This is a genomic window from Sinorhizobium sp. P24N7 (genome assembly GCF_042436655.1).
Taxonomy (GTDB): Bacteria; Pseudomonadota; Alphaproteobacteria; order Rhizobiales; family Rhizobiaceae; genus Sinorhizobium; species Sinorhizobium meliloti_A.
Genome location: NZ_JBHMIW010000001.1, coordinates 223,925 through 605,719, shown reverse-complemented (window position 1 = coordinate 605,719; position 381,795 = coordinate 223,925). Strand labels below are relative to the sequence as shown.

Below are 381,795 nucleotides of genomic sequence, written 5' to 3'. Positions count from 1 at the left end.
GCAAAACTCGGACGAATAACGAGATTTTGCCGCGCAAAACTCGGATAACGCGGGGTGGAGCAGCCCGGTAGCTCGTCAGGCTCATAACCTGAAGGCCGCAGGTTCAAATCCTGCCCCCGCAACCAAAATTACCTGCGATCCCTAAGAGCCCCGTCATGGGGCTTTTTTGCGTTTTGGGCGCATTTATCGAAAAAGCTTCGCCTTCTCACTCCTCTGCGACCTCTTGTGGGTGCGGACGGGTCACCGTGCCGCAAGCAAGGGTCGGTCGCGGCCAGATCGCCGCGCAGCACGAGCGCAAGCCCAAGATTCGACCGGGAAAATGCATCAATGACGAAGGCACGCAGACCTGCTCCAGGGATTCCGTCAAGCTGAATCCTGACCTCAGGTGACGGCGTAACCGCCGTCGACCGGTACGATCGTTCCCGTGATGAAGCCGGCGTGCGGGCTTGCGAGGAAAAGCGCTATGCCCTGCAGGTCCTCCGGCGTACCCCAGCGGGCCATCGGCGTTCGCGCCAGAATCGGGCCGGCGCGTGCCGGATCGTCCTGCAGCGCCTTCGTCAGTGGCGTTGCAATCCACCCGGGGGCAATGGCGTTCACCCGCACGCCCCTCGGGGCGTAGGCGATCGCCAGGGACTTGGTGAGCTGGGCGATGCCGCCCTTGGAGGCCGAATACCCCGGCACCAGCCCGCCGCCGAAGAAGCTTAGCATCGAGGCGATATTGATGATGCAGCCGTTGTTGGCCGCCAGCCTGTCCAGCGATGCCTCACAGACGCGCATCGTGCCGTTCAGGTTGATGTCGACCACGGTGTCGAAGACGTCGGGATCACGCTCCTGACCCCGGCGGATGATGCCGGCGCAGTTGACGACGACATCGAGGTCTCCGAGTTCCCCAATGAAGCCCCTGATGGCATCGTTGGACCGGACATCCAGTACGTCGTAGCGAATCGTGCCGGATGGGTCGTTGCTTCGTGCCTGGGCGCATTCGGCGTCCGTTGCGCCCGTGGCGTGAACCGTTGCGCCGGCGTCACGAAAGCATTGAGCGATGGCTCTGCCGATGCCGCCTGTTCCTCCTGTCACGAGGACGGTGCGCCCTTCCGTCCAGCCGCGGGCCCATTCCGCGGTGTCAGCGGATGAACTGATCGACATAATCCGCCCCTAATCCGACCTGCTCGTAGTGAGCGCGGCACATGTCGATCTTGGTAAACACGTCCTCGTAGCCGATTTGGCTGTTGTCCTTGTCGAGATAGACCATGCAGCCCGAGATGTTGAAGAAGGTGATCATCTCGTCGCAATCCTCGGGGACGTTCAGCGTGTGGATCTCGCCGGGCGGCTCGAACACGAAAGAGCCTTCCTCCGCCACCCAGTCGTGCTCGAAGTAGTGCCATTTGCCCTTCATCACCATGCCGAAGACTGGTGCGGGGTGCACATGCCGGGACAGGATGCCCGAGCGGGTGACCTTCAGGAGGTTGCACCACTGCCCTGTCAAGGTGTTGAGAAACATCGGCCGGAAGAAGACGTCCGGGGCCTGAGGCACCCAGACGCGCGGATCGTCCGGTATCGCCTTGATGGCAATTTCCGCCGAGGCAAGCTCGTGGGTAGAGCCCTTCATGAACTTGTACATATTCCCAACCTTTCTGCAGGCTGCGCCGATCTCAGTCACGCCAAGCTTCGCGCCGCATGGGTTCGCGGTGTCACGCGAGCTTTTCCAGCGCCCGCATAGCCATCGCATGGTCTTCCACATCCGGCAGGCCGCTAATGGCAACGGTACCTGCGATCCCGACGTTCCGGACGCGAACGGGAACGCCGCCACCGCTGGCCGCAAAGTCCGCAGGGGGGAGGCGATAGCGGGCGTGGAAATCCGTGGCATTGCGCTCGCAAAGCAGGCGCATGCAGAGCGAGCTGCGGTTGAACCGTTCGACCACCGCCCGCTTCCGGCGAGCCCACACCAGGTTGTCCGGAGAGGCTCCGGGCAGCAGCGCCGTAAAAACGGCGGTGCCATGGTGGCTGACTTCTATCGCGATCGGCAGGCTCTTCACAGAGGCCGTCTCGCGAATGGCACAGCCGAGCCGCCATGCCAGTTCATAGTCGAAGCCACCGAGCTGAATGGTCTCCTCCTCGGCGATCAGCTCTTCTATCGTCAGTGCCGCTGCCATGGTGATATCCGGTCCTTGCATTTTTCTTTTCGGCGAAGCGGCTCGGCCGCTCCGTCGCGCCTGAGCCTTGTTGCGTCCTTCGATCAGTCGGCCATCTGAGCATTGCGCCAGGCGACGTATTCGTCCTGCACCGCTTCCGTGAGCGGGTAATACTTGCGCAGATCGCCCCCCTGTGACAGGCGAAACCGGGCGAACTCTTCCCACTCGGCGTGTTCGCTCGAACGCGCGATCACTTCGACCGCAAGCGCGCCCGGCACGACAATCACCCCGTCGTCATCGGCCACGATGATGTCGCCCGGCATCACCAAAACACCGCCGCATGCCACCGGCACGTTGACCGCAAAGGGGATCAGCCCGGTCTGGGCGTGATAGTTGGGTGTCACACCCCGCACCCAGATGCCGAGATCGAGTTCCTTGGCCTTGGCGGAATCGCGGATGCAGCCGTCCACGACGATGCCCGCGCCACCACGGCCGGCCAGGAAAGTCAGCATCATCTCGCCGAAGATACCGCTTGCCATGTCGCCGCGGGCATCGACGACCACCATGTCGCCGGCCTGGGCCGGATAAAGGACGTGGCGATGCAGCTGCAGTTCGGGATTGTCGTATTCGTTGGAGCCGTAAAGATCCTCGCGCTTCGGCATGCACTGCAGCGTCAGCGCCGGACCAGCCACCGAGCGGCCGTACTTCAGGGGAAGCGGCCCGCGGATCTGCGGGTCACGGATCCCCATGAGGCTCAGTTCGCTGCTGGCGGTTGCCGTGCCGATCAGAGCCAGGGCGTCGCACAACTCGCGTGCCGGTCGGTTGATGTCTTTGATTTCTGCGGGAGACTGCATGTCATGAACCTCGAAGTGGGAATTTGAAGGCGGCGATCAGACCCAGCCGCCGTCGATGATGTAGTTCTGGCTGGTGATCACCCGCGCGTCGTCGGATGCCAGGAAGAGAGCGAGCTTGGCGACATCCGCCGGCATCAGCCGTTGCTTGAGAGCCTGGCGTTCCTGACGCATGGCATCCGCCTCCGGCGTCAGCCAGAGATCCAGTTGTCGCTGCGTCATGATCCAGCCTGGCGTGACGGCGTTGACGCGGATGTTGAACGGGCCAAAGTCCCGGGCGAGCGACCGGACAAGCCCGATAACGGCCGACTTGGAGGCGGTGTACAGCGCCATGCCGCCAAATCCGGCCATCCACGAGATCGAACTCATGCAGATGATCGCTCCGCCGCCAGCCGCCCTCATGTCGGGCAGCACCGCCTGGGAGGCGAAGAACTGGTGCTTGAAGTTGGTGGCGATGCGATCGTCGAAATATGCCTCTGTCACATCCTCCGTCGCATGGCGTTCGTCATGCGCGGCATTGTTGACGAGAACGGTTATCGCTCCCAGCTCAGTTCTGACGGTCTCGATGCCGGCGCGGAGCGTTTCCGTGTCGCGCAGGTCAAGGGGCACGAAGAGAACCTGGCTGCCCTGCGACGTCAAGGCATTGGCTAGAGCCGTGCCGGCCGTCTCGTCCCGATCCAGAAAACCAACCTTGGCTCCCTGCTGGGCGAAGGCTTCGACCAGCGCTGCGCCGATACCGCTTGCGCCCCCGGTAACCACGACCGTCTTTCCCTTCAGGTCCGGATAGATCGCCATCGTCACGCCGCCTCCCGGAAGTCGATGCGCTGCCCGCTCTTGCCGTCGAAAAGCTGGATACGCTCGGGGAGGAGGGAGACATGCAGGATCTCGCCGGGCTTACGCAGGATTCGTTCGCGGAAGACGCCGATGATGTCGTGGCCGGCAAGCCGCAGGAGAACTTGTGTCTCCGCGCCGGTGGGCTCGATCGTGATGATCTCGGCCGCATGCCCGTTCGCGTCGAGCAGGAGATGTTCGGGACGGATGCCGAGCTTCATCTCCCCTTCCTCGAATTCCGTCACCGGAAAGGGCAGGGCAATGCGGGTGCCGTCGTCGCCGATGAAGCCGCCGCCGCTCACCTTGCCGCCGATGACGTTCATCGCAGGGGAGCCGATGAAGCCTGCAACGAAAAGGTTTGCCGGGTAATCGTAGAGTTCGAGGGGAGATCCCACCTGCTCCACGACCCCGCCATGCATCACGACGATCTTGTCGGCCATGGTCATGGCCTCGATCTGGTCGTGAGTCACGTAGACGGTCGTCGTATTGAGCCGATGGTGGTTCTGCTTGATCTCCGACCGCATCTGCACCCGCAGCTTCGCGTCGAGGTTGGACAGCGGCTCGTCGAAGAGGAAGACTTCCGGATTGCGCACCATGGCGCGGCCCATGGCGACGCGCTGGCGCTGCCCACCGGACAGCTGACGCGGGTAGCGGTCGAGATAGTCGACGAGGTTGAGCATGGCCGCAACCTTGGCGACCCGGCTGCGGATCTCCTCCTTGGGCGCGCGGGCAAGCTTCAGCGAGAAGCCCATGTTCTGCTCGACCGTCATGTGCGGGTAGAGCGCATAGCTCTGGAAGACCATGGCGATGTCGCGCTCCTTCGGCTGAAGGGAATTGACGACGCGGTCGCCGATGGAGATTTCTCCTGCCGAGATGTCCTCGAGCCCGGCCAGCATGCGCAGCAAGGTCGACTTGCCGCAGCCGGACGGGCCGACGAGAACCACGAATTCGCCGTCGGCTATGTCGATTGACACGCCATGCAGCACCTCCAGGGCGCCATAGGATTTCCGAACGTTGTTGATCGATACCGGTGCCAATTGCAGTCTCCTGTCAGGGCGTCTCAATCATCCCAGCGGGGTGATTTGGCCGGATTGATATGCCGTGCGGAGCGGTCCAGCATGCGGATCCGCGCGATCTCGTCGGCGGTGAGGTTGACGTCTTGCGATGCGAAGTTGTTTCTCAGATTTTCAAGGCTGGAGGAGGCAGGGATGACGGCGTGGCCTTCCGCCATGAGGAAGGCCAGCGCGACGGCAGCGGCAGTGACGCCGTGGGTCTCGGCGATGGCCTTCAGCAGCGGGTCGTCGTTGACGGCTCCCTTGTAGAGGGGCTGGTAGGCAGTCAGCGCCAGTCCCTTGCTGCGGCAGTGGTTCACGAGCCGTGGTGCCTGCAGGTAAGGGTGGATCTCGACCTGATCCGTGGTGATCGTATTCTCGCCCAGAAGAGCGAAGGCCTTGTCGAGGAGAGCGATCGGGAAGTTGGAGACGCCGATATGGCGGGTCCATCCGCGTTGCCGTGCTTCGGCCAGCGCCAGCATGTAGTCGTCGAACGGCACCTCATCATTCTGGGATGGCCAGTGAATAAGCAGCAGGTCGACCTGGTCGGTACCGATCGTCTCGAGGCTCTTCTCGACGCTCGGCAGGAAATCGGCTTTCGACAGATTGGTGTCTGCAACCTTGGTGGTGACGAAGAAGTCGGATCGCGGCAGCCCGGAACGGCGGATGGCTTCGCCGACGCTGCTTTCGGTATCATAGCTTTGGGCCGTATCGATGTGGCGATAGCCGATCTCGATCGCCGACAGGATCGCCCGGATGCCCGCGTCGCCCGTGCGTCCGAATGTACCGAGGCCAAGTTGGGGGATAGGGGAGGTATAGGTCATTGCATTCCTCTCTCAGCCCTTTGTCGCGCCGGCGGTCAGGCCACCGACAAAGAGCCGCTGCATGGATAGAAACAGGATGGCAATCGGCAGGGTCATCACCACGGAGGCTGCCATGACGGCGCCCCAGTCGGTGTTGAACTCCGTCGAGAACTCCGCAAGCCCGATGGGCAGCGTCTTCACCGAGGAGTCGGTGGCAAAGCAGAGCGCGAAGATGAACTCGTTCCAGGTCGTGACGAAGGCGTAGACCATGACGGAGGCGAGACCGGGCAAGGAGAGGGGAAGCGTGATGCGGAAGAGGCACTCCAGGCGGCTGGCGCCGTCGATGATCGCTGCTTCCTCCAGTTCGACCGGAATGTTCTTGAAGTAGCTGGTGAGCATCCACACCGACAGCGGGAGCGTGATGATCATGTAGACGAGGATCAGGCCCCAGTAGGTGTTGACCAGATTCAGCACCCGAAGCGTGACGAACAGGGGCACGATGATGGCGGCCGTCGGCAGGAGCTGGCCCACGAGAACGAAGGACTGGAGAAGCGGCTTTCCCCTGAAGTTGAAGCGGGCAAAGCCGTAGGAAGCAAAGATCGCGAGCACCAGCGCGAGTGCCGTTGATCCGACGGAGATGACGATGCTGTTGAGGAAGTAGCGCGGGATGTTCGATTCAAACAGGACTGTGCGATAGTTATCCCATGTGGGGGCCGCGGGCCACCAGATCGGCGGAACCGTGTAGAGCTCGCGCAGCGTCTTCACCGAAGACAATACCATCCACCAGAAGGGGAACAGGCAGACCAGGACCAGCAGAACCGAACCGAAGAGGATCAGCCAGCCCGGCAGGCCTGGGCGCTTGAGGGTCTGAAGCTTGTTCAACGCGCTTCCTCCGGGTTGGAGGCCAGCGTCCGGATGTAGATGAACACAACCACGATCGCGACAGCAAAGAACATGACGGAAAGGGCCGCCGCCTGTCCGAACTGGACGCTCTCAAAGGCTGTCCTGAAGATCTGGATCGGTGTGATCAAGGTCCGGTTCGCCGGTCCTCCGCGGGTAATGGCATAGATAATGGTGATGTGATTCAAGGCCCAGATGACCAGGAGAAGCGTGACCGCGACGATCACCGTCCGAACCTGGGGCAGCATGACGTAGCGGACCTCTTCCCAGAAGCTTGCCCCATCGATGCGGGCCGCTTCGTAGAGATCGTTGGAAATGGACTGCAGCCCGGCCAGGACCATGATGGCGACGAAGGGAAACATCTTCCAGATGTTTATTGCGATCATCACCGGCATCACGGTGCTGCCGTTCGTCAGCCAGCCGACCGGCTCGTCGATCAGACCCGGGCTCGTGAGCATGTAGTTGATGATGCCGAACTCCGTGTGGAGCATCCATGCCCAGGTGGTTGCGGCAACGATGCCCGGCACCACCCACGGCACCAGGGTCACAGAGCGGACGACGGCCCTGCCGCGAAAGTTCTGGTTCAGCAGGATTGCCGTCAGGACGCCGAGGATGACCTGAAAGACGATGGACCCGAACACCCACCAGAGGGTGTTCCAGAATGCCGTCGGCGTGGCGCGCGCGGATAGAATGCGCCGGAAGTTGTCCAGCCCGACATAATTTCCGGCATTGTCCGTGACGCTCAGCAGCCCGGTATAGGCGACCGGATAAGCGATCAGCATGCCCAGCACCATCAGCGCGGGTAAAACGAACAGGTACCCAGTGGATTGTTTCTGCATCCGATTTCATTCCTGATTACAGGACGGGAAGGCGCCGGCAGGATGCCGAGCGCCTTGCGGACGGGAGGGATCTAAAGAAGCCCTTCGATTTCTTCGGCGGCGCCATCCATGGCGGTCTTGACGTCCTCGTCGCCGAGAAGGATGCGCTGGATCCCATCGAAATAGGCCTGGGATATCTGGACCCAGTTCGGATGGGCCGGCACGGGCCGTCCGAACGGGAGCATTTCCTTGAAGACCTGCAGGATCGGGTCGTTGAAGCGTTCGGCTTCCATAGCAGACAGGCGGGCGGGGAAGGTGTCGGTCAGAACGGCCTGGTTCTCCGCCTCGGCAAGGAAGCCCAGGAGCTTCTTCGCGTCGTCGGGGTTCTTCGCCTCGCTCGGAATGACAAAGCTCCACCCCCCGAGGATCGCTGCCGTCTTCCCGTTGTCGGGATGGGGGACAGGGATTACGCCGATGTCGATATTGGGGTTTTCCTTGCGGATAGACTGGATATCGAACTGACCGGACTGATACATCGACACCGTCTCGGCGATGAACAGCCGGCGATTGGCGGTGCCGTCATTCTCCAGCGTCGACGACGGCGAAATGCCTTCCTTCAGGAAGTCGGTGTAGAAGGTCACGGCTTCGATGGATTCCGGGCTGTTGACCAGGACCTGCTTGCCGTCATCCGAGATGATGCCGCCACCCAGCATCCACATGAAGGGCAAGGACCGGAAGATGGTGTTGCCGACTTCTCCGCCGCCCGTGATCGCAAAGCCGGACTTCCCATTGGTGGTCAGTTTCTTGGCAGCGTCCTTGAAGGCGGTCCACGTGGTCGGCGGGTTTTCGGGATCGAGTCCGGCCGCCTTGTAGTCGCCCTTGTTGATGATCACGGCATGGGTTTCGATCCGGTAGGGAATGCCCCACAGCTTGCCGTTCCAAGTGTCGTATCCCAGGGCGGCGGGAATGTAGTCCTCGCGATCGGTCAACACCTCGTCGACGGGCAGGACCAGGTTATTTTGAGCGTAGCCGTTCACCCAGCCATGCTGCACGTCGATGACGTCCGGCGCAGCTCCCGACTGCAGGGCCGTCAGGATGCGCTGCGGCAATCCGTCGGTGGTGGTGATTTCAAGTTTCACTGTCACGTCCGGATTGGCAGCCTGAAATTTCTCCACGAGATCCCGGGCGCGGGCCTCGTTGAAGTTCGGCGTCCACCAGACCACTTCGCCAGCCCAAGCACCGGCCGACATGGCCAGAAACGACGCTGTTGCGGCCATCGCCAGCTTCATAGTCAACGTTTTCATGTTTACCTCCCAACTGAATCCGTTGTCTGTTTTCCAGCCGTGTGGCTGGAATGATCTATTCCGCAGCCGCCGAGGGTCCCTCGGCCCGATGGCCGGCGGATCCGGAAGAGCTTCTGGTCAAGGCGTCTGCGTGTGCGACAAGCGCCTTCATGTAGCCGATCGTGTAGGCATGTCCGGCGTGCCATGGGGCCGGGCACTCGAGTTCCGGAACGTGGTCAGGAACCAGGATCCCGTCGTATCCTTCCTCGTGGAGCACGCGCACGATGCGGGCCATGTCGACGTCACCGTCGTCCACGAAGGTCTCCACGTAGTTCGGCACCTTTCCCCGGACATTGCGGAAGTGGACATAGGCGATGGCGTTTCGACGGGCAAAACGGCGGGTCGTTTCATAGACGTCGCCATCGGGCATTTCCGCCAACGAGCCGACGCAGAATTCCAGCGCGTTGGCCGGGCTCTCTACGAGCGAAAGAAGCCGGTCGTATTTGGCGTGGCTGTTGACCAGCCGCGCGGTGCCGCGCAGGCGTTCGACCGGCGGATCGTCCGGATGCGCGGCCAACCGGACGCGAGATTCTTCCGCTACCGGTAAAAGCTTCTCCAGGAACCAATGAAGCCGCGACCAAAGTGTGGCCTCGTCAACCGTCTGAGGCTTTGCCCCGGGAACGGCCAGGCGGTAGCGCATGTTGCCGACCATGCCGTCGGGGACAGGGCTTTCAGCGTCGAATTCGTCGATGGCGAAGACGGCCGTCACCGCATTGCCGCGCGCCACCGGCTTGCGCTGCCATCCCCACACGCCGGCGATGGAAAAATTATACCCGAGAACAGGTATGCCAAGACGCCCCATGTTCCTGACGAGGTCCTGAAGGTCCTGCATCTGCGCATCCTTCTTCGGACCGTCGAGCAGAATGTCGGACCAGAAGTTGGGCGAGATGTTCTCGAGGGCGGCGACCCTGAGGTTGTGTCGCGAGAGCATCGCCACCAGGTCCGTCAGGCGATCATAGGACCAGAGAGGCGCATCGATGCATTCGCCGTTGATCGGGCCGACGACGCCACCCGCGGCATAGGCGCTCGCCTCCGCGTTCCGTCCATAGTCGGTGAGGTGGACGACGACGTCTTCCACTCCGAGCTGACTGGCGAAACGGGCACCCGCTTCGCTCAGAAGCGGCCCATACAATGAGATTCCGACCTTCAAGCAGCTCTCCCCCCGTTGCTGCTTAAGCGAGTTCATATTTGAACTACACTTGTTCTAAATATAACTATGTGGCGAAGGGGAGCCGGTGTCAACTCCCTTTCCCGTGACTTCTATTCGCTTTCGTCGGCCGCGAATGTGTGAGCGCCCGTCGCTACGCCGGTCGTGTTCATGGACCCATCGAAGAGCGGAACATTGGTTGGCTGATAGGCAAAGCGATCGCAGGCTTCCTCGATCAGTTCGACGCCGAGACCCGGCGCTGTGGGCGCCAGAATTGCCCCCTTGTCGAACTGCAGGGTTTCCCGGACGAGTTCCTTGCGCCAGGGGACATCCACCGATACGGTCTCGAAGACCGAGAAATTCGGCATGGCGAGCGAGGCGTGCAGCGTCATGGCGTTCATGACCGGCCCGACGGGATTGTGAGGCGCGACAGGAATGAGATGCGTGTGCGCCAGATGCGCAACTCGTTTCGTCTCGCCCATCCCGCCGGCGTGCGATACGTCGGGCTGCAGGATATCGACAGCCTTCTTGGACAGGGCCTCGAGAAATTTCCCCGGTTCGTACCAGCGTTCGCCGGCAGCGATCGGCACCGGGCTGGCGGCACGCACTTCTGCCAGCGCATCGATGTTTTCCGGCGGCGTCGGCTCTTCGACCCACGTCAGATCGAAGGGTGCCAGTGCCCGGCACATGGCAATCGCTGTCGGGACATTGAGGCGGCCGTGAACGTCGAGCATCAGGTTGACGTCGGGCCCCACCGCATCTCGGACGGCCTCAACGATCTCTATCGTCTGGCGTCGCTGCCGACGGTCCATTTCAAGATCCGCGGTATCGAAAGGATCCCATTTCAGGGCCCGGTACCCCATAGCGACTGCCTTGCGGGCATTGGCGGCGTATTCCTCGGGTTTTGTTGCACCGAAGAACCAGTGGTTGGCGTAGCATTCGACACGATCACGGAATTTGCCGCCGAGCAGTTCGAAGACGGGAACGCCGAGCGCTTTGCCCTTGATGTCGAGGAGGGCGGCCTCGATGCCACCGAGCGCCGTGCGGAAGACGGCGCCCGTTCGCCAGTAGCTGTCCCTGTGGAGCTGTTCGATGATGGCATCCACGGCAAAGGGATCGCGGCCGACGAGGACCCGTTCCAGCTCTTCCAGAGCCGCAACGACGGTCTTCGTCTTCCATTCCAGCGTTGCCTCGCCGACGCCCTCGATCCCGTCGTCGGTGTAGAGCTTGACGAAAACGAAGTTCGTCCTCTGGGCGTTCGCGACAAATACTTTCTGGGCCGTGATCTTCATGGGCGGTTCCTGCCGGGTTGGGCCAAGGCTTCCTGCAGCATGGCGCGATAATCCTCCGCCGACGGAGGAAGAGGATTGGTGGCGTGGCTGTGATCGGCAAGCGCCCGCTCGATGACCCAGTCGAAACATCCTGGGGTGACGCCCATGGCCGCCAGGCCGGCGGGCATGTTCAGTCGGCGGTTCAAGGCTTCCAATTCGCCAGGCACGTCGGCGCCTGCCGGAAGTCCCATGGCTGCCCGCAACCTGTTCAGCTTGTCACCGACCGCGGGAGCATTGAAGCGCACGACGATCGGCATGAGGATGGCGTTCAGCGTGCCGTGATGAAGTCTGGGCTCTTTCAGGCCGCCAAGCGCATGGCTGAGCGAATGGACGGCGCCGAGCCCCTTCTGGAAAGCCAGACCGCCATGGAGTGCTCCGAGCATGACCTCGCTGCGGGCTGTGACATCGCCCGGCACGGCGAACGCCTGGGGAAGATTTCTCCAGATGCGGCCCGCGCCATCCAGCGCGATCGCTTCCGCGGTCGGATTGAAGCGCGGCGAAAACAGGGTTTCGATGCAGTGGGAAAGGCCATCAAGTCCCGTCGCTGCGGTGAGGGCCGGTGGCAGATCGAGCGTGAGCAGCGGGTCGCAGATGGCGCGCCGCGGGATGAGGTGCGGACTGATGAAACCAAGCTTGCGGCCGTCGTCCAGCGTGAGCAGTGCCGCGCGCCCGACCTCTGCGCCGGTGCCGGCCGTTGTCGGGATGGCAATGACCGGCGCGACGGTTGGTCGGATGCGCTCTACGCCGCCATAGATGGCGGCGTACTGCTCCAGCGATCCCTCATGCGTTGCCAGGAGCGCGACGCCCTTTGCCAGGTCGATCGGCGAGCCGCCGCCGAGGGCGATCACGCCGTCACAAGAACGCGCGCGATAGACCTCCAGCGCATCGGAGACGGCAGCTTCCGTCGGGTTCGAGGGCGTCTCGAGATAGGAGGCGGTCACCTCAGGCATCAAAGCCTGCACCTTGTCGGCCAGCCCCGAGGAGGCCAGGCCCTGGTCGGAAATGAAGAGCGGCCGAGATATTCCGAGCTCAGCCATGGCTGCGGGGAGGCCTTTCAGCTCTCCCGGGCCAAAATCGATCGCCGTCAGATAGTTGATCCTGGGCATGATCAGTTCCCCCGGAGGCGGGCAATCGCCTTCGCCTGCATTCCGTCCGAGGCCATCTCCATAAGCTCAATGCGATGCCCGTCCGGGTCCACGATCCAAGTCTGCCAATTGCCGTCGGCGCCCTGGACCTTCGGTCGGAAGAGCGGAATTTCAGCGGCTTCAAGCTCGCGGACGGTCTGATCTATGCTCGGGACGGAAAGACACATGTGGTTGTATCCCACGGCCTCCGCTCCTGGAGCGTCTCCGCCCCGGCCCTCCGGAAAGACCTCAAGATATTGATCGTCGGTGATGCGCAGATAGACCAGCCAGAGGCGCCCGTCGCGGTCGAGGCGCAGAAGCTCCGAAAAGCCCAGCTTGTTGATGTAGAAATCGAGGGTGCGGTCGATATCCTGCACCCTTATGGCGACATGGGTAATTGCGGAAACGGTCAGCATTCTGAGCCCCTGTACTTGGCCAATGAGGGAGGGTGCTGGTGGTTTTCATTTCGCTGGGGTGTTTTGTCGCCGTGCGGGTGCACTTTCGCGGCATGTCAGCGTGAAACCGAATTCGGACGTCCGCCTCCTTCGGCTATCCAAATATGAACTTTGACAGTTCATATATGTATGCTAATGACGGACTGAGTTTTGTCAACAGGGCAGGTGCCGATGAGCGAAGCCGCAGAAGATGGCGTGAGCAAGCACACGGTCCCGGTCATAGACCGGATGATGGATGTGCTGTGCGAGATCGAACGCAAGGACAGGGGACTTTCGATCAGCGAATTGACGGAGGCGCTCAAGCTTCCCCGAACGACCATCTACCGGATTCTCAACTCGCTGCAGCAGCATGACATTGTCTACCGTGATGACACGGGCAGCTATCACCTGGGACGCCGGCTGCTGTCGCTTGCAGCCCATGTCGGCGTCCGGGCGACGGAGTTCGACCTTGCCGCCCTCTGCCAGCCGTATCTCGACAAGCTGGCCGCCGAACTGGGCGAGGGGGTCAAGCTGAGCATCCTCGATCAGGAGGGAATCCTTGTTCTCGCGACAGCCCAGGGCAAGCGGGAGTATGCCCTGACAGTGGCGCCGGGGCAGCGCATGCCCATCCATGCTGGCGCGGCGAGCAAGCTGCTGCTCGCCTATCTGCCGCCAGAAGACCTGGATTACTGGCTCGCGCGTCCGCTCGTTGCCTTCACCGCTAAGACCATCACGGATCCCAAACGGCTGCGCAGCGAACTTGCCCGCATCAGGCGCCTCGGATGGGCGCAGGACAAGGGGGAGAACGCCCCCAGCATCCAGGCTTTCGCAACGCCGGTGTTCACGCGCAGCGGCAGGATGCTGGCGGCGGTCAGCGTGCCGTTCCTGGCCGGCACCCAGCCCAGCCGCATGGAGGAGATCCGCCTGGCTGCGATAGAGACCGCCAGGGCCATCAGTGCCGTCATTCCAGTCTGAATTGTGCCTTGGGGGGAGCCCGCATGAAAATCGTCGACATCAAATGTGCCGTCATCGGCAAGAGCCCGATCGTCCGGATCGTTTCGGACGAAGGCATATCGGGCTTCGCCCAGGCGGAAACCTGGAAGCCCTACCTGAAGCCGCACATCATGGCCTTCCGCGATGCGCTGATCGGTGAAGACCCCACCCTCGTGGAGAGGGTGATGCTGAAGATTCGCCAGAGAGGCGGGTTCAAGCCCTGGGGGAGTGCCGTCAGCGTCATCGAAATGGCGCTCTGGGACCTTGCCGGAAAGGCGGCGGGCCTGCCCGTTCACAAGCTGCTTGGTGGGAAGGTGCGTGACCGGGTGCGGGTCTACAACGGCTCGATGCGATTTCCCTTCGCCGGCCATGAACCGCAGGATTATGCCGACGACATCGCGAAGATGATGGCCCTGCCGGAGGGCTTCACCATCATCAAGCAGCCGATCGGCTTTCATTCGCCGATGAAGCGCGAAGTGCCGAACTTCTACTATGGGGAGCCGAGCGCCAGCCCCTTTCACGGCGCTCTCGATCGGGGTCCAGTCACGGAAAAAGGCCTCAAGCATCTCGTAGACTGCGTAGCGGCCATGAAGGAGGTGGCTGGCGACACGGTGGGGCTGGCGCTGGACTGCGGACCGGGCTGGATGCTGGCGGACGCGATCCGTCTGGCGCGGATGCTCGAACCCTTCAACCTCCTGTGGCTCGAGGATCTCCTGTCGGGGGACTACACGCCCTGGGTCAATGCGGGCGTCTACAGGGAACTCACCCGATGCTCGACGACGCCTATTCATACCGGGGAGCAGATCTATCTGCGCCAGAACTTCAAGGACCTGATCGAATCCCACGCCGTTCACGTGATCGGACCGGACCCCGCCGACGTAGGGGGAATCGCTGAACTGAAATGGATCGCGGAATACGCGGATCTGCATGGCATCACCGTAGCCCCCCATGGGACCGCGAACGGGCTGCTGGGGCTGGCGGCCCTGGTCCAGGTTTCTGCGACCCTCCCCGCCAATTTCATCGCCTTTGAATACACGACGGCGGATCCGGAGTGGTGGACGGATCTGGTCGATGGGTTCCCGGCTCCGATCGTGACCAACGGCATGATCGACGTTCCGGATCGGCCGGGCATGGGCGTGGAGATCATCGCCGACCGCGCCAAAGCCTACCTGTCGCCGGAAGACCACGCCTTTTTCGATTGAGGAGCAGACCGATGCACAAGATCGGTATTCTAGGCGCGGCCGGCATCGCGCCGCGATCCATCATTCAGCCAGCGCGTCGTCGAGACGACTGCGTCATCCATGCGGTCGCCTCCCGGCGTCGCGCCGCTGTCGAGGCCTATGCGCGGCTGCATGGGATCACGAAGGGTTATTCAAGCTATGACGAGCTTCTGTCGGATCCGGACATCACCATCATCTACAATGCTCTGCCGCCGGCCGCGCACGCCGAGTGGTCGATCAAGGCGCTGAAGGCCGGCAAGCATGTGCTCTGCGAAAAACCTCTGGCGATGACGGCCGACGAGGCGGAGTTGATGGTCGAGGCAGCCGAGACTGCCGGGAGAGTGCTGGCCGAAGCGTTCCACGACCGTTACCATCCCGTCTTCCTGCATCTTCTTGCGCGCAAGACGTCGGGAGCGCTCGGGGAGATCCGCGCGTTGCGGGCGGAATTCCATGTCGATATCCCGTTCGATCCGCACAACATCCGGCACGACCCGGCGCAGGGTGGCGGAGCCATGATGGATCTCGGATGCTATCCGCTGCACTGGCTGCGCAGCTTCATGGGCCAGGAGCCCGAAATCCTCTCCGCGCATGCCGAGCTTACGTCGCTGAACGTCGATCAGCGGATGGAGGTGGCGATGGGCTTTGCGGGCGGGGTCGAAGCGCAACTGGTTGCTGACATCGCCAGCCCGCCGTTTCGGGGATTGCTTCGGGTCGAGGGCGAGAAGGGCGCGATCGAGGTCGACAACCCCTGCCTGCCGCACAAGGGACATTCCATCCGGGAATGGTTCGGGGACAGCTACCGCGAGTTCACGTTAGCTGCCGGCACCACCTACGACTACCAACTGGCTGCATTCGTGGACGCGGTAAACAATGGGACTTCGCTGCCGACGGGCGGCCAGGATCCATCGGCAACATGAAGGCGCTGGACGCGATCTATATTGCCTCCGGGCTTCGCGCAAGTTAGCGCGGCTGATACTGATGTTGCCTGCCACGTCGCGTTTAAGGTCGAGTTACGGCGGCTGTCTGCAGGATCGCTTTCAGCATAGCAATACGGGGCGTTCAATCCTTCCGTAGTGCAGCCCCGCGGACCGCCATTTTCCATCTATTTGCCCGGTTGAGCGCCCGGAAGGTTATGGTTAGGTTCGGGGCATGGGGATGCTCAAGGATATCGGCGGACTGGCGGCATTGACGGCGCGCCTTCTTGCGCGTTTCTGGCCGCAGCTTCTGCTTGCCGCGACGCTTGGATATATCGCGCGTGTCCTGCTCCTCGAGGCTGCGGTCGGCGTCGGCCTGAAAACCCCCCTTGGCGGAATGGTAACGCTGTCGCTTGTCGTCCTCGTCAAGCTGCTGGTGGTCATTGCGATGTTCGCGATCCTGCGTCCCGGCCTGCCGGTGCTCGCCGCGTTACGCGGCGTGGCGCCAGCTGCCGGCTCGACGAAGAAGGAACGGCAGTTGAATCGCCTTCTGGTGATTGCCTCCGCAGCCATCTTGCCGTTCTTCGCCTATTACGCCGCGTGGGGTTTCCTCGGCGACACGGTGCGCGAGTATTCGCGTCTCGCCCTGGATCGGGTGGCACTGGGAGAACGGTTACAGATTTTCGAGCTCCTGCGCTCGCGCAGCCTGATTGCGGCGATCCTCGCCTGCTGGTTCGTGCGATGGCTTGCCAAGCGCGCCAACGGGCGCCTGCAGTCGCCGTGGCTGCGTTTCGTTATCGTGGCGGCGGACGCGAGCTGGATCTTCATCGGGCTCTATGCGCTGGACAGATGGAAGGACGACTTCATAAGCTGGCTCGGCGCCGGCGCGTTTCTCGATGCCGTGGAAGCCGGCATCGCCGGATTTTCCATGGAAGCACACGCGGCAGCGGGCGGCACTGCGGTGGAGTTCCAGGAACCTGGACTCGTCACGCAGGCGCAGGAGCTGTTCTTCTACGCCCTCCTGCCGCTCGTCTGGCTCGTAATGGCTGCCATCGTCTATGGCTACGACGTTTCGGCAAAACCCGTCGCCGCTCCGCCGCCGCCCGCTCGCGCCACCACGCTGCGCAAATGGCTGGCCGATTTCGCCGCCCACTTCCTCGGAGGCTATCGGACCCGCTACCGGCCGGTCTGGGCCTGCCTGCGCACGGTGCTCGGCGCCGGTCTCGGGACGTTGCTCGCCTTCGTCGTGCTTTACCGCGCCACCAGCTGGCTCCCCGCCTGGGCGTGGTACTGCGCAACCCGTCATCTCGGCCCGCACGACCTCGAAACCTGGCAGCGGATAGGCGACGTCCTGGCCGTTCTGGTCGGCAGTCCGACCGAGCTCGACGGCGGAATCCTTTTCGGTCCGGTGCGGATCGCCCTGCTGGCCGCCATGCTGGAATACGCCGTATCCCGATCCGGCGAAGCCGGCGTCCCACAGGCTTATGGTCACCGGAAAAGCGTTATTTCAAGAGAATCGGGGGCGAGCCGGTCAGGGCAAGCGACAGGGTGAACCCGTCTGCCCGCCGCGGCACGAGAAAGAGCTCGACCACGCGAAGCGACGCCTCGCCGGCCTCACCGATCGTCAGCGTCGTGCATTGCGGCCTGTCGGCAATCGCGGGATCGGCCTTGCGTAAAAGACGGCCGGGCAGCGGCAGCGGGTCCCAGCGGCGGCCAGCGCCATCCGTCAGCGAGAGCGCGCAGGGCAAGGCCTGCTTCAAGACGTCCGCTGCCTGGACCGAGACGGCGATTTCCGCCAGCATGAGGCTCGTGTCCGGCAAGGTTCCCGGCAGGCGGCGCAGCGATGTGAGCCGCCAGCTGCCGCCGGCGCCTTGCCCGCTGCCGTCGCGCTCGACGGTCACAGGTGGTTGCATGCGCCGTTGCAGCCATGCGGCGAATTCGCCCCGGGACCCGACGAGGACCGCGAGCGGCACGGCGGCGAGCAGCGATACAAGGCTGATCCAGTAGCTCGTTCTCTCCCGTGACGAAGCCCGTGCGCTCATTGCTGAAACTCCAGCGACCAGGGCATGATGCGGCCGCCGCGTGCAAGGGTGAGGGACTCGTGCCTGCTTTCCGGCGGCACGCTGTCCATGGCGATCTCCACCTGCTCGGACAGGGGAGTCAGCGCGGTCTCGGCGACCAGCAGTGTACCGCCCTCGATCTGGTCCTCGGGCAGCTCGAATATCAGCAGAACCGGGCGTGGGATCCCGGGCTCCAGGCGCTCGGCACCCAACAGCCCGAGCGAACTGCCGATGCGCGTGCTCATGGCAAAGCGAAGGCCGGAGGGGCCGCGCCACGCAGCAGAGGTCAGCGATATCGATCGGTCTTGCGCCTTCGCCGCCGCTTCGACGACAAGCCATTTTCCGGAGGTGGTGTAGGTACGCGGCTCGCCGAAATGCGAAGCGACCAGTTGCCGGGCGAGATGCACCTTGGCGACCCCGAAGACGAAGCGTTCGGCCTGCGCCGGTTTTCCCTGCGCGGCCGGCACCGCCACGGGCGACAGGATTTCGCTGTAGGAGGGCGTCGAGTGCTGCATGCCGTAGAGCGCCGCCGTCGCCAGGAGCAGGGCGACGATATTTGCGAAGGCCTTCATTGCCTTGCCCTCGCCGCTTCCTGCTCAACAGTCAGGGACACCACCGCCACCGGATCACGGTCGAACCAGTTGGAGGCGCCATAGAGATTGTCGCGTTTCTTGTAGATCTGGCTCCCGATCAGCAGGTCCAGCTCACGCGGCGGCATTTCCCCCGCCGGCCATTCCCATACGGCGGTCAAACTCTCCGGCATGCCCGGGTGCAGGCCGGGGCTGAACGCCTTGTCCCGTGTCAAATAGAAGGTGGGGGGAGCAAGTTTCGCCTCCAGGCCGGCAAAGGTGAGCAGTTTCGCCGGCAGGTGGGCGGTCGCCGCCGAGCGGTTGCCGGCCTCGAAATCGACAAGCAGGAAAGTTTTCGGTTCGGGCGGTCTCCTGCCGGAAGGGGGGACATCGCTCACGCGGGCTGCGGCGATCGTCACATGCCATCGCCCGGTATCGACCGTCTCGCCCGGCCGGGCGGCGCGCAGAGGTTCGGGATTGGCGGCGCGATAGATCGCCGCTCCGTAGGAGATCGCACTGGCCGCGAGAGTGCCGATACTGGCGGCAGCCAGCGCAATGAGCCGTTGCCGGTAGCTCCGTCGTTGCTCGTCCATCGCGACACCCGATCCGCAGCCGTTCACAAGTCGACCCAAGCCCGCGGAGAAACCTAGAACAATTTTCGCCAAGGCGCCACGTTCTCGATTCGATGCCCGCTGCCCAATCGGAATTCAACGCACGCTAGCATGATCGGTGGCCGATTCGGTCACCACGGCGTCCATCCGGATGTCATGCGCCTGAGGATAAATAGTCCTTATCCTCGACTGTGCGAAACCAACGCCCAGCACGCGGCGCGTCGCCGCCATTGCCGCCAGTGTCCGGTCGTAATAGCCCCCGCCATAACCAAGCCGATAGCACGACGGATCAAAGCCCACGACCGGGGCGACGACGATATCGGGGGTGCATGAAACAGGCTGGGCCGGGACGGGTATGTTCCAGATACCACGGACGAGTTTGTCGCCTGGCCGCCAGATGCGAAACTCCAGAGGCTGTCCTTTTTCGACCACGACCGGGAGCGCACATCGGCCGCCGTCATCGGCTATTTGCCGCATCAGCGGTCTGAGATCGGGCTCACCCCGAAACGGCCAGTAGACGCTGACCACACGGCCGCGCACCTGTCCGATCTCGGCAAGTAGACGGCTGACGATCTGCGCTTCGCAAGCGGCCCGAAGGTCGGGAGATATGGCCAGGCGTTGCGCGATGAGGCGAGCCCGTTCGCTTGTCCGCCACCGCCTGACATCGGCACAGATCGACCGGTCGGATGACGGGCCCGCATAGGCCGGGTCGAGCTCGTGCATCAAGCAGGGTGGCGACGCAAAAGTCGGCGGAATATCATCGTCGATGTCCATCCCTGTCTACCTCCTCAATCGATCTTCGCTCAACAGGCGCCCAATCCAAGTTCAAGTCCTTCCAGAAGATCGTCAATGTGTTCCAGCCCGATCGAAAGTCTGAGAAGCTCGTCGCGAATACCCGCGCTCTCTCTGGCTTCAGCCCCCATGTCGAGATGGGTCATGGTGGCCGGATGAGCTACGAGACTTTCGACCCCTCCAAGCGACTCGGCCAATGTGAAGCAGCGAACATGTGCCAGGAACCGCCGAACGGCGGGAACGCCCCCTTCAAGTTCGAAACTCATCATGGCGCCGAAGCCGCGCTGCTGCCGTCTTGCGACTTCGTGGTCTGCGTGATCCGGAAGCCCCGCGTAGTGGACGTGCCGCACCGCAGGATGGGCGTCGAGATATTCGGCGATCGTCATGGCGCTGCGTTCTTGGCTGGACATTCGCGCAAACAACGTTCTCAGCCCGCGCAAAGTCAACCAGGCATCGAAAGGTGCAGCGACTGCCCCGGTGACGTTGGCCCAGCGCTTGAGATCACGTGCCTCCTGTGGCTCGGCAGCGATCACCGCACCGGCGATGACGTCCGAATGCCCGTTCAGGAATTTGGTCGCCGAGTGAATGGCGTAATCGGCTCCGAGAGAAAGGGGCTGCTGGAGAGCGGGGGAGAGAAACGTGTTGTCGACGGCCACGGCGGAGCCTGCCGCCTTGGCGAGACTGGACAATCGGGCAATGTCGGTGACGCGCATCAGGGGATTGCTGGGGCTCTCGATGAGGACGAGAGCCGGAGCATCCGCTAGTGCGGCCTCGAATCCGCCGAGATCCCTCTGGTTGGTAAGCCGGAATGTGAGGTGCCCCAGATCGGCACGCGCCTTCAGCAGTCGCAATGTACCGCCATAGCAATCATGTGGTGCCAGCACGAGATCGTTTCGCCTCAAGCGCCCTAACAGGAGGTCGAGCGCGGCCATGCCGCTCGGAGTGACGACCGCGCCGGCGCCTCCCTCGAGCTTCGCAAGTGCTTGCGCCAGCAAGTCACGGGTCGGATTTCCAGAGCGGCCGTAGTCATAGGCGCGCGGCGTGTCGAAACCGGCGAACTCGTAGGTGCTGGACAAGTATAGTGGCGGCACCACGGAGCCGAATGCCGGGTCGGTCGCGACCCCGTGGGCTGCAGCCGTGGTTTCGGCTCTGTCAGAGGATTTTCGCTCGAACATCGGCAGTAGGGCCCTTCATCAGATGGCAGCAAAGCAGCGTGGCTGGTCGGGATCAGCCGAGGCACGCGGACCAGGATGGCAAGCGGGAATTCCGCTGACAAACGAATTGAATTGTTGGTTAACCGCAAATATTCTGCACTTATTTGATGAGTGCGTGCCGCCGGCAGTCAGGCTGACGTGGCGACGCTATTTGCGCGGGGCGAAGATGGACATCAGCATTGCGCGTACGTTCCTCGAGGTGGTCAAGACAGGAAGTTTCGTGAATGCCGCTGCCAATCTGAACATCTCCCAGACCGCAGTCAGTGCGCGAATTCGCGTGCTCGAGGAACAACTCGACAGGCCCATGTTCATTCGGAACAAGGCCGGTGCCAGGCTGACCCCCGCCGGAGAGCAGTTTTTCCGTTTTGCGACGAGCCTGGTGCAAGTATGGGAGGCGGCGCGAACCACGGTCGCTTTGCCCCCGGGGCGCGAGGCCATGGTGACGATCGGTGCGGAGCTCAGTCTGTGGGATCCACTGTTGAAGCATTGGCTTTTTTGGATGCGCCGCGAATGCCCCAGCGTGGCCATTCGAACGTCGATCGACAGATCGGAGCGGCTGATGGAGCTCGTGCAGGACGGTTCACTTGACGCGGCGGTCCTTTATGGAGCGCCAAATCGTCCAGGCACGCTTACGGAGCTGCTTTTCGAGGAAAAACTCGTTTTCGTCCGCACGACGGCCATGCCGCAGCCGCCCGGACCGGAAGACCTCGTTGGCATCGATTGGGGAGAGGATTTTGCCGGCAGCTATAGGGCGGCTTTTCCGGGCGGTCCGAGTCCGGTGGTGGCGATCAGTTATGGGCCGCTTGCTCTCGACTACATTCTGGCAGTCGGCGGATCCGGATATTTTCGGCAGGGCTTCGTTCGGCCCTATCTTGCGGACGGCAGTCTCGAGCTCGTTCCCAACAGTCCGGAATTTGCCTACCCCGCTTATCTCGTTTCCTCAGCTAAGGCAGATCGGTCTATGCTGGATCGCATTCGGGCGGGATTGAGGGCCGCCGCATCCAGTGCCGGCGTCTGAAGCGGGTCGGAGAACTCGCGTCGGATCAAATCACCTTCACCGATAGTCGCGGCGAACAGCCGAAAGGATATCCGATGAAACCAATCAATATTTCCGAGAAGCTGGCTCTGTTTTCGAGCCATTGGGATCCGCACGTCGTGTCCGATTACAACGACAACGATGTCATGGTCGTCAAGTTTAAAGGGGAATACCCATTTCACAAGCATGAGACCACGGACGATTTCTTCTACGTCCTGGAGGGCGAAATGATTATGGATATCGAAGGGAAACCCTCTCAGGTGGTCAGAGCTGGCGAGCTGTTTGTGGTTCCGAAAGGCGTTGTACATCGTCCCCGGGCAGAGACGGAGGTCAAGGTTCTTCTAATCGAGCCAAAGGGAGAACCCAATTCGGGTGACTCGGACCGAGCACCGGCGCCAAAAACACGCATCTAGCGCCCGGACGACCTGGTCCTGCATATAATATCCATGGCTCGACGCCTCAGATACCCTGCCCGTTGCCCTGCATTATTTCGGACAGACCATTATGCGAGAGACTTTTGGCCAAAGTCGCGAGCAGATCGGTCTGGGATATGATGCCCACAACCTTGCCGCCGTCGTCGAGAATGACGACGGCGTGTGTCGCCCCGTCCGTCAGGCGGGGGAGCAGGCCGATCGCAGGGTCGGATGGCCTGGCGGTAGCTGCCGCGCTTATCGGCAGTTTGCTGCCGGGCTCTTTGCCGGCGAGCTCCCGCAGGCCCACCGTACCCTGAAGCTTCTCGTTCTCGTCAAGCACTGGAAGTGTACGAATGTCGTGCTTCAACAACAGGTATCGTGCATGCTCGGGGGTCGTGTCGCCGGGCACGGTTACGACGTCGCGGGACATGATGTCGGCACAAGTCAACTCTCCCCTCTGTCGGACGAGGGCCTGCAGTTCGACTTCCCTCAAGAGGGCATCGATGTCCTCCCGGCTGATATCGAGTGTTTCATTCAACCGCGCGATTGCCGAGTCTATGTCCTCGGAATTGAAGCCGACACGAAGCGCAGGTGGAGGATCCGCCGTCGCATGTGTATTCACCGGCGCAATTCCGGGCCGATGAGGATATTGGCGGCGCGCCAGCCTATGAAACACAATGCCCAATCCGACGAGGATCAGGGAGTTGATCGCAACGGGTATGAACGGGAACCAAAAACCTGAGCGTGCGACCGCGGCTCCACCGATGACAGCCGTCAGCGCGGCGGCGCCTCCTGGCGGATGAAGCGATCGCGTGAGCGACATCGCAAGAATCGCCAGAGCGACTGCGAGGCCGATGGCAAGCATCTGGTCCGTCACGATATAGGTCACGGAGACGCCGATCAGGGCGGAGATCGTGTTCCCGCCGATGATCGACCAAGGCTGCGCAAGCGGACTGGCCGGCACGGCAAAGAGCAAGACGGCAGAGGCGCCGATGGGCGCAACGATCAGCGGCAGCTGGGGGTCGTCTCCAAAAACGAACCCGCAAACCAGGCCGGTGACACAAATCCCGATCAACGCTCCGATACAGCCGATCAAGCGCTCTTTCAGCGTTGCACCCGCCAGAATCGGCGAGAACAGCTTGAATCTCGGCAAACGGCCGGACTTTCGAACTTCGTGTGGCGGAGGGGGGACAATCATTCGGGAGCGTCGGATGCAGTTGCTTATTTTTCGAAGCTTATGTGCCTATAAAAAGGGCGAAGCAATAGCACGGACGGATTTCTGTGTGGTTCCAGCGACATTTCGGAAATGGGCCAGTGTGACCGGGCGCGATGACGCGGATCGAGGAGAAGTGCCTCGGCGTAGCGATCACTATTGCATCGCGCGTTTTCGTTCGCTGCTGCGGCCCATTCCAGGGGAGGCTGGAAGTTGGCACGTAAATTGCTGCCCTAACACGACCACAGTCGGGTACGGGTGCAACTTGGATTTCTTCGGCTTCTCCTCTTCTGTGCTGATTTGGCTCGCTCTAGGCTTGAGCGGCCCTGCGTTTCTTTCCGCTTTTCGCACTGGATCCCTTAACTGGGAATCCGCGGCCGAGACGACTGTCGGAGCCGCGGTTTTCGTCGGAGCATTGGGTCTGTATCTCTCTGCCGGAAGCGTTCTTGCCGCAGCGGTCGTCTCTCTCGCAGCCCTCGCAATCGCCCCCATGTTTCGCGTGAAGAGTCGACGGTTGCCGATGCTGGCCGTGTCGATTCTCTGCCTGGGCATGTATCTCTAGAGAATTTCCTTTCTCACGTCGCGTGCGACCGTGGAAACCATTCTCCTCACGCCGCCGGCAAAGGACGCAACGCCCGGAGGTCTACTCGGGCGGGCTCTCGCCGTCGCATTGCCCCTTGGTCCAACTTCTCATGCCCGTACGTCCGACCGATAATCTGGCCGGCTTACGTGTGCCGGCACTCGAGCTTGGGAACGGTTTCCAGCTCCAGGGAGCTGTCACGGCAAGGCCACGCCTTGATGTGCAGGGATGCAAGCCGCGCATCGGAAAACACCTATTTATCTATTCAGGAGCAAAGCATGAGCCCTCCAGATGCCGAAAAGCGCGAGAAAGTGCAGGATTCCTTGTCTTTAGATCGTCGAAGCCTCCTGCTCGGCGGCACGATGCTTGCTGCAGCTGCCGCAAGCGGTGTCACGGGCGTTGGCACTGCAAAGGCTCAGCAACAGCCGGCAGCTTCCGGCGGGAAACAGCCCAACATTCTCGTCATCTGGGGAGATGACATCGGTACCTGGAATATCAGCCACAACAATCGTGGCATGATGGGTTACAGGACCCCGAACATCGACCGGATTGCCCAGGAAGGCTTGTCGTTCACGGATTACTACGGTCAGCAAAGCTGCACAGCGGGTCGGGCCGCCTTTATCGGCGGCAACGTCCCCGTTCGCACCGGCATGACGAAGGTGGGTCTACCAGGTGCGAAGGAAGGCTGGCAAGAGAGCGACGTGACGATGGCCGCCGTCCTGAAAAGCCAAGGATATGCCACGGGTCAATTCGGCAAGAACCACCAGGGCGACCGCGACGAACACCTTCCGACCAACCACGGTTTCGATGAGTTCTTCGGCAATCTCTACCACCTGAACGCCGAGGAAGAGCCTGAGAACCGCGACTATCCGAAAAGCACGGACTTTCGAAAGAATTTCGGCCCGCGCGGCGTCATCAAGGCCAGCGCGGACGGAAAGATCGAGGACACCGGGCCGCTGACGAGAAAGCGGATGGAAACGGTCGATGCCGAAACCCTCGCTGCGGCCCGGGATTTCATCTCACGTCAGCATGAGGCGCAGAAGCCGTTCTTCGTCTGGTGGAACGCCACGCGGATGCATTTTCGTACGCATGTGAAAGAGTCCAATACCGGAATATCGGGACCGAGCGGCGACGAGTACCATGACGGGATGGTCGAGCATGACATGCAGGTCGGCGAACTGCTGCAGCTTCTGGACGATCTCGGCATCGCCGAAGACACCGTCGTCATGTACTCCACCGACAATGGGCCTCACTACAATACATGGCCGGATGCCGCCACGACGCCCTTCAGAAGCGAGAAGAACTCGAACTGGGAAGGAGCCTATCGCGTTCCGACCTTTGTGCGCTGGCCCGGTCGCTTCCCGGCCGGAAAGACGTTGAACGGTATCGTCTCGCACGAGGATTGGCTGCCGACCTTCGCCGCCATCGCGGGGGCACCGGACATCAAGGAAAAACTTCTTGACGGGGTCGATCTGAACGGCCGTCATTACCGCAACTACATCGACGGCCACAACCAGCTCGATTATCTGGAAGGCAAGGTCAACGAGTCACCGCGTCGTGAGTTCTGGTACGTGAACGACGATGGTCAGGTCGTGGCGGCGCGTTACGACGATTGGAAAGTTGTCTTCCTGGAAAATCGGGGCGAAGCCTTCGGTGTCTGGCGCGAACCCTTCACCGAGCTGCGTGTGCCGCTGCTCTTTCACCTGCGCCGTGATCCCTTCGAGAAAGCGCAGCACAATTCGAACACCTACAATGATTGGTTCCTGGAGCGCGTCTTCGTCATCGTGCCGATCCAAGGCATGGCAGCGAAGTTCCTGCAGACGATGAAGGATTATCCTCCCAGCCAATCGCCTGGTTCGTTCAATCTGAGCAAGATCGAAGCTGCTTTGCGCTCGGCCGGCGGTGGCAAATAGCTAAATGAGCCAGCGACGGTCCGATCCCTTTGGCGGACCGTCGCTGGACTATTCATCGAAGGATTTACACCGCTCGGTGGGACCGTATTGATCGACGGTACAGGGCGCGGGCTCAGCCGGATATCAGCTTTGAGAGCTGTTCGGACACCTTCAGGCCGGACGCTCTGTGAGCTGCAATCACGCTGTTGGCCATCAACATGGCGATGGTCATCGGCCCGACGCCGCCCGGAACCGGCGTAATGGCGGATGCAAAAGGTGCGCACTCCGCGAAGGCGACGTCGCCGACCAGCCTCGTCCTGTTCTCCCCCTTCTCAGGTGCGGGAACACGATTGATCCCGACATCGATGACGGTGGCGCCCCGCTTCAACCAGTCCGCTTTGACCATTTCGGGCCGGCCGACCGCAGCGATCACGATATCGGCGTTGCGGCAGATCGAGGCCAGATCGTTGGTGCGGGAATGGGCGATCGTCACCGTGGCATTGGCATTCAGCAGCAGCTGTGCCATCGGCTTGCCGAAGAGATTCGAACGACCGATGACCAGCGCATTCAAGCCGGAAAGATCGCGACCGTGTACCCGGCGCACAAAGACCATCGCGCCTGCCGGGGTGCAGGAGATCAGGCCGTTCTCCAGATCGCCGGTTGCGAGCTTTCCGGCATTGGCGATATGCAGGCCGTCGACGTCCTTTTCGGGCCGGATCGACTGAATGATGGCATCTGCGTCCAGATGTTCCGGCAATGGCAGTTGCACGAGAATGCCATGGATGCCGTCATCACCGTTCAGTTGATGCACCAGGTCCGCAAGCTCCTGCTGCGTCGTTTCCTTCGGCAGCGTATGCTGGACCGAAAAGAAGCCGCACGCCTTGGCCATGCGGCTTTTTGCGCCGACATAGGCATGACTTGCGGGATCGTCGCCGACGATAATGACGGCAAGTCCTGTTTTCTTGCCCGTCTGCTGCTGCAGCTCGGCATTTGCGTCTTTTATCGCCCCGTTGATGGAAGCCGCTACGGCCTTGCCGTCGATGATCGTCGTCATGTTCGCTATCCGACAGTGGGGTTCAGCCAAATTCCAGGCCCATTCGGGCAAGGTCGTCCCAAAGACTTTCTGCAAAGCCCCGCAGCACGATGATCTCGAAGGTTTCCGCTCCGACGCGGGTGACATGGGCCGCGATATGGCCGATCAGCGTCACCGCGGACTGCCCGATCGGGAACGCGGACGGGTCGAGGTCGAGCGCTGTGCCTTTCGAAAGCGCGCGATGCGCCATCTTTCCCTCGATCCGGATGCGGACGCGGCCGTGGCTCTGATCGACACCGGTGGCGCGCGGTTCGAGGGCGGCAAAGAGGCTCTTCATTTCCTGATGCGGGATAGGTGCGTCGCTGATGATGAACCACTGGTCGGGCGAAACCGGGCGCAAGGCGTGCGGAGCCGCGCCGGTGAACCTGCCGAGAAAGGGCACGATGTCCTCCTGACCCGGCCGGGCGAGAACATGGATGATCGTGCCTTCCGGAAGTGGCGAGAGCCTGAAATCGGCGAAAGCGACCGTCTGCTTGCTGCCGAGCGCCGGACGAAGGGTTGGACGGAATTCAGACATGGAGCCTCTCGTTCTGAGGGTCGAAGAAAACCGGATTGCAGAGACGTGCAGGCGTGGATTCTCCGTGAAGGCCGCTCCAGACCAGCACCTCTTCGCCGTGACGGTTGCGGCCGTTCTTGACGAGCGCCAGCGCGATGGTGGATCCGACATGCGGAGAATAGGCGCTCGAGGTGACATAGCCCTCGTCGTTTTCGAGGGTGGTTGCCGCCCCCTTGGCGAGAATGTGCGAGCCGCTGCGGAACGACTGCTGCGGATCGAGCGGTACGAGGCCCACCAGCTGCGGCCGGTCGGGCGCAGTCAGCCCCTCCCGCTGAAGCATCGCCTTGCCGACGAAATCCGGTTTGCTGGCCGAAACCATTTTCCCGAAGCCCAGATCGGCCGGCACGACGGTCCCGTTGATCTCGTTGTGCGTCACATGGCCCTTTTCGATGCGCAGAACGCTGAGCGTCTCGACGCCGTAAGGCATGATGCCGTGATCCTTCCCCGCCTCCAGGAGTGCATCGGCGACGCTTTCCCCGTAGCCGGCCGGAACCGCAAGTTCGTAGGCGAGCTCGCCGGAGAAGGAAATGCGAAAGAGGCAGCCGTGAAGGGCGCCGCTAAACAGCGAAACCTCCTTCGCTGCAAGATACGGGAACGCCGCGTCGGATATATCCTCGTCGACGATCTTCTGCAGGATCATGCGTGCTTTCGGACCGGCAATCGCCATTTGCGCCCACTGGTCGGTGATGGAGGCAAGACGCACGTCCAGTTCCGGCCAGAGCACCTGCGCACAGAATTCGAGGTGGTTCATGACGCCGGCCGCATAGGCGGTGGTGGTCGTCATGAAAAAGCGGTTCTCCTCGAGTCGGCTCGTCGTGCCGTCGTCGTAGATGAAGCCGTCCTCGCGCAGCATGAGCCCGTAACGCGCCTTTCCGACGGGCAGTTTGAGGAAGGCGTTGCAGTATACGCGATTGAGAAATTCGGCGGCGTCGCTTCCTGTTATCTCGATCTTGCCGAGCATCGAGACGTCACAGAGTCCGGCATTCTTCCGTACGTTCAGGACCTCTCGCTCGACGCTCTCCCGCCAGGTCCGCTCACCGTTCAGCGGGAACCAGGAGGATCGATACCAGAGACCCGTCTCGACGAAGACGGCACCGTGTTTCTTTGCCCAGTCATGAAGCGGCGACTTGCGGACCGGCTGGAAATGATGGCCCGTATGCGCGCCGGTCAGCGCACCGAAGGATACCGGCGTGTAGAAAGGGCGGAAGGTCGTCGTCCCGACCTCGGCGGGTGAGACGCCGCGTGCCTTGGCGATCAACCCGATCGCATTGACGTTCGAGAGCTTGCCCTGGTCCGTGGCCATGCCGGTGGTGGTGTAGCGCTTGGCAAGCTCGACATGGCTGTAGCCTTCGCGGACGGCCAGACCGATATCCCTGAGATGCACGTCGTTCTGGAAGTCGACGAAGGCCTTGTCCTTGACCTCGGGGATCGACCACAGCGGGGCAGGGGAATGTCTGCCTTCGTCGCCCTCGACCTTGGGAAGGGCGACCGGCGGGCAGGACAGACCGAACTCCTTGACGATGGCTTCAGCTCGTGCGGCGCCTTCCCCGAGGCAGGCAGCGAGGCCCGTCGTCGCTGCGGCACCGCCTGCAGCCTCGAGCCCCTTCAAGCTCCCGGGCGCGAGAAACGCCGCCTTTTCCGCAGACCAGACGGGCTTGCCGCCCCGGTGGCAGGCAAGGTGGATGACCGGGTCGAAGCCGCCCGCCATGGCGAGCGCATCGACCGCGATCGTTTCCGTTCGACCGCCGTGATGAACTTCGATCGCCGAGATCGCCTTGCCGCCCTTGGTGCCGCACACGACCGCTTCCCGGACGAGGCGCGCTTTGCCGCGATAGCCGACGCCGGCCGCAGGGCGGCTGTCGACGATGGCGACAACGTCGACGCCTGCGGCTTCGAGGTCCTGCGCGAGCGCATAGCCGCTGTCGTTGGTGGTGAAGATGGCGGTCGCCCGGCCCGGGGCGACACCGTAGCGGTTGAGATAGGCGCGCATCGCGCCTGCCATCATCACGCCCGGCCGATCGTTGCCGCCGAAGACGAGCGGGCGCTCTTCGGCACCTGTCGCAAGCAGGGCCTTTCCGGCAACGATCCGCCACAGCCTCTCGACGGGCAGATGGCTGGCGGGCTCCCGCACATGCTTCTGCACGCGCTCGACCGCGCCGAAGACGTTGCCGTCATACCAGCCGAAGGCGGTCGTCCGCATCAGGACCCGGACATTCGGCATCGACCGCAATTCGTCGCTTGCGTCGCGGGCGAAATCAGCCGCCGCCTTGCCGCCGATCGTCGCCGTATCGGACAGGAGCGAGCCGCCGGGCAGCGAGCCCTCGTCGACGAGAATGATCCGTGCGCCGGCGCGGCCGGCGGTAAGTGCAGCGGCCAGCCCCGTCGGGCCGGCGCCGATGACCAGCAGGTCGCAATGCGCCCAGCTCTTCTCATAGGCGTCGGGATCCGCTTCGTAGCTTGCCTTGCCGAGGCCGGCAGCCTTGCGGATGACCGGTTCGTAGAGCTTCTCCCAGAGCGGCGCCGGCCACATGAAAGTCTTGTAGTAGAAGCCGGCGCCGAGGAAGGGTGACAGTAGACCGTTCAGCGCACCGATATCGAAGTCGAGCGAGGGCCAGCGGTTCTGGCTGCGCGCCTCGAGGCCCTCGTAGAGCTCCTGCATGGTGGCGCGCGTGTTCGGCTCGGCGCGGCCGCCGCGGCCAACCGTGACCAGCGCGTTCGGTTCGGCGGCCCCCGCCGTCAGGATCCCGCGGGGCCGGTGGTATTTGAAGCTGCGGCCGACGAGCATCCGCCCGTTCGCAAGCAATGCCGAAGCGAGCGTGTCGCCTTCGAGGCCCTGCAGGGGGCGACCGTCGAAGGTAAAGGAGAGCGGGGCGTTGCGGTCGACGAGACCGCGTTTCGGCAAACGGTAGGAGCTCATTTGTGCGCCTCCGATCGAGAGCGGTCGGCCGCATCGTCGCACGCCGCAATCTCATGCGTCACGGTGTCCCGCGCAACGACGAGCCAGCGGCGGCACCCGGACGTGTGGTGCCAGTATTCCTCGTAGGCGCCGCGCGGGTTGTCGCGCAGGTAGACGTAGTCGAACCAATCGGCCGGTTCCGCGTCAGCCGCCGGTCGCGACAGGGCCGCGCCCTTGATGGTGAATTCTTCCTTGGGTCTTCGCCCGCAATTCGGGCAGGGCACGAGGCTTGCCATTTCGGATGTTCCTTGGTGGGCGAAATCAGTGAAGGTTGGGCTGAGCGCCCTGTCCCTTTTCGTCGATGAGGAAGCCGCGCTCGAAACGGTCGAGACGAAAAGCTGCGGCGGTCTTCTGTGGCGCGCCCCGGGCGAGAAGGTGGGCGAAGCAGAATCCCGAGGCGGGAGTGGCCTTGAACCCTCCATAGCACCAGCCGGCATTCAGGTAGAGATTGTCTATCGGGGTGCGGTCGATGATCGGCGAGCCGTCCATGCTCATATCCATGATGCCGCCCCAGGAACGCAGCACGCGCACACGGGACAATGCCGGGATCATCGCCTTGCCGGCTTCCGCCACGTGTTCCACGGTCGCGAGGTTGCCGCGCTGGGCATAGGAATTGTAGCCGTCAATATCGCCACCGAAGACCAGGCCGCCCTTGTCCGATTGCGAAACGTAGAAATGCCCGGCTCCGAACGTGACCACGCCGTCGATGAACGGCTTCAGGCCTTCCGATACGAAGGCCTGGAGCACGTGGCTCTCCAACGGCAGGCGCAGTCCGGCCATTTCGGCGACCTGCGAGGAATTGCCGGCCGCCGCCAGCGCCAGCTTTCCACAGCCGACGAAGCCGCGGTTGGTCTCCACGCCGGTGACGCGCCCGTTTTCCCGCCTGATCCCGGTCACTTCGCAATTCTGGATGATGTCGACCCCGCGGCTGTCTGCGCCGCGGGCATAGCCCCAGGCGACGGCATCGTGACGCACGGTGCCGCCGCGGCGCTGCAGGAGCCCGCCCTGAATGGGGAAGCGGGCATTGTCGAAATCGAGGAAGGGCAGCATCTTGCGCACGGCCGCCCGGTCGAGAAGGTCCGCGTCCACCCCGTGCAGCCGCATCGCATTGCCGCGCCGCGTATAGGCGTCGCGCTGAGCGTCGGAATGGAAGAGGTTGAGAACGCCCCGCTGCGAGACCATGGCATTGAAGTTGAAATCCTGCTCCAGCCCCTCCCAGAGCTTCATGGAGAGCTCGTAGAACGGATTGTTGCCGGGGAGCAGGTAGTTCGAGCGGATAATGGTCGTGTTGCGGCCGACATTGCCCGAACCGATATAGTTCTTTTCCAGCACCGCGACATTGGCGATGCCGAATTCCTTTGCGAGATAGTAGGCCGTCGCCAGGCCATGGCCACCGCCGCCGACGATGATCACGTCGTAATGGGGCTTCGGGTCGGGCTGGCGCCATGCCGGCGTCCAGTTCCGGTTGCCGCGCAGGCCGTTCAGGAGGATGGAAAGTGCTGAGTAGCGCATGGATGCCGCCCCATAAGTAATCCAAGGGGGCAGGTTAACATCCCGATCCTCCGAAGACTTGCAATCTTGGGACCTTCCGATGTAGGAATCGGTCATGGCGGCATCTTCCGACAGCAAGAACGTGCAGAGGATCGGTTTTTTGCTGGTGCGCAATTTTGCGCTGATGAGCTACGCATCGGCGACGGAGCCCCTGCGTGCGGCCAATCTTCTTGCCGGCCGGCCGCTCTACCAGATCGTCCCGCTCGCGCAGGGAGGAGGGACCGTCTCTTCATCTTCCGGGCTGTCGGTCGGCTGTGCGGATCTGGAGAGTGAAGCGGAAGCCTGCCATACCGTCTTCGTTTGCGCGGGCGGCGAGCCAACCGACTGGGCGGATACGTCTGCGTCCCACACGACGCTCCGGCGGCTCTCGCGCCTCGGTATTCGCGTCGGAGGCATATCGAGCGGAGCCTTCGTGCTTGCCGCCGCGGGACTGCTCGACAATCGCGACTTCACCATTCACTGGGAGCACGCGCCTACGCTGAAGGAAGCATTTCCCCATCTCAACCCGAGACATGCGCGCTTCGTGCTGGACGGCGGAATTGCCACCTGCGGCGGCGGGGTGGCGCCGCTCGACATGATGCATGCGATGATCGCCGAACGTCTGGGAACCGACTTCGCCCGCCGGGTCAGCGACTGGTATCTGCACGCGGCCGTCGCCGAGCCGGCGGCGCCGCAGCGCGGTTCGGCCGCAGAGCGGTTCGGTACCAATCATCCCGCCCTGCTTGCGGCTCTCGAGAAGATGGAAACGGCGATCGAACGGCCGCTCGACCGGACCGCCATGGCGCGCCTGGCCGGGGTCAGCCCGCGCCATCTCGACCGGCTTTTTAGGGAGCATCGCGGTGCCGGCTTTCTCGACACCTACCGGGAGATCCGGCTGCGGCACGCTCGCCGGCTCCTGCAGCAGAGCCCGCTCTCCATCCCGGAGATCGCCTACGCCACGGGCTTTTCGAGCCCCGCACATTTTTCGAATGCGTTCAAACGCCTGTTTTCGGAGACTCCGGGAAGCCTGCGCCGCCGCAGCGGTTCATGAGCTGACGCTCCTGATATTGCCTAGTAAGAAAAAAATATTCTCCACAGTTGATGGTCCCGCGACTGCGTGCTAGCATCGTTCCATGCACGAATGGAGGGACTACGCGAATGTGCGGCATTGTTGGTTTGTTTCTGAAAGACAGCAGGCTCGAGCCGCAGCTTGGCGAGCTTCTTTCGGACATGTTGATCACCATGACGGACCGTGGTCCGGACTCGGCCGGGCTGGCCATTTACGGCTCGGCTACCGAGGGGAAGGCGAAGGTGACGATCCAGTCTGCGAAGCCCGAAATTGACTTCGCAGACCTTGAACGGGATCTCGCCGAAGCAGGCGTGCCGGCACGCGTTGCCGTCAAGAGCACCCATGCGGTCGTTGGGATCGCAGCCGCCAGGCTCGCGGATGTCCGTGCCGTTCTCGCCGCCATCCGTCCGGATGTGCGCATCATGGGCGCCGGCGACAGTGTCGAAATCTACAAGGAAGTCGGCCTGCCGAAGGATGTCGTCGCACGGTTCGATGTGCGCTCGATGGGCGGTTCGCATGGCATCGGCCACACCCGAATGGCTACGGAATCGGCCGTGACCACACTTGGCGCACACCCGTTTTCCACCGGGTCGGATCAGTGCCTCGTGCATAACGGATCGTTGTCGAACCACAACAATCTGCGCCGGGAACTGATCCGCGAAGGAATTGCTTTCGAGACGCAGAACGACACGGAGGTCGCTGCCGCGTACCTCACGGCGGAAATGGCCAAGGGCAAGGATCTCGGACAGGCCCTGACCGGCGCGCTCGACGACCTCGACGGTTTCTTTACCTTCGTCGTCGGTACCAAGTCGGGCTTCGGCGTCGTGCGTGACCCGATCGCGTGCAAGCCGGCGGTCATGGCTGAAACGGATCGCTATGTCGCATTCGGTTCCGAATACCGGGCGCTGGTCAACCTGCCGGATATCGAGAGCGCGCGCATCTGGGAGCCAGAGCCCGCGACCGTTTACTTCTGGGACCATCAGAAGGCCGCCTGACTGGTATTTCGGCCCCTTTCCAAGGATTTTTCAAGTATGCCTGTTATTGATCTCGCCACCACGCCGCTGCGTGAACTCAATAGGTCCCTCCATAATATTCAGCAGGGCTCGAACGATCTGTCCTTCGAAGTCGCCAATCCGCGCGGAAGCCATGCGGTCGCCGTCGGGATCGACGGTCCCGTCGTGGTCGATGTGAACGGCTCCGTCGGCTACTATTGCGCCGGCATGAACGACGGCGGAACGGTCACGGTCCATGGCTCGGCAGGCCCGGGTGTCGCGGAAAACATGATGTCCGGCACAGTCGTCGTCGAGGGCGATGCCAGCCAGTATGCGGGCGCGACCGGCCGCGGCGGCCTGCTTGTGATTAAGGGCAACGCGGCGTCGCGCTGCGGCATCTCGATGAAAGGCATCGATATCGTCGTCCATGGAAATATCGGCCATATGTCGGCTTTCATGGGCCAGTCGGGCCACCTCGTCGTGCTCGGCGACGCGGGCGATGCCTTGGGTGACAGCCTCTACGAGGCCAAGCTCTTCGTACGCGGCACGGTCAAGAGTCTCGGCGCCGATTGCATCGAGAAGGAGATGCGTCCGGAGCACCTGCAAAAGCTGGCCGAGCTCCTGGAAAAGGCCGATGTCAAGGATGTCCGTCCGGAAGAATTCAAGCGCTACGGCTCGGCCCGCAAGCTCTACAATTTCAACATCGACAACGCAGACGCGTATTAAAGGCAGGGACCAGTATGAGCTATCACAACCCCTATACCCCGCCGCGCAAGTCCGCGACTTTCGACGACTATACGCTTGCGGAAATCCGCCGTGCGGCTGCGACGGGCATTTATGATATCAGAGGCGCCGGGACGAAGCGCAAGGTTCCGCATTTCGACGACCTTCTCTTTCTCGGTGCATCGATCTCGCGCTATCCGCTCGAAGGCTATCGCGAGAAATGCGACACCTCGGTCGTCCTGGGAACGCGCTTCGCGAAGAAGCCGATCCATCTGAAGATTCCGATCACGATCGCCGGCATGAGCTTCGGAGCGCTCTCCGGCCCCGCCAAGGAAGCACTCGGACGCGGTGCGACGGCTTCGGGAACGTCGACCACCACCGGCGACGGCGGTATGACGGATGAGGAGCGCGGTCATTCTCAGACGCTCGTCTATCAGTACCTGCCGTCGCGTTACGGCATGAACCCGAGGGATCTGCGCCGCGCGGATGCGATCGAGGTGGTGGTCGGGCAAGGGGCCAAGCCCGGTGGCGGCGGCATGCTGCTCGGCCAGAAGATCTCCGACAGGGTCGCCAACATGCGCAACCTGCCGAAGGGCATCGACCAGCGCTCGGCCTGCCGTCATCCCGATTGGACCGGGCCGGACGACCTCGAGATCAAAATTCTCGAATTGCGCGAGATCACCGATTGGGAGAAGCCGATCTACGTCAAGGTCGGCGGTGCGCGGCCCTATTACGACACGGCGCTCGCGGTAAAAGCCGGTGCGGATGTCGTCGTGCTCGACGGCATGCAGGGCGGGACCGCGGCGACGCAGGACGTCTTCATCGAGAATGTCGGCATGCCGACGCTTGCCTGCATTCGGCCGGCCGTCCAGGCGCTCCAGGATCTCGGCATGCACCGCAAGGTACAGCTCGTCGTGTCCGGGGGTATCCGCTCCGGCGCGGACGTCGCCAAGGCGCTGGCGCTTGGAGCCGACGCGGTGGCCATCGGCACCGCGGCGTTGGTCGCCATCGGCGACAACGACCCGCACTGGGAAGAAGAATACCAGAAGCTTGGCACGACGGCCGGCGCCTATGACGACTGGCATGAGGGCAAGGACCCCGCCGGCATCACGACGCAGGACCCTGAACTGATGAAGCGCCTCGACCCGGTCGCCGCCGGCCGGCGGCTGGCCAACTATCTGAAGGTGATGACGCTCGAAGCACAGACCATCGCCCGTGCCTGCGGCAAGAACCACCTCCACAATCTCGAGCCGGAGGATCTGTGCGCGCTGACGATGGAAGCCGCAGCCATGGCCCAGGTGCCGCTTGCGGGAACGAGCTGGTATCCTGGCAAAGGTACCTTTTGATTGAAAGGGTTAAGGGCCGCACTTGAGAGGGTGCGGCCCTTTCGTTTGAAATTGAGTGTCGGAATCCAAAAGGGGAACAAAGTGACACTGGATCTCTCCACATTCGCCCGCGAAAAGGGCGTCAAATATTTCATGATCAGCTACACCGATCTCTTCGGCGGGCAGCGCGCCAAACTGGTTCCCGCAGAGGCGATCGCCGACATGCAGAAGGGCGGCGCGGGCTTCGCAGGCTTTGCCACCTGGTTCGATCTCACGCCTGCACATCCCGATCTCTTCGCTCTCCCGGATGCGTCCGCGGCCATCCAACTCCCCTGGAAGAAGGATGTTGCCTGGGTGGCGGCAGACTGCGTCATGGACGACGCGCCCGTGGAACAGGCACCGCGCGTGGTGCTGAAGAAGCTCGTCGCCCAGGCCGCCCAGGAAGGTCTTCGCGTCAAGACCGGCGTCGAACCGGAGTTCTTCCTGATCTCGCCGGACGGATCGAAGATTTCCGACACGTTCGATACGGCGGAAAAGCCTTGCTATGACCAGCAGGCGATCATGCGCCGCTACGACGTGATCGCCGAAATCTGCGACTACATGCTGGAACTCGGATGGAAGCCCTACCAGAACGACCATGAGGATGCGAACGGCCAGTTCGAGATGAACTGGGAGTATGACGACGCACTCCGGACCGCCGACAAGCATTCCTTTTTCAAGTTCATGGTGAAGTCGGTCGCCGAGAAGCACGGGTTGCGCGCGACCTTCATGCCGAAGCCGTTCAAGGGTCTGACGGGCAACGGTTGCCATTGCCACATTTCGGTCTGGGATCTGGAAGGCGAGGTGAATGCCTTTGCCGACAACAAAGCGGAGTTCGGCCTTTCAGCCGAGGGACGCCACTTCCTGGGCGGCATCATGAAACATGCAAGCGCGCTCGCCGCGGTTACCAATCCGACGGTCAACTCCTACAAGCGGATCAACGCGCCGCGCACGATCTCCGGAGCAACCTGGGCGCCCAATTCGGTGACCTGGACCGGCAACAACCGCACCCACATGGTGCGCGTTCCCGGCCCCGGCCGTTTCGAGCTGCGCCTTCCGGACGGCGCCGTCAATCCCTACCTCCTGCAGGCGATCATCATTGCGGCCGGCCTTTCGGGCGTTCGCTCCAAGGCCGATCCCGGCCGTCACTACGACATCGACATGTACAAGGACGGCCATAAGGTAACCGACGCGCCGAAGCTTCCGCTGAACCTGCTCGACGCATTGCGGGAATACAATCGGGACGAGGAGCTGCAGGAGGCCCTGGGACGCGAGTTCTCCGCCGCCTATCTGAAGCTGAAACAGGGCGAGTGGAACACCTATTGCTCGCAATTCACCGAATGGGAGCACCAGACCACGCTCGACGTGTAGCATCAGGGCTTTTCCGTCAGCTTGAAAGAATCGGATCGTTTCGCTGTTGAAAGACAGTGAAACGATCTTGGAAACGCCTCGGCCGACGTCCCGCCGCCACCTGCAGGACGACTTCAGCTCTTCCGGGCGATTACCGTGCGGATGCGCGCACGGCGGTAGGCGTCGGGGATCGACAGGGCCCAGACGAAAATGCCGCCTGCATGCCGCCCGATGAAGGAGCGGTCCGGTGGCGCGGTCATGTAGGTGATCACCGAAAAGAAAACGACGAAAAAAGCGAAGGCCAGGCCGCGGGCCGCATCGCGCAGGGCGACATGGCCCGCCCCGGGCAACACCGTGGCCAATACCAGCACGAGATAGGGATTGATCGGCTTGGCCACGGCGGCCTCCTCAGCACTTTGAAACTGCGCACTCCCGGTCCGAAAACCGCTGAATACCTTCTGGAATGGCTCCCGCCGACGGCGGCAGCGAATAAGCGGGCTGATCGTCCGCCAGCGAGCCGCTCAGGGCCTCTGCTTCGGCGATCGTCCGGCGTATCGTCTCGGGCGCAATGGCCGTGATTGAAAACTGCGCCTGCCGCAACAGCAGATGGGCGCCGCGTTGCCCCTGAGCCGCCTGGCGGACTAGCCGCACGCCGCGTGGAGTAATCGCGGCCTCCTTGAGCGTGGGATCGGCAAACAGCTTGCCGAACATGGCTGCGGCGCGTTCGACCTGCCGACGCGAAGCATTGCCGTCGCCGCGCATCAGGAGGGCGGCGTCGCTGGGCGGCGGGATCAACAGATGCGGCATCTCGTGCACGAGCGAGTAGAATTCGGCGCCGGTCGGCCGCGCCAGCGCACCGATCTTCGGCCTGGCACAGGGGCTGGTTTCGAGCAGGGTGAGCTTCAGCCACAGTTGCGGCAATCGTCGGCAGACCAGCGTGTCGGGGACGAGTTCGACCCGTACCTGCCGCCCGTCGTCCAGCCTGCCGGCGAGGATCGGAAAGTGATCTGCGCCGTGGGTTATGCGGGCTCCCGGAAGGTGCCGCGCCGCGTCGTCCAGGAGGCCGCGGCGCGCGGTAATGGCCGCCCGATGGTCGCGGACCGCGCGAACGCTCATCCATACGCCGGAAGCTATTGCGAAGGCAGAGAAGGCAATTGTGGTGATCATACGATCGCCCTGGCTTGGTCGCCGGCTTCTGCGCGGGAAGCGCTCCGGACAGTTTCGTGAGGGCGGGCGGCGCGCGCCGAACGGGCACTGCGCGCCCCTTGAAGGCCGGCGGCTCGCAGGCGCCGCCGGCCCGACCCGATCAATAGCCTTGTGGCTTTGGCCACGGCATCGTGAACTGATCGCCGCGGCGTACGAACTTGTAGCGCCGGAAGTGAAACCACAGCGAAGCCACGATGTAGAAGCACATCATCGCGCTGAGCTGCGTGCCGTAGCCCAGGAACACGGCGAAATAGGCGGTCGAGCACAGAATGAGCAGCACGACCGTGGGTAAAGGATGAAACGGGTGCACGTAGCCGCGCTTGATCTTGCCGAGCGGCCACTTGTTTCGGAACATCACCATGTTGAAGGTCATGAAGGTGTAGCCGAGCAGGCCCGACAGGATCGAGAAGGTCACGACCTGGTCGAGCGGGGCGCCGAGCGCGAAGATAAGCGCGATCGGGACCAGGAATACGATCGCTCGATAGGGCGTGCGGTAGACCGGATGGACGGCACCGAACCAGCTTGGCAGATAACGGTCACGGCTCATGGAGAACCAGGCGCGGGAAGCGTCATTGATGCAGCCGTTGGCGGAGGCGAGCGTGGCGAACGCCGTGCCGACGAAGAGCAGAACCATCAGTCCGGTGCTGCCGGTGACGCGGGCGGCGTCGAACAAAGGCGTGCCGGCCTGGCCAAGATATTCCCACGGCATCAGGCCGGAGCAGATATACCAGGTCATGGTGGCCGCGATCAGCAGCGTCATGATGCCGGCCATCGTGCCGTAGGGAAGCGAGCGGGCAGGAGAGCGCACCTCCTCGGCCGCCTGGCAGGTACCCTCGATACCGAGATAGTACCAGAGCCCGAAATGCAGCGATGCCACGATGCCCACCCAGCCATAGGGTAGCGGATCGGAGGTGATGGCCGAAAAATCGAGCGGCACCGCCGAGGCGCCGAACTGCACCGATACGAACAACGCCACGATTGCAAGGAAGGCGATGGCGGTGATCACCAGGTTGAAGGTCAGGGTCGCGAGCACGCCGCGATAGTTGAGCCACGCCAGGAACATGATGGCGAGAACGATGAAGGGTTGCTGGTTGAGCCCGGCCTGGCCCTGCATTCCGGCCACGGTGTCGAGCAGGAAGCCGACGGTGATGGCGTTGGCGGCTTCGAGCATGGTATAGGCCATCACAAGGAAGAGGCCGACATTGAAGGCCATCAAAGGGCCGACGATGTGCTTGGCCTGAGCGTACTGGCCGCCGGCCGCGGCGACCGTCGAAGTCACTTCCGAGTCGATCATGGCGACGCAGGTGTAGAGCAGGCCGGCCACCCAGCAGGCCAACAGGCCGGCGATCATGCCGCCTTTGCCCACCGAGAAATTCCAGCCCATATATTCGCCGACGAGCACGATGCCGACGCCGAGTGCCCAGACATGTGCAGGCCCGAGCACCCTCAGCAGGCGCAGCCGGTCCGGCTCGGCTGCGGCGGATGTAGTATCGTCCATTTGCCGTCCTCCCCTCAGATCTCGTGGCGCTCTGCCGTCGCCTCGATCTCGCCTTCGCGAGAAGAGATCAGCAGTTCGTTGTCGTACGTGGTGTCGATGCGAACGAGATCGGCGAGCATCAGCACGCCGAACAGCGCCGAAAGCGCCCAGGCCGCGTATTCGAGTATGTCCCACATGGCCGCCGCCTCCCTAGCGTCGTTTCGTGCCGAAGCGTTCTTCGATCACTTCGCGGTACTCCCTGTCGGAAAGCCGGACCACCATCACGAAGTAACCGATGACGAGCACGGCCATGACGACGAGCGAGGCCCAACTGAAGCTATAGTCGAAGCGCGCGGTGATGATATCGTTGGCGGCCGCCGGATCGGTGATGCCGAGCGCGGCCCACTGCTGCTGCTCGGTGGCGTTCTGGCCGAGCGCTTCCCAGGTCGGATCGGGGATCGGATCGGGCACCTTGGCCGCGCCCGCAAGGCCAAGATAGAGCGGTATGTAGAGGGCTCCGATGGTCAGCACCAGCAACGTGATCACGTCGAAGATCTGGCCTGCAAAGCTCTGTTTCGGAGGTTCGTATGCCATGATACCTCCTAGCGGCTTTGCGGGCGCATCTCGTCGAGATGCTTGAGATCGAGGCTGTAGATGAAGTGCTTGTCTTCTTCGTAATGGCGCAGCATGGCAATGATGGCGGCTGTGTTGAAGAGCAGCACCAGGCCGCAGGCGACCGTCAGGATGACGGCGATGGCCGGCGTTGCGATGTAGGGCCAAACGGTAAACAGCGCGAAGAGCAGGGTGCACCAGAGGACCACGACGAAGGCCGTAAGGCAGACGCGGTCACGTCTGTGCATTGCATCGATACGCTGGCTGAAGCTCGCATCTTCGCCAAGCTTGCTTAGTGTCGCTTCCATTCGCTTTCCTCCTCCAATGGTTCTTCCTCCGGGTAGTTTTTCGTTCCTTATAATTTCGGTGCCGGGAGCCGGCCTTTTTCTGCTTAGAAAAAATATTTGCCTAACAGGAATGTCAGGCAAAGCGAGACCACTGTCAAGTGACGCCGTCCCGACCGAGCCGGGCCCGGGCGATCGAGCGACAGTGAGGCGGGGGGCTGACGGAGGCGCGGGCGCATTCCAGCGTGTTCGCGGTCACGCCCGTTACGCGCAACACATCGCCGGAGCAGGCATAGGCTGCAGCGAGAGTTGATCTTCTACTCAGGGCAGAATACTTCCTCGGCCGCGCGCTTATGGCGTTGTGGAAGACCCAGAAATATTTACTATCAACAAAAACAAGGCGAGATGGGCATGGGCAGGGAAAACGCGGAAAAGCATCGGAACTCGAAGAAGAACGGCAAGGGGTCCGTGGGCGCCGACGGCGTGCGCAAGTCGGCGGCAGAGTTGGCGCGTGTCACGCCGCTCACTCAGGATCCGCATGCCATCCGCGATACTCGTGAAAAGGTGCTGGAAGTCGCGATCGGTCATGAGGTGCGTGCCTTCCGCAAGAAGCTCGGCATTACAGTAGCCGACGTCGCCTCCGCGACCGATATTTCGGTCGGCATGCTGTCGAAGATCGAGAATGGCAACACATCGCCGTCGCTCACGACTTTGCAGACGCTGTCCCGGGCGCTCGGCGTGCCGATCACCGCCTTCTTCCGCCGTTTCGAGGAGGAGCATAGCGCCGTGTTCGTCAAAGCGGGGGAGGGCGTCGACGTCGAGCGGCGCGGCACCCGCGCCGGCCACCAGTACAACCTCCTCGGCCATATCGGATCGAACACCTCCGGCGTCGTCGTCGAGCCTTATCTCATCACGCTGACCGAAGACTCGGACGTCTTTCCGACGTTTCAACACGATGGTCTGGAATTCCTCTACATGCTGGAAGGCGAGGTGGTTTACCGGCATGGCAACAATCTTTACCGCATGACTCCGGGGGATAGTCTGTTCTTCGACGCCGACGCGCCGCACGGGCCGGAAGAACTGACCACGCTGCCGATCCGGTATCTGTCGATCATTTCCTATCCGCGCGGCCGCGGAGAGGACTGAGGAAAGCTTCTGCTCATCCCTTTTCGCTACGCGCGATTTCCCGCCACGCTGCGAAAGCAAAAGTTGCCTGAGGAGAAATATATATTCCTGAAGATTGATTCGGTCGATCTGCTCTGGTAGCAATTTGCGGCGTCGGCAACAGGGATGGATCGACACCCGTGCGCGCACCAACGGCGAGGGGAGAGAAATGAAGATGCAGAATTTCGTTCTGACCGTATCCTGCAAGACGACGCGCGGCGTGGTTGCGGCGCTATCGGGATATCTGGCCGAGCAGGGCTGCAATATCGCCGACAGCTCGCAGTTCGACGATCTGGGTACCGGCAAGTTCTTCATGCGCACCAGCTTCATCTCGGAGGAGCGGGTTGGCCTTGCGGCTCTCAAGGAAGGGCTGAAACCGATTGCCTCGAAGTTCGAGATGGAGACGGCGCTCCACGAACAGTCCGAGCGCATGAAGGTGTTGCTCATGGTGTCGCGCTTCGGCCATTGCCTGAACGATCTTCTCTACCGCTGGAAGATCGGCGCCTTGCCGATCGACATCGTCGGGGTCGTCTCCAACCACTTCGACTACCAGAAGGTGGTCGTCAACCACGACATCCCCTTCCACTGCATCAAGGTGACGAAGGAGAACAAGCCCAAGGCCGAAGCCCAGCTGATGGACGTCGTCGAGCAGACCGGCGCCGAGCTGATCGTGCTTGCTCGCTACATGCAGGTGCTTTCCGATGCGCTCTGCAAGAAGATGTCGGGGAAGATCATCAACATCCACCACTCCTTCCTGCCGTCGTTCAAGGGGGCGAACCCCTACAAGCAGGCCTATGAGCGCGGCGTGAAGCTGATCGGCGCGACGGCGCATTACGTCACCGCCGATCTCGACGAGGGTCCGATCATCGAGCAGGATATCGCCCGCATCACCCATGCGCAGTCGGCCGAGGATTACGTCTCGATCGGCCGCGACGTCGAAAGCCAGGTGCTGGCCCGCGCCGTGCACGCCCATATCCACCACCGCTGCTTCATCAACGGCAACCGCGTCGTCGTCTTCCCGCCGAGCCCGGGTTCCTACGCGTCGGAACGGATGGGCTGAAGCCGATAGAGGCCGAGAGCCCATCGCATCAGAGGCACGCTCTGCATCGGACCCGTGATCGAAACATGGAAAAAGGCCCGCTTCGGCGGGCCTTTCGTGATCGTATGTCCGGCCGCGGAAGTGGGTCTTTCAGACATTGTCGCCTTCGGTCGATGTTCCCTGTGCCGTGCCGGCGCTGCCGGCGCCCCATTTCCAGCCACTGATCGACGGCATGTCCTCGCCGTATTTTTCGATATGGTGCCTGTGGTCGATCAGCCGCTCGTGGATCGCCTGCTTGAAATATGCGGCGCGGGCGCCGAGTTGCGGCAGCCGGTCGATGACGTCCTCGACCAGATGGAACCGATCCAGATGGTTGAGCACCACCATGTCGAAGGGCGTCGTCGTCGTCCCCTCTTCCTTGTAGCCGCGGACATGCAGATTGGCATGGTTCGTACGGCGATAGGTGAGGCGGTGGATCAGCCAGGGATAGCCATGGAAGGCGAAGATGATCGGCTTGTCCTTGGTGAACAGGGCGTCGAAGTCGCGGTCCGGCAGGCCGTGCGGGTGCTCCCCCGACGGCTGGAGCTTCATCAGATTGACGACGTTGATCACCCGTACCTTCAATTCCGGCAGGTGCTCGCGCAGCAATTGCACTGCGGCAAGTGTCTCAAGCGTCGGAACATCGCCGCAGCACGCCATGACCACGTCCGGCTCGCAGCCCTTGTCGTTGCTTGCCCATTCCCAGATGCCGAGGCCTTCGGTGCAATGCTTCACCGCCTGGTCCATGGTTAGCCATTGCGGAGAGGGCTGTTTGCCGGCAACGACGACGTTGATGTAGTTGCGGCTCCTCAGGCAATGGTCCGTCACCGACAGCAGCGTATTGGCGTCCGGCGGCAGATAGACGCGGATGATGTCCGCCTTCTTGTTGACCACGTGGTCGATGAAGCCGGGATCTTGATGGCTGAAGCCGTTATGGTCCTGGCGCCAGACATGCGAGCTCAGGAAATAGTTCAAGGAAGCGATCGGGCGCCGCCACGGGATTTCGTTGCAGACCTTCAGCCATTTGGCGTGCTGGTTGAACATCGAGTCGATGATGTGAATGAAGGCTTCGTAGCAGGAAAAGAAGCCGTGGCGTCCGGTAAGCAGATAGCCTTCGAGCCAGCCCTGGCATTGATGCTCGCTCAGGACCTCCATCAGCCGCCCGTCCGGCGACAAATGGTCGTCTTCCGGATAGATGTCCGCCATGAAACAGCGATTCGTGACCTCGAGCACGTCCTGCCACCGGTTCGAGTTGTTTTCGTCCGGACTGAACAGGCGGAAGTTCCCGGACTTCAGGTTGAGCTTCATCACGTCGCGCAGATAGCTGCCCATCACGCGGGCCGACTCGGCCGTGGCCGTTCCGGGGCTCTGAACCGAAACCGCATAATCGCGAAAGTCGGGCATCTTCAGGTCGCGCAGCAACAGCCCGCCATTGGCATGCGGATTGTCGCTCATCCGGCGGCGGCCCGTTGGGGCAAGCTCCGCCAGTTCCGCCGTCAGCCGCCCTTCACCGTCGAAAAGCTCCTCGGGCCGATAGCTCTTCATCCAGCCTTCGAGGATGCGGACATGCTCCGGCTTGTCCATGTCTCCCATCGGCACCTGATGCGATCGCCAGTAACCCTCGCATTTCTTGCCGTCGATTTCGGCCGGGCAGGTCCAGCCCTTGGGTGTGCGGAAGACGATCATGGGCCAGGCAGGGCGTTTCAGATTGCCGTTGACCCGGGCGTCGGTCTGAATGCGCCTGATATCGGCAAGCGCGCTATCGAGCGCGCCCGCCAGCTGCTGGTGCACGTCTGCGGGGTCATGACCTTCGACGAAAAGCGGCGCATAGCCCATGCCCTCGAAGAACTTCTGCAGCTCCTCTCTGGGAATGCGTGCGAGAAAGCAGGGATTGGCGATCTTGTATCCGTTGAGGTGCAGGATGGGCAGGACGCACCCGTCGCGCGCCGGGTTCAGGAACTTGTTGCCGTGCCAGCCGGTCGCGAGCGGACCCGTTTCGGCTTCCCCGTCGCCCACGACGCAGGCGACGATCAGCTCCGGATTGTCGAAGGCGGCACCGTAGGCATGGCTCAAGGCATAGCCGAGCTCGCCGCCCTCGTGAATGCTGCCAGGCGTTTCCGGCGCGACATGGCTCGGGATGCCGCCGGGGAAGCTGAACTGCTTGAACAGCTTCCGCAGGCCCTCGGCGTCCTGGCTGATGTCCGGATAGACCTCGCTATAGGTGCCCTCCAGATAGGCGTGGGCGACGAGCGAGGGCCCGCCATGCCCGGGCCCGATGACATACATCATCTCGAGATCGTCGCGCTTGATCACCCGGTTCAGGTGGACATAGAGCATGTTCAGGCCCGGCGACGTACCCCAATGGCCGAGAAGCCGCGGCTTGATGTGCTCCCGCTTCAGCGGCTCGCTGAGAAGCGGATTGTCGAGGAGGTAGATCTGGCCGACGGAGAGATAGTTCGACGCCCGCCAGTAGGCGTCCATCCGCCGAAGTTCATCTGCGGAGAGCGGATTGGCGGATAATGGATTTTGGCCGGAAACGTCACCTGCCGTCCTGGGGGAAGTCATGTATTCCTCCTGAAGCGAGAGCTCGGATAGCGACGGTGCAACGAGCTGCCGAAGCCGCCGCTGCAGAATCTATGGCGGTGCCGCGCCAGGGCAATGCCGAGCAGCGGCGGGGACGGAGAACCGTGGTCTTGCGGACCGGTTGCCTTAACCCGGCAGCTTCGCCGCCGCATGACGCCCGCCCTGATAGCGCAGGCGGTCCGAAGGCGCCTCCTCACGCTCTTCAATCGCGTGCCGGTAAGGTTCGCTGCTGTCCTGCGGGCGCCAGCCGAGGAAATCCGCATGCCCGTTTGACCACCAGACGTCGCGGTTGGCGGAGACGCCGTAGAGCACCAGATGGCCGATTTTCGGGGCATCGAGAAGCCTGCGCACAAGCGCCAGGAAGTCGCGCGGGCTCAGCCAGGTGGAGAGCATGCGGCGGTTCGTGGGTTCGGCAAAGCAGCTGCCGATCCTGAGGCAGGCGGTTTCCATGCCGTATTTGTCGAAATAGAGCCGGGAAAGATCCTCGCCGAAGCACTTGCTCACGCCGTAAAGGCTGTCCGGCCGCCGCGGCGACAGGTGGTCGAGCGTCTCGCCGACGGGATGGAAGCCGGTCACATGATTGGTGCTCGCAAAGAGAACGCGGTGCACGCCGGCCTTTCGCGCCGCCTCGTAGAGATTGTAGGTGCCGAGGATGTTGGCCTGAAGAAGAGCGTCGAAGTCGGACTCCACCGAGATCGCACCGAGATGCAGGATCGCATCGCAGCCGCGCACGAGTCGGTCGACCGCCTCGCGCTCGGCGAGGTCGCAATGCACGACTTCCTCGCCCTCTCCGGCGGGGAAGAGCGTGGCGACATCCGAAAGCCGCAGAACATCGGCGCAGCCCTTCAGTCCCTCGCGGGCAAAGCGGCCAAGGGCGCCTGCGGCCCCGGTTATCAATAGTCGCGTCGTCATGCTTACAACCTGCTTCGCACGGATCGTGATGACTTCGGCTCTGATGACCAGTCGTCACCGTGATCAATGAATCTCGGGTTCGGGCAGCTTATGGGGCGATTGCAGGAAGGTGAAGTCGCAGCCTTCCGGTGCCTGCTGGATATTCTCCGCATGCATCTTCAGATAGCCCCTGGAATAATCGCGCTCCGGCGGCCTCCATTCGGCGAGCCGGCGTTCGATCTCGGCCTGGTCGACCTCGAGCGTGATCGTGCGGCGATCGACGTCGAGCGCGATGATGTCGCCGTTGCGGACCGCTGCCAGCGGGCCGCCGACATAGGCCTCCGGCGCCACGTGGAGGATGCAGGCGCCGTAGCTGGTGCCGCTCATCCGAGCGTCGGAAATGCGCACCATGTCGCGCACGCCCTCTTTCAAAAGCTTCTTCGGGATCGGCAGCATGCCCCATTCCGGCATGCCCGGTCCGCCGACCGGACCGGCATTGCGCAGGATCATCACCGTGTCGGCTGTGACGTCGAGATCCTCGTCGTTCACCGCTCTCATCATCGCGTCGTAATCGTCGAAGACGAGGGCTGGACCGCGGTGTTCGAGGAGGGCAGGGTCGGCGGCCGCGGGCTTCATCACGCAGCCCTGCGGCGCGAGGTTGCCTTTGAGAATTGCCGTGCCGCCGCGCGCGGCAACCGGCCTGTCCAGCGGGCGGATCACCTCCGGCAGATGGACTTCGGCCTCGTCGAGAGCGCCGCCGATCGTGCCGATCACATTGCGTTCCCCCGTATGCAGGAGCGGCTTCAATTGTTTCCAGAGCGCGATCAGACCGCCGGCATAGTAGAAGTCCTCCATCAGGAATTCACCGGTCGGCCGGATGTTGCAGAGAACCGGGACTTGGGCCGATACGCGGTCGAAATCATCGAGCGTCAGAGGAACGCCGCAGCGCCGCGCGATCGCGATAAGATGGATCATCGCATTGGTCGAGCCGGCCATCGCCATGTGCACCGCGAGCGCATTCTCGAATGCCTTCGCCGTCATGATGTCGGACGGCTTCAGGTCCTCGAAGACCATCTCGACGATGCGCGCGCCGGAAAGCGCCGCCATTCGCGCATGGCCGGCATCCGCCGCGGGGATGGCGGAGGCGCCGGGCAGGGAAAGCCCCAGCGTGTCGGCCAGCGCCGTCATGGTCGAGGCCGTGCCCATCGTCATGCAGGTGCCGAAGGAGCGGGCGATACCGCGCTCCATTTCGCTCCATTCGTTCTCGGTGATGCGGCCGGCTTCCTTTTCCGCCCAGTATTTCCAGACGTCCGATCCGGAACCCAGCATCCGGCCGCGATAATTGCCGCGCAGCATCGGCCCGGCCGGCACGAAGATCGTCGGCAGGTCGACCTGAATCGCGCCCATGATCGTTCCCGGCGTGGTCTTGTCGCAGCCGGCAAGCAGTACGACGCCGTCGACCGGATGCGAGCGGATGAGCTCCTCCACCTCCATCGCCAGGAAGTTGCGGTAGAGCATCGTCGTCGGCTTCACATAGGTCTCTGCCAGCGACATGGCGGGCAGCTCGATCGGGAAGCCGCCCGCCTGCCAGACGCCGCGCTTGACCTCCTCCGCCCGAGTCCTCAGATGCGCGTGGCACGGATTGATGTCGCTCCAGGTATTGATGATCGCGATGACGGGCTTGTTTGCGAGTTCCGCATGGTCGTAGCCCATCTGATAAAGGCGGGACCTGTGGCCGAAGGCGCGGAGGTCCTTGACGCCGAACCAGCGAAAGCTTCGAAATTCCTCCGGCTTCTTGCGCCCGGTCATCGGCAGCCTCCTTTGCATTTGCGGGTGGGTCGGCTAGATTGCGCCTGTACAGAAAAATGACAGGTGAAGGCAGACCCTTGAACGACGTAACGTTGAAACTGAAACCGGCGCGGCGGGAGCGGCTTGCCGATGTTCTCTACGGGCAAATTCTCGAGCAGATCGCCAGCGGCCAGATGGCCGAGGGAGCCAAGCTGCCGTCCGAAGCGCATATCTGCCGCGACTTTCAGGTTTCCCGTCCGGTCGTGCGAGAGGCGCTGATGCGGCTGCAGGCCGACGGCCTCGTGGTTTCGCGCCAGGGCATCGGCACCTTCGTGAAATCGCGTCCGTCCGACAAGCTCACCAGTCTCGCCGCCTCGGCCGAGATCGCGATCTATCTCAGGGCTTTCGAGCCCCGACTCGCGCTGGAGACGGAATGCGCGGGACTTGCCGCGATGCGCCGAACCAAGGCTCAGCTCAACCAGATCGGCGAGGCGCTGGCGGCGCTGGAAGGCGCCTTCGCGCGCGGGGAAACCGGATGGGAAGAGGACTTCGCCTTTCACCACGCCGTCGCCGAAGCTGCGGGCAACGAACTTTTCCCACGCCTTCTGGAAGAGCTGCGTGACATTCTCAGCGGCTCGATGCGCATGGCGCTCGGCCTGACGCGGCAGGGCTCCGATGACCGCCGCCGCCGTGTCCTCGAAGAACACCGCAAGATCTACTCTGCCATTTCGGGCCAGAACCGGGATCTCGCCCGCCTTTACATGCGCTACCATCTGACGGAATCGCGCGCCCGTATCACCGGCTCCCATGGCGATCTCTGATCCGGTCATGCTCCGATCCACTTCAAGCGCTCGCCGGTAGCCCGGCTCGACCATTTGCGGACACGCTTCCGCCTTCGGGCGACACGCTGCCGCGGCGCACCGCGCCGAGCGGCAGGCCTTCAGGGTCGCGGGTTACGAGGGGCGTTTTCATGCAGATCTCCCGGCCGGTTTCTTGTATTTTTATTTTACAAGTTGAGCGAGGGCAAGAGCAATGATAGAGCTGGCAACGGCGGCAGCGAATTCAAAAACGGGAGTTTAAGCGCCTCTGGGCGCGTTTCTTCTGGCGACGGCCCGGGCCCATGGTGTCAAACATGTCTTTCGATTTAACATTTGAGTGTCTTCTGGATTCGCGTTGCGACGTCGCCGAAAGCCCGGTTTTCGATGAGCGCCGGAACTGCCTGTTCTTCGTCGATATCGGCCGCAGCGCCCTTCATCGCGTCGAGCTTTCGGGCGCCGGCCACGTCGAATGGACCGTCGAGGGCGGCGCCTGCAGCGCCGGCCTCGCCCGCTCCGGACGCCTCGTGCTGGCGCAGCGCGATCGCGTGGTTCTGTTCGATCCCGATGTCGGCGCGATCACCCGCGAAATCGCCGCGATCGAGCCGGACGTTGCGGATACGCGCCTCAACGACGGCAAGGTCGGACCGGACGGCGCCTTCTGGGTGGGGACGATGCACGATGTGCCCGACCGCCGGCCCGTCGCGTCGCTCTACCGCGTCTCGCCGGACGGCGCGGTGGAACGCAAGGTGGAAGGCATCGTCTGCTCCAACGGCCTTGCCTGGAGCGGCGACGGTGCTCTTCTGTTTCACTCGGATTCGCGCGGCGCCTGGATCGACCGCTGGCAGTTCGACCCCGCAACGGGCGCGCTTTCCGGGCGCAGGCGGCTGGCAAGCCTGGACGAGGCGAGCGGCCGACCGGACGGAGCCGCAACCGACGCGGAAGCCCATTACTGGAGCGCCGGCGTGTCGGCGGGCGTCGTCAATCGCTTCTCGCCCGAAGGTCGCCTTGTCGGGACGCATCGCTTTCCGGTGCCGGCGCCGACCATGCCCTGCTTCGCCGGAGCGGACCTGAAGACGCTTCTCGTCACGTCGCTGCGGCCCGCGGGCATCGGCGAGAAAAACCGCTCCGGCGGCATTTTCGCCGCAAGAAGCCCCGTGGCGGGTGTGGCCGTCCACCGCTTCGACGATCGCTGGATTTGAGGCTGGCGTCTGCGGTCTGATCAGCGCTCCGGAACCGGCGGCAGTTCGGGCGCATCCAGACCCCTGAAGGGATCGCGCCAGGCGTCGATCTCCTCGAGCCGATCATTCCAGCGGCAGATGTTGGGATAATCGTCAAGCGGCAGTCGGGCGGCGTCATTGAAGGGCAGAAAGCTCGCCATTCGGAAATCCGCATGGGATACGGCGTCTCCGACCAGCCAGTTCCGCCCGGAAAGCTCCATATCGAGTATCGCCGCTGCCGTACGAAACCTGCTCAGCCCCTCCTCGACCAGCTGCTGGTCGATCGGGCCGAGCCCATAGCGCTGCTTCGTGCCGCGCTCGAACTGCACCATGTCGCAAGCCCTCACGAAGTTTTCCTTGCCCCAGCTGATCCATCGGACCATGTCGGGTTCGTCGTCGCCCATGCGCCAGAAATCCGATTGCACCGCGCGTGAAAGCCGGCAGGCGATCGCGTCGGCCTCCCAAAGGCTTTTTCCGGCCTCCACGAGTATCGGCAGCGAAAGGTTGGGGTTCAGCGGCCGAAACCGCTCCGCCTGCCCCGGCGCGAAGGGTGAGGCGAATTCGAACTCGACCTCGGCTGCGAGATGGCGTGCCACCGCGACGGCAAGCCTCGGGTTGGGATTGCGGCTGTAGAACAGTTTCATCGCATGGCCCTTCCGTCGGCGCCGAAGACGTGGCAGCGCGACGGGTCGAAGTGGACGGCGAGATTGGAGCCCCGCTCGACCTTCTGCTGCCCCTCCAGCGCGACGGTCAGCTGCTGGCGATCCGGCGTGATCCCGTAGAGCATGGTTTCGCCGCCGAGATTCTCGACGATCTCGACATTGACCGAAGCGAGCTCGATACCGCCCTCGCGCGCGGAAAGATGCTCCGGCCGGATGCCGAATGTGACGTCCTGCCCCTGGGTCGCACCGTTCAGGCGACGGGGGAGGCGGATCGTTCCGCCGCAGACCTCGATCGCCGTTTCGCTTTCGGTGACGTCCGCGATCCGCGCCTTGAGGAAGTTCATCTTGGGGCTGCCGATGAAGCCGGCGACGAAGCGGTTGACGGGATTGTTGTAGAGATCGAGCGGTGCGCCCACCTGCTCGATCCGGCCGGAATTCAGGACGACGATCTTGTCGGCCATGGTCATGGCCTCCACCTGATCGTGCGTCACATAGATCATGGTGTTGCCGAGGTCCCGATGAAGCCTTGAGATCTCCACGCGCATCTGCACGCGGAGTTCGGCGTCGAGGTTGGAAAGCGGCTCGTCGAAGAGGAAGATCCGCGGCTCGCGCACGATCGCGCGGCCGATCGCCACGCGCTGCCGCTGACCGCCGGAGAGCGCCTTCGGCTTGCGGTCGAGCAGCTTTTCGATCTGCAGGATCTCGGCCGCCCGGCGCACCTTCGGCTCGATTTCGGCCTTCTTGAAGCCGGCCGTTTCGAGGCCGAAAGCGAGGTTCTTGTAGACCGACATGTGCGGATAGAGCGCATAGGACTGGAACACCATGGCAATGCCGCGCCTGGCGGGTGCCACTTCGTTCATGCGGTCGCTGTCGAGCATCAGCGTGCCGCCGGAAATCTCCTCCAATCCGGCGATCATTCTGAGCAGCGTCGACTTGCCGCAACCGGACGGACCCACGAAAACGGCGAACTCGCCGGGGTCTATGGTCAGGTCGATGCCGTGGATCACATCGAGCGCGCCGTAGCGCTTCTCGACCTTCTGAAGAACGACGCTCGTCGCCATGTCAAAGTTCCTCCCTGCGGCCCTCTATCGGGTATTCGCACGCCAATCGGCATATTTCGGGCTGTCCGGCCCGAGCGGCAACTCTATTTCGCGGCCGGTATCGGCGGATTGATAGATCGCGGTGACCAGTTCCAGCGCGCGGCGCGCATCCTGCGTCGTCACGGGCAGGGGTCCTCTGCCGCTCAGGAAATCGTGGAAATGCGCCATCTGGGTGGTGAAGCGCGGCAAGACCGGACGCCAGTCGCCGGTCACTTCGTCTATCCGCGCCTGCACTTCGTCATTTGCCGCGATGATCTTCCACGGATCCTTACCCGGCGCATAAGGTTCGTGGCTGCTCTCGAAGGTGACGTTCTCGAAATGCAGCCTTAGCCGGCTGATCTGCTCCTGAGAGCCGAGCGTACAGGAAAGCGAAACGAAGGCGCCGTTCTTCATGAGCAGGCTCGCGGAGGCGCAGTCCTCGACCTCGATGTCGTTGACCCGGGTCGCGACCCGGCCGAACACGCGCGCCACCGGGCCGAGAAGATGCAGCATCATATCGTGCAGATGCAGCGCGTGGGTGACGAGCACGCCGCCGAGCTCCGTCGCCCACTTGCCCCTCCAGGGGACGGAATAATATTCGGGCGTGCGCAGCCAGAAAGTCTCGACCGAGCCGACATAGGGCTTGCCCGCGATGCCGGCCTCGATGATGCGCTTGGCTTTCTCGATGCCGTCGCCGTAGCGATACTGGAAGATCGGCATCAGCACGCCACGTGCCTGCTTCTCGGCTTCCATGATCGCATCGACGCCCGCGAGCGATCCGGTCAGCGGCTTTTCGCAGACCACGTGCTTGCCGGCGGCAAGGGCCGCCAGCACCTGTTCGAGATGGATGCCTGGCGGGGTGCAGATGTCGATGATGTCGATTCCATCGTCGGCGAGAAGTTCCTCGAAGGAGCGGGTCCGCTGCTCGATCCCGAACTCGTCGCCCACTTCATTCATCCGTTCCTCGTTGAGGTCGCAGAGAGCCTGGACTCGGAACTTGTCCGGGTGCGGCTGATAGCCCTCGACGATATGCGAACGCCCGATGCCGCAGCCGATGATGGCGACTGTCTTCACGCTCATGTCAGTTCCTGTCCCCGTTCTGTTCGGCGATCGCCTGCGCCTGAAGCGCAAGCTCCATGGCCTTGAAGCAGCGCTCCTGCGGCATCGCGGTTTCGGTCCTGTCGCGGATGTCGGCGAGGAACTGACGCCCGAAGGGCAGGTCGACGCGGGAGCAGTCGATATGTTCGACGCCGTTGCGGTCCGCGAGAAACAGGTGGTTGCCGCCTTCGCGCCCGGCGAGATCGACCGCCTTGCGGACCTCGATCGTTCCGGATGTGCCCACGATGAAGAGCCGGCCGTCGCCCCAGGTCGGCATTCCCTCCGGGGTAAGCCAGTTCACATGGATCATGCCGGTGGCCCGCCCCGTCGCGAGGTGGATGCTGCCCGTATCCTGCAGTTCGGGAGCGTCGGGAACGCTCCGGTTGCCGACGCTCGCCGAAAGCACGGTCGCGTCGTTGACGCCGGTGAAGAACAGGAACTGCTCGCACTGGTGCGATGCGATGTCGGTCAGGATGCCGCCATAGTCCGCGCGGCGGAAGAACCAGTCGGGCCGCGTCCCGCGGCGCAGCCTGTGCGGGCCGAGGCCGACGATGTGCACCACCTCGCCGATCGCGCCGGCGGCGACGAGCTCGCCGGCCTTGACCGTGGCCGGGCTCTCGAAATGCTCCGAATAGAGGATCGAGAAGATGCGGCCCGTCTCGGCCTGGACCCGGCGCAGCTTGGCGAGCTGGTCGAAGCTCGTCATGCCCGGCTTGTCGACAAGCACGTCCTTGCCGTGCTGCATGGCACGGATCGCCAGTTCCGCGCGCTCGCTCGAAACGGCGGCCGAGACGATGAGGCCGATGCTCTCGTCCTCGAGGATTTCCTCTGCCGTCGCGATGCGCGGGGCGTCTGCGTAGACGGCGGAAAATTCCGCGGCCAGCGCATCGTCCTTCTCGTGGAAACCGGCGAGGCGGGCGCCGGCCCGAAGCAGGCAGTCGACCTGGCCGTAGATGTGATTGTGGTTGAGCCCGACGGCAGCGAAACGCAATTCGTCCATGATGGTTTTCTAGCTCCGTCGCTCAGCGTTTCATGCCGGTGGTGGCGATGCCCTCGATCAGAAGGCGCTGGAAGAAGAGGAAGAAGAAGAACACCGGCACGAGCGAGAGCGTCGACATGGCGAAGAGCCCGCCCCAGTCGGAGGTGCTGCTCGAGTCGACGAAGGTCCTCAAGCCGAGCTGGATCGTGTAGCTGTTCATGTCGTTGAGGTAGATCAGCGGCCCGAAGAAATCGTCCCAGGTCCAGATGAAGGAGAAGATGGCGGCCGTCGCCAGAACGGGAAGCGATAGCGGCAGCATGATCTTCCAGTAGATGCGCCAGGCGCCGCAGCCGTCCATCATCGCCGCTTCGTCCAGTTCGCGCGGGATTCCGCGGAAGAACTGCACCATGAGGAAGATGAAGAAGGCATCGCTGGCAAGAAACTTCGGGACCACCAGCGGCAGGAAGGTGTTCACCCAGCCGAGATCGAGGAAGAGCACATATTGGGGAATGAGCGTCACGTGATAGGGGATCATCATCGTGCCGAGCATGATCGCGAACCAGAAATTCCGCCCCGCGAAGCGCAGCCTTGCGAAGGCATAGGCCGCGAGCGAGCAGGCGACGACATTGCCGACGACGGTGAGGACCGCGATGACCAGCGAGTTCCAGAAGAACCGCCCGAAGCTGACGTCGAGCCCGAACCAGCCGCGCAGATAGGAGGAGAAATCCACCGAGGAGGGCCAAAGCGACGTGGAGGCGAAGATCTCGTCCTCCGGCCTGACCGATGCCGAGATCATCCACAGGAGCGGATAGATCATGGCGATCGAGGCGGCGATCAGGGCGGCGTGAACGAGGACCGATCCCACAGGGCCGCGGCGGCCCGTCGGGACCGGCGGCGCGGCGGTTACCGAGCTCATGGTCGCGTCAGTCATCGTAGTGCACCCAGTAGCGAGAGGTGAGGAACGAGAAGGCCGTGAACAGCCCGATGATCAGCACGAGAATCCAGGCAAGCGCCGAGGCGTAGCCCATGCGGAAATTACCGAAGGCCTCCTGGTAGAGGTAAAGCGTGTAGAACAGCGTCGAGTTGATCGGCCCGCCGGTGCCGCCGGAAATGATGAAGGCGGGTGTGAAGGCCTTGAAGGCGTCGATCGTCTGCACGACCGCGTTGAAGAAGATCACCGGCGTCAAGAGCGGCAGCGTGATCTTGTAGAACTGACGGAACTTGGACGCCCCGTCGAGGCTCGCCGCCTCGTACATGTCCGTCGGGATCTGCCGAAGGCCCGCAAGGAAGATGATCATTGGCGATCCGAACTGCCAGACGCTCAAGACCACGAGCGTCCATATCGAATAGTCCGGATGCGAGATCCAGCTCGGCCCCTCGATGCCGAACTGGGCCAGCAGGCTGTTGATCAGGCCGTCGCCGGCGAAGAGCTGTCGCCAGAGCACGGCGATCGCGACGCTGCCGCCAAGCAGCGACGGCAGGTAGAAGATCGCCCGATAGACGGTGAGCCCCCGGACGCCGCGGTCGAGAAGGATCGCGACGAGCAGCGCGAAGGCGAGCTTGAAGGGCACCGAAAGCACGACATAGAGAAAGGTCACCTTGATCGCCGCGGCGAATTTCGGGTCGGCCGTCGCGATGCGCACGTAATTTGCGGTGCCGATCCATTCCGGCGCGCGGATCAGGTCGAAATTCGTGAAGGAAAGATAGAGCGAGGCGATGGCGGGCCCGAGCGTCAGGCCGAAGAAGCCGATGAGCCATGGCAACAGGAACATGTAGCCGGCTCCATGGCTTGCCCATGTCCTGGCCAGGCGGCCCTGTGCGGCCGGGCGCGATGACGCGCCCGTGCCGACTGCGACAGCGGTGTCCTGCACGGCCGCCATCCTCCTTAACCTCGTGCAAGGATTTGGCTGACCTCGTTCACCAGCGTCTCGCCTCCTTGCTTGGCGTCGAGCTGACCGAAGCCGACCTGTTCGGCGACGTTGCGCAGAGCGAATTCCGCCTCGCCGGCACCGCTGGGCGGCGGCGGCGGCAGATCGCCGGCAAGCGCTCCGAGGCCCGAGACATAGTCGAGCATGGCGCGGCCGAGCTCGTCGAGCGTCGACGCCAGTTTCTCGCGTACGGCTGCCGATTCCGGTACGCCGCGCTCGACGCCCAGGATTTCGGCGGCTTTCGGGTCCTTGACGAAGAAGTTGACGTATTTTGCGCCGAGTTCCGGGTCCTTGGTCTGGGCCGAGACCGAGAAGAACATCGACGGCTTGCGATAATGGCCGCCCTTCGCATCCTTGTCGATCAGTGGATGGCTTCTCAGCGCCAGTTTGTCCTTGTTTATGCCCTGATAGGCGACGAACTGGTTGGAGTGCGCGAAGGAAGCGGCCGCCTTGCCGAGCGATAGCGGGCTCGTCTCCACATTGTACTGGTCGAGCGCCTGGATGTCCGGCGGGACGCAGGCCTTGTCCTCGCGCATCTTTTGCCACATGGCGAACCATTCGGCCGCATCGTTCGCATCATAGGCGATCTTGCCGTCCGCGGTGAACAGTGCCTTGCCGCGCTGGCGCAGCCAGTTTTCGAACAGCGGCTCGACCGCGCTGCCGTCGGAGAGGCCATAGAAACCCTTGCGCTTGCCGGCCTTGGTGATCTCGGCGCCCGTCCGCGCCATCTCTTCCCAGGTCGTCGACGGCGTCGGAAGTTCGATGCCGGCTTCCTCGAAAGCGGCGGCATTGACCATCATCGCTGCCGAGTTGGCGCCGAGGCTGATGCCGTAGAGCTTGCCTTCGACGCTGCCGCCCTTGATCTGCACCTGGTCGAAATCCTCGACCTTGAGCACGGAACCGAGATAATCGTCGAGGGGCGCGAGCGCGCCGCGCCGGGCATATTCGACGATGTAGCGATAGTCCATCTGGATGATGTCGGGCGCATTGCGCCCGGCCACCTGGGTGGCAAGCCGCGGCCAGTAGTCGCTCCAGCCGAGGAATTCGCCGTTGATGGCGACGCCCGCGTTCTGTTCCTGGAAGAGCTGATTGACCTTGTTCGTGCGGTCGGCACGGGCCTGTGAACCCCACCAGAGCACCCGCAGCCGCGCCTCCTGCGCAAAGGCGGGCCCCAGTGCGGACATCGAAAGAAGTGCCGCCCCTCCCGCGAGTACGTTTCGCCTGCTGATCTTATGCGTCATCTGTTCCTCCTCCCTTCGGAACGCCTCCACAACGTTCCGGCCTCTTGCAACAAATAACTATTTGGTTACAAGTTATGGAGAAGCAGTGATCCTGTCAAGCAGTTGTGTGCCGAACTGTCATTGGCTTGTAAATTATTTTGACAAAGTTGCACCGAAGGCCGTTAAAGGCAAGAGGTTGCGGAGGTTGCGCGTGATGGACAAGATAAGAGGCGAGGCGAAAGGGAGGAGCGGGTCCGGGGGACGGGCGGAGCGGGCGCTTCAGCGCGACCCCGAGCGCACGCGTGCCTCGATCCTCGCCGCCGCGACCCGGGAGTTCGCCGAAAACGGCATAGGCGGCGCCCGCGTCGATTCCATCGCCGAGAGGGCCGGCATCAACAAGCGCATGCTCTACCACTACTTCGGCGACAAGGAACAGCTTTATCTCGCCGTGCTGGAAGAGGCCTATGTGGGGATAAGAACGGCAGAAAAATCCCTTAATCTCAGCGACTTGGAACCCGAGCAGGGAATTGCCGAGCTTGCCATGTTCACCTGGGACTACTTCCTGGAACATCCGGAATTCCTGAGTCTCCTCGGCACCGAGAACCTGCACCGGGCCCGCTGGCTGCGTCAGTCGACGCGTCTAAAGGAGCTGCATTCGAGCTTCATAGACAAGCTCTCCGACCTTCTCCGGCGCGGCAAGGCCGAGGGGCTCTTTCGGCCCGATGTCGATCCGCTCAACCTCTATCTGACGATCGCCGCCCTAGGTTATTTCTACCTTTCCAACCAGTACACGCTCTCGACGATCTTCGGTCGCGACCTCATGGACAAGAGCAATCTCGACGTCTGGAAGCGCCATATCGTCCATGTCACGCTGGCGTCGATCCGGCGCTGATCCAGGCACATGTCGTTTTTTTTGTTGACAAGTGCGATTCTCCTCTGCCACAAAGTAACCGATTAGTTACTGGCTTGGGAGGGCTGGTTCTTCCCCTCACCGGCCTCTCAGGGAGGAACGGCATGCCGCGTTTGGGTATAATATTGCACGGTGTCACCGGCCGCATGGGCTACAACCAGCATCTGGTGCGCTCGATCCTGGCCATCCGTGATCAGGGCGGGATCACGCTCCAGTCGGGCGAAAGACTGGAGATCGATCCGATCATTGTCGGTCGCAATCGCGACAAGATGGAGCAATTGGCCAAGCGCCATGCCATCGCCCGCTGGTCGACCGATCTCGACGCGGCGCTTGCCGATCCGAACGACCAGATCTTCTTCGATGCCGGCACGACGCTGATGCGTGCCGAGCTCATCGGCCGCGCGCTCGACGCCGGCAAGCACGTCTATTGCGAGAAGCCGATCTCCGACGATCTGAGGACGGCGGTCAAGCTGGCGCGGAAGGCGCGCGCCTCCGGGCTCAAGCATGGGGTCGTGCAGGACAAGCTGTTCCTGCCGGGCCTTCGCAAGCTGGCCCTGCTGAGAGATTCGGGCTTTTTCGGCAAGATCCTCTCGGTGCGGGGCGAGTTCGGCTACTGGGTGTTCGAAGGCGATTGGGGCGTTCCGGCCCAGCGGCCCTCATGGAACTACCGGAAAAAGGACGGCGGCGGCATCATCCTCGACATGCTCTGCCACTGGCGCTACGTGCTCGACAATCTCTTCGGGGAAGTGAAGGCCGTCTCCTGCCTCGGCGCGACTCATGTCCCAAGCCGTATCGACGAACAGGGCCGCGCCTACGACTGCGACACCGACGACGCGGCCTATGCCACCTTCGAACTCGAAGGCGGCATCGTCGCGCATATCAATTCCTCCTGGGCGGTGCGCGTGCGGCGCGACGATCTGGTGACGTTTCAGGTCGACGGAACCCATGGTTCCGCTGTCTCCGGACTCACGAAATGCTGGACGCAGCACCGCGTCAACACCCCGAAACCGGTCTGGAATCCCGATCAGCCGCAGACGATCGATTTCTACAGGACATGGGACGAGGTGCCGGATACGCAGGCCTTCGACAACGGCTTCAAGGCGCAGTGGGAAATGTTCCTGCGCCACGTCGCGGAGGACGGCCCCTGGCCCTATGGGCTCGAGGCCGGCGCCAAGGGCGTACAGCTTGCGGAACTCGGCCTCAAATCCTGGGCGGAGCGCCGCTGGCTCGACGTTCCGGAATTGGAGCTCTGAACCATGGTCAGCATCAAGCTTCCAATCGAAGGCAGGCTTGCCAGCTACGACCTCACGGGTCGGCCGGTGCCTTTCAAAAGGCGTGACGCCAAGGCCTTTTCCAGGGTCGCCTTCGCCGCCGCCCATGTGGTCGCCGACCCGCTCGCCGACAATGATCCCTGGCTGGCGCCGGCGATCGACTGGGAGCGCACGCTCGCCTTTCGTCACCGCCTCTGGGATCTCGGTCTCGGCGTTGCCGAAGCGATGGATACAGCCCAGCGCGGCATGGGCCTCGGCTGGCCGGAAGCGCGCGAACTCATCCGCCGCTCGCTTGCCGAAGCGCGCGGCCGCCAGGGCGCGCTGATCGCCTGCGGCGCCGGCACCGACCATCTGGCGCCGGGGCCGGACGTGTCGATCGACGATATTCTCCGGGCCTATGAGAGCCAGATCGAGGCGATCGAGGCAGAAGGAGGCCGGATCATCCTGATGGCGAGCCGGGCGCTTGCCGCCGCGGCGAAGGGCCCGGAGGACTATATCCGCGTCTACGACCGCGTTCTCTCGCAGGTGAAGGAGCCGGTGATCATCCACTGGCTCGGCGAGATGTTCGATCCGGCGCTCGAAGGCTACTGGGGCAATGGCGACCACATGGCGGCGATGAAGACCTGTCTCGAGGTCCTCGAGGCGCATGCCGCAAAGGTCGACGGGATCAAGATTTCGCTCCTTTCCAAGGAGAAGGAGGTCGTGATGCGGAGGCAACTGCCCAAAGCCGTGCGCATGTATACCGGCGACGACTTCAACTATGCCGAACTCATTGCCGGCGACGAGGAAGGGCATTCGGATGCGCTGCTCGGCATCTTCGATGTCATCGCGCCGGTGGCTTCGGCGGCGCTGGAAGCGCTGGGCAGCAGTCGAAACGGCGAATTCTTCGAACTGCTGGAGCCGACGGTGCCGCTCTCGCGCCACATCTTCAAGGCGCCGACGCGTTTCTACAAGACCGGCGTCGTCTTCCTTGCTTATCTGAACGGCCTTCAGGACCATTTCGTCATGATCGGCGGACAGCAGAGCGCCCGATCGCTCGTCCATCTCGCCGAGCTTTTCCGCCTTGCCGACAGAGCCGGGGTCCTGACCGATCCGGAGCTTGCCGCCGCCCGCATGCGGCGCGTGCTCGCCGTGCACGGCGTCGAGTGAGGCTTTGCGATGACGCAAGCCCCGCGCGTCAGGCTGGCCGAAGCGGAGGTTTTCGAGCGGCCGGTCGAATTCCGTTTTCCTTTCCGCTTCGGCTCGGCGCGCGTTGCGAGCGCGCCGCAGGCCTTCGTCCGGGTGCGGGTGGAGGATGCGCGCGGCCGGTCCGCCATCGGCTGGTCGGCCGAGATGATGATGCCGAAATGGTTCGACAAGAACCCGGGTCTTTCGCCGCAGGATAATGTCGAGCAGCTGCGTGCCTCCTTGCGTCTGGCGGTCGAAGGGCTGACCTCGCTGCAGGCGCAGACCCCCTTCGGGCTGCACGCGGCTGCCGAGGGTGATCACCACCGGGCGGCAGCCGGGCATGGCCTGCCAGCCCTTGTCGCCTCCTACGGCCTGGCGCTCCTTGATCGCGCCATCCTCGACGCGGTGTGCCGCATGACCGGAGCAAGCGCCGCCGAGGCGGTCAGAGGCAACCTGCCGGGCATCACCGACGCCACCGCGCCCGATCTGGGAGGCTTCGACCTTGCGCGGTTCCTCTCGCGCCTCGAACCCGGCCCGACGCTGGCCGTTCGCCACACGATCGGCCTTGCAGACGCGCTGACGGCGGCCGATTTCGCGCCCGGGCAGCGGCCGGAGGACGGCCTGCCACAGACGCTGGAAGAGGTGATCGCCGCCTATGGCCACCGCTATTTCAAGATCAAGGTATCGGGGCGCCCGGCCGAAGACACCGAGCGTCTGCTCGCCATCGCCGCCATTCTCGACCAGGGCGTCGATGCGTATCGGGTGACGCTCGACGGCAACGAACAGTTCGAAAATGCCGATGCCGTTGCCGATCTCCTCGACCGGATCGCCGAAGAGCCGCGGCTCGAAAAATTCAGCGCCTCGGCGCTCTTCTTCGAGCAGCCGATCGCTCGCGCCGAGGCGCTGTCGAAACCGGTCACGGAAGTCGCCCGGCGGATGCCGCTCGAAATCGACGAGTCCGATGGCGATATCGGCGCGTTTCTCCGTGCCCGCGCGCTCGGTTATGCCGGCATCTCGTCGAAGTCCTGCAAAGGCTTCTACCGGGCACTCATCAACCGCGCTCGCGTGGAGATGTGGAACGCCGAGGCCGGGATCGCATGCTGTTTCATGTCCGCCGAGGACCTGACCACGCAGTCGGGCCTGGCGCTCCAGCAGGATCTCGTGCTGGCAGCGCTTATCGGCGCCGGCCACGTCGAACGCAACGGTCACCACTATGTCGACGGCATGGCCGGCGCCCCGGCGGCAGAGCAGGCCGCCTATCTCGCCCGCCATGGCGATCTCTACGAAAGAGCTTCCGGGCGGGCGCGGCTGGCGATCCGCGGCGGCGAAATCACCTTTTCCACCGTCTTGCGGTCCGTCGGTCTCGGCTCATCCGTCGAGCCGGGCTGGGCGGCGACGGTGTCCTGAAATCGGGAGGAAAACATATGCTGGTCGAAGGGCTTTCCATCAATCTGGCGACGATCCGGGAGCAGTGCGGCTTCGCCGAAGCCGTGGATATCTGTCTAAAGCACGGCATCACGGCGATTGCGCCCTGGCGCGACCAGGTGGCGGCGGTCGGGTTCGACGAGGCCGTGCGTATCGTCCGCTCCAACGGTCTGAAGCTCACCGGGCTATGCCGCGGCGGCTTCTTTCCGGCGCCGGAAGCGTCAGGACGCGAAAAGGCGATCGACGACAACAGGCGCGCGGTGGACGAGGCAGCGGAACTCGGCGCCGATTGCCTGGTACTGGTTGTCGGCGGCCTTCCGGGAGGTTCGAAGAACATCGACGCGGCGAGGCGGATGGTTCTGGAAGGGATCGCGGCGGTGCTGCCGCATGCGCGCGCGGCCGGCGTGCCGCTTGCGATCGAGCCGCTGCATCCGATGTATGCCGCCGACCGCGCCTGCGTGAACACGCTCGGACAGGCTCTCGATATCTGCGACACCCTTGGCCCGGGCGTCGGCGTGGCGATCGACGTCTATCACGTATGGTGGGATCCCGATCTCGACGAGCAGATCGCGAGGGCCGGCAAAATGCAGGCGATCCTCGCTCATCACATCTGCGATTGGCTCGTCCCCACGAAGGACATGCTGACGGATCGCGGCATGATGGGCGACGGCGTCATCGACCTCAAGGGTATCCGGCGCCGGATCGAGGCGGCCGGCTTCCACGGGGCTCAGGAGGTCGAGATCTTCTCCGCAGACGACTGGTGGAAGCGTCCGGCCGAGGAGGTGATCGCGACCTGTGTGGAACGCTACCGGAACTGCTGCTGATATGCTGGGGCAGGATGTGTCTCCTACGAAATATGACAGGGCAAAATATGACAGGGCAAAATATGACAGGGATTGCGTGAGGGTATGATGGACAACAAGCGTCGCTTTGCGCTGGTCGGCACCGGCAACCGCGGAACCACCATGTGGGGCAGGGATCTTCTGGCCGGCTGGCGCGGCCTCGTCGATCTGGTCGCCATTGCCGATACGAACGCGCTGCGGGCCGAGCGCGCCCGCACGATGATCGCCACCAATGCGCCTGTTTACGGCAATGTCGATACCATGCTTGCCGAAACGCGCCCCGATCTCGTCATCGTCTGCACCCCGGACGACACGCATGACGATATCGTCGTGCGCGCCCTGGAGTCCGGCGCCGACGTCATCACCGAAAAGCCGATGTCGACCACGGTCGAGAAGATCCGCCGCATTCTCGACGCGGAGAAGCGGACCGGGCGGCGGGTGGACGTTTCCTTCAACTACCGCTTCGCGCCGACCGCAGCACGCATCAAGGAACTCCTCAATGCCGGCGAGATCGGTCGCGTCACCTCGGTCGACTTCCACTGGTATCTCGATACGCGCCACGGCGCCGATTATTTCCGCCGCTGGCATGCCTATACGGAACGATCGGGCAGCCTCTTCGTGCACAAGGCGACACACCATTTCGACCTCCTGAACTGGTATCTCGACAGCGATCCGGACGCGGTCAGCGCCTTTGCCGACCTGCAGATGTACGGCCGCAAGGGACCGTTTCGAGGTCCTCGCTGCAAGCTCTGTCCTCACAAGAGCGAGTGCGACTTCTACCTCGATCTCGAAGCCGATCCGTTTCTCGACGCGCTCTATGAGGAACCTTCCGAAATCGACGGCTATTTCCGCGACGGCTGCGTCTTCCGCGAGGATATCGACATCCCCGACACGATGATCGCGAATATCCGCTACCGCAACGATGTCCACGTCTCCTATTCGCTCAACACCTTCCAGCCGATCGAGGGCCATCATATCGCCTTCAACGGTACGAAGGGCAGGATCGAGCTTCGCCAGTACGAGGACCAGCCGTGGGAGACGCCGGCCGAGGACATGATCCTGCTCGTCCGCAACTTTCCGAAGGGCAAGCCGGCGATCGAACGGATCACGGTGCCGCATTTTCCCGGCGGGCACTATGGCGGCGACGACCGGCTGCGGAATACGCTCTTCGCGCCGGATGCGACGGATCCGCTTGGACAGCGCGCAGGTGCGCGGGCCGGCGCCATGTCGGTCCTTTGCGGCATTGCGGCGCTTCAGAGTTCGCGTACGGGCAAGATCGTCCGCCTGGCCGATCTGATGCCGGAATTGTTCACCGACGGGGCGCAGGCGGAGCGCAAGCTCGCGGCCAATGCCGGGTGACCGCGCATTTTCCCTCTTGAACCTCTAGTTGCTAGAGGACTTAGCCTGCTTCCGGTTTCGTAAGGAGCATGGAATGACAGGCATATTTCGGGAAACGAGATTCCGCGTCGATGGGATGGATTGCGCGTCCTGCGCGACCAAGATCGACACGGCCGTCAGGCGGGTTGCGGGGGTCGAGGACGTGAATGTCTCGGTGGCCGCCGGCACCATGACCGTCCGGCATGTGGCGCGCGACGATATCGGCGCCCAGGTGATGCGGAAGGTCGGCGGCCTTGGCTACGGGCTTACGGCGCTTGACGTTGCGACGGAACGGCAGCCGGCTCAGAGCGAGCACGCCTGCTGCGGCCACGGGCATGTTGCAGGCGGCCCGCACCACGATCACGGCCATCCGACAATCCTTCCGGCAGGCACGAAGCCGTCGTCCCATTTCAGGGCGCCCTTGCCATGGTGGCGAACGGCAAAAGGCAGGCTCACGCTCGCCTGCGGCGTTGCCCTTGCCGCAGCCTACGCCATCGGCCAGTTCGTTCCCGGTACCGAGCCCTGGATTTTCACCCTCGCCATGCTCGTCGGCCTGGTGCCGATCGCGAGACGCGCGCTCATGGCAGCTGTTTCCGGCACGCCTTTCTCGATCGAGATGCTGATGACCATTGCGGCAGCCGGTGCCGTCTTCATCGGCGCCGGCGAGGAAGCGGCCATGGTCGTCCTCCTGTTCCTGATCGGGGAACTGCTCGAGGGCGTTGCCGCGGGCAAGGCACGGGCGAGCATACAGGCGCTGACGGCGCTCGTGCCGAAATCGGCGCTCCTCGAAGAAAACGGCAGGACCGTGGAGGTCCCCGCCGAAAGCCTGGCCCCTGGCGCCATCGTCCTCGTCCGTCCCGGCGACCGGCTTCCCGCCGACGGTATCATCGTCTCCGGCGAGAGCGGCGTCGACGAGGCGCCGGTGACAGGCGAGAGCACGCCCGTCCTGAAGGAAGCCGGCGCGAACGTCTTTGCCGGAACCGTCAATGGTGACGGCGCGCTCCGGGTGCGCGTCACCGCCGCCGCAGCCGACAACACCATCGCGCGCGTCATCAGGCTTGTCGAAGAGGCGCAGGAGAAGAAGGCGCCGACGGAGCGTTTCATCGATCGCTTCTCCCGATATTACACGCCGGGCGTGGTGCTCGTCGCGGCATTGGTCGCGATCATCCCGCCGCTCGCCTTCGACGGCCTGTGGCAGGACTGGATTTACAAAGGGCTCGCGCTTCTCCTGATCGGTTGCCCCTGTGCCCTCGTCATCTCCACGCCGGCCGCGATCGCGGCGAGCCTTTCGGCAGGTGCACGCCGCGGTCTTCTGATCAAGGGCGGCGCCGTCCTCGAAAATCTCGGCAGGATCACAGCCGTCGCCTTCGACAAGACCGGAACGCTCACCGAAGGCAGGCCGAAGCTGACCGACATCGTCGCCTTCGGCAGATCGGAAGCGGAGGTGCTCGACTACGCCGCTGCGCTCGAACAGGGATCCAGCCATCCGCTGGCCCGCGCCGTCCTGTCGCGTGCCGAAGCCGATGGATTGGCGCTCCTTCCCGTCGAAGGCGCCAGGGCGATCGGGGGCAAGGGCGTTGCCGCTTCCGCAGACGGCGTCGAGCTTTTCCTCGGCTCGCCCGAGGCGGCCCGGGAGCGCGCGCCGCTGGCGGCGGATGAACTGGCTCGGATCGAAACCCTGCAGGATGAGGGGAAGACCGTCTCCGTGCTCGTCGTCGGCGGGAGGGCAGCCGGAGCGCTTGCCATGCGCGACGAACCGCGTGCGGATGCCGCGGCGGGCCTGAGGGCGCTCGCCGCTCAGGGGTTGCGGGTGGTGATGCTCACCGGCGACAACCGGGCGACGGCCGAGGCGATCGCCGGCCGGCTCGGGGGCATCGAGGCGCATGCAGGGCTTCTTCCCGAGGATAAGCAGCGCATCGTAAGCGGGCTCAAGGCCGAAGGCTTCGTCGTGGCGAAGGTCGGCGACGGCATCAACGACGCGCCGGCTCTGGCGGCGGCGGATGTCGGCATCGCCGTTGGCGGCGGCACCGACGTGGCGCTGGAAACGGCCGACGCGGCCAGCCTCCATGCCCGCGTCTCGGACGTCTCGGAGATGGTGAAGCTGTCACGGGTGACGATGCGCAACATTCACCAGAACATCACGATCGCACTCGGCCTCAAGGCCGTGTTCCTGGCGACCACCATTGCCGGCGTGACGGGCCTCTGGCCGGCGATCCTCGCCGATACCGGCGCGACCGTCCTGGTGACGATCAACGCATTGAGGCTGCTGCGTTAGTTGGCCGGGATTTAGCCCGCGACCTTCCGCAAGGCCCCCCAAACCCTCCCCACAAGGGGGAGGGAAGCGGCTTCACGCACCCGCGCCATGGATGCAATCTCCCTGTGTATATTCGCGCTGGACTCTCACCGGCGATCCTATGAGAGTATAAGGAGATTTCGTCGCCCAGGCTTTCGCGCCTGAAAATCGATGATAAACTTATACCAAATGGTAAAAAAATTGTCGGCACGGTTTCTGCGATGAGCCGAAGCGGGCAAAAAGGGGATCGCAGGCCAATATGAACAATATTGCCATCGAATTGCGTGGAATAGACAAGAGCTTCGGGCTGGTCCACGCCAACAGGAACATCAATCTCAAGGTTCGCAAGGGCACGATCCACGGCATCATCGGTGAAAACGGTGCCGGCAAGTCGACGCTGATGTCGATCCTCTATGGCTTCTATCAGGCCGACAACGGTGAGATCCTGGTCGACGGCAAGCCTGTTTCCATTCGCGATCCGAATGCGGCGATCTCCGTCGGGATCGGCATGGTCCACCAGCACTTCATGCTGGTCGAGAACTTTACCGTGCTCGAAAACGTCATGCTCGGCGCCGAAGACAGCCAGATCCTCAACAAGGGCATCGCCAAGGCGCGGCAGGAGCTGAAGCGGCTCGAGAAGGAATATGCGCTCGAGGTCAATCCGGACGCCCTGATCGAGGAGCTGCCGGTCGGCCTCCAGCAGCGCGTCGAGATATTGAAGGCGCTTTATCGAAGGGCCGATATCCTGATCCTCGACGAACCGACCGGCGTCTTGACGCCGGCCGAGGCCGATCACCTGTTTCGTATCCTCGGCCAGCTCAAGGCGCAGGGAAAGACGATCATCCTCATCACCCATAAGCTGCGCGAGATCATGGCGATCACCGACGAGGTGTCGGTCATGCGGCGCGGCGAAATGGTGGCGACGCGCACGACGCGTGAAACCTCGGTCGAGGAACTGGCCGAGCTGATGGTCGGTCGGCGCGTGCTGCTGCGTGTCGAGAAGGGCGAGAGCAATCCCGTTGACGTGAAGCTCGCCGTCCAGGGGCTGACGGTCAAGGACAGCCGCGGCGTGACCATGGTCGATAACGTCTCCTTCGAGGTTCGTGCAGGCGAGATCGTCGGCATCGCCGGCGTGGCCGGCAACGGCCAGTCGGAACTGCTCGAAGCGATCGCCGGCATCCGCAAGGCCGCCTCCGGGACGGTTCTCCTCAACGGCAAGCCGGTGGACGTGACCGGGAACGCGGACCCGGCGAAACTGCGGGATCGCGGACTGGCGCATGTGCCGGAAGACCGGCATCACGTCGGTCTCGTGCTCAAGTTCGAGGAGTGCGAAAACGCGATCCTCGGTTACCACCATGACCCGCGCTTCTCCAACGGCATGTTCCTGAACATCGATGGGATCCGCAAGGATGCCGAGGAGAAGATTGCCAAATATGATATTCGCCCGCCGAATGCGCGGCTGAGGACGGCCAATTTTTCCGGTGGCAACCAGCAGAAGGTCGTGCTTGCGCGCGAGATGGAGCGGGATCCGGACGTCCTCATCATCGGCCAGCCGACCCGCGGCGTCGACGTCGGCGCGATCGAATTCATCCACAAGCGGATCATCGAGATGCGCGACCAGGGCAAGGCCGTTCTGCTGGTTTCGGTCGAGCTCGACGAGATACGTTCCCTTTCCGACCGCATCCTCGTGATGTTTGCCGGACGCGTCGTCGGCGAACGCAGCCCCGAAGCGACCGAAGGCGAGCTCGGCCTGCTGATGGCCGGTGTCGAAGGCCGCAAGGAGGCCGCAGAATGAGTACGCCCTATGCGAAACTCCCGGTATGGGTGGAATATGGCCTCATTCCGCTGATCAATCTTGCCGTCGCCTTCCTCGTCGCCGGCCTCGTCGTTCTCCTCGTCGGCGAAAACCCGCTCGAAGCCGCCTATCATCTCATCAACGGCGCCTTCGGCCGCGGCGAATATATCGGCTTCACGCTCTATTACGCGACGACCTTCATCTTCACCGGGCTCGCGGTGGCGGTCGCCTTTCATGCCGGTCTTTTCAACATCGGCGGCGAGGGCCAGGCCTATGTCGGCGGCATCGGCGTGGCGCTCGCCTGCCTCTGGCTCGACCAGACTATGCCCTGGTACGTGGTCTTCCCGCTCGCCATCGTCGGCTCCGCCTTCTTCGGCGCGCTCTGGGCGTTCCTGCCCGGCTGGCTGCAGGCCAAACGCGGCAGCCATATCGTCATCACCACCATCATGTTCAATTTCATCGCCTCCAGCCTGATGGTCTATCTGCTGACACGCGTGCTGAAGCCGCTCGGCTCGATGGCGCCGCAGACGCGCACCTTCGCCGAAGGCGGGCAATTGCCGAAGCTCGACTGGCTGCTGTCGATCTTCGGCCTCAATATCGGCACGGCGCCGTTCAACATCTCGTTCCTCCTGGCGCTGGCGGCCGCCTTCGCGGTCTGGGTGCTGATCTGGCGCACCAGGCTCGGCTACGAGATGCGCACCATGGGCCATAGCCCGTCTGCCGCGCGCTATGCCGGTATCAGCGAAAGCCGCATCACCGTCGTCGCCATGATGATATCAGGCGGCCTTGCCGGCATGATGGCGCTGAACCCGATCATGGGCGAGCAGTTCCGCATGCAGCTGGATTTCGTGCAAGGCGCCGGCTTCGTCGGCATCGCGGTGGCGTTGATGGGGCGCTCGCATCCGGGCGGCATCATTCCCGCCGCGATCCTTTTCGGCGTGCTCTACCAGGGCGGCGCCGAGATCGCCTTCGAGATGCCTTCGATCTCCCGGGACATGATCGTCATCATCCAGGGTCTCGTGATCCTCTTTGCCGGGGCGCTCGAGAACATGTTCCGCCCGGCGATCACGCGCGCCTTCGCGATGCGCGGCCAGCGCGCGGCCGCCGTCGTGCAGACCAAGGGAGCCTGAAATCATGGATTTCTTCCACGTTCTCGTCGTGCTCCTGGAATCGACGATCCGCGTCTCCGTGCCGCTGGTCTTCGCAGCCCTTGCCGGTCTGTTCACCGAGCGCGCCGGCGTTTTCGACATCGGCCTGGAGGGCAAGATGCTCGGTGCGGCCTTTGCCGCCGGGGCGGCGGCAGCCGTCACGCAGTCCGTCTGGGTGGGGCTCGTTGCGGCGATCCTCGTTTCCGTGGCCCTGTCGCTCGTCCACGGCTATGCTTCGATCACCCAGCGCGGTAACCAGATCGTCTCGGGTGTGGCGATCAACTTCATCGTTGCCGGTTCCACCGTGATCCTGGGAGAGGCCTGGTTCCGGCAAGGCGGCCGCACGCCGGCGCTCGCCGAAGGCGCGCGGTTCCAGACGATCAACTTCCCCGACGCGGACATGATCCGCGAAATTCCCGTCCTCGGGCCGGTCTATGCGGACCTCCTGTCCGGCCATTTCCTGCTCACCTATCTCGCCTTCGCCATGGTGCCGATCAGCTGGTGGATTCTCTACCGCACCCGTTTCGGCCTGAGGCTGCGCGCCGTCGGCGAGAATCCGGGCGCGGTCGATACCGCTGGTATCTCGGTGATCTGGCTCAGATACCGGGCTGTCATCTGCTGCGGCATTCTCTGCGGCTTTGCCGGCGCCTATCTTTCGCTGGCGATGACGGCGGGCTTCGTCAAGGGCATGACGGCGGGCAAGGGCTATATCGCGCTTGCGGCGCTGATCTTCGCCAAATGGCGGCCGCTCAACGTCATGTTCGCCTGCCTGCTCTTCGGCTTCCTCGATGCGCTCGCGATCCGTCTGCAGGGCACGCCCTTGCCGCTTATCGGCCAGGTTCCGGTGCAGCTCATGCAGGCCCTGCCCTATATCCTCACCGTCATCCTGCTTGCCGGCTTCATCGGCAAGGCCATTCCGCCGAAGGCGGGCGGCGTACCCTATGTGAAGGAGCGCTAATCATGTCCAAGGACGAACTCTTTGTCGCGGCGCGTGAAGCCATGGCGAAGGCGCATGCGCCCTACTCCAAGTTTCCGGTCGGCGCCGCCATTCGCGCCGAGGACGGCAGGATCTATACGGGCGCAAACATCGAGAACCTGTCCTTTCCGGAGGGCTGGTGCGCCGAGACGACGGCGATCAGCCATATGGTAATGGCCGGCCAGCGCAAGATCACGGAGGTCGCGGTGGTCGCCGAGAAACTCGCGCTCTGCCCGCCCTGCGGCGGCTGCCGTCAGCGGCTTGCGGAATTTTCCGGCGCGAGCACCCGCATCTATCTTTGCGACGAAACGGGGATCAGGAAGACGCTGGCGCTCTCCGACCTGCTGCCGCACAGCTTCGAGACGGAGATTCTCGGATGACGGCGGCGGCGGACTTCCTCGGGGGCAAGCTCGGGGCGCTTGCGCCCCGCTACGGGATCGTGCTCGGTTCCGGCCTCGGCTCGCTCGTCGACGCGGTGGCGGAGCCGCTGCGCATCCCCTATGCGGAGATCCCGGGCTTTCCGGTGAGCGGCGTTTCCGGCCATGCCGGCGAGTTCGTGGCGGGCAGGATCGGCAACACTCCCGTCGCCGTGCTTTCCGGCCGTGCCCATTATTACGAACGCGGCGACGCCAGTGCCATGCGCGTGCCGATCGAGACGCTGAAGCGGATCGGCGTCGAGAACCTGATCCTCACCAATTCCGCCGGTTCGCTGCGCGAAGACATGCCGCCGGGCTCGGTCATGCGCATTGCCGATCACATCGCCTTTGCCGGCGCCAATCCGCTGATCGGCGTCGAAAGCGACGAGCGCTTCGTCGGCATGACGAATGCCTATGACGCGGCGCTGGCCATAGGGATGGAGGAGGCCGCCGAACGCCTCGGCATCCCGCTCGCGCGCGGCGTCTATATGTGGTTCTCCGGGCCGAGCTTCGAGACGCCGGCCGAAATCCGCATGGCCCGTATCCTCGGTGCCGATGCGGTCGGCATGTCCACGGTGCCGGAGGTCATTCTCGCCCGGTTCTTCGGACTGAAGGTCGCCGCCGCCTCCGTCGTCACCAATTTTGCCGCCGGCATGACCGGGGCGGAACTCAGCCATGAAGAAACCAAGCAAATGGCACCGCTCGGCGGCACGCGGCTGGCGGCAATCCTGAAAGAGATGATCGCGAGCGAAGGCTGAACGGCCATGCTTCCGCAGGAAATCATACGAAAGAAAAGGGACGGCGATCGGCTTGATCCGGCGGATATCGCCGGTTTCATCGCGGGTGTGACCGATGGCTCGGTCTCGGAAGGGCAGGCGGCCGCCTTCGCCATGGCGGTCTGGTTTTCCGGGATGAATCGCGACGAATGCGTGGCGCTGACGCTGGCGATGCGCGATTCCGGGGAAACGCTCGACTGGAGCGATCTCGCACGTCCCATCGTCGACAAGCACTCGACGGGCGGCGTCGGCGACAATGTCTCGCTGATGCTGGCACCGATCGTCGCCGCCTGCGGTGCGGCCGTGCCGATGATTTCGGGCAGGGGGCTCGGCCACACCGGCGGGACGCTCGACAAGCTCGAATCGATTCCCGGCTATGACATCCAGCCATCGCCCGAGCACTTTCGGCTGGTGGTCGATGAGGTCGGCTGCGCCATCATCGGCCAGACCGCCGATCTCGCGCCGGCCGACAAGCGCCTCTATGCGATCCGCGACGTGACGGCCACCGTCGATTCGGTGCCGCTGATCACCGCATCGATCCTTTCGAAAAAGCTCGCCGCAGGGCTCGGGTCGCTGGTCCTCGACGTCAAGCTCGGCAATGGCTCCTTCATGACGGATCCCGCCGAAACCGAAGTCCTGGCGCGTTCGCTGGTCGAGGTCGCCAATGGCGCGGGCGTGCGCACCTCTGCGCTGATCACCGACATGAACGAGCCACTGGCCGACGCGGCCGGAAACGCGCTCGAAATAGAGAGCTGCCTGGCCTATCTGCGTGGCGAGAAAGCGGGAACCCGCCTCGATCAGGTCGTGATGGCCCTGGCTGGGGAAATGCTCGTTGCAGCGGGTATTGCGGCGCATGAAACCGAAGCCGAAGCCATGGCGCGGCGCGTCCTGGAGAGCGGGCAGGCGATGGAGCGTTTCGGCCTCATGATCCGGCGGCTCGGCGGACCTGCCGATTTCGTGGATCGCCCGGGCGCCTATCTTGCCGAGGCGCCCGCGGTCCTTGCCGTGCCGGCGGGCCGGAACGGCTATCTGGCGTCCTGCGAGACGCGCGAATTGGGAATGTCGGTCATCGCACTCGGCGGCGGGCGCATCCGCCCGGATGACCGGATCGATCATCGCGTCGGTTTTACCGGCCTGCGACCGCTCAGGACGAAAGTCGAAAAGGGCGAGCCGATCGCCTTCGTCCATGCTGCCGACCGAAGCCAGGCCGAGGCGATCGCAAAGCGGGTTGCCACGCTCTATGCGATCGCGGACGAGGAGCCGGCGCAACGGCCGGTGGTCGTTTCGAAGCTGAGAGCGGAGTGAGGAAAAGCGTGTGCGGTTTTGCGCCCGCATCCCGCACCTTATCGGACTCGTTGACGAGATGCAGCGCCTTTTCCGAGGCGGCAGGACGGCAGGCCGACAACCCTACTTCGTTCCGTACATGCGGTCTCCCGCATCGCCGAGGCCCGGCACGATATAGCCCTTCTCGTTGAGATGGCTGTCGATCGAGGCGGTGAAGATCGGAACGTCCGGATGGGCGCCCTGGAAGTTGCGAATACCCTCCGGAGCGGCAAGGAGGCAGAGGAAGCGGATGTTCCGCGCACCGCGCTCCTTGAGCTTCTCGATGGCCGCGATCGAGGAATTGCCGGTGGCGAGCATCGGGTCGACGACGATGACGAGGCGCTCGTTGATGTTGTCCGGCGCCTTGAAGAAATATTCGACCGCCTGCAGAGTCTCGTGGTCCCGGTAGACGCCGATATGCGCAACGCGCGCCGAGGGTACCAGTTCGAGCATGCCCTCCAGCAGGCCGTTGCCGGCGCGCAGGATGGAAGCGAAGACGAGCTTCTTGCCCTCGAGCACCGGTGCGTCGGTTTCCACGAGAGGCGTCTCGATCCGTTCGGTCGTCAGCTCCAGATCGCGCGTGACCTCATAGCAGAGCAGCGTGGAGATTTCCTTGAGCAACCGGCGGAAGCCCGCAGTCGACGTTTCCTTCTTGCGCATTATGGTCAGCTTGTGCTGCACCAGCGGATGACCGATCACCGTTACGCCGTCCATGGCTCATCTTCCCCGCGAAAATTGGCTATCCACCCTCTTTTCCATGGAAAGGGCGGGGGCCGCAAGAGTGTAGGTGGAAGTTGTGCAGCTGCGCCCGCTCATCCGCGCAACAGACATGCAACGCGGCCAGCAACCTCTCTCGCGTGGGCTCGTCCACGAAGGCGGCTTCAATCGCGGTCTTCGTCATCCGGTCGATCTCGCTGTCGGAGAAGCCCATCGCGTGGAAGGCGATGTCGTATTCCTGCGCGAGCGACGTGTGGAAGAAGGGAGGATCGTCGGAATTGAGCGTCACGCGGACGCCGGCTTCGTAAAGCCGCCTAAGGGGATGCGAGGCAAAGTCCGGGAACACCTGAAGCGCGACATTCGAACCGGGACAGACTTCGAGCACGACGCCCTCGTCGGCAAGGCGCTTCACGAGATCGCCGTCCTCGATCGCCCGGACCCCGTGGCTGATCCGGGCCGGGCGGACATGGTCCAGCGCATCGCGCACGCTGAAGGCGCCGGAAAGTTCGCCCGCGTGGATGGTGAGGCCGAGGCCGGCATCGCGGACGGTGTCGAAGGCGCGGGAGAATTCGGCGACGCTGTGCATGCGCTCCTCGCCGGCCAGATTGAAGCCGGTCACGAGCGGATGCCGGCGCATCGCTGCATATTCGGCGGTCCTGATGACGGAGTCGGGACCGAAATGGCGGATGCCGGTGATCAGCATGCGCGATTCGATGCCGGTCTTCGCCTTCGCCGCCTCCATGCCGGCGGCGAGGCCCTCGATATAGGCGTCGGCGCCGAGCCCGATCGTTTCGCCATGGTCGGGCGAGACGATGATTTCGCTGTAGATCGTACCCGCTTCGGCAAGCTCCGTCAGATAGGTCTCGGCGAGAAGCGCATAGTCGCCCTCGGTGCGAAACAGCGAGGCGACGGCGTCGTAGCACCTTACGAAGCTGCTGAAATCCTCCCAGACATAGGCCCTGTCGCGGATGATCGCGCTGGTGTCGACGCCGTATTTGCGCGCCTGCCTCAGCGCCAGGTCAGGCGGCGTCGCGCCCTCGATATGGCAATGCAGTTCGGCTTTCTTCAGATGAGCGGTCAAATGAGGCTTCTCCCATGTGGGCCGGCGCCAATGCCGAGATGTCTTGCGACGGTTTCTCCGATATGGGCGAAGCTGTCGGCGATGCCGAAGGAGCGGCTGCGAAGCGTCGGGCCGAACATCAGCACCGGCACGCGCTCGCGCGTGTGGTCGGTGCCGCGCCAGGTCGGATCGCAGCCATGGTCGGCGGTCAGGATCACCATGTCGCCGGGTTTCAGCCGGCGGTCGAGATCGGGCAGGCGTGCATCGAAGGCTTCGAGCGCGGCGGCATAGCCGGGCACGTCGCGGCGATGGCCGTAGAGCATGTCGAAGTCGACGAAATTGGTGAAGACGAGCGCCCCGTCTTCGGCCTCTTCGATGGCTTCCAGACTGGCGTCGAACAGAGCCATGTTGCCGTTGGCCTTGGTAAGCCTGGTCACACCCTGATGGGCGAAGATGTCGCCGATCTTGCCGATCGCGTGCACCGTGCGCCCGGCCTCCTGCAGCCGGTCGAGAACGGTCGGCTCGGGCGGCGGCACCGAATAGTCGCGACGGTTGCCCGTGCGCGTGAAGTTGCCCGGGTCGCTGCCGACGAAGGGCCGTGCGATGACGCGGCCGATATTGTGGTCGTCGACGAGCCGGCGGACGACCTCGCAGAGGTTCAGCAGGCGCTCCAGCCCGAAGGTCTGTTCATGCGCGGCGATCTGGAAGACGGAATCGGACGAGGTGTAGCAGATCGGCTTGCCGCTCCGCATATGCTCTTCGCCGTGGCGGGCGATGATGTCGGTACCCGAAGCATGGCAATTGCCGAGAATGCCGGGCACATCGCCCTCGCGACAGATCGCTTCGACCAGTTCGGGAGGGAAGGCGTCGCCTTCGGCCGGAAAATAGCCCCAGTCGAAGGTCACCGGCGTGCCGGCGATTTCCCAATGACCGGACGGCGTGTCCTTGCCGCGCGAGACTTCGCTTGCAGCGCCGTAGATCCCGTAGACGCGTTCCGGCAGCGCCATGCCGGCGGGCAGCCGCCCGGTCGCGAGCCGCGCCGCATGCATGAGGCCGAGCGCCGACATGTTGGGCAGATGAAGCGGCCCTTCCCGCAGACCCGTCCGGTCGGCCGCTCCCGCCGCGCAGAATTCCGCGATATGTCCGAGCGTATCGGCGCCGAGATCGCCGAAAGCCTCTGCGTCCGGCGCATTGCCGATGCCGAAGGAATCGAGGACGAAAAGGAACGCACGCGCCATGAAACACCCTGACTGATCCCGAGCGCGAGCGCGATAAGCGGCGAGCCGGTGCCATTAAGATTTTCGCGGCCGTCGCCGCACAATCCGGCAGAAATAGCGCGCCGCCTTGTCCATTGCAATTGATGCATGCCGTCCAGGACCCACGCGGCGTGGGTGCCGGGAGGGAAGCCTCAGCAATCGGTGCAGTTGATGGTCGTGCCGAAGCGCTGGCGGTAGTAGGAGGTCCTGGAGAGAGGGATCGTGCCGCCGGCGTCCGAGCCGAACAGGGAAAGCTGGTGATTGACGACGAGTTCGGTGCGCACGACGAAGGCATTCACCGCGTCGAGATCCGCCGGAACGCTGACCACGGAATTGACCGCATAGGGAACCGTCGCACCGTCGCTCGCGTCCGACCAGCCCCGGGACCAGGCGACCTTGCCTTCGGTCGTGCCGTTCACCTGGATGCCGGTGATCTTGAGGTCGTAGTCGGAGCCGTCATAGGGCACCAGCATGTTTTTTGCGACGTTGCGCATGTCGTCCAGAAAGGCCTTGGTCACCTGCTGCTCCTGGGTGACGATGTCGCTCACCGCACTCGAGGCCCGCCCGACCTTGCGCGCCACGGTGAAGCCGAGCGAGAGCTCGAAAGCGCCGATATAGGCCGCGATCAGAAGCGGTGCGACAATGGCGAATTCCACGGCCCCGGCGCCGCGCCGGTCCCGCAACAGTCCGTGGAAGACCCCCCACAGCTGCCGTTTGCATGCAGGAAGGCGTTCCATGGCGGCCTCAATAGTTTTCGTTGCGGAAGGTGGCGGTCGAGACCATCAGATAATCGCGCGGCATGCTGTCGCCGGCGGGTCTGAGCTTGGTCACCAGGGGACGAACGAGATCGGTGATCACGGTCCAGCGGTAATAGGCGCGCACCATGGTGTAGTCGTTCGGGCCGCCGGGTGCGAAAGTAAAGCCGCTGGTGTCGAGATCGGAGCCGATCCGCGGCACGGCTTCCGGAAAGACACTGAGATCGGCGGGAAGCTTGCGGACGTCGAGATAGAGTTTCGAGGCTTGCGTCGCCTCGGTCGCCGAGCAGGTCATCATAATCGCGATTTCCTCGCAGAAGGCCTGGCGGAACTGGGTTTCTGTCGTGAAGCCGGGCTTGCCGGCATCTGTAGTGATTTCACCCGTGCGGATTTTCCGCGCCAGCGTATCGGTCGCATTGGCCAGCAATTGCTCGCCGGCAAAAGCGACGAATGTCTCGATCGAGGCGAAGACGACGATGAAGAAGGGCATTGCAAGGATCGCGAATTCGATCGCGGTCGCACCTTTCCGGTCGCCGATGAAGCGCCGGAACAGGCCGCGCGGGGAGCGAGCCCGGGGAGTGGATGCTTTCTCGTCGATCGACATCGCGCCGTTCCATCCTGTCAACTGGTTGGCGCAAAATACACGGCGACTGTTGAAGATTCGTTTTCGAGGACCCGGAGAATTTTAGTGGTTCTGAAGCTGAGGGCGGAACGGCCCCTCATCCCGCTGCCGCGACCTTCTCCCCACACGCGGGGAGAAGGGACAAGCGGCTCGCTTTGCGGCTTAAGTCCCCTCTCCCCGCTTGCGGGGGAGGGTTAGGGTGAGGGGCAGGGCGAATTTTCCGGTCTTAATTGCCGCTCGAAGCGGAAGCCTGCCGTTCCGCACGCTCGCAATTGGGCGTGCAGGAGAGAACGGTGCGGACGGTCTGCTTATAGACGCGCACCGTGTTGCCCTCGTCGATCGATACGAGGATGCGCTCGTCGACCATGGCGTTGCCGTCCTGGTCGAGAATGACGAGATTGGTGGTGCCGAAATTGCGCCCGGTCAGCACGATGGTCTTCGCATCCGCCACGGTCGCGTCGGCAACCTCCGCATTGCCGATGATCACCTTGCTGACCGGCCGGTCGAGCTTCAGCACGCGGGCGTGGTCCATATAGACGCGCATCATTTCTTCAGCCGCGCGGGCGCCGTCCGGTGCGGCGATCGCCAGAAATGCAGTCGTTGCAAGCAGTGCGGCCCGTGGGGTCGCTGAGGGCGTGTTCATGGCGCGTCCTGACGGTCTATCTGCCGCATTCTGGCGCGTTTTGGTGAATGAATGGTTACGCCGATGCGGCGCAATTTAAGGTATCCATTTTCCGCACATTTACCCAGGAAAAAGCGAGTTTCCTTTAACCTCACGATAACCGGTTTCCTTAAGCGGAAAGCAATTAGCCCCCGCTAAATTCAGGGTATCCGATCAACGGCAACAGTTTGACGGACGTGCTGAACAACAAGTGAAGTTTGAGGAGAATAGTCATGAAGACCATTTTTGCACGCCTGATGAAGGACGAGTCCGGCGCAACCGCAATCGAATACGGCCTGATAGCAGCCCTGATTTCGGTGGCGTTGATCGGCGGCGCACAGACGCTCGGCGGCGCCCTGGACGAGCAGTTCAACGATCTGAGTACGTTCCTTAACGTCGATCCAGCCGGTGGCGCAGAATAATCGAGCCGCGAATATATCGGGCCGCCTTCGTCCGAAGGCGGCCTTTTCTTTGCCCTAGCCAGGCGGAAGCTAAACGAAGACAAGAGGAACTTGGATGATAGACGCAGCCATCTTACTGCTTTTTCCATTTCTTCTGGCACTCGCGGCGTTCTCAGATTTACTTACGATGAGAATTCCCAATTATGTTTCGGCGGTCCTCTTTGTCTCATTTCTTCTGATAGGGCCCCTTATGGGCTTTAATCTTGCGCAGATAGGCCTCCATATCGCCGCGGCGGCTGCTGTCTTTGCCGGCTGCTTCTGCCTTTTTGCTGCAAACGTGATGGGGGGAGGGGACGCGAAACTCTTGACTGCCAGTGCCATCTGGTTCGGCTTCAACGCCTCGCTCGTTGCTTTCTTTTTGTATGTCTCGGTTTTCGGCGGGCTTTTAACACTGCTCGTCCTTTTCTTGCGCAGCCAAGAGAACCTGATCCTTGCCGCCCGCATCCCGGTTCCGCGCCTGCTGCTGACTGCGAAGAAAATTCCTTACGGCATCGCCATCGCGTTCGGCGGATTTGCTGCCTATCCCTCGTCACCCCTGATGCAGGCCGCCTTTGCGCAGCTTCCGTGACGCGCTTCCGCCTCAGGCTGGAGCGTAGTCTTCCGTTAACCATCTGCATAAGCAATCCATTAACCATAATTACACCAATTCCTGATCAACCTGATCTCGGGCAATTCTTGGGGGTTTGGGGCGATCATGAGACCGGTGCGCATTATCATTCTGGCGGTGGCCGTCGGCTCGGCTGCCTTGGCCGGGCTGTTGGCGATGAAGCTCACCCGTGCGCCCGCCCCGCAGACGGCGGAACCCGTCATCGAGCAGGCACCGACCATCAACGTGCTGGTCGCCGGCAAGAGCCTGCCGGTCGGCTCCCGTCTCGGTGCCGATTCCATCCATTGGAAGGCCTGGCCGAAGGATGGTGTCGCCGAGGGCATGATAACGGAGGAAAACCGTCCCGCCGCCGTCGAAGATCTTGCCGGCGCCGTCGTCCGCCTGCCGATCTTCACCGGCGAGCCGGTCCGCCGGGAAAAGATCGCCGACGCATCGAACCGGATCATGTCGTCGCTGCTGCCCGCCGGAAAACGCGCCGTCGCTACGGAAATCACGGTTGCGACCGGGGCGGGCGGCTTCATTCTCCCGAACGATCGTGTCGACGTGATCATGGTGCGCAAGTCCGACGGCGATCTCTATCTGACCGAAACGGTGTTGAGCAATGTCCGCGTGCTCGCGATCGACCAGCAGATCGAAGAAAAGGAAGACGGCTCCAAAGCGGTCGTCGGTACGACCGCGACGCTGGAGCTGACGCCGGATCAATCGAAGGTCATGACGGTCGCGCAGCAGATGGCGGACCGCATCTCGCTGGCTCTGCGCAGCGTCGCCGACGCGCAGGAGCCGGATACCACGGCTGCCGACTACCTTCTCAACGGCGACGGCCGGCCGAGCATTCAGGTCATCAAGTCGGGCTCCATCGTCAAGGGCGACGGTGTGGCCCTCCAGAACCAGAAGTGAGGCGGGGCGCAAGGTGAAACCGATCGCAAAAAAGTTTCGGGCGTCTGTCGCAGCCGGCCTTTCCTTCTGCCTGACCTTTTCGGGCATGGCGCTGCCGACCCTCCCGGCCGCCGAGGCCGCCTCCTCCTCGGTGGTGAGGATCGTCGATAGCGGCCCCGGCGCCCGCAAGACCATCAATCTCGGCCTCAACAAGGCGGTCGTCGTGGATCTGCCGAGCGACGCCCACGACATCCTCGTCGCCGACCCGTCGCTCGCCGATGCGATCACCCGCACCTCGCGCCGCATCTATCTCTTCGGCAAGTCCGTCGGCCAGACGAACATCTTCGTCTTCGGCCCGGGCGGCGAGGAGATCGTCAGCCTGGAGGTCGCCGTAGAGCGCGACGTTGCCGGTTTGGAGGCGAACCTTCGTCGCTTCATTCCCGATGCGGATATCAAGGTCGAAATCATTTCGGACAACGTGGTGCTGACAGGCACGGTCCGCACGCCGCTCGACTCGACCAGGGCCGTCGATCTCGCACGCGCTTTCCTGAAGGGTGGCGAGGCGACCACGCGCAACATTACCGCCCAGGGCAATAACGGCGATGCCGATATCTTCGCCGAGGATCGCCAGAGCTCGCAGATCGTCAATCTGCTGACGATCGAGGGCGACGACCAGGTGACGCTGAAGGTCACCGTCGCCGAGGTCAGCCGCCAGGTGCTGAAGCAGCTCGGCTTCAACGGCCGCGTCTCCGATCGCGAAAGCGGCATCAGCTTCCGTAATCCGGCCAATCTCGGCGACGCCATCGGCGTCGGTACGAACGCCCTTATCAAGGGCTCGATCGGTCCCACCACCATTTCGAGCTACATTAACGCGATGGAACAGGCCGGCGTCATGCGCACGCTCGCCGAGCCGAGTCTTACGGCGATTTCCGGCCAGGAGGCGAAGTTCTACGTGGGGGGCGAATTCCGGCTCGCCGGCGTGCAGGAGGTCTCGACCGATGACGAGACCGGCCAAACCACGGTCGAGCGTGAGGTCAACGACGTGGAATACGGCATCCGGCTGAACTTCAAGCCGGTCGTTCTCGGCCCCGGCCGTATCAGCCTCCAGATCGAGACCGATGTCTCGGAGCCGACCTATGAGGGCTCGGTGGTCACCGGCAACAGCATGACGGCTATTCCCGGGCAGACCTTCCTCGGCATCCGCCGGCGCGAGGCCTCGACCAGCGTCGAACTGCCGTCCGGCGGCTCGATCGTGATCGCCGGCCTCGTCCAGGACAATATCCGCCAGGCGATGTCGGGCCTGCCCGCCGCCTCGAAGATCCCGATCCTCGGCACGCTCTTCCGCAGCAAGGACTTCCAGCGCAGCGAGACGGAACTGGTCATCATCGCCACGCCCTACCTCGTCAGGCCGGTTGCCCGCAGCGCGATCTCGCGCCCGGACGACAACTTTAATCCGGCGAACGATCTCGAAAGCTTTTTCCTCGGCCGCGTCAACCGGATCTATGGACGCCCCGAGGCTCAGCCGCCCGCCGGCCGCTATCACGGCAATGTCGGCTTCATCTACAAATAGGCCGGCCATGAAGAAGCGAAGCGCAGCTCGAAACAGTCCCGAAAGGCAGCCTCCGATGGCCCTGAACCGCTTTCTCTATCGTCTGGCCCTGGGGGCGCTCGTCGGCCTGCTGCTGGCTGGCTGCGCCAATAAGGACAGGCTCGCGACCGGTGCTCTTCCGGACGATTACCGCACTCGCCACCCGATCGTGCTGACGGAGGGCGAGCGGACGATCGACATTCCCGTCGCCTCGGGCGACACGCGGCTCACCCAGGGGACCCGCGACGTCATCCGCGGCTTTGCCGCCGAATATCGGAATGCGTCGAGCGGCGTCATCCAGATCATGCTGCCGCGCGGATCGGTGAACGGCCATGCCGCGCAGATCGTCCGCAAGGATATTCGTCGCGTGTTGGCAGCGGGCGGCGTGTCACCGAAGAAGATGATCGAAACCACCTATGACGCCTCCGTGACGGGCGATGCCGCACCGATCCGCCTGAGCTATGTCGCGATAACTGCGCAGACCGCACCCTGCGGCGCGTGGCCGGAAGATCTGGCGCTGAACACGCTGGAAAACCGCAACTACTACAATTTCGGCTGTGCCACCCAGTCCAATCTCGCCGCTCAGATTGCCAATCCGACGGATCTCGTCGGCCCGCGCCAGATGTCGCCGATCGACGCCGAGCAGCGGGGCCAGGTGATCGACAGCTGGCGCGGCACGGAAAAGGGCGACGGCGGAACCACGATCGTCTTCAACTGAAACGGGCCCTCAAGGAAAAGCGATGAACGCGATTGAATACACGATCGAAAGCGGCGCTGCCGGCGATTGGCCCGCGGACGGGTCGCGCCCCGGCGACCTCGAGCAGCTCCGGCCCCTGCCGCGCATCTCGATCCACGCCTTCTGCGAGAGCGAGGCGGTGCAGCGGCTTATGGAGCGTTGCGGCCAGGACCGCCGTATGGCGAAGGTCAGCCTTCGCATCACCGGTGGCGGCATCGCCGCCGCCGCGACCACTTTTGCCAGCGTCTCGACGCCCAATCTGATCATTCTCGAAACCGCGGCCGAGACCGGCTCGCTGCTTTCGGAGCTGGCGCCGCTCGCGGAGGTCTGCGATCCGAGCACCAAGGTCATCGTCATCGGCCGCCATAACGACATCGCTCTCTATCGCGAGCTGATCCGCAACGGCATTTCCGAATATATGGTCGCGCCGGTCGGGATGGCGGATATGCTGAGCGCCGTCTCGGCGATCTTCGTGGATCCGGAGGCGGAGCCGCTCGGACGCAGCCTTGCCTTCATCGGCGCGAAGGGCGGCTGCGGCTCGTCGGTCATCGCCCATAATTGCGCCTGGGGCATTTCCAATCTTTTCTCGACCGAGACGATCCTTGCCGATCTCGATCTACCCTACGGAACCGCCAATATCGACTTCGATCAGGACCCCCCGCAGGGGATCGCCGAGGCCGTATTCGCACCGGATCGGCTGGACGAGGTCTTTCTCGACCGGCTCCTGACCAGATGCTCCGATCATCTGTCGCTGCTCGCCGCCCCCTCCATGCTCGACCGCGCCTATGACTTCGAGACGGGTGCGTTTCAGCCGATCCTGGAAGTTCTTCAGCGCAGCGCGCCCGTATCCGTTCTGGACCTGCCGCATGGCTGGACCGACTGGACCCGCTCTGTGCTTTCCGCGGCCGACGAGGTGGTCATCACCGCCGCCCCGGACCTGGCAAGCCTCAGAAACGCGAAGAATCTGCTCGATGCCTTGAAGAAGTTGAGGCCGAACGACAAGGCACCGCATCTCGTGCTCAACCAGGTGGGCGTGCCCAAGCGTCCGGAGATCGCTCCCGATGAGTTCTGCGCGTCGCTGGAGATCGAAGCCGCAGCGATCATTCCGTTCGATGCGGTCCTCTTCGGCAATGCCTCCAACAGCGGACGCATGATCGCGGAGATCGACCGGAAGTCGCCGGCCGCCGAGACCTTCTCCCAGCTGTCCCACCTCTTGACCGGGCGCACCACCGTGAAGAAAGCCAGACGGGGCGGCCTCGGCAAGGTTCTGGCGAAGCTCGGCAGGCGGTAGCGGACTATTTCCGGTCCCGCACCCGAAGGGGCGGGGATCGATGAAGCAACTGGAATGAACTGATGTTTGGCAAACGCGGAAATGAAGGTTCTGGCAAGGGTGGTGCGCGCGGCTTCTCGCCTGCGCCCCCGATGCCCGCGGTCCAGCTGGTGCCGGTGGAGCGTTCCGCCGCGCCCGTTCTCGGCGAAACGATCGCTGCGCCATCCCGCCCGCAAGCGGCGGCGCCGCCTCCGCGGCGCCGAGCGCCGAGGGCGGAAGATTATTACGACACGAAATCGCAGGTCTTCTCCGCGCTGATCGATACGATCGATCTGTCGCAGCTCTCCAAGCTCGATATCGAGAGCGCCCGCGAGGAAATCCGCGACATCGTCAACGATATCATCACCATCAAGAACTTCGCGATGTCGATCTCCGAGCAGGAGGAACTGCTCGACGACATCTGCAACGACGTGCTCGGCTACGGACCGCTGGAACCATTGCTCGCGCGCGACGACATCGCCGACATAATGGTCAACGGCGCCGGGCAAACCTTCATCGAAGTGGGCGGCAAGGTCGAGGAATCGGAGATCCGGTTCCGCGACAACGGGCAATTGCTGTCGATCTGCCAGCGCATCGTCAGCCAGGTAGGCCGCCGCGTCGACGAATCGAGCCCGATCTGCGATGCGCGCCTGCCGGACGGGTCACGCGTCAACGTCATCGCGCCGCCGCTCGCGATCGACGGTACGGCGCTCACCATCCGCAAGTTCAAGAAGGACAAGCTGACGCTGGAGCAGCTGGTGCGCTTCGGATCGATCACGCCCGAGGCCGCCGTCCTGCTGCAGATCATCGGCCGTGTCCGCTGCAACATCGTCATTTCCGGCGGCACCGGCTCCGGAAAGACGACGCTGCTCAACTGCCTGACGCGCTATATCGACAGCACCGAGCGGATCATTACCTGCGAGGATTCGGCCGAATTGCAACTGCAGCAGCCGCATGTCGTCCGGCTCGAGACGCGCCCGCCGAACATCGAGGGCGAGGGCGAGATCACCATGCGCGACCTCGTGAAGAACTGCCTACGCATGCGCCCGGAGCGCATCATCGTCGGTGAAGTGCGCGGCCCGGAAGTCTTCGACCTGCTGCAGGCGATGAACACCGGCCATGACGGTTCGATGGGAACGATCCACGCGAATACCCCGCGCGAATGCCTCAGCCGCATGGAATCGATGATCGCCATGGGCGGCTATACCCTGCCGGCCAGGACCGTTCGCGAGATCATCTCCGGCTCGGTGGACGTGATCATCCAGGCCTCGCGCCTGCGGGACGGATCGCGCCGGATCACCCACATCACCGAAGTCACCGGCATGGAAGGCGACGTGATCATCACCCAGGACCTGATGCGCTACGAGATCGACGGCGAGGACGCCAATGGCCGCATCGTCGGCCGCCACGTCTCCACCGGCATCGGCCGGCCGCATTTCTGGGACCGGGCCCGTTATTTCAACGAGGACAAGCGGCTCGCTGCGACCCTCGACGCGATGGAAAAGCAATAGGCGAAACGGCTGCGGTCCCGCCGCTCCGAGTAAAGGACAGACCGAGCGATGTTCGGCATAGACATCACCGTCCTGGGATTGGCCGGCCTCGTCGCCCTGGCGGCGGCAGCACTCGCCTATGGTGTGCTCTATCCCCGTATCGAGACAGAGAAAAAGGCGGAAGGCCGCCTGCGCCGGGTCAGCGCCTCGGAGACGGACCGCACCAAGATCAAGGCGGCGCGCGACCGCGTCAACGAGATGTCGAAGCGTCGCAAATCCGTTCAGGATTCGCTGAAGGACCTCGAGAAGAAGCAACAGGAGAAATCCGCCAATGCGGCGCCTTCGATGAAGAAGCGTCTGCTGCAGGCCGGTCTTTCGATATCGATCGCGCAGTTCTATCTGTTCAGTGCGCTTTTCGGGTTGTTCGCCTTCCTTGTCGTCCTCCTGGGAGGGGCCGGACTGATCATTGCCGCAGGCGTCGGCCTGATAGGCGCGGCCGGCCTGCCGCGGTGGATCGTCGGCTCCATGGTCAAACGCCGCTGCAGAAAGTTTCTCGACGAGTTTCCGAATTCGCTCGATGTCATGGTCCGGTCGATCAAGTCGGGGCTGCCGCTGAACGACGCCTTGCGGCTGATCGCGAGCGACGGGCAGGAGCCGGTCAGGACCGAATTCCGCCGTGTCGTCGAGTCCCAGCAGGTGGGCCTCAACGTTCCCGAAGCCTGCGCCCGCATGATTCACAGCATCCCGCTGCCGGAAGTGAACTTCTTCGCGATCGTCATCGCCATTCAGGCGCAGGCGGGCGGCAATCTGTCCGAGGCGCTCGGCAACCTCTCCAAGGTCCTGCGCGAACGCAGGAAGATGAAGGCGAAGGTCAGCGCGCTGTCGATGGAGGCCAAGGCGTCCGCCTGCATCATCGGCGCGCTGCCCTTCATCGTCGCAACCCTCGTCTATCTGACTTCGCCGGACTACATGATGATTCTCTTCACCGACCCGCGCGGCCACATCATCATGGGCGCTTCCGCCGTTTGGATGAGCATCGGCATCTGGGTAATGCGCAACATGATCAACTTCGACATCTGAGGATCCCGTGGCCGGCTGGATAGAGACGCTTACCGATCTGAACATCCTCGTCGCGGCGCTCGTCTCGATGGCCGTGCTCGCCACGTTCTATTCGCTCGTGGCGCCCTTGCTCGAGCGGGGAGACCTCGCGAAGCGGATGAAGTCGGTCGCCACCGAACGGGAGCAGATTCGCGCCCGCGAGCGCGCCCGGCTCAATGCCGAGGCGACGACCGGCAGGGCAAGCCTCAGGGCACAGCACAACACCTCGGTCCGGGAGATCGTCGAGCGGCTGAACCTCAGGAAGGCTCTGGTGGACGACAACACCGTCAACCGCCTGAAGACGGCCGGCTATCGCTCGCAGAACGCGCTCAACACCTTCCTCTTCGCCCGCTTCTGCCTGCCGTTCCTGTTTCTGACCGTTGCGGTTCTCTATATTTTCGTGCTCGGCAATTTTGCCGATAAGCCGATCATGGTCAGAGTGTCCTTCGCCATCGGATTCGCCTATGTCGGCTTCTACGCGCCGAACATCTTCATCGCCAATGCGATCTCCAAGCGCCAGCAGTCGATTCGCCGCGCCTGGCCGGATGCGCTCGATCTCCTGCTCATCTGCGTCGAGTCCGGCGTCTCGATGGAACTCGCCATGCGCCGCGTCGCCGACGAGATAGCCGTGCAGTCGCAGCCGCTGGCGGAGGAACTGGTGCTGACGACCGCGGAACTCTCCTTCCTGCCCGAAAGGCGCATCGCGCTCGAAAATCTCGGCCTGCGCACGGGTCTCGATGAGGTGAAATCGGTGACGCAGGCGCTGATCCAGGCCGACCGCTACGGCACGCCCGTCGCTCAGGCGCTGCGCGTTCTGGCGCAGGAGAGCCGCGACCAGCGCATGACCGCCGCCGAGAAAAAGGCGGCCGCACTGCCGCCGAAGCTGACGGTGCCGATGATCCTGTTCTTCCTGCCGGTCCTCGTCGCCGTCATCCTCGGCCCCGCCGGGATACAGGTGGCGGACAAGTTTTAGGATGGAAAGGCAAAGGTGGTCTACCCGCCGGGGGCGGGAGAAGGGACTGGAGAGGGCGGCATATCCCTTCTCCCCGCCTGCGGGGAGAAGGTCGCGGCAGCGGGATGAGGGGCGCGTGCCGCCACCCTGGCGGGCGGCGGTGCCGGCCGGTCACCTTCAATCCGCCTTCACCGCATCCGCCTTTGCCAGCTGCTTCCACGCGCCCTGCTGAGACAGCATGGAGCGAAGATAGGCGACGTTGGCCTCCGCCTGCTCGGCTGTCAGTTCCTGGCGGGCGATGGCTTCCGCTTCCTGGAAGCGGCCCTGCAGGCCGACGGCAAGCGCGAGGTTCTGGCGCACGCTGCTGCCGGCATCCGGTTGGCTCGCCGCGGATTTGAGGTAGGTCTCGGCCGTCCGCAGATCCTTCGAGAGCAGATAGGACATGCCCAGATTGGAAAGGACCGAGGGCTCGTTGGGCTTGAGGTCCAGAGCCTCGCGATAGCGCAGCCGTGCCTCGGCGGAACGGCCGAGCTGGTCGAGGATGGCGCCTTCCGCGGATTTCAGCTTCCAGTCGGGCCGGTCCGGCGTCTGGGCCCGGCCGATCGTTGCGAGCGCCTGTTCCAGCTGACCCGCTGCGGCCTGGGCCTTGCCGTAGGCTCCGAGCACCTCGCGATCCGCCGGATGGTAGATCGCCACCTGTTGCATGACGGCAAGCGCCTGTTCGTTGCGGCCCGTCATGCGCAGGAGATTGGCGTAGTTGAGCCCGGCCTCCCGGTCCTTCGGATTGCGCTCATAGGCCTTGCCGATGCGTTCGGCGGCGGCAGCGAGTTCGGTCGCGTTCATCGACTGCACCGGCCTCGTGAGCTTCGGGATAGATCCGGTGGTCAGCTCCTTCCTGCCCTGTTGTCCGGCGCAGGCGGAGAGCGACAGCGCCACCATCGCAACGGCAACCCCCGTTGCGATGCGGCACAGGGATAAGGAAAAAGTGTCTTGCATCGTCATCGAAGCCCCAGCCATCCAGTCCTGCACCGGAACTCCAGACAAAAGCGGCGCAACTTTCACTCCAGCAATAATCTGTTAACCCTAACGGAGCGTTAATCGCACCTGTTCGCATCCGCCAGTCGAGGATTCCAATGGCCCCCTATCAGTTCATCGAGCGACCATCGCCGTTCAACACCAGCAACGGCAAGACGCTGCCGATCTTTGCGGTGACGCCCGCGCATATCGAGACGGGGAGCATCGATCCGATCGCGCTCGATTGGGCGAAGAAGGCCGGCTTCAAGGCGGAATCCGGCGCGGTGCTGCTCATCCCCTCGGCCGATGGTCATCTCGGAGGCGCGCTGTTCGGGCTCGGCGCCAACCCGTCCGACACGCCCTTCCTGACCGGCAAGCTCGCCCGGGCGCTCCCGGCCGGCAAATGGCACATCGAAACGGCGCCGCTCACCGCCAATCGGCTGGCTCTCGGCTACGGCCTCGGGTCCTACCGTTTCGAGCGCTACAAACCGTCGAAGACGGATGCGCCGACGCTGCTCATTCCGGCCGATTCGGATGCGACCGATATCAAGCGGGAGCTTGCCGGCGTGTTCCTGGCGCGCGACCTGATCAACACGCCGACCAACGATATGGGACCGGAAGCGCTGGAAGCCGCATTCCGGGCGCTGGCCGCCCATTACAAGGCCGACGTCTCGGTGATTTCCGGCGAAGCCCTGCTGACCGAGAACTTCCCGCTCGTCCACACGGTCGGCCGCGCCAGCGCCGAAGCGCCGCGGCTGCTCGAAATGCGCTGGGGCAGGAAGGGCCACCGGCAGGTGACGCTCGTCGGCAAGGGCGTCTGCTTCGACACCGGCGGGCTGGACATCAAACCGGCGTCCTCGATGCTGCTCATGAAGAAGGACATGGGCGGCGCTGCGAACGTCATGGGCCTTGCGCTGATGATCATGGATGCAAAGCTCAAGGTGGATCTGCGCGTGATCATTCCCGTGGTCGAGAATTCGATCTCGGCGAATGCCTTCCGTCCCGGCGACATCTACAAGAGCCGCAAGGGTCTGACAGTGCAGATCGACAACACCGACGCGGAGGGACGGCTGATCCTCGCCGATGCTCTCGCCTATGCGGACGAGGAGAAGACGGACCTTGTCATCGACATGGCGACCCTGACGGGCGCCGCCCGCGTGGCGCTGGGGCCGGACCTGCCGCCTTTCTTCACGGACGACGATGACCTCGCCCATGATCTTGCCGAAGCGAGCCTGGCCGTGGACGATCCGGTCTGGCGGATGCCGCTCTACAGGGGCTATGACAAGGATGTTTCCGCCCGCATCGCCGATCTCACCAACGCCCCCTCGGGCGGCATGGCCGGCTCGATCACGGCGGCGCTGTTCCTCAAGCGTTTCGTGACGAACGCGAAAAGCTGGGTCCATTTCGACATCTTCGGCTGGGCCCAGTCCGAGCGCCCGCATTCGCCGATCGGCGGTGAAGCTCAGGCGATCCGGGCGCTTTATCATCACATCGGCAGGATAGCGGGGTAGCTATTCGCGCAATCGAGCCGTAAAGAAACGCTTGCGTAACGATCGCCGGCTATGCTCCCGGACACGTGATCCACGCAGGAGTTTCCTTTGCCGGTCGAACTTACCCCTTCTCAGGCGCTGGGGCTCTGGCATGCCGTGTCGCTCGAACAGGTGCGCGTCGACAGCCGCGATCTGACCTTGCGCCAGATGGCGATCCTGTTACAGATTTACCTCGTGCCGCCGCCCCATACGGTGCGCGGCCTCGCCGCGGCGCTCGGGGTGACGAAGCCGGTGATCACGCGCGCGCTCGACACCATGGGTGTGCTCGGCCTCGTCGACCGGATCCGCGACGAGCGCGACAGGCGCAACGTCATCATCAAGCGCACCGTCGAGGGCGCGCTTTATCTTGAAAAGTTCGGCGATCTGATCATCGATCAGGGCCGGAAAATGTGAGCTTATCCATGTCCGAGGTCCTCGACCGCCGCCTGAATGCCTATCGCGAGGATCTCGCGGAGGAACGCCTGCGCGGCATGGTCGACGCAAAGCGCTTCGTGGATGGAACGCCGGCGGCCGTATCCGTGCCGGTGACGCCGCTGCGGGCGCGGCCCGAGGCCGGCTGCGGGACCGATACGGAGCTTCTCTATGGCGAGACGGTGCGCGTGCTCGACGTTGCCGACGGATGGGCGTGGGTCAAGTCCGATCTCGACGGCTATGTCGGCTACGTACCGGAGGATGTCGTGCAGCCCCCGCAAGCGCCGGCGACGCACCTCGTGGCGGTGCCGAGGACGTTCGTCTATCGCGGCGCGGATCTGCGCTTTCCCCAGGCCTTTGCCCTTTCCATGGGAAGCCGGATCGCCGTCTCCGGTGAGGCCGAGACGCGCGGCACGCGCTATTTTCTGCTGGATGGCGGGCTGGCGATCGTCGCCGATCACTGCATCCCCGCAACCGGCGCGCTCACGGATGATTATGTCGCAATCGCGACCCGCTTTCTCGAAACGCCCTATCTCTGGGGCGGCCGCTCCGGCTTCGGCATAGACTGTTCCGGCCTCGTGCAACTCGCGATGCAGATGGCGGGGCGCAATGCGCCGCGCGATTCCGACATGCAGGCAAGCGGACTCGGCCGCCTCATCGAGCGCGAAGATCTCACGCGCGGCGACCTCGTCTTCTGGAAGGGCCATGTGGCGATCATGGAAGACGAGAAGACCCTGGTGCATGCCAACGGACACTCGATGACGGTGGCGCGCGAAGGTCTCGAAGACGCCATCCGGCGCATCGCGTGGCTCTACGCGCAGCCGACGGGATACCGGCGGCCGTGATCCCTGGATTGTCCGGCTCTTGAGCCGCGGCCGCCCCTCATCCGCCTGCCGGCACCTTCTCCCGCTTGCGGGAGAAGGGAATCGCGGATTCGCCTTCGCACCATCTCCACACGCAGGCGCGCCGTGGCGCACGTCCCCTCTCCCCGCATGCGGGGAGAGTGTTAGGCTGAGCGGCGGTCGCTGCGCTCCGCGCAATCAATAGCCGGCTACCTTATCCACCACATGCTCGAGGGGCAGCCCGCGCTCGAAGCGCGCGATCTGCTGCTCCACATGCACAAAGAGCGCCCTGACGTCGGAAGAAGCGGCGACATGCGGCGTCACATACACACCCGGCATGTCCCAGAAGCGGCTTTCCGGGGAGAGCGGCTCCTGTTCGAAGACGTCGAGCGATGCGCCTCCGAGAACACCGGAATCGAGGCAGTCCAGAATGTCGGCCTCGACCTGACTGCCGCCACGGCCGGCATTGATGAAAACGGGCGCTCCGAACGGCCCGTTCTGGCTGAGCTTGGCGAAGAGGGCGGCGTTGAAGATACCCCTGGTATCCGGCGTCAGCGGCAGCAGGCCGACGAGAAAATCCGTCCTGCCGAGAAATGCGTCCAGTCCGGCGGCGTCGTAGGTCTCTACACCCTCGACCACCCGTTTGCTTCGCGACCAGCCGATCACCTTGAAGCCCATCACGGCGAGCTTGCGGGCGGAGTCCTGGCCAAGCACGCCCATGCCCATGATGCCGACCGTCACGTCGGCTGCTTCCGGCTGGCTGAGGTCGCGCCATTCGTGCTTCTTCGCCAGCGCCTCGTAGGCGCGGTGCTGGCGAAGATGCAGGAGGCACTGCATCACCACCCACTCGCTCATCCGCGTCGTCAGCGTCCGGTCGACGAAGCGCACCAGGGGCACGTCGGGCAGGCCCGGCAGCGTCAGCACGTGGTCGACGCCGGCGCCGCCGGAAAAGACCACCTTGAGGTCGGGGGCGCGGGAGAAGAGGTCGGGCGCGGATTTCCAGACCACCGCATAGTCGATGCCGGAGAGGTCGCGCCCCTGATGCGCCGGGTCGGCGAGATCGATCACCTCACGGCCGGGAAAGGCGCCCGCAAGGGCGGCTTCGACCTCCTCGGGGATGAATTTCAGGTCGACTATCACGGGGCTTCTGGCGGACATGACGCAACTCTACTGATGAATGGCGGCGAGATTGACCGCTTCGAGGTTGAAGGCGGCGGCCATCAGCGCCTTGGTATAGTCTTCCGCCGGTGCCTCGAAGATGCGCTCGGCGGGTCCCTGTTCCACGACCTTGCCGAGCCGCATGACGATCACTTCGTTGGCGAGCGCGCGCACGACCCTGAGGTCATGGCTGATGAAGAGATAGGCGAGATTGTGCTTGCGCTGGAGATCGCGCAGGAGATCGACCACCTGGGCCTGCACGCTCATGTCGAGGGCGGAGGTCGGCTCGTCGAGCATGACGAACTGTGGTTTCAGCACCATCGCCCGGGCGATCGCGATGCGCTGGCGCTGGCCGCCGGAAAATTCGTGCGGATAGCGCCAGCGCGTCGCGGGATCGAGGCCGACCTCTTCCAGTGCTGCGGCGACGCGCTGATCGCGCTCGCCGTCCGTCAGCGCCTTCTCGTGGATCTTCAAACCCTCGCCGATAATATCGGCGATCGACATGCGCGGACTCAGCGATCCGTAAGGGTCCTGAAACACCACCTGCATCCGGTTTCTGAGCGGCCGCATCTCGCGGAAACTGTAGGCGTCGATGTCTTCCCCGACGAAGGCGATGCGGCCCTTGGACGAGATCAGTCGCGTCAGCGCAAGGCCGAGCGTCGTCTTGCCGGAACCGGACTCGCCGACCACGCCCAGCGTCTGGCCGGCGCGGAGCGTCAGGTCGATGCCGTCCACCGCCTTGACGTGGTCGACCACCCGGCGCAGGAAGCCCGCCTTGATGGGAAACCAGACTTTCATGTCCTTGGCTTCGATCACGATCGGCCTGGAGGCGTCCGAGGGCGGCGGTTCGCCCCGCGGCTCGGAGGCAAGCAGGTGGCGGGTATAGGCGTGCTGCGGATTGGCGAAGATCTCGGCGGTCGGTCCGGTCTCGACGATCTTGCCCTTGGTCATGACGCAGACCCGATCGGCGATCTTGCGGACGATGCCGAGGTCGTGGGTGATGAACAGCATGGACATGCCGTGCTCGTCCTTGAGCGACTTCAAAAGCTCGAGGATCTGCGCCTGCACCGTGACGTCGAGCGCCGTCGTCGGCTCGTCGGCGATCAAGAGCTCCGGCCGGTTGGCGAGAGCCATGGCTATCATCACGCGCTGGCGCTGGCCGCCCGAAAGCTGATGCGGGTAGGCGCCGAGCCGCTTCTCCGCTTCGCGAATGCCGACCTGCTCGAGGAGCTCCAGCGTTCTCGCGCGGGCGGCCGCACCCTTGAGTTGCTGATGGATTTCCAGGATTTCGCCGATCTGCTGCTCGATCGTGTGCAGCGGATTGAGCGATGTCATCGGCTCCTGGAAGATCATGGTGACGTCGTTGCCGCGGACATGCCTGAGCTCGTCGTCGCTCGCCTTCAGGAGGTCCTTCCCGTTGAAGAGGATTTCGCCGCTCGGATGGCTTGCGGCGGGATAGGGCAGGAGCTTCAGGATCGAGTTGGCGGAGACGGATTTGCCGGAGCCGGACTCTCCGACCAGCGCCACGGTCTCGCCGCGCCTGATGTCGAAGGAGATGCGGTCGACAGCAAGCGAGGTTTCGCCGCCCTGGTGGAAGGCGACGGAGAGGTCGCGCACGGAAAGGAGGGTATCTGTCATCGTCGCGCTCACCGGAACGTCTTTCTCGGGTCGAAGGCGTCGCGCGTCGCCTCGCCGACGAAGATCAAAAGCGACAGCATGATCGACATGGCGAAGAAGGCGGTCAGACCCAGCCAGGGCGCCTGCAGGTTGGACTTGCCCTGCGCGATCATCTCGCCGAGCGACGGGGAACCCGGAGGCATGCCGAAGCCGAGAAAGTCGAGCGAGGTGAGCGTGGTGATCGAGCCCGAAAGAATGAAGGGCAGGAAGGTGAGCGTCGCCACCATCGCGTTCGGCAGCAGGTGACGGTACATGATGGTGCCGTTGCCGACGCCGAGCGCGCGCGCCGCGTTGACATATTCGAAATTGCGGGCGCGCAGGAATTCGGCCCTGACGACGCCGACGAAACCGACCCAGGAAAAGAGCAGCATGATGCCGAGCAGGATGAAGAAGCCCGGCGGCAGGATGGCGGCGATGATGAGCAGGATGTAGAGCACCGGCATCGACGACCAGATCTCGATGAAGCGCTGCATGAGCAGATCGGTCCAGCCGCCGAAATAACCCTGCACGGCACCGGCCGAAACCCCGATCACCGCCGAGGCGATGGTCAGCGCGAGACCGAATAGGACCGAGATGCGAAAACCGTAGATCATCCGCGCCATCACGTCGCGGGCCTGGTCGTCGGTGCCGAGCCAGTTCAGGTTTCCGGCTATGCATCCGGGGTCGTCGACCCCTTGCGGATAGGCGGAGCAGCGCTCTTCTTCGCTCATCAGCCAGAAAGGGGGCGTCGGCGCCGAATGGGGGATGCTGGAGTTGACCGTCTGGTAGGAATAGCGGATCGGCGGCCAGACCATCCAGCCGTTCGCCTCGATCTCGTCGCGGACGAAATCGGACCGATAGTCGGTCTCGGCGAGGAAGCCGCCGAATTTCTCTTCCGGATAATCGATCAGCACCGGGACCAGGATCTCGCCCTTGTAGGAGGCGAGGATCGGCTTGTCGTTGGCGATGAATTCCGCAAACAGGCTGAGGCCGAAGAGGAGAAGGAAGAGCCAGAGAGACCAGTAGCCGCGGCGGTTGGCCTTGAAATTCTGCCAGCGGCGGCGCCCGATCGGCGTGAGCCAGCCCTTTTCCGGCGCGCCGGCATAGGCGGTAGCGGTGCTCATCAGACGTCCCTCCGCTCGAAATCGATGCGCGGGTCGACCCAGGTGTAGATGAGGTCCGAGACGAGGCTGACGACAAGGCCCATCAGCGAGTAGATGAAGAGGGTCGCGAAGACGATGGGATAGTCGCGTTTGACGACCGCGTCATAGCCGAGCCGCCCCAGCCCATCGAGCGAGAATATGTATTCGATGAGCAGCGACCCGGTGAAGAAGGCGGAGATGAAGGCGCCGGGAAAGCCCGCAATGATGATCAGCATCGCATTGCGGAACACATGTCCGTAGAGAACGCGCCGCTCGGTCAGGCCCTTGGCCCGCGCCGTCGTCACATATTGTTTCTTGATCTCGTCGATGAAGGAATTCTTGGTGAGCAGCGTCGTGGTCGCGAAGGCGGAGAGCAGAAGCGTGATCAGCGGCAGCGTCATGTGCCAGAAATAATCGAGGATCTTCTCGTACCAGGGAAGCTGGTCGAAATTGTCGGAGACGAGGCCCCGCAGGGGGAACCAGTCGAAGAAGGATCCGCCCGCAAAAAGCACGATCAGGAGAATGCCGAAGAGGAAACTCGGCACCGCATAGCCGACGATGATGACGCCGGAGGTCCAGACGTCGAAGGTGGAACCGTCGGAGACCGCCTTCCTGATGCCGAGCGGGATCGAGATCGCATAGGAAAAGATCAGGATCCAGACCCCGAGCGAGATCGAAACCGGCATTTTCTGGATGATGAGGTCGATGACCGGCGTATTGCGGAAGAAGCTCTCGCCGAAGTCGAAGCGGATATAGTCCCACATCATCGTGACGAAGCGCTCGAGCGGCGGCTTGTCGAAGCCGAACTGCTTTTCGAGCTTGGCGATGAAATCGGGATCGAGCCCTTGCGCCCCGCGATACTGCCCGCCATCGCCACCGCCGATCGGCATGAGGTCGCCGGCATTGCCGGAAAGCCTGTCGGAGCCGGCCGCGTTGGTGAGGTCGGAGATCACCTGCTCCACCGGCCCGCCCGGCGCGAACTGCACCACGGCGAAGGAGATGGCCATGATGCCGACGATCGTCGGGATCATCAGCAGGAGCCGGCGCAGGATATAGGCACCCATCAGGCGAACCTCTGGATCGACGAATTGCTGGCGAAGCAGACCGGCGCAGCGTCGACTGGAATTGCTCTAATGTGCCTCAAATCCTACATCTCCCAGCGGCTGCGGCCTCTGCGGAGCCGTTCGTGTTTCGTGATTCGTTTCCCGCATTTGGAATCGAGACAGCTCCTGAGCGCAAGAGCTTCATTTTGCAGCCGCGTTTTTCGACCACCACGAATCCGGGAAATCCATCCCGTAATAGGGAAGCTCCTTCGGGCGTGCCAGGTGGTTCCAGTAGGCAACGCGCAAGGCCTTCGAGTAGAAAAGCGGCACGACGTAGTGATGTGCGAGAAGCACGCGGTCGAGCGCCCGTGTCGTCGCGACCAGCTCCTCGCGGTTCGGCGCGAAGACGATTCTCCGGATAAGTTCGTCAATTGCCGGATCAGCGATGCCGGCATAGTTTCTGGATCCCGGCTGGTTGACTGAGGCCGAACCCCAATAGTCGCTCTGTTCGTTGCCGGGCACGAGCGTTTGTGCCCAGATGCCGTAGATCATGTCATAGTCGTAGCTTCTGACGCGGTTGGTGTATTGCGAGTCGTCGACGGTGCGGATGCGAGCATCTATCCCGATCTTCCTTACGCTGTTCACGAACGGTGTGACCGTTCGTTCGAAGGAAGGATTGGACAGAAGGATCTCGAAGCTGAACGGCTCCCCGGTCTTCGCGTTCACCAACCGGCTGCCCTTCAGTTCGTAACCCGCCTCCTTGAAGAGTGCGAGCGCCGTGCGCAGGTTGTCGCGCACCTTTTGGGGATCGCCGTTGACAGGGTTCTTGTAGGGTGTGGTGAAAACGGCGGCAGGAACCTTGTCTTTCAGTTCTTCAAGGATTTCTTTCTCGCGTCCTTCGGGCAGGCCGGAGGAGGCAAGCTCCGTGCCCCAGAAATAACTGTCGACGCGCTGAAACGCGTTGTGTGCGAGGCTGCGATTCAGATCCTCGAAGTCGAAGGCGTAGTTCAACGCTTCGCGCACCCGCTGGTCCTTGAATTTTTCGCGGCGCATATTGGGTACGAAGGCCTGCATTATGCCGGTAGCGCGCAACGGGTTTTCGATCTCCTCTCGGATCACCCGGCCGTCTTTCATCGCTGGAAAGTCGTAGGCCGTAGCCCAATGGCTTGCGCTGTTGTCCTGATAGAAATCGACATTGCCGGCACGGAAGGCCTCGAACTGCACGCTCCTGTCGCTGAAGAAGGCGTAATTGATGGTGCGGAAATTATATCGGCCGACATTCACGTTGAGATCCTTGCCCCAATAGTCGTCCCGCAATTCAAAGCGGATCGAGCCGCCCGCCTGGAACGAGGCGATCTTGTAGGGGCCGGAGCCCATGACCGGCTCCAGTGTCGTGCGGCTGATATCGCGCTTGCTCCCCTTGGCGTCCTGCCCTTCCCACCAGTGCTTCGGCAGGATCGGAAACTGGCCGAGAATGTTCGGCAGTTCGTGGTTATTCTTCTCGTCGAAACGGAAGGTGACGTCGCGTTCGCCTGTCTTTTCCGCCGAAATAACGTGGCGATAGTAGTTGGAAAAAAGCGGATTGTGCTCTTTCACCATGTTGAAGGAGAAGACGACATCCTCCGGGGTCACCGGTTTGCCGTCTGACCACTTGGCCTCTGCCCGCAGGCGAAAAGTGGCGGAGGAGATATCGGCGGGATATGAGATCGCCTCTGCGAGCAGGCCGTAGGATGTGGTGATCTCGTCCTCGGCGGATTTAAGGAGCGTTTCGAAGACCAGCGAAGAAAGGCCGGTCGCCACCTCACCCTTGGCGAGGATCGGGTTGAACGAGTCGAACGTCCCGTTCTCCGAGAGCCGCAGCACTCCGCCCTTTGGAGCATCCGGATTGACGTAATCGAAGCGCGGGAAGCCGTCCTTGTATTTGGGTTCTCCGACCGACGACGTAGCGTGGCGCCAGACGGGCTGTTCCTCGGCGTTGGACGCAGGAGGAACGAGGAGAAGCGCTGCTGTCAGAAACGAGGCCGCGAGGCCAGGCTTCACGGTCCTGCAGAAGTTTGGCATCCGGCCGGTACCCCTTTTTGTTTCAATGTTCTTTTTTAACGAACATAGGCGAAATCAGGGCAATTGACAGAACCTGCCCAAAATCAGGCGAAATTCTTCGGTCACATCCCGGTGAGGCGCAAGGCTGCTGCAACCGCGGCGAATCAGGATAGGAGAGGGCGGCGGACCGAGAGCGCCGCGCGTCCTGCCAGACGCGCAAAGGTCGCTGCAACGCTTCAGGCTGCCGCATGTTTTTGTCCTTTGATCGGGACGAGCAAGAAAACATGCGGTAATGCAAGGTTATGGGGAATGGAATGAGATTTGATGCGCGGGCTGCGCTTCGGCGCTGCGGTTCGACCGTCCTGGCTCTGATCATGGGGGTGAGCCTCGTCTCCGCCGAGGCGGCTGCAAACGACGCTCCCCCGGCCAAGGAACTCTTCGGCGCCAAGGACTTGCCGATGCAGGCGGCGCCGGCTTCGTTCGGCTTCTACTCCAAGGGCTGCCTTGCCGGCGGGGTCGCCATCCCCACCGACGGCCCGACTTGGCAGGCGATGCGCCTGTCGCGAAACCGCCGCTGGGGGCATCCCGCGATGATCGCTCTGATCGAGCGCTTCTCCCACGATGCCGTCGAGAAGATCGGCTGGCCCGGTCTTCTGCTCGGCGACATCTCGCAGCCGCGCGGCGGACCCATGCTTTCGGGTCACGCTTCGCATCAGATCGGGCTCGATGCGGATATCTGGCTGACGCCGATGCCGCAGCGGACGCTGAGCTACCAGGAGCGCGAGACGATTTCCGCGACGTCCATGCTCGACAAGAGCAAGTTCCTGACGGTCGATCCCTCCATCTGGACACCCTCTCACGCCCGGCTGATCATGATGGCGGCGAGCTATCCGCAGGTCGAGCGGGTCTTCGTCAACCCGGCCATCAAGAAAAAGCTATGTGAAACCTGGAAGGGCGACCGCTCGGCGCTCGGCAAGGTCCGGCCGATCTACGGCCACGACTATCATTTCCACATCCGGATCAAATGCCCTGACGGCTCCAAGGGCTGCAAGGACCAGGCCGTGGTTCCGGCGGGTGACGGCTGCGACAAGTCGCTCGCCTGGTGGTTCACGGACGAGCCCTGGGCAAAGCCGACCCAAAAGCCGGCCGCGAAGCCGCAGAAGCCGAAATTCGCGACTCTCGCCGATCTGCCGAAGGCCTGCGCCCTCGTGCTGAACGGTCCGGCACCCGCTTCGGAACAGGAGGCGACCTACGGCACGGCCTATCGCGCTCCTGCCGCCATTCCGGCTGCCGCGACCAGCATAGAGGCCGTAATCAGCGCGGCAGGCGAAGGGCTGCCCGCGAACATTCCCGTACCCCTGCCGCGGCCGGGCCTGCAGTAGCGCCATTGCAATTTGCCGATGCTCATGTATAGGCGTTCAATCGATTTAAATCGGTTCGCATGAGTGCGCCTGCCGCATCTGTGCGTCTTGAACCTTGCCCGGGGGCTCTCGCATGGCAGATCGGAAATGTCTCGCCCTGATCGCCCATGATCAGAAGAAGGATGACCTCGCGTCTTTTGCCAAGGCGAACGAGGCGGTCCTCTCCAAGTGGAAGATCGTCGCCACGGGGACGACCGGCGGACGTGTCCTCGACGTGTGTCCGGCGCTCGACATCGTCCGGCTGAAGAGCGGTCCGCTCGGCGGCGACCAGCAGATCGGCGCGCTGATCGCCACGGGGGACGTGGACTGCCTGATCTTCTTCGTCGATCCGTTGACGGCCATGCCGCACGACGTCGACGTCAAGGCACTGATGCGGCTCGCGATCGTCTATGACATCCCTATGGCGCTCAACCGCGCGACTGCCGAGCAGTTGATCGACTTCAGGCGCAACTGATACATAAACCCCGGACATTCACGCCGCGATCAGGACGGACCTCTGCCATGCCCAATGCGAGTGAACACAGCTTTCCCTTCCCGATCCTGATCGGCGACATCGGCGGCACCAATGCCCGGTTCGCATTGCTCATCGACGCCTACGGCGAACCGAAGCAGCTTGCCCCGATCAGAACGGGCGATTTCGCCACGATCGAGGAGGCGATGCAGAAAAGCATCCTCGACAAGACCTCCGTCCAGCCGCGCTCGGCGATCCTCGCCGTAGCCGGGCCGATCAAGGGCGACGAGATACCGCTGACGAATGCCGGCTGGGTGATTCGCCCGAAGGACATGCTGGCCAGCCTCGGACTGGAGGACGTGCTGGTCATCAACGACTTCGAGGCCCAGGCGCTCGCCATTGCCGCGCCGGCCGATCAGGATGTCGTTCAGATTGCCGGCGGCGCCGTCCGGCCCTTCCATTCGCGCGTCGTGCTCGGCCCGGGTACCGGTCTGGGCGTCGCTGGACTGGTCTATGCGCAGCATACCTGGATACCCGTGCCCGGCGAGGGCGGCCATGTCGATATTGGCCCCCGAACGGAGCGCGACTTCCGGATCTGGCCCTTCCTCGAACCGATCGAGGGACGTATGGCCGGCGAGCAGATCCTGTGCGGCCGCGGCATCATGAATCTCTATCGCGCGGTCTGCGCGGCCAATGGCGAGGAAGCGGTTCTTGCGGATCAGGCGGCCGTGACGACGAGCGCCCTGTCCGGCGCCGATGCGGCGGCGGTCGAAACCGTGTCGCTCTTTGCCACCTATCTCGGGCGCGTTGCCGGCGACATGGCGCTGATCTTCATGGCGCGCGGCGGGGTGTTCCTTGCCGGCGGCATTTCGCAAAAAATACTGCCGGCACTGACGAAGCCCGAATTTCGCGCGGCCTTCGAGGACAAGGCGCCGCATTCGGCGTTGATGCGGACGATTCCGACCTTCGCCGTCATTCACCCCATGGCGGCGCTCTCCGGCCTCGCGGCCTTTGCCCGCACGCCGAGGGACTTCGGTGTTGCAATGGAGGGACGCCGCTGGAGAAGGTGACGCTGCGCCCGGCGCAGAGACTCGCCAAAACGGCAGCAAAGCACTATAGAGCCCCCGAAAGCGATGCCGGGGTGCGGTACGCGAGCGGGCTCAGGGAAGACGGGCTTATTGAACGCCAAGGATAGAAACAAGCGCGCAGTCGATTCCGAAACGATCACGGGAATCCTCAGGCGCGTCATCGCCGAGAACGGCCGCGACCACATTCGTGGCTATGCTTTCGCAATCGCATGCCTTGTCGTGGTGGCGGCGACGACCGGCTTCACCGCCTGGATCATGGAGGCGGTCGTCAACGAGGCTTTCGCCAACAGGCGCGCCGACATCGTGCTCCTGATCTGTGGTGCGATCTTCGCCGCCTTCGTCCTCAGGGGGCTTGCGACCTACGGGCAGGCGGTCGCCCTGTCCAAGATCGGCAACAACATCGTGGCGCGCTATCAGCGCCGGCTTTATGCGCATCTGATGGCGCTCAGCGTCGGCTATTTCCACGAGCACCGCTCGGCCCAGCTCGCCGCCAAAGTCAGCCAGAACGTCAGCGGCATCCGCGACGTGCTCAACATGACGGTCACGTCCGTCGCCCGCGACCTCCTGACGCTGATCGGCCTGGTCGTGGTCATGTTCAGCAAGGACTGGCTCCTGTCGCTGATCGTCTTCTTCGTCGCGCCGCCATTGCTCCTCGGGCTCCGCTACATTTCCAGACGCCTGCGCCTGGCGACGCGCGAAGCCGTCGAGGTCAACAGCCGGGTTCTCGGCGCCATGCAGGAGACCATCCAGGGCATCACCATCGTCAAGGCCTTCACGATGGAGAACGAATTGCGGCGCAAGGTCGAGTCGATCATCGATCGTGCCGAGAACCGGGCAAACCGCATCGCGCGCCTGAGCGAGCGCACGGCGCCGATGACCGAGACCTTCGCGGGACTGGCGATCTCCAGCGTGCTTGCCTATGCGGCCTTCCGCACGATCTATCACAACGTGCCGCCCGGAGCGTTCTTCGCCTTCGTCACCGCCCTGCTCATGGCCTATGATCCGGCTCGTCGTCTCGCGCGCCTGCAGGTTTCGCTGGAACGCGCGGCGGTCAATGCCCGCATGATCTACGAGATTCTCGATACGGTGCCGCACCAGCGCGACCGTCCGGACGCCACCGAGCTGAGGCTCGGCGAGGCGACCGTCGAATTGCGCGACGTGCGCTTCGCCTATGGCACCGGCGACGAGATACTCAAAGGCGTCAGCTTCCGTGCGGAGGGCGGCAAGACCACCGCTCTCGTCGGCCCCTCGGGCGCCGGCAAGTCGACGATCATCAGCCTGATCCCGCGCTTCTACGATCCGATGTCCGGCGAGATCCTGATCGACGGCCAGAATATCGCTGGCGTCACCAAGCAATCGCTTCGAGCCGGCCTCGCCTATGTCTCGCAGCAGCCCTATCTCTTCGAAGGCTCGATCCGCGACAACATCCGCTACGGCCGGCCCGATGCGACCGATGCCGAGATCGAGGAAGCGGCCCGGCTGGCCTATGCGCATGATTTCATTCTGGCGCAGCCGCAGGGCTACGATACGCCCGTCGGCGAGCATGGCGTGACGCTTTCCGGCGGCCAGCGTCAGCGCCTGTCGATCGCCCGCGCGCTCGTCCGCAACGCGCCCGTCCTGCTGCTGGACGAGGCGACATCGGCGCTCGACACCGAGTCGGAAGCGGCCGTCCAGAAGGCACTCGAAGAGGCGATGAGCGGCCGCACCGTCATCGTCATCGCGCACAGGCTTTCCACCGTCGTCAACGCCGACAAGATCGTCGTCATGAAGGAGGGTACCGTCGTCGAGGAGGGCTCCCATGAGGAGCTTGCGCGGCGTCCGGACGGTCTTTACGCTCGCCTCCACAATCTCCAGGGCAGCGGAGCGGATACGGTCGCCGAGGCCCAGTTTCTGTAGCACAAGGGATTTTCAGATGAACGAAACGGACATGAAGCTCGTTGTGGTCGGCGCGGCCGGCCGTATGGGCCAGACATTGATCCGGATCATTCACGAGACGGCCGGGGTGAGCCTTCATGCCGCGATCGAGCGGACCGGATCGCCCTTTATCGGCCGGGATGCCGGCGAGCTTGCCGGTGTCGGCCCGATGGGGGTCGCCGTTACCGACAAGCCGCTCGAAGCCTTTGTCGAGGCCGAGGGCGTCCTCGACTTCACGGCCCCCGCCGCCACGGTGGAATTCGCCGGCCTTGCGGCGCAGGCACGCATCGTCCACGTGATCGGCACGACCGGCTGCTCGGCGGATGACGAGGCGAAGATCCGCGCCGCCGCCCGTCATGCCCGCGTCGTCAAGTCGGGCAATATGAGCCTCGGCGTCAACCTTCTCGGCGTGCTTACGGAAAAGGCGGCGCGCGCGCTTCCGGCCCGGGGTTGGGACATAGAGATCCTCGAAATGCACCACAAGCACAAGGTCGATGCGCCCTCGGGCACGGCGCTGCTTCTTGGCGAAGCGGCGGCCAAGGGGCGCGGAATCGGTCTTGCGGATCACTCCGTGCGGGTCCGCGACGGCCACACCGGTGCGCGGCCCGAAGGGTCAATCGGTTTTGCGACGCTTCGCGGCGGCTCCGTCATCGGCGAGCACTCGGTTGTGATCGCCGGAGAGGGTGAGATTGTCACGCTTTCGCACAGCGCGACCGACCGCTCCATCTTCGCCCGCGGCGCTGTCGCTGCCGCCCTCTGGGGCCGGAGCCAAAAGCCCGGCCTTTACTCAATGCTCGACGTTCTCGGGCTCGACTGACATCCGATAGTTCACAATGAGGAAATCGAAATGAGCGGCACCCTCGTCCTTGTCCGGCACGGCCAGAGCGACTGGAACCTGAAGAACCTCTTCACCGGCTGGCGCGATCCCGACCTCACCGAGCTCGGCATCGAGGAGGCAAAGGCCGGCGGCAAGGCGCTTGCCGATTACGGCATCAAGTTCGACATCGCATTCACCTCCGTCCTCATCCGGGCCCAGCGTACCTGCCAGCTCGTCCTCGACGCCGTCGGCCAGTCGTCGCTCGAAACGGTCCGCGACCAAGCCTTGAACGAGCGCGACTACGGCGACCTCTCCGGTCTCAACAAGGACGATGCCCGGGCGAAATGGGGCGAAGAACAGGTCCATATCTGGCGCCGCTCCTACGACGTGCCGCCGCCCGGCGGCGAGAGCCTGCGCGACACCGGCGCCCGCGTCTGGCCCTATTATCTGACCGATATCCTGCCGCGCGTGCTTTCGGGCGAGAAGGTGCTCGTCGCCGCCCATGGCAACTCGCTACGCTCTCTCGTCATGGTGCTGGACAAGCTGACCAAGGAGCAGATCCTCAAGCTCAATCTCGCGACCGGAGTGCCGATGGTCTACAAGCTGAACGCGGATTCGACCGTCGCTTCGAAGGAAGTGCTCGGGGATATGTCCGGGGCGCATTGAGGGCGGCAGGGGTTTTAACCCCTCCCGAACCCCTCCCCACAAGGGGCAGGGGTTTGGGAGGGGCCCTGTTTCCTACCCCATCATACCGGGAATGCTCCCTTCAAGCCTTCCCGGCCTCCCAGCCCAGGATCGCGCGCTTGCGCGTCAGGCCCCAGTGATAGCCGGTGAGATCGCCGGTCTTGCCGAGCGCACGGTGGCAGGGGACGACGAAGGAGATCGGGTTGCGCCCGACCGCGGCGCCGACCGCACGCGAGGCCGTCGGCTGGCCGAGGTTTTCGGCGATCTTGGAATAGGTCGTGGCCTTGCCGAGCGGAATCTGCAGCAGGGTCTGCCATACGCGGATCTGGAAATCCGAACCGATCAGGAAAATCCGGAGCGGCTCTTCCGCGCACCAGCGGTCGGGGTCGAAAATGCGTGCCGCATAGCGCGCCGTCGCCGCGCTGTCCTCGACATAGACGGCGTTCGGCCACCGGGCGGCCATGTCTTCGAAGCTCGCGCGCTCCTCGCCCGAATCGGCGAAGGCAAGGCCGGCGAGGCCGCGGTCGGTCACCATCACCAGGGCCGTGCCGAAGGGCGAGGGGTGAAAGCCGTAGCGGATGGTGAGGCCGGCGCCGCGCGCCTTCCACTCGCCGGGCGACATCGCCTCATGGGTGACGAAAAGATCGTGCAGCCGGCTCGGACCTGACAGACCGACCTCGATGCTGGTCTCGAGCAAGGGCATGTCTTCCTGGCGCAGGAGCCGCTTGGCATGATCGAGGGTGACCGCCTGCAGGAAGGCCTTCGGCGAAAGCCCGGCCCAACGGGTGAAGACTTTCTGGAGCTGCGTCGGCGACTGGCCGAGGCGCCGGGCGAGCGACTCGAGCGAGGGCTGCTCGCGATAGTCTTCGGTCAGCATCGCGATCACACGTCTGACCGTGTCGTAGTCGGTGCCTTCCGGGGTGATGTCGGTGGGAATGGATGTAACGACGTTCATGATCATCTCCTTGTGCCACAGATAATCATGCAGGCGATGCTATAACCACCCGATTCTTGTCGGCCGACCGGCTCAACGCGACCTGGCGGTCGCCAGCGCCCGGGCGAAGGCGACGGCGAAGGTTTCGCGGTCGTCGCGGTTGAGGAAGGAGCCGATATCGGTCTGCCGGCCGCCGCCACTGATCTTCATCGACACGATGCCGATCTCCTGATGACGCTTGATGCTGAAGCGCGCCCAGAAGGTGTTGAAGCGGTGCTCGATCATCCTTCCCGAGGGCGCGAACTTCCTGACCGACACGTCGGTGCGCGAAACGCTGACCTCCTCGCGGGCCCGCGCAGTGTGGTAGTTGAGCCAGAAGGCACCGAAGAGCAGGATGAAATCGAGGCCGAAGAAAAAGACGACCGGCCAGGCGCCGATGACCAGAAACACAACGATGTGCATCAGGCTCATGATGCCGGCGATCATCAGGAAAATCTTGAGGCCCCTATGTCCCAGCGAGCGGTAGGGGGTGAGTTCGGCCGCAAAGATCGGCTCGTCATCGATGTTTGGCGCAGCGTTGCCTTTGATCATGACCCTTGACTATAGATGCAGCATGAAAAACGTGAAGCTCAAATCGCCACCACAAGCGCCGAAGCCGGCGAAAGCGACAACGCGCCGCACGGGGCCGCGCAGTGCCTACCGCAGGGCGGAAGTCGAGGAAATCTTCCGCCGATTTTCGGTGCAGCGTCCGGAACCGAAGGGCGAGCTCGAGCACGTCAATCCGTTCACGCTCGTCGTGGCGGTCGCTCTCTCGGCGCAGGCGACGGATGCCGGCGTCAACAAGGCGACCCGGCAGCTCTTCGCTGTCGCCGATACGCCGGAAAAGATGCTGGCGCTCGGCGAGGAACGGGTTCGCGATTATATCAAGACGATCGGCCTCTACCGCAACAAGGCGAAAAACGTCATCGCTCTCTCCGAGAAGCTCATCACCGACTTCGGCGGCGAGGTGCCGCGCACGCGCGAGGAGCTCGTGACGCTGCCCGGCGTCGGGCGAAAGACCGCCAATGTCGTGCTCTCCATGGCCTTCGGTCAGCCGACGATGGCCGTCGACACCCATATCTTCCGCATCGCCAACCGTATCCGTCTTGCCCCGGGCAAGACGCCGGACGAGGTGGAGGCCCACCTCCTGCGGGTGATCCCGGAGCACTATCTGCTCCATGCCCATCACTGGCTGATCCTGCACGGCCGCTACGTCTGCAAGGCGCGCCGGCCGGAATGCGAGCGCTGCGTGATAGCGGACCTCTGCAAATCGCCGGAAAAGACCTGCGACATCCCGGCGCCGCTCGTGGAATTGCCGCCGCAAGCGATCTCGCTCGCCGCTCATTGAGCGATCAGGCGATCGATCAGCCTGTCGATGGCGTAGGCATAGTCGGCCCGTGCGGCGCCCGCATCGATCTCGAGCGCAGCGCGGTCGAAGGCGGCCGATAACAGGAATGCCATCGCCTTGACAGTCTTCTCCTCCAGGCGGTGCGGAGCCATGGCGGCAGCGAGGCCTTCCTCCAGCGTTCTGCCGCCATGGGCGGCGTCGAGAGCCGCCATTTCGGTGACGCCCAGCACGGCCGGCCCGTCGAGCAACAGCAGGCGTACCCTGCCCGGAACGGCCATGGCGTCGAAATAGCCCGCCGCTCCTGCAAGGAGTGCCTCACGGGGTGGGAGGGGAGCACCGGCCAATTGCTCGATCGTCGCCGCGACGTCGCGTGCTTCCCGTTCTACGATCGCCCGAAACAGCGCCTTCTTGTCCTCGAAGTGATGATAGAGCGCGCCGCGCGTGAGCCCGGCTGCGGCAACGATGTCCGGCGTCGCCGTTTCGGCGTAGCCTCTGGAGACGAAGAGCGCGCGTGCGGCATCAAGGATCGCCGTGCGGGTTGCATCGGAGCGTTCCCGGTTGGAGCGTCTTGGTTCTTTCTGTTGCATACATGCAGCCTGTATGTTATTGACCGGATACATGCAGATTGTATGTTATGGAAAAACGGAGGGAAAGATGAAATCGACAAGCTATTATCCGGTGATCATGACGCAGGACGTTCGGCAGACGGCGGATTTCTACGTCAAGCATCTAGGGTTCGAGGCGCTTTTCGTGAGCGATTGGTACATGCACCTCCAGTCGACCGAAAACGATCATGTGACGCTCGCGGTGCTCGATTACCGTCATGAGACGGTGCCCGACCGGCACCGGGCGCCGGTGCAGGGCCTGCTCCTGAATTTCGAGGTGGAAGATCCCGATCGGCTCTATGACACGATGCGTGAAGCGGGCCTGCCCATCCTCAAGCCGATCTGCGACGAAGACTTCGGCCAGCGTCATTTCATCACGGCCGATCCGAACGGCGTGATGATCGACATCATTAAACCGATCCCGCCAAGCGCCGAGTTCGCCGCCGCCTATGACGCAAAGGCGCTGCCGACGTGATCGTCGGCATCCCCGAATTCCGCTGCATGCGGGAGCCTTCCCGCATTTGAAGAAGCGCATAACGAAGTTGCGTCTTCCAAATGGCCGGAAAACCGCTATTAACGAACACCGGTCACCAAGGAAACCCGGACGGAGTTCATGGCAAAATACGACGTTCTGACGATCGGCAACGCGATCGTCGATATCATTGCGCGCTGCGATGACAGCTTTCTCGAAGAAAACGGCATCATCAAGGGCGCGATGAACCTCATCAATGCCGATCGCGCCGAACTGCTCTATTCGAGAATGGGACCGGCGGTCGAAGCCTCCGGCGGCAGCGCCGGCAATACGGCGGCAGGCGTCGCGAGCCTCGGCGGCCGCGCCGCCTATTTCGGCAAGGTCGCCGACGACCAGCTCGGCGAAATCTTCACCCATGATATCCGCGCACAGGGCGTCCATTTTCAGACGAAGCCGCTCGACGGCCATCCCCCGACGGCCCGCTCGATGATTTTCGTGACCGAGGACGGCGAGCGCTCGATGAACACCTATCTCGGCGCCTGCGTCGAGCTCGGCCCGGAGGACGTCGAGGACGACGTCGTCGCCCAGTCGAAGGTCACCTATTTCGAAGGCTATCTGTGGGACCCGCCACGTGCCAAGGATGCGATCCGAGAAGCGGCGCGCATCGCCCACGCCCACGGGCGGGAAACGGCGATGACGCTGTCCGACAGTTTCTGCGTGCATCGCTACCGCAGCGAGTTTCTCGAACTCATGCGCTCGGGCACGGTCGATATCGTCTTCGCCAACCGGCAGGAGGCGCTCGCGCTTTACGAGACCGAGGACTTCGATCGCGCGCTCGAGCTGCTGGCCAAGGACTGCAAGCTTGCGGCGGTCACGCTGAGCGAGGAAGGCTCCGTCGTCGTGCGCGGCGCTGAGCGCGTACGTGTCGGCGCGAGCGTTCTGGAGCAGGTGGTCGACACCACCGGCGCCGGCGATCTCTATGCCGCCGGCTTCCTCTTCGGCTATACCAGCGGCCGCTCGCTCGAGGAGTGCAGCAGGCTCGGCAATCTGGCAGCCGGTATCGTCATAGGTCAGATCGGCCCGCGGCCGCTGGTCTCGCTTGCAACCGCTGCCCGGCAGGCAGCTCTCGTCTGAGGCGCCCGTCCCACCGGCCAATCGAAAGCCCGCGTTCATGCTCATCATCTTGGGAGGCTTGCCCGGATCCGGGAAGACGACGATTGCTCGCGCTTTGGCGAAGCGATTGCGCGCGGTGCATGTGCGCGTCGATACGATCGAGCAATGCATCCGGGTTTCGGGCGGTCCGGGCTCCGACGTCGGAGCCGCAGGATATGTAGCGGCCTACGGGGTGGCTGAAGACAACCTCACGCTCGGCCACACCGTCATCGCGGATTCCGTCAATGGCCTGGGTGTGACGCGAGACGCCTGGCTCGCCGTGGCAGACCGATCGGCGGCACGGGCGGTCGAGGTGGAGGTCATCTGCTCGGACAAGGCGGAACATCGCCGGCGCGCGGAAACGCGGCTTTCCGACGTACCGGGTCTGACGAAACCAAGCTGGGAAGAGATTACCGATCGCGTTTACGAAGATTGGGGATCGCGACCCCTCGTCATCGACACCGCGAAGAAGAGCCCCGACGAGCTCGTCGCCGATCTCATTTCGAAGCTCGAACGCCAGAAACCGGGGAGCTGACGCCCTCCCGCACCGCTTACTTGAAGGCCTCGCCGGGATAGGCGCCCCAGATCTCGCTCTGGGCAATCCAGCCTTCGACCCCTTGCGTGTCGGCATGGCACCAGTCGCCGTTGCATTCGCCGATGTGCAGCATGACGCCTGGTTCGACGCGCGCGACGATCGGCGCCGTGCTCTGCGGATCGCGCCGCATGTTGACGAAAACACCCTCTCCCTTGCTGCGCATCCACGGGGCCGCCAGCGCCGTGCGGTCGCCGGAGAGAAGCGCCTGGTTGACCCAGCCCTCGGTTCCGTCGGCGTCGCGGATACGGCGCCAGTTGTCATATTCCTGAATGATCTCGACCGGCACGCCGGATTTGAGATAGCGGAACGCCACCGCATAGTCGACGCTCGGGCCGATTCTCAAGTTCACGCTTTTCGCCTTCAGGCTGACGAAGCGGGGGAGGGGAAGGCCGCTCGGCCCCTTCGCCGCCTGCGCCTGGGCGGTGCCGGCCGTCAAGACCGCTCCGAGCAAGGCTGCCATCGTGAGGGTGGAAACTCGTGAAATGAAGTGACGCATGACGAAGCTCATCTTCCGAAGGTAAGCAGGGCTTGGCGCAAGCCCTTGCGGTGCTGACCGGCCGGGCGCTCGCAGATTCCCGCACTTTTCAAATCCCCGCACGGGGGCGGCGAGTTTCAATTGTGTTCCCCACCGGGTCTGGTAGAAATTGCGGCTGTAGGGAGAACTATCACCCGACTTGGTTAAGGACCCGTCAACGAGGGCGCCGCTCACAGCAATGACAAGCAAGAAAAAGCCAACGGTCTACATCACCCGCAAACTGCCGGATGTCGTCGAAACCAGGATGCGTGAGCTCTTCGACGCGGAGCTGAACATCGATGACACGCCGCGCAGCCAGCCGGAGCTGGTCGCCGCGGTCAAACGGGCCGACGTGCTCGTGCCGACGGTGACGGACCGGATCGATGCGGCTCTGATCGAGCAGGCCGGGCCGCAGCTGAAGCTCATTGCCGCCTTCTCGAACGGCGTCGACAACATCGATGTGGATGCGGCCGCGCGCAAGGGCATAACCGTCACCAACACGCCGAACGTCCTGACGGAGGACACGGCCGACATGACCATGGCGCTGATCCTCGCGGTGCCCCGCCGGCTCGCCGAAGGTGCACAGGTGCTGACCGACCGCAAGGGGGAGTGGGCAGGCTGGTCTCCCACCTGGATGCTGGGCCGGCGCATTGCCGGAAAACGCATCGGCATCGTCGGCATGGGGAGAATCGGCACCGCCGTCGCCCGCCGTGCCAAGGCCTTCGGGCTTTCGATCCACTATCACAATCGCCACCGCGTCAAACCGGAAACCGAGGAGATGCTGGAAGCGACCTACTGGGACAGCCTGGACCAGATGCTCGCCCGCGTCGACATCGTCTCCGTCAACTGCCCGTCGACCCCGGCGACCTATCATCTGCTCTCGGCCCGGCGGCTGGCGCTGATGCGGCCCGACAGCTACATCGTCAACACCGCGCGCGGCGGCATCATCGACGAGGCGGCGCTGATCAAGAGCCTCCGCGAGGGCAAGATCGCCGGCGCCGGGCTCGACGTGTTCGAGAACGAGCCGTCCGTCAATCCGAAGCTCATCAAGCTCGCCGGCGAGGGAAAGGTCGTTCTCCTGCCGCATATGAGCTCGGCGACGCTGGAAGGCCGTATCGACATGGGCGAGAAGGTGGTGATCAACATCCGCACCTTCTTCGACGGCCATCGCCCGCCGGACCGGGTCCTTCCGGGGCGGGATTGAAACACCACCACTTTGGCAAAAGCCGCGGCGCTATCCGCCGAGGGGTCGCATCCTCTCTGTCCTCGTCCCTGTGCTCGTCACAGGGATGAGAGCAGCGCCGCGTCTGCGGCGGAAAGCGTTCTTTCAGCCCAAGGACTTGGTCTGGCTGGATTCCTGTGACAAGCACAGGAATGAGGGACCGGGGATGTACGGCTCCTACAACTTTCGCTTGGGAATATGCGGGGGAATGGTCAGCCTGGGCTATGAAGCTTACCGAGGGGTCGCACCCCTCTCTACCCTCATCCCTGTGCTCGTCACGGGGATGAGAGCAGCGCCGCGTCTGCGGCGCGGGAAGCGTTCTTTCAGCCCAAGGACCTGGTCTGGCTGGATCCCTGTGACGAGCACAGGACTGAGGAAATCAAACGAGCGGCGCCGGGTATTCCAGATCCCAACAGGCCTCAATGCGCCTCGTCCCAGTTGTGTGCCGCGCGCGCATCGACCTTGAGGGGCACCCTCATGTCGAGCGCGGGCATCGCGGCGTTCTCCATCACCGAGATGATGACCGGAATGGTGCGCTCGATCTCGCCATCCTCCACCTCGAAGATCAGCTCGTCATGGACCTGAAGCAGCATTCGCGCGGAGAGCTTTGCCGCTTCGAGTGCCGGCTCCATCTTGACCATCGCGCGGCGGATGATGTCGGCGGCCGAGCCCTGGATCGGGGCATTGATCGAAGCGCGCTCGTTGAAGGCACGCATCGACGGATTGGACGAGCGGATGTCCGGGTAGTGGGCCCGGCGTCCGAAGATCGTCTCGACATAGCCGTTCTCGCGTGCAAAGGCCTTGGTGTTCTCCATATAGTCGCGAATGCCGGGGAAGCGTTCGAAATACCGTTTGATGTAGTCACCCGCCTCCGAACGCTCGATCGAAAGCTGGTTGGCTAGCCCGAAGGCGGAGATGCCGTAGATGATGCCGAAATTGATCGCCTTGGCGCGGCGGCGGATCTCGCTCGGCATGCCGTCCACCGGCACGCCGAACATTTCGGAAGCCGTCATCGCATGGATGTCGACGCCATCGGCGAAAGCCTGGCGCAGCTGCGGGATGTCGGCCACATGGGCGAGCACTCTCAGCTCGATCTGGCTATAGTCGGCCGAGACCAGCTTGTGTCCCGGCGCCGCCACGAAGGCCGTGCGGATCTTGCGGCCTTCGCCGGTCCTGATCGGAATGTTCTGCAGGTTCGGATCGGAGGAGGAAAGCCGCCCGGTCGCCGTCGCAGCCATTGCAAAACAGGTGTGGACGCGCCTCGTCTCCGGATGCACGAAGCCGGGAAGGGCGTCGGTGTAGGTCGATTTCAACTTGGTCAGCTGCCGCCAGTCGACGATCTTGCGAGGCAGGTCGTGCCCGGCGGCCGCGAGGTCTTCGAGCACCTGCGCGGAGGTCGACCATTGCCCGGTCTTGGTCTTGGAGCCGCCCGGAAGGCCCATCTTGCCGAAGAGAATGTCGCCGAGCTGCTTCGGCGAGCCGATGGTGAATGTCTCGCCGGCGAGGCGATAGATCTCGTCTTCGAGCGCCGCCGCCCCCTGTGCCAGCTCGCCGGAAAGGCGTGACAGGATCTGCCGGTCGATGGTTATGCCGCGTTCCTCCATCCCGGCAAGGACAGAAATCAGCGGCCGCTCCAGTCGCTCGTAGACGCGCGTCAACCCCTTGGCGGCGAGCCGGGGCTTCAGCACATGCCAAAGCCTCAGCGCGATATCCGCATCCTCGGCCGCATAGGTCGTCGCCTTGTCGATGTCGACGAAGTCGAAGGTGAGCGAAGACCGGCCGGTGCCGGTGACGTCCTTATAGGCGATCGGCTTGTGGCCGAGCCACCGCTCGGCAAGCGAATCCATGCCGTGGGCGCCGTTGCCGGCATCGAGCACATAGGACATCAGCATCGTGTCGTCGAAGCTTCGCATGGCGATGCCGTGCCGCTTCATCACGAGATAGCCGTATTTCAGGTTCTGCCCGACCTTCAGGACGGACGGGTCCTCCAGCAGGTCCTTTATCCGGCTAAGGGCCTCGCGGACCGGTACCTGGCTGTCGACAGGTCCACCCCCCAGGAGGTCGCTGACGCCGCTCTTGTGCGCGAGCGGCACATAGGCCGCCCTGATCCTGGAGCCCGACGGGTCGTTCGCGTAATCGGCGACCGCGAGCGAAAAGCCGACGAGGTCGGCGCGCATGGCGTCGGGCGACGTCGCCTGGGTGTCGAAGCCGACGAGCCCCGCCTCGCGGGCGTCGGCGATCCAACGCTCGAGCGTATCGAGATCGCGGATGGTGAGATATCCGGAATGATCGAACGCGGCTTTGCCGAAATAGGCCGCACGCGCCTCGGCGAGGCCCGCGGGCGTCGCGCCGGTCGTATCGGCATCCTGGCCGGAGGAGAGGAACGAGACAGCCGCCCTGGCCGCATTTCCCCTGGGCGGCGTCGCGCTCGATGATTGCGGCGACGGCGGCGGGCCGCCGGCCTCGCCGACGTCCAGATCCGGTCCATGCGCCTGCGCGCCCCATTCGACCGGCACATGAGCCGGTTCGATCGCTTCCGCATCCGTATCGGTCGCCGCTGCGACGCGGCGCGTGAGCGTGGTGAATTCCATCGCCTTCAGGAATGCGATGAGCTTCGGGCCGTCCTGCGAATCGAGCCTGAAGTCCTCGGGCGGAACGTCGAGCGGCGTGTCCTTCTTCAACGTCACGAGCTCACGCGAAAGGCGCGCCAGATCGGCATTGGCGATGATGGACTCGCGCCGCTTCTGCTGTTTGATCTCGCCAGCCCGTTCGAGCAGCGTGTCCAGATCGCCATATTCTTCGAGGAGCTGGGCTGCCGTCTTCGGCCCGATCCCGGGGATGCCCGGCACGTTGTCGGTCGAATCGCCGGTCATGGCCTGGAGATCGATCATCTTTTCCGGGGGCACGCCCCACTTTTCGATCACGTCCGGAACGGTGATCTGCTTGTCCTTCATGCTGTCGTACATCGACACTTTCGGCGTGACGAGCTGCATGAGGTCCTTGTCGGAGGAAACGATGGTCACATCGGCGCCCGCCTCCTCGGCAAGCCGCGCATAGGTCGCGATGAGGTCGTCGGCCTCGTAGCCCTCCTTCTCGATGCAGGGCAGGTTGAAAGCGCGGGTGGCGTGGCGGATGAGCCCGAACTGCGGAATCAGATCCTCCGGCGGCGCCGTACGGTTGGCCTTGTACTGGTCGTAGAGCCCGTTGCGGAAGGTCTTCGAGGAATAGTCGAAGATCACGGCCAAATGCGTCGGCGTCACGCCGACGGAGGTGTCGCGCGCGTCGGTCAAAAGCTTCCAGAGCATGTTGCAGAATCCCGCAACCGCATTGACGGGAAGCCCGTCCGACTTGCGGTTGAGCGGCGGGATGGCGTGGAACGCCCGGAAGATGAAGCCCGAGCCGTCGACGAGGAAGAGATGATCACCGTTTTTCATGCGGCCATGGATAGCGCGAGGCAGGGGAAAGGTCCATTGCGCTTTTCCGGCGCTACCCCATTTAAGTGGAGCGACAAAGGTCTGCCGGAACCCTGATATTCGGGTGCCGAACACTCACGCAAACGTTACGCATTTGTAATGCGCGATTCAGTCTTCCTATCCTTGAAATGCCACATTTGACTCCACAAATCATGTCGAGCGGCAATCATTCAATGCCGTGAGTCTGGTGATTGGCCTGTCCCCCGCCCGCACCAGATGAGGACAAAGGCCTCATCCCCCTCTCCGGGCCTTTGTCCCGCTTTCAAAGAGCCGCCACGGCGCAGCCTCCGCGCCGTGGCGGTTTTTTGCTGCCTATGCCCGTCAGTCGAAAGCGTATCGCCACACAGTCTCAAATCCCCGTGAAGTCGGCGCGGTTCGGCTCATTGCAGGCATTGTAACTTGTCTTCGCGCTCCTTCCCGCGTAGGCATAGACATGGCCTTCAATCGTATGGAATCTGCGACTTACCTGGCCAGCTTGTTGGCGAGGGGTTTCTCGCGCGCCCTGCAGGAGCGCGGTCAGAAACTCGGCTTTGCCCCCGGGCAATTCCCGGTCCTCCTGGAATTATGGTCCGAGGAAGGGCTGACTCAGAGGCAGCTCCTCGACCGGCTCGACATCGAGCAGGCAACCATGGCCAATACGCTCGCCCGAATGGAGCGCGACGGCCTCATCGTCCGCCGCAAGCATCCTAACGACAAGCGTTCGCAGCAGATATTCCTGACCGAACGTGCCCGCAAGATGGAGGCCGCTGCGAAGGAGGCTGCTGCTGCAGCGGAGCAGTCGCTGCTTTCCGGCTTTCGCCGCTTCGAGAAAGAACTGATGCTCGAATATATGCGCATGGCGCTCGCGAATACGGCGCGCCACGGCGACGCTTCCTGATTTCACCCCGACAATTTATCGTTGCATCAAAAGTTTTCGCTTAAAGCCGCCGGGTTTCGATTCTAGTTTCGCCGCGAAACCCAAAAAGGATTCGCATGATGGCAGATATCACCCCGGTTCTCGAGCGCGCCGACGCAAATCTCCCGAAAAGCCTCGAGCGGCTCTTCGACCTCGTCCGCATCAAGTCCATTTCCACCGATCCCGCCTTCAAGGAGGAGTGCCGCAAGGCTGCGGAGTGGCTGGTGGCGGAACTCGGAGCGATCGGCTTCGAAGCCTCGGTTCGCGACACGCCCGGCCATCCGATGGTCGTCGCCCATCACGCTGCCGAGAAAGCGGACGCTCCGCACCTGCTCTTCTACGGCCATTACGATGTGCAGCCGGTCGATCCCCTGAACCTCTGGGAGACCCCGCCCTTCGAGCCCTCCGTCAAGGAGGTCGAGCCCGGCCGCAAAATCATCACCGGCCGGGGTACGGCCGATGACAAGGGCCAGTTGATGACCTTCGTCGAGGCAGTGCGCGCCTATAAGGAAACCCGTGGCGGCTTGCCCTGCCGCATCACCATTCTCTTCGAGGGCGAAGAGGAATCCGGCTCTCCGTCGCTCAAGCCCTTCCTCGAAGCCAATGCCGGTGAGCTCAAGGCCGACTACGCTCTTGTCTGCGATACCAGCATGTGGGACCGGGACACGCCCGCGATTTCGGCTGGCTTGCGGGGCCTCGTCGGCGAGGAGGTCGTCGTCAAGGCGGCGGACCGCGACCTGCACTCCGGTTATTTCGGTGGCGCGGCGGCGAACCCGATCCATATCCTGGCCGAAATTCTCGCCGGCCTTCACGACGAGACCGGCCGCGTGACGCTCGACGATTTCTACGAAGGCGTCGAGGAGACGCCGACCGAGATCAAGGCGGGCTGGGAAACGCTCGGACAGACCGCCGAGAAATTCCTCGGCGAGATCGGCCTCTCTATCCCCTCCGGCGAAAGGGGCCGCTCCGTGCTCGAACTCACCTGGGCGCGGCCGACGGCGGAGATCAACGGCATCACCGGGGGCTATACCGGCGAAGGATTCAAGACGGTGATCGCTGCAGAAGCCTCCGCCAAGGTTTCGTTCCGCCTGGTCGGCAAGCAGGACCCGGCAAAGATCCGCGAGAGCTTCCGCGCCTATGTGCGCTCGAAAATCCCGGCGGACTGCTCCGTCGAATTTCATGCGCACGGCGGTTCGCCGGCTATTCATCTGCCCTATGATTCGGCGCTGCTGAGCACGGCGAAGGCGGCACTTTCGGATGAATGGCCGAAGCCCGCCGTGGTCATCGGCATGGGCGGCTCCATACCGATCGTCGGCGATTTCCAGCGGATGCTCGGCATGGAATCGCTGCTGGTCGGGTTCGGTCTTTCCGACGACCGCATCCACTCGCCCAATGAGAAATACGAGCTCGCGTCCTTCCACAAGGGCATCCGCTCGTGGGTCCGCATTCTGGACGCACTCGGCACGCGGTAACGCCTTGCAGGCGGGGGGCTATGGTGAACACCGTTCGGCCATTGTCCACCGCCTTCGGCCATGAATGACAAATCGCACCCGCTTGACGGATATCAAGTCGACTTTGCTTGACCTGCCTGCCTTGGGATGCTTCCCTTTTTGAAAACAAATCAAAGTGGGAAATGGGCTGTTGGCAAGTGCAAGGATCGGGACGCCTCGTCCCGAGCATGTTTCTTTCATTACGCAGAATGGGCATCGCCACCTCGGCAGAACCGCGAAGCGCTTGGCGTGCCTTCAACCGGCCGCTGCTGATGGGCACCCGCATCGCCGCGACGCTTCGCTCGTGAATCGATTTCCGCCGGAAAATCACGCAGAAGCCCCGGCATGAAACGGCTCAAGGCATATTTCTGGCCCGTTGTGGGGCTTGCGGCGATCTTGGTTTCGGTGCGCGCGCTCGTCGATGAACTGCGCGGCCTGTCTCTCAACGAGTTCCTGGCGAGCTTCCAGGCCATATCGCTCGAAAGCTGGCTGCTCGCCATCGGTTCGACGCTTGTCGCCTATGCGGCGCTTGCCGCCTATGACCGGCTGGCGCTCGATCATCTCGGCCACCGCATCTCGCTGTGGTTCATCACCCTCTGCTCGTTCACCACCTATGCGCTTTCGCACAATCTCGGCGCCTCGGTTTTTTCCGGCGCGGTGGTGCGCTATCGAGCGTATCGGTCGAAAGGCCTGACGCCCGGAGAGGTGGGCGTGCTCGTCGCCTTCTGCTCCTTCACCTTCACGCTCGGCACGCTGATGCTCTCGGCCATCGTGCTGCTCCTGAGGCCGAATATCATCGAGAGATTTTCGGAGTTCCTGCCCATCGAAATGTCGTTGACGACGGGCGGCCTCATTCTCGCGCTCATCGCGCTCTACGTCCTCGGCAGCCTGGTCGGCATGCGGCCGCTGCGCACGCGCTGGTTCCAGCTGCATTACCCGCGGCCCTACATCGTGCTGAGGCAATTGATCATCGCCCCCGTCGAGCTTCTGGGCGCTGCCGGCATCATCTATTTCGCGCTGCCCGAAGCCGGCAATCCCGGCTATGTGGTCATTCTGGGCATCTTCCTCGCATCTTTCTCCGCCGCGCTGCTCTCCCATGCGCCGGGCGGCATCGGTGTGCTTGAATTCGTCTTCATCGCGGCGCTTCCGGAAATGGACCCGGCCGACGTTCTGGCTGCGCTTGCCATTTTTCGGCTGCTCTACCTCCTCGTCCCCTTCGTGCTGGCGCTCGTCGTCATTCTCGTCTTCGAGCATTCCCGCTTTCTGGCCGAGCGTGCCGCGAAGGAGCCGTAGAGTTTCGCTGGAGCACTTCCAGGAAAAGTGTGTAACGCTTTTCCGTCCGGACCTCAGGGGGCGTTGCAGGTGGCGGGGATCGCCTTCTCGATGGGGCCTTCCCCTTCGTCGAGCCGGGCCGTCTCGATCTGATAGGGCGTGAAGGGCGGCACCTGGAGGGACGGATTGATGATCCTCGTCACGTAACAGCCGGAGAAGAAGCGGGTCTTTCCGCCTTCTTCGATGGATTTGATCGCAACCGGAACGGCCGAATAGATGCTGCCGGCAGCGCCCTCCGTGACGACCTTGCCGAACTTCGCTTCCACCGACACCGTCTTGGCGTAACCGTCGGCGAAGGCCTTGAACTCGCCGACGGGTTTCGACGCTCCGAAGTAGCCGTAGGCTCTGGCATATTCCTTCCGGTTGATCGCGTTGTAGAGCGAGCGGACGAGCGCCGCGCCATCGGAGCGGTCGTCGACATAGGGAAATTCCTCCTGTGCCCTGGCCCCGATCCCCTGCGCGGCAAGGGCGGCAAGGGCGATCAGCACGGTGCAGCGAACCCTCATTCTCTCTCCTTTCGAACGGATGAGCCGGCCGGCCGAGAAGCCGGCGCGCTCGCGAGTGTCCGGTACGATCCCGACGATTTTGAGTCGAAGGAGAGGCTTACCGCGGCGGCAGACCGGCCTTTCGCCGGCCGACGACATGCTCGCGCCAGATGGTGAAGATGCCGGCGGCGACCACCAGCACCGAGCCGATGATCATGTTCGTCGTCAGCGTCTCTCCGAAGATGGTCACGCCCATGACGGAGGCGAAGACGAGCTGCAGGTAGGTAAGCGGCTGAACCGCGGCGGCATCGAGCATGTCGTAGGCGCGGATCAGAAAATAGTGGCTCGACGTGCCGGTGATGCAGAGCAGCACCATCCAGATCCAGTCCGCCCCGGAAAGCGTCGCCCAGAAGAAGGGCCCGACGAGACTGATCGCGAAGGCGCCGACGATGCCGGTATAGAAGAAGCTGGTCATCGCCGAATCGTCGCGACTAGCAAGCCTGGTGGTGATGACATAGAAGGCGAACATCACGGCTGCCGCCAGCGGCAGCAGAAAGTTCACGTCGAACGACCCGTCTTCCGGCCGCAGGATCAGAAGAACGCCGATGAGTCCGACGGCAATCGCCGACCAGCGCCGCCACCCGACCCGTTCGCCGAGCAGAGGCATCGACAGGAGCGCCACGAAGAGCGGAGTGGCCGCGAGGATCGCCTGCGAATGCGCCAGCCCGACGATGGTGAAGGACGTGATCACCACGACGATCTGCACGGGCAACAGGACGCCCCGCAGGAGCTGAATGAGCGGCTTTCTCGTCACCGCGGTCGCGGCAAATCCGCCCGGCGCCCGCGCCGCGATCACCGCAGCGAAGCCGGCAAATGCCCAGTAGCGGATCATTGCCACGAAGACCGGCGGGTAGATGGCGCCCAGATGCTTGGAGATGCCGTCCTGGATCGAGAAGATGACGATCGCCAGAAGCGCGAAGACGTAACCGTTTGCCTTGGATCTCATGGGGTGGTGATACACGCGCTTTGCGGCCGCAGCCACGAGTTTTTCGCCCTGTGCATCTGGCCAGATCCGAAGCGCGTCGCGCGAATGCGATGCGTTTTCAGGTATCGCCAGATACAGAAAGACCCCGAGCCGGGAGGAGGTGGCTCGGGGTCTTAAACTTGATCGGTTCTGGGAGGAGGAGTGAACCGACCGAATGCCGGGCGCCGTGGGAGGAGGTACAGCGCTTCGACAAGGAGGAGAATAGATTATTTTCGTTGAGGTAATAGTGCGAATGTTGCATTGCAGCATTGCGCCGGATGCAAGGCGGCGTTCAGCCTTCCGAAGGTGAGGAACCAGGAGGCCGGGGGCCGATGCAAGGTTTTGAACAATCTGCCTTTTTCGCAAGAGAGCTCTTAACTCCCCCTTAAATTGCCGCATTTAAAGTACAACGCATCGGGACCAGCGGACGGGGTGGAGCCTACCGCACGACAACGGCACGGCCGGGATCGCCTGCGGGCGATGGGCACCGGTTTGGCCCCCAAAGGGGATATTTCCTTCCGGCATGGCGAGCGGCAAATCAGGACAGCGGATCGAGCCTTCCTTCGGCAGTAGCGACGACGGCGGCGACCTGCGCGTCGACGCGAGCGACCGCGTCTCGGGCGGCGGCAGCAAGCCGAAGCGCGCCAAGCCGCCCGAACGCGGTGCGAGGCGAGAAAAGCCCGGCAGGCGCGCCGGCGGGCGCGGCTCCGGAAGAAGCGGCTCCGGCGGCGGGTTCTTCGGCCTCGTCCGGCGGCTCGCCTATTGGTGCATCGTGCTCGGCATATGGGGCGCGATCGGCGTCGGCGGGCTCGTGCTCTATTACGGGGCGCGCATGCCGAGCGCCACGAGCTGGTCGATTCCCGAACGGCCGCCCAACGTCAAGATTCTCGCGGCGAATGGCGACATCATCGCCAACAGGGGCGCGACCGGCGGCGAGGCGGTCGCTCTCGAAGACATGTCGCCCTATATCCCGCAGGCCGTGATCGCCATCGAGGATCGCCGCTTTTATTCGCATTTCGGAGTCGATCCGCTGGGGCTGGCGCGCGCCATGCTCACGAACGTCATGAGCGGCCGCATGGTCCAGGGCGGCTCCACGCTCACCCAGCAGCTTGCCAAGAACCTGTTTCTCTCGCCGGAGCGGACGTTGGAGCGCAAGGTGCAGGAGGTGTTGCTCGCCTTTTGGCTGGAGCAGAAATACACCAAGGACCAGATCCTGGCGATGTATCTCAACCGCGTCTTCTTCGGGTCGAACGCCTATGGCGTCGAGGCGGCCTCCCGGCGTTACTTCAACAAGTCGGCGCGCGACGTCAACCTCGGCGAAGCGGCGCTGCTCGCAGGCCTTCTGAAAGCTCCCTCGCGGCTGTCGCCGGCCCGAGACCCCGAAGCGGCGGAGGAGCGCGCACAGCTCGTGCTCGGCGCAATGCGCGAGGAAGGCTTCATCAGCGACTCCGAGATCAAGACGGCGATGTCGCAGGCGCCGACACGGGCAAAGAGCTTCTGGTCCGGCGCCGAGCACTATGTCGCCGACATGGTGATGGACCAGCTCCCCGGCATGATCGGCGAAGTCACGCAAGACCTCGTCATCGATACGACCATCGACCTTGCGCTCGAGAAGAAGGCGGAAGAGGTGCTCGCCGAGAGGCTCGAGGCCGAGGGCGGCAAGCTCAACGCCTCCCAGGCGGCGCTCGTCTCGATCGACGGCACAGGCGCCATCCGCGCGCTCGTCGGCGGCAGGGACTATGCCGAAAGCCAGTTCGACCGCGCCTCCAAGGCGAAGCGCCAGCCGGGCTCGGCCTTCAAGCCCTTCGTCTACGCGGCGGCGCTCGAGATCGGCCGCACGCCGATGTCCGTGCGCAACGACGCGCCGGTCCGGATCGGCAACTGGACACCTGAAAACTATGATCAGAAATACCGCGGCGAGGTGACGCTCGCCGATGCGCTCGCCAATTCGCTGAACACCATCGCCGCCCAGCTCGTCATGGAGGTGGGGCCGCAGAACGTGGTCAAGCTCGCGCACCGGCTGGGCATAGATTCCGAGATGCAGGCCAATGCATCGATCGCGCTCGGCACGTCGGAAGTGACGCTGGTAGAGCTGACGTCCTCCTATGCGCCTTTCATGAATGGCGGCTTCAAGGCGACGCCGCACGTCATCCGGCGCATCTCCGCCGCCGACGGCACCGTGCTTTACGAAAACACCTACGACAATCCGCCGCGGGTGCTCGATCCGGCGATCGTCAGCGAAATGAACCGGATGATGGTGCGCGTGCTGACGGATGGCACCGGCAAAAAGGCGCGCCTGCCGGGCTGGGAGGCGGCCGGGAAGACCGGAACGACGCAGTCCTTCCGCGACGCCCTGTTCGTCGGCTACACCTCCAACCTCGCGACCGGCATCTGGTTCGGCAACGACGACGGAAAATTCATGAAGAAGGTCACCGGCGGCGGCCTTCCCGCCAGGGCCTGGCACGATTTCATGGTTGCGGCGCATGAGGGTCTTTCGCCGTCGCCGCTCTTCGGCACGACGGGCGTGCAGCCGGTCTTCGACGAGGGCGGCATCGCTGCTGCCGACGAAATGCCGGCCGAGGGTTTCGGCACGGGTAATCCCGACGTCTTTCCCGAGCGCCCGGCAGGCATGGACAGCGTCGAAAGCATGGACGGCATGGCCGCGGTCGATCAGGTCCGGCCTGCAGAACAAGCCGGAGGACCAGTCCCGCCGGCCGGCGTCGGAGAGACCACCGGTGGGACCCGCCGAACGACGCTGTTCGACCTGCTGACCGGCGGCTGAACCAGCGGCAGCGGGCCCCCGTCGGGTGTTTGTGGATGACGGCTTGCATTTGCCGTCGTTCCCCCCGCAGAATGCCTTGCAGTCCGAAACGCCGGTCCTTATATACGCCGCATCGATGCAGCCGCGGCTGCGATGAAAGACAAAGACCATCCCGTTAGGGGCTGTCCCACGAATGCCTGACCGGGTTCCGACAGTCCGCTGCAAGGAGAGAACGACATGGCTAAAGTTATTGGTATTGACCTGGGAACGACCAACTCCTGCGTCTCCGTCATGGACGGCAAGGACGCGAAGGTGATCGAGAATGCGGAGGGCGCGCGCACGACCCCCTCCATGGTGGCATTCACCGAAGACGGCGAACGTCTCGTCGGCCAGCCGGCCAAGCGCCAGGCGGTGACCAATCCCGAGAACACGCTTTTTGCGATCAAGCGCCTGATCGGCCGCACCTTCGAGGATCCCACCACCCAGAAGGATAAGGGGATGGTCCCCTACAAGATCGTCAAGGCAGACAATGGCGACGCCTGGGTCGAAGCCCATGGCACCAGCTACTCTCCGTCGCAGATCTCCGCGATGATCCTTCAGAAGATGAAGGAAACGGCCGAGTCCTATCTCGGTGAAAAGGTCGAAAAGGCCGTCATCACCGTTCCGGCCTACTTCAACGACGCACAGCGCCAGGCCACGAAGGATGCCGGCAAGATCGCCGGTCTCGACGTGCTGCGCATCATCAACGAGCCGACCGCAGCGGCCCTTGCCTACGGCCTCGACAAGAAGGAAGGCAAGACGATCGCCGTCTACGATCTTGGCGGCGGCACGTTCGACATCTCGGTCCTGGAAATCGGCGACGGCGTCTTCGAAGTGAAGTCGACCAACGGCGACACCTTCCTTGGCGGTGAAGACTTCGACATGCGCCTCGTCGAATATCTTGCCTCCGAGTTCAAGAAGGAGCAGGGCATCGACCTCAAGAACGATAAGCTCGCGCTGCAGCGCCTGAAGGAAGCTGCCGAAAAGGCGAAGATCGAACTCTCGTCCTCGCAGCAGACCGAAATCAACCTGCCGTTCATCACGGCGGACGCTTCCGGTCCGAAGCACCTGACGATGAAGCTGTCCCGCGCCAAATTCGAGAGCCTGGTCGAAGACCTGATCCAGAAGACCATCGCGCCCTGCAAGGCCGCGCTCAAGGATGCCGGCGTTTCGGCTGCCGAGATCGACGAAGTCGTTCTCGTCGGCGGCATGACCCGCATGCCGAAGGTTCAGGAAACGGTGAAGCAGCTTTTCGGCAAGGAACCGCACAAGGGTGTCAACCCGGATGAAGTGGTTGCCATGGGCGCCGCGATCCAGGCGGGCGTTCTGCAGGGCGACGTCAAGGACGTGCTGCTGCTGGACGTCACCCCGCTCTCGCTCGGTATCGAAACGCTCGGCGGCGTCTTCACCCGCCTGATCGAGCGCAACACGACGATCCCGACGAAGAAGAGCCAGGTCTTCTCGACGGCCGACGACAACCAGTCCGCCGTGACGATCCGCGTCTCGCAGGGCGAGCGTGAAATGGCGGCCGACAACAAGCTGCTCGGCCAGTTCGATCTCGTCGGCATTCCGCCGGCACCGCGCGGCGTGCCGCAAATCGAGGTCACGTTCGACATCGATGCGAACGGCATCGTCCAGGTGTCCGCCAAGGACAAGGGCACGGGCAAGGAGCACCAGATACGCATCCAGGCCTCGGGTGGCCTTTCCGACGCCGAGATCGAGAAGATGGTCAAGGATGCCGAAGCCAATGCGGAGGCCGACAAAAAGCGCCGCGAAGGCGTAGAGGCCAAGAACCAGGCCGAAAGCCTGATCCATTCTTCGGAGAAGTCGCTCCAGGAGCATGGCGACAAGGTTTCCGAGACGGACCGCAAGGCGATCGAGGATGCGATCGCAGCGCTCAAGAGCTCCGTCGAAGCTTCCGAGCCGGACGCCGAGGACATCAAGGCCAAGACCAATACCCTCATGGAAGTCTCCATGAAGCTCGGTCAGGCGATCTATGAGGCTCAGCAGACGGACGCCGCCCATGCGGATGCCGCCGCCGACGCCAAGCGCTCCGGCGATGACGTGGTCGACGCCGACTACGAGGAAGTCAAGGACGAAGACGACCGTAAGCGGTCGGCCTGACGGCTTCGCCTTTCGATGAACGGGCCCGGGAGCAATCCCGGGCTTTTTCATAGATGGTTGATGGGCTGCGGCCCCAGGCGTGGAAGCGAACCGACCCTGCGGAGGAAAGTGGCTGCGTAAACCGCCGTTTTCCGACAAAAAACGGCTTCCGCCCCGACTTGGCTATGGTATCGCGCTTAAAGGTTTACTAAATCCTGTGGCAAGATAATCAGGCAGCCGTCGGATCCTTCGCGCTGGCAAGCCCTGTCGCTGATAACAGGACGATCTTTGAAGCATGAAACGTGATCTTTACGAAACGCTTGGCGTTCAAAAAAACGCGGACGAAAAGGAGCTGAAGAGCGCCTTTCGCAAACTCGCGATGAAATATCACCCGGACAGGAATCCCGGCGACCAGGAATCGGAAAAGTCCTTCAAGGAAATCAACGAAGCCTATGAGACGCTGAAGGACCCGCAGAAACGCGCAGCCTATGACCGTTACGGCCATGCGGCCTTCGAGCAGGGCGGCATGGGCGGAGGCTTCGGCAACGGGTTCGCCGGCGGCGGAGCGCACGGCTTTTCCGATATTTTCGAGGACATCTTCGGCGAAATGATGGGTGGCCGTCAGCGCCGCTCGTCCGGGGGACGCGAGCGCGGCGCGGACCTGCGCTACAACATGGAGATTTCGCTCGAGGAGGCCTATTCCGGCAAGACGGCGCAGATCCGCGTGCCGACGTCGATCACCTGCGACGTCTGCACCGGCACGGGCGCCAAGCCCGGTACCAGTCCGAAGACCTGCGGCACCTGTCAGGGCACCGGCCGCGTCCGCGCGGCCCAGGGCTTCTTCTCGATCGAGCGGACCTGCCCGACCTGCGGCGGCCGTGGCCAGACGATCGCCGACCCCTGCACCAAATGCCACGGCCAGGGCCGCGTCGTGGAGGAGCGGACGCTCTCGGTCAACATTCCGGCCGGTATCGAGGACGGCACGCGCATCCGGCTTTCCGGCGAGGGTGAGGCCGGCCTTCGCGGCGGCCCAGCGGGCGACCTCTACATCTTCCTCTCGGTCAAGCCGCATGAGTTCTATCAGCGCGACGGCGCGGATCTCTATTGCGCCGTGCCGATCTCGATGACGACGGCGGCGCTCGGCGGCAAGTTCGACGTCACCACGCTCGACGGTACCAAATCGCGCGTCACCGTGCCGGAAGGCACGCAGGCCGGCAAGCAGTTCCGCCTCAAGGGCAAGGGCATGCCGGTGCTGCGCTCCAGCCAGACGGGCGATCTCTATATCCAGATTCAAATCGAGACGCCGCAGAAGCTCACCAAGCGCCAACGCGAGTTGCTGCAGGAATTCGAGCAGATCTCGTCCAAGGAGAACAATCCCGAATCGACGGGCTTCTTCTCGCGGATGAAGGATTTCTTCGATACGTTGAGCGATTGAGGTAACGTCTCGGACGTTGCGCCTTCCCCTATGCGGCCGCTTGGGAAGAGGCCCGGGACTGTGCGGCTTGTCCCTTCTCCGGTGAAACCGGGAGAAGGCGGCGGCGGTCCCCCTGCATGGCGCCATCCGCCTATATTGCAGCTGAAATCAATTGCCACAGGCCGGCGGCGATGAGCAGCGTGCCCGCAATACGGGAGAGGAGGCGGCCCGGGAAGAACACCTTCTCCGCCAGCACGAAGATGGCGATTGCCGCAATCCAGAGCACATTCATGATGCCGCCGACGAAAAGAAGCGTCATCAGCGCCCAGCAGCAGCCGATGCAATAGAGCCCGTGGCGCAAGCCCAGTCCGACGGCTCCCGCCGGGTCGCGGCGAAAGCCGCCGTGGCGCTGCAGGAAGACGATCGGCGTCTGACACTGGCTGAGGCAGGCATCCTTGAGCGGCGTCCATTGGTAAAGACCCGCGACGATCAACACGGCACCGCTGAAGATGCGACTGGCGCTTGCCAGCGCCGGCGACAGCAGGGTTCCCTCCATGAGCCATTGCCCAAGCGTCGCGGCAAGCGCAAATCCCACCCAGGCAAGGAGATAGCCGCCGGCGAAGAAACCGGTCGCCGCAAAGGGCTTGCCCTCTTTCCGGCTTTGCCGGCCGACCCGGGCATAGAGCAGGATCATCGGCGTTGCCGAAGGCAGCATCATGCCGACCATCATCACGACCCACATGGTCAGAGTGACGCCGGCCTCTACGGGACTCCAGGGACGCGGTGAAATGCCGAGGACGGTGCCGAGCGACGGGGCGTCGCCGGCGTCCATCTCCATGCCGTCCATCTCCATGGCAGGGTCCATCCGCATGTCCGCTCCCATGCCGGGACCGGACATGCTCATGCCGTCGCCGCTCATGGCTGCTGCCAGCCAAAGAGTGTATGTCCAGGCGATCACCGTCAATGCGGCGAGCGACGCTGCCACGATGACGCGATCCCGCCTGAGCAGGCTTTCAAGCGCGGTGTCGGTCGGCATGACGTCAGTGAACCACGCCGCTTCCGGTCATGTGCAGTCTGGCGAAGTGGGCGTGCGAATCCGCGAGCGAAACTGCCAGCGGCCCGCTCGTCTCGGCCCAGCCGCGCCCCACCTCGCAGCGGTCGTATTCGAAACCGTGCGGAAGGTTGATGCGGGCGTGGTGCTCCTCACCGGTCACCGGATTGACGATGGGCTCGCCGCGAGCCTCCATCCATCCCGGAATGTTGACGCGCGCCGAGCGCCTTTCGACGTCGATCTCGAAATCGATCGGCGCGAAAACCGGGTCGTGGAAGGTCTCGAAAGTCGTCGCGAACACCTGGAAGAAGGTGGCGCCGGGCTCGGTGTCCTGGCCGCTCATGATTCGCAGCAGCGCCTCACGCTGCTCGTCGGAGGCACGCTCGTCGATGATCGGAACCACCGCGCCCCTGCCCTCGTGAATGGCACCGGGCCAGGATACGATCATGCCGCACCTCAAGTCGTCGAGCCGGGTGTCGCCATGGTGTCCCTCGTCGATATCGACGACCCCGATCGCGCGGCAATGCCCCTCGGTAGGCAGTGCGTTGAACTGGCACGGGCAGCCATAGGCGCAGTTGCAATGGATGAATTCGCGGCCCTTGATCGTCCACTCGACGTCCGTCATCGTTTCCTCCCCAGATACGATGGAAGTTTCACTCTCCTCCGAATGCAATTCTATTAGATAGCGGGAATATACTCCCCGCCGACGGCAATGCCAACGGGGTGCCTGGCGAAAGCGTCAGGCGATGAGGTCCACGGCGAAATAGCAGAGCGCCGAGATCAACGCTGCCGCCGGCATGGTGATCACCCACGCGACGACGATGTTGCCGGCGAGCCCCCACCGCACCGCCGACACCCGCCTCGCCGCGCCGACGCCGATGATCGCGCCGGTGATCGTGTGGGTGGTCGAAACCGGAATGCCGAGCCAGGTCGCCGCGAACAGCGTGATGGCGCCGCCCGTCTCGGCGCAGAAGCCCTGCATCGGGTTGAGCTTGGTGATCTTCGAGCCCATCGTGTGGACGATCCTCCAACCGCCGAAGAGCGTGCCGAGCGCGATCGCCGCCTGGCAGGTGATGACCACCCAGAAGGGCACGTAGAATTCCGAGCCGAGATAGCCCTGCGAGAAGAGAAGCACGGCAATGATGCCCATGGTCTTCTGCGCATCGTTGCCGCCATGGCCGAGCGAATAGAGGGAAGCCGAAACGAATTGCAGCACCCGGAAGGTGCTGTCGACGGCGAAGGGCGTCTGGCGAACGAAAACCCAGGAGACGATCAGGATCAACAGCAGTGCCAGAACGAAGCCGATGCCCGGCGACATGACGATGGCGCCGGCGGTCTTCAGCAGTCCTTGCCAGACGATCGAGCTGAAACCGGTCTTGGCCAGCCCGGCACCGACGAGGCCGCCGATGAGCGCGTGCGAGGAACTCGACGGGATGCCGAAGACCCAGGTGACGATGTTCCAGGTGATTGCGCCCATCAGCGCCGCGAAGATCACCTGCGGCGTGACGATACCCGGATCGATGATGCCCGTTCCGAGCGTTTCGGCGACGTGCAGTCCGAAGAAGAGGAAGGCGATGAAGTTGAAGAACGCCGCCCAGAAAACCGCATATTGCGGCCGGAGCACGCGGGTCGAAACGATGGTCGCGATCGAATTGGCCGCATCGTGCAGCCCGTTGAGGAAGTCGAAGAAAAGCGCGACGGCAATGAGCCCCACGAGCAGCGGGAAGGCGAGCGTCGCATCCATCAGACGTTCTCGATCACGATGCCGCTGATTTCGTTCGCCACGTCCTCGAAGCGGTCGACGACCTTTTCCAGTTCGCCGTAGATCTCGCTGCCGATGATATAGGCCATGGGGTTGGAAGCGCCGTGGCGCTGGAAGAGATCCTTCAGGCCCTGCTCGTGGAGCTGGTCGGACCTATCCTCGACATGCGTCACCTCCTCGGCGATGGCGCCGAGGCGGTGGGCATTGGCGCCGATGCGACTGAGGAGCGGAATGGCCTCGGCGACCAGATGGGCGGCCTCGACGACCGCCGCGCCCATGGACTGCATGCCGGGGTCGAAGCTCTTCTGTTCATAGAGCCGGATCGTTTTCACCGTCTTGTGCATCATGTCGATCGCATCGTCCATCGACTGGATGAGATCCTTGATGTCGCCGCGGTCGAAGGGGGTGATGAAGCTGCGGCGGACGGCCAGCAGAACCTCGCGGGTGATCTCGTCGGCCTCGTTCTCGAGCGCGACGATGCGGTCGCAATGGCTTTCGATGTCAGGGCCGCCGGCAAGAAGCGCGTTCAGCGCCTCCGCCGCACCCATGACGGTGCGCGAATGGTCGGCGAAGAGGTCGAAGAAACGGTCTTCCCGGGGGAGGAGCTTGCGAAACAGGCCGAGCATCAGCGATCCATCCAACTGTCGATTGTCACGCAGTTGTCATATTGTACTTGCGCGCTCGGGGAAAGTTCCGATGCGGCCGAAAAAAAGGGCTTTCCCACAGGCGATTGGGCGGAAATGCGCAGCCCGGACACGGAATCGCCGCGGGCCGGAGAGAGGCAGACGGAACGCCCTTTCCGCCTTGCCTTGGCCCGGCTTTCATCCTACCTGACAGCAACGTCGAATTCGGACCCGCAATGCCCCACAAGGTCTTTCTCACACGTCTGAAACTGAGCGACTTCCGCAACTATGCAACGCTGGCGCTCGACCTCGACCAGCGCCATGTGGTGCTGACCGGCGAGAACGGCGCGGGCAAAACCAATCTGATGGAGGCGGTCTCCCTTCTTTCGCCCGGACGCGGCTTGAGGCGCGCTGCCTATGCCGATATCGCCCGCGTCGGCGCCGCCGATGGTTTCTCGATCTTCGCCGCCGTCGACGGCATGGAAGGGTCGGTGGAGATCGGCACGGGGACTCAAGGGGCCGAGGAGGGGCAATCACGCCGCCTCAGACTCAACGGCACTGCGGCCCGCACGGTCGACGAACTCACCGATCACCTCCGGGTGCTCTGGCTCACGCCGGCGATGGATGGCCTCTTCACCGGCCCTTCCGCCGACCGCAGGCGTTTTCTCGACCGGCTGGTACTGTCGCTCGATCCCGGGCACGGCCGGCGCGCCAGCGAGTTCGAGCGCGCCATGCGCAGCCGCAACCGGCTACTCTCGGAATTCCGACCCGATCCCGCCTGGCTGTCGGCCATCGAGCGCGAAATGGCCGGGCTCGGCATCTCCATGGCGCTCGCCCGTCAGGAGATGCTCGGCCTGCTCTCGGCCCTCGTCGAGCGAAGCCGGAGCGATGGGACCTTTCCGTCCGCAAGCCTGTCGCTCGCCGGCTTTCTCGACGACTGTGCAGGTATTCCCGCCTTTGAACTCGAAGAGCGTTATCTGGCAATGCTCGCCGAAGGCCGTGCCCGCGATGCGGCCGCCGGCCGCACGCTCGACGGGCCGCACCGCACCGATCTCCTGATCCGCCACCGGGAAAAGGACATGGAGGCAGAGCGCTGTTCGACCGGCGAGCAGAAGGCGCTGCTCGTCGGTCTGGTTCTCGCGCATGCACGGCTCGTCGGGGACATGACCGGCCACGCCCCGGTGTTGCTGCTCGACGAAATCGCCGCCCATCTCGACCGGGGACGCCGTGCCGCCCTCTTCGATCTGGTCGATGCGCTCGGCGGCCAGGCCTTCATGACGGGCACCGACCGGGCGATGTTCGACGCCCTTGGCGAGCGGGCTCAATATCTGGCCGTTGCAAACGGCCGCGTTTCCGGGTGACATAGAGCGCCGTCCGCGGAAATTAAATGGAGACGCATATGACGACCGATGCGACGCTCGCTCCTTCGGAGATTGCGCGCTACGCACGCCACATCGTGCTGCCGGAGATCGGCGGCCCGGGGCAGCAGAAACTCAAGGCCGCGCGCGTGCTCGTCATCGGCGCGGGCGGGCTCGGCGCGCCGGCTCTGCAATATCTCGCGGCCGCCGGTGTCGGCACGCTCGGGGTCGTCGACGATGACGTGGTCTCGTTGTCGAACCTGCAGCGTCAGGTGATCCACGCCACCGCAGATATCGGGCGGCCGAAGGTCGAGAGCGCCGCCGCGGCGATCGACGCCCTCAATCCGCATGTGAAGGTCATGACGCACGCGCTCAGGCTGGACGCCGAAAATGCAGATGCGCTCATGCGCCAATACGATCTCGTCGTCGACGGGTCGGATAATTACGATACGCGTTATCTCGCCGCCGATACGGCCGCGGCGGCAGGCGTGGCGCTCGTCACCGGTGCCGTCGGACGCTTCGACGGCTCGGTCACCGTGCTGAAGCCGTACGAGACCGATGCCGAGGGGCACCCGAACCCCTCCTACCGCGATCTCTTCCCGGAGCCGCCGCCGCCGGGCACCGTTCCAAGCTGCGCCGAAGCGGGCGTCCTGGGCGCGCTCACCGGCGTCATCGGCACGCTGCAGGCGATGGAAGCGATCAAGCTCGTCACCGGCATCGGCGAGCCGCTGGTCGGCCGTCTGCTGCTCTACGATGCGCTCGCCGCCCGGTTCGACACGATCCGCTATCGACGCGGCACGCGCTGAGGACGCGATGGAGACGGTTCGCATCGACGCCAGCTTCGATCGTTACGAGGAGTTGCTGTCGCTGATCCGTGCGTCCTTCGCCTATATGGACGGCCGCATCGATCCGCCCTCCTCGGCCCATGCGCTGACGGCGGCCTCCCTTAACCGGAAGGCAAGGGACGAGATCGCCTTCGCGGCCGTCGCCGGGCGTGACCTCCTGGGCTGCATCTTCTGCAAGCCGGAAGCGGACTGTCTCTATATCGGCAAACTCGCCGTCGCTCCCGGCTTCCAGGGAAAGGGAGTAGGGCGGATGCTCATCGCCGCCGCCGAGGAAACGGCGCGCGGTCTGGGCCTGCCTGTGCTGAGGCTTCAGACACGCATCGAACTCACCGGGAACCAGGCCGCTTTTGCGGCTTTGGGCTTCGTGGAGACGGCGCGAACCGCCCATCCAGGCTTCACCCGCCCGACCTCGGTCGATATGCGCAAAGTGCTCAGCTAGATCACGATGGTTTTGGGTCTGGTCGACCTAAAAGCACGACCGTGATCGGTTCCACGAAGTTGAGACGCGGGATGCGGGCGGAAACCGCACATGTTTTTCCTCATCCCGCTCTTTTCCTCATCCCGCTCCAGGGCCGAGGTGCGGGGAGGTATCGCCGCGCCCCGGCACCCGCCGGAAGCCCGCAAAGAGAGACTGGAGCGCTTCGCTCCCCTGGGCCACGAGGTCGAAGCGGCGGCCGAACAGCAGCCATTCGGTACAGAGCCCCATCATCATCCAGCGCAGGGCCCGCGCCGCGGTCGGTGGCGCCCAGTGCTCCTGCAACTGACCCCTTTCCAGTGCCCGGGCGAAGGCAAGCTCCAGAAGGGCATCGTGGCGCTCCTCGATCTCGCGCTGGCGCACGAGAACGGCGGACATGTCATTGTCGTAGTCGCAGCGCAGCATGATCGCGAGAATGCGCTGCCGCTGCTCGTCCGCGGCCAGGGTCGTCAACCAGTCGCTGGTCGCGCTCTCGACGATGGCGAGCGTGTCGAAGGCTTCCGTTTCGATCTCGCGTGCGATCATGTCTTCGTGAGGCAGCGGCACGGCCTCGTAAAGGGCGAGGAAGAGATCTGTCTTGTTGGCGAAATGCCAGTAGATGGCGCCGCGGGTGACGCCTGCCTCCTTCGCCACTTCCTCGAGCGTCGTATTGGGAACGCCCTTCTTGTAGAACATCCGCTCGGCGGCACACAGGATCTTCTGTCTTGTAGCCTCGGCGTCGGCCTTGGTTCGGCGCATCTATTCAAATTCTCCTTCGGCGACGGCCCGCCCGCCGCCGTAGGCGGGCGGGCCGTCTTCGATTTTATTCGGCCGGGCTGGCGGTTTCGGATGCTGACTTGGCCGCCTCCGGCGCCGCTCTTCCGCGTTCGAAGATCTTCATCACGAACACGAAGAAGACCGGGACGAAGAAGATCGCCAGCACCGTCGCCGAGATCATGCCGCCCATGACTCCCGTGCCGATGGCGCGCTGGCTGCCGGAACTTGCGCCCGTCGCGATCGCCAGCGGCAGGACGCCGAGGGTGAAGGCGAGCGAGGTCATCAGGATCGGCCGGAAGCGCAGATGCGCAGCCTCCAGTGTCGAGTCGATGAGCGACTTGCCCTGTTCGCGGAGTTCCTTGGCGAACTCGATGATCAGGATCGCGTTCTTCGCCGAAAGCCCGATGATCGCGATCAGGCCGACCTTGAAGTACACATCGTTCGGCATGTCGCGCATCGTCACGGCAAGCACGGCGCCGATGACGCCGAGCGGCACGACCATGATGACCGAGACCGGAATGGACCAGCTCTCATAGAGTGCGGCCAGGCACAGGAAGACGAGCAGGCAGGAGAGCGCAATCAGGAGCGGCGCCTGCGAGCCCGACTGGATTTCCTGCAGCGACTGCCCCGTCCACTCGTAGCCGAAGCCCGCGGGAAGGTGGGCCACCAGGCGCTCCATCTCGGCGATCGCATCGCCGGAGGAGTAGCCGGGAGCGGCCTCGCCGCTGATGCGGACCGCCGGATAACCGTTATAGCCCACCGTTTGCGTCGGCGCCTTGACCCATTCCACATCCGCAAAGGCCGAAAGCGGAACCATGCCGCCATTGGAGTTGCGGACGTTCAAGTTCAGGAGATCCGCCGTCTGCATGCGCTTCGTCTCGTCCGCCTGCACCGTCACGCGCTGCATGCGGCCGGCATTCGGGAAGTCGTTGACATAGGACGAGCCGAGATTGGTCGAGATGGTCGAGTTGATGTCGGCAAAGGTCACGCCGAAGGTATTGGCCTTCTCGCGGTCGATATTGACGCTGACCTGCGCCGCATCGGGCATGCCCTCGAAGCGGACCCCGGTCAGGACCTTGCTCTGGGAGGCGAGGCCGAGCAGCTGATCGCGCGCTTGCGCCAGCGCCTCTTGACCGAGACCCGCACGGTCCTGCAGGCGGAAAGAAAACCCGCCGGTCGTCCCGAGGCCCTGGATCGCCGGAGGCGACAGAGCGAAGCTGATCGCATCCTTGATCTGACTCATGGCCATCGTGGCGCGGCCGGCGATCGACTGGGCGGAGTTGTCAGCATCGCGCTCGCTCCAGTCCTTGAGCGTCACGAATGCGAGCCCCGCATTCTGCCCGCTGCCGAAAAAGGAGAAGCCGTTGATCGCCACGATCGTGTCGACCGCCTTTTCCTGGCCGAAGATGGTCTCGGTCTGCTCGATCACCTCCGTGGTGCGGTTTGCAGTCGCTTCCGAAGGCAATTGCATCATCACGATGACGAAGCCCTGGTCCTCGTCCGGCAGAAAGGACGAAGGAAGCTGGAGAAAGGCCCAGCCGAGGCCGGCAAGCAGCGCTAGATAGATGACCATGAAGCGGCCGGTCCGCCAGACGATGCCTCCGACGGCGCGCGTGTAGCCGTGCGACGTCCGGTCGAAACCGCGATTGAACCAGCCGAAGAAGCCGCGCTTGGCGTGATGGTGACCCTTCGGAACCTGCTTGAGGAAGCTTGCGCAAAGCGCCGGCGTCAGCGAGAGCGCAAGCAGCGCCGAGAACAGGATCGAGACGACCATGGTAAGACTGAACTGGCGATAGATCACGCCGACGGCGCCCGGGAAGAAGGCCATCGGGATGAACACCGAAGCCAGCACCAGGGTGATGCCGATCACCGCACCGGTGATCTGCTTCATCGCCTTGCGGGTTGCATCCTTCGGAGTGAGCCCTTCTTCCGACATGATGCGCTCGACGTTCTCGACCACGATGATCGCATCGTCGACGAGAATGCCGATCGCCAGCACCATGCCGAACATCGTCAGCACATTGATCGAGAAGCCCATCGCCAGCATGACGGCGCAGGTGCCGAGCAGGGCGACCGGCACGACGATGGTGGGAATGATCGTGTAGCGGACGTTCTGCAGGAAGAGGAACATTACCAGGAAGACGAGGCCGACGGCCTCGACGAGGGTGTGCAGCACCTTCTCAATCGACACCGCGACGAAGGGCGAGGTGTCATAGGGGACCGAATATTCGAGCCCTTCCGGGAAGAACTCCGCCAGCTCGTCCATGCGCGCCTTGATCGCTGCCGAGGTCGACATCGCGTTGCCGCTCGGAGAAAGCTGCACGGCGATGGCCGCCGAGGGGCTGCCGTTGAGGCGGGTGGAGAAGGTGTAGCTTTCGCCGCCGATCTCGAGGCGCGCGACGTCGCGCAGCCGCACGGCGGAGCCGTCGGCATTCGCCCTGAGCACGATGGCACCGAATTCCTCCGGGCTCGAAAGCTGACCCTTGATGACGACCGGAGCGGTGACCTGCTGCGTGATCGGATTCGGCTGGGCGCCGATCGAGCCCGAGGCGATCTGGGCGTTCTGAGCCTGGATCGCTGCCGTGACGTCGGCCGCCGTCAGGTTGAGGCCGAGCATCTTGTCGGGATCGAGCCAGACGCGCATCGAGCGCTCGGTCGCAAAGAGCTGGGCGCGTCCGACGCCGGGCACGCGCTGGATTTCGCTGAGCACGTTGCGGCTGAGATAGTCGCCAAGCCCGATCGCGTCCATCGAACCGTCGGTCGAAGTCAGCGAGATGATCAGCAGGAAGCCGGCGCCGGCCTCGTCCACCTGCACGCCCTGCTGCCTGACGGGATCGGGCAGGCGCGGTTCGACGCGCTGCACCCGGTTCTGAATGTCGACCGAGGCCTGGCTTGGATCGGTGCCCGGCTGGAAGGTGGCGTCGATCGAGACCGAGCCGGAGGAGCTGGTCGACGATTCGAAGTAAAGCAGCCCCTCGACGCCGTTCAGCTCATCCTCGATCAGCCGCGTGACGCTCTGATAGGTGTCCTGCGACGAGGCGCCGGGATAGTTGGTATTGATCGATATCTGCGGCGGTGCGACATCCGGATACTGCGAAACCGGCAGGAGCGGAATAGCGATGATGCCGGCGATCATGATGAAGATCGCCACCACCCAGGCAAAGATCGGCCTGTCTATGAAAAAACTGGGCATGATATCGGTCTCACTTCACTTCGGTGCCGGGCTTTTCGCCGGCATCGGCCGAAGCGCTGGCCTGTTCGGGCGCGGGCTTTGCATTCGGGTCCCAGTCGGAGGGCTGCACGGGCGCGCCCGGGCCGACTTTCTGGAAACCCTCGACTATGACCTTTTCGCCGGGTTTCAGGCCGGAGGTCACCTGCCAGCGCTCGCCGACGGTGCGTCCGAGCGTGACGTTGCGGAATTCAACCTTGTTGTCGGCATTCACGACATAGACCTGCGACTGCCCGGCATTGTTGCGCTGCACCGCCTGCTGCGGGACGGTGATCGCGTCCTTTTCCAAACCCTGCTGGATCTGGACGCGGACATACATGCCCGGCAGCAGATCGTTGTTCGGGTTGGGGAATTCGCCGCGCAGCGTCACCTGGCCCGTGGTCGCGTCGACGGCGGCTTCGGAGAAGAGCAGCCTGCCCTTGAGGGCGTAGGGCGTCCCGTCGTCGAGGATCAGTTGAACCTCGGCCTCGTTGTTGGCGCTCATCCACTGGCCGTCCTTGAGCGCTTTGCGCAGGCGGATCAGATCCGTCGCCGACTGGGTGAAATCGGCGTAGATCGGGTCGAGCTGCTGGATCATTGCAAGGTTCTGGGTGTCGTTGGTGTTGACGAGCGCGCCTTCGGTGATCAGCGCCCGGCCGATCCGGCCGCTGATCGGAGCGGTGACGTTCGTATATTGCAGATTGAGCTTGGCCTCGGCGAGCCCTGCCTCGGCAATGCCGACATCGGCCTCGGCCTGGGCGAGGGCCGCGATCGCATCGTCGTACTGCTGCACGGCGGTGACCTGCGCCTCCTTCAGGCGCGACTGGCGGTCGGCCGTCCGCTTGGCCTGATCGACCACCGCCTGAGCGCGCTTCAGCGTCGCCGCGGCGCTGTCCACCTTGACCTGGAACGGTGCCGGGTCGATGCGGTAGAGCACGTCGCCTTCCTTGACCATGGTGCCCTGCTCGAACACGCGCTCGACGACGATGCCGGAGATGCGCGGGCGGACCTCGGCGATGCGGGTGGCGGTGATGCGGCCGGGCAGTTCGTTGGTGATCGGCAGCGGTTCCGCCTTCGTCGTGAAGACGGCGACCGGCGACGGCGGAGGGGCGGCAGCCGCTGCCTGCTGTTCTTCATTCTTCTGGCAGCCCGCGAGAAAAATCACGGATGCCAGCGCGGCGGCCAATATCGGTCGGTTCATGCGCATCGCAATGTCCATATTGTCAAAGGACCGGCCGCAGTCGCGGCGTTTCGCAAGCGCTGCGCGGTCCAAAAGTGAGGTGAAGCGGAGCCGGTATCGGCGTGGAAAATACCGGAAAGCTAATATACAGACGCCAATGTATGTTAATTTCTGCCGCAGTGCAACAGAGTTTCGACGCGCCGGACGGGGAGGCAAAAAAGGGAAGAGCCGCAACGGTTTCGGCGTTGCGGCTCGCGGTGATCACGCAGGTGTGATTCGGGCCGAAGCTGTTTCAGAGTGCAAATCGTCCCGTCATCCGGCTGCCGCGACCTTCTCCCCGCCGGCGGGGAGAAGGAAGACACGGGGACCGCCTGCGCCACGATGCCACGGCCCGCGTGCGGAGGGTTAGGGTGAGGGGCAATCATACCGGCACTTCGTCTCTCACTGACCGGACTTGATCACGCGCCCGTCCGCATCGAAGCGGTGCATGCTGCCGATTACCGGCGTCGCGTGGACGATGTCGTCGGCGGCATAGCGGTGTTCGCCGAAGAGGCGCACCGTCAGCAGGCCGACCGCCTCCGATTCGATATAGATGATCGTGTCGGCGCCAAGATGCTCGACATGGATCACCTTGCCCTTCCAGTCCCCGCTTTCACGGGAGAGGCCGATATGCTCCGGACGGATACCGATCGTCTTTGCCTCTCCGTCGCCGAGCTTTGCGGCTTCGATGAAATTCATCTGCGGCGAGCCGATGAAGCCGGCGACGAAAAGGTTGGCCGGGCGATTGTAGAGCTCCATCGGCGAGCCGACCTGCTCGATCCGGCCGGCATTCAGCACGACGATCTTGTCGGCAAGCGTCATCGCCTCGACCTGATCGTGGGTCACGTAGATCATCGTCGCCTTGAGGCTGCGGTGAAGGCGGGCGATCTCGAGCCGCGTGTTGACGCGCAGCGCCGCGTCGAGGTTCGACAGCGGCTCGTCGAAAAGGAAGAGCTTCGGCTCGCGCACGATCGCGCGGCCGATCGCCACGCGCTGACGCTGGCCGCCGGAAAGCTCGGCCGGACGGCGGGCGAGATAGGGTTCGAGCGACAGCATGCCGGCCGCCTTGGCGACCTTTTCTTCGATCTCCGCCTTCGGCACACCTGCCTGCTTCAGCCCCAGGCCCATATTGTCCTTGACGGTCAGGTGCGGATAGAGCGCGTAGGACTGAAACACCATGGCGATGCCGCGCTTGGCCGGCGCCACATGGCCGACCTCGACGCCGTCGATCTGAACGCTGCCCGAGGTCGCGTCCTCGAGGCCGGCGATAGTGCGCAGAAGCGTCGACTTTCCGCAGCCGGACGGACCGACGAAGATGACGAACTCGCCGTCCTTCACGTCCAGGTCGATGCCCTTCAGCACCTCATGACTGCCGAAGGCCTTGCGGATGGTTTTGAGTTGAAGTGATCCCACGTGTCGCCCTCTTGGGTTAAAGCTCGACCGGCTTGCCGGTGCGCACACTCTCGTCGGCGGCGAGGCAGATCTTCAGCGACTGCACCGCATCGTCCATGTGCCGGCCGAGATCGATGTCTTCTCGGATGGCCTTGAGCACGAAGGCCTGCTCGCGGTCGCAAAGCTCCTGGTGGCCGGGCTCGCCCTCCATCACCAGGTCCTCGTCGGATTTCAGGAACCGTCCGTCGGGTCCGGTCGCGGCGCTGTGCACGCGGATGACGGAGGTTTTCGTGTGCACGTCGATGTCGTCCGACTTGGCGTTCTGATCCATGACGATCGACACGGAGCCGTTCGGAGACATCACGTCCTTCACGAAAAAGGCCGTCTCGGAGATCATCGGCCCCCAACCCGCCTCGTACCAGCCCACAGAGCCGTCCTCGAAGATCACCTGCAGATGCCCGTAATTGTACATATCCGCGGCGATCTCGTTCGAGAGCCTCAAGCCCATGCCGCGCACCTCGACGGGCCTGGCATCGGTGATCTGGCACATGACGTCGACATAGTGGACGCCGCAATCGACGATCGGCGGTGTCGTCTGCATCAGCGACTTGTGCGTCATCCAGGTCGGGCCGCTCGACTGCTGGTTCAGGTTCATGCGGAAGACAAAGGGCCCTCCGAGCTTGCGGGCTTCCGCGATCAGCCGCATCCAGGACGGGTGGTGGCGCAGGATATAGCCGACGACCAGCTTGCGGCCGTTGGCCCGGGCGCAGGCGACGACGCGCTCGGCGTCGGCGACCGTCGTTGCCAGCGGCTTCTCCACGAAGACGTGGGCTCCCGCCTCCATCGCCATCACCGCATAGCCCGCATGCGTGTCGGAATAGGTGTTGATCGAGCAGAGCTCGGGCTTCAGCGCGGCCAGCGCCTCCGGGAACGACGGCAGGATCTCGTATCCTGCCAGAGCCCCGGGCAGCGCCACCTTCGATCGGTTGACCAGCCCGGCGATCTCGAAGCCGGGGTTCTGATGATAGGCGAGCGCGTGGCTGCGGCCCATATTGCCGAGCCCGGCGCTGAGCACGCGGATCGGGGGTGCGGATGAATTCACTTGACTGCTCCTGCCGTGATGCCGCGGATCAGCTGCCGCGAGAAGATGACGTAAAGGACGAGGACCGGGAAGATCGCCAGCGACAGCGCCGAGAGGACGGCGTTCCAGTTGGTGACGAACTGGCCGATGAAGATCTGCGAGCCGAGGGTGACGGTCTTGGTCGCCTCGGCGGGCGCGAGGATCAGGGGGAACCAGAGATCGTTCCAGATGGGGATCATGGTGAAGACGGCGACCGTCGCCATGGCCGGGCGGATGAGCGGCAGCACCAGCCGCAGGAAGATCGCATATTCCGACAGGCCGTCGATGCGTCCGGCATTCTTCAGGTCGTCGGATACGGTGCGCATGAACTCGGACAGAATGAATACCGCCAACGGCAGGCCTTGCGCCGTATAGACGAGGATCAGCGCGGTCAGCGTATTGACGAGACCAGTCGCCACCATGCCCTGCAGGATCGCCACCGTTCCGAGCCGGATCGGGATCATGATGCCAAGCGCCAGATAGAGTCCCATCAGCGTATTGCCGCGGAAGCGGTATTCGGAAAGCGCGAAGGCGGCCATGGCGCCGAACAGCAGGACGAGCGTGATCGAGACCACGGTGACGATGATGCTGTTCTGGAAATAGCCGATGAAGTCACCCTGCTTCAGCACCGTTTCGTAGCCGATCAGGCTGAAGGTCTCGGGTGTCGGGATCGCCAGGGGCTCCCGGAAGATCGCGTTGCGGCTCTTGAACGAGTTTACGATCGTCAGGAACACCGGAAAGAGTGCAACGAGCGTATAGGCGATCAGGGCCGCGTGAACGGCGCCCATGCGCACGAAGGAGGCGCGTGCTTTCGACATCTTCTATCCTCCTTAGAACTGATAGCGGCGCATGCGGCGCTGTATGCCGAAGAGATAGAGCGCGACGCCGGCGAGAATGATCAGGAACATGATTGCGGCGATCGTCGCGCCCATCGAACGGTCGCCGAGCTGAAGCTGGAAACCGAAGAAGGTGCGATAGAGCAGGGTGCCCAGAATGTCGGTCGACTTATCCGGGCCGGCAAGCGCGCCCTGCACCGTATAGATCAGGTCGAAGGCGTTGAAATTGCCGACGAAGGTGAGGATCGACACGATGCCGATGGCAGGCAGGATCAGCGGAAGCTTGATCTTCCAGAACTGGCTCCAGCCGGTGACGCCGTCGAGCTCCGCCGCCTCTGTCACCTCGTCTGGAATGTTGAGGAGCGCCGCATAGATCAGCATCATCGGGATGCCGATATATTGCCAGACGGAAATGAGCGAAACGGCGATAAGCGCGGTGTCGGGCTTGCCGAGCCAGGGCCCGAACAGCGATCGCAGGCCGACCGTGTCGAGAAGATAGGGGGCGACGCCCCAGATCGGCGACAGGATCAGCTTCCAGATGAAACCGACGATGACGAAGGAGAGCAGCGTCGGCAGAAAGATCGCCGTGCGGTAGAAGGCGCCGAAGCGCAGCTTCGGGACGGACAGCATGGCGGCGAGCGCGATGCCGATCGGGTTCTGCACGGCCATGTGGATCAGGAAAAAGACGAAATTGTTCTTGAGCGCGTTCCAGAAATCCGCCGCCCAACGCGGGTCGCCGAACAGAACCTTGAAATTGCCCAGGCCCACGAAGGTCAACTGGCCGTCAACCGTGTTGTAGAAGGACTGGCGCAGCGTCTCGAAGAGCGGAAGGATCATCACCGCCGTGTAGACGACGAGCGCCGGCAGCAGAAAGACGAGGATGTGCCAGCGCCGCGGGCGCCTGATCTCGGTGACGTCGGTCGTGATTTCACGTGGGTTCATCGGCCTCTGGCCCGTTCTCAAACCGGCTGGCCATAAGGGCGCAGCCTCGATTTCTTTCGAAATGCGGCGCGGCTTCCTGCCTTGCACCGTGCTTCCGTCAGGCGTCCCGGGGTCGCGGAGAGCCGGCAAGCCGCTTCGATCCGCCCGTTACAGGCGCGGCGCCGTAGCGCCGGTGCCCGAGCAATCCATGACGCCGCCCCGCATGCGATACGTTTGCACATGTCGGGGAGGGTGCGCAGACGGCGTCCACGCACCCCGTTTCGGTCTTACTTTACCGGCTTGAACCAGCTGTCGAGACCGTCCTGGAGTTTCTTGGCCGCCGCCTCCGGCGTGTCCGTGCCGTTGATGACATTGGCCGACATGACCCAGGTTTCGTTCTCGAGGTTAGGGGTTCCGCGCGAAAGGATCTGATAGGTCGAGCGGATGGTCGGCTTGCATTTCTCCCGCCAGGAGACGAATTCCTGAGCGAGCGGATCGGACATCTTCACCGCCGTCGAATTCAGGCTGAAGAAGCCGGGCAGGGCGTTCGCATAGATTTCCGCGAACTCCGGCGAGGCGACCCAGGTGAGGAAGGTCTTGGCGGCATCCGCATTCTTGCTCTTGGCATTGAGTCCGATGCCGATGTCGTTGTGGTCGGAGATGTAGCAGGTATCGCCCGCCTTCTTCACCGGGGGCGGAAAGGCGCCCATCTTGAATTCGGCCTGTGTGTTGAAGCCGGAGATTTCCCAGGAGCCGGCCGGGTAGATCGCCGCCCGGCCGAGCGTGAAGAGGTTCTGGCTGTCCGGATAGGTCTGCGCCTCGAAGCCGTCGCCGAGATAATCCTTCCACTTCGCCAGCACGCGGAAAGGCTCGACCCACGGCTCGTCGGTCAGTTTCTGCTCGCCTTTCAGCAGAGCCAGACGGCCTTCCTCGCCCTTCCAGTAGTTCGGGCCGATGTTCTGGTAGCCCATCGTGGCGGCTTCCCAGAGGTCCTTGGTGCCCATCGCCATCGGGATGTAGTTGCCGTCCGCCTTGATCTTTTCGAGGACCGCGAAGAACTCCTCCTCGGTCGTCGGAACGGAAAGGCCGAGCTGGTCGAAGGCATCCTTGTTGTAGATGAAGCCGTGAATGACGGAAGCCATCGGCACGCAGAAGGTCGCCTTGCCGTCGTCGGTCGTCCACGCGGATTTGGCGACGTCGGAGAAATTCTCCATGCCGGGAAGACCGGTCAGGTCGGCAAGATGCTTCTTGTTGTAGAGTTCGAGCGAGGCGTCGAAGGGACGGCAGGTGATGAGGTCACCCGCGGAGCCGGCGTCGAGCTTGGCGTTGAGGGCGGCGTTGTATTCGGTGGGGGCCGAGGGCGCGAATACCACTTTGATGCCCGGGTTCTTCGCCTCGAAGGCGGGGATCAGCTTTTCCTGCCAGATCGCCAGGTCGTCATTGCGCCAGCTTTCGATCGTCAGCGTTGCGTCCTGGGCTTGTGCAAGCCCGGCCGAGCCGAGAATGCTCGATGCGAGCAGCAAGCCTTTCATTGTTGTGCGGGTCATGCAGTTTCTCCCCTTTAGGCGCGTGTCGCGCGGTTTTGAATTCCCAGTTTATCTCACGCCCCGACGATGGCGATCGCCCGGCGCAAATTCTGATCGGCGCGCTCGAGCGCGTCTTCGGCATGGGCGATGTCCCTCGCTCCGGATGCGAGCAGGATCGCCAGCTTGACCGACCCGGCGGCAAGGCCGAGAAGCCTGTCCGCCTCGGCGGCGCCGATGCCGGTTATGTCCGAGACGATCCGGATCGCCCGGCCGCGCAGCTTGATGTTGTCGGCACGCAGATTGACCATGTGACCATCGAGCACGTGGCCGAGATGGATGCCGACCATGGTCGAAAGCATGTTGAACGCGATCTTCTGAGCCGTCCCGGCGCCCATGCGGGTCGAGCCGGACACGACTTCCGGAGGCGTCTCCAGGAGGATGGAGACGTCGGCGTTCAGAAGGAGCGGTGCGCCGGCATTGTTGGCCATGCCGATGACGCGTGCGCCGCGTTGCCCGGCCTCGTCGGCAGCGGCGATCGCATAGGGCGTGGAACCGCTGGCAGAAACCGAAATGAGGCAGTCGCCCGCCCCGATTCCGGCTTTGCGCACATCGGCGCGCGCGAGCTCCATATCGTCCTCATAGCCGCCGGCAAGATCGGTGAGGCTTTCGGCGCCGCCGGCAATGAGAATGACGATCTGCTCCCGAGCTATGCCGTAGGTGCCCGGCAGTTCGAGGGCGTCCGCCATCGCCATCAACCCGGAGCTTCCTGCGCCGGCATAGGCAAGCCGGCCGCCCGAGGCAAGGCTGTCCGCCGCAAGGCGGGCCGCGGCGGAAATCGGCTCGATCGCCTGTTCCACCGACCTTGCCGCCTCCTGCTGACCGGCTGCGAGCAAGCGAAGGGCCAGCTCCGGACGCATGACGTCCAGGCCCTTGGCGTTGTCGCGGCGTTCCTCGGTCTTGGCTGGCGGCATGGCGTCGTTCTCCTCTTCTGGAATTAATGCCAAAAAAATACCACTTGTCTAGGAGAAATTTAACTTTTACCGCAGGAAACCACTGAAAAAAGAAATAAATCCATAATTTTCAAAGAAATAGGCTGGGGAATGATCTGTAGTCAGAAATCTCGCTTGGTTAATGGTATTTTTTTGGTATCTTGTGGTGACGGAGGTACCCATGGCGTTTTACCTGATCGGAATTGATGGCGGCGGAACGAGCTGCCGTGCGGCTGTGGCAGCCCTCGACGGCCGCATTCTCGGCCGCGGCAAGGCGGGCGCCGCGAACATCCTTACCGATCCGGAAACGGCGCTGCAGAACATAACCGATGCGGCGCGCAACGCCTTCGGGGATGCGGGCCTCGACCAGGCCGCAATTGCGGCATCGCGCGCCATCGTCGGCGTCGCCGGCCACAATGTGGGCGATGCCGTTCATTACGTGAAGAGGCGGCTTCCCTTTGCTCAGGCCGATATCGAGTCCGACGGGCTGATCGCGCTGCAGGGCGCTCTCGGCGACGGGGACGGGGCCGTCGCGATACTCGGGACGGGCACGATCTATATCGCGCGCCGGGCCGATGAGATCTGCTATGTCGGCGGCTGGGGCTTCACCATCGGAGATCACGGCAGCGGCGCACGCATCGGTCACGCGCTGCTGCAGGAGAGCCTGCTCGCCTATGACGGCATACATCAAGGCTCGCGCGTGACCGATGCCGTGCTTGCCGAGTTCAACCACGACCCGCGCGACATCGTCGATTTCGCACGCCTCGCCAAGCCCGGCGAGTTCGGCCGCTATGCGCCGCGCGTCTTCGAATATGCCGAGCGCGGCGACCCTGTGGCAGTCAGCCTGTTGGAGGCTGCCGCCGCGACGGTGGACGAGGCGCTCGACGTGGTGGTTTCGAGGGGAAGCGAGAAGCTGTGCCTCCTCGGAGGATTGGCGCCGCTTTATCGCCGCTGGCTCGCCGACCGGCATCAGCCGCGCTTCGTCGAGGCGCAGGCCGATGCTTTGACCGGAGCCGTCGCGCTGGCGGCGGCCCGTTTCGGCTCCCATTCCGGGGTGTCGGCATGAACCAGCAGCTCGCCGCCATTCTGCCGCTCGAAACCCTGCAGTCGGGGGGCGCCGGCCCGCTCTATCTGAAGCTCAGACAATCGCTCGAAGAGGCGATCCTGTCGGGCAAGCTCAATCACGGAGATGCGCTGCCGCCGGAGCGGGATCTTGCGGATTACGCCAATGTCAGCCGAGTCACGGTCCGCAAAGCCGTCGACGATCTCGTGCGTGACGGGCTCCTCGTGCGCCGCCACGGTTCCGGGACCTTCGTCGTCCGGCCGGTTTCGCGCGTCGAGCAGTCGCTTTCGCGCCTGACCTCCTTCACCGAGGACATGGCCCGGCGCGGCCTCAACACGCGTGCGGAATGGCTGGAGCGCGGGCTCTTCCATCCCTCGCCGGACGAGATGATGACCCTCGGGCTTGCGGCCGACGCGCTGGTGGCTCGCCTTGGGCGGCTCCGTATTGCCGACGACATGCCGCTTGCGATCGAACGCGCCTGCGTTTCGGCGGAATTCGTTCCCGATCCGCTCGCCGTCGCCTCCTCGCTCTATTCAGAGCTCGAGAAGAAACAGGCCCGGCCGGTACGCGCGGTGCAGCGGATCTCCGCCTGCAATATCAAGGAACCGGACGCGGCCATGCTCGGCGTCGCGGTCGGCGCCGCCGGTCTTTCGATCGAGCGCGTCTCCTATCTTGCTTCGGGGCGTGTGGTCGAATTCACGCGCTCGCTCTACCGCGGCGATGCCTATGATTTCGTCGCGGAGCTGACGATCCCGGAAAACTGAGCCGGCGTGGCCGGACGAGGGAAGGGCGGGGCCAAGGAAAAGTGTAAAGCGGTTTTCCGCCCGCATCCCGCCTGTTTGATGAAAGGACATGACGATGCAGACCAACATGCGGCGAGAAATCGACGAGATTCCCGAGGCCGCAGCGCGGTTGCTGGAGCGCTCGGCCACGGGGCTGGCGCAAGCAGGCGCGGCGCTGCGCGCCAAGGATCCGGCCTTTCTGGTAACGATCGCCAGAGGCTCTTCCGACCATGCCGCGCTGTTCCTGAAATACGCGATCGAGCTCACGATCGGTCGTCCGGTCGCCTCGCTCGGGCCCTCGCTGGCGTCGATATACGGTGCCGATCTGAAACTCGGCGGTGCGGCGGCGATTGCGATCTCGCAGTCCGGAAAGAGCCCGGACATCGTGGCCATGGCCGAAGCCGCGACACGCGCCGGCGCCGTTTCGATCGCGCTGACGAACACGCTGCCGTCGCCGATCGCCGAGGCCTGCACCCACCCGCTCGACATTCTCGCCGGGCCCGAAATTGCCGTTGCGGCGACCAAGTCCTATGTTAACTCGATCGTCGCCGGTCTTGCCGTGCTCGGCGAGTGGACCGGCGACGCGACGCTCAAGCATGCGGTCGCCGATCTGCCGAACCAGCTTGCCAAGGCCGTGAAGCTCGATTGGCAGGACTTCGCCGACGACCTTGCAGAAGCGGAATCGCTCTATGTGCTGGGCCGCGGTCCGGCGCTGGCCATCGCCAGCGAAGCGGCGCTGAAATTCAAGGAGACGTCCGGCATGCATGCCGAGGCCTATTCCGCGGCGGAGGTGCTGCACGGACCGGTGGCGCTGGTCGGGCCCCGGTTCCCGGTGCTTGTGCTGGCCGCCCGCGATGCTGCCGAGGCCTCTGTCGCCGATATCGCGGACGGCATGAGCGCCAAGGGCGCGGTGGTGCACGTGACCTCGGCACGGGCGAGCAAGGCAAAGCGCCTGCCCTTCGTCGAGACCGGGCACCCGCTCACCGACGCCTTGGCACTGATCCTGCCGTTCTATGGCTTCGTCGAGGCCTGGTCCCGCTCTCGCGGTCTCAATCCCGACGCACCGGAGAACCTCAAGAAGGTGACGGAGACACGATGACTGCGAAGAAGACGATCAGCGGAGCGCGGATTTTCGACGGCATCGACTGGCACGACGGGGCAGCCCTCGTGATCGAGGCGGGACACGTCAAGGCGATTGCGCCGGCGGGAAGCGTCCCCGCCGGCGGCGAGACCGTCGACGCGCGTGGCCTGCTTCTCGTGCCCGGTTTCATTGATCTGCAGGTGAATGGCGGCGGCGGCGCGCTTCTGAACGAAGCGCCGACCCTCGAAAGCATCCGGCAGATCTGCGCGGCGCATGCGAAATTCGGCACGACGGCGCTGCTGCCGACGCTGATCACCGACACGCGCGCGGTCAGGACCGCGGCCATTGCAGCAGGCGTCGAGGCGAAAGCCGCGGCGGTTCCGGGCTTCCTCGGCCTGCATCTCGAAGGCCCGCATCTGTCCGTCGCGCGCAAGGGGGCTCACGATCCGGCGCTGATCCGCCCGATGGGCGATGACGATCTTGCCGAGATACTCGCTTGCGCAAAGGCGCTCGGTCGTCTGATGCTCACCGTGGCCCCGGAAAACGCCACCAGGGAGCAGGTGCGGGCGCTGGCCGATGCCGGCGTCGTGGTGAGCCTCGGCCATACCGACGTGGATTACGATACCGCCTGCGCCTATGCCAAAGCGGGTGCCCGGACCGTCACGCATCTCTTCAACGCCATGAGCGGGCTCGGCCATCGCGAGCCCGGCGTGGTCGGCGCGGCGCTTTCGACCGGCACGCTCCACGCGGGCATGATCGCCGATGGTTTTCACGTTCACCCGGCGTCGATGGGCATCGCGCTGCGCGGCAAGAAAGGCCCGGGTCAGATTTTCCTGGTCACCGACGCCATGTCGCCGATCGGCACCGACCAGACGAGTTTCTTCCTGAACGGACGGGAAATCCTGCGCCAGGGCGGGCGCCTGACGCTTGCCGACGGCACCCTTGCCGGCGCCGATATCGACATGCTGTCGTCGGTCCGCTTCGTCCACCAAAGGCTTGGTCTCCCGATCGAAGAGGCGGTTCGCATGGCCTGCGCCTATCCCGCCGACGCCATGGGGATCGCCTCGCACAAGGGCCGGCTCCTGCCTGGCACGGATGCGGACTTCGTGCTGCTCACGCCGGAACTCGCAATGAAATCGACCTGGATCGCCGGGGAGGCAGTTTTCGCGGTTTGAGGCAGCTTGGCGGCGCGATACCACGGCAAGATGCCCCTCACCCTAACCCTCTCCCCGCAGGCGGGGAGAGGGTACTTGCCCTATGAAACACGGGCAGTTGTGGCTGGGCAGGCAGTCTCCGCTTGGCCCTTTGCCCCGCCTGCGGGGAGAAGGCGGGCCGGATGAGGGGCGGACGCCGGAAGGAAGCCTCACAACTTACGCTCGAATCTTCGCCCCTGTGGCATCGAGCCGCGCCCGCATCGCCCTGATCGTTGCTGAGTGCGTGCGGCGACGCTCCGGCGCGGCGAATCCCATCTCGACGAGGCGCTTGTCTTTAGCCGGCTCAGCAACAGAACAGGACGAATGAACCTCGGCGACAGCAAGCCTCGGCACGATCGCTCCGACTGTGTCGACGGTGATGCCCGATCCGGGCATGATCGAGAGCCGTCCCGCCGCCAGTTCGATAAGTCTTTCCAGCGTATCGGCCGCTTCCGGTGCCGTTCTCGCGCCGCCCGAGGTCAGGATGCGTTCGAAGCCGAGATCAGCGGCGATCTCCACCGCCTCGGCGAAATCCGGCACCAGATCGAAGGCGCGGTGCAAGGTGAGCCCCAAACCTGACGCATGGCCGGCGAGTTTCGTCAGCATGCGCGCGTCCAGGCGGCCGTCGGCGAGCGATGCGCCGAGAACCACGCCGGCGAGTCCTGCATGCCGCGCCGCGTCGATGTCGTGTCGCATGACCTCGAGGTCGGCCCTGTCATAGATGAAATCGCCCGCCCGCGGCCGGATCATCGCATAGACGGGCACCGGCGGTGGAGCGGCGGCGGCCATCAGGCCGGGGCTGGGTGTCAGCCCTCCCGCCCCAAGCGCCGAACAAAGTTCGATGCGGTCGGCGCCCCCGGCAACGGCGGCCTCCAGACCATCCGGATCGTCGACGCAGACCTCCAGCAATATGCGGCTCATGCCGATCTCCCAGCGAAGCCGAGCAAGGCGGCGCCGATCAGGCCCGGCTCCACCCGGCACTCGCCACGCACGACGAGCGGCCGGTCGAAACGCCTGAGGATGCGCGCCCGCACCGCCCGGTCGATCTCGGTGAGCAGCGCTTCGGCATTGGAAAGACCGCCGCCCACCGGCACGATCGTCGCCCCGGTGATGTTGATCACGAGCGCCAGCGGCGAACTCACCAGATCGACGAAGACGTCGATCGTGCGCGCCGCCTCGGCATTTCCGTTCTGCCAGCCTTCGATAATGTCGTGACTGGAGAGCACCTTGCCGTGGACCGTCTCATGGAGCCTTTCCAGCCCGCGTGCACCGCCGACCGTATCGACGCAACGGCTCTGGCCGCAGCCGCAGGGAAAGGCCGGTATGTCCATGGGCGGGTGTCCGGCGGCGGCCGCGACGGCGGGGCCGTGACCCCACTCGCCGGCAAAGCCGCCATCGGCATTGATCAGCCGGCCGTCGATCACCAGCCCGCCGCCGACGCCGGTGCCGAGGATGGCGCCGAAGACGATGCGATGGCCGCGCCCGGCGCCGACACCGGCCTCGGCAAGCGCGAAACAATCGGCATCGTTGGCGATCACCACCGGCAGGTGCAGCGCCGCTTCGAGTTCGGCGACGAGCTCACGCCCGTCGATGCAGGGAATGTTGGCGCATTTGATCCGGCGCGTCTCCGGATCGATCACCCCGGTGATCGAGATCGCCACCCTTTCGGGCAGGCCGCCCGCTTCGTCGAGCACGGATTCCATCGCCTCGACGAAGCGGCGGAAATCCGTGAGCGGCGTCGCGCGTCGGGGCAGCGGGAATATCCGCTCCGACGAATGGGTGATCGCGCCCTTGATCGCCGAGCCGCCGATGTCGAAACAGACGATCATGCATCGCCCCGGATGGTCGCCTCGGCGGCGAGTGCTGCGGAAAGCAGGCGGTCGTCCTGGTGATGAGGCGCCGAAAGCTGGAAGCCGACCGGCATGCCGGCCGCACCCGTGCCGCAGGGAAGAGAGACGCCGCAGAAATCCAGGAAGTTACCGATCGATGTATTGCGCAGCGTCCTGGCATTGACCTTGAAGAAGAGATCGTCGTCGGCAAGAAGCGGATCGAGCGGCGGCGCCACATGCGGCAGGGTCGGATGCGCAATGAGCTCGCCGGCCCTGATGCTCTCGCCCGCTTCATGGATCAGCCGCTCGCGGGCGTCGAGGATGGCGATGTAATCGCTGACGGTGATCTTCTCGCCGAGGCGGCTACGGGCGACGACGCGCGGGTCCATGCGCTCCGCTTCAGGCCCTGCCAAGCGTTCCCGGTGCAGCGCGTAGGCCTCTGCCGTCACAAGAGCGCCGTGGCGGGCGGTAAGCTCGAAAATTTCCGCAAAGCTCGGGAAGGCCTGCCGGCGGACCTTCACGCCCGCCGCTTCGAGGCGCTTGATCGCTTCCTCGAATGCGGTCACGACTTCCGGTTCGGCGTCGTCGAAGACGATCGTCTCGGGAACGACGATTGAAAGATCGGCGATCTCGGCGCGGCGGATCACCGGCGCGGTCAGTCCATGCATGGCGGCGTCTGCCCAGACTGCATCCTGCACCGTCTGGCAAAGAGGGCCGAGCGAATCGAGGCTTTGCGCGAGCGGGAAGACGCCCTTCATCGCGTAGCGGCCGCGTGTCGCCTTGTAGCCGACGATGCCGGTCATTGCCGCCGGGATACGGATCGAGCCGCCGGTGTCGGTGCCGATCGCCAGCGGCACGAGGCCGGCAGCGACCGCAGCGGCGGAACCGGAGGAGGAGCCGCCGGGAATGCGATGGACATCCGTGGACCTCGGATTGCGCGGCGTGCCGTAATGCGGATTGATGCCGAGCCCGGAGAAGGCGAATTCGCTCATATTGGTCCGCCCGACGCTGACCATGCCGGCGCTGCCGAGGTTCGCGACCACCGTTGCGTCGGCCGCGGCCGGCGGCCCTCCAGCGAGAATGACGGAACCTGCGGTCGTGACACCGCCGGCAAGATCGAAGAGGTCCTTCCAGGCGACGGGCAAGCCGTCGAGCAGCCCGAGGGAGCGGCCGGTCTTGATGCGCTCGGAGGCCGCCTTCGCTTCGCGCGCCGCACGCTCCTGCGTGAGCGCGACGAAGATCGATCGGTCGGGGTGGTTTTCGATCCGCGTCAGGGTTTCCGCGACAAGCGCGACGGGATCGAGCTTGCCGGACTGCGCGAGCACGGCGAGGCTCGCAAGTGTTCGTTGGTTGATCATGGTACCTTTTCCCGCTGGCGTTCCAGCGCTCGGATACGACTTTCCTTCCCCTGGATCACGATGTTTTTAGGTCGGGAGACCTGAAAAGATGAGCGTGATTGGTTCCAAGAGGTTGAGACGCGGGATCCGGGCGGAAAACCGCACACACTTTTCCTCGTCCCGCTCCAGCATATCGCATTCGTTCGACGCACACGACAATGCCCTCCTCGTTATTCCGATAGAGCAGGCGGGGTGCTTCTGCGATGGTAAAGCAATCGGCGACTTGGGGGCTGTCGCTACAAAAGGAAACAGCAGCACGCCCGAAAACCGCCTCCGGCCGGCTTGCCCCTGCCGGCCGCTCTGCCTACATGCCTTTCGGTTGCACTTATCGGCCAGGGAGACGGTCATGATTCTCGATGCGGCGCGCCTTGCCTTCGCCAATCTTTTCGCGACGGAGACCCGCACGGTCTTCTGGAAGGTCATCGGGCTGACGCTGCTGGCGCTCGTCGCGCTCTGGTTCGCGCTGCGCGAGCTCTTCGTCTGGCTTGCCCTGCCCTGGATCGATGCGCTGATGCCGGGCACACCCGACTGGGCGGGGTGGCTCACTTTCGTCGTCGGGATCTTTGCGAGCCTGGGACTCGCGCTCGCTCTGGCGCTGCTGCTGGCGCCGGTGACGGCGCTGATTGCCGGCTTCTTCCTCGACGATGTCGCCGAGGTGGTCGAGAAACGGGACTATCCCGGCGAGGCGCCCGGCACGCCGCTGCCTCTCGCCGAGGCTATCACCGGTTCGGCGAAATTCCTCGGCGTCGTCATTCTCGGCAACATCGTCGCGCTCTTCCTCCTGCTGGTGCCGGGCGTCAATCTTGTCGCGTTCTTCCTCGTCAACGGCTATCTGCTCGGCCGGGAATTCTTCGAGTTCGCCGCCATGCGCCATCGTCCGCCCGCGGAGGCGCGGCTCTTCCGTGCCAAACATCGCTCGACCGTATTCCTCGCCGGCCTCGTGCTGGCGGCCTTCCTAGCCGTGCCTCTGCTCAACCTGCTGACGCCGCTCTTTGCTGCCGGCATGATGGTGCACCTGCACAAGATGCTCTCGGCGCGGGACACCGGTTTTGCGGGCACGACCGCGGCTGCGAGAAGCTGATCGCACCGCGCTCCCTTGACACCCGGCTGCGCGCCGACATTCTGCGCCCGACTTTGAATCCGACCCACGGAGAAGCATGATGCGCGAAGTAGAAGAGCGGATCACCCGGCTCGAAGAGACGGTGGCTCATCAATTGAAGACCATCGAGGAGCTTTCGGACCAACTGGTGGAGCAATGGAAGGTGGTCGAGCAGACGCGCGCCAAGCTCGATCGTCTGACGGAACGGTTCCTGAGCCTCGAAGAACAGGCGCAAGATGCGACTCCGGTGACGCGCCCGCCGCATTATTGATGCTTCTTGATCCGACAAAAAAAGCCTCCGGTCGCATGAACCGGAGGCTTTTGAATAAGGTCTGATGTGCGACGATCAGTACGGGCAGGTCTCGTCGGTCATATAGTCGTGAACCTGGACCTTGCCGGCGATGATGTCTGCCTTCACTTTCTCGACCGCTTCCTTCATTTCCGGCGTGATCAGCGCCTGATTGTGCTCGTCGAGCGCGTAGCCGACTCCGTCTTCCTTGAGACCGAGATTGGAGATGCCGAATTCGAACTTGTCGTCCTTCGCGGCCATGAAGGAGTCGTAGACGGCGACGTCGACGCGCTTCAGCATGGATGTCAGCACCTTGCCCGGCTGCAGCATGTTCTGGTTGGAATCGACACCGATTCCGAGCTTGCCCGCATCCGCTGCCGCCTGCAGCACGCCCACGCCGGTGCCGCCGGCGGCATGATAGACGACGTCGGAGCCTTGATCGATCTGCGACTTGGCGATCTCGCCGCCCTTGACCGGGTCGTTCCATGCATCGGGCGTGGTGCCGGTGTAAGCTTCGAGCACCTTTACGTCCTCACCGGTCGACTTGGCGCCGCCGACATAGCCGCAGGCGAATTTGTGGATCAGCGGGATGTCCATGCCGCCGACGAAGCTGACCGTCTTGGTCTTGGAGGCGAGGCCGGCAAGAACGCCGACGAGATAGGAGCCTTCCTGCTCCTTGAAGACGATCGATTTGACGTTGGGTTTTTCGACAACCATGTCGATGATCGCGAACTTGGTGTCCGGATATTCGCCGGCGAGCTTCTCGAGCGACGCCGCCCAGTTGAAGCCGGCCATGACGATCGGGCTGTTGCCGTCGCTGGCGAAGCGGCGCAGCGCCTGTTCGCGCTGGGCGTCGTTGGCGATCTCGAACTCGCGATATTCGATGCCGGTTTCGGCCTTGAACTTTTCGGCTCCGTTGAAGGCCGCTTCGTTGAAGGATTTGTCGAACTTTCCGCCGAGGTCGTAGATGATCGCCGGCTTGATGTCGGCGGCCAATGCCGTCGCGGACATCATCGAGAATGCAAAAAGACCGAGAATGGTTTTTTTCATTGTAAAGCCCTGTTGTCGCTATTGATCTTTTCGGGTCTTCCGCCGGTCCCGAACGGGCCCCCACCGCGGAACCCGCCCCTCTCTTTAAGGCTTGGGTGGGCGCATCCTTGCACGGCTTCGGCAAAAAAACATCCAAATTTTTTCGGATGGTAAAAAAGCGATCCGGCCGCCGAACTGGCCGGCGGAGCCGGCTCACGGTGCAAAAAAAGGGGTGCGGACATATGTCCGCACCCCGTTCGATCCTAAGCATGTCGAGAGCGTCGGCTTCGACGCGCCGCGGAACGGTCAGGCGCCGATCGGGCAGCTGACGCCGGTGCCGCGCAATCCGCAATAGCCGTCCGGATTCTTGGCGAGATATTGCTGGTGATAGTCTTCGGCGAAGTAGAAAGGTCCCGCCTTCGCGATTTCGGTGGTGATCTCGCGGTCATGCTTGCCGACCCGCAGCGCCTTCTGGAAGGCGTTGCGCGCAGCATTCGCCTCGGCGAGCTGCTCCTCGTCATAGACATAGATCGCCGAGCGGTAGGTGGTGCCGACGTCGTTGCCCTGGCGCATGCCCTGGGTGGGGTCGTGCTCCTCGAAGAATGTCTTCAGCAGGCGCTGAAGCGAGACCTTGGCCGGATCGTAGACCACCAGCACCACCTCCGTGTGGCCGGTCAACCCCGTCGTCGTCTCCTGATAGGTCGGATTGGGCGTGAGCCCGCCGGAGTAGCCGGCAGCCGTCACGTAGACGCCGGGGATCTGCCACAGGAGACGCTCGGCGCCCCAGAAGCAGCCCATACCGAAGAGGATCTTCTTCATGCCCTCCGGATAAGGGCCCTTGAGCGGCCGTCCGGACACGAAATGCGTCGTCGCGGTCGGGATTTCCTCCTCTCGGCCGGGCAGCGCCGTTGCAGCATCGGGCAGGATGGTCTTCTTGTTGAACATGTCGATCAGAAACATCTGAGGCTCCTTTCGTCAGCGCTCGTGGGAGCAAGCCGCGCGGCTCCGGCGCTCAGGCGGCAAAGCGCCCGGCAGCGGGTTTCTTCCTGTATCCGGCCATCCACAGGAGGAGGGCGAGGGCGAGGAATACGGCAAAGGCGGGCTGCGCCAGAATCCAGTGCAGCGCCCTGAGCCACATTGCAGGCCCGGCGCCGGTCCGCTGCAGCGACTGAATCCAGTTCAGCTGGTCGGATCCGATCGCCGCTATGCCGTCGGCAAGCGAAGTGATGACCGGCTCCGACGCCGCTACCGACTGAATGGAATCGATCGTCCCTGCAAAGACCGCAGCCATCAGCGCCAGAAAGCTCGCAAACCGAAGCAGCAACCGCATCCGCTCCCCCCTTTCGGCTCGTCCTGCGCAAGAGATAGGCGCAAGGGCGGGCAAGCGCAATGGCGGGTCATCCGCAGCAGCTTTCACGGCCTGTCAATAATATGTCAGAAACCAGTTGATCCCGCGCACATCATCGGTATATATCGCGCCCGTCTCCCGGTTTCACCGGTGACGCGGAGAAGCTTCGCTTTTCCCCATCCAGCCGGATCGACCGCCGGCTGCAGAAGGATGGACAGGTGGCCGAGTGGTTGAAGGCGCACGCCTGGAACGCGTGTATACGTGAAAGCGTATCGAGGGTTCGAATCCCTCTCTGTCCGCCATCAGCCGCCGATTGTCCTCGATCGTGCGATACTGCCGCCGATGGCCGCATCATCATCATCATCAAGCTGCATACGCACATCGCCAATTACTGCCGTTCCTACGATACAGCCCGACGTGTGCGACGTTCGTGATCGACCGTGTTGTCGGTGACGGACCAGCCGTCGAACGCAGCCGGCAGGGTTCCCGCCACTGACGAAGCAAGATGGTGCCGACAGCCATACCTCATTGATCTTCATCGCGAAGTGCCGCGCCGGCGGAAGCGCGCATCAAGAGAGCGCGGCTCCGGAGCGCGATGACGAGTGCTGCCATGACCAGAACGCCCGCGACTGTGAAAGTGATCCGCATGCCGGCGGCAACGGCCACGGGTGGTGCGGACGCGATCTCGGGTGCAGCCGATGCGAAGGCGAAGACGACTCCCATGACCGACGCGCCGGTGACGAGCCCGACATTGCGCGAGAGATTGAGCATTCCGGAGACGACGCCGCGCCGGTCCGGGCGGACTTCCACCATCACGGCCGTATTGTTGGCTGCCTGGAACAGCTGGTAACCCGGCGTCAGGACGAGCATGGCGGCTAGGTAGCCGGCGACGCCGAACATCTCCGGAAGCACCGTCAGGGCGAATGAGCCGGCGGCCATTGCGAGGAGACCCGCGACGATCATGAACGGGGCTCCCAGGCGGTCGACGGCACGGCCGGCCGGCAGACCGCTCAGGGCGGAGACGACCGGACCCGCCGACATGACGATCCCGACCAGCGCTTCGCCGAGGCCGAGCGAGCGCGAGAGGTAAAACGGCCCGACCACCAGCGTTGCCATCATCACCGTCGAGACGAGTGCGCTCATGGCAAGCCCCGCACCGAGCACCGGGTCCCGCAGAGCCTCGATCCGGATCAAGGGGGTCGCCGCTCGCCGCTCGGCCAGTACGAAGAGGCCGGCGCCGACGACGGCGGCGGCCAGGAGAGCCATGTTGAGCGGACCGAAACGATCGCGCGCAACGGTCATGGCCAGTGCATAGGCGGCCAGCGTCAGGCCGAGCAGCACCGTGCCCGGAACGTCGAAATCTGCATGCCTGGCCGCAGGCCTTTGGAGATCGGCGGGCAGCGAGCGATGAGCGAGAAGAAGGGCCAAAGCGCCGAGCGGCACGTTAACGAGGAAGATCGCCTGCCAGCCGAGACCGGCGACCAGGACGCCGCCGAGCGACGGCCCCAGCGCGGTTCCGATCGCCGACATGGTGCCCAGCAGGCCCATGGCGCCACCGGTCTTTTCCTTCGACACCGTCTCTCCGACCAGGGCCGTGGCGAGCGCCATCATGACCGCCGCACCGAGCCCCTGAACCGCCCGGGCGGCAATGAGGAGCTGCAGGCTCGGTGCAGCGCCGCACAAGCCCGAAGCCACGGTAAAGAGCAGGATCCCGGCAAGCAGCAGCCGCCGGCGCCCGACCATGTCGCCGAGCCGGCCGACACCGACGATGAGGGTGGTAATGGCAAGGAGATAGGCAAGGACGACCCATTGGACCTGCTGGAACGAGGCGGAGAACGCCGTGGCGAGGCTCGGCAGGCCGACATTCGCGATGCTGGTGCCGAGCGAGGACAGCAGCACGGAGAGCGAAAGGCTGGCGAGCGCCCATCGGGCCGAGGCGGCTCTGTGCGGATTTGCACCTGCGGCATCGTCTGGCGCGGCAACGGCTGGTTTCGGCATGAACATTCCTTCCCTGGACCCTGAAGCGTTCCGAGGAGAAGCTAGCCGCTCGACCATCATGGCGGAACACGCACGATTTGCACTTGATTCGTGCGTTTCACGCCATGTCAATGAAATCTGTGCTACTGTCGCCGCATGCCGAAACCCGATCTCAATCTCCTCGTCATCCTCGACGTGCTGCTCACGGAAGGCAGCGTCGCGCGCGCTGCCAAGCGGCTGCGCCTGAGCCCCTCGGCAATGAGCCGGGCGCTTCAGCGGTTGCGCGAGACGATCGGCGACCCGCTTCTGGTTCGGGCCGGGCGCGGCCTCGTTGCGACGCCGCGTGCGCTCGATCTGCGCGAGAAGGTTGGCCGGCTGGTGGAGGAGGCGCAATCCGTCCTGCGGCCGCAGGAGAAACTCGACCTGAAACGGCTCGCTCGGACGTTCACGCTGCGCACCAGCGACGGCTTCGTCGAAAACTTCGGGCCGAAGCTCCTTGCCCGGCTCGGCGCGGATGCCCCCGGGCTACGCCTGGCCTTCGTGCAGAAATCGGACAAGGACAGCGGCCCGCTTCGGGACGGGAGCGTAGATCTCGAAACTGGTGTGGTGGGCGAGGCGACAGGGCCGGAGTTGCGGACGCAGGCTCTGTTCCGGGACCGGTTCATCGGCGTCGTGCGCAAGGGCCACGCTCTAAGCGGGGGCGAGGTAACACCGGCCCGCTACGCAGCCGGCAGGCACATCCTTGTTTCAAGGCGGGGGCCGGAGAAGGCGGCTGTCGGCATCGATGACACAATGAGGTCGATCGGATTGGAGCGCGAGGTCGTTACCATTGTGGGCGGCTTTTCGAGCGCCCTGGCGCTGGCTCGCTCCACGGACCTGATCGCCAGCGTTCCAGAACGCCACACCAGCGCCTTGCGTCAGGGAATGCACAGCTTTGCGCTGCCCTTCTCCCTGCCGCAGATCACGGTGTCGCTGCTCTGGCATCCGCGGCTCGATGCCGATCCGGCGCATCGCTGGCTGCGCGGCTGCATCCGCGAGGTTTGCACGGCGCAAGGCTCAGACATGCCGGCCCTGGCCAGTTGAGACGCGGCTCCCTTCACTTTGAATCTTCGCGCGCCCTTAGTCCGTTCTCCACGCTCGAAACACCGATGACCGAGGCGGCTGCTTCGCCGGCAGAGGCAATGTCCGCTTCGCTTCCAACCGTACCGGAGAGCACGACGATATTGCCTAAAGCGATCACCTCCATGTCGCTCGTATCGATCGTAGTTGCGTAGCGAAGGAAGTGCAGAACTTTATCCGCCAGATCGTCATCGGTCAGATGAGGATCGTCGTCCTTGTGAGAGTAGTTCGGGTATTCGCTCGGCATTTCTGGTCATTCCCGTCCTCGATCGCAACGCTTGGCAGCGCCGGAATGTTCCGGTCGCGCATGGCCGCGTTCGCGCTGATTCTTCTGTAATTGCTGCATGTTGGCCTCTAATCAAGAAGGCCCGCAGCATGCGTCTCCCTTGCCTCCATAGCCCGAACAGGGCTATGGCTTGGAAACCCATCAAGGCTCTTCCATGTCCGACGTCTTCCTGAACGTTCTACCGATTTTCGTCCTGATCCTGACAGGCTGGCTCATCGTCCGGCTCGGCTACCTGAAGCCGGCCGTCGGCGAAGCGCTCGGCGATTTCGTCTTCCGCGTCGCAGTGCCGGTGCTGCTCTTCCGTACCATCGCAGAGGCGGATTTCAAGGAAGGGTCGCCCTGGCCGCTCTGGGTTGCCTATTTCTCCGGCGTCGCGGTGACCTGGACCATCGGCCATCTGGCGGCGACGCTCGGCTTCGGCCGGGACGCGCGCATGGGGGTGCTTGCCGGCGTTTCGTCCGCCTTCGCCAATACGGTCTTCATCGGCCTGCCGCTCGTTTCCCGCCTTGTCGGCCAAGACGGTATCGTTGCGCTGTCGATCCTGCTCTCCGTCCATCTGCCGGTCATGATGATTGCCGGAACGGTGATGATGGAGCGCGCAGAACGTCAGACGACCGGCGCACCGGGGCAGGGCATCTGGAAGCTCATGGGCGGAGTTGCCCGCAACCTCGTCCGCAATCCCCTCGTGATCGGCCTTGCCTTCGGCGCTCTGTTCCATCTCCTCGGACAACCGCTCGGCGGACCGGTGAAGATTGTCGTCGACCAGCTTGCGGGCGTGGCAGCGCCTGCGGCGCTCGTCTCGATCGGCATGGCCCTCGACAAGTACGGTCTTGCCGGCAATACCGGGCTCGCGGCCGTGACGAGCACCCTCAAACTCCTGGTGCTGCCCGGCGCCGTCTTCGCCGCCTGCCATCTGTTAGGGCTGAACGACAGCTGGACCGCGGCGCTGGTGCTGACCTCGTCGGTCCCGACCGGCGTCAACGCCTGGCTGATCGCCAACCACTTCAATGTCGGGCATGCGCTCGCCTCCTCCACCATCACCCTGACCACTGCGCTCGGCGTGGTCAGCGTGTCGGTGTGGGCCTATCTGCTGATGTGACAGGGCGGGAGTCCTGACCGAAGGCTGCGCTCAAAACAGCCGGTCGAGCCAGCCATGCGGGTCCGGCGCGCGCCCGTTCTGGATGTCCAGCAAGGCTGTCTTCAGGCGGCCGGCAACCGGACCGGCTCCGCCGTCGCCGATGGTGAAGCTGTGTTCGCGGCCCTTGACCTTGCCGATCGGCGTTACGACCGCGGCCGTCCCGCAGGCGAAGGCCTCGGTGAGGCGGCCGCTTTCCGCATCCGCCTGCCATTGATCGATGGCATAGGGCTCTTCGCGCACCGTAAGCCCCATATCGCGGGCGAGCGTGATCAGCGAATCGCGCGTGATGCCCGGCAGGATCGTGCCCGTCAGCGGCGGCGTCTGCAGCGAGCCGTCGCGGAAGACGAAGAAGACGTTCATGCCGCCGAGCTCTTCGACGAAGCGGCGCTCGACCGCGTCGAGGAACACCACTTGCTCGCAGCCCTCCTGCATCGCCTCCGCCTGCGCCGCAAGACTCGCGGCATAGTTGCCGCCGCATTTGGCCTCGCCGGTGCCGCCGGGCGCTGCCCGGGTGTAATTCTCCGAAACCCATATGGTGACGGCCGGGGCGCCGCCCTTGAAGTAGGAACCGACCGAGGAAGCAATGACGCAGTAGAGATATTCAGCCGAAGGCTTCACGCCGAGGAGCACTTCCGTCGCGATCATGAACGGCCGGAGATAGAGCGCGGCTCCTTCACCGGCGGGAATCCAGTCGCGGTCGATACGAACCAGTTCGCGCACGGATTGGACGAACAGCTCCTCCGGCAGCGGCGCCATTGCGAGCCGAAGCGCGGAATTGCGAAAACGGCGCGCATTGGCGTCGGGGCGAAACAGCGTGGCGCCTCCGTCGGGCAGGCGATACGCCTTCATGCCCTCGAAGATCTCCTGGGCATAATGCAGCACGAGTGTCGACGGATCGAGATCGAACGCCTTTCGCGGGCCGATCTTCGCATCGTGCCAGCCGCGGCCCTCGGAATAGCGGATCGTCGCCATGTGATCGGTGAACACGCGCCCGAAGCCCGGATTGGCAAGCAGCGCATCGCGCTCGCCGGTCGCCATTCTGGTCGGGTTCTGCTCGAACAGGAAAGTCTGCTCACCGCTACCGGTCATCTGTCGTCTGCTCCTTCGTTCCGAGCGGTTGGTGTCGCTCGCGTTGCATATGTCGAATGGTGAAGGCCATTCTATATCATGATGCGGCCAGGCTCATCACATCTGCGGGATGTGAAAAAACCCGATCGACCGACCGGGTTTTTCAGGAAGACTGGCCGTGTGCTGACCGCAGTCAGTTTGCCGGAGCCGGCGCCGGAGCGCCGGTCTGACCTGCCGGAGCTGCTCCGCCTTCGGCAGGAGCAGGGGCCGGGCTGGCTTCAGTGGCTGCGGGAGCCGCACCGCCCTCGGCAGGAGCCGGAGCTTCAGCAGCGGCGGGAGCCTCCTGACCTGCAGCGGGTGCCGCCTCGGTGGAGCCTGCCGCGCCGGCGTCCGGCAGCGGGGCCGGGCTGTCGGCCTGCTCACGCAGCCAGGCGATGAGGTTGGCGCGCTCGTCGGTCTTCTTGAGGCCGGCGAAGCCCATGGCCGTGCCCGGCACGTGCTTCTTCGGCGCTTCGAGGAAGTAGCTCAGATGATCGTAGTCCCACACGACTTTGCCGCCTTCGGAAAAGGTCTGCATGCCCGCGGAATAGCTGAAGCCCTCATGCGAGGCGATCGGGCGGTTGACGACGCCCCAGAGGTTCGGGCCGACCTTATTCGGTCCGCCCTTCTCGATGGTGTGACAGCTTGCGCATTTCTTGAACACGGCCTCGCCGGCGGAGGCATCGGCGCTGGCGAGCAGCGGCCCGATCGGTTCGGACTTCGCTTCCTCGCCGCCGGCAGCCCCCGCTTCGCCTGCCGTTTCCTCGGCGACGATGGCGAAACCTTCCTTCTCGGGAGCTTCGGAATGGAAAATGCCTTCCGACGCAATGGATACGGACATCAGAACGAAGACCGTACCCAACAAGGCACCCACACCCATGTTCACATATGGATTCATCTGCAAACGCTCCCTTAGCCACCGGCAAACAAAAAACCGGCCCATCTTGAAATCGCGCGGAACCTATGTCTTTTGGCTCTGCGTTGCAACAGAGATTATCAACCCCGGAGTGAGACGTTTTGACACTTTCTCCGGGTTTTCGAAGGCCGAACGATGAATCGTGAACAATCGGGCAAAACCCTCGTACTCATTCCCGCGCGCATGGCGTCGACGCGCCTTCCCGGCAAGCCGCTTGCCGACATTTGCGGCCTGCCGATGATCGTGCAGGTGGCAAGGCGGGCGGCGGAGGCCGAGGTCGGGCGGATCGTGGTGGCAGTCGATCATCCCGATGTCTTCGCGGCCGTGACCGGCGCCGGCTTCGAAGCGATCATGACGCGCGTCGATCACCAGTCGGGCTCCGACCGGATCCACGAGGCGCTCCTGAAGGCTGATCCGCATGGCGAAGCGGAAATCGTCATCAACGTTCAGGGCGATCTTCCGACCATCGAGCCGGGTCCTATTCGTGCGGCGCTGAAGCCGCTGGAAAATGCCTCGACCGACATCGCCACGCTGACCGTGGCGATCACCGACGAACACGAAAAGACCAATCCCAACGTCGTCAAGGTCGTCGGCTCGCCGCTTTCCGAAAGCCGCTTTCGCGCGCTCTATTTCACCCGCGCCACCGCACCCTACGGCGAAGGCCCCCTCTATCACCACATCGGGCTTTACGCCTATCGTCGCAAGGCGCTGGAAAGCTTCGTTTCGCTGAAGCCGTCGACGCTCGAGAAACGCGAATCGCTCGAGCAGTTGCGGGCGCTCGAAGCGGGCATGCGCATCGATGTCGAGATCGTGGATTCCGTGCCGCTCGGGGTCGACACGCCGGCCGATCTCGACAAGGCCCGCCGCATCCTTTCCGCCCGCGTCTGACATTCCGACATCAAGGGGACCAAAGTGACCGCCAAGACCAACCGGATTTCATTCCAGGGCGACTACGGCGCCAATTCCGACATGGCCTGCCGCGACATGTTCCCGTCGATGGAGCCTCTGCCGTGCCAGACCTTCGAGGATGCCTTCCTCGCGGTGGAAAACGGCGAGGCCGATCTCGCCATGATCCCGATCGAAAACACGATTGCCGGACGCGTCGCCGACATCCATCACCTCCTGCCCGAATCGCGCCTGCATATCGTCGGCGAATATTTCATGCCGATTCGCTTCCAGCTGATGGTGCTGCCCGGCGTCGGGCGCGACGAGATCCGCACCGTGCACAGCCATATCCACGCGCTCGGCCAGTGTCGGAAGATCGTGCGTGCCAACGGGTGGAAGCCGGTGGTCGCGGGCGATACGGCCGGCGCCGCCAAGCTCGTCAAGGAAGTGGGCGACCGCTCGATGGCGGCGCTTGCTCCGCGCCTTGCCGCCGACCTCTACGGCCTCGACATCATCGCCGAGAACGTCGAGGACACCGACAGCAACGTCACGCGCTTCGTGGTGCTGTCCAGAGAGGAGAGCAGGGTTGCCCGCACCTCGAAGGACGAACTGATCATCACGACCTTCGTCTTCAACGTGCGCAATATCCCGGCGGCGCTCTACAAGGCGATGGGCGGCTTCGCGACGAACGGCATCAACATGACCAAGCTAGAGAGCTATCAGCTCGGCGGCAAGTTCGTGGCGACCCAGTTCTATGCGGACATCGAGGGGCATCCCGACGATACAGGCGTGCGCCACGCGATGGACGAGCTGCGCTTCTTCTCGGAAAATGTGCGCATCCTCGGCACCTATCCGGCGCATCCGATGCGCGGCGTGCTCTGACCATGCGGTGCGGCTTCGGCCGACCCGCATCACCCCGGACGCACGAGAAAACGGCAAAACGCGTTAACCGGCTACGCGTCCAGTGCATGCCTAATTTGCAATCGTGGAACTACTTAAATCTTAGGCAAATGCCTATTTAGCTCTCGTACAAAGAAGGAGCTAAAAAGATGAAAATCCGTCAGAAGATTACGGAATACGTAAAGATGCGCCGTGCGGTCCGCGAGCTGAACGCCCTCGACGATCACGCCCTGAGCGATATCGGTATTTCCCGTTCCCAGATTCAGGCAGCCGTTTTCGGCCGTTAATACCGGGATGACCCCGCGCCGCATTTGACCGCGCGACATCCGAAGTCTTCCACACCCCGCCTCCGTGCGGGGTGTGAGCGTTTTATACGCACGTTTGCTTACGGGCGTTCAACGTTTCTCACGCGGCATGGCTATTCGTCGTAAAGGCAGACACGCAGGCGATGCCCGTCCGGATCGAGTGCGACGAAAGTCGGTCCGAAATCCATCCGTGTCAGTTCCTGGGCGATCGGCAGGCCCATTGCGCGCCATTCCTCGTAACGCGCACGCACAGCCTCTTCCCCTTTTACCATGAAGGCGACTTCGGCTCGGGCGCCGTCACCGATAGGCTGAGGCTGCACTTTCTCCCTTGCCCACAAGCCGAGAACGAAACCGTCCTGCACCTCGAAGGACGAGAAGGTCGGAAAGGTGGCGGTCGGCTCTTTGGCCAGAAGCTTCCTGTAGAATTCGACGCTGGCCGGTGGGTCCATGACGTAGAGGACGATGAGATTGGGTGTTGCCATGATGGTCTCCTTGTTTCGAGACCTGAAGTCTAGCTCGGCATGCTGCCAGTTTTTGTCAGCAGTCTGCGAGGCGGCAAAGAAACATCCGCGCATCGGATTCAGGCGGGATCGATGCCGTTCACGGCGCGCCAGTCCTTGAGCAGGGCTTGGCGGCGGCGCGGATAGCGATTGTCGAGCATCGCCGCTTCTGCAATCCGGTCCGTCCGGAAATGGCGGAAATCCTGCCTCAGCTCGCACCACGCCGCGAGCACCCGGACCTCTTCGAAGAAACCAAGCGCGAAGGGCCAGACCGTCCGGCGGCTGTCGCGGCCGTCATTGTCGAGATAGTGCAGTTCGACCTTGTGTTCGCTGCGGATCGCTTTGCGCAAGAGGCTGAGGTCGATCGTTTCGGCACCCGGCTTTCGCGGGCCCACCAGAAGGGTCGAATGCTCGAGTTTCTCTTTCAGGTCCGCCGGAAGCACCGAGCCGATCTTTGCCAGCGCATCGGCGGCTGCGGTCGCGAGCCTTGGGTCGCCGCGTTTGGCGACCCAGCGAGACCCTAGCACCAGCGCCTCGATCTCCTCCTCGGAAAGCATCATGGGGGGAAGCATGAAGCCGGGCCTGAGCACGTAGCCGACGCCGGGCTCGCCTTCTATATGCGCGCCCCGCGCCTGCAGGCTGGCTATGTCCCGGTAGAGGGTTCTGAGACTGACGCCGGTCTCCTCGGCGAGCCGCCGGCCGCTGACCGGCTGGCGATAACGCCTCAGCACCTGCATGAGATCGAGCAGGCGTTCCGATCGGGACATGGCACCTCAGCTGCGCTCGGGCCAGGCCAGCCAGTCGCGCATGAGCTGGTGCGCAATGGCGCCCTTCGGCGGCGGAATGTGCTCGTCTCCGGTGTCGGCGACGCCCGTGGCGCGCTCCAGCATCGCCTCGGTTTCCGCCCGCGTGAACCAGCGGACGTCTTCCAGTTCCTGTTCGTCGCGCTTGATGGCGGTCGACTTCGCTTCCGCATAGCAGCCGATCATCAGCGAATGGGGGAGCGGCCAGGGCTGCGACGCATGATAGCGCACGCGGCCGATCCGGATGCCGGACTCCTCGAGCGTTTCCCGGCGCACCGCGTTTTCGATCGTCTCGCCCGGCTCGACGAAACCGGCGAGGCAGGAATACATGCCCGGCGTAAAATGCGGGCTGCGGCCCAGCAGGCATTGATCGCGCTCGACATCGATCGTCAGCATGATAACGACCGGATCGGTACGCGGGAAGACCATGTGCCCGCAGGCCGTACAGATGCGCCTATAGCCGCCGGCCGCACCGTCCATCGGGCCGCCGCAGCGGCCGCAGAACCGGTTGCCGGCGTTCCAGACGATCAGGCTCGACGCCTGCGCAAACTGCCCCAGCAGGTTTTCCGGCAGCATCTGCTGGCGATAGAGCATGCGGGCATCGGCGATCTTGAAGGGCTCCGGCACCGTCTCCTCCGTCAGCCCCGAAGGCACGGCAAGACGCGGCTCGCCGTTCGGCAGAAAGCCGAGCAGGACCGCATCGTCCATGGTCGGCTCGAGCCCCGCCAGTTCATAGGGTGCGAAAAGCGGATCGATGACCTTCTCGTCGTGCTTGACGATCAGCTTCGCCCCGGAAAAAGCCAGGAAATGCGCGCCGGGATGCTTGAGCGCCGCCTCGATGCAGTCGTCGGGGCGGTGCTCGGACCGGCGGTCCAGGTGGTTCTCCGCGAAGGCGACGAGCGTGCTCGGCTCGGGGTGCGGGCTGTGAAGATCGAAGATCGTTTTCGTCATGCTCAGAGATTTTCCATGATGCGTGCTGCGAATGCCCTGTGCTCCTCCTCCGGCCATGGCTCGGCCTTGCCGAAGCCCCAGACCGGGCCCGGCCAGTTCGGATCGCCTTCACGACGGGCGATGATATGCACGTGAAGCTGCCGGACGATGTTGCCGAGCGCGCCGATATTGATCTTTTCGGCGCCGGTCGCCTTCTTCAGGCCTGCCGCTACCAGATTGGTCTCGAAGGTGAGCATCGCCTGGTCGAGCGGCGTCAGTTCGAAGACCTCCGTTATGTCGGCGCGCTGGGGTACGAGGATCAGCCAGGGCCAGCGCCGATCGTTCATCAGCCGCATCTGGCACAGCCCGAGCGTGCCGATCGGTATGCCGTCGCGCTCAAGTCGCTCGTCAAGCGTGAAGGTCGTCAAGAAACTCTCCTCGGCATCAAACGGATTCGCTTTGTTTTGCATATCGATACCAGTTTTTTAAAGGCTTGGCTTGCATTTGCTGCGGATATTGCCGATATGAAAGCCGGGAGGTTGGTGGTGGACGAGCCACTCGCCAACCGGGTCAGGTCCGGAAGGAAGCAGCCCTAACGAGCCCCGGCACGGGTCATCGTGCCAGCCTCCCACCTTCTCCGTCCTGTCGGGACACCACCTTCTTCGTCCCTGTCGGGGCACCACTTTCTTTGTCCCTGTCGGGACAAGAGTTCGAGCAGCGGCAGGGTCGATGAGCGACGAAGCGCCCACTTCATCCCCGATTTTACCCGTCGAGAAACCGGCCGCCTACCGTGTTCTGGCGCGCAAATACCGCCCCAAGGACTTCTCCGACCTGATGGTCGGCCAGGAGCCGATGGTGCGCACGCTCACCAACGCCTTCGAAACCGGCCGGATCGCCCAGGCCTATATGCTGACCGGCGTTCGCGGCGTCGGCAAGACGACGACGGCGCGAATCCTGGCACGGGCGCTGAACTACAAGACCGCCGAGATCGACAAGCCCACCATCGACCTTCGCGTCCCCGGCGAACATTGCCAGGCGATCATGGACGGCCGCCATGTCGACGTGATCGAGATGGACGCCGCCTCGCATACCGGGATCGACGATATCCGCGAGATCATCGAGCAGGTACGCTATCGGCCGGTCTCCGCGCGCTACAAGGTCTATATCATCGACGAAGTGCACATGCTCTCGACGCAGGCCTTCAATGGCTTGCTGAAGACGCTCGAGGAGCCGCCGGAGCATGTGAAGTTCATTTTCGCGACGACCGAAATCCGCAAGGTTCCGATTACCGTCCTGTCGCGCTGCCAGCGCTTCGATCTCCGGCGCATCAGCGCTTCCGATCTGGTCGGCCTTTTCTCCACCATTCTCGGCAAGGAGGGAGTGCCCTTCGATCCGGAGGCGCTGGCGATGGTGGCGCGGGCAGCGGAAGGCTCGGCGCGCGACGGCCTGTCGCTGCTCGATCAGGCGATCGCCCATGGCGGCGGTTCGGTCGAGATCGAAACCGTGCGTTCGATGCTCGGCCTTGCCGACCGGGCGCGGATCGTCGACCTGTTCGAGCATGTCATCAAGGGCGATGTCGCCGCTGCGCTTGGCGAGTTCGCCGCGCAATACGAAGCCGGCGCCAATCCGACCGTGGTCCTCACCGACCTTGCCGACTTCACCCACCTCGTGACAAGGCTGAAATATGTGCCCGACGCGGTCAACGACCAGTCGCTGAGCGAGATCGAGCGCACGCGCGGGGCCGAATTCGCCGGCAGCGTTGCCGTGACGACGCTGTCGCGCATCTGGCAGATGCTGCTCAAGGGCATTCCCGAGGCGGAGAGCTCGGCGCGCCCCGCAGGTGCTGCCGAGATGGTGCTGATCAGGCTCGCCCATGCCGCCCATCTGCCTTCGCCCGAAGAGGCCGCGCGGCGGCTTCTCGATCTTTCGGGTGGCGAAGGCGGCGGACGCCCGGCCCCGAACGGCGGCGGTGGCGGCGGTGCGCAGGCGCCTGCAGGCACCCCGGTCGAGGCCCGCGCCGTGGAGACGGCCGTTTCGCGTCCAAGCGGCAATGGCGCGACCATGCTGCGCGCCGTGCCGAGCTCCGCGCCCCAGCCGATCGGTATCGGCCGCATCGAAGAGCGCACGGTGGCGAGTGCCGCTGCGAAACCCGAGCCGAAGGTTGCTGTCAGTTCCATCGGCGACATCGCCGATCTCTGCGCCAAAAACCGCGACATCAAGCTGAAGACGATGGTGCGCGGTTTCCTGAGGCTCGTGCATATCGAACCCGGCCGGCTCGACGTCAATCTGCCCGACGACGCACCGAAGACGCTGCTGAACGAACTCGCCGTCAAGCTCAAGGAATGGACGGGTATCCATTGGGTCGTGAGCTACAGCCGGGAGCAGGGCGAACCGACGCTGGTCGAGGCCGAGCAGCGCGCGCAGGAGCAGCGCGTCAACGATGCGCGCCAGGACCCGGACGTCGCTGCCATTCTTGCGCGCTTTCCAGGGGCCAGGATCACCGACGTGCGCATCCGCGCGGCGGTAGAGGAGGTCGAGAGCCTCGCTCCGGCCGCGGCCGAATCCGAGGACGGCGACATCGTCCCGGGAGACGACATCGAGTAGCCGCGTCGCACAGGCGCGGCGCTTCAGAGTATTTCCAGGAAAAGCGAGTAACGGTTTTCGTCCGGAAGTGCGTAGGGCCAAAGAATACCAGAGAACAGGAGACGACGATGCGCGACATCATGGGCATGATGGGCAAGGTCAAGGAAATGCAGGCCAAGATGGAGAAGATGCAGGCGGAGATCGCCGCGCTCGAAATCGACGGCACCTCCGGCGGCGGGCTCGTCACCGTCCGTCTCGACGGCAAGGGCCACATGAAAAGCCTTAAGGTCGATCCCTCGCTCTTCAAGGAAGACGATGTCGAGATCCTCGAAGATCTGATCGTCGCGGCCCACAAGGATGCCAAGGACAAAGCCGAGGCGGTGCAGGCGGAAAAAACCCGCGAACTGACCGCCGGTCTGCCGATCCCGCCGGGCATGAAGCTGCCGTTCTGATCCTCGGCCCCGCAGAGGCTGGCGCCAGCCGAGATGCGTGTTATCTTGCGGACCGTTTTCCGGAGGAGGGAGTGACATGACCGTCGCAACGCTGCTCGTCTTTGCCGGGGCGCTGCTGATTGCCGCCGGGTCGCCGGGGCCGAGCATTGCCGCGCTCGTCGCCCGGGTGCTGTCCAAGGGCGCCCGCGACGTCTTGCCGTTCCTCGCGGCCATGTGGATCGGTGAGGCGATCTGGCTCTCCTTTGCGGTTGCCGGTCTCGCGGCGATCGCCGAGACGTTCCATTGGATGTTCGTCGCGATCAAATGGGCGGGCGTCGCCTATCTCCTCTTCCTCGCCTGGAAGATGTGGTCGGCCGAGCCGCAAACGCCCGGCGAAAGCCTGCCGGAGGCGCGATCTGCATCGAAGATGTTCTTCGCCGGGCTGACGATCACGCTCGGCAATCCCAAGATCATGATGTTCTATGTGGCGCTGCTGCCCTCGATCATCGATCTCGGCTCCGTCACCCTCTTGGGCTGGGCCGAACTGGTCGCGACCATGTTCGTCGTCCTCGTCGCGATCGATGTCACCTGGGTGCTTATGGCCGCAAAGGCGCGGCAGTTCCTCAAGAGCCGCCGGGCGGTAAGGATCGTGAACCGTGCCAGCGCAGGCACGATGGCAGGCGCGGCGGTGGCCATCGCCACGCGCTGAAGCGCTACGATTCCGATTGGCGGCGATAGACGGTTGGTCTAAAAGCCGGGCATGGCAAAGCGAGTCACCGGCCCCGAAATCGAAAAGCTGATCCAGCTCCTGGCGAAGGTCCCGGGCCTCGGGCCTCGTTCCGCCCGCCGCGCGGCGCTGCATCTCGTCAAGAAGAAGGAACAGTTGCTCGGCCCCCTTGCCGAGGCCATGGGCGAGGCCCATCGCAAGGTCAAGATCTGCTCCTGCTGCGGCAATGTCGACACTATCGACCCCTGCACCGTCTGCACCGACGAAAAGCGCGACCAGGCGGTGATCATCGTGGTCGAAGACGTCGCCGATCTTTGGGCGCTGGAGCGCGCCGGCGCCATGAACGCCGCCTATCACGTGCTCGGCGGCACGCTGTCGCCGCTCGACGGCATCGGGCCGGAGGATCTGAACATCAGGGGCCTCATCGACCGCGTCGCCAAGGGCGACGTGCGCGAGCTGATCATCGCCGTCAACGCGACCGTCGAGGGCCAGACGACGGCGCATTACATCACCGATCGACTCGAGGGCATGCCGGTGAGGATCACGCGCCTCGCCCACGGCGTGCCCGTCGGCGGCGAGCTCGACTATCTCGACGAGGGAACGCTGGCCGCCGCGCTCCGGGCGAGAACGGTGATTTGAGCATTCGCCTCCGCAGCTTCAGTTTCAAGGAAAAGAAATGCTGAGATTCCTTTCCATTCTGCTCCTGGCCTGCCTGTCTTTCGCTACCTTCTCCTTCGCCGCTTCCAAGGCCGACGTCGAAGCGCAGTTCCGGCAGTGGCTGCGAAACGATCTCTGGCCGGAGGCGCAGAAGGCCGGCGTATCGAATGCGGCCTTCGAAGCAGCCTTCGAGGGCGTCCGGCTCGACTGGGACCTGCCCGACCTCGCGCCGCCCGGCTTTCCGAAACCGAAGCAGCGCAAGCAGAGCCAGGCCGAATTTTCCTCTCCCGGATCCTATTTCTCGGAAAAGCGCCTGCAGGGACTTGCCGCGACGGGCCGCAGCCTCGCCTCCGCCCACGCCTCGACCTTGAAGCGGATCGAGAGGACCTATGGTGTTCCCGGTCCGATCGTCCTTGCCATATGGGGCAAGGAATCCGGCTTCGGCCGGGCGAAGATCCCGCATCCGATCATGGATGTGCTGGCGACCAAGGCTTTCATGTCGACCCGGCCCGAGCTCTTCCGGCGCGAACTGATCGCGGCGCTGCATATTCTCGACAGCGGTGACGTCAAGGAGGCGCAGATGCGCGGTTCCTGGGCAGGTGCCATGGGCCAGCCGCAGTTCCTGCCTTCGAGCTTTCTGAAATATGCCGTCGATTTCGACGGGGACGGACGCCGCGACATCTGGAATTCCGTGCCGGACAGCCTCGCTTCGATTGCCAATTATCTGGCGCAGAAGGGTTGGCAGAGCGGGCGCGACTGGGGTTTCGAGGTCGCGATCCCCTCGGGCGTCTCCTGCGCCCAGGAAGGCCCTGACCTTGCCCGCCCGATCGCCGAATGGGCCGGCATGGGGATCGGCCGCATTTCGGGAAAGGCCTTCCCGGCGGCAGAGCGTGCCTCGGCAGGCATGATGCTCGTGCCGGCGGGGACCCATGGACCGCAATTCATCGTCACGCCGAATTTCTACGTGATCAAGGAATACAATAATTCCGATCTCTACGCGCTGTATATCGGCAATCTGGCCGATCGCATCGCTTCCGGCGGCGGTGCCTTCCGCGGCAGATGGGGCGATGTCGGCGGCATGTTGCGATCCGATGTGCTCGCAATGCAGAAGGCGCTGGTCGCGAAAGGCTACGACGTCGGCAAGGCCGACGGGCTGCCGGGCTACAAGACGCGCCGCTCGCTCGGCGACTGGCAGGCGAAGAGCGGCCTCGAGCCGACATGCTTTCCCGATGTTTCGCTGAAAGCAAAGCTTCGGTGAGTGACGTGGCGGATGGGCGGCTCCGCCCTCCTCAATGCATCTCGACGGATCGCTTGTAGCGCTCGTAGTGATCGGGAACGATCGTCTGGCGCTCGATCATGCGATGGACACGCGGCGGGTTCGGGCCGCGATGGAACGCGGTTAGCTTGTCGCCGACGGCGGCGTCGGCCTGGGTGCGCCGCTGATTGTGGCGGACATATTCGACCCAGGTCGGCACGTGGTAGGTCTCGGTCCAGGTGGTCGGGTTTTCGAGGTCGCGCATCAGCGCCCAGTGGCCGGCTCCGTCGCGGATGCGGATACGCCTCCGCTCCGCCATCGTTTTCAGGAACTCGGGGATGTCCTCATCGGCGATCTCGTAGTCGATCATGACGACGATGGGACCGCTGCGCGGCTTCAGGTCGAGCTCGAGCAGCGGCTCGTTGAAGCGGTTGAGCGGGTCGAGATTGAGCGACTTGAACTCCGGCAGGGCGAAGCGCAGTCCGATTGCCGCTCCCGCGAGCATCAGCAGACAGGAGCCGATGAGTGCGTTGGCCGCGCCGTATTGTTCGGCAGTGACGCCCCAGAGCCAGCTGCCGCCGGCGATCCCGCCGAAGGTCATGGTCTGGTAGAGCGAAAGCGCCCGGCCGACGACCCAGCGCGGCGTGGAGAGCTGCACCGTCGTGTTGAAGAGCGACAGCGCCAGCACCCAGCAGGCACCGGAAACGGCGAGCACGAGGCAGGTCAGCCAGGCCTGCGAGCTGATGGCCGTGACCAGGGCGCTGAAGGCGAAGCCGGCGAAGGCGTAGCGCACGATCGCCTCGCTGGTGAGGAATTCCCTCAGCCTTGCACTCAGGAGCGCGCCGCCGATCGCCCCGACGCCGAAGGCGCCGAGCATGACGCCGTAGGTGAGCGGGCCGCCGCCGACGAGGTCGCGTGCCACCAGCGGCAGCAGTGCAAGTATGGCGCTCGCCGAAAGGCCGAAGGCGAAGCCGCGCACGAGCACTTTACCGATATTCGGCGACATCGCCACGTAGCGCAGCCCCGCAGAAACCGCGCGCCCGAGCGTCTCGCGCGGCAGCCGGTTTTCGGGAGCGACCGGTTTCCACCGAGCGAGCGCGAAAAGGATCGCGAAATAGCTGAGCGTGTTGGCGGCAAAGGCAGCCGCCGCACCCGCGGCCGCGACGATGGCGCCGCCGATCGCCGGACCGACGCTGCGGGTAAGATTGAATCCCATGCTGTTCAGCGCGACTGCAGCCGGCAGGTCGTCGCGCGGAACCATGTCGCCGACCGAGGCTTGCCAGGACGGGTTGTTGAGAGCGGTGCCGCAGCCGAGAAGAAAGGTGAAGATGAGCAGTAGCCACGGCGTAACGATACCGTAATAGGCGCAGACGGTGAGCAGCGCCGAGACGGCGAGCATGAAGCTCTGCGCGACGAGCATGATCCGCCGCCGGTCGAAATTGTCGGCAAGTGCGCCGGCAACCAGCGAGAAGAGCATGATTGGCAGCGAGGTCGACGCCTGCACCAGCGCCACCATGTTCACCGATTGCGAAATGGACGTCATGAGCCAGGCCGCACCCACGGCCTGGATCAGCCCGCCGAAATTGGAGGCAAGGCTCGCGATCCAGATGGTGCGGAAGATGTCGTGCCTGAAGGGCGCCAACGGCGATATGCGGTTCGTCACCTCTGATCTCTTTCGGTTGCTCGTCATGTGGATTGCTTCGTTATAAACCTCGGAACGCGATGCGCCAGACGCTGAAACTTGCGTTCGGGCCGAAAGGTCCGACCCGGCGCCTGCGCGACCCTTGCAATTTACGGCAATGAAGCGTATATGAGCCTCAAATTCTTGATCGGTTAGATGAAGAGTGGGGCCGTGAGGACCCGCTCTTTTTTATTAGCCGGTCCGACGAGGAGAGGATCGTTTGTCCGATACGACAACGGCTGAAAATACGAATGAACCCCGGCTGATTACCGAAACCGGCCTCGACCGGCGTGTTGCCGACATCATCGAGCCGGTGCTCGTGGATATGGGTTTCCGCCTGGTGCGCGTGCGTATGTCCGGTCAGAACGGCCTGACGCTGCAGGTCATGACCGAACGCAACGACGGCACCATGACCGTCGAGGATTGCGAGGAGGTCTCCAAAGCGATCTCGCCGGTTCTCGATGTGGAAGATCCGATCGACAAGGCGTATCATCTCGAAGTGTCGTCCCCGGGGATCGATCGCCCCATGGTGCGCAGGTCCGACTTCATCCGCTGGCAGGGCCATCTGGTGAAGTGCGAGACGTCGGTCATGGTCGACGGGCGCAAGCGCTTTCGCGGCAAGATCGTTTCGGTGGACGAGGATGGCTTCCGGCTCGAGCGCGACCAGCCCGCCTATGGTGAAGAGGCGGCAGTCGCGATCCCGTTCACGGCGCTTTCGGAGGCGCGACTGATCCTGACGGACGAGCTCATCCGCGACGCGCTGACGGCCGACAAGAAAGCCAAGGCCGCGCGCGCCGCCAACGAAAACTTCGAAGACGAAGACACAGACAACGAATAAGGCTGGGTGCGCTTTCGATGCGCCTGCAACAGACGGAGACAAGACATGGCAGTCAGTGCTAACCGGCTCGAACTTCTGCAGATCGCAGATGCTGTGGCACGCGAAAAGGTCATCGACCGTGAGATCGTTCTGGCCGCGATGGCGGACGCGATCCAGAAGGCGGCTCGTTCGCGCTACGGTTCGGAATCGAACATCCGCGCCGACATCAATCCGAAGACCGGTGAAATCCGTCTCCAGCGTCTCCTGGAAGTGGTCGAGAAGGCCGAGGACTATTCGACCCAGATCCCGATCGAGCTCGCCCGCGACCGCAATCCCGATGCAAAGCTCGGCGATTTCATCGCCGATCCGCTGCCGCCCATGGATTTCGGCCGCATCGCCGCCCAGTCCGCCAAGCAGGTGATCGTGCAGAAGGTGCGCGAAGCCGAGCGCGACCGTCAATACGAAGAGTTCAAGGATCGTGTCGGCGAGATCGTCAACGGCACCGTCAAGCGCGTCGAATACGGCAACGTCATCGTCGATCTCGGCCGTGGCGAGGGCATCATCCGCCGCGACGAGATGATCCCGCGTGAGAACATGCGCTATGGCGACCGCGTCCGCGCCTTCGTCTACGACGTCCGCCGCGAGCAGCGCGGACCGCAGATCTTCCTGTCGCGCACGCATCCGCAGTTCATGGTGAAGCTCTTCACCATGGAGGTGCCGGAAATCTATGACGGTATCATTCACATCAAGTCGGTTGCCCGCGACCCGGGCTCGCGCGCCAAGATCGCCGTCGTCTCCAACGATTCGTCGATTGATCCGGTCGGCGCCTGCGTCGGTATGCGCGGCTCGCGCGTGCAGGCCGTGGTCGGCGAGCTCCAGGGCGAGAAGATCGATATCATTCCCTGGTCGCCGGATCCGGCTTCCTTCATCGTCAATGCGCTGCAGCCGGCGGAAGTGGCCAAGGTGGTTCTCGACGAGGACGCGGAACGCATCGAGGTCGTGGTTCCGGACGAGCAGCTTTCGCTCGCGATCGGCCGCCGCGGCCAGAACGTGCGCCTTGCCTCGCAGCTGACCGGCTGGGACATCGATATCCTCACCGAGCAGGAGGAAAGCGAGCGTCGCCAGAAGGAATTCAACGAGCGCACGCAGCTCTTCATGGATGCGCTGGACGTCGACGAGATGGTCGGTCAGGTGCTCGCCTCCGAGGGCTTCGCCCAGGTCGAAGAGCTCGCCTATGTCGAACTCGACGAAATCTCCTCCATCGAGGGCTTCGACGAGGATACGGCAAACGAGCTCCAGACCCGCGCCCGCGAATATCTCGAAAAGATCGAGGCGGAAATGGATGCCAAGCGCAAGGAGCTCGGCGTTTCCGACGAGCTGCGGACGATCGATGGCCTCACCAGCCAGATGCTGGTCGCTCTCGGCGAGGAAGGCATCAAGACGATCGAGGACTTTGCCGGCTGCGCCGCCGACGACCTCGTCGGCTGGACCGAGCGCAAGGATGGAGAGACCAAGCGCTTCGAGGGCATCTTCTCGAAGTTCGAAGTCACCCGGGAAGAGGCCGAAACCATGATCGTGCAGGCTCGTCTGGCCGCCGGCTGGATCACCGAAGAGGATCTGGTCAAGCAGCAGGAGGAGGAGCAGGAGCAGGATGAGACGATCGAGGTCGCCGAGGGCGCGGATCAGGACGCCTGATCGCGATGATCGTCGAGATCGATGCCGACAGCCTGCCTGCGGACAAGGGTCCGAAGGACCGGAACGGCAACAACCGGACCTGTATCGTCACGCGTGAGAGCGGCTCTCCTGAAGAGTTGATCCGCTTTGTCGCCGGACCCGACGGCGTCGTCGTTGCGGATCTGAAGCGGCAGCTCCCGGGGCGCGGATGTTGGGTCAAGTCCGAGCGGCAGCTCGTGGAAAAAGCGGTGGCGAAGAAGCTCTTCGCCCGCGCTCTTCGCGCCGAAGTGAAGGCGAATGCCGGGCTCGCGGACGAGGTCGAGAGACTTCTCGCCGAGCAGCTCGCGGGCATGATGCACATGGCGCGCAAGGCGGGCCAGTTCATCTCCGGCGCGACGAAGACGGAGCAGGCGGTGCGCGGCCTTGCCGCGCTGGCCGTCTTTCATGCGATCGATGCGGCCGCGGATGGCGTCCGCAAGATCGATCAGGCCCGCAAGGCGATGAGCTTCGTCAGCGAGGACGAAACGGAAATACCCGCTTTCCGCCCCTTCACGGGGGCGGAAATGGAGGGACTTTTGGGAAGTAATGCCTTTATCCATGCCGCAGCGCTTGCAGGGCAGGCAGGTGAAGGTGTAGTGAAGCGCGCAATCATGCTCGAAAAGTACCGAGGATCCGTCCCGGTCCGGGCCGAAGGCGGCGCTGGCAAGCCACAGCAATGAAGCGCGTCACCGGCAGAGACCGGCATAGCGAGCATTGTTTGAGACAATTTGGAAGACAGGGTCAGGGGTTTCGTATCCGGCCCTGATCGCTAGGAACGGAACGGAATGACGGACAACAAAGACGACAAGACACTCAGCGTAGCGGGCAAGAAGACGCTGACCCTGAAGCCCTCCGGGGTGACGCAGGGTACGGTGCGTCAGGATATGGGTCGCGGTCGCACCAAGGCGGTCGTGGTCGAGACCAAGAGAACGCGCGGCCCGCTGAAGCACAAGGACGAGCGCCCGATCACGCCGGTTGCCGCCACGCCTGCCGCCCGCCCGGCTGAGCAGCGTCCGATGCCGCCGCAGCCCTCGGGTCGTCCGGCTCCTCAGCCGCAGCCGCACCAGCCGCGCCAGGAACAGAACCACCCTCGCGGCGGTGTCGTCCTGAACGACCTCTCTGCCGGTGAGATGGAAGCCCGCCGCCGCGCCCTGGCGGAAGCCCAGATTCGCGACGCCGAGGAAGCCAAGCGTCGCGCCGAGGACGAAGTGCGCCGCCGGCGCGAGGAGGAAGAGCGCCTCGCCCGCGAGAAGGAAGAGGCTGCGCGCCGTGCCGCCGAAGAGGCTGCACGCCCCCCGGTAGAGGCTGAAAAGATCGAGGAGAAGGTCGAGGCTGCAAGTCCCGCCGTCGGCGAACGCCGTGTCGAGACGCGCCCGCAGCCGGGACGCCCGGCTCCGGCTGCAACGCCGGCGGGGCCGGACGGTGCAGCACTTCGCGGCCGCCGCGGGACCGAGAGCGAGGAAGACGAACGCCGCCGCAGCGGTGCCGGTGCTCCCCGCGGCAAGGTCGTGCGTCCGGAACCGGCCAAGCCCGCTCCCCGTGCAAAGGGTGACGAGGGCCGCCGCCAGGGCAAGCTGACGCTTACGACGGCTGCCGTGGACGAGGATGGCAGCCAGCGCGGCCGTTCGCTTTCGGCGATGCGCCGCCGCCAGGAGAAGTTCAAGCGCAGCCAGATGCAGGAAACGCGCGAGAAGATCTCCCGCGAAGTCGTCCTGCCGGAAACCATCACGATTCAGGAATTGTCGCAGCGCATGTCCGAGCGCGCGGTCGACGTCATCAAGTTCCTGATGAAGGAAGGCCAGATGATGAAGCCCGGCGACCTGATCGACGCCGATCTCGCGGAGCTCATCGCCGGCGAATTCGGCCACACGGTCAAGCGCGTTTCCGAATCGGACGTCGAGGAAGGCATCTTCAATATCTCCGACGTGGACGACGACATGCAGTCGCGGCCGCCGATCGTGACGATCATGGGTCACGTCGACCACGGCAAGACGTCGCTGCTCGACGCCATCCGCCACGCCAACGTGGTTGCCGGCGAGGCAGGCGGCATCACGCAGCACATCGGTGCCTACCAGGTCGAGCAGAACGGCCAGAAGATCACCTTCATCGACACGCCCGGCCACGCGGCCTTCACGGCCATGCGCGCCCGCGGCGCCCAGGCGACGGACATCGCCGTCCTCGTCGTCGCGGCCGACGACAGCGTGATGCCGCAGACGATCGAGTCGATCAACCATGCCAAGGCGGCCGGCGTTCCGATCATCGTGGCGATCAACAAGATCGACAAGCCGTCCGCGAATCCGCAGAAGGTCCGCACCGAGCTGCTGCAGCACGAAGTCTTCGTCGAATCCATGGGCGGTGAGGTTCTCGACGTCGAGGTTTCGGCCAAGAACCAGACCAACCTCGACAAGCTTCTCGAGGCGATCCTGCTGCAGTCCGAAATCCTCGACCTCAAGGCTAATCCGAACCGGACGGCCGAAGGCACGGTGGTGGAAGCCGAGCTCGACCGCGGCCGCGGTGCGGTTGCGACCGTCCTCGTGCAGAAGGGTACGCTCACTCCGGGCCAGATCATCGTCGCGGGCGATCAGTGGGGCCGTGTGCGCGCACTCGTCAACGACAAGGGCGAACATGTGAAGGCCGCCGGGCCGTCGACGCCGGTCGAGGTTCTCGGCCTCTCCGGAACGCCGGCGGCGGGCGATCGCTTCGCCGTCGTCGAGAGCGAGAGCCGGGCGCGCGAGATTTCGGAATATCGCCAGCGGCTCGCCCGCGAGAAGGCGGTTGCACGCCAGTCCGGTTCGCGCGGTTCGCTCGAGCAGATGATGACCCAGCTCCAGACCTCCGGCGTCAAGGAGTTCCCGCTGGTCATCAAGGGCGACGTGCAGGGCTCGATCGAAGCGATCTCCGGCGCTCTGGACAAGCTGGGCACAGACGAAGTGCGCGCCCGCATCGTTCACTCGGGTGCCGGCGGCATCACCGAGTCGGACGTCTCGCTTGCGGAAGCTTCGAACGCAGCCATCATCGGCTTCAACGTCCGTGCCAACAAGCAGGCGCGGGATGCGTCCGAGCGTGCCGGCATCGAGATCCGCTACTACAACATCATCTACGACCTGGTGGATGACGTGAAGGCGGCGATGTCCGGTCTCTTGTCGCCGGAGCGGCGCGAGACCTTCCTCGGCAATGCCGAGATCCTGGAGGTGTTCAACATCACCAAGGTCGGCAAGGTCGCGGGTTGCCGCGTCACCGAGGGCAAGGTCGAACGTGGCGTCGGCGTCCGTCTGGTACGCGACAACGTCGTCATCCACGAAGGCAAGCTCAAGACGCTCAAGCGCTTCAAGGACGAAGTCTCCGAGGTTCAGTCCGGCCAGGAATGCGGTATGGCCTTCGAGAACTACGAGGACATCCGTGCCGGCGACACGATCGAGTGCTTCCGCGTCGAACACGTCACGCGGACGCTCTGATCCGATCCGGCAGGGTATTGGCGAGCGCCGGATCGGCTCCGGCGCTCGCTTTTTTTTGAGTGAGAAGGCGCGCGACGCCGCCCGCCTCTCGCATGTTGGAACCGATCGCGTTTCGATGAGGGTTTGATACGCCCGATCGGCGCGGTCCAGGGTGAAACGATGGCCAAATCCACATCCTCCGCTCCGTCCCAGCGCATGCTGCGCGTCGGCGAACAGGTGCGCGCAGCGATCACGCAGGTGCTGCAACGCGGTGAAGTACTCGATCCGCTGATCGAAAATACGGTGATTTCCATTTCCGAGGTGCGCATGTCGCCCGATCTGAAGATCGCCACGGCCTATGTGACCCCGCTCGGGGTCGCCGATCACGCGGCGGTTATCGAAGCGCTGAACAGGCATGCGAAATTCATTCGCGGGCGGCTCGGCCCGCAATTGCGGCAGATGAAATACATGCCGGACGTCCGGTTCCGGGACGATACCAGCTTCGACAACTATCAGAAGATCGACTCGCTGCTGCGCTCGCCGGAGGTCAGTCGCGACCTCGATCGCGACGCCGACGACGAAGAGTAAGCGACAGAACCGATGTCCAGACCCCGCAAACCAAAGGGCCGCCCGATTTCGGGATGGCTGATCCTCGACAAACCCCTCGATTTCGGTTCGACCGAGGCCGTATCCAAGATCAAGTGGCTGTTCAAGGCGCAGAAGGCGGGCCATGCCGGCACGCTCGATCCGCTCGCCTCCGGCATGCTGCCGATCGCGCTCGGCGACGCGACGAAAACCGTTCCCTACGTCATGGACGGCCGCAAGATCTACGAATTCACGGTGGCCTGGGGCGAGGAGCGCTCCACCGACGACCTCGAAGGCGAAGCCGTCCGCTCTTCCGCCGCGCGTCCGGAGGAAGAGGCGATCCGCGCCCTGCTGCCGAAATATACCGGCGTAATCGCGCAGGTGCCGCCGCAGTTCTCCGCGATCAAGATCGGCGGCGAGCGCGCCTATGATCTCGCCCGCGACGGCGAAACCGTCGAGATACCGGCGCGGGAGGTGGAGGTCTTCCGCCTGTCGCTCATCGGTTCGGCTCCGAATCTCGCTCACTTCGAGATCGAGTGCGGCAAGGGCACCTATGTCCGTTCGCTTGCCCGAGACATGGGCCGCGATCTCGGCTGCTTCGGTCATATCGCGTCGCTGCGCCGCACCTTCGTCGCTCCTTTCGGCGAGGAGGACATGGTGCCGCTCGCCGACCTCGTGGCACTGGAAAAGATCGAGGACGAGGCGGAGCGTCTCGCTGCGCTCGACGCCTATCTGATCGACACGGGGGAGGCCCTGTCCGACCTGCCGCATATCGCGGTCAGCGACGACCAGGCGCACCGGCTCAAAATGGGCAATCCGATCATCCTGCGCGGGCGTGACGCACCGCTGCCCGCGCCCGAGGCCTATGCCACCGTTCAGGGCAAGCTCGTGGCGATCGGTGAGATCGCCGAGGGCGAGTTCCGGCCGAAGCGCGTTTTCGCCTCCCAATAATTCTGCTGGTCGAAAATCGATCTTGCGCGTTTAAAGTCGAGCGGCGCGGCACGCGCGGCGTATACTCGTTGTGCGCCGAAGCCCATATTGTCATTGTGGGCCTGCCGGCCGCGCTCGAATCATGGACGGGCGGCCCGGAAGCACACGGCACCCGCTCCGGTAATGCGGCAGGGAATCGGCAAGAGGCGTACATATGGTGGAAGCGTCAGAGAAGAGCCGGGAAGATGCTTCATCCGGCAGCCTGCAGGCCGCCGCCGGCTTCGTCCGCGATTATCTTCGCAGGCCCTTCAGCTTCTACCTGATCTCGCTGCTGCTGATCGCCATCATACCGCCTTTCATCTTTTCCTTCGTGATCCTGCAGCGCAATCTCGACGCGCAGAGGGAGGAAGTCACGTCTCTGCTGCGCGCCTCCACCGGCTCGGTCACGCGCATCGTCGAGCGCGAGGTCGACGGCATGCTGACGACGCTCCGGGTGCTGGCGAAATCCGGCGCCGTGGACCTCGCCGACATGCGAGGCTTATACGACCGTGCATCGGTCGCATTGGCCAACACCGATTCCCACCTGATCATCGTCGACGCCGACCATGATCTTCTCCTGAGCACCCGCGTTCCCTTCGGGACGCCGCTCGGGCAGGCGAAGGATCCGGAGGTCGATCTCGCCCTGCAGAGTACCGCACCGCTGGTTTCCGGGGCTTTCCCGGCCGAAATCGGAAAGGGCTGGGTCTTCACCGTGTATCTGCCGGTCACGACGCCCGACGGAAAGAAGTATCTGCTGGGCCTTAGGCAGGATGCCCAGCGCATGACGAAAGCCGTCAACCGCGACACGCTTTCGCCCGGGTGGAATGCCGCGCTCGTCGACGGAAAAGGCAAGGTGATCGTCTCCTCGGACTCGTCGGTGAAATCCGGCGACCCGTTCTTTCTCGACGAATTGCCGTTGCTCAGCATCGGCGTCAGCAATACCACCGCGAGGGGTGTGGACTATCGCGTCGCGTCCGAGTTTTCGGTGGTGACCGGGTGGCGTATCGTCGCTTGGGCGCCGAGCGCCATCGTCGATCAGCCGATGCTATGGTCCTTCCTCTGGCTCTCCTTCGGCGGGATCATTTTCGCAAGCATCGCGGTCGCCGGTTCACTAACCATCGCGCGGCTGCTCACACAGGGCGTCCGGTTGCTGGCCATGGATGCACGGCGATTGGGAGCGGGCGAGCCCGTCGAAGCGCGCCGCTACATGATCACCGAGGTCGAGGCGGTATCGACCGCGCTCGCAAGCGCAGCGACGGCCAGGGCCAAGGCCGAAGGCGAGATTCGCCTGCTGATGCGGGAGGTCGCGCATCGCGCGAAGAACCAGCTCACCGTCATCCAGTCGATGCTGGCGCAGTCGGCAAATTCGGCGGAGGAGCCGTCGGATTTCGTCGAGGCGTTTCGCAAGCGCCTTGCGGGCCTCGCGCGCTCGACCGACCTCATGGTGGCCAACGCCGCCTCCGGAGTCGACTTCCGCGAGCTCGTGCGCAACCAGCTTCAGCCGTTCATGCCGGCCGAGTCCGACCGCGTCGTGCTCAGCGGACCTGCTCTGCGGCTGGACGCCCAGATGGCGCAGACCCTTGGCATGGCGCTGCATGAACTGGCTACCAATGCCATAAAGCATGGAGCGCTCGCCAACCAGACCGGCATGATCCAGGTCGAGTGGTCGGTGGCGGAGGGTGCGATCGACATTCGCTGGCGCGAGAGGGGTGCCGATATCGTCGCGCCTTCCGGAAAGAAGGCCCGCCGAGGCTTCGGCACGGTCGTGCTCGAGCGCATGCTCGGCCTTGCGCTTCGTGCGGAGCTCGAAAGGACGATGCATGCGGATGGCATCGAATGGCGGATACGCATCCCGCGCGGCGAGGAACTTTCCTCGCAGGAGCCAGGCGGTTGAGGGGCGGATCGTCCTGAGCAAACCACCGCAAATGGATGCCGGAGCATCCGTGCGCAACCGGAATTGACGGTGCGCGGGAGGCGGTGCCGCGCAGCGGTTTCATGACCCTTTCCTTTTGGAACGGATTCGGTTATAGGCACGCCAGCGAAAGGCGCCGCCTCTTCGTGCGAACGGCCGTAGCTGGACGACATCCCGGCTGCCGGCGACCCTCAAATCCTCGAACGAAAGGATCAAACGATGTCGGTTACTGCAGAGCGCAAAGCTCAGATCATCAAGGAATTCGCAACCGTAGAAGGCGACACCGGTTCTCCGGAAGTTCAGGTTGCCATCCTGACGGAACGGATCAACAACCTGACCGAACACTTCAAGGACCACAAGAAGGACAATCACTCCCGACGTGGCCTCCTTGCGCTGGTTTCCAGCCGGCGGTCGCTCCTCGACTATCTGAAGAAGAAGGACGAGGCGCGCTACACCAAGCTGATCGGTGCCCTGGGCATCCGTCGCTAAACGACTGGTCCGGCGGGTTGCCTCGGCAACCCGCCGGCTTTTTTCTACAGCCCGTGCGCCCTTCAAAAGGCCTAGGGTATTGTACAGGGCGCCACAGCGCCGCGCGTCCTATCGGACGCGCAACGTCCAGCGGACCGGATGGGCCGGGATCGCGGATCAACCAATGGCCCGTCATGGGGCAGGATTGCAGGATGCTTCGGCGCCTGCTTGCCGAAGCGGCTGCTATACGCAGCGCGGCAAAGCGGTATGCGGCCGGTTTTCTTTGAAGCCTCCCGTTGTCTTGCCCGTGATGCGCCACCATGCGGCTTTGAGATCGCCCGCGCTTTTTGAGCCGCGGAAGGTCTGTCGCACACGAAGGACAGAACATGTTCGAGACACACAAGGTAGAAATCGAATGGGCGGGGCGTCCGCTCAAGCTCGAAACCGGAAAAATCGCGCGGCAGGCCGATGGTGCCGTTCTCGCGACCTACGGTGAAACCGTCGTGCTCGCCACGGTGGTTTCGGCGAAGGCACCGAAGCCAGGCCAGGATTTCTTCCCGCTCACCGTCAACTATCAGGAAAAGACCTACGCTGCCGGCAAGATTCCCGGCGGGTATTTCAAGCGTGAGGGCCGCCCCAGCGAAAACGAGACGCTGGTGTCGCGTCTGATCGACCGGCCGATCCGCCCGCTCTTCCCGGAGGGCTACAAGAACGATACCCAGATCATCGTCACGGTCATGCAGCATGACCTCGAGAACAACCCGGACGTCGTCGCGATGGTCGCGGCATCCGCTGCATTGACGCTTTCCGGCGTTCCCTTCATGGGCCCGGTCGGCGGTGCCCGCGTCGGCTACATCAACGGCGAATACGTTCTCAACCCGCATCTCGACGAAATGGACGAATCCACGCTCGACCTCGTCGTCGCCGGCACGCAGGAAGCCGTGCTGATGGTGGAGTCGGAAGCGAAAGAGCTGCCGGAAGATGTCATGCTCGGCGCCGTCGTTTTCGGCCAGAAGGGCTTCCAGCCGGTGATCGACGCTGTCATCAGGCTCGCGGAAGTTGCCGCCAAGGAGCCGCGCGAATTCAATCCGGAAGATCACTCCGCTCTCGAAAACGCGATGCTTTCGATCGCCGAAGACGAGCTGCGCAACGCCTATAAGATCACCGAGAAGGCCGCACGCTATGCCGCCGTGGACGCGGTAAAGGCAAAGGTCAAAGAACATTTCCTGCCGGAAGGGGTCGAGAACCCGGCCCATACCGCCGAAGAGATCGCCGCTGTCTTCAAGCACCTGCAGGCCAAGATCGTTCGCTGGAACATCCTCGACACGAAGAGCCGCATCGATGGCCGCGACCTCGTCACGGTTCGCCCGATCGTCGCCGAAGTCGGCATCCTGCCGCGCACGCACGGTTCGGCGCTCTTTACCCGCGGTGAAACGCAGGCGATCGTCGTTGCCACGCTCGGCACCGGCGAAGACGAGCAGTATGTCGATTCCTTGACCGGCATGTACAAGGAAAACTTCATGCTGCATTACAACTTCCCGCCCTATTCGGTCGGTGAAACGGGCCGCATGGGTTCTCCGGGCCGCCGCGAGATCGGCCACGGCAAGCTCGCCTGGCGCGCCATCCATCCGATGCTGCCGACCACGGAACAGTTCCCATACACGCTGCGCGTCGTCTCCGAGATTACCGAGTCCAACGGTTCGTCCTCCATGGCAACCGTCTGCGGCACGTCGCTTGCACTGATGGATGCGGGCGTTCCGCTCGCCAAGCCGGTTGCCGGCATTGCCATGGGCCTCATCAAGGAAGACGACCGTTTCGCCGTCCTCTCCGACATTCTCGGCGATGAAGACCACCTCGGCGATATGGACTTCAAGGTCGCGGGCACGGACACCGGCATCACCTCGCTGCAGATGGACATCAAGATCGAAGGCATCACCGAGGAGATCATGGGTGTTGCCCTCAACCAGGCCAAGGGAGGCCGCCTGCATATTCTCGCCGAAATGGCCAAGGCCATCTCCGAGAGCCGCGGCCAGCTCGGCGAGTTCGCGCCGCGCATCGAAGTCATGAACATTCCGGTCGACAAGATCCGTGAAGTCATCGGCTCGGGCGGCAAGGTCATCCGCGAGATCGTCGAAAAGACCGGCGCCAAGATCAATATCGACGACGACGGCACCGTCAAGATCGCCTCGGCTTCCGCCAAGGAGATCGAGGCCGCCCGCAAGTGGATCCACTCGATCGTCGCCGAGCCGGAAGTCGGTCAGGTCTATGAAGGCACTGTCGTCAAGACGGCCGATTTCGGCGCCTTCGTCAACTTCTTCGGCGCCCGCGACGGTCTCGTTCACATCTCGCAGCTCGCTTCCGAGCGCGTTGCCAAGACCACCGACGTCGTCAAGGAAGGCGATAAGGTCTGGGTCAAGCTGATGGGCTTCGACGAGCGCGGCAAGGTTCGCCTCTCCATGAAGGTCGTCGATCAGGCGACGGGCAAGGAGATCGTTGCCGAGAAGGGCGAAAAGAAGGACGGCGGCGAAGCCGCCGAGTAAGCCGCCCTCGGCTGAAACCATTCAGGGCGCGGAGCGGATCGCTTCGCGCCCTTTCTCGTGACGAAAACGGAATCGAACCCATGAGCCGCGACGCGCTGAAAACACTGTTCCATCCTTTCGCAACGGGGATCGTCGATCCGCCGGGAGAGGGCGAGCGGGTGCTCTTCCTCGGCGCCGAGGCGGGCTACCGCTTGCCGGAGGGCTTTGCTGCGGACGTCTCCGCCGTACAGCCGCTGAAGCCCCTCTACCGCGCGCTGACGGCAGCTCGCGCCGATGTGGTGCCGGTGGCGGCCGGCGACGGCTACGACGCCGCGCTCGTTCTGTGCGGCAGGCACAAGGGCGAGAACGAAGACCGCATTGCGCAGGCGTTGAAACGCACCCGCGCGGGCGCGCTGATCGTGGTCGCCGGTGGCAAGGAGGACGGCATACAGTCGCTGCGCAAGCGGATCGACAAGTTCGGCTGGGATGGCGACTCGATGCCCAAATATCACGGTGTGGCCTTCTGGTTCACGCGCCCGGAGGAGGTTGCCGAGGCCATCTCGGCGCTCGCCAAGGTCCCGGTGCGCGTCGACGGCCTGTTCGTGGCATCGCCCGGCATGTTCTCGCATGACCGCGTCGATGCCGGCTCGGAACTGCTCGCGTCGCGGCTGCCGCGCGATTTCACCGGTCACGCGGCGGATTTCGGCGCCGGCTGGGGTTATCTCTCGGTCAAGCTTGCCGAGGCTTCGCCGAGCCTCAAGGGCATCGATCTGTTCGAAGCGGATTTCGAAGCACTGGAGGCGGCACGGGCAAACATGGCGGCAAATGCGCCTTCGACGGCGGCTCGCTTCTTTTGGCACGACCTGACGGCGGAAGAGACGCGCGACAAATACGACCTTATCGTCATGAACCCGCCCTTCCACGAGGGCCATGCTGCCGAGCCTGCGCTCGGCGCGGCAATGATCAAGGCGGCCGCCAAGGCGCTGAAGCATGGTGGCCGGCTGATGCTCGTCGCCAATCGCGGACTTCCCTATGAGCCGGTCCTGACGGAGAATTTCAAGGAAATCGGCGAGACCTGCCGCAATGCGCGCTTCAAGGTGCTCTGGGCGAAACGCTGACCCAGTGAACAGCTCCTCATCCGGCCTGCCGGCCGCCTTCTCCCCGCAAGCGGGGCGAAGGGAGGTGCGGCGTCCGTTCTGACCCCCTTGCCCGTCTCCGAAAGCGGGGAGAGGGTTAGGTAAGGGGCAATCCCTGCTTAATCCGCGTCTGCGACCCGCAAGGCTTCGAGCGTCGGCATCGAAGTGATGTTGTAGCCGGAATCCACGTAGTGAATTTCCCCGGTGACGCCGCGCGAGAGGTCCGAGAGCAGATAAAGTGCGGAACTGCCGACGTCTTCTATGGTGACGGTCCGGCGCAGGGGCGAGTTCTTCTGCTGCCAGGAGAGCATCGCGCGCGCGTCGGAAATGCCGGCGCCTGCAAGCGTCCGGATCGGACCGGCCGAGATCGCATTGACGCGGATGCCGCGCGCTCCGTAGTCGGCGGCCAGGTAGCGGACCGAAGCTTCGAGCGCGGCTTTGGCGACGCCCATGACGTTGTAGTTCGGCATGACCCGCATCGAGCCGCCATAGGTGAGCGTCAGCATGGTGCCGCCCTCGCTCATCAGCTCCGCTGCACGCTTGGCAATCTCGGTAAAGGAGAAGCAGGAGATCACCATGGTGCGGCTGAAATTGTCCCGCGTCGTGTCGGCATAGAGACCCTTGAGCTCGTTCTTGTCCGAGAAGCCGATGGCGTGGACGACGAAATCGAGCTTGCCCCAGCGCTCCCTTATGGCGTCGACGACTGCGTCGACGGAGTCGAGGTCCTCGACGTCGCAGGGGAGCAGGAAGTCGGAATTGACCTCCGCAGCCAGCGGCTTGACGCGCTTGCCGAGAGCTTCGCCCTGATAGGTGAAGGCGAGCTCGGCGCCCTGAGCGGCGAGAGACTTGGCGATACCCCAGGCAATAGAATGGTTGTTGGCGACGCCCATGATGAGGCCGCGCTTTCCGTTCATCAGTCCGTTCATCGTGTTATCCGTTATAGCGCTGGAAGACGAGCGTCGCGTTCGTGCCGCCGAAGCCGAAGGAGTTCGAAAGAACCGTGTCGATTTTGGCATTGTCGATGCGCTTGCGGACGATCGGCACGCCTTCGAATTCGGGGTCGAGCTCGGTGATGTGAGCGCTTTCGCCGATGAAGCCGGCCTGCATCATCAGGAGACCGTAGATCGATTCCTGCACGCCGGCGGCGCCGAGCGAGTGGCCGGTCAGCGATTTCGTGGACTGCACATGCGGCATCTTTTCGCCGAAGACCTCGCGGATGGCGCCGATCTCCTTCTGATCGCCGACCGGCGTCGAGGTGCCGTGGGTATTGATGTAGTCGACCTCGCCCTTCACCGTGGCCAGCGCCTGGCGCATGCAGCGCACCGCGCCCTCGCCGGAAGGCGCGACCATGTCGTAGCCGTCCGAAGTGGCGCCGTAACCGACGACTTCCGCATAGATCTTGGCGCCGCGCGCCTTGGCGCGCTCCAGTTCTTCCAGAACGAGAACGCCGGCACCGCCGGCGATGACGAAGCCGTCGCGGTTCGCGTCATAGGCGCGTGAGGCGACGGATGGCGTGTCGTTGTACTTCGACGACATGGCGCCCATGGCGTCGAAGAGGTTGGACATGGTCCAGTCGAGGTCCTCGTGGCCGCCCGCGAACATGACGTCCTGCTTGCCCCACTGGATCATTTCCGCGGCATTGCCGATGCAATGCGCCGAAGTCGAGCAGGCCGACGAGATCGAGTAGTTGACGCCGTGGATCTGGAACCAGGTCGCAAGCGTCGCCGAAGCCGTAGACGACATCGCCTTCGGCACCACGAAGGGGCCGATCCGCTTCGGGCTGTTGTTCTTGCGGGTGATCTCCGCCGCTTCGACGATCGCGCGGGTAGAAGGGCCGCCCGAGCCCATGATGATGCCGGTGCGCTCATTGGTGATGTCGCCGGCCTCGAGCCCGGAATCGGCGATCGCCTGCTTCATCGCCACATGGTTCCAGGCGCCGCCCTGGGACAGGAAGCGCATGGCGCGGCGGTCGACGAGGTCGCTCGGATCGAGCGTCGGCGCTCCCCAGACCTGGCACTTGAAGCCGTGCTCGGCAAAATCCGGAGAAAACGTGATGCCCGACCGCGCATCGCGGAGCGACGCGGTGACTTCGTCGGCATCGCTGCCGATCGAGGAAACGATGCCGAGGCCCGTTACAACAACCCGTCTCATGTCAGATGACCTTTTCTTCGATTGGAACCGTGCGGGGATCGCCCGCAGTTCAGTCGGCCTTTTCCTGGAAGAGGCCGACCCTGAGATCGGTGGCCTTGTAGATCGTTTCGCCATCGGCCTTCATCCAGCCGTCGGCGATGCCGAGAACCAGACGGCCGCGCATGACGCGCTTGAAGTCGATGCCGTATTCTACCAGCTTGGTCTTCGGCGTCACCATGCCGGTGAACTTCACTTCCCCGGTCGAGATGGCGCGGCCCTTGCCGGCCTCGCCGAGCCAGCCGAGGAAGAAACCGGTCAATTGCCACATTGCGTCGAGACCGAGGCAGCCGGGCATGACCGGATCGCCCATGAAGTGGCAGGGAAAGAACCAGAGATCCGGCGTAATGTCGAATTCGGCGCGGACATAACCCTTGTCGTTTGGCCCGCCCGTTTCCGAAATGTCGGTGATGCGGTTGAACATCAGCATCGGCGGCAGCGGCAACTGCGCATTGCCGGGGCCAAACATTTCGCCTCGGCCGCAGATCAGGATTTCCTCATAGCTGAAGCTGGATTGTCTGGTGGTCATGAATGGTTGCTTCCCGAGTCTATTATGTGTTCTCCGACCTGCTTTAGTGCAAGTTCGGTCTGATTTGAAGCGCAACCTGTCATCCGCGGCTGCGATGCGGGCTGCGGCTCGTGACGTTCCAAATAGGGCGGCATGCGGGTGTAGGAAAGCTCTCTCATCGTCGCCGAACCGCTCGGAATGGTGACATCATTCCGCCGTCGCTTACAGTATGAATGTGGCGGCGGCCAGAGTTAAATGCCCGCCTTCCCCCGCTTTGGGCCGATTTTCAGGCGTTTGCGGCCTTCGCACGTGCGGAATCTATTGAAAGCCGCGGCGCCAGAAGTTATATCGCAAATTGATAATCCACGGATCCCGCAGGTATATCGGAACGGCTGTCGATGACGAAAGCAACGCACATGTCCTCACAGGAGAGGCTGCGCAGTTCGGGTTTGCGCCCGACGCGCCAGCGCGTTGCGCTTGCCGATCTGATCTTCGCCAAGGGCGACCGTCACCTGACGGTGGAGGAACTCCACGAGGAGGCCGTCACGGCCGGCGTTCCCGTTTCGCTCGCGACCGTCTACAACACGCTCCACCAGTTCACCGAAGCCGGCATGATCCGCGTCCTCGCCGTCGAGAGCGCCAGGACCTATTTCGATACGAATGTCTCGGATCATCACCATTTCTTCATCGAGGGCGAAAACGAAGTCCTCGACATTCCGGTGAGCAATATTCAGATCGACAATCTCCCCGAACCGCCGGAAGGCATGGAAATTTCCCATGTCGACGTGGTCATCCGGCTGCGTCACAAGAGCGAGCGCTGAGCGTCGTCGCTCTCGCGCCACGAAGTCTCGTCACATCACGTCCTTCGGGTCGCGTCCGGGACCGGCCTTGCCCGTCGGCAGCGTCCAGCCGTATCGAAGCGCGCCGCCCCGCACGGCGAAGGCCGTGACGACGCCGAGTGCGGATGCTGCGACAAGCGGCAATCCGACCAGGCTGGCCAGGACGAAGGCGCCGGCGCCGATGAGGGCGGCGCTGACGTAGATCTCCGGTCTCAGGAGGACAGAGGGCTCGCCGGCCAGAAGATCACGCAGAACCCCGCCGAAGGTCGCCGTCAGGGCTCCCGTGACCAGGGCGACGATAGGCGAGCCGGTCGCCGCCAGCCCCTTTGCCGCGCCCATCACGCAATAGGCCGAGAGGCCGAGCGCGTCGAGCCATACGAGCATGCGGTAGCGCGATTCGAGCAAATGGGACGTGAGGAAGACGGCCACCGCCACCGCCGCGCAGACGATGATGAAATTAGGGTTCACCACCCAGAACACCGGCGTCGCGCCGAGAACGAGGTCGCGGATGGTGCCGCCGCCGATGCCCGTCGCGGAAGCGAGAAACAGATAGCCGATGATGTCGAGCTGCTTGCGGGAGGCCGACAGCGCGCCGGTCGCCGCAAAGATTGCGACGCCCGCATAATCGAGGAATTCGAGGATCGGCATGGCTGCTCCGCTTGGCTGCAGGTCTCCTCTAATCGTAACCTATTAAAGAAAACATGCGGTAGGCTACCGCGGCAGCAGCGTCTCAGTCCGGCCGAGGAGATAATAGGCAACGAGCCCTGTCCACTCCTTGGCGGCCGTCGTCGCCAATTGGGCATTGAGCGAGGGCTGGGTGGAATCGAAGCCGAGCCGCACCTTGCCGCTCGTGCGATAATCCGTCGGCCAGGGCGTGACTTCCATGCCGTTTGCCCGAAAAAGGCCGATCGAGCGCGGCATGTGGTAGGCGGAGGTCACGAGCGCACAACGCTCAAGCCCGTTCCTGGCCAGCAAATCCCTGGTATAGCGTGCGTTTTCGAAGGTCGTCCGCGATTCTCCCTCACGGATCAGCCGGTCGGAACCGATGCCGAAGGTCCCGAAGAATTTCTGCGAGGCATGCGCGTCGCCCTCGTAGATGCCGCTGAGCGACCCGTCTCCGCCCGAGACAAGGATGCGGGCCTGCGGATAGGCCCGCGCGAGCCTAAAGGTTTCGACGAAGCGCTCGGCCGCCTGGTTCAGCTCCATGCCGCCGCGGCTAGCCATCACCACATTCTCGAAGGCGCCGCCGAGCACGATGATGCAGGCGAGCTCCGTGGGCTCCATCGCGGGGCGGGGAAACCGGTCCTCGAGGATCTGCAGGAAATAGGAGCCGGCGGTGGTGAAGAGAGTGACGAAGAGGATGGCGAGCCCGAAGGCGCTCAAGGTACCGCCGCTGCGGCGGAAACGGCTGAGCATAAGCAGCACGCCGGCGAAGAGGGCGAGGAAGGCGAGGGACAGCGGCTGGGCTACGAGCCAGAAGATTTTCGAGACGAGAAACATGGGCAGATCGTTCTTCGGCCTCGGCCGGTAAAGATTTCATGAATGACGGCGCCGCGTCTGGCGGCGTGCACAATACAGGACGATAGCACGGTGCGCCTCGCCGGTTGCTGCACGGCAAGGTTTTTCTTTGCGAGCAGCGTTCAAGCGGCTGAATTCTTTACGTCGGGGATCGAGAAGATTTTGGTGGAGCTAAGCGGGATCGAACCGCTGACCTCTTGCATGCCATGCAAGCGCTCTCCCAGCTGAGCTATAGCCCCATCAGGGTCCGGCTTTGCCGGTCCGGGAAGATCGCGAGGCGCGTTGCGCCCGGCGAGTGGCGGCTTATTACTTCTGCTAGGTGCAGATGGCAAGCCGAAAAGTGAGGGCCGGGACGAATTATTTTTTGGTTCCGGCCGGATGCTTCGATGCCGATCGCGTTCGACGGATAGGGCGGTTTCGTGCGCCTTTCGAAACGCTTGCGGGCAGGCATGCGGGCGCTGATCCGCCCGCGCCGCCAGTCTGTTCAGACGTCGTCGTCCTCGTCGGAAACGCCGATGATGTCGCTCATGTCGTCGTCATCGTCTTCGTCGTCGGTCTGGAGGAAGGTGTCGTCGTCGTCACCCTCGATCTCCACATCGTCGTCGCCGAGATCCGGCAGATCGTCGCCGCCCGAGGCTTCGTCGTCCGCTTCCTCGAGCGAGACGAGTTCGACTTCCGTGTTCTCGGTATCGACTTCCTTGACGTCTTCCTCTTCTTCCTTCTCGAGCACCTTGGCGACGGAGGTTTCCTCGAAGAAGGACAGCGGATAGGACTTGCCCGTGTAGGGGGAGACGATCGGATCACGGTTCAGATCGTAGAATTTGCGCCCCGTTTCCGGGTCGATGCGCTTTGTTCCAAGTTCCGGTTTTGCCACAGTCAAAGCCTCTTGAATGGCCGGCGAGCCGGCTCTTGCCGGAAAGCCGGCGGTTAGAAACGTATCAAGCTTATGATGATTAGCCGGTCCCCATAATCATCTTGGCGAGTTCTGTCAAAGATAAACTTCCGCGAGCTCCGGCCGTCATTTTCTTCACAGCAGGAGGATGACCCTTTTCGCGCATTGTGTTAGGGAGCCGGCGAGACCGGCGGTCCGCCACCAACGCGCCGGAAAGCACCACCTTCCGCGCCAGCCGTCAGCCGGATTGTCAGAGGAAAACCACGATGTCTCACGGCTCGAACCCGCGGCCCGCCACCGCACGCAAGTCTTCCGACCTCAAGGGTACTTTGCGCATTCCGGGCGACAAGTCGATCTCGCACCGCTCCTTCATGTTCGGCGGCCTTGCCGCGGGCGAGACGCGCATCACCGGTCTTCTCGAAGGCGAAGACGTGATCAATACCGGCAAGGCCATGCAGGCGATGGGCGCCAGGATCGGCAAGGAGGGCGACACCTGGATCATCGACGGTGTCGGGAACGGCGCGCTGCTCGCGCCGGAGGCACCGCTCGACTTCGGCAATGCCGGCACCGGCTGCCGGCTGGCGATGGGCCTTGTCGGCGTCTATGATTTTGATTCCACTTTCATCGGCGATGCCTCGCTGACCAAGCGCCCGATGGGCCGCGTGCTCGATCCGCTCCGCGAAATGGGCGTTCAGGTGAAGTCGGCGGAGGGCGACCGGCTGCCGGTGACCCTGCGCGGGCCGAAGACGCCGAACCCGATTACCTATCGCGTGCCGATGGCGTCTGCCCAGGTGAAATCCGCCGTGCTGCTCGCCGGCCTCAACACGCCCGGAATCACGACCGTCGTCGAGCCGGTGATGACCCGCGACCATACGGAAAAGATGCTGCAGGGCTTCGGTGCCAAGCTGACGGTCGAGACCGATGCCGAGGGTGTGCGCACCATTCGCCTCGAGGGCCGCGGCAAGCTGACGGGCCAGGTGATCGACGTACCGGGCGATCCGTCCTCCACGGCCTTTCCGCTGGTGGCGGCGCTCATCGTTCCGGGCTCGGACATCACCATCCTCAACGTGCTGATGAACCCGACCCGTACCGGCCTCATCCTGACGCTGCAGGAGATGGGCGCCAATATCGAGGTCATGAACAAGCGGCTTGCCGGCGGCGAGGATGTCGCCGATCTGCGCGTTTGCTATTCGGAGCTGAAGGGCGTCACCGTGCCGGAGGAGCGCGCCCCGTCGATGATCGACGAATATCCGGTGCTCGCGGTCGCCGCCGCCTTCGCCGAGGGCGCAACCGTGATGAACGGGCTGGAAGAGCTCCGCGTCAAGGAGTCCGACCGTCTGTCCGCCGTTGCGGACGGCCTGAAGCTCAACGGGGTGGATTGCGACGAGGGCGAGGCCTCGCTGGTCGTGCGCGGCCGGCCCGGCGGCAAGGGCCTGGGCAATAACTCGGGCGGCCAGGTGAAGACCCATCTCGACCACCGCATCGCCATGAGCTTCCTTGTCATGGGACTTGTCTCGGAGCATCCGGTGACGGTCGACGATGCGACGATGATCGCGACGTCCTTCCCCGAATTCATGGGCCTGATGACCGGACTGGGCGCGAAAATCGAAGAGGCAGAGAACAAGGCAGCCTGATGACCTTCGTAATCGCCATCGATGGGCCTGCGGCCGCCGGCAAGGGAACGCTCTCGCGCCGGATCGCCGAGCAATACGGCTTCCACCATCTCGACACGGGGCTCACCTACCGCGCCACCGCCAAGGCGCTCATGGATGCCGGACTGCCGCTCGGCGACGAGGCTGTGGCCGAGACGATGGCGCGCGAGGTGGACCTTTCCGGGCTCGATCGCGCCGTGCTTTCGGAGCATTCGATCGGTGAGGCGGCCTCGAAGATCGCCGTCATGCCGGCCGTGCGCCGGGCACTGGTCGAGGCGCAGCGGGCCTTCGCGCGCAAGGAGCCGGGTACCGTCCTCGACGGGCGCGACATCGGCACGGTGGTCTGCCCTGATGCGGCGGTGAAGCTCTATGTGACCGCTTCCCCCGAAGTGCGGGCGAAACGGCGCCATGACGAGATCATCGCCGGCGGCGGAAAGGCTGACTACGCCGCGGTTTTCGAGGACGTGAAGAAGCGCGACGAGCGCGACATGGGCCGTGCCGACAGTCCTTTGAGACCTGCCGAGGACGCGCACTTGCTTGATACTTCCGAAATGAGTATAGAGGCGGCATTCCAGGCGGCGAAGACGCTGGTCGACGCTGCCCTGAAAGAGAAGATTTGAAGAAGGCCTGATCCGGCCCAGCCGGTCTCCTTCTTGAAAATAGCCTGAAATTCCGTCCACGCGCCGGATTGCTCCATGACAGGAGCGGACTGGGTTCAGGCCTGTCTAACACCAACCCCCGGCGCACATGCGTTTCCGGCAGGAGACGCAGCAGGAGATTATATGTCTGCAACCAACCCCACCCGTGATGATTTCGCAGCGCTTCTGGAAGAGTCCTTCGCCAAGACGGACCTCGCCGAAGGCTATGTCGCCAAGGGCATCGTCACGGCGATCGAAAAAGACGTCGCAATCGTCGACGTCGGCCTCAAGGTCGAAGGCCGCGTACCGCTGAAGGAATTCGGCGCCAAGGCCAAGGACGGCACGCTGAAGGTCGGCGACGAAGTCGAAGTCTATGTCGAGCGCATTGAAAACGCACTCGGCGAAGCAGTCCTTTCGCGCGAGAAGGCCCGCCGCGAAGAGAGCTGGCAGCGCCTGGAAGTCAAGTTCGAAGCCGGCGAACGCGTCGAAGGCATCATATTCAACCAGGTCAAGGGCGGCTTCACCGTCGATCTCGACGGCGCCGTAGCCTTCCTGCCGCGTTCGCAGGTCGACATCCGTCCGATCCGCGACGTGACGCCGCTGATGCACAACCCGCAGCCCTTCGAAATCCTCAAGATGGACAAGCGCCGCGGCAACATCGTCGTTTCGCGCCGCACGGTTCTCGAAGAGTCCCGCGCCGAGCAGCGTTCTGAAATCGTTCAGAACCTCGAGGAAGGCCAGGTTGTCGAGGGTGTCGTCAAGAACATCACCGATTACGGTGCGTTCGTCGACCTCGGCGGCATCGATGGCCTGCTGCACGTCACCGACATGGCGTGGCGCCGCGTCAACCATCCGTCGGAAATCCTGAACATCGGCCAGCAGGTCAAGGTTCAGATCATCCGCATCAACCAGGAAACCCACCGCATCTCGCTCGGCATGAAGCAGCTCGAGTCCGATCCGTGGGATGGCATCGGTGCGAAGTATCCGGTCGGCAAGAAGATCTCCGGTACCGTCACGAACATCACCGACTACGGTGCCTTCGTCGAGCTGGAGCCGGGCATCGAAGGCCTGATTCACATCTCCGAAATGTCCTGGACGAAGAAGAACGTTCACCCCGGCAAGATCCTGTCCACGAGCCAGGAAGTCGACGTGGTCGTTCTCGAAGTGGACCCGACCAAGCGCCGCATCTCGCTCGGCCTCAAGCAGACGCTCGAGAACCCGTGGCAGGCCTTCGCGCATAGCCATCCGGCTGGCACGGAAGTCGAAGGCGAAGTCAAGAACAAGACCGAATTCGGTTTGTTCATCGGCCTCGATGGCGATGTCGACGGCATGGTCCACCTCTCCGACCTCGACTGGAACCGTCCGGGCGAACAGGTTATCGAAGAGTTCAACAAGGGCGACGTCGTTCGTGCTGTCGTTCTCGACGTGGACGTCGACAAGGAGCGCATCTCGCTCGGCATCAAGCAGCTCGGCCGCGATGCGGTCGGTGAAGCTGCCGCTTCCGGCGAACTGCGCAAGAACGCCGTCGTTTCGGCAGAAGTCATCGGCGTCAACGATGGCGGCATCGAAGTGCGTCTCGTCAACCACGAGGACGTCACCGCCTTCATCCGTCGCGCCGATCTCTCGCGCGATCGCGACGAACAGCGTCCGGAGCGTTTCTCGGTCGGCCAGACCGTCGACGCGCGGGTCACCAACTTCTCCAAGAAGGACCGCAAGATCCAGCTGTCGATCAAGGCTCTGGAAATCGCGGAAGAGAAGGAAGCCGTCGCTCAGTTCGGCTCTTCCGACTCGGGTGCTTCGCTCGGCGACATTCTGGGCGCTGCGCTCAAGAACCGCCAGAACAACGAGTAATCGTTGACGGCTTGAAATGATAAGCCCGCGGAGAGCGATCTCCGCGGGCTTTTTCGCGGGCTACAGCGACCTTTGCGCGTCTTATAAGACGCGCGGCGCAGTCGGAAAGACCGTTACACTTTGTGCTCTACGGCCTGTTGAGATTCGGGCCACCCGCCGCCGCTTGTTTGATTTCCTCATTCCTGTGCTCGTCACAGGAATCCAGCCAGACCAAGTCCTTGGGCTGGAAAGGCTCTCCCGCGCCGCAGACGCGGCGCTGCTGGATCTCTGTGACAAGCACAGAGAGAGATGAGGGCGGAGAGGGTGCGGTCCCTCGGCGCGCTTCATAAACCGTGAAGATAGTGGGGCGGCGCGGCAGGTCCCGGGGCACGCCCGTATACGACGTCCCGCTTCGTTTGGACGCGAGAATGTAGACGTAACCTTTCATTGCGTGACAGGTTTGACCATTCTCATATTCGCAACGGAAGTTGTAGTAGCCGCACATCCCGGTCCCTCATTCCTGTGCTTGTCACAGGAATCCAGCCAGACCAAGTCCTTGGGCTGAAAGAACGCTTCCCGCGCCGCAGACGCGGCGCTGCTCTCATCCCTGTGACGAGCACAGGAATGAGGAATCAAACAAGCGGCGGCAGGTGCCCGAATCTCAACAGGCCTTAGGTCGACCCGACCTGAAGACATCTTGATCTAAGCCAGGCCGCCGAGCTTTCGGTAGAGGTCATAGGCGTCGGCTGCCGGTCGCTCTTCGATCTGATCCCCTTCGCCGCCGGCGCCATGTCCCTGCTGCCGGTCGTCGCTTTCCGTTTCTCCCTCGTCGTCCCTTGCGTCTTTCTCCGGCTCGCTCTCGCTTTCCCGCTTGCGCCGGTTCACCTCGTCGGCATCGTTTTCTTCGGCCGGCGGGTAGGGAACCAGGGCGAAGGGAAACATTTCGCGCGGAAGTCCGCTTTCGGGGACACGGGCGAAGCCCTGCGGCGCCATCGCGTCCTCGCCGGTCCGACGTTCTGCCTGAGGAGGAGGCAGGTCGCGAAGCGGTGCGCCCGTTTCGGCGTCGGGTGCGATATCCACCGGCGGTTCGCCGGCGGCTGCTGCGCTTCTGATCGCGCCGGTGGTCTCCCGCGGCCGCGCCGGCGCCTCATTCTTCGGCGCCAGGGGCACGGCCGGTCCTGTGTCTCCCGTATCCCGAGGCTGCCAGCTCTTGATCGTCCCCGGCAACGCAAGACTGTCGCGTATGATCGTTCTCAAGGCCTCCGCCGGCGGTTGCGCCATGCGCGCGGCACTTTGAATCCGCACGCGTGGCCTGTCGTCCTCCCTCGCGGAGCGCGGCGGGCCCTCGGTGTCCTCCGAGGCTTCCCCGCCAGGGAGTTTTTCAGCGCCGGCTTCTGCGGCTGCAGCCTTGTCCTCGGCTGCAACCTTGTTCTCGGCTGTCGCAGGTTTTGCATCTTTCAGCGCTGCGCGCGCACTCCCGTTCAGGTCCGCCGCCTGACTGGGGCGTGGCGCCGATGGTTGCGCAGAATCCGCTTCGCTATCCGGGAGCTGCTTATCGGAGCCTTCCGGCGTGACGGCCGGCGTTTCCGCCATCTCCGCCATCTCGCTCTCAAGCGGGCTTGCCGAAGCATCTCTCGCTGCAACTTCCGCACCTCGCGGCGCTGCAGGAGCGTTCACGGGCGTCTTCGGCGAACGTTGCGGCCCGGCCGGAGCCTCCTCGTGCGCCGCTTCGATTGCCGCGCCTGCGGATGGCGTCTCGATCCGGACGCTTTCCGTATCGGCGCCGTAGGTCTTCCTGAGCATCGCTTGCAGGAGCGCGAGGTCCCCCGGGACCGGTGCCTTGGCGCCCGGAAGCGCCGGCGGGACGTGTGCCGGCAGGGGCAGGCCGCGGAGCGGGGTCCGATCGGGCGGCATCGCGCCCCGGCGGTCGGCCGTTATCGCCGCCGCGACGGCGACGCGCTGCGCAAGGTTGCGCGCTGCCAATTGCTTCTCCAGAAGCTGGCGTTCCGGCATTGGCAATGCTTCGATGAAGCCGGTCAACCGCCGAATGAAGGCGCGTCCGGTCTCCTGCGGCAGGGGTGGAAATTTGAGGATGAGCGCCAGGTCTTCGACCAACTTCACCAGCGCGTCCTTGGATAGGACCTCCCTGCCGGAGAGATGGCGGGTCAGCGCATCGACGATCTTCCGGATCGCCTCGCTACGCTCCGTCGCCGGCAGCGGGCGGCGCAGGCCCTGCGTCCTCTCCTCGGCAGTTCCGACGGCTGTCCTGATGGCAATGAAGGCGGGCAGTTCGGGCATGATCCGCAAGCCTAGAGCACTTCCAGGAAAAGTATCTAACGGTCTTCCGACCGGAAGTGCGTTGGACCAAAGGGTTAGAGCATTTCAGTGTTTCCATGAAACATTGAAATGCTTAGGCCAAACGAGTTTAGGGAGTGTTAACCATGACGATGACGTGGTGCCACGCCGCAGTCTTGCGCGGCCCCTTGCGGGAACCTCATTCACGGCCCATCCTGGCATGAGCTTGATGGAGCCGCCGATGACATTTCGCCCGCCGCAATCGCTGCGCCGTTTCGATCTCACCGGTAACGGGGTGAACGTTCTCGAATACGAACTGATGGCCGAGCGCGCCGACGCTCTGGGGCGCAATGGCCTGAAGGTCGAAAAGGCAATGGCCGCCCTGAATGCCTATGACGGCAACAGGCACCCGCCTTCCGAACGCGAGCGACTGCTCGACGAGGCAGCCGACGCGGTTTGGGCCTTCCTCATCCAGCGCGAGACCTGCGGCCTTCGCGACAGCTGCGATGCCGTGCGCCGCTACGGCATTCCGAAGGAAGTCATGGCGCGCGTCGGGATCGTCAGAAAGCGCTGACCGACGGGAGCGCCGCGCGCCGGATAGAACGCGCGGAACTCGATGAATCCAAGGGTACGCTCCCCTACCGATAGGGCGAATAGCACACCCGATAAACCCCGCCATAGGTCAGGTACCGGTTGGTGGCCGGGTTATAGGACCGATAGCGCGACAGGCACCAGCCGACATGGCTGTTGCCGCCGCTCCGGACATAGCCGCCGCCATAGTAGCGTGGCCTATAGGAGCGATAACCGTAATATCCGGGCCCGGGATAGCTGTAATAGCCGGGGCCATAGTAGCGCGGCCCGTAGTAATAGCGGTTCCCGTAATACGGCCGGTAGCGGTAGCTGGGTCCGAAATAGAAGCTGATCCCGGACCGTCGGTAATAGGGGCTCCAGCCCGGATAGAAGCCGGACCCTCCGTAATAACCGCGGCGAGAGTAGCCGCCGCGCCACCCGTAACGGCCGCGATGCGTGGCATTCTCTATGCCGGCCGGCGCTTTGATCGCAATGTCGAGCGCCGGGCGCGGCATGGCCTGAACGGACGTTACAGGGGGAACCGCGGAGACGGCGGCGAGTGCGCAGCTCACAACGAAATTCCGAAATTTCGTCATTTTCTCCTCACTTTCCGAAAGCCGTTGCTTTCCGGTTTTTGTCCCTGCTCCTTTCAGCGCGGCGCGACTTATCAGACGCGCAAAGATCGCTGTAACTCTTCAAGTTGCTGCATGTTTTGGCGTCGATCGGGTCGACCGACGAAACATGCAGTAGGCGTTTGGCGCCGCATGTTTATTCGTGGGCGTGCGCTCCACGTGTCGGCGCGGGCGCGTTCCGGATTCCGCTCCTTCGCCCTTGCTCTAGAATGCGCCTCTCCGGCCCCCATGTCACTGGAATTCTTACCCTATCATCGAGGAGCCGAACGCGCTTTACCGCGCTTTTTCGCGATGTGAGACGAAAACTTCAAAATGCCTGTTGACACTTCGGTCACGGCCTTTTACATGCCGGTCCGTCGCCCAGATGGCGGAATTGGTAGACGCGCCAGCTTCAGGTGCTGGTACTCGAAAGGGTGTGGAGGTTCGAGTCCTCTTCTGGGCACCATTCCTTTTTCCAGTAACCGCTTTTGCGGTTCGGAAGTCAAAAAAAGCCCGGTTTCCGGGCTTTTTTGCTTTCAGAGTTCCGAGGCGAATTCGGCGGGGCCGTCGTTTGCCGCGGCATCTGCCTTTCCTTCTTCAGGCGGCCGTTCCGGCTTCGGTAGTGTCAACCGTACGGATGACGCCCACGACTTCGTAAATGTCGAGCGCCGTCGAACGACCCTTTGCCTTGGCGGTGCCGAGCGGGCGGAACTTCACCATGTCCTTGCATTGGGCGACCACCGCACCGCTTGCAAGAACGCTCGTGCCGTAATCCTTGTTCATGCCCTCGAGCCGGGAGGCGACGTTCACCGTGTCGCCCATCGCCGTATATTGCAGCCGTTCCCTGGCGCCGACGCTGCCGACGACGGCCGTTCCGGTGTGGATGCCGAAGCGCGTGCGGAACTCCGGCAATCCCTTGGCGCGTTGCGCGGAATTGAAGGCCTGGAGCCTCTCCTCGACCGCGAGTGCGCAGCGACAGGCATGCTCGGCATGCCTGGTATCGGCGACCGGCGCGTTCCACATGGCGAAGACCGAGTCTCCATGGAACTGGATGATGGTTCCGTCGTGGGCGGCGACGACCTCGCTGAACAGATCGAAATACTCCGAGAGCATCGCGACCACTTCTTCCGGCGAACGGCCCTCGCTGATGGTGGTGAAGTCGTAGATGTCGGTGAACATCGCCGTCACTTCCTGCCGCCATGCGGCGCGGCCGCCGAAATGGCCGGATTCGATGCCCTTGCGCACCAGTTCCTTCGGGACGTAGAGCGCGAAGGTGAAGATCGCGTCGCGAGCTCTGTTCATTGCGCCGTTGAGCGTCGAGATTTCCGCCACATGCGATGAAACGTCGATAGGAGTGGCAAAATCCAGGTCCTGCAGGCGGTTGGCGCTGTCGGTGAGCTGGTTGAGCGACTTCGTGATCAGATGCGCAAGCACGAGGGCCAGGAGAACGGCGACCACCACCACGGCGCCGGAGACGGCAAGTCCCTGAACGAGGGTCTCGTTTGCGGCCGCCAGCAGCTCGTCGAGCGGGGCCGCGACGACCACCCGGTGCCCGGACAGAAGCAATGCCGATTCGAGCGGCGCCACCGTGACGAGATAGGTGCGGTTTCCGACTTCGACGAGAGTTGCCTTCCCGGCCGGTGGCGGGTTGCGCCGGATGCTTTCGATCAGTCCATCTTCCTGCGGCGTGGCCACCGGCCGGTCCCGGCCCTTCGATGCCATGATGCGTCGCATCATCACGGTGTCGGAATGGATGATCGGCCGTCCGACCGCATCGAGAATGAAGGAGACGGATTCGTCCGTCAGCCGCTCGCGGGAGAGGAAGTCCGTGATCGTATCGAGCACCACATCGGCACCGATGACGATCTGCGGGTTGCCGCGGTGCGCTTGCGATATGGTCATTCCGAGATTGCCTGTCGTGGCCATCTCATAGGGACCGATCGCCACCGGTGCCTTGCCGTTGACGGCTGCGCGATACCAAGGCCGCGTCCTCGGGTCGAAGCCGTGGGAAGCAGCGCGGCGTTCGGCGAACTGCAGGCCGCTCGCGTCCAGGAACAGGATCCGGTCGAACGGCTTGCCCCGGTCGTCTCTCTCCATCGAGCGCACGGCGATGGCCGCTCCCCGCGGTGCGTCGAGCGCCATGCGCCAGGCGGCCGAGTCCAGATCGACCACATGAAAGAACGCACCGCTCGGATAACCGACATAGACGCCGTCGATGTGCGGCGAGCGGGCGATGCCTTCGCGCAGCACCGCCACCTTGTCGTTCATGCGCTCCGGCGGCGGCACGAGAAAGGCATTGGCGACCGATGCGACGAGACTGACGAGCGCGGAGGTGTCCCCGGAAAGGGCGCCGAGCCGATCGACCAGGCGGCCGACGAAAGCGTCCATATTGCCTTCGGCATCGGCGATCGAAGCGCTGCGTGCGCGGCGATAGTCAAGTCCCACCAGCGTCGCGGACACGACGATGAGCATAGCAACCATCACGAGACCGAGCAGCGACCGCAGAGAGCTGGTCCAGGTCCGGGAAGGCTTGTCCGCGTTGGAATCTTGCATGCTTTCGATGTCCTTGAATCCGGATTCCGATCTTTGCAGCATTGCAACGCATTTTCATAGCACCACCGGCCGCATACGGCCTGCGCTACAGCGCCGCGCGTCCGGTCGGACGCGCAAAGATCGCTGCAGCACTTCGATCTGCTGCGTGTTTTGTCGTTGGTCGGCTACGACAGTTTTGCGGCTCATCACTCTTCAGTTGACGGTGACGGGCTTCGAGCGCATTCGGGCCACCGTCTCCCGCTCCGCCCGCTTGCAGCGCATCGGCGGCAGGCTGCGGTCCATCAGTTCCATATCCTCGAGCACCATCTCGCCCATCCTCTTGAAGGCGATGTCGAGCGCACCGGCCCGGTGCGCCGAGCGCAGGAAGCCGGCTAGCCGGCGGACGGGATGTCCAGGGGGCAGGGGCTCCTCCGGGAAGACGTCGCTTGCCGCGCGGATATGGCCGCTTTCCACGGCTGCGATCAATGCATCGAAATCCACGACGCCGGCGCGGCTCAGGAGAATGAAGGCGGCGCCCGGACGCATGGCCGCGAAGGCCCTGGCGTCGAGGAAGCCCTCATTGTCACTGGTGACCGCTGCGACAACAAACAGGAAGTCGCTCTCGGCGAGGACCGTCTCGAGCGACGCCGGTTCGACGCCGGCGTCGAGAAGAACGGAGGCCGGCAGCCAGGGATCATGGACGCGGATCTTCGCACGAAATCCCGAAAGGACGCGGTTAAGCGCCTTGCCGAGATCGCCGAAGCCGATGATGCCGATCTCCGAACCCGAGAGGAGCCGGGCGGACTTGTTTCCCTCACCGCCCCAGCGTTCGCGGCCCTCGCGGAAATCGACATCCGCATCGACGATGCCGCGGGCGAGGTTCAGCGCCATGGCGAGCCCCATCTCCGCCACCGGTTCGGCGAAGACCTGGCCGGTGGTGAGCACGTGGATGCCGCGCTGGAAAACCACGTCGTAGGGCATGTTGTCGATGAGGTTGCTTTCGACGTTGAGAACGGCCCGCAGCTGCGGCATGCGTTCGAGCGTTTCTGCGGAAAGCGGCGGCTGTCCGACGATATAGCGGACCTCGGAGAGGACGGCGGAGCCGAGCCCGGCGATGTTCTCCGGATCGGCTTCGATCACGCGGTAGCGCCTGTGAAGACGCTCGAGCGCGTCGGGCGTGAAGATCAGATCGAGCGAACGCGGCGCGGGCGCGCTGATGACAAGTGGCCTGTCGCTTTGCGGCCTGTCGGTTTCGGGCATGGTTTCCTCCAGTCAGTGCCGTCCGGGACGCAGTTTCGCCTGTCCCGAGCGCGCAATGCAAGCGTGCCTTTGTCTGGTTCGAACTCAGTAGTTGAGGCCGCGCTTCTGCCGCTCGAGCGACGGCGGCAGCTCGCCGCTCTGGAAGATCGGGCCGCTGCCCTCGCGGCAGCGGTAGACCGTATCGTAACGGGGACGGCCGTGAGACGACTCAAAGGGGCCGTAGCGGTCGATGAAAACCTGCCGGCAAACGATGTTCTTATCGTCGCCCAGCGGGTTCGCCGGCCGCACGCCGGGCAGATCGTGAAAGGCCTGCGCCAGCTCGAATGTCGCCCCGGCGGCGAGGCCGATACCGGGCGAGAGGGTCGACATCAGGGCGACGAGGGGAGCCGCCAGGGCGAAACGGAACCAGGTCATATACGAACTTTCTCGGGGTGCCGGCAAACGGAACGTCTGCCGAAGGACAAGGTATCGCGGCCGGCCAACATGCGCTATAGGCCAGCTACGCTCCACAGCGCCGCGCGCCTGATCAGACTGGCCGGGTCGCTGCAGCACTTGTATCTCAGCAGGTTTCCTGAACCGTTCTCCGGGAATCATGCAAGTAACGATCTGGGGATTTTCGATGGCGAATACAATAAGGTTCCACGAGGGGGACATTTCCGAGACCGACGCCGCCCGTTATACGGGCGCGATCGCGATCGATACGGAAACGCTCGGCCTGGTCCCGCGTCGCGACCGCCTCTGCGTCGTGCAGCTCTCGTCGGGCGACGGGACTGCCGATGTGATCCGCATTGCCGCCGGCCAGAAACAGGCGCCGAATCTCGTCTCGATGCTCGCCGATCCGATGCGCCAGAAGATCTTCCATTTCGGCCGCTTCGACATCGCCGTGCTGTTCCATACCTTCGGCGTCACCGCGTCGCCGGTGTTCTGTACCAAGATCGCCTCGCGCCTCGCCCGCACCTATACGGACCGGCACGGCCTCAAGGACAATCTCAAGGAACTGCTCGACATCGACATTTCCAAGCAGCAGCAGTCTTCCGATTGGGCCGCCGACATTCTTTCTCCGGCGCAGCTCGAATATGCCGCATCCGACGTGCTCCACCTGCATGCGTTGCGCGACAAGCTGACGGCGCGGCTCCTGCGCGATGGCCGGATGGAACTCGCCGAGGCCTGCTTTTCGTTTCTCCCGACGCGTGCCAAGCTCGATCTGCTCGGCTGGGAGGAAACGGACATTTTCGCCCATAGCTGAGTTCTACGGCGCCCACCGGTGCGGGAGCAGGCGCCGGTTACGATAGCCTAGAGCATTTCAATGTTTCGTGGAAAAACTGAAATGCTCTAACCATTTGCTCTAACGCATTTCCGGACGGAAAACCGTTACACACTTTTCCTGGAAGTGCTCTAGCTCCTGTCCGTGTGGCCGAGATCGCGCTCGGGCTCGATCACGTCGCGAATGCGTTGCTTCAGCTCCTTGGGCCCGGGAAAGCCGCCGTCGCGCTTGCGTTCCCAGATCAACGCGCCATCGACGCGAATCTCGAAATTGCCGCCGGTCCCGGGGATGAGCGCCACTTCCCCAAGCGTGTCGGCGAAGGTCGACAGCAATTCCTGCGCCATCCATCCGGCGCGCAGCAGCCAGTTGCACTGGGTGCAATAGAGGATGGTGACGCGTGGCTTTTCGCTCATCTCGCATGTCCTGTTCACTTGGCTTTCGCGCCACAGGAAACATGGAGCAGCGTCGTCGCGCAAGCGCCGCAATCCATGCCTTCACGCATGTCTCACATAAATGTCAGCTTGAGCGGTCATGTTTTTGACGCTGAGCCCTTGTTTTCCAAAAGGCCTGAGGCAAGAGAAACCCCTGATTTGCAATGGATACGAAAGGGATTTCATGACCGATACCGCTGCCAACAATCGACCGCGCGCGATCCTGCCGGCGCTCGAAAAGATTTATCTGCCGCTCGATACTTTCGCCGAGACGTTGCTGCGCGTCGTGGCAGGCCTGCTGCTCGTCACCCACGGCTACGGCAAGATCCTCAATCCCTTCGGCGCGGCCGGCATGGTGGAGGGGCTTGGGTTCTATCCGGGCGTTTTCTGGTCGCCCCTGCTTTCGGCGACCGAGTTCTTCGGCGGCATCTTCATTGCCATCGGCTTCCTGACGCGGCCTGCTGCCTTCGCGGCGACGATCGTGCTGCTCGTCACCGTCTATTTCCACGGCATCGTCCAGGGGCAGGGCCTTGGCGGGGCGGAGAAGTCCATCCTCTGGGCGGCGATCACGCTCTTCTTTGCCGTTCGCGGCGCCAACAGCCAGTCCGTCGATGCCAAGCTCGGCCGCCAATTCTGATCTCACTCTTTGAATTGGAGCGCTTCCGGGCGACGACACATTTTGCCTGGAAGCGCTTTGAAAGCGGCCGGCTCGAGCCGGCCGCTTCGAGCAATTGCACCGGCGGCACGCTCAGCCCGCCTGCGGCATCACGCTGCGGATCGTCATACGGTGTACCTTGCCGGCCCTGTCGACCCAGTCGATCGACTGTCCGACGGAAAGGCCGATAAGCGCCGCTCCGATCGGCGTCAGTACGGAAATCTTGCCGGCTTCGATGTCGGCCTCCCCCGGATAGACGAGCCTCACTTCCTTCGCAAAACCGTTGTCGGCGTCAAAGGCGACGGTCGAGCCCATCTGTACGCTGTCTTTGGGCAGCTTGCCGGGCGCGGCGATTCGCGCGCGGTCGAGTTCGGAAAGCAGCGCCTCCGCGACTTCCGGGACACGGTCGAGCGCCGAGGAGGCGATCGCCGTCAGACGTGCATGGTCTTCGGCATTGATGACGATCGAGGGGAGCTTCTTGCGGGTTGTCTTGTCCGCCATGATGATACCTGTGCCTGGGCGCACCGCTCTGCTTGCGCCGAAAGTGAAATGTCGAGGATGATTTACGCTCGCCGCTCGGGGGTGGAGGCTTGGCCCTCCGCTCGCCGATGCGCAGGCCCCCTTACCCGGAGAGCGCACGCATCCGGGCCGGGGTCAGGTTCCTGCGATGGGGCAGACCCGGAAAGAACAGCGGAAATGGATCGCGAGCACTGGCATGGTCTGAAGGTCGGAAACTTCGCCAACGAAGTCAAGCCCGCGTCGCCACTTGAGACACCGCAGCGCCCGTGGCGATCATGGCGGATCGCGCAAGAAGATCGGAAGCCTTGAAACGCAAAGTCCGTGGCGGCGGCGCTTTTCGTCACGCGGCCCGCAGGTCGACGACGCGCGTTTCGCCTTGCTTCAGGCCGATGCGCATATTCTATGCGCGTCGACCTGATTGGAAATCACTCGTCGCTCATCTTCAGTGCGGCGATGAAGGCTTCCTGCGGGATTTCCACCTTGCCGAACTGGCGCATCCGCTTCTTGCCGGCCTTCTGCTTCTCCAGCAGCTTGCGCTTTCGGGTGGCGTCGCCGCCGTAGCACTTTGCGGTCACGTCCTTGCGCAGCGCCGAGATGGTTTCGCGGGCGATCACGTTGCCGCCGATGGCGGCCTGGATCGGGATCTTGAACATGTGCTTCGGGATCAGTTCCTTCAGCTTTTCGCACATTTCGCGGCCGCGCTTTTCCGCCGCCATCCGGTGCACCATCATCGACAGCGCGTCCACCGGCTCGCCGTTGACGAGGATCGACATCTTCACGAGATTGCCTTCCTTGTGCTCGGTGATCTGGTAGTCGAAGGAGGCGTATCCCTTGGAGATCGACTTCAGCCGATCATAGAAATCGAACACGACTTCGTTCAGCGGCAGGTCATAGGTGAGCATCGCGCGGGTGCCGACATAGGTCAGCTCGATCTGGATGCCGCGACGGTCCTGGCAGAGTTTCAGGATGCCGCCGAGATATTCGTCGGGCGTCAGGATCGTCGCGCGGATCCACGGCTCGTGGATTTCGGCGATCTTGACCACGTCCGGCATGTCGGCAGGGTTGTGAAGCTCGCGCTCCGTGCCATCGGTCATAAACAGCTTGTAGACGACCGAGGGTGCCGTCGCGATCAGATCGAGATCGAATTCGCGCTCCAGACGCTCCTGGATGATTTCGAGATGCAGGAGGCCGAGGAAGCCGCAGCGGAAACCGAAGCCGAGCGCTGCGGAGGATTCCATTTCGAAGGAGAAGGAGGCGTCGTTGAGGCGCAGCTTGCCCATGGCCGAGCGCAGGTCCTCGAAGTCGGCGGCGTCGACCGGGAAGAGGCCGCAGAACACGACCGGCTGGGCCGGCTTGAAGCCGGGCAGCGCCTTGGCCGTCGGCCGCTTGTCCTCGGTGATCGTATCGCCGACGCGGGTGTCCGCCACTTCCTTGATAGAAGCCGTGATGAACCCGATTTCGCCGGGGCCGAGCGCCTCCATGGCAACCATCTTCGGCGTCAGCACGCCGACGCGCTCCACCTGGTACTTCGCATCCGTCCCCATCATGCGGATGGTCATGCCCTTTTTCAGCGTTCCGTCGATGACGCGCACCAGAACCATGACGCCGAGATAAGCGTCGTACCAGCTGTCGACGAGCAGCGCCTTCAAGGGCGCGGCGTCGCCGCCCTCGCTCTTCGGGGCGGGCAGCCTATGGACGATCGCCTCCAGCACATCCGGAATGCCGAGACCGGTCTTGGCGGAGATCAGCACGGCGTCGGAGGCGTCGATGCCGATCACTTCCTCGATCTGCTCCTTGATCCGCTCCGGCTCGGCCGCAGGCAGGTCGATCTTGTTCAGAACGGTGACGAGCTCGTGATTGTTGTCGATCGCCTGGTAGACATTGGCGAGCGTCTGGGCTTCGACGCCTTGGCTGGCGTCGACGACGAGCAGCGAACCTTCGCAGGCTGAAAGCGAGCGCGAGACCTCGTAGGCGAAGTCGACGTGGCCGGGCGTGTCGATGAGGTTCAGCACATAGGTCTCGCCGTCGTTCGCCTTGTAGTGCAGGCGCACGGTCTGGGCCTTGATGGTGATGCCGCGTTCGCGCTCGATGTCCATGCTGTCCAGGACCTGCTCGGACATTTCTCGTTCGGCGAGGCCGCCGGTCGACTGGATCAGCCGGTCGGCAAGCGTCGATTTGCCGTGATCGATATGCGCCACGATCGAGAAGTTGCGGATATGCGACAGGGGCGTCTTGGAAGATGGTGTGCTCATGGGCCGCATATAGCAGCGCGATCAGGCGGCGCAAAGCGGGAAATGAAGGCTTCGTTCACTATAAATCCGGGCGTCTGACCGGCCGTTCCGCTCGCGCTTCCGTCTCGGCGAGTGCCGCGGCATTCGGCACCTGGGCGCTTTTGAATTCGAAGCTGTCGCAGTGCTCGGGCGGGACGCGTTCGCGCGAGCGGAGGCGAACGAGCACGAAAAGGGCGTAGAGGAGCGCCACCGTCATCGTCGCATAGATGAAGGTCCGTTGGCCGAAGGCCGGCGTCAGCAAGGTCACGAGCATCGGAACGAGGGTCGCCGCTGCCGACCAGGCGACCAGCATGGTGCTGGCGAGCGGCACGAAATCTGCCGGATCGGTGCGATCGTTGGCATGCGCATTGGCGATCGAATAGACCGTCTCGACCGCCCCCGCGAACATCGCGAAAACCAGCATGAGCAGGAGCAGGTTGTCGAAGGAGGCGGCGAGCGCAGCGATGCCCGCCGCGATGACGAGCATACAGGTGGCGATGAGGACGATCCGGCGGTCGGTGCGGTCTGAAAGGGCGCCCATCGGATACTGGATGAAGAGCAGGCCGAACTGCATGACGAACATCAATGTCGCTACGTCTTTCTGACTGACGGAATTGGCGGCGGCATAGATCGGCGTAAAGCCCTGCACCAGCATGGAGAGGCCGCCGGATGCAAGCACGCCGATGAAGGCGACCGGAGAAATCCGCCAGACCATGGGAATGTCGATGCTGACCCGGGCAGGGGCGGGCGGCGTGGGCAGGCGCGTGAGGCCGATCGGCAGGATGGCGACCGCGGTGAAGAAGATCGTGACGATCGGGGCGAGATTGCCCTCGACCGGGATTTGCCCGAAGAGCCAGGCGCCGGCGCCGAGCCCGATGACGTAGGCCATGTAGAAGAGCGCCATCGCCCGGCCGCGCCAGTGGTTCTCGCTGGCATGGTTGAGCCAGCTCTGCGTGATGATGAAATTCATGTTGGCGGCAATGCCGTAGAGGCCGCGTGCGACGACCCAAAGCAGCGGGTGGACGCCGAGGCTGATCATCAGCGCCGCGAGAATGACCAGCGCCATCGAGCAGGAAAAGGCGCGGGCGTGGCCAACGCGGCGAATGAGCGAGCCGCCCATGAGGCAGCCGATCAGCCCGCCGAAGGCAATCGCCGTCACGGCGGCTCCCGGGACCCAATCCGGCGCCGCCGAGCGCGTCAGCACGAAGGGCACATAGGCGAGCATCATGCCGTTGCCGACCGCGACCGATGTCATGGAGGCGACTATGCTCGCGATCGACAGCAGCGACGAAGGAGATCGATGCATCTGCCTGTCCTTCTGCCGATCGTATGAAGATGATCTAAATTATTGAAGTTGGATGTGTTTTAAGAATCGGCGCAGAGTTCGGACGATAAAGCAGGACCCTGACCGGCGCTGTCGTCAAAGCGGCATGCGCGAATTTATTTCTCGGTTCGATCGCCTTGACTCCATTATATGAGAAATGCAGTCTCGTATAATGGAAAATGCACTCGCCCCTCTCGAAGAGACCATCGGCATGCGCCTGCGCGAGCTGCGCATGGCGCGGGATCTGACGCTTGACGACCTGGCCGGCCGCTCCGGCGTCAGCCGCGCCATGATTTCGCGCATCGAACGCGGAGAGGCGAGCCCGACGGCGCAGCTTCTGGCGAAGCTATGCAGCGCGTTGGGCACGACGCTTTCGGCGCTTTTTGCTTCCGAGAGGGGCGAGGCCTCGCCCTTGGCCCGGCGCGCGGAGCAGCGGCTGTGGCGCGATCCAGAAAGCGGCTACCTGCGCCGTTCCGTTTCACCCGAAGGCGTCGGTTCGCCGGTCGACATCGTCGAGGTCGAGTTTCCGCCCGGCGCCCGCGTCGTCTTCGAGCGACAGCCGATGGACCGCGGCATCACCCAGCACCTCTGGCTTTTTTCCGGCCGCCTCGAACTGACGATGGAAAGCGGACGGCAGCTCTTGGAGCCGGGCGACTGCATCTTCATGGGGCTTGAAGAGGCCCACATCTTTTACAATCCCCACGAGGAACCGGCGCATTACGCCGTCATCCTCTGCCGCAACAAGGTCTGACATGCCCGACGCCGATATACGCGTGCTCACCGCAGAAGAAACCCTGGCCGCCCTGCCGGCTCTGGCCGAAATCCTCTCCGATTGCGTCGAAGGCGGCGCTTCGGTCGGCTTCATGCATCCCTTTTCGCCGCACGCCGCCGTTCAATTCTGGGAGGGCGTCGCCGCCGCCGTCGGGCGCGGCGAAACGGTTCTCCTCGCGGCCGAAGTCGATGGCCGAATGGCGGGCACCGTGCAGCTCGGCGTCGGCACCATGCCGAACCAGCCGCATCGCGCCGATGTCAGGAAACTGCTCGTCCACCGCGACGCCCGCGGTCTCGGCCTGTCGCGTTGCCTGATGGACGCAGCCGAAGCGGAAGCCCTCAGGCGCGGCAGAAGAGTCCTGGTCCTCGACACGGCGACCGGAGAGCCGGCCGAAGCGATCTACGAGCGCTTCGGCTGGACGCGCGCCGGTGTCGTTCCCGACTACGCGCTGATGCCGGACGGCCGCTATTGCGCGACGACGTTCTTCTACAAGCACCTTGCCATATAGGGCGGCTCGAATGGACCCGCCCGGTTGCCGTCGCAATCACGAAACGAAGAAGTGCGAGAGCCCCTGGCCGGCGGCAAAAGCGGCATAGCCGAGAACTGCGAAATAGACGGTGGTCGCGAACAGGAAGAAATAGCCGCCGGCCACCATCAGCCCGTCGCGTTGGATGATGCCGAGCGACAGGAGCAGGATGGCGATGCCGGGCAGCGTGTTCGACAGCGGAATCAGCCCGAGCGGAAACATGAGAAGCACGCCACCGGCCATGATCATCAGGCCGTTGAAACGGTTCATCAGGGCGCCTTCGGTCAAAAAATTGACTCGCGGGCGCACATAGCGGTCGAGCTTCGAGACCAGTGCCGCACCTTTGCGGAGCGTCGGCACGAGCTTTTCCGTGTCGATCTCCCGATCGAGGATGCGCTTCGGCAGCCAGGGCATGCGGTTGAGGGTGATCGCGAGCGAAATGAGAATGATGGCCGCCCCGAAGACGGTGCTGACACCCGGAATGGAAACAGGGATCAGGAACGGCAGGGTCAGCAGCGCGCAAAGAAGGAGGAAGCCCTGCTCGCCGATCTCGATCATCAGCTCGCGCAGCGTGATCGTATTGCCTCTGATCGACGCGATCATGCCGGTGAGCGTGTCGCTGAGGCTGCGTTGCGAATCGCCGAACTCGACCGCCATGATTTTTTCCCTTCACGATTTGCGGGCGCTCCATGCGGCGTCCACGACTCGCATTCTTTACGCCGAACCGGGCCCGGCAGACCATAGCGCCAAGCGCGTGAACCTTCGGTTAGCGGGCCCTCTGGTCAGCAATATGGCGAGGTCCGGCAGAAATGGTGCACCGCAATACTCCCGATCGGGGAAAGTAGAAGGCCCCTTCATCTTCCTGCCGCAATCGATAGTATGAACCGATCCTGAGCACCAATGGGGACAATTGATTCGATGATCAAGAAATGCGCCATCCTGGCTGTCGTGGCCGTCTATCTTTCCGGATGCACCACCACCGATCCCTATACGGGAGAACAGAAGATGTCGAACACGGCCGGAGGCGCTTTGATCGGCGCGGGTCTCGGCGCTGCGACCGGTCTTCTGGTGGGCGGCAGCGCAGCGGGCCGGCGTGATGCCGCTCTTGTCGGCGCAGGCATCGGCGCTCTCGGCGGCGGCCTGGTCGGAAACTACATGGATCAGCAGGAATCGGAACTGCGGGCGCAGCTGCAGGGCACCGGCGTTTCGGTCACCCGCGCCGGCGACCGCATCATCCTGAACATGCCGTCGAACATCACCTTCGCGACCGACCGCGACCAGGTGATTCCGGCCTTCTACCCGACCCTCGACTCGGTTGCGATCGTGCTGCGCAAGTTCAACAAGACACTGATCGACGTCGACGGTCACACCGACTCCACCGGCAGCGCCTCCTATAACCAGGGACTTTCGGAGCGGCGCGCGGCCTCGGTCGCCAACTATCTCGCCAGCCGCGGCGTCGACCAGCGCCGCATGTCGGCAGTGGGCTACGGCCTGGAGCGGCCGATTGCGTCGAACGCCACCGAAGTCGGCCGCGCCCAGAACCGCCGCGTCGAAATCTCGATCGCGCCGATCAAACAGGGCTGAACGGCTTCAACGTTATGGCGAAGGGCCGCGCGGATCGTCCGGGCGGCCTTTTCACGTTCCGATACGGCCTCACCCCTTCGGCGGATAGTCGTGCCTGTTCCCGCGGAAGTCGGTGACCGTGTAGCAGCCACCGCCTTCCGCCTCGATCGCGCTCGCGCTGACGATGGCCTTGCCGTGGCCGCCGGGAATGTCGAGGATGTAGGCGGGTTGGCAAAGGCCCGAGACGCGTCCACGCAGCGAGGCGACGAGCGCCTGGCCCTCCTCGATGGACAGCCGGAAATGGCTGGTGCCGGGCGCAAGATCCGGATGGTGCAGGTAATAGGGCTTGATCCGCGTCTCGACAAAGGCGCGCATCAGCGCGGCGAGCACGTCCGGGTCGTCGTTGACGCCCTTCAGCAGCACCGACTGGCTCACCATGACGATGCCCGCATCGATCAGCCGCGCGGCGGCGGCGCGCGCCTCGGCGGTGAGTTCCCGCGGATGGTTGGCATGAAGCGCCACATAGGTCGCCTTGCCGCTGCTCCTCAAAGCGGCGATCAGCCCCGCATCCACCCGTTCGGGCTCGACCACCGGCACGCGCGTGTGGAAGCGCACGACCTTGACGTGCTCGATTTCTGCGAGCCGCACCATGATTTCGCCAAGCCGCCGGGGCGAGAGCACCAGCGGATCGCCGCCGGTCAGGATCACCTCCCAGATTTCCGGGCGCCCGGCGATATAGGCGAGCGCCGCATCGAGTTCCGCGGGCGTGAGCGTGCCGAGACCCTCGGGGCCGACCATCTCGCGGCGGAAGCAGAAGCGGCAGTAGACCGGGCAGACATGAACCGCCTTCAGGAGCACCCGGTCCGGATAACGGTGGACGATGCCGGCAACCGGGCTGTGCGTGCCGTCGCCGATCGGATCGGCACGCTCTTCCGGCATGAGCGTGAGTTCGGCCATGTCGGGCACGAACTGCCGCGCAATCGGGTCGTTCGGATCGTCCCGGTTCACAAGGCGCGCGATTGCCGGGCTTATGGCTACGGCGTAGCGGGACGCGACACGGGAAATCGCCTCTTCCTGCTCTGGCCCAACGAGACCGGCGTCGGCGAGCTCACGCGCTGTTCTGATGGCGCGTTCCGCGGTCATGGCCTGGCCTCCGCGACGGGGGCCCAAAGAACCTGATCGATGCGGGATGCGCCCGTTGCCAGCATGACCAGACGGTCGAAGCCGAGCGCGATGCCGCTCGCCTCGGGCATGCCGGCGAGCGCCGCGAGGAAATCCTCGTCGATCGGGTAGGTCTCGCCGTAGACCCGCGCCTTTTCAGCCATTTCCAGCTCGAACCGGCGGCGCTGCTCGGCGGCATCGGTCAATTCGCCGAAGGCATTTGCGAGTTCGACGCCGCAGGCATAGAGCTCGAAACGCTCTGCCACGCGAGGGTCGCCGGCTGCAGGCCGGGCAAGTGCGGCCTCGGCGACCGGATATTCGTCGAGGATCGTGGCGCGCCCGAAGCCGAGATTGGGCTCGACCCTTTCGACGAGCACGCGGCTGAAGAGATCGGCCCAGCTATCGTCTCCGGCGACACGCAGGCCCACCTCCCGCATGGCCGCCGCGAGGCTGTCGCGGTCGGTGGAGCCGTCTTCCCGGATCGAGGCGAGAAGGTCGATCCCCGCGAAGCGCGCGAAGGCCTCGGCGACCGAGAGCCGCTCCGGCTCGGCGAAAGGATCGCACGCTCTTCCCTGATAGACGAGGGACCGCGCGGCGACTGTCTCGGCGGCGAGCGCGAGAATTCCGGCGCAGTCATTCATCAGCGTCTCGTAGCTCTCCTCGGCGCGGTACCATTCGAGCATGGTGAATTCCGGATGATGCAGCGGGCCGCGCTCGCGGTTGCGGTAGACATGGGCGAAACAGGCGATGCGCCGTTCGCCGGCGGCAATGAGCTTCTTGCAGGCGAATTCCGGAGAGGTGTGGAGATAGAGCGGCTGGACGGAGCCGTCGAGCCCAAGCGCCTCGGTCGCAAAGGCATGCAGATGCGCCTCGTTGCCCGGCGACACCTGCAGCGCTGCCGTGTCGACCTCGACGAAGCTGCGTTCGTCGAAGAACCGGCGGAGCGCCGACTGGATGCGATTGCGCCCGATCAGGAAGGGGCGCCGGTCGGCATGGACATCGGGTGTCCACCAGGGAGAAGCATGCGGCATGGTCGGTTCGGTCCAGGCTTTCTTCCGCGCGAATGCCCGCTCAGGCTGGCTATTTGCGCGAAATTAGGATAGTGGCGGCGCGAAAACTGAATTTTCGCGTCCCTTCCGGGCCGATCTCCGGCCCGCTCGTGTCGCTGATACCTCTGTTACAAGGAAGACTAATGGTCAAGGTCATCGCTTCTTCGGTCCGCAAGGGCAACGTTCTCGACGTCGACGGCAAGCTTTATGTCGTGCTCACCGCGCAGAACTTCCATCCGGGCAAGGGCACGCCGGTCACGCAGGTCGACATGCGCCGCATCTCCGACGGCGTGAAGGTCTCCGAGCGCTACCGCACGACCGAGCAGGTCGAGCGCGCCTTCGTCGAAGACCGCGAGCACACCTTCCTTTATGAAGATGGCGAAGGCTTCCACTTCATGAACCCGGAAAGCTACGACCAGCTCGTCATGAGCTCCGAAGACATCGGCGACTTGAAGGCCTATCTTCAGGAAGGCATGGCCGTGATGCTGTCGATCCACGAAGGCATTGCCATCGCCATCGACCTGCCGCGCCACGTCACTCTCGAAATCACCGAGACGGAGCCGGTCGTCAAGGGCCAGACGGCCTCCTCCTCCTACAAGCCCGCCGTGCTTTCGAACGGGGTTCGTACCCTGGTGCCGCCGCACATCCAGGCCGGCACCCGCGTCGTCATTGCGACGGAAGACGGGTCCTATGTCGAGCGCGCCAAGGACTGATCTGTCCTGACGGAGATCGAAACGGGGACGGTAGTCGATGACTGCCGTCCCCGTTCTCGTTTCACCGTTCGCTTGAAGCGGCGAAACGCTCGAAGCCTGTGAAACCGAGCGCTTCCGCACGGAAAACCGTTACACATTTTTTCTGGAAGTGCTTAGGATGCCGCCCTCCGGATCGGGATGAGAGGCGCGGCACTGCATGTTTCCATTATCGCATATGATGAAGTCGTTCATTCGCAAGGGGGCGCTCACGGTAATCGATGCCGACGGCAAGCGGCACGTCTTTGCCGGCGAGCCCGGGCCGAGCGTGACGATGCGGCTCACCGACAAGCGGCTCTATCGCAGCCTCGTCTTCAATGCCGAGCTCGCCGCCGGCGAAGCCTATATGAACGGGACCATGCGGTTCGAGGAAGGCTCGACGCTGCGGGATTTCCTGACGCTCTTTTCGATCAACCGCCTGTCACTCGGCTCCTATCCTATTCAGAAGCTGCTACGGGCGGTGAAGATGCGCTTTCGCAAGCGCCAGCAGGCCAACCCCAAGGGCAAGGCGCAGCAGAACGTCGCGCATCATTACGATCTCGGCAATGATTTCTACAAGCTCTTCCTCGACGAAAACATGCTCTATTCCTGCGCCTATTTCCGCGAGCCGCACGAGACTTTGGAGGCTGCGCAACGAAATAAGCTGAGGCTGCTTGCGGCAAAGCTCTGTCTGAAGCCGGGCATGAGGGTACTCGACATCGGCTGCGGCTGGGGAGATCTCGCCCTCTATCTCGCCTCGCTCGAAGACGTCGAGGTGCTGGGTGTGACCCTTTCCAAGGAACAGCAGGCGCTCGCCTCCGAGCGGGCACGTGCGGCCGGAATGGCGGACCGCGTGCGCTTCGAACTCAAGGACTACCGCGACGTCGAGGGGCCGTTCGACCGGATCGTTTCGGTCGGCATGTTCGAGCATGTCGGCGTCCATCACTATGACGAGTTCTTCAAGAAACTGAATGCGTTGATGCCGGATGACGGGCTGGCCGTGCTCCATTCGATCGGCCATATGAGCCCGCCCGGCATGGCGAGCGCCTGGCTCCGCAAATACATCTTCCCCGGCGCCTATTCCCCGGCATTGTCGGAGGTCTTCGAGGTGGTCGAACGCAACAGCCTTTGGGTGACCGATCTCGAATTCCTGCGCGTGCATTATGCTACGACGCTCGCCCATTGGGGCGCGCGTTTCGACGAGAATCGCGACAAGGTGGTGGCGATGTACGACGAGCGCTTCGCCCGCATGTGGGAGTTCTACCTGATCAGCGCGGAAATGATGTTCCGCACCGGCAGCCAGCTCGTCTTCCATATGCAGCTGTCGCGATCACGCGACGCGGCGCCGATCGTTCGTGATTACATCACCGATCTGCAGCGCACCTATATCGAGAAGGAAAAGGCGCTCGATCTGGCGGTTTGACTCAACCTCAGGGTTGCCCCTTCCAATCCCTCCCCACAAGGGGAGGGGGCGAGTGCGCGCCGCGAAGATGGACGCGTTGCCGCCGATCCACCGCCTTGACGCCTCACGCATCGGCGCTTATTTAGAATTATTCTAAAGAAGGTCTTGCGATGCTCTCCCGGCTTTTCTCCCGTTACAAACGTCCGTTCCTGTCCTTGAGCGAACAGGAAATCCTTGCCCTCGCCATATCCTCGGAAGAGGACGATGGACGCATCTATCTCGCCTATGCCGACGCTCTGCGCCAAAAATATCCCCATTCCGCAAGGGTCTTCGAGGAAATGGCGGAGGAGGAGAGCCACCACCGCCAGGCCTTGATCGACCTGCACGTCGCCCGTTTCGGCAACCGCATCCCGCTCGTTCGGCGCGAACACGTGCGCGATTTTCCGGAGCGCAAGCCCGATTGGCTGATCGCCGAGATGCCGATCGAAAAGGCGCGCGCCGAAGCCGAGGCGATGGAGGAGGCGGCGCACCGGTTTTACGTCGAGGCTGCGGCGCGCACGCAGGACGCGGCGACGCGCAAGCTCTTGGGCGATCTGGCGATTGCCGAGAAGTCGCATGAATCGCTCGCCCGCCGGCTCGGTGAGGAGCATACGCCCGTGGACGTGCGCGACGAGGAAGATGAGACCTCACGCCGCCAGTTCATACTCACCTATGTGCAGCCGGGCCTCGCGGGACTGATGGATGGCTCCGTTTCGACGCTCGCGCCGATCTTCGCCGCAGCCTTCGCCACGCAGGATACATGGCAGACCTTTCTCGTCGGTCTGTCGGCCTCCGTCGGCGCAGGCATATCGATGGGTTTCACCGAGGCGGCGCATGATGACGGCAAGCTTTCCGGCCGCGGCTCGCCGGTCAAGCGCGGGCTTGCCTCGGGCATCATGACGGCACTCGGCGGTCTCGGCCACGCTCTGCCCTATCTCATTCCGCATTTCTGGACCGCGACAATGACGGCAGCGGCAATCGTCTTCTTCGAACTATGGGCAATCGCCTTCATCCAGAATCGCTATATGGAAACGCCCTTCCTGAGGGCCGCCTTCCAGGTGGTGCTCGGTGGCGGCCTGGTTCTTGCCGCCGGCATCGTCATCGGGAATGCTTAGAGCATTTCAATGTTTCGTAGAAACACTGAAGCGCTCTACCCATTTGAACCAACGCACTTCCGGACGGAAACCCGTTAGACACTTTTCCTGGAAGTGCTCTGGAGTCGTGCTCGTTACAGCGAGCAGCGGCACCGCGTCTGCGGCGCGGTGATGAGCTCTTTCAGCCCAAGGACCTGGTCTGGCTGGATTCCTGTGACGAGCACAGGAAGGAGGAGTTTCGGGGACGGCACGCGTTACCACGACGCCCGCTTTGGGTATCTGAGGATTTCACCGACACGCGTAAAAAAGGCCGCAGGATGCGGCCTTTTTGAAAGGAACCGTTCGACGGGATCAGTTTCCGACGGAACCGACGAGCACTTCCCCGCCATTGTCGATGGTGACCCAACGGCCGCTGTGGGTCGTCGCCTGCCGCTTGAGGAAGCGGTAGGGCGTGTGCGTCCACAGCTTCACCCCATCGTCGAGATTGTCGAGAACGAAGTCGCCCTGCGCTGTGCGTACCGTCAGCACCGCATGGCCTTCGCCATCCGGCTTGCGCACCACCGTCATCAGCAGGTTGCCGGCGGAGAAGCCCTTCTGCATGAGGCGTCTGCGCTTTTCGAGCGCGAAGTCCTCGCAATCGCCCTGTCTCCCCGGATAGGACCACACCTCGTCCCGGCCGGTAAGCTCGATGTCTGTTACCGGCGCGATCTGCCGGTTGACGGAAGCGTTGACCTGGCGAATGGCAGCCCAGCCGCCGGCGGTGACACGCGGCGGCACCGTCGCCTTCGAACGGACGCTGCACTCGCCCCTGTGCTTCTGACAGAACTCGTAATGCCCGATCGGCTGCGAGGTCACCGCGCCGGTCTGCATCCAGGGAGTAGCTCCCGCCTGTGCGGGAATTGCCGTGTTCGTGGAGATGAAAAGCGCACACAGCGCCGCGAAACTTGCCTTAACCCCGGTCCAAGACTGCATACAGATCCCCTGCAACGCGCCCGCATCCGTACCTTCCGGATCGATCCGCGCAATCAAAAGTTGTCGACAGCTTTATTAGGAATTTCCCCTGCGCTGCTCTAATCGTTAATAAAGAGTTAATATACTCCGCTTGTCGGAGTCAATCGCCTGATTCGGACTAGTCCGTTTTATGGTTAAGGCTCGCGGCAGACGGACGCAGAAGCCCGCCAGCGCAGGGGTTTGGCTGTGCGTTGCGAAGCAATTTCAGGGAATTTTGATTAGGCCGGATGGACTAGTCGTGCGCTCAGGCCTTGGTCAGCATGGCGTCGATCGCCTGTTTCAATTTGGCAATGTCCTCCTCGCGGGACAACCGGTGGTCGCCATCGCGGATCAGGGTCATGACGACGTCGTCAGCCGGCATGTGCTCCATCAGTTTGAGGGCATGCGTGTAGGGGACGTCCGGATCGCGCATGCCCTGGAGAATGTGCACCGGGCAGCCGGTTTCGATCGGCCCTTTCATGACGAGGTTGTTGCGGCCATCCTCGATCAGCGCGCGGGTGAAAACATTGGGTTCGGGGCTGTATTCCGATGGCTCTTCGAAATAACCCCGTTCGGCGAGCGAGGTCCTTTCGGCATCGGTAAGATTGGGCTCGATGAGCTCGGCGGTGAAGTCGGGGGCCGGGGCGATCAGCACGAGTCCGCAGAGGCGGCCGACCCCACCCTCCCCGAGGCGGGCGCGGCTTTTGAGCTTCTCGGCAAGGCGCAGCGCGACCCAGGCACCCATGGAGGAACCGATCAGGATCATGCGCGCCGTCGCGGCGTGATCGATCACGGCAAGACTCTCCTCGACCCAGCGCGAGATCGTGCCGTCCCTGTAGTCGCCGTCCGACGCGCCGTGGCCCGAATAGTCGAAGCGAATGCAGTCGGTGCCGGCCTCGCGCGCGTGCCGCTCGACCTCCACCGCCTTCGTTCCGGTCATGTCGGATCGGTAGCCGCCGAGCCAGACGAGCGCCGGATGGCCTGGATGCTGCCGGTCTTTCAATTGGACATCCGACGGATTTCCGGCGCGGAAGATACGCATGGCGATGCTTCTGGCCGCATCTCCCGTTCCCACTTCGATCCGCGTGATCTCGGTTTCAGCCGGCGTGGTCGACATCGAGTAACTCCCTGAAGGCCTGATAATGACGGATTTCCTTCTAAAACAGATTCTTTCGGGCATCGACAGAGGATGATTTTCATTGCGGGCCATGCTATTGACTCTGGAGCCGCAATTCACACATTGCCGTCAGTGACTGTTTCAAGCGCTTCTGTTTGAGATCGCGCTGACCGTTTGACCGAATATTTACTATCAATAGCTCGAGGAGAGTACGACCATTCGCAGACCCTTCAAAGCGGACGCTCCAGTCAAGGAAGGACCGCGCGCAAACAAGGAAATCCGGGTCCCCCGGGTTCAGCTTATCGATGCCGAAGGCCAGAACTTGGGCAGCATTCCGATCGACCAGGCGCTCCGCATGGCGGACGAGGCCGGTCTCGACCTCGTAGAGATCGCACCGAACTCCGATCCGCCGGTGTGCAAGATCCTCGACCTCGGCAAGCTGAAATACGCGAACCAGAAGAAAGCCGCCGAGGCGCGCAAGAAGCAGAAGATCGTCGAGATCAAGGAAATCAAGATGCGCCCCAACATCGACACCCATGATTATGAGGTGAAGATGAAGGCCATGAACCGCTTCTTCGAGGAAGGCGACAAGGTCAAGGTGACGCTGAAGTTCCGCGGCCGCGAAATGGCCCACCAGGAACTCGGCATGAAACTTCTGATGCAGGTCAAGGACGACACCCAGGAAATCGCCAAGGTGGAAGCCGAACCCAAGCTCGAAGGCCGCCAGATGATGATGGTTCTTGCGCCGAAGTGATCGGCGGAGCCTGACAGACCAGACACGCTTGGTGAAGCCGCCCCGGGAAGTTCGTGGGGCGGCTTTCCTTTTTGGGAAAGCTTACGCGAGCGACCTCCGGACCGCTTGCCTTTTCCGGGATGTGCGGTTATAAGCCCCCGTCCGAACGGTCCGGCAGGGCATGCCGTGGCCGTTCTTAACGCTGGAAATGGGCTTCGTCTGCCTGTTTCGCATATCAAGAACAATGGAGTAGCAAAATGCCCAAGATGAAGACGAAATCGTCTGCCAAAAAGCGGTTCAAAATCACCGCAACCGGCAAAGTTCGAGCTGCTGCTGCTGGCAAGCGCCACGGCATGATCAAGCGGTCCAACAAGTTCATTCGCGACGCGCGCGGAACCATGGTTCTCGCTGAGCCCGATGGCAAGAAGGTCGTCAAGAACTACCTGCCTAACGGTCTTTAAGACGTCTGGCGATTTGGATTTTAAGGAGATCATGACATGGCACGTGTAAAACGCGGCGTAACCTCCCACGCCAAGCACAAGAAGACGCTCAAGGCCGCCAAGGGCTTCTACGGCCGCCGCAAGAACACCATCCGCGCCGCCAAGGCAGCGGTGGATCGTTCCAAGCAGTTTGCTTACCGCGACCGCAAGGTCAACAAGCGCAATTTCCGCGCGCTCTGGATCCAGCGCATCAACGCTGCCGTCCGCGAATTCGGCCTTACCTACGGCCGCTTCATCGACGGTCTGAACAAGGCCGGTATCGAAGTCGATCGCAAGGTCCTGTCCGACATGGCAATCCATGAGCCGGCAGCATTCGGCGCCCTGGTCGAAGCTTCCAAGAAGGCGCTCGCCTATCTCAAGGAAGCCGGCACGGCAAACGAGTTTGAAAGCGCTGTCCGTTAAGCCAGCGTTTTCCCAAGACCGTTTCTGAAATTGTTGGGAAACCCGCGCTGGCAGGGCTGGCGCGGGTTTTTCTTGTTCGGCTCGCGGCGCGATCCTACCGCCGAAGTGTCGAACCGATACACGAACCGCATCGAGGCAGGACAGAATGAGCGAACTGGAAACATTGGAACGGACCTTGCTGGCGGAAATCGCCGCCGCCGCCGACGAGGGGGCGATCGAGGCGGTGCGCGTCGGCGCGCTCGGCAAGAAGGGATCGATCTCGGAACTGCTGAAGACGCTCGGTTCGATGAGCCCGGAGGAGCGCCAGACCCGCGGCGCGCGCATCAATGCGCTGAAGAACACGGTGACGGAGGCGATCTCCGCCCGCAAGACGGCGCTCAAGGACGCGGCGATCGCCGAACGGCTGGCGCGCGAGACGGTGGACATCAGCCTGCCCGTCCGGTCCTCGCCGGCCGAGCGCGGCCGCATCCATCCGATCAGCCAGATCGTCGACGAGATCACCGCGATCTTCGGCGACATGGGTTTCTCGATTGCCGAGGGGCCGGATATCGAGACCGACTACTACAACTTCACGGCCCTGAACTTCCCCGAAGGTCATCCGGCCCGCGAGATGCACGACACCTTCTTCTTCGCGCCCGACGAGAAGGGTGAGCGCAAGGTGCTGCGCACGCACACCTCGCCGGTGCAGATACGCACGATGGAGGCCGGGCAGCCGCCGATTCGCATCATCATTCCGGGCAAGACCTACCGCCAGGATTCCGACGCGACCCACTCGCCGATGTTTCATCAGGTGGAAGGTCTCGTCATCGACAGGACGGCGAATGTCGCCAATATGCGTTGGGTGCTCGAGGAATTCTGCAAGGCCTTCTTCGAGGTCGATCAGGTGACGATGCGTTTCCGCCCGTCCTTCTTCCCGTTCACGGAACCCTCCTTCGAGGTCGACATCCAGTGCGACCGCTCCGGCCCGATCGTCAAGTTCGGCGAGGGCAAGGACTGGATGGAGATTCTCGGCTGCGGCATGGTGCATCCGAACGTGCTCAGGGCCGGCGGCCTCGATCCGGACGAATATCAAGGCTTCGCCTGGGGCATGGGGCTCGATCGCATCGCCATGCTGAAATACGGCATGCCCGACCTGCGCGACTTCTTCAATGCCGATGTCCGCTGGATGACCCATTACGGCTTCCGCCCGCTCGACATGCCGACGCTCTTCGGCGGCCTCTCGGCGTGACCCGCGCAGAAAATCAAGGACACAGGTGACATCATGAAGTTCACGCTTTCCTGGCTGAAGGACCATCTGGAAACCGACGCCTCGCTCGAGGAAATCTGCGCCCGCCTGACGATGATCGGGCTGGAAGTCGAGGATGTCGACGACAAGGCGGCGTTCAAGCCCTTCGTCATCGCCAGGGTGATCTCCGCCGAGCAGCACCCGAATGCCGACAAGCTCAGAGTGCTGATGGTCGACACCGGCTCCGGCGAGCCGGTGCAGGTCGTCTGCGGCGCGCCGAACGCGCGCAAGGGCCTCGTCGGTGCCTTTGCCGCGCCCGGCACCCATGTGCCCGGCATCGGCGTGACGCTCTCCGTCGGCAACATCCGTGGCGTCGAAAGCCGCGGCATGATGTGCTCGGAAAAGGAGCTGGAGATCTCCGACGACCACACCGGCATCATCGATCTGCCCGAGAACGCGCCGGTCGGCACCAGCTATGCGACCTATGCCGGCCTCGACGACCCGGTCATCGAGATAAACCTGACCCCGAACCGGCCGGATTGCACCAGCGTCCACGGCATTGCCCGCGATCTCGCGGCATCCGGTCTCGGCACCTTGAAGGCGCGGCCGGCGCCGTCCTTCGCGGTGGAAGGCGAGACGCCCGTCAAGGTCCGCCTCGATCTCGGTGAGGACAGGCATCTCTGCCCCAGCTTCGCGCTTCGCCTCGTGCGCGGCGTGAAGAACGGCCCGAGCCCCGCCTGGATGCGCCAGCGGCTGACTGCCATCGGCCTCCGCCCGATCAACGCGCTGGTCGATATCACCAATTACCTGACCTTCGACCAGGGCCGGCCGCTGCATGTCTTCGACGCGGCGAAGGTCGAGGGCAACCTGACGGTCCGCCGTGCCAGGGAAGGCGAAAAGGTGCTGGCGCTCGATACGCGCGAATACACGCTGTCGCCCGCCAATGTGGTGATCGCCGACGAAGAAGGCGTCGAGTCGATCGGCGGCATCATGGGCGGCGAGCATTCCGGCTGTGACGAGGCGACGACCGACGTGCTGATCGAATCGGCGCTCTGGGATCCGATGAACATCGCCAAGACCGGCCGCACGCTCGGCATCATCACCGATGCGCGCTACCGCTTCGAGCGCGGCGTCGATCCGGAATACATGGCGCCTGGCCTCGAACGGGCGACCGAACTGGTGCTGGAGCTCTGCGGTGGTACCGCGGCCAAGATGGACGTCGTCGGTTATGAGGGCCACGAGCCCAAGTCCCTCGATTTCCCGGTCTCGGAGGTCAAGCGCCTGACCGGCCTCGAGGTCTCCTCCGAGGAGAGCGTTTCCATCCTCAGGAAGCTCGGCTTCGGCGTCGAGGGCTCCGGCGAACGTCTGACGGTAACCGTCCCCTCCTGGCGGCCGGACATCGACGGCAAGGCGGACCTCGTAGAGGAGGTCATGCGCATCCATGGCGTCGACAACATCGTCGCCGCGCCGCTTGCAAGCCACAATGCCGTCAACGGCAAGATCCTGACGGTGCTGCAGATCCGCACGCGTCAGGCGCGGCGTGCGCTCGCAAGCCGCGGCATGCTCGAAGCCGTCACCTGGTCCTTCATCCCGGAAGAGCATGCAAAACTCTTCGGCGGCGGCCGGCCGGAACTGAAGCTGGCCAATCCGATCGCCGCCGACATGTCGGACATGCGGCCGTCGCTCCTGCCGGGCCTCCTGGCCGCGGCGCAGCGCAATGCCGACAAGGGCTACGGCGATGTCGCGATCTTCGAGGTTTCCGGCATCTATGAGGGCGACACGCCCGAGGCGCAGCGCCGCGTCGCCGGCGGCATCCGCCGCGGCACCGCGTCGCTCAACGGCACCGGCCGGTCGTGGTCGAACGCCGTAAAGGGCGGCGGCAAGCCGGTCGATGTTTTCGACGCGAAGGCCGATGCCATCGCCGTGCTCGAGGCCTGCGGCGTGCCGATGGCCAATGTCCAGTTCGAAGCCGGCGGTCCCGCCTGGTATCACCCCGGCCGCTCGGCAACGATCAAGCTGGGCCCGAAGATCGTGCTCGGCGCTTTCGGGGAGTTCCACCCGAAGACCTTGGACGCCCTCGACGTCTCCGGGCCGCTTTCAGGCTTCGAGATCTATATCGATGCCATGCCGGAGCCGAAGAAGAAGACGACCCGCACCAAGCCGGCACTGGAGCTTTCGCCCTTCCAGGCAGTCAAACGCGACTTTGCCTTCGTCGTAGACAAGGCGGTCGAGGCCGCTGCGATCGTCAGGGCCGCGTCCGGCGCCGACCGCAAACTGGTTGCGGCCGTCAACGTCTTCGACGTCTTCGAAGGCGCATCTCTCGGCGAGGGCAGGAAGTCGGTAGCGATCGAGGTAACGATCCAGCCGGTAGAGCGCACGCTGACCGATGAGGATTTCGAGGCGCTGACCTCGCGCATCGTCGCCAACGTGGCAAAGAGCACCGGGGGCGTGCTGCGCGCTTGATGAATAGGTGAGGGGGAGCCGGTTTGGTTTCCTCATTCCTGTGCTCGTCACAGGAATCCAGCCAGCCCAAGTCCTTGGGCTGATAGAACGCTTCCGCGCCGCACACGCGGCGCTGCTCTCATCCCTGTGGCGAGCGCAGGGATGAGGAAAAAGCAGAGATTGCAATCCTCCGAAAAGTCCTACAGCGCCGCCGCGTCTTATGGGACGCGCAACTAGCCATGCCGGTGCCAGACCTTGTTGACGATCAGCCATCGCCCGTCGACCTTCAGCAAGGACAGGTAATCGGAATAGCGCGCGCCGGCGAATTCATCGATCACCTTCACGCTGGCGACGTCGCCGGTGATGTGGACCATCTCCACTTCCATGAGCGGCTGCGTACCCGGGGACGCCGCGCCCTCCCTCACGATAGAGGTGATGAAGGCGTCGCGTGTCTGCCACTCGACGGCTCCTCCTGAGTTGCCGACGATCGATGCGCTCGGATGGAAGGCCTTGCGCAAAGCTCCCTCGTTGGCGAAGGCCATGCCGTCGACATAAAGATGGACGACCGCGCTGATGGCCTGCTCTTCGGACATGGTTTTTTCCTCCTTTCCGGAGCGGTGACAGATGCGGCTATCCGCCCCGCAGGCCGCTCCTGTTCCCACGAAGGCGGACATCTTCTCATAGGTAGGACATCGCAATGGAATTGCGATGCCCTCCAGGACTTCGACGCTGCCCGCCGGGTCTTCACCTGTTCGTCAGTGCCAGCGACGCATCGGTGTAGCGTTTTCCAGCGACCAGCGCTGGAGAGAGCGCTTCGCCGAGTTCGGCGCGTTCCCTGTCGGTGAGGACGATTCCGGCGGCAGCCACGTTCTGCTCCAGATGCTCGATCCTGCGCGCGCCCGGGATCGGAACGATGTCATCTCCCTGGTTGACCACCCAGGCGAGTGCGAGTTGGGCGGCCGTCACGCCTCTTTCCACGGCCAGCCTTTCGAGGGTTGCGACCAGCGCGGCGTTGGCCTCGAAGTTCTCCTGTTGGAAGCGCGGCAGCGACCGGCGGAAATCGTCGGCAGCGAGATCTTCGACCTTGCGGATGGTGCCTGTCAGCATGCCGCGCCCGAGCGGACTATAGGGCACGAAGCCGATGCCCAGTTCGCGGCAGGTATCGAGCACCTCCTGTTCCGGGTCGCGCGACCAGAGCGAATACTCGCTTTGTATCGCTGCGATCGGATGCACGGCATGGGCACGGCGTATGGTAGCGGCGCTTGCCTCGGAAAGCCCGAGTGCGCGCACCTTGCCCTCCTTCACCAGTTCCGCCATCGCGCCGACGGTTTCCTCGATCGGCACGGCGGGATCGATGCGGTGCTGGTAATAGAGGTCGATGACGTCCGTCCCGAGTCGCTTGAGGGAGGCCTCGGCGACGGCTTTCGCATTTTCCGGCCGGCCATCGACGCCTTTGATCGCTTCGGCGGCGGGTTTGTCGGGGTCGATGCGGAAACCGAACTTGGTAGCGATCACCACCTGGTCTCGCCGGCTCTTCAGCGCCTTGCCCAGGAGCTTCTCGTTCTCATAAGGCCCATAAACTTCCGCCGTATCGAAGAAGTCGACGCCGAGTTCGATGGCGCGGTGTAGCGTGCGGATCGATTGGCTCTCGTCGGCTTCGCCATAGGCGAAGCTCATGCCCATGCAGCCGAGGCCGACGGCCGAAACGGTGAGTTCATTGCCGAGCTTGCGGGTCTTCATTTGGATTTCCTTTCGGGCTGAACGCGCGGCCTGCGGGGTGGCATACGGCGTTCGCGAAGAAGATAGAGAAGCATATCGCTGGACTGAGCCTTTCGGCACGGGCCCGACGACAAGGCGAAGATAGGTGCCGCGCGGCCGGTTGAAAATCTCTGTCAATTCTCACGGGCTGTTCTATTATTTCGATCAATGAACCGCACACAGCTCTCCCAACTGGCCGTCCTTTCCGCCGTCGCCGCCCATGGCAGCTTTCGCGGGGCGGCGAAGGAACTCGGCATCGCGCCATCTGCCGTCAGCCACGCCGTGGGCAGTCTGGAGGCGAGCCTCGGCGTTCGTCTCCTCGCGCGCACGACGCGCAGCGTCGCGGCCACGGAGGAGGGAAAGCGCCTGCTGGAGCGGCTGCGGCCGGCGCTCGACGACATTGCCGAGGCGCTGCAGCGGGCGGCGGAGGCGCGCGATCGTCCGGCCGGAAAACTGCGCGTCACCGCCCCTCGTTTTGCAGCCGACCTCATTCTGGCGCCGCGCCTTGGCGACTTCCTCGGCCGCTATCCGGACATCGTCCTCGAAATCGCCAATGAAGACGGCTTCACCGATATTGTCGAGGAGGGGCATGACGCCGGCATCCGGCTCGGCGAGAGCCTGGAGGCCGATATGGTCGCGGTGAAGGTGGGGCCCGAGCTGAAGAGCGCGGTCGTCGCCGCACCGTCCTATTTCGAGCGCTTTCAGCGGCCGCGGCACCCGCGCGATCTCGCGGGCCATCGCTGCATCCGCCGCCGCTTCTCCAACGGCACCCTATATCGCTGGGAGTTCGAGAAAGAGGGGGAGGAACTGACCGTTTCGGTGAACGGCCCGCTCATTCTGGGCGAGGACCGGCCGATCATCGAGGCCGCGATCGGCGGTGCGGGGCTCGCCTATCTCTTCGAGCCGCGCGTCAGCGGATATGTAGGTGAGGGCAAATTGGTCCGGGTGCTCGAGGACTGGTGCGCGCCCTATGCGGGCCCCTTCCTCTATTATCCAACCCGCCGGCTGATGCGTCCGGCGCTCCGGGCCTTCATCGATTTCTTCCGCCACAGCGGGTGACGGCCGGCGGGGAGCGCCGGCCGTCGTGACGGCTTACGCGGCCTTCTTGTTCACTTGGGCCATCGCGAGTTTCGTCAGGTCCTCGTCGGTGACGACTTCTTCCTTCAAAGTCGCGTCGAGCAGCGATACCGCATCCTTGAGACCGATGGTCTTTGCCCAGGTCTTCAGGGTGCCGTAGCGGGAGATTTCATAATGCTCGACCGCTTGCGCGGCGGAGATGAGGCCCGCATCGAGCGCGGCCGTGCCCTTGAATTCGTCCATGATCTCTTCGCCCTCGGCGACGATGCCCTCGATCGCCTCACAGGTCTTGCCCTGCGGGCGCTTGCCGATCATTTCGAATACCTGCTGCAGCCGCTCCACATGGGTCTCGGTCTGCTCCTTGTGCTTCTCGAACGCGGCCTTCAGCTCAGGGGCCTGGGCTGCGCGCGCCATCTTCGGCAAAGCCTTCAGGATTTTCCGCTCGGCATAATAGATGTCCTTGAGCGTATCGTGGAACAGGTCGTCCAGCGTTTTTTCTTTGGCCATTTCGGGTTTCCTTCCTCGTCTGCTTCGTGTTGCCTTCGACCCGCAATCAACAGCAAAGGGCGAAGATTTGTTCCTCGCGACTGCAAAAAGCGCATGAGACGCGGGTCAAATTCGTCGCTTTCGCGAAGGGTGTCCGTTTCACTTCAGGCGGAAATCGGGTGGTTGCAGCGTGGCGCATCGGCAATGGTCCCGCCGTCAACGCAATCGGATGGAGAAGAATCATGTCGAGACTGGAAGGTAAGATCGCGATCGTCACCGGCGCAAGCTCGGGTATCGGCCGCGCCGCCGCGCTGCTCTTTGCGCGCGAGGCGGCAAAGGTTGTGGTCACCGCCCGCAACGAGAATGCGCTTGCGGAGCTTACCGACGAGATTGCCCGAGAGGGCGGCGAGGCGGCAGCGCTTGCCGGCGACGTGCGCGACGAAGCCCTGCATGAGGCGCTGGTCGAACTGGCGGTGCGCCGCTTCGGCGGGCTCGATACCGCCTTCAACAATGCCGGCGCGCTCGGTGCGATGGGAGAGATTTCGTCGCTCAGCGTCGAAGGCTGGCGCGAGACGCTCGATACCAATTTGACGAGCGCCTTCCTGGCGGTGAAGTATCAGGTTCCGGCAATCGCGGCGCGGGGCAGTGGTTCGCTCACCTTCACTTCGAGCTTCGTCGGCCACACGGCCGGCTTTGCCGGGGTCGCCCCCTATGCGGCGAGCAAGGCGGGACTGATCGGGCTGGTGCAGGCGCTGGCCGTCGAGCTTGGCGCGCGCGGCATCCGCGTGAACGCGCTGCTGCCCGGCGGCACCGACACGCCCGCCAATTTCGCGAACCTCCCGGGAGCGGCGCCCGAGACGCGCGGTTTCGTGGAAGGGCTGCACGCATTGAAGCGCATTGCGCGACCCGAGGAAATCGCCGAAGCGGCGCTTTATCTCGCCTCGGACGGTGCCAGCTTCGTGACCGGCGCGGCGCTGCTGGCCGACGGCGGCGCTTCGGTGGCGAAGGCGTGAGCGCAGAGCGTGAGCACAGCAACTGAAAGCAGGGAAGCATGAAGAAACCTGGGTCGATGAAATCGCTTGAAGACCTCGGGCGCGTACGCCTCTCGAAGAACTTTTTCCTGCGCGATTTCCTTCACTCCGAGATCGCGGAGTTCTACGGGATTCCGAATATCCCCGACGATCCGGAACTGGCGATCGAGGCCGGACGGAAACTGTGCGGCGAACTTCTGGAACCGCTCGAGGCGACCTTCGGTCGGCTGCACATCCGCTCGGGCTACCGAAACCGTGCCGTGAACGCCTTCGGCAACGCCAACAGGCTCAACTGCTCGACGAATGCGGCAACGGCCGCCGACCATATCTGGGACATGCGCGATGCGGAGGGCTGCATGGGGGCCACCGCCTGCATCGCCATTCCCTGGGTCTGGGACCGGGAACGTCACGAAGGCGGCTGGCAGAGCCTGGCCTGGTGGATTCACGACCACCTTCCCTACGCCTCGCTCTGCTTTTTTCCCAAGCTTTGGGCCTTCAACATCCAGTGGCACGAGAGGCCGCGCCGCAGGATCAGCAGCTACGCCGAGCCGCGCGGGCTGCTGACCAGGCCCGGCATGGCCAACCACGAGGGCAGTCATGCGCAACTTTACCCAGGGTTTCCGAAGCTTGCGGCCGGGGGCGGGTCTTCCTGACGAGGGCAAATCCCCTCTATTCGCTCACTTCGTTCAGCCGTCTTATCGCCTCTTCCGGCAACGTCAATTCCGCCGATCTCACCAGACTTGCCAGCTGGTCGGCATTGGTGGCGCTGGCGATCGGTGCGGTGACGCCGTCGCGGGCGATGATCCAGGCCAGCGCGATCTCCGCCTGTTTCGCGCCGGTCTCCTCGGCGATTTCATCCAAGACGCCGAGAATCCGCATGCCGCGTCCGTCGAGATATTTTTCGACGCCGCCGCCGCGAGCGGAGCCTTCCAGATCCTTGTGTGAGCGGTACTTGCCGGAAAGAAAGCCTCTCGCAAGGCTGAAATAGGTGATGACGCCGATCTCCTCGGCGATGCAGAGATTGCGCAGCGGACCGTCATAGGAAGCGCGGTCGTAGAGATTGTATTCGGGCTGCAGCACGTCGTAGCGGGGCAGGCCGTTCGCCGCCGCGACGTCGAGAGCGTCGCGCATCTGCTGCGCATCGAGATTCGATGCGCCGATCGCCCGCAGCTTGCCCTGGGAGAGAAGCGCATCGTAGGCGGCAAGCGTCTCTTCATAGGGTGTGTCGGGGTCCGGCCAGTGGGAGAGATAGAGGTCGATATAATCGGTCTGCAGGCGTTTCAGCGATTCCTCGACTGCCTGCATGATCCAGTGGCGCGAGAGGCCCTTGCGGTCGGGTCCGAGCTCCGAGCCGACCTTGGTGACGATGACGGCGCTGTCGCGCGAGCGTCCGGATTGCTTCAGCCATTTGCCGATGATCGTTTCCGACTCGCCGCCTCTGTTGCCCGGCGCCCAGGAGGAATAGACGTCGGCGGTGTCGACGGCGTTAAAACCTGCATCGAAAAAGGCATCGAGAAGCGAGAACGACGTTTTCTCATCCGCGGTCCAGCCGAAGACGTTGCCGCCGAAGACGAGCGGGGCAATCGAGAGGCCGGTACGGCCAAGTCTGCGCATTTTCATGGTTTCGCTCCATGTGGTTGGATGAAAACAAGCTGCGATGGGGAGGATTGCGGCAAAAACATAGGCCAGCTCGCCATCGAATGACACCGGCATTCGTGGTTTTTCTGACCTCGCCACGGCTTGCTAGGTACGTACCTCGGGGATAGTCTCGGCGCAGCTAGTGACCCAGGGGAATGTCGCGCGTCCTTCGCGCCGCGCACGAAAAGGAGTCTGCCTCATGCTGCGTTTCGGAATTTTGTCGACGGCCAAGATTGGCCGCGAGCTCGTCGTACCCGCCATCCAGGACGCCGAGAACTGCGTCGTCACGGCGATCGCGAGCCGCGATCTCGCCAAGGCGAGGACCATGGCCGACCGTTTCTCCGTGCCGCATGCCTTCGGCTCCTATGAAGAAATGCTCGCCTCCGACACGATCGACGCCGTCTATATCCCGCTGCCGACGTCGCAACATGTCGAATGGGCGATCAAGGCGGCGGATGCCGGAAAGCATGTGCTTTGTGAGAAGCCGCTGGCGCTCAAGGCCGAAGAGATCGATGCCGTGATCGCGGCGCGCGAGCGCAACAGGGTGCTGATCTCGGAAGCCTATATGGTGACCTACAGCCCCGTCTGGCGGAAGGTGCGCTCGCTCATCGCGGAAGGTGCCATCGGGCGCCTCAGGCATGTCCAGGGCGCCTTCACCTATTACAACCGCGATCCCGGCAACATGCGCAACGTCCCCTCACTCGGCGGCGGCGGTCTGCCGGATATCGGCGTCTATCCGGCAATCACGACCCGGTTTTCGACCGGCAGGGAGCCGCTGCGCGTCCAGGCCAGTACCGAGCGCGATCCGGAATTCGGCACCGACATCTATTCGAGCGTTCGTGCCGACTTCGGCGATTTCGAGCTGAGCTTCTATATCTCGACACAGCTCGCCGCCCGCCAGGTCATGGTCTTCCACGGCGACAAGGGCTACATCGAGGTGAAATCGCCCTTCAATGCCGATCGCTATGGCCGGGAAGAGGTGGAATTGACCAACCAGAACCACGGCCAGTCGCAGCTCTTCCGCTTCCAGGATGCGCGTCAGTACAAGCTCGAGGCCGAGGCCTTCGCACGTGCTGCGAAAGGTGAAGCGGAGGACGTGGTGACGCTGGAAAACTCGCGCCTGAACCAGATGTTCATCGACGCGATCTACCGCGCCAGCGAAAAAGACGGCTGGGAGCCCGTCTGAAGCTAAAGGATCGGCCCGGCGCCTTTTGCGCCGGGCCTATCCTTTCATGCCGCCTGGATCAGCCGCGCCTGAGACGCGCCCCGCATCTTGAAGAAGAGAAAGTCGGCGACGCCCACCATGGCCACGACGATCAGCGCCAGTCCTGCGATCGTCAACGCCGAATAGGCAGACGCAAGAATGGCCAGGCTTCCGACCTGCCAGAGTATGTCGCCGGCGATGCTGATCCGCGTTGCGAGGGCGCTCGGCCCTTCTTTTCTGGCCGCGGCAAGGTGGAAGGCGCCCCAGACGAGGAGCCCAGCGCCAAGCGCCATGATCACCGCAGGCGACAGGGCGGGACTGACGACCGCCGCAATCGGTGGCGCTGCCGCGAGGAGAGCCGAGCCGGCGATCAGCGAAAAGATGCCGTCGGCGAGAAATGTCTTGTTGAGAAGAGAGCGGGTGGAAAGGTCGAACATATCTGTCTCCATCGGTTGTCGATGGGCAGATGCTGGACCAGAGCGGTCATTAAACCAATTACCTCCGAGGTAATGTATTTTGTGCCGCGTTCGGGCGACGCTGCCCCCGCAACAGGGAAGATAAAGATGGAATTCGGCAGCCGCCTGAAGGAATGGCGAGGACATCGCCGCATGAGCCAACTCGACCTCGCAATGGCGGCGGGCATTTCCGCGCGCCATCTCTCGTTTCTGGAGACGGGCCGCTCCAAGCCGTCCGAGGGAATGATCCTGCGGCTCGCCTCGGTTCTCGACGTCCCCGCGCGTGAACAGGGCACGCTCTTCACCGCGGCGGGCTACCGGCCGCGCGTTGCGGCGCGGCCTGCGACGGGTCTCGATGCAATGCCTCCGGCTGTCGCGCATGCCATCCGGCTGATGCTCGACCGGCACGATCCCTATCCAGGCCTCGTTGTCGACCATCAGTATACGGTGCTGCTGACCAACCCGGCTTTCGACGCGCTTGTCGGTGCCACGGGCGTTCCGTTCAAGCCGGGGGAGAACTTCCTCGACGGCTTTCTCGGTGCGGAGAAGGTCCGCGGTCTCGTGGTCAATTGGGAAGCCGCCGCAGCCGATCTCGTTCAGCGGGTTCGCATGGAGGCGTGGCTGCAGGGGCCGCGCAGCCCATTGCAGCGAAGGCTGGACAGGCTGGTTGCCGACCCGGCGGTGGCAATGGCGATCGAGAACTTCCCGGCGACGGACCGCTTGCCGGTGCTGCCCATCGAACTGCGCGTCGGCGAAGCGTCGCTTAGCTTCATCACGACGCTTTCGACCTTCGGCTCGACTCAGGACGCGCTCGTCGAGGGCGTTCTGATCGAATCCTTCTTTCCGGCCGACGACGCGACCCGGCGCTTCTTCGGGCAGGGCGGGCGCGACGTCCAATAGAGCAATATCGGGAGAGGCGCACACTCTTCCAGAATTGCTCCGGATCGTTTCACCATTCCACACGGGACGGGAAACGATGTAGAAAAACGCGCCTTGCTGCTGATCTTCGCCGCTCTGTCGGCTACAAGTGACGTATGACTTCGTTCTTTGATTCCGAATCTCCCTCCAACGTCGCCGAATATTCGGTGTCGGAACTGTCCGGCTCGATCAAGCGCACGATCGAGCAGACCTTCGAGCATGTCCGGGTGCGGGGCGAGATTTCCGGCTATCGCGGTCCGCATTCGTCGGGCCACGCGTATTTTGCCTTGAAGGACGATCGCGCCCGCATCGACGCGGTCGTCTGGAAGGGCACCTTCGCGCGGCTGAAGTTCCGGCCGGAGGAGGGGATGGAGGTGATCGCGACCGGCCGGGTCACGACTTTCCCCGGCTCGTCCAAGTACCAGATCGTCATCGACTCGCTGGAGCCCGCGGGTGCAGGTGCGCTGATGGCGCTGATCGAGGAACGCAAGCGTAAGCTTGCCGCGGAAGGGCTTTTCGATGCGGGCCGCAAGCGGCCGCTGCCCTTCATGCCGAGGGTCATCGGCGTCGTGACCTCGCCGACCGGGGCTGTGATCCGCGACATCCTGCACCGCATTGCCGACCGTTTCCCAGTCCATGTCATCGTCTGGCCGGTGCGCGTGCAGGGCGACGGCGCCTGCGAGGAGATCGTGGCCGCGATCGAGGGTTTCAACGCGCTGCAGCCGGGCGGCGCCATTCCTCGGCCCGACGTGCTGATCGTCGCGCGCGGCGGCGGCAGCCTCGAGGATCTCTGGTGCTTCAACGACGAGGCCATGGTGCGGGCCGCGGCGGCTTCCGCCATCCCTCTGATCTCGGCCGTCGGTCACGAGACGGACTGGACCCTGATCGATCATGCGGCCGACCAGCGGGCGCCGACGCCGACCGGTGCGGCCGAGATCGCGGTACCGGTGAAGGCCGATCTCGAGGCCCAGCTCGCCGGTCTCGCAGCCCGGCTCAAGGGCGCCGCGGCGCGGCAGATGGACAATCGCCGCCAGACGCTGCGTTCGCTTGCACGGGCGCTGCCCTCGCTCGACCAATTGCTCGCCCTGCCGCGGCGTCGCTTCGACGAGGCGGCCGCCGGACTCGGCCGTGGCCTCCAGATGAACACGGCCAATAAGCGGCGAAGCTTCGAGCGCAATGCGGCCCATCTCCGGCCGGAGCTCCTGACCGCAAGGATCGTCGATCGGCGCCAGCGCGTCTTAGATGCCGTAAACCGGGCCGAGCGCATCGTCGAGCGCAAGCTTCAACGTGGCGCTCAGCGCATTTCGTCCGCCGATGCCTCGCTCCGCGTTCTGCCGTCACGGCTGATCGGCCAGGTTCATCGCGCATCGGATCGCGTCTCCAGCCTGAGCAGGCGTGGGGATGCGGCGATCGCCGCCGATCTGCGCAGGATGAAAAGCGCGCTTTCGGCGCAGGATCGCGTGCTGCAGTCGCTCTCCTATCACAGCGTTCTGCAGCGGGGCTTCGCGCTGGTGCGCGATGCCGCGGGCGAGCCGGTGAAACAGGCGGCTGCCGTGCATCCCGGCATGGCGCTTTCGCTGGAATTCGCCGACGGCCGCGTGGCGGCGGTCGCCGGCGAGGACGGCACTCCGCCGCAGCCGCCGAAGAAGCGGCCTGCGCGCTCCGGCGAGCCGACGAAGCAGGGCAGCCTCTTCTGATGCATATCCTGATGGTGCTCGCCCATCCGCTAGAAGAGAGCTTCGCTGCGAGTGTCGCGCGCGTGGCCAGGGAGACGCTCGAGGCCAAAGGGCATACGGTCGACCTGCTCGACCTCTATCGCGAAGGCTTCGATCCGCAGCTGACCGTGGCCGAGCGGGGCAGCTATTTCGATAAAGGTTACGACGCCTCCGGGGTATCGCGCTGGATCGATCGGCTGCGGGCTGCGGACGGACTCGTGCTCGTCTTTCCCCAATGGTGGTTCAATTTTCCGGCGATCCTCAAAGGTTTCTTCGATCGCGTCTTTGCGCCCGGGGTCGCTTTCGACCATGATGCGGCGGGCGGCCGTATCATTCCTCGCCTCGGCAACATCAAGCTGTTCTGGGCGCTGACCAGTACCGGATCCCCCTGGTGGGTCGTGCATCTCTACATGGGAAATCCGGTGCGGCGGCTGCTGAAGCGCGGCATCGCCGCCTTCTGCGGCAAGGGGCTGGACTTCCGCATGCTCACTCTGCACGACATGGATCGGGTGACGGAGGCGAAGCGGAAGCGCCATCTCCAGCGTGTGAGGGCTCTGGTGAGCCGGATCTGACCGGCGATCTATTCGAAGACCGCGAGGAATTTCCTGAGCAGCGCGTCCAGAGCCTCCCGTTCGTCGGGTTCTATGCCTGCAACGAGGCGCTGCTGATTGGCGACATGATCAGTGACCGCCGTGTCCACGCGCTTGAGACCCTGCGGTGTCAGGGCGATGAGGACGCCGCGCCGGTCTTCCGGATTGTCCAGGCGTTCGACAAGCCCGGCTTTCTCGAGCTGGTCGATGCGGTTGGTCATCGTGCCGGAGGTGACCATCGTCGTTCCCAACAGATCGCCCGGCGAGAGCCGGAAGGGCGGGCCGGAGCGCCGCAGCGTTGCGAGCACGTCGAAACTCGCCGAGTTCAGGCCGTGTTCGGCAAGGGTGCTTTCCACCTCACGAGCGAGATGGGCCCGGAGCCGCGATAGTCGGCCGAGCAGACCCATGGCCGTCACATCCAGCTCCGGCCGCTCTCTGCGCCACTGCGCCAGGATTTTGTCTACGTGATCCATATCCGTCTGCATTAGAGTACTTCCAGGAAAAGTGTGTAACAGTTTTCCGTCCGGAAGTGCGTTGGATCGAATGGTTAGAGCATTTCAGAGTTTCTATGAAACGTTGAAATGCTCTAGCGATCGGAGTGAACGCTTCATCCTTCATGAAGTCGTAGCCACCATGTATCTTGACGTCAAGATAAATTGGATTAGGGTTATCTTGACGTAGAGATTCTTGAGGTGAAGATATGGGCATCCGCAGCTCCGATATTCTGCTTACGGCCATAGCGCCGGCCATATGGGGCAGTACCTATCTGGTCACAACGGAATTTCTGCCGGCGGGTTACCCGGTCACGGTCGCAATGCTCAGGGCGCTTCCGGCAGGGCTGCTGCTGCTGCTTGTCGTCCGGCAAATGCCGACGGGTGTATGGCTGGCGCGTAGTTTCGTGCTCGGCGCGCTCAACTTCTCGTTCTTCCAGACGATGCTTTTCGTTTCCGCCTACCGGCTGCCCGGCGGTGTCGCCGCAACCGTCGGAGCCATTCAGCCGTTGATCGTGATCGTCCTGTCGCGCATCGTTCTCGGCTCGCCCGCCCGTGCCTTGAGCGTCGTTGCCGGCGTTGCCGGCATGGCGGGGGTCGCGCTCCTGGTGCTGACGCCGAAAGCGGCGCTGGATCCGGTGGGCGTCGCGGCTGGCTTGGCAGGCGCCGTCTCCATGGCATTCGGCACGGTGCTGAGCCGATACTGGACGCCGCCGGTCTCGCCGCTCACCTTTACCGCCTGGCAATTGGCGGCCGGCGGACTGCTTCTGGTGCCGGTCGCCTTCCTGCTGGAACCTTCTTTGCCATCGCTCACTGCAGCCAATATTCTGGGCTTTACCTATCTCGGCCTGATCGGCACGGCCTTCACCTACCTGCTCTGGTTCCGCGGGTTATCGCGGCTCGAACCCTCCCAGGTTTCGCCGCTCGGCTTCTTGAGCCCGGTCGTCGCGATCCTCATCGGCTGGACCGTGCTCGATCAGCAGCTGACGGCGGTGCAGGTGCTCGGGATCGCAACCGTCTTCGCAAGCGTGTGGATGAGCCAGTATGCACAGGCGACGCGCCGCGCGGCATCCGCCCCCTCTCTTCGGATTTAACCAGAGGACCGACCTTCTCCCCGCAAGCGGAGAGAGCGGATGTCCGCAATGATACGCCGGGTTTTGCCGCGAGTCTGCTTCGCGCCGTCCGCAGGAAGAAGGTGCGGCTGGCGGATGAGAGGCACCGCCATGCCGCAAAACGATCAGGCCCACTCGCCCTTGCGCATGACGGGCACACGGCTGCCATCGAGGCGCACGCCGTCGATGCCCACTTTGCCGGAGCCGATCATCCAGTCGATGTGGATCAGGCTCGAATTGCCGCCCTGGGCGCGGATCTGCTCCTGGCTGAGGCTTGCGCCGTCGAGGAAGCACTTCGAATAGCACTGGCCGAGCGCGATGTGGCAGGAGGCATTCTCGTCGAAGAGCGTGTTGTAGAAGAGGATGCCGCTGGCCGAAATCGGCGAGGAATGGGGCACCAGCGCCACTTCGCCGAGCCGCCGGGCGCCCTCGTCGGTATCGAGCACCTTGTTCAGCACCTCTTCGCCCCGCGAAGCCTTGGCCTCGACGATCCGGCCGGCTTCGAAACGCACCTGAATATTGTCGATCAGCGTGCCCTGGTGGGAGAGCGGTTTGGTGCTCGAAACATGGCCTTCGACGCGCAGCGCGTGCGGCGTCGTAAACACCTCCTCGGTCGGGATGTTCGGATTGCAGGTGATGCCGTTCTTGGCGACCGAGGCGCCGCCGTGCCACTCATGCCCATCGGCGAGTCCGACGGTGAGGTCGGTGCCGGGCCCGGTGAAATGCAGGGCGGCGAAGCGCTCTCCGTTCAGCCAGGCCGAGCGCCGGTGCAGCTCGGCATTATGGTCCTTCCATGCGGCGATCGGATCGTCGACGTCGACCCGCGACGCTGCGAAGATGGCGTTTGCGAGTTTTTCGACGGCGACCGCTTCCGGATCGTCCGGGAACATCTGCTTCGCCCAGGAGGGGTTCGGATAGGAGACGATGTTCCAGTTGATGTCGAAATTGGAGATCTTTTCGAGCGCCGGCTTGTAGGCGATCGAGTTCGCCTTGTTGGCGCGGGCGACCTTCGCCGGATCCTGAGCCGAAAGCAGCATCGGGTTGTCGCCGGCGATGGCCAGGCGCGCAGCTCCTCCCGCATAAGCTTTGGCCATGCCTTCATAGAGCCAGTCGCTGGCGCGGTCGAAGCTCTCGTCGGGCGCATGGGCATAGCGGGCGAGCGTCGCTTCCTCGTCGGCGTAGAACGTCGTCACCAGTCCGGCGCCTGCCATATAGGCGTGCTTGGTGATGAGGCGCACGAGCGGCAGCGCCGCGATCGGCGCGGTCATCACCAGGTCCTGACCCTTCTGCAATTGCAGACCGATCTTGATGGCGACCTCGGCGAGCTTTTCGAGCTTGACGGGATCGATTGGATTCCTCGTGGATTGGAGGGGGGCGTTCATGGCGGCTCCTGCTCGTCTTCTTGCGGATGTCAGCGGTTTTAGACCGGTTCCGCGGAAAACAGAAGGGTTCTTCAGGCCGCCACTCTTCCGGTGTCGAGCAACGCCGCTTGGTGCTGCTCGAGGAACGCCATCAGCCGTTGCGGATAGTCCTCGCCGACTGCGGCTTTCACGCTCGGCCTCCCGGTCAGCGCCTCGCGCCAGGCGGTGACGCGCGGCAGGTCCTTGAAGATGCCGCGGTCGGAGATCTGATCGAACACGTGGAAATAGCGGAAGATCGGCGCAAAAACCGCATCTACAAGGCTGAAGCGGCTGCCTGCAAAATACGGACCCTCGGCGAGCTCCGCCTCCATGGTCGCGAATTTCGCCTGGAGCACCTTGCGCTTGGCCTCCAGTGCAGCGGTGTCCTGCGTCGTTTCGTAGACCCAGAGATCGGCAAGGATGGAAGAGCCGAACTCCATCCAGCCGCGATGGCGCGCGCGCAGCAACGGATCGGCGGGATGAAGCTTCGGTCCGGTCTGCGTCTCCTCCAGATACTCGCAAATGACGCTGCTCTCGAAGAGGATCGCTTCGCTCCCGCTTTGCGGAATGCTCAGCAGCGGCACCTTGCCGAGCGGTGAAATCCTCAGGAACCAGTCCGGCTTGTCGGCGAGATCTATATTGACGCGTTGGAAGGGCACGCCCTTTTCCGCAAGCACGATCGCGGCGCGTTGCACATAGGGGCAGAGATGGTGGCTGATCAGGGTGAGTTGCGCGGTCATCGGTCGCTCCCGGTTCGATTTAGATGCATCTGCATATAACTTGTCTTGCCAGATGGGTCAAGATAGATGTAATTGCATCTATGAGCACGAAGAAGACGGAACCCAGCGAGCCGACCGAGGCCGCTACCCTTGCATGGATCGGTCTGATGCGGGCACAGCAGCGCCTGCTGTCGGCCATCGAAAAGGATTTCAAGGAGGCGGCCCTGCCGCCGCTGGCCTGGTACGACGTGCTATGGGAACTGGTGAAGGCGGATGGCGGGAGGCTGCGCCCCTTCGAGATCGAGGCGCGCACGCTGCTTGCCCAGTACAACCTTTCGCGCCTGATAGACCGGCTGGAGAGGGAAGGCTTCGTGCAGCGGGAGGCCTTCGACGAGGACGCGCGCGGCTGCTGGGTCGTGGTGACCGAGAAAGGGCGGGACACCCGGAAGCGCATGTGGCAGACCTATGCGCCTTCGATCGCGCGCCATGTCGGCGCGAAACTGAGCGAAGGAGAGGCACGCGAGCTCGCGACGCTGCTTTCGAGACTCGGCTGACGCGCGCCCTTCTTCTGCGTAGAGATCAGGCGATCAAAGGCGCGGCGACTGCCCGCAATACGGCCTGCGCGTCCTTCGGTGCAAGCCGTACCTGCAGACCTCTTTGCCCGCCATTGATGAACACCAGTTCTTCGGCAAGCGCCGCTTCCTCGATTGCGGCCGGAACGGTCTTCCTTTGCCCGAAGGGGCTGATGCCGCCGACGTGATAGCCGGTGAGCCGTTCGGCGTCCGCCGGCTTCATCATGCTTGCCGACTTGCCGCCGAAGGCTGCGGCGAGCTTCTTCATGCTCACCTCCCGGTCCGAGGGCACGATGCAGCAGACCGGCTTGCCGTCCACCTCGGCCATCAGCGTCTTCAGCACGCGGGAAGGGTCTTCGCCGAGCGCCTCAGCCGCCTGCAGTCCGACGCGTTCGGCACCGGGATCGTAGTCATAGCTGTGAACGGTGAAGATCACGCCGGCCTTTGCGAGAGCCTGCGTCGCCCGGGTCGTCTTCGACATGGTCTAAGCCCCAAACGCGGCTTCGTAGAGTTCCGGCTTGAAGCCGACGAGCAGCCTGCCCTGGGCCTCGATCACCGGGCGCTTGATCATCGACGGCTGCTCGAGCATCAGCGCGATCGCCTTGTCGGCCGTCAGGTCCCGCTTGTCGGCCTCATCCAGCTTGCGGAAGGTGGTGCCCGAGCGGTTGAGCAGCGTCTCCCAGCCGAGTTCGGCGCACCAGCGCTCGAGTCGCGCGCGATCGATGCCTTCCGCCTTGTAGTCGTGGAAATCGTAGGAAGTGCCGCGGCTGTCGAGCCAGTTCCGGGCCTTCTTCATCGTGTCGCAGTTCTTGATGCCGTAGATCGTAACCGTCATGCCGAATCTCTCCGTACTTTCAGATGCGGGAGGACATAGCCGGGCGCCGCGCGTCGGAAAAGGCCCGGAGCAAAAGACAAGAGATCAGAGACTGGTGAACTTGCCGGCAACCTCGGCGGCTTCCGCCGTCTTGAGCCCGGCGATGTTGATGCGGCCGGATGCCGGCATATAGATGCCGTGCTCGGTCCTCAGCCGCATCACTTCCGCTTCGGAAAGCGGCAGCATGGAAAACATGCCCTCCTGATCGGCGACCGCGCCGAGGCTCTGCCAGCGGGTGCGGAGTCCCTCGGAAAGCGACCGCCGCAGGCCGGTCATCCTGAGCCGCATCGACTCGAGCTCCTCCGCCCAGTCGCGCCTGAGGTCCGGGTCGTCAAGGATCGTCCGCACCACCGCTGCGCCGTGATCCGGCGGCATGGAATAGCTGGTGCGGGCGAGACCCGCGAGGTTTGAGCGCACCCTGTCCGCCGACGCAGAAGAGCTGGTCCGCGCGAAGATCGCGCCCGTGCGCTCGCGATAAAGCCCGAAGGACTTCGAGCAGGAAACCGCGACGAGCGCTTCCGGGACGACGCCGAGAAGATGCCTGAGGCCCGCGACATCCTGGTCGAGCCCGCGGCCGAACCCCTGATAGGCGAGGTCGACGAGCGGCAGCAGGCCGCGCTCGGCGACCAGGGCGGCGATCTCCATCCATTGCGCTTCGCTCAGGACGCCGCCGGTCGGGTTGTGGCAGCTTGCATGCAGCAGCACGGCGTCGCCTGGTGCGGCACCTTCCAGCGCGCTCACGAGGTTATCGAAGATTACCGACTGCGACGGAATGTCGAAGAAGTCGTAGGTGGCGATGTCGAGCCCGGCGGCCTTGAAGATCGGCGCGTGGTTCGGCCAGCTCGGCAGCCCTAGCCAGATGCCTCGGCCGCCCATGCGCGCAACGAGGTCAGCCGCCAGGCGGAGGGCTCCGGAGCCGCCGGGCGTCTGGACGCCCGCAACGTGGCTCCGCTCGACCGTGTCGCCGCCGACGAGTTCCCATAGCCGATCGAGGAAGACGAGGTCGCCTTCGGGGCCGATATAGGCCTTGCTGTCCTGTGTCTCGAGAAGCCGCTTTTCCGCCGCCTTGACGGCCCGGAAGATCGGCGTGCGTCCGGTCTCGTCGCGATAGACACCAACGCCGAGATCGACCTTTCCAGGGCGCTCATCCTTTCTGAACAGGCCGATCAGGGCCAGCAAGGGATCGTCGGCTTGGCGGGCGAGAGCGTCGAACATCCGGTATTCCTTGTGGAGCAGTGGATCGGATCATAGTCGTTTCCCACAGGCGGAAAGGCAAGCGGTTCCGCACCGCGACTGGTCGAAACGGCCGGTTCAGGCCTCCAGCGTCCCCGGCTTGCGCGCCGCACGCGAAGGCCCGGCGCAGGCGATCTTCATCAGGTCGGACCGGCGGCGGGCGAGACGGGTGGAGACGCGCGTGACGATGAGCCCATCCTGCGGCGCCCGAACCTCGACGGTGCCGCCCGGCACGCCGGGGCGGACCAGGATGGTCGCCAGCAGTTCTCCGGCCTCGACGCTGTCGCCGATATCGCGGTGGAAGAGGACCGCACCGGCCTCCGGTGCGCGGATCATCTCGATATTGTCGAGCGGCACGGCTTTGCCGGCAAAAGCCGGAAGGCCGACGCCGGTGCTCGCAACGACTCCGCGGCCGGCAAGAAAGCGAAACATGCTTTCGGCGTCCTTGCGCGCAATTTCCGGATAGACGTCGCGCGTGCCGCGCAATTCCACGGTCACCGACAGGCGGCCGGGCAGGGCGGTCCTGCGCTCGCCTTCGCTCTCGTGCTTCCATGCATGGGCGACCGCCTCCTCGAAGGCCGAGCTTTGCCCGTCGGAAAGGAACACCGCCTCCATGTCGAGGGCCGCTGCAAGGTCGGCGGCCTCCGGCCAGAATGCCTCGTCGATATAGGCATATTGCAGCCCCTCGTCGTCGCAATGGAGGTCGAGCACCAGATCCGCGCTGAGCGCCATATGAAGAAGGTGCCGCTTCAGCCGATCGACGGCCGAGTAACGGTCCGGCCCTTGAAGCAGACCGTCACGCTCGCCAAGGGAGATCAACGGGAAATCCCGGTTGAAATTGGTGCGGGAGCCCAGATCGAAGCGGCCCTGCAGTTCGCCGAAATGCGACTGCGCCGCGCCGATCGGATTTGCCTGAGGAACGATGGTGATATCCCCGAGAACGGCGCCGTCATTCTCCGCCTGGCGGAGCCGTTCGAGCAGGAAATGAAGAAGGGCCGTTCCCGGCAGTTCGTTGGCATGGAGCGCCGCCTGGATATAGGTCCGCGGCGCTGCGCCGTTTGCCCCCTTGAACCGGAACACCGGCAGCCGCCACTCGATGCCCGGCGTATCGCCGGCGAAGATGATTTCGGAAATGTCCACTCGTTTCGTCCTCAAACTCGAAAACCGGTTATGAGACTTGGCATTGCCGTATTGCAAGCCCCGACGACGGCTGTAGACCCTGGCTGCCGCCGATCTCAATCCTCTTCGACCGTCGGAAGGTCAAGAGCCGAGCGCAGCACGCCGACGCCGCGCTTGTAGAGCATCGCATATCGCGCCGGCGCCAGCAGATCGGCCCCGGGCGTGAACCCGGGAATGGTCTTGTTGAATGGAATCGCACCGCAACCGGGCGTAAGGCAATCGAGTTTGCCCTTGGGACACTCGTTGAAGCGGCAGAGGCGACCGAGATAGCGATCACTTCCCGGCTCGAAAAGGAAGGTATCGACCTTGTTGCCCGGAACACTCATGCCGGCTCCGGATTCGAATGCCTCTCGCAAGGAGCGGGCGCATGCCTTGCTCAGTTCGGTGAGGCGCTCTTGCGTGTCGAGCCAGAGCGCCATGTCGAGATCACTGCATTCGTGCCAGACCTCGATGCCGCTGCTGCGGAAACCCCTGAAGCGAGGGACCTCCTTCCAGAGCGGCTTTGCAACCGAGCCGATGACGGAGATCGCCTGAACTTCAGGGAACTCGGCCCAGGCGCGGGCGACGATGTCCGCCGCCAGGCGGTAATCATGCTGCAGTTTGAGAAGATAGCGGTTTTGACTGTCGATCTCCGAGCGGCGCATGACATCCAGATTAAATTAATGCCTCACGTGAACAAGGTGGAGGACGGTTTTGATTATTTTTCACATCGCCGGATGGGCAAAATGACTCCTACTCGATTGTTGATCTCTGACTTAAGTCATTGTTTTTTCCTTGAAAAATTATTTTTTCGCTCTCCGAAATACCGTCATGTGGATCGTCAAAAAACGGCGCTTTTGAAATGATTGGATTTTGGGGCCATGTGCGAAAATCGTGCCTTCGCTTTCGCATAAAGTACCGTCAAGCAAGGCGTATCACACGATTAGCGACGATACCACTGCGCCGCGACCAGACCGTCCACCGACCGCGCGACCTTGCTATACGCCCGAATTCTGGCTATATTACTGGAAATACCGGAGGCAGTCATGGGAAGTTCACAGAAGCGCGCCATCCAGAATTATCGCTCTCGCCTTGGCAAGCGCGGCCTTGCCCGCTTCGAAGTGCTTGGCCGGGACGCTGATCGCGACCTTATCCGATCGCTAGCCAGGCGCCTGTCCGAAGACACGCCCGAGGCCTCAGAGCTTCGCGCCACGGTCAGCAAGTCGATCGCTGGCGATCCGCCAAAACCTGGCGGCATCCTCGCGGCGCTGCGGCGTTCGCCGCTGGTGAACGCGGAACTCGATCTTTCCCGCCCCCGTGAAAATGCGCGCAAAGTCGACCTGTGACGCGCTATCTGCTGGACACCAATATCATCAGCAATGTTGTTAAACCGCAGCCATCGGAGTCGCTTCTGGCGTGGATGTCGAGGCAGCGTGATGAGGACCTGTTCATCGCGTCGCTGACCGTTGCGGAAATTCGACGGGGGATTCTGGAGAAGCCACGAGGCAAGAAGCGCGCCGCTCTCGACAGGTGGTTTTCTGGGCCTGAAGGGCCTCAGGCTCTGTTTGCTGGCCGCATCCTGTCGTTCGACGCCAAAGCGGGCCTGATCTGGGCGCAGCTAATGGCGGCGGGCAAAGCGGCCGGTAAGCCGCTTAGCGGGCTCGACATGATCATCGCTGCTGTCGCCGGCGCAAACGACTGCGTGGTAGTAACAGATAATGAAAGGGATTTTGCCGGAGTTGAGATCCTCAATCCTATGCGCGGAGCGATCTAATGCAGCGCCGGTCGGAAGAATGCGTGGGGGATTTGATGGCTGAAACTCAAATAGAGTGGACGGATTCCACTTGGAACCCTGTGGCAGGAAGTTCGATCGTCACCGCCGGCTGCACGCACTGCCATGCAATCGAAAATGGCCAAACGACCGAAACTCCATGATCAGCCGAACCTCTGATTTTCCCGCCTTTTCTACGATATTCGACGCTAAAGCCGCCGATCGCCGCCGTTTCCCCTACTCCCACTCGATCGTGCCCGGCGGCTTGGAGGTGACGTCGTAGACGACGCGGTTGATCCCGCGGACCTCGTTGATGATGCGGGTGGCGGCGCGGCCGAGGAATTCCATGTCGTAGTGGTAGAAGTCGGCGGTCATGCCGTCGACGGAGGTGACCGCACGCAGCGCGCAGACGAATTCGTAGGTGCGACCGTCGCCCATGACGCCGACCGTCTGCACGGGAAGCAGCACGGCGAAGGCCTGCCAGATGGCGTCATAGAGGCCCGCCTTGCGGATCTCGTCGAGATAGATCGCATCCGCTTCGCGCAGGATTTCCAGCTTCTCGCGCGTGATGCCGCCGGGGCAGCGGATCGCGAGGCCTGGGCCGGGGAAGGGATGGCGGCCGATGAAGCTTTCGGGCAGGCCGAGTTCGCGGCCGAGCACGCGGACTTCGTCCTTGAAGAGTTCGCGCAGCGGCTCGACGAGCTGCATGTTCATGCGCTCCGGCAGGCCGCCGACATTGTGATGCGACTTGATCGTCACCGAGGGGCCGCCGGTGAAGGAGACGCTTTCGATGACGTCAGGGTAGAGCGTGCCCTGGGCGAGGAAGTCGGCGCCGCCGAGCTTCTTGGCCTCTTCCTCGAAAACCTCGATGAAGAGACGTCCGATGATCTTGCGCTTCGTTTCCGGGTCGCTGACGCCTTCGAGTTCGCCGATGAAGCGATCGGAGGCGTCGATATGGAGCAGATGAAGGTTGTAATGCTCCTGGAACATGGCGACGACGTTTGCCGCCTCGTCCTTTCGCATCAGACCATGATCGACGAGGATGCAGGTGAGCTGGTCGCCGACCGCTTCGTGGATAAGGAGGGCCGCCACCGACGAGTCGACGCCGCCGGAAAGCGCGCAGATAACCTTCTTGTCGCCGACCTGCTTGCGGATCGCCTCGACCGCCTTGGCGCGGTAGGCCGACATGGTCCAGTCCCCCGTAATGCCGGCGACCTTGTGGACGAAGTTGGCGATGAGCTTTGCGCCGTCGGGCGTATGCACGACTTCCGGATGGAACTGGACGGCATAGTATTTGCGCTTTTCGTCGGCGATGAAGGCAAAGGGTGCGTTGGAAGAGGTGGCGACGACTTCGAAGCCCTCGGGCAATGCGGTGACCCGGTCGCCATGCGACATCCACACCTGGTGGCGCGAGCCGAGCGACCAGAGCCCGTCGAAAAGTGCGCAGTCCTTCTCGACTTCCAGGAACGCCCTTCCGAATTCACGGTGATGGCCGCTCTCGACCTTCCCCCCGAGCTGGGCGCACATGGTCTGCTGGCCGTAGCAGATGCCGAAGACCGGCAGGCCGCTGTCGAAAATGACGGAAGGCGCGCGGGGCGAGCCGATGTCGAGGGTCGAAGCCGGGCTGCCGGACAGGATCACCGCCTTCGGCTTCAGCCGGTTGAAGCCTTCCTCGGCCGACTGGAACGGCACGATCTCGCAATAGACGCCGGATTCGCGTACGCGCCGGGCGATGAGCTGCGTCACCTGGCTGCCGAAGTCGACGATCAGGACGGTGTCGGGATGGGCTGTCTGGGTCATAGCGGGCCTTCAAGCAAGCTTGATCATGGCGAGCCTTTAATGAAAGCCCGCCTTTGGCGCAACGATAACATTGCACCCGGACAATCAGGCGCCTGGGCGGAAGGCTCAGAGCCGGATTTCGCCCGCCTCCAGCGCCGCCTCGAGCCGGTCGATGGTGGCTGCGAGCTTCTCGTCTATCACGTTCAGGTATTCGGTCCAGTCGCCGACATGCTTCAGCTCCGCCTTCCCGTCCGAAATGCCGCGCAGGCCGATGAGCGGCACGCCATACGACTGGCAGGCGCGCAGGATCGCAAAGGTCTCCATCTCGACCATGTCGGCGTCGATCTCGTCATAGGTCCTGCCGGAGACGATGTCGGCGCCGGTCGAAAGCCGTGCCTTCTTCACGCCGGGAATGCTGAGCGGCAGTTTAACGACGGCTGGCAGATCCAGGAAGGGCGTCGCGCCCTTCTCGAAGCCGAGGGGCGAGGCGTCCATGTCGCGGTAGGCGACCGAGACCGCCTGGTAGATTTCGGTCTGTTCGAGCGTCGCGGACCCGGCCGAGCCGAGCGAGACGACGAGGTCCGGCAGGCTGCCTCCGGCGTGGAGCTCCGCGAGCGCCCTGGTCAGGCTGACGGCCGCCTCGACCGGACCGACGCCCGTCATCAGGGGTGCGATCCTGGCACGGAGGGACGGACCGTACTCGGCGTCCACAGCCATGACATGGAGAATAGTGCGCCCCGCTACCGGCTTGAGTTCGAAGCTCATCCTTCGATCCCCTCGCGTCCGCGCACCACCATCATCGTGCCTGTCATCGAGGCGATGAGCTTGGCCGGTCCGTCGGACCTGACCGCATAGGCCCGCCCGTCCGAGACGATGATCGTGGTGCCGGGCTTCGTCACCTCGCCGCGAAAGAGGAACCGCTCGCCCCGTCCGGGCGAAAGCAGATTGACCTTGAACTCGATCGTCAGCAGCGATGCGTCGGGGTCGATCACCGAATAGCCGGCATAGGTACCCGCCGCATCGAGCGCGGCGGAAATTACGCCGGCATGCAGAAGGCCGTGCTGCTGCGTCAGCTTGGGATCGAAGGAAAGCTCGATCTCGACGGTCCCCGGTTCGACGCGCGTAAGCTCGGCTCCGATCGTGCGCATCGCGGCCTGCCGTCTGAAGCTTTCCCGGATGCGCTTCCTGAAGTCGTGAGGATCGCTTTCGTCCATGTGTCGGTTTGCCTTGATTCCGCGGACAACGCTGCCCGGATTTTCCCGGAGACTGGCACGCCGGCTGCGGCCCGGCAAGCTCAATTCATGAGGAAAATCGAACCGTTGAGAAGGGTCGCGAAGGCCACCCATGCAAGGTAGGACACAAACAACAGAGCCGAAATCCTGTCCTTGCGCAGGCTTGCGAGGATGAATGCCACGATGGACGCGAACAGGGCGAAGATGACGACCAGCGCGGCAGCGATTTGGTGCAGCCCGAAAAACAGCGGCGACCAGAGAAAGTTCAGGATCATCTGGGTGAGCCACAGCGGCCACAGGACGGAGTGGCCGCGATGATCGAGAAAGCTGCGGGCACCGGCAATTCCGATCATCACGTAAAGGATCGACCAGGCGGGAGCGAAGACCCAGTTCGGCGGTGTGAAGCTCGGCTTTGCCAGCGACCGATACCATGCGTCGGGGATGTTGATGTAGCCGATGGCGAGGCCGAGGCCGAGAACGGCAACGACGAAAAGGACATGCGCCACGGTTCTGTTCATGCGTGCTAAATGGAGCCGGGGGCGGCGATTTCCAGTCGCTGTACCGGTTGGCGGCGAAGCGGCGCCACCTATATGTGGTCTATGAAAAACTTCCGGCGCATCGAAATCCGCCCGGCCGTGCCCGACGACCTCATGACGATCGCGTCGGTCCTGGTCAGGACCTGGCGCGCGACGTTTCGCGGCATCATATCCGACGCCTATCTCGATGCCATGACCGTCGAGGACCAGGCGATGCGGCATGCGCGGCGCATGCGTCTTCCGGGCAGCTTCATCATGGTCGCGGCCGACATGACCGACGACCGGGTGATCGGCTTTGCAAATTGCGGCAAGGCAAGGGGAATGCCGCCAGCATTCGACCGGGAGCTCTACGAGCTCTATCTTCTGCCGGAGTTCCATGGCGCAGGCCTCGGCTCCGCGCTGGTGCGCAGCGTCGCCGGCCATTGCCGCGACACAGGAGGATCGTCGCTTTTTGCCTGGGTGCTGAAGGGTAACCCCAACCGGGTATTCTATGAGCGGCTTGGTGCCCGCGCCGTCGGCGAGGGCCGGGTCAGCGTCGGCAGAGAAAGCCTGGATCAGGTGGCCTATCGCTGGGACGATCTCGCGGCGCTCTCCGACTTCGGAGACGCGTCTATCTGATCCGTCGCCAGCCGGATTATGTGCTGATCCCACGCAACGGGGCTCCTTCGCTCCTTGAATAGGCCGCGGTAGGAGGAGACGGCGAAACCGTGCTTCGCGGCGGCAATGCCCGCTGCGTCCGCAACCGGTTCCTCCTTGAGGACGGCACCGGTTTTGGCGTTGAGGGTCACCGCGACGTTGCCCTTGGGAGAGGTGAGGCCGACGAGCCCTTCCTGGCGGTTGACCGCGATAGCGCCGACATAGTTTGCGAGCGCCGCGGTGGTTCGTTCCGGCAGGTCTACGAAGGTCAGGTCCTCGCCCTGGGCGAAGTGCCCGACCAGCGGCGGAAGGTCGTTGCGCGCACCTTCGTACTGGCAGGCGAACCAGACACGTCCGTCGGCGCCGATGTCGACATGTCGGGTCGAAAGGCGATTGAGATGAGGCGGCAGCACATGCTTCTCGATGAGCGCCCCCGTCGCGGCGTCCACGAGTGCCAGGCTCGGCTCCATGCGGTCGAGATTGAGCTTGGTGCGGCCGAAATCCGGATGGGTCTCGATGCCGCCATTGGCTATTGCGAGCGTGCGTCCGTCGGCGGCAAGCGTCATGTCGTGTGGGCCGATGCCGTAAGTCGGGAACTCGCCGATACGGGTAAAATCCCGGCGGCCATCATAGATGCCGACCATGCCGCGATTGGCGGAGAAGTCGTTTTCGGTCGCATAGAGCAGCCGGCCGTCGGCCGAGAAGCAGCCATGGCCGAAGAAGTGCCGGCCCTCGGCGGAGGTGATGACGACCGGCTCGGCGGTGCCGTCCGGCGCAAAGATCATGGCATAGGTGCCCGGCCGCCGGGCAAAGGCGACCGCGCGCCGGCTTACCGGGGAGAAGGTCATGCCATGCGCACGCGCCGGCAGCAGCCTGCGCTCCACTATCTCGCCCGTTTCCGTGAGCGTCGCGACGCCGTAGCTGCCGTCCTGCGCCATGAAGGCCGAGGCGAAGACGGCATCGGCCCTTTCGAGGGCGAAGGCGCCCCTGGGGGCAAGGGCGGTCACCCACGCGGCACCCGCCATTTTGACGAAGCTGCGGCGGTCGATGAGGGTATCGGTCTTCATGCGATTTCCTGCAGCGGGCGATTTCATGCAACGGTCGAGGTCACTCCGCTATCACAGCCAACCTCGCCGTTTGAAATAGACATACGGCAACAGGGCCGAGGCGACCATCAGCATCAGCGCATAGGGATAGCCGAACCGCCAGGTGAGTTCCGGCATCACCTCGAAGTTCATCCCGTAAATCGAGGCGACCAGGGTCGGCGGCAGAAACACGACGGCGGCGACCGAGAAGATCTTGATGATCTGGTTCTGTTCGAGGTTGATGAGCCCCAGCGTCGCGTCGAGCAGGAAATTGATCTTGTTCGACAGGAACAGCGCGTGGTCTCCGAGGGATGCCGCGTCGCGCTGAACGAGCTTTATCCGCTGCCGGCTCTCCTTGGCCGCCTTGCGGTGCGTGCTCCCCTCGATGGCGACGTGATAGGCGACGAGCCTGCCAATGCTGACGAGGCTTTCGCGGATGACGGTCAGCAGGTCGCCCTTCTGGCCGATCTGCTCGATCAGCGACTGCAGGTCGCGCGTCTTCTTGGTGGCGCTGGCGTTCGACTTGCGGAAGACCTCCCGTGAGATCTGGTCGACGTCGTTGCCTGCGCGCTCCAGAGCATCCGCCGTACGGTCGATCATCGCCTCGAGCAGGCCGAGCATTACGAGCTCTCCCGTCTCGCACGCCGCGCCGTTCGGCTTCAAGATGCGGTTGGCATAGACCTGGAACGGCTTCGGCTCCGCATGGCGGACCGTCACGAGGGTCGCGCCTTTGAGGATGAAGGTGACGGGCACCTTGGCCGGGTAATCGCTGTCGAGTTTGGCGGTCGCCGTCATCGTCATGAACTCGGCGCCGTCCTCCTGGTAAAGCCGGTCGGAAAGCTCGATTTCCTGCATCTCGTCACGGGTCGGAATGGCAATGCCGAGGCGCTCCTCGACAAGGCGCGTTTCTTCGCTCGACGGATTGAAGAGATCGAACCAGATCACCGGTTCCTGGCATGCCAGGCCGTCGAGGAGGTCGACGTGCACAAGTCGGCTGTTCTGGCTTTTGTAGATGCGCAGCATTTCAGGCTCCATGGGGCCGAGTCATCCGACCGGCGGAGCCCTGATCAAATCAGGTCCGGACGGCCGTGAGCATGAAGGCTCGACTTCGACTGTCGGGGTTCATCTTGAGTTGATCCTTGTTGGTGAGACATGTCCGCGCAGGCGGCCATGGATGCGCTTTGCTCCGAAATGCCCTGCTTGTCAACCATCGGGTTCCGCAGCGTTTTCACGTTCCCGTGTCAGTCGCCGTCGGCGAAGGAGAATCCGGCGCCGAGGCCGATCGAACCGCCGAATTCGCGATTGAGCCGGTCGAGCAGATCGGCCGTGTTGAGCGCGATGAAATCCAGCTTGGCGCGCTGCCTCTCGTCGGCAAGCGCATCCTCGATCGGCCCGTCGAGACCGTCCGTAGCGGCGATCAGAGCCTTGAAGAGGAAGTCGATGGAACCGGCGATCGAGCGGCTGTCGGCTGGCAGAAGGCTCTCCATGCCGGCCGTATCGAAGAGTCTCTGGAGACCACCGAGATTCGCCGAGATCGCCGGCATCGTGTTGGCCGAGCGCCAGTAGATGGCAAGTTTCGGACGGCCCCTGTCGGGCGTCCCGTGGACCGTTCCGGCGTAGAAGGGCCGCAGCCGCTGGTCCTTTATCATCTCGACGCTGTGGACGAGCACGCCCAGAAGCTCGGTCGCGGCTTCCCTGTTGTCCCGGAAGAGCGGATTGCCCGGGCCTGGCTCCTTCCAGGCCGCCTGGATCCCGTCCGGCTTTTCCCATGCGGCAAGGAGCTCGCCCGCGATGCTCCTCAAATTCTGCGAGACAGCAAGCCCATATCGGCAGCGAAAGTCCCCTTGCTTGCCGGAGAGAACCTCCGCGCCGGTACCGTAGAGCACGAATTCGAGTGCCCCGAGGCCCTGGACGGCGACGCTCTTCCCCTTGAGGGTGTCCGGGCTTGTGGCGCTCTCGTCTTTCTTGGCGAGAATTGCCTGGACCTGCTTCAAGCCCGTGCTTTTCCGGTCGGGATAGAAGAGGAAGCGTTCGAAACGGTTCTGTTCGAGGGCCGGACCGAGGCGGATGATCTCGATCGCGGACCATCTCTCGACGACGCTCGAAAAGGCCGACCGCGCCGCTTCGAGGGTCGTCTCGGAAGGTGACTTGCAGAGCCCGGCGCTCGCTTCGGAGAGGGCGTTCGTCGCCTCTGCGAGGTCTCGATAGCCGGGGATGATGAAGCCGTCCACGGCCTGCGCCATCACCCTCGGCACGGCCGCCTCTTCGACGACACGCGGGGAAAGCGCACCGCCTTCCTGCGCCGCCGCGGGGGCAGCGAGGAATATCAGGCTAAGGGCGAGAGGAAGGCTCGCGAACGGAAGGCGCATCAGAGGGACTCCAGGAATGTGATCAGGGCTTTGCGGTCGTCCTTCGGCATGGCGGCGAAGGCATTGCGTGCCTTCGCCGCTTCGCCGCCGTGCCAGAGAATGGCTTCGGCCAGGTTTCGGGCGCGTCCGTCATGGAGAAGGAAGCTGTGCCCACTCACGGTCTTGGTCAAGCCTATGCCCCAAAGCGGGGGCGTACGCCATTCGCGGCCACTGGCCTCGCCGACCTGCTGGCCGTCGGCGAGGCCTTCGCCCATGTCGTGCAGGAGGAAGTCGGAATAGGGCCAAATGAGCTGAAACGCCTGCGCCTTGTGGGTGGCGTCCCGGCGGGTCACGAATTTCGGCGCATGGCAGGCGGCGCAGCCGGCTTCATGGAAGAGCCGTTTGCCCTTCAAGGTTTCCGGAAAGCTCGCCTTGCGGCGAGCAGGCACGGCAAGATTGGAGGAATAGAACGTCACGAGGTTGAGCACCGGGTCGGGGGCCTCGACCGCTCCGAGCCGCGGCTGCACGCCGTCCGGCAGATCGAGGCAGCCCGTCTGGGCAGCCGTGCAATCGCCATGACTGCGGTCGAGATCGGAGGTGGAGATGCCGATATCCACGGCAAAGGCATCGGCGACCTGCTGGCGCACGGACGGGTTCTGCGCTTTCCAGCCGAAGCGGCCGAGGGTGACGCGGCCGGTCCGGCGCTCGCGCACGAGGGCCGGCCGTCCGCTGATGCCGTCGCCGTCGCGATCCTCCGGATCGGCACGCGCCAGAATGTCGGCCTCGTGGATGGCCTCGATGAGACCGATGCCGATCATCGGCGAGGCGACGCGCGGCGACAGCGTCGTCGCCGCATCGAGCGGTCCGTAACCGGGATCGGCGATCGCATAATGCGGCTTGCGGAGCGGGACCGTATCGCCGCCGGCAAGCGCCACCAGTTCTTCCGTATAGGTGATGTCGAGGCGGCCCTCGGCAGCAAGCCCCGGCACGGCGCTGTCCTGAAGCTGAGCACCATAGACCGGGTCGGGAAAGTTGAGCCGTGCATGGGAGGCGATCTCCGCGCGCTCGGCATCGTCGCGCGGGGCACGGGCGAGCCGAAGGAGCATCGACGTCGCGTCGGCGGCCCCCTCGGGCGGGCGGCCGCGTCCGTCGCGGGCATGACAGCTCTCGCAGGCCCTCGCATTGTAGAGCGGCCCCAGCCCGTCCGAGGCCTGCGTGGAAGAGGGTGAGGAGACCCAGAGCTTCTCGAAGAGCGCCTTGCCGAGGTGAAAATCCTGTTCGTCCTCGAAGGGAAGGTTGTCCGATGCCTGGGAGAAGATCATCCGATCCGCCCGTGCAATCGTCGTCGCGGCACCGGCCGGCATCGCTTCGAAGGGCTCAGGCCTGGAAAAATCGGTGGTTGGGCGTGTGACCGACAGAACGCGCTCGAGGTCTTCGGCGGAAAGGTCGTCGCGAACAGGCGCGCACCCGACATCCGCCTTTTCCGCGATACCGCCATCGCGCGACGCCGCGGGGGCGACGCAAATGAGAGCGGCAACGGTTAGCGCGAAAAAGCGGGCGAAGACATTCATCGAGGGAGGCCGGGCCGCCACCTGTCCGTCGCGGCCCGCCTTTTCAGCTTATTGGAAGACGGCGCCAGGATTATCCAGGCTGTCGGAACCTTCAAGCTCCACCGTGCCGAGATCGAGTGCGGCGATGACGCGCTCGACGGTCTTCGCCTGGGCGATCAGCCCGTCGATCGCCGCCTGAACCGTCGCATTGCCCTCCGCATTGCCCTCGCCGATCATCTGGTCATAGGCCTCGCCCGCTTCTGCGCGCTTGGCCATCGCCTGCATCTTCTCGACCGTGGTGGCGAGACCATCCTTCATTTCCTTGTCGAGGGCCGCATCCTTGGCAGCGACGAGCTCGGAAAGCGAAGGGCCGGTGAGCTTGCTGCCGTCGACGCGGGTATACTCGCCGCTATAGGCGGACTGGATGCCGATCGCGTCGTGCAGGTGCGAGTTGTGGGTGTTGTCGGAGAAGCAGTCGTGCTCCTCTTCCGGGTCGTGGAGGAGCAGGCCGAGCTTCATGCGCTCGCCCGCAAGTTCGCCGTAGGAGAGCGAGCCCATGCCGGTAAGGATCGCCACGAGGCCGGCTTTCGGGTCCGCCTCGACCGCCTTGGTCGCAGCGCCGTCCGGCGTCCAGTTTGCGACCATCTCCTTGAGGTCGGAGACGAGCAGGCTCGTCGCTGCCTTCAGATAGGCGGCGCGGCGATCGCAATTGCCGTTGGTGCAGGCCTTGGTGTCGAAATCCGTGTAGGGCCGGTTGCCGGCACCCGGGCCCGTTCCGTTCAGATCCTGTCCCCACAACAGGAATTCGATCGCGTGATAGCCGGTCGCGACATTCGCCTCGATGCCGCCTGCCTCCTGCAGCGTGCCGGAAAGGAGCTCCGGCGTGATCTCGGTGGCATCGACGTCCTGCCCGTCGATCTTGATCGCCTTGTTGGCGATGACATTGGCGGTGAAAAGGGCGTTCTCGTCGCTCTCGCTGCCGTAGCTTGCGTCGACATAGTCGATCAGGCCCTCGTCCAGCGGCCAGGCATTCACCTTGCCCTCCCATTCGTCGACGATCGTGTTGCCGAAGCGATAGACTTCCGTTTCCTGATAGGGGTTGCGCGCCTTCAGCCAGGCCTCCCGCGCGGCCTTCAAGGTCTCCTCGCTCGGGCTTGCAATCAGCGCATCCACGGCCTTTTCCAGCGCTTCTGCCGTGGCCAGGGCATCTTCGTATTTGGCGTGCGCAACGGCCGCGTAATGCTTGACGACCGCGGCTGCGTCCGTCGCCGCATTCGCCGGCTGCAATGCCAGCGCAGATGTCGCCGTCATGAGCGCCAGCGCCGCGGCGCGGATGAAATTCTTGGTCATGACCCTCTCCTTGTTGCCCGTCGATAGAGCGTACAGCTCCAACCCCGTGAAAAGCGCAAGAGTCATGGACCAAAAGCAAACTGGTGTCAAAGTGTATAGTTTAGAACGGCTTGAAGGTGCAGCCCTGCCTGGATGGCGGGAATCCGCGCCGGCCTAACTCTTCCTGCCCATGAGACAGAAGAAGAATCCGTCGGTTCCGGTCGATGCCGGCGTCAGCGTCACGGTCTTCATATCGGCGGACCAGGGCTGCGCCTTGTCGGTGCCGAAGAGCGCCGCCCAGTTGTCGGCGGCCGAGAGGACTTCGAATTCCGGATTGTCCTCGCAGAAGCCGTAGACCTGCGCCTCGTTCTCCTCCGGAAGGACGGAACAGGTGACGTATATCAGATGTCCGCCGGGGCGCACGAACTGGGCGGCACCGGCAAGCGCCTCCTCCTGCTGGGCCAATCGCTCCTCGAGGTTCTTCTGCGTCAGGCGCCATTTCGTGTCGGGACGCCGCCGCCAGGTTCCGGTCCCGGTGCATGGCGCATCGACAAGCACGCGATCGACCCGCCCTATGAGCGATGCGAGCGACTCGGTCGACTCGTGCACCTGCACGTTGCGGGTGCCGGCACGCTTCAGCCGCTCGATAATGGGCGCCAGCCGTTTGCGGTCGGCGTCGTAAGCGTGGACCTGGCCCTTATTGTTCATCGCCGCCGACATGGCCAGCGTCTTGCCGCCGCCGCCGGCGCAATAATCGAGCACCTGCTCGCCCTCGCCGGGCAAGGCGAGGTCTGCGACAATCTGCGACCCCTCGTCCTGCACCTCGAACCAACCCTTCTGGAACGAGATTTCCGCCGTTACGTTCGGCAGGCGCGAAGCGCCCTCGCCGGCGGGAATGCGCACGCCATGCCGGGCAATCGCCGCAGGCTCGGCGCCGCTGCGCTCCAGCGCCTTCAGCACCTTTTCGCGCGTCGCCTTCAGCGTGTTGACGCGCAGATCGAGAGTCGGCCGGCCGGCAAGAGCCTTCGCCTCGGCGAGCCAGTCGTCGGAGAAATTCTCTTCGAACGAGGCCTGCGTCCATTCCGGAATATCGCCCTGCACATGCAGGGGAGCATCTTCGAGCCGTCGCTGAGCGAAGGCCTTCATCATCGCTTCCGAAGGCGCTTCGGGCGCGAACCGGTCGTCGGCAAGTTCCGCTGCAAGCGTGTCGGCGCGATAGCCCCATTGCCGGTACATGACCGCATGGCCGAGGGCTACCGGGGTGTCGCTATCCATGAGAAAGGCGTGGGAGAGTTTCATCCGCAGGGCATCATAGACGATGTTGCCGATGGCGGCGCGGTCGCCGGAGCCGGCGAAGCGGTGGGACAGGCCCCAATCCTTGAGGGCATCGGCGACGGGTCGCCTACGCTTTTCGATATCGTCAAGAACCTCGATGGCTCCGGAGAGCCTTCCGCCCAATCGCATCTTCGATGAACTCCTTTTTCGCCGTGGTAGTGGCGATGACATCGAAGAGCAAGACGGCGGCCGCATTATGTAAGGGGCGCGACCGGCCCTTGCAGTCTGGCTCGCCCGAGATGAATCGAGCGAAACCTGCGCATCGTCAGGAGTTGACGACGGTGTAACAGATGCTGGCGGTACCGGAGCGGATCATGCCGATCTTGGAGGCAGCCGCCTTGGAAAGATCGATCACCCGGCCGCGAATGAACGGACCGCGATCATTGATCCGGACGACGACGGACTTGCCGTTGCGCTTGTTGGTCACCTGGACCTTCGTGCCGAATTTCAGTTTGCGATGCGCGGCGGTCAGGTGCGCGGCATTCATTCTTTCGCCGGAGGCCGTTTTGGACGAAAGCGCGTACCAGGATGCTCCCCCGCAGCCAGCGCCTGCTGCCTGACTTTCCGATGCCGAGACGAAGCCCATCCCGACGGTGAATAGTGCTGCCGCGGCAGCAGTCTTGATTTTCGCTGGCGTCAAGCGATGCCCCCTTCGGTTTGAAAAATTCGTCAGTTCCCTTTGTTGATCGAGCTAATTGAGGTGAAACATGGCAAAAACGTGCTTCAACCGTTAAGTTTTCATTAGGAATGTCTGAAGGCTGATCGATTTTAAAAATAAACAACAGATTGAAATAGTTTAGAATTGCGATGGAAGTTCTTTGGAATCAGCCACTAAGCCCTGCCGGTGGCGCTCCGGGCCGCGCAGTGACGCCTCCCGGAAATAAAATCATTAAAAATTTCGCTTTGGATGAAAAGTCGGGAATCGCGACCGTTGAATCCATGCTACTAGCGCCAGGGTTGTGGAAAATGGCGAAGTATAGACCGAATAATGACAGCATAATCGTGTCAAGGCGATTCGCGTGAAATCAATACTTTCAAAACTGCATCCGACTTGCTTGTGTTCGCGCGCGATATTCTGATCGGCCTTGACGAAATAGGTGCTTAATTCCGGTTCCAGGTTCCTGATGTCCACAGCTGTGCAAGCGAAACGCGATAGTTGGGGAACTCCGGATCGAAGCCCGCCTGGCGCAGTCGCGCATTGGAGACGCGCTTGTTCTCGCCGTAGAAAGAACGGGCCATGGGGGACATATCTGCGGTTTCGAACGGGATCTCGGGCGGCGGCTCGACGCCCATCAGCCGGGCGGCTTCCTGGACCACGTCCTGTGGCGGCGCCGGCTCGTCGTCGGTCACGTTGAAGACGCCGCTCACGCCGCGCTTTGCGAGAAAGGCGCTCGCCGCGCCGATATCTTCGACGCGCATACGGTTGAAGACCTGGTTCGGCTTGATGACGCGGCGCGCCGTCCCTTCGGAGAGGTTGCGGAAGGCATTGCGGCCTGGGCCGTAGATGCCGGCGAGCCGCAGCACTGCCACCGGAATGTCGTGCTGCGCACCGTGCTCGAGCCAGGCGTTTTCGGCTTCCACACGCTCGAGCGAGCGCTGCGAGACCGGGTTGAGCGGCGTATCCTCGGTGACCCAGGCGCCGCCGTGATCGCCATAGACGCCGACCGTCGAAAGATAGCCCACCCACTCCAGCCGCGGCAGAAGGTCGGCAAGCGGCGGCGTTCCGGCGCGAAACATGGGGTCGCCATCGCGGCCCGGCGCAATCGACTGAACGAGGTGGGTGGTCTCCCTCATCGCATCCTCGAGCTCGTCCGATATTTCCGTGCCGTCGAAGAGGATCGGGCGGATACCGGCAGCCTGAAGACGGGCGAGCTTTTCTGCGGACCGGGTGGTGCCGGTCACGGACGTCGCCAGGGGAGAGAGCGCGCTCGCGATCGCGGTGCCGGAATAGCCGGCACCAAGGATCAGGACATTCATCGGTTCACTCCCGCCATTTGCCATTCCGCAAGAACCTCGTCATCGGTTTCAGGCCCGCATTGCCGGGCGAAGACCGCCAGATCGGCGGATGAAATCAGTCGCGAAAGCGCCCAGACCGCCATCCCTCTGACCGTGGGCGACGCATCGGCCGCCAGCGCCTTGCAGACCTCTGTCAGGCTCTTCTCACCGGAATTTCCGGCGGCGATCAAGGCATTTCGGACGAAACGATCACGCCCGATGCGCTTTACCGGCGATCCGGAAAAGAAGGCCCGGAAACCTGTGTCGTCGAGCGTCAGCAGGAAGGAGAGCTCCGGTTCCTTGAGATCATCTCGCGCCTGGAGCTTCATTTCCGATGCCGAGCGCGCGAACTTGTTCCAAGGACAGGCGGCGAGACAGTCGTCGCAGCCATAGATGCGGTTACCGATCAGCGGCCGTAACTCAGGCGCAATCGATCCCTTGTGCTCGATCGTGAGATAGGAGATGCAGCGTCGCGCGTCGATGCGGTAGGGCGCCGGGAAGGCATCGGTCGGACAGGCGTCGAGGCAGGCCCGGCAAGAGCCGCAATGGTCGCGTTCCGGCTCGTCCAGTTCCAGTTCGGCTGTCGTGAAGAGGCTGCCGAGAAAGAGCCAGGAGCCGAATTCGCGGCTGACCAGATTGGTGTGCTTGCCCTGCCAGCCGATGCCGGCCTTTTCCGCAAGCGGTTTCTCCATGACGGGGGCGGTGTCGACGAAGACCTTCACGTCCTCGCCCGCCCGCGCGGCAAAGCGCGTGGCGATCTCCTTCAGCCGGCCCTTGACCACGTCGTGATAGTCGCGATTGCGGGCGTAGACGGAGATCGCGCCGCGATCGCGTCTGGCGAGGACGTCGCGCGGGTCGTCCTCGGGAGCGTAATTCATGCCGAAGAGGACGATCGAGCGCACTTCGCTCCAGAGGACGCGCGGATCGGATCGGCGCTCGGCTGTCTCGGCGAGCCAGTCCATCGTACCATGAGCGCCGGCAGCCAGGAACTGCCTCAGCCGCTCGGGCGCGTGGGGTATGGCATCCGGATGGGTGATGCGACAGATGTCGAATCCCTTGGCCGCGGCTTCCTCTTTCAGGAAGGCGGTGAGGGTCCGTCGTTTCCTGCCCTGGTTCTCCGCTTTTGCAGCGTCGCCGGGCATGATCTGGTCCTTAAAAGTCGAGATCCGCATAATGTGAGACCGGGGTCACGCCGCGCACCCGCTCGGCGAGCAGCGGCCGGAAGGACGGGCGCGACTTCAGCCGCTGATACCATTCCTTGGCGCTCGGCGCATCGGACCAGTCGATCTCTCCGAGATAGTCGAGCACGGAAATCGCCGCGGCCGCGGCGAGATCCCCATAGGAGATGCGATCTCCGGCGAGCCAGGGGCGCGATCCGGCGAGCCACGAGAGATACTTCATATGCTGGCGGATATTGCTGCGCGAGGTGCGGAGAATTTTCGAATCCGGCGCACCGCCGCCCTGGTCCGGGGTCATCTGCAGCTTGAAAATGCGCTCGCGCACGAGCGGGCGCGTCACGTCGGCTTCCATCTTCTGCAGGAACCATTCGGTGAGGCGGCGGATTTCGGCGCGCTGAAACGGGTCCTCGGCAAGAAGGCGGCGGTCGCGCTTCATGATGCCGCTGGTCTCGTCGAGATATTCGGAGATGATCGTGGCGCCGCAGAGCGCGCGCATGCTGTCATCGACATAGACCGGCAGAGTGCCGGCAGGATTCAGCGTCAGGAAGTCGCGCCGGTTCTCCCATGGCTGCTCTTCGCTCAGTTCCGTCTGATAGCCATATTCTGAGAGAATAAGGCGTACGAACCGCGAAGCTGGGGACATGGGGTGATGATACAGTGTCGGCATCGATGATCAGATTGCAGCTGTTTTCGGGGATATCGGCGTCGCGGCATATGCAACTGGCCACGGCTCGTTACAACGAGCTATAGGTAGTTGCGGTGGCAAACACAAGAGAATCGACTTTCTCCTCCCACATCCAATTATATCAGGAATAGCTTTTACATGGCGGATCAATCGATCATAAGCGCGCTCGTCCTCGGCCTCATCGAAGGGCTGACGGAGTTCATCCCGGTCTCGTCGACGGCGCATGTGCTGCTTGCCGGACACTTCCTCGGGTTCAAATCGCCGGGAAACACCTTTGCCGTTCTGATCCAGCTCGGCGCCATATTGGCGATCCTGCTCGTCTACTTCCAGAAGCTGCTGGCGATCGCGCTCGCCCTTCCGACGAGCGTCAAGGCCCGCCGCTTCGTCTTCTCGGTTCTCCTCGCCTTCCTGCCGGCGGCGCTTATCGGTGCTGCCGCGCATGGATTCATCAAATCGGTGCTTTTCGAGACGCCGATGCTCATCTGCGTCGTGCTGATCGTCGGCGGCGTCATTCTTTATGCGATCGACCGGCTCCCTTTGACGCCTCGCTACACCGACGTGTTCGACTATCCGCCTTCGCTCGCGCTGAAGATCGGCCTCTTCCAGTGTCTCGCCATGATCCCGGGGACGTCGCGTTCCGGCGCGACCATTGCCGGGGCCCTGCTGATGGGGACCGACAAGCGCTCCGCGGCTGAATTTTCCTTCTTCCTCGCCATGCCGACCATGGTCGGAGCTTTTGCGCTCGATCTCTACAAGAACCGCGATGCGCTCTCCTTCGACGATGTCGGCATGATCGCGGCCGGTTTCATCGCTGCATTCATCGCCGGAATTTTCGTGGTGCGTTCGCTGCTCGACTTCGTCTCGCATCGCGGCTTTACGCCCTTTGCGATCTGGCGCATCCTCGTCGGGACCGCCGGGTTGGTCGGCCTGTGGCTGCTCGGATAACACAGTCCGGAAACATAAAGCCGGATGCGTCTCTTTCGAAACGCACCCGGCTCCTGGCCCCCGCCAAAACGCAACATGCCCGGCTCGAAGCCGAGGCGAAAATGTCCGGCTTACTCGCCGGCAAACCCGATCGACGCCGTCGTGCACGGGTTGACACCGTAGGCCGGCGTGCAGCCCTTGTCGCTGCTAGCCCCGGTGCCGGGTGCCATGAACGAGCCAGCCAGAATGATCAGTGCCGCAGACGCAAAAAAGATTGCGATCGACTTGCCCATGGGACGTTATGCCTTTCGAGTGAGATGTCTGCACCGGCGCCGCTCGCCGAGCAGTCAGTGCGAGCGGTGTTTATTCTGCGACCATGTCATGATCAATATCAGTGCGAGCTGAATCTGCGGTAAACGAGATTCGGATTTTCGACTGCGGCAGAACTGCAACGCTGTTGCCGGATGGGCACAGCGGGGGCCGCAAAAAAGCCGCCGGCGGAGCCGGCGGCTTGAATGTGTTCGGTGTGATGCGACCGCTCAGGCGGCGCGGCCGCTGCGCGTGTATTGCCCGTGCGGGCGATAGCGTACGAGATAAGTCGGCAGGATCGACTCGAGCATTGTCGGCTCGATGCCGATACCGGCAAGCGTGCGGCCTTCCGCCTCGGCCTTTGCCGAGACGACATTGTCCGATTTCAGCAACACCACCTGGTCGGCGGTGAGCGGCGGCGTGATGAACGGCACGAGCGAGGCGACGCTGCCCATCAGCGAGGCGATGCCGAAGGGCAGCGACACGAAGGAGCGCTTGCGGTCGATCGTCTTCAGCATGATATCGAGACATTCGCGGAAGGAGAGCACCTGCGGCCCGCCGAGTTCGTAGATCGTCCCACCGGTCAGCTTGCCGTCGACGGAGCGAGCCACGGCCTCGGCAACGTCGGTGACGTAAACCGGCTGAAACCTGGTCTGGCCGCCGCCGATGAGCGGCAGGACCGGCGAGAATCGGGCCATTTCGGCGAACTTGTTGAAAAATCCGTCTTCAGGCCCGAAGATGATCGACGGGCGGAGCATCACCGCGGCCGGAAGCGTTTCGAGGATCGCAGCCTCGGCACGCCCCTTTGTCCGGGCATAGCTCGATTGGGAGCTCGCGTCGGCGCCGATCGCCGAGATATGGGTGAGCGTGGCGCCCGTCGCCCGAGCCGCCTCGGCGACCGCCCGCGCGCCGAAATCCTGGACCGCCTCGAAGGTGTTGCGGCCACTTTCGAAGAGCACACCGACGCAGTTGATCACATGGTCGGCGCCGTCGACAGCGCGATCGACCGACTTGCGGTAGCGCAGATTGGCCTGAACGAAGGAGATTTGCCCGACATTGCCGAGCGGTTGCAGGTGGCCGGCGAGATCCGGACGGCGAACAGCGACGCGAATGCGGTAGCCGCGTTTGGCGAGCGCGCGCACCACATGACGGCCGACAAATCCGGATCCGCCGAAAATCGTCACCAGCGGCGGAAGGTTGGACAAGGTCATGAGAAACGCACTCCTGATGTCAATGGTAGAATTGCTTGCTACATAGCCCAAGCGTCGAGCGAGGTGAAGGCCAATCCGCGCGCTTCGGAGGCGTGCCCCGATGCGCCGCGGGACTTCGCCTCAAACGCCTTCGACGACCACCATTTCGGCATCGGCGACTTCCTGGCGGATGGCCGCGGCAATCTGGTATTCGGGCGAATTGTAACAGTCGACGGCCGCCTGCAGCGAGGGGAATTCGATGACGACGTTGCGGGTGCGAGCGGCACCTTCGAGCCGATGGAACTCCCCGCCGCGCGCAAGGAAGGTCGCGCCGTATTTTTCGAAGGCGGGCTTCGCCGCTGCCACGTAATCCTTATAGCGTTCGGGGTCCCTTATATCGACCCGAGCGATCCAGTATCCTTTGGCCATGATGAACTCCTCGTCTTTCACGACATGCAGACGGGATGGTTACTTCCGGCAAAATGAGCCTCAGGTCAAGCAGGCCCGAACGGCGCCGGAGCGCTATACGGCGGATCGACGGGAGAGGGCGCTCTCCATTTCGGCCAGGATCGCGCGGCTTGCTGCGAGAGGCTCGGGCGAGGCAACGATCGGCCGCCCGACGACGAGGTGGCTCGAGCCGGCGCGAAGCGCGTCGGCCGGCGTCATCACCCGCTTCTGGTCGCCTTTTTCCGCGCCGGCCGGGCGGATGCCCGGCGTCACCAGCGCCATGTCGCCGCCGATGATCTTGCGCACGGCGGCGGCCTCCTCCGCCGAGCAGACGATGCCCCCCATGCCGGCGGCGCGGGCCTGTTCCGCGCGGCGCAGGACCAGGCTGTGCGGATCATATTCATAACCGGCATCGATGACGTCCTGTTCGTCCATCGAGGTGAGCACCGTCACGCCAAGCAGGCAGAGGTTCGAGCCTCGTGCCGCTTCGACAGCCGATTTCATCGCCTTCGGATAGGCGTGCAGCGTCAGCATCGATACGCCCATCTTGACGATGTTCTCCACGCCCTTGGCCACCGTGTTGTCGATGTCGAGCAGCTTCATGTCGAGGAAGACCTGCTTGCCGCCTGCAGCGAGGTCGCGCGCGAAGTCGAGGCCGCCGGCGAAGGCCAGTTGATAGCCGATCTTATAGAAGAGGACTTCCTCGCCGAGCGTCGAGACGATTTTCTCGGCCTCGGTCACCGTTGGAAGATCAAGGCCGACGATCAGCCGGTCGCGCGCGCTTGTGCTCATATCGAGATCACCCCTGCCAGAACTCCATCGGCGTCCAGTCGCATGTGACGGCGCGATCCGCAAGACGGAAGGCGAAGAGATTGCCGCCGCCCGGCGGTTGATCGGCGCTACGGGCGATCGCCGTGCCCGTCATCCGGCATTTGAGCAGCGTACCGACACCGCCATGGCCGATGAAGGCGATGGGTACCGCCGGATCGTGCCGGTCGAGGACCTGGAAGACGGCCCTTGAGATTCGCGCCTGGGCGTCGACGGCACGCTCCCAGCCCTTGAAGCTCTCTTCGGGTCGGGCAAAGAACCGATCGGCCGCCTTCTCGAACTCCTCCGGCGGCAGAAAGCCGGTCGCGGAACGATCGTTCTCGCCCATCTCCTCGTCAGTTTCGACCGGGATGCCGGCAGCGTCGGCCAGGAACCGCGCCGTTTCGATCGCCTTCTTCTCGCCACTGGCGACGATGCGTCCGAGCGAACGGACCCATGGCTGTTTCGCCGTGGCGTGCATGCGTTCTTCGCCGAGTTCGGACAGGCCCCATTGTGGCACGGAGACGGCGGGATCGATTCTGACCTGCGGATGGGTGAGATAGATGCCGAACACCGGAGGTGGCGCCGTCAGTGCGTCTTGCGGTAGATCCACAGCTGCGCCGGCGGAATGTTGCGCACGACGAAGTCGAAATGCTGGATTCGGTAGCGGTCCGGCATGGCGACGACCGGCGACATCGGACCGTAGGAGATCTGAACGACCGGGCGGCCGAAGGGAATGCGCGAGAGCAGGTCCTCGATGAGTTCGACGCGGCGATGCATCGGGAAATTCAACAGCGGCACGGCGGAAATGACGCTGTCGAACTGCTGATCCTTGAAGGCCCCAAGCGTCCGGGAAAGATCGAAGGCGTCGCCGTTGATGAAATGCACGCCGTCGAAATGCGCCTTGAGCTGATTGTAGAACTCGGTCGAGTATTCGATGGAAACCAGCTTTTCAGGCTCTATGCCGCGCTCGAGGATCGCCTTGGTGATCACCCCGGTGCCGGGGCCAAGCTCGAGGACCGGCAGACCGGATTCCGGATCGACTATGCTGGCCATGCGGCGTGCGGTGATGGCGGATGTCGGGAGGATCGCGCCGACCGCGCGAGTATTGCTCATCCAGCCCTTGAAGAAGCGGATCTCTTCGTCGAATTTCCGACCGAATTTTTCCTTCACCCTCAAGCGCAAGCTCATCGAATCCCCTCACAGTATGATTTGCAGTTGCGCTCTTATCGTGATTCGTGCGGCTGCGTGAGCGCTTATTCATAATGTGCTTCCATCTGCGGCAAAAACAAGTCCGACTGCGTCTAGAAACGACAGATCATGAACGATGCGCGACGGTTGAACTCGAAATCCGGTACGGTCTGAAAGCTTGAATCAGTTGAACTAGAAGTTAGCGTCCATTTTTTCAGCAAAACGACACATTTGCTTCTTATACGGGATTCCCGTATAGTGCCAACATGGAAGACCGGTTCGATCCTCGGAAAGACGCCGTCAATCGCGAGAAACATAAACTATCGTTGGCCTTTGGCCTGCGTATTTTCGACGACGGGGATCACTTGATCATCCCCTCCATTCGCGAGATCGACGGCGAGGAACGGTTCAAGGTGGTCGAGGTCGTCGGCGAGAGGCTGTTCACCGGCGTGTTCGTTTGGCGGGATAATTTACCCCGGTTCATATCTGTGAGAAGGAGCAACAAGGGTGAAGAACGAGCATATTACGTCCCCTGCTGATCCGGCCGATGCGGAAGATTTCGACGTGACGGCCGAAGCAATGAATCGCGGCCAGCGGGCTCGCCTGATTCGCAAGACAAGGACCGCGCTTGGTTTGTCGCAATCGGAGTTCGCAAATCGCTTTCGCGTTCCCGTTGGTACGCTGCGGGACTGGGAGCAAGCACGCGCCACTGCTCCGGATTTTGCCGTTGCTTATGTGCGCGTGATCGCGCAGCACCCCGATTTGGTTGCGCAGGCCGTCGCGTGAGCGCGCCTCTGGAATTCGATTAAGCGCGGTGCTGCGGCCTGTTTGATCTCCTCATCCCTGTGCGCGTCATAGGGATCCAGCCAGACCAAGTCCTTGGGCTGAAAGAACATTTCCCCGCGCCGCCGACGCGGCGCTGCTCTCATCTGTGTGACAAGCACAGAGACGAGAGCAGAGGAGAGAGTGCAGTCCTCCGATACGTTTCCTACAGCGCCGCGCGTCTTATCAGACGCGCAACGGTCGTTGTAGCACTTCGATCTGCTGCATGTTTTTGTCCTTGATCGGCAACGATCAAAGGAACCATGCAGTACGCCGCGCAGTCGGTACTCAAGGAATTCAAGCGCATCGAGCCATGCGTGCCGACAAAACCGACCAGAGCTTCAACGCCATTATCCATCTCGCAGCGGCCGTCATAAACTCAAGATGAATCTCAACGCGCCTTAGACTCGCATCGGCATCAGCACGTAGAGCGCATCCTCCGCGGCAAGATCGCGCACGAGCGTCGGCGAACCGGGATCGGCCAGCAGGAAGACCGCCTCGCTGCCGGTCAGTTGCCCGGTAATGTCGAGCAGATATTTGGCGTTGAACCCGATCTCGAGCGGATCGCTTTCGTAGCCGACCGGCAGTTCTTCGGTGGCGCTGCCGGAATCCGGATTGTTCACGGTCAGCGTCATCTGGCCGTCGGCAAGCGCAAGCTTCACGGCGCGGCCGCGTTCGGAAGAGATCGTGGAGACACGGTCGACGGCCTGCGAGAAGGACTGGCAATCGACGCGCAGTTCCTTGTCGTTGCTGGCGGGGATCACGCGCTGATAGTCGGGGAAGGTTCCGTCGATCAGCTTCGACGTCATGACGATGGAGCCGATCGTGAGGCGGATCTTCGCGTCCGATACCTCGACCGTCACCACCACGTCCGGATTGTCGAGCAGCTTCTGCAGCTCGCTCACGGTCTTGCGCGGAATGATGATGCCGGGCATGCCCTCGGAGCCCGAGGGCGCTTCGACATCCGCACGGGCGAGCCGGTGGCCGTCGGTCGCAACGGCGCGCAGCTTCAGGTCGCCGTTGTTCTCGACCGTGTGCACGAAGATGCCGTTCAAATAGTAGCGTGTCTCTTCCGTCGAGATGGCGAACTGGGTGCGGTCGATCAGCATCTTGAGATCGGGCGCCTTCAGGCGGAAGGAGTGCGAGAACGTGCCGGCGGTCAGATCGGGAAAATCCGACTGCGGCAGGCACTGCAGCGAAAACTTGGAGCGGCCGGAGGCGACCGTCATCGCCGTGCCTTCCGCATTGGTGACCAGCAACACCTCCGAGCCGTCCGGCAGCTTGCGGACGATGTCGTAGAGCAGATGCGCCGGAACGGTGGTGGCGCCGGCCTGTTCCACCTGCGCCGGCGTCGCCTCGGTGATCTCCAGGTCGAGGTCGGTCGCCTTCATTTCGAGGCTGGCGCCGTCGGAGCGCAGGAGCACGTTCGAAAGGATCGGGATGGTGTTTCGCCGTTCGACCACGCGGTGGACATGGTTCAGCGATTTCAAAAGGTTGGACCGCTCGAGAGTAATACGCATGGATGCTACCGCTTTCAACCATTGCCGCGCGGGCGAGGGGACCGCCGCGGCGTCAACTGCGTGCCCGGCCGCTCGGCCGGAAGGATGTGGACCGGCAAAATGGCAGAAAGAGAGCCGCAAAAGCAAGGGGTTTTGAGGTCTCTTCCCCAAATGCGAGACTGCATGCGCGGCCCGCCCTTGCCCCGGGCTCCCTGCTCACTCATAAAGGGCGCGAACCCGGCTTGGCCGGAATGGTCGATCGGAATGATCGGGCCGGGAGTGATTGGGAAGGCGGCGTTGCAAAAGCAGCAATCCACGGATGCATCCGAAAAGGACCGGCGGCGCGGTTTTCGCCTGCACGATATCAACATTCCTGCGCGCCCGCTGGAGCCGTGCCTTTATCTCGTGGCAACGCCGATCGGCAATCTCGGCGACATCACGCTGAGAGCCCTCGAGACGCTTGCGGGGGTCGATGTGCTCGCCTGCGAGGACACGCGGGTGACGCGGGTGCTGCTGGACCGCTACGGTATTGTCAATCGGCCCACCGCCTATCACGAGCACAATGCCGCCGAGGCGGGGCCGCGGCTGCTTGCAGCACTCGGTGATGGGAAATCGGTGGCGCTCGTCTCCGATGCCGGTACGCCGCTCGTCTCCGATCCGGGCTACCGCCTGGCGCAGCAGGCGGTCGAGGCGGGATACCGGGTCGTTCCCATACCTGGCCCCTCGGCGCCGCTTGCGGCCCTCGTCGGCTCCGGCCTGCCGAGCGATGCCTTCCTCTTCGCAGGCTTTCTGCCGGTGAAGGACAAGGCGAAGCGCGACCGGCTCGCCGAACTCGCGTCGGTTCCCGCCACTCTCATCTTCTTCGAATCCCCGCATCGCATTGCCGCGACCGTCACTGCTGCCGCCGAGGTCCTCGGCACAGACAGGAGGGCGGCCGTCTGCCGCGAACTGACCAAGACCTTCGAGGAGTTCCGCCGCGGAACGCTCGGCGAACTCGCGGCGAGTTACGACGAAAGCGCCAATGTGAAAGGCGAGATCGTCCTCGTGATCGGTCCGCCGGAGGCAAAGCCCCAGCCGGAGGCGGCCGACGTCGACGCATTGCTCAAGGAACTCGCCCGCGACCTGCCGATGGGCAAGGCCGCGACCGAGGCGGCGCGCCGCACGGGGCTGGCGCGCAAGGAGCTTTACGATCGGCTCCTTCATCTCAAGGATAGCGATGAAGGCTGAGCGACCGGACACCCGCAAGCTGAAGGCGCTGAAGCGGGGACACATCGCCGAATACCGCGCCGCACTCTGCCTGATGCTGAAGGGCTATCGCATCGTTGCCATGCGCTATCGCACCAGGCTCGGCGAGATCGACATCATCGCACGGCGCGGCGACCTGGTCGCCTGCGTCGAAGTAAAGGCCCGGATGAGCCTGGACGATGCGGTCTTCGCCGTGACCGACACGGCGCAACGGCGCATCCGGGCGGCAAGCGACCTCTGGCTGTCGCGTCAGGGCGATTTCCACCGCCTGTCGGTGCGATACGACATTGTCGCCGTAGCGCCGTGGCGCTGGCCGCGACACCTGCCGGACGCCTTTTGATAGGCGGGAGCGGCAGGAGCCTTCTTGCCTAACCACGGTACGCATTCTACATCTTGCGGGCTTTTCGGCGGTGCCGCCTCGTCGCGAAGACGAGGGGCGGAGCATCGCGTCGAATTGCCGTATAATTCGATTTCTGACCGGCGCCGGTCGAAGGAACTATGCGCATCGTGGATCCAATCGGGAACGGGAAAATGGCAGGAATCGTCAATGTCGGGGTCCAGATGGACCATGTTTCGGGCATCACCATTGCGGGCGATTCGACCTTCGCGATGAGCCTGGAGGCGCAGGCCCGAGGCTACCGCCTGTTCCACTACACGCCCGAAAAGCTGTCGCTCCGGGACGGCAGGGTCTATGCGACCGCGCAGCAGATGCGGTTGCGCGACGTCAAGGGCGACCACTTCACCCTCGGCGAAGAGGAGCGGATCGATCTTTCGACCATGGACGTCATCCTGCTTCGCCAGGATCCGCCATTCGATATGGCCTATATCACTTCAACGCATCTGCTCGAACGGCTGCACCCGAAGACGCTGGTCGTCAACGATCCGGCCTGGGTCAGGAACTCGCCTGAGAAGATCTTCGTGACCGAGTTTCCGGATCTGATGCCCAAGACCCTGATCACTCGCGACCCGGACGAGATCGCCCGCTTCCGCCAGGAGATGGGCGACATCATCCTGAAACCGCTCTACGGCAATGGCGGCGCCGGCGTGTTCCACTCCGCCCGTGACGACCGCAATTTCTCGTCGCTTCTCGAAATGTTCGCGCAGATGTTCCGCGAGCCCTATATCGCCCAGGAATATCTGCCGGCGGTGCGCAAGGGCGACAAGCGCATCCTGCTCGTCGACGGCGAGCCGGTCGGCGCGATCAATCGCGTTCCGGCCGAGCACGATTCGCGCTCCAACATGCATGCGGGTGGGCGCGCGGAGGCAACCGACCTGACGGCGCGCGAGCGGGAGATCTGCCACCGCATCGGCCCGGCGCTGAAGGAACGCGGCTTCCTCTTCGTCGGCATCGACGTGATCGGCGACTACCTGACCGAGATCAACGTCACTTCGCCGACCGGCATCCGCGAAGTGAAGAAGTTCGGCGGTGCCGATGTCGCAAGCCTGCTCTGGGACGCGATCGAGAAGAAGCGCGCCTGATCTTTACGAGCCGCCACTCTCGCTCTTGATGTTCTATTATTGTTCTTGTTTTCGAGCGTATTCCGTGCAAGATTTGCGGTTACAACCGATTTGGTTGTGACGGCGTGTGTGGGCCGCCGTGCTGGAGCGGGATTGCGGAAGGACGATGATCCTCCGCGCTCCGCTCGAAATCAGGGGGCAGTATGGTCGCGCGCGTCAGCACGATTGCGTTTCAGGGTATCGAGGGCGTTCCGGTCGACGTCCAGGTGATGGTTGCACCCGGCAAGGTTGGTATGCAGATCGTCGGACTGCCGGACAAGGCGGTGGCCGAAAGCCGCGAGCGCGTCCAGGCGGCGCTTCATGCATCGGGACTGGCGCTTCCCGCCAAGCGGGTGACCGTCAATCTGGCGCCGGCGGACCTTCCGAAAGAAGGAAGCCATTTCGATCTCGCCATCGCGCTCGGCCTGATGGCGGCGCTCGGCGCTGTGCCTGCGGACGCGCTGTCCGGCTATGTCGTCATCGGCGAACTCAATCTCGACGGCACCATCGCAGCCGTTGCCGGCGCGCTGCCGGCGGCGATCGGCGCGAATGCGCTCGGCAAGGGACTGATCTGCCCGGCGGAAAGCGGGCCCGAGGCGGCCTGGGCCGGATCGGAAATCGATATTCTCGCCCCGCGCAGCCTGATCGCCATCGCCAATCATTTCCGCGGCACGCAGGTGCTTTCCCGCCCCGAGCCGGCGGTCCGGGCGGCCGCCGAGGGCCTTCCCGATCTTGCCGACATCAAGGGCCAGGAAAGCGCCAAGCGGGCGCTGGAGGTCGCGGCGGCGGGCAATCACAATCTGCTGATGGTCGGCCCGCCCGGGTCGGGCAAGTCGATGCTTGCGGCGCGGCTCCCCTCCATCCTGCCGCCGCTTTCGCCCGCCGAACTGCTCGAAGTCTCGATGATCCATTCGATCGCCGGGCAATTGCCGGGCGGCAAGCTCTCGGACCGCCGGCCCTTCCGCGCGCCGCACCATTCCGCCACCATGGCGGCGCTGATCGGCGGCGGCTTCCGCGCGAAGCCGGGAGAGGCGTCGCTCGCCCATAACGGTGTGCTCTTTCTCGACGAGCTTCCGGAATTTGCACCACAGACGCTCGACGCTCTGCGCCAGCCGCTCGAAACCGCCACCTGCATCATCGCGCGCGCCAATCATCGCGTCACCTATCCGGCGGCGATCCAGCTCATTGCCGCCATGAATCCCTGCCGCTGCGGCATGGCCGGCGAGCCGGGCCGGAGCTGCGCCCGCGGGCCGCGCTGCATGGCCGATTATCAGGCGCGGATCTCCGGGCCGCTGATGGATCGCATCGATATCCGCGTCGACGTCCCGGCCGTCAGCGCCGCCGACTTGATCCGCCCCGGCACATACGAGCCGAGCGCCGCCGTCGCCCGCCGCGTCGCCCACGCCCGCGAGCTGCAGAGAGACCGCTTCGCCGGCCTCGGTCATCCCGAGCTGACGAGCAACGCCCGCTCATCGACGACGATGATCGAAAAGATCGCCGAGCCCGACGCCGCCGGCCTGCAGCTTCTGCGCGACGCGGCGGAGAAGATGAAATTCTCGGCGCGCGGCTATCACCGGGTGCTGAAGGTCGCCCGCACCCTCGCCGACCTCGACGAGGCGCCGACGGTCGGCCGCATCCATCTCGCCGAAGCGATCTCCTACAGGGTGGCGGGAGAGAGACTGCCCGTCGCCGCGTAAGGGGCCGACGTCGATGGAAAAAGCGGTCACCCTATGGGCGGGAGAGGCCGGGCAAAGGGCCGAAAGTTCGATTTGATTTCATTTCGGCGGAGGAGAAGGGAGCTGCGGGTTTGCCGCGAGTCCCTTCGCCCGTCTGCGGGGAGAAGGTGGCCGGCAGGCCGATCAGGGGCGCTCGCGTGCGCGCCCCCGGCGCTACGCTCCCAATCCCTCGAACAGCACCGTCGAAAGATACCGTTCGGCAAAGGACGGAATGATCACGACGATATTCTTGCCGGCGTTTTCCCCGCGCTGTCCCACCTCTATCGCCGCCTGGAGCGCGGCACCGGCGGAGATGCCGACCGGCACGCCTTCGAGTCTCGCGACGAGCCGCGCCGCCTCTATGGCCTCGCCGGCATTTACCGTGACGACTTCGTCATAGACGCTCGTGTCGAGGATCGCCGGTGCGAAACCCGCGCCGATACCCTGGATCTTGTGCGGACCCGGGGCGCCGCCGGAAAGGATAGGGGATTCTTCGGGCTCGACGGCGATCACCTTGACCGACGGCTTGCGGGCTTTAAGCACCTGGCCGGCACCGGTGATGGTGCCGCCGGTGCCGATGCCGGACACGAGGATGTCGACTGCGCCTTCCGTGTCGTTCCAGATCTCCTCGGCGGTCGTCGTGCGGTGGATTTCCGGATTGGCCGGGTTTTCGAACTGCTGCGGAATGATCGCGTCGGGCAGCGTCTCGGTGAGTTCCTGGGCCTTGGCGATTGCGCCCTTCATGCCCTTGGCGCCTTCCGTCAGCACCAGTTCGGCGCCGAGAAGCGTCAGCATCTTGCGGCGCTCGACCGACATGGTCTCGGGCATGGTGAGGATCAGCCTGTAGCCCTTGGCGGCCGCGACGAAGGCGAGTGCTATGCCCGTATTGCCCGAAGTCGGCTCTACCAGCGTCGTACGGCCGGGCGTGATCTTCCCTTGCGCCTCGAGCGATTCGATCATCGCGACGCCGATGCGGTCCTTGACGGAGCCGATCGGGTTGAAGAATTCGAGCTTGGCGAGCAGGTTCGCCTTCACGCCCTTTTCCTTGGCGAGCTTGTCCAGCCGCACGATGGGAGTGTCGCCGATCGTCTCGGTTATCGAGGAAAAGACGCGGCCGCGGCCGGGCTTGCGCGCTTCAGGCATAGGTTTCTCCCTTCGTTTTTAAAAATTGTCGCTGCGACAATAGGAGCTATGCGCGCTTGCTTCCAGAGCGGGAAAGCCTTGGATCGATGAGGCTGAAGGAAAAAACCGTTGAGAAGCGGCCGGCAGGGGAATCTTTTTTCAGGTCGCGCGGGTCGCAATGTAGGCGGCCGTTCCGGCGAGAATGCCCGCCGCGGCCCGGTTCAGGACCTTCAGCGCCTGCGGCTCTTTCAGGAGCGAGCGGGCGCGGGCCGCAAGCAGCATATAGGGCAGCAGCACGGCAAGAAGCACGAGGAAAGTCGCGACGAGCAGCAGGCCGTAGTCACGGATCCCTATCGAGGCGAGGTCGATCAGCGTCGGAACGAGCGCCACGTAGAAAAGCATCGTCTTCGGATTGCCGAGCGTGACCGTCAGGCCCGAGAGGAAGGAGAGCGCCGCACTCGTCGACTTCCGCGCCTCGATGTTCTGCGACAGGAGCCCTGCCGTCCAGAGCTTCCAGGCGATATAGCCGAGATAGAGCGCTCCGGCGATCTTCACGACCAGAAACGCGGTCGTGAATGTCTGGGCGATGAAGGCGAGCCCGAGAACCACCGCCGTCAGATAGACCATGTCGCCGACGATGAGGCCGAGGCCCATGAAGAAGGTTTCCCGAAACCCCGATCCCAGGGCTCGGGCAACGAGCGCCGTCACGCCCGGGCCGGGAATGATGCCGGCGATGAAGAGAGCGCCGCTATAGGCGAGAAGAGCCGCAAGTGTCACGATCGTTCCTCCTGATAGGGGCAGGTGTACCGCAATCTGCCGCCGAGGAAAATCCGGGTGTCCCCCGCATCTACGCGCAAAAATTGATCGGGTGACAAGAACGGCGTTGCCCTTGGCGGTAGAGCCGTACACTTTCCGGAAAAACATGGGAGACCGGCGCACCATGCCCGAAATTCAGAACCTCCTGGGCTTCGCCCTGATCGCATTCGGCATGGTGCTGACGCCGGGGCCGAACATGATCTATCTGATCTCCCGCTCGATCTGCCAGGGACCGGGGGCGGGACTGATCTCGCTCGGGGGCATAGCCCTCGGCTTCGTCTGTTACATGGTGTCTGCCGCGCTCGGCATTACCGCCCTGCTTCTGGCGGTTCCCTTTGCCTATGACGCCCTTCGTTTCGCAGGTGCGCTTTACCTGCTTTACCTTGCCTGGCAGGCCGTTCGTCCCGGCGGCCGCTCGATTTTTCAAGTGCGGGACCTCCCGAAGGATCGCCCGCGCAAGCTCTTCGCAATGGGCCTCTTCACCAGCCTGCTCAATCCGAAGGTGGCCATCCTTTACGTGTCGCTGCTGCCGCAATTCATCCGCCCCGAGGCCGGCAACGTGCTCGCGCAGTCGCTCGTCTTCGGCAGCGTGCAGATCGCGATCAGCGTCAGCGTCAATGCGCTGATCGCGATGACCGCCGGAGCGGTGGCCGCCTTCCTCTCCGGTCGGCCGTCCTTCGTGCTGGTGCAGCGTTGGCTCATGAGCACGGCGCTGGCGGGTCTTGCCATCAGCATGGCCTCGGAGGCCCGGCGTTAGAGGCTTCCTTCCGCCGGACGCTTGGCGGACGATGACGATGGCCGAAGGGTCCAGCCGAGATTGGTGCCCGCGGCAGCGATGAGGATCGCGACCGAGCCCGCGATCTGCACCGGCTGCAGAGCGTGGCCGAACGCGATGCGGTCAACCAGGATCGCGGCCACCGGATAGATGAAGGAAAGGGCGCCGGTGATGTGGGTCGGCAGCTTCTGTATGGCGCCGTAAAGCAGAATATACATGATGCCGGTATGAACCACGCCGACGGTCAGGAGCAGCGTCCACTGGAGCGTTCCCTGCGGCAGCGGCGCGACGAGGGCGAAGGGGGCGAGCATGGCCGCTCCGGTGATGACCTGCACCAGCGCGATCAGATGCGGCGGCGTGCCCTTGAGGAGCTTGGTAACGAGTGCCGCGATTGCGTAGAAGAAGGCGGCGCCGAGCGACAGTGCTATCCCGGTGAGATAGTCGCTGGGCTCATAAGTGCCCGCGGGCTTGGCGAGGACGATCGCGATCATGCCTGCGAAGGAGAGCGAGAGCCAGAGGAGTTTGCTGGCGGTGATCTTCTCTCCGATAAAGAGCGCACCGAGCCCGAGCAGCATGAAGGGCTGCGTGTTGTAGACCATGGTCGCGATGGAGATCGAGGCGCGGGGATAGGCGGCGAAGAGCAGGAGCCAGTTCACGACGATCGCGACGCCGCCCAGAGCGGAAAGAATGATGACCTTCATCCGCAAATGTCTCAGGTCGATGAGGCCGAAGACCGCCGCAAGCGCGGCGAGCGTTGCGGCCCCGAAAACGCAACGCCAGAAGACGACGCCCGAGGCGGGCTGGCCCGACATCAGAACGAACCAGCCGATCGTTCCCGAAATCAGCATCGCCGCCGTCATTTCCGCGCTTCCGCGCCGTATGTCCTTATCCATGGCCTTTTGCTCCATCCATTATGCTGCAAGAATAATGAGCCTGGTGGCGCAGGGATATGGATTTTGAGAGGAAATTATGGGAGGATACCTAACAGATTAAGGCGATAAGGCTAAATTGACTTACGAGGGAGTTGGATGCTGGACGAGCTCGACCGCCGCATTCTCGAAATTCTGGCCGCCAATGCCCGGGTGTCGTTGAAGGAGCTGGCGCAGGAGGCCGGCCTTTCCTCGCCGAGCGCGGCGGAGCGGCTGCGCAAGCTCGAGGAGCGCGGCGTGCTCGATGGTTTCACCATCTCGGTCAATCCGGCGCGTCTCGGCTATCCGCTGCAGGCGATCGTCCGCATCCGGCCGATGCCGGGCATGCTGCATATCGTCGAAAGGCTGATCCAGGAAACGCCCGAATTCATCGAATGCGACAAGGTCACGGGGGACGACTGCTTCATCGCCAAGATGCTGGTGCGCGACATGGCGGAACTCGACACGATCCTCGATCGCATCGCGGAAAAGGCGCAGACGAATACGTCGATCGTCAAATCCTCGCCGGTCAAGCGGCGCCTGCCGCCGCTTATTTAGTTCCGGTCGAGCCGAAGCCGCCGGCCCCGCGCGCCGTCGCCGTCGCGCCATCTGCCTCGCGGATCGCCAGCTGGGTCACCGGGGCGATCACGATCTGGGCGATACGCATGCCGCGCTCGACCGCGAAATCCTCCGCACCGAGATTGACGAGCAGCACCTTCACCTCTCCGCGATAGTCGCTGTCGACGGTGCCCGGCGTGTTGAGGCAGGTGATGCCGTGCTTGAAGGCCAGCCCGGAACGTGGCCGGATCTGGCCTTCATGACCGGCGGGGATCTCGAAGATAAAGCCCGTCGGGACCAATGCGCGCTCTCCCGGCCGGATCGTCATCGGGTCCTCGGCCGGCACGGCCGCGCGCAGGTCCATGCCGGCGGCACCCGTGGTCTCATAGGCCGGCAGGTCGAGACCCTCGCCATGAGGCAGGCGGACGAGGGTGAGGCCAGGGGTCGGGGCAGGACGATTTTCGGGCGTGTGCATGGTCATTCCGTCATAAGCACGGCCGGGCTTGCCGCAGTCAATTGCATATTGGCCCCCGAGCCTGTAAAGGACGCCGCAACTCACAGGATACTCAGATCATGGCCGAAAGCATTGCCGAGGCGGTCTCCCGCCGCCGCACATTTGCGATCATTTCGCACCCGGACGCCGGTAAGACGACGCTCACCGAGAAGCTTCTGCTCTTCGGCGGCGCGATCCAGCTCGCCGGTGAGGTCAAGGCCAAGAAGGACCGCATCCAGACCCGCTCGGACTGGATGAAGATCGAGCGCGAGCGCGGCATCTCCGTCGTCACCTCGGTGATGACCTTCGAATATAACGATACTGTTTTCAACCTGCTCGATACGCCCGGTCACGAGGACTTTGCCGACGACACCTACCGCACGCTGACGGCGGTCGATGCGGCTGTCATGGTGATCGACGCGGCAAAGGGTATCGAGCCGCGCACGCTCAAGCTCTTCGAGGTCTGCCGCCTGCGCGATATCCCGATCATCACCTTCGTCAACAAGATGGACCGCGAAAGCCGCGATCCGTTCGAAATCCTCGACGAGGTCGAGCAGAAGCTGGCGCTCGACTGCGCGCCGGTCACCTGGCCGATCGGCCGCTCCAAGACCTTCTGCGGCACCTATCATCTTGCCACCGACGAGGTGCGCGGCGCCGACACGCAGGAGCGGCTGACAAAGGTCAACGATCCGGAAATGGCTTCGCACCGTCTGCCCGAGAACGAACGCGACACGTTCATCGAAGAAGCGTCGCTGGCGATCGAGGCCTGCAAGCCCTTCGACCGTAAGGCTTTCCTCGAAGGGCACCTCACGCCGGTGTACTTCGGCTCGGCGCTGCGGAACTTCGGCGTGCGCGACCTGATCAATGGGCTCGCCGACTTCGCGCCGCCGCCGCGGGCCCAGGTTGCCGACATCCGCACCGTCGAGGCGACGGACGACAGAATGACCGCCTTCGTCTTCAAGATCCAGGCGAACATGGACCCGAACCACCGCGACCGCATCGCCTTCGTCCGCGTCTGCTCGGGCAAGCTCGAGCGCGGCATGAAGGCGCGGCTTTCGCGCACCGGCAAGCAGATGGGGCTGACGGCGCCGCAGTTCTTCTTCGCCTCGCAGCGCCAGCTCGCCGATACGGCTTTCGCCGGCGACGTCGTCGGCATCCCGAACCACGGCACGCTCAGGATCGGCGATACGCTGACCGAGGGCGAGCCGCTCGTCTTCCAGGGCGTGCCGAACTTCGCACCGGAAATTCTCCGCCGCGTCCGGCTGGAAGATGCGATGAAGGCGAAGAAGCTGAAAGAGGCGCTGCAGCAGATGGCGGAAGAGGGCGTCGTGCAGCTCTTTTCTCCGGACGACGGCGCGCCTGCGATCGTCGGTGTCGTCGGCGCGCTCCAGCTTGACGTGCTCAAGGAACGCCTGCAGGCGGAATACAGTCTGCCGGTCTCCTTCGAGATGTCGCGCTTCTCCATCTGCCGCTGGATCTCCGCCGAGAACCCGGCCGAACTCGAAAAGTTCATCGCGACCCACCGCGGCGACATTGCGCGGGACCTTGACGGGGACCCGGTATACCTGGCGCAGGACGGGTTCTCGCTGCGCTACGAATCGGAGCGCTATCCGGCGGTCAAGATGGTGGCGATCAAGGAGTATCACGTCGCCAAGGCGGCGTGATCGCGCCTGCGCCGGATTCCCCTATCCGGCCCGCTCCGGACCGGCCCTGCGAAGACCGAGGCTCAGCACGGCGATCAGCACGCATGCCATGCCGATCATCTGATTGGCGGTGATCGTCTCGCCGAGAACGGCAGCGGCGAGGAGCAGCGCGGAAACCGGTGCCAAGGCGGTGAAGACCGAGGCCTCGGTGCCGCTCACCTTCTGAAGTCCCGCATACCAGAGCACGAAGCCCCCGACCGTCGGCACGAGCGCGTAATAGGCGACCGCCGCGAGCGCCGGGGCGCCTGTCGCACCCATCGAAGGAAGCTCTGCAAGCGCGAACGGGAGCGCAATGGCACCACCGAAGCCCGTCATCAGCGCCGACAGGCCAAGCGGCGGAATCGCGACGCTGACGCGCTTGTTGAGCAGGATGAACAGGCCTTCGCAGATGACCGCGCCGAAGATCAGCGCGCTGCCGGCGAGCGAATGCGCGGCGTTTGCATCCGGCCGGAAGACGATCGCGAGAACGCCGGCCGCCGCGAGGCAAACGGCCGCGAACACGGAGCGATGCGGACGCTCGCCGAGAACCATGATGGCGATTGCGGCGGAGACGACGGGAAGCGTCCCGATGATGACGCCGGCATCGGCCGCAGAGGTGAGTTTCAGGCCGGAAATGAGCAGAGTCGTGTAACCGACGCTGCCGGCGCCCGCCTGAAACAGGAGGATGAGCCAATCGCTCTTCGGCAGCTTGGGCCAGGACGCCCCGGTTGCGCGCATCACGCCCAGGAAAAGAGGGAAGGCGATGGCAAAACGCAGCGCCGTTGCCGTGAACGGCGGCAGGCCGGCGGCGATGATCTTGCTCGCGATCACGGTGCTGCCGACGAGCACCATGGCGAGCGACAAAAAAACATATCCCTGAACTTGCTTCGACATTCCGCCATCGCTCCCGATTGATGATGGGGGCAGAAAGGCCGATCGGCAGCGCGCGGTCTTGTACGAAATTGCAAGGCGGCGAAATCAGTTTACCGCTTGCGCGTAGACACCGGGGGAGAAGCCGTATTTGCGCACGAACACGCGTGTCATGTGGCTCTGGTCCACGAAGCCGCCGGCAGCTGCCGCTTCCGCGAGCGGCGTGCCCCCGGCGATCAGCCGCCGGACGATGTCTATCCGGCGTTGGAGGAGATAGGCATGGGGCGTCAGTCCCGTCGCCCTGGAGAAGCCACGCACGAGCTGGAAGCGGCTCAGGCCGCTCTCGCGGGCGAGGTCCGCCAGCGTAAGCGACGCAAGCGGATCGTCCTCGATAAGGCTCACGGCCGAGGCGACCGACTTCGGCACGCCTGCCGGCGCATCCGGCGAGGCAAGCTGCATCGCCTCCGCGAACAGGGTGACGGCCAGTTCATCCCAGCGAAGCATCGTCTCGGCGCCGTCGGCGGCCGCGGCAGACGCAAAGATCGCGCCGAAGCGGGCAGCCAGCCCGGTACTTCTGATCACCGGGTCCGAGAATTCGCAATCCGCGCTCTTCCCTTCGGTGACGTCATCGACGAGCGAGGCGACCAGCGGCGGATCGAGATAGAGCATCCGCCAGGACCGGCCCGCGTCGCCGATCGGGGCTCCGTCGTGGACCTCACCGGGATTGACGGTGATCACGTCGCCCGCTTCCGCCTCGACGGTTCCGCGGCCGCTCAGCGACGTCTGCGCACCCGCATGGATCAGGCCGATGCCGAACTGCTCGTGCGTATGGCGCGCGAAACTGTGGTTCGTCATGGCTTCCACCACGTCGACGCCGGCGATGCGGCGCGGCAGCATCTTGAAATGCCCTTTCGCCATGTACCGTCCGCTGTCCCGTTCCTCGTTGAGCCCTTATGGTGGTATAGCGCTTCCATTCCCTGCCGCCTAGCGCAGGTGGCCCGATAGCTTCGCCGGATCAGGAGGAAACCGAGATGCTCTACACGGCACGGACGCTGAAGCGGCTGCGGCTCCTGAACGGCATGAAACAGAGCCATGTGGCGGAGCTCATGCGGGTGACGCAGGCGACGATATCGCGCTGGGAAGCGGGCGTCCTCACACCTTCCGAAAATCAGCAGCAGGCGCTGGAGCGCCTATTCGCCAGGGTGCCCTCAGCCGCCGATGCGGCTCTCAAGCGGCTGGTCGAAAGCTCGAGCGCGAGGGTTCACCTGATCTGCGACCACTCGCACCGGCTGCTGGCTGCTTCGCCCCGGCGGCGGGCGGAGTGGCGGCGGGAAATGGTCGGCGAGCCGATGTTCCGTTATGCCTCGCAGGAGATCCGGAAGGCGGAACGCGATCTCGCGGAGCTCGGCTGGCACGATGGCCGTTTGGCTTTCCTGGCCGTCGAGACCGGGCCCAACGGCCGCGACGACGTTCCCATCTCTGCCGGCCGCGTGCTTTGGGAGCGCATACCACTCGCCGACGGCGCGATGGGCCGGCTGGTCACCGCGATCTCCTGAGCGAACGCATAATTTATGCCTTGCCGGCTTCGCCGCGCTGCGCCTAGCCTCAAGGCAACAAGGAGCGACGCATGACGATACTGGTGACGGGAAGCGCCGGCCATCTGGGTGAGGCATTGATAAGGGTACTGCGCGCGGCCGGCCGCGACGTTCGCGGCATCGACATCAAGAGCTCGCCATTCACCGATGCCGTCGGGTCGGTCGCCGACCGCCGCTTCGTCCGTCACGCAACGAAGGACGTGCGCGCAGTCATCCATTCCGCGACCCTGCACAAGCCGCATGTGGCGACGCACGGTTATTGCGAGTTCGTCGATACCAATGTCGCGGGAACGGTCAATCTGCTGGAAGAGGCAGCCGGGGCGGGCGTCGGCGCCTTTGTCTTCACCAGCACCACGAGCGCCTTCGGTTCGGCCCTGACGCCGGCGCCCGGCGAGCCGGCAGCCTGGATCACGGAGGACGTCCAGCCGATCCCGCGCAACATCTATGGTGTGAGCAAAGTTGCGGCGGAGGGATTCTGCGAGCTTTTCGCGCGGCGGCACGGTCTGCCCGCCGTCATTCTCCGGACCTCGCGCTTCTTTCCCGAGCCCGATGACGATGCGGAAATCCGCGGCCGCTTTGAAACGGCCAATGCGCAGGCGAATGAATTGCTCTACCGGCGCGCGGATATCGAGGACGTCGCGAGCGCCCATCTATCGGCCCTCGACCGGGCGATAGAGATCGGCTTTGGCCGTTTCATCGTCTCGGCCCCGACGCCGTTCACACGCGACGATCTCGCCTCTCTGCGGGAGGATGCCCCATCCGTCGTCTTCAGCCGCTTTCCCGAATGCGAGGCGCTTTATGCGCAACGGGGGTGGCGGCTCTTTCCGACGATCGATCGGGTTTATGTGAGTGCGCGCACGACGGCTTGTCTCGGCTGGCGGCCGAAATACGATTTTGCCCATGTGCTGAAATGCCTGCGCCGCGGTGAGGATTTCCGCAGCCCGCTCGCAATCGAGATCGGGTCCAAGGGCTACCACGACACGGTCTTTGCGGATGGGCCCTATCCGGTCGCTTGAACCGTCAATCCCGAGGCAGCCCCGGCAGCTTGCCGATCTCGCCGGACCAGGGCAGCGCGGAGGAACACCAGATCTGCTTGCGTGGTGCAAGTTCGCGCCGCTGATTTATGGTGCCGACGCGGATGCCGATCTCCTCTGCGTCCTCGTCGGTGCCCGTCGTGTAGACCGGCGAGCCGCAATCGGGGCAGAAGAATTGCAGCCGCTTGCGTCCGTTTTCGCCGGTCTTGACGTAAAGCTTCGGCTCGCCGCCCGTCAGCCGGAACGATGATCGCGGCGTGCTGGTGCTGACGCGGTAGGCGGTGCCGGTCAGCCGTTGGCAATCGTTACAATGGCAGATCGTTACGTGCTCCGGATCGATCTCCGCCTCGTAGGTAACGAAGCCGCAATGGCACTGGCCGTCGATATGCATGAAACGCTCCTCGTCACTTGCTTCGGCAAGATACGATAGGGCGAAGGCTCCATTCGTCCAGTGCGACGTCCGCCGGTCAGACGCCGGTGAACAGCCACTCGTGTTCCCTCGCATTGTGGAACTTCCAGATCCGCTTCGGCCCCGCCATGACGTTGAGATAATAGGAATCGTAGCCGTGGACCGCAGCCACCGGATGGTAGCCCCTCGGTACCAGCGTCACGTCCCCATCCTCCACCGCCATGGCCTCGTCCAGCGAACGGTCGTCGGTATAGACGCGCTGCATTGCAAAACCCTGCGGCGGGTTGAGGCGGTGGTAATAGGTCTCCTCGAGATAGCTTTCGGCCGGCAGGTTGTCCTGGTCGTGTTTGTGCGGCGGGTAGGAGGAGGTGTGGCCGCCCGGCGTGATCACCTCGACGACCAGCAGCGACTGCGCCGATTCGTCGTCTTCCGGCATGATGTTGGTGACGTAGCGTGTGTTGGTGCCCCGGCCGCGCGTCATCTGCGGGTGCGTGCCCGGGCGGATGATTTTCGCCTCGAAGCCTTCCCCGCCCGGCGCAGAGCAGACAGCGAGGTCGAGATCCGTGGTCGCTTCGGCCTGCCAGCTGCTGCCCCTCGGCACATAGACCGCATAGGGCTGGCCCTCGAAAGGCGTCATGCGCTCGCCGAGCTCGCCGAAGTCCTCGCCATCGACCGAAACCCTGGCTTTTCCGCTGACGAGTACCAGGCAGAGTTCCTTTTCGCCCGCTTCGCCGCCGGTCGTCTCGCTGGGCCGCAGCCGATGGAGGGCGAAACCGACATAGGTCCAGCCGGCACTTTCCGGCGTGATCTCCTGCATCAGGCCGGATTGCGCTTTCGGTTTGATGAGCAGTTTGGACATTCGGCGGTCTCCTGATCTCGCGTCTGTAGGTCTGCCCCTCTCCATAGCCCTCTGGAAGGGAGGCGGCAGCCGGGTGAGGGGCGTCTACGCGTCAAGCCCCGCTTCTTTCGCAAAGGCCTTCAGCGACTTCAGCCCGAGCGATTGGTACTCGAACGGATTGCGCACGGCCGAGTCCTGCTCGGCTTCGATGACCAGCCAGCCATCATAGCCGTGCTGGGCGGCGATCTTCAGAACCGGCAGGAAATCGACTCCCCCTTCCGCATCGCCCGGAACGGTAAAGACGCCGCGTCGCACACCCTCGAGGAAGGACAGACCTTCGCTTTCGACCAGCGCGCGGACCGCCGGGCGGACGTTCTTGCAATGAATATGGCGGACGCGGTCCATATATCTCCGCGCCACGTCCGCCGGGTCGGAACCGCCGAACCAGGCATGGCCGGTGTCGAGCAGCAGTTTGGTCGCCGGACCGGTGTTCCGCATCAGGAGGTCGATCTCCTCGCCGGTCTGGACGATTGTGCCCATGTGGTGGTGGTAGACCAGATCGATGCCCTGGCCGGCGCAATATTCGGCGATTGCCTCGAGGTCGGCGCCGAATTTCTCCCACTTGTCCGCCGGCAGAACCGGCTTGTCCTTCACGAGCGACTTGGAATCGTCGCCGTGAATGGCGTTCGAGGTCTCGCAGACGATCGCCACCCGGCAGCCATTATGCTTCAGAAGGTCGAGATGCGGCTGGATAGCCTTCTTCTCCGCTTCGACATCATGGGTGAGGAGGTTGGTCGAGTGCCAGCCCGAGACGAAGACGAGATCGTAACTTGAGAGCTTCTGCTTCAGCGCTTCGGGGTCGGACGGCATCTTGTGGCCCTTCTCGATGCCGTCGAAGCCGATCTTCTTGCAATCGGAGAGGCAGTCCTCGAGCGTCAGATGCGCGCCGATCGAATGGTCGTCGTCATTGCTCCAGGCGATCGGGTTGGTTCCGTAACGGATCATGTGTTTTGCTTTCTGCTGCGTGGTCTGTTTGGGGCAGTCGGTTCGTAGTTTCGTTTTTGGTGCGCCGAGGATGCCGCAGTGTGGCCCCTCATCCGCCTGCCGGCATCTTCTCCCCGCGTGCGGGGAGAAGGGACAAGCCGCGCTGTCCCCGCCCCAACCCGCAAGCCACGGCTGACCGCCGGGCACGTCCCCTCTCCCCGCCCTGCGCGGAGAGGGTTAGGGGCCGCTGGCCGGACGCCAGTGTCAACCAAACCGCTGGGCCTGGAGGGCCTTTTCGTAGCCTTCGCGGGCGGCCTTCACCTGGTCTCGGTCCGAAACCTCCGGTACCGCGACGTCCCACCAGTGCCCGCCGGCCTCCGTTGTGATCAGCGGATCGGTATCGATGACGATCACGGTCGTGCGCGCCTCGTCGGCGGTCTCCGCGAGCGCAGCTTCGAGCTCGGGGATCGAGCCGACCTTGCGGGTCACGGCGCCCATGGCGGCGGCGTGCGCGGCGAAGTCGATCCGAGGCAGCTCCACATAATGGGTGTCCTTCAGCAGATTGTTGAAGTTGGCGCCGCCCGTTCCCATCTGCAGCCGGTTGATGCAACCATAGCCGGCATTGTCGAGCAGCACGACGGTGAATTTGGCGCCGAGCATGACGGAAGAGGCGATCTCCGAGTTCAGCATCATGTAGCTGCCGTCGCCCACCATGACGATCACGTCGCTATCGGGCTTGGCAAGCTTTACGCCCAGACCGCCGGCGACTTCGTAGCCCATGGTCGAAAAGCCGTATTCCATGTGATAGCCGCCCGGCTCCTCCGCCTGCCACAGTTTGTGCAGCTCGCCCGGAAGTCCCCCGGCGGCGCAGACGAGCGTCGTTTGCCTGCCGCCGCGGGCGCGCTGGACGGCGCCGATGACCTGAGCGTCGGAGGGAAGTGCGGCATTGGTGGTGGCGGTCGCCCTCTCGGCTTCAGCAAGCCACTCGGCCTTGCCCGCTTTTGCCCTCTCGGTCCAGGCTGTATCGGCCTTGTGGCTGCCGAGACCGCCGGAAATGCGGTTGAGGCCGGCCCGCGCGTCGGCAATCAGCGGCTGTCCCTGGTGCTTGCCGGCGTCGAACGCCTGGACGTTGAGGCCGATGATCTTCAGCGCCTCGTTTTTGAAGAGCGCCCAGGAACCGGTGGTGAAATCCTGCAGCCGTGAGCCGACGGCGAGCACGACATCGGCCTCTTCCGCCAATGCGTTGGAGGCGGACGTGCCGGTGACGCCGATGGAACCCATATTCAGCGGATGCGAATGCGGCAGAGCGGACTTGCCGGCCTGGGTCTCCATGACCGGAATGCCGTGTTTCTCGGCGAACGCAGCGAGTTCGGCGCTCGCTTCCGAGTAGAGCACGCCGCCACCGGCGATGATGATCGGCTTCTTCGCGGATCTGAGCGCCTCGATTGCCGATGCCAGCTCGTCGAGGTCAGGCTCGATGCGGCGCGGAACCCAGACCTTCTCGTCGAAGAAGGTTTCCGGATAGTCGTAGGCTTCCGCCTGCACGTCCTGGCAGAGCGATAGCGTCACCGGCCCGCATTCGGCAGGATCGGTCAGGACCTGCATGGCGCGGCGGAGCGCCGGGATGATCTGCTCGGGCCGGGTGATGCGATCGAAATACCGCGAGACGGGCTTGAAGCAGTCATTCGCCGAGATCGTGCCGTCCCCGAAACTCTCCACCTGCTGCAGCACCGGATCGGGCCTGCGGTTGGCGAAGACGTCGCCGGGAAGGAGGAGAACCGGCAGTCGATTGACATGTGCCAGCGCGGCCGAGGTCACCATGTTGAGCGCGCCCGGGCCGATCGAGGTGGTGCAGGCCATGAAGCGGCGGCGGAAGCTCGCCTTGGCGAAGGCGATCGCCGCATTCGCCATGCCCTGTTCGTTCTGGGCGCGGTAGGTCGGGAGCGTTTCGCGAACGCCGTAAAGCGCCTCGCCGACGCCGGCGACGTTGCCGTGGCCGAAGATCGCGAAGACGCCGCCGAAGATCGGCACGCGCTCGCCGTCGATGATCGTCATCTGCCGGGTCAGGAACCGCGCCACGGCCTGTGCCATGGTCAGGCGCACGGTTTTCTGGCTCATTTGTTTCCTCCTCGCGGCCGCATCCTTGCGCCGCCTTTGTATTTGACCGCTACGCCGCCTTGGTCTCACCCAATTGCAGCCAGAGATCGACGAGCGCCTTGAACTTCGCCGCCATGTCGGAGACTGCCTGCTCGTCGGTCATCCTGCCGGAAAGCCAGGCCTTGGCAGCGTCGGCGAAGATCGTCCGGCCGACGGCAAATCCCTTGACCGTCTTCGACATTCTGGCGGCGGCGAAACCGTCTTTCAACACCTCATAGGGTGCTTCCAGGCCGAGGAGCACCACGCCCCGGCAAAGCGGATCGCGCGCCTCGATCACGGCGTCGATCGCAGCCCAGGCGGCGCGGCTCGCTTGCGGCTCGAGCTTCCACCAGTCCGGCTTCAAGCCGGCATCATAGAGCTCCTCCAGCGCCCGCGGAATGGTCCGGTCGTCGAGTGTCCCGTGCTTGCCGGCGATGATCTCGATCAGGATCTCGCGCCCGACCTTGCGCGCCGCCTCGAAGGCCGAACGCAACTTTGCGACCTGAGCGGCCTTGAGTTCGGCCGGATCGTCGGGATGGTAGAAGGAAAGCACCTTGATGCAGTGGTCGACCGGCCAGTCGACGAGGCGGCTGCCGAGGTCCTGGCTGAATTCGAAGGTAAGCGGCCGTGATCCCGGAAGCTCGATCGGCTTGCCGATCCAGAAGTCGCGATGGGCGCCGGCGGCATAGAGCGCATCGCGGCCGTATTTGTCGTCGATCAGCATGCCGAAGCCGGAGCGGCCTTGAGCCACCTCTGCCGCAGCCCTGACGGCAAGCACCTTGAAGGCCGGGATGCGCGAGAGCAGTTCCGGATTTCCCTCCGCAATGTCCTCGAGCTGACTGCGATGGTCGACGGCGAGCGCCATCAGGAGCGGGATGTCGCGCCGGCGCGTCGTCGCCCAGTGCACGTGGTTGATCGCCTCGTCCTTGCGCAGCGCCTTCTCCTTGCTGCCGTGCTCGAGGAAATATTGCAGTTCGGTCCAGGTCGGGATTTCCGGCGCGCAGAGCAGGCGCGAGACCGCGAAGGCGCCGCAGGCATTGGCCCAGGTAGCGGACGTTGCGTGCGGCTCGCCGGTGAGCCAGCCGCGCAGAAAGCCTGACATGAAAGCGTCGCCGGCGCCGAGAACGTTATAGACTTCGATTGGAAAACCCTTGCCGACGATACCGTCTTCGAGATCGTCCGAGATCGGTCCATCATAGACGATGCAGCCCATCGGTCCACGTTTGAGCACGATCGTGGCTTCGGAGAGGGAGCGGATGGTCTTGAGTGCCGCGAGGAGGTCGCTTTCGCCCGACGCGATCAGCACCTCTTCCTCAGTGCCGACAATCAGGTCGCAATACCCGAGCACGGTCTTCAGATGCGCCGAAACGCGGTCCGAGGCGATGTAGCGGCTCTCGCCCGCATCGTGACCCGCAAGACCCCATAGATTAGGGCGGTAATCGATGTCGAAGACGATCCTGGCGCCGCTTTCCTTGGCGATCCTCATCGCCTTGCGCTGGGCGGCGTCCGCATTCGGTTTGGCAAAATGTGTGCCGGTGACGAGGACCGCGCGCGCGGAACCGATGAAATCTTCCGAAATATCGTCCTCGCAAAGCGCGTTGTCGGCGCAATTGTCGCGATAGAAAAGGAGCGGGAAGGATTTGTCGTTCTCGACGGAGAGGATCGCAAGTGCGGTCAGCCGCTCCGGGTCGGTGACGATGCCGCGCGTCTCCACGCCTTCGCGCTGAAGCTGCTCGCGGATGAAGCGGCCCATCTGTTCGTCGCCGACGCGCGTCAGGAGCGCCGATTTCAGGCCGAGGCGCGCTGTGCCCACGGAAATGTTGCAGGGGCAGCCGCCGACCGACTTGGCGAAGCTCGCCACGTCTTCGAGCCGCGTGCCGATCTGCTGTCCGTAGAGGTCGACCGAAGCTCTGCCGATCGTGATGAGGTCGAGGGGCTTGGCACCCGCACCTGATGGAACTTGGGCCGACGAAATCTGGCTCACTGCTTCCTCCCCGCGGACGCCGGACCGGCGCCTGCAAATATGCCTATGCCATGGGTGACGAGCATATGAAACATAAATTCCGTTGTTTCGTCAATATGGAATTTCCGTTCTATATTGCCTCACTCGCCCTCGGCGATGCGGCGCCGTTTCTCGGCGATGGCGACGGTCAGCGCCATGGCGAAGGCCATGCTGGCGGAGAGCGAACGGAAGCCGGCATGATCGGCCTCGACCAGTTCGAACCAGACCCTGGAGGATTCGGCGAGCGGCGAGAAGGCGGAGTCGGTCAGCGAGACAACGGGTACCTTGCGGTTGGCGAGCAAGCGCGCCTGGCTGGCGCTTTCCGACGCGTAGGGCGAGAAGCTGACGGCAAAGGCGGCATCCTCCTTTGTCGCCATAGCCAGCATGTCCTCGTCGATCCCCGCGGCCGTTCCGACATGCTGATACTTCACCTTCAGCTTGCCGAAAGCATAGGCCATGTAGCTGGAAATCGGATAGGAGCGCCGCTTGGCGATGAGATAGATCGTGTTCGCCTTGGCGAGAATGCCGACGGCGCGCTCGAATGCGTCCGGATCGACCGAGGTCGCGATGTTGTCGAGCGAGCGATGGGCGGCCGCAACGAAGCCGTTGAAGATCGATCCGCTTTCGAGCTTGCTGTGATCGTTCTGGCGCAGCGCCTTCAGCCGTTCCTCGTAGCCGGGCGTGCGCTCCCGCAGGCGTGCGCGAAAAATCTGCTGCAGGCTCGAAAAGCCTTCGAAGCCGAAGTGCTGGGCGAAGCGCACGAGCGTCGAGGGCTGGACGTCGGCCGAAGTCGCAATACTCGCCGCCGTCCCGAAGGCGATCTCGTCCGGATTGTCGAGCGAGTAGGCGGCCACCTGTTTCAGCCGTTTCGGCAGCTGCGCCTTGCGCTCGAGGATAACCGCCTTCAGCGTTTCGAAATCCTGCGGGACATCGGCAATCGTTTCAGGCGTGGGCATCGTTCGGGCCTCCGGCTCGTTCTCGTCGTTTGCCTCAGTTTAATCGACTAACCATTGCAGCGATAGAATGGACGTTCCATTTTGGTTCCTTATCCAGCGGGAAGTGCGCAAGCCCGCATCGCCTCAGGCTTGTCCCCCGCAGGCGGGGCAAGGAAACTCGCGGCGCTACCTTCGCAACCATGACCGCCGGCCAACCATCGGGCACGTCCCCTCTCCCGCGCGCGGGGAGAGGGTTAGGGTGAGGGGCAAGGACAACAGCGAGTCGGACGTCAAGATCAGCCAATCTCCACCCAATCGTTCGTCCTTGCAGAGTGATAGGTTGCGGAAAGGACCTTCTGGACTTCGTAGCCCTCGCGGAAATCGGTCGAGGTTTTGCCGCCCTTGGCGATCGCTTCCAGGAACTCGTTGGCCTCGATCGCCTTCAGCTCGTTGAAGCCGATCTGGTGGCCCGGTGCCACGCAGAAGGCTCCGTAGGGCGGATGCTCCGGTCCCGCCCAGATCGTCCGGAAGCCGCGGCTCCTGATGTCGTCGCCCGCGGAGTAGACCCTGATCTCGTTGAGCCGCTCCTGGGTGAAGACGATGCTTCCCTTGGAGCCGTAAATCTCGAAATCGTGCTGCATCTTGCGGCCGGTCGCGATCCAGCTCGCTTCGAAGCTTCCGCTCGCGCCGCTCTCGAAACGGACGAAGGCCCTCGTGACGTCGTCGACCTCGACCGTCCGGGTCTCTGTGGCGCCGCGCGTGACAGGGCGCTGCGGAACGTGGATGACGGTCTCTGCCAGTACGGACCGGATCGGCCCGACGAGATGGCGCATGCAGGCGATAATGTGGCTGCCGATGTCGGCGAGCGCACCGCCGCCGCTACGCGGGTCCAGCCGCCAACCCCACGGAACGCTCTCATCAGCCATGAAATCTTCCGCATGAATGCCGCGAAACGACCGTATTTCGCCGATCTCGCCGCTTTCGATAATGTCCCTGGCGAGAAAAATGAGCGGGTTCTTGAGATAGTTGAAGCCGACCTGGGTGACGACGCCGGCCCTTTGCGCGGCGGCGACCATCTCGGCGCAGTCGGCGACAGTCGGTGCCAGCGGCTTTTCGCAATAGACGTGCTTGCCGTGTGCAATCGCAGCGAGCGCCATTTCCTTGTGCAGGAGGTTCGGCGTGGTGATGTCGATGATGTCGATCTCGGGATCGGTCAGAAGTTCGCGCCAGTCGGCCGTCGCCTTGCGGAAGCCGAGTTGTCCGCGGGCCGCCTCCGCGCCCTCCTGCGTCACGTCCGCGACGGATACGAGATCCAGCTCGAAGGGCAGGCCGAAGACTCGTGACGCAATCGTGAACCCAAGGGCATGCGCCTTGCCCATGAAGCCCGTCCCGATCAGGCCAATGCCCAGCCTGCGCTTGCCGCTCATCTCGTTTCTCCCGGGCCAAGCCCTGTCTGTGCTCGGCGAAATGAAATGAAATGCGCGCGAATTGTCAATATGGAATATTTGTTCGAAAATCCGGTCCCGCGTGCCTGATGGAACAGGGCGTGTCCGCCCGGTCCGCTATGCTTGGGCAGAATGTGTTAACGCATTTTTACCATGTTGCGTTGAAACATCACTGGTGACGGTGGTGGACGAATCGCTTTCATATGGCGGGGCGAAATCGGAGTGATCGAGCATGTGCCGTTGGGCAGCCTATCGCGGAGAGCCGCTTTATCTCGAAGAACTCGTGACGTCGCCCAAGCATTCCCTGATCGAGCAATCCCATTGCGCCGTCAGGGCGAAAACGGCGACCAATGGCGACGGCTTCGGAATAGCGTGGTACGGCGACCGTCCTGAGCCGGGCCGCTACCGGGACATCCTGCCCGCCTGGTCGGATTGCAATCTCAAGAGCATTGCCAGGCAGATTCGCTCGCCGCTGTTCCTCGCCCATGTTCGCGCGGCCACCGGCGGCGGCACGCGCCGCGACAATTGCCATCCCTTCGTCTTCGGCCGCTGGTCCTTCATGCATAATGGACAGATCGGCGATTTCGAGCATTTGCGGCGGCCGATGGAGACCATGCTCGACAACGAGCTCTATTCGGCGCGCAGCGGCACGACGGATTCGGAGCTGCTCTTCCTGCTTGCCCTGCAGTTCGGTCTCGACCGTGATCCCCTCGGTGCCGTTGCCGAGGCGCTCGCCTTCGTCGAGCGGCTTGCCGAACGCCTGGGACGCCCGGCACTCGTGCGCTTCACGGCGGCCTTCTCCGACGGCCGCGATCTTTATGCGGTCCGCTATGCCACGGATTGGAAAGCTCCCACGCTCTATGCAGGTCCGATGGGGTCGAGTGGCGGCTATTGCCTCGTCTCCGAGCCGCTCAATGACGATGACAGCGCCTGGGTGGAGGTTCCGGACGGATCCGCGATCATCGTCGGGGAAAACGGCGTCGACGTTCGCCTTTTCGGGACGGCCGACCTGGCAATAGCGCCCACCTCCGGCCTGTCCTCAGGATGAAAGCTTCGCCGCGATCAGCGCGGCGAGCTTCGCCGCGACATCGTCCTTGCCCATTTCCGGCCATTCCTCGGCACCGTCACGGCCGATCAGCTTAACCCGATTGCGGTCGCCGCCCATGATGCCGGTTGCGGGCGAAACGTCGTTGGCCAGAATGTAATCGGCCCCCTTCTTCTGGAGCTTGGCGCGGCCGTTCTCGGCGACGTTCTCGGTCTCGGCGGCAAAGCCGATCACGAGCTTAGGCCGCGATGCGTGGTGGCCGACGGTCTTCAGGATATCGGGATTCTCTGCAAGCTGCAGCGGAGGAGGGGCCTCGCCCGGCCGCTTCTTGATCTTGTTGCCGGCGGCCAATGCGACGCGCCAGTCGGCAACGGCTGCCACCATGACGGCCACATCGGCCGGCAGCGCGGCCAACACCGCATCGCGCATCTCCTCGGCGCGCTCGACCCGTACGACGCGGACGCCGGCGGGGTCCGCGATCGTCACCGGCCCGGAAACGAGCGTGACCTCGGCGCCGAGCCGCGCCAGTGCTGCGGCGATCGCGTGGCCCTGCTTGCCGGACGACCGGTTGGCGATGTAGCGCACCGGATCGATCGGCTCGTGCGTCGGTCCGGATGTGACGATGGCCTTGCGACCGGCGAGCGGGCCTGCTCCGTTGAAAAATTCCTCGACCGCCGCGACGATCTCCAGAGCTTCGGCCATGCGGCCTTCCCCTGCCTCGCCGCTCTCGGCCATTTCGCCGGTGGCAGGTCCGACGAAGCGGACGCCGTCGCCGGCGAGCGTCGCGCGGTTGCGGTGCGTGGCCGGGTGCGACCACATCCTCGGGTTCATCGCCGGCGCGAGCAGCACCGGCCGGTCGGTCGCCAGGAGCACCGTCGAGGCGAGGTCGTCGGCGTGACCGTGCGCCATCTTTGCCATCAGGTCGGCCGTTGCCGGGGCCACGACCACGAGATCGCAATGCCGCGCCAGCCGGATGTGACCGACATCCTGCTCGTCCTCGCGCGAGAAAAGCTCCGTGAAAACGTGAGAGGCCGAAAGCGCGCCGACGGTCAGCGGCGTGACGAAACGCTGCGCCGCCGCCGTCATCACCGGGCGCACGTCGGCACCGCGCTCGCGCAGGCGGCGGATCAGGTCGAGGCTCTTATAGGCCGCGATTCCGCCGGCTATGATGAGAAGAATGCGCTTGCCCGACAGTGTCATTCCGCTTCGGCTCCAGCCGCTCCCGTTCGTTTCCGGCGACCCTACTCGACCGTCTTCCCGCACGCAATTGCGCGCCTGATTTCGAGTGCAGGCCGAATTTGAAGCTTGACTTTCCGCGTTTCACGTAACACGTTGAGTTACATGAAACGCGATAGCCGACTTTCCATTACTTTGCATGCGCTCCTCCACATGGCGGAGCGTGAAACCATCACCTCGGAGGAGTTGGCAGCCTGCCTCTCCACCAATCCCGTCGTGGTCCGACGCACCATGGCGGGTTTACGGGAAGCGGGTCTCGTCCGCTCCGAAAAGGGGCATGGCGGAGGCTGGTCGCTCGTGCGCGATCTCGCAACCATCAGCCTTGCGGACGTGCATGCCGCGCTCGGTGAACCGCCCGTGTTTGCGATCGGCAACCGAACCGAGGCTCCCGGCTGTGTGGTGGAGCAGGCGGTCAATGCCGCGATGGACGGAGCGCTCCGGGATGCCGAGGCGCTTCTCATGCAGCGATTGGAACGAATAAGCCTCGCAGATCTTTCAAACGATTTCCAGCGACGAATGGCGATCCGTCGCCAGCAGATGAAGGAGCAGAACCATGGCGGTTGATGTGATGCCGGTAGACGTGGCGATCGTGGGTGGAAGCTATGCAGGGCTGTCGGCGGCATTGCAATTGGCCAGAGCCAGACGCTCCGTGGTCGTCGTCGATGCGGGCGCGCGCAGGAACCGCTTTGCCGAATCGTCGCATGGGTTCCTCAGCCGGGACGGCGAGGCGCCTGCGACGATCGCGGCGCACGGCCGGGAACAGTTGCTGGCCTATCCCAATGTGCGTTTCGTCGAAGGAACGGCCGATACGGCGCGCCGCGACGGCGCCAATCTGGTCGTCTCGGTGCAGGGCGAAAAGATCGCGGCGCGGCGGCTGATCCTGGCAACGGGCGTCGTCGATGAGCTGCCGTCGATACCGGGGCTTCAGGAACGCTGGGGCCGCGCCGTCTTTCATTGCCCCTATTGCCATGGTTATGAGCTAGGGCAGGGCCGCATCGGCGTTCTCGCAACCGGTGAGTCCAGTTTTCACCAGGCCATGATGCTGCCGGACTGGGGGCCGACCACCCTTTTCGCCAATGGAGCGTTCGAGCCCGATGCCGCTCAGGCCGCCATGCTGGAAGCGCGCGGTGTGGAGATCGAAAGGGAGAGGGTCGTCGCTGTCGACGGAGCGAAGGCGAGCGTGGTTCTCGATGGCGGCCGGACCGTTTCTCTCGAAGGCCTGTTCGTCGCGTCGCGCACCCGCATGGCGAGCGATCTGCCTGCAGCGCTCGGCTGCGAATTCGAGGACGGGCCGCTCGGACCCTATATCCGGACGAACGAGGCAAAGGAGACGAGCGTCGAGCGCATCTATGCCTGTGGCGATGCCGCGCGGGGCGCGGGCTCGGTCTCGCATGCGGTCGGCGATGGCGTCACGGCAGCCGTGGCCGCGCATAAATCACTGATTTTCGACGTACATTGAGCCTTCATTCCGCCGTTTGATGAGCGCCGGCGGCGAGGAGGAGGCGCTCGATCCGCCGGAACCCTCGCCTTTTAGCATGGGCGAGGGGCGTAACGCCTTCGCCGTCCGCCAGGTCGACATCCGCACCGGCCTCGATCAGCAGCCTGACGATCTCCGTATGGCTGTCGCCTCCGCTGCCGAGGATGATCGCCTCGAGGAGCGCCGTCCAGCCGAGGCGGTTTACATGGTCGACGGCAACCCCGGCATCGATCAGCGTCTTCACGGTTTCGACATGGCCGCGCTCGGCGGCCGGAATGAGGGCGGTGCCGCCGTAGCGGTTGGTGCTTTTGAGATCGGCGCCATGCGCGAGCGTCATCTTCAATATTTCGAGATGGCCGCGCGCGCCGGCATAGAGATAAGGGCTGTCCTCGATGCGGTCCTTGGCATTGACGTCGGCGCCGGCCGCGATGAGAGCCCTTGCGGCCTCGATATTGTTCTCATGCGTGGCGATGAGCAGGGCCGTCGCGCCTGTTTCGTCGCGGGCATCCACGTGTGCGCCGCGCTCTACGAGAGCGCTGATTTCGGCGGCATTGCCCAGCCGGGCGGCCGTGAGGAGTTCTTTATCCAGCATGGCAGCCTTCGCGACCCCTGTTAGACTGAAAAGAGTGACGAGAGCGATGACGGCGTAGCGCAACAGGCCTCGTGCAGCCGATCTCTGAAGCGGGATGAACATGGTCAGAGCATCGAACGGCTGAGCCCGCCGTCGACGGGCAGCGCAATCCCGGTGATGTAGGCGGCCTGGCGGCTTGCGAGAAAGGCTGCGGCAGCACCGAACTCGGCCGGCGTCCCATAGCGCCCGAGCGGAATTTCCGACTGGCTGCGCACTGCAACGGTTTCGACGCTGACGCCCTCGGCCTCCGCATCCATGCGATCGAAGCTCAGGGTCCGGTCCGTCGCAAGCCGGCCGGGCAGGAGCATGTTGACGGTCACGCCGTCGGCTGCCACCTCGCTGGCGAGCGTCTTCATCCAGCCGGCAAGCGCGCTGCGCAACGCGTTGGACGCCGTCAGGCCAGGGATCGGCTCGCGGATGCTGGTGGAGGCGACGGCAACGATGCGGCCGAAGCGGCGCTCCCGCATCGACGGCAGCAGGCGGTGCGAAATGCGCATGCCGGAAAGCACCATCGCCTCGAACTGGGCCCGCCAGAAGCCGGGATCGATGTCGGCAGCATTCGTCGGCGGCGGACCGCCACCGTTCAGCACGAGAATATCGATCTGTCCGAATGTAGCGGCGAGCCGATCGAGGAAGGGGTCGACGACTTCAGGCTTTGCCAGGTCCAGCGAAAAGCCGGCAGCATTCGGGCCGATTTCCGCTGCGGCCTTGGCTGCGGTTTCGACGTTCCGGCCGGTCAGCGCGACCGCAACGCCTTCCCCCGCAAACGCTTCGGCGATACCGCGCCCGAGCCCTTTGCTGCCACCGAGAACGAGCGCCTTTTTGCCGCTAATGCCGAGATCCATATTCCTTCCTCCTGCTTTGATCGATGGCAACGCCTGGCTGCCTGGCACTTCTCCCCGGCCGGCTGGCAAGGCGGCCCGCCGCTCCGTTCACGCAAGCTGCCAGGCGATGTAGACGAGCGTCGCCGCGATAAGCCATAGCGCGGTACGGCCCGAGCGCGTATGGCGCGCCTCGGCTCTGCCGATCGCTTCCGCGGTCTCCGGATCGAAGCGCAGGCCGTTCTCGCTCATTGCCATGATTTCCGCCGAGAACCGCTCGGTCCGGGCTGCGATCTCCGGCAGCGCTTCGGCAACCCGCAGCGCCGCATGAACGCCGTCGCGCAGGTCGGCGACGATGCGTTTCGGCCCGAGATTGTCCCTTATCCACTTGCCGACCACCGGTTCGGACGCCTTCCACATGTTGAAGCGCGGATTGAGCGTTCGGGCGACGCCCTCGACGACGACCATCGTCTTCTGCAGCATCACCAGTTCGGGGCGGGTCTGCATGTCGAAAAGTTCGGTGACCTCGAACAGCAGCGTCAGCAGCTTCGCCATCGAGATCGTCTCGGCCGGCTGGCCGTGGATCGGCTCGCCGATGGCGCGGATCGCCTGGGCGAAGCTTGCGGCGTCGTGGTGCGAGGGAACGTAACCGGCCTCGAAATGCACATCCGCGACGCGCTGATAATCGCGCATGATGAAGCCGTAGAGGATCTCGGCCAGGAAGCGCCGTTCCTTCCGGCCGAGGCGGCCGACGATCCCCATGTCGACGGCGACGATATGGCCCGCATCGTCGACGAAGAGGTTGCCCTGGTGCATGTCCGCGTGGAAGAAGCCGTCCCGGAGCGTGTGGCGCAGAAAGGACTGGATCAGCGTTTCGGCCAGGCGGTTCAGGTCATGGCCGGCCCGTTTCAGCCCTTCGATGTCCGACATCTTGACGCCGTCGATCCATTCCATCGTCACGACGTCGCGGCCGGTGCGCTCCCAATCGACCCTGGGCACGCGAAACCCGGAATCCTCTTTGGTGTTCTCGCCAAGTTCGGAAAGCGCCGCGGCCTCGAGTCTCAGATCCATTTCGACCTTGGTCGTCTGCTCCAGCGTCTTCGTCACCTCGACCGGCCTCAGGCGGCGCGTATAGGGCAGGAATCGCTCCTGCATGCGCGAGACCAGATACATGGCCTCGATGTCGGCCACAAAACGTTGGCGCACGCCCGGGCGGATGACCTTGACGGCCACCCTTTCGCGTCTGCCGTCGCGCATGACCACGGCGGGATGAACCTGGGCGATCGATGCGGCTGCGATCGGCTCGGAGAATTCGACGAAGAGCTCGCCGACGGGGCGCCCGAGAGACGCCTCTATCGCGGCCCTGGACGCGCTCTCGGGAAAAGTCGCCATGCGGTCCTGGAGCAGCGAGAGGTCGGCGGCAAGTTCGGCGCCGACCACGTCCGGGCGGGTCGCGAGAAACTGGCCGATCTTGACATAGGAAGGGCCGAGCCGTTCCACCGCCCGGGCGAGGCGGCCGCTGCGCGCGCCGAACCGGGCCTCGCGGCTGGCGAGCAGGCCGGCGAGCTTCTGCACGAAGCGTGCGAGCGGGGGCAGGTGTTCGGAGGGGACCGCGGCAAACGCATTCTCGCGCGCAAGGACCCAGCCGATCCGTATGAGACGGAAATATGCTCCGGGAGTGCTCATGCGCTCAGATTTTCCAGCCGGAATGCAGCGCTGCGATGCCGCCGGTATAATTGGTGAAGGAGACGCGGGCGAAGCCGGCGTCACGGATCATGGCGGCGAAATCACGCTGGTTCGGAAACTTGCGGATCGATTCTACCAGATATTGGTAGGGCGCATCGTCGCCGGTGATGAGCTTGCCGAATTTCGGAATCGCATTGAAGGACCATGCGTCGTAGAAGCGGTCGAGCAGCGGCATCTCCACTTCGGAGAATTCGAGCACGAGGAGCCGGCCGCCGCGCTTCAGCACGCGGTAGGCCTCCTTGAGCGCGACCTCGATGCGCGGCACGTTGCGGATGCCGAAGGCGATCGTGTAGGCGTCGAATGAATTCGCCGCGAAGGGCAGGTCTTCGGCGTTGGCCCCGACGAAGTCGAGATTGGCGTCGATCCCCTTCTTGCGGGCGCGCTCGGCGCCCACCGAGAGCATCGAGCCGTTGATGTCGAGGACGGTCGCATGGGCTTTGCGCCCGGAGCGCTCGACGATGCGGAAGGCGATGTCACCGGTGCCGCCGGCGACATCGAGAACCCGATAGCCCTCGCGGCTCGGCGGGTTGAGCGCCGCGATCATCGCATCTTTCCAGACGCGGTGCAGCCCGGCCGACATCACGTCGTTCATGATGTCGTAGCGTTTGGCGACCTTGTGGAAGACGTCGTTGACGAGCGGCTGCTTCTCGCCCGTGCCGACTTCGCGGAAACCGAATGAGGTCTCCATTCCGCCCCTCGCCGATACGCGCTCATCCGCCATACGAAACTCCACTTCAACGAATTTTGCCGGCACCATAGCGAAATCGCTCCGTGCACGCTATCTGAGCGAGAGGCGACCGGCTGCCGCATGCAGCGGGATATAGGCTATCGACGGCGTCATGGGAATGGCGTGCCGCTCACGTGGGCGGGTGCGATGAATAAAGGATGAAGGAACACGGCCGATGCCGGAATTGCCCGAGGTGGAAACGGTCAGGCGCGGACTGGCGCCGACCATGGAGGGTGCGCTTCTGGTGCGGGCGGAGTTGCGCCGGCCGGATCTGCGCTTTCCGTTCCCCGAGAATTTCGCCAACGCGGTCGCGGGCCGCCGCATCATCGCCCTCTCGCGGCGCGCCAAATATCTGATGATCGAGCTCGAGGGCGGCGACGTCATCATCGCCCATCTCGGCATGTCCGGCTCGTTCCGGATCGAGAAGGGCCCGATAGAGGCTGGCGCGAATCCGGCCACGCCCGGCGCCTTCCACCACCCGCGCGGCAAGGACGAGAAGCACGATCATGTCGTCTTCCATCTCGATGGCGGCTCCGGTCCGGCTCGGGTGATCTATAACGATCCGCGTCGCTTCGGTTTCATGGATCTGGCTCGGCGCTCGGCGCTCGCCGACCACGTCTATCTCCGCGGCCTCGGCGAGGAGCCGACCGGCAATGCCCTCGACGCCGCCTATCTCGCCGCCCGTTTCGCCGGCAAGGTCCAGCCGCTGAAAGCCGCTCTTCTTGACCAGAGGACGATCGCGGGCCTCGGAAATATCTATGTCTGCGAGGCGTTGTGGCGCTCGGGCCTCTCGCCGAAAAGGGCGGCAGGCACGCTTGTCGACAAGCGGGGCCGCCCGAAACAGGCGCTGATTGCACTGACGGAAAGGATCCGCGCCGTGATTGCCGATGCGATTGCCGCCGGCGGCTCCTCGCTCAAGGATCACATTCAGGCGGACGGCAGTCTCGGCTATTTCCAGCACAGCTTCTCCGTCTATGACAGGGAAGGCGAGGCTTGCCGCACGCCCGGCTGCCACGGTACGGTCGCCCGCATAGTACAGGCGGGACGTTCGACCTTTTATTGTCCGCACTGCCAGAAATAGGGCGGCATGGCACATTCCGCTCTTCAATCTTGCGACAACGCGTGAAGGAGACGGGAATGAGTTACGAGACGTTGCTGGTCGAAACGCAGGGCCGCGTGGGCCTGATCACGCTCAACCGGCCGCAGGCGCTCAATGCGCTGAATGCGGTGCTGATGCGCGAGCTCGATGCCGCGCTGAAGGCCTTCGACGCCGACAGGGACGTCGGCGCCATCGTCCTTGCCGGCTCCGAGAAGGCCTTTGCCGCCGGCGCGGACATCAAGGAGATGCAGGGGCTCGATTTCGTCGACGGTTACCTCGCCGATTTCCTTGGCGGCTGGGAGCATGTCGCGAACGCCCGCAAGCCGATGATCGCCGCCGTATCCGGTTTCGCGCTCGGCGGTGGCTGCGAGCTCGCCATGATGTGCGACTTCATCATCGCCTCCGAAACGGCGAAGTTCGGCCAGCCGGAGATTACCCTCGGCGTCATTCCCGGCATGGGCGGATCGCAGCGCCTGACCCGCGCAGTCGGCAAGGCGAAGGCCATGGACCTCATTCTCACCGGCCGCATGATGGACGCGGCGGAGGCCGAGCGCTCGGGGCTCGTTTCGCGCGTGGTGGCTCCGGACAGGCTCCTGGAGGAGGCGCTCGACGCCGCGAAGAAGATCGCGTCATTCTCGCTGCCGGCGGCGATGATGGCCAAGGAGGCAGTCAATCGCTCTCTGGAACTGACGCTCGCCGAGGGCCTGCGCTTCGAGCGGCGGCTCTTCCAGTCGCTTTTCGCAACGGAGGACCAGAAAGAGGGCATGGCCGCCTTCGTCGCCAAGCGCAAAGCCGAATTCAAACACAGGTGAGCCACGGACAGGACTCTGTTTTCTCAAATTGCGCGTTGACGTGCGGGCGGTTTCGCTTTATACGCCGCCCTCAGTTTGGAACGCCCTCGTTCGAGGCTTTCCGATAATACTCCCGAATTGCTTGTATGACAGGTCGCAGTGACCCGGCACGGCGAGGCGGAGTCCATGTCAGTTTTCGAAGAGAGGCATCAATGGCCAATACAACTTCGGCGAAAAAGGCGACCCGCAAGATCGCACGCCGTACCGCAGTGAACAAGGCCCGTCGTTCGCGCATCCGCAGCTTCGTCCGCAAGGTCGAGGAAGCGATCGCTTCCGGCGATCAGGCACTCGCAGCCGCCGCCCTGAAGGCGGCACAGCCGGAACTGATGCGCGCCGCCACGAAAGGCGTAATGCATTCCAACACGGCATCGCGCAAGGTTTCGCGCCTGGCGCAGCGCGTGAAGAGCCTTTCGGCCTAACCCGGCTAAGAAAAAAGCTGTTGATGAAGCGCCCGGCGTTACCGCCGGGCTTTTCTGATTCGTGCCGTCGTCAACGGTGCGCGCGATTGACCTGGTCACGCTCGTGTCAATCCCGTGACAAAAAATACGCAGTTTTTTCAGTGGCTTATGAGAGGTTGCGGCAAAAATGTGGTCTCGCGACGCGGGCGGATTGAGTCCGAAGTGAGTCAAGCCATTTTTTATTTTTTTTCTTTTTCGCCAGCTAAGCAAGAACGCAAAAAACAAAACCCTTGATTCAACAGCGATTCTCGCCGGACTCGGGAGCGGCATGCAAAACCCGGCACGAGAGTCAACTGTCGACGCTTACGAGCGGGTAAAAAACGCCATTGATCTTGCCGGGCGATCCTGCCTAAATGCCTTCCACAGGGGACACAGATCACATCTGTACGAGGAAGTTTAAGGGTCATTCCAATCGGGGTGACTTTGGGCTTTCCGTCGCCTGTGGCGGGGTTAATTCCACGTCGATCAATCAAACAAGTCGAGACGATAAAACCGGGCGAGCCTTCGCACCGGAGCGAGGACGTTTCGTCTTATGGTTGCCGGCCGGGCTTAGCCTTGTGAATGCATGGGATAGGAAGAAGGAGGCTCGGGCTGTCCGCTACGTACGAGGGTGCGGTCAGCCGACAACGAGGAAAAACGGTTCTGGTCGGCTTGAAAATAGCCGTGCAGAGTCGGTAAGGCGAAGTGCGAGGGGACATTTGCTTGAGGCGAAGGCGAGCGAATGAGCGCAGCGCGCCGTGACGGGATATGAGGAGCCCGGGTTCGGTGCGTATCAGAGCGTCCGGCTGACGCGGCATGGCTTTGAGCGGCCGTGGCGGGCGGACATAAAGATGAGGCCGCCAGAAATGACGGCGTCGGAATAATGAAATTGGAAGGCGGCAAGATGCGGATGAATTTGGCGACGGCACCTGAAGGTTTTCAGGCCGGAAGCAATCAGTCTCAGGCGGCGGGGGAAAAACACGACATGCGGCATGACGCACTGTTTGAGCGGGTAAGTGCGCGCTTGAAAGCCCAGGTCGGACCGGATGTCTTCGCAAGTTGGTTTGGACGCCTCAAGCTCCATTCAGTGTCGAAAAGCGTCGTGCGCCTCTCGGTCCCGACGACTTTTCTGAAGTCCTGGATCAATAATCGCTATCTCGATCTGATCACCACGCTCGTCCAGCAGGAGGACGGCGAAATACTGAAGGTCGAGATCCTCGTGCGCACTGCGACCCGTGGTCATCGCCCGACAGCTCCTGAGGAGAGCGTTGCCGTGGCTGCCGAAGCGGCGCCCGTCTCTCCTTCCCGCCGTTCGGCGGCCCCCTCCGTGGCAATTGCCGCCGCCACGGTTGCGGCAGCTCCGGCGAGACCCGTCCAGGCGCCGCTTTTCGGCTCGCCTCTCGATCAGCGCTACGGTTTCGATAGTTTCGTAGAGGGCTCGTCGAACCGGGTCGCGCTCGCGGCAGCGCGTACGATTGCCGAGGCCGGCGCCGGCGCCGTGCGCTTCAATCCGCTCTTCATCCATTCGAGCGTTGGTCTCGGCAAGACGCATCTCCTGCAGGCGATCGCTCTCGCGGCCCTCCAGAGTGCGCGCGCGCCGCGCGTCGTCTATCTGACGGCCGAATATTTCATGTGGCGTTTCGCAACGGCGATCCGCGACAATGACGCGCTGTCGCTGAAGGAATCGCTTCGCAACATCGACCTTCTCATTATCGACGACATGCAGTTCCTGCAGGGCAAGTCGATCCAGCACGAGTTCTGCCATCTGTTGAACATGCTGCTCGACTCCGCCAAACAGGTGGTCGTCGCCGCCGACCGTGCACCCTGGGAGCTGGAATCGCTCGACAGCCGCGTTCGCTCGCGCCTGCAAGGCGGCGTGGCGATCGAGATGGAAGGGCCGGACTACGAGATGCGCCTGGAAATGCTGAAGCGTCGTCTCGAAGCGGCGCGCCAGGACGATGCCTCGCTCGAGATTCCGCCCGAGATCCTGAGCCATGTCGCCCGCAACGTGACAGCCAGCGGCCGCGAACTCGAGGGCGCCTTCAATCAGCTTCTCTTCCGTCGCTCCTTCGAGCCGCAGCTTTCGATCGAGCGGGTCGACGAACTGCTCGGCCATCTCGTCAATGCCGGGGAACCGCGCCGCGTCCGCATCGAAGATATCCAGCGCGTAGTGGCCAAGCATTACAACGTCTCGCGTCAGGAGCTGGTCTCGAACCGCCGAACCCGCGTCATCGTCAAGCCGCGCCAGATCGCAATGTATCTGTCGAAGACACTGACCCCACGCTCCTTCCCCGAAATCGGCCGCCGCTTCGGCGGGCGCGACCACACGACCGTGCTCCATGCGGTGCGCAAGATCGAGGAACTGATTTCTGCCGACACCAAGCTCAGCCACGAGATCGAGCTTTTGAAGCGACTGATCAACGAATAGACGAAGGTAAGCTCGAAGTTACGAAAAGCCCGGTCCGCCGGGCTTTTTTGTTGAGCGTTTTTTTCCCGTCGCTTGTCGGCTATCAATACCGCCATTCGTCTTCAGACCAGAGCGGAGATTTTCAATGCTTTACGCCGTGCTTTGCTACAACGATGAAAGCGTCACCAGTGCCTGGAGCAAGGAGGAGGACGAGCGGGTCATGCGTGATCTGAGCGCCGTCCAACGCAAATATGTCGAAGCGGGCAAGCTGGGGCCCGTAGCGCGCCTGGTGCCGACGACCGAGCACGGGCTCCTACGAAGTCCGGCCGCTCGCGCTTTATAAACCCGGTGAGTTGCCCTCATGACCGACACAGGCTGGATCGATCTTGCTCTTGTTTCCGCGCGGCCGCAGGCAATGGGTGCGCTGCTGCGCTACTTTCGCAATCTCGATCTGGCGGAGGAGGCATTTCAGGAGGCCTGTATCCGGGCGCTGAAAAACTGGCCCCGTACCGGTCCGCCGCGCGATCCCGCCGCCTGGCTCATCTTCGTCGGACGCAATAGCGGCATCGACAGGGTGCGGCGGCAGTCGCGCGAGACGGCGCTGCCCCCGGAGGAACTGCTCTCCGACCTCGAAGACCGGGAGAGCGAGCTCGCCGATCGCCTCGACGGGGCGCATTACCGCGACGACATCCTGCGGCTGCTCTTCGTCTGCAGCAATCCGACGCTTCCGGCAACCCAGCAGATCGCGCTTGCACTGCGCATCGTATCGGGGCTCTCCGTCAGGCAGATCGCCCGTGCTTTTCTCGTCAGCGAAGCCGCGATGGAGCAGCGCATCACCCGCGCCAAGGCCCGCGTGGCGGCCGCCGGCATCCCGTTCGAGACACCCGATGCCGCCGATCGCGCCGAGCGGCTCGCTGCGGTCGCGACGATGATCTATCTCGTCTTCAACGAGGGTTATTCGGCGATGAACGGCGCCGAGGGCGTCTCCGCCGATCTTTGCGACGAGGCGATCCGCCTGTCGCGGCTGCTGCTGCGGCTGTTTCCCGCCGAGCCGGAAATCATGGGACTGACGGCACTTCTGCTGCTTCAGCATTCGCGCGCCCGCGCGCGCTTCGATGCAAACGGTGCCGTCGTCCTGCTCGAAGATCAGGATCGGCGGCTCTGGAGTCGGCCGATGATTACCGAGGCGCTGGCGATGATCGACAAGGCAATGCGCCATCGCCGCCCCGGGCCTTACCAGATACAGGCAGCGATCGCCGCCCTGCACGCCCGCGCCGAACGTCCTGAGCAGACGGATTGGGAGGAGATTGACCTCCTCTACCAGGCGCTCGAGCGCCTGCAGCCCTCTCCGGTCGTCACGCTCAATCGCGCGGTCGCCGTCTCCAAACGGGAGGGAGCGGAGGCCGCACTGGCGATGGTGGAGCCCCTTGGCGAGAGGCTTTCCGGCTATTTCTATTATCATGGCCTGCGCGGCGGCCTTTTGAAGCAACTCGGCCGGGCATGCGAGGCGCGCGCCGCCTTCGACCGGGCGATCGCACTGGCCACCAACGCGGCCGAAGCGGCCTATATCCGCATGCAGCTCGATCACCTCGCGGCCGAGCCGGCGACGGTCGCGGAAGAAGAGCGATAATTTTTTCTGACCCCTGTCGGCAGGCGGCATCCTCTTTCGTCCTTGGAATGAACCAACATGGAGGAATTCGAAAATGACTGCAGCGACCGACACCAATTCCGGCGGCGAACGCGAACTGGTTCTGACCCGGCTGATCGATGCCCCGCGCGAGAAGGTCTACCGGGCCTTCACGGAAGCCGGGCTTCTGAAGCAGTGGTTCGCCCCTCTGCCGTGGACGATCACGGAAGCGGAGCTCGACGTCAGGGCGGGCGGCATCAACCGCTTTGTCATGCGCTCGCCCGAGGGCGAACTCTATCCTAATCAGGGCGTCTATCTGGAAGTCGTGCCGAACGAGAAGATCGTCGTCACCGATGCCTTTACGGAAGCCTGGAAGCCGTCCGAAAAGCCGTTCATGACGGCGGTCATGACCTTCGAGAACGAGGGCGGCAAGACCCGCTATACGGCCCGCGCGCTCCATTGGAGCGTCGAGGACCGCGATGCCCATGAGAAGATGGGCTTCCACGAGGGCTGGGGCCAATGCGCCGATCAGCTTGCAGCACTCGTTGCGAAACTCTGAGGGGAGGACCGGGTCATGACCATTACCGGGAGCAGCAATACGGCCATTGCGGAAATCGAGGAGGTAATCGGGGGCTGGGCGGAGGCGTTGCGCCGGAAGGATGCCGCCCGCGTCCTCGCCCACGGCACGGACGATTGCCTCGTCTTTTCCCTGGCGCCGCCCCTCAAGGCCTCCGACGCAGATGCCGGCGGCCTCGAGCAGTGGTTCTCCACGTGGAAAGGACCGCTCGGCTTCACCCTCGAGGATCTCGACGTTTCGGTGAGCGGCGACGTCGCCTTCGCCACTGCGCTGACGCATCTTTCCGGCGAGAAGCACGATGGTCAGAAGGCGGCGCTCTGGTATCGCCTGACCTTGGGCCTGACGCGCACCGACAGGGGATGGAAGATTGCCCATCAGCACGAATCCGTTCCCTTCTACATGGACGGGAGCTTCAAGGCGGCGATCGATCTCGATCCTCGATCCGAGGTCGACTGGCAAGCACCGTCGCGCCCGCCCATGCCCGGTGTCATCGCCTATCTCAACGTGGAGGATGCAGATGCGGCGGCGGCCTTCTACGTCCGCGCTTTCGGCGCCAAGGAGGAGGACCGCAAACTTGCCCAGGACGGAAAGCGCCTCATCCACTGCCACCTGACGATCAACGGCGGCGCATTGATGCTGAACGATCCCTTCCCGGAATTCGGCCATCCCTGGAAGCCGCCGGAGGGCTTCGTGCTGCACCTCGTCGTCGACGACGCGGATTTCTGGTGGAAACGGGCGGTGGAGGCCGGCGCGGAGGTGACGATGCCGCTGGAGATCGCCTTCTGGGGCGATCATTACGGCCAGCTCAAAGATCCCTTCGGGTTTACCTGGGGGATCGTCGCACCGGTAAAGGAAGGCGGTTGAACCGCTCGGCCCGCGATCAGCAGGCGAGGTCGGCCACCACGGCGTCGAGGATCAGCATTCCGGCGGGCGTGCAGCGCAGCCGCGAATTGCCGATCCGTTCGATGAAACCATGCTCGATCAGGAACTCTTCCCGGGCCGGATCCGGATCGCGGCCCGAGAGGGTCTGCCAGCGGGCGAGATCGACGCCTTCGCGCAGCCTCAACCCCATCAGCAAAAGCTCATCGGCCTGCGCCTCGAAATCGAGCAGTTCCCGCTCGATCAGGCCTTCGCCGCATTCTTCGACGCGTTGCAGCCATGCCTCGGGGTTGCGCTCGGTTGCGGTCGCGATCTTGCCTGATCCGATCGCCAGCCGCCCGTGGGCACCGGGACCGATGCCCGCATAGTCGCCGTAGCGCCAATAGGTGAGGTTGTGCCGGCTCTCGGCCCCCGGCCGGGCATGGTTGGAGACCTCATAGGCCGGCATGCCGATCGCGGCGGTGATCTCCTGCGTGGCCTCGTAGAGAACAGCCGACTGCTCGCCATCCGGAACGACGAGCTTGCCTGCCTTGTGCAGGCCGTAGAAGGGCGTCCCTTCCTCGATTGTAAGCTGGTAGAGCGACAGATGATCGACGGCGTAGGAAACCGCCTCCTTCAGTTCGCGCTCCCATTCCTCGACCGTCTGGTTCGGCCGCGCATAGATCAGGTCGAAGGACATCCGCGGAAAGATCTCGCGGGCGAGCCGCACGGCCTTCAACGCATTCTCGACATCGTGCAGCCGCCCGAGAAATTTGAGGTCACGGTCGTTGAGAGCCTGGACGCCGAGCGAGACGCGGTTGACGCCGGCCGCCCTATAGCCGCGGAAGCGCGTCGCCTCGACGCTGGAGGGGTTCGCCTCCATGGTGATCTCGATGCCATCGGGCACGTGCCAATGCCGGGCAATGCCGTCGAGGATCGCCTCCACCGTCTGAGGCTCCATCAGCGACGGGGTACCCCCGCCCATGAAAATGCTGGTGACGGTTCTCGGACCGGAAAGCGCGCGCACCGCAGCCATTTCCTTCAGAAATGCGGCGACGAAGCGAGGCTGATCCACCGGCTGGTGGCGCACATGGCTATTGAAGTCGCAATAGGGGCATTTCGCCGCGCAGAACGGCCAGTGCACATAGACCCCGAAACCGGGATCCATGCCGTCACCGATCGCTGAAAGCGGGGCTATCTGCATCGTCTCTCTACTCAGGCGCCGAGACAGGTTTCGGCGAACAGCTTGAATGCGCGGGCGCGGTGCGACAGAGCCTCGGGATCGCCGGGCTTCCAGCCATGCTTCTCCTCCGCACTCATTTCGCCGAATGTGGTGTCGTAGCCCTTCGGTTGGAAGACCGGATCGTAGCCAAAGCCGCTGGTGCCGCGCGGCGGCCAGACGACATAACCCTCGACCTCGCCGCGAAAGAGCTCGACATGCCCGTCCGGCCAGGCAAGGCAGAGAACGGACACGAAGCGTGCGGTACGGCTTTCGGGCGTCACCGCACCCTTGTCGCGGAGCGCCTCTTCGACCTTTTCCATGGCCATCTGGAAGTCGCGGCTGCCGTCCTCACGTTCGGCCCAGTTGGCCGTGTAGACGCCGGGGGCGCCGCCGAGCGCGTCGATGGCAAGACCGGAATCGTCCGAAAGCGCCGGCAGTCCGGAAGCCCTGGCCGAGGCGAGCGCCTTGATCGTCGCGTTCTCCTCGAAGGTCGTGCCGGTCTCTTCCGGCTCGACGAAATCGAGATCGGCTGCCGATTTCGCCTCGAAGCCGAGCGGCCCGATGAGATCGCGGATCTCACGGATCTTGCCGGCATTATGGCTCGCGACGACGAGCGTCTTGTCGATCAGTCTGCGCATCTGTTCCGTTCCGTTCAGGTTCTGCCGAAATCAATCCTTGGCCCAGAGGCCCGCTTCCGCGCATTCCAGGCTGTTGCCGGCCGGATCGCGGAAATAGAAGGAGCGGGCGCCGTTCGGCCAGCGGACATCCGCCTCGATCGAAACTCCGGCTGCCTCCAGTTTCGCCTTCCAGGCATCGAGTGCCTCGGCGGCGACCCGGAAGCACATGTGCCCGTTGCCCTTCGTCCCGTGCGGAGGCACGGGAAGTGCGCCCGGTGCAGGCGGCTTCACCGTCTCCGCCGGGTTGAAGATCAACAGCACGCCTTCGCCGCAGCGGAAGAAGACATGGCGGCTACCGGCGCGCGTGATCCTTTCAAGGCCGAGGACCGTTCCGTAGAAGGCCTCGGCCTGGTCGAGATCGTCCGCGTAAAGCGCGGTTTCCAGAATGCCTTCGAATGTCGGCACCGGACCGGTTCCTCTCAAGTGATCCAGAGCACTTCCGGAAAGCCATGACGGTGTTCCGTCCGGAGGTGCATATTGTCGAAGCGTCAGATCATCTCACTGCTGCCGTGCAGCAGAGAGCAGTCTAGCCTGCTATCGCCTGCTTCTGCATTTCGACGAGTTCGGCAATGCCGTTCTTGGCGAGCAGCATCAGGCTTGCAAATTCTTCTTCGCTGAAGGGCTTGCCTTCCGCCGTTCCCTGGATCTCGACCAGGCCGCCGCTGCCCGTCATCACGAAATTGGCATCCGTCTCCGCAGCCGAGTCTTCGAGATAATCGAGGTCGATGACCGGCTGATTGGCGAAGATGCCGCAGGAAATGGCGGCCACATGATCTTTCAGGACCTTCTCCAGCTTGACCATGTTGCGCGCTTCCATCCACTTCAAACAGTCGTGGAGGGCGATCCAGGCGCCGGTGATCGACGCAGTGCGCGTGCCGCCGTCGGCCTGAAGCACGTCGCAGTCGATCGAGATCTGACGTTCGCCGAGCGCCGGAAGATCGACCACGGCTCTGAGCGACCGCCCGATCAGCCGCTGGATCTCCTGCGTGCGGCCGCTCTGCTTGCCGGTCGCCGCCTCGCGCCTCATGCGCTCGCCGGTCGCGCGCGGCAGCATGCCGTATTCCGCGGTGATCCAGCCCTTGCCGCCGTTGCGCAGCCAGGCCGGAACTTTTTCCTCCAGGCTGGCGGTGCACAGAACATGCGTGTCGCCGAAGCGTACCAGGCAGGATCCTTCCGCATGCTTGGAGAAATTGCGCTCGAACGAGACCTTGCGCATTTGGTCGATTTTTCTACCGGATGGCCGCATCGTCAACTCCTGTCGATCCCGACTGCATGTTCCTTCGAGTCCTGTTCGGTTCAAGGACAAGACCATGCAGAATTCAAAGTGCTCCAGCGGCCTTTGCGCGTCTGAAGACACGCGGCGCTTTCGTGAGCCTTCTAGATCATGGCGTGGGCAAAGGGAACCGCTTGATGTCGAAGCTTCGCAGTGATTTTTCCCTTTTGCCATTCCCCGTGCGGATCACTATATTCTTTGCGAACACGGGATACTGATCACGGAGTGACATGGTACTGCGCAACCCTGGAACGAAGGGGATCGCATCGGCGCTGGACGAGCGCTCCGGCGAGATCTTCCGCCGCATTGTCGAGAGCTATCTGGAAAGCGGGGAGCCGCTGGGCTCGCGCAATCTCTCTCGGCTGTTGCCGGTGTCGCTGTCGCCGGCCTCGGTTCGCAACGTGATGAGCGATCTCGAGGATCTGGGCCTGATCTATTCCCCCCATGTCAGCGCCGGCCGGCTTCCGACGCAGCTGGGCCTGCGCTTCTTCGTGGACGCCTTCATGCAGGTGGGCAATCTCTCGCCGGAGGAACGCGCCTCGATCGAAAGGCAGGTTCACCCGGGAAATCGCGACCGGTCGGTCGAAAACCTTCTTACCGAGGCGAGCCAGATGCTGTCCGGCATGTCGCGCGGCGCAGGTCTCGTCATCACCACCAAGAGCGACCCCGTTCTCAAGCATGTCGAGTTTATCCGGCTGGCGCCGACCAAGGCGCTGGCAGTGCTCGTCGGCGAGCACGATCAGGTGGAGAATCGCATCATCGAGCTGCCGGCCGGGATCACCAGCGCCCAGCTCACCGAAGCGGCGAACTTCGTCAACGCTCACCTTGCCGGTCAGACGATCCCCGAACTGCGGACGCAACTGGAAAAGGTCAAGGAGACGGTGCGCGGCGAGCTCGACGCGCTCTCGCAGGACCTGGTCGAGCGTGGGCTGGCGATCTGGTCCGGAAGCGAGGGCGACGGCCAGCCGGCGCGGCTGATCGTCAGGGGCCGCGCCAATCTGCTCGAAGGATTGGAAGGGACGGATGACATTGAGCGGCTGCGCATGCTCTTCGATGACCTCGAAAAGAAGGACAGCCTGATCGAGATCCTCAACCTCGCCGAGAGCGGCCCGGGCGTGCGCATCTTCATCGGTTCCGAAAACAAGCTGTTTTCACTCTCCGGATCCTCGCTGATCGTCGCTCCCTACCGCGACAGCGACGACCGTATCGTCGGCGCGGTCGGTGTCATCGGGCCGACCCGGCTCAACTATTCCCGCATCGTTCCCATGGTCGATTACACCGCGCAGCTCATGTCGCGGCTGTCGCGCTGAGCGAATCCTTTTGATCGATGCAGCAATCGACCCTTGATTTTTCGGGCCCAAACATCGATATCGGGCTTCAAATCCAGGCAACAGAACGTTCAAGCAAAGCGACTTCCGCTGGTTTGATGATGCCGAACAGAGCAAAAGACAGAAATTCGGAGAACGTCATGACCGACGAAACGAACAAGAACGGACCCGAGGCCGCGGCGCCTGAAGAATTCGAAACAGCCGCTGAGCCGCAAGCCGCGGAGAAGCCGGAGGCGGATGCTTCCACGACCGCGCCAGATCCGCTTGAGCTTGCCAGGGCCGAGAGTGCGGAACTGCGCGACAAATATCTTCGCCTCGCTGCGGAGATGGACAATCTGCGCCGGCGCACCGAACGTGACGTGAAGGACGCGAAGTCCTATTCCGTCGCGGGCTTCGCGCGCGACATGCTGGCGGTCTCCGACAACCTGCGCCGCGCGCTGGATGCGATTCCGGCCGACGCCAGAGAGGCGGGCGATGCCGGCCTGAAAGCACTCATCGAGGGCGTGGAAATGACCGAACGGTCGATGCTCGCGGCGCTCGAGCGTCACGGCGTGAAGCAGCTGGACCCCACCGGTCAGAAGTTCGATCCCAATTTCCACCAGGCGATGTTCGAGGTCCCGAACACCGAGGTCCCGAACAACACGGTCGTTCAGGTGGTCCAGGCGGGATACACGATCGGCGAGCGCGTTCTGCGCCCGGCGATGGTCGGTGTTGCCAAGGGCGGCCCGAAAGCTGCGTCCTCTGAAAGCGAGACGCCTGCTGCCTGACGGCGCATGAATGCGATTTGCGAAGGGCCGCGCACTCTGCAAGGTGCGCGGCCCTTCGTCATTGTTCGAAATATCGCATGCTTTTCCAACCGGCTCCGGCAGGACAGCAGGCAGAAGATACTCAGGCAGCGTGCGAGGTCGTGTCGTCGCTAAGCAGCGTGTAGATCGCGCTTGCCGAGTCGCTCGCTCGGATACGCGACACCATGTCGTGGTCGCGCAGCACGCGGGCGATGCGCGAGAGCGCCTTGAGGTGGTCGGCGCCGGCACCTTCCGGTGCAAGCAGCAGAAAGACGAGGTCGACCGGCTGGTCGTCCAATGCCTCGAAATCCACCGGCGTATCGAGCCGCGCAAAGATACCGACGATCGACGGCAGATTGCTAAGCTTGCCGTGCGGGATGGCGATGCCGTTGCCTACCCCGGTCGAGCCGAGTCTTTCTCGCTGCAGGATGACGTCGAAGATCTCCCGCTCCGGAAGACCGGTGAGCTTCGATGCTTTTGCCGCCAATTCCTGAAGGAGTTGCTTCTTCGAGTTGGCCCTCATGGCCGGGATGATCGCATTTTGATGCAGCAAGCCTGCCAATGCCATTCTTTTATCCTCGTTCGCCGGTTAGAGCCTGGCAATCTCATCACAAATGCGCCGTGATGGCTCTACCCATCTTTGTCTTGGCGGGTCGAATGCACAGAAAAGTCGAGCTTTTCCGCCGTCCCGCTGATCGGAAAGACGGGGGACGCCAGTCCGGCTGGCTTCCCCCATCCCCACTCATGCCTTGATATTGGCGGCGTCGATCCAGCCAATATTCCCATCGTTGCGGCGATAGACGATGTTCAGGTCATCCTTGCCGGGGCTGCGGAACATCAGCACCGGTTCATCCGTCATGTCCAAGGCCATAACGGCATTGGCGACGGACATTGTTCTCAACTGTTTCGTTGTTTCGGCAACGATCGTCGGCGCATAATCGTCGGGGACTTCCTCGTCCTCAAAGGGCACCGAGTCCATCACTCGATAGGCCACTTCGGTGGCATTCTGCCCGTTGCCGTTGTGATGGTCCTTGAGCTTGCGCTTGTAGCGCCGGAGCCGCTTCTCGATGCGCTCCGAAGCCGCGTCGAAGGCTGACTGTGGCTCGTTCGCCTGACCGTTTGCCTGCAATACCACGCCCGTATCGAGATGAAGCTTGCAGTCGGCGCTGAATCGCGACCCTGACTTTTCCACAGTGACCTGGCTCGAATATCCTCCGTCGAAATATTTGGTTACGGCCTGCTCGATCTGCTCGCCGATGCGGACGCGAAACGAATCGCCGATTTCCATATGTTTACCGGATACACGCACACTCATGGAGTTTCCTCTCTTGTTCGTGAATTGCGTGCCCAGTCTATTCCAAGCGCCCCCGTCATCCAAGCACTTCAGCGACGGGAGTCCCGAACAACCGAAATCGTGAGCGCGCGCTGCCTCTATGCAAGCGCGGCGGCCTCATATCCGCTGTACCGCGGAGAGTCAATTGCGCGTCGTGGGATTAAACGTTCATCGAGCCCCGGCGGTTCCGCAGGCGAGAGCCCAAAGCGCAACCCGGCTTACGCGCTTGCGGCCGCCCGGAAATGCTCAGAATGCTGTGGTTTTGGCCAGCGCGCGTTTCTCGCGGCGGCGCTGGACGGAGGAAGGGATGCTCATCGTCTCGCGATATTTTGCGACGGTGCGTCTGGCGATATCGACGCCGGCTTTCTTGAGGACGTCGACGATATCGTCGTCCGAGAGCACGGCATCGGCGCTTTCCTGATTGATCATCGTGCGGATGCGATGGCGCACGGACTCGGCGGAATGTGCATCGCCGTTTTCCGCCGAGCCGATCGAAACGGTGAAGAAATACTTCAGTTCGAAGAGCCCGCGCGGGGTCAGCACGTATTTGTTGGAGGTGACCCGGCTCACCGTCGACTCGTGCATCTTGATCGCATCCGCGACGATCCTGAGGTTCAGCGGGCGCAGGTGGCCGACGCCGTGGACGAGAAAGGCGTCCTGCTGCCGGACGATTTCGCTTGCCACCTTCATGATCGTCCTGGCGCGCTGATCGAGGCTGCGCGTCAGCCAGTTGGCATTTTGCAGGCACTCGTTGAGAAAGGCCTGTTCGCCGCTGTTCTTCCGGCTGGACCGTGATATTTCGGTGAAATAGTCGTGGTTGACGAGAACCCTGGGCAGGGCATCCGGATTGAGCTCGACCAGCCAGCCGCCATCGGGTGCGGCACGCACGACGACGTCGGGAACGATAGCCTCGAACACACCGGTTTCGAAGCTGGTGCCCGGTTTCGGATCGAGCTTGCGGATCTCGGCGAGCATATCGACCAGGTCTTCCTCGTCGACGCCGCAGATCTTCTTGAGACTTGCGAAATCGCGCCGTGCCAGGAGCTCGAGATTGGCCACGAGCGCTTCCATCGCCGGGTCGAGGCGATTGCGGGCGCGCAGCTGAATGGCAAGACATTCGCCAAGCGTGCGCGCAAAGACCCCCGGCGGATCGAACTGCTGAAGCACCTGCAGCACGCGCGCCACATCCTCGCCGGCCGCGCCCAGCTTCTCGGCCGTCTCGGCGAGGTCGGCGTGCAGGTAGCCGGCATCGTCGAGCTGGTCGATGAAATGCAGGGCGATCAGCCGATCGGAGGCAGTGCTGAGTGCGAAGTGCAGCTGCTCGGCGAGCGCCTCCCTCAGCGTCTTGCGGCCGGCAACGAAATCGTCGAGATCGTAGCCCTCGGCGTCGCTGGCGCCCGGCATGGATTTCCATTGGCCGAGAAGCTCGGGCGCATCCGCCCGCTGCGGCGCCGTATCGTCGGGGAAGACGTTGGCGAAGTCGGCGTCGAAGCCTTCGCTGAGTCTCTCGCCGGATCTCGACATGGCGCTGTCGTAAAGATCGCTCTGACCTGCCGCTTCGTCGGTCTCGCCGCCGGTCTCAGCCGGATGCGGACTGGCATCCTCGCGATCCGATGTCGTTGCCTCATCGGCCGATTGGACCTCCAGCAGCGGGTTCTTCTCGACTTCCTGCGCGATGAAATGGCTGAGCTCCAGATGGTTCATCTGAAGCAGCTGGATCGACTGCATCAGCTGCGGCGTCATGACCAGCGACTGCGACTGTCTCAGATGAAGGCTGGCGGACAAGGCCATGCTGGCGTGAAACTCCCGTCGAGTTCTCCGAGCCGTGTCCGCTTGGACGGGCCCATTTTTTAGTTGGCCCAAAAATTGCTTATTACTGGAATTTGGTCAAGCACGGACGGCGGCGGAGGTGCCGATTCAGCCGGCGGTCGTCCGTTCTGCCGGAATGCACGCTGCCGGCAGATGTCAGAGGCTGAAATTGTCGCCGAGATAAAGCCGGCGCACGTCCGGATTGGTGACGATGTCGTTGGCGCGGCCATGCGTCAGCACTTCGCCGGCATGGATGATATAGGCCCGATCGATCAGCCCGAGCGTCTCGCGCACATTGTGGTCGGTGATGAGGACGCCGATGCCGCGCGACGTGAGGTGGCGCACGAGCGCCTGGATATCGGCGACGGAGATAGGGTCGACGCCTGCAAAGGGTTCGTCGAGCAGCATGAAGGTCGGGTCGGTCGCAAGCGCACGGGCGATTTCGAGGCGCCGGCGTTCGCCGCCCGATAGCGCGATGGCCGGCGATTTGCGCAGGTGCGTGATCGAAAATTCACCAAGCAGATCGTTGAGCTTGCTCTCGCGGCGGTCGACGTTCTCGTCGTGAACCTCCAGCACCGCGCGGATGTTATCCTCGACCGTCAGCCCGCGAAAGATCGAGGCCTCCTGCGGCAGGTAGCCGACGCCCAGGCGCGCCCGGCGATACATGGGCATCGTCGTGACGTCGTTGCCGTTGATCTCGATCGAGCCCTCGTCCACCGGCACGAGGCCGGTGATCATGTAGAAGCAGGTCGTCTTGCCTGCGCCGTTCGGACCAAGCAGGCCGACAGCCTCGCCGCGGCGCACGACGAGCGAGACACCGTTGACGACGCGGCGCGAGCGGTATGATTTCGTAAGGCCCCGGGCAATCAGCGTGCCGTCGTAGCGCGCCTTGTCGACCGCGCGGGCAGCTGTCGCTGCCGCCGACGGCTTTTTGCCCCGTTTGCGTTTTTGGAGGAAAGGAATCTGCACGAGCGGGTCTATGTCAGTTCGTCTTGCGGGACTGCGGATCGAGCTGGATCTGTACGCGGCCGCCGCAGGCGTCGAGCTGCGCTTCGCCGGTGTCCATCTGGACGTTCAACTGGCAGCCCACGAAGACGTTCTTGCCTTCCGACAGCACGACCTTCTTGCCCTTGAGCACGATCGTCTGGTTGGTCAGGTTGACGATGCCGCTTTCGCCCGTCGCCTGCTGCGCACCGGAGCTGAGGAACACCTTGTTGCTGACCTCGATCCGATCGATATCGGCGTTGCCGCTGGTGACCGAGCCGCCGCCCGCCTTGTAGAAGACGGTCATGTTGCCGGCCTGCAGCGTCGTCGTGCCCTGGACGACCTTCACATTACCGGTGAAGATCGCCTTGCTTTCCGGATCCTTGATCTCAAGCTTGTCGCTCTCGATCTGGATCGGCTGGTCGTTCGAAAGCTGAAGGCCCTGCATGCGACTGGAGGTTGCCTGCGCGAGGGCGGCGGAAGCAATCAGCGAAGCGCCGAGCCCGGCCACGGCCAGAGCGGCTGAAATCCTTATGAGAGCGGCAGGTTTGACCGACATGGCTGCAGGGGATCCTGTTCTTGGGGTCCTGTTATTTTGCGTTTTTGCGAATGGCGCTGGGTTCGATATTGACCCTTACCATGCCTTCGAAAGTTACGACACGTCCCTTATCTGTCATTCGCAGCTTCTGCGCAATGATCGATCCGCCCTTCATGCTGATGGCAATCGGTTGTTTCGTCTCCATTTCGCCGGCATTGATGTCCAGATAGGCGGACTGGAAATCGGCATTGACGCCATTATTCATGGAAATCGTGAACGGGGCGTTCATGTCGAGCGTATTCGCGCCGCGGTCGTAGATACCGCTCGTCGCATCGACCGTGGCGATCAGCGTATCGTTGACCGGCATCTCGGCGTGAATGGTCTCGAGTGTGATCAGGTTCGGGTTGGCGATATCCTGAAGCGCCCGCTCAGCCTTCATCGAATAGCTGATATCCTGCTTGTTGCGGCCGGAAATCGCCGGGTTCTGCATGACGATCTTGCCGTTCTCGATCGTGGCCGTCTCGAGCTGCAGCTCTTCGGGCAGGAAAGCGCGCACGAAGGAAACGGCGACGAAGATCAGCGCAACCGCGCCGGCGATGAGCGGCAGCAGGACTTTCAGGCGCCTTACGCGCGCCGAATGCCGCGCCGCCGAAGCATAGGCATCGGCAGAGCTCGTACCCACATCGGCGAAGATTGCGGGGGATCGGGCTTCGTTCAGCATCAAGGGCCTGTCAGTTTCCTCTGACCTCGGGCAGTCCGAGGGACACATATACATACATCGGCGTAAGCCACGGCGAATATGGTTATCTTGCTGCCGCCCGGCAATGGAGCGGTGCAAACTTTGCATTGTAAGACAATCCGGCCGCACTATTTCAATCCGCCGGGCATGCTCTACTCCATGCCGCGTCAAACCCCAAGGGGTTTCATGCAGCAACCCGCGTCGGCCCGGCGCGTATTCCCGTGCGTCGCGTTGCAGACTGCCCTAGCTTGCCGCGTCTCAGGCGGATAGCATGTTCCGCGGGAAACTGACAGAACCCCTTACCACAAATCGGAGACACCCATGGACGAACTCGCCATTGCCGACCGCCGCAGCCTGCGCAGAAAGCTGAGCTTCTGGCGTTGGGCGGCGGTGGCCGTTCTCGTCGCCGGCGGCCTCGCGCTGTTTGCCTTTTCAGGCTGGGGCGACGTGACGGAGCGTGCGCGCGATCACGTCGCGCGCGTCGCCGTTACAGGTCTTATCCAGGACGACCGGGAGCTGGTCGAGCGGCTGGAGCGGATCGCCGACAACCAGTCCGTCAAGGCGCTGATCGTGACGATTTCGTCGCCGGGCGGCACCACCTATGGCGGCGAGGTCATTTACAAGGCCATCCGCAAGGTTGCCGAGAAGAAGCCGGTGGTCTCGGATGTGCGCACGCTTGCCGCGTCGGCCGGCTATCTGATCGCCCTTGCAGGCGACCGGATCGTTGCCGGGGAGACCTCGATCACCGGCTCCATCGGCGTCATTTTCCAGTATCCGCAGGTCAAGACCCTCATGGACAAACTCGGCGTGTCGCTTGAATCGATAAAATCGAGGCCTCTCAAAGCCGAACCGTCGCCGTTTCATCCTCCGAGCGACGAGGCGAGAGCCATGATTCAGGCGATGATCGACGACAGCTACGGATGGTTCGTCGATCTGGTGGCCGAGCGGCGCAAACTGCAGCGGCCGGAAGCGCTGGCCCTTGCGGATGGCCGCATCTTCACCGGGCGGCAGGCACTGGAAGGCAAATTGGTGGACGAGCTCGGCGGCGATGATGAAATCAGGGCGTTTCTGGCCGAACGAAAGGTCTCGAAGGACCTTCCCGTCCTCGACTGGGAAGCACCGAGCGGCGCGCTGTCCTTCGGCCTCGGATCGCTCCTGGCCGAAGCGGTCAAGGTGTTGGGATATGAGGCTTTTCCGACGATGAAGAGCCTCGAAAAGACCGGCCTGGACAAGTTGTTTCTTGACGGTCTTGTTTCGGTTTGGCAGGTTGAAGGGCATTGAGGAAGGCACGTGTGCTAGCCGCGTCACGAGGCCGCAGCTCCAGGCGAGCCTTCCCGAATGCGCAAACGCAGACAAAACAAGCCAAAAAAACCAAGGGGGGCGAACGTGATCAAGTCAGAGCTGGTGCAGATTGTGGCGGCGCGCAATCCGCATCTCTACCACCGCGATGTCGAAAATATCGTCAATGCGGTACTCGATGAGATCACGGACGCGCTTGCTGCCGGCAACCGGGTGGAGCTGCGCGGTTTCGGCGCATTCTCGGTCAAGAACCGGCCATCGCGGTCCGGCCGCAACCCACGCACCGGCGATTCCGTCTTCGTCGAAGAAAAGTGGGTGCCCTTCTTCAAGACCGGCAAGGAACTGCGTGAGCGGCTCAATCCGGGGATGAACGACAACAATAACGGTGAAGACGACTGACGAACGAGGCGCACAGGGATCGGCGCCTCTCGCGCGGGCGCCGAGTTCCGCACATCGTGCGGCTCTCCGCCTCATAAGCGTGTCGAAACAAAGCGGCCCGCTTTATGTCACTATTCGTATGCATGTCGTTGTCGCGAAGCCGCCCCACAATTCCGGGCGACATGCATTAACATTCTGGTCGGAGCGGGTGCATGCTCAAGAAACTCATCAATATCGTCGTCTTCGTGCCGCTCGGAGTGCTGCTGATCGTCCTGAGCGTGGCCAACCGCCAGACGGCAACGCTTGCGTTGAATCCGTTCAATCCCGCCGACAGCGTGCTTTCGATCTCGGCTCCGTTTTTCGTATTTCTCTTTCTCGCCGTCATTGTCGGTCTCGTGCTCGGCGCTGCCGTGACCTGGTTCACCCAGGGAAAATATCGGCGTCGCGCGCGCAACGAGGCCCACGAGGCGCTGAAATGGCATCGCGAGGCCGAAAAGCAGCGCGACCAGGCGGAGAAGCTGGCGACGCAAGCGAGCCTGCCCGCGCCGCAAGGCTGAGGATCGGTGCTGAACGCGTTCCGAGCCCTCAGCTCGCCGCCTCGGCCTTGCCGCTGACGGCCAGGTTGAAATCCGCGAAGAATTGCTGGGCGAGCTTGCGCGCCGTCGAATCGACGAGGCGCGAGCCAAGCTGGGCAAGCTTGCCGCCGATCTCCGCCGTGACGTCGTAGCGCAGCACGGTTTCCGCGCCCTCGTCCAGTAGGGTGACGTCGGCGCCGCCCTTGGCAAAGCCTGCTATTCCGCCCTTGCCCTCGCCGGATATGGTGTAGCTCGCGGGGGGATTGAGGTTCGACAGAACGACCGTGCCGTTGAAGGATGCGGAAACGGGGCCGATCTTGATCTTGACCACGGCCGCAAGCTCGGTTGGCGATTTCAATTCAAGAGACTGGCAGCCGGGAATGCATCGCTTCAGAATGTCCGCATCGTTCAGGCCACGCCAGACCGCGTCTCGGTCAGCCGCGATACGTTCCTCTCCGCTCATATTCATGCCGGTCCTCCCGTCCACTCTTGTTGGCGATCTTGGCAATCGGAAACGGCTTTGCCAAGAGCACCGGCGATGCTATTTGCAGGCTGAACATGCTACGGACGTGGCGAAGGCGCGTAAAACCCGGTCGAGAGTGGCTGCGCCGAATGGTTGAACGAAGTCCAAGGATCAGCGCGTGAAGGAAAAAGACCGGCGATCGAAGAACGCATCGGTGACGGCGGCAAAAAGCCGGGGCGCCGAGGCGCGCGGCGGCCGCCACGAGCAAAGGCTGCCGCCCGCAAAAGGCACCGGGCCCAGGACGAAGACCGGGCTCAAGGCGAAGGCCGGGCCCAAGGCAGCGGCAGGAGGGCCGCCGCCGGAAGCGGCGCCGCGCAAGAGCGAGCGGCAGTCCGTCCAGGAGAGTGCTCCGACGCGGCGCATCGAGCCGAGAAGCGGCGAGAAGCCGGCCGAGAGGGTGCCGCTTATCCTCGAGACCGCCGCTGCTGCGGGCTATCATCTGGTCGACAGCGGTGATGGGGAGAAGCTCGAACAATACGGCCCCTATCGTATCGTCCGCCCCGAGGCACAGGCGCTTTGGCCGAAGGCCCTGCCGGCATCGATATGGGAGCGGGCCGATGCCGTCTTCACCGGCGATACCGAAGAGGACGGCATGGGGCGTTGGCGTTTTCCGGGCGAGGTGCTCGGCGAGACCTGGCCGATGCAGCTCCTCGATACGGATTTCCTTGGCCGGTTCACCTCCTTCCGCCATGTCGGCGTCTTTCCGGAACAGCTCGCCCATTGGTCGTGGATGCGCGACCAGGTAGCCGCAGCCGGCCGGCCTCTGAAGGTTCTCAATCTTTTCGGCTATACCGGCGTCGCCTCGCTGATCGCCGCCAAGGCGGGCGCGGAGGTCACGCATGTCGATGCCTCCAAAAAGGCGATCGGCTGGGCGCGCGAGAACCAGGTCCTGGCGCGCGCCGAGACATTGCCGATCCGCTGGATCTGCGACGACGCCATGAAGTTCATCCAACGCGAGGAGCGGCGCGGCAGCCGTTACGATATCATCCTCACCGACCCGCCGAAGTTCGGCCGCGGTCCGAACGGCGAAGTATGGCAATTGTTCGATCACCTGGCCGCGATGCTGGACATCTGCCGCGAGATCCTGTCGCCGGACGCCCGGGGCCTCGTGCTCACCGCCTATTCGATCCGGGCGAGCTTCTATTCGATCCACGAGCTCATGCGCGAGACCATGCGCGGGCGTGGCGGCCGGGTGGAATCGGGCGAACTCATCATCCGCGAGGGCGGCCTCGACGGCACTGCACCGGGCCGCGCACTCTCCACCTCTCTCTTCAGCCGCTGGGTGCCGAAATGATCAACGAAAGAAGCGACCACGGCACGGCACGCGTCGGGCAGGTGAAGGAGGTCACCAGCCTCACCAATCCGATCGTCAAGGATATCCGGGCCCTGACGCAGAAGAAGCATCGCGACGAGACGCGCTCCTTCATGGCCGAGGGGCTGAAGCTCGTCATCGACGCGCTCGATCTCGGCTGGAAGATCAAGACGCTCGTCTATGCCAAGGCGGCGAAGGGCAAGCCTCAGGTCGAGCAGGTGGCCGCGAAAACGGTCGCCAGAGGCGGGCTCGTCCTCGAAGTCAACGAGAAGGTGATCTCCACCATCACACGACGCGACAATCCGCAGATGGTCGTCGGCATCTTCGAGCAGCGCTACTCTCCGCTCAAGGATATTCATCCGCAGGAGGGGGAGACCTATGTGGCGCTCGACCGCGTGCGCGACCCGGGCAATCTCGGCACCATCATCCGCACCGCCGACGCGGCCGGGGCTTCCGGGATAATCCTGGTCGGCGAAACCACGGATCCCTTTTCGCTCGAGACCGTGCGGGCAACCATGGGTTCGGTTTTCGCCATGCCGATCGCGCGGGCGAATACGGAGGATTTCATACGCTGGCAGAGAGCGGCCGGCGTTCAGGTGGTCGCGACCCATCTGGCGGGTTCCGTCGACTATCGCACGATCGACTACAAATCGAAGCCGGTCGTGCTTCTGATGGGCAATGAACAGGCGGGCCTGCCGGTGGAACTCGCGCGCGAGGCTGGCGCACTCGCCCGCATTCCGCAGGCGGGGCGTGCCGATTCGCTCAATCTCGCCATCGCGACCGGCATCATGCTGTTCGAGGCTCGGCGCCACCTCCTGTCTCTGGATGGCGGCCGATGAAGGAGGAGCAGACACTTTTCTCGCGGCCGCTCCCGATCGCGCTCTTCATTCTGGTCGCGCTCGCCGCCGACCAGTTCGTCAAATATCTGGTGGAGGCGTATCTGCCGTTCCAACAGGGCGTGCCGGTCGTGCCGATGCTCGCCCTCTACCGAACCTACAATTACGGCGTCGCCTTCTCGATGCTCTCCGGCATGGAGGGGTGGTTCATCGTCGGCATCCGGCTGGCGGTCGTCACCTTCGTGCTCTGGCTGTGGCGCCGCACGCCGAAGGACCGGTTCTTTGCCCATCTGGGCTACGCGATGATCATTGCCGGGGCGCTCGGCAATCTCGTCGACCGGCTGCTCTTCGGCTATGTCATCGACTATATCCTGTTCTACACGGCCACCTGGTCCTTTGCCGTCTTCAACCTTGCGGACAGTTTCATCACCGTCGGCGCCGGCGCGATCATTCTCGATGAACTGCTGCAGGCGAAAAAGGAGCGTTCCCTAAAACTTTAGGCGTCGGCTGAAGGCATTCGGAAGGCTTGCCGTGCTAGTCCGCGGGCATGAGCGAGCGGATGTTTCGAGAGCGGATGAGGGCTGGCGCGGACACGGGGTCGGGAGCCGGCAGGACGGCATCAGCGGCACCCACGGTGAAGCTCGGCGCCGCCGTCATCTGGCAGCGCCGGTCGTTGGGCTACCCTTCCGTAGGGCCGCCGGGCGCGCGCATCGCTTATGCTCTCGCCGGCATCGTTGCGGCAATGCTGCTCCTCGCCGTCGGTGCGAGCGCGGGTCTGCACCTGCTGCCGGCGATCATCGCGGCTGGCGGCATGGCCGGCGCCTTCCTGCTCTTGTCCGGCCGCGACGAGGCGTCCGGGAAGTGGGTCGTCGGTGCCGGCGAGACTGCGCAGGACCCCGCACGGCATGGCATTGAACCCGCGGCGCTTGCAACGATCCATGACGCCATGGGCGATCTCGCCATCGTCCGCGACCCTGATGGCAGGATCGTGCAGGCCAATGGCGCCTTCCATGAGCTTTGCGGATGCGCGGACGCGCGAGGGCTGACCTGCGCGGAGCTGGGATTGCGCTTTGAGCCGAAGCCGGGCCCAGGCCGCTACTTTGTGCATATCTATACGCCCGCGGGCACGCGGCTCTACGACTGGCACGACGTGCATGTCCGCGACCCGGCGCGCGGCCGGTTGATGCGCCACAGCATCGCTCGCGATGTCACCGAGGAAATGCTGGCGGCAAGCCGGAGGGAGGAGGCGCGGCGGCGCGCCGAGGAGGCGAGCCGGGCGAAGTCCCGTCTGCTTGCCACCGTCAGTCACGAAATCCGTACCCCGCTTTCCGGCATCCTCGGCATGAGCCGGCTCCTTGCCGAGACGCGATTGTCGGAAGAGCAGAAGAACTATCTCGCCGGCATGCAGCAGTCCGGCCACACCCTGGTTCAACTGGTCGAGGACCTGATCGATTTTTCGTCGCTTGCCGCCGGACGGTTCCAGCTGCGCCCATCGCAGGAGGATCTGCGCCAGACAGTCGAGAACGTGGTCGAGATGCTTTCGCCCCGCGCGCACGAGAAGAACATCGAGATCGGCGCAACGGTCGCCATCGAGGTACCCGAGCGGATGCTCTTCGATGCGGCGCGCCTGCGCCAGGTGCTGTTCAACGTGGTCGGCAACGCGGTGAAATTCACCGAGAAGGGCGGCGTCTTCGTCTCCGTCGATATCGAGAACGGCTCCGTGCGCATCCGGATCGACGATAGCGGCCCCGGCATGTCCGCCGACGAGCTCGCGCGCGTTTTCGAAGAGTTCGAGCAGGCAGGCGATGACGCCCAGCGTGCCAAAGGCACCGGGCTCGGCCTCGCGATATCCCGGCGGATCATGGAGGCCTTCGGCGGCAGCCTGACCGCCACGAGCATGTCCGGCGAGGGAAGCCGGTTCGAGATCCGCTTCCCGTTGGCTGGCGCCGGTCTCTCGACCGTTCCCGTTCGGCGCGGCATTCTGGCGGGTGCACAGGTGCTCGTCATGGCACCCGAGGGGCCCTCCTCGGCCGCGCTTGCCGCCACGATCCAGACGCTGGGCGGTACGTGCCATCGGGCTTCGACACTTGCAATCGCAGAACGGGTCGTCGCCGGCGCGCTCGGCAATCGGCTGCCGCTGACGGATGTCATCGTCGATCACCGTCATGCGGCGCAGTTTCGCGAGCTTCTTGCTCGCGAGCCGGCGGTAGCCGGCCTGCGTTTGCGCAGAACCTATCTCATCAGTCCCGAGGAGCGCGCAAGCCATCCGGTGAGCCGGCTCGGCGGTTATGAGGCCTGGCTGATCCGCCCGCTTCGAGAGAGATCGCTGGTCGAGGTGCTGCTCGGGCGCCTTAGAGGAATGGAGAAACGCGACGCGATCAACGACAACAGACCGGTGCTGCGGGAGGAGCCGGCGTCGATGGTCGCGACGGCGGACATTCGCGCCATCCTGCTTGCCGAGGACGACCCTGTGAATGCACTCGTCCTGCGGTCGGTTCTCAGCCGTACCGGGCGTGCCGTCGATCATGTCGGTGACTTCAAGGCGCTCGAAGCCGCACTCCGCTCGGCCGGTTCCGCCCCGCCGCCGCTGATCGTCACCGACCTCAACATGCCGGGCGGAGATGGTCTCGACGTGCTCCGGCGTCTTCGTGAGGCGGAGGCCGCCGGAGGCAGGCGGCGGGTGCCGGTCCTCGTCCTGACCGCGGACGCGCGCGGCGATCTCGATGAGCGCCTTCGAGCCGCGGGAGCGGACGCCGTGCTGGCGAAGCCCGCCGATCCGCAGCGGCTCCTTGCCGAAGTCACCCGCCTCATGCATCCCGTTACGAATTAGAATCCCTCGCTTCGGGGCACCGGGCCGGGTCGGGGTTGTATACTGCCCTGGTGTCACTATGTTGTTGCAGAAACGTGGTCTAAGCCCGGCAGCAATGACGGTTCGGGATGACACGATATGACGATCGAACTTCTGGATTCGATGGGCGTGGTTGACACCTCCAATGCTTACATCCGCAAGGCAGTTGCGGCTCCGGCTGGCGATGTTTTAGGACGGATCGCCAATCTCGAGACCCGCCTTGCCCGTTCGGCAGCCGAGGTCGATGCGGCGCAGGCAGTACGCTACAGGGTGTTCGTCGAGGAGATGAAGGCGCAGGTGGCGCCCGAGGCCGGCCGACGCAAGCGCGACATCGACAGCTGGGATGCGATCTGCGACCACCTGCTGGTCCTCGATACATCCATCGAGGGCGATGCGGAGGAGCAGATCGTCGGAACCTACCGCCTGCTGCGCCAGGACGTTGCCGAGCGGACCGGCGGCTTCTACTCGGCCTCGGAGTTTGCGATAGGCGAACTTCTCTCGCGTCATCCCGACAAGCGCTTCATGGAACTCGGACGTTCCTGCGTGCTGCCGGAATATCGCACCAGGCGCACGGTCGAACTGCTGTGGCAGGGCAATTGGGCCTATGCGCTGAAGCACGGGATCGATGCGATGTTCGGCTGCGGTTCGTTTCCGGGCGTGGTTCCCGAAGAGCACGCGCTCGCGCTCTCCTTCCTGCATCATAACGTCCGGGTCCGGGACGAGTGGGCGGTTTCCGCCCGGCCGGAGCTTTACCGGACGATGGATCTGATGCCTCCGGAGGCGATCAACCCGAAGAAGGCGCTCGCGGCGCTTCCGCCGCTGATCAAGGGCTATATGCGGCTCGGTGCGATGGTCGGCGAGGGGGCGGTGGTCGATCAAGCGTTCCGCACCACCGACGTTCTGATCGTCCTGCCGATCAGCAATATTTCCGGCCGTTATCTGAACTATTACGGCGCCGATGCGGGGCGTTTCTCCTCGTCGGTGTCCTGATCGTCTATCGCCGCACCTCGAATTTTCATGACGGAAGCATATTGAACCATAAAGGAGAACATTCGCCGCTCTGCCTGCGAGGGTAGCTCCGCGAGCAAATCTCGACTTTTCATCACGAACGAAATTGGTCAGCCATGATACATTGAGCCCGCCTCCGTTCCCGGGAAGCGGGCTCTTGTTTTGAGCGCTCGCGCGATCTTGAGGCTTGCTCCAACCATAGCCTGGCGACGCGCAACAGCCGAAGTGTCAGCAGCTTTCCGGCTTTCCGCCGACCCGCGTCACGTCCCGGCGTTATAGGCAGCGATCGCGGCCAGGTTGACGAGGTCGGAGTCCTTTGCCGACATGGAGGCGATCTGGACCGACTTGTCGAGGCCGACCAGCAGCGGGCCGATCACGGTCGAGCCGCCCAGCTCCTGGAGCATCTTCGTCGAGATCGAGGCCGAGTGGAAAGCCGGCATGACGAGCACGTTCGCGGTGCCGGAAAGCCTGCAGAACGGATACTGCTCCATCACCCGCGCATTGAGTGCCACGTCGGCGGCCATTTCGCCGTCATATTCGAAATCCACACGGCGCCGGTCGAGGATTTTTACCGCCTCGCGTACCCGCTCCGAGCGTTCGCCGGAAGGGTGGCCGAAGGTCGAATAGGCGAGCATCGCCACCCGCGGGACATAGCCCAGCCGCTTGGCGAGGCCGGCCGCTTCCTCGGCAATATCCGCCAGCTCCTCGGACGTCGGCATGTCGTGCACCGCGGTATCGGCGACGAGCACCGTACGGCCGCGGCAGAGCGCAATGGACACGCCGATCACCCGGTGGCCGGGCTTTGGGTCGATGCAGCGGCGCACGTCTTCGAGCGCGGTCGAATAGTTGCGCGTAAGGCCCGTCACCATGCCGTCCGCATCGCCGAGCGCCACCATCGAGGCGGCGAAATGGTTGCGGTCGGTATTGATCAGACGCTGCACGTCGCGGAAGAGATAGCCCTTCCGCTGCAGGCGCGAATAGAGGAAATCGGTATAGGCGCCGACGCGCTTCGACAGGCGCGCATTGACGATCTGAATGCCGGCGCGGTCGAGGTCGATGCCTTCGCGCTCGGCGGTTTCGCGCATCACTTCCTCGCGCCCGAGCAGGAGCGCGGTGCCGAGCTGCTGGTTGGCATAGGCGATCGCCGAGCGCATCATCTGCACTTCCTCGCCTTCGGCAAAGACGATCCGCTTCGGCTGGCGGCGAACGCGCTCGACGATGCGTTGCAGCGTCGAGGCGATCGGGTCGCGCCGCGCCGAAAGCTGCTGTCCATAGGCCTTGAGGTCCTCGATCGGCTTGCGGGCGACGCCCGTCTCCATGGCCGCCTTTGCAACAGCCATCGGGATCGCCGAAATGAGGCGCGGATCGAAGGGGACGGGAATGATATATTGCGGCCCGAAGCGCGGGCGGTTGCCCTGATAGGCAGCGGCGACGTCGTCCGGAACGTCTTCCTTGGCGAGATTGGCGAGCGCTTCCGCCGCGGCGATCTTCATCGCATCGTTGATCGTCGAGGCGCGCACGTCGAGCGCGCCGCGGAAGATATAGGGGAAGCCGAGAACGTTGTTGACCTGGTTCGGATAGTCCGAGCGGCCGGTCGCGACGATCGCGTCGTCGCGGATCAGGGCCACTTCTTCGGGCGTGATTTCCGGATCGGGATTGGCCATGGCGAAGATGATCGGCCGTGCGCCCATGGAGCGGACCATGTCCGCGGAAAGCGCGCCCTTGGCCGAAAGGCCGAAGAATACGTCGGCGCCGTCAAGTGCCTCGGCGAGCGTCCTGCGGTCGGTCTCGACCGCATGGGCGGACTTCCACTGGTTCATGCCGTCGGTACGGCCCTTGTAGATGACCCCCTTGGTATCGCAGAGGATGACGTTCGCCGGGTTGAAGCCCATCGCCTTGATGAGCTCGATGCAGGCGATCGCCGCCGCGCCCGCGCCGTTGCAGACGAGCTTGGCCGTCTTGAAGTCGCGGCCGGTCAGGGTCAGCGCGTTGACGAGGCCTGCCGCGGCGATGATCGCGGTGCCGTGCTGGTCGTCATGGAAGACGGGAATGTCCATGACTTCGCGCAGCCGCTGCTCGATGATGAAACAGTCCGGCGCCCTGATGTCCTCGAGATTGATTCCGCCGAAGGAGGGACCGAGAAAGCGGACGCAGTTGATGAATTCGTCGACGTTCTCGGTATCCACCTCGAGGTCGATCGAATCGACGTCGGCGAAGCGCTTGAAGAGGACGGACTTGCCCTCCATGACGGGCTTCGAGGCGAGTGCGCCGAGATTGCCGAGGCCGAGGATCGCCGTGCCGTTGGAAATCACCGCAACCATGTTGCCGCGAGCCGTGTAGTCGTATGCCGTCGCCGGATCGTCGGCGATCGCCTTGACCGGAACGGCGACCCCGGGCGAATAGGCAAGCGAAAGGTCGCGCTGCGTCGCCATCGGCTTGGTCGGCGAGATTTCCAGTTTTCCGGGGCGACCTTGAGAGTGAAAATCGAGCGCTTCCTGCGCCGTGACGCTGGTCATTGCGCGGTCGGTCTTGTCGATACCCGGCATGTTTCCTCAACCTCCTGTGGGCGACCCTCCTGGTCAGCCTCTTTGTTGTTGTCGTCTATAAATGCTTGCGGATAGTGTGACATCTCTTTTTTTGGAACAATCATGAATTTCCTGATGGATGCATCGAACCGTTCGGGCGACGTCCTTTCCGTGTCCGATCTCGCAAGTGAGGAGAGCCGCTCCACTGCCACGCCGATGATGGAGCAGTTCATCGAGATCAAGGCGAACAATCCGGATTCGCTCCTGTTCTACCGCATGGGCGATTTCTACGAGCTGTTCTTCCAGGATGCGGTCGAGGCGTCGCGCGCGCTCGGTATCACGCTGACGAAACGCGGCCAGCACATGGGGCAGGAAATTCCGATGTGCGGCGTGCCGGTGCATGCGGCCGACGATTACCTGCAGAAGCTGATCGCATCCGGCTACCGTGTCGCCGTCTGCGAACAGGTGGAGGACCCGGCCGAAGCGAAGAAGCGCGGCAGCAAATCGGTCGTGCGCCGCGATGTCGTGCGCCTGGTGACGCCGGGAACGATCACCGAGGAGAAGCTGCTCTCGCCTTCGGAATCGAACTATCTGATGGCGCTGGCGCGCATCAGGAGCGGCTCGGAGCCGGCCTACGCCCTTGCCTGGATCGACATTTCGACGGGCATCTTCCGCCTCGCCGAGACGGCGGAAAGCCGCCTGCTTGCCGACATATTGCGCATCGAACCGCGCGAGCTGATCGTGCCCGACACCGTGTTTCACGATCCCGATCTCAGGGCCGTCTTCGACGTGCTCGGGCGCGTCGCGGTGCCGCAGCCGGCCGTCCTCTTCGACAGCGCGACGGCGGAGGGGCGCATTTCGCGCTACTACGGCGTCGGGACGCTCGACGGTTTCGGCAGCTTCTCGCGCGCCGAGCTCGCGGCCGCTTCGGCGGCGGTCTCCTATGTCGAGAAAACCCAGCTCCAGGAGCGCCCGGCGCTCGGCATTCCGGAAAGGGAAAGCGCCGCCTCGACACTCTTCATCGATCCGGCGACCCGCGCCAATCTGGAACTCGCCAAGACGCTTTCCGGCTCCCGGGACGGCAGCCTGCTCAAGTCGCTCGACCGTACGATGACGAGCGGAGGCGCCAGGCTGCTCGCCGAAAGGCTGATGTCGCCGCTGACCGACCCGGAGCGGATCAACCAGCGGCTCGATTCGATCGAGGTGCTGGCCGATCAGCCGCGGTTTACGACGGATGTTCGCGACGCTCTTCGCAGGGCGCCGGACATGCCGCGGGCCCTGTCGCGGCTCGCGCTCGGCCGCGGCGGCCCTCGCGATCTCGGCGCCATCCAGGCCGGCATGCGGGCCGCGGCGGCGATATCGGCGCTCCTTACGGGCGCCGAGCTCTCGGCGGAATTGACCGAAGCGCGCAACACGATCGCGGCCTTGCCGGGGGAATTGCTCGCGCGCCTCGACGCAACCCTTGCCGAGGAACTGCCGCTTCTGAAACGCGACGGCGGCTTCGTCCGCGAGGGCGCGAGCGCCGAACTCGACGAGATGCGGGCGCTGCGCGATCAGTCGCGCCGCGTGGTCGCAGGGCTGCAGCTGCAATATTGCGAAGAAACCGGCATCAAGTCGCTGAAGATCAAGCACAACAACGTGCTGGGGTACTTCATCGAGGTGACCGCCGGCAATGCCGGATCGATGACCGACACAGATGCCGGCCGCGCCCGCTTCATTCATCGCCAGACCATGGCGAATGCGATGCGCTTCACCACGACCGAGCTTGCCGAGCTCGAAACGAAGATCGCCAATGCCGCGGACCGGGCGCTGGCGATCGAGGTCGAGACCTTCGAGGCCATGACGCGCGAGGTGGTCGCCGAGGCCGAGGCGATCAAGGCGGCAGCGCTGGCGCTCGCGACGATCGACGTCTCGGCTGGGCTCGCGGTGCTTGCGGAGGAGCAGAATTACACGCGCCCTACGGTCGACCGCTCGCGAATGTTCGCGATCGAGGGTGGACGCCACCCCGTCGTGGAGCAGGCCTTGCGGCGCCAGGCTGCCAATCCTTTCGTCGCCAACGGCTGCGATCTTTCTCCGCCGAACGGCGAGCAGGGCGGCGCGATCTGGCTCCTCACCGGTCCCAATATGGGCGGCAAGTCGACTTTCCTGCGCCAGAACGCGCTGATCGCGATCATGGCCCAGACGGGATCCTTCGTGCCCGCGGCCGCCGCGCATATCGGCGTGGTCGACCGGCTCTTCTCGCGCGTCGGCGCTTCGGACGATCTCGCCCGCGGGCGCTCGACCTTCATGGTCGAGATGGTCGAAACGGCGGCGATCCTCAACCAGGCGACGGACCGCTCGCTGGTGATCCTCGACGAGATCGGCCGCGGCACCGCGACCTTCGACGGTCTGTCGATCGCCTGGGCGGCGGTCGAGCATCTGCACGAGGTCAATCGCTGCCGCGGGCTCTTCGCGACCCATTTCCACGAGCTGACCGTGCTCTCCGAAAAGCTCGTGCGGCTGTCGAACGCGACCATGCGTGTCAAGGAGTGGGACGGCGACGTCATATTCCTGCACGAGGTGGGCCCGGGCGCAGCCGACCGCTCCTACGGCATCCAGGTCGCCCGCCTTGCAGGCTTGCCGCCGTCGGTCGTCGCCCGCGCGAAGGATGTGCTCGCCAAGCTCGAGGATGCCGACCGCAAGAATCCGGCGAGCCAGCTGATCGACGACCTGCCGCTGTTCCAGGTCGCCGTCCGGCGGGAGGAGGCGGCGAGGGCATCGTCGGGTCCTTCGAAGGTCGAGGAATCCCTGAAGGCGCTTAACCCGGACGACATGACGCCGCGCGAGGCGCTCGACGCGCTTTACGCGCTCAAGAAGGAGCTTTCCAACCGCTGATTTCGCCGGGCTATTTCCCCTGTCATTCGGCCGGCAAAAGGGCTATACAGCGGCGCTTGCAACGAATGATCTAAGTCGGACAGGACGCTCCTCGGCACTTCATGGCCAGACACCAAACCTCCTTTCCCGAAATCCTGGACGTGTCGGCGCTTCGGGCCAGGTGCGACTTCATCGCCTCCGCGCATGCCGAACAGCGCGAACCGATGCGCCGGGCCTTGCTTGCGGCCTTCAAGGAGGCAAATGTCGCGGGCCGCGCCAAGGCGCGCGAACTGCTCGCCGCAGACGGCGCAGGAATAAAATGCGCCGAGCGCATCTCCTGGCTTCAGGACCAACTGATTACCCTTTTGCACGACTTCGTGCTGAACCAGATTTTCGACGCCGCGAAGGCTCCCGAAGCTTCGCGCATCGCGGTTACCGCCGTCGGCGGCTACGGCCGCGGAACGCTGGCGCCAGGCTCTGATATCGACCTGCTCTTCCTCCTGCCCGCCAAGAAGGCGGTCTGGGCGGAGCCGGCGATCGAATTCATGCTCTATATCCTGTGGGACCTCGGCTTCAAGGTCGGCCACGCAACGCGAACGATCGAGGAATGCATCCGCCTGTCGCGTGCAGACATGACCATCCGCACCGCAATCCTCGAATGCCGCTATGTCTGCGGGTCCGCGGCCCTGGCGAACGAACTCGAAACGCGCTTCGATCACGAGATCGTCCGCAATACCGGCCCGGAATTCATTGCCGCCAAGCTCGCCGAGCGGGACGAGCGCCATCGCAAGGCGGGCGACACGCGCTACCTCGTCGAGCCGAATGTCAAGGAAAGCAAGGGCGGCTTGCGCGACCTGCACACGCTCTTCTGGATTTCGAAATATTTCTATCGGGTCAAGGACTCCGCCGATCTCGTCAAGCTCGGCGTCCTTTCGAAGCAGGAGTACAAGCTCTTCCAGAAGGCCGAGGATTTTCTCTGGGCGGTGCGCTGCCACATGCATTTCCTGACCGGCAAGGCGGAGGAGCGCCTCTCATTCGACATCCAGCGCGAGATCGCCGAGGCGCTCGGCTATCACGACCACCCCGGGCTCTCGGCGGTGGAACGCTTCATGAAGCACTACTTCCTGGTGGCCAAGGACGTCGGCGACCTGACCCGCATCTTCTGCTCGGCGCTAGAGGACCAGCAGGCCAAGGACACGCCCGGGATCACGGGCGTCATAAGCCGCTTCCGCAATCGCGTCCGCAAGATCGCGGGCACGCTCGATTTCGTCGATGACGGCGGGCGCATCGCGCTTGCGAGCACCGACGTGTTCAAGCGCGACCCGGTAAACCTCATGCGCCTGTTCCACATCGCCGACATCAACGGGCTCGAATTTCATCCGGCGGCGCTGAAGCAGGTGACCCGGTCTTTGAGCCTGATCACGCCGCACTTGCGTGAAAACGAAGAGGCCAACCGGCTCTTCCTGTCGATACTTACCTCGCGGCGCAATCCGGAACTGATCCTTCGCCGGATGAATGAAGCGGGGGTGCTCGGCCGTTTCATTCCCGAATTCGGCAAGATCGTCTCGATGATGCAGTTCAACATGTATCACCACTACACGGTGGACGAGCATCTCCTGCGCTCGGTCGACGTCCTCTCCCGCATCGAGCGGGGCCTGGAGGAGGAGGCGCATCCCCTGACGGCGATGCTGATGCCTGGCATCGAGGACCGCGAGGCGCTCTACGTCGCCGTTCTGCTGCACGACATCGCCAAGGGCCGCCCGGAGGATCATTCGGTGGCCGGCGCCAAGGTCGCGCGAAAGCTTTGCCCGCGCTTCGGGCTGACCCCGAAACAGACCGAAATGGTGGTCTGGCTGGTCGAGGAACATCTGACCATGTCGATGGTCGCGCAGACCCGCGACCTTAACGACCGCAAGACCATCGTCGATTTCGCCGAACGGGTCCAATCCCTCGAACGGCTGAAGATGCTGCTCATCCTCACCGTCTGCGACATCCGCGCTGTCGGGCCCGGCGTCTGGAACGGCTGGAAGGGCCAGCTCCTGCGCACGCTCTACTACGAGACCGAGCTTCTGCTCTCGGGCGGCTTTTCGGAACTGTCGCGCAAGGAGCGGGCGAAGCACGCCGCCCATATGCTGGAGGAGGCGCTCGCCGACTGGCCGAAGAAGGAGCGCCAGGCTTATGTGCGGCTGCATTACCAGCCCTATCTTCTGACCGTGGCGCTCGAGGAGCAGGTGCGTCATGCGGGCTTCATCCGTGAGGCGGACAATGCGGGCCGGACGCTCGCGACCATGGTGCGGACCCATGACTTCCACGCCATCACCGAAATCACGGTGCTGTCGCCCGACCATCCGCGCCTGCTGACCGTCATCGCCGGCGCTTGCGCCGCGGCTGGCGCCAACATCGTCGGCGCGCAGATCCACACGACATCGGACGGCCGGGCGCTCGATACCATTCTCGTCAACCGCGAGTTCTCGGTCGCCGAGGACGAGACGCGCCGGGCGGCAAGCATCGGCAAGCTGATCGAGGACGTGCTCTCCGGCCGCAAGAGGCTGCCCGAGGTGATCGCCAGCCGGACGCGTGTGAAGAAGCGCAGCAGGGCCTTCACCGTGACGCCGGAGGTAACCATCAGCAATACGCTGTCGAACAAGTTCACCGTCATCGAGGTCGAAGGCCTCGACCGGACCGGTCTGCTTTCCGAAGTGACCGCGGTGCTGTCAGACCTGTCGCTCGACATCGCCTCGGCCCATATCACCACCTTCGGCGAAAAGGTGATCGACACCTTCTACGTCACCGATCTGGTCGGCTCGAAGATCACCAGCGAGAACCGGCAGATGAACATTGCGGCGCGCCTCAAGGCGGTGCTGGCGGGCGAGGTGGACGAAGCGCGCGAGCGCATGCCCTCCGGCATCATTGCGCCGACCCCTGTGTCCCGCGTACCCCACGGTTCCAAAACGACAAAAGCCGAAACATGAGTCTGGTCAAGAAATTCGCCACCGTCGGCGGCGCAACGCTCGGAAGCCGGCTCTTCGGCTTTATCCGGGAAACCTTCATGGCGGCCGCGCTCGGCACCGGCCCGGTCGCCGACGCCTTCAACACCGCCTTCCGGCTGCCGAACACCTTTCGCAGGCTTTTTGCCGAAGGGGCGTTCAATTCGGCCTTCGTGCCGCTTTTCGCCAGGGAGATCGAGGCGCACGGCATGGAAGGCGCACGGCGCTTTTCCGAGGAGGTCTTCGGCGTCCTCTTCACCGTTCTTCTTCTGCTGACGATCGCCATGGAACTGGCGATGCCTTTCATCGTCGGGCAGTTGATCGCTCCCGGATTTGCCGACGACCCCGCGAAATTCACAAGCACCGTCACCTTCGCGACGATCATGTTTCCCTATCTCGCCTGCATGTCGCTGGCGGCAATGATGGCGGGCATGCTCAATTCGCTGCACCGCTATTTCGCGGCAGCCATCGCGCCGGTCTTCCTGAACTTCATCCTGATCGGCGTTCTGGCCTATGCCTGGTACAGCGGCCAGGATGCGGTCGCGGTCGGCTATGATCTCTCCTGGGGGGTGCTGGCCGCGGGCCTCGTGCAACTGGCGATCGTCTGGGTCGCGGTGCGCAATGCCGGGATCCGCATCGGTTTTCGCCGACCCCGGCTGACGGCGAACGTCAAACGCCTGCTGGTGTTGGCGCTTCCCGCGGCGATCACCGGCGGCATCACGCAGATCAACCTCCTGATCAACACCAATATCGCTTCTGCAAAGGAAGGCGCCGTCTCGTCGCTCGTCTATGCCGACCGCATCTATCAGCTGCCGCTCGGCGTCGTCGGCATTGCCGTTGCGACCGTGCTTCTGCCCGAGCTTGCGCGGGCTCTGCGCGGCGGCAATCTCAACGAGGCGGCAAACCTGCAGAACCGTTCCGTCGAATTCACGCTATTCCTGACACTTCCCGCCGCCGCGGCGCTGCTCGTCATGTCGGAGCCTATCGTCCGGCTCCTCTTCGAGCGCGGCCAGTTCTCGCCGGAATCCACCGTCGTCGTCGGGCATATTCTGGCGATCTACGGCCTCGGCCTGCCGGCCTTCGTGCTGATCAAGGCCTTCATTCCCGGTTTCTTCGCCCGCGAGGACACCCGCACGCCGATGATCTTCGCCGGAATTTCCGTGGCCGTGAACGTCTCCCTGGCGCTGACGCTCTTTCCGTCGCTTGCCGCCAGCGGCATCGCGACGGCCGAAATCGTCGCCGGCTGGGTGAACGCCCTGCTTCTTTTCGCGACGCTCGTCTGGCGTGGGCACTGGGGGCGCGATATTCCCTTGCTGACGAGGATTCCCCGGCTGGTGATCGCCGCTGCCGTCATGGCGGCCGCGTTGTACTTTGCCGTGGATTGGCTCGCCTTGCCCCTTTCTTCCGCCGCACCGCTTGCGACCCGCGCCCTTACGCTCTGCGGCCTGATCGCCGCCGCGATGGCGATCTATTTCGCGGTTGCGTTCGGGACCGGCGGCGCAAGCCTCTCGATGATCCGCCGCAGCGTCAAACGGGGGGCACCGGCCTCGTCCGCCGAGCGGGCGAGCGAAGGGGCGGATCGGCAATGAGACAGTCGATTGCCCGCGTCGCCATCGTCGTACCCGACTACGACGAGGGCATCGCCTTTTACTGCGGCAAGCTCGGCTTCGACCTCCTCGATGACAGCGACCTCGGCGGCGGCAAGCGCTGGGTCGTCGTGCGGCCGAAAGGTGCGGCGGAGACCGCTCTCCTGCTCGCCAGGGCCGAGGGCGAAAGGCAGCGCGCCGCGATCGGCAATCAGACCGGCGGGCGGGTCGGCTTCTTTCTCTTCACCGACGACTTCGGCCGCGATCACGCCGCCATGCTTTCGGCAGGCGTGACGTTCCTCGAGGCGCCCCGCCATGAGGTCTACGGAACCGTTGCCGTCTTCGCCGATCCCTTCGGCAATAGGTGGGATCTCCTTCAGCCCGCGTGACCATGCCTCTTGATTGCGCCCGGCCCGCCGTGCATAAGCGCGGCGGATATCAACTGGAGCCGGGCCCTCCACAAGCCCGATTGGGGACGACATGAACGAATTCAAGCCGCTCGTATTTTCCGGTGTTCAGCCGACCGGCAACCTGCATCTCGGCAATTATCTCGGCGCGATCCGCAAATTCGTCGCCCTTCAGGAAAACAACGATTGCATCTATTGCGTCGTCGACCTGCACTCGATCACCGCGCAGCTCGTGCATGAGGACCTGCCGGGCCAGATCCGGTCGATCGCGGCGGCTTTCATCGCCTCGGGCATCGACCCCGAAAAGCACATCGTCTTCAACCAGTCGGCCGTGCCGCAGCATGCCGAGCTCGCCTGGATCTTCAACTGCGTCGCCCGCATCGGCTGGATGAACCGGATGACCCAGTTCAAGGACAAGGCCGGCAAGGACCGTGAAAACGCTTCGCTCGGCCTGCTCGCCTATCCGAGCCTGATGGCGGCCGACATCCTCGTTTATCGCGCCACCCACGTGCCCGTCGGCGACGACCAGAAGCAGCACCTGGAACTCACCCGCGACATCGCCCAGAAGTTCAATATCGACTTCATGGAGCATATCCGGACGCGGGGCTACGGCGTCGACATCGTCGTCGGAGAAGAGCCGATCCATGCCTATTTCCCCCCGGTCGAACCGCTGATCGGCGGCCCGGCACCGCGCGTCATGTCGCTGCGCGACGGCACCAAGAAGATGTCGAAATCGGACCCATCCGACCTGTCGCGCATCAATCTGATGGACGATGCCGATACGATCCTGAAGAAGATCCGCAAGGCCAAAACCGATCCGGACGCGCTTCCGAGCGAAGCGGACGGTCTTAAGGATCGACCGGAGGCGGAAAATCTCGTCGGGATTTACGCCGCGCTCGCCGACAGGTCGAAAGAAGAGGTGCTTGCCGAATTCGGCGGCCAGCAATTCTCGACCTTCAAGCCGGCTCTGGCCGACCTCGCCGTCAGCGTGCTTTCGCCGATCACGGGCGAGATGCGCCGGCTGATGGGCGATACCGCGCATATCGACGCTATCCTGCGCAAGGGCGGGGAGCGCGCCCGGGAACGCGCCGAGAAGACCATGCGCGAGGTCCGCGAAATCATCGGCTTTTTGCAGTAGTTCACGAAAATGAGACCTTGCGGGCGCCGCGCGGCGTTGTAATGTTCACCGCATGGTTTCAACCCGACTCTCACGAATGGAAGGCCATCGCCGCAAGTTCATGGCGGTGATCGACGACACGCCCGAATGCGGCCGCGCCGTGCATTATGCCGGTATGCGCGCGAAGAATTCCAATGGCGGCCTCGTGCTGCTCTACGTGATCGCCGACGGCGACTTCCAGCAATGGCTGGGGGTCGAGGAGATCATGCGCGCCGAAGCGCGGGACGAGGCCGAGGCGACGCTCGCCAAGATCGCGCAGACGGTGCGCGAACGGATCGGCATCGAGCCGGAAATCGTCATTCGCGAGGGCATCGCCACGGAACAGATTCACGCCGCCATCGAAGAGGACCGTGACATCGCGATCCTGGTGCTGGCGGCCGGATCGGCGAAGGAAGGCCCGGGGCCGCTCGTTTCGTCCATTGCCGGGAAGGCCGCGGCCTTCCCGATTCCGGTCACGGTCATTCCAGACCTTCTGACGGATGAGGAAATCGACGCGTTGACCTGATCTCCACAGCGCTGCGCGTCCCATCACATGAGCAAAGGTCGCTGTAGCGCTTTGAATCACGCTATTACGCCTTGCGGGCTCCACCCGAGGCTCCTATATTTTGGAACAATTCTAAAAAGCCGGTCGAGGAGCGCTCCCGGCAGAACGGAGTGAGACATGTTCATCCAGACCGAAGCCACACCGAATCCCGCCACTTTGAAATTCCTGCCGGGCAAGGTGGTAATGGAGAACGGCACCGCCGAATTCCGGAGCGAAGAAGAGGCCCTTGCAGGATCGCCCCTTGCGGCTCGGCTCTTCTCGATCCCCGGCGTCACCGGCGTCTATTTCGGCTATGACTTCATAACCGTTAGCAAGGAAGCGCAGGAGTGGCAGCACCTGAAGCCCGCGATCCTCGGCTCGATCATGGAGCATTTCATGTCGGGGCAGCCGATCATGTCGGGCGCCGGCCGTGCCGAGCAGACGGATGAGGAGGACGAGTTCTTCGACGAGGGCGACGAGGCGATCGTCGCCACGATCAAGGAACTGCTCGAGACGCGGGTTCGGCCCGCCGTCGCCCAGGACGGCGGCGACATCACCTTCCGCGGCTTCAAGGACGGAACGGTGTTCCTGAACATGAAAGGCGCATGCGCCGGCTGCCCCTCTTCGACCGCGACCTTGAGGCACGGCGTGCAGAACCTGTTGCGCCACTTCGTTCCTGAAGTCGAAGCGGTCGAATCCGTCTGATCCGAAGCGGGTCGAGGCGCGGAAACCTGCATGGCGGGCCCGCGCATCCTTCGCTTCCAGTTCGGCTTCATTTTCCTTATATCGTTTTCCATATTCCTTATGCCGGTGTGGTTTTTGGGATAGAATCACAGGTGTGATTCCGACGTGCCGCAGCGACTTGTAGATGCGGTAATTGCGGTTGCGCACCCTCGCAGCCGCACCGATCGCAGGACGCAGGGAGGAGACCGCGGCTGAAATGCTAGTTCTTGCCATTGATACATCCGGGTCCGGTTGTTTCGCTGCCGTCTGCGACGGCGGCTCCGGAGAGCTTCTGGCATGCGCGGGCGCGGAAATCGGACGTGGCCATGCGGAGCGCCTCATGGAATTCGTGGATGAGGCCTTGAGCGTCTCGGGCCGTGAACTCGGCGAGATCGATCGGATTGCCGTGACGATAGGTCCGGGATCGTTCACCGGGATCCGTGTCGGCGTTGCCGCTGCGCGCGGCCTTGCCCTGGCGCTCGGAAAGCCGGCAGTCGGGGTCACGACGCTTCAGGTCGTCGCCGAAAGCGCGCGGCTGAAACAGGGCGGCCAGCCGGTGCTCGTCGTCCTCGACGCCAAACGGGACGAGCTTTACCTCCAGGCCTTCGATGCTTCGGGACGGCCGCAAGGGGAGGCGGAAATCCTGGCCGCCGAGGAAGCGCGCCGGCGCTTTTCCGGTTTCGCCGGCATCGTCTGCGGCTCCGGTGCCCTTGCCGTCACCGGCGCGGCGGGCGGCAAGCCGGACGAGATCGATATGGCGATCCTCGCCCGGCTGGGCGCGGCGGCCGATCCGGCTTCTGCGCGTCCTAAGCCGCTTTATCTGCGCGGACCGGACGCCAAGCCCCAGGCGGGATTCGCCGTGACCCGCGCCTGACCGGAAGACGCCAAGCGCCATTCGCCCGTATATTCTCCAGAACGTCCAAGAAACGCCCCGATGAGCCTTACCGACTATTTCACCCGCCGCGCCGAATTCGACATTTTTGCGCTTGAAGAGGCCGATCTCGGCGCCGCGGCCGCGCTGCATCGCCAGCGCTTTGCCGCCGCCTGGAGCGACGGCGAAATCCATGGACTCCTGAGTCAGGAGACAGTGTTCGGATTCGTCGCGCGCCAGACCAATGCCAACGGCATGTTCCGGCCGGCCTTCGGCGGCTTCGTCCTGTCGCGGGCGGTCGCCGGCGAGGCCGAGATACTGACGATTGGGGTCGACCCCCGCTACGCGCGCTCCGGTCTCGGCTGGCGCCTCATGCAGGCGGCGATGCGGGAGGCCGCCGTCAAGGGAGCAGAGGCACTGTTCCTGGAAGTCGACGAGACGAACCAGGCCGCGATCGGTCTCTACGGAAAGCTCGGCTTCCGTAAGGTCGGGGAGCGGAAGGCCTATTACGAGGTGCGGCCCGGCGAGCGCAGCGCGGCGCTTGTCATGCGGCTCGATCTTCGTTAGAGCATCTCGCTGTTTCATGGAAACACCGAAATGCTCTAACCCTTTGGGCCAACGCACTTCCGGACGGAAAACCGGTACACACTTTTCCTGGAAATGCTCTGGAGCGAGATGAGGAAGGCGTATGCGGTTTTCGCCCGTATCCCGCGTCTCAACCCTTTGGAACAGATCACGTTCATGATTTCACGCAAACGGTGAAGCGCAGTTTGGAAGGTGCCTGCGGATGATCAATTGGGTGCGGGTCGCTCTTTGCGGCATGCTGCTCGTCATGGTCTCGCTGGTGCTGATGCCGGTCCAGATCCTTTGCCTCTGGCTCGATCTGAAACCGCGGCGCCGGCTGCCGCGTCACTGGCATCGCGTCGCCTGCCTGCTGCTCGGCCTGCGCGTCCGCGTCCATGGCGAGCTCGACCGCCGGCGTCCCTTGCTCCTCAGCGCCAATCACGTCTCCTGGAAGGATATCCTGGTGCTTTCCTCGGTGGCGGACGTCGTTTTCGTTGCCAAGTCGGACGTCAAGAGCTGGCCGGTATTCGGGCTTCTCGGCCGCCTTCAGGCATCGGTTTTCGTGGAGCGCGAGCAGAAGCGCACCACCGGGCACCAGGTCAATGACATCGGGCGACGGCTCGCCGATGGGGAAATCGTCGTGCTCTTCCCGGAAGGAACGACCTCCGACGGCAACCGGCTGCTCGACATCAAGACCTCGCTGTTCGGCGCGGCCGCTTCGGCGGTCCCGCAGTCGCCGACCGGCGTGGTTCATGTCCAGCCGCTGGCGATTTCCTACACCGGCATCCACGGCATGCCGATGGGTCGCTATCATCGGCCGATCGCCGCATGGCCGGGCGACATCGGTCTGGTGCCGCACCTTCTCGGGGTGCTCAGAGAGGGAGCCCTGGAGGTCGATGTCGATTTCGGCGAGGCGGTGGATTATGACCGGCACGCGAACCGCAAGGAAGTGAGCCGCCTCATCGAGCAGCGTATCCGCAAAATGCTGTCGGATCGGCTGCGAGGGCGTTCCCGATCCGCCGCGAAGCTCGAGCCGGCCGCGCTCTCTGCGGCGCCCGACGTCCCGTCGGATGCGCGAAGGTCGCGGTAGTACTCTCAAATGCCTCAATCCGGGATCACCCTGAAAGGGTGGCCGGTCGCGGCTCGCGCCGTGCCGGCCCGAAAATGCTTCAACTTTGGGGCGCTATGCACTAAAGAACCCGCATGACCCAGGAAACCGCTCTTCTGTCGACGTCGCCCGAGGCGGGCGACCTGAACGTTCCGGCGCGCAAGGTCTTCGTCAAGACCTATGGCTGCCAGATGAACGTCTATGACTCCGACCGCATGTCGGATGCGCTCTCGCGCGACGGCTATGTTGCGACCGATGTCCTGGAAGACGCCGATTTCGTGCTGCTCAACACCTGTCATATCCGCGAAAAGGCTGCCGAGAAGGTCTATTCCGAGCTCGGTCGCCTGCGCGAACTGAAGAAGGCAAAGGCGCGCGAGGGCCGCGAGATGCTGATCGGCGTGGCCGGCTGCGTGGCCCAGGCGGAGGGCGACGAGATTCTCCGCCGCGTCCCGGCGGTCGATCTCGTCATAGGCCCTCAGACCTATCATCGCCTTCCCGAGGCGCTGAAGCGGGCTCGCGCCGGCCAGCGTATCGTGGAAACGGACTATGCCATCGAGGACAAGTTCGTCCATCTGCCGGCGCCCGATAAGGCCAAGACCCGTGCGCGGGGCGTCACGGCTTTCCTGACCGTCCAGGAAGGCTGCGACAAGTTCTGCACTTTCTGCGTGGTACCCTACACGCGCGGCTCGGAAGTCTCGCGCCCGGTGTCACAGATCGTGGCGGAGGCGGAGAAGCTCGTCGAGGGCGGCGTGCGCGAAATCACCCTGCTCGGACAGAATGTCAACGCCTGGCACGGCGAGGGTCCGCATGGGCGCGAATGGAGCCTTGGCGACCTCTTGCGGCGCCTCGGCGAAATCGACGGCCTTGCACGCCTGCGCTATACCACCAGCCATCCGCGCGACATGGACGACAGCCTCATAGAGGCGCACCGGTCGATGGCGAAGCTGATGCCCTATCTGCACCTGCCGGTCCAGTCGGGCTCCGACCGTATCCTGAAGGCGATGAACCGGCGCCACACGGCTGCCGAATACCTGGCGCTCGTCGAGCGCATTCGTGCGGCGCAGCCCGACCTGGCGCTTTCGGGCGATTTCATCGTCGGCTTTCCCGGCGAGACCGATCAGGACTTCGAGGATACCCTCCGACTTGTCGAGGAAGTGAACTATGCACAGGCTTTCTCGTTTAAGTATTCGACGCGTCCCGGCACGCCGGGCGCCGAGCTCAAGGAACAGGTTCCCGAGGACGTGAAGGCCAAGCGTTTGGAAATATTACAGGCTTTGCTCGTAAAGCAGCAGCGCGGTTTCGCCGAGGCCTGTGTGGGTCGGGAGATCGACCTGCTCCTGGAGAAGCCGGGCCGCATGCCGGGGCAGCTCGTCGGCCGGTCGCCGTGGCTGCAGCCCGTGAATGTTGATGCAAAAGCATCGCAAATCGGTGACATTATCAGAGTGCGAATCACCAAGGCCGGGCCGAACAGCCTGTTTGCCGAGATGATCGGGGAATCGGACGCGAGGAGCTGACCGCTTGAACGGACACGAACTGATTTCTTCCTCATCTCGCCAGTCGAAGACATCCGCGACGGACGCCAATCACTTCGTGCTCACCTTCGAGAACAACCGCTTTGCGAGCGAGCTCTTCGGTCAGTTCGACCAGAATCTGAAATTGCTGGAAGAGCGATTGCGCATCGACGCCCGGCCGCGGGGAAACTCCGTCGCCATCTCCGGTGACGTCGTCGCAACCAATCAGGCGCGCCGTGCCCTCGACTATCTCTACGGAAGGCTGCAGAGTGGCGCTTCGATCGATACATCCGATGTCGAAGGTGCGATCCGCATGGCGGTCGCCGCCGACGATCAGCTACAGTTGCCGACGATGGAGCGCAAAGCCAAATTGACAATGGCGCAGATTTCGACGCGCAAGAAGACAATCGCTGCGCGCACGCCGATGCAGGATTCCTATATCCGCGCCATGGAGCGGGCCGAGCTCGTCTTCGGCGTCGGTCCTGCGGGCACGGGCAAGACCTATCTCGCCGTCGCCCATGCCGCCCAGCTCCTGGAGCGTGGCGCGGTCGACCGGATCATCCTCTCGCGTCCGGCTGTAGAGGCGGGCGAGCGTCTCGGCTTCCTGCCCGGCGACATGAAGGAGAAGGTCGATCCCTATCTGCGTCCGCTCTATGACGCGCTGTACGACATGATGCCGGGCGACAAGGTCGAGCGGGCAATCACCGCGGGGGTCATCGAGATCGCGCCGCTCGCCTTCATGCGCGGGCGCACGCTTGCCAATGCCGCCGTGATCCTCGACGAGGCGCAGAACACGACGTCGATGCAGATGAAGATGTTCCTGACCCGTCTCGGCGAGAACGGCCGGATGATCGTCACCGGCGATCCGAGTCAGGTCGACCTGCCGCGCGGCGTAAAGTCCGGGCTCGTGGAGGCGCTGCAGATACTCAAGGGCGTGGAGGGCGTCTCGGTGATCCGCTTCAAGGATGCCGACGTCGTCCGTCATCCTCTGGTGGCGCGGATCGTCAGGGCCTATGACAGCCAGACGGCGGTTCACGACGAGAGCGAGCAGAGCGATCGCTGAGGCGGCCGCGTTTATCATGACGGCATTGGACATTCAGATCAGCGTCGAGGCAGGAGACTGGCCGCCCGAAGACGAGCTTCGGTCTTTTTGCGAGCGTGTTCTCGAGGCAGCGGCCGATTTTCTCGCGCGTGAGGAGAAGCAGCCGCTGCCCGCACAGGCGGCGGAACTGTCGCTGGTCTTCACCGACGATCAGTCGATCAGGGCGATAAACGCGGAGTGGCGAGGCCAGGACAAGGCGACGAATGTTCTGTCCTTTCCCGCTTTTCCGGTGACGCCGGGCAGGATGCCGGGGCCGATGCTCGGCGACATCGTGGTCGCCCATGAGACGCTCAGGCGGGAGGCGGTGGAGCTCGAAAAGCCCTTCGACGCCCATTTGACGCATCTTCTCGTTCATGGATTCCTGCATCTTTTCGGGTATGATCATATCGAAGACGACGAAGCGGAGAGAATGGAGGGGTTGGAGACTCGCATTTTGGCGCGTCTTGGCCTATCTGATCCCTACGGGGACCAACCCCCGCATTGACAGTTTGGAACGATGAGCGACTTCAAGACACAGCCGGCCGCTGTCGCGACCGAGGAGGCGGAAGCCTCCGGCGACACCGAGGCCGGTAGTAGTACCGCCGCCCGATTCGAGGGCAGCAAATCCACATCATCATTTTGGAGCCGTGCCGCGCGTCTGTTGCGCGGTGTGAGCCCGTCGAGCCTGCGCGAGGATCTCGCCGATGCGCTCATGACGGACGCCGAAGGCAATGCGGCTTTCTCGCCCGAAGAGCGGGCTATGCTCAACAACATCCTCCGCTTCCGCGAGGTTCGGGTCGAGGACGTGATGGTTCCGCGAGCCGACATCGAAGCGGTGGACCAGAATATCACCATCGGCGAGCTCATGGTGCTCTTCGAGGAGTCGGGACGCTCGCGCATGCCGGTTTACAGCGAGGGGCTCGACGACCCTCGCGGCATGGTGCACATCCGTGACCTTCTTGCCTATGTGACCAAGCAGGCGCGCAACCGCCGCCGCAACGGCAAAGCTCATGCGGCGACGACGGCGAATGGCGACAAGCCCGAAAGGGCGCCCCGGCAGATGAAGGCAGGCTTCGATCTTTCTCGCGTCGATCTCGACAAGACGGTGGAGGAGGCGGGGATCGTCCGGCAGCTCCTGTTCGTGCCGCCGTCGATGCTCGCCTCGGATCTCATGCAGCGCATGCAGGCCGCGCGCATCCAGATGGCACTCGTCATCGATGAATACGGCGGAACGGACGGTCTCGTATCACTCGAGGACATCGTCGAAATGGTGGTCGGCGACATCGAGGACGAGCATGACGACGAGGAAGTGATGTTCGCGCGCAGCTCGGACGACGTCTTCGTCGCCGACGCCCGGGTGGAGCTCGAGGAGATCGCCGAGGCCGTCGGACCGGACTTCGACGTGCGCGAGCAACTCGAGGATGTCGATACGCTGGGCGGACTGGTCTTCGCATCGCTCGGCCGGATTCCTGTCCGCGGCGAGGTGGTCCAGGCGATTCCCGGCTTCGAATTCCAGATTCTCGATGCCGATCCGCGTCGCGTCAAACGCGTCAGGATCATGCGCAAGCGTCCGCCGTCACGCCGCCGCCTGCCGAAGGTCGAGAAGGAGCCGTTGCCCGATGCGTTCACCACGGCCGGCCCCACTGGGGCGGGTGCCCAGCCCCCGTCCTCGTTCGAATAGGGCCGGCTCGCCGTCGCCTTGAGAGGGGACAAGCAGCCACTTTTTTGGAAGACTGCCGCCGATTGATTCGGTCGTGCTGCGTGTGTCCTTGAATCCTCGAGGACAGGGTCCCGCGCAAGGTCTCCCCCACGTCCGGCGCCGACGGGAGGTTCAATGGAAAGACTGGCAGGCAGAATCATACTTCTCTCGGGCGTGTCCCGAACATTCGTCGGCTTTCTCGCCGGCCTTCTGGCGGTGCTTGCCCAGCCGCCCTTCGGCATTTTCGCGGCGGCTTTCGTCTCCTTTCCCGTCCTTGTCTGGCTGATCGACGGGGTGGCGCCCGACCCCGGCGACTGCGTGCTGCGGCGGCTGATGCCGCCCGCGGCGATCGGCTGGTCCTTCGGTTTCGGTTATTTCCTGGGTGGTCTCTGGTGGCTGGGCAATGCGCTTCTGGTCGAGGCGGACGCGTTCGCCTGGGCGCTGCCGCTCACCGTCGTCGGCCTCCCGGCCGTTCTGGGGCTCTTTTACGCGCTGGCTGTCGTCATTGCCCGCAGCCTCTGGTCGGACGGCTGGGGCCGGATCGCCGCCCTCGCGCTCGGCTTCGGCATCGCCGAATGGCTGCGCGGCTTTCTCTTTACCGGCTTCCCCTGGAATGCCATCGGCTATGCGGCCATGCCGATGCCCTTGATGATGCAGTCGGCCAGCGTCGTCAATCTTTCGACGATCAACATGCTGGCCGTTTTCGTCTTCGCCGCGCCGGCTCTGATCTGGACGGGCAAGGGCGCGCGCGCCGGTCTCGCCATCGCCGCAGCGCTCTTTGCGGCGCATGTCGCTTTCGGCTTTTACCGGCTCGCCCAGCCGGCACCGGTGCCGCTCCAGCCGGAGATGAGCGTCCGCGTCGTCCAGCCGGTTATCGACCAGGCCAAGAAGCTCGACGACCGCGAGCGTGCGTCGATTTTCGAGGACCATCTCTCGCTGACGGCCGCCCCGGTCCAGGATGGCGCCAAACGGCCGGACATCGTCGTCTGGCCGGAAACGTCGATCCCTTTCATCCTCACCGACAATCCCGACGCCCTGGCGCGGATCGCCGACGTTCTCCAGGACGGGCAAGTTCTCGTCGCCGGCGCCGTCAGGGTCGAGGATGCCGGTGCCGGACTGCCGCCGCGCTATTACAATTCGGTCTATGTGATCGACGATCGAGGGCAGATCGTCGGTGCGGCGGACAAGGTGCATCTGGTGCCTTTCGGTGAATACCTCCCGTTCGAGGATCTGCTGACCTCCTGGGGCCTGAGCTCCGTCGCGGCCTCGATGCCGGGCGGTTTCTCGGCGGCCAGCACCCGCCCGATGCTGACCTTGCCGGGCGGCCGGCGGATCTATCCGATGATCTGTTACGAGGCGATCTTCGCCGACGAGGTGGACGGCAATGCCCGGCTCGCAGACGCGCTCCTCAACATCACCAACGACGCCTGGTTCGGCGATACCCCCGGCCCGCGTCAGCATTTCCATCAGGCGCAGCTCCGCGCGGTCGAAACCGGAACTCCGATGATTCGTGCCGCGAATACTGGTATTTCAGCAGTTGTTGATGCACGTGGTGTTTTAGTGCTAGTATTGGGCTACAATTACAAGGGGGTTCTAGACACAATTCTGCCGGGAAAACTGCCTACGCTCACAAATATCGCAACGCGCAGCCAAATTTTTTGGCTGACGATGGGAATTCTATTTCTGGTTGCAGTAATATCGCGCTCAGGTTTTAATATTAGGAAGAATTGACGTAAAACCCCTAAAATTGCATAGTGTATTTCGCCATCAACCTTCGCCTGCCGTCGAGCGTGACAGGGTTGCCGCAGCGCATATTTTGCAATGCGGGGTTGCTGGTAACGTAAACAGCGTGTTTAGGAAGGCGAATATGATCGAGAATAAGAAGAAACCGAACCCGATCGACATTCATGTCGGTAGCAGGATTCGCCTTCGTCGGACGATGCTTGGCATGAGCCAGGAGAAGCTCGGCGAGAGTCTGGGGATTACCTTCCAGCAGATCCAGAAGTACGAAAAAGGCACGAACCGCGTCGGCGCGAGCCGGCTGCAGAACATTTCGCAGATACTCAACGTGCCGGTGTCGTTCTTCTTCGAGGATGCCCCGGGCGATGGCGGCGGCACCGGGCCGGGGATGGCCGAGGCGTCGAGCTCCAACTACGTCGTCGATTTCCTGTCCTCCTCGGAAGGGCTGCAGCTCAACCGCGCCTTCGTGAAAATTTCCGACCCGAAGGTCCGGCGCAAGCTGGTAGACCTCGTTAAAGCACTGGCCGCCGAGGCGGAGAGCGAATAGGCGGCAAGTCGCCCGGCACGAAAGAAGCGGCATCAAGCCGCTTTTTTCGTATGGAGACTGCTGTCCGAGCTCCAACCCTGCCGATAGGGACGGCAGCGCTTCGAGGCTGCGCATCCGACAAGGCGCGCTGGCGGCGGCTCACTCCCGCGAGCGAAAATTTTCCCTCAAGTCCGCATCTTCGGGAAAGCGGAACGTCGCAGCGATGCCGATATAAAGATATATTTATGTCGTTGTGTGCTTGTTTTTCACCGGCAAAACCACTAAACGTTTGGACCGCTTCTTTCATTGAGGGGACTTCCCGCATGCGCGCAAACTACCTGTTCACAAGTGAATCCGTAGCCGAAGGTCATCCGGACAAAGTGTGTGACCGTATCTCCGACGAAATCGTGGATCTGGTCTACCGCGAAGCCGCAAAGACCGGCGTCGATCCGTGGACTGTGCGCATCGCCTGTGAGACGCTGGCGACGACCAATCGTGTGGTCATCGCCGGAGAGGTCAGGCTGCCGCCGAGCCTTCTCAAGAAAGACAAGAACGGCGTCGACGTCATCAATCCCTCGAAGTTCAAGTCGGCGGCCCGCAAGGCGATCCGCGACATCGGCTATGAGCAGGACGGCTTCCATTGGAAGACTGCGAAAATCGACGTTCTTCTGCACTTCCAGTCCGCACACATCGCGCAGGGCGTGGACAACGCCGCCGACAAGCAGGGCGAAGAAGGCGCGGGCGATCAGGGCATCATGTTCGGCTATGCCTGCCGCGAGACCGCCGAGCTCATGCCGGCGCCGATCTACTATTCGCACCGCATCCTCAATCTGCTCGCCGCGGCCCGCAAGAAGGGCGAAGGCGAAGTCGCCAAGCTTGGTCCGGACGCCAAGAGCCAGGTGACGGTGCGGTACGTCGACGGCAAGCCGGCCGAGGCCACCTCGATCGTTCTTTCCACCCAGCATCTCGACGAGAGCTGGGATTCCACCAAGGTCCGCTCCGTGGTCGAACCCTATATCCGTGAGGCGCTCGGGGACCTGAAGATCGCCGACGACTGCACCTGGTACATCAATCCTACCGGCAAGTTCGTCATCGGTGGACCGGACGGCGACGCGGGCCTTACCGGCCGCAAGATCATCGTCGACACCTATGGCGGCGCGGCTCCGCATGGCGGCGGTGCCTTCTCCGGCAAGGACACGACCAAGGTCGACCGCTCGGCCGCCTATGCGGCCCGCTACCTTGCCAAGAATGTCGTAGCGGCGGGCCTCGCCGAGCGCTGCACCATCCAGCTTTCCTACGCGATCGGCGTAGCCCAGCCGCTGTCGATCTATGTCGACCTGCACGGCACCGGAAAGGTCTCGGAAGATCAGGTGGAGAGCGCCATCCGCAAGACGATGGACCTGTCGCCGACGGGCATCCGCCGCCATCTCGACCTCAACCGGCCGATCTATGCCAAGACCTCCGCCTACGGCCATTTCGGCCGCAAGGCCGGCCGCGACGGTTCCTTCTCCTGGGAGAAGCTCGACCTGGTCAAGCCGCTGAAAGAGGCGATCGAGAGCGACTCCTCGTCCGTCAACGGAAGAGCGGCGAGCCGCGCGGCGTAAGCCCTGCCGGCGAGGCAGCTTCGGAAGAAGCCGCGTATTGAAGATATCGCAGCCGCCTGTTATCAGCCGTGGCAACAGTCAGGCGGGCGCTCCGGAGAGGAGCGTCCGCCTCCTTCATTGTGATTTCGGGCTTGGCTCGATCGGAAATCATGGATGCGGAGCTGGATGAGGAAAACGATGTGCGTCCTCTACCCGCAGCCTGCTTCATCTATGGGAAGAACGACATGACCGAAACGCGCGGTGCCAGAGCAACGGAGGCTTTCTTCGGCCGCCGCAAGGGCAAGCCCTTGCGGGAGCGCCAGGCGGCCCATCTCGAACACCTGCTGCCCCTTTTGAAGCTCGATCTCGAGAAGCCGGCTCCGGCCGATCTGACGGCCCTTTTTCCCGAGCCCGTCGAAAGAATCCGCCTGGAGATCGGCTTCGGCGGCGGAGAGCACCTGATCCACCGTGCTGCGGAAGACCCGGCGACCGGCTTCATCGGGGTGGAGCCCTTCGTCAATTCGATGGCGAAGCTGCTCGGGCAGATCGAGGCGAAGGCGATCAGGAACGTCCGCCTCTACGATGACGACGCGACGCAGGTGCTGGATTGGCTGCCGGCGGCATCCGTCGACCAGATCGACCTGCTTTATCCCGATCCATGGCCGAAGCGGAAGCACTGGAAGCGGCGTTTCGTCTCCGCGGTCAATCTCGACCGCTTCGCACGCATCCTGAAGCCGGGCGGCGTCTTCTGCTTTGCTTCGGACATCGATAGCTACATCAACTGGACGCTCATCCATTGCCGCGACCACGCGGCTTTCGAATGGACGGCGGAGACAGCGGCCGACTGGCTGACGCCTTTTGCCGGATGGCCGAGCACGCGCTACGAAGCCAAGGCCCGCCGGGAAGGGCGCAGTTCGGCCTATCTGACCTTTCGGCGTAGGTGAACCGGGCGTCTGGAGTTTGGCCCCTCAGCCGGCCTGCCGACCACCTTTTCCCGCGCGCGGGGCGAAGGGGATTCGCGGCCGCTGCTTAAGTCCCCTCTCCGTCTGCGAGGAGAGGGGCAATTCTTACCCGCTCAATGCAAAGTGACGGTGCGAAGGTCGTCTTCCGCCGCCTTGAAGAAGGTGCTGGAGCGGTTGTCCGTCAGCAGGATAGGCGTTCCATCGGCGCCGAACAGGGCCCACAGATCGATTCCAGGCCCCATCTCGGGCGCTTCCGGAAAGCAACGGGAGACCTCCTCAGAACGCATCTTGCGGATATAGCCGACCTCGCCTGCGCCAAGATGCGCAAGGTCGTTCTTCGACAGCGATGTGTTGATGGCTTTCAGTCCCATGGTCATGCTCCGTGGTCGCCGGCGCAGGAAAAAATCTCGCCGGTTATCCTATTCTGGGACCGAAATATTAATTTTCTTTACCATACGGGCGGGCTCGGGGCGCACCAGGTCCACCGCAAGGAGGCCGTTGCGCAATTCCGCGCCGAGAACCTGCATTCCATCGGCCAGCACGAAGGTCCGCTGGAACTGCCGGGCGGCGATGCCCCGATGCAGATATTCCCTTTCACCGGTCTCGATCTGACGGCCGCGGATCACGAGCTGGTTCTCCTCGGTCGTCACGTCGAGGTCTTCCTCCGAGAAGCCCGCGACCGCGAGCGTTATGCGCAGGCGTTCCGGCGCGTCGGCGGCAGAATCGCCGCGAATTCGCTCTATATTGTAGGGAGGATAGCCGTCATTGCCCTTCGCGATGCGCTCAAGGGTCTTTTCCATGCTGTCGAAACCCACCAGAAGCGGGCTCGTAAAAGGCGTTATTCTGCTCATTCTCCAAGCCCTTGCAGCTCAAGCGACCATGTGTCGGACCTGCCAAGCAGCATCCTGCCTGCAATATGGTGGCTGTGTGCAGTGAGTGCAAGCGGCTTGCCTCCGCAGGCCGCTCAAATCATAGTCTCTGACTTGAGAGCGACGGTCCTGCAGGGAGATGAAAAGTGTCAAGCGCAAGAAAAATCATCATCGACACGGATCCGGGCCAGGACGACGCGGCGGCAATCATGCTGGCCCTCGGCAGCCCGGAGGAAATCGAGCTCCTCGGCATCACCGCGGTTGCCGGCAATGTCCCGCTGACACTGACGGCCCGCAACGCCCGCATCGTCTGCGAGCTCTGCAACAGGACCGACGTGAAGATCTTCGCAGGTGCCGAGCGGCCGGTCGCCCGCCCGCTCGTCACGGCCGAGCACGTGCACGGGAAGACGGGGCTCGATGGCCCTGCGCTTGACGAGCCGACGATGCCGCTTCAAGAGCAGCACGCCGTCGACTTCATCGTCGAAACGCTGCGTGCGGAGGCGCCGGGCGCCGTGACGCTTTGTACGCTCGGACCGCTGACGAATATCGCGCTGGCCTTGACGAAGGTTCCGGAAATCGCGCCTTCGATACGCGAGCTCGTGATGATGGGTGGCGGCTTCTTCGAGGGCGGCAACATAACGCCTGCGGCGGAATTCAACATCTATGTCGATCCGGAGGCAGCCGAGATCGTCTTCCGCTCCGGCATCCCGATCGTGATGATGCCCCTCGATGTCACCCATCGCGTTCTGACACGGAAGGTTCGCGTGGAGAAAATCCGCGCGATCGGCAACCCGGCGGCAGCGGCCCTTGCCGAGATGCTGGAATTTTTCGAGCGTTTCGACATCGAGAAATACGGCACCGACGGCGGGCCGCTGCACGATCCGACCGTGATCGCCTATATCCTGCGGCCGGAGCTCTTCACAGGGCGGGACTGCAACGTCGAGATCGAAACGGCGTCTCCGCTCACCACGGGCATGACCGTGGTCGACTGGTGGCAGGTCACCGGCCGCGCGCACAACGCCAAGGTCATGCGGCACGTCGACGACGAGGGCTTCTTCGAGCTCTTGATCGAGCGGTTGGCCCGTCTCTGAGAGCCATGTACGCCTTGCCCGGAAAAGACGACGGCGCCCGATGAGGATCGGACGCCGTCTTGCAGCCGGTGCGGGCCGCGATCAGAATTCTTCCCAGTTGTCCTGCGCGAGCGCATTGGCGCCGGATGTTTTGGCAAGCACCTTTTGAGTCGAATTCGAGTAGGCGGGACTGCGCGGCGCCTGGGCGGGACGATTTTCCGCGGGGGCAGCCGCACGCATCCGCTCGGCCGTACCGCGCAGCATTTCGGCCGGGGCCTGGGTCGGAACGGCCTGCGGGGCGATCTGGAAACGGGCGACCAGCGCGCTTAAGGCGCGAGCCTCGTCGTTCAGCGCCATGCTGGCGGCCGTCGTCTCTTCCACCATGGCGGCGTTTTGCTGTGTCACCTGGTCCATCTGATTGACGGCGGAATTGATCTCCTTGAGGCCCACCGCCTGTTCCGAGGCGGAGCTTGAGATCTGGCGGATGAGCCCGTTGATCTGCACCACCTGCTCGGCGATCTTCTCGAGCGCGCCGCCTGCCTTGCCCACGAGGTCGACGCCCTCGCGAACCTGGCCCGCCGATGTATTGATCAGCGTCTTGATTTCCTTTGCGGCATTGGCAGAGCGCTGCGCGAGTTCGCGGACCTCCTGTGCGACGACCGCGAAGCCCTTGCCGGCGTCGCCGGCGCGGGCGGCCTCGACCCCGGCATTGAGCGCCAGAAGGTTGGTCTGGAAGGCGATTTCATCGATGACGCCGATGATCCGGCTGACTTCATGCGACGACTGCTCGATGCCATTCATGGCGGCGATCGCCTTCTGCACCACCTCGCCGGACTGTTCCGCGTCGCTGCTTGCGACCTCGACGGATTTCGCGGCGACCTTGGCGTTTTCGGCGCTGGCGTTCACCTGCGAGGTCAGTTCGTCAAGGGCGGCCGCGGTCTCCTCGAGACTTGCTGCCTGCTGTTCCGTCCGATGCGACAGGTCGTTGGCGGCGCCTGATATCTCGCTGGTGCCGCTGCCGATATTGACGACCGAGTGGTTGACGGTGCGGATCGTCTCTTCGAGGCTCTCCATCGTCGCGTTGAAATCGCGTTTCAGCTGGGCGTATTCGCCGGGGAAGTCGCCGGTAAGGCGGAAGGCGAGGTCGCCGGCGGAGAGATGCGACAGGGCCTTGCCGAGACGTGCGACGATGTCGCGCTGCAGAGCGCTGGCCTCGGTGCGTTCGTTTTCCGAACGTCCGCGTTCGAGTTCGGCCTGCTCTCTCTCGTGACGTGCCTCGCTTTCGAGCCGCCTGTTGTCGGCGAGCTGGTGACGGAAGCCCTCGAGCGACCTGGCGACGGCGCCTGTCTCGTCGGAGCGTTCCTGACCGGAAATCGGCCGGGTATATTCTCCGTTGCTGAGCGTCTCGACGTCGCCCACGAGGCCGGCAAGCGGCTTCTGGACGAAGCGGCGAACGGCGAAATAGAGGCCGGCGAGCACCGCGCCGAGGACCATCAGACCGCCGACGATCATCATATAGGTCTGATCGCGTACCGGCGCATTGATGGCTGAGCGCGGAACATCGACCAGAACCAGCCATTGCGCGCTCACGTCGGGCAGGCTGAAAGGATAGACCACACGGTCGAAAGGCTCGTTACCGTCGTAAGTCAGGTTCTCGATCATGCGGGGCGTGCCGGCGGAAAGGGCGTCTTTCACCAACTCGGCGCCTTCGCCGTCATATTCCTTCATCAGCAGTTCGGGGATGGGTGCGGCGAGCCACTTGCCGCTCTGCGACAGCAGGTAGACCCGGCCGGAGCCGAAAGGCTTGACGGCCGAGAGACGGTCGGCGAGTGCGGCGAGCGAAATATCTACACCCGAAACGCCGATCATTCTGCCGTTCGACATGACGGGATAGGCGATCGACGTCATCGTGGTCGGGACATCGGTGCCCTCGGCGAGATATGGCTGGGTGATGGCGCCCTTGCCGCTTTTCGCCGCGAGGCCGTACCACTCGGCCGCATAATCGGCCTTGAACGTCGAGAGCTGGATATTTCCGTTGCGGTCCTTGGACCAATAGGGCGTGAACGCACCGTCGGCATTGCCGCCAAGCTCCGTGTTGTCGACGACGTCCTTCCCGTCATAGGCCTTGGGCTCTTCGGCGAACCAGCTGCCGAAGGCAAAGCCATGCTGCTCCAGGTTGGCCTTCAGGAGATTGATTGCGCCTGCGCGGTCGGTGGACTGTCCGGCATGGCCGCGCCCGAGAACGCCCGACATGGTCCGCGCGGCGGCGGCAAGTTCGCCGACGCTTCCCGCGATGTCGGCCGCGATCGCCCGCGCTTCCGTCTTCGCGCCGTCGAAGACCAGCGTTTCGACACGGTCCCGCGTCTGGGAGATAAGCACGTAATTCGACGCGAGCAGCACGAGGGCAATCGTGCCTCCCGTCACCGCGATCAATTTTGTCGCCAGCGATCTGGCTTGGAACTTGAACATGAAATCCTCACGCACTGAGAGGTCCGCAGGTGCTGAACCCGCGGCGCGACATATTCGGAACTGTGGGTGAAGCTCCCTCATGGAGCGCCAGATGCCGACCGGCATGGAGGAGCGGCCGAACCGGAGCTGGCCTTCTCGCTGACCTGATTAGACGATCAAAGATTAAAATACGGCCAACGCCGCATCTGATTCCGGGTTCAAGCGGCAGGATTTGCGCGGCGGCCTTGCCGGCGGGCGCTTATCTCACGGTCTTCCGGCGCGTTTCAATGTTTCATGGAAACACTGAAACAGTCTGAACCGGTGCGCTTCCGCACGGAAAACCGTGGCGTACTTTTCCTGGAAAGTGCGTCAGAGCCGGGCGGCGACCTCGGCGGCAAGCGGTATCGAGGGCTGCGCGCCGGGCTTGAGGCAGGCCAGCGATCCCGCAACCGCGGCGCGGCGGAGCGCCTCGGAAAAGGCGAGGCCGGCGTCGAGGCCGGCGGCGAGATAGCCGCAGAAGGTATCTCCGGCACCGACCGTATCGACGGGCTCGATCGTGAGCCCCTTCGCGCGATGGAGTTCGCCTTCGTGAATCGCCACCACGCCCTCCGCGCCAAGCGTTACGATCACGGTCTGGCGGGTCTCGGCGTGCAGCCCCTTCATAGCCTCTTCCCGCTCGGCGCCGGCGATGCCCGCTTTGCCGGCGAGCAGCTCGAACTCGGTCTCGTTGGCAATGACGATATCGGCCATGCGGCCGAGGCGCGCCGCATCCGGCGTCAGCGGCGCGATGTTGATGATCGATCGGACGCCGCGCCGTTTTGCTTCGGAGAGTGCCTTTTCCACCGAGGCAGCTGGAATTTCGAGCTGGAGCATCAGCGTGTCGGCAGCAGACATTCTTGCAACGGCGTTCACGGCGTCGTCCTCGCTCACGCGTGCGTTGGCGCTGGCGACCACAACGATGACGTTTTCGCCGTCGCCGCCGACGATGATATGTGCCGTGCCGGTCGGCTCGCCGACGGTCTTCGTCAGATCGAGATCGGTGCCGGCCTCCTTGAGCAGCGCCAGCGCGCCCTCGGCGAAGGCGTCGGAGCCGACGGCACCTGCCATGCGCACCGAGGCGCCGGCGCGGCGCGCCGCGAGCGCCTGGTTTGCGCCCTTGCCACCCGCCGCAGTGGAAAAGTCCATTCCGGCAACAGTTTCGCCGGGCTTCGGAAGGCGTGCGGTGGTGGCGATCAGATCCATGTTGATGGATCCAAAAACAGTGATCATGTGGAGGCGTCCCGTCGGCTTCTTTGTTTTTCGCCTGTCGTCATTCCAAACCGCTGCAGGGTTTCGGGCGACACACGCATTTGCCGGAGAGTGCCCGACGCCGTCAGTCCTCGTCAACCACTCTCAGCTTCAATTGCCCTATGCGCCCGTCCATCGGGCGCCCGCTGCCGTCGCCCGGCTTTTCGCCCTGTCTCGGATCGCCCTCGGCCTGCAGCTCGAGCGCCTCGATCTTGGCGCCCCGACGGGTCAGCTTGTCCGAGGAGATCAGGATGTCCTCGACATCCTTCTGCGTCATGGCGAAATGGCCCTGGAGCTTGCGTACGCGCTCATCGAGACGCGAGAGATCTTCCATCAGCCGTACGACTTCGCCCTGGATCAGGTGGGCCTGCTCACGCATGCGGGCGTCTTTCAGGATCGCCTGGATGACCTGGATCGAGAGGAGCAGGAGCGACGGAGAGACGATGACGATCCGCTGGCGGTGCGCCTTCTGGACGATCGCTTCGAAATGCTCATGGATTTCGGCGAAGATCGATTCGGAGGGAACGAAGAGGAAGGCCGTATCCTGGGTCTCGCCCGGCAGGAGATATTTGCCGGAGATATCGCGGATATGCACCTCCATGTCGCGGCGGAAGGCCTGCGCGGCCTGTTGCCGCCGTTCGGCGCTCGCCGCGTCCCTCATGGAATTCCAGGCCTCGAGCGGAAACTTCGCGTCGATGACCAGCGGCGGCTGGCCGTTCGGCATGCGGATGGTGCAGTCCGGCCGCGCGCCGTTGGAAAGCGTCGCCTGGAAGGCGAAGGCGCCCATCGGCAGGCCGTCGGCGACGATCGCCTCCATGCGCGACTGTCCGAAGGCGCCGCGCGTCTGCTTGTTGGCGAGGATGCTCTGCAGCCCGGCCATATCCTTGGCGAGCGACTGGATGTTGTTCTGCGCGTTGTCGATCACCGCGAGCCGCTCCTGGAGCCGCCGCAGATTTTCGTGCGTCGCCTTCGTCTGCTCGCTGATCGAGGCGCCGATGCGATGCGTCATTCCGTCGATGCGCTGGCTGAGCGACTGGTTCAGTTCCGCCTGCCGGGCGCCCAGCACCTCGGTCATGGCGGCGATCCGTCCCTGCATCTCCGTCTGCGCCGCGATGAGCGCCGACATCTGCTCTTCGCGGTCGATCGCGCGAGCCGAACGGGCGCGCCGCACCATAATGGCCGAGAACAGCACCACGAGAAGGGCGGCGGCTGTGACGAGGAGGCCGGCCGTGACGGGCAGGGCGCCGACGAGGAACAGCGGCTGATCGAAGGAAAAGGGGATGGGCTCCATGGCCGCAGACTAACAGATTCGCGTGCGAAAACCAGATCAAAACGAGAACATACATTTTCGCGTGCCGGTCGTTCCCACTTGGAGCGCCACGGGTTTCGCATTGGCAATTTTCTTGCGCGTCGAGGGAAAGATCGGCTATGGGGATCGACATGACGATCAAGCCGCTCATCATTCTTCCCGATCCGGTTCTGCGCCAGGTGTCGACACCGGTGGAGACCATTGACGCCGATATTCGCCGGCTCGCCGACGATATGCTGGAAACCATGTACGACGCGCCGGGCATCGGTCTCGCCGCGATACAGATCGGCGTGCCGAAGCGCCTCCTGGTTCTGGATGTGACGAAGGAGGGAGAGGAGAAACAGCCGCTCGTCTTCATCAATCCGAAGGTCGTCCGCTCGTCCGAGGAGCGTTCGGTCTATGAGGAAGGCTGCCTTTCGATCCCCGACTATTACGCCGAGGTCGAGCGACCCGCCGCGATCACGGTCGAGTATGTCGATCGCGATGGCAAGGAACAGGCGGTCGAGGCCGAGGGCCTGCTCGCCACCTGCCTGCAGCACGAGATCGACCATCTGAACGGCGTCCTGTTCATCGATTACATCTCCAAGCTCAAGCGAGATATGGTGATTCGCAGGTTCACCAAGGCGGCCAAGACGCGCGGCGCAAAGGCGATCTGATCCGTTCATGTCTTAGGTCGACCCGGCCTGAAACATCGTGATCTAGCGTCGCGGCCGCATTCAACCTGGAGCCGCCGCCCGCTCACGGGCAATCGAAAGAGACGGAGGCCGCCACTTGCCGCTTCGCATCATCTTCATGGGCACGCCGGAATTTTCCGTGCCGACGCTCCTGGCGCTCGCCGGGGCGGGTCACGAGATCGCCGCCGTCTACACGCAGCCGCCGCGGCCGGCCGGCCGGCGCGGCCTCGACCTCAAGAAATCCTCCGTGCATCAGGCTGCCGAGCGCCTCGGCATTCCGGTGTTGACGCCCGTCAACTTCAAGGACGCCGCGGACCGTCAGACCTTCCGGGATTTCGGTGCGGACGTGGCGGTCGTCGTCGCCTACGGGCTGCTGCTGCCGGAGGAAATACTCTCCGGCACCCGCTTCGGCTGCTATAACGGCCATGCCTCGCTCCTGCCGCGCTGGCGGGGGGCGGCGCCGATCCAGCGGGCGGTCATGGCCGGCGACCGTGAGACGGGTATGATGGTGATGAAAATGGACAAGGGGCTCGATACCGGCCCCGTCGCTCTCGCGCAGTCGGTTCCGATCGACGAGACGATGACGGCCGGCGAATTGCACGACCGGCTGATGCAGGTCGGAGCGGTGCTGATGACGGAGGCCATGGCCAAGCTCGAGGCCGGCGAGCTTCCGCTCGCGCCGCAGGCGCAAGAGGGCGTCGCCTATGCCGCCAAGATTTCGAAGGAAGAGACCCGCATCGATTTCTCCCGGCCGGCGGCCGAGGTGCACAACCATATCCGCGGCCTCTCGCCTTTTCCCGGCGCCTGGTTCGAACTCGACATTGCCGGCCGCCACGAACGCGTCAAGGTGCTTGGCTCCGAGATGTCGGAAGGGAAAGGTGATCCCGGAGAAGTGCTTGATAGTACTCTCAGCATCGCCTGCGGAAAAGGCGCGGTGCGGCTGACGAGATTGCAGCGTGCGGGCGGCAAGGCGCTCGCCTCGGCCGATTTCCTGCGCGGCACGCCCATCGCTGCCGGCGCGAGGATCGCCTGATGCCCCGCTATCGCCTGACCGTCGAATATGACGGTTCCGATTATGTCGGCTGGCAGAGGCAGGACAACGGTCCCTCGATCCAGGGCGCGATCGAGAAGGCGGTCCTGTCGCTCACCCGCGAGACGGTCTCGATCCGCGGCGCCGGGCGCACCGATTCCGGCGTTCATGCCAGGGGGCAGGTGGCGCATCTCGATCTCACGCGCGAGTGGAAGTCGTACACGCTGCAAAACGCCCTCAACGCGCATCTGGCGCTCGCCGGCGAGCGGGTGTCGATCCTCGATGTCGCGGAAGCCCCCGGCGATTTCGATGCGCGTTTCTCTGCAATCCGCCGGCATTATCTCTATCGGATCGTTTCCCGCCGGTCGCCACTGGCGCTGGAGGCGCGGCGCGCCTGGTGGGTGCCGAAGCCGCTCGATCACGACGCGATGCACGAGGCGGCGCAGCGCCTCGTCGGCCATCACGATTTCACCACCTTCCGCTCGGCCCACTGTCAGGCGACGAGCCCCTTGCGCACGCTCGACCGGCTGGACGTGACCCGTGCGGGCGAGCTCATCGAAATCCGCGCCACGGCACAAAGCTTTCTCCACAACCAGATCCGTTCCTTCGCGGGCTCCCTGAAGCTCGTGGGCGAGGGCAAATGGACGCCGGATGACCTGCAGACCGCACTCGAAGCACGCGACCGCAAGGCGTGCGGCCCGGTCGCCCCGCCGGACGGGCTTTACTTCATGCGGGTGGATTACTAGCTGGAAACAGCAGCCCCTCATCCGGCCTGCCGGCCACCTTCTCCCCGCACGCGGGGCGAAGGGACAAGCGGCGCTCGCTCGGTTCACCTTTCACGCAAGCGGCTGCACGGAGCGCGAAGAGCATGCCGCTTGTCCCTTCTCCCCATCATATGGGGAGAAGGTGCCGGCAGGCGGATGAGGGGCTTTCACGAACGCCGCCGCTCAACCCGGCATCAAGCCGAGCAGGCGCTGCAGGAACTGCATGATCATCAGCGGTGACAGCAGAAAGATCGCGGCAAGGGCGGCGGCGAGCAGGTTCTGCTTGGCGGTAACGGTCCGCAAGAGGCGGAAGAGCAGCGCGGAGCTGGCGACGAGCAGCAGAAGCCACAACAGGGCTGCCATACCGGCGCTGCCGGGTATGACCAGCAGCAACGCGGCCGGTACCGCCATGGCATAGGTCAACGGGACCTGGAGCCAATTGGTCGTGACGATTACCGGCACCACCAGGACGGAAAAGCCGAGCGGGCGCGAGAGGACGGCAATCAGCACGATCGGCAGCAGCCAGCTCACCAGGTCGACGGCGAGAAGCTTCCCGAAGAAGCCGATGCCGACTGTCGTGCCGGTCGGCATCACCGAGAGATAATAGAGCCGCCATGAGGCCCAGCCCACGGCCAGCGCCGGCAGCGTCCAGAGGATCGCCGTGAAGGAGCGCCACAACCCGCTCTCGCTGATGTCCAGCCAGCGATAGCCTTCGTGGTTGCCCTGGATCAGCAGCCACAGCCCCTTGATATAGACAAGGACTTCCTCAAGCAGCGGCATGACCGAACCAGCGGGCGATGAAGGTTTCGTAGATCCCGGTCAGGGTTTCGAGATCGGCAAGGGCGACGCGTTCGTCGACCATGTGCATGGTCTTGCCGACGAGGCCGAATTCGACGACCGGGCAATAGTCCTTGATGAAGCGCGCGTCCGATGTGCCGCCGGTGGTCGACAGCTGCGGCTGCCGCCCGGTGACGGCCTCCACGGCACCTGAAAGCGAATCGATGAGCGCGTTGTTGCGCGTCAGGAAGACGTGGCTCGGACGCTCGTTCCAGACGATCTCGTATCTGGCCGGAGCGCGGCCGGGTCTCAGCGCGCTGTCGGCTGCTGCGCGGTCGAGACGCGCGACGATCTCCGCCATCAGGCTTTCGGCCGTCCAGCGGTCGTTGAACCGGATGTTGAAGGCGGCGCTCGCCCTCGCGGGAATGACGTTGACTGCGGAATTGCCGACGTCGATGGTCGTGACTTCGAGGTTCGAAGGCTGGAAATTTTCCGTTCCGTCGTCGAAGGGCGGATCCATCAGGGCCTTTGCGAGCTGCAGGATGCTGCGTACCGGATTGTCCGCAAGGTGCGGATAGGCCGCGTGGCCCTGGACGCCGTGAACGGTGATCCGGCCGGAGAGCGACCCGCGCCGGCCGATCTTGATCATGTCGCCGATGCCGTCCGGATTGGTCGGCTCGCCGACGAGACAGGCGTCCCAGCGCTCACCCCTTGCCGCCGCCCATTCGAGGAGCTTCACCGTGCCGTTGATCGCCGGGCCTTCCTCGTCGCCGGTGATGAGGAAGGAGATCGAGCCCTCAGGCGCGCCATGCTTCTCGATATGGCGGGCGACGGCCGCCACGAAACAGGCAATGCCGCCCTTCATGTCGACTGCGCCGCGTCCGTACATTTCACCTTCGGCGATCGCGGCGGAGAAGGGCGGTCGACTCCAGGCGGCCTCGTCGCCGACCGGCACCACATCGGTGTGACCGGCGAACATCAGATGCGGTCCGTCGCCCCCGATTCGGGCATAAAGGTTTTCGATGTCCGGCGTTCCGGGTTCCTTCGCCACGACCCGGTCGACCTTGAAGCCGACCGGTGCCAGCATGGCTTCAAGAGTGGTCAGCGCGCCTCCCTCGGCGGGTGTGACGGAGGGGCAGCGAATGAGGGCAGCGAGATTGGAGACGGGATCGGTCGGGAACATGGAAGGTATGCCTGCGAAGCCGGTGGGCCAGAAAATGTAGTCCGGGAACAGAGATTGCCGGTTTATCCGATCAGCCACCCGCTGTCACGTCCGATGAACCAAGCGGGTTCCCCCGGGGCGCTGAAAAGAGAACGGGCCGGACAGATGTCCGGCCCGCCATCGACCCCGTGTTGGGAGGGCAGGAAAGGCTACTCGCCGGGGGCGAGATGCGGGGCTTCGATATGCGCTCCGGTGTGCTTCAGAGGCCTTTCGCCGGAAAGCTTGCGGATGAGCACATAGAAGACGGGCGTCATGAAGATGCCGAAGGCCGTGACGCCGATCATCCCGGCAAACACCGCCACACCCATGGCGGAGCGCATTTCCGCCCCTGCGCCGGTGGAGGTGACGAGCGGCACGACGCCCATGATGAAGGCCATCGAGGTCATCAGGATCGGTCTGAGCCGGAGGCGGCTCGCCTCGATCGCGGCACTGACGGCATTGCTGCCGGACAGCTCCAGTTCGCGGGCGAATTCGACGATCAGGATCGCGTTCTTTGCCGACAGACCCACCAGAACGATGAGGCCGATCTGGGTGAAGACGTTGTTGTCGCCGCCGGTCAGCCAGACACCCGTCAGCGCCGCCATGATGCCCATCGGCACGATCAGGATGATCGCGATCGGCAGCAGCAGGCTCTCATACTGGGCCGCAAGCACGAGATAGACGAGCAGCAGCGCCAGCGGAAAGACGAGGATGCCCGAATTGCCGGCGAGGATCTGCTGATAGGTCAGGTCCGTCCACTCGTACGAAATGCCGGGCGGCAGCGTCTCGGCCGCAATCCGCTCGATGGCCGCCTGCGCCTGGCCGGAGGAGAAGCCGGGTGCCGGTCCGCCATTGATGTCGGCGGCGAGGAAGCCGTTGTAGCGGATCGCCCGCTCGGCGCCGACCGTCTGCTCCACGTTGAGCAGGGCCGACAGCGGAATCATCTCGCCCGTCTGCGAACGCACCTTCAACTTGCCGATGTCGTCGGCGTGGCTGCGATAGCTCGCATCGGCCTGGATGCGCACGCTGTAGGTGCGGCCGAACGCGTTGAAGTCGTTGACGTAGAGCGAGCCCAGATAGATCTGCAGCGTCTCGAACACGTCCGTGACCGCGACGCCGAGCTGGCGCGCCTTGGTGCGGTCGAGGTCGGCATAGAGCTGCGGCACGTTGATCTGGTAGCTCGAATAGAGCCCGGCGAGTTCGGGTGCCGCCATCGCCTTGGCGAGGACGGCCTTGGTCGCATCGTCCAGCGTCCGGTAGCCGAGGCCGTTCCTGTCTTCGATCTGCAGCTTGAAGCCGCCGGTCGTGCCGAGGCCCTGGACGGGCGGTGGCGGGAACATGGCGATGAAGGCATCCTGGATCGCCCCGAACTCCTGGTTCAATTGCATGGCGATGGCGCCGCCCGAAAGTTCGGGCGTCGTACGCTCCTCGAACGGCTTCAGCGACACGAAGACGATGCCGGAGTTGGACGAGTTGGTGAAGCCGTTTATCGACAGGCCCGGGAAGGCGATGGCGTGTTCGACGCCCGGGTGCTTGAGGGCGATCTCGCTCATGCGCCGGATGACGTCTTCCGAGCGATCGAGCGTCGCCGCGTCCGGAAGCTGTGCGAAACCGATGAGATATTGCTTGTCCTGGGCCGGCACGAAGCCGCCGGGCACCGCGCGGAAGAGCACGAAAGTGACCCCGAGGAGGACGACATAGACGCCCATGACCAGCGACTTGCGGGTAAGGATGCCGCCGACGCCGCGGCCATAGGCCTCCGAACTCGCTCCGAAGAAGCGGTTGAAGCCGCGGAAGAACCAGCCGAACAACCGATCCATGACCCGCGTCAGACGGTCCTTCGGGGCGTGGTGGTCCTTCAGGAGAAGGGCGGCGAGCGCCGGCGAGAGCGTCAGCGAGTTGAGGGCTGAAATCACCGTCGAGATCGCGATGGTCAGCGCGAACTGGCGGTAGAACTGGCCGGTGAGCCCGGTGATGAAGGCGAGCGGCACGAATACCGCGACGAGAACCAGCGCGATCGCGATGATCGGCCCAGACACCTCCTGCATGGCGCGATAGGTTGCCTGCACCGGCGAGAGACCCTGGGAGATATTTCGTTCGACGTTCTCGACGACGACGATGGCGTCGTCGACGACGATGCCGATCGCCAGCACCAGGCCGAAGAGGCTGAGCGCGTTGATCGAGAAGCCGAAGACATACATCACCGCGAAGGTACCGACGATCGAGACGGGCACGGCAACGAGCGGGATGATCGAGGCGCGCCAGGTCTGCAGGAAGACGATGACGACGACGACCACGAGCGCGATGGCTTCGAGCAGGGTGTGGATGACCGATTCGATCGACGCCCGGACGAACTGCGTCGTGTCGTAGACGATCTCGTAATCGACGCCATCCGGCATGGTCTGCTTCAGCTCGGCCATGACCTTGTGGACATTTTCGGAGATCTGGATGGCGTTGGAGCCGGGCGCCTGGAACACGCCCATGCCGACGGCGGCCTTGTTGTCGAGAAGCGAGCGGAGCGAATAGTCCGCCGCCCCCATTTCGACGCGGGCGACGTCGCCGAGGCGCGTGATCTCCCCGCTATCGCCCGATTTGACGACGATGTCGGCAAAATCCTCGGGTGTCTTGAGGCGGCCCTGAGCGTTGACGGAGAGCTGCAGGTCGAGGCCGGGAACCGACGGCGAAGCGCCGATGACGCCGGCGGCTGCCTGGACGTTCTGCCCACGGACGGCATTGGCGATGTCGCTCGCTGCAAGCCCGCGCTCTGCGGCCTTTTCGGGGTCGATCCAGACGCGCATGGAATAGTCGCCGCCGCCGAAGATCTGCACCTGGCCGACGCCGTCTACGCGCGCCAGCCGGTCCTTGACGTTCAGGACGCCGTAATTGCGCAGATAGTTGATGTCGTATTGCCCGTTGGGCGAAATCAGGTGCACGACGAGCGTCAGGTCGGGCGAGCTCTTGACGGTGGTGACGCCGAGCCGGCGCACCTCTTCGGGCAGCCGCGGCTCGGCCTGCGAGACGCGGTTCTGCACCAGCTGCTGAGCCTGGTCCGGGTCGGTTCCGAGCTCGAAGGTGACGGTCAGCGTCATCAGACCGTCGGCGGTCGCCTGGCTCTGCATGTAAAGCATGCCCTCGACGCCGTTGATCTGCTCTTCGAGCGGCGTAGCGACGGTTTCGGCGATGACGGCCGGGTTGGCGCCCGGATATTGCGCCCTGACCACGATCTGCGGCGGAACGACTTCCGGATATTCGGAAATCGGCAGGCCGGTCATGCCGATCAGGCCCGCGACGAAGATGATCACGGAGAGAACGCCCGCGAAGACCGGGCGGTCGACGAAGAAGCGTGAGAAATTCATGGCATCCCCCTTGGGAACTTCAGGCAAGCAGGGAGCGTCTGCGGCGAAAATGTTCGCTGCGAGCACCGGTGCATGCCGTAGGAATGTGTTGTGGGCGCCCTGCCTCTATGGTTCGGCAGGGCGCAGGCGCTTTATGGCTTGGCGATCGAGGCGGTAGCCTGTTCGGCCGGCTGCGGGGCAACCACGACTCCGGGGCGCACGCGCTGCAGGCCGTTGACCACGATGTTCTCACCCGGCTTCAGGCCGTTCTCCACGATCCGCAGACCGTCCGCGACGGGCCCGAGCGTGACCTGGCGGTACTCCACCTTGTTGTCGGCGCCGACGACCAGGACGAATTTCTTGTCCTGATCCGAGCTGATGGCGCGGTCGCTGATCACCAGCTTTTCCTCGGGCTGCGGATCGCCGATCCGGATTCGCACGAACTGGCCCGGGATCAGGCGGCCGTCGGCATTGGCGAGTTCCGCCCGAAGGCGAATCGTGCCGGTTGCCGCGTCCACCTCGTTGTTGATGAGCTGGATATGGCCGGTGATCGGCGTTCCCTCGTCGGCGGACGTGCCGACCTCGACGGGAATGCGTTCGATTGCCTCGGTCCTTGCCGCCGAGGCGGAAAGCTTCGCCAGGGCTGCCGCCACGACCTCTTCGCTGGCATTGAAGCTGGCATAGATCGGGTCGACGGATACGAGCGTGGTCAGCACCGGCGAGGCGGAGCCGGCGGAGACCAGATTGCCCGCCGTCACGTTGAGCCTGCCGACGCGGCCGCTGATCGGCGCACGCACTTCGGTATATTCCAGATCGAGTCTGGCGGTCTGGAGGGCGGCCTTCGCCGAGCGGAGGTTCGCCCGCGCCTCGTCGTAGACGCTGAGCCTCTGGTCGACCCCGCTCTGCGGGATAGCGTTGGTGGTCACCAGTTTGCGGCCGCGTTCGAGTTCGGTCTTGGCGAGCGCGACACGGGCCTCGGCTGCGGCGACCTGAGCCTCGGCGCGCTCGACTGCTTCGGCAAAGGGTTCGGGGTCGATCGTCACGAGCAGATCGCCCTTCCGGACCAGCGCGCCTTCACGGAAATGGGCGCTCAGGATGGCGCCGCCGACGCGGGGACGGATCTCGACGCGCTCGATCGCTTCGAGCCGGCCGGAGAAGCTCTCCCAGGTCGTGATGCGGCGCGATTCGGCCTTGGCGACGGAAACCGGAACGGCCGGCGGGGTCGCTGCTGCTGCGGGCGCTTCGGTCGCGGCATCCGCCTGGAAACGCTGGGGCAGCCCGAAGAAGACGGCTGCGCCGCCGCCGACGGACAAAAGGATGCTCAAGCCGGCGCCCCACAGGACCCGGCGGGTTACTGTCGATGTCATGTTTTCTCCTCGCCGGTTGGGAGCCCGGCTCTGTGCTTACTGTCTTATCTGTTACTCTTTGGCCGGCTTCGCTCCCGCCTGCTTGAAAAAGCGGGAAAAGATGCCGGATAGGATTTCTTCGTGCGATGGCAAGATTTCCTGCGCCGCACCGCCGACAGGCAGCCATGAGGCACGCCCCGGCAGCACATGCGTTTCCACCGGAACGCCGGCCTTGCGGAGACGCTCGGCATAGGCTTCGGCCTCGTCGCGCATCGGACACTCCTCGCTGGTGACGACGAGGGCCGGAACGAGACCGCCGAGCCGGCTGCAATGGCCCGGCGCTGCATAGGGATGCGTGAGCCCACTGCGCTCGCCGAGATATTGTTGCCAGCCTTCGGCGATCGATTGCACCGAACTCTGCGGACAGAACTTGCGAAAAGAAGCCGTTGCCAGGCATGGGTCGAGCAGCGGCGACAGCAGGATCTGGCCTTTGAGGTCGGTCAGAAACTGATCGCGCGCCATCAGCGCCAGGCCGGCCGCGAGATTGCCGCCCGCCTCTTCGCCGGCGACGAACAGCATCGACTTCTTGTGCGCGAACTGCGGACAGCGGCTGCGCATCGACGAAAGCATCGCATAGGCGCAGTCGAGTGCCGCCGGAAACGGGTTCATGCACGCGGAAGGATATTCCGGCGAGATGACGACCGCGCCCGCGGCCGCCAGGGAGTTGGCCACGTTTTCGCCCGCCGCGATCGAATCGTCGACGAAGCCGCCGCCATGGAGATGCAGTACGATCGGCGGCGGCGCGAGCAGCGATGCGCCGCGGTAGACACGGGCGCGGCACGAGCCTTTGCTCGTCTGCATCGTCTCTTCCGTAAATTGCGCGTTCATCTCTCTTGTCTCCGCCACGGGTGAATCCCTAGATGAGGGACAACTCGCGATGTTTGCAGCATATCATTGTCTTTCGTCTGGAATAGTCCGCGGGTTGTGATTACACTATTCGGTATTTCGAACAATTCGGTTATTGAAAATGGACCAACTCACGGCCATGCGCGCCTTTCTTCGGGTTGTGGAGACCGGCAACTTTACCCGTGCCTCCGCCTCCCTCAACATGCCGAAGGCGACCGTCACCAATCTCATCCAGGGACTGGAGGCGCATTTGCGCACGAAACTGCTCAATCGTACCACGCGGCGCGTCCTGGTGACGCCGGACGGTGCGCTTTATTACGAACGCGCCGCACGGCTGCTTTCCGACCTCGACGAACTGGACGGCAGCCTCTCGACGGCCCAGAGCCTGCCGAAGGGCCGGCTGAGAGTCGAGACGGCAAGCGCCTTCGCCAATCTGGTAATCATTCCGGCGCTGCCCGAGTTCCACGAGAAGTACCCTGATATCCAGATCGATCTCGGGGTTTCCGACCGAACGATCGACTATCTCGCGGAGAACGTCGATTGCGCCATACGTGCCGGTACCCTGACGGATCAGTCGCTGATCGCCAGGCGCATCACGGAGATGAAGTTCGTCGCCTGCGCCTCGCGGGATTTTCTCGAGCGGCACCCGGTGCCGCAGCACCCTTCCGATCTGGAGAAGAATTGCTACGTGGTCGGCTATTTCCTGCCCAAGACCGGTCAGCAGATGCCGTTCCATTTCCGGCGCGGCAACGAGGAGATCGAGGTCAGTGGGCGCTATACGGTGGCTGCGAACGAATCGACCACCTATCTTGCCGCCGCCCGGGCGGGATTGGGCGTCATCCAGGCGCCGCTCTTCATGGTGCGCGAGGACCTTCGCAGCGGGACGATGGTTCCGGTTCTGCCCGACTGGCAGGTCGAGCCGATGCCGATCTATCTCGTCTATCCGCCGAACCGTCATTTGAGCAGCCGTTTGCGCGTTTTCGCCGATTGGGTCGTGAAGGTCATGGCGCAGTCGCAGAACGGGGAGTGACGACCCGTTCTCACCTGTTCGTCTGCGCGTCGTAGCGCTCGCGCGCGGCGTCGAGCTTCCCGAAATGCGTCTCCGCCCAGCGATCGAGCACGACCAGCGCTTCGCTCAGCGAGCGGCCCACCTCGCTCAGCCGATATTCGACATGCGGCGGCACGGTCCCCTTGTCCTCGCGGATCACCAGCCCGTTTCGCTCCAGTTCCTTCAGCGTCTGCGTCAGCATCTTCTGCGAGACGTCGCCGAGCCTGCGCATGAGCGCGGCGTTGCGCATCGGGCCGGACTCCAGCGCGGAGATGATCAGCATCGCCCATTTGCTGGCCACGAGCTCCAGCGCGTGACGCGAGGAACATGTCGGATCGAAAACACTGGGCGTGGATTGCATGGCGGTCGGGGGCGTGGAAGCCGGGTTCGCAGACATTTTGACGGTTACCAAAAGGTGCGTAATTGCACTTCAGTGCCCATGCTACAAGATTGACGCCAGAGTTCAAATCATTGGAGAACAGGAATGGCGTGGATCATGCTTGTGGCGGCGAGCGCCGTCGAGATCGTCATGGGGCTTGCGCTCAAATATGCAGACGGCTGGACCCGGCCGGTTCCCAGCATCATCGGCGTGGGCGCAGCATTGGGCAGTGTCTATCTGCTCACCATCGCGATGCGCGACCTGCCTGCCGGCACGGCCTATGCCGCATGGACCGGCATCGGTGCGGTCGGCATCACCGTGCTGGGCATGGTTCTCTTCGGCGATCCGGTGTCCTGGCTCAGGCTTGCCTGCATTGCCATGATCATCGTCGCCGTCGCAGGTCTGCGCTTCCTGGAGGCCTGATCCGTAGGGGGTTCATCTCAAAGTTCCCGCCGCGATGCCGATCACCCGGCGGGAAATGCCATCTCAAGGCTGGCGCTTCTTGGCGTTGTTGCGCTTGGCACCGGGCTTGAAGTCGCCGGTTTTCTGCGCTTCGGGCTTGCCCTTCTTCTTGCTCCAGGGCTTCGCGCCTCGGCTGTCCGGATGCGCATCCTGCGCGACGGGAGGCTGCTTGTCGAACTTGCGCTTCGGCTTGAAGTCCTTGTGCTCGCGCTCCGATGCGGCCGCCGGCGGCCGCTTCCTCTCGAAGTCCGGCTTGTCCTGCCGCGGCCTGGAGGTGTCCGGGGCACCGGGAAGGGTTTTGACGCGAATACCCTTTTCCAGCAGCCGGTTAGGGCCGATCGCGGCAAGGAGGCGTTCTGCGCCGTCGGCCGTCATCTCGACATAGGTTTCCTCGGGCTGCATGCGGATCGCGCCGATATCGCGCTTGCTCAGCTTGCCGTAACGGCAAAGCATCGGGATCAGCCAGCGGGGCTCGGCGTTCTGCTTGCGCCCGACGGAGAGGGAAAACCACTGGCCGTCGGCGAAGTCGGCTCGCGGAGCCGGGTCGCTGTCGGCCGTGAAAGCCGGGCCGTCGCGACGCGGTTTCCTGCGATCGTCGTAGACGGCGACCTCCACGAGCTCCTCCGGAGCGGAACGGTTCGAGCGGAACTGCCGGACGAAGGCCGCGGCGATCTTTTCCGCCCCGTACCGGCTGATCAGCGTCTCGACGATCGCCTGTTCATCCTCGCGCGGCGCTTCGGCAAGGGCCGGATCGGCGGCGATGCGCTCGTCGTCGCGGCGTGCCACCTCGTCGGCCGACGGGGGCTTCGCCCAGGCGGCGGTAATCCGCGCGTTTTCAAGCAGCCGCTCGGCCTTGCGGCGGGCATTCACGGGCACGATCAGCGCGCTCACGCCTTTCTGGCCGGCGCGACCGGTCCGGCCGCTGCGATGCAGCAGCGTGTCGGAGTTGGTCGGCAGGTCGGCATGGATCACGAGCTCGAGGCCCGGAAGGTCGATCCCGCGCGCCGCAACGTCGGTCGCGATGCACACGCGGGCGCGGCCGTCGCGCATGGCCTGCAGTGCGTGGGTGCGTTCGTTCTGGCTGAGCTCGCCGGAGAGCGCCACGACGGAAAAGCCGCGATTGTTGAAGCGGGCGGTCAGATGGTTGACCGCGGCGCGCGTCGAGCAGAAGACGATCGCATTCCTCGCTTCGTAAAAGCGCAGCACGTTGATAATGGCATTCTCACGGTCGCTCGGCGCCACGAGCAGCGAGCGGTACTCGATGTCGCCATGCTGCTTCTGCTCGGAGGTGACGCCTATGCGGACGGCGTCGCGCTGGTAATTCTTGGCGAGCGTCGCGATCGAGCGCGGCACGGTGGCAGAGAACATCAGCGTGCGGCGATCCGCCGGCGACGCCTCGAGAATGAACTCCAGGTCCTCGCGGAAACCGAGGTCCAGCATCTCGTCGGCCTCGTCGAGTACGACGGCCTTCAGTCCCGATATATCGAGCGATCCACGGCGGATATGGTCGCAAAGCCGCCCCGGCGTGCCGACGACGATATGGGCGCCGCGTTCCAGCGTGCGCCGTTCGCTGCGCATGTCCATGCCGCCCACGCAGGAGGCGATGGTGGCCCCCGTCATCTCGTAAAGCCAGTCGAGCTCGCGCATGACCTGCAGCGCCAATTCGCGCGTCGGCGCGATGACAAGTGCAAGCGGTGCGCCGGCCTGCGCGAATTTCCTTGCCGAACCGATGAGCGTCGGCGCCAGTGCGAGGCCGAAGGCCACGGTCTTGCCGGAGCCGGTCTGGGCGGAGACGAGCGCGTCGGCGGTGCCGAGCGACGGATCCAGCATGGCTTGCTGAACCGGCGTCAGCGTCTCGTAACCGCGTTTTGCCAACGCCTCGGCGATCGCCGGCGCGATCCCTGCGAATTCTGTCATGTCTCTTCTTTCGGATTTCGGTTGTCGTCGGCGGAAGAGCGGACCTCGGTGCAGGCCGTCATCAGGCGTCGATTGCCGCGGCCAACGTGGTCGCGGCCCTATTCAGTTGCCGCGCTACATACTTGGTGAGCGTTGAAATGTACAGGGCGGAATCAATCGCCGGCCGGCGCGTTGCGGCGGCTGCCATACTCGTTTGCCATGTTTGCGCCCGGCCAGAGGCAGAGACCGATGAAAACGATCGGGCTCAGAACCGGGATGAAGAGGCAGAGCGCCAGCGGACCGGGATAGCCGATATCGTGCAGGCGCTTGATCGCCAGCATGGCGATGGAGACGGTCGAAAGCACGCCGGAGACGATCAGAGCCAGCGTCGAGAACGCGAGCGCCGCGTCGTCCACCTCGTTCTTCATCATCTGCGCCAGGAAGATGGAGCCGACGGCGAACCAGAAGAGCCAGGCGAGGAGAAAAGGCAGGCGGCCGATACGGCCGGAGGGGCTGAAGAACAGCCACATCATGCTCGGCTCCCGCCCCTCCTTGGCCATCGTCAGTCCCGGAGCAGTTCGTTGATGCCGGTCTTGGAGCGGGTCTTCTCGTCGACCCGCTTGACGATCACGGCGCAATAGAGGTTCGGCGCCGGCTGCCCATTGGCCATGGTGGAGCCGGAAGCCATGGAGCCGGCGACGACGACGGAGTAGGGCGGCACTTCGCCATACATCACCTCGCCCGTCGCGCGGTCGACGATTTTCGTCGACTTGCCGATGAAGACGCCCATGCCGAGCACCGAACCTTCGCGGACGATGCAGCCTTCGACCACCTCGGAGCGGGCGCCGATGAAGCAATTGTCCTCGATGATGGTCGGCCCGGCCTGCATCGGCTCCAACACGCCGCCGATGCCGACGCCGCCGGAAAGATGCACGTTCTTGCCGATCTGCGCGCAGGAGCCGACGGTCGCCCAGGTGTCGACCATCGTACCCTCGCCGACATAGGCGCCGAGATTGACGAAGGAGGGCATCAGCACCGCATTCGGTGCGATATAGGCGGAGCGGCGGACCACGCAGTTCGGAACGGCGCGGAACCCGGCCTTCTCGAATTCGTTGACGCTCCAGCCGTCGAATTTGGAGGGGACCTTGTCCCACCAGACGGCTTCACCCGGGCCGCCCTTGACGAGTTCCATCGGATTGAGGCGGAAGGAGAGGAGCACCGCCTTCTTGAGCCACTGGTTGACCGTCCAGGTGCCGTCCTCACCCCGTTGCGCGACGCGTACCTTGCCGCTGTCGAGCAGGTTCAGCGCCGTTTCCACGGCGTCGCGAACCGCGCCGCGGGTGCCGGTGTTGACGGCGTCGCGCCCTTCGAAAGCGGTCTCGATCGTCTGCGACAGGGAGGCGAGGTCGTGGTTCGTCATCGGAATTCCTTCGAGTTCGGCGTTGTGCTGCAAGCTCTACTGCATAATTCCCCGAATCGGAACCAGCTTCACGGATTATGCAGCGATTCAAGATGTCGCGCGGCTTCGCCGAAACCTCGCGCCCATGGAGCATGATCCTCAAAAAGTTGAAGGCCTTTTCGGCTCGCGCTCCTCAACGGGACTTGGCAAGTCTCGACTAATCCGGCAGTAGGGACGCCTCTATGACCGAGAAAGACCCGAAGGGACGCGTCCGGACGAGGTCTCGGGTGTTCGAAACGCGACGGGAAACGAAACATGGCACGCATGAAGAAGCGGACTCTGCGCCGCAAGGATGGGGTCTGGGATCCGCTGGCAGACAGCTCCCAGAGCAGGCAACGTGCATCGAGCGTTCCTTTGACGCCGCAATCGGCTTCGCCCACCTATCGTCTCGCCTATATCGACGACGATTTCCTGTGTCGTGAGGAACTGAGGCCCGTCCGCCTGCAGCTCGAGCTCCTGAAGACCGAGATGATGCTCGAGGAGCGCGGCATCAACTCCACCGTGGTGATGTTCGGCGGGGCGCGCATTCCGGAGCCCGGCGGCGAAGCCTGGGCCGCCAAGAACGACATCCAGCGCAAGAATCTCGAGGCTGCGTCGGTCTATTATGACGAGGCGCGCAAGTTCGCGCGATTGTGCTCGGAGCAGTCGGCAAAGCTCGATTACAAGGAATATGTGGTGGTCACGGGCGGCGGTCCCGGCGTCATGGAGGCGGGAAACCGCGGCGCAGCCGATGTCGGCGCACCTTCGATCGGCCTGAACATCGTGCTTCCGCACGAGCAGGCGCCGAACCAGTTCGTCACGCCGGACCTGTCCTTCAATTTCCACTATTTCGCCATCCGCAAGATGCATTTCCTGCTGCGCGCCAAGGCGGTCACGGTCTTCCCCGGCGGCTTCGGCACGCTCGACGAGTTGTTCGAAACCATGACGCTGATGCAGACCGGCCGGCTTGCCCTGGTGCCGCTCATCCTCTTCGGCGAGAAGTTCTGGCGCAGCATCATCAATTTCGAGGCGCTGGCCGAGTTCGGAACCATCGCGCCCAACGACATCGACCTGCTGCACTTCGTGGAGACGGCCGAAGAGGCATGGGAGATCATTGCCGGGTTTTACGAGAAGGTCGACCCCCGCTCGGTCCCGATGGCGTCCGGACGGCGGTAGTTACGCGGTCGAAACCACCCTGCGCAGGAAACCCGCCAGATCTTCCGTGACGTAGTCGATCTGATCGTCCGCGTCGCTCGACGTTTCCCAGGCCTCGGCAAATTCGTATTCGAGATTGCGCGGCACGAGCAGCACGGTCTTCATGCCGAGCGCCTTCGGGACGACCAGATTGCGCGGCAGATCCTCGAACATGACCGCATTCGCCGTGTCGATGCGGTGAAGGCCCATGAATTTGTCGTAGGTGTCGCCGGCGGGCTTCGGTATGAAGCCGGCGGCGACGATGTCGAAGATATCGTTGAAATGGTCGAGGATGCCGAGCGCCCGCGCGGTCATCTCCGCATGGGCGACGCTGCCGTTGGTGAAGATGAACTTGCGTCCGGGCAGCGCCTTGATCGCCTCGCCGAGCGCCGGGTCGGCCGGCACCACGCTGTAGTCGATGGCGTGGGCTCTTTCGAGGAAATCGTTGGGGTCGATGCCGTGATGAAGCATCAGGCCCTGAAGCGTGGTGCCGTGGTCGCGGTAGTATTCCTTCTGCAGCTTCTTCGCCTCCGCAGGCTCCAGCGACAGGAGTTCGGCAACATAGGCCGTCATGTTGCGGTCGATCTGTGAGAACAGATTGACGTGATGCGGATAGAGCGTGTTGTCGAGGTCGAAGACCCAGTCGGTGACATGGGCGAATTCGGCGTGGGTCGGCAGGCGGTCGAGCTTCTTCATGGCGGGTTTATGACACGGGCGGCCTTGCGAAGCAAAACGGTTTGTTCACCTGTGCCCCGATTGGTCATGGATTGTTTTCGGCCTGCGTGCTAGCGGGCAAATATGGAAACCTGGGTTCTCATCACTGTCGCCGCGGCCTTCCTTCAGAATGTCCGCTCCGCCATGCAGAAGCACCTGAAGGGCGTCATGGGCACCACCGGCGCGACCTTCGTGCGCTTCGGCTTCGGACTGCCTTTCGCGCTCCTCTACCTCGTCCTGCTTTGGCGCGCCGGCGGGCATCAGCTGCCGGTGCCGAACGGCACTTTCTATCTCTGGGCGGTGGTCGGCGGAATGGCGCAGATCGCCGCGACCTTCCTGCTCGTCCATCTCTTCTCCTTCCGCAACTTCGCGGTCGGCACGGCCTATTCCCGCACCGAGCCCGCACAGGCGGCGCTCTTCGGGCTGATCTTCCTCGGCGAAAAGGCGAGCCAGGGAGCGTTGGTCGCGATCGCCATTTCGGTGGTGGGCGTCATGCTGATCTCCGTCGCCCGAACGACGCTCAGCGCGCGCTCGCTGCTTGCATCGGTCTTCAGCCGCACGGCGGGCATGGGGCTGCTTTCCGGTACCTTCTTCGGTCTCTCGGCGGTGTCCTACCGCTCGGCCTCGCTGGCGCTGGAGCCGAGTCTGCCTCAGCCGGACTATGTGATCCAGGCGAGCTTCACGCTCGGCTTCGTCATCCTGCTTCAGACGATCGTCATGCTTTTGTGGATCGTCGCGCGTGAACGCGACGAACTGAAACGCATAGGCGCCGCCTGGAAGCCCGCTTTCGTCGTGGGCTTCGTCGGCGCCTCGGCCTCCTTCGGCTGGTTCGCGGCGATGACGCTGCAGCAGGCGGCGATCGTCAAGGTGGTCGCTCAGGTGGAGATGCTGTTCACCTTCGCCTCTTCCTTCTTCATCTTCCGGGAGTGGATCAACCGGCTCGAACTGGTCGGCTGCCTGCTCATCGTGCTCGGCGTGGTCATGCTGCTCGTCTTGTGAGGGCTCGGCAAGCAGCACGAATAGATGCCCGAATTTCGGCGGACGGCGCGTGTGGCTGATGCTACAAAGCAATATGCTTTTCGATCTGCCGAACGACGATATCCTTTACGATGCGCTGCTGGCCCGCAGTTCCGATTATGAGGGCCAGGCCTTCGTTTGCGTCAAGAGCACCGGCATCTTCTGCCGGCTCTCATGTCCCGCCCGCAAGCCGAAGCGGGAGAACACTTTGTTCTTCGACAGCATTTCCGCCTGCATCAATTCCGGCTTCCGGCCGTGCCAACGTTGCCGCCCGCTGGAAGATGCATCCGGGAAAGATCCGCTCGTCAAGGAGCTTGTCGAGCTGCTCGACCGCCGGCCGGAGCATCGCTGGACGGAGGGCGATCTCGTGCGGCGCGGCTTCGATCCGTCGACAGTGCGGCGCGCCTTCAAGCGATCCCTCGGCGTCACCTTTCTCGATCTCGCCCGCCAGCGGCGAATGGGCGAGGCCGCACGCCAGCTCTCCGGCGGCGCCAGTGTCATCGAGGCGCAGATCGACGCAGGCTATGAGTCGCCGAGCGGTTTTCGCACCGCCTTCGGGCGGCTGATCGGTCAGGCTCCCGCGAAATCGCAGGGGCGCGTGCTGCTCTTTGCCGACTGGATAGAGACGCCACTAGGCCCCATGGTGGCGGTTGCCGACCAGACGCATCTTCACCTCATCGAGTTCCATGATCGCAAGGCCCTCCCGGCCGAAATGGAGAGTCTCAAGCGAAAGACGCACTCTGCGGTGGTGCCCGGCAGAACGCCGCCCATCGATCAGGTGGAGCGCGAGCTCAACGACTATTTTGCCGGGCGCTCAGCCGATTTTCGAACACCGCTCGCCCTCGACGGCAGTGCCTTCGAGCGTCAGGTATGGGCAGAACTCGTTGCGATACCCGTGGGCGAGACACGCTCCTACAGCGACATCGCGCGGAAGGTCGCCACCCCGCAGGCGGTGCGTGCCGTGGCCAGGGCCAACGGCTCCAACTGCCTCGCAATCGTCGTGCCCTGCCACCGTTGCATCGGCGCTGACGGATCGCTGACGGGCTATGGGGGCGGGCTCCGGCGCAAGCAATGGCTGCTTCGCCACGAGGGCAGAATGCGTCCTGTAGGGCTTTTCGGAGAGTGGGACCGGGAGATGCCTGCGCGGGCCGCCGCTCCAACGATGTAACGGATACGATCAACCTGACGGACTGGGAGAAGATACGATGAGCCAGGAAGAAAGAGCGCTTGCCTTCGGGGCACTGCACCGGAAAGGCGATCCGGTGGTTCTGTACAACATCTGGGATGCAGGCAGCGCCCGGTGCGTGGCCGAGGCCGGCGCCAAGGCGCTCGCCACCGGGAGCTGGTCGGTCGCGGCGGCGCATGGATACGGAGACGGGCAGAAGCTGCCGCTGCCTCTGCTGCTCGAGACCGTGCGCGAGATCGTCGCGGCAACGGACCTGCCGCTCTCGGTGGACTTCGAGGGCGCCTATTCGGAGGACCCGGCCCAGGCCGCGGCCAATGTCGCGCAAGTGATCGATGCGGGCGGGATCGGCATCAATTTCGAGGACCAGATGGTTGGCAGGGGCGGCGTCCATCCGATCGACAAGCAGGCGGCTCGCATCCGCGCGATCCGCGAGATGGCGGAGCGACAGGGCATCGCACTGTTCGTCAACGCCCGCACCGACCTCTTCCTGCAGGAAAGCGATGCGGCGCGCCACGCGGCCCTGATGGAGGATGCGATCGCCCGCGCCGAGGCCTATGCGGATGCGGGCGCGAGCGGCTTCTTCGCACCGGGTCTCGCCGATCGGGACCTCATCGCCAGGCTCTGTGCGGCATCACCTTTGCCGGTCAACGTGATGATGATGCCGGGGGCGCCGGACATTGCCACGCTTGCGGCCGCCGGCGTCGGGCGGGTGAGCTATGGGCCGTTCCCATACCGGGAGATGATCGCCCGGCTGCGCGGCGAGGCGGAGAATGTTTACGGGGCAAGGTAAGAGATTGGTCCCTCATCCCGCTGCCGTGACCCTTTCCCCGTCATGACGCGTCAAGACGGGGAGAAGGTTAGGGTAAGGGGCAGATCACGCAAACAAGGCGCGCCTCACGGCACGATCAGCGTGCCTGCGCCGTGCTCGGTGAAGATTTCGAGCAGCACCGAATGTGCCGTTTTGCCGTTGAGGATGACGACGCCCTGGACGCCGGCCTTGATCGCCTCGATGCAGGTCTCCACCTTCGGGATCATGCCGCCCGAGATGGTGCCGTCGGCGATCAGCGCCCGCGCCTCGGCGACCGAGAGCTGCTTGATGAGTTCGCCCTTCTTGTTGAGAACGCCCGGAACGTCGGTCAGGAAGAGAAGGCGCGTCGCATTGAGCGCGCCGGCGATGGCGCCGGCAAAGGTGTCCGCGTTGATGTTGTAGGTGTGGCCGTCCCGTCCCGGCGCCACAGGCGCGATCACCGGTATCATCTCGGAGCGGGCGAGCAGATCGAGAAGGGTGCGGTCGACTTCGACGACATCGCCAACGAAGCCGAGGTCGAGCACGCGCTCGATGTTGGAATCCGGATCGCGGAAGGTCTTCTTCGCCTTTTCCGCAAACACCATGTTGCCGTCCTTGCCGCAAAGGCCGATCGCCCATTCGCCCGTCTGGTTTATGAGCGCGACGATCTCTTTGTTGATCGACCCGGCAAGCACCATTTCGACGATTTCGACGGTCTTTTCGTCTGTGACGCGGAGCCCGCCCTCGAATTTGGACTCGATGCCCATCCGGTTGAGCATGGCGCCGATCTGAGGGCCGCCGCCGTGAACGACGATCGGATTGACGCCGGACTGCTTCAGAAGCGCGATATCGCTGGCAAAGGCGCGTCCGAGGTCGGCATTGCCCATGGCGTGGCCCCCGTATTTGACGACGATCGTCTTGTTCTCGTAGCGCTGCATGTAGGGCAGGGCCTGGGCGAGCAGGCGGGCCTGAATTTCACTTTCTGATGCGGACATGGCGGATCCTCGAAAAATACCGGCTGCTGTTTAGCGCAACTCTCTGACGGATGGAATGATCCGGGCGCAACATAAAGCCATTGTGACGGCGGTCGCCTGGCTGAGCCGAAGTGCTCGCCGCGTGCGCGGCATGGCCGAGAAGCCGATTGACGGCGCTGGCGATTTGACTGATCCTGCTTTGATCCGGAAAGGACCGCCGCAGTCCCGAGAATAGGCGCATCGACGCCTGCCTGGAAGAGATCGAAGGGAATCGTGCCGGCCCTCTAAAGCTGAGAGAGTGCAGGAAGCCATGACGACGCAGAAGCCCGAAAGCGGAGATTCCCGCCGCGACGAGGTGATCGCGGGAGAGTACGTGCTCGGCGCGCTGTCTGCCGAGGACCGTCGCAAGGCCGAGGCGCGCATGGCAACGGACCGAAACTTCGCCGCCATGGTCATCCGCTGGCAGAACAATCTTGCGGCCTTCGGCGACGCCTATGAATCGGTCGCGCCGCGCCGCAGGTTTCGCTCCTCCGAGCACGCGGTCTTCGAAGCGGGCCGGGGCGCAGACGACCCCCGCGGTATCTGGGGCTCGCTTCCCCTTTGGCGC

The 381,795-nt window shown here is 63.7% G+C and carries 367 protein-coding genes, 4 tRNA genes, 1 other RNA gene and 4 pseudogenes (1 of these 376 running past the window's edge); 185 read left to right on the top strand and 191 right to left on the bottom strand.

All coding sequences use genetic code 11. The annotated features are described in order from the left end of the window. Window positions 1–48: 48 nt before the first annotated feature. Window positions 49–125, top strand: a tRNA-Met gene (locus ACFHWW_RS02900). Window positions 126–381: 256 nt separating this feature from the next. Here the strand turns inward: ACFHWW_RS02900 and ACFHWW_RS02895 are convergent. The 14 genes from ACFHWW_RS02895 to ACFHWW_RS02830 all read right to left on the bottom strand — a co-directional run bounded on the left by ACFHWW_RS02895 (window position 382) and on the right by ACFHWW_RS02830 (window position 12,748). After that, window positions 382–1,146, bottom strand: a complete 765-nt coding sequence (locus ACFHWW_RS02895; protein ID WP_379937232.1) for an SDR family NAD(P)-dependent oxidoreductase — start codon at window positions 1,144–1,146, stop codon at window positions 382–384. Continuing rightward, window positions 1,124–1,621, bottom strand: coding sequence for a 2,4'-dihydroxyacetophenone dioxygenase family protein (locus ACFHWW_RS02890; protein WP_234819191.1), 498 nt, complete (start codon window positions 1,619–1,621; stop codon window positions 1,124–1,126). The genes ACFHWW_RS02895 and ACFHWW_RS02890 overlap by 23 nt, the downstream gene beginning before the upstream one ends. A gap of 70 nt (window positions 1,622–1,691) precedes the next feature. After that, window positions 1,692–2,174, bottom strand: coding sequence for a heme-degrading domain-containing protein (locus ACFHWW_RS02885; RefSeq protein WP_379937230.1), 483 nt, complete (start codon window positions 2,172–2,174; stop codon window positions 1,692–1,694). A gap of 62 nt (window positions 2,175–2,236) precedes the next feature. Beyond that, the gene (locus ACFHWW_RS02880; protein WP_324762601.1) at window positions 2,237–2,986 is read right to left on the bottom strand and encodes a ribonuclease activity regulator RraA; all 750 of its coding nucleotides are present in this window, start codon (window positions 2,984–2,986) and stop codon (window positions 2,237–2,239) included. A 36-nt stretch (window positions 2,987–3,022) separates the two neighbouring features. Beyond that, window positions 3,023–3,778 (bottom strand): SDR family NAD(P)-dependent oxidoreductase, encoded by a 756-nt coding sequence (locus ACFHWW_RS02875; protein WP_379937242.1) that lies wholly within the window; start codon window positions 3,776–3,778, stop codon window positions 3,023–3,025. 2 nt (window positions 3,779–3,780) lie between these two features. Continuing rightward, entirely contained in the window at window positions 3,781–4,851 is a 1,071-nt protein-coding gene (locus tag ACFHWW_RS02870) for an ABC transporter ATP-binding protein (RefSeq protein ID WP_379937229.1), read from the bottom strand. A gap of 23 nt (window positions 4,852–4,874) precedes the next feature. After that, complete coding sequence (locus ACFHWW_RS02865) at window positions 4,875–5,690, bottom strand: aldo/keto reductase (RefSeq protein ID WP_100669979.1); 816 nt, start codon at window positions 5,688–5,690, stop codon at window positions 4,875–4,877. Between the two features lie 12 nt (window positions 5,691–5,702). Then, window positions 5,703–6,551, bottom strand: a complete 849-nt coding sequence (locus ACFHWW_RS02860) for a carbohydrate ABC transporter permease (protein ID WP_324762603.1) — start codon at window positions 6,549–6,551, stop codon at window positions 5,703–5,705. Next, window positions 6,548–7,408: a carbohydrate ABC transporter permease gene (locus ACFHWW_RS02855; RefSeq protein ID WP_100669977.1), complete on the bottom strand. Its 861-nt coding sequence runs from the start codon at window positions 7,406–7,408 to the stop codon at window positions 6,548–6,550. Before ACFHWW_RS02855 ends, ACFHWW_RS02860 begins: the two co-directional genes overlap by 4 nt. 71 nt (window positions 7,409–7,479) lie before the next feature. Continuing rightward, window positions 7,480–8,691, bottom strand: a complete 1,212-nt coding sequence (locus ACFHWW_RS02850; RefSeq protein WP_100669976.1) for an ABC transporter substrate-binding protein — start codon at window positions 8,689–8,691, stop codon at window positions 7,480–7,482. 55 nt (window positions 8,692–8,746) lie between these two features. Next, a complete protein-coding gene (locus ACFHWW_RS02845) occupies window positions 8,747–9,880 on the bottom strand; it encodes a mannonate dehydratase (protein WP_379937228.1) in 1,134 nt (377 codons plus the stop codon). Between the two features lie 110 nt (window positions 9,881–9,990). Further along, window positions 9,991–11,169 (bottom strand): mandelate racemase/muconate lactonizing enzyme family protein, encoded by a 1,179-nt coding sequence (locus tag ACFHWW_RS02840; RefSeq protein ID WP_379937227.1) that lies wholly within the window; start codon window positions 11,167–11,169, stop codon window positions 9,991–9,993. Further along, window positions 11,166–12,314, bottom strand: coding sequence for an iron-containing alcohol dehydrogenase (locus tag ACFHWW_RS02835; RefSeq protein WP_379937226.1), 1,149 nt, complete (start codon window positions 12,312–12,314; stop codon window positions 11,166–11,168). Before ACFHWW_RS02835 ends, ACFHWW_RS02840 begins: the two co-directional genes overlap by 4 nt. Window positions 12,315–12,316: 2 nt before the next feature. Further along, a complete protein-coding gene (locus tag ACFHWW_RS02830) occupies window positions 12,317–12,748 on the bottom strand; it encodes a VOC family protein (protein WP_100669972.1) in 432 nt (143 codons plus the stop codon). Between the two features lie 210 nt (window positions 12,749–12,958). Here ACFHWW_RS02830 and ACFHWW_RS02825 point away from each other — a divergent pair, with 210 nt between their 5' ends. The 4 genes from ACFHWW_RS02825 to ACFHWW_RS02810 all read left to right on the top strand — a co-directional run bounded on the left by ACFHWW_RS02825 (window position 12,959) and on the right by ACFHWW_RS02810 (window position 17,445). Further along, window positions 12,959–13,741 carry an IclR family transcriptional regulator gene (locus tag ACFHWW_RS02825; protein WP_379937225.1) on the top strand — a complete coding sequence of 261 codons (783 nt, stop codon included), beginning with the start codon at window positions 12,959–12,961 and terminating at the stop codon, window positions 13,739–13,741. 23 nt (window positions 13,742–13,764) lie between these two features. Beyond that, window positions 13,765–14,961: a mandelate racemase/muconate lactonizing enzyme family protein gene (locus ACFHWW_RS02820; protein WP_100669970.1), complete on the top strand. Its 1,197-nt coding sequence runs from the start codon at window positions 13,765–13,767 to the stop codon at window positions 14,959–14,961. A gap of 11 nt (window positions 14,962–14,972) precedes the next feature. Then, window positions 14,973–15,896 (top strand): Gfo/Idh/MocA family protein, encoded by a 924-nt coding sequence (locus ACFHWW_RS02815; protein WP_379937224.1) that lies wholly within the window; start codon window positions 14,973–14,975, stop codon window positions 15,894–15,896. A 232-nt stretch (window positions 15,897–16,128) separates the two neighbouring features. Beyond that, entirely contained in the window at window positions 16,129–17,445 is a 1,317-nt protein-coding gene (locus ACFHWW_RS02810; RefSeq protein WP_379937223.1) for a hypothetical protein, read from the top strand. Here ACFHWW_RS02810 and ACFHWW_RS02805 read toward each other — a convergent pair. The 5 genes from ACFHWW_RS02805 to metB all read right to left on the bottom strand — a co-directional run bounded on the left by ACFHWW_RS02805 (window position 17,396) and on the right by metB (window position 21,100). After that, entirely contained in the window at window positions 17,396–17,935 is a 540-nt protein-coding gene (locus tag ACFHWW_RS02805; RefSeq protein ID WP_379937222.1) for a hypothetical protein, read from the bottom strand. The genes ACFHWW_RS02810 and ACFHWW_RS02805 overlap by 50 nt on opposite strands. After that, a complete protein-coding gene (locus ACFHWW_RS02800; protein WP_379937221.1) occupies window positions 17,932–18,525 on the bottom strand; it encodes a hypothetical protein in 594 nt (197 codons plus the stop codon). The genes ACFHWW_RS02805 and ACFHWW_RS02800 overlap by 4 nt, the downstream gene beginning before the upstream one ends. Beyond that, the gene (locus ACFHWW_RS02795; RefSeq protein WP_379937220.1) at window positions 18,522–19,154 is read right to left on the bottom strand and encodes a hypothetical protein; all 633 of its coding nucleotides are present in this window, start codon (window positions 19,152–19,154) and stop codon (window positions 18,522–18,524) included. The genes ACFHWW_RS02800 and ACFHWW_RS02795 overlap by 4 nt, the downstream gene beginning before the upstream one ends. Before the next feature lie 75 nt (window positions 19,155–19,229). After that, window positions 19,230–19,907: a 5-formyltetrahydrofolate cyclo-ligase gene (locus ACFHWW_RS02790; RefSeq protein ID WP_379937219.1), complete on the bottom strand. Its 678-nt coding sequence runs from the start codon at window positions 19,905–19,907 to the stop codon at window positions 19,230–19,232. A 29-nt stretch (window positions 19,908–19,936) separates the two neighbouring features. Then, complete coding sequence (metB, locus tag ACFHWW_RS02785; RefSeq protein WP_100669964.1) at window positions 19,937–21,100, bottom strand: cystathionine gamma-synthase; 1,164 nt, start codon at window positions 21,098–21,100, stop codon at window positions 19,937–19,939. Between the two features lie 205 nt (window positions 21,101–21,305). Here metB and ACFHWW_RS02780 point away from each other — a divergent pair, with 205 nt between their 5' ends. Continuing rightward, window positions 21,306–22,157: a LysR family transcriptional regulator gene (locus tag ACFHWW_RS02780; protein ID WP_100669963.1), complete on the top strand. Its 852-nt coding sequence runs from the start codon at window positions 21,306–21,308 to the stop codon at window positions 22,155–22,157. Window positions 22,158–22,231: 74 nt separating this feature from the next. After that, window positions 22,232–22,588, top strand: a complete 357-nt coding sequence (locus ACFHWW_RS02775) for a cupin domain-containing protein (protein WP_100669962.1) — start codon at window positions 22,232–22,234, stop codon at window positions 22,586–22,588. A gap of 46 nt (window positions 22,589–22,634) precedes the next feature. Here the strand turns inward: ACFHWW_RS02775 and ACFHWW_RS02770 are convergent, their stop codons facing one another. Then, the gene (locus tag ACFHWW_RS02770; RefSeq protein ID WP_275597058.1) at window positions 22,635–23,786 is read right to left on the bottom strand and encodes an HPP family protein; all 1,152 of its coding nucleotides are present in this window, start codon (window positions 23,784–23,786) and stop codon (window positions 22,635–22,637) included. 280 nt (window positions 23,787–24,066) lie between these two features. Here ACFHWW_RS02770 and ACFHWW_RS02765 point away from each other — a divergent pair, with 280 nt between their 5' ends. Continuing rightward, window positions 24,067–24,363, top strand: a complete 297-nt coding sequence (locus tag ACFHWW_RS02765; RefSeq protein WP_324763424.1) for a hypothetical protein — start codon at window positions 24,067–24,069, stop codon at window positions 24,361–24,363. Between the two features lie 296 nt (window positions 24,364–24,659). After that, window positions 24,660–26,294: an arylsulfatase gene (locus tag ACFHWW_RS02760; protein WP_379937217.1), complete on the top strand. Its 1,635-nt coding sequence runs from the start codon at window positions 24,660–24,662 to the stop codon at window positions 26,292–26,294. 112 nt (window positions 26,295–26,406) lie between these two features. Here ACFHWW_RS02760 and folD read toward each other — a convergent pair whose 3' ends face one another. The 5 genes from folD to ACFHWW_RS02735 are packed head-to-tail and all read right to left on the bottom strand — an operon-like array spanning window position 26,407 to window position 32,390. Continuing rightward, window positions 26,407–27,327 (bottom strand): bifunctional methylenetetrahydrofolate dehydrogenase/methenyltetrahydrofolate cyclohydrolase FolD, encoded by a 921-nt coding sequence (gene folD / locus ACFHWW_RS02755; RefSeq protein ID WP_379937216.1) that lies wholly within the window; start codon window positions 27,325–27,327, stop codon window positions 26,407–26,409. A gap of 22 nt (window positions 27,328–27,349) precedes the next feature. After that, complete coding sequence (locus ACFHWW_RS02750; protein ID WP_379937215.1) at window positions 27,350–27,883, bottom strand: sarcosine oxidase subunit gamma family protein; 534 nt, start codon at window positions 27,881–27,883, stop codon at window positions 27,350–27,352. Next, a complete protein-coding gene (locus ACFHWW_RS02745) occupies window positions 27,876–30,839 on the bottom strand; it encodes a sarcosine oxidase subunit alpha (protein WP_379937214.1) in 2,964 nt (987 codons plus the stop codon). Before ACFHWW_RS02745 ends, ACFHWW_RS02750 begins: the two co-directional genes overlap by 8 nt. Beyond that, a complete protein-coding gene (locus ACFHWW_RS02740) occupies window positions 30,836–31,114 on the bottom strand; it encodes a sarcosine oxidase subunit delta family protein (RefSeq protein WP_379937213.1) in 279 nt (92 codons plus the stop codon). The genes ACFHWW_RS02745 and ACFHWW_RS02740 overlap by 4 nt, the downstream gene beginning before the upstream one ends. A gap of 25 nt (window positions 31,115–31,139) precedes the next feature. Beyond that, a complete protein-coding gene (locus ACFHWW_RS02735; protein ID WP_026169144.1) occupies window positions 31,140–32,390 on the bottom strand; it encodes a sarcosine oxidase subunit beta in 1,251 nt (416 codons plus the stop codon). Window positions 32,391–32,484: 94 nt separating this feature from the next. Between ACFHWW_RS02735 and ACFHWW_RS02730 the strand changes: the two genes are divergently transcribed. The 5 genes from ACFHWW_RS02730 (at window position 32,485) to glnT (ending at window position 37,927) form a co-directional block, all read left to right on the top strand. After that, window positions 32,485–33,459: a GlxA family transcriptional regulator gene (locus ACFHWW_RS02730; protein ID WP_379937212.1), complete on the top strand. Its 975-nt coding sequence runs from the start codon at window positions 32,485–32,487 to the stop codon at window positions 33,457–33,459. 107 nt (window positions 33,460–33,566) lie between these two features. After that, window positions 33,567–34,472, top strand: coding sequence for a glutamine amidotransferase family protein (locus ACFHWW_RS02725; protein WP_018099598.1), 906 nt, complete (start codon window positions 33,567–33,569; stop codon window positions 34,470–34,472). Between the two features lie 36 nt (window positions 34,473–34,508). Beyond that, window positions 34,509–35,195 carry a GXGXG domain-containing protein gene (locus tag ACFHWW_RS02720; RefSeq protein WP_127708828.1) on the top strand — a complete coding sequence of 229 codons (687 nt, stop codon included), beginning with the start codon at window positions 34,509–34,511 and terminating at the stop codon, window positions 35,193–35,195. Window positions 35,196–35,209: 14 nt separating this feature from the next. Continuing rightward, the gene (locus tag ACFHWW_RS02715; protein ID WP_018099596.1) at window positions 35,210–36,538 is read left to right on the top strand and encodes an FMN-binding glutamate synthase family protein; all 1,329 of its coding nucleotides are present in this window, start codon (window positions 35,210–35,212) and stop codon (window positions 36,536–36,538) included. Window positions 36,539–36,619: 81 nt separating this feature from the next. Then, entirely contained in the window at window positions 36,620–37,927 is a 1,308-nt protein-coding gene (gene glnT / locus ACFHWW_RS02710; protein ID WP_379937210.1) for a type III glutamate--ammonia ligase, read from the top strand. 113 nt (window positions 37,928–38,040) lie between these two features. Here glnT and ACFHWW_RS02705 read toward each other — a convergent pair whose 3' ends face one another. The 6 genes and pseudogenes from ACFHWW_RS02705 to ACFHWW_RS02680 form a co-directional block, all read right to left on the bottom strand. Continuing rightward, window positions 38,041–38,304: a hypothetical protein gene (locus ACFHWW_RS02705; protein ID WP_379937241.1), complete on the bottom strand. Its 264-nt coding sequence runs from the start codon at window positions 38,302–38,304 to the stop codon at window positions 38,041–38,043. A 27-nt stretch (window positions 38,305–38,331) separates the two neighbouring features. Further along, window positions 38,332–39,073: pseudogene (locus ACFHWW_RS02700) on the bottom strand (hypothetical protein); the annotation flags it as partial. 139 nt (window positions 39,074–39,212) lie between these two features. Beyond that, window positions 39,213–40,610: an amino acid permease gene (locus ACFHWW_RS02695; RefSeq protein ID WP_324762620.1), complete on the bottom strand. Its 1,398-nt coding sequence runs from the start codon at window positions 40,608–40,610 to the stop codon at window positions 39,213–39,215. A gap of 14 nt (window positions 40,611–40,624) precedes the next feature. After that, the gene (locus ACFHWW_RS02690) at window positions 40,625–40,786 is read right to left on the bottom strand and encodes a hypothetical protein (protein ID WP_003532521.1); all 162 of its coding nucleotides are present in this window, start codon (window positions 40,784–40,786) and stop codon (window positions 40,625–40,627) included. Window positions 40,787–40,799: 13 nt separating this feature from the next. Continuing rightward, a complete protein-coding gene (locus ACFHWW_RS02685) occupies window positions 40,800–41,183 on the bottom strand; it encodes a hypothetical protein (protein WP_379937209.1) in 384 nt (127 codons plus the stop codon). An 8-nt stretch (window positions 41,184–41,191) separates the two neighbouring features. Beyond that, window positions 41,192–41,509, bottom strand: coding sequence for a hypothetical protein (locus tag ACFHWW_RS02680; protein ID WP_100669949.1), 318 nt, complete (start codon window positions 41,507–41,509; stop codon window positions 41,192–41,194). 387 nt (window positions 41,510–41,896) lie between these two features. Here ACFHWW_RS02680 and ACFHWW_RS02675 point away from each other — a divergent pair, with 387 nt between their 5' ends. Both ACFHWW_RS02675 and purU read left to right on the top strand, forming a co-directional pair. After that, a complete protein-coding gene (locus ACFHWW_RS02675) occupies window positions 41,897–42,631 on the top strand; it encodes a helix-turn-helix domain-containing protein (protein ID WP_379937208.1) in 735 nt (244 codons plus the stop codon). 193 nt (window positions 42,632–42,824) lie between these two features. Continuing rightward, window positions 42,825–43,709, top strand: a complete 885-nt coding sequence (gene purU, locus ACFHWW_RS02670) for a formyltetrahydrofolate deformylase (protein WP_379937240.1) — start codon at window positions 42,825–42,827, stop codon at window positions 43,707–43,709. Between the two features lie 129 nt (window positions 43,710–43,838). Here the strand turns inward: purU and ACFHWW_RS02665 are convergent, their stop codons facing one another. The 3 genes from ACFHWW_RS02665 to araD form a co-directional block, all read right to left on the bottom strand. Further along, a complete protein-coding gene (locus tag ACFHWW_RS02665) occupies window positions 43,839–46,292 on the bottom strand; it encodes a phosphoketolase (protein WP_379937207.1) in 2,454 nt (817 codons plus the stop codon). Window positions 46,293–46,436: 144 nt separating this feature from the next. After that, on the bottom strand, window positions 46,437–47,222 hold the full coding sequence (locus tag ACFHWW_RS02660) for an NAD-dependent epimerase/dehydratase family protein (protein ID WP_379937206.1): 786 nt from the start codon (window positions 47,220–47,222) through the stop codon (window positions 46,437–46,439). 63 nt (window positions 47,223–47,285) lie between these two features. Further along, the gene (gene araD / locus ACFHWW_RS02655; protein ID WP_100669945.1) at window positions 47,286–49,010 is read right to left on the bottom strand and encodes an L-arabinonate dehydratase; all 1,725 of its coding nucleotides are present in this window, start codon (window positions 49,008–49,010) and stop codon (window positions 47,286–47,288) included. A gap of 77 nt (window positions 49,011–49,087) precedes the next feature. On the opposite strand from araD, the gene ACFHWW_RS02650 reads away from it, so the two are divergent. Continuing rightward, entirely contained in the window at window positions 49,088–49,810 is a 723-nt protein-coding gene (locus ACFHWW_RS02650) for a FadR/GntR family transcriptional regulator (protein WP_100669944.1), read from the top strand. A gap of 22 nt (window positions 49,811–49,832) precedes the next feature. Here the strand turns inward: ACFHWW_RS02650 and ACFHWW_RS02645 are convergent, their stop codons facing one another. Next, window positions 49,833–49,961 (bottom strand): hypothetical protein, encoded by a 129-nt coding sequence (locus tag ACFHWW_RS02645; RefSeq protein WP_379937205.1) that lies wholly within the window; start codon window positions 49,959–49,961, stop codon window positions 49,833–49,835. Between the two features lie 160 nt (window positions 49,962–50,121). Here ACFHWW_RS02645 and ACFHWW_RS02640 point away from each other — a divergent pair, with 160 nt between their 5' ends. Beyond that, window positions 50,122–51,006, top strand: a complete 885-nt coding sequence (locus ACFHWW_RS02640) for an SMP-30/gluconolactonase/LRE family protein (RefSeq protein WP_379937203.1) — start codon at window positions 50,122–50,124, stop codon at window positions 51,004–51,006. A 20-nt stretch (window positions 51,007–51,026) separates the two neighbouring features. On the opposite strand, the gene ACFHWW_RS02635 is transcribed toward ACFHWW_RS02640, so the two are convergent. Genes ACFHWW_RS02635 through ACFHWW_RS02605 form a run of 7 tightly spaced genes read right to left on the bottom strand, consistent with a single transcriptional unit; the run spans window position 51,027 to window position 58,011 of the window. Further along, window positions 51,027–51,668, bottom strand: coding sequence for a glutathione S-transferase family protein (locus tag ACFHWW_RS02635; protein ID WP_379937202.1), 642 nt, complete (start codon window positions 51,666–51,668; stop codon window positions 51,027–51,029). Continuing rightward, window positions 51,665–52,747: an ABC transporter ATP-binding protein gene (locus ACFHWW_RS02630; protein ID WP_018093746.1), complete on the bottom strand. Its 1,083-nt coding sequence runs from the start codon at window positions 52,745–52,747 to the stop codon at window positions 51,665–51,667. The genes ACFHWW_RS02635 and ACFHWW_RS02630 overlap by 4 nt, the downstream gene beginning before the upstream one ends. A gap of 24 nt (window positions 52,748–52,771) precedes the next feature. After that, complete coding sequence (locus ACFHWW_RS02625) at window positions 52,772–53,845, bottom strand: Gfo/Idh/MocA family protein (RefSeq protein WP_100669941.1); 1,074 nt, start codon at window positions 53,843–53,845, stop codon at window positions 52,772–52,774. Window position 53,846: 1 nt separating this feature from the next. After that, complete coding sequence (locus tag ACFHWW_RS02620) at window positions 53,847–54,863, bottom strand: Gfo/Idh/MocA family protein (protein ID WP_379937201.1); 1,017 nt, start codon at window positions 54,861–54,863, stop codon at window positions 53,847–53,849. Between the two features lie 22 nt (window positions 54,864–54,885). After that, window positions 54,886–55,773 carry a carbohydrate ABC transporter permease gene (locus ACFHWW_RS02615; protein ID WP_100669939.1) on the bottom strand — a complete coding sequence of 296 codons (888 nt, stop codon included), beginning with the start codon at window positions 55,771–55,773 and terminating at the stop codon, window positions 54,886–54,888. After that, window positions 55,766–56,722: a carbohydrate ABC transporter permease gene (locus ACFHWW_RS02610; RefSeq protein ID WP_018093750.1), complete on the bottom strand. Its 957-nt coding sequence runs from the start codon at window positions 56,720–56,722 to the stop codon at window positions 55,766–55,768. Before ACFHWW_RS02610 ends, ACFHWW_RS02615 begins: the two co-directional genes overlap by 8 nt. 5 nt (window positions 56,723–56,727) lie before the next feature. Continuing rightward, window positions 56,728–58,011 (bottom strand): ABC transporter substrate-binding protein, encoded by a 1,284-nt coding sequence (locus ACFHWW_RS02605; RefSeq protein ID WP_275597044.1) that lies wholly within the window; start codon window positions 58,009–58,011, stop codon window positions 56,728–56,730. Between the two features lie 193 nt (window positions 58,012–58,204). On the opposite strand from ACFHWW_RS02605, the gene ACFHWW_RS02600 reads away from it, so the two are divergent. The 13 genes from ACFHWW_RS02600 to deoA all read left to right on the top strand — a co-directional run bounded on the left by ACFHWW_RS02600 (window position 58,205) and on the right by deoA (window position 73,691). After that, complete coding sequence (locus tag ACFHWW_RS02600) at window positions 58,205–58,882, top strand: TetR/AcrR family transcriptional regulator (RefSeq protein WP_018093752.1); 678 nt, start codon at window positions 58,205–58,207, stop codon at window positions 58,880–58,882. A gap of 122 nt (window positions 58,883–59,004) precedes the next feature. Then, window positions 59,005–60,153, top strand: coding sequence for a Gfo/Idh/MocA family protein (locus ACFHWW_RS02595; protein WP_379937200.1), 1,149 nt, complete (start codon window positions 59,005–59,007; stop codon window positions 60,151–60,153). 3 nt (window positions 60,154–60,156) lie between these two features. Beyond that, window positions 60,157–61,320 (top strand): dihydrodipicolinate synthase family protein, encoded by a 1,164-nt coding sequence (locus tag ACFHWW_RS02590; protein ID WP_379937199.1) that lies wholly within the window; start codon window positions 60,157–60,159, stop codon window positions 61,318–61,320. A gap of 9 nt (window positions 61,321–61,329) precedes the next feature. After that, window positions 61,330–62,745, top strand: coding sequence for an enolase C-terminal domain-like protein (locus ACFHWW_RS02585; RefSeq protein ID WP_379937198.1), 1,416 nt, complete (start codon window positions 61,330–61,332; stop codon window positions 62,743–62,745). Between the two features lie 17 nt (window positions 62,746–62,762). After that, complete coding sequence (locus tag ACFHWW_RS02580) at window positions 62,763–63,587, top strand: sugar phosphate isomerase/epimerase family protein (protein ID WP_324762643.1); 825 nt, start codon at window positions 62,763–62,765, stop codon at window positions 63,585–63,587. Between the two features lie 87 nt (window positions 63,588–63,674). After that, window positions 63,675–64,964, top strand: coding sequence for a Gfo/Idh/MocA family protein (locus ACFHWW_RS02575; RefSeq protein ID WP_379937197.1), 1,290 nt, complete (start codon window positions 63,675–63,677; stop codon window positions 64,962–64,964). Between the two features lie 73 nt (window positions 64,965–65,037). Beyond that, the gene (locus ACFHWW_RS02570) at window positions 65,038–67,257 is read left to right on the top strand and encodes a heavy metal translocating P-type ATPase (protein WP_379937196.1); all 2,220 of its coding nucleotides are present in this window, start codon (window positions 65,038–65,040) and stop codon (window positions 67,255–67,257) included. Between the two features lie 277 nt (window positions 67,258–67,534). Continuing rightward, window positions 67,535–69,070, top strand: a complete 1,536-nt coding sequence (locus ACFHWW_RS02565) for an ABC transporter ATP-binding protein (RefSeq protein WP_379937195.1) — start codon at window positions 67,535–67,537, stop codon at window positions 69,068–69,070. Further along, the gene (locus ACFHWW_RS02560) at window positions 69,067–70,200 is read left to right on the top strand and encodes an ABC transporter permease (protein WP_127708786.1); all 1,134 of its coding nucleotides are present in this window, start codon (window positions 69,067–69,069) and stop codon (window positions 70,198–70,200) included. Before ACFHWW_RS02565 ends, ACFHWW_RS02560 begins: the two co-directional genes overlap by 4 nt. Before the next feature lie 4 nt (window positions 70,201–70,204). Further along, entirely contained in the window at window positions 70,205–71,176 is a 972-nt protein-coding gene (locus ACFHWW_RS02555; protein WP_018093761.1) for an ABC transporter permease, read from the top strand. 2 nt (window positions 71,177–71,178) lie between these two features. Beyond that, window positions 71,179–71,574, top strand: coding sequence for a cytidine deaminase (locus ACFHWW_RS02550; RefSeq protein ID WP_003536146.1), 396 nt, complete (start codon window positions 71,179–71,181; stop codon window positions 71,572–71,574). Next, on the top strand, window positions 71,571–72,368 hold the full coding sequence (locus tag ACFHWW_RS02545) for a purine-nucleoside phosphorylase (RefSeq protein WP_338277495.1): 798 nt from the start codon (window positions 71,571–71,573) through the stop codon (window positions 72,366–72,368). The genes ACFHWW_RS02550 and ACFHWW_RS02545 overlap by 4 nt, the downstream gene beginning before the upstream one ends. A gap of 6 nt (window positions 72,369–72,374) precedes the next feature. After that, window positions 72,375–73,691: a thymidine phosphorylase gene (deoA, locus tag ACFHWW_RS02540; protein ID WP_379937194.1), complete on the top strand. Its 1,317-nt coding sequence runs from the start codon at window positions 72,375–72,377 to the stop codon at window positions 73,689–73,691. 102 nt (window positions 73,692–73,793) lie between these two features. On the opposite strand, the gene upp is transcribed toward deoA, so the two are convergent. The 6 genes and pseudogenes from upp to ACFHWW_RS02510 all read right to left on the bottom strand — a co-directional run bounded on the left by upp (window position 73,794) and on the right by ACFHWW_RS02510 (window position 78,762). After that, window positions 73,794–74,423 (bottom strand): uracil phosphoribosyltransferase, encoded by a 630-nt coding sequence (upp, locus tag ACFHWW_RS02535; protein WP_018093764.1) that lies wholly within the window; start codon window positions 74,421–74,423, stop codon window positions 73,794–73,796. 112 nt (window positions 74,424–74,535) lie between these two features. Beyond that, window positions 74,536–75,507 (bottom strand): annotated as a pseudogene (locus tag ACFHWW_RS02530) (adenosine deaminase); the annotation flags it as partial. Beyond that, window positions 75,504–76,724, bottom strand: a complete 1,221-nt coding sequence (locus ACFHWW_RS02525; RefSeq protein WP_379937193.1) for a phosphopentomutase — start codon at window positions 76,722–76,724, stop codon at window positions 75,504–75,506. The gene ACFHWW_RS02525 and the pseudogene ACFHWW_RS02530, both read right to left, overlap by 4 nt. Window positions 76,725–76,894: 170 nt before the next feature. After that, the gene (locus ACFHWW_RS02520; protein WP_338277503.1) at window positions 76,895–77,479 is read right to left on the bottom strand and encodes a TadE/TadG family type IV pilus assembly protein; all 585 of its coding nucleotides are present in this window, start codon (window positions 77,477–77,479) and stop codon (window positions 76,895–76,897) included. A 7-nt stretch (window positions 77,480–77,486) separates the two neighbouring features. Further along, on the bottom strand, window positions 77,487–78,101 hold the full coding sequence (locus ACFHWW_RS02515) for a TadE/TadG family type IV pilus assembly protein (protein ID WP_100669923.1): 615 nt from the start codon (window positions 78,099–78,101) through the stop codon (window positions 77,487–77,489). A 244-nt stretch (window positions 78,102–78,345) separates the two neighbouring features. Further along, window positions 78,346–78,762 carry a pilus assembly protein N-terminal domain-containing protein gene (locus ACFHWW_RS02510; protein ID WP_379937191.1) on the bottom strand — a complete coding sequence of 139 codons (417 nt, stop codon included), beginning with the start codon at window positions 78,760–78,762 and terminating at the stop codon, window positions 78,346–78,348. A 251-nt stretch (window positions 78,763–79,013) separates the two neighbouring features. Here ACFHWW_RS02510 and ACFHWW_RS02505 point away from each other — a divergent pair, with 251 nt between their 5' ends. From ACFHWW_RS02505 to ACFHWW_RS02465, 9 genes are all read left to right on the top strand, one after another. Further along, the gene (locus ACFHWW_RS02505) at window positions 79,014–79,202 is read left to right on the top strand and encodes a Flp family type IVb pilin (protein WP_379937190.1); all 189 of its coding nucleotides are present in this window, start codon (window positions 79,014–79,016) and stop codon (window positions 79,200–79,202) included. Window positions 79,203–79,296: 94 nt separating this feature from the next. Next, a complete protein-coding gene (locus ACFHWW_RS02500; RefSeq protein WP_379937189.1) occupies window positions 79,297–79,809 on the top strand; it encodes a prepilin peptidase in 513 nt (170 codons plus the stop codon). Between the two features lie 126 nt (window positions 79,810–79,935). Continuing rightward, window positions 79,936–80,745 carry a Flp pilus assembly protein CpaB gene (gene cpaB / locus ACFHWW_RS02495; protein ID WP_379937188.1) on the top strand — a complete coding sequence of 270 codons (810 nt, stop codon included), beginning with the start codon at window positions 79,936–79,938 and terminating at the stop codon, window positions 80,743–80,745. A 13-nt stretch (window positions 80,746–80,758) separates the two neighbouring features. After that, on the top strand, window positions 80,759–82,294 hold the full coding sequence (locus ACFHWW_RS02490; RefSeq protein WP_379937187.1) for a type II and III secretion system protein family protein: 1,536 nt from the start codon (window positions 80,759–80,761) through the stop codon (window positions 82,292–82,294). A 55-nt stretch (window positions 82,295–82,349) separates the two neighbouring features. Then, window positions 82,350–83,030 (top strand): CpaD family pilus assembly protein, encoded by a 681-nt coding sequence (locus ACFHWW_RS02485; RefSeq protein WP_379937186.1) that lies wholly within the window; start codon window positions 82,350–82,352, stop codon window positions 83,028–83,030. Window positions 83,031–83,052: 22 nt separating this feature from the next. Beyond that, complete coding sequence (locus tag ACFHWW_RS02480; RefSeq protein ID WP_379937185.1) at window positions 83,053–84,339, top strand: CpaE family protein; 1,287 nt, start codon at window positions 83,053–83,055, stop codon at window positions 84,337–84,339. Window positions 84,340–84,401: 62 nt separating this feature from the next. Next, window positions 84,402–85,868, top strand: a complete 1,467-nt coding sequence (locus ACFHWW_RS02475; RefSeq protein ID WP_379937184.1) for a CpaF family protein — start codon at window positions 84,402–84,404, stop codon at window positions 85,866–85,868. A gap of 48 nt (window positions 85,869–85,916) precedes the next feature. Further along, complete coding sequence (locus tag ACFHWW_RS02470) at window positions 85,917–86,927, top strand: type II secretion system F family protein (RefSeq protein ID WP_100669915.1); 1,011 nt, start codon at window positions 85,917–85,919, stop codon at window positions 86,925–86,927. 7 nt (window positions 86,928–86,934) lie between these two features. Then, window positions 86,935–87,918: a type II secretion system F family protein gene (locus ACFHWW_RS02465; protein ID WP_379937183.1), complete on the top strand. Its 984-nt coding sequence runs from the start codon at window positions 86,935–86,937 to the stop codon at window positions 87,916–87,918. A gap of 156 nt (window positions 87,919–88,074) precedes the next feature. On the opposite strand, the gene ACFHWW_RS02460 is transcribed toward ACFHWW_RS02465, so the two are convergent. Beyond that, window positions 88,075–88,899, bottom strand: coding sequence for a tetratricopeptide repeat protein (locus ACFHWW_RS02460; RefSeq protein ID WP_379937182.1), 825 nt, complete (start codon window positions 88,897–88,899; stop codon window positions 88,075–88,077). Window positions 88,900–89,030: 131 nt separating this feature from the next. On the opposite strand from ACFHWW_RS02460, the gene ACFHWW_RS02455 reads away from it, so the two are divergent. From ACFHWW_RS02455 to ACFHWW_RS02445, 3 genes are all read left to right on the top strand, one after another. After that, entirely contained in the window at window positions 89,031–90,422 is a 1,392-nt protein-coding gene (locus ACFHWW_RS02455; protein ID WP_379937180.1) for a leucyl aminopeptidase family protein, read from the top strand. A gap of 87 nt (window positions 90,423–90,509) precedes the next feature. After that, window positions 90,510–90,854: a MarR family transcriptional regulator gene (locus ACFHWW_RS02450; RefSeq protein ID WP_379937179.1), complete on the top strand. Its 345-nt coding sequence runs from the start codon at window positions 90,510–90,512 to the stop codon at window positions 90,852–90,854. Window positions 90,855–90,862: 8 nt separating this feature from the next. Next, on the top strand, window positions 90,863–91,717 hold the full coding sequence (locus ACFHWW_RS02445) for an NlpC/P60 family protein (protein WP_379937178.1): 855 nt from the start codon (window positions 90,863–90,865) through the stop codon (window positions 91,715–91,717). Window positions 91,718–91,912: 195 nt separating this feature from the next. Here ACFHWW_RS02445 and ACFHWW_RS02440 read toward each other — a convergent pair whose 3' ends face one another. From ACFHWW_RS02440 to ACFHWW_RS02420, 5 genes are all read right to left on the bottom strand, one after another. Next, entirely contained in the window at window positions 91,913–92,872 is a 960-nt protein-coding gene (locus tag ACFHWW_RS02440) for a 2-hydroxyacid dehydrogenase (RefSeq protein ID WP_379937177.1), read from the bottom strand. A 9-nt stretch (window positions 92,873–92,881) separates the two neighbouring features. Beyond that, window positions 92,882–94,510 (bottom strand): ABC transporter ATP-binding protein, encoded by a 1,629-nt coding sequence (locus ACFHWW_RS02435; protein ID WP_100670054.1) that lies wholly within the window; start codon window positions 94,508–94,510, stop codon window positions 92,882–92,884. Between the two features lie 8 nt (window positions 94,511–94,518). Then, a complete protein-coding gene (locus ACFHWW_RS02430; protein WP_324762660.1) occupies window positions 94,519–95,652 on the bottom strand; it encodes an ABC transporter permease in 1,134 nt (377 codons plus the stop codon). Next, window positions 95,652–96,734 carry a microcin C ABC transporter permease YejB gene (locus tag ACFHWW_RS02425; protein WP_379937176.1) on the bottom strand — a complete coding sequence of 361 codons (1,083 nt, stop codon included), beginning with the start codon at window positions 96,732–96,734 and terminating at the stop codon, window positions 95,652–95,654. Before ACFHWW_RS02425 ends, ACFHWW_RS02430 begins: the two co-directional genes overlap by 1 nt. A gap of 180 nt (window positions 96,735–96,914) precedes the next feature. Continuing rightward, complete coding sequence (locus tag ACFHWW_RS02420) at window positions 96,915–98,774, bottom strand: extracellular solute-binding protein (protein ID WP_379937175.1); 1,860 nt, start codon at window positions 98,772–98,774, stop codon at window positions 96,915–96,917. 293 nt (window positions 98,775–99,067) lie between these two features. On the opposite strand from ACFHWW_RS02420, the gene mepA reads away from it, so the two are divergent. The 6 genes from mepA (at window position 99,068) to ACFHWW_RS02390 (ending at window position 105,110) form a co-directional block, all read left to right on the top strand. Then, on the top strand, window positions 99,068–100,135 hold the full coding sequence (gene mepA / locus ACFHWW_RS02415; protein ID WP_324762663.1) for a penicillin-insensitive murein endopeptidase: 1,068 nt from the start codon (window positions 99,068–99,070) through the stop codon (window positions 100,133–100,135). Window positions 100,136–100,247: 112 nt separating this feature from the next. Further along, window positions 100,248–100,628 (top strand): methylglyoxal synthase, encoded by a 381-nt coding sequence (locus tag ACFHWW_RS02410; RefSeq protein ID WP_018093790.1) that lies wholly within the window; start codon window positions 100,248–100,250, stop codon window positions 100,626–100,628. A 47-nt stretch (window positions 100,629–100,675) separates the two neighbouring features. Then, a complete protein-coding gene (locus ACFHWW_RS02405) occupies window positions 100,676–101,695 on the top strand; it encodes a glucokinase (protein ID WP_379937173.1) in 1,020 nt (339 codons plus the stop codon). Window positions 101,696–101,803: 108 nt separating this feature from the next. Then, entirely contained in the window at window positions 101,804–103,609 is a 1,806-nt protein-coding gene (locus ACFHWW_RS02400) for an ABC transporter ATP-binding protein (RefSeq protein WP_379937172.1), read from the top strand. A gap of 16 nt (window positions 103,610–103,625) precedes the next feature. Next, a complete protein-coding gene (gene dapB, locus ACFHWW_RS02395; RefSeq protein WP_379937171.1) occupies window positions 103,626–104,444 on the top strand; it encodes a 4-hydroxy-tetrahydrodipicolinate reductase in 819 nt (272 codons plus the stop codon). A gap of 30 nt (window positions 104,445–104,474) precedes the next feature. After that, window positions 104,475–105,110: a 2,3-bisphosphoglycerate-dependent phosphoglycerate mutase gene (locus ACFHWW_RS02390; RefSeq protein WP_018093794.1), complete on the top strand. Its 636-nt coding sequence runs from the start codon at window positions 104,475–104,477 to the stop codon at window positions 105,108–105,110. A 100-nt stretch (window positions 105,111–105,210) separates the two neighbouring features. Here the strand turns inward: ACFHWW_RS02390 and ACFHWW_RS02385 are convergent, their stop codons facing one another. Both ACFHWW_RS02385 and ACFHWW_RS02380 read right to left on the bottom strand, forming a co-directional pair. Further along, a complete protein-coding gene (locus ACFHWW_RS02385) occupies window positions 105,211–106,083 on the bottom strand; it encodes a methylated-DNA--[protein]-cysteine S-methyltransferase (protein ID WP_379937170.1) in 873 nt (290 codons plus the stop codon). 72 nt (window positions 106,084–106,155) lie between these two features. Next, window positions 106,156–106,653 (bottom strand): DUF2244 domain-containing protein, encoded by a 498-nt coding sequence (locus ACFHWW_RS02380; RefSeq protein WP_100669902.1) that lies wholly within the window; start codon window positions 106,651–106,653, stop codon window positions 106,156–106,158. 22 nt (window positions 106,654–106,675) lie between these two features. Here ACFHWW_RS02380 and nth point away from each other — a divergent pair, with 22 nt between their 5' ends. After that, complete coding sequence (gene nth / locus ACFHWW_RS02375) at window positions 106,676–107,449, top strand: endonuclease III (protein ID WP_338277536.1); 774 nt, start codon at window positions 106,676–106,678, stop codon at window positions 107,447–107,449. Here nth and ACFHWW_RS02370 read toward each other — a convergent pair. Further along, window positions 107,443–108,036, bottom strand: coding sequence for a TetR/AcrR family transcriptional regulator (locus ACFHWW_RS02370; protein WP_018093798.1), 594 nt, complete (start codon window positions 108,034–108,036; stop codon window positions 107,443–107,445). The two genes, nth and ACFHWW_RS02370, sit on opposite strands and share 7 nt — an antisense overlap. 67 nt (window positions 108,037–108,103) lie before the next feature. Here ACFHWW_RS02370 and ACFHWW_RS02365 point away from each other — a divergent pair, with 67 nt between their 5' ends. The 3 genes from ACFHWW_RS02365 (at window position 108,104) to ACFHWW_RS02355 (ending at window position 110,213) form a co-directional block, all read left to right on the top strand. Then, entirely contained in the window at window positions 108,104–108,529 is a 426-nt protein-coding gene (locus ACFHWW_RS02365) for a VOC family protein (protein ID WP_100669900.1), read from the top strand. Window positions 108,530–108,667: 138 nt separating this feature from the next. Continuing rightward, a complete protein-coding gene (locus ACFHWW_RS02360; protein ID WP_100669899.1) occupies window positions 108,668–109,660 on the top strand; it encodes an adenosine kinase in 993 nt (330 codons plus the stop codon). 37 nt (window positions 109,661–109,697) lie between these two features. Beyond that, the gene (locus ACFHWW_RS02355) at window positions 109,698–110,213 is read left to right on the top strand and encodes an AAA family ATPase (RefSeq protein WP_379937169.1); all 516 of its coding nucleotides are present in this window, start codon (window positions 109,698–109,700) and stop codon (window positions 110,211–110,213) included. Window positions 110,214–110,229: 16 nt separating this feature from the next. On the opposite strand, the gene ACFHWW_RS02350 is transcribed toward ACFHWW_RS02355, so the two are convergent. Beyond that, window positions 110,230–110,733, bottom strand: a complete 504-nt coding sequence (locus ACFHWW_RS02350) for an SH3 domain-containing protein (RefSeq protein ID WP_050563083.1) — start codon at window positions 110,731–110,733, stop codon at window positions 110,230–110,232. A gap of 253 nt (window positions 110,734–110,986) precedes the next feature. Here ACFHWW_RS02350 and ACFHWW_RS02345 point away from each other — a divergent pair, with 253 nt between their 5' ends. Further along, window positions 110,987–111,991, top strand: a complete 1,005-nt coding sequence (locus tag ACFHWW_RS02345; RefSeq protein ID WP_003531928.1) for a D-glycerate dehydrogenase — start codon at window positions 110,987–110,989, stop codon at window positions 111,989–111,991. 437 nt (window positions 111,992–112,428) lie between these two features. On the opposite strand, the gene polA is transcribed toward ACFHWW_RS02345, so the two are convergent. Continuing rightward, window positions 112,429–115,443 (bottom strand): DNA polymerase I, encoded by a 3,015-nt coding sequence (gene polA, locus ACFHWW_RS02340; protein WP_100669897.1) that lies wholly within the window; start codon window positions 115,441–115,443, stop codon window positions 112,429–112,431. 472 nt (window positions 115,444–115,915) lie between these two features. Here polA and ACFHWW_RS02335 point away from each other — a divergent pair, with 472 nt between their 5' ends. The 3 genes from ACFHWW_RS02335 to ACFHWW_RS02325 all read left to right on the top strand — a co-directional run bounded on the left by ACFHWW_RS02335 (window position 115,916) and on the right by ACFHWW_RS02325 (window position 119,160). Next, complete coding sequence (locus ACFHWW_RS02335) at window positions 115,916–116,359, top strand: MarR family winged helix-turn-helix transcriptional regulator (RefSeq protein ID WP_018093804.1); 444 nt, start codon at window positions 115,916–115,918, stop codon at window positions 116,357–116,359. 95 nt (window positions 116,360–116,454) lie between these two features. Next, the gene (locus ACFHWW_RS02330; protein WP_100669896.1) at window positions 116,455–117,849 is read left to right on the top strand and encodes a M20/M25/M40 family metallo-hydrolase; all 1,395 of its coding nucleotides are present in this window, start codon (window positions 116,455–116,457) and stop codon (window positions 117,847–117,849) included. A 363-nt stretch (window positions 117,850–118,212) separates the two neighbouring features. After that, window positions 118,213–119,160 (top strand): YbhN family protein, encoded by a 948-nt coding sequence (locus ACFHWW_RS02325; RefSeq protein ID WP_379937168.1) that lies wholly within the window; start codon window positions 118,213–118,215, stop codon window positions 119,158–119,160. Between the two features lie 53 nt (window positions 119,161–119,213). Here ACFHWW_RS02325 and ACFHWW_RS02320 read toward each other — a convergent pair whose 3' ends face one another. Beyond that, window positions 119,214–119,705: a hypothetical protein gene (locus ACFHWW_RS02320; RefSeq protein ID WP_379937167.1), complete on the bottom strand. Its 492-nt coding sequence runs from the start codon at window positions 119,703–119,705 to the stop codon at window positions 119,214–119,216. Window positions 119,706–119,802: 97 nt separating this feature from the next. Next, window positions 119,803–120,726, bottom strand: a complete 924-nt coding sequence (locus tag ACFHWW_RS02315; protein ID WP_275597004.1) for a DMT family transporter — start codon at window positions 120,724–120,726, stop codon at window positions 119,803–119,805. 505 nt (window positions 120,727–121,231) lie between these two features. Here ACFHWW_RS02315 and ACFHWW_RS02310 point away from each other — a divergent pair. The 3 genes from ACFHWW_RS02310 to dnaJ all read left to right on the top strand — a co-directional run bounded on the left by ACFHWW_RS02310 (window position 121,232) and on the right by dnaJ (window position 127,046). Then, a complete protein-coding gene (locus tag ACFHWW_RS02310) occupies window positions 121,232–123,490 on the top strand; it encodes a transglycosylase domain-containing protein (RefSeq protein ID WP_100669894.1) in 2,259 nt (752 codons plus the stop codon). A 216-nt stretch (window positions 123,491–123,706) separates the two neighbouring features. After that, window positions 123,707–125,632: a molecular chaperone DnaK gene (gene dnaK / locus ACFHWW_RS02305; RefSeq protein ID WP_018093811.1), complete on the top strand. Its 1,926-nt coding sequence runs from the start codon at window positions 123,707–123,709 to the stop codon at window positions 125,630–125,632. A gap of 274 nt (window positions 125,633–125,906) precedes the next feature. Then, on the top strand, window positions 125,907–127,046 hold the full coding sequence (dnaJ, locus tag ACFHWW_RS02300) for a molecular chaperone DnaJ (RefSeq protein ID WP_018093812.1): 1,140 nt from the start codon (window positions 125,907–125,909) through the stop codon (window positions 127,044–127,046). Window positions 127,047–127,176: 130 nt separating this feature from the next. Here the strand turns inward: dnaJ and ACFHWW_RS02295 are convergent, their stop codons facing one another. The 4 genes from ACFHWW_RS02295 to ACFHWW_RS02280 all read right to left on the bottom strand — a co-directional run bounded on the left by ACFHWW_RS02295 (window position 127,177) and on the right by ACFHWW_RS02280 (window position 130,464). Continuing rightward, complete coding sequence (locus ACFHWW_RS02295) at window positions 127,177–128,061, bottom strand: DUF2182 domain-containing protein (RefSeq protein ID WP_379937166.1); 885 nt, start codon at window positions 128,059–128,061, stop codon at window positions 127,177–127,179. A gap of 4 nt (window positions 128,062–128,065) precedes the next feature. Further along, window positions 128,066–128,701: a DUF1326 domain-containing protein gene (locus tag ACFHWW_RS02290; protein ID WP_379937165.1), complete on the bottom strand. Its 636-nt coding sequence runs from the start codon at window positions 128,699–128,701 to the stop codon at window positions 128,066–128,068. A gap of 114 nt (window positions 128,702–128,815) precedes the next feature. Continuing rightward, window positions 128,816–129,820: an inorganic phosphate transporter gene (locus ACFHWW_RS02285; RefSeq protein WP_018093815.1), complete on the bottom strand. Its 1,005-nt coding sequence runs from the start codon at window positions 129,818–129,820 to the stop codon at window positions 128,816–128,818. Next, entirely contained in the window at window positions 129,820–130,464 is a 645-nt protein-coding gene (locus ACFHWW_RS02280; RefSeq protein WP_100669890.1) for a DUF47 domain-containing protein, read from the bottom strand. Before ACFHWW_RS02280 ends, ACFHWW_RS02285 begins: the two co-directional genes overlap by 1 nt. A gap of 233 nt (window positions 130,465–130,697) precedes the next feature. Here ACFHWW_RS02280 and recF point away from each other — a divergent pair, with 233 nt between their 5' ends. The 3 genes from recF to ACFHWW_RS02265 are packed head-to-tail and all read left to right on the top strand — an operon-like array spanning window position 130,698 to window position 133,103. Continuing rightward, window positions 130,698–131,822 carry a DNA replication/repair protein RecF gene (gene recF / locus ACFHWW_RS02275; protein WP_379937164.1) on the top strand — a complete coding sequence of 375 codons (1,125 nt, stop codon included), beginning with the start codon at window positions 130,698–130,700 and terminating at the stop codon, window positions 131,820–131,822. A 26-nt stretch (window positions 131,823–131,848) separates the two neighbouring features. Next, window positions 131,849–132,625, top strand: a complete 777-nt coding sequence (locus tag ACFHWW_RS02270; protein WP_379937163.1) for a molybdopterin-synthase adenylyltransferase MoeB — start codon at window positions 131,849–131,851, stop codon at window positions 132,623–132,625. 7 nt (window positions 132,626–132,632) lie between these two features. After that, complete coding sequence (locus tag ACFHWW_RS02265) at window positions 132,633–133,103, top strand: GNAT family N-acetyltransferase (RefSeq protein WP_379937162.1); 471 nt, start codon at window positions 132,633–132,635, stop codon at window positions 133,101–133,103. A gap of 117 nt (window positions 133,104–133,220) precedes the next feature. Here the strand turns inward: ACFHWW_RS02265 and ACFHWW_RS02260 are convergent, their stop codons facing one another. From ACFHWW_RS02260 to ACFHWW_RS02220, 9 genes are all read right to left on the bottom strand, one after another. Further along, entirely contained in the window at window positions 133,221–133,877 is a 657-nt protein-coding gene (locus ACFHWW_RS02260) for a TetR family transcriptional regulator (protein WP_100669888.1), read from the bottom strand. A gap of 64 nt (window positions 133,878–133,941) precedes the next feature. After that, complete coding sequence (locus ACFHWW_RS02255) at window positions 133,942–137,088, bottom strand: multidrug efflux RND transporter permease subunit (protein ID WP_379937160.1); 3,147 nt, start codon at window positions 137,086–137,088, stop codon at window positions 133,942–133,944. 10 nt (window positions 137,089–137,098) lie between these two features. After that, a complete protein-coding gene (locus ACFHWW_RS02250; RefSeq protein ID WP_379937159.1) occupies window positions 137,099–138,517 on the bottom strand; it encodes an efflux RND transporter periplasmic adaptor subunit in 1,419 nt (472 codons plus the stop codon). Window positions 138,518–138,724: 207 nt separating this feature from the next. Next, window positions 138,725–139,735 (bottom strand): ABC transporter ATP-binding protein, encoded by a 1,011-nt coding sequence (locus tag ACFHWW_RS02245; protein ID WP_379937158.1) that lies wholly within the window; start codon window positions 139,733–139,735, stop codon window positions 138,725–138,727. Between the two features lie 16 nt (window positions 139,736–139,751). Next, a complete protein-coding gene (locus tag ACFHWW_RS02240; protein WP_379937157.1) occupies window positions 139,752–140,816 on the bottom strand; it encodes a Gfo/Idh/MocA family protein in 1,065 nt (354 codons plus the stop codon). Then, window positions 140,813–141,652, bottom strand: a complete 840-nt coding sequence (locus tag ACFHWW_RS02235) for a carbohydrate ABC transporter permease (RefSeq protein WP_018093825.1) — start codon at window positions 141,650–141,652, stop codon at window positions 140,813–140,815. Before ACFHWW_RS02235 ends, ACFHWW_RS02240 begins: the two co-directional genes overlap by 4 nt. 12 nt (window positions 141,653–141,664) lie before the next feature. After that, complete coding sequence (locus tag ACFHWW_RS02230) at window positions 141,665–142,612, bottom strand: carbohydrate ABC transporter permease (protein ID WP_018093826.1); 948 nt, start codon at window positions 142,610–142,612, stop codon at window positions 141,665–141,667. Window positions 142,613–142,878: 266 nt separating this feature from the next. Next, window positions 142,879–144,138, bottom strand: coding sequence for an ABC transporter substrate-binding protein (locus ACFHWW_RS02225; protein ID WP_324762681.1), 1,260 nt, complete (start codon window positions 144,136–144,138; stop codon window positions 142,879–142,881). A 53-nt stretch (window positions 144,139–144,191) separates the two neighbouring features. Next, window positions 144,192–145,088, bottom strand: a complete 897-nt coding sequence (locus ACFHWW_RS02220; protein ID WP_379937156.1) for an N-acetylmuramic acid 6-phosphate etherase — start codon at window positions 145,086–145,088, stop codon at window positions 144,192–144,194. Window positions 145,089–145,287: 199 nt separating this feature from the next. On the opposite strand from ACFHWW_RS02220, the gene ACFHWW_RS02215 reads away from it, so the two are divergent. From ACFHWW_RS02215 to nagA, 4 genes are all read left to right on the top strand, one after another. Further along, the gene (locus ACFHWW_RS02215; RefSeq protein ID WP_379937155.1) at window positions 145,288–146,172 is read left to right on the top strand and encodes a BadF/BadG/BcrA/BcrD ATPase family protein; all 885 of its coding nucleotides are present in this window, start codon (window positions 145,288–145,290) and stop codon (window positions 146,170–146,172) included. Further along, window positions 146,169–146,933 carry a GntR family transcriptional regulator gene (locus ACFHWW_RS02210; RefSeq protein ID WP_018093830.1) on the top strand — a complete coding sequence of 255 codons (765 nt, stop codon included), beginning with the start codon at window positions 146,169–146,171 and terminating at the stop codon, window positions 146,931–146,933. Before ACFHWW_RS02215 ends, ACFHWW_RS02210 begins: the two co-directional genes overlap by 4 nt. A 94-nt stretch (window positions 146,934–147,027) precedes the next feature. After that, entirely contained in the window at window positions 147,028–148,050 is a 1,023-nt protein-coding gene (locus ACFHWW_RS02205) for an SIS domain-containing protein (RefSeq protein WP_275596994.1), read from the top strand. Further along, the gene (gene nagA, locus ACFHWW_RS02200; RefSeq protein WP_275596993.1) at window positions 148,047–149,207 is read left to right on the top strand and encodes an N-acetylglucosamine-6-phosphate deacetylase; all 1,161 of its coding nucleotides are present in this window, start codon (window positions 148,047–148,049) and stop codon (window positions 149,205–149,207) included. The genes ACFHWW_RS02205 and nagA overlap by 4 nt, the downstream gene beginning before the upstream one ends. A gap of 195 nt (window positions 149,208–149,402) precedes the next feature. Here the strand turns inward: nagA and ACFHWW_RS02195 are convergent, their stop codons facing one another. Genes ACFHWW_RS02195 through ACFHWW_RS02185 form a run of 3 tightly spaced genes read right to left on the bottom strand, consistent with a single transcriptional unit; the run spans window position 149,403 to window position 152,412 of the window. Beyond that, the gene (locus ACFHWW_RS02195) at window positions 149,403–150,146 is read right to left on the bottom strand and encodes a copper homeostasis protein CutC (protein ID WP_379937153.1); all 744 of its coding nucleotides are present in this window, start codon (window positions 150,144–150,146) and stop codon (window positions 149,403–149,405) included. Next, window positions 150,143–151,054 (bottom strand): ROK family protein, encoded by a 912-nt coding sequence (locus ACFHWW_RS02190; RefSeq protein ID WP_379937152.1) that lies wholly within the window; start codon window positions 151,052–151,054, stop codon window positions 150,143–150,145. The genes ACFHWW_RS02195 and ACFHWW_RS02190 overlap by 4 nt, the downstream gene beginning before the upstream one ends. Then, the gene (locus tag ACFHWW_RS02185; protein WP_379937150.1) at window positions 151,051–152,412 is read right to left on the bottom strand and encodes an amidase; all 1,362 of its coding nucleotides are present in this window, start codon (window positions 152,410–152,412) and stop codon (window positions 151,051–151,053) included. The genes ACFHWW_RS02190 and ACFHWW_RS02185 overlap by 4 nt, the downstream gene beginning before the upstream one ends. Window positions 152,413–152,797: 385 nt before the next feature. Between ACFHWW_RS02185 and ACFHWW_RS02180 the strand changes: the two genes are divergently transcribed. Further along, a complete protein-coding gene (locus tag ACFHWW_RS02180; RefSeq protein WP_018093837.1) occupies window positions 152,798–153,532 on the top strand; it encodes a sulfate transporter family protein in 735 nt (244 codons plus the stop codon). A 76-nt stretch (window positions 153,533–153,608) separates the two neighbouring features. Beyond that, complete coding sequence (locus ACFHWW_RS02175) at window positions 153,609–153,821, top strand: SlyX family protein (protein WP_379937149.1); 213 nt, start codon at window positions 153,609–153,611, stop codon at window positions 153,819–153,821. 75 nt (window positions 153,822–153,896) lie between these two features. On the opposite strand, the gene ACFHWW_RS02170 is transcribed toward ACFHWW_RS02175, so the two are convergent. The 3 genes from ACFHWW_RS02170 to ACFHWW_RS02160 all read right to left on the bottom strand — a co-directional run bounded on the left by ACFHWW_RS02170 (window position 153,897) and on the right by ACFHWW_RS02160 (window position 156,198). After that, window positions 153,897–154,889, bottom strand: a complete 993-nt coding sequence (locus ACFHWW_RS02170) for a BMP family ABC transporter substrate-binding protein (RefSeq protein WP_324762690.1) — start codon at window positions 154,887–154,889, stop codon at window positions 153,897–153,899. 285 nt (window positions 154,890–155,174) lie between these two features. Next, on the bottom strand, window positions 155,175–155,828 hold the full coding sequence (gene msrA / locus ACFHWW_RS02165; RefSeq protein WP_275596988.1) for a peptide-methionine (S)-S-oxide reductase MsrA: 654 nt from the start codon (window positions 155,826–155,828) through the stop codon (window positions 155,175–155,177). 52 nt (window positions 155,829–155,880) lie between these two features. Beyond that, window positions 155,881–156,198, bottom strand: a complete 318-nt coding sequence (locus ACFHWW_RS02160; RefSeq protein ID WP_018093841.1) for a membrane protein — start codon at window positions 156,196–156,198, stop codon at window positions 155,881–155,883. Window positions 156,199–156,428: 230 nt separating this feature from the next. Between ACFHWW_RS02160 and ACFHWW_RS02155 the strand changes: the two genes are divergently transcribed. After that, window positions 156,429–156,518 (top strand) — tRNA-Ser (locus ACFHWW_RS02155). 223 nt (window positions 156,519–156,741) lie between these two features. Here the strand turns inward: ACFHWW_RS02155 and ACFHWW_RS02150 are convergent. Further along, window positions 156,742–158,220, bottom strand: a complete 1,479-nt coding sequence (locus tag ACFHWW_RS02150; RefSeq protein ID WP_379937148.1) for an MFS transporter — start codon at window positions 158,218–158,220, stop codon at window positions 156,742–156,744. Window positions 158,221–158,349: 129 nt separating this feature from the next. On the opposite strand from ACFHWW_RS02150, the gene ACFHWW_RS02145 reads away from it, so the two are divergent. Further along, the gene (locus ACFHWW_RS02145; protein ID WP_379937147.1) at window positions 158,350–159,276 is read left to right on the top strand and encodes a LysR family transcriptional regulator; all 927 of its coding nucleotides are present in this window, start codon (window positions 158,350–158,352) and stop codon (window positions 159,274–159,276) included. Between the two features lie 13 nt (window positions 159,277–159,289). On the opposite strand, the gene ACFHWW_RS02140 is transcribed toward ACFHWW_RS02145, so the two are convergent. Then, entirely contained in the window at window positions 159,290–159,559 is a 270-nt protein-coding gene (locus tag ACFHWW_RS02140; protein WP_100669872.1) for a BON domain-containing protein, read from the bottom strand. 193 nt (window positions 159,560–159,752) lie between these two features. Between ACFHWW_RS02140 and ACFHWW_RS02135 the strand changes: the two genes are divergently transcribed. Continuing rightward, window positions 159,753–160,697 carry an AEC family transporter gene (locus ACFHWW_RS02135; RefSeq protein WP_379937146.1) on the top strand — a complete coding sequence of 315 codons (945 nt, stop codon included), beginning with the start codon at window positions 159,753–159,755 and terminating at the stop codon, window positions 160,695–160,697. 30 nt (window positions 160,698–160,727) lie between these two features. Here ACFHWW_RS02135 and ACFHWW_RS02130 read toward each other — a convergent pair whose 3' ends face one another. Next, complete coding sequence (locus tag ACFHWW_RS02130; protein WP_379937145.1) at window positions 160,728–161,825, bottom strand: branched-chain amino acid aminotransferase; 1,098 nt, start codon at window positions 161,823–161,825, stop codon at window positions 160,728–160,730. Between the two features lie 172 nt (window positions 161,826–161,997). After that, a complete protein-coding gene (locus ACFHWW_RS02125; protein ID WP_275596984.1) occupies window positions 161,998–162,741 on the bottom strand; it encodes a cytochrome c family protein in 744 nt (247 codons plus the stop codon). 153 nt (window positions 162,742–162,894) lie between these two features. Between ACFHWW_RS02125 and ACFHWW_RS02120 the strand changes: the two genes are divergently transcribed. The 3 genes from ACFHWW_RS02120 to ACFHWW_RS02110 all read left to right on the top strand — a co-directional run bounded on the left by ACFHWW_RS02120 (window position 162,895) and on the right by ACFHWW_RS02110 (window position 164,831). Continuing rightward, window positions 162,895–163,647 (top strand): 3-deoxy-manno-octulosonate cytidylyltransferase, encoded by a 753-nt coding sequence (locus tag ACFHWW_RS02120; RefSeq protein WP_018093848.1) that lies wholly within the window; start codon window positions 162,895–162,897, stop codon window positions 163,645–163,647. 24 nt (window positions 163,648–163,671) lie between these two features. Beyond that, the gene (locus tag ACFHWW_RS02115; RefSeq protein ID WP_275596983.1) at window positions 163,672–164,526 is read left to right on the top strand and encodes a prephenate dehydratase; all 855 of its coding nucleotides are present in this window, start codon (window positions 163,672–163,674) and stop codon (window positions 164,524–164,526) included. A 167-nt stretch (window positions 164,527–164,693) separates the two neighbouring features. Further along, the gene (locus ACFHWW_RS02110) at window positions 164,694–164,831 is read left to right on the top strand and encodes a DUF1127 domain-containing protein (RefSeq protein ID WP_018093850.1); all 138 of its coding nucleotides are present in this window, start codon (window positions 164,694–164,696) and stop codon (window positions 164,829–164,831) included. A 131-nt stretch (window positions 164,832–164,962) separates the two neighbouring features. Here the strand turns inward: ACFHWW_RS02110 and ACFHWW_RS02105 are convergent, their stop codons facing one another. From ACFHWW_RS02105 to ACFHWW_RS02090, 4 genes are all read right to left on the bottom strand, one after another. Further along, window positions 164,963–165,331, bottom strand: a complete 369-nt coding sequence (locus tag ACFHWW_RS02105) for a VOC family protein (protein ID WP_100669868.1) — start codon at window positions 165,329–165,331, stop codon at window positions 164,963–164,965. 98 nt (window positions 165,332–165,429) lie between these two features. Further along, entirely contained in the window at window positions 165,430–166,116 is a 687-nt protein-coding gene (locus tag ACFHWW_RS02100) for a helix-turn-helix transcriptional regulator (protein WP_379937144.1), read from the bottom strand. 6 nt (window positions 166,117–166,122) lie between these two features. After that, the gene (nudC, locus tag ACFHWW_RS02095) at window positions 166,123–167,103 is read right to left on the bottom strand and encodes an NAD(+) diphosphatase (RefSeq protein WP_018093851.1); all 981 of its coding nucleotides are present in this window, start codon (window positions 167,101–167,103) and stop codon (window positions 166,123–166,125) included. A gap of 2 nt (window positions 167,104–167,105) precedes the next feature. After that, complete coding sequence (locus ACFHWW_RS02090) at window positions 167,106–167,552, bottom strand: HIT domain-containing protein (protein ID WP_275596981.1); 447 nt, start codon at window positions 167,550–167,552, stop codon at window positions 167,106–167,108. 64 nt (window positions 167,553–167,616) lie between these two features. On the opposite strand from ACFHWW_RS02090, the gene ffs reads away from it, so the two are divergent. From ffs to ACFHWW_RS02060, 6 genes are all read left to right on the top strand, one after another. Then, window positions 167,617–167,714, top strand: an RNA gene (ffs, locus tag ACFHWW_RS02085) — signal recognition particle sRNA small type. Window positions 167,715–167,811: 97 nt separating this feature from the next. Next, window positions 167,812–169,686: a DNA polymerase III subunit gamma/tau gene (locus tag ACFHWW_RS02080; protein WP_379937143.1), complete on the top strand. Its 1,875-nt coding sequence runs from the start codon at window positions 167,812–167,814 to the stop codon at window positions 169,684–169,686. Window positions 169,687–169,793: 107 nt separating this feature from the next. Next, the gene (locus ACFHWW_RS02075; RefSeq protein ID WP_003533413.1) at window positions 169,794–170,117 is read left to right on the top strand and encodes a YbaB/EbfC family nucleoid-associated protein; all 324 of its coding nucleotides are present in this window, start codon (window positions 169,794–169,796) and stop codon (window positions 170,115–170,117) included. Window positions 170,118–170,193: 76 nt separating this feature from the next. After that, window positions 170,194–170,805 carry a LysE family translocator gene (locus tag ACFHWW_RS02070; RefSeq protein WP_100669865.1) on the top strand — a complete coding sequence of 204 codons (612 nt, stop codon included), beginning with the start codon at window positions 170,194–170,196 and terminating at the stop codon, window positions 170,803–170,805. A 51-nt stretch (window positions 170,806–170,856) separates the two neighbouring features. After that, window positions 170,857–171,462 carry a recombination mediator RecR gene (gene recR / locus ACFHWW_RS02065; RefSeq protein WP_379937142.1) on the top strand — a complete coding sequence of 202 codons (606 nt, stop codon included), beginning with the start codon at window positions 170,857–170,859 and terminating at the stop codon, window positions 171,460–171,462. Window positions 171,463–171,499: 37 nt separating this feature from the next. After that, window positions 171,500–172,738, top strand: coding sequence for a lytic murein transglycosylase (locus ACFHWW_RS02060; protein WP_379937141.1), 1,239 nt, complete (start codon window positions 171,500–171,502; stop codon window positions 172,736–172,738). A gap of 31 nt (window positions 172,739–172,769) precedes the next feature. Here the strand turns inward: ACFHWW_RS02060 and ACFHWW_RS02055 are convergent, their stop codons facing one another. After that, on the bottom strand, window positions 172,770–174,425 hold the full coding sequence (locus tag ACFHWW_RS02055; protein WP_379937140.1) for an MFS transporter: 1,656 nt from the start codon (window positions 174,423–174,425) through the stop codon (window positions 172,770–172,772). Window positions 174,426–174,636: 211 nt separating this feature from the next. On the opposite strand from ACFHWW_RS02055, the gene rimP reads away from it, so the two are divergent. The 10 genes from rimP to ACFHWW_RS02005 all read left to right on the top strand — a co-directional run bounded on the left by rimP (window position 174,637) and on the right by ACFHWW_RS02005 (window position 187,951). Further along, the gene (gene rimP / locus ACFHWW_RS02050) at window positions 174,637–175,254 is read left to right on the top strand and encodes a ribosome maturation factor RimP (RefSeq protein WP_003534362.1); all 618 of its coding nucleotides are present in this window, start codon (window positions 174,637–174,639) and stop codon (window positions 175,252–175,254) included. A gap of 45 nt (window positions 175,255–175,299) precedes the next feature. Further along, window positions 175,300–176,928, top strand: a complete 1,629-nt coding sequence (gene nusA, locus ACFHWW_RS02045) for a transcription termination factor NusA (protein WP_275596976.1) — start codon at window positions 175,300–175,302, stop codon at window positions 176,926–176,928. A gap of 5 nt (window positions 176,929–176,933) precedes the next feature. After that, window positions 176,934–177,626 carry an RNA-binding protein gene (locus tag ACFHWW_RS02040; RefSeq protein ID WP_018093860.1) on the top strand — a complete coding sequence of 231 codons (693 nt, stop codon included), beginning with the start codon at window positions 176,934–176,936 and terminating at the stop codon, window positions 177,624–177,626. A gap of 105 nt (window positions 177,627–177,731) precedes the next feature. Beyond that, window positions 177,732–180,401 (top strand): translation initiation factor IF-2, encoded by a 2,670-nt coding sequence (gene infB / locus ACFHWW_RS02035; RefSeq protein WP_379937139.1) that lies wholly within the window; start codon window positions 177,732–177,734, stop codon window positions 180,399–180,401. Window positions 180,402–180,560: 159 nt separating this feature from the next. Beyond that, complete coding sequence (gene rbfA / locus ACFHWW_RS02030; protein WP_100670045.1) at window positions 180,561–180,968, top strand: 30S ribosome-binding factor RbfA; 408 nt, start codon at window positions 180,561–180,563, stop codon at window positions 180,966–180,968. A gap of 12 nt (window positions 180,969–180,980) precedes the next feature. After that, window positions 180,981–181,916, top strand: a complete 936-nt coding sequence (truB, locus tag ACFHWW_RS02025; RefSeq protein ID WP_100669859.1) for a tRNA pseudouridine(55) synthase TruB — start codon at window positions 180,981–180,983, stop codon at window positions 181,914–181,916. Between the two features lie 193 nt (window positions 181,917–182,109). Continuing rightward, on the top strand, window positions 182,110–183,828 hold the full coding sequence (locus ACFHWW_RS02020) for a sensor histidine kinase (RefSeq protein ID WP_275596973.1): 1,719 nt from the start codon (window positions 182,110–182,112) through the stop codon (window positions 183,826–183,828). Between the two features lie 237 nt (window positions 183,829–184,065). Then, on the top strand, window positions 184,066–184,335 hold the full coding sequence (rpsO, locus tag ACFHWW_RS02015) for a 30S ribosomal protein S15 (protein WP_003534369.1): 270 nt from the start codon (window positions 184,066–184,068) through the stop codon (window positions 184,333–184,335). Between the two features lie 365 nt (window positions 184,336–184,700). After that, on the top strand, window positions 184,701–186,854 hold the full coding sequence (gene pnp, locus ACFHWW_RS02010; RefSeq protein WP_379937138.1) for a polyribonucleotide nucleotidyltransferase: 2,154 nt from the start codon (window positions 184,701–184,703) through the stop codon (window positions 186,852–186,854). A gap of 80 nt (window positions 186,855–186,934) precedes the next feature. After that, a complete protein-coding gene (locus ACFHWW_RS02005; protein WP_379937136.1) occupies window positions 186,935–187,951 on the top strand; it encodes a class I SAM-dependent methyltransferase in 1,017 nt (338 codons plus the stop codon). A gap of 137 nt (window positions 187,952–188,088) precedes the next feature. Here the strand turns inward: ACFHWW_RS02005 and fabI are convergent, their stop codons facing one another. From fabI to fabA, 3 genes are read right to left on the bottom strand one after another with little or no spacing between them, the layout of a single operon-like run. Next, window positions 188,089–188,895 (bottom strand): enoyl-ACP reductase FabI, encoded by an 807-nt coding sequence (fabI, locus tag ACFHWW_RS02000; protein ID WP_018093867.1) that lies wholly within the window; start codon window positions 188,893–188,895, stop codon window positions 188,089–188,091. Window positions 188,896–188,899: 4 nt separating this feature from the next. After that, complete coding sequence (gene fabB, locus ACFHWW_RS01995) at window positions 188,900–190,120, bottom strand: beta-ketoacyl-ACP synthase I (protein WP_379937135.1); 1,221 nt, start codon at window positions 190,118–190,120, stop codon at window positions 188,900–188,902. 49 nt (window positions 190,121–190,169) lie between these two features. Then, window positions 190,170–190,685: a 3-hydroxyacyl-[acyl-carrier-protein] dehydratase FabA gene (fabA, locus tag ACFHWW_RS01990; RefSeq protein ID WP_003534377.1), complete on the bottom strand. Its 516-nt coding sequence runs from the start codon at window positions 190,683–190,685 to the stop codon at window positions 190,170–190,172. Between the two features lie 377 nt (window positions 190,686–191,062). On the opposite strand from fabA, the gene irrA reads away from it, so the two are divergent. Next, the gene (gene irrA / locus ACFHWW_RS01985) at window positions 191,063–191,485 is read left to right on the top strand and encodes an iron response transcriptional regulator IrrA (RefSeq protein WP_018093869.1); all 423 of its coding nucleotides are present in this window, start codon (window positions 191,063–191,065) and stop codon (window positions 191,483–191,485) included. A gap of 30 nt (window positions 191,486–191,515) precedes the next feature. On the opposite strand, the gene ACFHWW_RS01980 is transcribed toward irrA, so the two are convergent. The 4 genes from ACFHWW_RS01980 to ACFHWW_RS01965 all read right to left on the bottom strand — a co-directional run bounded on the left by ACFHWW_RS01980 (window position 191,516) and on the right by ACFHWW_RS01965 (window position 193,895). Continuing rightward, the gene (locus ACFHWW_RS01980) at window positions 191,516–192,151 is read right to left on the bottom strand and encodes a trimeric intracellular cation channel family protein (RefSeq protein ID WP_018093870.1); all 636 of its coding nucleotides are present in this window, start codon (window positions 192,149–192,151) and stop codon (window positions 191,516–191,518) included. A 63-nt stretch (window positions 192,152–192,214) separates the two neighbouring features. Further along, window positions 192,215–193,003 carry a YdcF family protein gene (locus ACFHWW_RS01975; protein WP_379937134.1) on the bottom strand — a complete coding sequence of 263 codons (789 nt, stop codon included), beginning with the start codon at window positions 193,001–193,003 and terminating at the stop codon, window positions 192,215–192,217. A 181-nt stretch (window positions 193,004–193,184) separates the two neighbouring features. Next, a tRNA-Ala gene (locus ACFHWW_RS01970) sits at window positions 193,185–193,260 on the bottom strand. Window positions 193,261–193,505: 245 nt separating this feature from the next. Beyond that, window positions 193,506–193,895, bottom strand: a complete 390-nt coding sequence (locus ACFHWW_RS01965; protein WP_003534381.1) for a TIGR02300 family protein — start codon at window positions 193,893–193,895, stop codon at window positions 193,506–193,508. A gap of 284 nt (window positions 193,896–194,179) precedes the next feature. Between ACFHWW_RS01965 and aroA the strand changes: the two genes are divergently transcribed. The 3 genes from aroA to rpsA all read left to right on the top strand — a co-directional run bounded on the left by aroA (window position 194,180) and on the right by rpsA (window position 198,054). After that, entirely contained in the window at window positions 194,180–195,547 is a 1,368-nt protein-coding gene (gene aroA, locus ACFHWW_RS01960) for a 3-phosphoshikimate 1-carboxyvinyltransferase (RefSeq protein WP_379937133.1), read from the top strand. After that, entirely contained in the window at window positions 195,547–196,185 is a 639-nt protein-coding gene (gene cmk / locus ACFHWW_RS01955; RefSeq protein ID WP_018093873.1) for a (d)CMP kinase, read from the top strand. The genes aroA and cmk overlap by 1 nt, the downstream gene beginning before the upstream one ends. A gap of 162 nt (window positions 196,186–196,347) precedes the next feature. Next, complete coding sequence (gene rpsA, locus ACFHWW_RS01950; RefSeq protein WP_003534399.1) at window positions 196,348–198,054, top strand: 30S ribosomal protein S1; 1,707 nt, start codon at window positions 196,348–196,350, stop codon at window positions 198,052–198,054. 346 nt (window positions 198,055–198,400) lie between these two features. Here the strand turns inward: rpsA and ACFHWW_RS01945 are convergent. Together ACFHWW_RS01945 and ACFHWW_RS01940 are read right to left on the bottom strand one after the other, a co-directional pair. After that, window positions 198,401–198,481: pseudogene (locus ACFHWW_RS01945) on the bottom strand (GIY-YIG nuclease family protein); the annotation flags it as partial. Between the two features lie 254 nt (window positions 198,482–198,735). Then, the gene (locus ACFHWW_RS01940; protein WP_379937132.1) at window positions 198,736–200,331 is read right to left on the bottom strand and encodes a hypothetical protein; all 1,596 of its coding nucleotides are present in this window, start codon (window positions 200,329–200,331) and stop codon (window positions 198,736–198,738) included. A 238-nt stretch (window positions 200,332–200,569) separates the two neighbouring features. Here ACFHWW_RS01940 and ACFHWW_RS01935 point away from each other — a divergent pair, with 238 nt between their 5' ends. Then, window positions 200,570–200,902 (top strand): DUF6665 family protein, encoded by a 333-nt coding sequence (locus ACFHWW_RS01935; protein ID WP_379937131.1) that lies wholly within the window; start codon window positions 200,570–200,572, stop codon window positions 200,900–200,902. Window positions 200,903–200,966: 64 nt separating this feature from the next. Here the strand turns inward: ACFHWW_RS01935 and ACFHWW_RS01930 are convergent, their stop codons facing one another. Then, the gene (locus ACFHWW_RS01930) at window positions 200,967–201,494 is read right to left on the bottom strand and encodes a BA14K family protein (protein WP_100669853.1); all 528 of its coding nucleotides are present in this window, start codon (window positions 201,492–201,494) and stop codon (window positions 200,967–200,969) included. Between the two features lie 394 nt (window positions 201,495–201,888). On the opposite strand from ACFHWW_RS01930, the gene ACFHWW_RS01925 reads away from it, so the two are divergent. Next, window positions 201,889–201,975 (top strand) — tRNA-Leu (locus ACFHWW_RS01925). Window positions 201,976–202,106: 131 nt separating this feature from the next. On the opposite strand, the gene cya1 is transcribed toward ACFHWW_RS01925, so the two are convergent. The 3 genes from cya1 to ACFHWW_RS01910 all read right to left on the bottom strand — a co-directional run bounded on the left by cya1 (window position 202,107) and on the right by ACFHWW_RS01910 (window position 205,715). Continuing rightward, on the bottom strand, window positions 202,107–204,104 hold the full coding sequence (cya1, locus tag ACFHWW_RS01920; RefSeq protein ID WP_379937130.1) for an adenylate cyclase Cya1: 1,998 nt from the start codon (window positions 204,102–204,104) through the stop codon (window positions 202,107–202,109). Window positions 204,105–204,254: 150 nt separating this feature from the next. Then, entirely contained in the window at window positions 204,255–205,301 is a 1,047-nt protein-coding gene (locus ACFHWW_RS01915; RefSeq protein WP_379937129.1) for a hydroxyacid dehydrogenase, read from the bottom strand. 84 nt (window positions 205,302–205,385) lie between these two features. Continuing rightward, window positions 205,386–205,715 carry a hypothetical protein gene (locus ACFHWW_RS01910; RefSeq protein ID WP_100669851.1) on the bottom strand — a complete coding sequence of 110 codons (330 nt, stop codon included), beginning with the start codon at window positions 205,713–205,715 and terminating at the stop codon, window positions 205,386–205,388. A 205-nt stretch (window positions 205,716–205,920) separates the two neighbouring features. Between ACFHWW_RS01910 and ACFHWW_RS01905 the strand changes: the two genes are divergently transcribed. Further along, window positions 205,921–206,547 (top strand): ribonuclease D, encoded by a 627-nt coding sequence (locus ACFHWW_RS01905; protein WP_379937128.1) that lies wholly within the window; start codon window positions 205,921–205,923, stop codon window positions 206,545–206,547. A gap of 149 nt (window positions 206,548–206,696) precedes the next feature. Here ACFHWW_RS01905 and ACFHWW_RS01900 read toward each other — a convergent pair whose 3' ends face one another. Beyond that, on the bottom strand, window positions 206,697–206,978 hold the full coding sequence (locus tag ACFHWW_RS01900; protein WP_004435540.1) for a SelT/SelW/SelH family protein: 282 nt from the start codon (window positions 206,976–206,978) through the stop codon (window positions 206,697–206,699). Between the two features lie 202 nt (window positions 206,979–207,180). Between ACFHWW_RS01900 and ACFHWW_RS01895 the strand changes: the two genes are divergently transcribed. Next, entirely contained in the window at window positions 207,181–207,633 is a 453-nt protein-coding gene (locus tag ACFHWW_RS01895; protein ID WP_379937127.1) for a DoxX family protein, read from the top strand. A gap of 111 nt (window positions 207,634–207,744) precedes the next feature. Here ACFHWW_RS01895 and rnk read toward each other — a convergent pair whose 3' ends face one another. The 3 genes from rnk to ACFHWW_RS01880 form a co-directional block, all read right to left on the bottom strand. Then, window positions 207,745–208,152, bottom strand: a complete 408-nt coding sequence (gene rnk, locus ACFHWW_RS01890) for a nucleoside diphosphate kinase regulator (RefSeq protein ID WP_018093881.1) — start codon at window positions 208,150–208,152, stop codon at window positions 207,745–207,747. 443 nt (window positions 208,153–208,595) lie between these two features. After that, on the bottom strand, window positions 208,596–210,431 hold the full coding sequence (gene lepA / locus ACFHWW_RS01885) for a translation elongation factor 4 (protein WP_275596962.1): 1,836 nt from the start codon (window positions 210,429–210,431) through the stop codon (window positions 208,596–208,598). A gap of 49 nt (window positions 210,432–210,480) precedes the next feature. Beyond that, window positions 210,481–211,746 carry an MFS transporter gene (locus tag ACFHWW_RS01880; protein WP_379937126.1) on the bottom strand — a complete coding sequence of 422 codons (1,266 nt, stop codon included), beginning with the start codon at window positions 211,744–211,746 and terminating at the stop codon, window positions 210,481–210,483. A gap of 190 nt (window positions 211,747–211,936) precedes the next feature. Here ACFHWW_RS01880 and ACFHWW_RS01875 point away from each other — a divergent pair, with 190 nt between their 5' ends. Beyond that, entirely contained in the window at window positions 211,937–212,515 is a 579-nt protein-coding gene (locus tag ACFHWW_RS01875) for a helix-turn-helix domain-containing protein (RefSeq protein WP_379937125.1), read from the top strand. 1 nt (window position 212,516) lies between these two features. Further along, the gene (locus tag ACFHWW_RS01870; protein WP_379937124.1) at window positions 212,517–213,044 is read left to right on the top strand and encodes a GNAT family N-acetyltransferase; all 528 of its coding nucleotides are present in this window, start codon (window positions 212,517–212,519) and stop codon (window positions 213,042–213,044) included. 36 nt (window positions 213,045–213,080) lie between these two features. Here the strand turns inward: ACFHWW_RS01870 and ACFHWW_RS01865 are convergent, their stop codons facing one another. Next, window positions 213,081–213,719 carry an exopolysaccharide biosynthesis protein gene (locus ACFHWW_RS01865; protein WP_100669845.1) on the bottom strand — a complete coding sequence of 213 codons (639 nt, stop codon included), beginning with the start codon at window positions 213,717–213,719 and terminating at the stop codon, window positions 213,081–213,083. A gap of 261 nt (window positions 213,720–213,980) precedes the next feature. On the opposite strand from ACFHWW_RS01865, the gene ACFHWW_RS01860 reads away from it, so the two are divergent. Next, window positions 213,981–214,646 carry an OmpA family protein gene (locus tag ACFHWW_RS01860; protein ID WP_033047230.1) on the top strand — a complete coding sequence of 222 codons (666 nt, stop codon included), beginning with the start codon at window positions 213,981–213,983 and terminating at the stop codon, window positions 214,644–214,646. Between the two features lie 69 nt (window positions 214,647–214,715). Here ACFHWW_RS01860 and ACFHWW_RS01855 read toward each other — a convergent pair whose 3' ends face one another. Together ACFHWW_RS01855 and epmA are read right to left on the bottom strand one after the other, a co-directional pair. Continuing rightward, window positions 214,716–215,768, bottom strand: coding sequence for a lysine-2,3-aminomutase-like protein (locus ACFHWW_RS01855; RefSeq protein WP_100669844.1), 1,053 nt, complete (start codon window positions 215,766–215,768; stop codon window positions 214,716–214,718). Beyond that, window positions 215,765–216,817: an EF-P lysine aminoacylase EpmA gene (gene epmA, locus ACFHWW_RS01850; protein WP_379937123.1), complete on the bottom strand. Its 1,053-nt coding sequence runs from the start codon at window positions 216,815–216,817 to the stop codon at window positions 215,765–215,767. The genes ACFHWW_RS01855 and epmA overlap by 4 nt, the downstream gene beginning before the upstream one ends. A gap of 161 nt (window positions 216,818–216,978) precedes the next feature. Here epmA and efp point away from each other — a divergent pair, with 161 nt between their 5' ends. The 3 genes from efp (at window position 216,979) to mbfA (ending at window position 220,119) form a co-directional block, all read left to right on the top strand. Then, complete coding sequence (gene efp, locus ACFHWW_RS01845) at window positions 216,979–217,548, top strand: elongation factor P (protein ID WP_004435501.1); 570 nt, start codon at window positions 216,979–216,981, stop codon at window positions 217,546–217,548. A gap of 196 nt (window positions 217,549–217,744) precedes the next feature. After that, window positions 217,745–218,986, top strand: a complete 1,242-nt coding sequence (gene cfa1 / locus ACFHWW_RS01840) for a cyclopropane-fatty-acyl-phospholipid synthase (RefSeq protein WP_379937122.1) — start codon at window positions 217,745–217,747, stop codon at window positions 218,984–218,986. Between the two features lie 149 nt (window positions 218,987–219,135). After that, the gene (gene mbfA / locus ACFHWW_RS01835; RefSeq protein WP_379937121.1) at window positions 219,136–220,119 is read left to right on the top strand and encodes an iron exporter MbfA; all 984 of its coding nucleotides are present in this window, start codon (window positions 219,136–219,138) and stop codon (window positions 220,117–220,119) included. Window positions 220,120–220,449: 330 nt separating this feature from the next. Here the strand turns inward: mbfA and ACFHWW_RS01830 are convergent, their stop codons facing one another. Together ACFHWW_RS01830 and ACFHWW_RS01825 are read right to left on the bottom strand one after the other, a co-directional pair. Further along, a complete protein-coding gene (locus ACFHWW_RS01830; protein ID WP_026168499.1) occupies window positions 220,450–221,070 on the bottom strand; it encodes a transglutaminase-like cysteine peptidase in 621 nt (206 codons plus the stop codon). A gap of 283 nt (window positions 221,071–221,353) precedes the next feature. Continuing rightward, window positions 221,354–222,205 carry a carboxylesterase gene (locus tag ACFHWW_RS01825; protein ID WP_100669842.1) on the bottom strand — a complete coding sequence of 284 codons (852 nt, stop codon included), beginning with the start codon at window positions 222,203–222,205 and terminating at the stop codon, window positions 221,354–221,356. A gap of 217 nt (window positions 222,206–222,422) precedes the next feature. Between ACFHWW_RS01825 and infC the strand changes: the two genes are divergently transcribed. From infC to pheT, 5 genes are all read left to right on the top strand, one after another. After that, window positions 222,423–222,959, top strand: a complete 537-nt coding sequence (infC, locus tag ACFHWW_RS01820) for a translation initiation factor IF-3 (protein WP_014527030.1) — start codon at window positions 222,423–222,425, stop codon at window positions 222,957–222,959. A gap of 236 nt (window positions 222,960–223,195) precedes the next feature. Then, window positions 223,196–223,399, top strand: a complete 204-nt coding sequence (gene rpmI, locus ACFHWW_RS01815; RefSeq protein WP_004435490.1) for a 50S ribosomal protein L35 — start codon at window positions 223,196–223,198, stop codon at window positions 223,397–223,399. Window positions 223,400–223,435: 36 nt separating this feature from the next. Then, entirely contained in the window at window positions 223,436–223,840 is a 405-nt protein-coding gene (gene rplT / locus ACFHWW_RS01810; protein WP_004435481.1) for a 50S ribosomal protein L20, read from the top strand. A gap of 145 nt (window positions 223,841–223,985) precedes the next feature. Then, entirely contained in the window at window positions 223,986–225,068 is a 1,083-nt protein-coding gene (gene pheS, locus ACFHWW_RS01805; RefSeq protein ID WP_100669841.1) for a phenylalanine--tRNA ligase subunit alpha, read from the top strand. Window positions 225,069–225,101: 33 nt separating this feature from the next. Continuing rightward, entirely contained in the window at window positions 225,102–227,528 is a 2,427-nt protein-coding gene (gene pheT / locus ACFHWW_RS01800; RefSeq protein WP_379937118.1) for a phenylalanine--tRNA ligase subunit beta, read from the top strand. 212 nt (window positions 227,529–227,740) lie between these two features. Here the strand turns inward: pheT and ACFHWW_RS01795 are convergent, their stop codons facing one another. Further along, window positions 227,741–228,100 carry a nuclear transport factor 2 family protein gene (locus ACFHWW_RS01795; protein WP_379937117.1) on the bottom strand — a complete coding sequence of 120 codons (360 nt, stop codon included), beginning with the start codon at window positions 228,098–228,100 and terminating at the stop codon, window positions 227,741–227,743. Between the two features lie 151 nt (window positions 228,101–228,251). Further along, window positions 228,252–229,247: an aldo/keto reductase gene (locus ACFHWW_RS01790; protein WP_379937116.1), complete on the bottom strand. Its 996-nt coding sequence runs from the start codon at window positions 229,245–229,247 to the stop codon at window positions 228,252–228,254. A gap of 186 nt (window positions 229,248–229,433) precedes the next feature. On the opposite strand from ACFHWW_RS01790, the gene ACFHWW_RS01785 reads away from it, so the two are divergent. Then, window positions 229,434–230,324 (top strand): LysR substrate-binding domain-containing protein, encoded by an 891-nt coding sequence (locus tag ACFHWW_RS01785; protein ID WP_379937115.1) that lies wholly within the window; start codon window positions 229,434–229,436, stop codon window positions 230,322–230,324. A gap of 33 nt (window positions 230,325–230,357) precedes the next feature. Here ACFHWW_RS01785 and ACFHWW_RS01780 read toward each other — a convergent pair whose 3' ends face one another. Beyond that, the gene (locus tag ACFHWW_RS01780; protein ID WP_018093900.1) at window positions 230,358–230,849 is read right to left on the bottom strand and encodes a ferritin-like domain-containing protein; all 492 of its coding nucleotides are present in this window, start codon (window positions 230,847–230,849) and stop codon (window positions 230,358–230,360) included. A 221-nt stretch (window positions 230,850–231,070) separates the two neighbouring features. Between ACFHWW_RS01780 and ACFHWW_RS01775 the strand changes: the two genes are divergently transcribed. Continuing rightward, a complete protein-coding gene (locus ACFHWW_RS01775; RefSeq protein WP_324762723.1) occupies window positions 231,071–231,841 on the top strand; it encodes an SDR family oxidoreductase in 771 nt (256 codons plus the stop codon). 38 nt (window positions 231,842–231,879) lie between these two features. Further along, window positions 231,880–232,512, top strand: coding sequence for a hypothetical protein (locus ACFHWW_RS01770; RefSeq protein WP_275599951.1), 633 nt, complete (start codon window positions 231,880–231,882; stop codon window positions 232,510–232,512). A gap of 16 nt (window positions 232,513–232,528) precedes the next feature. Here ACFHWW_RS01770 and ACFHWW_RS01765 read toward each other — a convergent pair whose 3' ends face one another. Beyond that, window positions 232,529–233,479 (bottom strand): aldo/keto reductase, encoded by a 951-nt coding sequence (locus ACFHWW_RS01765; protein WP_275596953.1) that lies wholly within the window; start codon window positions 233,477–233,479, stop codon window positions 232,529–232,531. 217 nt (window positions 233,480–233,696) lie between these two features. On the opposite strand from ACFHWW_RS01765, the gene ACFHWW_RS01760 reads away from it, so the two are divergent. Then, window positions 233,697–234,683 (top strand): Gfo/Idh/MocA family protein, encoded by a 987-nt coding sequence (locus ACFHWW_RS01760; protein ID WP_379937114.1) that lies wholly within the window; start codon window positions 233,697–233,699, stop codon window positions 234,681–234,683. Window positions 234,684–234,727: 44 nt separating this feature from the next. Here the strand turns inward: ACFHWW_RS01760 and ACFHWW_RS01755 are convergent, their stop codons facing one another. Continuing rightward, window positions 234,728–235,138 (bottom strand): hypothetical protein, encoded by a 411-nt coding sequence (locus tag ACFHWW_RS01755; protein WP_379937113.1) that lies wholly within the window; start codon window positions 235,136–235,138, stop codon window positions 234,728–234,730. Between the two features lie 126 nt (window positions 235,139–235,264). Between ACFHWW_RS01755 and ACFHWW_RS01750 the strand changes: the two genes are divergently transcribed. The 3 genes from ACFHWW_RS01750 to ACFHWW_RS01740 all read left to right on the top strand — a co-directional run bounded on the left by ACFHWW_RS01750 (window position 235,265) and on the right by ACFHWW_RS01740 (window position 238,361). After that, window positions 235,265–236,056 (top strand): helix-turn-helix domain-containing protein, encoded by a 792-nt coding sequence (locus ACFHWW_RS01750; protein WP_379937112.1) that lies wholly within the window; start codon window positions 235,265–235,267, stop codon window positions 236,054–236,056. Between the two features lie 134 nt (window positions 236,057–236,190). Beyond that, window positions 236,191–237,771 (top strand): exodeoxyribonuclease VII large subunit, encoded by a 1,581-nt coding sequence (xseA, locus tag ACFHWW_RS01745; protein ID WP_379937111.1) that lies wholly within the window; start codon window positions 236,191–236,193, stop codon window positions 237,769–237,771. Then, window positions 237,771–238,361, top strand: coding sequence for an NAD(P)H-dependent oxidoreductase (locus tag ACFHWW_RS01740; protein WP_379937110.1), 591 nt, complete (start codon window positions 237,771–237,773; stop codon window positions 238,359–238,361). Before xseA ends, ACFHWW_RS01740 begins: the two co-directional genes overlap by 1 nt. Window positions 238,362–238,369: 8 nt before the next feature. On the opposite strand, the gene ACFHWW_RS01735 is transcribed toward ACFHWW_RS01740, so the two are convergent. Then, window positions 238,370–238,864, bottom strand: coding sequence for a MarR family winged helix-turn-helix transcriptional regulator (locus tag ACFHWW_RS01735; protein WP_100669828.1), 495 nt, complete (start codon window positions 238,862–238,864; stop codon window positions 238,370–238,372). 215 nt (window positions 238,865–239,079) lie between these two features. Here ACFHWW_RS01735 and ACFHWW_RS01730 point away from each other — a divergent pair, with 215 nt between their 5' ends. Further along, the gene (locus ACFHWW_RS01730) at window positions 239,080–239,964 is read left to right on the top strand and encodes an EamA family transporter (RefSeq protein WP_379937109.1); all 885 of its coding nucleotides are present in this window, start codon (window positions 239,080–239,082) and stop codon (window positions 239,962–239,964) included. A 143-nt stretch (window positions 239,965–240,107) separates the two neighbouring features. Here ACFHWW_RS01730 and ACFHWW_RS01725 read toward each other — a convergent pair whose 3' ends face one another. Both ACFHWW_RS01725 and ACFHWW_RS01720 read right to left on the bottom strand, forming a co-directional pair. Further along, window positions 240,108–241,364, bottom strand: a complete 1,257-nt coding sequence (locus ACFHWW_RS01725; RefSeq protein WP_379937108.1) for an aminopeptidase — start codon at window positions 241,362–241,364, stop codon at window positions 240,108–240,110. A gap of 71 nt (window positions 241,365–241,435) precedes the next feature. After that, window positions 241,436–242,122 carry a glutathione S-transferase family protein gene (locus tag ACFHWW_RS01720; RefSeq protein ID WP_379937107.1) on the bottom strand — a complete coding sequence of 229 codons (687 nt, stop codon included), beginning with the start codon at window positions 242,120–242,122 and terminating at the stop codon, window positions 241,436–241,438. Window positions 242,123–242,202: 80 nt separating this feature from the next. On the opposite strand from ACFHWW_RS01720, the gene ACFHWW_RS01715 reads away from it, so the two are divergent. Beyond that, on the top strand, window positions 242,203–242,655 hold the full coding sequence (locus tag ACFHWW_RS01715) for a MarR family winged helix-turn-helix transcriptional regulator (RefSeq protein ID WP_379937106.1): 453 nt from the start codon (window positions 242,203–242,205) through the stop codon (window positions 242,653–242,655). A gap of 25 nt (window positions 242,656–242,680) precedes the next feature. On the opposite strand, the gene ybaK is transcribed toward ACFHWW_RS01715, so the two are convergent. The 5 genes from ybaK to ACFHWW_RS01690 form a co-directional block, all read right to left on the bottom strand. Continuing rightward, complete coding sequence (gene ybaK, locus ACFHWW_RS01710) at window positions 242,681–243,154, bottom strand: Cys-tRNA(Pro) deacylase (RefSeq protein ID WP_018093914.1); 474 nt, start codon at window positions 243,152–243,154, stop codon at window positions 242,681–242,683. 3 nt (window positions 243,155–243,157) lie between these two features. After that, a complete protein-coding gene (locus ACFHWW_RS01705) occupies window positions 243,158–243,508 on the bottom strand; it encodes an ArsC family reductase (RefSeq protein WP_379937105.1) in 351 nt (116 codons plus the stop codon). Between the two features lie 84 nt (window positions 243,509–243,592). Then, the gene (tatA, locus tag ACFHWW_RS01700) at window positions 243,593–244,762 is read right to left on the bottom strand and encodes a tyrosine aminotransferase (RefSeq protein ID WP_275596943.1); all 1,170 of its coding nucleotides are present in this window, start codon (window positions 244,760–244,762) and stop codon (window positions 243,593–243,595) included. Between the two features lie 96 nt (window positions 244,763–244,858). Then, window positions 244,859–245,920, bottom strand: coding sequence for a succinylglutamate desuccinylase/aspartoacylase family protein (locus tag ACFHWW_RS01695; protein ID WP_379937104.1), 1,062 nt, complete (start codon window positions 245,918–245,920; stop codon window positions 244,859–244,861). A 95-nt stretch (window positions 245,921–246,015) separates the two neighbouring features. After that, complete coding sequence (locus ACFHWW_RS01690) at window positions 246,016–246,603, bottom strand: hypothetical protein (RefSeq protein ID WP_379937103.1); 588 nt, start codon at window positions 246,601–246,603, stop codon at window positions 246,016–246,018. A 381-nt stretch (window positions 246,604–246,984) separates the two neighbouring features. Between ACFHWW_RS01690 and ACFHWW_RS01685 the strand changes: the two genes are divergently transcribed. The 3 genes from ACFHWW_RS01685 to ACFHWW_RS01675 are packed head-to-tail and all read left to right on the top strand — an operon-like array spanning window position 246,985 to window position 247,873. Further along, window positions 246,985–247,284 carry a hypothetical protein gene (locus ACFHWW_RS01685; protein WP_275596940.1) on the top strand — a complete coding sequence of 100 codons (300 nt, stop codon included), beginning with the start codon at window positions 246,985–246,987 and terminating at the stop codon, window positions 247,282–247,284. Next, window positions 247,281–247,712: a type II toxin-antitoxin system VapC family toxin gene (locus tag ACFHWW_RS01680; protein ID WP_379937102.1), complete on the top strand. Its 432-nt coding sequence runs from the start codon at window positions 247,281–247,283 to the stop codon at window positions 247,710–247,712. The genes ACFHWW_RS01685 and ACFHWW_RS01680 overlap by 4 nt, the downstream gene beginning before the upstream one ends. After that, complete coding sequence (locus tag ACFHWW_RS01675; protein ID WP_379937101.1) at window positions 247,712–247,873, top strand: DUF5131 family protein; 162 nt, start codon at window positions 247,712–247,714, stop codon at window positions 247,871–247,873. The genes ACFHWW_RS01680 and ACFHWW_RS01675 overlap by 1 nt, the downstream gene beginning before the upstream one ends. Before the next feature lie 73 nt (window positions 247,874–247,946). Here the strand turns inward: ACFHWW_RS01675 and guaA are convergent, their stop codons facing one another. From guaA to ACFHWW_RS01655, 4 genes are all read right to left on the bottom strand, one after another. Beyond that, a complete protein-coding gene (gene guaA, locus ACFHWW_RS01670; RefSeq protein WP_100669817.1) occupies window positions 247,947–249,509 on the bottom strand; it encodes a glutamine-hydrolyzing GMP synthase in 1,563 nt (520 codons plus the stop codon). Between the two features lie 105 nt (window positions 249,510–249,614). Beyond that, window positions 249,615–250,253, bottom strand: a complete 639-nt coding sequence (locus ACFHWW_RS01665) for a 5'-methylthioadenosine/S-adenosylhomocysteine nucleosidase (RefSeq protein WP_379937100.1) — start codon at window positions 250,251–250,253, stop codon at window positions 249,615–249,617. After that, complete coding sequence (locus ACFHWW_RS01660) at window positions 250,250–250,702, bottom strand: PaaI family thioesterase (protein ID WP_018093923.1); 453 nt, start codon at window positions 250,700–250,702, stop codon at window positions 250,250–250,252. Before ACFHWW_RS01660 ends, ACFHWW_RS01665 begins: the two co-directional genes overlap by 4 nt. 80 nt (window positions 250,703–250,782) lie before the next feature. Beyond that, window positions 250,783–251,238, bottom strand: a complete 456-nt coding sequence (locus ACFHWW_RS01655) for a TspO/MBR family protein (protein ID WP_379937099.1) — start codon at window positions 251,236–251,238, stop codon at window positions 250,783–250,785. 81 nt (window positions 251,239–251,319) lie between these two features. On the opposite strand from ACFHWW_RS01655, the gene ACFHWW_RS01650 reads away from it, so the two are divergent. Next, entirely contained in the window at window positions 251,320–251,874 is a 555-nt protein-coding gene (locus tag ACFHWW_RS01650; RefSeq protein WP_379937239.1) for a GNAT family N-acetyltransferase, read from the top strand. On the opposite strand, the gene ACFHWW_RS01645 is transcribed toward ACFHWW_RS01650, so the two are convergent. From ACFHWW_RS01645 to ACFHWW_RS01600, 10 genes are all read right to left on the bottom strand, one after another. Then, window positions 251,820–252,959, bottom strand: a complete 1,140-nt coding sequence (locus ACFHWW_RS01645) for a DUF1513 domain-containing protein (protein ID WP_379937098.1) — start codon at window positions 252,957–252,959, stop codon at window positions 251,820–251,822. The genes ACFHWW_RS01650 and ACFHWW_RS01645 overlap by 55 nt on opposite strands. A 51-nt stretch (window positions 252,960–253,010) precedes the next feature. Next, entirely contained in the window at window positions 253,011–254,000 is a 990-nt protein-coding gene (gene corA, locus ACFHWW_RS01640) for a magnesium/cobalt transporter CorA (protein ID WP_379937097.1), read from the bottom strand. A 218-nt stretch (window positions 254,001–254,218) separates the two neighbouring features. Beyond that, entirely contained in the window at window positions 254,219–255,346 is a 1,128-nt protein-coding gene (locus tag ACFHWW_RS01635; RefSeq protein WP_379937096.1) for an imelysin family protein, read from the bottom strand. Next, window positions 255,346–256,896, bottom strand: a complete 1,551-nt coding sequence (locus ACFHWW_RS01630; RefSeq protein WP_379937095.1) for a di-heme oxidoredictase family protein — start codon at window positions 256,894–256,896, stop codon at window positions 255,346–255,348. The genes ACFHWW_RS01635 and ACFHWW_RS01630 overlap by 1 nt, the downstream gene beginning before the upstream one ends. Window positions 256,897–256,944: 48 nt before the next feature. Beyond that, window positions 256,945–258,225 carry an imelysin family protein gene (locus ACFHWW_RS01625; protein WP_379937094.1) on the bottom strand — a complete coding sequence of 427 codons (1,281 nt, stop codon included), beginning with the start codon at window positions 258,223–258,225 and terminating at the stop codon, window positions 256,945–256,947. A gap of 153 nt (window positions 258,226–258,378) precedes the next feature. After that, window positions 258,379–259,668, bottom strand: a complete 1,290-nt coding sequence (locus tag ACFHWW_RS01620; RefSeq protein WP_100669811.1) for an RsmB/NOP family class I SAM-dependent RNA methyltransferase — start codon at window positions 259,666–259,668, stop codon at window positions 258,379–258,381. A 136-nt stretch (window positions 259,669–259,804) separates the two neighbouring features. Next, on the bottom strand, window positions 259,805–260,179 hold the full coding sequence (locus ACFHWW_RS01615; RefSeq protein WP_324762747.1) for a septal ring lytic transglycosylase RlpA family protein: 375 nt from the start codon (window positions 260,177–260,179) through the stop codon (window positions 259,805–259,807). Between the two features lie 461 nt (window positions 260,180–260,640). Continuing rightward, entirely contained in the window at window positions 260,641–261,516 is an 876-nt protein-coding gene (locus tag ACFHWW_RS01610; protein WP_379937093.1) for an SDR family oxidoreductase, read from the bottom strand. Continuing rightward, complete coding sequence (queG, locus tag ACFHWW_RS01605; protein WP_379937092.1) at window positions 261,513–262,676, bottom strand: tRNA epoxyqueuosine(34) reductase QueG; 1,164 nt, start codon at window positions 262,674–262,676, stop codon at window positions 261,513–261,515. Before queG ends, ACFHWW_RS01610 begins: the two co-directional genes overlap by 4 nt. Before the next feature lie 10 nt (window positions 262,677–262,686). Beyond that, complete coding sequence (locus tag ACFHWW_RS01600; RefSeq protein WP_018093934.1) at window positions 262,687–263,379, bottom strand: glutathione S-transferase family protein; 693 nt, start codon at window positions 263,377–263,379, stop codon at window positions 262,687–262,689. 156 nt (window positions 263,380–263,535) lie between these two features. Between ACFHWW_RS01600 and ACFHWW_RS01595 the strand changes: the two genes are divergently transcribed. Next, the gene (locus tag ACFHWW_RS01595) at window positions 263,536–264,342 is read left to right on the top strand and encodes an undecaprenyl-diphosphate phosphatase (protein WP_324762750.1); all 807 of its coding nucleotides are present in this window, start codon (window positions 263,536–263,538) and stop codon (window positions 264,340–264,342) included. Between the two features lie 110 nt (window positions 264,343–264,452). On the opposite strand, the gene ACFHWW_RS01590 is transcribed toward ACFHWW_RS01595, so the two are convergent. The 6 genes from ACFHWW_RS01590 to pmtA all read right to left on the bottom strand — a co-directional run bounded on the left by ACFHWW_RS01590 (window position 264,453) and on the right by pmtA (window position 268,265). After that, a complete protein-coding gene (locus tag ACFHWW_RS01590; protein WP_100669808.1) occupies window positions 264,453–264,614 on the bottom strand; it encodes a hypothetical protein in 162 nt (53 codons plus the stop codon). 246 nt (window positions 264,615–264,860) lie between these two features. After that, window positions 264,861–265,841 carry a complex I NDUFA9 subunit family protein gene (locus tag ACFHWW_RS01585; protein WP_379937091.1) on the bottom strand — a complete coding sequence of 327 codons (981 nt, stop codon included), beginning with the start codon at window positions 265,839–265,841 and terminating at the stop codon, window positions 264,861–264,863. Between the two features lie 120 nt (window positions 265,842–265,961). Then, window positions 265,962–266,249, bottom strand: coding sequence for a DUF1330 domain-containing protein (locus ACFHWW_RS01580; RefSeq protein WP_100670036.1), 288 nt, complete (start codon window positions 266,247–266,249; stop codon window positions 265,962–265,964). A gap of 93 nt (window positions 266,250–266,342) precedes the next feature. Beyond that, complete coding sequence (gene pyrF, locus ACFHWW_RS01575) at window positions 266,343–267,059, bottom strand: orotidine-5'-phosphate decarboxylase (protein ID WP_324762752.1); 717 nt, start codon at window positions 267,057–267,059, stop codon at window positions 266,343–266,345. Between the two features lie 7 nt (window positions 267,060–267,066). Continuing rightward, on the bottom strand, window positions 267,067–267,648 hold the full coding sequence (locus ACFHWW_RS01570) for a histidine phosphatase family protein (protein WP_324763429.1): 582 nt from the start codon (window positions 267,646–267,648) through the stop codon (window positions 267,067–267,069). Between the two features lie 14 nt (window positions 267,649–267,662). Beyond that, the gene (gene pmtA, locus ACFHWW_RS01565; RefSeq protein ID WP_100669804.1) at window positions 267,663–268,265 is read right to left on the bottom strand and encodes a phospholipid N-methyltransferase PmtA; all 603 of its coding nucleotides are present in this window, start codon (window positions 268,263–268,265) and stop codon (window positions 267,663–267,665) included. Window positions 268,266–268,531: 266 nt separating this feature from the next. Here pmtA and ACFHWW_RS01560 point away from each other — a divergent pair, with 266 nt between their 5' ends. Further along, on the top strand, window positions 268,532–268,804 hold the full coding sequence (locus tag ACFHWW_RS01560) for a BrnT family toxin (RefSeq protein ID WP_379937090.1): 273 nt from the start codon (window positions 268,532–268,534) through the stop codon (window positions 268,802–268,804). Beyond that, window positions 268,773–269,051 (top strand): DNA-binding transcriptional regulator, encoded by a 279-nt coding sequence (locus ACFHWW_RS01555; RefSeq protein WP_018093942.1) that lies wholly within the window; start codon window positions 268,773–268,775, stop codon window positions 269,049–269,051. The genes ACFHWW_RS01560 and ACFHWW_RS01555 overlap by 32 nt, the downstream gene beginning before the upstream one ends. Window positions 269,052–269,488: 437 nt before the next feature. On the opposite strand, the gene dnaN is transcribed toward ACFHWW_RS01555, so the two are convergent. After that, a complete protein-coding gene (gene dnaN, locus ACFHWW_RS01550; RefSeq protein WP_324762755.1) occupies window positions 269,489–270,607 on the bottom strand; it encodes a DNA polymerase III subunit beta in 1,119 nt (372 codons plus the stop codon). Between the two features lie 243 nt (window positions 270,608–270,850). Here dnaN and rsmI point away from each other — a divergent pair, with 243 nt between their 5' ends. From rsmI to ACFHWW_RS01530, 4 genes are all read left to right on the top strand, one after another. Further along, window positions 270,851–271,813: a 16S rRNA (cytidine(1402)-2'-O)-methyltransferase gene (rsmI, locus tag ACFHWW_RS01545; protein ID WP_379937088.1), complete on the top strand. Its 963-nt coding sequence runs from the start codon at window positions 270,851–270,853 to the stop codon at window positions 271,811–271,813. Continuing rightward, window positions 271,803–272,171 carry a YraN family protein gene (locus tag ACFHWW_RS01540; RefSeq protein WP_018093945.1) on the top strand — a complete coding sequence of 123 codons (369 nt, stop codon included), beginning with the start codon at window positions 271,803–271,805 and terminating at the stop codon, window positions 272,169–272,171. The genes rsmI and ACFHWW_RS01540 overlap by 11 nt, the downstream gene beginning before the upstream one ends. A gap of 191 nt (window positions 272,172–272,362) precedes the next feature. After that, window positions 272,363–273,310, top strand: a complete 948-nt coding sequence (gene gshB / locus ACFHWW_RS01535) for a glutathione synthase (protein ID WP_379937087.1) — start codon at window positions 272,363–272,365, stop codon at window positions 273,308–273,310. 182 nt (window positions 273,311–273,492) lie between these two features. Next, entirely contained in the window at window positions 273,493–275,025 is a 1,533-nt protein-coding gene (locus ACFHWW_RS01530) for a YifB family Mg chelatase-like AAA ATPase (protein WP_379937086.1), read from the top strand. A gap of 192 nt (window positions 275,026–275,217) precedes the next feature. On the opposite strand, the gene cysK is transcribed toward ACFHWW_RS01530, so the two are convergent. Next, window positions 275,218–276,186, bottom strand: a complete 969-nt coding sequence (gene cysK, locus ACFHWW_RS01525) for a cysteine synthase A (protein WP_100669799.1) — start codon at window positions 276,184–276,186, stop codon at window positions 275,218–275,220. Window positions 276,187–276,324: 138 nt separating this feature from the next. Further along, window positions 276,325–276,942: a LysE family translocator gene (locus ACFHWW_RS01520; protein WP_100669798.1), complete on the bottom strand. Its 618-nt coding sequence runs from the start codon at window positions 276,940–276,942 to the stop codon at window positions 276,325–276,327. Between the two features lie 163 nt (window positions 276,943–277,105). On the opposite strand from ACFHWW_RS01520, the gene ACFHWW_RS01515 reads away from it, so the two are divergent. Beyond that, on the top strand, window positions 277,106–277,738 hold the full coding sequence (locus ACFHWW_RS01515; RefSeq protein ID WP_100670034.1) for a LysE family translocator: 633 nt from the start codon (window positions 277,106–277,108) through the stop codon (window positions 277,736–277,738). On the opposite strand, the gene ACFHWW_RS01510 is transcribed toward ACFHWW_RS01515, so the two are convergent. After that, window positions 277,735–278,649: a DMT family transporter gene (locus ACFHWW_RS01510; protein WP_100669797.1), complete on the bottom strand. Its 915-nt coding sequence runs from the start codon at window positions 278,647–278,649 to the stop codon at window positions 277,735–277,737. The two genes, ACFHWW_RS01515 and ACFHWW_RS01510, sit on opposite strands and share 4 nt — an antisense overlap. A 135-nt stretch (window positions 278,650–278,784) precedes the next feature. Between ACFHWW_RS01510 and ACFHWW_RS01505 the strand changes: the two genes are divergently transcribed. Beyond that, window positions 278,785–279,222 (top strand): Lrp/AsnC family transcriptional regulator, encoded by a 438-nt coding sequence (locus ACFHWW_RS01505; protein ID WP_003527801.1) that lies wholly within the window; start codon window positions 278,785–278,787, stop codon window positions 279,220–279,222. Here ACFHWW_RS01505 and dut read toward each other — a convergent pair. Continuing rightward, window positions 279,215–279,697, bottom strand: coding sequence for a dUTP diphosphatase (gene dut / locus ACFHWW_RS01500; protein ID WP_100670033.1), 483 nt, complete (start codon window positions 279,695–279,697; stop codon window positions 279,215–279,217). The two genes, ACFHWW_RS01505 and dut, sit on opposite strands and share 8 nt — an antisense overlap. Window positions 279,698–279,795: 98 nt before the next feature. On the opposite strand from dut, the gene ACFHWW_RS01495 reads away from it, so the two are divergent. Then, window positions 279,796–281,379 (top strand): peptide chain release factor 3, encoded by a 1,584-nt coding sequence (locus tag ACFHWW_RS01495; RefSeq protein ID WP_018093953.1) that lies wholly within the window; start codon window positions 279,796–279,798, stop codon window positions 281,377–281,379. Window positions 281,380–281,400: 21 nt separating this feature from the next. Here the strand turns inward: ACFHWW_RS01495 and ACFHWW_RS01490 are convergent, their stop codons facing one another. Together ACFHWW_RS01490 and ACFHWW_RS01485 are read right to left on the bottom strand one after the other, a co-directional pair. After that, window positions 281,401–282,291: a DMT family transporter gene (locus ACFHWW_RS01490; protein WP_275596920.1), complete on the bottom strand. Its 891-nt coding sequence runs from the start codon at window positions 282,289–282,291 to the stop codon at window positions 281,401–281,403. A gap of 84 nt (window positions 282,292–282,375) precedes the next feature. After that, the gene (locus ACFHWW_RS01485; RefSeq protein ID WP_379937085.1) at window positions 282,376–283,185 is read right to left on the bottom strand and encodes an AraC family transcriptional regulator; all 810 of its coding nucleotides are present in this window, start codon (window positions 283,183–283,185) and stop codon (window positions 282,376–282,378) included. Between the two features lie 113 nt (window positions 283,186–283,298). On the opposite strand from ACFHWW_RS01485, the gene ACFHWW_RS01480 reads away from it, so the two are divergent. Both ACFHWW_RS01480 and ACFHWW_RS01475 read left to right on the top strand, forming a co-directional pair. Continuing rightward, window positions 283,299–283,823 carry a helix-turn-helix transcriptional regulator gene (locus ACFHWW_RS01480; protein WP_100669794.1) on the top strand — a complete coding sequence of 175 codons (525 nt, stop codon included), beginning with the start codon at window positions 283,299–283,301 and terminating at the stop codon, window positions 283,821–283,823. 71 nt (window positions 283,824–283,894) lie between these two features. Beyond that, window positions 283,895–284,878, top strand: a complete 984-nt coding sequence (locus ACFHWW_RS01475; protein WP_379937084.1) for an NAD-dependent epimerase/dehydratase family protein — start codon at window positions 283,895–283,897, stop codon at window positions 284,876–284,878. Between the two features lie 4 nt (window positions 284,879–284,882). On the opposite strand, the gene ACFHWW_RS01470 is transcribed toward ACFHWW_RS01475, so the two are convergent. The 7 genes from ACFHWW_RS01470 to ACFHWW_RS01440 form a co-directional block, all read right to left on the bottom strand. Beyond that, on the bottom strand, window positions 284,883–285,287 hold the full coding sequence (locus tag ACFHWW_RS01470; RefSeq protein ID WP_018093958.1) for a GFA family protein: 405 nt from the start codon (window positions 285,285–285,287) through the stop codon (window positions 284,883–284,885). Between the two features lie 76 nt (window positions 285,288–285,363). Then, on the bottom strand, window positions 285,364–286,164 hold the full coding sequence (iolB, locus tag ACFHWW_RS01465; RefSeq protein ID WP_100669792.1) for a 5-deoxy-glucuronate isomerase: 801 nt from the start codon (window positions 286,162–286,164) through the stop codon (window positions 285,364–285,366). An 84-nt stretch (window positions 286,165–286,248) separates the two neighbouring features. Continuing rightward, window positions 286,249–287,148 carry a myo-inosose-2 dehydratase gene (iolE, locus tag ACFHWW_RS01460; protein WP_379937083.1) on the bottom strand — a complete coding sequence of 300 codons (900 nt, stop codon included), beginning with the start codon at window positions 287,146–287,148 and terminating at the stop codon, window positions 286,249–286,251. 243 nt (window positions 287,149–287,391) lie between these two features. Continuing rightward, window positions 287,392–289,245, bottom strand: a complete 1,854-nt coding sequence (gene iolD / locus ACFHWW_RS01455; protein ID WP_379937082.1) for a 3D-(3,5/4)-trihydroxycyclohexane-1,2-dione acylhydrolase (decyclizing) — start codon at window positions 289,243–289,245, stop codon at window positions 287,392–287,394. A gap of 49 nt (window positions 289,246–289,294) precedes the next feature. Next, on the bottom strand, window positions 289,295–291,247 hold the full coding sequence (gene iolC / locus ACFHWW_RS01450) for a bifunctional 5-dehydro-2-deoxygluconokinase/5-dehydro-2-deoxyphosphogluconate aldolase (RefSeq protein WP_275596915.1): 1,953 nt from the start codon (window positions 291,245–291,247) through the stop codon (window positions 289,295–289,297). A 119-nt stretch (window positions 291,248–291,366) separates the two neighbouring features. Further along, window positions 291,367–292,221, bottom strand: coding sequence for a MurR/RpiR family transcriptional regulator (locus ACFHWW_RS01445; RefSeq protein ID WP_379937080.1), 855 nt, complete (start codon window positions 292,219–292,221; stop codon window positions 291,367–291,369). Window positions 292,222–292,496: 275 nt separating this feature from the next. Next, on the bottom strand, window positions 292,497–293,627 hold the full coding sequence (locus tag ACFHWW_RS01440) for a Gfo/Idh/MocA family protein (protein WP_100669788.1): 1,131 nt from the start codon (window positions 293,625–293,627) through the stop codon (window positions 292,497–292,499). 250 nt (window positions 293,628–293,877) lie between these two features. Between ACFHWW_RS01440 and ACFHWW_RS01435 the strand changes: the two genes are divergently transcribed. Beyond that, the gene (locus ACFHWW_RS01435) at window positions 293,878–294,693 is read left to right on the top strand and encodes a class II glutamine amidotransferase (RefSeq protein WP_100669787.1); all 816 of its coding nucleotides are present in this window, start codon (window positions 293,878–293,880) and stop codon (window positions 294,691–294,693) included. Here ACFHWW_RS01435 and coaBC read toward each other — a convergent pair. Continuing rightward, window positions 294,685–295,890 carry a bifunctional phosphopantothenoylcysteine decarboxylase/phosphopantothenate--cysteine ligase CoaBC gene (gene coaBC / locus ACFHWW_RS01430; protein ID WP_379937078.1) on the bottom strand — a complete coding sequence of 402 codons (1,206 nt, stop codon included), beginning with the start codon at window positions 295,888–295,890 and terminating at the stop codon, window positions 294,685–294,687. The two genes, ACFHWW_RS01435 and coaBC, sit on opposite strands and share 9 nt — an antisense overlap. Window positions 295,891–296,031: 141 nt before the next feature. Here coaBC and ACFHWW_RS01425 point away from each other — a divergent pair, with 141 nt between their 5' ends. Beyond that, complete coding sequence (locus ACFHWW_RS01425) at window positions 296,032–296,490, top strand: Rrf2 family transcriptional regulator (RefSeq protein WP_100669785.1); 459 nt, start codon at window positions 296,032–296,034, stop codon at window positions 296,488–296,490. Then, complete coding sequence (locus tag ACFHWW_RS01420; protein ID WP_100669784.1) at window positions 296,480–297,385, top strand: NAD(P)/FAD-dependent oxidoreductase; 906 nt, start codon at window positions 296,480–296,482, stop codon at window positions 297,383–297,385. Before ACFHWW_RS01425 ends, ACFHWW_RS01420 begins: the two co-directional genes overlap by 11 nt. A 4-nt stretch (window positions 297,386–297,389) precedes the next feature. Here ACFHWW_RS01420 and ACFHWW_RS01415 read toward each other — a convergent pair whose 3' ends face one another. The 4 genes from ACFHWW_RS01415 to ubiE all read right to left on the bottom strand — a co-directional run bounded on the left by ACFHWW_RS01415 (window position 297,390) and on the right by ubiE (window position 301,322). Then, window positions 297,390–297,995, bottom strand: coding sequence for an ankyrin repeat domain-containing protein (locus tag ACFHWW_RS01415; protein ID WP_100670032.1), 606 nt, complete (start codon window positions 297,993–297,995; stop codon window positions 297,390–297,392). A gap of 104 nt (window positions 297,996–298,099) precedes the next feature. Continuing rightward, complete coding sequence (locus ACFHWW_RS01410) at window positions 298,100–298,879, bottom strand: SDR family oxidoreductase (protein WP_379937077.1); 780 nt, start codon at window positions 298,877–298,879, stop codon at window positions 298,100–298,102. 87 nt (window positions 298,880–298,966) lie between these two features. Then, window positions 298,967–300,541, bottom strand: a complete 1,575-nt coding sequence (gene ubiB, locus ACFHWW_RS01405) for a 2-polyprenylphenol 6-hydroxylase (protein ID WP_379937076.1) — start codon at window positions 300,539–300,541, stop codon at window positions 298,967–298,969. A gap of 4 nt (window positions 300,542–300,545) precedes the next feature. Next, window positions 300,546–301,322: a bifunctional demethylmenaquinone methyltransferase/2-methoxy-6-polyprenyl-1,4-benzoquinol methylase UbiE gene (gene ubiE / locus ACFHWW_RS01400; RefSeq protein ID WP_379937075.1), complete on the bottom strand. Its 777-nt coding sequence runs from the start codon at window positions 301,320–301,322 to the stop codon at window positions 300,546–300,548. Window positions 301,323–301,503: 181 nt separating this feature from the next. On the opposite strand from ubiE, the gene mutM reads away from it, so the two are divergent. From mutM to ACFHWW_RS01360, 8 genes and pseudogenes are all read left to right on the top strand, one after another. Next, window positions 301,504–302,409, top strand: coding sequence for a bifunctional DNA-formamidopyrimidine glycosylase/DNA-(apurinic or apyrimidinic site) lyase (mutM, locus tag ACFHWW_RS01395; RefSeq protein ID WP_379937074.1), 906 nt, complete (start codon window positions 301,504–301,506; stop codon window positions 302,407–302,409). Window positions 302,410–302,465: 56 nt separating this feature from the next. Then, a complete protein-coding gene (locus ACFHWW_RS01390) occupies window positions 302,466–303,239 on the top strand; it encodes an enoyl-CoA hydratase (protein WP_275596906.1) in 774 nt (257 codons plus the stop codon). Between the two features lie 191 nt (window positions 303,240–303,430). Then, window positions 303,431–303,697, top strand: a complete 267-nt coding sequence (rpsT, locus tag ACFHWW_RS01385) for a 30S ribosomal protein S20 (protein WP_003527759.1) — start codon at window positions 303,431–303,433, stop codon at window positions 303,695–303,697. A gap of 1,003 nt (window positions 303,698–304,700) precedes the next feature. Next, entirely contained in the window at window positions 304,701–306,143 is a 1,443-nt protein-coding gene (dnaA, locus tag ACFHWW_RS01380; RefSeq protein ID WP_379937073.1) for a chromosomal replication initiator protein DnaA, read from the top strand. A 124-nt stretch (window positions 306,144–306,267) separates the two neighbouring features. Next, a pseudogene (locus ACFHWW_RS01375) lies at window positions 306,268–306,487 on the top strand (hypothetical protein). Further along, entirely contained in the window at window positions 306,484–307,752 is a 1,269-nt protein-coding gene (locus tag ACFHWW_RS01370) for an RNA polymerase sigma factor (RefSeq protein ID WP_018093977.1), read from the top strand. The pseudogene ACFHWW_RS01375 and the gene ACFHWW_RS01370 overlap by 4 nt, the downstream one beginning before the upstream one ends. 73 nt (window positions 307,753–307,825) lie before the next feature. Next, entirely contained in the window at window positions 307,826–308,308 is a 483-nt protein-coding gene (locus tag ACFHWW_RS01365; RefSeq protein ID WP_018093978.1) for an SRPBCC family protein, read from the top strand. A gap of 15 nt (window positions 308,309–308,323) precedes the next feature. Further along, window positions 308,324–309,190, top strand: coding sequence for a nuclear transport factor 2 family protein (locus tag ACFHWW_RS01360; RefSeq protein WP_379937072.1), 867 nt, complete (start codon window positions 308,324–308,326; stop codon window positions 309,188–309,190). 16 nt (window positions 309,191–309,206) lie between these two features. On the opposite strand, the gene hemW is transcribed toward ACFHWW_RS01360, so the two are convergent. The 4 genes from hemW to rph all read right to left on the bottom strand — a co-directional run bounded on the left by hemW (window position 309,207) and on the right by rph (window position 312,329). Next, window positions 309,207–310,388 (bottom strand): radical SAM family heme chaperone HemW, encoded by a 1,182-nt coding sequence (hemW, locus tag ACFHWW_RS01355; RefSeq protein WP_324762777.1) that lies wholly within the window; start codon window positions 310,386–310,388, stop codon window positions 309,207–309,209. An 11-nt stretch (window positions 310,389–310,399) separates the two neighbouring features. After that, window positions 310,400–311,044, bottom strand: a complete 645-nt coding sequence (rdgB, locus tag ACFHWW_RS01350; RefSeq protein WP_018093981.1) for an RdgB/HAM1 family non-canonical purine NTP pyrophosphatase — start codon at window positions 311,042–311,044, stop codon at window positions 310,400–310,402. A gap of 30 nt (window positions 311,045–311,074) precedes the next feature. Then, window positions 311,075–311,488: a VOC family protein gene (locus ACFHWW_RS01345; RefSeq protein WP_018093982.1), complete on the bottom strand. Its 414-nt coding sequence runs from the start codon at window positions 311,486–311,488 to the stop codon at window positions 311,075–311,077. 121 nt (window positions 311,489–311,609) lie between these two features. Beyond that, window positions 311,610–312,329, bottom strand: coding sequence for a ribonuclease PH (gene rph / locus ACFHWW_RS01340; protein WP_018093983.1), 720 nt, complete (start codon window positions 312,327–312,329; stop codon window positions 311,610–311,612). A 257-nt stretch (window positions 312,330–312,586) separates the two neighbouring features. Here rph and hrcA point away from each other — a divergent pair, with 257 nt between their 5' ends. Together hrcA and grpE are read left to right on the top strand one after the other, a co-directional pair. Then, window positions 312,587–313,666: a heat-inducible transcriptional repressor HrcA gene (hrcA, locus tag ACFHWW_RS01335; protein ID WP_003527730.1), complete on the top strand. Its 1,080-nt coding sequence runs from the start codon at window positions 312,587–312,589 to the stop codon at window positions 313,664–313,666. 158 nt (window positions 313,667–313,824) lie between these two features. After that, the gene (gene grpE, locus ACFHWW_RS01330) at window positions 313,825–314,451 is read left to right on the top strand and encodes a nucleotide exchange factor GrpE (RefSeq protein ID WP_026168514.1); all 627 of its coding nucleotides are present in this window, start codon (window positions 313,825–313,827) and stop codon (window positions 314,449–314,451) included. Window positions 314,452–314,572: 121 nt separating this feature from the next. Here grpE and ptsN read toward each other — a convergent pair whose 3' ends face one another. The 6 genes from ptsN to lptC all read right to left on the bottom strand — a co-directional run bounded on the left by ptsN (window position 314,573) and on the right by lptC (window position 319,854). Further along, window positions 314,573–315,037, bottom strand: a complete 465-nt coding sequence (gene ptsN / locus ACFHWW_RS01325) for a PTS IIA-like nitrogen regulatory protein PtsN (protein ID WP_018093985.1) — start codon at window positions 315,035–315,037, stop codon at window positions 314,573–314,575. Between the two features lie 174 nt (window positions 315,038–315,211). Beyond that, window positions 315,212–315,784: a ribosome hibernation-promoting factor, HPF/YfiA family gene (gene hpf, locus ACFHWW_RS01320; RefSeq protein ID WP_100669775.1), complete on the bottom strand. Its 573-nt coding sequence runs from the start codon at window positions 315,782–315,784 to the stop codon at window positions 315,212–315,214. Window positions 315,785–316,048: 264 nt separating this feature from the next. Then, the gene (gene rpoN / locus ACFHWW_RS01315) at window positions 316,049–317,593 is read right to left on the bottom strand and encodes an RNA polymerase factor sigma-54 (RefSeq protein ID WP_379937071.1); all 1,545 of its coding nucleotides are present in this window, start codon (window positions 317,591–317,593) and stop codon (window positions 316,049–316,051) included. Window positions 317,594–317,767: 174 nt separating this feature from the next. Further along, the gene (gene lptB / locus ACFHWW_RS01310) at window positions 317,768–318,574 is read right to left on the bottom strand and encodes an LPS export ABC transporter ATP-binding protein (RefSeq protein ID WP_379937238.1); all 807 of its coding nucleotides are present in this window, start codon (window positions 318,572–318,574) and stop codon (window positions 317,768–317,770) included. A gap of 19 nt (window positions 318,575–318,593) precedes the next feature. Continuing rightward, window positions 318,594–319,154 (bottom strand): LptA/OstA family protein, encoded by a 561-nt coding sequence (locus tag ACFHWW_RS01305; RefSeq protein ID WP_018093989.1) that lies wholly within the window; start codon window positions 319,152–319,154, stop codon window positions 318,594–318,596. Window positions 319,155–319,185: 31 nt separating this feature from the next. Then, a complete protein-coding gene (lptC, locus tag ACFHWW_RS01300; RefSeq protein WP_324762782.1) occupies window positions 319,186–319,854 on the bottom strand; it encodes an LPS export ABC transporter periplasmic protein LptC in 669 nt (222 codons plus the stop codon). A gap of 339 nt (window positions 319,855–320,193) precedes the next feature. On the opposite strand from lptC, the gene sppA reads away from it, so the two are divergent. The 3 genes from sppA (at window position 320,194) to ACFHWW_RS01285 (ending at window position 322,106) form a co-directional block, all read left to right on the top strand. Continuing rightward, window positions 320,194–321,153, top strand: coding sequence for a signal peptide peptidase SppA (gene sppA, locus ACFHWW_RS01295; RefSeq protein ID WP_379937070.1), 960 nt, complete (start codon window positions 320,194–320,196; stop codon window positions 321,151–321,153). Window positions 321,154–321,258: 105 nt separating this feature from the next. Next, window positions 321,259–321,570 (top strand): integration host factor subunit beta, encoded by a 312-nt coding sequence (locus tag ACFHWW_RS01290; protein WP_003527713.1) that lies wholly within the window; start codon window positions 321,259–321,261, stop codon window positions 321,568–321,570. A 191-nt stretch (window positions 321,571–321,761) separates the two neighbouring features. Beyond that, complete coding sequence (locus ACFHWW_RS01285; RefSeq protein ID WP_100669770.1) at window positions 321,762–322,106, top strand: DUF1049 domain-containing protein; 345 nt, start codon at window positions 321,762–321,764, stop codon at window positions 322,104–322,106. Window positions 322,107–322,134: 28 nt separating this feature from the next. Here ACFHWW_RS01285 and ACFHWW_RS01280 read toward each other — a convergent pair whose 3' ends face one another. Further along, window positions 322,135–322,593, bottom strand: coding sequence for a carbon monoxide dehydrogenase subunit G (locus ACFHWW_RS01280; protein ID WP_018093993.1), 459 nt, complete (start codon window positions 322,591–322,593; stop codon window positions 322,135–322,137). Window positions 322,594–322,765: 172 nt separating this feature from the next. Between ACFHWW_RS01280 and ACFHWW_RS01275 the strand changes: the two genes are divergently transcribed. The 5 genes from ACFHWW_RS01275 to ACFHWW_RS01255 all read left to right on the top strand — a co-directional run bounded on the left by ACFHWW_RS01275 (window position 322,766) and on the right by ACFHWW_RS01255 (window position 328,633). Further along, on the top strand, window positions 322,766–323,941 hold the full coding sequence (locus ACFHWW_RS01275) for a class I SAM-dependent methyltransferase (protein WP_379937069.1): 1,176 nt from the start codon (window positions 322,766–322,768) through the stop codon (window positions 323,939–323,941). Continuing rightward, window positions 323,938–324,798, top strand: a complete 861-nt coding sequence (locus ACFHWW_RS01270; protein ID WP_379937068.1) for a TrmH family RNA methyltransferase — start codon at window positions 323,938–323,940, stop codon at window positions 324,796–324,798. Before ACFHWW_RS01275 ends, ACFHWW_RS01270 begins: the two co-directional genes overlap by 4 nt. Then, window positions 324,795–325,295 (top strand): signal peptidase II, encoded by a 501-nt coding sequence (gene lspA / locus ACFHWW_RS01265; protein ID WP_100669767.1) that lies wholly within the window; start codon window positions 324,795–324,797, stop codon window positions 325,293–325,295. Before ACFHWW_RS01270 ends, lspA begins: the two co-directional genes overlap by 4 nt. A 47-nt stretch (window positions 325,296–325,342) precedes the next feature. Further along, the gene (locus ACFHWW_RS01260) at window positions 325,343–327,625 is read left to right on the top strand and encodes an ATP-binding protein (protein WP_379937067.1); all 2,283 of its coding nucleotides are present in this window, start codon (window positions 325,343–325,345) and stop codon (window positions 327,623–327,625) included. A gap of 117 nt (window positions 327,626–327,742) precedes the next feature. Continuing rightward, complete coding sequence (locus ACFHWW_RS01255) at window positions 327,743–328,633, top strand: GNAT family N-acetyltransferase (protein WP_018093998.1); 891 nt, start codon at window positions 327,743–327,745, stop codon at window positions 328,631–328,633. 278 nt (window positions 328,634–328,911) lie between these two features. On the opposite strand, the gene ACFHWW_RS01250 is transcribed toward ACFHWW_RS01255, so the two are convergent. Then, entirely contained in the window at window positions 328,912–331,197 is a 2,286-nt protein-coding gene (locus ACFHWW_RS01250; protein ID WP_379937066.1) for an NADP-dependent malic enzyme, read from the bottom strand. 102 nt (window positions 331,198–331,299) lie between these two features. On the opposite strand from ACFHWW_RS01250, the gene mutS reads away from it, so the two are divergent. The 18 genes from mutS to ACFHWW_RS01160 all read left to right on the top strand — a co-directional run bounded on the left by mutS (window position 331,300) and on the right by ACFHWW_RS01160 (window position 353,059). After that, complete coding sequence (gene mutS, locus ACFHWW_RS01245) at window positions 331,300–334,050, top strand: DNA mismatch repair protein MutS (protein ID WP_379937065.1); 2,751 nt, start codon at window positions 331,300–331,302, stop codon at window positions 334,048–334,050. A 101-nt stretch (window positions 334,051–334,151) separates the two neighbouring features. Then, window positions 334,152–337,001 carry a [protein-PII] uridylyltransferase gene (locus ACFHWW_RS01240; RefSeq protein ID WP_379937064.1) on the top strand — a complete coding sequence of 950 codons (2,850 nt, stop codon included), beginning with the start codon at window positions 334,152–334,154 and terminating at the stop codon, window positions 336,999–337,001. Then, entirely contained in the window at window positions 336,998–338,605 is a 1,608-nt protein-coding gene (gene murJ, locus ACFHWW_RS01235; RefSeq protein ID WP_324762788.1) for a murein biosynthesis integral membrane protein MurJ, read from the top strand. Before ACFHWW_RS01240 ends, murJ begins: the two co-directional genes overlap by 4 nt. Then, the gene (locus tag ACFHWW_RS01230) at window positions 338,602–338,991 is read left to right on the top strand and encodes a VOC family protein (RefSeq protein WP_275596892.1); all 390 of its coding nucleotides are present in this window, start codon (window positions 338,602–338,604) and stop codon (window positions 338,989–338,991) included. The genes murJ and ACFHWW_RS01230 overlap by 4 nt, the downstream gene beginning before the upstream one ends. Before the next feature lie 91 nt (window positions 338,992–339,082). After that, on the top strand, window positions 339,083–340,147 hold the full coding sequence (gene trpS / locus ACFHWW_RS01225; protein WP_018094004.1) for a tryptophan--tRNA ligase: 1,065 nt from the start codon (window positions 339,083–339,085) through the stop codon (window positions 340,145–340,147). Between the two features lie 52 nt (window positions 340,148–340,199). Continuing rightward, entirely contained in the window at window positions 340,200–340,691 is a 492-nt protein-coding gene (locus ACFHWW_RS01220; RefSeq protein WP_003527692.1) for a universal stress protein, read from the top strand. A 156-nt stretch (window positions 340,692–340,847) separates the two neighbouring features. Then, entirely contained in the window at window positions 340,848–341,414 is a 567-nt protein-coding gene (locus tag ACFHWW_RS01215; protein ID WP_100669759.1) for a NifU family protein, read from the top strand. 235 nt (window positions 341,415–341,649) lie between these two features. Beyond that, window positions 341,650–342,306, top strand: coding sequence for a tRNA (adenosine(37)-N6)-threonylcarbamoyltransferase complex dimerization subunit type 1 TsaB (gene tsaB / locus ACFHWW_RS01210; RefSeq protein ID WP_379937063.1), 657 nt, complete (start codon window positions 341,650–341,652; stop codon window positions 342,304–342,306). A 60-nt stretch (window positions 342,307–342,366) separates the two neighbouring features. Beyond that, the gene (locus ACFHWW_RS01205) at window positions 342,367–342,870 is read left to right on the top strand and encodes a GNAT family N-acetyltransferase (RefSeq protein ID WP_379937062.1); all 504 of its coding nucleotides are present in this window, start codon (window positions 342,367–342,369) and stop codon (window positions 342,868–342,870) included. A 220-nt stretch (window positions 342,871–343,090) separates the two neighbouring features. Next, a complete protein-coding gene (locus ACFHWW_RS01200) occupies window positions 343,091–343,957 on the top strand; it encodes a lysophospholipid acyltransferase family protein (RefSeq protein WP_379937061.1) in 867 nt (288 codons plus the stop codon). A gap of 113 nt (window positions 343,958–344,070) precedes the next feature. Beyond that, window positions 344,071–345,489, top strand: a complete 1,419-nt coding sequence (gene miaB / locus ACFHWW_RS01195; RefSeq protein WP_018094010.1) for a tRNA (N6-isopentenyl adenosine(37)-C2)-methylthiotransferase MiaB — start codon at window positions 344,071–344,073, stop codon at window positions 345,487–345,489. Window positions 345,490–345,493: 4 nt separating this feature from the next. Beyond that, a complete protein-coding gene (locus ACFHWW_RS01190; RefSeq protein ID WP_100669754.1) occupies window positions 345,494–346,549 on the top strand; it encodes a PhoH family protein in 1,056 nt (351 codons plus the stop codon). Window positions 346,550–346,565: 16 nt separating this feature from the next. Beyond that, the gene (gene ybeY, locus ACFHWW_RS01185; protein WP_100669753.1) at window positions 346,566–347,072 is read left to right on the top strand and encodes an rRNA maturation RNase YbeY; all 507 of its coding nucleotides are present in this window, start codon (window positions 346,566–346,568) and stop codon (window positions 347,070–347,072) included. A gap of 12 nt (window positions 347,073–347,084) precedes the next feature. Then, the gene (locus tag ACFHWW_RS01180) at window positions 347,085–348,248 is read left to right on the top strand and encodes a hemolysin family protein (protein ID WP_275596888.1); all 1,164 of its coding nucleotides are present in this window, start codon (window positions 347,085–347,087) and stop codon (window positions 348,246–348,248) included. A 153-nt stretch (window positions 348,249–348,401) separates the two neighbouring features. Next, a complete protein-coding gene (lnt, locus tag ACFHWW_RS01175; RefSeq protein WP_379937060.1) occupies window positions 348,402–349,997 on the top strand; it encodes an apolipoprotein N-acyltransferase in 1,596 nt (531 codons plus the stop codon). Window positions 349,998–350,133: 136 nt separating this feature from the next. Further along, window positions 350,134–350,553: a helix-turn-helix domain-containing protein gene (locus ACFHWW_RS01170; protein WP_003527670.1), complete on the top strand. Its 420-nt coding sequence runs from the start codon at window positions 350,134–350,136 to the stop codon at window positions 350,551–350,553. Between the two features lie 302 nt (window positions 350,554–350,855). Further along, window positions 350,856–352,136 carry a methionine adenosyltransferase gene (gene metK, locus ACFHWW_RS01165; RefSeq protein WP_100669750.1) on the top strand — a complete coding sequence of 427 codons (1,281 nt, stop codon included), beginning with the start codon at window positions 350,856–350,858 and terminating at the stop codon, window positions 352,134–352,136. A gap of 224 nt (window positions 352,137–352,360) precedes the next feature. Further along, the gene (locus tag ACFHWW_RS01160; protein ID WP_275596886.1) at window positions 352,361–353,059 is read left to right on the top strand and encodes a tRNA (guanosine(46)-N(7))-methyltransferase TrmB; all 699 of its coding nucleotides are present in this window, start codon (window positions 352,361–352,363) and stop codon (window positions 353,057–353,059) included. Window positions 353,060–353,190: 131 nt separating this feature from the next. Here ACFHWW_RS01160 and ACFHWW_RS01155 read toward each other — a convergent pair whose 3' ends face one another. Together ACFHWW_RS01155 and ACFHWW_RS01150 are read right to left on the bottom strand one after the other, a co-directional pair. Beyond that, on the bottom strand, window positions 353,191–353,448 hold the full coding sequence (locus ACFHWW_RS01155) for a DUF1150 family protein (RefSeq protein ID WP_018094016.1): 258 nt from the start codon (window positions 353,446–353,448) through the stop codon (window positions 353,191–353,193). 48 nt (window positions 353,449–353,496) lie between these two features. Continuing rightward, on the bottom strand, window positions 353,497–353,928 hold the full coding sequence (locus tag ACFHWW_RS01150; protein ID WP_018094017.1) for an Hsp20 family protein: 432 nt from the start codon (window positions 353,926–353,928) through the stop codon (window positions 353,497–353,499). A gap of 164 nt (window positions 353,929–354,092) precedes the next feature. Here ACFHWW_RS01150 and ACFHWW_RS01145 point away from each other — a divergent pair, with 164 nt between their 5' ends. Next, window positions 354,093–355,037 carry a nucleoside hydrolase gene (locus tag ACFHWW_RS01145; protein WP_379937059.1) on the top strand — a complete coding sequence of 315 codons (945 nt, stop codon included), beginning with the start codon at window positions 354,093–354,095 and terminating at the stop codon, window positions 355,035–355,037. A gap of 81 nt (window positions 355,038–355,118) precedes the next feature. On the opposite strand, the gene ACFHWW_RS01140 is transcribed toward ACFHWW_RS01145, so the two are convergent. The 3 genes from ACFHWW_RS01140 to ACFHWW_RS01130 form a co-directional block, all read right to left on the bottom strand. Then, window positions 355,119–357,485 (bottom strand): methyl-accepting chemotaxis protein, encoded by a 2,367-nt coding sequence (locus ACFHWW_RS01140; protein ID WP_379937058.1) that lies wholly within the window; start codon window positions 357,483–357,485, stop codon window positions 355,119–355,121. Window positions 357,486–357,833: 348 nt separating this feature from the next. Then, window positions 357,834–358,733, bottom strand: a complete 900-nt coding sequence (locus tag ACFHWW_RS01135) for a ribokinase (RefSeq protein WP_018094020.1) — start codon at window positions 358,731–358,733, stop codon at window positions 357,834–357,836. Between the two features lie 103 nt (window positions 358,734–358,836). Continuing rightward, window positions 358,837–360,042, bottom strand: a complete 1,206-nt coding sequence (locus tag ACFHWW_RS01130; RefSeq protein WP_338277813.1) for a DNA recombination protein RmuC — start codon at window positions 360,040–360,042, stop codon at window positions 358,837–358,839. A gap of 149 nt (window positions 360,043–360,191) precedes the next feature. Here ACFHWW_RS01130 and def point away from each other — a divergent pair, with 149 nt between their 5' ends. From def to truA, 3 genes are all read left to right on the top strand, one after another. Next, entirely contained in the window at window positions 360,192–360,716 is a 525-nt protein-coding gene (gene def / locus ACFHWW_RS01125) for a peptide deformylase (RefSeq protein WP_338277816.1), read from the top strand. Window positions 360,717–360,831: 115 nt separating this feature from the next. Next, on the top strand, window positions 360,832–361,767 hold the full coding sequence (fmt, locus tag ACFHWW_RS01120; protein ID WP_338277819.1) for a methionyl-tRNA formyltransferase: 936 nt from the start codon (window positions 360,832–360,834) through the stop codon (window positions 361,765–361,767). Then, window positions 361,767–362,510: a tRNA pseudouridine(38-40) synthase TruA gene (truA, locus tag ACFHWW_RS01115; protein ID WP_018094023.1), complete on the top strand. Its 744-nt coding sequence runs from the start codon at window positions 361,767–361,769 to the stop codon at window positions 362,508–362,510. The genes fmt and truA overlap by 1 nt, the downstream gene beginning before the upstream one ends. A gap of 201 nt (window positions 362,511–362,711) precedes the next feature. Here truA and ACFHWW_RS01110 read toward each other — a convergent pair whose 3' ends face one another. The 5 genes from ACFHWW_RS01110 to ACFHWW_RS01090 form a co-directional block, all read right to left on the bottom strand. Beyond that, window positions 362,712–363,308 carry a hypothetical protein gene (locus ACFHWW_RS01110; protein WP_018094024.1) on the bottom strand — a complete coding sequence of 199 codons (597 nt, stop codon included), beginning with the start codon at window positions 363,306–363,308 and terminating at the stop codon, window positions 362,712–362,714. Then, a complete protein-coding gene (gene dapE / locus ACFHWW_RS01105; protein ID WP_379937237.1) occupies window positions 363,295–364,488 on the bottom strand; it encodes a succinyl-diaminopimelate desuccinylase in 1,194 nt (397 codons plus the stop codon). The genes ACFHWW_RS01110 and dapE overlap by 14 nt, the downstream gene beginning before the upstream one ends. A gap of 188 nt (window positions 364,489–364,676) precedes the next feature. Further along, complete coding sequence (locus ACFHWW_RS01100; protein ID WP_100669743.1) at window positions 364,677–367,862, bottom strand: efflux RND transporter permease subunit; 3,186 nt, start codon at window positions 367,860–367,862, stop codon at window positions 364,677–364,679. A 131-nt stretch (window positions 367,863–367,993) separates the two neighbouring features. Beyond that, window positions 367,994–369,208 carry an efflux RND transporter periplasmic adaptor subunit gene (locus tag ACFHWW_RS01095; RefSeq protein ID WP_379937057.1) on the bottom strand — a complete coding sequence of 405 codons (1,215 nt, stop codon included), beginning with the start codon at window positions 369,206–369,208 and terminating at the stop codon, window positions 367,994–367,996. A gap of 51 nt (window positions 369,209–369,259) precedes the next feature. Next, window positions 369,260–370,075 (bottom strand): alpha/beta hydrolase, encoded by an 816-nt coding sequence (locus ACFHWW_RS01090; RefSeq protein ID WP_100669742.1) that lies wholly within the window; start codon window positions 370,073–370,075, stop codon window positions 369,260–369,262. A gap of 139 nt (window positions 370,076–370,214) precedes the next feature. Here ACFHWW_RS01090 and ACFHWW_RS01085 point away from each other — a divergent pair, with 139 nt between their 5' ends. After that, window positions 370,215–371,123, top strand: a complete 909-nt coding sequence (locus ACFHWW_RS01085; RefSeq protein ID WP_100669741.1) for a LysR family transcriptional regulator — start codon at window positions 370,215–370,217, stop codon at window positions 371,121–371,123. A 10-nt stretch (window positions 371,124–371,133) separates the two neighbouring features. Here ACFHWW_RS01085 and ACFHWW_RS01080 read toward each other — a convergent pair whose 3' ends face one another. After that, window positions 371,134–371,538, bottom strand: a complete 405-nt coding sequence (locus tag ACFHWW_RS01080) for a helix-turn-helix domain-containing protein (protein ID WP_198516588.1) — start codon at window positions 371,536–371,538, stop codon at window positions 371,134–371,136. A gap of 87 nt (window positions 371,539–371,625) precedes the next feature. Here ACFHWW_RS01080 and ACFHWW_RS01075 point away from each other — a divergent pair, with 87 nt between their 5' ends. Beyond that, entirely contained in the window at window positions 371,626–371,943 is a 318-nt protein-coding gene (locus ACFHWW_RS01075) for a multidrug efflux SMR transporter (protein ID WP_018094031.1), read from the top strand. 63 nt (window positions 371,944–372,006) lie between these two features. On the opposite strand, the gene ACFHWW_RS01070 is transcribed toward ACFHWW_RS01075, so the two are convergent. The 3 genes from ACFHWW_RS01070 to dapD all read right to left on the bottom strand — a co-directional run bounded on the left by ACFHWW_RS01070 (window position 372,007) and on the right by dapD (window position 375,298). Next, complete coding sequence (locus tag ACFHWW_RS01070; RefSeq protein WP_379937056.1) at window positions 372,007–373,899, bottom strand: DEAD/DEAH box helicase; 1,893 nt, start codon at window positions 373,897–373,899, stop codon at window positions 372,007–372,009. Between the two features lie 152 nt (window positions 373,900–374,051). Next, window positions 374,052–374,438: a DUF805 domain-containing protein gene (locus ACFHWW_RS01065; RefSeq protein ID WP_379937055.1), complete on the bottom strand. Its 387-nt coding sequence runs from the start codon at window positions 374,436–374,438 to the stop codon at window positions 374,052–374,054. Window positions 374,439–374,440: 2 nt separating this feature from the next. Continuing rightward, entirely contained in the window at window positions 374,441–375,298 is an 858-nt protein-coding gene (gene dapD, locus ACFHWW_RS01060; protein ID WP_026168518.1) for a 2,3,4,5-tetrahydropyridine-2,6-dicarboxylate N-succinyltransferase, read from the bottom strand. A gap of 294 nt (window positions 375,299–375,592) precedes the next feature. Here dapD and ACFHWW_RS01055 point away from each other — a divergent pair, with 294 nt between their 5' ends. After that, window positions 375,593–376,492, top strand: a complete 900-nt coding sequence (locus tag ACFHWW_RS01055) for an LOG family protein (RefSeq protein WP_100669738.1) — start codon at window positions 375,593–375,595, stop codon at window positions 376,490–376,492. On the opposite strand, the gene ACFHWW_RS01050 is transcribed toward ACFHWW_RS01055, so the two are convergent. Beyond that, on the bottom strand, window positions 376,493–377,206 hold the full coding sequence (locus ACFHWW_RS01050) for a pyrimidine 5'-nucleotidase (protein WP_338277840.1): 714 nt from the start codon (window positions 377,204–377,206) through the stop codon (window positions 376,493–376,495). Window positions 377,207–377,308: 102 nt separating this feature from the next. Here ACFHWW_RS01050 and ACFHWW_RS01045 point away from each other — a divergent pair, with 102 nt between their 5' ends. From ACFHWW_RS01045 to ACFHWW_RS01035, 3 genes are read left to right on the top strand one after another with little or no spacing between them, the layout of a single operon-like run. Then, entirely contained in the window at window positions 377,309–378,223 is a 915-nt protein-coding gene (locus ACFHWW_RS01045; RefSeq protein ID WP_338277843.1) for a DMT family transporter, read from the top strand. Between the two features lie 58 nt (window positions 378,224–378,281). Beyond that, entirely contained in the window at window positions 378,282–379,409 is a 1,128-nt protein-coding gene (locus tag ACFHWW_RS01040; protein ID WP_379937054.1) for a bifunctional transcriptional activator/DNA repair enzyme AdaA, read from the top strand. A 37-nt stretch (window positions 379,410–379,446) separates the two neighbouring features. Continuing rightward, complete coding sequence (locus tag ACFHWW_RS01035) at window positions 379,447–380,217, top strand: isocitrate lyase/phosphoenolpyruvate mutase family protein (protein ID WP_379937053.1); 771 nt, start codon at window positions 379,447–379,449, stop codon at window positions 380,215–380,217. A 104-nt stretch (window positions 380,218–380,321) separates the two neighbouring features. Here ACFHWW_RS01035 and argB read toward each other — a convergent pair whose 3' ends face one another. Further along, on the bottom strand, window positions 380,322–381,209 hold the full coding sequence (gene argB / locus ACFHWW_RS01030; protein ID WP_018094040.1) for an acetylglutamate kinase: 888 nt from the start codon (window positions 381,207–381,209) through the stop codon (window positions 380,322–380,324). Between the two features lie 289 nt (window positions 381,210–381,498). On the opposite strand from argB, the gene ACFHWW_RS01025 reads away from it, so the two are divergent. Continuing rightward, a protein-coding gene (locus tag ACFHWW_RS01025; protein ID WP_275602590.1) for an anti-sigma factor domain-containing protein crosses the window boundary here: on the top strand, window positions 381,499–381,795 show its start. Its footprint extends 417 nt past the window's final position; the window shows 297 of its 714 coding nt (coding positions 1–297); the start codon lies at window positions 381,499–381,501; the stop codon falls past the right edge of the window.

Coding starts and splice junctions, on each gene's coding strand:
- ACFHWW_RS02435 (WP_100670054.1), bottom strand. CDS start 94,510: ATGACAGATACCCTCCTTTCCGTGCGCGACCTCTCCGTCGCCTTCCAC.
- ACFHWW_RS01855 (WP_100669844.1), bottom strand. CDS start 215,768: ATGACCGCGGAACGCGCCATCAGAACAGCGCGTGAGCTCGCCGACGCC.
- ACFHWW_RS01255 (WP_018093998.1), top strand. CDS start 327,743: ATGACGATCGAACTTCTGGATTCGATGGGCGTGGTTGACACCTCCAAT.
- ACFHWW_RS02815 (WP_379937224.1), top strand. CDS start 14,973: ATGCACAAGATCGGTATTCTAGGCGCGGCCGGCATCGCGCCGCGATCC.
- ACFHWW_RS01915 (WP_379937129.1), bottom strand. CDS start 205,301: ATGCCCGAAACCGACAGGCCGCAAAGCGACAGGCCACTTGTCATCAGC.
- ACFHWW_RS01270 (WP_379937068.1), top strand. CDS start 323,938: ATGATCAACGAAAGAAGCGACCACGGCACGGCACGCGTCGGGCAGGTG.
- ACFHWW_RS01090 (WP_100669742.1), bottom strand. CDS start 370,075: ATGAACGCGCAATTTACGGAAGAGACGATGCAGACGAGCAAAGGCTCG.
- ACFHWW_RS01200 (WP_379937061.1), top strand. CDS start 343,091: ATGATCAATTGGGTGCGGGTCGCTCTTTGCGGCATGCTGCTCGTCATG.
- ACFHWW_RS02865 (WP_100669979.1), bottom strand. CDS start 5,690: ATGACCTATACCTCCCCTATCCCCCAACTTGGCCTCGGTACATTCGGA.
- rpsT (WP_003527759.1), top strand. CDS start 303,431: ATGGCCAATACAACTTCGGCGAAAAAGGCGACCCGCAAGATCGCACGC.
- ACFHWW_RS02445 (WP_379937178.1), top strand. CDS start 90,863: ATGTCCGAGGTCCTCGACCGCCGCCTGAATGCCTATCGCGAGGATCTC.
- ACFHWW_RS01900 (WP_004435540.1), bottom strand. CDS start 206,978: ATGAGCGAAAAGCCACGCGTCACCATCCTCTATTGCACCCAGTGCAAC.
- ACFHWW_RS02215 (WP_379937155.1), top strand. CDS start 145,288: ATGGCGTTTTACCTGATCGGAATTGATGGCGGCGGAACGAGCTGCCGT.
- sppA (WP_379937070.1), top strand. CDS start 320,194: ATGGACGAACTCGCCATTGCCGACCGCCGCAGCCTGCGCAGAAAGCTG.
- ACFHWW_RS01665 (WP_379937100.1), bottom strand. CDS start 250,253: ATGAGCTTCGAACTCAAGCCGGTAGCGGGGCGCACTATTCTCCATGTC.
- recR (WP_379937142.1), top strand. CDS start 170,857: ATGGCAAAGCGAGTCACCGGCCCCGAAATCGAAAAGCTGATCCAGCTC.
- rdgB (WP_018093981.1), bottom strand. CDS start 311,044: ATGCGCAGACTGATCGACAAGACGCTCGTCGTCGCGAGCCATAATGCC.
- ACFHWW_RS02835 (WP_379937226.1), bottom strand. CDS start 12,314: ATGCCCAGGATCAACTATCTGACGGCGATCGATTTTGGCCCGGGAGAG.
- lepA (WP_275596962.1), bottom strand. CDS start 210,431: ATGCGGCCCATGAGCACACCATCTTCCAAGACGCCCCTGTCGCATATC.
- dapE (WP_379937237.1), bottom strand. CDS start 364,488: ATGTTCCCGACCGATCCCGTCTCCAATCTCGCTGCCCTCATTCGCTGC.
- mbfA (WP_379937121.1), top strand. CDS start 219,136: ATGCTCTCCCGGCTTTTCTCCCGTTACAAACGTCCGTTCCTGTCCTTG.
- ACFHWW_RS01230 (WP_275596892.1), top strand. CDS start 338,602: ATGAGACAGTCGATTGCCCGCGTCGCCATCGTCGTACCCGACTACGAC.
- fabB (WP_379937135.1), bottom strand. CDS start 190,120: ATGAGACGGGTTGTTGTAACGGGCCTCGGCATCGTTTCCTCGATCGGC.
- ACFHWW_RS02280 (WP_100669890.1), bottom strand. CDS start 130,464: ATGCTCGGCCTGTTTCGCAAGCTCCTCCCCCGGGAAGACCGTTTCTTC.
- ACFHWW_RS02675 (WP_379937208.1), top strand. CDS start 41,897: ATGGGCAGGGAAAACGCGGAAAAGCATCGGAACTCGAAGAAGAACGGC.
- ACFHWW_RS01435 (WP_100669787.1), top strand. CDS start 293,878: ATGTGCCGTTGGGCAGCCTATCGCGGAGAGCCGCTTTATCTCGAAGAA.
- ACFHWW_RS01875 (WP_379937125.1), top strand. CDS start 211,937: ATGGAAAATGCACTCGCCCCTCTCGAAGAGACCATCGGCATGCGCCTG.
- ACFHWW_RS01490 (WP_275596920.1), bottom strand. CDS start 282,291: ATGTCGAAGCAAGTTCAGGGATATGTTTTTTTGTCGCTCGCCATGGTG.
- ACFHWW_RS01720 (WP_379937107.1), bottom strand. CDS start 242,122: ATGACCGCGCAACTCACCCTGATCAGCCACCATCTCTGCCCCTATGTG.
- infB (WP_379937139.1), top strand. CDS start 177,732: ATGACGGACAACAAAGACGACAAGACACTCAGCGTAGCGGGCAAGAAG.
- mutS (WP_379937065.1), top strand. CDS start 331,300: ATGAATTTCCTGATGGATGCATCGAACCGTTCGGGCGACGTCCTTTCC.
- ACFHWW_RS01085 (WP_100669741.1), top strand. CDS start 370,215: ATGGACCAACTCACGGCCATGCGCGCCTTTCTTCGGGTTGTGGAGACC.
- ACFHWW_RS01790 (WP_379937116.1), bottom strand. CDS start 229,247: ATGAAGACCCGCAAGCTCGGCAATGAACTCACCGTTTCGGCCGTCGGC.
- ACFHWW_RS01975 (WP_379937134.1), bottom strand. CDS start 193,003: ATGTTTCTCGTCTCGAAAATCTTCTGGCTCGTAGCCCAGCCGCTGTCC.
- dnaK (WP_018093811.1), top strand. CDS start 123,707: ATGGCTAAAGTTATTGGTATTGACCTGGGAACGACCAACTCCTGCGTC.
- ACFHWW_RS01305 (WP_018093989.1), bottom strand. CDS start 319,154: ATGTCGGTCAAACCTGCCGCTCTCATAAGGATTTCAGCCGCTCTGGCC.
- polA (WP_100669897.1), bottom strand. CDS start 115,443: ATGAAAAACGGTGATCATCTCTTCCTCGTCGACGGCTCGGGCTTCATC.
- ACFHWW_RS01625 (WP_379937094.1), bottom strand. CDS start 258,225: ATGACCAAGAATTTCATCCGCGCCGCGGCGCTGGCGCTCATGACGGCG.
- ACFHWW_RS02475 (WP_379937184.1), top strand. CDS start 84,402: ATGTTTGGCAAACGCGGAAATGAAGGTTCTGGCAAGGGTGGTGCGCGC.
- nth (WP_338277536.1), top strand. CDS start 106,676: ATGAAAAACGTGAAGCTCAAATCGCCACCACAAGCGCCGAAGCCGGCG.
- ACFHWW_RS01070 (WP_379937056.1), bottom strand. CDS start 373,899: ATGACAGAATTCGCAGGGATCGCGCCGGCGATCGCCGAGGCGTTGGCA.
- coaBC (WP_379937078.1), bottom strand. CDS start 295,890: ATGACACTGTCGGGCAAGCGCATTCTTCTCATCATAGCCGGCGGAATC.
- ACFHWW_RS01785 (WP_379937115.1), top strand. CDS start 229,434: ATGAACCGCACACAGCTCTCCCAACTGGCCGTCCTTTCCGCCGTCGCC.
- dnaN (WP_324762755.1), bottom strand. CDS start 270,607: ATGCGTATTACTCTCGAGCGGTCCAACCTTTTGAAATCGCTGAACCAT.
- ACFHWW_RS01760 (WP_379937114.1), top strand. CDS start 233,697: ATGCTGCGTTTCGGAATTTTGTCGACGGCCAAGATTGGCCGCGAGCTC.
- ACFHWW_RS02440 (WP_379937177.1), bottom strand. CDS start 92,872: ATGTCCGCCAGAAGCCCCGTGATAGTCGACCTGAAATTCATCCCCGAG.
- ACFHWW_RS02335 (WP_018093804.1), top strand. CDS start 115,916: ATGGCCTTCAATCGTATGGAATCTGCGACTTACCTGGCCAGCTTGTTG.
- def (WP_338277816.1), top strand. CDS start 360,192: ATGACGATCAAGCCGCTCATCATTCTTCCCGATCCGGTTCTGCGCCAG.
- ACFHWW_RS01980 (WP_018093870.1), bottom strand. CDS start 192,151: ATGCCGATCCTCGAATTCCTCGATTATGCGGGCGTCGCAATCTTTGCG.
- cya1 (WP_379937130.1), bottom strand. CDS start 204,104: ATGCTGCAAAGATCGGAATCCGGATTCAAGGACATCGAAAGCATGCAA.
- ACFHWW_RS01910 (WP_100669851.1), bottom strand. CDS start 205,715: ATGACCTGGTTCCGTTTCGCCCTGGCGGCTCCCCTCGTCGCCCTGATG.
- ACFHWW_RS01360 (WP_379937072.1), top strand. CDS start 308,324: ATGACCATTACCGGGAGCAGCAATACGGCCATTGCGGAAATCGAGGAG.
- ACFHWW_RS01420 (WP_100669784.1), top strand. CDS start 296,480: ATGGCGGTTGATGTGATGCCGGTAGACGTGGCGATCGTGGGTGGAAGC.
- ACFHWW_RS01940 (WP_379937132.1), bottom strand. CDS start 200,331: ATGCCCGAACTGCCCGCCTTCATTGCCATCAGGACAGCCGTCGGAACT.
- ACFHWW_RS01740 (WP_379937110.1), top strand. CDS start 237,771: ATGCATATCCTGATGGTGCTCGCCCATCCGCTAGAAGAGAGCTTCGCT.
- ACFHWW_RS02480 (WP_379937185.1), top strand. CDS start 83,053: ATGAACGCGATTGAATACACGATCGAAAGCGGCGCTGCCGGCGATTGG.
- ACFHWW_RS02895 (WP_379937232.1), bottom strand. CDS start 1,146: ATGTCGATCAGTTCATCCGCTGACACCGCGGAATGGGCCCGCGGCTGG.
- ACFHWW_RS01610 (WP_379937093.1), bottom strand. CDS start 261,516: ATGAATGTCCTGATCCTTGGTGCCGGCTATTCCGGCACCGCGATCGCG.
- ACFHWW_RS02430 (WP_324762660.1), bottom strand. CDS start 95,652: ATGAGCACCGCTACCGCCTATGCCGGCGCGCCGGAAAAGGGCTGGCTC.
- ACFHWW_RS02020 (WP_275596973.1), top strand. CDS start 182,110: ATGGTGGAAGCGTCAGAGAAGAGCCGGGAAGATGCTTCATCCGGCAGC.
- recF (WP_379937164.1), top strand. CDS start 130,698: ATGCCCCACAAGGTCTTTCTCACACGTCTGAAACTGAGCGACTTCCGC.
- ACFHWW_RS01415 (WP_100670032.1), bottom strand. CDS start 297,995: ATGCTGGATAAAGAACTCCTCACGGCCGCCCGGCTGGGCAATGCCGCC.
- ACFHWW_RS02130 (WP_379937145.1), bottom strand. CDS start 161,825: ATGACCGGTAGCGGTGAGCAGACTTTCCTGTTCGAGCAGAACCCGACC.
- rpoN (WP_379937071.1), bottom strand. CDS start 317,593: ATGGCCTTGTCCGCCAGCCTTCATCTGAGACAGTCGCAGTCGCTGGTC.
- ACFHWW_RS02180 (WP_018093837.1), top strand. CDS start 152,798: ATGATTCTCGATGCGGCGCGCCTTGCCTTCGCCAATCTTTTCGCGACG.
- ACFHWW_RS02695 (WP_324762620.1), bottom strand. CDS start 40,610: ATGGACGATACTACATCCGCCGCAGCCGAGCCGGACCGGCTGCGCCTG.
- ACFHWW_RS01260 (WP_379937067.1), top strand. CDS start 325,343: ATGAGCGAGCGGATGTTTCGAGAGCGGATGAGGGCTGGCGCGGACACG.
- ACFHWW_RS02405 (WP_379937173.1), top strand. CDS start 100,676: ATGCCCAATGCGAGTGAACACAGCTTTCCCTTCCCGATCCTGATCGGC.
- ACFHWW_RS01870 (WP_379937124.1), top strand. CDS start 212,517: ATGCCCGACGCCGATATACGCGTGCTCACCGCAGAAGAAACCCTGGCC.
- ACFHWW_RS02750 (WP_379937215.1), bottom strand. CDS start 27,883: ATGTCTGAATTCCGTCCAACCCTTCGTCCGGCGCTCGGCAGCAAGCAG.
- ACFHWW_RS02645 (WP_379937205.1), bottom strand. CDS start 49,961: ATGAAAACGCCCCTCGTAACCCGCGACCCTGAAGGCCTGCCGCTCGGC.
- ACFHWW_RS01650 (WP_379937239.1), top strand. CDS start 251,320: ATGAAAAACTTCCGGCGCATCGAAATCCGCCCGGCCGTGCCCGACGAC.
- ybeY (WP_100669753.1), top strand. CDS start 346,566: ATGACGGCATTGGACATTCAGATCAGCGTCGAGGCAGGAGACTGGCCG.
- dapD (WP_026168518.1), bottom strand. CDS start 375,298: ATGACGAACCACGACCTCGCCTCCCTGTCGCAGACGATCGAGACCGCT.
- ACFHWW_RS01130 (WP_338277813.1), bottom strand. CDS start 360,042: ATGGAGCCCATCCCCTTTTCCTTCGATCAGCCGCTGTTCCTCGTCGGC.
- ACFHWW_RS01095 (WP_379937057.1), bottom strand. CDS start 369,208: ATGACATCGACAGTAACCCGCCGGGTCCTGTGGGGCGCCGGCTTGAGC.
- ACFHWW_RS02125 (WP_275596984.1), bottom strand. CDS start 162,741: ATGAATCCATATGTGAACATGGGTGTGGGTGCCTTGTTGGGTACGGTC.
- ptsN (WP_018093985.1), bottom strand. CDS start 315,037: ATGGCATTGGCAGGCTTGCTGCATCAAAATGCGATCATCCCGGCCATG.
- ACFHWW_RS02740 (WP_379937213.1), bottom strand. CDS start 31,114: ATGGCAAGCCTCGTGCCCTGCCCGAATTGCGGGCGAAGACCCAAGGAA.
- epmA (WP_379937123.1), bottom strand. CDS start 216,817: ATGCCGCATGCTTCTCCCTGGTGGACACCCGATGTCCATGCCGACCGG.
- ACFHWW_RS02385 (WP_379937170.1), bottom strand. CDS start 106,083: ATGAACGTCGTTACATCCATTCCCACCGACATCACCCCGGAAGGCACC.
- ACFHWW_RS02500 (WP_379937189.1), top strand. CDS start 79,297: ATGATAGACGCAGCCATCTTACTGCTTTTTCCATTTCTTCTGGCACTC.
- pyrF (WP_324762752.1), bottom strand. CDS start 267,059: ATGAGCACAAGCGCGCGCGACCGGCTGATCGTCGGCCTTGATCTTCCA.
- ACFHWW_RS02150 (WP_379937148.1), bottom strand. CDS start 158,220: ATGTTCATGCCGAAACCAGCCGTTGCCGCGCCAGACGATGCCGCAGGT.
- hrcA (WP_003527730.1), top strand. CDS start 312,587: ATGGTACTGCGCAACCCTGGAACGAAGGGGATCGCATCGGCGCTGGAC.
- pmtA (WP_100669804.1), bottom strand. CDS start 268,265: ATGAGCTTGCGCTTGAGGGTGAAGGAAAAATTCGGTCGGAAATTCGAC.
- ACFHWW_RS01725 (WP_379937108.1), bottom strand. CDS start 241,364: ATGAACGCCCCCCTCCAATCCACGAGGAATCCAATCGATCCCGTCAAG.
- argB (WP_018094040.1), bottom strand. CDS start 381,209: ATGTCCGCATCAGAAAGTGAAATTCAGGCCCGCCTGCTCGCCCAGGCC.
- ACFHWW_RS02295 (WP_379937166.1), bottom strand. CDS start 128,061: ATGCCGACCGACACCGCGCTTGAAAGCCTGCTCAGGCGGGATCGCGTC.
- hpf (WP_100669775.1), bottom strand. CDS start 315,784: ATGAGTGTGCGTGTATCCGGTAAACATATGGAAATCGGCGATTCGTTT.
- ACFHWW_RS01860 (WP_033047230.1), top strand. CDS start 213,981: ATGATCAAGAAATGCGCCATCCTGGCTGTCGTGGCCGTCTATCTTTCC.
- ACFHWW_RS02680 (WP_100669949.1), bottom strand. CDS start 41,509: ATGGAAGCGACACTAAGCAAGCTTGGCGAAGATGCGAGCTTCAGCCAG.
- cysK (WP_100669799.1), bottom strand. CDS start 276,186: ATGCCTGAAGCGCGCAAGCCCGGCCGCGGCCGCGTCTTTTCCTCGATA.
- ACFHWW_RS02555 (WP_018093761.1), top strand. CDS start 70,205: ATGGATTTCTTCCACGTTCTCGTCGTGCTCCTGGAATCGACGATCCGC.
- ACFHWW_RS01660 (WP_018093923.1), bottom strand. CDS start 250,702: ATGGACGAAAGCGATCCTCACGACTTCAGGAAGCGCATCCGGGAAAGC.
- ACFHWW_RS02485 (WP_379937186.1), top strand. CDS start 82,350: ATGGCCCTGAACCGCTTTCTCTATCGTCTGGCCCTGGGGGCGCTCGTC.
- ACFHWW_RS01445 (WP_379937080.1), bottom strand. CDS start 292,221: ATGCCCACGCCTGAAACGATTGCCGATGTCCCGCAGGATTTCGAAACG.
- ACFHWW_RS02040 (WP_018093860.1), top strand. CDS start 176,934: ATGATCGTCGAGATCGATGCCGACAGCCTGCCTGCGGACAAGGGTCCG.
- ACFHWW_RS01580 (WP_100670036.1), bottom strand. CDS start 266,249: ATGGCCAAAGGATACTGGATCGCTCGGGTCGATATAAGGGACCCCGAA.
- ACFHWW_RS02380 (WP_100669902.1), bottom strand. CDS start 106,653: ATGATCAAAGGCAACGCTGCGCCAAACATCGATGACGAGCCGATCTTT.
- ACFHWW_RS02070 (WP_100669865.1), top strand. CDS start 170,194: ATGACCGTCGCAACGCTGCTCGTCTTTGCCGGGGCGCTGCTGATTGCC.
- ACFHWW_RS01630 (WP_379937095.1), bottom strand. CDS start 256,896: ATGAATGTCTTCGCCCGCTTTTTCGCGCTAACCGTTGCCGCTCTCATT.
- ACFHWW_RS02875 (WP_379937242.1), bottom strand. CDS start 3,778: ATGGCGATCTATCCGGACCTGAAGGGAAAGACGGTCGTGGTTACCGGG.
- ACFHWW_RS01390 (WP_275596906.1), top strand. CDS start 302,466: ATGAGTTACGAGACGTTGCTGGTCGAAACGCAGGGCCGCGTGGGCCTG.
- ACFHWW_RS01705 (WP_379937105.1), bottom strand. CDS start 243,508: ATGACGGTTACGATCTACGGCATCAAGAACTGCGACACGATGAAGAAG.
- dapB (WP_379937171.1), top strand. CDS start 103,626: ATGAACGAAACGGACATGAAGCTCGTTGTGGTCGGCGCGGCCGGCCGT.
- ACFHWW_RS01215 (WP_100669759.1), top strand. CDS start 340,848: ATGTTCATCCAGACCGAAGCCACACCGAATCCCGCCACTTTGAAATTC.
- ACFHWW_RS02360 (WP_100669899.1), top strand. CDS start 108,668: ATGGCAAAATACGACGTTCTGACGATCGGCAACGCGATCGTCGATATC.
- ACFHWW_RS01765 (WP_275596953.1), bottom strand. CDS start 233,479: ATGAAAATGCGCAGACTTGGCCGTACCGGCCTCTCGATTGCCCCGCTC.
- ACFHWW_RS02525 (WP_379937193.1), bottom strand. CDS start 76,724: ATGGCGCGTGCGTTCCTTTTCGTCCTCGATTCCTTCGGCATCGGCAAT.
- ACFHWW_RS02170 (WP_324762690.1), bottom strand. CDS start 154,889: ATGAAAAAAACCATTCTCGGTCTTTTTGCATTCTCGATGATGTCCGCG.
- rnk (WP_018093881.1), bottom strand. CDS start 208,152: ATGGCGGACAAGACAACCCGCAAGAAGCTCCCCTCGATCGTCATCAAT.
- tsaB (WP_379937063.1), top strand. CDS start 341,650: ATGCTAGTTCTTGCCATTGATACATCCGGGTCCGGTTGTTTCGCTGCC.
- pheS (WP_100669841.1), top strand. CDS start 223,986: ATGAGCGAACTGGAAACATTGGAACGGACCTTGCTGGCGGAAATCGCC.
- ACFHWW_RS01425 (WP_100669785.1), top strand. CDS start 296,032: ATGAAACGCGATAGCCGACTTTCCATTACTTTGCATGCGCTCCTCCAC.
- ACFHWW_RS02390 (WP_018093794.1), top strand. CDS start 104,475: ATGAGCGGCACCCTCGTCCTTGTCCGGCACGGCCAGAGCGACTGGAAC.
- aroA (WP_379937133.1), top strand. CDS start 194,180: ATGTCTCACGGCTCGAACCCGCGGCCCGCCACCGCACGCAAGTCTTCC.
- ACFHWW_RS02310 (WP_100669894.1), top strand. CDS start 121,232: ATGGCGAGCGGCAAATCAGGACAGCGGATCGAGCCTTCCTTCGGCAGT.
- fabI (WP_018093867.1), bottom strand. CDS start 188,895: ATGAACGGACTGATGAACGGAAAGCGCGGCCTCATCATGGGCGTCGCC.
- ACFHWW_RS02005 (WP_379937136.1), top strand. CDS start 186,935: ATGAGCCGCGACGCGCTGAAAACACTGTTCCATCCTTTCGCAACGGGG.
- ACFHWW_RS02350 (WP_050563083.1), bottom strand. CDS start 110,733: ATGGCAGCCTTGCTCGGAGCGGTCTTGACGGCCGGCACCGCCCAGGCG.
- metK (WP_100669750.1), top strand. CDS start 350,856: ATGCGCGCAAACTACCTGTTCACAAGTGAATCCGTAGCCGAAGGTCAT.
- ACFHWW_RS02255 (WP_379937160.1), bottom strand. CDS start 137,088: ATGCCCAGTTTTTTCATAGACAGGCCGATCTTTGCCTGGGTGGTGGCG.
- ACFHWW_RS02745 (WP_379937214.1), bottom strand. CDS start 30,839: ATGAGCTCCTACCGTTTGCCGAAACGCGGTCTCGTCGACCGCAACGCC.
- ACFHWW_RS02840 (WP_379937227.1), bottom strand. CDS start 11,169: ATGAAGATCACGGCCCAGAAAGTATTTGTCGCGAACGCCCAGAGGACG.
- ACFHWW_RS02260 (WP_100669888.1), bottom strand. CDS start 133,877: ATGCGCCGAACCAAGGCCGACGCCGAGGCTACAAGACAGAAGATCCTG.
- ACFHWW_RS02425 (WP_379937176.1), bottom strand. CDS start 96,734: ATGGGTGCCTATATCCTGCGCCGGCTCCTGCTGATGATCCCGACGATC.
- ACFHWW_RS02220 (WP_379937156.1), bottom strand. CDS start 145,088: ATGCCGCCAGCCAAGACCGAGGAACGCCGCGACAACGCCAAGGGCCTG.
- ACFHWW_RS01690 (WP_379937103.1), bottom strand. CDS start 246,603: ATGCGCCGCTCGGAGATCGACAGTCAAAACCGCTATCTTCTCAAACTG.
- dut (WP_100670033.1), bottom strand. CDS start 279,697: ATGCACACGCCCGAAAATCGTCCTGCCCCGACCCCTGGCCTCACCCTC.
- ACFHWW_RS02175 (WP_379937149.1), top strand. CDS start 153,609: ATGATGCGCGAAGTAGAAGAGCGGATCACCCGGCTCGAAGAGACGGTG.
- ACFHWW_RS01530 (WP_379937086.1), top strand. CDS start 273,493: ATGGTCGCGCGCGTCAGCACGATTGCGTTTCAGGGTATCGAGGGCGTT.
- ACFHWW_RS02515 (WP_100669923.1), bottom strand. CDS start 78,101: ATGTCGATCGACGAGAAAGCATCCACTCCCCGGGCTCGCTCCCCGCGC.
- ACFHWW_RS01830 (WP_026168499.1), bottom strand. CDS start 221,070: ATGCAGTCTTGGACCGGGGTTAAGGCAAGTTTCGCGGCGCTGTGTGCG.
- ACFHWW_RS02625 (WP_100669941.1), bottom strand. CDS start 53,845: ATGAGCGTGAAGACAGTCGCCATCATCGGCTGCGGCATCGGGCGTTCG.
- ACFHWW_RS01365 (WP_018093978.1), top strand. CDS start 307,826: ATGACTGCAGCGACCGACACCAATTCCGGCGGCGAACGCGAACTGGTT.
- metB (WP_100669964.1), bottom strand. CDS start 21,100: ATGTTCGAGCGAAAATCCTCTGACAGAGCCGAAACCACGGCTGCAGCC.
- ACFHWW_RS02810 (WP_379937223.1), top strand. CDS start 16,129: ATGGGGATGCTCAAGGATATCGGCGGACTGGCGGCATTGACGGCGCGC.
- ACFHWW_RS02285 (WP_018093815.1), bottom strand. CDS start 129,820: ATGGATGCGACGCTCGCCTTCCCGCTGCTCGTGGGGCTCATTGCCGTC.
- ACFHWW_RS01035 (WP_379937053.1), top strand. CDS start 379,447: ATGAGCCAGGAAGAAAGAGCGCTTGCCTTCGGGGCACTGCACCGGAAA.
- ACFHWW_RS01590 (WP_100669808.1), bottom strand. CDS start 264,614: ATGGGCAAGTCGATCGCAATCTTTTTTGCGTCTGCGGCACTGATCATT.
- ACFHWW_RS02105 (WP_100669868.1), bottom strand. CDS start 165,331: ATGGCAACACCCAATCTCATCGTCCTCTACGTCATGGACCCACCGGCC.
- folD (WP_379937216.1), bottom strand. CDS start 27,327: ATGACGACGATCATCGACGGCAAGGCCGTAGCGGCTTCCATCAACGGG.
- ACFHWW_RS01180 (WP_275596888.1), top strand. CDS start 347,085: ATGAGCGACTTCAAGACACAGCCGGCCGCTGTCGCGACCGAGGAGGCG.
- ACFHWW_RS02685 (WP_379937209.1), bottom strand. CDS start 41,183: ATGGCATACGAACCTCCGAAACAGAGCTTTGCAGGCCAGATCTTCGAC.
- ACFHWW_RS01080 (WP_198516588.1), bottom strand. CDS start 371,538: ATGTCTGCGAACCCGGCTTCCACGCCCCCGACCGCCATGCAATCCACG.
- ACFHWW_RS02660 (WP_379937206.1), bottom strand. CDS start 47,222: ATGACGACGCGACTATTGATAACCGGGGCCGCAGGCGCCCTTGGCCGC.
- ACFHWW_RS02090 (WP_275596981.1), bottom strand. CDS start 167,552: ATGCAAAACAAAGCGAATCCGTTTGATGCCGAGGAGAGTTTCTTGACG.
- ACFHWW_RS02265 (WP_379937162.1), top strand. CDS start 132,633: ATGGAGACGGTTCGCATCGACGCCAGCTTCGATCGTTACGAGGAGTTG.
- ACFHWW_RS01280 (WP_018093993.1), bottom strand. CDS start 322,593: ATGAATATGAGCGGAGAGGAACGTATCGCGGCTGACCGAGACGCGGTC.
- ACFHWW_RS01755 (WP_379937113.1), bottom strand. CDS start 235,138: ATGTTCGACCTTTCCACCCGCTCTCTTCTCAACAAGACATTTCTCGCC.
- ACFHWW_RS01150 (WP_018094017.1), bottom strand. CDS start 353,928: ATGAGCAGAATAACGCCTTTTACGAGCCCGCTTCTGGTGGGTTTCGAC.
- pnp (WP_379937138.1), top strand. CDS start 184,701: ATGTTCGAGACACACAAGGTAGAAATCGAATGGGCGGGGCGTCCGCTC.
- ACFHWW_RS02780 (WP_100669963.1), top strand. CDS start 21,306: ATGGACATCAGCATTGCGCGTACGTTCCTCGAGGTGGTCAAGACAGGA.
- rbfA (WP_100670045.1), top strand. CDS start 180,561: ATGGCCAAATCCACATCCTCCGCTCCGTCCCAGCGCATGCTGCGCGTC.
- ACFHWW_RS01905 (WP_379937128.1), top strand. CDS start 205,921: ATGGCGAATACAATAAGGTTCCACGAGGGGGACATTTCCGAGACCGAC.
- ACFHWW_RS02100 (WP_379937144.1), bottom strand. CDS start 166,116: ATGTCCCGATCGGAACGCCTGCTCGATCTCATGCAGGTGCTGAGGCGT.
- ACFHWW_RS01220 (WP_003527692.1), top strand. CDS start 340,200: ATGGTTTCAACCCGACTCTCACGAATGGAAGGCCATCGCCGCAAGTTC.
- ACFHWW_RS02565 (WP_379937195.1), top strand. CDS start 67,535: ATGAACAATATTGCCATCGAATTGCGTGGAATAGACAAGAGCTTCGGG.
- ACFHWW_RS02760 (WP_379937217.1), top strand. CDS start 24,660: ATGAGCCCTCCAGATGCCGAAAAGCGCGAGAAAGTGCAGGATTCCTTG.
- rpsA (WP_003534399.1), top strand. CDS start 196,348: ATGTCTGCAACCAACCCCACCCGTGATGATTTCGCAGCGCTTCTGGAA.
- ACFHWW_RS01045 (WP_338277843.1), top strand. CDS start 377,309: ATGGAAACCTGGGTTCTCATCACTGTCGCCGCGGCCTTCCTTCAGAAT.
- ACFHWW_RS02185 (WP_379937150.1), bottom strand. CDS start 152,412: ATGATCAACCAACGAACACTTGCGAGCCTCGCCGTGCTCGCGCAGTCC.
- murJ (WP_324762788.1), top strand. CDS start 336,998: ATGAGTCTGGTCAAGAAATTCGCCACCGTCGGCGGCGCAACGCTCGGA.
- ACFHWW_RS01475 (WP_379937084.1), top strand. CDS start 283,895: ATGACGATACTGGTGACGGGAAGCGCCGGCCATCTGGGTGAGGCATTG.
- ACFHWW_RS02590 (WP_379937199.1), top strand. CDS start 60,157: ATGGTCAGCATCAAGCTTCCAATCGAAGGCAGGCTTGCCAGCTACGAC.
- ACFHWW_RS02235 (WP_018093825.1), bottom strand. CDS start 141,652: ATGTCGAAAGCACGCGCCTCCTTCGTGCGCATGGGCGCCGTTCACGCG.
- ACFHWW_RS02355 (WP_379937169.1), top strand. CDS start 109,698: ATGCTCATCATCTTGGGAGGCTTGCCCGGATCCGGGAAGACGACGATT.
- pheT (WP_379937118.1), top strand. CDS start 225,102: ATGAAGTTCACGCTTTCCTGGCTGAAGGACCATCTGGAAACCGACGCC.
- ACFHWW_RS01735 (WP_100669828.1), bottom strand. CDS start 238,864: ATGCAGACGGATATGGATCACGTAGACAAAATCCTGGCGCAGTGGCGC.
- ACFHWW_RS01595 (WP_324762750.1), top strand. CDS start 263,536: ATGGCGGATCAATCGATCATAAGCGCGCTCGTCCTCGGCCTCATCGAA.
- ACFHWW_RS02510 (WP_379937191.1), bottom strand. CDS start 78,762: ATGAACACGCCCTCAGCGACCCCACGGGCCGCACTGCTTGCAACGACT.
- purU (WP_379937240.1), top strand. CDS start 42,825: ATGCAGAATTTCGTTCTGACCGTATCCTGCAAGACGACGCGCGGCGTG.
- ACFHWW_RS01730 (WP_379937109.1), top strand. CDS start 239,080: ATGGGCATCCGCAGCTCCGATATTCTGCTTACGGCCATAGCGCCGGCC.
- ACFHWW_RS01410 (WP_379937077.1), bottom strand. CDS start 298,879: ATGGATCTCGGCATTAGCGGCAAAAAGGCGCTCGTTCTCGGTGGCAGC.
- ACFHWW_RS02075 (WP_003533413.1), top strand. CDS start 169,794: ATGCGCGACATCATGGGCATGATGGGCAAGGTCAAGGAAATGCAGGCC.
- ACFHWW_RS01560 (WP_379937090.1), top strand. CDS start 268,532: ATGGAAGACCGGTTCGATCCTCGGAAAGACGCCGTCAATCGCGAGAAA.
- ACFHWW_RS02885 (WP_379937230.1), bottom strand. CDS start 2,174: ATGCAAGGACCGGATATCACCATGGCAGCGGCACTGACGATAGAAGAG.
- rph (WP_018093983.1), bottom strand. CDS start 312,329: ATGCGGCCATCCGGTAGAAAAATCGACCAAATGCGCAAGGTCTCGTTC.
- ACFHWW_RS02320 (WP_379937167.1), bottom strand. CDS start 119,705: ATGAGGGTTCGCTGCACCGTGCTGATCGCCCTTGCCGCCCTTGCCGCG.
- ACFHWW_RS02600 (WP_018093752.1), top strand. CDS start 58,205: ATGGACAAGATAAGAGGCGAGGCGAAAGGGAGGAGCGGGTCCGGGGGA.
- mepA (WP_324762663.1), top strand. CDS start 99,068: ATGAGATTTGATGCGCGGGCTGCGCTTCGGCGCTGCGGTTCGACCGTC.
- ubiE (WP_379937075.1), bottom strand. CDS start 301,322: ATGGCGGATGAGCGCGTATCGGCGAGGGGCGGAATGGAGACCTCATTC.
- deoA (WP_379937194.1), top strand. CDS start 72,375: ATGCTTCCGCAGGAAATCATACGAAAGAAAAGGGACGGCGATCGGCTT.
- grpE (WP_026168514.1), top strand. CDS start 313,825: ATGACCGACGAAACGAACAAGAACGGACCCGAGGCCGCGGCGCCTGAA.
- ACFHWW_RS02770 (WP_275597058.1), bottom strand. CDS start 23,786: ATGATTGTCCCCCCTCCGCCACACGAAGTTCGAAAGTCCGGCCGTTTG.
- ACFHWW_RS02345 (WP_003531928.1), top strand. CDS start 110,987: ATGACAAGCAAGAAAAAGCCAACGGTCTACATCACCCGCAAACTGCCG.
- ACFHWW_RS02460 (WP_379937182.1), bottom strand. CDS start 88,899: ATGACGATGCAAGACACTTTTTCCTTATCCCTGTGCCGCATCGCAACG.
- ACFHWW_RS01495 (WP_018093953.1), top strand. CDS start 279,796: ATGGCCGAAAGCATTGCCGAGGCGGTCTCCCGCCGCCGCACATTTGCG.
- ACFHWW_RS01480 (WP_100669794.1), top strand. CDS start 283,299: ATGCTCTACACGGCACGGACGCTGAAGCGGCTGCGGCTCCTGAACGGC.
- ACFHWW_RS01620 (WP_100669811.1), bottom strand. CDS start 259,668: ATGCGATTGGGCGGAAGGCTCTCCGGAGCCATCGAGGTTCTTGACGAT.
- ACFHWW_RS02110 (WP_018093850.1), top strand. CDS start 164,694: ATGAAAATCCGTCAGAAGATTACGGAATACGTAAAGATGCGCCGTGCG.
- ACFHWW_RS02830 (WP_100669972.1), bottom strand. CDS start 12,748: ATGCTGACCGTTTCCGCAATTACCCATGTCGCCATAAGGGTGCAGGAT.
- ybaK (WP_018093914.1), bottom strand. CDS start 243,154: ATGTCGAAGACGACCCGGGCGACGCAGGCTCTCGCAAAGGCCGGCGTG.
- tatA (WP_275596943.1), bottom strand. CDS start 244,762: ATGTTCGACGCTCTCGCCCGCCAAGCCGACGATCCCTTGCTGGCCCTG.
- ACFHWW_RS01040 (WP_379937054.1), top strand. CDS start 378,282: ATGCTACAAAGCAATATGCTTTTCGATCTGCCGAACGACGATATCCTT.
- ACFHWW_RS02570 (WP_379937196.1), top strand. CDS start 65,038: ATGACAGGCATATTTCGGGAAACGAGATTCCGCGTCGATGGGATGGAT.
- ACFHWW_RS01880 (WP_379937126.1), bottom strand. CDS start 211,746: ATGCATCGATCTCCTTCGTCGCTGCTGTCGATCGCGAGCATAGTCGCC.
- rplT (WP_004435481.1), top strand. CDS start 223,436: ATGGCACGTGTAAAACGCGGCGTAACCTCCCACGCCAAGCACAAGAAG.
- ACFHWW_RS02800 (WP_379937221.1), bottom strand. CDS start 18,525: ATGAAGGCCTTCGCAAATATCGTCGCCCTGCTCCTGGCGACGGCGGCG.
- ACFHWW_RS02735 (WP_026169144.1), bottom strand. CDS start 32,390: ATGCGCTACTCAGCACTTTCCATCCTCCTGAACGGCCTGCGCGGCAAC.
- ACFHWW_RS01510 (WP_100669797.1), bottom strand. CDS start 278,649: ATGGATAAGGACATACGGCGCGGAAGCGCGGAAATGACGGCGGCGATG.
- mutM (WP_379937074.1), top strand. CDS start 301,504: ATGCCGGAATTGCCCGAGGTGGAAACGGTCAGGCGCGGACTGGCGCCG.
- ACFHWW_RS02775 (WP_100669962.1), top strand. CDS start 22,232: ATGAAACCAATCAATATTTCCGAGAAGCTGGCTCTGTTTTCGAGCCAT.
- ACFHWW_RS02605 (WP_275597044.1), bottom strand. CDS start 58,011: ATGACGCATAAGATCAGCAGGCGAAACGTACTCGCGGGAGGGGCGGCA.
- cmk (WP_018093873.1), top strand. CDS start 195,547: ATGACCTTCGTAATCGCCATCGATGGGCCTGCGGCCGCCGGCAAGGGA.
- ACFHWW_RS02225 (WP_324762681.1), bottom strand. CDS start 144,138: ATGACCCGCACAACAATGAAAGGCTTGCTGCTCGCATCGAGCATTCTC.
- ACFHWW_RS02545 (WP_338277495.1), top strand. CDS start 71,571: ATGACGGCGGCGGCGGACTTCCTCGGGGGCAAGCTCGGGGCGCTTGCG.
- upp (WP_018093764.1), bottom strand. CDS start 74,423: ATGGACGGCGTAACGGTGATCGGTCATCCGCTGGTGCAGCACAAGCTG.
- ACFHWW_RS01930 (WP_100669853.1), bottom strand. CDS start 201,494: ATGACGAAATTTCGGAATTTCGTTGTGAGCTGCGCACTCGCCGCCGTC.
- ACFHWW_RS02580 (WP_324762643.1), top strand. CDS start 62,763: ATGCTGGTCGAAGGGCTTTCCATCAATCTGGCGACGATCCGGGAGCAG.
- ACFHWW_RS02855 (WP_100669977.1), bottom strand. CDS start 7,408: ATGCAGAAACAATCCACTGGGTACCTGTTCGTTTTACCCGCGCTGATG.
- irrA (WP_018093869.1), top strand. CDS start 191,063: ATGACGAAAGCAACGCACATGTCCTCACAGGAGAGGCTGCGCAGTTCG.
- ACFHWW_RS01770 (WP_275599951.1), top strand. CDS start 231,880: ATGAAGAAACCTGGGTCGATGAAATCGCTTGAAGACCTCGGGCGCGTA.
- lspA (WP_100669767.1), top strand. CDS start 324,795: ATGAAGGAGGAGCAGACACTTTTCTCGCGGCCGCTCCCGATCGCGCTC.
- trpS (WP_018094004.1), top strand. CDS start 339,083: ATGAACGAATTCAAGCCGCTCGTATTTTCCGGTGTTCAGCCGACCGGC.
- ACFHWW_RS02630 (WP_018093746.1), bottom strand. CDS start 52,747: ATGGCGACGAGCGTCGTTCTTCAGAAGGTCGAGAAGCGCTACGGCGCG.
- ACFHWW_RS01895 (WP_379937127.1), top strand. CDS start 207,181: ATGACCGATACCGCTGCCAACAATCGACCGCGCGCGATCCTGCCGGCG.
- truB (WP_100669859.1), top strand. CDS start 180,981: ATGTCCAGACCCCGCAAACCAAAGGGCCGCCCGATTTCGGGATGGCTG.
- xseA (WP_379937111.1), top strand. CDS start 236,191: ATGACTTCGTTCTTTGATTCCGAATCTCCCTCCAACGTCGCCGAATAT.
- ACFHWW_RS02520 (WP_338277503.1), bottom strand. CDS start 77,479: ATGGAACGCCTTCCTGCATGCAAACGGCAGCTGTGGGGGGTCTTCCAC.
- ACFHWW_RS02620 (WP_379937201.1), bottom strand. CDS start 54,863: ATGGACGAATTGCGTTTCGCTGCCGTCGGGCTCAACCACAATCACATC.
- ACFHWW_RS02640 (WP_379937203.1), top strand. CDS start 50,122: ATGTCTTTCGATTTAACATTTGAGTGTCTTCTGGATTCGCGTTGCGAC.
- ACFHWW_RS01865 (WP_100669845.1), bottom strand. CDS start 213,719: ATGGCGGTCGAGTTCGGCGATTCGCAACGCAGCCTCAGCGACACGCTC.
- ACFHWW_RS02160 (WP_018093841.1), bottom strand. CDS start 156,198: ATGCGGTTGCTGCTTCGGTTTGCGAGCTTTCTGGCGCTGATGGCTGCG.
- ACFHWW_RS02720 (WP_127708828.1), top strand. CDS start 34,509: ATGCCTGTTATTGATCTCGCCACCACGCCGCTGCGTGAACTCAATAGG.
- ACFHWW_RS02805 (WP_379937222.1), bottom strand. CDS start 17,935: ATGAGCGCACGGGCTTCGTCACGGGAGAGAACGAGCTACTGGATCAGC.
- ACFHWW_RS02610 (WP_018093750.1), bottom strand. CDS start 56,722: ATGGCGGCCGTGCAGGACACCGCTGTCGCAGTCGGCACGGGCGCGTCA.
- ACFHWW_RS02725 (WP_018099598.1), top strand. CDS start 33,567: ATGTGCGGCATTGTTGGTTTGTTTCTGAAAGACAGCAGGCTCGAGCCG.
- ACFHWW_RS02890 (WP_234819191.1), bottom strand. CDS start 1,621: ATGTACAAGTTCATGAAGGGCTCTACCCACGAGCTTGCCTCGGCGGAA.
- ACFHWW_RS01065 (WP_379937055.1), bottom strand. CDS start 374,438: ATGGCCAAGGAGGGGCGGGAGCCGAGCATGATGTGGCTGTTCTTCAGC.
- efp (WP_004435501.1), top strand. CDS start 216,979: ATGGTCAAGGTCATCGCTTCTTCGGTCCGCAAGGGCAACGTTCTCGAC.
- ACFHWW_RS02055 (WP_379937140.1), bottom strand. CDS start 174,425: ATGACGAGCAACCGAAAGAGATCAGAGGTGACGAACCGCATATCGCCG.
- ACFHWW_RS02825 (WP_379937225.1), top strand. CDS start 12,959: ATGAGCGAAGCCGCAGAAGATGGCGTGAGCAAGCACACGGTCCCGGTC.
- ACFHWW_RS02135 (WP_379937146.1), top strand. CDS start 159,753: ATGTCCGACGTCTTCCTGAACGTTCTACCGATTTTCGTCCTGATCCTG.
- ACFHWW_RS02615 (WP_100669939.1), bottom strand. CDS start 55,773: ATGACTGACGCGACCATGAGCTCGGTAACCGCCGCGCCGCCGGTCCCG.
- rsmI (WP_379937088.1), top strand. CDS start 270,851: ATGATCGGGCCGGGAGTGATTGGGAAGGCGGCGTTGCAAAAGCAGCAA.
- ACFHWW_RS01585 (WP_379937091.1), bottom strand. CDS start 265,841: ATGACCTTGTCCAACCTTCCGCCGCTGGTGACGATTTTCGGCGGATCC.
- ACFHWW_RS02690 (WP_003532521.1), bottom strand. CDS start 40,786: ATGTGGGACATACTCGAATACGCGGCCTGGGCGCTTTCGGCGCTGTTC.
- hemW (WP_324762777.1), bottom strand. CDS start 310,388: ATGCAGATAGCCCCGCTTTCAGCGATCGGTGACGGCATGGATCCCGGT.
- nudC (WP_018093851.1), bottom strand. CDS start 167,103: ATGACGAAAACGATCTTCGATCTTCACAGCCCGCACCCCGAGCCGAGC.
- ACFHWW_RS01160 (WP_275596886.1), top strand. CDS start 352,361: ATGACCGAAACGCGCGGTGCCAGAGCAACGGAGGCTTTCTTCGGCCGC.
- ACFHWW_RS02210 (WP_018093830.1), top strand. CDS start 146,169: ATGAACCAGCAGCTCGCCGCCATTCTGCCGCTCGAAACCCTGCAGTCG.
- ACFHWW_RS02080 (WP_379937143.1), top strand. CDS start 167,812: ATGAGCGACGAAGCGCCCACTTCATCCCCGATTTTACCCGTCGAGAAA.
- gshB (WP_379937087.1), top strand. CDS start 272,363: ATGGCAGGAATCGTCAATGTCGGGGTCCAGATGGACCATGTTTCGGGC.
- ACFHWW_RS02575 (WP_379937197.1), top strand. CDS start 63,675: ATGGACAACAAGCGTCGCTTTGCGCTGGTCGGCACCGGCAACCGCGGA.
- ACFHWW_RS01440 (WP_100669788.1), bottom strand. CDS start 293,627: ATGAGCGGCAAGCGCAGGCTGGGCATTGGCCTGATCGGGACGGGCTTC.
- lnt (WP_379937060.1), top strand. CDS start 348,402: ATGGAAAGACTGGCAGGCAGAATCATACTTCTCTCGGGCGTGTCCCGA.
- ACFHWW_RS02270 (WP_379937163.1), top strand. CDS start 131,849: ATGGAGACGCATATGACGACCGATGCGACGCTCGCTCCTTCGGAGATT.
- ACFHWW_RS02550 (WP_003536146.1), top strand. CDS start 71,179: ATGTCCAAGGACGAACTCTTTGTCGCGGCGCGTGAAGCCATGGCGAAG.
- corA (WP_379937097.1), bottom strand. CDS start 254,000: ATGCTGCGCATCTACAAAAGCCAGAACAGCCGACTTGTGCACGTCGAC.
- ACFHWW_RS02140 (WP_100669872.1), bottom strand. CDS start 159,559: ATGCCGAGCGAATACCCGAACTACTCTCACAAGGACGACGATCCTCAT.
- ACFHWW_RS02730 (WP_379937212.1), top strand. CDS start 32,485: ATGGCGGCATCTTCCGACAGCAAGAACGTGCAGAGGATCGGTTTTTTG.
- ACFHWW_RS01050 (WP_338277840.1), bottom strand. CDS start 377,206: ATGAAGAAGCTCGACCGCCTGCCGACCCACGCCGAATTCGCCCATGTC.
- dnaA (WP_379937073.1), top strand. CDS start 304,701: ATGCGGCATGACGCACTGTTTGAGCGGGTAAGTGCGCGCTTGAAAGCC.
- ACFHWW_RS02370 (WP_018093798.1), bottom strand. CDS start 108,036: ATGCAACAGAAAGAACCAAGACGCTCCAACCGGGAACGCTCCGATGCA.
- rpmI (WP_004435490.1), top strand. CDS start 223,196: ATGCCCAAGATGAAGACGAAATCGTCTGCCAAAAAGCGGTTCAAAATC.
- nagA (WP_275596993.1), top strand. CDS start 148,047: ATGACTGCGAAGAAGACGATCAGCGGAGCGCGGATTTTCGACGGCATC.
- ACFHWW_RS01775 (WP_324762723.1), top strand. CDS start 231,071: ATGTCGAGACTGGAAGGTAAGATCGCGATCGTCACCGGCGCAAGCTCG.
- lptC (WP_324762782.1), bottom strand. CDS start 319,854: ATGCTGAACGAAGCCCGATCCCCCGCAATCTTCGCCGATGTGGGTACG.
- ACFHWW_RS01655 (WP_379937099.1), bottom strand. CDS start 251,238: ATGAACAGAACCGTGGCGCATGTCCTTTTCGTCGTTGCCGTTCTCGGC.
- ACFHWW_RS02290 (WP_379937165.1), bottom strand. CDS start 128,701: ATGACGGACGTCGAGTGGACGATCAAGGGCCGCGAATTCATCCATTGC.
- ACFHWW_RS01485 (WP_379937085.1), bottom strand. CDS start 283,185: ATGGCGAAAGGGCATTTCAAGATGCTGCCGCGCCGCATCGCCGGCGTC.
- ACFHWW_RS01515 (WP_100670034.1), top strand. CDS start 277,106: ATGCCCGAAATTCAGAACCTCCTGGGCTTCGCCCTGATCGCATTCGGC.
- ubiB (WP_379937076.1), bottom strand. CDS start 300,541: ATGAGCACTCCCGGAGCATATTTCCGTCTCATACGGATCGGCTGGGTC.
- miaB (WP_018094010.1), top strand. CDS start 344,071: ATGACCCAGGAAACCGCTCTTCTGTCGACGTCGCCCGAGGCGGGCGAC.
- ACFHWW_RS02595 (WP_379937200.1), top strand. CDS start 59,005: ATGCCGCGTTTGGGTATAATATTGCACGGTGTCACCGGCCGCATGGGC.
- ACFHWW_RS01750 (WP_379937112.1), top strand. CDS start 235,265: ATGGAATTCGGCAGCCGCCTGAAGGAATGGCGAGGACATCGCCGCATG.
- ACFHWW_RS02190 (WP_379937152.1), bottom strand. CDS start 151,054: ATGATCGTCTGTTTCGACATCGGCGGCTCGGCGATCAAGGGCGCGATC.
- ACFHWW_RS02120 (WP_018093848.1), top strand. CDS start 162,895: ATGAATCGTGAACAATCGGGCAAAACCCTCGTACTCATTCCCGCGCGC.
- ACFHWW_RS02585 (WP_379937198.1), top strand. CDS start 61,330: ATGACGCAAGCCCCGCGCGTCAGGCTGGCCGAAGCGGAGGTTTTCGAG.
- guaA (WP_100669817.1), bottom strand. CDS start 249,509: ATGACCCAGACAGCCCATCCCGACACCGTCCTGATCGTCGACTTCGGC.
- ACFHWW_RS01505 (WP_003527801.1), top strand. CDS start 278,785: ATGCTGGACGAGCTCGACCGCCGCATTCTCGAAATTCTGGCCGCCAAT.
- msrA (WP_275596988.1), bottom strand. CDS start 155,828: ATGTTTCTGATCGACATGTTCAACAAGAAGACCATCCTGCCCGATGCT.
- dnaJ (WP_018093812.1), top strand. CDS start 125,907: ATGAAACGTGATCTTTACGAAACGCTTGGCGTTCAAAAAAACGCGGAC.
- cfa1 (WP_379937122.1), top strand. CDS start 217,745: ATGTTTCCATTATCGCATATGATGAAGTCGTTCATTCGCAAGGGGGCG.
- nusA (WP_275596976.1), top strand. CDS start 175,300: ATGGCAGTCAGTGCTAACCGGCTCGAACTTCTGCAGATCGCAGATGCT.
- ACFHWW_RS02145 (WP_379937147.1), top strand. CDS start 158,350: ATGCCGAAACCCGATCTCAATCTCCTCGTCATCCTCGACGTGCTGCTC.
- ACFHWW_RS01100 (WP_100669743.1), bottom strand. CDS start 367,862: ATGAATTTCTCACGCTTCTTCGTCGACCGCCCGGTCTTCGCGGGCGTT.
- ACFHWW_RS01155 (WP_018094016.1), bottom strand. CDS start 353,448: ATGGGACTGAAAGCCATCAACACATCGCTGTCGAAGAACGACCTTGCG.
- ACFHWW_RS02060 (WP_379937141.1), top strand. CDS start 171,500: ATGCTGAGATTCCTTTCCATTCTGCTCCTGGCCTGCCTGTCTTTCGCT.
- ACFHWW_RS01600 (WP_018093934.1), bottom strand. CDS start 263,379: ATGCCGACACTGTATCATCACCCCATGTCCCCAGCTTCGCGGTTCGTA.
- ACFHWW_RS01170 (WP_003527670.1), top strand. CDS start 350,134: ATGATCGAGAATAAGAAGAAACCGAACCCGATCGACATTCATGTCGGT.
- ACFHWW_RS02410 (WP_018093790.1), top strand. CDS start 100,248: ATGGCAGATCGGAAATGTCTCGCCCTGATCGCCCATGATCAGAAGAAG.
- fabA (WP_003534377.1), bottom strand. CDS start 190,685: ATGACCACCAGACAATCCAGCTTCAGCTATGAGGAAATCCTGATCTGC.
- ACFHWW_RS02820 (WP_100669970.1), top strand. CDS start 13,765: ATGAAAATCGTCGACATCAAATGTGCCGTCATCGGCAAGAGCCCGATC.
- iolB (WP_100669792.1), bottom strand. CDS start 286,164: ATGTCCAAACTGCTCATCAAACCGAAAGCGCAATCCGGCCTGATGCAG.
- ACFHWW_RS02195 (WP_379937153.1), bottom strand. CDS start 150,146: ATGAGCCGCATATTGCTGGAGGTCTGCGTCGACGATCCGGATGGTCTG.
- ACFHWW_RS02470 (WP_100669915.1), top strand. CDS start 85,917: ATGTTCGGCATAGACATCACCGTCCTGGGATTGGCCGGCCTCGTCGCC.
- ACFHWW_RS01470 (WP_018093958.1), bottom strand. CDS start 285,287: ATGCATATCGACGGCCAGTGCCATTGCGGCTTCGTTACCTACGAGGCG.
- ACFHWW_RS02505 (WP_379937190.1), top strand. CDS start 79,014: ATGAAGACCATTTTTGCACGCCTGATGAAGGACGAGTCCGGCGCAACC.
- ACFHWW_RS02420 (WP_379937175.1), bottom strand. CDS start 98,774: ATGCCAAACTTCTGCAGGACCGTGAAGCCTGGCCTCGCGGCCTCGTTT.
- ACFHWW_RS01635 (WP_379937096.1), bottom strand. CDS start 255,346: ATGCGCCTTCCGTTCGCGAGCCTTCCTCTCGCCCTTAGCCTGATATTC.
- ACFHWW_RS02455 (WP_379937180.1), top strand. CDS start 89,031: ATGGCCCCCTATCAGTTCATCGAGCGACCATCGCCGTTCAACACCAGC.
- ACFHWW_RS01685 (WP_275596940.1), top strand. CDS start 246,985: ATGGGAAGTTCACAGAAGCGCGCCATCCAGAATTATCGCTCTCGCCTT.
- ACFHWW_RS01825 (WP_100669842.1), bottom strand. CDS start 222,205: ATGTCGACCACGCCGGCTGAAACCGAGATCACGCGGATCGAAGTGGGA.
- truA (WP_018094023.1), top strand. CDS start 361,767: ATGCCCCGCTATCGCCTGACCGTCGAATATGACGGTTCCGATTATGTC.
- ACFHWW_RS01135 (WP_018094020.1), bottom strand. CDS start 358,733: ATGATCACTGTTTTTGGATCCATCAACATGGATCTGATCGCCACCACC.
- ACFHWW_RS01205 (WP_379937062.1), top strand. CDS start 342,367: ATGAGCCTTACCGACTATTTCACCCGCCGCGCCGAATTCGACATTTTT.
- ACFHWW_RS02635 (WP_379937202.1), bottom strand. CDS start 51,668: ATGAAACTGTTCTACAGCCGCAATCCCAACCCGAGGCTTGCCGTCGCG.
- ACFHWW_RS01370 (WP_018093977.1), top strand. CDS start 306,484: ATGACCGACACAGGCTGGATCGATCTTGCTCTTGTTTCCGCGCGGCCG.
- ACFHWW_RS01780 (WP_018093900.1), bottom strand. CDS start 230,849: ATGGCCAAAGAAAAAACGCTGGACGACCTGTTCCACGATACGCTCAAG.
- ACFHWW_RS02850 (WP_100669976.1), bottom strand. CDS start 8,691: ATGAAAACGTTGACTATGAAGCTGGCGATGGCCGCAACAGCGTCGTTT.
- araD (WP_100669945.1), bottom strand. CDS start 49,010: ATGACCGGGCGCAAGAAGCCGGAGGAATTTCGAAGCTTTCGCTGGTTC.
- ACFHWW_RS02330 (WP_100669896.1), top strand. CDS start 116,455: ATGATGGCAGATATCACCCCGGTTCTCGAGCGCGCCGACGCAAATCTC.
- ACFHWW_RS01540 (WP_018093945.1), top strand. CDS start 271,803: ATGAAGGCTGAGCGACCGGACACCCGCAAGCTGAAGGCGCTGAAGCGG.
- iolD (WP_379937082.1), bottom strand. CDS start 289,245: ATGAGCCAGAAAACCGTGCGCCTGACCATGGCACAGGCCGTGGCGCGG.
- ACFHWW_RS01075 (WP_018094031.1), top strand. CDS start 371,626: ATGGCGTGGATCATGCTTGTGGCGGCGAGCGCCGTCGAGATCGTCATG.
- ACFHWW_RS01935 (WP_379937131.1), top strand. CDS start 200,570: ATGACATTTCGCCCGCCGCAATCGCTGCGCCGTTTCGATCTCACCGGT.
- ACFHWW_RS02790 (WP_379937219.1), bottom strand. CDS start 19,907: ATGGACATCGACGATGATATTCCGCCGACTTTTGCGTCGCCACCCTGC.
- ACFHWW_RS02665 (WP_379937207.1), bottom strand. CDS start 46,292: ATGACTTCCCCCAGGACGGCAGGTGACGTTTCCGGCCAAAATCCATTA.
- ACFHWW_RS01285 (WP_100669770.1), top strand. CDS start 321,762: ATGCTCAAGAAACTCATCAATATCGTCGTCTTCGTGCCGCTCGGAGTG.
- ACFHWW_RS02325 (WP_379937168.1), top strand. CDS start 118,213: ATGAAACGGCTCAAGGCATATTTCTGGCCCGTTGTGGGGCTTGCGGCG.
- iolE (WP_379937083.1), bottom strand. CDS start 287,148: ATGATCCGTTACGGAACCAACCCGATCGCCTGGAGCAATGACGACGAC.
- ACFHWW_RS02560 (WP_127708786.1), top strand. CDS start 69,067: ATGAGTACGCCCTATGCGAAACTCCCGGTATGGGTGGAATATGGCCTC.
- ACFHWW_RS02205 (WP_275596994.1), top strand. CDS start 147,028: ATGCAGACCAACATGCGGCGAGAAATCGACGAGATTCCCGAGGCCGCA.
- ACFHWW_RS02880 (WP_324762601.1), bottom strand. CDS start 2,986: ATGCAGTCTCCCGCAGAAATCAAAGACATCAACCGACCGGCACGCGAG.
- ACFHWW_RS01140 (WP_379937058.1), bottom strand. CDS start 357,485: ATGTTCAAGTTCCAAGCCAGATCGCTGGCGACAAAATTGATCGCGGTG.
- ACFHWW_RS01055 (WP_100669738.1), top strand. CDS start 375,593: ATGGCACGCATGAAGAAGCGGACTCTGCGCCGCAAGGATGGGGTCTGG.
- ACFHWW_RS01110 (WP_018094024.1), bottom strand. CDS start 363,308: ATGCCGCTGCTTGAGGAAGTCCTTGTCTATATCAAGGGGCTGTGGCTG.
- ACFHWW_RS01645 (WP_379937098.1), bottom strand. CDS start 252,959: ATGAAGACCGATACCCTCATCGACCGCCGCAGCTTCGTCAAAATGGCG.
- ACFHWW_RS01795 (WP_379937117.1), bottom strand. CDS start 228,100: ATGTCCGAAGAGCAGGCCATCAGCGCGGTCGTCCATCTTTATGTCGAC.
- queG (WP_379937092.1), bottom strand. CDS start 262,676: ATGCCCGGCGACGCTGCAAAAGCGGAGAACCAGGGCAGGAAACGACGG.
- ACFHWW_RS01675 (WP_379937101.1), top strand. CDS start 247,712: ATGCAGCGCCGGTCGGAAGAATGCGTGGGGGATTTGATGGCTGAAACT.
- ACFHWW_RS01240 (WP_379937064.1), top strand. CDS start 334,152: ATGGCCAGACACCAAACCTCCTTTCCCGAAATCCTGGACGTGTCGGCG.
- ACFHWW_RS02230 (WP_018093826.1), bottom strand. CDS start 142,612: ATGAACCCACGTGAAATCACGACCGACGTCACCGAGATCAGGCGCCCG.
- ACFHWW_RS01250 (WP_379937066.1), bottom strand. CDS start 331,197: ATGCCGGGTATCGACAAGACCGACCGCGCAATGACCAGCGTCACGGCG.
- ACFHWW_RS02365 (WP_100669900.1), top strand. CDS start 108,104: ATGAAATCGACAAGCTATTATCCGGTGATCATGACGCAGGACGTTCGG.
- cpaB (WP_379937188.1), top strand. CDS start 79,936: ATGAGACCGGTGCGCATTATCATTCTGGCGGTGGCCGTCGGCTCGGCT.
- ACFHWW_RS02715 (WP_018099596.1), top strand. CDS start 35,210: ATGAGCTATCACAACCCCTATACCCCGCCGCGCAAGTCCGCGACTTTC.
- rpsO (WP_003534369.1), top strand. CDS start 184,066: ATGTCGGTTACTGCAGAGCGCAAAGCTCAGATCATCAAGGAATTCGCA.
- ACFHWW_RS01715 (WP_379937106.1), top strand. CDS start 242,203: ATGAGCACGAAGAAGACGGAACCCAGCGAGCCGACCGAGGCCGCTACC.